The sequence below is a fragment of the Sulfitobacter pacificus genome (assembly GCF_030159975.1).
Taxonomy (GTDB): Bacteria; Pseudomonadota; Alphaproteobacteria; order Rhodobacterales; family Rhodobacteraceae; genus Sulfitobacter; species Sulfitobacter pacificus.
Genome location: NZ_BSNL01000001.1, coordinates 2766363 through 3224384, shown reverse-complemented (window position 1 = coordinate 3224384; position 458022 = coordinate 2766363). Strand labels below are relative to the sequence as shown.

The following is a 458022-nucleotide window of genomic DNA, read 5'->3' as shown; positions in this document are numbered from 1 at the left end:
AAGCCCGGTTGGTTCCCTTGTCGCCTATCAGTCGCGCAGCAACTCGTTGATTGAAGTCTTGGAGCGGGTCTTCTCGTCCACCCGCTTGACGATCACCGCGCAGTAGAGATTTACGCCGTTTTTCGAAGGCATCGAACCGGCAACCACAACGGATCCCGCGGGCACTTCGCCATACATAACTTCGCCGGTTTCACGGTCCAGAATTTTGGTCGACTGGCCGATAAAGACACCCATCCCCAAAACAGACCCTTCGCGCACGATACAGCCTTCGACCACCTCGGAACGCGCACCGATGAAACAATTATCCTCGATGATTGTCGGACCAGCCTGCATCGGTTCCAGCACGCCGCCAATGCCAACACCGCCAGACAGGTGAACGTTCTTGCCGATCTGGGCACAGGAGCCAACGGTCGCCCAGGTATCAACCATCGTGCCGGAATCGACATAGGCACCAATGTTCACAAAGGATGGCATCAGCACCACGCCCGGTGCGATATACGCGGATTTGCGTACAACACAGTTTGGAACCGCACGGAAACCTGCCTCTTTCCACTGCGCATCGCCCCAGCCCTTGAACTTGGAATCGACCTTATCCCACCAGCCGGCACCCTGCGGGCCACCTTCCTGATGTTCCATGTCCTTGATCCGAAATCCCAGAAGAACCGCCTTCTTGGCCCATTGGTTCACATGCCAGCTGCCGTTGTCCTGTTTTTCCGCAACGCGCAACGCACCACTGTCCAGTGCATTCAGGGTATCCTCGATCGCATCGCGGGTTTCACCTGTCGTCGCCGAGGTGATCTGGTCACGGGTATCCCATGCAGCTTCAATGGCGGTCTCAAGTTGGGCGTTGGACATGGCGGTCACTCCTGATGCAAAAACTCTGCACCGCTTTATCCTCAGCGATGCAGTAGCGCAATCGTTGAACATGATTTGATCCCGCCGCTGCTTCGCCTTGCAAGTCGGCCCCAAGCAAGCCACCCTGATGCAGACCCATTTTCGGAGACCACCATGAGAGACGACCAACGCAGCCATCCCTTGCGCGATGCACATACGGATCGCACCGCAGCCCAAGCCGCACCCAGCACACCGCAGACCCGCGCACCTGCCTATCAACTGGCCTTTACTGACAGTGATTTCATGTGCCGCGATGAATTGCGCCCGGTGCGGTTGCAGCTGGAGTTGCTCAAACCGGAACTGATGCTGGATGCCGAGGGGATTACCTCTACCATCGTGCTTTTCGGCGGTGCCCGCATTCCCGAACCCGCAAAAAAGGACAGCGCACGGACCAAGACATTGGCCGATCTGTCACGTTTCTATGATGAGACCCGCGAATTCGCGCGGCTGATGACCCTGAAATCCATGCAGGGCGGCGGCACCGAGGACGTCATCGTCACTGGCGGCGGACCGGGTGTGATGGAGGCAGGCAACCGCGGCGCAATTGATGCGGGCGGGCGCTCAATCGGGTTGAACATCGTGCTGCCGTTCGAACAGGCACCAAACGAATATGTCACGCCAGAGCTGTGTTTCAACTTTCACTACTTCGCCATCCGCAAGATGCATTTCCTGATGCGGGCGAAAGCGATCTGTGTCTTCCCCGGTGGTTTTGGCACCATGGACGAATTATTCGAGGCGCTGACTCTGATCCAGACCGGCCGGATGCAACGGGTGCCCTTCCTGCTGTTTGGCAAGGAATTCTGGCAAAAAATCATCAACTGGGATGCGCTGGCTGACGCCGGCACGATTTCAGCCGAGGATCTTGACCTTTTCAGGTTTGTCGACAGCGCAAGCGAAGCGATGGATCTGATCGAAAACTGGGAGCCGACAGCCGCGCGGGACAGTATTCCCGGCAGATAGGCTGACCCCCACGAAAGTCAGCTTCAGGCGCTTGCTTGCGCCGGTAGAACACCAACTTCGACATGATGCGGCAGCGTTTCAACAACCTGACCGTGGTCAGTGTCTTTGATCGCATACCCGTAGCCAGCAAGGCGGTGCTTCCATTCGCGTGCTGACAGGGAGCAGTCGCGCTCGCGCAGCACAAGGTCCATGACCTGTGCGGTGATGAAGGGATCTTTGTTGTACATAATGGACATTGGTTCATTCCTGATTGCCTGAAGTAATGGAAACAATCTGAAAGCCGACCAAGGCAACAGTCGTGCCAAAATGCGGCGGAACAAAGGTCATTTCAGGAAGCAGTCCGCCGGCTTCCCCTACGTCGAATTTGAGTTAAAATAAAGTATTTCAATACCTTGGGTCAGTGCCTTTCTTCACCCCCTGCGCGAAAGAAGCAATAAATTCGCCTTGTTCGACTGTATCGGGAATTGAAACACCTCTGGCGGCGCTGACCATCGCTATCGCTTCTTCGGCAGTATGACCCATGGTCACAAGCGTACAGGCCGCCGCCATACCGGTGCGCCCGATGCCAGCCCGGCAATGGATCGCAACAGACTGCCCCGCCGCCAGCCGGTTGCCTAGCTTTGCGATCAATGCGCTAAACTGATCTGGTTCGGGCAGGCCGAAATCCGGGATCGGATGGGACAGATAGGTGATACCCTGCGCAGCGCAAAGCGCAGCCTCGTCTCGCATCCCCAACGCATCTGCCTCTGCGGGGGGCAACATGGACAGGACGGTATCAACGCCTCGTGCCCGCAGCTCTGTCAATTGTTCCGCTGTCGGGCAGGGCGTCAGCCACAGGGACCCGACCCCGTCAAACGGCAGTGCAAAACACCAATCCGACACTCAGGAAAGACCTGCCTCCGCCTCGATCTGCTTGCGCGACTTGCGGGACCGCTCGGTTGCAGATTTCAGCTGACCACAGGCGGCCATGATGTCTTCGCCCCGCGGTTTGCGCACCGGTGAGGCATATCCGGCGTTATAAATGATCTCGGAAAAGGCGCGGATCCGGTTGTTTGACGAGCGTTTATAAGGCGCGCCGGGCCATTCGTTAAACGGGATCAGGTTGATCTTGGCCGGGATGCCCTTGATCAGCTCAACCAAACGATGGGCATCCTCGTCGCTGTCATTCACCCCGTGCAACATCACATATTCAAAGGTAATCCGCTCGGAATTGGACACTTTGGGATAGGCGCGCAGAGCCTCCAGCAACACCTCAAGGTTCCATTTCTTGTTGATCGGCACCAGCTTGTCGCGCACCTCATCCGTGGTCGCATGAAAGGAAATCGCCAGTTGGCACCCGATTTCCTCGGCTGTGCGGGCAATTTCAGGCACCACACCCGAGGTCGACAGGGTAATCCGACGGCGCGACAACTGGATACCTTCGGGATCCATGGCAATTTTCATCGCATCGCGCACATTCTCGAAATTATACAGCGGCTCGCCCATGCCCATCAGCACGATGTTGGACAGCAGCCGCCCTTCAACATGTTTCGCGCCGATTTCCGGCCATTCGCCCAGATCATCACGGGCAACCAATACCTGCCCGATGATTTCCCCGGCGGTCAGATTGCGCACCAATTTTTGCGTACCAGTATGACAGAACGAACAGGTCAGCGTGCACCCGACCTGCGAAGACACACAGAGCGTGCCACGCCCCTCTTCGGGGATATAGACAATCTCGACCTCATGACCGCCGGCAATCCGCACCAGATATTTGCGTGTGCCATCCTCGGACACTTGCCGCGTCACAACCTCGGGGATTTCAATGACAAAGTTCTCCGCCAGCTCGGCGCGGAACGCTTTGGACAGGTTGGTCATCTCAGCGAAATCACGCACACCCCAGCCATAGATCCACTGCCAGATCTGCCCAACCCGCATCTTGGCCTGCTTTTCCGGCACCCCTTGGGCGATCAACGCATCGCGCATGGCCTCGCGGGTCAAACCAATCAGGTTCTGCGGACCTTCCGGCAGTTTGCGCGGCATGGTATGAACATCTTGGGTAATCGGTGCTGTGGCAGACATGGGGCGACTCATCTAATAAGGATGTGCTTGCTATATAGGACTGCGCAGCATTTGCAAAAGACCCGCAACCCACCTGTGGTGCGCGCGCCCCGGCTTCATCTTGCCAATAAACTCAATCCCGCAGCCGCATCAGACACAACATCTGTTATCAGTCGCCGGTAAGGTGGGCACCTGGCCCACCTGCGCAATATCACCCGCCGCAGCGTTTCGCTGCATCTTCAACCGCTGCTGTGAAGCCCAGCAGTGAAAACGTGTCTTTTGTGTTTGTGCCACGACCAGAGCGGCCGGACAGCACCGCATTGGCCCCGCGCTTCATCGATGTGATGATCTTGGAATCATCATCGGTGGTTGCAGGCCATGCCCACTCCCCTTCGGTGAACAGTTCAAAGGTATTGCCGGAAATATCCATGGTCACCGTAGACCCGGAGGCAAAAGGATACCCGCCGGTAAAGGCAACCTGTCCTTTGGCACCCGCGGAAGGACGGTAAAACACCATCAACAGGGTCTGGCCGCGATTCACCGCCACCACACGCCCATCACGCGAATTCACGGTTTCCTTGGGTGTCGACACCCCCCAGCATTCCGTTGGGTTGTCTTCGACAAACACGCTCCAGTCGGTCTTTGCCGCCACACGGTTCGTGCTTTGCTGCTGTGCAAACGCCGCCGGTGCCAGCAATGCTGCCAAACCGATCGCGCACCCGAAATTCTTCATCATTCCCATTTGTCCAGCCTCCAAGCTGTCCTAAACCTCAATACCGACCAGACCCTGTTGGCGATGCTTTGCGCATCGCTCTTTGTTCAAGTGCCTGTTATCTTTTCGTCAAAAAGCATATTAACGCGAAACAGGCGACAGACGAAACCCTGATTGGCAGGTTTTCGCTTAATCCAAAGGTGAAAAATGACCCAAGCGGCCCCCTTTACCGAAGTTTGGCGCGGACCTTTCCTTGAAAGCGTTCATTCCGGCCATGCGGTGATCTGCGATGCAAGTGGTGAGATTGTTCAGGCTTGGGGGGATCCGACCCGAGTGATCCTGCCGCGTTCCTCATCCAAAATGATACAAGCACTGCCGCTGCTTACCTCTGGCGCGGCTGACGCATATCGGCTGACAACAGAGCAACTGGCCCTGTCTTGCGCCTCGCATCAAGGGGCTGCGATCCACACGGATCGTGTCGGGACATGGTTGGAGACACTTGGGTTTGCCGATGATGATTTCCGCTGCGGCCCGCAGGATCCTGCGGATAAAGACGCCCATGAGGGGCTGATCCGCGCTCATGAAACCCCTTGCCAGATCCACAACAACTGTTCTGGTAAACATGCGGGCTTTCTGACCCTGACCCAACATCTGAAGGCAGGCCCAGAATATGTGGAACCCGACCACCCCCTTCAGCGTGCCTGCCTTGAAGCATTTGAAACCGTCACACAGGAAACTTCTCCCGGATACGGGATCGACGGGTGTTCTGCCCCGAACTATGCCTGCACCCTGCACGGCATGGCCCGCGCGATGGCCCATTTTGCGGCAGCACCCGATGGCTCTGCCGAAGCACGATTGCATCAGGCGATGCGCCTGCACCCTGAATTGGTTGCTGGCGAAACCCGTGCCTGTACCGAATTGATGCGGGCGATGGATGGCAAGGTTGCGCTAAAAACCGGGGCCGAAGGATTTTTCATCGCGATCCTGCCGGAGCAGAAGCTGGGCATCGCGCTTAAGGCCGCGTGCGGCACCACCCGTGCGGCGGAATGTGCGATTGCCGCATTGCTGGTCAAACTTGGCGTGCTTGACGCAAATCACCCGGCAACACTGAAACGGCTGAACGCGCCAATCAAAAACTGGCGCGGGATCGAAACCGGCATCCTGAAACCGGCTGCCGGTCTGCTTTGAGCGGCGTTGTGGTGCTACATCTCGACGATGGGTGCCACTTCGACTGACCCGCCGGAGGCGCAGATCGGACAACCGGCAGCCATCTCGCAAGCCTCTTCAATGCTGTCAGCCTTAACGATGGTGTAACCGGACAGCGGATTCGATCCGCCATTGTCGGCAACGCCTGTGGCACTGACCGTTTTGGACATGCCAACGGGGTTGCCGGGATTGACCATCTTGTCACCCAGGCCTTCCATCCAGGCACCCCAAGCTTCCATCATCTTTGCCCCTTCTTCGGGGGTTTCCGGCATACCGCCACCATGAAATGCAAACATATATTCGGTCATTGTCGTGCTCCCTATTGGTGAATAGTTAGACTAGGAATTCACCCTTAGCATATCCTTGCACATAAAGCAGCGCCGTCAGGTCGCCAAAGTTCACTCGCACGTCACATTGCGCCGCAACTGACGGCTTGGCATGCAGCGCAACGCCCAGCCCGGCGCGTGTCAACATTCCCAGATCATTTGCGCCATCCCCAACAGCGATGACATCCCCGTCAGTTAGGCCCAGCCGTGCAGTGATCTCTTCCAAGGCATCCACCTTGGCTTGCCTGCCGAGGATCGGCATGCCCACCTCACCCGTCAAAACACCATTTTCGATTAACAATGTGTTTGCGCGGTTTTCGTCAAAACCCAGTTCCGCCGCAACCTTGGCCGTAAAGGCGGTAAAACCGCCCGATACCAGTGCCGCATGACCACCGTTTGCCTTCATGGTTGTCAGCAGCTCCTTGCCACCGGGCATGATACTGATCCGTTCCGCCAACACCTTGTCGATCACGGATGCATCCAGCCCTTTCATCAGCCCGACACGTTCGCGCAGCGCCCCATCAAAATCCAGCTCTCCATTCATCGCGCGGGCAGTGATGTCCTTGACCCTTTCGCCGACACCGGCCTCATCCGCCAGTTCGTCGATACATTCCTGTTGGATCATCGTGCTGTCCATATCGGCCAGGAGCATCTTCTTACGTCGCGTTGCGGTTGGCACCACCAGCAGATCCACCTGCATCGCCTGACAACTTTCCCAGACCTCCCAACGGTTTGCAGGCATATCCGGTACCGAAAATTCCGCTGCCTCATCCGGCGCCAGCCAAATGGCATCCCCCCCGCCCCAGGCATTGCGCAGGCTTTCAACCAAAGATGGCTCAAGCTCAGGTGTTTCAGGGGAGGTCAGCAAAACAACTGTAAACATGTCAAAGTTTCCGATCCGCGTCAGGGATGTCGTTAAAAAGCGATCAAGCGGCGGTCTAGCTCTGTTTTTGCGATTGCGCCAGCCCGCGCAGCGCCTTAAACGCGGCGGTGGGACACCCTTCCCCAACGAAGGGCGCATATCTGAGAGGATAGCATCAATGGCTATTGAACTACCGGTCACGCGGCCGACGAATCCGCGTTTTTCTTCTGGCCCCTGTGCCAAACCCCCCGTTTTTGATCTGACCGCTTTGTCTGACGCGCCTTTGGGCCGCAGCCACCGCGCCGCTGTTGGCAAGGCCAAATTGCTGGAAGCGATCGAAACCACCCGTGAAATTCTGGGCGTGCCTGCGGATTACCGCATCGGCATCGTGCCCGCGTCCGATACCGGCGCGTTTGAGATGGCCATGTGGAGCATGCTGGGCGAACGCCCTGTGCAGATGGTGGCATGGGAGTCATTCGGCGCAGGCTGGGTCACCGATGTGGTCAAACAGCTTAAGATCGAGGCGACAACCCATACAGCGGAGTACGGCGAGATCGTCGATATGGCCGCGCTGAACTATAACAATGATGTCTGTTTCACCTGGAACGGCACAACTTCCGGCGTGCGCATGGCAAATGGCGATGCGATTCCGGCAGACCGCAAGGGGCTGACCCTTTGTGATGCTACATCCGCCGCATTTGCCATGGACCTGCCTTGGGACAAACTGGATGTCACGACATTCTCCTGGCAGAAAGTGCTGGGCGGCGAAGCGGCACATGGCATGCTGATCCTGTCACCCCGCGCGGTTGAGCGGTTGGAAAACTACACCCCCGCATGGCCCCTGCCCAAGATTTTCCGCATGACCAAAGGCGGCAAACTCAATGAAGGCATCTTTAAGGGTGAAACCATCAACACCCCGTCGATGCTCTGTGTTGAGGACTATCTGAACGCACTGAAATGGGCGAAAACCGTTGGCGGCCTGCAAGGGTTGATCGCACGGGCCGACGCCAATGCGCAGGCGGTCGCGGATTTTGTGGCCGCCCATGAATGGATTGATTTCCTTGCCGTTGATCCGGCGACGCGGTCAAACACATCGGTTTGCCTGAAATTCACCGATCCACGCATTACCGATGGTGCCGCATTTGCCAAAGCTGTTGCAAAACGGCTGGCGGATGAGAACGTGGCGCTTGATATCGGTGCCTACCGCGACGCCCCTCCGGGTCTGCGGATCTGGTGCGGCGGCACGGTTGAAACGGCGGATGTCGCGGCGATGCTGCCTTGGCTTGCCTGGGCCTTCGAGACCGAAATCAACGCATAAACAGCAGCGGCGGGTCCCCTCCCGCCCTCACTTATACCGTAGGGCGGGGTTCACCCCGCCTGCCCCTTCTTATTTCATAAAGGACCAGCACCATGGCCCCCAAAGTACTCATCTCTGACAAGCTCAGCGAAGCCGCCGTTCAAATCTTCCGCGACCGTGGCATTGACGTCGATTTCCAGCCCGATCTGGGCAAGGACAAAGACAAACTGGCCGAGGTTATCGGCAATTATGACGGTCTTGCGATCCGCTCTGCGACCAAGGTAACCGAGAAAATCCTCGCCAATGCGCCCAACCTTCAGGTCATTGGCCGCGCCGGCATCGGTACCGACAACATCGACAAGGAAGCCGCGTCGAAAAAAGGTGTGATCGTGATGAACACACCTTTCGGCAATATGATCACCACCGCCGAACACGCCATCGCGATGATGTTTGCCGTCGCGCGTCAAATCCCCGAAGCCAGTGCCTCAACGCATGCCGGAAAATGGGAAAAGTCCAAATTCATGGGTGTCGAGCTGACCGGCAAGACATTGGGCGTGATCGGTGCCGGCAACATCGGTGGGATCGTGTGTGACCGTGCACGGGGCCTTAAGATGAAGGTTGTCGCCTATGACCCCTTCCTCGGTGAAGAGAAAGCCAAGAAAATCGGTGTTGAAAAGGTCGAGTTGGACGAACTGCTGACGCGGGCCGATTTCATCACCCTGCATGTGCCCTTCACCGAAGCGACCGCGAATATCCTCAGCCGTGAAAACCTTGAGAAAACCAAGAAAGGCGTGCGCATTGTCAACTGTGCCCGCGGTGGTCTGGTTGACGAAGAGGCGCTGGCCGATCTGCTGAAGTCTGGCCATGTCGCCGGTGCCGCCTTTGACGTGTTCAAGGAAGAGCCGGCCACGGAAAACCCGCTGTTCAACCTGCCCAACGTGGTTTGCACCCCGCATCTTGGCGCGGCAACAACCGAGGCGCAGGAAAACGTGGCCCTGCAGGTTGCCGAACAAATGGCAGATTACCTGCTGACCGGCGCGGTCAGCAACGCATTGAACATGCCCTCCGTCACCGCCGAAGAGGCCAAGGTGATGACCCCGTGGATCAACCTTGCGGGACACCTTGGGGCCTTCATCGGTCAGATGACAGATGAACCGATCAAGGCGATCAACATCCTGTATGATGGCACCGTGTCTGAAATGAACCTTGAGGCGCTGAACTGTGGCGTTGTCGCGGGCATCATGAAACGCGCCAACCCTGACGTGAATATGGTCAGCGCCCCTGTGGTTGCCCGTGAAAAAGGCATCCAGATCAGCACGACCAATCAGGACAAATCAGGCGTGTTCGACGGCTATGTCAAAGTCACTGTGGTGACGGAAAAACGCGAACGTTCGGTTGCAGGGACTGTGTTCTCTGACGGCAAGCCACGGTTTATCCAGATCAAAGGCATTCAGGTCGACGCCGAAATCGGCGCGCATATGCTTTATACGACAAACGAGGACGTGCCGGGCATCATCGGTACGCTGGGTCAGACCATGGGCGAAAACGGCGTGAACATCGCAAACTTTACCCTTGGCCGTTCCGAGGCGAAGGGCGAGGCCATTGCGCTGCTTTATGTGGATGAACAGGTGCCTGCAACGGTCATCGACAAACTGGCTGCAACAGGCATGTTCAGACAAATCAAACCGCTGCAATTCGACGTGGCCTGAAACCACTCGCAATGCTAGACACTCAGCGCCCGCCCCGATTTGGGGTGGGCGTTTTTGATGGAGCCTCCCGATGACCAAACCAATTTATGCCATAGGTGATATTCACGGGCAGCTGGCCGAATTGCACCGCGTGCTTGGGTTGATCGAAGCGGATGGCGGACCGGATGCCGAAATCGTCTTTCTGGGCGATTACACCGACCGTGGCCCTGACAGCAAAGGGGTGTTGGATCTGCTTGTCGAAGGACAGGCAGAGGGGCGCAACTGGACCTTCCTGCAGGGCAATCATGACCGCATGTTTCACTGGTTCATGCGCGATTATCCCCAACACGAGGCCTATCTGCCGGTTGAACTTTACTGGCTGCATCCGCGTCTGGGGGGCGATACGACGCTGGCCTCTTACGGCGTTGAGTTCACGGCAAGATCCCGCATGTTGGAAGTGCATCGGATGGCGCGTAACACTGTGCCTCAGGCCCATGTGACGTTCCTGCAAGATGCAGTTTTGTCCCATGAAACCGAAAGCCTGTTCTTCGCCCACGCTGGCATCCGCCCCGGTGTTGCCCTGCGTGATCAGGATGAAGAAGATCTGCTGTGGATTCGCAAAGAGTTTCACGTTGACCCACGCATGCACCCGAAACTGGTTGTGCATGGGCATACGCCGGTTGAACAGGCGCAGCATTATGGCAACCGCGTCAACCTTGATAGCGGGGCCGGATACGGCAAACCATTAACGGCAGCCGTGTTTGAAGGAACCGACTGCTGGGCGCTGGATCGAAATGGACGTACAAAGCTGGTGCCCGATCCGACGTAGGGTTTACCTGTCAAAAATCCCCCTTTGCCCTTATTCATTAAGCCAACAAATGAGGGGGACCTATCATGAGCACCGAAATCGTTATTCTGGGCGGCGCGCGTACCGCAATCGGCACCTTTGGCGGTGCCTTGGCCGGAACCGCGCCGGTCGATCTGGGCACGGTCGTGGCCAAAGCGGCGCTGGAACGCAGCGGGGTTGAACCCGCACAAATCGGGCATGTGGCTTATGGCAATGTCATCAACACCGAGCCGCGCGATATGTATCTGTCACGGGTTGCGGCGATGCAGGCGGATATTCCCGACAGCGTTCCCGCAATGAATGTGAACCGGCTCTGCGGTTCTGGTGTGCAGGCGATTGTCTCGGCCACGCAGTCCTTGATGCTGGGCGATGCCGAATTTGCACTGGCAGGCGGTGCCGAGAATATGTCCCGCTCCCCCTATATCCTGTCCGGCGCGCGTTGGGGCCAGAAAATGGGCGATGTGGCAACCATCGACATGATGTTGGGCACGCTGAACTGCCCATTTGGGACGGGGCATATGGGTGTCACAGCGGAAAATGTCGCGGCAGAGCATGACATCAGCCGCGCGGATCAGGATGCCTTTGCGCTGGAAAGCCAGCGTCGTGCCGCCGCGGCGATCGAAGCGGGTTACTTCACAGACCAGATCGCGCCGGTTGAGGTGCGGGTGAAACGGGACATGGTGCCCTTTGAAGTCGACGAACACCCCAAGGCCACGACACTCGACGCGCTGACAGGTTTGCGGACCGTGTTTCAAAAAGACGGTACCGTCACGGCGGGCAATGCCAGCGGCATTAACGACGGGGCAGCGGCGGTTGTGCTGGCCACGGCAGATGCCGCAGCACGCGCCGGTCTGACGCCCCGGGCGCGGGTCATCGGCTATGCCCACGCAGGTGTTCGGCCTGAAGTAATGGGCATTGGTCCGGTTCCGGCAGTGCAGAACTTGCTGGAGAAAACCGGGTTGAAAGCAACTGATTTCGATGTGATCGAAAGCAACGAGGCCTTTGCCTCGCAAGCGCTGGCTGTCACCAAAAACCTTGGGTTTGATCCAGCCAAAGTGAACCCCAATGGCGGCGCAATCGCGTTGGGTCATCCGGTGGGCGCAACCGGTGCAATCATCACCGTCAAAGCCCTGTATGAGTTGGAACGAACGGGCGGCAAACGCGCCCTGATCACCATGTGCATTGGTGGCGGTCAGGGCATCGCCCTTGCCATCGAACGGATCTAACGCCCGGCGCTAAAACAGTGCGTCGATCAACAGCAGCGCACCGATGCCCGTCATGGCCCCGACAAAACCCGCAAGAACAAACCAGCGTTTGCGCGGGCGGCGGTCCACTTGCGGTGGGTTGGTCTGGCGCATCAAGGCATCCTCGACCAGCCCGGGCAGGCGCGGACCAAAGCGAGCCAGCACCATGGCTGTATTCGCCAGATCAGTGACGACAGCACGCGGACCGATGGATTTGCTGATGTAGTCGGTGACAATCGGGCTGGCCACTTCCCAAATGTTCATATTCGGGTTCAAGGACCGCGCAACCCCTTCAACAACCACCATGGTGCGTTGCAACAGGATCAGCTCGGTGCGGGTTTCCATCCCGAAACGTTCTGTCACTTCAAACAGATAGGCCAGCAGCCGCGCCATTGAGATATGGGTGGCGTCCATCCCGAAAATCGGCTCGCCCACTGCCCGCAAGGCACGGGCAAATTCATCCACATCTTTGTCTGCGGGCACATACCCGGCCTCAAAGTGTACCCGCGCGACACGTTTGTAGTCCCGCCGGATAAAGCCAAACAGAATCTCGGCGTAAACCCGGCGGGTGTATTCATCAATGTGCCCCATGATACCGAAATCATAGGCAATGATATTGCCGTTGGGTGCGACTTTCAGGTTCCCCTGATGCATATCCGCATGAAAATACCCGTCGCGCAGCGCATGGCTGAGGAACAGTTGCAGCACCCGATTGCTAAGTGCGACCCGGTCATGACCGGCCGCATCAATCGCGGCATTGTCCCCCATCGACACACCATCCGCCCATTCCAGCGTCATCACCCGGCGCGAGGAGTGATTCCACTTGATCGCGGGCAGTTGGAAACCCTCGTCCTTATCTGTGTTGGCAGCAAATTCAGAGGCCGCAGCACTTTCCAGCCGCAGGTCCAGCTCACCGCGCACCACACCATCGAAATGTTCGATCACATCCATCGGGCGCAAGCGGCGCGAGCCGGGGGAAAACAATTCAACCAGACGGGCGGCCAGATAAAAGGCGTCGATGTCCTTGCGAAATGCCTTTTCGATACCTGGGCGCAGCACTTTGACCGCGACGTCCTCGCCTGTGTCCACCAAAGTGGCGCGGTGGACCTGTGCAATGGAAGCGGCAGCGACAGACGGACTGAATTCGGAAAAAATCTGTTCCAGTGGCAAGCCCAGCTCGTGTTCAACTGCGGCCTTGGCCTGTTCTGTGGAAAACGGCGGCAGCTTGTCTTGCAACACGCGCAACTGCACGGCCAGTTCATCCCCGACCACATCAGGACGGGTCGACAAAACCTGCCCGAATTTGATGTAAGCCGGGCCAAGTGCAGTCAGCGCACGGGTGGCAGGCGGCATGGTCGGATCACCGCGATAGCCCAGAAACTTGAACGGCAGGCCCAGCGCCCGCGCAACAAAGCGCAGTGTTGGTGTGGCCTCGAAGGCATCCAGCACGACGTTCATCGCGCCAGCGCGTTCCAATGTCGCGCCGGTACGGATCAGCCGCCAGATGTTATGCGGACCTCTCAAAGCTTCCAACCGGAATGCAGGGCGGCGATGCCCATGGTGAGGTTGCGATATTTCGCCTGTTCAAAACCGGCGGCGCGCACCATGCCAAGAAAGGTCTCTTGGTCAGGAAAATTGCGAATCGATTCAACAAGATATTGATAACTGTCACGATCATTCGCGATCACCTGTCCCATGCGCGGGATCACGTTGAAACTATAAAGGTCATAGGCCTTTTGCATCATCGGATTGGGCAGCTGACTGAACTCCAGCACCATCAGACGACCACCGGGGCGCAATACACGATAGGCTTCGTTCAAAGCCTCTTGCGGGCGGGTAACGTTCCTGATTCCAAAGCTGATGGTGTAAACATCAAACGTGTTGTCCTCGAACGGCAGCGCCATGGCGTCACCGACGACCCAGTCAAGACTGTCGGCCATTGCAGCCGCTTCGGCGCGTTTGCGCCCTTCAACCAGCATCCCTTCGGTCAGGTCACAAACCGTTGCATGACCCGCACCCGCACGTTTCAGGAATTTGAACGATACATCCCCCGTACCACCAGCCACATCCAACAGCTTTTGACCGGCACGTGGTGCCAGCCAATCCATCATCGCCTCTTTCCAGATGCGGTGAATGCCAACACTCATCACATCGTTCATGATGTCGTATTTATTGGCCACGTCTGAAAACAGACTGCGGACCATGCCCGCCTTGTCGTCCTCGGGTACGGTTTGGGAACCGAAATGGGTCGTCTTGTCGTTCATGGCTGTTGTCCCGATATTGTCAAAGACGAGATATAGCGCCAAAGCCATAGATACAAACAGCCAATTGCCGCAGGTCCACCGGAAGGAAAGCCAATGCCAGAGTTACCCGAAGTAGAGACCGTGATGCGCGGACTGGCCCCTGCGATGCAGGGTGCGGTGATTGCACAGGCAGATGTGAACCGGCCCAACCTACGCTGGCCCTTTCCCGTGGATATGGCAGAGCGCCTGACGGGTCAGACCGTTCTGCAACTGCGCCGCCGGTCCAAGTATATTCTGGCGGACCTCAGTTCGGGGGAATCACTACTGATCCACCTGGGTATGTCAGGGCGGATGCTGGTGTCAGGTGATCCTCTGGGACAATTTGTGCAGGAACATCCGATAGCGGAAAAACACGATCACGTGGTATTTCATATGGCCAATGGTGCGCGGATTACCTTCAACGATCCGCGCCGTTTCGGGGCGATGGATTTGCTGGATACCGCAACAGCGGCGCAGCACAAATTACTGGCAGTGCTGGGGCCGGAGCCATTGGGCAATGACTTTCACGAGGCGCATTTGATTGCCGCGTTCAAGGGGCGCAACACACCGGTGAAATCCGCGCTGCTGGATCAGCGGATCATCGCGGGTCTGGGAAATATCTATGTCTGTGAAGCACTTTACCGCGCCGGCATTCATCCCGCACGCAAGGCCGGCAAGTTGTCCCGCCCCCGCGTGGCGGCACTTGTGCCAATCATCCGCGAGGTTCTGGGGCAGGCGATTGAGGCAGGGGGATCATCGCTTAAGGACTTTCGTCAGGCGGATGGGGAACTGGGCTATTTCCAGCACAGTTTTGACGTTTATGGGCGCGAGGGGGACCCTTGCCGGACCCCGGAATGTACGCAGGTGATCAAACGGATCGTTCAATCGGGACGTTCATCTTTCTACTGTAGTCAATGCCAAAGATAGCTTGAAACGATGCGAACCCGTGGTATGCACGAACGCCAGTGCGTAACAATAAAAGAGCATTCTTGATGGCTTATGAAACGATCACGTTAGATGTCGACAATCATGTGGCCCTTGTCACGCTGAACCGTCCTGACGCGCTAAATGCGCTGAATGATGTGTTGATGGGCGAACTGGCTGATGCCTTGAAAGGCTGCCAGGAAAACGAGAAAGTCCGTTGCATCGTGATCACCGGGTCGGAAAAGGCCTTTGCTGCCGGTGCCGATATTGCGATGATGAAGGACAAGTCTTTTGTAGAGGTCTTTGCCGGCGATCTGTTCACACCGGAGACAGACCAGATCATGCGCGTGCGTAAACCGATCATTGCTGCCGTGTCCGGTTATGCGCTGGGCGGTGGCTGCGAACTGGCGATGATGTGTGACTTTATCATCTGCTCCGAAACCGCGAAATTCGGCCAGCCAGAGATCAACCTTGGCGTTGTGGCCGGTATCGGTGGCACTCAGCGTCTGACCCGTCTGGTGGGCAAGTCCAAAGCGATGGACATGAACCTGACCGGCCGCTTTATGGATGCCGCCGAGGCAGAGCGTTCCGGCCTTGTCTCGCGCGTGGTACCCGTGAAAAAACTGATGGAAGAGGCGCTGGGCGCTGCGGGCAAAATCGCCGAAAAATCCATGATGTCGGTGATGGTTGTCAAAGAAGCGGTGAACCGCGCCTATGAGGTGCCATTGCGCGAAGGCCTGCTGTTTGAACGCCGGATGTTCCATTCGCTGTTTGCAACCGAAGACCAGAAGGAAGGCATGAGCGCGTTTATCGAAAAGCGCGAGGCGCAGTTCCGGGATAAGTGATCAAGGAGCGGATGGCCGCACTGCAAAGCAGAACGCGGTCATAAGCCAAACCCTTGATCTGACCTGAGCGCACAGCGGTTTCCATCTGGATCGTGAAACTCCGCGGTTGTGCCCCAAGAATGCTCCATAACCTTTACAGTGACGCCCTTAGCGCGAAGCGCGTCACTGGTGACTTTAACATCTTCAACGTTAAAGCGGAATTTGACCGGTGACATTTCGATGGGCTTCGGACCATCATATGCGACACCATCATTTTCGACCATCAGATAGGTATCCCCAAGGCTAAAAGTGGTCAGCCGCTCTTCTGGCCGGTCGATCCTGTACAAGAGATCCAGTTCAAGCACGTCCCGGTAAAAAGCCACACAGTCGTTATAGTTCTGTGTGAAAAGAATAATTCCGGCCATTGTGTATCGCATTTTCCATCCTTCCCTGTCGTGAGCAAGCGAACATCACGCGCTCCGTTGCTGACGCTACAAGCTGAAGCATGGTTTAGCTCAAGCAGAATTTTTGGTGATTTGGTGTTTCTCTGCAGACGCAAGGCGGCCAACTGCGCAGCACACCTTTACAACCTCCCCCCAACCCCGCTATAGCCGCCCGATACATGCGCGTGCAGCCCGCTCAGGCTAGAATCACCTTCCCCGATGGGGAACCGTTTCAAACGGTCAGGGTTTGGCGTCACGCGTCGAAATTTTGAATATGACCCAAAGGTAGATCCGCATGGCCAATACACCACAAGCCAAAAAACGCGCCCGTCAGAACGAAAAGCGCTTCCAGATCAACAAAGCACGCCGCTCGCGCATCCGCACGTATCTGCGCAAGGTTGAAGAAGCTATCGAATCTGGCGTGAAAGAAGACGCAGTTGCCGCACTTAAGGCGGCCCAGCCAGAGCTGATGCGCGGCGTGACAAAAGGGGTGTATCATAAGAACACCGCTTCGCGGAAAATGTCCCGTTTGGCGGCACGCGTTAAAGCGATCGCATAAGAATCATGATTCTCACACTGTGAGGATTAGCTAATATACTGATAAAAAAGGCGTCGGCATCCGGCGCCTTTTTCTTTGAAAAAATGGTCTCGAAAAATGCCGAGAGATTCTTTTCGGCAATTCACGAGTCAAGTTTGAAGATGTGTTGAAGCGCCCCCTGAACAATTGCTACCACAATAAGGCGATTCACATCGCAGGGGGACAGGCTTTGGAAAAAGGTGCAAGTTGCCGCGCATCTTAAAAGCCCAAAGGACGATACAGGCCACTGGGTCTAGGTAGCCGAAATGCAGATGCGGTTATGCGTATCTGACCTGTCACATAATAAATAGGCGGGGATCTCGTCTGACGGATGTCATCCGAATGGGTGTCATTATGTCGGCGGGTCATCCTGCAATGTGTCTATCGGACGCAAGTCGGTTACTTGGTTGTAGCCGAACCGGTTGATGCGTGCCGGTCGAAGATGAGTTGGTAGGTGCCGGAACTTTCCGGTGTTGGGATACAGGGACAGAATGTACAAGATGACGCAGGACCAATGGAGCAATATCAGGCAGCGCCTGTTGAAGACCGTCGGACAAAACAGCTTTACCACATGGATCGCGCCCATGGTTCCGGGCGATATTAAGGACGGCATCATCACTTTGAATGTGCCGACCAACTTCTTTGGCAATTACGTCAGCCAGAATTTTTCAGACCTGATTCTGCACGAGATCAACGCAGAGGGCATTGATGTATCGCGGCTGAATTTTGCGATTTCCGCGAAGCCTGCCGCCGCTGTCGAAACCACCCCGGCACAGGCCAAACACACCACTGCGGCAACAAAGCCCGCAGTGGCCACGCCCGAAAGCGTCACCACCACCGCCCCGCTTGATCCACGTTTCAGCTTTGACAACTTTGTTGTTGGTAAGCCAAACGAACTGGCCCATGCCGCCGCGCGCCGTGTTGCCGAAGGCGGACCTGTCACATTTAACCCGCTGTTCCTTTATGGTGGTGTTGGCCTTGGCAAAACCCACCTGATGCATGCGATTGCCCGCGAATTGCAGCAGCGCCAGCCAGAGATGTCTGTACTGTATCTGTCAGCGGAACAATTCATGTACCGTTTCGTGCAGGCGCTGCGCGATCGCAAGATGATGGATTTCAAAGAGCTGTTCCGTTCTGTCGACGTGCTGATGGTGGATGATGTACAGTTCATCGCCGGCAAGGACAGCACACAGGAAGAGTTCTTTCACACTTTCAACGCGCTGGTGGATCAGAACAAGCAGATCATCATTTCCGCGGACCGCGCCCCGACAGACATCAAGGACCTTGAAGAACGTGTGCAATCGCGCCTGCAATGCGGGTTGGTGGTTGATTTGCACCCAACAGACTACGAATTGCGCCTTGGGATTTTGCAAAGCAAGCTGGAAGTGCAGCAGAAAACCTATCCCGGTCTGGATGTTGAAAACGGGGTGCTCGAGTTTCTGGCTCACCGGATCACGTCAAACGTGCGTGTCCTGGAAGGGGCACTGACGCGGCTGTTTGCCTTTGGGTCGTTGGTCGGCCGCGAGATCAATATGGAGCTGACCCAGGATTGTCTGGCTGATGTGCTGCGTTCCAGCGAACGCAAGATCACGGTAGAGGAAATCCAGCGCAAGGTATCCGAGCATTACAATATTCGCCTCAGCGATATGATCGGACCGAAACGTCTGCGCAGCTATGCGCGCCCCCGTCAGGTGGCAATGTATCTGTCCAAACAACTGACCAGCCGGTCCTTGCCTGAAATCGGGCGGCGTTTTGGCGGGCGGGACCATACAACGGTGATGCATGGTGTGCGCCGGATCGAAGAGCTGAAGCAGTCCGACAGCCAGATTGCAGAAGACCTTGAATTGCTGGGCCGCGCCCTGAAATCATAGACAGGTCTGCAACGACTTATCTGTTTTAACGGGGGGCTCTTTGCCCCCTCTTGCATTTGCATTCACAAAAGCCCAAAAGTCTTGCGAAAGACGGGGAACCGGGTAGTCTGCCTTTCCCGGCAGTCATTGGGAGACGGCACATGAAATTCAGCATCGAACGCGCGGCATTGCTTAAGGCCGTCAGTCAGGCCCAGTCTGTTGTGGAGCGGCGCAATACCATTCCGATCCTCGCCAACGTTCTGATCGAGGCGGAAGGCAGCGATGTATCATTCCGCGCCACCGATCTGGATATTGAAGTGGTCGACAAAGTGGGCGCACAGGTTGAACGCGCCGGGGCCACCACCGTTTCTGCCACCTTGCTGCATGAGATCGTGCGCAAACTGCCCGATGGTGCCTTGATCAACCTGACTGCGGATAGTGCCGCCGGCCGGATGACGGTTGAGGCAGGTCGGTCTAACTTCTCGCTCGCCACCTTGCCGCGCGAGGATTTTCCGGTGATGGCGACTTCTGAATATGCCTCAAACTTCAGCGTGGCGGCCCCCGTGCTGCGCCGCCTGTTCGACAAGTCCAAATTCGCCATCTCTACCGAGGAAACACGGTATTACCTAAACGGCGTTTACATGCATATCTCTGATGCGGATGGCGGCAAGGTGCTGCGCTGTGTGGCAACGGATGGTCACCGTCTGGCACGGATTGATGCGGATCTGCCAGAGGGCGCGTCTGACATGCCTGGCGTGATCGTGCCGCGCAAAACCGTGGGCGAGCTGCGCAAGCTGCTGGAAGATGACGACATGAAGATCGCAGTCTCCGTTTCCGAAACCAAGGTGCGTTTTGCCACGCCCGAAATTACCCTGACGTCCAAGGTTATTGACGGTACCTTCCCCGACTATACCCGCGTTATCCCGCAGGGAAACACGCGGAAGATGGAAGTCGATGCCTCTGATTTTGCCAAGGCGGTGGACCGTGTGGCAACTGTCAGCTCCGAACGTTCGCGGGCGGTAAAGCTGCAATTGGATGAGGACCGGCTGGTCCTGTCAGTCAATGCGCCCGATAGCGGTGCCGCCGAGGAAGAACTGGTTGTGGCCTATGGTGACGAGCGGCTTGAGATCGGATTTAACGCAAAATATCTGCTGGAGATTGCCAGCCAGGTGGACCGCGAGAACGCCGTGTTCCTGTTCAACTCATCTGGCGATCCAACCTTGATGCGCGAAGGCAATGACATGTCGGCCGTTTATGTCGTCATGCCGATGCGTGTGTGAGGGGCGCGGAAACTTTCAAAGTTTCCAACCGTTTTCCTTGACTGAAAACGGGGCCGCAGATGGGTAACCTGCACCTCTCCCAGCTGACGCTATCACATTTCCGCTCGCATAAGCGTGCCATGATCGACTGTGACGCGCGCCCGGTTGCCATCTACGGGCCTAATGGCGCGGGCAAGACCAACATCCTTGAAGCTGTGTCGCTCCTGTCTCCCGGACGCGGGCTGCGCCGCTCCAGTGCGCAAGACATGACACGTCGCCCCGAGGCGCTGGGGTGGAAGGTTACCGGCCTTCTGCACGCCCTGAACAATCTCCATGAACTCGAAATCTGGTCGGAGGCAGGGGCTGCGCGCCAGACCCGTATCGACGGCAAGGCCGCGCCGCAAACCTCACTGGGGCGGATCGGGCGGGTGTTGTGGCTGATCCCTGCAATGGACCGTTTGTGGATCGAAGGCGCAGAGGGCCGTCGCCGGTTTCTTGACCGTATGACCCTTAGCTTTTTGCCGGATCATGCTGAACATTCTCTCTCCTATGAAAAAGCCATGCGTGAGCGCAACCGGCTGCTCAAGGATATGGTGCGCGAACCCGCGTGGTACGCCGCGCTGGAACTGCGCATGGCCGAAGCAGGTGCCGCCATCCACGCAGGCCGGCTGAACGCGCTGGAGGCGATCAGGGCGGCGCAAGAGCAGGCCGAAACCGCCTTTCCCACCGCGACGCTCACCCTGCAATGCGACATGCCTGCCGCCCCGCAGGATCTGCGCGAGGCACTGGCCGCAAACCGGACCCGTGATCTGGCGGCGGGGCGTACCCTGATCGGGCCGCATCGCGCCGATCTGCAAGGTATCTATGCCGCCAAGGATATCCCCGCCAGGGATTGCTCCACAGGCGAGCAGAAAGCCCTGTTGGTGTCGCTGATCCTTGCCAATGCCCGTGCGCTGGCCGCCGACCTTGGTGCCCCGCCGCTTTTGCTGTTGGACGAGGTCGCGGCACATCTTGATGCCAACCGTCAGGCCGCGCTTTACGACGAGATTTGCGCGCTTGGGGCGCAGGCCTGGATGACCGGCACAGGCCCCGAAATGTTCGCCGCTTTGGGGGATCGCGCACAGGTTCTGGAAGTGACTGAAGAACAAGGTGCCTCGACCGTCCGACAGGTCTGATCGCTGCCGACAATCACCCACAAAATCTTGTGCCATTCGCGTGACAATCCCTTGGGAAACCACTATAAATCGGACAACAAAAAGAGGTTTTTCCGCATGTCCGAGCAAGAGCAAGCACCAGAAGAATACGGTGCCGATTCTATTAAAGTTCTCAAAGGGTTAGAAGCTGTTCGCAAGCGCCCCGGCATGTACATCGGGGACACTGACGACGGCTCTGGTCTGCACCATATGGTCTATGAGGTCGTGGACAACGGCATTGATGAGGCATTGGCCGGTCACGCGGATGCGGTAAACGTCACAATTCACGACGATCTCTCTGTTTCGGTTAGTGATAACGGGCGCGGTATTCCCGTGGGTATCCACGAGGAAGAAGGCGTTTCCGCCGCTGAAGTTATCATGACGCAGCTGCATGCGGGCGGCAAATTCGACAGCAATTCCTATAAGGTGTCCGGTGGTCTGCACGGTGTGGGTGTATCCGTTGTAAACGCCCTCTCCGACTGGCTGGAGCTGCGCATCTGGCGCGATGGCAAGGAACATGTGGCACGCTTTGAGGGCGGCTTCACCACAGAGCACCTCAAGGTTGTCGGCCCCACAGATCGCAAGGGCACTGAAGTCCGCTTTATGGCGTCGACGGATACGTTTTCAAACCTCGAATATTCCTTCGAAACGCTGGAAAAGCGCCTGCGCGAACTGGCGTTTCTGAACTCCGGTGTGCGGATCATCCTGACCGACGAACGCCCCGCGGAACCCCTGCGCACAGAGCTGTTTTACGAAGGTGGCGTAAAGGAATTTGTGAAATACCTTGATCGCAACAAAACCTCTGTCATGCCCGAACCGATCTTTGTCACCGGCGAACGCGACGACATCGGTGTCGAAGTGGCAATGTGGTGGAATGACAGCTATCACGAAAACGTTCTGCCCTTCACCAACAACATCCCGCAGCGCGATGGCGGCACCCATATGGCGGGTTTTCGCGGCGCACTGACCCGGACCATCAACAATTATGCCCAGTCCTCTGGCATCGCCAAAAAGGAAAAGGTCACCTTCACCGGGGATGACGCCCGTGAGGGTCTGACCTGTGTGCTGAGCGTCAAGGTGCCGGACCCCAAGTTCAGCTCGCAAACCAAGGACAAGCTGGTCTCTTCCGAAGTCCGCCCCGCGGTTGAGGGGCTGGTTAACGAAAAGCTGGCCGAATGGTTCGAGGAAAACCCCAACGAGGCCCGCGTTGTCGTCGGCAAGATTATCGAAGCCGCCCATGCCCGCGAGGCGGCCCGCAAGGCGCGTGATCTGACGCGGCGCAAGACGGCAATGGATGTGAATTTCCTTGCTGGCAAGCTCAAGGATTGCTCCGAAAAAGACCCCTCCAAAACCGAAGTCTTCCTGGTGGAGGGGGACTCTGCTGGTGGTTCCGCACAAACCGGCCGTGACCGTCAAACACAGGCGATCCTGCCGCTGAAAGGTAAGATCCTCAACGTCGAACGCGCGCGGTTCGACCGGATGCTTGGTAGTCAGGAAATCGGCAACCTTGTGATGGCGCTTGGCACCGGCATCGGGCGCGACGAATTCAACATCGAAAAACTGCGCTACCACAAGATCGTCATCATGACGGACGCGGACGTAGACGGGGCGCATATTCGAACATTGCTGCTGACCTTCTTCTTCCGCCAGATGCCGCAGCTGATCGAACAGGGGTACCTCTATATCGCCCAGCCGCCGCTTTACAAAGTGTCGCGCGGCAAATCCGAAGTGTACCTGAAAGATCAGGCTGAAATGGACGAATACCTGATCACCCAAGGTACCGAAGGTGCCATGCTGCGCCAGGGCAATGGCGAGGAAATCACCGGGGCTGATCTGGCCCGTGTGGTCGATAATGCCCGCCAGCTGCGCCGCGTTCTGGAAGCCTTTCCAACGCATTACCCGCGCCACATTCTGGAACAGGCCGCCATTGCCGGTGCCTTCGTCCCCGGCGCAGTAGAGGCGGATTTGCAAGGCGTGGCCGACAAGGTTGCCAAACGTCTGAACCTGATCGCGCTGGAATACGAACAGGGCTGGCAGGGCCGTATCACGCAAGATCACGGCATCAAACTTGCCCGCATCCTGCGCGGCGTCGAAGAAGTGCGCACGCTGGATGGCAAAATGCTGCGCTCTGGTGAGGCCCGCAAATCCGGCACCTTCACGGAGCATCTACAGGACGTTTACGAATTACCTGCCACCCTGCTGCGCAAAGATCGCGCACAGGTTATCAATGGCCCGATGGACCTGTTGGATGCCATTTTGGCGGAAGGTGAAAAAGGCCTGTCCTTGCAGCGCTACAAAGGCTTGGGTGAAATGAACCCTGACCAGCTTTGGGAAACCACGCTGGACCCGGACGCGCGCACATTGCTGCAGGTCAAGGTCGAAGACATGGCAGATGCGGATGACCTGTTCACCAAACTGATGGGGGATGTGGTTGAACCACGCCGCGAATTCATCCAGCAGAATGCGCTGAACGTCGAAAACCTCGACTTCTGATCCCAAATGGCAAACACGGGGGCAGTGCAATCCCGCGCCGCCCCCGTGCTTCATCTTGCCAATAGATTCAATTCCACAGCATCTGTCCGGCGCAAACGTCCGCGTTCAACGGGTTATTTCAATCCGTTGCGCGCAATATAGCGGGCCAGATCAAGGATAAGCTGCCCTCGGGCCTGTGCGATCGCATTGGGGCCACCTTTCGGGTCAAAGGCCACAGTCAGGGCAAATAACCCCGACCGCTCGCGCCGCCCATCCGCGACAGCCACAAAATACTGGCCCGAAGTTTCGAACGTGCCACTGCTTGTCGCCACCAGTTCCGAAAACCTGATTTCCAGACGCGCATCAGGGAATTCCTCAAACGGCCATGGCTCTGACGCGACACGCCGGTTGGTTAGCCGCGCAAGGTTCTGGCTGAGTTCAAGCGCGATGGCACGGTCCGGCGCATCCGCCCAAAGTACATCCGAAGAGCTGGTCAGTGTACCGTCCGCGCCACGAATGGAAATCTCGTCTGACGCGGCATAGCTGGGCAAGGATACATCCTTGACCTCAACCGACGAAAACCCAATGCGCAAGGTATCCCCGATCACTGGCGGGCTGACGGCAAACCGTTCCGCCGATCCGCAGGCGGCAAGCAAGGACAGTAGGAAGAGGGAAATCAAACGGGCAGCAAAAGTCATATCTATCTTCCAAGCAAAAGCGAGTTGGGATTACGTTCGATGGTACGAGCCAAAGACGCAAGGGCGTCAGCAGCTTTTTGGATGTCACGCATCGTGGTTTGTGCCTCGCGGCTCAGCTGGTCACCCTTGTTATAGCCGTCGATGGTACGTCCCGCCCGGTTAAACAGCGCTGTCAGGCGTTCGACAATTTTGGGCAAATCCTTGGCCGATACCGCAACGCTGTCCGCGGCATTGCGGGCCGAGACCAGCGTCTGGTTCACATTCTCAATCGCCCCGCCTTCGCGCAGCTCCTGAAGCGTATAATTCACCTCGTCCAGCGCACGCTTCAATGACCCCGGCAGGGCTTTGGCGTCCTCCGCACCAACAACTGCCTCGGCAGCTTTGGCCAATCCAGTCAACTCGTCAATCAAGGCGTCTACCTCAAGCGATTCCGCTTTCGCCACTACGGCTTCGATCTGCGTAATCAGTGCCGGCACCCCTGCAACAGAGTCTTCCACGGTCTTCGCCGCACCAAGGGCGGAATCCAGCACCTGAGAGATCTTGGTGGTGATCCGCTCCTGTTCAAGCTGTGTCACCAACTCTTCAACCCGCATGAGAGTCGCATTCAGCGTGACAGGAATGTTCTGCACATCCTCAGAGGCGACCAGCCCCTGTACTTCACCCAGCAATAAACGCCCCTCGCTGAGGGTCACGTTTACCTCATCCAGCGTCTGTTTCACGGCACCGGGCAGGGCCTGCACACCCTCGCTGTCCACCATCGCTTCGGCGGTTCGTACCAAGGATGTCACTTCGCTGACCAGCTCGTTCAGCTCCAGTGTTTCAACCTTTGCGGCAACAGCTTCGATTTGCGACAGCAGCGCGGGCACACCTGCAACAGAGGTTTCCACAACACTGACCGCGCTGGCGGCAGAGGTCAGAACTTCGGCCAGTTTTGTGGCCACGCGCTCTTTCTCCAGCTCGGTCACCAGCGCCTCGACACGGGTCAGGGTCGCATTCAGGCTGACAGGAATGTTGCGCACATCGTCAGAGGCAACCAGATCCTGCACTTCGCCCAGCAACGCGCGCAGATCACCCGGCGTGGCGCGAATGTCTTCGCTCGACACCAGCCGTTCTGCGGAGTCCATAAAGGTGATGGCGGAATTCAACAGTTCTTCAATCGGCAGGTTGTTGATGCGGGTAAACACCCCCTCAACCGTTGCAGAAGCGTCAGAGGTTTCGTTCTGCGTCGTCGGCAGCACCGGCAAATCGCCAACCTCGCCCACCAGCCGCGCGGGCGGGCTGTCCTCGACCATCACAAGTTCTACCTTCAATCCACCGGTCAGCAGGCTGGCAGAGGCAAGCCGCGCCCGCAGCCCGGCAACCACACGGTTTTGCAGGAATGCCAAAGCTGCCTCTCCGGTGACTTCATCAGGCAGGCCAAGGCGCGCAGGCTGGATCGAAAGCACCACATTCAAACGGACCCGACTGTCCCCGAACTGGTCATAGTTGACGATGCCCGAAAGCGATTCAACCTCACCGATTTTCAGACCGCTCAGCTCCACAGGAGCGCCAACAGTCAAACCAGAGATGTTCTCGTCAAAGATTACGCTGACGCCCAGCGGTTCAACCTCCGAGGAATTGAAAACAGAATTTCGTGCAGTTTCGCGATCCGGGAAAACCTCAAACACTGTGCCATCCGACACCCGTCCCCCACCGGACACGAACGTATCAAATGTAATGCCGCCGCCGATCAACGTCGCAAGCGAAGAGAAATCAATCTCGGCACCTGCTGTGCCAATGCTGACACTGAAACCGGATGCATCCCAAAAACGGGTGGATTGGTTGATCAACGACCGATGATCTTCAAAAATCAACGCCTCTACAATTGCGAAATTGCCGCGTGGCGAGATGCGGGCGCGGCCAATGCGCCCCACTTCGATCCCCTTGTAAAGGATCGGCGCGTTATCGGTCAGCTGGCTGTTGGCGACAGTGCGAAAGGCAATCTCAAGCCCGCCTTGACCGGGCCGAATCAAAGGTGCTTCTGAGGCCCCCGTGAATGACTCCGGTGCCGGGCCCAGCTGATCATCCCATGACCCTTCAATGTAGACACCGCTTAACACAGTGCTAAGGCCCGTGATCCCGCGCGCCGATACTTCCGGCTGCACGATCCAGAACACCGCACCGTTGTCGATGAACGGGGCGACGGCCTTATCCACCCGCACATGCGCCTGGACACGGTTCAGACCACTGGAAAAGCTGACCTTTTCGACAACGCCAACTGTCACATCACGGTATCGCAATTCGGTCTCGCCGGATTTGATACCGGCGCCGGTTTCGAACTCGATCGTGATAATCGGCCCGCGGTCATTATAGGATTGCCAGGCCACAAACAGAGCCACGAACAAAGCTGCAATCGGAATGATCCATACAACCGATGCCCCGCTAAAAAACGCTTTGCGGGCGGGCGACACCGATACTTCTGGCAAGTCGTCATTCATCGTGTTTCGGGTCCTCATTTTTGGCCTGAACATCCCAGATCATGCGGGAATCGAAAGCCTGAGCAGACAGCATGGTGAAGATGACCGACAAAGCAAAGAAAATGGCCGCCGGACCGGGATTAATAGACGCCAGTGTCTTGAGTTGCACCAGCGCAGACAGGATCGCAACCACAAAGATATCGATCATCGACCAACGCCCGATGTATTCAACCACCTCATACAACATCTGGCGACGGTGATTGGACACTCTGGTGGGGGCCTTAACGCTGATCGCGAGATAGGCAACAGCCCAGAACTTTGCCAGCGGGATTACAACCGAAGCGAACAGGATAATCGCCGCAATGCCATAGCTGCCATAATGCGCCAGTTCGACCGCACCTGAAATGATCGTGCTTTCATCAACCTGAAACAGCGTCTGCGTGCGCAGCATCGGATATACATTGGCCGGGATATAGCAAATCGCCCCCACAACCCAAAACGCCCAGACTCTTTGCAGGCTGAGCGGATCACGGGATTGCAGCTTGTGCCCGCAGCGCCCGCAGACAGCTGTGTCCATCGGCCACGCCTTGGTGCAGCGGCGACAGGCGACAATGCCCAAACTGCGTGCGCTCACGAATTCTTCGGATGTTCCAGACGATACCATACTGACCATTTACACATAAAACTGTCTTGCGCGATCACAAGTACAACGAGAATTCCAAACATCCAGAACGCCGGGCCAAAACCCACCGTTGCCAGATCGGCCACTTTGACCAAGGCCACCGCACAGCCAATTGCGAAAATTTCTGCCATCGACCATGGGCGCAGCGCCTCTGACATACGAAACGCGCGGATCGCATGGCGTGCCGCCGGGCGGTCCAGAACCACGGGGATCAACACATAGAGCGTCAGCAACACCCGCGCGAGCGGCACAAAAATGATCAGCGCTGCCGTTGCCAGCGACAACACAATCATCGGCCCACCGGAGAATGCCAGGGCCGCATCAAGGATCGACACGGCATTCTTATTTCCCGCCGCATCAATTGTCAGAAAAGGAAACACTGCCGCCCCGACGATCAGGAACAGCACCGCGAAAGCCACGGCGATGATGTGCAGCCCCGCATTGCGGCGCGGCGCGATCAGCACCTTGTGGCACCGCTGGCATACCGCCCTTTCGCCGTTTTCGGGTTTTTTCATCCGATAGGCCGCGTCGCATTGTGGACAGACAATCAAGTCATCCAGAAAGGTCGTGGGATCAGAGGCGGCAAAATCCTTCATCGCGTTAAGATATAGGATTTATACGCCGTGCAACACCTTAATTTGCAGTTGGCTTAAGGGGTCGGAAACGAGGGGCGGGAGCCGCCTGCAACACCCCCTCCCGGTGAATCAATGTTTCACGCTGCGCCATATGGGGATGGCCCGCAGCCTCTGAAAAACTCAGTACCGGCGTCACGCAGGCATCAGTTCCAGCAAAGATCTGCGCCCAGTCATCACGACTGCGTGAGGCAAAAACGGTTGCGAATTCTGCCGTGCGGGCAGGCCAGTTGGATCTGTCATTCTGGTCCTTCACATATGCGGCGGGCAGCCCCAGTTTTTCCAGCAGGATGGCAAAAAACTGCGGTTCCAGCGCCCCGACTGCGACAAACCCACCATCAGCGCAGGCATAACACCGGTAGAATGGTGCCGCACCGTCCAGCCAGTTTGATGCCCTGTCCTCTGTCCAGCTACCCTGTGCCAACATGGTATGGATCAACCCCATCATCGCGGGCACACCATCCACCATCGCGGCATCCACCACCTGCCCCTTGCCGGTAACACCCCGTTCAATCACTGCCGACAGGATGCCAAAGATCAGGAACATCGTGCCACCGCCATAATCCGCCACAAGGTTCAGCGGCGGCACCGGCGGTGCATCCCCGGTTCCCATGGCATGCAGCGCGCCGGTCAGCCCCAGATAGTTGATGTCATGCCCTGCAACATGCGCCCATGGTCCCGCCTGACCCCAGCCGGTCATGCGTGCATAGATCAAATTGCCGGGGCAGGCTTCCGGCCCCAGCCCCAGCCGCTCCATCACGCCGGGCCTGAAGCCTTCGATCAACACATCACTTTTGGCAACCAGATCCCGCGCCGCAGCAATGCCAGCGTCCGACTTCAGATCCAGCACCACAGACTGCTTGCCCCGCCGGTTAATATCGGTCGGGTCCTGCGCAACCGGTTTGCGATCAACGGTTGTCACCTCTGCCCCCAGATCAGCCAGCAATTGCCCTGCCAAAGGTGCCGGGCCAAGGCCGGAAAATTCGACGATCTTCAAGGATGCCAATGGACCTTTGTTCATATCTGTTCCTTTACCGTGGTTCCCAACCACCCTATCCGAACACCAAGCGCTTGCGAAAGCTGCCAATCCGGTCACACTGTCCAGATGACCGATGCGACAATACGTTAGGAACGATATGCCAGACTTGGGATCGATGACCAGATTTACCACTTTCGCGCTCGCCGGGGTGCTGACATTGGTCAGCTTCATTCTGATCTTCACCTGGAGCGGCTGGTTCTTCCTGCCTTTCGCACTCTTCGCCGTTCTGACCTGTATGGGCATCTATGACGTGACCCAGACCAGACACTCGATCCTGCGCAATTACCCTATTCTGGGCCATATGCGGTTCTTTTTTGAAGGCATCCGCCCTGAGATCCGGCAGTATCTGATCGAATCCGATCAGGACGAAGAACCCTTTAGCCGCGACAGCCGGTCCTTGGTCTATCAACGCGCCAAAGGCGAAGAGGACGCCCGCCCCTTCGGGACACGCATGCGGGTCTATGATGCTGGCTATTCCTGGGTCACCCATTCGGTCGCGCCTGTACATATCGAGGATTTTGATTTCCGCACCAAAATCGGCGGACCGCAGTGCAGCCAGCCCTATTCGGCCTCGCTGTACAACATTTCCGCAATGAGCTTTGGTTCCCTCTCGGCCAATGCCATTCAGGCGCTGAACACCGGTGCCAAACTGGGCGGGTTTGCCCATGACACTGGTGAAGGATCGGTCAGCCGCTATCACAAAGCGGGGGGTGGCGATCTGATCTATCAACTGGCCTCCGGCTATTTCGGCAGCCGCGCGGCGGATGGTTCATTCGATCCCGAAAAATTTCGCGAAACAGCGTCACTTGAACAGATCAAAATGATCGAGTTGAAGCTAAGTCAAGGGGCCAAACCAGGCCATGGTGGGATGCTGCCCGCCTCGAAAATCAGCCCAGAGATCGCAGAGGCGCGCGGCGTTCCGATGGGCAAAGATTGCGTTTCGCCCGCCGCACATTCAGCCTTTTCCACCCCGATTGAAATGATGGAGTTCATTGGCCAGCTGCGTGAATTGTCAGGCGGGAAACCTGTGGGATTCAAGCTGTGCATCGGACATCGGCGCGAATTCATGTGTATGGTAAAGGCCATGTTAGAGACTGGTATCACCCCTGATTTCATCGTCGTTGACGGCACCGAAGGTGGTACAGGTGCGGCCCCGGTCGAGTTCTCAAACCACGTTGGCATGCCGATGATCGAGGGGCTGACCTTTGTGCATAACACCCTGCGCGGTGCGGGGCTGCGGGATCAGATCAAGGTTGGGGCCGCGGGCAAGGTTGTATCAGCCTTTGACATCGCGCGCGCATTGGCGCTGGGCGCAGATTGGTGCAATTCGGCCCGCGGTTATATGTTCGCCATCGGCTGTATTCAGGCGCAGGCCTGTCACACCAATCACTGCCCGGTCGGCGTGGCCACTCAGGACAAGACCCGCATGCGGGCGCTGGATGTGGGACACAAAAGCCAGCGCGTCGCCCGTTTTCACCGCAATACAATGGAGGCACTGGGCGAGATGACAGGGGCCGCTGGTCTGCACCACCCAAGTGACTTTCTGCCCCATCACATGATGCTGCGTCAGGGCGACAAAAGCATGGTCGAGGCCAAGGATGTCTATGGCTACCTTCCCGAAGGCTATCTGCTGGATGACAAGGCCGAGGATTACAATGGCAACAAGAACCGTTGGTCACGGGCGCGGGCAGACACATTTGCCCCCGCCGAACAGCTTTAGGAAGATTCGCCAGATTGTGGTTTGGCGTGATTTTCCCTGACCCAAAGCTCAATCTGCGCATTCAACGACGCACCATAAAGGACAAGAAAGCTGGTGATCCATAACCAGATCAGCATTGCGACAACAGCGCCGATCGATCCGTAAACCTGATTGTAATTGCCGAAATTTGTTACGTAGTAGGAAAACGCGAGCGACAGCACCACCCAAAGCGCGACCGCGACAATCGCCCCCACAGACAGCCAGCGAAACCGCGCCACCTTGCGGTTCGGCCCATAGCGGTAGAGCACGCCGACACCGGCGAATAAAACAACAACGGCAACAATCCAGCGCAGCCCGTCAATCAACAGCGTGCCGATAATACCAAGCGGGAAAAACGCCAGCAGCACGGGGATCACAACAAGGCTGATCACAGCGACAATCCCAACCCCGACCAAAGCCACCGTCAGCAAGAGGGCCCGAATATAGTGCCGCGCGGTGTTTCGGTTGGGTTGCGCGTATACCGAATTCAATCCAGTGATCATCGCCCCAACACCCGCGCGTGCTGACCACAGGGCCAGCAACAAGGACACCACCCCGGCCCAGCCCAGCGTGTCACTGCTTGCAGATACGAGGCTGACAACCTGTTGGTGGATGATGTCGAACACACCCGCCGGCATCAATTCGCGCAGATCTTCCAGTTGCACCACAACCTCTGCCGGATCCGCAACCAGCCCCGCAATGGCGATCAGCGCCGCCAAAGCAGGAAACAAAGACAACATAGAGAAAAATGCAACGCCGGCAGAAATCAGGGCCAGATTGCTGTCGCCAATCTGCACGATGCTGGACTTGAACACATCCCAATACCCGCGAAAACCAAGTCTGGAAATTTTCATAGGCACCTTCATCTTCGTTCCCTCCAACAGATGAAGCGCCCGGAAGCAACTGGCAAGAAAAATCAAGACAAAATAGGCGGGATGTATATGGCCCCCCCTTGCGCCGCGTTGCGCATCCGTGATGATGCTTGCGAATTGAAAGGACCCTCATGACCCTTGCCAGCCCTGCGCTAACCCGCGCCATCAAAGACCGTTTTGCCCATGTGGACAGTTGCCCCTTTACCGGTCCGCGCATCTTTTTCGAAAATGCAGGCGGTGCGCTGACATTACATTCGGTGGTGGAAACCTCAGCCAAATTTGCGGCCATCCCGGACAATCAAGGGCGTGATAACCCTGCGTCACAGGCACTGACTGCTGTGATCAAACGCGCCAAGGCGGATATGGCCCTGTTTTTCAATGCGCCTGATGGCCAGTTTTTCGTCGGTGAATCCGGGACCGAACTGACCTTCCGTTTGATCCGTACCGCCATCATGGGCACCCCGCCGGGTGGTAAGGTAATCGGATCGTCCGTAGAACATCCCGCCTCGCGCAGTGCGGCGCTGCATTGGGCCGGAGTGGCCGGTAAGGAATACGTCAATGTCGCACATGACGATGCCACCGGGCAGGTCACCGCACAGGCCTATGCCGCCGCGATGACGCCAGAGGTTCAGGTTGCCACGATCCTGCATACCTCGCCGGTCACCGGCATCGCCAATGATGTGGCGGCCATCGTGTCGGCCATCCGTGGGGTTGCGCCAGAAGCATTTATCATCGTCGACGGCATCCAGCATGCCAGTCACGGAGGCATCGACATCGCCAGCTATGATATCGACGGATATGTTGTATCACCTTACAAAGTGTTCTCGCGTCATGGCTACGGTGTGGCATGGGCCTCTGACCGGCTGACCGCCCTGTCGATTGAGACCTTGAAGGACGGCCCTGCCGGTAATTGGGAAATGGGCACCCGCGACACAGGTGCCTATGCAACTTTCACGGATGTTGTTTCCTATTTTGACTGGCTGGGCGGCGAAACATCCGATGCCACTGACCCGCGGGCACGGATTGAGGCGGCGGGGCAGGCCATCCACGTCCATGAACAATCCCTGACCGATGCGATGTTGAACGGTGTGGATAACCTGCCGGGACTGGCCGATCTGCCCGGCGTCACGATCATTGGCGGACGGGAAAACCCCAACCGCGAGGGGCTGGTCTGTTTTGCGCTGGATCACGTTGCAGCGGACGAAATCGTCGAACAATTAAACGCGCAAGGCATCCGCACCCACATCCGCCGCGCAGATCACTATTCCGGGAATATTCTTAATCCTTTGGGGCTTAAGGCTGCCGTGCGGGTATCGCTGTGCCATTATAATACCCATGAAGAAGTGCGCAGTTTACTTGCCGCGATGAAGGATATTGCAGGCTAGGTCTTGCCAATCCAAAGGAACCGTTCAACGATGGCGACATGAACACACCACTCTCAGAAGCCATTGCCGCCAAACGGGACGACCTGATCGCCCTGACACAGGATCTGATCCGAATCCCGACGTTAAATCCGCCGGGACAGGATTATCTGCTGATCTGCGAATATCTGGACAAACGCCTGTCCGCCCATGGGTTCGAAACCCAGATGATCCGTGCCTTTGGCACACCGGGTGACAGCGAAAAATACCCGCGCTGGAACATCATCGCGCGGCGCGACGGCAAACATGCGGGCGAATGTGTGCATTTCAACAGCCACACCGATGTGGTTGAGGTTGGTGCCGGTTGGACCTTCGATCCCTTTGGGGCCGAAATCTCGGATGGCAAGATTTATGGGCGGGGCACCTGTGACATGAAAGGGGGCCTTGCCGCCTCGATCATCGCAGCCGAGACCTTTATCGAACTGCATCCCGATTTCGCCGGTGCCATAGAGATTTCAGGCACTGCGGATGAAGAAACCGGCGGCTATGGCGGCGTGGCCTATCTGGCTGAGCATGGTCATTTCAGCCCTGACAAAGTGCAGCATGTGATCATCCCCGAGCCGCTGAACAAAGACCGGATTTGCCTTGGCCATCGCGGCGGCTGGTGGGCCGAAATCGAAACCAAGGGTGAGATTGCCCATGGCGCGATGCCCTTCCTTGGCGATTGTGCCGTGCGCCATATGGGTGCGGTGTTGCAAGAGTTTGAAGACAAGCTGTTTCCTGCCATGGCTGCCCGTTACACAGAAATGCCTGTGGTCCCAGAAGGGGCGCGCAATTCGACGATGAACATCAATTCCATCCATGGCGGCGAAAATGAACCTGCCGAGGATTTCGACGGTCTACAGGCACATTGCGTCCCCGATTCCTGCCGCATTGTCATCGACAGGCGTTTTCTGGTTGAGGAACCGCTGGATCAGGTCCGTGACGAGGTCACCCGCCTGCTTGAGGGCTTGCGCGAAAACCGTCCGAATTTCGACTATGAGATCACCGAGCGCAATTCGGTTCTGCCGTCGATGACCGACAAGGAATCACCCGTCGTGCGCACCGTCGCCAAGGCGATTGAGGATGTGATGGGGATACCGCCGCAATATGTCGCCTCGCCCGGCAGTTACGATCAGAAACATATCGACCGGATTGGCAAGCTCAAGAATTGCATCGCTTATGGGCCGGGCATTCTGGACCTTGCGCATAAGCCCGATGAATACATCGGCATCGACGATATGATCGACAGTGCCAAGGTAATGGGAGCCGCGTTAGAGACGCTTTTACTGCCCGTCACCTGAGGCCAGCGCCAAACCGTCAACGATTCCCGTCAGTGCCGCACCACGGTGCACTTCGGCGCGTGGCAGCCGCGTGGTCAGCGCGTCCTGCACCACTTGCATCAAGCTGGAACCACCCACGAAGATCAGCTTGTTCACCGCTTGCGCATCCACATCTGCGGCGGCGAGAGTCGCCTCGGCCGCGGCCCCGATCTGATCTGCCAGCCCGGCCAGTTTCGCGGTCATCATCTCTGCTGGTAGGGGCAGCACCGCCTTGCGCTTTAACATCCCCACCTTGATCACCGGGTTTTCGACCCCCGGCGTATTCGCCATGATCTTGCCCGCCTCAACGGCAAAGGCCAGATCATGACCCAGCTCTTCCTCCAGCACCTTAACCAGACGGGCCAGACGTCCCTCATGCACCGCATATTTGTGCAAATCCTTCGCCGCGCGCAGGGTGTCGGGGCCATACAGAAACGGAATCTTTGCCCATGTCGCCAAATCGTTAAAGATGGCGTTGGGCGCAATATGGGTGTCATTGCCAAAGGCGTGGCGGATCGGACTGCCCATGCCAAGCTGCGGCATCACCCGTTTGATACTGAGGCGGCGGTCAAAATCTGTCCCGCCAATGCGCACGCCATAACTGGCAAGAATGTCGATATCGGTGCTGCCGCTTTGCCGGAACAAGGTGAAATCCGACGTACCACCACCGATGTCCACCACCAGCCCCAGATCACCAGCGTTCAGCACATCGCGACTGGCCCGCGCCGCCGCTTCGGGTTCGTTCAGAAACCTGACATCGTCGAAACCTGCCCGTGCATAGCATTCCTTCAAGTCTTCCAAAGCTTGGATGTTTCGGGCTTCATCCTCGGAATGAAACCGCACAGGGCGGCCCGATACAGCGCGCGTGAAGGTCTGGCCGGTAGCCGCCTCTGCGCGTGTTTTTACCTCTGTCAGGAACCGCGCAACAATGTCGATGAAATCCAGCCGCTCGCCCAGCAACATCCGGCTTTCGCGGATCAACCTTGTGCCCAGCAGGCTTTTGAGGCCGCGCATATAGCGCCCCTCTTCACCACCCAACAAGGCGTCGGAAGCTGCCGCACCGACCAGCATTTTCTTTTCCTCAAAGTCAAAGAACACAGCCGTGGGCATGGTCGGCTCGTCGCTTTCCAAGGTAATCAACTGCGGTTTGCCATCCACGCAAATCCCCGCCGCTGAATTTGAGGTTCCGAAATCAATTCCCAGTGTTGCCGACATCAAACGCCCCTCTTCGCAAGGCCGCGTCTTTAATCCCAACGGACACCAAAGGCAAACCCCTAGCCACCGCCCCGCGTATTGGCTAGCCTCCACTCCATAATCAAAAGGGAGACCACCCATGTTCCATCTATCCCGCCTTCTGCTTGGCGTCAGCACTGCGGCCTTGATGGCCAGTGCCGCTATGGCCAAAGACGATCTTACCATCGCAATCCAGCTTGAACCGCCGCATATGGACCCAACCTCTGCCGCAGCCGGTGCCATCGATTCGGTGCTTTATTCCAACGTATTCGAAGGGCTGACCCGCTTTATGGGCGACGGTTCGGTTGTGCCTGGCCTCGCAGAATCATGGGAGATTTCCGAGGATGGGCTGACATATACGTTCAAACTGCGCTCTGGCGTGACCTTCCATGATGGCACCGCAATGGACGCCGAAGACGTGAAGTTCAGCCTTGATCGCATCGGTGCCGAAGACAGCGCAAACGCCCAAAAGGCGCTTTATGCTGCGATTTCAGAGGTGAATGTTGTTGACCCGACGACGGTTGAGGTCAAATTATCCGAACCCAATGGCAACCTGATTTTCAACCTTGCCTGGGGCGATGCCGTGATTGTGGCCCCCGAAAGCATCGAGAACATCAAACAAACGCCCGTCGGTACGGGTGCGTTCAAATTCGACAGCTGGACGCAGGGCGATAAGGTCGAACTGTCACGCAACGATGCCTATTGGGGTGATGCCCCCGCGCTGGCCTCTGCTACATTCAAGTTTATCTCTGACCCCACCGCCGCCTTTGCCTCGGTGATGGCCGAAGATGTTGATGTCTTCTCCGGCTTTCCGGCCCCTGAAAACTTGCCGCAGTTCGAGGCCGATCCACGGTTTCAGGTCCTTGTCGGATCAACCGAAGGTGAAACGATCCTTTCGACCAACAACAAGATGCCGCCCTTTGACAACGTAAAAGTACGCGAGGCTCTGGCCCATGCGATTGACCGTCAGGCCATCATTGACGGTGCGATGTTCGGTTTGGGCACGCCCATCGGCACCCATTTTGCGCCGCATAACCCGGCCTATGTCGATCTGACAGCGCAATCCAACTATGACCCGGCCAAGTCCAAGGCCCTGCTGGCCGAAGCAGGTTTTGCAGAGGGGTTTGAAACCACATTGCACCTGCCACCCCCCTCCTATGCGCGGCGCGGCGGCGAGATCATTGCGGCACAGCTGGCAGAGGTCGGCATAACCGCCAAGATCACTAATGTCGAATGGGCGCAGTGGCTTGAAACAGTGTTCAAAGGCAAAGACTTCGGCCTGACCATCGTCAGTCACACCGAACCGATGGACATCGGGATCTATGCCAACCCCGAGTATTATTTTCAGTATGACAACAAGGCGTTTCAGGACCTGATTGCCAAGTTCAACACCACGGCTGACCCCGAAGCGCGCAACGAAATGATGGCTGAAGCACAGCAGATCATCGCGGATGACTATGTGAACGGCTACCTGTTCCAACTGGCGCTGCCAACGGTCGCGCAGGCCGGTGTGCAGGGTCTGTGGGAAAACGCACCAACACAGGCGAATGACCTGACCGGCGTAAGCTGGGCTGAATAAACCACATAAATGTTAACCAAAGGGCCCCTGCACCGCAGGGGTCCTTTTTTGTGAAAGGATCAAGGATGCGGGCAAGTCTTAGAACCAAGGCTATTGCGATCTGCAACGACAAGATTGCAAAGAAAGGTGAAACCGTTGGGCTGTCCTTCTATGCCTTCTTTGCCAATAAAAACGACAACCCCGAATTGCTGATGGAAGCAGCGGAGTGGTGGATCAAGACACATCAGCTGGATCATTTCGAAAAGGCTGTAAAAATCCGCGATATGATTGCCTCAGGCGTATGAGGCCCGCTTGCCTAGCGCCACAGCCGGCGGTTCGCGAGCCTCTGAACCCCCGCCTTCACCTCATCACGCAGCGGCCCTTCACGGGGCACATCCTGTAATGTCGTAAACCAATGCACAGGCGGGTTCTTACCCCGCCTGTTTCCATCAAACCGCAACGCACGCAGCACATCCTCCGCCGCTTTCGACAGGGTTTCGGGGACCTCCAGCCCATTCAGCACGCCCCAAACCTGTGTCCACAACCGCCCGACCGACCAAGGGTTATAGCCACCACCACCCAGCACCAGCAGGCGCGGGGCCATGCCCATCAACCCGCGCAACACGTCCAATTGAGCATTATTGCTCAACGCCATATGCGACAGCGGATCTTCCTCCAGCCCGTCGGCCCCACAAAGCAGAACAATCACATCGGGGCGGAATGCCGCGACCTTGGGCAGGATCAATCCGTCTCTAACAAAGGCCATTTCGCTATCATTGAACCCCCGCGGCACCGGCAGGTTAAACGCGTTCCCACCTCCATCATTCTCTATCCCGCCGGTACGCGGCCACAACCTCGCCTCATGGACAGAGATCATCAAACAGTCGGGATCACCGCCAAATCCAACCTCGACACCGTCAGGATGATGCGCATCAATGTCGACATAGGCGATGCGGCGCACCCCATGGTGGCGCAGACTGAGCATCGCCAACACCGGATCATTCAGATAGCAAAATCCGTTTGCGCGATCCGGCATGCCATGATGCGTACCGCCCGCCGGATTATAGATTACCCCGCCGCCGCGCAGCAGTTCACCGGCAAGGATCGACCCCCCTGCCGCCGTTGCCGGACGGCGGAAAATCTCGGCAAACACGGGGTTGGTCACGCTGCCGATATCATGACGCCGGCGATCGCTTTCCTTCGCCTCCTGCTCTTGCTCTACCCGTTGCAACGCCGCGATGTAGTCGGAGGTATGCCAATTGACCAACGCCGAAGGTTTGGCGCGCGGCGATGTGATAAACTGGTCCTGCGGCAGCCAGCCCAGAGCACGGGCCAGATCCATCACGGTCGATACCCGTGGCACCCGCAAGGGATGCCAGCGGCCATAGGTGGAATGGCGAAAAATCTCGTGACCGATAAATTGCGGTTTCAGCATGGGCCAACCTTATCCTTGCACACGAAAAAAGGGCACCCGAAGGTGCCCTTTAGTCACTACATTTAAGCAGTTTCAGCAGTTAGCGTGTGCCGTCAAGACCAGCTGCGGCTTCACTCACCAATGTGTCCAGATTGCGGTCACATTGGGCAACAAGTGCTTCCAGCGCTTCGGTCATCTGCGATTCTTCGGTTGTATTGTCTTCGTTACCGTCAGCCTTAGCACCGGAAGTGGTGTCGCCTTCGGTCGCTTCAGCAGCGGTTGTGGTGCCGGTGGAATCTTCGGTTGCTTTCGGCTCACCGTCTGTAGGCATGCCATTTGCGCCGTCATCGATTTCAGCAATTGCCATCTCGGCGACCTTCATCTGGTCACCAGAGTCCAGTGCTTTGAACTCGGCACAGGTCATTGTGGTCATGTCAAGGTGAGCTGCTGCAAAGGCAGGCATCGACATAGAGCTGATCATGGCTGCGGCGGCGATTGTTTTGAACGTACGTGTCATTGTTTTCTCCTCATGCTTCGTTGAAGAGACAACCGCCCCACCCTCAAACAGTTCCAACAAATAAACTGAAGGGATGTTCGAGCACCTGTCATTCGGAACCTAAGCTGCTGAATTGATGCGCAGATATGACCGATAAAAACATGAACCGATTTTCTGTGCTTGCTTCATCACAAAGTCATTTCTGCAATTGCAAAGCCGTTAACAGCACTGGACGGCGCAACCAACGGCGCATAACGTTTGTTGCAATGTTGCGCTATACTCTCAAACGTCTGATCTCTCTGATCATCAGCCTCGCTATTGCGTCGGTGGTGATCTTCTTGGTGATCGAAGTCGCCCCCGGTGATCCGGCTTCCTTTATGCTTGGGATGAATGCCCAACCGGAAACCCTTGCCGCCTTGCGATCAGAACTTGGTCTGGATGCCTCAAAGGTCGAACGGTATTTTTCCTGGATCAGCGGGATGGTTGTCGGCGATTTCGGCACCTCCTACACTTACCGCACGCCCGTGTCGCAGATGATCGGAGAGCGGCTCTGGGTCTCCTTGCCGCTGGCGCTCTATGCCCTGACGCTAAGCACGCTGGTCGCTTTCCCTGCCGGAATTTATGCCGCCAGCCGCCGCGGTCAGGCAGGGGACATCGGGGTGATGGGGGCCACGCAACTGGGTGTGGCCGTGCCAAATTTCTGGTTTGCGATGATGCTGGTGCTGATCTTTGCCATCAATCTGCGTTGGTTTTCTGCCGGTGGGTTTGTCGGGTGGGACAAGGGGGTTCTTGCCGGGCTTCACGGGCTGACCCTGCCCGCCATCGCCCTTGCCCTGCCACAGGCGGCAATCCTTGCGCGGGTGATGCGCTCCTCCCTCCTTGACGTGATGGGAGAGGATTTCATGCGTACCGCACGGGCTAAGGGGCTGACTGCACGACAGGCGCTATGGCGCCACGGATTACGCAATGCACTGATACCGGTGCTGACGATCATCGGGCTGCAATTCTCATTTCTGCTGGCGGGATCAATCATCATTGAACAGGTGTTTTACCTTCCCGGCCTTGGACGTCTGGTGTTTCAATCGATCTCGGCACGCGATCTGATTGTGGTGGAATCCGTGGTGATGCTTTTGGTGTTCTCCGTCATCGTGGTGAACTTTCTGGTTGATCTGGCCTATGCGGCCGTTGATCCCCGTCTGAGGGCACGATCATGAACCGTAACCTGATCCTTGGCAGCCTTTTGACTGCGGTTTTCCTGATTGCCGCGCTGATCAGCTTTGTCTGGACCCCGTTTGATCACACCGCCCTCAGCATCCCGGACAAGCTGCAAACCCCCTCCGGCACACATCTGCTGGGCACCGATCATTTCGGCCGTGATCTGCTCAGCATGATCATGGTGGGCGCACGCACCTCTATTGCTGTGGCTTTGGTGGCAGTGGGCATTGGCATGGGGCTGGGCGTGCCGCTTGGCCTATGGGCGGCAGCGCGGCAGGGCACGTTGATTGATGAATTGATCATGCGCGGCAATGATCTTGTGTTTGCGTTCCCCAGTCTGGTCATTGCCATCCTGATCACTGCTATTTTCGGGGCTGGGGCCATCAATGCCATTATTGCCATCGGCATCTTCAACATTCCTGTTTTCGCCCGCATCACCCGTGGGGCCGCACTGTCGCTATGGCAACGTGAATTCATCATGGCCGCCCGCGTCGCTGGAAAAAACGCAACCCGCATTTCCGTCGAACACATCCTGCCCAATGTCACCAATCTGCTGATTGTTCAGGGCACCATTCAGTTCAGTCTGGGCATCCTAGCCGAGGCGGGGCTCAGCTATGTCGGGCTGGGGGCGCAGCCGCCGACACCCTCATGGGGGCGGATGCTGGCGGATGCGCAAACGCTGGTCAGCATTGCACCGCATATGGCGCTGGTCCCCGGTTTTGCCATCATCCTGACGGTGCTGGGGCTGAATCTGATGGGGGATGGCTTGCGCGACTATCTTGATCCCCGTCTGCGGGTGGCCCGGACATGAGTCTTTTGCAGATCACCAATCTTAGCCTGTCGATTTATGGTCTCGACATCCTGCGCGATGTCACCCTGTCGATTGATGCGGGCGAGATTGTGGCCGTCACCGGCGAAAGCGGCTCGGGCAAATCCATGACCGCCCTTGCGGTGATGGGGCTATTGCCAAAGGGAACGCGAACCAAGGGTCATATCCTGTTGGGCGACCAAGAGCTGACCCAGCTGTCAGAGCCCGATCTCTGCGCGATGCGCGGCCGCGATATGGGCATGGTGTTTCAGGAACCGATGACGGCGCTGAACCCTGTGCAGACCATCGGCAGGCAGGTGGCCGAAACGATCCGTATCCATGATCCGTCGCTGCCCCGTGCAGAGGCCGAGGCGCAGGCCGCCGCAACCCTGACACGTGTGGGGTTACCGCAAGACCGCTTTCCCTTGTCGCGCTATCCGCATGAGCTGTCGGGCGGTCAGCGCCAACGTGTTGTCATCGCAATGGCCATCGCCCTGCGCCCCCGGCTGTTGATCGCCGATGAACCGACAACCGCACTGGACGTGACCACACAGGCGCAAATCCTTGATCTGTTGAAATCACTGGCCCGCGAGGACGATATGGGCCTGTTGATGATCACCCATGACCTGGCCGTGGTCGCGGATATGGCGGACCGAATTGTGGTTATGCGCCGGGGTCAGATTGTTGAACAGGGGGCCACACAAACCCTGCTGCACGACATGCAACATCCCTATACAAAGATGTTGTTTGCCGCCTCCAACCATCAGGTTGCCCTGCCCGCCGCGCCACCCCCGCAACCCTTGTTGGAGGTCCAGAACCTTGTGCGTGACTACCGGCTGCCGCGCAAAACCCTGTTTGGTCCTCCAGCAACTTTTCGCGCCATCGACGATGTCTCCTTTACCCTGCAACGTGGCGAACGTCTTGGGCTGGTTGGTGAAAGCGGCTGCGGAAAATCGACCCTAACACGTGCGTTATTGGGTCTGGAGCAGGTTCAAAGCGGCACAATCACTCTTGACGGGGATCCGGTGTTCACCGGCAATGCGCCCAACCTTGAGGTGCGCCGCAAGATGCAGGTGGTGTTTCAAGATCCTTTTGGCAGCTTCAATCCCCGCCATCGCGTAGATCGCCTGATCACAGAGCCCTTTCACCTGCTGCCCGATCCGCCGACCGGGGCTGATCGCAGCCGCGCGATTGATGAAGCACTGACCGCCGTGGGTCTGTCTCCCAGTGATGCCACAAAATACATCCACGAATTTTCCGGTGGCCAACGTCAACGTATCGCAATTGCCCGCGCATTGATCATTAAACCCGAGTTGATCCTGTTTGACGAGGCCGTCAGCGCACTTGACGTCTCTGTCCGCGCCCAGATCCTTGATCTGCTGGGCACGCTTTGCGAGGCATATAATCTGACCTATCTGTTCATCTCGCATGATCTGTCTGTGGTGCGCACCATCACCGACCGCGTGCTGGTCATGCAGTCGGGCAAGATCGTGGAGCAGGGTCCGACCGAAGATGTGTTCGAGCGCCCACAGCACAGCTATACCCAAACCCTGATTGCAGCCGCCCCCGTACTGCCCGACATCGGAGCATCCAGATGACCAACCCCGTCAACCTTGCTGATAAACTGTCTCAGATCAGCACCTATTGGGATCCGCATGTGGTGGCGGATTATAACAGTAATGACGTCATGGTTGTGAAATTTCAGGGGGCGTTTCCGTTTCATTTGCACGAGGACACCGATGATTTCTTTCTGGTCCTGAAAGGCGAAATGATCATGGACCTTGAAGGCGCGTCCCATCCTGTGAAATCTGGCGAAATCTATGTTGTACCCAAGGGCGTGACCCACCGCCCCAGAGCGGAACACGAATGCAAGGTCCTGCTGATAGAACCGAAAGGAGAGCCTAACACCGGCGATCCGGCCACCGCAGCGGCGAAACCAAGACTATGATTGCCGGACCCAAGAACCTGATCACCGACGTGCCCGGTCTGCTGGTCGGTAACGCACAGGACGAAGTTTTGAAATCCGGTACAACGGTGGTTCTGGCCGATGAACCCTTTACCGCTTCTGTGCATGTTATGGGGGGTGCGCCGGGCGCGCGGGAAACCGACCTGCTTGCCCCCGACAAATCCGTCGCGGCGGTTGATGCCTTGGTATTGTCGGGTGGCTCTGCTTATGGGTTGGACGCCTGTTCGGGTGTTGTGGACGGGTTGCGGGCCGCGGGGCGCGGGTTTCAGGTTGGCCGGGCAACCATCCCTCTTGTGCCCGGTGCCATCCTGTTTGATCTGTTAAACGGCGGTGACAAGGATTGGTTGGAAAACCCCTATCGTATACTGGGACGACAGGCCTTTGACGCCGCATCAGAGACGTTTTCGCTTGGCACAGCGGGCGCGGGCACCGGCGCAATGTCTGCAATGTTGAAAGGTGGTCTTGGCTCTGCCTCCCTTGTTTTGCCTGATGGCAGCACCGTCGGGGCGCTGGTGGCGGCAAATCCGGTTGGTGCGGTCACAACCCCTGGCGACAGGCATTTCTACGCCGCCCCTTTTGAATTGAACGCAGAATTTGGCGGGCTTGGCCCCGATCCGGCCTCCGGCCTTGGCCTGTCTTTGGAAAGTCGGAAGGTTGTAGCAATGTCGCAGCGGGCCAATACGACAATCGCGATCATCGCCACCGATGCGACCCTGACAAAGGCCGAATGCCAACGTGTCGCCGTTGCGGCCCATGATGGAATTGGACGGGCAACCGTGCCTGCACATACCCCGATGGATGGTGATCTGGTATTTGCCCTGACTACAGCGGACAAGCCTGCCGGGGATGTCTCCCTGATCGGGCATGCGGCCTCGCTCTGTCTGGCCCGCGCCATCGCCCGCGCGGTGTACGAGGCAACGCCAAACCCCGATGATCTGCTGCCCTGTTGGAGAACCCAGAATGCCTGAACTGCCCCTCGATGAGGTGACCCTGCATTATGAAGCCGACGGCAGCGGTCCACCGCTCTTGTTACTGGCGGGCATGTTAAGTGACAGCGCCGCCTGGGGCGCATTCTTGCCGCTGATCAAGGATCATTTCACCGTAATCCGCCCTGACAACCGCACCACGGGGCGCACCGTGCCTTGGGATGCGCCTGCCGATTGCAGCTTGATGGCACAAGACGCAGTGGCGCTGATGAACCACCTTGGGTTTGACCGGTTCCACGTCGGAGGCCATTCGCTGGGCGGGCTATTATCGCTTGAGATTGCTCATATGGTACCGGATCAGGTGGCCAGCTGCGCGGTGCTTGCGTCGGGTCGTATCCGTGTGCCGCGCACCGCTGCGGTGTTTGAGGCGCTGCTGGCGGTGCGTCGCGCACCCAAAGGCGAGGAACTGTGGCTGCGGGCGCTTTATCCATGGCTGTTCGGCCATACTTTTTTTGAGAATCCCGCGCATGTCGAAACCGCGCTGGAGGCCAGCCTCGCCTATCCCCATGCTCAGACAGCTGATGCCATGGCGCATCAGCTTGCCGCTTTTGGCGCGTTCCGGCCCAAGGCGAAACCGGAAAACATCACCTGCCCCACATTGGTTCTTTATGCGGGACAAGACCTGATGGTCCCGCCTGCCGCCGCACAGCCCAGCTTTTCCGGCATCCCCAACCTGACCGAAGCAACGATAGAGGCGGCAGGTCATTCGATCCATTGGGATGCCCCGCAAGAGGTCGCCGCGCATCTGACCAAATTTTTGGCCGCCAACCCGATCTAGATCAACTCACGTCAGGCTGGTTGGCCGGTGCCGCCTGTTCCAGTGCAGGCACAGCCATGCAATTGGCGTGAATGCGGTTGATTACCGGATAGGGTGACATATCGACCTCAAAACGTGCGTTGTTCAGCACTTGTGCATATAGACACAGATCGGCCAGACCCACCGTATCGCCATGGCAGAAATCTCCGGTTTCAGGCTCCGCCGCCAACCGGGTTTCCAACGCCTTCATGCCGGCGGCGGCCCAGTTGCGAAACCATGCCGCCTTGCCCGCCGCATCGACGCCAAACTCGGCCTCCAGATGTTTGAGAATGCGTAGATTATTCACCGGATGAATGTCCGCCGCCACGATCTGTGCCAGGCTGCGCACCCGTGCCCGACCCCATGGATCATGGGGCAGCAAGGGCGGTTCGGGATGCACCTCGTCCAGCCATTCAAGGATCGCCATGGATTGCGGCAAGGCCCCTTGCGGTGTGACCAGTGTCGGCACCAGACCCGAAGGGTTCAACGCCAGATGGGCCGCGCTTGCCTGCTCGCCCTTCAATAGCGACAGCGGGACATAATCATAGCTTAGCCCCTTGAGGTTCAGCGCCGCCCGCACCCGGACCGACGTTGAAGAACGGAAATAGTTATGCAGCGTCAGGTCACTCATGCGCGCGGCCCGATGGTGACTTTCAATTCGCCAATTCCATCCACACCACCGGTGATCACATCCCCCGGCACCACAGCGCCAACACCAGCGGGGGTGCCGGTCATGATGATGTCACCGGGCGCAATTTCCATGGCTTGCGACAAGATCGAAATATGTTCACGTACCGACCAGATCAGATCAGCGATATCAGCATCCTGACGGGTCTCGCCGTTCACGGCCAGCCAGATGCGTCCGGCCTCGACGCTGGGCACCTGTGCAATCGGTTTGATTGCGCCAATCGGTGCGGAGTGATCAAAGGCTTTGCCCCAATCCCATGGGCGGCCCATCTTCTTGGCCTCGCCCTGCAAGTCGCGGCGTGTCATATCCAACCCCACAGCAGCGCCCCAAACGTGATCCATCACATCGGCCTCGGCAATGTCAGCGCCACCTTTGTGGATCGCTATCACCAGCTCAATCTCATGATGCAGATCCTCGGTCAGCTTCGGGTAGGGGATGGTACAAGGGGTATCCAAAGCGGCATCCGCCGGTTTTGTGAAAAAGAACGGTGCCTCGCGGGTTGGATCCTTGCCCATCTCGCGGGCATGCGCCTCGTAATTGCGCCCCACACAAAAGATCCGGCGAATGGGGAAACGGTCTGCGCTGCCCTGTACGGCAAGGCTGGCCTGTTTGGGCGCATTGATTACATACATCACGTGTCCTTTGCAGCGTCTGGATGGATATCCGTACCCAACATGCCCGCATCACAGAGGTCAATACAGGAGTTGCCGTCGGGCGGAGCCACCTTCGACCTCTTGCGCCAGATCAGACAGGATCGGGCAATCCGGGCGATTGTCCCCCGCACAGGAGCGAACAAGGGCATTCAACGTATCGCGCATGGCCGTTAGCTCGGCCAGTTTCTGATCAATCTCGCCCAAATGCTGCTGTGCAATTGCTTTGACATCTGCGCTGGCACGATCCTGATCATCGTATAGCGCCAAAAGGCTTCGGCAGCTTTCAACAGGAAAGCCCAAGGAACGGGACCGCGCCAGAAAGGCCAGTTTATGCACATCGCTGTTTGAAAACTCGCGATAGCCATTGGCCCGGCGCGACGGTCGCACAAGGCCCACCTCTTCGTAATAGCGGATGGTTTTGGCAGGCAAGCCTGTAACATCGCTGACAGATTTGATGTTCATCTCACACCCCCACATGACGCAAGCGCAGCGCATTGCCCAATACAAACACCGATGAAAACGCCATCGCCCCCGCTGCAAGACCCGGTGACAAAAGCATACCAAAGGCGGGATATAACGCGCCCGCGGCCACCGGGATCAAGGCTGCATTATAACCGAAAGCCCAGACAAGGTTTTGCTTGATGTTGCGCAGGGTCTGTCGCGACAGGTCAAACGCATGCACCACACCTTGCACATCTCCCGACATCAGCACCACATCCGCCGTTTCGATGGCAACATCCGTCCCGGTGCCAATTGCAATACCCACATCCGCCTCGGCCAGCACCGGCGCATCATTGATGCCATCGCCCACGAATGCGATCTTTCCATGCGTCTCGCGCAGGGATTTCAGCGCATCGATTTTACCCTCGGGCAGGACATCGGCAATCACCGTTTCAATGCCAAGGCTCTGCGCCACGGCTTTGGCTGTGTCCCTACTGTCCCCGGATATCATCGCCACTTGCACCTCACGGGCTTGCAGCGCCGCGATGGCGTCCTTGCTGGTTGGACGCAGGGGATCAGAGATGACAATGATTGCGACAACTTTGTTTTCGACAGCAACAAAGGAAACGGTATGCCCTTTTGCCCTTGCTGCTGATGCACGCGCTTCCAGCTCCTGTATGGCGGCACCGCAGTCCTGCATCATACGCGCATTCCCCACTGCAACATCCTGCCCCTCAACCTTACCACGGATGCCTTTGCCCGAGATGGTTTGCACATCCGTGGCTTCTGGAAGGGTCAGGCCCTTGTCGCCTGCAGCCTCTAAAATCGCATGTGCCAAAGGATGTTCAGAGCGGGACTCGAGGGCGGAAACCTGCGCGAGTATGTGGTCCCCTGCCGCCGGGTCGATACTGACAAGATCAGTCAGCATCGGTTTGCCCAGCGTCAGCGTACCGGTCTTGTCAAAGGCCACCGTTTTTACATCACAGAGCGATTGCAGGGCATCCCCTTGACGAAACAACACACCAAGTTCTGCCGCGCGGCCACTGCCCACAAGAATGGAGGTGGGTGTTGCCAACCCCATCGCGCAGGGGCAGGCAATAATCAAAACCGATACCCCCGCCACCAGCGCGTAAGAAAGCGATGGTTCCGGGCCAAAAATCAGCCAGAGACCCACGGTCAGCAAGGCAATCCCCATCACAGCAGGCACAAACCAAAGCGTAACCCGATCCACCAGTGCCTGAATCGGCAGCCTTGCCCCTTGGGCCTGCTGAACCATGCGAATAATCTGCGCCAATGTCGTGTCGTGGCCGACCCGCGACACCTCGCAAATCAAACTGCCATGCCCGTTCACCGTACCCCCGGTCAGCCCATCACCTGCCGATTTCGTCACTTGCATCGGCTCGCCGGTCATCATGCTTTCGTCAACTGTGCCGGTGCCCTCGATCAGCACCGCGTCTGTCGGAACACGTTCGCCCGGCTTGAGCAGGAATCGCACCCCGACTTGCAATTCCGCTACTGGCACTTCGACCCAGTCCTGTCCTTGTGCAACCCGCGCGGTGCGGGGCTGCAGGCCGATCAATTTTTGAATCGCAGCACCGGTTTGCCCTTTGGCCCGTGCTTCAAACCAGCGGCCCAAAAGGATCAATGTGACAATCACCGCCGCCGCTTCGAAATAGACCGCCCGTGTGCCCGCAGGCAAAACCGAAGGGATAAACAGCGCAATTGTCGAAAAGATCCAGGCCGCCCCGGCGCCCAATGCCACAAGGCTGTTCATATTCGGAGCCATCCGCCACAGGGCCGGCAAGCCATTGAAAAAGAACTGCCGCCCCGGCCCGAACAGGACAAGGCTGGTAAGCACAAACTGGATTCGCCAGCTGTTCTCCATCCCGATGGTACGCCCGATCAGGTGATGCAGCGCCGGAAACAGATGCCCGCCCATCTCCAAAATAAAGACCGGAAGTGACAGGGCAGCCGCCCACAACATGATGCGCCGGCTATGCGCGGCCTCTGCTTCTTTCTGCACGTACCGGTCCACAGGTGTTTCATCACTGGGAAGCAACGCGGGATACCCCGCCTTGGTCGCAACATCGGCCAAACCCTGCGCGGTGATCAGGCTTGGCACAAACGCAATGGTTGCGGACTCATCCGCCAAATTGACCTGTGCATGCAACACACCTGCCTTTGCATCCAATGCCTTTTGCAACCGGCCCACACAAGATGCGCAGGACATGCCACTGATCATCAGGCGGAGCTCTTGGGTCTGCGCCGGGTATCCCGCCGCCTCCAGGGCGCGCAACGCATCCTGGGCGGTTTGCACATCCGGCGACGAAAACTGCACCGTTTCTTCGGCAAGGTTAACCGAGGCATCTTTCAGCCCCGAAACTGCCTCAACCGCGCGGACCACCCGGGCGGCACAAGAGCCGCAAACCATATTCTGTACCGGTAAAACCACAGACTGTCCCAACGCCATTTTTCCTTCTATTTCTCTCTTGGGGGACAGATAGGGGTTCCAGTAGCTGGAAGGTCAATAGGTGATCTTAAATCGATTGCAATCGTCTGATAACTTGTTGTTCACCGCCTCTGTTACACATGCTGACAGCACCTTTCCCTGTAAAACACTACCATAAAGGGAACATGTGATCCCAAAAACCAACAAAATTCGTGACTTGGCGAAAAGCCACTCATACTCTTGGTGGACTGGACTATTGTCTCTTGCAACTCAGGGGCACGCCACTTTAACAGAAGACGTTAACGGCTGCGGCAACGAAAAGGACGAGCAATGACAACCAATGACATCACTCCGGTGATCCTATGTGGCGGATCAGGAACACGTCTTTGGCCGGTTTCTCGTAAGAGTTTTCCCAAACAATTCATTGATCTGATCGGTGAAGGCAGCCTGTTTCAGCAATCCAGCAAACGTTTGTCCGGCAGTGGATTTGCTGAACCCATTGTTGTCACCAACTCTGATTTCCGGTTTATCGCCACGCAGCAATTGCATGATGCAGGTATTACGCCAAACACGGTTCTGATCGAACCTGAAGCCCGCAATACCGCACCCGCGCTTCTGGCTGCCGCTTTGGTTGCCGCGCAAAAAGATCCCGCGCAGCTAATGCTCGCCGCGCCGTCGGATCATTATATCACCCAGGCTGATGTGTTCTGCGACAACGTCCGCCGCGGCGTCGCCGCCGCGCAAGCAGGGCAGATCGTAACCTTTGGCATCACCCCTGACAAACCTGAAACCGGCTATGGCTATCTTGAGCTGGGCGAAGGCAGCGTGCATGGCGCAATGCCGCTGAAACGTTTCGTTGAAAAACCGGTTCTGGCCGAAGCACAGCGAATGTTGGATGCTGGCGGCTATCTGTGGAACGCCGGTATCTTTATGTATGCTGCCCAAACGATGGTTGACGCCTTCGCCGCGCATGCGCCAGAGATGCTGGCCCATGTGCAGGCCGCCGTTGACTCAGCCGAACCCGATCTGGGGTTCCTGCGCCTTGACCCTGACGCTTGGACAAAATGCGAAGATATCTCTGTTGATTTTGCAATCATGGAAAAGGTGAGCAATCTCAGTGTCATCGCCCATGATGGTGATTGGTCCGATATGGGCGGCTGGAACGCGGTGCATCTGCATGCGGAAAAGGATGCCGATGGTGTCGCGCTTCAGGGCCGCACCCATGCGGTTGAATGCAAGGATACGCTGCTGCGTTCGGAATCCGGCGCGGTGCAGCTGGTCGGCCTAGGTCTGGAAAATATCGTTGCGGTGGCCATGCCCGACGCAGTGCTGGTTGCTGACCGCAGCCGCACCTCGACGCTGGGGAATGTGGTGAAACAGATGCGCGCCGCCGCTGTGCCGCAGGCCGATAACTTCCCCAAGGATCACCGCCCCTGGGGCTTTTTCGAAACACTGATCCTGTCTGACAGCTTTCAAGTAAAACGCATTGTGGTGAACCCCGGTGCCGCGCTCAGCCTACAAAGCCATGAACACCGCTCTGAACACTGGATTGTAGTGGTGGGCACCGCGAAGGTCACCGTCGGGCCGGACCGCGACAATCTGGATGTCAAAATGGTGCACCAGAATGAATCAGTCTACATTCCTCTGCACGCCATTCACCGCATGGAAAACCCCGGTGACACCCCGATGGAGCTGATCGAAGTACAGACCGGCAGCTATCTGGGCGAAGATGACATTGTGCGCTACGAAGACGTCTATTCCCGCGGCCAGGGGGCCAAGGGATAAGGCGCTATTTCAAAAGGTCTTTGAGGTAGCGGCCATAGTCGTTTTTCTCAAACATCTCGGCACGCTTTAGCAGTTCGTCATCGCTGATCCAGCCTTGATCATGGGCGATTTCCTCAAGGCAGCCGGTTTGCAGCCCCTGCCGTTGTGTCAGCGTGCGCACGAAGTTTCCCGCATCCAACAGGCTTGCATGGGTGCCAGTGTCCAGCCAGGCATAGCCACGCCCCATCCGGTTCACCCGCAGCGCCCCCTGCGCCAGATACATTTCCAGCAAAGTGGTAATCTCAAGCTCCCCACGGGCAGAGGGTTTAACCTCCCGCGCCAGTTTCGGCGCATCTGCATCAAGGAAATAAAGCCCGGTAACAGCATAGTTTGACGCTGGTTTTTTGGGCTTCTCAACAATGGTCTGCGCCACGCCCGCCTTGTCAAAACCAACCACACCATAGCGTTCAGGATCAGCCACGTGATAGCCGAATACCGTACCACCACTTTTTTGCTTGTCGGCGTCTGCCAATATCTCGGGCAAGCCGTGACCAAAGAAAATATTATCCCCCAACACCATGGCAGAGGGCGCACCATCCAGAAAATCCTCTGCCAGAATATAGGCCTGCGCCAGACCATCCGGTGACGGCTGCACGATATAGGTCAGGGAAATGCCCCATTGGCTACCATCGCCAAGGGAGCGTTGGAATTGCGCCTGATCCTGCGGCGTGGTGATCATCGCAATCTCGCGGATACCGGCCAGCATCAACACCGAAATCGGGTAATAGATCATCGGCTTGTCATAGATCGGCAGCAGCTGCTTACTGATCCCCATGGTAATCGGATAGAGCCGCGTGCCGGAGCCGCCCGCCAGAATGATACCTTTGCGATTGGTCATTTAACTGCTCCGAGCTCGTTCAAAATTTCTGTCAGGCTGGCCCGCCAATCAGGGCGTTTAATACCGAAAGCCGTTTCGGTCGAGGTGCAATCCATCCGCGAATTCAGCGGTCGTCTGGCAGGCGTGGGATAGGCTGTGGACGGGATATCGCTCACCGTACAGCTCAGCCCCGCCTGATCAAATATCGCACGGGCAAAATCGGCCCAGCTGCTCGCCGGTGCTCCCGCGAAATGATATGTGCCCGCCTTGTCAGGGCTTTGGCTCAACTGTTGCACCATGCCGTGACAGGCCAGCGCAATATCCTTGGCGGCGGTTGGCCCACCGATCTGATCCGCCACAACGTTCAGCGCATCCCGCTCTGCCCCTAGGCGTAGCATGGTTTTGACAAAGTTATCGCCATGCGCCGACACCACCCAAGAGGTGCGCAAGATCGCATGGGCACCCCCAGCTGCGCGCACCTTTTCCTCACCAGCCTGTTTCGAGCGACCATAGGCACCCAGCGGCCCGGTTGCCGCATCCGGCTGCCACGGCTGAGTGCCGCCCCCGTCAAACACATAATCCGTCGAAATATGCACAAAAGGGATGCCCAGAACTGCACAGTCCCGCGCCATAACACCGGGTGCATCGCCATTGATCAATGTCGCCAGCGCCTCTTCCTCTTCGGCCTTATCAACCGCGGTATAGGCGGCGGCATTAATCACAGCGCTTGGTGTATAGGCGTGGATCGCATGTGAGACCTGTTCGGGCGCGGTCAAATCCGCCTCATCCCGCCCGATGCAAATCACCTCGGGCAGTTTTGCCAATTCCCGCGCCACTTGGCCGGTTTTTCCGATCACCAGAATGCTCACAACTTCACCCCCAAACGCTCGCCCACACCATCACGTGCCTGCAAGGCCCGCCACCAGTCTTCATTTTCCAGATACCATTGCACCGTGCGTTCCAACCCCTGCTCCAATGTGACCGAAGGCCGCCAGCCCAGTTCATCGCGGATGCGTGCAGGGTCAATCGCATAGCGTAGATCATGCCCCGCACGGTCCTGCACATGGGTGATCTGATCCGCATAGCTGCCGTCTTTCGGGCGTTTCTGATCCAGAATTGCACAAATGCTGCGCACCAGATCAATGTTGCGCGCCTCGTTTTCGCCGCCAATGTTGTAACTGCGGCCCAGCGCGCCCTTTTCCAGCACAAGTAACAATGCGTCTGCATGATCCTCAACAAACAGCCAGTCGCGCACGTTCAACCCCGCGCCATAGACAGGAATACCCTTACCCGACAGCGCATTCAGGATCACCACCGGCACCAGTTTTTCAGGGAAATGGAACGGGCCATAGTTATTGGAACAATTCGTCAGAACCACGGGCAGCCCGTAGGTTTCATGCCATGCCCGCACCAAATGATCGCTGGCCGCTTTGGACGCGGAATAGGGCGAGCGTGGATCATAAGGGGTGTCTTCGGTGAACATGCCTTCCGCGCCCAGCGAGCCGAAAACCTCATCCGTCGATATGTGGTGAAATCGAAAACCGTCCGGTTTGCCCGCACCCACCCAATAGCTGCGCGCGGCCTCCAGCATGTTGTAGGTGCCAGTGATGTTCGTCTCAACAAAATCGCCCGGCCCGTCGATCGACCGGTCAACATGGCTTTCTGCGGCCAGGTGCATCACCGCGTCTGGGCTGTGGCGGGCAAATACGGCGTCCAATGCGGCGCGGTTGCGGATATCCACCTGCTCGAACGCGTAAAGCGGGCTGTCCGCCACACTTGCCACATTCGCCAGACAACCGGCATAGGTCAGCGCATCAAGGTTCACGATCTCATGCCCACGGCTGACGGCCAATCGCACGACGGCAGAACCAATAAACCCCGCACCACCAGTCACCAGGATCTTCATGCTGCGCCCTCAAATGTGAAAGGACTGTCAAAATCGCACATCAGCGGTGCCTTTTCATCCTTGTCCGACAGCACCGCAGAGCCGCTTAATCCCCAATCAATACCAAGGTCCGGATCATCAAAACGCACCGCACCATCACATTCAGGGGCATAATAATCGCTACATTTATAGATGATCTCTGTATCCGGCACACGTGTTGCAAAACCGTGAAGAAACCCGGCGGGGATCAGCAACTGCAAACCATTTTCTGCCGTCAATTCATAGCCAACCCATTCCCCGAAGGTTGCAGAGCCTTTGCGCACATCCACCGCCACATCAAACAACGCACCGCGCCCACAGCGCACCAGTTTGGCCTGCGCATGGGGCGGGGATTGAAAATGCAATCCGCGCACCGTGTTAACAGCGGCAGACACCGAATGGTTATCCTGAACAAAATCAATATCGATGCCATGATCCGACATCTTTTTACGGTTCCAGCTTTCGCAGAAAAACCCGCGCGCATCGCCATAACGCGGCGGGTTTACCAAAACCACACCGGGCAGTTTTGTAGGTGTTATGAAATCCAACTGGTCGCTCCGTGCCTGATCTTATGCTTTGCAACACATCAATACATCGGACAGAGCGATTTGACGCCGCTTTTACGGCTTTTTCTTGGTTTTCTTCACAGGTGTTGCCGCAACCTCGGGGGGTGAACCCAATACCTGCGCCAGCACCTCATCATCTGTCACGCCCTGTGGAATTTGCACCTGACCCAAGCCGGGCAGATCTGCGGTACGATAATTTGCAGGTTTGTTTTTGGTAGCACTCATATCATTTCCCCATCGTGGACAGTGTGAACAGACGGTTGGAACCAAGGCGATTCTCAACGAACAACTTGGGCGCTGGGCCTGTTACATCGATTGAAATGTTGATGCCGCCCGCAGGCCCGGTCGTGCCCGTCAGCGGGCCAGTATGATAAGTCAACGTTCCCGGCGGATTGGCAAACATCTCGCCAAAATTATTCACACCGGTCAATGTGCCGGTGATCGAGAACAGAAAATACCGCCCCTCCAGATTGACACTTAACCACATCAGGATGCGCGAGGGATTCGACCACGGGATGGTGACCGACCAGACACTGTCATTCAGGATGAACACATCCTGAAAATACGATTGCCCACTGGGCAGCTGCACCGCACCTGTCGCCGCCTCGGCGCGGAGGGCCGTCTTAAAACTGCTGCCGTTCGGGCTGACCTTGATCTCGAAATTATCATTGCCTGCGGTTCCCACCTCGGCGCGCCCTGCAAAACCGGTTTGAAACAACAGGCTTGCAGTGTCCGTCGCTGCCGATTTGTTCAGCTTAAGCTGATGACCGCTGCCCGCGTTGTTCAGCAATGTGGCATCAGCAGAAACCGCCAGCTTGTTGGTTGCATCCGCACTGGTGTTCACTCCCAGCAAGGGCACGTTCTGCAAATCCCCTGTCGCGCCCCCACCGGCAGGCTGCCAATCGGTGCCATCAAACCGCACCTCCTCGCCACTGCTGGCAATATCCGCGCGCCAGCCAATGTTCGGTGTGAAAAACTGCCAGGTGTTATCCACCCAAACCGCAACCTTATGCTCCTGTCCGGCCCAAACCCCCGTTGCGGCATCGGCCACGATGTAACGATCCCCTTCAGCAGTCTGCCCCGGTGGCGCGGTCAGTGTTGTACTGATCACGCTCAACTGCGTAACAGCATCCAGAATCCGCAGCGCCTCATTATGGGTCACATGCTTTTGCGCCTGTGCTGGCTGAATATAGGGCAGCGACAGGGTTGGAGACGTCTGAGACATGGGCGGTCCTTTTGTAACGTGAATGAAACCTCAACGCCCCGGACCCTGTAACAGTTGGTTAAACATGCCCTGACCCAAGCGCCCGCATCACGCCAGTTTTACGCAACACCAAACCTCTAAAATCTGCGGTATTCGCCCCGGAAACGCCATTTTCTGAACCCGCATCTTTCCCGAAATACCACCAATACCTTGTCCATTCGCGGAAGGGGTCATCCAATGGTCAGAGCAGTATTTACAAATCACGGGGCGCTGTCCTCAATCGAGGAATTTGGCCTTGTCGGGTTGAACGATATCAAGGTTGTCGACGGCGCGGGCGGGCCCATGTTGTTCGCCGCAACACGGGGCAATGGTTGGCTGTCAGCCTATGATCTGGGCAGCTCCGCAGGTGATACCACATTGGATCAACAATGGCGGATTGCCCCCCAACTGCTCCAACTGGAAACCACCGATCTGGTGTTGCGCGACACCGGCGGCAGCCAGCAGCTTTATATGGCGGGCCTGAACAACAGTCGTCTGACCGGTGTCCGACTTGACAGCGACGGGGCAGGTAATGCCATCGATGGGGGGATCTCCTATTCTGCCATGGGTCGCCACCTTGGTGGCCTGTCCGAGATGGAGCTGATCAGCGATGGCTACAGCGGCCTTGGTGCTTTGCGCAATGGTGGTTTAGTAAATATCTCTTTCGGGTCGGGCACCACCATGAACCTGTCCAACATCAATCAGGGCAGCGCCATGCAGGGCGAACGTGCAACCGGAATCACCAGCGCCACACATGACGGGCAAACCTATGCTTTTGTCACCTATCAGGGCGAGGATACGGTCAGCATGTTCCGCCAGGGTGCAAACGGAAACATGATCCATATCAACGATATAGATGCAAGCGACGGTTTCTGGGTTGACCGCCCAAGGGCGTTGACCGTGACCTCTGCACCGGATGGAAAACTCTATGTGGTTGTCGCCGGGTCGGGCAGCGATTCTCTGTCGACATTTTCTGTCACACCCCAGGGCATGGTGCCGGTTGACCACCTGATCGACAGCCTCGGCACCCGCTTTGCCGATGCCAGTCATGTCACCAGCGTCACCGTTGATGGCCAGAGCTTTATCCTCGCCGTCGGATCTGACAGCGGCGTCAGCATGTTTACCGTTCTGCCCGGCGGGCGGCTGCAACATATCGACGCCATGCCTGCAGAGGCCGCAACCCCACTGCGTGGCATCACCTCAATCGATGCCATGTCGACGCCTGATGGTCTGCGCTTCTGGGTCTCAACCGAGGGCGCACCCTATCTGGCAGAGTTTTCGGTGGCCCTGCCCAATCTCGGCATCAATCTGGGAGCCTCGGCCACTGGCAGCACCTTAGATGGCCGGGTGGGCGACGACATCCTTTCAGGTGGGGCAGGCAACGATCAGCTGAACGGCAGCTTTGGCAATGACATCCTGCTTGACGGGGCTGGTGCGGACACGCTTCGGGGCGGTGGCGGACGTGACACTTTTGTCCTGACTGAAGATGGCGCGCGTGATGTCATTCAGGATTTCGAAATGGGTTTTGACCGCATCGACATGACCGACTTCAGCCAGACCAGTGCCTTCGGGCAAATGTCCATTGTATCGCGCAGCTGGGGCGCCGAATTTCAGCTGGGCGCAGATGTGCTTGAGGTGCGCTCTTCTGATGGATCACGCCTTTATGCACAGGATTTTGATGCCACCAACCTGATCACCGGCGGACGAATCCAGACAGATCCCGCGCTCTACCCCGGTGGCAGCGGCCCGTCGCGGCCCGATCCCAATCCGGGCTCAAACGCGAATCCCTCAAGCGTCGATCCCAATAGCCTCGCACCCACATGGCAAAACGAACCTTCCTTTGCCCTGAACCGCAGCGCAAATGACAACGGCGGTACAAACGCGCATGACCAAATCACCACCGGTGCTGGCAACGACCGGGTCTTTGGGGGTTTGGGCAATGATACGTTAAGTTCCGGGTCGGGCCGCGATGCGGTCAACGGCGAAGGCGGGAACGATCTGATTCACGGCGGAGATGACAACGACTTCCTGCTGGGTGCCGCCGGGTTCGATACCATTGATGGCGGCAATGGGCATGACACAATCTCTGGCGACACCTATGCCGATTCCATCAGCGGTGGCGCTGGCAATGATGTCTTGCTGGGGGGTGACGGATTCGACCGGATCAGCGGTGGCTCTGGTAATGACCGGGTCTGGGCCGGATCATCACCGGATCGGGTTTGGGGCGGTGACGGGGATGATTGGCTCAGCGCCGGCAGCAACATTGGCTATGGCGTGGATGCGGTTTTTGGCGAAGGTGGCAATGACACGATTTTTGGCAATGCCGGTTTCGATCTGCTGAACGGCGGCGATGGCGATGACGTTCTTGATGGCGGTCATCAGGCGGACAACCTCTATGGCGAAGAGGGTAACGACATCCTGTTGGGTGGGCTCGGCTTTGACCGGCTGTTCGGCGGGCGTGGCGATGATCAGCTCTTTGGCGGTGACAGCGGCGACGGGGTGTTTGGTCAGCAGGGCAATGACACCATGTGGGGCGGCACCGGCGGCGACCGATTTTTCGGTGGGCAGGGCAATGATATCATTGATGGCGAAACCGGGGATGACACCATTTACGGTGGTGCCGGTTTCGACACGATTCTGGGTGGCGAAGGCAATGACTCACTATACGGCAGCTTTAACGCGGATGAATTCCTGTTTGATAACAACCACGGCAATGATACGATCTGCGACTTCGACGCAACCAGCGCAAATGAAGTGATCGACCTCTCTCGGGTGGACGGCTTTAACCGTTTCTCGGATGTCCTTAATGTCTCCACCCAAACCGGGCAGGACGTTGTGATCCAGACCGGCAGTAACAGTTCTATCAGGCTCAATCGCGTGAACCTTGACGATTTGGACGAGAACGATTTCGTGTTTTAATCGCCACCAGCGGCTCAGGCGGCGCGTTCAACCTCCTGCAAAACCTGATCGACCAGGGCAGAGAATTCCCGGGCCTGATCTGCAAAATGCACCACTGGATAGGGCGCGCGTTCCCGTTTCCCGGACCGCAACACCTGATCCATCTGCTCGCGCAATTGACCCGGTGGCGCGGCAATCGGGATAAGATCCTCCTGTCGGATCGCCCCATGCTCAACAGTGCCACCGCTGTCAGTCTGGATCACTGTAATGCCACGCGCCAATGCTTCGCGGATGGCCAGCCCGAATGTCTCTTTCCATTGGGACATGAACAACAGCACGTCGATCTCTGCGTAAAAATCGTCCATGTTATGCTGTTCGAACCGCGGATAAATTTCCCAGCTGCCGGGCAGTTTGCTCAGCTGCTTTGCCTGCCACCAGGACCCGTCGCGGCTGCCGTCAACAACAAGCCCGCGAAACTTGCCCGATTTAATGCCGGCGAAAGCCTGCTCTATCTGCGGCCAACCCTTTATCTGTGCAGGTCCGCCCACATACCCAAAGGTGATCCTTTGATCTGATGCCCGCCGGGCCGCCTGTTTGTTGAAAAACGCGGGTTCAGGTGGGTTAACACCGTTTTTCCAAACCACCCCCCGCCCTTTGGCAAAACCGGATGCTTCGCTGAGCTCCATTGCAAATTGCGACGGGTAGGTAACCAGCGCTACTTTCTCACTCATCGCCTGCAAATGGTTAAATCGGGTCTTCGCCGCCCAAAAATTATCAACACAACCCTTGCATCTGTCGATCCTGACGGGGTTCTGTCCACAATACTTCTCGTCCAGCTTGATCATGAATTGCCGCTCACACAGCCACCAGAAATCATGTACACTCAGGATCACCGGCACATTTGCCCCTTCGGCAGCAGTGATAATGCCGGTTCCGATATCCTGAATACAATGGGCGTGAATCAGATCAGGCTCTAGCGCGCTGATCAATTCAGCCAGCCGCGCGGTTACCTCAGGGTTGTTGTAGATTTCCCCATAGGAGCGGTGTTCAGGCACGTTGATCAAATAGTTCACGATCCCGTTTTTCTGGCTTTTGATTACATCATAAGGCGCAATGTCATTTCGGGCGCATAGAGACACGACAGTAACGCGATAGCCCCCCTGCTTGATCAATGCGGTCGCGACCTGTTCCGCAACCACCGTCGCGCCGCCATAGCTGAAGGGGGCGAAAAAGACGTTTGCCACCAGAATATGGCGTAAATTCATGTCTCTACCCATTCGATCAATTCCGGCGCGATGATGTGGGGCTGATCAGAGGCCCGCCATCGTTCCTCCAGATTGACACGGGCGTTTCTACCCATCTGCGCTGCGTCTTTTGGACAGGCGGCAAGGGCGCGCAGGGCATCCATCCAATCGCCGCCCTTCTGCGCGACAAATCCGGTTTCACCGGTGCGCACAACCGATGACAGATCCCCGACATCCGCAACAATTGAGGGCACACCGACAGATGCCGCGTCCAACACCCGCACGGCGCTTTTGCACCGATTGAAAGCATCATCGCAAAGCGGCATCAGCGTACAATTGGCCCTTGCCAGTGCGGCGAGATAGCGATCGTATCCCGCAAATTCCACCCTCTCTATTTGTGGTTTCAGTTTGGCAGGCAAATGTGCCAGATCAAAATGACCAATCAGCATCAACCGTCTGCCGCGATCCGCCTGAATGAACTCTGACAAAGGTTCCAGAATCTCTGCCAAATCAACCTCATGCCCCTGCGATCCGCTGGCAAAGGCCACTCGAAACATCCCGTCATCAGGCCCGTTGTTCAGCATCGCCACCGCCCCTGCGCAAAGCGTCTCTGCATCGGCAAAGTTGCGCCTGACATAGACCGGGCGCCCGGTATAAAGCGCCGCGTGCTGTGCCATGCCGGGGGTCGAAACAGACATGATATCCGCCCCGTTCATCATGCTAAGGTATTTCGGTGCCTCGGACAGGAAATGCGATTTCAAACCCGGATCCAGGGCTTCCATATTGCGATAGGTTTCGTAGGCCGACACTGAAAAAAGCGGGTCGTCCAGATCATACAAGATGGGCAGCCGCAGCCGCCGCGCCTCGTAACGAAACATATCAGTCACCGCACTGGATTGCAGACGATATTCCATCAGATGGGTCGCATGTTGCATGATCCGCGTGGCGCGCGGGATATCCTGATAATGCGCATATTCAAATTCAACACCCCGGCTGCGCCAGAAACCGGCCAGTTGTTCAACCCGGTACTTGCGACATTGCGGCAGGTTCAGGTCCGCAATCATCGCAATCTGTCGTCGCGCCCGATCAACGCCGGGGGCCTGTAGGATGTGAAACGCGTCCTGCCGCGCAAGGGTTTGCCAGATACCATGCAGATATTGTTCTGACCCGCGTGGGCCAGTATCCGTGGCAAGGGACAGGGTTCCCGTGCCCAACCCCCGCACCCGCCGACGAACATAGCCTGCTGCACGTAGCACCGCCGCACCGGTGCCCTCTCGCTTCAAAACGGACCTAAACCGCCTGATCAAAGTGAGCAAGGGCAATTTCAACACATGAGGTCTCCTTTGTGACGCTGGAAAGACGCTTAAGGGGCGACACTTAACAATTTGTGAACTTTTTTAGCTTGTTGTGAGGTCGAAATGACAAGCAACGCATCCTCCATTCCCCATGGGCCCAAGATCACGATTCTGATGGGCATCCACAACGGCGCGGATCATCTGGCCGCCCAATTGCACAGCATTGCCCGGCAATCCCATACCAACTGGCGGCTGATCTGCAGCGATGATGGCTCAACCGATAACAGTCTGAAAATAATATATAATTTTTCAGAAACCCGGCCCGGACAGGTCACAATCCACACTGGCCCCTGCAGCGGATTTGCCGACAACTTCATGTCCCTTATCCGCAGACTTCCTGAGGATGCTGAATATGTCGGTTTCGCAGATCAGGATGACATCTGGCTACCTGATAAGCTGGCCCGTGCTCTGCCTAGTCTGGAAAACTCCGGTGGCGACCCGGCGCTCTACTGCGGCAGGCAATCCTATTGGTATCCAAAGACAAACCGTCTGGTTCACTCCCCAAAAATGGCGCGGCCCTTCACGCTGCGCAATGCCTTGATCGAAAATGTTGCCAGCGGAAACACCATTCTGCTTAACCCGGCTGCTGCCAATCTTGCACGGCGGGCCGCCCGCCAAACCGGGTCCGTATTCGCTCATGACTGGTGGCTTTATCTGTTGATGACGGCGACGGGCGGTGCGGTCCTGTTTGACAATGACCCTCCCGGCATCCTGTACCGACAACATGCACATAATGCGATTGGCGCAGGCACGGGTGTTCTGTGTCAGATTCGACGCAAGGCGGAGGTGCTACGCGGTGTGTTTTCCCAGCGGATAGACAAAAACCTGCAAGCATTACGCGCGGTTGAGGATTTGCTGACGCCGCAGGCCCGCGATCTGTGCAGATGTTTCTCTGCGGCCCGACATGCCTCAACAGGGGCGCGGCTTCTGGCCATCCACCGCATTGCCCTTTACCGGCAGCGCCGTGCGCAAACTTTGGGGTTCTGGGGGGCTGCAAGTCTTGGTTGCATCTAACCACAAACCCAGAATTCTATTGGTGGGCGGTGACGGGCGACCCTCCGGCGTGCCTCGCCACATTTTGCACCTCGCAACTGCTTTGCAGGAGGAGGCCACACTTACCGTGATCAGTGACAAGGACGAGGGCGGGTTTACCGCACTTGCGGAAATGGGCGTCCGGCATATTGTCATTAACGGGCTGACCAAAGGCCTCTCGCCCCGTCACCATTGGCGCGGAATTACTACGCTCTTGCATACACTCCGCACACAATCTGCCGATCTGATCTGGATTCACGCCCGTTTGCAGGTTCTGCTGTGCCGGCTGTTGCTTGCCTTGCGGATCTGGAAACCGGAATGCCCGGTGGTTTTTACCCATCATGGTCTGCCCTACGGGCGGGGCTATCACCCGCTGGTGCATCGCATTTGCAAGGCCCTGGAACAGATGCTGGTCGCTACTTGTCCGCCGCAACATCTGGTTTTTCTCAATCACCGCATGGCCGGCAGCATGGCGCGGGATGCGCGGGCAAGACGGTTGGCCCGGCATCGTGTCTATATCTTGCCCAATTGTTCAAATCTGCGGCCTATCCCGCGTAAAACAGATAAAAATATCAAACGGTTAATCATGACCGGGCGAACAGATCGTCAAAAAAACTATGACATTGCCGCGCAGCTCCTGGCGCAACTGCCTGCCCATTTCCACCTCACGCTTTGTGGTCCGGGGACAGAGGATGCGACATTTCAATCCGGCATTGCCGCACTGATCCCGCCGGATGTCTTTAACCGGATCACCTTCACGGGTCCACTGGCCGATGTGCGCCAGCCGATCAGCAACGCAGATGCCTATCTGCTGACCTCGCGTTATGAGGGCACTCCCATCGGCGCATTGGAGGCGTTTGAGGCCGGATTGCCCATCATCCTGCGCAATTTTGACGGGGCGCTGGATCTGGTGGCCAAACATCCCTGCGGATTGCTGATGGACAGCGACGACCTCTCCCTGCAGGCGAAACGGATCACCACCCTGCTCGACTTCTTTGACCGCGATGCCACAGCTTTGCGTGTCGAAACTCAACAGGTTTGGCGAGACAATTGGGCACCGGCCATATTCGCGCACAACGCCCGTACGCTGATACGCTCTGTCCTCAGCTCCGCAACCGGTCAGGTGGCAGCGTCAGATTATATTCATGATGCTCCAATGCGGCATCAAGGTCTTCGTAAAAATGTAACTGCCCGCGCTCCAGTACCGCCGCCATGTTACACAACCGGCGCACCATCGGCGGAGAATGGGTTACAACAATAGCCCCGGCATTCTCATTCCGTTTGTCAAAGACCTGCACGCTCTTATGTCGGAAGGCACCATCGCCGACTGAGGTCACCTCATCCACCAGATAGGTGTCAAATGGAATTCCCATCGAAACACCAAAGGAAAGCCGCGATTTCATTCCTGCGGAATAGGTCCGCAGCGGCATGCGGAAATGACCACCCAATTCCGCGAATTCCTCAACAAAATCAACCAGACCGTCACTGTCAACGCCATACAATCGGGCAACGAAACGCGTGTTCTGCACCCCCGTCAGATCTGGATGAAACGATCCCTGAAAACCAACGGGATAAGAAATACTGCCCGTTGATAAGACCCGGCCAGACGTTGGCCGGATTGTCCCCGCGATCAGTTTCAACAGGGTGCTCTTCCCCGCCCCGTTGCGCCCCAAAAGCGCCACGCTTGCACCGGTTGGAAAAACTGCGGTCAGGTTATCGACAATGACCTGCCGCCCGCCGCGCGATGGAAAATATTTGGTCAGGTTCTCAAGGCAAATCATAGCCCTAGCTTCTGTCACGCACGGAGTAATAGACCAGGCTCAGGATGGACCATGTGAAGAAACTGAAAAGGGCAATCAATGCGAGGGTCAGCTCGCGCTTGGGAAACTCGGCCCTTTGCGCCAGGGTTGGTTTCACATGAGCAGCCAGATAGCGGCTTTGTTTGCGCACTTCCGCCAAAGCGGAATCATGCGCGGCCAAGGCGGCGACATAGGCCGCTTCGGCAAACTCGCGATCCACAATCAGCCCTTCATATTCGCCCACTAGATTAGCAAAAGCATCGCCGCTTTCACCGTCCACCCCCAATCCAAGGTTCCCCCGTTCCGATGAAATCCGCTCTTCAATCACTTCAATCCGGCGTTTGGCCTGCGTGATCCGCGGATCATTTTCGCGCGTGGTATCTTGCAATAAATCATGATCAATCAGCGCCTCGGCCAGCTGTTGTTGCAGGGTGACCAACAGGCCCATTTGATTCTGCGTATCAATGCTGGGGTCGACAATCTGTGTCCGATTGCGAAATTGGGTCAAGGCGCGGCGCGACACCTTCAAACGTTCCACCGAATTTGCCAATTCCTCGCGGGTAAAGCGGATCGAATCCTCTTGTGCAATGCGTGACAAGCCGTTGATCATCGCCGTACATTCCGCAAGGATTGCCTGCGCCACGCGCAGGGCGTCCTGCGGATCAAAGGCCAAAACCTCCAGTTCAATCAATCCGGTACTGCTGTCATAGATGATCGAAATCTTACGTTCCCAATGGTCCTGCAAATCCTCGATTGTCCCCGCCGGATCAAAGGCAAATATCGGATCCTGTTCTATACTGACACGTGACCAGACCTCGCGCAGACCGATCTTCTGATCCACCTGCGACACCAGTTCCTGACTTGAAAGATAGGCAAACAGAATATCAGTGTCAGAGGAGCTGGAACCGGATAGTTCAGTAATCCCGCCCAACAGCTCGATGGCCGAAGTTTGCTCTTCCGTGCGCACCGAAAACGCCACGCGGGATGCATATTGGTCGGCGGCCTGCGTCCACAAATAATAACTGGCAAGAACAATCGGGCTGACCACAAACAGCATAAATGTGAACACCAGAAACCGGTGCCTTTTGCGTGGCTTTGCCCGTCTGGCTGGTGGCCTGATGTCAAATTGTGGAATGACCGGGCCAGCTGGCCGTGGCGGTGCCGGTTCTGCCAGATCTGCCCCCGACACAACATGCGGTGCCACAACGCGTGGCTGGGCTTCAACCGGCGCTGAGTGTTTGAGGTGCCTGATCCTGCTGATCAGCTGCGCCTCCTCTTGGGAGCCTTCCGCCATGTGAATTAACTTTTTGGTTGTATTTATGAAAGATTATCCCGTGTAAGGTTAATTATTGGTAACCTTAACCAGTCATGAGGCCACCAATGCCCAGCTCATCGAAAACATCATCGACGCTCAGACCCCAAACCGGTTCCTATGCAACACCCCGTGCGATTGGGGCACTGATTTTGCGCGAAATCACAACAACTTATGGACGTTCACCGGGGGGGTACATCTGGGCCATCCTCGAACCCGCCGCCGGGATCACCCTGCTGACATTGGTCTTTTCCATCGGGTTTCGAACGCCTCCCCTAGGGACAAGTTTTGCGCTGTTTTACGCCGCCGGCATTCTGCCTTTGATGATGTACACCGATATTTCAACCAAGCTGGCGCAGACCATTCAGTTCAGCCGCGCCCTGCTGATCTATCCAAGAATCACCTTTCTTGATGCGTTGATCGCACGGTTTGTCCTGAACTTTCTGACCCAGATGATGGTACATTTCATCGTCCTTGGTTTCATCATCTTGTTTCTTAAACCCATGACAACATTGGATTATGCCAAAATTGGACAGGCCTATCTGTTGACGCTTGCGCTGGCCATCGGCATCGGCACATTGAACAGTTTTCTCACGTTGGCCTATCCGGTCTGGCAAACAGCGTGGTCGATTCTAAACCGCCCCCTATTTCTGATGTCCTGCGTTTTTTTCATTTTCGAAAGCGTGCCACGGCCCTATTCGGACTATCTGTGGTTCAATCCCATCGTCCATATCGCTGGCTTGATGCGCGACGGATTTTATCCTTTTTACCAGCCAGGTTACGTCTCTATCGCATACCCATTGGCGGTGGCCGCACTATGCACAATGGCAGGTCTGTTTCTATTGAATCGCTATCATCGGGATATGCTGGATAAGTAAGAACTGTTTAATCAACGTTAACTCAAATTTAATATAATTCATACGTTAGTGGACTAAGACAACCATAGGCTGTCTGTGGAGTTACAAGAGGTTCACCGTGTCATGTCCCTAGATTTCTCTCCCGAACTGCGCTGTCTTGTCATGTTGAACGGCAAGGTTTTTGGTAACGTTGATCAGGCCGCGACCAGTCGTCCGATGGAAATCAGGTTGGGTGACACCCTTGCCCCGTTTGAAGCTTGCACCCAAAATCCGGCATCTATTCTGAAACGTGTCTCCCGTTTTCGGCTGGACACACGAAACATGGCGCAACATTCCTGCTCCCTGCCCGAGGAAACGGTCCCTGGAGAGGTTTATGCCTGTTGGGTCAATCACTTAAAAGACTGGGCACTTAACGGAAGCCAGACAGTGCAGGTGATGATCAACCGGTATGAAGCACCCTGCCAGATATTCTTCGAGAATAAGATATCGGTGCCAAAGGTCAGAAAGGGCATGTGTTTTCAGGCCAAACTTGCCGCACATCGCGCGGCGGCAAGCCTGTGCCTGATCTTTCATGATCCGGTATCCCTACAGGAAGAAAGGCATTTTATCCCTTTTGACACAGCCCAATCCGGGGGCACGCTACCCAGCGGCTATGCGGATATCCGTCACCCGCTGCCGCTGCATTTTCAAAAATGCGATGTGATGCTGGAGATCGAATACCGCAACCACCTGCCGGACGACAAAGGCACAGAGCCTTTTCTTTTTCTTGCTGACGTTCACGTGGCTGATGAAGAGGTGGAAGAAACAGAAACGCTGATGCTGGAACCGGAATGGATCCATGGGCAGGCGGAAGTGTCTGATGGCCAATGGGTCAGCGCCAATTTGCCCAATATGCTGGCACCCGGTCAGGGCTTGTCATTTCAAATGGGCCAGAACGTTGTCCCCATTACCCCTATGTCCAAACCGGATTTCGTGGTGCGCGAAAACTACGGCCACACGCTGATCTGTCAATCTGCGCAGGCGCTTGAACTGGTGCTTTCGATTGACGGCGAGTCTGTACAAGTGATCAACATCACACCGGGCGAAAATGTCGTCCGTCTCCCGTCCCGCTATCTGAATGGCCATGTGCGCCACCTCGCCTTGAAGGATCGGTCGGGATCTGTGGTGCTGTTTGAAGACCAACAATTGCTGCCCTGCGTCCTCACACCAGAAGACGTGATGCGCCGCGAATCCGCTGCCCCGTTTCCCAATGCCCTGCTGCCGCCGACCCCCTATCGGTACAAGGCGCTTAAATCCCTGATCGCCAAAGCAGAATCCACCACCAACTTTGAACAATTGCTGCACGCTATTGATACCCTTGAGGGCGGCCCCGAAAACGTCATCCGCAAACCGCTTCACTTTCCCACAGTGGCGGCACCGGATGTCTCAATCATCATTCCCGCGCATAACAATATTGATCTGACCTATCTTGCGCTCTGCTCTTTGCTGATCGGATCAAACGACGCCACCTTCGAAGTGATCTTGGTCGATGATGCTTCCAGCGATGAAACCAGCCAGATCGAAGCATTGATCACCGGCATCACCGTCATCCGCCAACCCATCGCCCAGCGCTTTGTCCGCGCCTGCAATGCAGGGGCCGAACGCGCGCGCGGAAAATATATCGCCCTGCTTAACAACGATGTGGAGGTCACAGCCGGGTGGCTGGACGAACTGCTTGCCACCTTTGACCGATTCGACAATGTCGGGCTGGTCGGTGCCAAACTGCTTTATCCCAACGGTGACCTGCAAGACGCCGGTGGCATTGTCTGGGGCAGTGGCAACCCCTGGAACTATGGCAACCGGCAAAATGCCAATGATCCGCGGTTCAGCTATGCGCGGCAGGTTGACTATCTCTCTGGTGCCGCCTTGCTGGCCCCCGCTTCCGTCTGGAAAGAGGTTGGCGGCCTCTCTTCCTATCTTGAACCGATGTATTTCGAGGATACCGACCTTGCCTTCAAGGTGCGCGCGGCGGGATATGCCACTTGGTTTGTACCGTCCTCGGTGGTCTACCATTTTGAGGGGATGACCTCCGGCACGGATGTCACCACCGGTTTCAAGAAATTTCAGGAAATCAACCGCCCCAAATTCAAACGAACCTGGGCCAGCGCCTTTGCCAAACATGGTGTTGAGGGGCAAACACCAGACCTAGAAAAGGACCGCGGCATCATTGGTCGGGTGTTGTTCATCGACTACGCCCCGCCGCGCGCGGACAAGGATGCCGGATCCTATGCCGCCCTTCAGGAAATGCGGCTGGTGCAATCCTTGGGGTACAAGGTCACCTTTGTCTCAACCAATATGGCCCACCTTGGTAAATACACCGAAGACCTGCAAAAATCCGGGGTCGAGGTGATCTATGCACCTTTCTACATAAACACCGATGAATATCTAGAACAGCACGCCAGCGATTTTGATGCCTTCTACATCACCCGCTATTATGTGGCGCAGGCGGTTCTGGAACAGATCAGGCGACTGGCCCCAAAAGCGCGGGTGTTTTTCAACAACGCCGATCTACATTTCCTGCGGGAACTGCGCGCCGCCAAAAGCGAAGGGGACGCCAGCAAGCTGGAGCGTGCCCGCCGAACCCGGTCCGAAGAAATCGAAGTGATCCGCAATGTTGATGTGGTACTTTCCTACAACGAGGTAGAGCATTCGGTGATCCAGGCCTATACCGATGGCGCGGCCACCGTTGTAAAATGCCCCTGGGTTGTCGATGTGCCAAATGCCATTCCAGCGGCAGGTGCCCGCAAGGGTCTGTCGTTTCTGGGCAGCTTCCGACACCACCCCAATGTTGAAGGCGTGCGTTGGTTTGTGCGCGATGTCATGCCAAGGCTTATCGCGCAAGATCCCTCGGCCCATCTGACCATCTACGGCTCTTGCATGGGCGGTGACATCCGCGCGCTGCAATCCGAAAATGTCCTGCCGCACGGGTTTATCAACGATACCGCTGACGCCTATAAATCCCACCGCATTTTTATTGCCCCTCTCCTGTCCGGTGCTGGGGTCAAAGGCAAAGTGTTCAGCGCATTGTCCCATGGCATCCCTTGCGTCGTCAGCCCGATTGCCGCCGAAGGGATTGGTCTGCGCTCCGGTTATGATTGCATCATTGCCGACCGGCCAGAGGAATGGGTGAATGCAATTGGTCAACTCTGCCGGGATGATGATCTATGGGAAACCCTCTCCCAGAACGCCCGTCGCTATATGCGCACCAGTTTTTCGTTTCAGCGCGGTCGCCTGTTGATGCGTGCCGCATTCGAAGCGGCTGACATGTTTGGCGCGCGGATCTGACAGGGCCATGCGGCAGGTCATTCTTCACAACCACCTGTTCAAAAATGCCGGCAGTTCGGTGGATCATATTCTGCGGCAAAATTTTCAGGGCCGCTGGGTCACGCGGGAATTTTCCAATCCCGGCCCCGGGCAAACAGCCGAGATCGCCAATTGGATCACAAAAAACACTGATGCCATCGCCTTTTCATCCCATACAATTCAATCCGTGCTGCCGATCATTCCTGATGTTCGGATTATCCAGATTGTCATGCTGCGGGATCCTGTTGATCGCATCGCCTCTGCCTATCGGTTTGAAAAAACACAGGAGTCCAATTCGCGCGGGGCACAGCTTGCGCGGCAAAACGGGTTCGCCGGCTATGTCCATGCGCGGTTGAACATCAAAGGTGATCGGCAGTGCCGCAATTTTCAGACCAGCCGCCTCGCCGCACTGGCCTTCACGCACCCGGGCAATGAGCTTTCCCGCGCCAAAGCTGCGGCCAGCTTGATCGCGCGAGACGGTGTTCTGGGGTTGGTCTCTGACTTTGACGCAGCCATGCGGCGGTTAACCGCCGTACTTAGGCCCGGTTTTCCCGCCTTCGATTGGCATCCTGTGATCATCAATGCCGCGGCCCAAAATACCGCGCAGGCCGTTTCCCCCGACATGCGCAAGCTGCTTGAGGAAACCAACCGCGATGATTTCGCCCTTTTGCGCCATGCACAGGCGATTCTTTGTCAGGCTTCAACCGGTGCGGGTGTCATCCAACGGTCCGGGATGTGATACCCTTCCGAGGTAAGCTCATCACAAATGCGCATCACATCCTCACGAACAAGCGTGGGAAAGAAGCCGGGCATTTTGTGTTTCACGCTTTCCGTAAACCGCTGTTCCAAAATCGCCTGCGGATAATCAAACGCGGGTATTCCCAGAAACTGCTCAATCTCTTGTAATGTCCCGCGCTGATCCTGATGCAGCTCCTCATAAATCAGCACCTTAAACGTCTCGGGCGGCAGCCCCCCCTTCAGGTTCCGCAAAACCCTACCATATTCCGCATTCACCCAGATGTGCCGCCGCCGGATGAACTCGCCAAACTCCGCAGGGCCCCATGTGTCCAGCTTGTCCAGATGGCCGGTCAATTGCAGATGGAATTTCGTATGGCTCCACAGCCGTGCTACCGGGTCCCGCATGGTATAAAGCACGCGAAGCTGGTCACATTTGCCAGCAATCTGCGGCCATGCCTCTTTCGGCAGCTGCGCGTTCAGATTCGAGAAATCACAGGCGTATTTCTGATGATCACGCATTTGGAACAGGTTTCGATACCAATAGTCATCCACAGGTCGGCTTAAATACTGCGCGACCCATTGGACATTGCCACGCACCGCATCAATATTCGCTTTTTCGGGGTCAAAGCGAAACAAATACCGGTTCTTCGCCTCCCGCAACCGATAGGCTTCGCTCAATTGTTTCGGGTTCACATAGCGGTGGTAGAAATAATGCAGCTCTTTCTCCATCGCGAAATGCAGCGCCGGGTGCCGGGACAACACCGCGTATAACCAGGTTGTCCCGGCCTTCATCGCCCCAATGCTTAAAAACAGGTTAGAGAACAATCGCTCAGACATCGGCCATTCCTTGATCCTTACCGCTTAACCGCGCGATCACCTCTTGATACATCCGGTGATAGACCGGGCGTTTGAAGTGGTTGAGATCGATCATATCATCCGCCCCCTCAATGAACTGCGCAGGGTCAAGCAGCATGACATTTCCCCTGCCGCGCGCCACCTCTCGCAAGGCCGCGTTCAGGCGTTGGTGATGTGGATGGGGCGGCCTGCCCGGGGTGCGAAACTGCATCGGCCCACGTTCCGGGGCCAGCATGATCACCACCTGCACATCTGTCGGAATATGATCAAGGATACAGCCATATCTGCGCGCCATTTCCGTGCTCTTCAACATCCCCATATGGGTGAAATCGCGGGCCAGAACCTTCAGCCTCTGCCGCTGCACATCTGTATCCGCAACCGCCTCGCGCAGCTCTGTCTTGGCGATCAGATCATGGTTTTGCGCTCCGACCAGCCAATAGGGTGCCAACAGCCCGGTTGAACCATGGCGATATTCGGGAATATCCGCATCAGCCCAGAAGCTGAGGAAACACAAAACCCGCCCACCGGGGATCGCACCTAGCTGCGAGGTGAAATCATCCGGCCCGTAACCAAGCGTTGCTGCGGCTGCAAGCTGATCATCAGTCAAAGCACCTTCAAGCGCCGGCATCAGGAAAGACGTATGATCGCGCCGAAACATCTGCCCATTCTGTGGCTGGTTAAATTCCTCAACCAGATCCCCGGTATGCAGCGCAAAATAATGCATCAGACTGGCCAGATCACACCCGCCCCGCGCGATGATATGATCAAACCGAATCATCGGCGCGGGCGCTTCAGCCGCCATTTCCACAGCTGTGACAGGGGTGATCCAGTCGACGTTCATGGCCCCATCGCTCACATCCGACAGGGTCTTGCCAAGAACCTGCATCGGCGGACGACCCAGATGTGCATAGGTCCAATGTTCAATGTACATATTCAACGTGCGGCAGGAGAAACAGAAGTGCTTTATCCGGCGTATATTGTGAAGCCGTTCCGTCAGGTAGAAACCAACAAAACCATAATCGCCAAAATCATCCCGCACCCGTATCAGCCCAGCGTCGGTCGTGTTCAACGCCAGCATCGCAGACAGTTCCGCACGGGCGGCGGCCTGATCCTCAGGCAGGCGGATCTTGGTGAAATTCAGCTGGTTGGTCCTGTTGATCAGCTCAATCGCGCGGTCCAGATGCGCCTCAACATCATATTCGATAAATACCCGCACATTCGATTTACGCAGAAAATCGACAGGGTCGTCACCTGCCACAACAGCGGCCACCGCCTTGCGCTCTTTCAGCTTGTATTGCGCCAGCCGGGTGAATCCTGCATCCGGTTTGCCCTGTAACTGTGCCGCATCCGAAAGATCGCAAATCAGATCCGGCAAGCCCACATTCAACCCCGGATTGGCGTGGACCGCCTGCGCGAGGTTCATCGGGTTATCATCCAGAAACAGAACCGATGGCGCGCGCAGCCCAATCTGCCCCAGCATCGCGGCAATCCGTGGCCCCTTGGGTGTCCAGTCAATGCTGGGAAAAACAAAATAATCCCACAACCCGCGTTCCCGCAGCAAAGCCTCGATCGTGCCCGCATCATTCTTGGAGCAGATCGCAGACATAATCCCGCGCCGGGCCAGTTCGATCACCAGGGCATGATGATCGTCACGATACCCGATCCCCCCTTCGGTCAGGGTGCCATCCCAAAAGGTGTCGTCCAGATCCCAAATGACCAATCGAATGTCTTCGGCAAAGACCAGCTGATCAAATTCCGGCTGCGGTTGACCCATCTCAGCACCACCACAAAGGCACTGCCGCCATCATTTTACAGGTTCCGAACATCATCTTCCTTTTCTGCGGGACCATCCCTTTGGGTCTGCCATGCCCTCCCTTTGTTCTGCCCCAAAACCGGTAAACAGAAGATTAAGTTTTACCATCAGATGTCGCTTTTAGCGGATAGCTTTCACCACAGATCAGCCTAAGCTCATGGAAATACATCGATAAGGGATGATCACATGCACTTTGGCCTCAGCGAAGAACAAGAGATGATCGTCTCTACCGTGCGCAGCTTTGTGGAAAAGGAGATTTACCCCCATGAGGCTGAGGTAGAGAGGACCGGACAGGTCCCGCATGAACTGGGCGAAGAGATCAAGCAAAAGGTGATCGATCTGGGGTTTTACGCCTGCAATTTCCCCGAAAGTGTTGGCGGTGCCGGGCTGTCCCACGTTGATTTCACTCTTGTAGAGCGAGAGCTTGGCCGGGGTTCCATGGCGCTCACCCATTTCTTCGGGCGTCCGCAAAACATCCTGATGGCCTGCAACGACGAACAGCGCGAACGCTATCTGCTGCCTGCGGTGCGGGGTGAACGTATGGATGCGCTGGCGATGACAGAACCGGATGCCGGATCGGACGTGCGCGGGATGAAATGCAGCGCGGTGCGCGATGGCGGGGATTGGGTGATCAACGGCTCCAAACATTTCATCTCAGGGGCGGAACATGCGGATTTCTTCATCGTGTTCATCGCGACCGGCGTTGATGAAACCCTCAAAGGCCCCAAGAAACGCATCACAACCTTCCTTGTGGATCGGGGCACACCGGGGTTCGAGGTGCGCGATGGCTATAACTCGGTCAGCCACAAGGGCTACAAAAACTGCATCCTCTATTTCGACAACTGCCGCCTGCCCGATGCGCAGGTGTTGGGCGAGGTTGATGGCGGTTTTGCCGTAATGAACGAATGGCTTTATGCCACGCGGATCACAGTTGCAGCTTTCAGCGTCGGGCGGGCGCGTCGCTGTTTCGATTATGCCCTGAACTATGCCGCCGAACGCAAACAATTCGGCCAGCAGATTGGCAAATTTCAAGGTGTCTCTTTCCAGATTGCCGATATGATCACCGAAATCGACGCGGCGGATCTGCTGACCCTTTCGGCAGCATGGCGTCTGGATCAGGGGCTGCCCGCCAACCGCGAAATCGCCAGTGCCAAACTTTATGCGTCAGAGGCTCTGGCCCGCGTGACAGACACGACTTTGCAGATATTTGGTGGCATGGGGTTGATGGATGATTTCCCGATTGAACGGTTCTGGCGCGACGCCCGTGTCGAACGCATCTGGGACGGCACATCAGAGATTCAGCGCCACATCATCTCGCGCGATCTGCTGCGTCCTTTGGGGGCCTGAATGACGCGCTCGCTTGACCGCCTGCTGCGGCCCCGCACCATCGCCGTTGTCGGGGGTGGCGCGTGGTGCAAACAGGTGGTTCTGCAATGCCGCAAGATGGGCTTTGCCGGTGACATCTGGCCGCTGCACCCCTCCGCTGACAGCATCGAAGGTCTGCCGGTTTTTCGCAGCGTTGATGACCTGCCCCAGCCCCCCGATGCCACCTTCATCGGCGTGAACCGAAAGGCAACAATTGATATTGTCGCCGCCCTTGCTGCGCGGGATGCAGGCGGCGCTGTCTGCTTTGCCTCCGGTTTTCTGGAAGCACAGGCAGAGGATGCAACGGGCGCTGATCTGCAATCCGCACTTCTTGACGCTGCGGGTGACATGCCGATCCTTGGCCCCAATTGCTATGGCTTTATCAACTACCTTGATGGCGCGTTGCTCTGGCCCGATCAACATGGCGGCAGGCGGGTTGATCGCGGTGCCGCCCTCATCACACAAAGCTCCAACATCGCGATCAACCTCACCATGCAGGCGCGCGCCCTGTCGCTGGCCTATGTCGTCACGGCGGGCAATCAGGCGCAATCCGGGATCGCCGAGATTGGCATGGCGCTGCTGGATGATCCACGGGTGACCACGCTGGGACTGCATATCGAGGGCATCGGCGATCTGCGCGCCTTCGAAGCACTGGCCGATCGCGCCCGCGAATTGGGCAAACCCATCGTTGCAATCAAGGTCGGCCGCTCCGATCAGGCGCAAGCCGCCACTGTCTCCCATACCGCATCACTTGCGGGTCAGGACGCCGGGGCCGCTGCCTTGCTTGCCCGTCTTGGCATCTCACGCGTTGACGATATGCCGTCCTTCGTCGAGGCTCTGAAGCTGCTGCATATCGCCGGTCCCTTGCCACAAAACACTGTCGCAACGATCAGCTGTTCGGGTGGCGAGGCAAGCCTTGCCGCTGACATGGGATTGTCCCGCGCCGTCACCTTTCCCCCGCTGAACACCCGCCAGAAAACCGACCTGCGTGCCGCGCTTGGCCCCCGTGTGGCGCTGGCCAACCCGTTGGATTACCACACCTATATCTGGCGGGATGTGCCTGCCATGACCCGCGCCTTTGCGGCCATCGCCGACCCTGATATTGCCATCACCCTGTTGATTGTCGATTTCCCCCGCGCCGATCTTTGTGACCCTTCCGATTGGGACTGCGTGATCGACGCCACCATCGCCGCGGCCCAACAAACCGAGCGGCTTTACGGTATGGTCGCAACCCTGCCCGAACTCATGCCCGAAGCGGTCGCACAAAGCCTGATGGCAGCAGGTGTCGTTCCCTTCTGTGGACTGGCAGAAGCGCTTGCCGCTTGCGGCGCGGTCCTGCCTGCCCCGCGTGACCCTCTCCCGATCACCCTGCCCAATCCGGGCGGTGCGGCCCGGTTGATTCCAGAGGGTGAGGCAAAAACCGCCCTTGCCGCCTATGGGCTGCCCATCCCCAAATCGACCCGTTGCATGTCACTTACCGAGGTGGAAACACAGGCTGACGACATCGGGTTTCCACAGGTTCTGAAAGGCGAAGGCATCGCCCATAAAACCGAAGCGGGCGCGGTGAAGCTCAACCTCACCTCCCGCGAAGAGACCTGCACCGCCGCGCAGTCGATGCGCGCCTCCAGCTTCCTGATCGAACAAATGATCACCGGCTCAATTGCCGAATTGCTGGTCGGGGTGATCAATGACCCTGCCCATGGATTTGTCCTCACCCTTGGTGCGGGCGGCACCCTGACCGAAATTCTGGATGATACCGTTTCCCTCCTGATCCCTGCTGGCGATGAACAGATCACAACCGCCCTCAACAGCCTGCGCATCGCCCCTCTGCTGCGGGGCTATCGTGGCAAACCGGCGGCGGACCTCCCCGCCATCCTGCGCGCCATCAACGCCGTTCAGAATTTTACCATTGCCCATCGGGGTGATCTGCAAGAAATTGAAATCAACCCCCTCCTCTGCACGCCAACAGATGCCATTGCTGCTGATGCTCTGCTGCGCCGCGCCCTCTAAAAGGAAACTCCATGTCAGACTCCCCCCTCAAAACCCACCGCGATGGCGCCATCCTGCAAGTCACGCTGGACCGGCCAAAGGCCAATGCGATTGATCTGCAAACCTCGCGCCAGATGGGCGAGGTGTTTGCCGGGTTCCGCGACGATCCCGACCTGCGTGTGGCGATCATCACCGGTGGTGGCGACAAGTTTTTCTGCCCCGGCTGGGATCTGAAAGCTGCGGCAGACGGGGATGCGGTGGATGGCGATTATGGCATTGGCGGGTTTGGTGGCTTGCAGGAGCTGCGCGGCATGAACAAACCGGTGATCGCCGCTGTCAATGGCATTGCCTGCGGCGGGGGATTGGAACTGGCCCTTTCCGCTGACATGATCCTCGCCGCCGATCATGCCACATTCGCCCTACCCGAAATCCGTTCCGGCACTGTGGCCGATGCTGCCTCTGTCAAATTGCCCAAACGCATCCCCTATCACATCGCGATGGAGCTTTTGCTGACCGGTCGCTGGTTTGACGTGCAAGAGGCCAAAGGCTGGGGACTGGTCAATGAAATCCTGCCGGCCGATCAATTGATGGATCGCGCATGGGAACTGGCGCGCCTCTTGGCCTCCGGTCCGCCTCTGGTCTATGCCGCGATCAAGGAAATCGTGCGCGATGCCGAAGATGCCAAGTTTCAGGATGCCATGAACCGGATCACCAAACGGCAATTGCCGACGGTCGATCTGCTCTATTCCTCAGAGGACCAGATGGAAGGGGCCCGCGCCTTTGCAGAAAAGCGCGATCCTGTCTGGAAAGGCAAATAACCCGCGGCCCCTCAGGGCTTCGCGGGATCTTCCACCTTTACGTCAGCCTCTGGCGGGTCGGTGATCAACTCGACATCTTCAATCGTATCACTCACCACAACCGCACCGGCACCATCCGCACCTGAGTTATCCTCCGCCGCGCCAACAATCAGCGGCAGCATCGAGACGCCGCCGGGCATGGCAACCTCTGACATCGGCGGTATCTTCCATGACAGCGTGTCAAAGCTCTTGCAGTTGCCACAGATGGGGGCCCAATCGCTGTGGATATTGTGGCAATTGTCGCAAATCCACTGCGGTCCGCGGGAAACGGTCAATGCCCGTGCCAGCCACCCCTTAACCACCGTGTCCGACGCACCTTCGCCCCGTTCAATCGCCGCCATCAAGGTCACCGAGCGCGCGGTCGGGTCGGTTTCCACCAGTTTGCCCAGCGCACGGCGGGCGGCGGGGAAATCCTCATCCGCAATATGCAATTCGGCTTTCAGCATCTTGGTTTCCGCATGTTCCGGCTGCACCTTGGTCAACGCCTGAAAACGCTTGATCCGCGCTGCCGGTTTCTCGTCTGGTTCAATCGCGGCAAAAGCGGCGGCCAGATCCGGGTGCGGTTGCACACCCCATGCCTTTGTCAGCACACGTGCTGCATATCGCGGCTTGCTCTGCTCAATATACCCCCGCGCGGCCATAACTGCTGCCGGGATCAGGTCGGGTGACAAACGGTTCGCCTCAATCGCCACCTCACGGGCTTCGATATCCTTGCCATCGTCGATGATGTCCTTGGCCTCGGACAGAGCCAGCACCGCATCGCGGCGCTTGTGCACGTCACGGGGCAGCTGGCCGTTCTTCAACTTGGCACTCAGGGTTTTACGCGCACCGGTCCAGTCTTCCTTACCGGCCTGCAACTGCAACAAAACATCCCCGGTCTCGACATGTTTGGGCTTCAGGGCAAAGGCTTTCTCGGCCAACTTCAGCGCCGTATCGGTATCCCCCTCTGCCAGCTTCTGTTTCATGATGCCGCGCACCCCGACAAAACGGGTCGCCTCATCCTCTACCAGCTTGCGATAAGTCTCCTCGGCCTTGCGTGTATCCCCTGCCATTTCCGCCGCCTGTGCGGTCAACAGGTTCGTCAGCGCCGGCTTTTGCAGATATTTGTCAGCCTTCGCCGCCTTGGCCATCGCCACCTTGCCCTCACCACTGGCCAGCGCCATCAGCCCCTCTGACAGGGCATCAAACCCCTTGCGCTCGCGGTTGCGATCGAAATAACGCGACAGGGCGGTTTCATCCCCGTTCAGGAACTTCCATGTGGCCACCAGCAGGGAAAACACCTTCAGCAGCAACCAAACCGCGATCATCAGAACCACAACGCCGATAACCGACTGCAACGGGCCAAAGCTGTATTCGGTCCCCATGACGGTCACCTGAATACCACCCTCGCTTTCCAACAAGAATCCCGCACCCCAGGCCAGCGCCGCTACCGCGACGACAAACACAATAATCTTGATCAATGACCACAACATAAATTCAACTTTCTCAGTTTGCCGTCAGGCGTTGGGACAGATCCTGCACCGCAGCTTCTGTTGCGGCGCGCGCGCGTGCAGATGCCAGCCAGTCGGCCATGGCGTCCTGCACCGGCGCGGGAAGCGTTTCGATTTCCGTCAACGCATCCGCCACGCGGCCATCGCGCACCGCGGCCTCTGCGCGTGACAGCACCGCGTCAGGGTCATCTCCTTCGCGCGGGGCCACGGACCTTGCACTCAACTGTCGTTTCAGAAACCCGCCAACGCCGGTTTCATTTTGCCCACCACCGGTGGTCCGGGCCACAGACAGGGCCGCGCGTGCCGTATCAGGGAAACTCGTCTGTAGCCGCAGCAATGGGACAATCCCCTCTGCATTCTCGCTCAAGGCAGCCGGAATATCCTCAACGCCGCTGGCGGTCAGATCTTGCAAGGCCGTTTCAAACCCGGCCCCACTGCCCAGCGCCACGGTAATCGTGCTCAATGCTCTTTCTGCCTGCGCCCTGCGCGCCGCATCTGCGGTAGCTTCCTCAACGCTTTGCGCGTTTTCCAACAGCCGTGAAATCTCGTTCTGCTGCGCCTCAACAGAGGCCTGAAGGGCCGCAAGGCCCTCTTCAAGCTCCGGCGAAGGACCCGCAGGTGCCACCGTTGAGGCAGGGCGGTTTTCCAGCTCTGCCAGACGCGCCTCAAGGGCGGTGACCCCATCGGAAAGGGCGGCGATGCTGCTTTTAATGGCGTTCAATTCCGGCAGTTCCACAGGAGTCGCATCCGGGACTTCAGCATTTTCAAGCGTCGCAATCCGCGCCGCCTGCGCGTTCAGCGCCTCTGTAACACTGTCGTTTTCACCGCGAAGGTTAAAAACATCCATCTCCGCCGCAAAGAACCCGATGCCGCCCGCAACCAATCCCCCAAACACCAGCGACCAGAACACGCTGCCTTTTGGCTCTTGCACATCTTGCTGCGGGGACGCGGCGGGCGTCTGTTCTTTCACCGGCTGCGGTTTTTCAACGTTTTTAGCTGGCTCGGCGGGTTTGCTTTCCGCTTTGGCAGGTTCATCGGGCTTTTTCACGTCAACCGAGGGCCCTGTCTTTTGAGACGCTTCCGGTTTGGGTGTCTTTGGCACGGAGCTTGTCGTGGTCGCAGCGGCGGTTTTCACCGCCTCAGCGGCTTTCGCTGGCGTGGTGGCCACCTTATCCGACGTTACCTTGTCAGCCTTTGGCGCAGGCGCTTTTTTCGGGGTGCCAGTCTTTGGGATGCCAGTCTTTGCAGCAACTGTCTTCGCGGCGGTCGTCTTTGCACCATCGGTTTTCGCGGGTTGGCTCGACGGCGCTGCGGTTTTCGCTTTGCTGTCTGCCGTGCCGCCTAGATCTTTCGGTGCACCCGATGTGCTTTTGCTGCTCGGGGTCGGTTTTTTTGCTTTCGCCACACTGCATACCCTTCTGATTCTGGCTCGCACCAGATGAACTCTGATACCTTAGCCGCCAACACTATCCCGCTTCAAGGTAACCTATCGTGGCATAAAAGCATTTCAACCAATCGGGCCATATCATCTCCGGTTGGTGCCTCTGCAATATGCATCGCTTTGACTGAACCGCTTTCAAAAACCTGCGCTACGGCGGGGCTGATCGCCGCTACAACAACGCGCCCCAGTTCAGGTGCCTGATCCACAAATTGCGCAGCTGTACGCGGGGAAAACAGGGGAACAACAACGGCGATTTCCCCCGAAAGCAGGTCTTTCGCCGCATCCGACAGCGGCAACAACCGTTGCTCATACAGGGGCACCACCTCCACCAAACTGCCGGTTTCGCCCAGGCGTGCGGCGATTTGTCCCCGCCGATGCACCCCCGCCAGATGCAGCAACCGTCCTTTGACTTTTGCGGCGCGCATGGATGCCACCAAAGCATCCGCCGTCTGCGCCACCAGTTTCACATCCCAACCGTTTGACCGCGCCGCTTCGGCTGTCTGCACACCAACGCAAAATGCGGCAATCTGTGATACGGCCGGCACGAATTCCACTGCCCGCGCAGAGGTGAAGATCACAGCGTCAACCTGCGTCAGATCAGCGGTTTCTCCCGTCGAAACAATCTCTAACAAAGGGGAAAAGCAGGTAGTCACACTCTGCATGGCACAGTCAGACAGCCGCGCGACAAACCGCGCGGCACTGTCATCCGGCCGCGTCAAAAGCAGCGCGCGCTTATACATTTGAGGTCCAAGCATTGTTTGCCATCCCCTGTGGTGATACCTGCGGGATACCCCCCTTGCAACGGAAAGCCGCCATGCCAACCGCACTTACAGTTCTGGGATTGGAAAGCAGCTGCGACGATACCGCAGCCGCTGTTGTACATCTGCCCGCCTCGGGCCGCGCAACGGTGCTCTCTTCTGTTGTAGACGGACAGGTCGACCTGCATGCCGCCTTTGGTGGTGTCGTGCCAGAGATCGCCGCCCGCGCCCATGCAGAGAAACTGGATTTCTGTGTAGAACAGGCTCTAACACAGGCCAAAACAACCTTGGCGGAGATTGATTTGATCGCCGTCACCGCAGGTCCCGGCCTGATTGGTGGTGTGGTGTCCGGCGTGATGTGCGCCAAGGGCCTGTCCCTTGCCACGGGTAAACCGCTGTTCGGTGTGAACCATCTTGCCGGTCATGCCCTAACGCCGCGCCTGACCGATGATGTGCCCTACCCCTATCTGATGTTGCTGGTCTCTGGCGGGCATTGCCAGTTCCTGATGGTCCATGGGCCGGTTGACTTCAAACGCCTGGGCGGGACAATCGACGACGCCCCGGGCGAGGCGTTTGACAAGGTCGCCCGCCTGATCAGCCTGCCCCAACCCGGCGGCCCCTCGATCGAAACCGCAGCCAAATCCGGTGACCCCAAACGCTTTGCCCTGCCCCGCCCGCTGTTGGATCGTCCCGGCTGCGACATGTCTTTCTCCGGGTTAAAAACCGCTGTGCTGCGCGCCCGTGATGCTGTGGTTGCCGACAAGGGCGGGCTGACTCCGCAGGATCAGGCCGACCTTGCCGCTGGCTTTCAAGCGGCCGTGGTTGACGTGCTTGCAGAAAAGACCCGCCGCGCATTGGCAACCTACCCTGATGGTGCCTCCCGTACCCTGTGCGTTGCTGGTGGCGTTGCTGCAAATCAGGCCATTCGCGCCGAGTTAGAGACTGTTTCAGCTGAATTTGAGACAAGCTTTATCGCCCCACCCCTTGCCCTTTGCACCGATAATGCCGCCATGATCGCCTATGCCGGTGCAGAGCAATCGCGCCATCGCCCATATGACGACCTGACCCTGTCCGCCCGTCCGCGCTGGCCCTTGGATACCTCACAGCCCGGCATGTTGGGCAGTGGCAAAAAGGGGGCCAAAGCGTGAGCGTCGCGGTTCTGGGCGCAGGGGCCTTTGGCACGGCGCTGGCAATTTCACTGTCTCGAAACGGTCCCGTCACCCTTTGGGCGCGTGACGCAGGCGACATGGCCAAGCAGCGTGAAAATACTGCGCGGCTGGCGGGCTGCCCTTTCCCCGATGCGCTGTTCGTAACGGATGATCTGGCATATGCCACCACCGCCGACACTCTGTTGATCGCTGTGCCTACCCAGAAACTGCGCGGGTTTCTCAATGCCAATGCAACAGCACTGGCCGGAAAATCTCTTGTGGCCTGTTGCAAGGGCATCGAAATCTCCACCGGCACCGGCCCGGTTTCCGTCATCGCTGACGTGATCCCAACCGCCGTGCCCGCCATTCTGACCGGTCCCAGCTTTGCACGTGACATTGCACGGGGGCTGCCAACCGCCCTTACCCTTGCCTGCACCGATGATGAGATCGGAAAACACCTTCAGCAGAGACTAAGCACGGCAAATCTGCGGCTCTATCGCACCACCGACACCAGCGGCGCCGAACTGGGCGGCGCGTTGAAAAACGTCATCGCAATTGCCTGTGGCACCGCGATGGGGGCTGGTCTGGGTGAAAGCGCACGTGCCGCATTGATGACACGTGGCTTTGCCGAGATGCAGCGACTGGCTGCCCATTTGCGCGCTGACCCGCAAACCCTGGCTGGCCTGTCCGGTTTTGGCGATCTGACCCTGACCTGTACATCCCAGCAGTCGCGCAACTACAGTCTTGGCATGTCTATGGGCCAGGGCACCCCATTTGACCCAAGCACCACCGTCGAAGGGGCCGCCACCGCGCAGGCTGTGCATCAGTTGGCACAGGACAACGCACTTGATCTGCCGATCACTGCAGCCGTTGCAGGCTTGCTTGAGAACAGGCTAGATGTAGCAACCGCAATGCGTGGCCTCTTGGCGCGCCCGTTAAAGGAAGAATGAAATGCTTGTCTGTTTGATGGCCCATGACAAATCCGGTGCCCTACCGGTGCGCAAGGAAAACCGCGAGGCGCATCTTGCCTATATTGAATCCACCGGATGCGTGACCCTCGCCGGGCCGATGAAAGACACTCAGGGCGAAATGTGCGGCTCCATGATCGTGCTGGATGTGCCTGATCTTGCTGCCGCTGAAAGCTGGGCCGCAAATGACCCCTACGCAAAAGCCGGATTGTTCCAGAGCGTGACCCTGCGCGAATGGGTCAAGGTGGTGGGATAATGGCCTATTGGCTGTTCAAATCAGAGCCTAACACATGGGGTTGGGACGATCAGCTGGCCAAAGGCGAAGCTGGCGAGGAATGGGATGGCGTGCGCAACTATCAGGCCCGCAATTTCATGCGCGAGATGAAAATCGGCGATCTGGGGTTCTTTTATCATTCGATGAAAGAGAAATCCGTGGTCGGCATCGTCAAGGTCATTGCAGAGGCACATCCTGACAGCACAACCGATGATCCCCGTTGGGAATGCGTCGATATTCAGGCCGTGCGCCCCTTTGTCAAACCCGTCACGCTGGATCAGATCAAAGCCGAGGAACGGCTTGCCGATATGGTCCTTGTGCGCAACTCCCGCCTGTCAGTTCAACCTGTCACCGATGCTGAATGGCAGTTGGTTTGCACCATGGGCCAGACGAAACCATAGCCAAATGCGCCAAGCCTGCGCATACTACCCCGTACACAAATGTCGGAGGTTGATATGGAACTTGTAGCAGTCATCGTCGCCGCAGCGGCCGGGTTTGGGTTTGGGGCCATCTGGTATATGATGCTTGCCAAACCATGGGTTGCAGCGACCGGTATTCAGGTCGATGCAGATGGAAAGCCCGTGGATAAATCACCGTTGCCCTTCATCATGGCCGCTGTTGCGATGGTTCTTGTCGCCGGCATGATGCGCCACACATTTGCCCTGTCGCAAATTGATACTGCCGGCAAAGGGCTGATTTCCGGTCTGGGCATCGGCCTGTTTTTCATCAGCCCTTGGATCATGATCAACAATGGCTATGGTGGCCGACCTTTCCGGCTGACCCTGATTGACGGCGGCTATGCAACATTCGGCTGCGCGCTTATGGGTCTGGTCCTGACCCTGTTCTAAGGCGCTCCACCTTTACCTGAAGCAGCAAACGTCGCTTTTCGCGTTCGATCAAAGAGAGAGGCCGCGAACAAGCGGTTTATGTTTAAGAAGGGGCGATCTAGAAGCGCGGAAAAAAGGGTTCCGGCATGATCACCAGAACCCTTTCTCACCCCGCGTGCTCCACTACCCACACACGTATCGAAATATGTTCTGGCCATCCTAGCCGTTGAACAATGTCTAGCAAAACGCCCGGTCTAAGCCAAGCAATTGATATCTAAATTACTTTTCAAATGCTAAACGCCCGCTGTCTAAACCGCGGGCGCATTAGCTGTTCTTCGGTATGGGCCTTAGCCGTAGACGGCTTCTTTACCCAGCTGTTTTGTCAGCATGTAATAAACAACAGCGCGGTATTTATTGCGCTCTGATTTGCCATAAGTCTCAATCGCCTTGTTGATCTCTTCCATCAGGTTCGGACCATCGGGCAGGCCGAGCTTCTTGATCAGGAAATTGTTTTTGACGGTCTCAAGCTCGCTTGCCTGACCGGCGGCAACAGTCTGGGCATCTGCATTATAGATCGACGGGCCACAGCCAATCGTCACCTTCGTCAAAAGATCCATATCCGGCGTAATGCCGCATTTGTTCTTCAGATCGTCCGCATATTTTGCGATCCACTCATCCCGTTTGCCCATAAATTTCTCCCAACTTTGGTTACATGATCGGCCATTCCGGCCTTAAAACCGACACTATTCGTTAATTTTGCAGGGACAAAGGGGAAATTGCCCTGTTGCTCCCCCTCGCAAAACCAACCACGATCACAACATGCAAAATCGGAGGATGCGCATGGCACAGAACGTCAGCTTTACTCAGATGAAGGACGGCACCAAGGCCGATTATGAACTCTTGGCAAACTCGGAACACGCCTATGTTGCATTGACCGCGGACCGTGTGCTCGACGAATTACGCCGCCAGGGTCAGGCCTCAATCGAAGGGTACAAGATCACCCGTTTGGATCACGGTCTGCAAGCGGCAACACGGGCACAGCGGGATGGGGCTGATATTGATTGGATCGTTGGCGCATTATTGCACGATATTGGCGACGGGCTTGCCCCGCAGAACCACGACCGTTTCTCGGCCGAAGTGATCCGCCCCTATGTGCGTTGGGATGTGGCATGGGTGGTCGAACACCATGGTATTTTCCAGATGATCTATTATGCACACCACTACGGCTGGGATGAAAACGCCCGCGATAAATTCAGGGATCACCCCTGTTTCGACAGCTGTGCGGCGTTTTGCGAACGCTGGGATCAGGCGTCTTTTGATCCGGCATATGAGACTGAAACGCTTGCACATTTCGAACCAATGCTGCGCGAGGTCTTTGCGCGCAAAGCCTATGACAGCGCCGTGATCCGCGAAGGGTTTGTATCCCCCCTTACCAGTTGATCCCACTACGAAAAACGCCGGAACACATAAATGCTCCGGCGTTTCAAATTCCTCAAACGGCGTAATCGCCGCTACGAAACCTAGTAACGGTAGTGCTCCGGCTTGAACGGACCTTCCGGTGTAACGCCAATATAGGCCGCCTGTTCCGCATTCAGCGTGGACAGTTTCACACCGATCCGGTCCAGATGCAGGCGGGCAACCTTTTCATCCAGATGCTTGGGCAGAATATAAACCTCGTTCTTGTACTCATCGCCCTTGGTCCACAGCTCGATCTGCGCCAACACCTGATTGGTGAAAGATGCGGACATCACAAACGACGGGTGGCCCGTCGCATTGCCAAGGTTCAACAAACGCCCCTCGGACAGCAGGATCAACCGGTTGCCATTCGGCATCTCGATCATATCCACCTGTTCCTTGATGTTGGTCCATTTGTGGTTCTTCAGGCTGGCCACCTGAATTTCATTGTCGAAGTGGCCGATGTTGCCAACAATCGCCATGTCCTTCATCTCGCGCATATGCTCGATGCGGATCACATCCTTATTGCCAGTGGTGGTCACGAAAATATCCGCCGTGGCAACCACATCTTCAAGCGTTGTCACCTGAAAACCGTCCATCGCCGCTTGCAGCGCGCAGATCGGATCAACTTCGGTCACGATCACACGCGCGCCCGCACCGACCAGTGACGCCGCACAGCCTTTACCAACGTCACCATAGCCCATGACAACGGCAACCTTGCCTGCCATCATCGTGTCAGTGGCGCGACGGATGCCATCCACCAGCGATTCCTTACAACCGTATTTATTGTCAAACTTCGACTTGGTGACGGAATCGTTCACGTTGATTGCGGGGAACGGCAGCTGGCCATCGCGCACCAGTTCATAAAGACGGTGAACACCTGTTGTTGTCTCTTCGGAAACACCGACAATCTGGTCGCGCATCTTGGTAAACCAACCGGGGCTGGCCGCCATCCGCTTTTTGATCTGCGCCTTGATGGCTTCCTCTTCTTCAGAGGTCGGCACCGCGATCACATCTTCGCCCGCCTCGGCGCGCGCGCCCAGCAGGACGTACAGTGTCGCATCACCACCATCGTCCAAGATCAGGTTCGGACCTTCGGGGAACATGAACGAACGATCAAGATAATCCCAATGCTCTGTCAGGCTCTGGCCTTTGATCGCAAAAACAGGTGTGCCACCTTCGGCAATCGCCGCCGCTGCGTGGTCCTGCGTCGAAAAGATGTTGCAGGAGGCCCAGCGCACATCGGCACCCAGCTCAACCAGCGTTTCAATCAATACCGCAGTCTGGATCGTCATGTGCAGTGATCCGACAATACGCGCACCTTTCAACGGTTTGCTCTCGCCGTATTCAGTGCGCAGCGCCATCAGGCCCGGCATTTCTGTTTCTGCGATATCCAGTTCCTTGCGCCCGTAAGCTGCAAGGCTGATGTCTTTCACGATATAGTCGTCTGCCATTTGGGCACCTCGGTCAAAGTTGTTTGACCGCCGCCTAACAGTTTTGGCGCAATCTCTCAACAGATCAGATATCACGCCCCTGTAAGCGGTTAATCCCGCAGTTCAGCCAAAAGCTGATCCTCATTCGTGCCCATCATCCAATCGTCGCCCTGTGCAACCACACAGGTGTTACCATCGGAAAAGCTTTTGATCATCGTCCAGGTGCCGGTTTCCTTTGAAACCCACAGCTGTTCGCGCGCATCCGACTTCGGCTCAACCGGTGTTTCGCCATACCAATCGGTCAGCGCTGCTTTCATCTCGCCTGTCGCCATGCATACCGGCTCATCAGCAGCGGCAGAGGTTGCAATCGTTGTCCCCAGAACAAGTGTAAGGGTCGAAATAAACAGTTTCATCGGTCTCTCCTTCATGAGAAAAACATGGCAAGCAAAGAATAGTTCCAATAATTCTAATGACGTAGGGGCAGGCCGCATGGCGCAACAACCCAGAGCATGGCAGCGGATGTTATCAGGGCGCAGGCTGGACCTGCTGGACCCCACGCCAGTGGATATCGAAATCGAAGACATCGCACATGGTCTGGCCTTTGTTGCGCGTTGGAACGGGCAGACCAACGGGGACTATGCCTATTCCGTCGCCGAACATTCGCTGCTGGTCGAAACGATCTTTGGCCGCATCAACCCCAAGGCCCCTACAAAATGGCGCTTGGCCGCCTTGCTGCATGATGCGCCTGAATATGTGATCGGCGATATGATCTCGCCGGTGAAAGCTGCCGTTGGCCCCGGATATGGTGCATTGGATGACCGGCTGACTGCGGCCATTCACCTGCGCTTTGGCCTGCCCGCCAGCATTCCGGTTTCGGTCAAGAAACAGATTAAAAAGGCCGATAAGGTCAGCGCCTGGATGGAAGCGGTGCAGATTGCCGGTTTCTCTGAAACCGAGGCATCCAAATTCTTTGGCACCCCGGATTCCACCCTGATGGACGGGCTGTCGATCATGCTGCGCCCACCCGTCGAGACACGCAATGCCTTCACAGATCGGCATCACGCTTTGTTAAAGGACATGACATGATCAAAGTAAGACGGGCCGTCAACTTCGATGCCGCCAATATGGCAGATCTGCTGAACGAGATTATCGCAGAGGGCGGCACCACCGCGTTGACGCGGCCAGTGACAGGTGCGGATCTGATCGAACGGATGGCATTCGCGCCAGAGCGCAGCGCATGGCATGTTGCCGTCGATGCCAAGGAGAACATTGTCGGCTTCCAATGGATCAATCCAAAAGACGATCTGCCGCAGGGCGCCGTTGATATCGCAACCTTCGTGCAAATCGGACAAACCGGGCTGGGCATCGGATCGGCCCTGTTCGAGGCGACCAAACAAGCCGCCAAGGCTTTGGGTTATATCTGGATCAACGCCAACATTCGCGCCGATAACGAGGGCGGGTTGATTTATTACCAAAGCCGCGGATTTCAGGATTATGGCGTGATCGAAGGGTTTGAGATGGCCAATGGCGATCTCGTCGACAAGCGCCTCAAGCGTTACGATCTATAGCTGATAAGCGATGCACCGCCCGGTGCATGGGGGGTGTACAGGGGGTGCGCGCATGGCACCCCCTTTTTTGGCGCTGTTTCAGCGCGGTGACCGTTTCGCCAATATCCGCTGCAATGTCCGTCGATGCATGCTCAACCGACGCGCGGTTTCCGATACATTGCGATCACATAATTCATAGACCCGCTGAATGTGTTCCCAGCGCACGCGGTCCGCACTCATCGGGTTTTCAGGGGGTGGCGGCATGTCGTCGCCAGTCGCGAGCAGCGCATTGGTGATGTCATTGGCATCCGCCGGTTTAGACAGGTAATCCGTAGCGCCAATCTTGACCGCAGCCACCGCCGTTGCAATCGCGCCATAGCCGGTCAGCACAACCACACGTGCATCCGCCCGCCGCTCGCGCAGCACCTCAACCACATCCAATCCATTGCCATCACCAAGGCGCAGGTCAATCACCGCAAAGGCCGGCGGGCGGGCCGTTGCAATGGCCCGGCCACCCGCAACACTGTCAGCTGTCTCGACCTCAAAACCACGTTTTTCCATGGCCTTGGCAAGGCGGCGCAGGAAGGGTTCGTCATCATCCACCAGCAGCAGCGTTTTGTCAGGTCCGATATCAATCTGGTCCATGTTCACTTCCTTGCGCTCAAGTCCGTTTCACTTGCGATACCATATGGACCTTGGCGCAAATCCGTCAATTTAAGAAGCCCCCCTACGTGCTTTTATCCAAAAAGCACCCAATCTGTTCGGCCATTGCTTCCGGCGGGGTTTCGCGTCGGAAGTATTGTACAAAACCCTCTTCAGGTAGAACGAGATAGCTAAAAGTGGAATGATCAACAAGGTATTCGTCATCCACCGCAGGATGCGCTTTGTAATAGGTCTTATAAGCTTGGCTGGCTGCCTTGATCTGTTCTGATGTACCCGTCAGACCAACCATGCGCGGATGCATCACTTCGGCAAATTCACCAACGACTTGTGGCGTATCACGGGCCGGATCAATGGTGATGAAAACCGGTGTTACCACCTTGCCGCGCTCCTCCAATATTTCGATGGCAGAGGCGTTGCGATCCACATCCATCGGACAAACATCAGGGCAGAAGGTATAGCCAAAATAGATCAGCGAAGGTTCGGTTAGCACCTCGGCATCGGTCACCGTCTTACCCTCTGCATTGACCAGCTCGAATGGCCCGCCCAGATCACCGGCAACCGCTGAGTCGCGGCACTGTGCAAACTTGTCGCCGCCGGTATTTTGTGACGTTATCCAAATCGTTCCCAACAGGAACGCGGCGGCAACGCCAACTGCGGATAATGTAATGGTACGGTTCATCTCGGCCTCCTGTGCCAATTGGCGCTCTTGATCGTCCTTTGGTGCAGACCTACGCTACAAAATCCCAGACGCAACGGCGAATAAACAAAAGGTGCGCAGATGACGCAGGCAACAATCCGCCCCCTGACAGGCAGGACCCGCGCGAACTGGATACGGTTGCGCACAATGATCGTGCTGCGCTGGGTTGCCATTGCAGGTCAGTTGATTGCGATCAACGTTGCCCAGCTGATCTATGGCATTCAGCTGGAACTGGGGCTGTGTTATCTGGCCGTTGGGGCATCGGTAATTGCCAACCTCGTCGCCACATTCATATTCCCTGAAAACAAACGCCTGTCAGAATTTGAAAACCTGTGGATGATCACATTTGATCTGCTACAAATTGCATTTCTGTTGTTCCTGACTGGCGGGCTGAACAACCCTTTCGCCTTGCTGTTGCTTGGGCCCGTAACCATTTCCGCAACTGCGCTCAGCCTGCGTTCCACACTGGTATTATGCACAACCGCAATTGTGCTGGTGACACTGTTGTCGATGTTTCATTTGCCACTGACGACGCTGGACGGTGACATCCTACGCATTCCGCGTCTGTTTATCTTTGGCCAATGGACCGCATTGGTCATCGCCATCGTTTTCACTAGTGCTTATTCACGCCGGGTCACCACCGAAGTGCATTCGATGGGCGACGCTTTGGCCGCCACCCAGATGGCATTGGCCCGTGAACAGAAACTGACCGATCTGGGCGGTGTTGTCGCCGCCGCCGCGCATGAGCTGGGCACACCTCTGGCGACGATCAAACTGACCTCGACCGAACTTTTGAACGATCTGAAAGACACCCCGGAACTGGCCGAAGATGCTGCTTTGATCCGGGATCAGGCTGACCGGTGCCGCGACATCCTGCGCAATATGGGCCGGGCCGGTAAGGATGATTTGCACATGCACCATGCCCCACTTGAGGCCGTGGTGCTTGAATCAGCAGAGCCACATATGGACCGGGGCAAAAAGGTAATCCTGACCCAGCTGCCCGAAGACAGACAGCGCAGAAACCAGCCCACAATCCCCCGCCAGCCAGAGATCATCCACGGGCTGCGCAACCTGATCCAGAACGCAGTTGATTTCGCCGGCAGCACAGTTTGGGTTGAAACCAATTGGTCCGAAACCAGTATTTCAATTCGCATCATGGATGATGGAACCGGGTTTCCGGCGCAGATTCTGGGGCGTATTGGCGATCCGTTTATGCGGGACAGGTCGCGGTCGCGTGTCTCCAGCGCCCGTCCAGAATATGAAGGAATGGGATTGGGCCTGTTCATCGCCAAAACCCTGTTAGAACGGTCCGGTGCCACACTAAGGTTCGCCAATGGAGGTGACAGAACCTCCGAGGCGACCAAAAAAGGTGCCGTTGTAGAAGTGTTCTGGCCACGTGCCAAATTGGAAACGGCACCTCAAAGCGAGGCGGAGCCGATGGGGCTGAACCAGAAAATAACGCCGTAAGGTGGCCTGCCCCAACCGGGAAAACCTAAACGAATGATCCGTTTGTACAGGAATGGTAGTCATCCATTAGGTTAATCAATAATTAACCAAGAAGAGCATAAGGTTAAGGTTGGCGTTCCGCCGCAATGAGGCACGCAAATGTTGGCTGTTTCCGAGCTCATTTTTGTCACGACCATTGCCGCGACCACCGCATTGATCGCGCGGTCTTTCCTAATTTCACCACCTTCCTCCGCGCCCTGCCTGCCTGATGTATCATCGGAACACCTGGCGCTCTTATTTGATGACGGCATCTTGCATCATGGCAATACCGATGCGCTGAAACACTTTGCTTTTGCCCCCGGCACGCATGTTTGGGACGATCTGCGCGATATTCTGATAGAGCGGTTTCCCGATTTTCCGGGGCTTCCCGAATCCGGTGCAGCCGGCAGCATAAGCATCCGTCCAAAAGACATAGGCGACAGGTCCGAAATTGAGATGAACTGGCGTGATGGGCTGTGTTGGGTTCACATATATGAACCCGTGGATGATGACCGTGCATCGGGTCGCATGACGCAAGATGCGGGGCCATCGGAACATTGCATCAGGACCATGCCACATCCCGCTTGGGAAACCGATGAACAGGGCAGGCTGGTCTGGAAAAACGACGCCTATAACAGGCTCGTCAGCGATATTGGGGCGGCTCAGAATGACACCTTATTTGCACTGGATCCAACCAAACAGAAGCAACGATGCTTGCTGATGGGGTCAGGTGATGAAAATGAGTGGTTTGAGGTTGAGACCCATGCGGTGGCGCGGGGCGGAATCCATCACGCCACCCCGGTTACTGCTTTGGTCCGGGCAGAAGAGGCGCAGCGCAGCTTTGTCCAAACCCTTGCCAAAACCTTTGCGCATCTTCCTATTGGCCTGGCCATTTTCGACAACCGCGGTCAACTGGGCATTTTTAATCCGGCCTTGGTTGACCTCTCCGGGTTACAGGCCAGTTTTCTTGCGACACACCCGACGATGTTGGGTTTCTTTGATGCGCTGCGCGAAAACCGCCGGATGCCGGAGCCGAAAAACTACCGGTCATGGCGACAGGACATTACCGATGTCATCGCCGCTGCATCAGACGGACAATATCACGAGACATGGTCGCTGGAAGATGGGCGGACCTATACCGTACAAAGCCGCCAGCATCCTGACGGAACAACCGCATTCCTGATCGAAGACATCAGTGCCGAGGTCACATTGTCGCGCAGTTACCGCGCCGAGGTAGAACAATTCGAGGCGCTTCTGGACAGTGTCGATGATGCGCTGGTTGTTTTCTCTGCCACTGGAGTTCTGACATTTTGCAATGCCGCATATCGCGGGATGTGGGGCCACGCCCCTGAGGCCAGTTTCGCCGATATGACACTCCATGATGCGCTTAAGCTATGGGCGCCAAGAGTGGCAAATGCAGCGGTCTTATCTGAACTGTCCCACTTTGGCACAACCATCGGATCGCGCCCTGATCAAAGCTGCACCCTTGATCTTGTTGGGGGGGAGAGGCTTTGCTGCAGGCTACGTGCGCTTTCGGGTGATGCGATGATGCTCAGGTTTTCTCATGTTGCAAAACCTGCCACGGCTGACACGGCTTCCATCACCACACCCGCTTAGGATCACCCACAGAAATGCCCACACCAACCGCTTTCGACTTGCGCAGGATTGGGCCGGTTGTCACCATGTGGCATGAACGAAAAAACTCATTTGATCGCGTCAGCCTCTGCTGACCAGACGGCAGAGCTTGCCGCGATGCTGGCACCCGCTTTGGCGGCTGGTGACGTGATTCTGCTTCAGGGGGATGTCGGCGCGGGCAAGACACATTTTGCACGTGCGCTGATCCAGTCGGTTCTGGGTATGGCCGAGGATGTGCCTTCTCCAACCTTTACGTTGGTTCAGACCTATCCCGCCCCGGTCTGCGATATCTGGCATGCTGATCTTTACCGGCTGACGTCGATTCAAGAGGTTGAGGAACTTGGCCTTGTGGGTGCCTTTGAAACCGATATCTGCCTTGTGGAATGGCCCGACAGGTTGGGGCAGCTGGCACCGGCGCATGCCTTGACCCTCGCGATCAGAACAAGCGCGACAGATGAGGCACGGATGATCAACGCCAGCTGGACGGACGTAAAATGGGACAACAAGGTCAGCCGATGGAACACTTGACGGCACGTGCCTTTGAGATTGCGCAATTCCTTGAACGTGCCGGATGGGATAAAGCGATGCGCAAGCCGGTCACCGGTGATGCCTCTGCGCGCAAATATGACAGGCTAAGCCTTGCGGATGGTACCACCGCCATCCTGATGGACTCACCGCCTGAAACAGGTGAGGACGTGCGCCCGTTTGTCGCCATTGCGGACCACTTGCGTGTGGTCGGATTAGCTGCACCGTTAATACTTCATCAAGATGCAGACGCCGGGTTGCTGTTGATCGAAGACTTTGGCGATGCCTTGTTTGCCGATTTGGTTGCCGATGATCCAGCGCGCGAGATCCCGCTGTATCAGGCGGCGGCGGATGTGTTGATTCACCTGCGAACAACGCCAAAACCGCAGCTACCTGTCTGCGATGCAACATGGCTGGTCGAAATGATCGCGCCCTTGTTTGAATGGTACGCACAGGATGCAGATGCCGCAGATCAGACCGCATTTACCATACAGTTTCGATCTTTTGCAGAGCGGGCGACGGCCGGCGATCAGGTACTGATCCTGCGTGACTACCACGCCCAAAACCTGTTGTTGTTACCCGATCGTACAGGGGTGGAGCAGGTGGGTCTGCTTGATTTCCAGGATGCTTTGCTTGGGCCAACGGCCTATGATCTTGTATCTATCCTGCAAGATGCCCGACGTGATGTCAGCGCCAAGGTCGAGGAGAGCATCATCACCTATATGCTGACGCAGACAAAAGAGGATGCGGCGCGCTTTAGAACCACCTATGCCATTCTTGGCCTGCAAAGGAACCTGCGCATTCTGGGCATCTTTGCCCGTCTTTGTCTGCGCGATGGCAAGGCACATTATGTCGATATGATCCCGCGCGTCTGGGGGTATGTGTGGCGCAATCTGGCGCACCCTGAACTGGAAGAACTTTCTGCCCTGCTGACGGCCCTGCTGCCCGAACCAACCCCGACCTTTCTGGAGCGCATGAAACGCCAATGCCCGCACAAACCTATCCCCTGATGCTGTTCGCCGCAGGCTTTGGCGCGCGGATGAAAGAACTGACAAAAAAGAAACCCAAGCCGATGATCGAGGTGGCGGGCAAACCGCTGATTGATCACGCACTGGACCTTGCCAAGGACGCCGGGGCGTCGCCCATTGTGGCCAACCTGCATTACAAGGCGGATATTCTGGACGCACATCTGCGCCCAAAGGGTGTGCATACGATTGTCGAGATGCCTGATATCCTTGAGACCGGGGGCGGGTTGCGCAATGCCTTGCCGCTATTGGGCGCTGGCCCGGTGATCACTCAGAACACCGATGCAATCTGGGCAGGGCCAAATCCCATCGAAATGCTGTGTAAAGCGTGGGACCCTGAAAAGATGGACGCGCTGTTGATTTGCGTTCCCACAGGTTCGGCCATTGGTCACGCGGGATCAGGCGATTTTATTCTGTCAGAAACTGGTAGAATCGAACGGGGCCCCGGCACGGTGTATGGCGGCATCCAGATCATGAAAACCAACCTGCTGCACAAGATCGCGGAGAATAAGTTTTCGCTTAATCTGGTGTGGAACAGGATGTTGGAAGATAAGCGCCTGTTCGGCCTGTCCTATCCGGGCAAATGGTGCGATGTGGGCCATCCCGATGGCATCACCCTTGCCGAAAACATGCTGGAAACAGCCAATGTTTGAGCCCTCCGAAAAGCCCCGCATTTTCGGCGTCAGCCCCGGTGTCGATTTTCCACAAGCCTTGATCGACGGGTTGCGTCACAAGTTGGCAGGCCAGCCGCCAGAAGCCATTGCACGGGTTGATCTGATTGTGAACACCCGACGCATGGCGCGGCGTCTGCGCGAGATTTTTGATGCAGGGCCTGCCGGTTTCCTGCCCAATATCCGGCTGCTTGGCGACCTTGAGACACTGGTCCCCGGCCTGACCCTGCCGCCCGCAACGCCTGCTTTGCGCCGACGACTGGAGTTAATCCAACTGGTTTCGCAGTTGATTGCAACCGATCCGACCATTGCGCCGCGCGCCTCGCTTTATGCCCTGTCGGACAGCCTTGCCTCCTTGATCGATGAAATGCAGGGCGAGGGGGTAAGCCCGGACGATATCGCAAAACTGGATGTTACGGATCAATCCGGCCATTGGGAACGCGCCAAGCAGTTTCTGGGCATCGCCACGAAATATCTGAACGGGATGGATGCAGCGCCCGACGCTCAGGCCCGCCAGCGCAAATTGACCCAGATGATTGTTGCCCATTGGCAGGAGCACCCGCCGCAAAACCCCGTTATCGTTGCAGGATCAACAGGGTCGCGCGGCACAACCTCCCTGCTGATGCAGGCAGTCGCCAGATTGCCGCAAGGGGCGTTGATCCTGCCAGGGTACGATTTTGCAATGCCCCTTTCGCAATGGCCGGTACTTAGCGGCAAGACCCCACCAGAAGATCACCCGCAATACCGTTTTCATGATCTAATGCAGCAGCTGAACATCGACCCGCCGATTGAAAGCTGGGCCCCCACGCCGCCGCCGTCTGCCGCGCGTAATGCGCTGATCTCGCTGTCGCTGCGGCCAGCACCGGTGACAGATACATGGTTAAGCGAGGGCCCGGATCTAAAGGATATTGATCTGGCCACGCAAAACATCACGCTGGTCGAGGCCGCCACACCACGTGAGGAGGCGCTTAGCATTGCGATGCGTCTGCGCAAAGCCGTTGAGGATGGGCAAAAGGCGGCCCTGATCACACCGGATCGGATGCTGACAAGACAGGTCACCGCCGCATTGGACCGCTGGAATATCCTGCCGGATGACAGCGCCGGCACGCCGCTGCACCTTTCCCCACCGGGCCGGTTTCTGCGCCATGTTTCCGCGCTTTTCCTGCGCAAACTGGATGCAGAGGCGCTGTTGGTTTTGCTGAAACACCCGCTGACCCACAGTGGCGAAGGGCGCAACCAACATCAGTTGAATACGCAACTTCTGGAAATGCGCATCCGGCGCGAAGGACTGCCTTATCCTGATGCTGAGGGGCTGATACGGGTCGGAACCCTGGCCGCAGGCAAGATCGAAAACCGCGAAAGCCATACCGCATTTATGGCGTGGATCGCATGGGTTGGCGAAACATTTTGTGGTCACCCGATTAGCTCCGAACAATCGCTGTCTGATTGGGTTGCTGCGCATCTTGCCTTGGCCGAGAGGATCGCAGCCGGTCAGCCCGGTGAGGACAAACACGAGCTTTGGCAGAAAAAGGCGGGTCGCAAGGCCCGCGAAACCGTTGATGCCTTGGCTGAACACGCGGAACATGGTGGCGAAATGTCAGCCGCGGATTACAACGATCTGGTCGGGGCGCTGCTTTCTGCCGAAGAAGTGCGCGACCGTGATGCGCCACATCCGGGCGTGATGATCTGGGGCACGCTTGAGGCCCGTGTGCAGGGCGCGGATCTGGTGATTATGGGCGGGCTGAACGATGGGGCATGGCCTGAAGCCCCTTCACCCGACCCGTGGCTGAACCGTAAGATGCGGCTTGATTCCGGTATGTTATTGCCGGAACGGCGTATTGGTCTTTCGGCGCATGACTATCAACAAGCTATTGCCGCGCCCGAAGTCTGGCTGACCCGCGCAATCCGTTCAGAGGAGGCGGAAACGGTGCCATCACGCTGGCTGAACCGGCTGGAAAACCTGTTGAACGGTCTGCCGGAGGGGCAGGGGAAAACCGCGTTGAAGGACATGCGCGAACGGGGGCAGTATTGGACCGGGCAGGTGCAGGCAATCGAGGCTTTTACCCGCGTTGATCCCGCACCGCGCCCATCACCACGCCCGCCGGTCAGTGCGCGACCACATGCCCTTTCCGTCACCGAAATCAAACGGCTGATCCGCGACCCCTATGCGATCTATGCCAAACACACCCTGCGCCTGCGTCCCATTGATCCGCTTGTGCAATCCCCGGACGCCCCGGTACGCGGTATCATCGTACATAAGATTATGGAATTGTTTATTAAATCAGTGCGTGAAGATCCCAGCCGCCTGACCCGAGACCATTTGATCGAGATTACGCGAGAGGTGTTGAGCAACGACGTGCCATGGCCCGCCGCACGGCTAATGTGGCAAGCGCGGGTTGAACGGATTGCTGATTGGTTTGTCAAAAATGAACAACACCGCCAAAGCTTTGCAACACCGATGCTGTTTGAAGAAGCCGCCAAAGGGGTGCATGAATTCAAGGATCTGGGTTTCAGGCTGAAAGGGTTTGCCGACCGGATCGACCGCACCGAATTTGGCGATGTGCTGATCTATGACTATAAGACCGGCAACCCGCCCAGCGCCAAGGAACAAAAGTTCTTTGACAAACAACTGTTGCTTGAGGCGGCGATGATCGAGGAAGGCGGGTTTGAAAACGTTGGTGTGGCCACAGTGGCAAATGCGGTCTTCATCGGGTTGGGCAGCAGCCCGAAAGAAGTGTCTGCTCCTTTGGACGATGAACCGCCAGCCACCGTTCTGGCCGGTTTGCATTCATTGATTGAAACCTATCTGTCAGCGCAGCAGGGGTTCACTGCGCGTCGCCTTGTCAAAACCGAAGACGCCGCAGGGGATTATGATCAGCTGGCACGATTTGGCGAATGGGACGGCACCACCCCTGCAACACCGGAGGATTTGGCATGACCCTTAACGATGCCACCCGCGCCCAGATCGAAGCGGCACGGCCGGATGCCTCTACATGGCTTGGCGCAAATGCGGGGTCGGGCAAAACGCGCGTTCTGACAGATCGGGTGGCGCGTTTGCTGCTGAATGGTGTCGAACCGCAACATATCCTATGCCTGACCTATACCAAGGCCGCCGCGTCAGAGATGCAGAACCGTTTGTTCAAACGATTGGGCGAATGGGCGATGCTGCGCGATGTTGAGCTACGCGAAGCCATGTCGGAACTGGGTGTCCAAGGGCAGCTGGACGCAGAGCAACTGCGCAAGGCGCGCACCCTGTTTGCCCTGGCGATTGAAACCCCCGGCGGGTTGAAGATCCAGACCATCCATTCCTTTTGTGCGTCACTGTTACGGCGCTTTCCGCTGGAAGCCGGGGTCAGCCCCCAGTTCACCGAAATCGAGGATCGCGCCGCCGACCTGCTGCGCGCTGATATCGTGGATGAAATGTCGGAAGGCGGCGAGGCCCATTTGATTAGCAATATCGCCCGTTTTTATACGGGCGAGGATTTTGGCAAATTGACCAGACGTATTGTCGGGATGCGGGACGGGTTTGAAACCCCTGTGACGCGCGGCGATGTCCTTGCCCATCTGGGTCAGCCTGCGGATCTGGACACGCAATCGGTTGAGGGTGGTGTTTTCCTTGGAGGTGAAGGTGAACTGCTCAGCGCGATCGTACCGCACTTGTTGGCCAAGGGCGGCAATGACGCGAAAGCCGGAGCGAAGTTGCAAGAGATCGACAGTGTGAGTTTGGCCATTCTGCCCTTGTTAGAGAGTTTTTTTCTGACCGGCAGCGGCGCAAAATCACCCTTTACGGCCAAGATTGGTAGCTTCCCAACCAAAGCCACCCAAGCGGTCCTTGGTGCCCTGATGGATCCGCTTGAAGCGCTTATGTTGCGGGTCGAAGACACACGAAATGCCCGGTTGTCGCTGATGGCGGCAGAAAAGGCAGAAGCACTGCATCAATTTGCGCAGGCATTCCTTGCGCGATACGCTGCGGCCAAACAACTGCGCGGTTGGCTGGACTTTGACGATCTGATCCTGCGCGCCCGCGCCTTGTTACAGGACGAGCGGGTCGCGGCATGGGTGCTGTACCGGATTGACGGCGGCATTGACCATATTCTGGTGGATGAGGCGCAGGATACCTCGCCACACCAATGGGACATCATCGAATTGCTGACCGATGAGTTTTACAGCGGGTCCGGCGCACGGGTCGACGTGGCGCGAACCCTGTTTGTGGTTGGCGACAAGAAGCAGTCGATCTATTCTTTTCAGGGTGCCGACCCGCTGGAGTTTGATCGCAAAAGCCTGACCTTCGAGGAAAAGATCAAAGCCGCCGGTCAGGTTTTCCAACACCGCAGTCTGGACTATTCCTTTCGGTCCTCCAGCGCCATTTTACGCTTTGTAGACACTATTTTTGATCCGACCCGCCAAGCGGATTTTGATCGTCAAAGCCAGCATATTGCGTTCAAGGATACCTTGCCCGGCCGCGTTGATCTTTGGCCCGTGGTGGCCAAGGCGGAGGCAGATGAGGACCGCCCGTGGACCGACCCCCTGGACCGGCGTTCCGAGCAGCATCACACGGTTATTCTGGCCGAACAGATTGCAGCACAGATCAAGGAACTGACCGATCCTGACAACCCGACATTTATCCCGGACGACGGGAAAGAGCGGGGCACCTTGATCAAACGTCCCGTGCGTGCCGGTGATTTTCTGATCCTTGTGCAACGGCGCTCTGCCCTGTTTGCTGAAATTATCCGTGCCTGCAAAGCTGCCGGTTTACCAATTGCCGGGGCGGATCGCCTTAAGGTCGGCGCGGAACTAGCGGTCAAGGATCTGGCCGCGCTGCTGTCCTTTCTTGCAACACCTGATGACAACCTGTCGCTCGCCACGGCGCTTAAGTCTCCGCTGTTTGGTTGGTCGGAACAGGACATTTACGATCTGGCTCATAAGCGGACGGTTTCCAGCCTGACGCAAGCGCTGCGTGATCGCAAGGAAGACTATGCTGAAACACTCAGCGTTTTGAATGACTTGCGCGGGCAGGTCGATTTTCTGCGGCCCTATGACCTGATCGAACGCATCCTAACCCGACATGGCGGGCGCGAAAAATTGCTGGCGCGATTGGGCCCGGAGGCTGAAGAAGGCATCAACGCGATGTTGACGCAGGCACTGGCCTATGAACGCAATGATATTCCCAGTCTGACAGGCTTCATCGAATGGATGCAGACCGACGACCTTGAAATCAAACGTCAGATTGACAGTGCCTCGAACCAGATCAGGGTGATGACGGTGCATGGTTCCAAAGGGCTGGAGGCACCGATTGTGATCCTCCCGGATACGGGGCGACGTGATATTGTAATCAAGGACGAGATTGTCGAACTGGAAGAAACGCCGGTCTGGAAACCCGCCACTGCCGACCTGCCGGAAGCGATGCGTGTGACCGTCGAGGATATGAAAGGCGCGCAATGTGCTGAACGGCTGCGGCTGTTGTACGTTGCGCTGACCCGGGCCGAGAAATGGCTGATGATCGCAGCAGCAGGGGATTTGTCCAAAGACCGTAGCGACTGGTATCAGATCGCCGAAGACGCAATGGATCACCTGAACGGCGTCGAGGTTGGCAGCAGCGGTATCAGACGGTTTGAAGAGGGCGATTGGGAGGGGCTTGACCAGCAGGTCGACCCGGAAGTCGCGGCTGAAATGCCCCAGTTAGAGCCTATTTTTGAACAACCCTATCCTATTCTCGCATTGGAAGACGTTGTTTTCTCGCCTTCTGATCTGGGTGGGAGAAAGGCGTTACCGGGGGTGTTGGGCGAGGAAAGCGAACAGGCAATGACCTATGGCACAATGGTGCATGAAATGCTGGAAGCCCTGCCCGGACTGGTTGAGCCTGCATTTTCAAACACCGCAAGATACCACACCCAAAAGGCCACCCCAGAGGAGGCCGAGCAGGCAATCAACGAAGTGCGGCGCGTGTTGGACAATCCTGCACTGGCCCCGGTCTTTGCCAATGATACGCTGACGGAGGTGCCGGTCACGGCCAGTGTGCGGGGCGAGCGCCTGCATGGGGTCATCGACCGTTTGATCATCAAACCAGACCGTATTTCACTGATCGATTACAAGACCAACCGCACGGTGCCTGACACACCTGAAACATGTCCCGACGGTATTTTGCGGCAAATGGGCGCTTACGCTGCGATGCTGGCGCAGATCTATCCTGATCGCCAGATCGACACGATCATCCTGTGGACAGCCACCGCATCATTGATGCCCCTGCCGCACGATCTTGTGACATCTGCACTTGCGGCCTCTCCCTACCTTGACGCCACGCATGCGCGTTCATAGGTTCGCCCTAACGCAATTCTCAGCAGGAGAGCCCCATGGCTACGCTCGCAGTTACCGACAACACATTCGATGCCGAAGTAAAGAATTCCGACATCCCCGTAGTGGTGGATTTCTGGGCGGAATGGTGCGGCCCCTGTAAGCAGATCGGCCCATCTTTGGAAGAGCTGTCCACGGAGATGGAAGGCAAGGTCAAGATCGTCAAAGTAAACGTAGACGAGAACCCGAATTCCCCCGCCCAAATGGGTGTGCGCGGCATTCCAGCGCTGTTTATCTTCAAAAACGGTGAAGTCGTTTCGAATATGGCCGGTGCCAAACCAAAGGCCGCACTGCAAAGCTGGATCGAAGAGTCCATCTAAGCTTTCTGTTTAGGTTCAAGACCACAAGGGCGTCCCATGCAGGGGCGCCCTTGTGCGTTTGTGCGCCGAGCGCCATATAACAAATCAAGAAAAAGGAGCCCCGCATGACACGAGACGAATTTCCCGGCTGGCATGGCACCACGATCATCGGTGTGAAGAAGGACGGCGAAGTGGTAATTGCCGGTGACGGTCAGGTCAGCCTTGGCCAGACCGTGATCAAAGGCACCGCGCGCAAGGTGCGCCGCCTGTCACCCGGCGGGTTTGACGTGGTTGCAGGGTTTGCCGGATCAACCGCAGATGCCTTTACCTTGCTGGAGCGGTTGGAGGCCAAGCTGGAGGCAACCCCCGGTCAGCTGGCCCGGGCGAGTGTTGAGCTGGCAAAGGACTGGCGCACTGACAAATACCTGCAAAAGCTGGAGGCGATGTTGATTGTTACCGACGGCACGGAACTGCTGATCATCACCGGTGCCGGTGATGTTCTGGAGCCGGAGCATAACATTGCCGCTATCGGTTCCGGTGGGAACTTTGCAATGGCCGCAGCGCGTGGGTTGATCGACAGCGACCGCGACGCCGAAACCGTGGCGCGGGACGCGATGGCAATTGCATCGGACATCTGCGTCTACACCAACGGCAATCTGACCGTGGAGAAAATTTCCAAATGACTGATCTGACACCCCGCGAAATTGTTTCGGAACTTGACCGGTTCATCATCGGGCAGAATGATGCCAAACGCGCCGTGGCTGTGGCCCTGCGCAATCGCTGGCGGCGCAAACAGCTGTCCGATGACCTGCGCGATGAGGTTTATCCAAAGAATATCCTGATGATCGGACCCACCGGCGTGGGTAAAACCGAAATCAGCCGGCGTTTGGCAAAACTGGCGCGTGCGCCGTTTCTGAAGGTTGAGGCGACCAAATTCACCGAAGTTGGCTACGTCGGGCGGGATGTGGAGCAGATCATCCGCGATCTGGTCGACAATGCCATTGTCATGACCCGCGAGCACATGCGCGAAGATGTGAAGGTCAAGGCGCATAAAGCCGCAGAGGAACGCGTGATTGACGCAATTGCAGGGGCAGAAGCACGTGACAGCACCCGCGACATGTTCCGCAAAAAGCTGAAAGACGGTTTGCTTGACGATACAATGATCGAACTGGAAGTTGCCGACACCACCAGCCCGTTTCCAACAATGGATATCCCCGGACAACCCGGCATGGGCGTCGGGATGATGAACCTTGGCGATCTGTTTGGCAAAGCCATGGGTGGACGCACAACAAAGAAACGCCTGTCGGTTGCTGAAAGCTATGAAATCCTGATCGGGGAAGAGGCAGACAAGCTGCTGGATGATGAAACCGTGACCAAGGCGGCCATCGACGCAGTTGAACAGAATGGGATTGTTTTCCTTGATGAGATCGACAAGGTTTGCGCGCGCTCTGATGCCCGTGGCGGTGACGTCAGCCGTGAAGGGGTGCAGCGCGATTTGCTGCCGCTGATTGAGGGAACAACCGTCAGCACCAAACACGGGCCGGTGAAAACCGACCATGTGTTGTTCATCGCGTCGGGCGCGTTTCACATCGCAAAACCTTCTGACCTGTTGCCGGAATTGCAGGGGCGTTTGCCCATTCGGGTAGAGTTGCGCGCACTGACGGAAGAGGATTTTGTGCGCATTCTGACAGAGACCGACAATGCGCTGACGCTGCAATATACCGCCTTGATGGGCACCGAAGAGGTCACTGTCAGCTTTACCGAGGATGGCATCGCCGCATTGGCGAAGATAGCGGCGGATGTGAACCAATCGGTTGAAAACATCGGTGCGCGGCGGCTTTATACCGTAATGGAACGGGTGTTCGAGGAGCTGTCGTTCAGCGCCCCAGACCGGTCAGGTGACGTCATCGAGGTCAATGCAGAGTTTGTTGACAAGAACCTTGGCGCCCTCAGCAAATCCGCAGACCTCAGCCGCTACGTGCTTTAGGGCTTTCCATTCCCGGCCCATCCTGAGACCAAGACAGGATGGGCTATTTTTCGTTTCTTCGTACGAACTGGCTGTTCCTGCTAGCCGGTTTTTTGCTGACGTTCACCTCGTCTTACGGGCAGACCTATTTCATTTCGCTGTTCGCGGGTGAGATCAAAACCGACTTTGGCCTGAGTGATGGACAATGGGGTGGGATCTATACCATCGGCACCACCATGTCGGCGGTTGCAATGATCTGGGCCGGGGTGTTGACGGACAGGTTCCGCGTAAGGGCGCTGGCGGTTGGTGTGATGCTGTGCCTGGCGACGGCCTGTATCGCGATGGCGCTGAACACATCTTGGGTGCTGTTGATCATTGTCATCTTTGCGCTGCGCCTGTCAGGGCAGGGGATGATGTCGCAATTGGGTTCCGTGGCGATGGTCCGCTGGTTTGAGGCGACACGCGGCAAGGCCCTTTCGCTGGCCTCCACGGGATTTGCAGCCGGACAAGCCATTTTGCCCATCGTTTTTGTGGCCCTGTTTGCGGTGACTTCTTGGCGGTCACTCTGGGTTCTGGCCGCCCTCCTGATCGTGCTGACAATACCGTTTCTGGTGATCCTGCTTCGACAGGAACGCACGCCGCAATCCATGGCCGCCGAAACACAGATGAACGGGATGCATGGACGTCACTGGAGCAGGGCAGAGATGCTGCGCTCGGGGCTGTTTTTCCTGATGATCCCACTGATCCTTGGCCCCTCCGCATGGGGAACGGCATTGTTCTTTCAGCAGGTACACTTGGCAGAGGTGAAGGGTTGGGAGCTGGTCGCCTATGTCGCGCTGATGCCCATCTATACCCTATCAGCGATTGCCACGACCTTTGCCTCCGGCTGGGCGATTGACCGCTATGGTGTCAGCCGGGTTGTTCCGATCCAGATGCTGCCTTTCGCGCTGAGCTTTGCGGTGCTGGCCTTTGCGGATACGATATTTATGGCTGGCGTCGGATTGGTCATCTTTGGGGTTGGGCAAGGGTTGCAAAGCACCGCAACCTCTACCTTTTGGGCCGAATATTTTGGCACCCGTCATATCGGTTCAATCAAATCGGTGGCGGCAGCGATTATGGTGTTTGGTTCGGCCATTGGTCCGGGGGTTACAGGTGTGTTGATCGACCTTGGGATTGATTTTCCCGACCAGATGCTGCCGATTTCCCTATATTACCTTATCGCCGCCGCGCTTGCCGCTTATGGGATCAAACGATATCAGCCCACACTTGGCCGCTAGCGTTGACGACGCAGATAGACGTAATAGGCGCCGCTGCCACCATGGCTGATATGGGCCTGACTGACCTGCAAAACCAGAGACTTTAGCGGTGCCATGCCCAACCATTGCGGCACCTGATGGCGCAAGACGCCGTGACGCACGGGGATGGGTCCACCTTCGTCGCGCTGCTTGCCCTTACCTGTAATCACCAGAACCAGCCGCTTTCCCGATGCATGCGCTGAAAGGATAAAACGGCTGAGGGCGGGATGAGCGCGGTCCAATGTCATACCATGCAAATCAATGCGCCCTTCGGGCTTCAACTTGCCGCGCTTGAGTTTGCCAAAGGCTTTTTGATCCATCTGAACTGGCACATGACGCATCTGATCGGGCAGTGAAGGGGCCAGATCATGGGTAGATTTTCGCGGCTTGCCGATGGGTTTGCCCAACACCACAGATTTCGATTTACGCAACGCCGGTACAGTGGGTGCTGGCGTGTCAATCTCGGGCACAAACAACGATTTCAAATCCAGCTTTTCGGTGCGTTCCGTGACCCTACGCCAAAGCGCCAGATCATCTTCGTTCAGATGACCATGCTTGCGATGTCGCATCAGATCGCGCTTTCGGGCAGCAGGGCATAGGCGCGTTGAATGGGCATCAGAACAACCATACGGCCCGGATCGCGCAGCTTGCCGGCTTCCTTGCCAGCAAGGTCACCAGTGCCGAAAAACACATCCGCCCGTTGCGCCCCTTTGATCGCTGATCCTGTATCCTGCGCCATCATCAAACGGCGCAATGGCTTTTTGCCGTCTTTTTCCACCCAGACCGGCGAGCCGAGTTTCACATAAGACGGATCAACCGCAATACTGCGCATTGCGGTGACAGAGCGATTCATCGCTCCCAGCGGGCCCTGATCAGCAGGCACTTTGCTGACCTCGCGGAAAAACACATAAGACGGGTTGTGAAATAACAATTCACGCCCCTCGACAGGATTGCGGCGCACCCAGTTCTTGATCACATCGGCGCTGACCTGATGGGCCTGATATACCCCGCGCCGGACCAGCTCCATTCCAATGGAGCGATATTCATGACCGTTGGAGCCGCGATACCCCACGCGAATATAACTGCCATCGGGCAGTTTGATCCGGCCAGATCCCTGAATTTGCAGAAAGAACAGCTCGACAGGATCATCAACCCAAGCGATCTCAAGCCCACGCCCCGCCAATACCTCCCTTTCAAGGAGTTCCCGGCGGGTCAGAGTGCGCAGATGATCCGGCGGGATCGCATAGACCGGATAGCGATAGCGGGCAGAGCGGTATTTATCGCCCTCAAGTTCGGGTTCGAAATATCCGGTGAACATGGCGTCCTGACCATCACTGATCACAACTGGCCGAAAGAACAATTCGAAGAACTGGCGCGCATCAGGATTGGCAGAGGCATATTTGCACAGCGCACGCCAATCGGGGTCTTTCATATCGCGGCAGGTGTTCAGAAACACCTTAAGGGCCGCGGCGTGATCATCCTCGGCCCAGCCATCAAGCTGATCAAAACCCAGTACATCATAGGTGACATCAGTGGCATGCGCCGGAGTCATCATAAGAACCCCGGCCCATAGTGATGCTGCCCATGCACGGCTTATCCGTCTGTAGAAACCAGCTGCCAATTTGGATCATCCGAGCCCATGATACGAGAGAAGACCCAAACATCCTTCTGGCGCTTCACCTCAGTCAAGCTGCCCTCAATGATGTCACCACCGGCATCACGTACGGCCGAGGTCAGCTCACCAACAAAGCGGATCGTCAATTCGGCCTCATTGGTGGTGGCGTCAAGTGTCGCATCCATCAATTCAGTTTCCCGCACGCCATTAAATTCGGCTTCGATGGTAAGACCCTGATCTTCGCGAGCAGCGACACCATCGACAAAACTCTCGTAAATCTCTTCAGACAGGAACGGCTGGATATCGGCCAGATCACCGCGTTCATATCCCATCACGATCATCTCATAGGCCTGCCGTGCACCGCCCAGAAAATCATCAACACCAAAAGACGGCTCAAGCCGCTTCATTTTTGCTAATGCCTTTGCGGCATCGCTGCCTTCAGGCACATGATCGGTGATATCCAGATCAGGACCACCTTCAATCACTTCGAAAGCCGGGCTGTTGCTGCGAGACCGGGGGGCCTGATCGGTCACGGGAGGTTTTTCAAAACCTTCCCGGGTTCCCAGAACATTCTTGAGCCGCAGGATCAGGAATACTGCAATACCGGCCAGGACCAGAAGCTGTATCAAAGGTGAATTCATCGAAACCTCACGGTGTGAAACATGGAAATATGTGCGCTTTGTCCCTATGTAGGTGCTTGGGTTGGGTGAGTCCACTCTACCCCAAGTAAAAGGACATTCACCGCATGTGGCTATTGATCGCATTTATCGCCGTTCCCTTGATCGAAATCGGGCTTTTTATTCAGGTCGGAGGGCTGATCGGACTGTTTCCCACACTCGCCATTGTGTTGGTCACGGCCGTTCTGGGCACTTGGCTGGTGCGCACTCAGGGTGCCATGGCCTTGGGCCAGTTGCGCACATCGTTTTCTGATCTGCGCGATCCCACGGAACCACTGGTGCATGGTGCCATGATCCTGTTTGCCGGCGCATTGTTACTGACGCCCGGATTTTTTACCGATGCGGTTGGTTTTGCCTTTCTGGTCCCCTCAATCCGGCAGGCCGCCTATAAGGCATTACGTGCACGGGTCAATGTGCAGTCCTTCGGCACACCGGGGCAGGGCACCTATCAAGGACCATCGCGCCGTTCAGACCAAAGCGATGTGATTGATGCCGACTATCACGAAATCCTTGATGACACACCGCGCGACGATGGCCCCTCCGGCTGGACAAAACACTGAAGCATTCCACAAAACCTGATAGAAAGCGCGTCGCTTAACGCGTTGGAATATCCGGTTTCTGGCAAGGCTCGGTGGTTCAAGTTTTTCGCGAACTGATATGCGGGCAGGACAGACCATTGAGCGCCGCCGCGCCTTCTGCTAAGCCCGCTTGAAATTGATTTACCAAAGGAACAGCCTCATGGCCGAAGAAGAAGCAACACCCGCACCGGCGCAGATGCGCGTATTGGGCCAATACATCCGCGACATGTCATTTGAAAACATCATGGCGCAAAAAGGCGGCGGCGCAGATGTGCAGCCGGATGTGCAAGTTGAGGTTAAACTGGACGCGAGAAAGCGTTCTGTCGACAATCAGTATGAAAGCGCAATCAAGCTGAACGTGACGTCCAAGGACACAGCTGGCAACACAACCCTGTTCCTGCTGGAAGTCGACTATGTCGGTATTTTCCACATCGAGAACATCCCGGATGACCAGATCCATCCATTCCTGTTGATCGAATGCCCGCGGATGATCTTCCCATTCCTGCGCCGCATCGTCAGTGATGTGACCCGCGACGGTGGATTCCCGCCGCTGAACCTTGAAAACATTGATTTCGTATCACTTTACCGCAACGAAATCGCGCGTCGTCAGGCTTCCGAAGGCACACCACCGCCCGCTGACGCCTAAAACTTTGACCACATCGCATCGCCGCCCAGCTTGCTGACAAATTCAGCATGGGCGGCGTTTTCCTTTTCGGTCAGCCTTGAGGGCAGGGGATTTGGCCGTGGTTTTGGCGTCCAATGGGTTGTCGTTGTTTGCGAACCCGTCTGGGGCTGTGAAGACAGGGCAAAATCGGGTTGCCGCCCACCGATCAGCTCAAGATAGACTTCTGCCAGAATTTCACTGTCCAGCAGGGCACCGTGCAAGGTACGGGACGTGTTATCGATATTGAACCGGCGACACAGCGCATCCAAAGATGCAGGTGAACCGGGAAATTTAGTGCGGGCAATCTCTAGTGTATCAACGGCCTGTGACCAAGGGATTTGCGGCAATCCCATCCATTTCAACTCGGCGTTCAGGAATTTGATGTCGAACTTGGCGTTGTGGATGATCAACTTTGATGTGCCGATGAAATCCAGAAAGGCCTGACCGATCTGGGCAAACTTTGGCTTGTCTCGCAGAAAATCATCGCCCAAACCATGCACCTCGAACGCCTCTTGCGGCATGGCGCGTTCGGGGTTGATGTATTGGTGATAAGTTTCGCCGGTCGCCATATGCCCGATCAGTTCAACCGCACCGATCTCAACGATGCGATCACCGGATTCGGGATCAAAACCTGTGGTTTCCGTATCGAGTACAATCTCACGCATGGCGCTGTTTTTCCCTGATGTCCCTGACCACTTCTTGCACCTGACGGCGCGCATTTTCAATCGTGTCCGTCGTAATCACATAGTCTGCCCGGGCCGCTTTTTCATCTGCGGGCAATTGTTTGCTGCGGATCACTTCGAATTGTTCCAGGGTCATCGTCCCCCGTGCCATCACCCGTTCTTTCTGGGTATCCGCGTCAATGATCACACAGGCCACTGCATCCACCTTACCCTCTCCACCGGTTTCATAGATCAGAGGAATATCAAGGACGATGATGTCCTCTGCGGCCTCTGCGATAAAGGCGGCGCGGTCTTGCCCGACAAGTGGATGGACAATCACCTCAATTTTTTTCAGCGCTGTGGGGTCGGCAAGAATGATCTCTTTCAACCTTGCGCGGGACACTGCGTTCTCTTCGATGGCATCAGGAAACAAGTCTCTAACAGGGGCAACTGCGGCCCCTCCTGTGCTATATAAACGATGCACAGCGGCATCCGCATCCCAAAGCGCGCACCCCTCCTGCACAAAAAGTTGCGCAGTTGTTGACTTGCCCATACCGATTGAACCGGTCAAGCCCAGCAGAAACATCAGCGCAGCGCCGCCGCACGGGTTGCGCGGTCAACCTCCGGGCGTTTGCCGAACCAACGTTCAAATGCAGGGACCGCTTGATGCAGCAACATCCCCAATCCATCCACCGTGACGCAACCCGCCTGTTCAGCCGTCGCAAGCAGATTGGTTTTCAGTGGCGCATAGACCAGATCCGTCACTACGGTTCCCGGATTCAATCCATCGAGCGGCACACGCATTTCACCTTTGCCGATCATACCCAGTGATGTGGTATTCACGACCAGAGCGGCATGTTCCATCATATTGCCGGCCTGCACCCAGTCAAAGATCCGCAAACGATTGCCAAAATCCGCCTTTAGTTTCTCGGCCCGCACCCGCGTCCGGTTGGACAAGAAAATTTCAGGCACACCTGCATCCAGAAGCGAGGCGATGACCGCCCGCGCCGCGCCACCGGCACCAAGCAGGGCGGCAGGACCGGATTGAGGTGACCAGTTTGGCGCGCCAATCTTGAGGTTTTCCAGAAACCCATAACCATCTGTATTATCCGCATGGATTTTCCCATCTTTACGGAAAATCAACGTGTTCGCAGCCCCGATCAAGATCGCCCGATCCGTGACCAGATCAGCGATCGACATGATCTTTTCCTTATGCGGGATCGTGACGTTGGCACCGACAAAGCCCATCTTGGGCAGGGTACGCACCACCTGTTCAAGGTTATCCGTGTTCACGTCCATCGGTATATAGTGACCGGCAATGCCATAGGTCTTGAGCCAATGACGGTGCACCTGTGGCGATTTCGAATGTGCAATTGGTGATCCGATTACCCCGGCCAAGGGGATGTTAGGCAAATTCATGTGGCAAGATCCCCGCGCAAGGTCAGATAATTTAGCAACTCCAGAAGTGGCATACCAAGAACGTTAAAGTAATCCCCTTCTATGTTCGAGAACAGGCGCACACCTTCCTCCTCCAGTTTATAACATCCCACTGCATGGCGGATGCTTTCCCAGTTCCGCCGGATGTATTCCTCTAGGTAGCCATCTGTGGCATCGCGCATCCGCAGACGCACCTGACCGACATGACGCCAAATCGGCTTGCCGTCCTCGCAAAGAACTGCCGCACTAAGCAGGGAATGGCGATCACCACGCAACGACTGGAGCTGGGTAAAGGCGTCATCGGGACTGGTTGGTTTCGACAACAGTTGTCCCCTATGATCCAATACCTGATCACATCCCAAGACCAAGGCACCTGGGTTCTTTTCGCTGACCTTGCGCGCCTTCATTTCAGCCAGTGTATCGGCAATGTCACGGGGCGGCGCATTTTCAACGATCAAGGACTGTTTGATCATGTCCTCATCAATCCGGGGCACCTGAACCAGATGGTCCACACAGGCCTGCGTCAACAGTTTTGCCCGGATGGCGGAACCGGAAGCGAGGATAAGAGGCTGCGGCATGGGGATAACCTTGTGGACGGTGTTAAGGGTTTCTTAAGGAGTTTTAGTGCAGAATTTGCAAAGACGAAACACGCTCAGGAAATTTGCCGGGTTATGCCCCCGGCTGGCCGTTTCGTACACCTGAGGAAAAGAACAACCTCCCCTTGGGAGGAATCGGTTTTGCCGTCAGTTATCTTGATTTCACACACAGTTTCAGTGAAAATCTACCTGCATAAAGTTCTATTTTTAAAAGATATTTTTGACCTTTACCTCTGTTTACCCACAGGCCCGGGATAGTTTTTCCTTGGCCCTGCCAGCCTTGGGGTAACTCATTAATCCACAGAAAATCTGCTCCCTACTTACATCATCATCTTTCTTATCTTCTTTATTATTATAAGAAGGACAAAGAACGGAGTGAGATATGTCAGACATCCTTGCGCTTGCTTACCCATGGGTCAAAGCACTTCATATCATATCGGTGATTTCCTGGATGGCGGCTTTGTTCTATTTGCCGCGCCTGTTTGTGCACCATACGGAACAGGGCGGATTGTCGGGGGCAACCCATGATCTCTTTGCCATGATGGAATTCAAACTGGCGCGTGTCATCATGCGACCCGCGATGCATGCCACCTGGACCTTCGGATTGTTACTGGTCTTCACGCCGGGCATTGTGGACTGGTCCGCCATCTGGCCCTGGACCAAAGCTGCCAGCGTCCTTGCAATGACAGTGTTTCATACTTGGCTGATCATTCGGATGAAGGCCTTCCAGCGGGGTGAGAATTCCGTGTCCGGGCGGCAATACCGGCTGATGAATGAGGTGCCGACGGTTTTGATGATCATCATCGTCTTCTCGGTTGTCGTGAAATTCTGACTGATTGACTCGCGCCGGTCAGCCGCTTATATCCCTTGCACCACCCCGTTCGGGGATCGGTCTTAGCTTTTTCATTCTCCATATCGACCAGCCAGCAGTTTCCGCGCGGCTGCACAGGATTTCTTCATGACAACCGATACGCTGAACCTCGCTGATCTTAAGGCGCAAACGCCCAAGAACCTTCTGGCAATGGCCGAGGAACTTGAGATCGAAAACGCCTCTACCATGCGAAAAGGCGAAATGATGTTTCAGATCCTGCGCGAACGTGCAGATGAGGGCTGGGAAATCTCCGGCGACGGTGTTTTGGAAGTTTTGCAGGATGGGTTTGGCTTCCTGCGGTCACCGGAAGCCAACTATCTGCCGGGCCCGGATGATATTTATGTCTCACCTGATATGATCCGCCAGCATTCCCTGCGCACCGGGGACACCATTGAGGGGCTGATCAAGGCCCCTGACGATACTGAGCGGTATTTCGCCCTGACCGAGGTCACCAAGATCAACTTTGAAGAGCCAGAGAAGGCCCGTCACAAGGTTGCGTTCGAGAACCTGACGCCGCTTTACCCGGACGAGCGGCTGACGATGGAAGTGGAAGATCCCACTGTCAAAGACCGTTCAGCGCGGATCATTGATCTGGTATCACCCATCGGTAAAGGCCAGCGGTGTCTGATCGTTGCGCCCCCGCGGACGGGTAAAACGGTTCTGTTGCAGAATATCGCGAATTCGATCGAGATGAACCATCCAGAGTGCTATCTGATTGTTCTGCTGATTGATGAGCGCCCTGAAGAAGTCACCGATATGCAGCGTTCGGTGAAAGGCGAGGTTGTTTCCTCGACGTTTGATGAGCCTGCAACGCGTCACGTTGCCGTGTCCGAGATGGTCATCGAAAAAGCGAAACGTCTGGTGGAACATAAACGTGATGTTGTAATCCTGCTTGATTCCATCACGCGGTTGGGTCGGGCGTTCAACACGGTTGTGCCGTCCTCTGGTAAGGTTTTGACTGGTGGTGTGGATGCTAATGCCTTGCAACGCCCCAAGCGTTTCTTTGGTGCAGCACGTAATATTGAAGAAGGCGGTTCACTGACGATTATCGCAACTGCTTTGATCGACACAGGTTCGCGGATGGACGAGGTGATCTTTGAAGAATTCAAAGGCACGGGTAACTCTGAAATCGTGCTGGATCGTAAGATTGCTGATAAACGTGTGTTCCCGGCGATGGATATTCTGAAATCCGGTACCCGTAAGGAAGACTTGCTGGTCGATAAGGTTGATCTGCAAAAGACATTTGTCCTGCGTCGGATTCTGAACCCGATGGGGACCACCGATGCGATTGAATTCCTGATCGGGAAGCTCAAACAGACAAAGACCAATTCGGATTTCTTTGACTCTATGAACACCTGATTGTTATTTAATAACAAAAGGTTATGTAGAAATGGACACGATTTTTGCGCAGGCCACAGCTGCGGGTCGGGCTGGTGTGTCGGTTGTACGGATATCGGGGCCAGACGCATTTAAAGTTGCAAGCGACATGGTTGGATCCTTGCCGCGATCACATCAATCTGCATTGCGATTGGTAAGGGACAGCGACAAGAGTATCATTGACCAGGCGCTGGTCCTGAAATTTGATGGTCCCAACAGCTTTACCGGCGAAGATATCGTTGAATTGCAACTACATGGCAGCATGGCTGTGATGCAGGCGGTTTTGCGACGGCTGTCGATGTTTCCGTTGACGCGGCTGGCCGAGCCGGGGGAGTTTACCCGACGGGCCTTGGAAAACGGCAAGCTGGATCTGGCACAGGTGGAGGGCCTGTCTGATTTGATTGAGGCGGAAACGGAAGCGCAGAGAAAGCAAGCGCTGCGGGTGTTTTCCGGCCATCTTGGATCTATCGTGGAGCGCTGGCGCGCGGATCTGATCCGGGCTGCTGCTCTGTTGGAAGCGACAATTGATTTCGCTGACGAGGATGTGCCCGTTGACGTGACGCCAGAGGTGACGACCCTTCTGGAAGGTGTGTCCGTTGAGATGGGTAACGAAGTGGAAGGATCCAAGATCGCGGAACGGATACGGTCCGGTTTTGAGGTTGCGATTGTGGGTGCGCCGAACGCAGGGAAATCAACTTTACTAAATGCGCTTGCCGGTCGTGATGCTGCGATCACTTCAGAAGTGGCAGGGACGACTCGGGATATCGTAGAGGTGCGCATGCATCTGGATGGTTTGCCGGTTACGCTTTTGGATACGGCTGGTCTTCGTGAAAGCGAAGATGCTGTGGAGGTGATTGGCATCGAGCGCGCCATGGCACGCGCAGAAACCGCGGATCTACGCATCTTTTTAAAACAACCGACGGATGTTTTGCCGGTTGAACCGCAAGCCGACGATATCATTGTTCATCCAAAAGCAGACCTTTTTCCGGATGTTAAAAACGGTGTCTCTGGGAGTACAGGGGCAGGGCTGACTGAGCTGGTGGATCGCGTTACAGATGTATTGAAGTCGAGAAGCAGTGCGGTGGGCGTCGCCACACATGAGCGGCATCGATCCGCAATGCTGCATACACTTGCCGGTTTGGAACGCGTGAAAAACATCCTTTCCCAAGGCAGCGAACAATATGATATCGCTGCGGAGGAGCTGCGCTCTTCGGTACGCGCCTTGGAAACTGTGGTTGGGCGGATCGGGGTTGAAAACCTGCTTGATGAAATTTTTCTGAGCTTTTGCATCGGAAAGTAGAGGAGTGTTTCACGTGAAACATTATGAGGTCATTGTTATTGGTGGCGGTCATGCCGGAACCGAAGCGGCACATGCCTCTGCGCGTATGGGCGTGGAGACAGCCTTGATCACGATGTCGCGTCAGGGGATTGGCGTGATGTCATGCAATCCGGCAATTGGCGGGTTGGGGAAAGGGCATCTGGTCAGAGAGATCGATGCCATGGATGGTGTGATGGGACGTGTTGCTGACCGGGCGGGGATCCAGTTTCGCCTTCTTAATCGCCGAAAAGGTCCGGCGGTTCAGGGGCCACGGGCACAAGCCGACCGAAAAATTTATCAAACAGAGATGCTCGCAGAGACGGAGAAACAAGAGAATCTTACCATTATTGAGGGTGAAGTTACTGATTTTCTGTTGGATGCGGATAGGATCACCGGAGTTGAGTTGGACAGTGGAGAGGAAATTCAGGCTGCGGCGGTGATCTTGACCACGGGGACATTTTTGCGTGGGATCATTCATATTGGGGATGTGTCGCACTCAGGTGGGCGGATGGGTGATAAAGCATCTGTAAAGCTGGCTGATCGGATGGGAAGTTTAAAGCTTCCTATGGGACGTTTAAAAACCGGCACGCCGCCACGTCTGGACGGCAGAACGATCAATTGGGATATTCTGGAAAGTCAGCCAGGTGATGATGAACCGGTTTTGTTTTCGTTCTTGTCCAAAGCACCTTTCGCCCAGCAGATTTCTTGCGGCATCGCCCATACAAATGAGGCAACTCACGCCATTATCCGAAAGAATCTAGAGAGATCTGCCATGTATGGCGGACAAATTGACGGTGTGGGGCCGCGCTATTGTCCGTCGATTGAGGATAAGGTTGTCCGCTTCGCCGAGAAAACCTCTCATCAGGTTTTTCTTGAACCGGAAGGGGTGGATGATTTCACCATCTATCCAAATGGTATTTCGACGTCTTTACCTGAAGATGTTCAACTTGACTATGTCCAATCGATGGTGGGCCTTGAAGAGGCGGTGATCCTTCAACCGGGATACGCTATCGAATATGATTACGTTGATCCGCGGGCGTTGAACAGTTGTCTCGAGTTAGATGCTGTTTCAGGTCTGTACCTGGCAGGTCAAATCAACGGTACCACAGGATATGAAGAAGCCGCGGCACAGGGGCTGGTTGCCGGTCTAAATGCTGCGCGGGCTGTGCGGAAACAACCGCCAGTGATTTTCAGCAGGGCAGATAGCTATATCGGTGTGATGATTGATGATCTGACCTCGCGAGGCGTGTCTGAGCCTTACAGGATGTTTACCTCACGCGCTGAATTCCGTCTTTCTCTGCGCGCTGATAACGCGGATCAACGGCTCACACCTTTGGCGATTGAACTTGGTTGTGTTTCAAAAGAGCGGACGGAGCAGTTTCTTGGCAAGCTGGAGCGGCTTACTGATGCCAAAACCCTGCTGACGGAGCGCACATTTACACCTTCTGAAGCGATCAAAAGTGGTTTATCCGTCAGCCAAGACGGCACCAGAAGAAACGCTTTTCAGCTGCTTTCATTTCCGGGAGCCACATTTGAAAATGTGATGCGTCTACAGGAAGAGTTCGAAGGTGTTGACATGGAAACACGCCGACAGATTGAACGGGACGCACTTTATTCTAACTATCTTGACCGGCAGCAGGCGGAAATTGATGCGTTGAAGAAAGATGAAGCCTATCGGATTCCATCTGATTTTGACTTTTTGTCTTTGGGTGGACTATCGAACGAACTGAAATCCAAGCTCTCCACCGCGCGCCCAGAAACGCTGGCGCAGGCCGCACGGGTTGAGGGTGTGACGCCGGCAGCTCTTACGCTGATTCTGGCCCGGCTGAAGCGTCCAGTCGTGGGAAAGTCAGCATGATGGCGGAAGGAGCGCTTGATGTTTCACGTGAAACATTGGGCAAGCTGGAAGCCTTTGCTGAGCTGGTTCAGAAGTGGACGGCAAAGATCAATTTGGTGTCCAAAGCCAGCGTTGAACAGGTTTGGGAGCGACATATTCTTGATTCAGCGCAGATATACGATCTAGCGCCAGCGAAGGGTCATTGGGTGGACCTGGGAAGCGGCGGTGGTTTTCCGGGCATCGTTGTTGCCATTCTGTCCCAAGGTGCAGCTGCGGATCACAAAATTACCCTTGTTGAGAGCGACCAGCGAAAAGCTGTTTTCCTGAGAACTGCCATCAGAGAGTTAAACCTGGACGCGACAGTTCTTTCCGAGCGGATTGAGAGCATTGCGCCGCTTGAGGCTGATGTCCTTTCTGCACGCGCGTTGGCGGATCTAAACGATCTTTTCGGCTTTGCGTCATTGCACTTGGCATCTGATGGTCTCGCTCTGTTTCCGAAAGGCGAGAAATGGCAAAAAGAGATCGTTTCCGCGCGGGAACTGTGGTCATGTCAGATCGATGCGATTAAAAGTAGATCCAACCCCAAGGCGGCAATTCTAAAGATCAAGGATATCGTTCGTGTCTGACCTTTCCCGCCCAAAAGGGCCCAAGATTATCGCAGTCGCAAACCAAAAGGGTGGGGTGGGGAAAACAACAACCACCATTAATCTTGCTGCGGCATTGGTTGAAGAAGGCAAACGTGTGCTGGTCGTCGACCTTGATCCGCAGGGCAACGCGTCGACAGGTCTGGGTATTGATGTCGATGATCGCGAATTCACCACTTACGAGCTTTTGCTGGAAGATTTGGACCTGAACGATGTGATCCAGAAGACGGATTATGACGGGCTGTGCATCGTTCCTGCAACCGTTGACCTCAGCTCTGCCGATATTGAGCTGATGTCGAGTGAGAAGCGCAGTTTCCTATTGCATGATGCGTTGCGCCAAACCCAGATGGATGGCTTCAACTTTGATTATATTTTGATCGATTGCCCACCGTCGCTAAACCTGTTGACGGTTAATGCTATGATTGCCGCGCATTCGATCCTTGTTCCCTTGCAGAGCGAGTTTTTTGCCTTGGAAGGCTTGAGCCAGCTAATGATGACGGTGCGTGACGTACGGCAAACCGGGAATAAAGAGCTTAGGATAGAAGGCGTTGTTCTGACCATGTACGACAGTCGGAACAATCTTTCCCAGCAGGTGGAAAGCGATGCGAGAAGCAACCTTGGTGCTTTGGTTTTCAAAACCATGATCCCGCGAAATGTCCGTGTATCTGAAGCGCCAAGTTTCGCGATGCCAGTTTTGAGCTATGACAGCCAGTCCAAGGGGGCAGTCGCCTATCGGGCATTGGCAAAAGAAATGATCCAGAACAATCAGACCTAGGAGGGAATACCATGGCGGATAGACCAGACAGAAAACGTGGCCTTGGACGTGGGCTCTCTGCTTTGATGGCGGATGTGGCGGAAACCGAAGCGGTCTCTGCGCAGGGCCCGGGGGCAGCGGAACAGGTTGTCCCGATCGAGCGTATTTCCCCCAATCCTGATCAGCCGCGCAAACGGTTCGAGGATGCTGACCTTGCGGATCTCGCGGCCTCTATCAAAGAGAAAGGTGTCATTCAGCCTTTGATCGTGCGCAAATCAGGTGATCAGGGGTATGAGATTGTTGCAGGTGAACGGCGGTGGCGCGCCGCACAGATGGCGCAACTGCATAGCCTGCCGGTTATCGTCCGGGAGTTTACGGATGTTGAGGTTCTGGAAGTCGCGATCATTGAGAACATTCAGCGCGCCGATCTGAACGCAATTGAAGAGGCAGCAGGCTATCGTCAGCTGATGGAGAAGTTTGGGCATACGCAGGAAAAACTTGCTGAGGCTCTAGGTAAAAGTAGAAGCCATATCGCGAACTTGATGCGCCTGCTGAACCTGCCGGACACTGTTGTCGATATGGTGCGTCGTGGGGATTTGAGCGCGGGTCATGCACGAGCACTGATCCCCGCGCAGGATCCTGTTGGTTTGGCAAAGCAGATTGTCAAAGGGGGCCTGTCGGTGCGGGCGACCGAAGCGCTGGTGAAACGCGAAGCTGCCGGTGGCGAAAGCACAGCCAAACCTAAATCAAATCCTTCGGATGAAAAAGATGCAGATACGGTTGCTCTTGAGGGTGATCTATCTGCCTCTCTGGGGATGAAAGTGGTTCTGGATCATAAATCCGGGCAGGAAAACGGGCGGCTGACAGTTCAATATAAGTCTTTGGACGAGCTGGATGTCCTGTGCCGGATGTTAAGTGGCGGCTAATGGGGCATCAACGCTTCAATCACAGCGTTTAGAACCATAACACCTTGATTCTTAACAGTTAAACGGTCGCCACTAACCTCGATCATGCCGATATCCGTAAGATGATCAAGCGTATCCCTGGACAGGGGTACGCCACCGATCTTTTCAAAACGATCTATTGAAATCCCTTCTTTCACCCGCAAGCCCATCAAAAGAAATTCGGTTGCCTGCTCTTGAGGTGAAAGCGCCTCTCGGGGTTTTTCGGAAGTGCCTGATGCCACTCCGGTTAACCATCGGTTTGGGTTGCTGTAACACTCCGTCGCCATTTTGCTGCCGTTCAAGGTCAATCGTCCATGCGCGCCGGGGCCGATGCCGATGTAATCCCCATATCGCCAATAGATCAGGTTATGGCGTGATTGCGCACCTTCGCGGGCGTGATTGGAAACCTCATAGGCCGGCATCCCGAATTGTTCACAGACATCTTGCGTGAGTTGAAACATATCCGCACCCAGGTCTTCGCTGGGGAGGCCGGCAAGTTTGCCACGGGCGTATCGATCCCCGAAAGCGGTGCCGTTCTCAATGGTGAGCTGATAGAGAGAAACATGATCTATCGCTAGGGTTAGAGCCTGCTTTAGCTCCGCTTCCCAGTCTTCGCAGGTTTGATTCTGTCGACCATAGATCAGATCAAAACTCACCCGTTCAAAGTGACCTCGGGCAATGTCAAACGCAGCCAAGGCTTCCTTGGTGCTGTGCAGGCGGCCCAGGCGTTTCAGGTCTGGATCATTCAGTGCCTGAATGCCCATGGAAACGCGGCTTACACCAGCTTGCCGGAAGGCGGCGAAACGACCAGCTTCGACCGAACCGGGGTTTGCCTCAAGGGTGATTTCCAGATCATTTGAAGTGGGCCAATGTGCGCGGATTGCCGAAATGATATCGGCAACGGTTTCCGGGTCCATCAAGCTGGGGGTGCCGCCACCAAAGAAGACGGCGTTTAACACGCGGCCTTGGGTTTCAGAGGCGGCTCGCGCCAGCTCCGTCAAATAGGCGTCGCGCCATGCCTTTTGATCAATGCTGCGCGATACGTGGCTGTTGAAATCGCAATAGGGGCATTTGGCCTCGCAAAATGGCCAGTGAATATAGAGGCCAAATCCCCCCTGTTGCCAATCTTCAGTCAAAACAACCTTTCAGCAGCTTTGCAAATACATCTGCGCGGTGGCTGATTTCGTTTTTCTCTGTGTGCGACATTTCGGCGAAGGTTCGTGAATGACCGTCCGGCTGAAACATCGGATCATAGCCGTGGCCCAAATCCCCGCGCAATGGCCAGACGAGCGTGCCGTTCGCGCGACCCTCGAATACTTCATCATGCCCGTCAGGCCAGGCCAGCACCATCGTTGCGCAGAAACGGGCGCGGCGGGGATGCGGGGCGGATTTTTCTTCCAACAAGTTATGGGTCTTTGTCATTGCCATCAGAAAGTCACGGCCATTTGGCGTTTCGGCCCAATCCGCGGTGTATACGCCGGGTGCGTTGTCTAATGCTTCGACCTGAATACCTGAATCATCTGACAAGGCGGGAAGGCCGGTTGCCTTGGCCGCGGCATGTGCCTTGATGCGGGCGTTGCCGACAAATGTGTCTTCGGTCTCTTCCGGTTCCGGCAGGTTCATCTCGGCCGCGCCGACAACTTTCACACCATGGGGTGCGAATAATTCGTTTAGTTCTTCCAGCTTACCAGCGTTATGGGTGGCAAACAGGATGCGATCTTCGGTAAACTTGCGGGTCACGCGGTCACTTCTTTCTGGACGGCGACCAATTCGCTCACGCCTTTTTCTGCTAGGTCCATCAGCTGGTTCATTTGATCGCGGGAATAGGTAGAGCCTTCGGCGCTCATCTGGACTTCGATCAGTTTCTTGCTGCCGGTCATGATAAAGTTACCGTCAACACCGGCCTCTGAATCCTCTGGGTAGTCCAGATCAAGCACTGGCTGGCCAGCATAGATGCCACAGCTGATCGCGGCGACAGGATCAACCAAAGGATCAGTGATGACATCGCCGGCTTTCATCAGTTTGTTTACCGCAAGACGCAGGGCAATCCAGCCACCGGTGATGGAGGCACAGCGCGTGCCGCCATCAGCCTGCAAGACATCACAATCAACAGTAATCTGACGTTCTCCCAAAGCCACGCGATCAACACCCGCACGTAGGGAACGTCCGATTAGTCTCTGGATTTCGACGGTTCTGCCACCTTGCTTGCCTGATGCGGCCTCGCGGCGCATGCGTGTATTAGTGGCGCGGGGCAACATGCCGTATTCTGCGGTGACCCAACCAAGACCGGAGCCCTTGATAAACGGCGGCACGCGATCCTCAATTGTAGCTGTGCACAATACATGGGTATCGCCCATCTTGATCAGGGCCGACCCTTCTGCATGTTTGGTAAAGCCAACTTCTACAGAGACAGCACGCATTTCATCGAGTTTTCGGCCAGAGGGACGCATATTATTTCCTTTCTTGATGTTGATCTGGGATACCGTCCCCTGACGACAGGATGCAACCCTGATTGACGTTTGCCTTTCGCGCACCTTTATTGGCCAGATCATGAGTGAACCTAAATCCGAAACAACAAACCTGCTGAACGAGATGAACGCGCGGTCGCGCGAGGTATTTCGGCGCGTGGTCGAAGGGTATCTTGCCAATGGCGATCCGGTTGGTTCGCGGACACTGACCCGTGACTTTAGCGAAAAGGTAAGTGCTGCGACGATCCGCAATGTGATGCAGGACCTCGAATATATGGGGGTGCTGGGATCGCCCCATACCAGCGCCGGACGAATACCGACCCAGATGGGTCTGCGGATGTTTGTAGATGGGATGATCGAAATCGGTGATCCAACAGAAACAGACCGTGAAAGGATTGACGCAACCCTCGGCAACCGCGCGTCAGACGTGGGTGGGTTGCTGGACCGTGTCGGTTCTGCCTTATCGGGCGTGACGCAGGGTGCGTCGCTGGTGCTGACGCCGAAACATGAGGCGCCGATAAAACATATCGAGTTTGTTTCACTTTCGACCGATCGGGCCTTGGTCGTTCTGGTGTTTTCGGACGGGCATGTCGAAAACCGCTTGTTCTCACCCCCGGTTGGCCAGACTCCCAGCTCCATGCGGGAGGCGGCTAATTTCCTTAATGCGATTGTTGAAGGCAAAACCATCAGCGAAGTGCAGCAGGCGGTAACCAAAGAAATCGCGCAGCGCCGTCAGGAGATTGATGTGTTGGCGCAGCAATTGGTCGAAAGCGGTCTGGCGCTTTGGACGGGAAGCGACGAAAGTTCCGAACGGTTGATTGTTCGGGGGCGGTCGAACTTGTTGGAGAACGAGGCCGAAGAGGCGGATCTGGAGCGGATCAAGAACCTGTTTGACGATCTGGAACGCAAACGTGATATCGCCGAATTCCTTGATCTGGCTGAGGAAGGTCAGGGTGTGCGCATTTTTATTGGCTCAGAGAACAAACTTTTCTCACTTTCGGGTTCCTCTCTGGTGGTTTCCCCTTATATGAACGCTGACCGTAAGGTGATTGGCGCGGTCGGGGTGATTGGCCCCACGCGTTTGAACTATGGGCGCATTGTCCCAATTGTGAATTATACGGCGCAGCTTGTCGGCAAGCTGGTGTCCGACCGCAGCTAGAGGGTTAAGATGGCAGAGGCGAACGAAAACGAATTCCTCGATAATATCGAAGAGGCAATGGCAGAAGAATATGCGGCCGAAGAGGCCGAGATTGATGACGAGGCACTGGCGCTGGAAGAACTGCGCGCAGAGCGCGATCAGTACAAGGACCGTTTCACGCGGGCTTTGGCGGATGCGGAAAACGCGCGTAAACGGTCAGAGAAAGACCGGCGCGAGGCGGAAAACTATGGCGGGTCGAAGCTGGCTCGTGACATGTTGCCTGTTTACGACAACATGAAACGCGCCCTTGAAGCAGCAACCGATGAACAGCGCGAAGTTTCCGGCCCCTTGTTGGAAGGTGTTGATCTGACCATGCGCGAACTGCTGAATGTGTTTAAGAAGCACGGCATCGAAGTAATCTCGCCCGAAGTTGGTGATCGCTTTGATCCGCAGCAGCATCAGGCGATGTTTGAGGCACCAGTGCCGGGCACCAAATCAGGTGATATTATTCAAGTCGCTGCCGAAGGGTTCATGTTGCACGACCGGTTGCTGCGCCCTGCGCAAGTCGGGGTCTCCTCACAGCCTGCATCGTAAAGCACAGGTTCAGAGCTCCAAGTAGGAAGCGGTCAGGATTTGGCCGCTTCTTTTAGTTTGTACAGGAGGTCCAGTGCCTCGCGCGGGGTTAACTCGTCAGGGCTGATTTCTTTCAGTTGTTCCTCTACGGCGGATGCTTTGGCCGGTTGCGGTGCTGGGGCGGGAACGGCTGAAAACAGGGGCAAATCATCAATCAATGTCTTTTGCTTCGCACCGCCTTCGCGTTCACCTTTCTCTAGCGCCTCCAGCACCACACGGGCGCGGGCGATAACACTATCAGGCAGGCCGGCCAACTGTGCCACTTGCACCCCGTAGGACCGGTCGGCGGCACCTTTGCGAACCTCATGCAGGAAAATAACCTCGCCCTCCCATTCCTTCACGGCGACCGTTGCATTGTCCACGCCGTCCAGCTTGGCGGAGAGGCCCGTCATTTCATGATAGTGTGTGGCGAATAAGGCGCGGGATTTGTTCACGTCATGCAGATGTTCCAATGTGGCCCAGGCAATCGACAGGCCGTCATAGGTTGCGGTGCCACGACCGATTTCGTCCAGGATCACCAGGGCGCGATCATCTGCCTGATTCAGGATCGCAGCGGTTTCAACCATTTCAACCATAAAGGTCGACCGCCCCCGCGCCAGATCATCAGAGGCACCGACACGGCTGAACAATTGGCTGACTATCCCGATATGTGCCGAGGTTGCAGGCACAAAGCTGCCCATTTGGGCCATCAACGCAATCAGGGCGTTCTGCCGCAGAAACGTCGATTTACCCGCCATGTTGGGACCGGTCAGCAGCCAGATATTGGCACCGTCTTGTGCTGTCAGATCACTATGGTTGGCTATGAAAGGATCGCCGCTTTGCTGTGCGAGGGCCCGTTCGACCACGGGATGCCGGCCCCCTTCGATGTTAAAGGCGCGGCTGTCGTCAACCTTGGGACGCACCCAATTTTCTACGCTTGCAAGTTCCGCCAGCGCAAAGGCCAGATCAACCTCTGCAATGCCGGTGGAGGTCACGCCGATCTCTGCTGCACGGGCCAGAATCGCCTGTCTAAGCGTTTCATAGAGCCGCTTTTCGATCTCAAGAGCATGATTGCCCGCATTCAAGATCTTGGTTTCCATCTCAGAGAGTTCAACAGTGGTGAACCGCACCTGATTGGCAGTGGTTTGCCGGTGAATGAAGGTTTCGGAAAGGGGCGGGGACAACATCTTTTCCGCATGGGTGGCGGTTGTCTCGATGAAGTAACCCAGCACATTGTTGTGCTTGATCTTGAGCGAGGAAATGCCGGTGTCGGCGGCAAACTTTACCTGCATCTGCGCAATCACGCTGCGCCCCTCATCGCGCAAAGTGCGGGATTCGTCCAACTCGCTGTCATAGCCCGATGCAATGAACCCACCATCCCGTGCCATCAACGGGGGTTCTGCGATCAGGGCATCGTCAAGAAGGGTGACCAATTCCTCATGGCCGACCAACCCTTTGACGGCTGTGCTGATCAGATCAGGCAAATCACCGCTCAATTGCTGCGCCAAATGCTCTGCTTCGCTCAGCCCGTTTCGAATGGCGGCCAGGTCACGTGGACCGCCGCGGTCAAGTGCCAGCCGCGACAATGCCCGATCCAGATCTGGGGTTTTGCGCAAGGTTTCCCGCAGCTCTTGCCGCAGCCGACTGTTTTCAAAGGCATGGCTGACAGCATCAAGGCGCTGCCCGATGGTTTTAGTGACCCGTGAGGGGCTTGAAATGCGTCGTTCCAACAGGCGTGCGCCTGCAGCGGTACAGGTGCGGTCCATCAGTGCCAGAAGTGATCCGGCCCTGCCACCATTCAAACTGTGGGTCAGCTCAAGATTGCGCCGGGTGGCTGCATCGATCTGAACACTGCGCTCTTCACTCTCTTTTTGTGGGGGGCGCAGCAATGGCAGCTTTCCCTTTTGCGTAATCTCAAGATAGTTGATCAACGCGCCCATCGCCGAGATTTCAGCGCGGGAAAAATTGCCAAAAGCGTCAAGTGTGGCAATCGAGAACAGATCACAAATTCGTTTTTCCGCGCTTGTGCTGTCAAAGGCAGAGCGCGCCAATCCAGTTAGGGCAATGTCGAAATCAGAGACTAAATCGCGCAATTCATCCTCCTTTGCTTCGGAGACGATGAGTTCCGAAGGGGATAAACGTGCCAATTCAGGGCCCAGGCGCACAATGGGTAACGGCATCACATGGAAGGCCCCGGTGGAAATATCGACCCATGCCAGCGCCTGTGCATCGCGCACTTCAGCAAAGGCGGCAAGAAAGTTGTGACGCCGCGCTTCAAGCAGGGAATCCTCTGTCAAAGTGCCGGGTGTAACCAGCCGCACCACTTCGCGTCTTACCACGGCTTTATAACCGCGTTTCTTGGCCTCCGCGGGGCTTTCCATTTGCTCACAAACAGCAACACGAAACCCCTTGCGGATCAGCGTCAGGAAGTATCCTTCGGCGGCATGATGCGGCACGCCACACATGGGAATATCGTTGCCGTCGTGTTTGCCGCGTTTGGTCAGGGCAATGTCCAGTGCTTCGGCTGCGGCTACGGCGTCGTCAAAAAACATCTCGTAAAAGTCGCCCATGCGGTAGAACAGCAGCGCCCCCTGATGTTCCGCCTTGATCTCAAGATATTGCGCCATCATTGGCGTGGTTTTTGCGTCACTCACTTGATTACCCCCCAAGGCTTGCTTGTCTGTACAAAACCAAGCCGCGCGAGGAAAGAGGGGGACGCAGAGCTTGTCGCTGGACGGGTCGGGCATTCATGATAAAACGGTACAGATCCGGGCAAGAAAGCATGCCAAACCCATGCGCAACAAAATTGATCTTACGCTGCCACCTGACAGGTTGTTTCTGAACCCATGGCAAGACCCCGGTTTCCGGCTGTTGCTTGAGCCGGAGTTTCACTGGCGTCCAATTGAGGGGGGGCAGATTGCAGGGTTTACCGCAAGCGCACATCAGGAAATCAACAAGAAGATCCGGCAGCTCCTGCGGAGGACAGAAAGAAACCGCACCCTGACGACGCCAATCGAATTTAATGCGGTTCCGGTGATGCTGGATCAGGCTGATTTTCGTCAGTCCTTTGTGCTGGCACATGATCGCGTGATGCTTAGCGGGGCGGCGGCAAAACGGGTGATGACTCGTTTTCGTAAGGCAAATGCAAGGGCTGAAATCAACGCAAACGAACAGCTTGCCGCGTTTTTTGAAACCTGTCGGGACGGCAACAAAAATCGGGAGATACCGCTATATTCAGGCTTGTTAGAGCCTGATACTCCTTTTGCAGTAGAATGTCGAAACACGTTCAACTATTTTCATTTTATCACCGAATCCCTGTCGCAACTGACGGTTCTGGATGGGTTGGATTTTCAGGGTGATATCTACTTTCACTTCCCCAACAGTGAGGACAAGCAGCGGCCTTTCGCAACTACATTTGCCGAGGCATTGTTCCCCGAATTCAAGGGCCGGATCTTCTTTGAGCGCGTGCCAAAGGAATACCCGAATGTTGTGACCGCATATGAGTTGGACGGCGGATATCACATGGCGCCGACCGCAGACTTTGAAGGGATACAGGAACATATGCCGGACAGTGATGTCTGGCAGCACGGTGTTGCATCATTGGAAGCATATGATCCGCTGGCGATGAACCTGGTGAATACCAATCTACTGGCCCTGCGGGCCCGGGCGTTGCGCGCCATCGAAGGGCTTGAGTTTGACCATTTGCCCAAGCGGTTCTTTGTGGGCCGCGACACCCGACTAAGCCGAGAACGGCAAATGGAAGGCGAGGATTTGTTGTTTGAGCATCTTCAGATGTTCGGCTTTGAATACGTGGTCTTTGAAAGCCTGAGCCCGCTTGAACAGATCGCCTTAATGGCGCGGGCTGAGATGATGGTGTCTTATCACGGGGCAGGTTTCACCAACATGCTTTTTGCATCGCCGCAAACCTATGTGATCGAGATTGGCACATTGCAAACCGCGCAAATCCGCTGGGGCGACTTCTGGCCGTTGGCTAATGCATCGCGGTGCAGATATGTGAGTTTCTTCGGCGACTATAGGGCTAAGAACCCTCTAATAGAACCTGAATTTAGCGAAGACGGGATTGTGCCGGCCTCTCTGTCCGAGGGCGCAATTGGCCAGGTCATGGCCTTTATTGTGACAGTGCTTGGGCATTATCCAGACCTGAAAGATCCAGATGCGCTGGGCCGGCTAGCGCGTGAACTTTTGCATGTCGGTGAGGCAGAGCGGGCCATCAAGCTGCTGGAACAGCGTGAAGAGTTGGTGCACGCGGACAGCAAGCTGTGTCTGGTTCGCGCTGATTGCCATAAGGCTCTGGAGGAACCGAAATCAGAACTGCTTGCACTGGATCTGGCGCATAAGGCGGACCCTGATCGGTGGCAGACATTGGTGCGCATGATCTGGTGTGCAAACCATTGTGACCGGCCTCAGGTGATCCGCTGGGCGCTGGCCCGGCTAAAGACAGATTTCCCTGACAGGCATGACGCCTTTGTTGCAAAACACGACTGGCTGCGTTTCGTCGCATAGCCGTTCGTGCTGATTGAACGTTTTGGCGATCAAAGATAAGACATGGGAAACAATTGAAAGTACGCCCACGTGACCAGAAACAGAATTACCGACGAAGAGGCGCTTGCCTTTCATCTTGAACCATCTCCCGGCAAGTTCGAAATTTCCGCGACCGTGCCGATGACGACGCAGCGCGACCTTTCCCTGGCCTATTCGCCCGGGGTTGCGGTGCCCTGCGAAGCGATCGCGCAAAACCCTGAACTGGCCTATGACTACACCAACAAGGGCAACCTTGTTGCGGTGATTTCAAACGGTACAGCGGTGCTGGGTCTGGGCAATCTGGGCGCGCTGGCCTCCAAGCCGGTGATGGAAGGTAAATCGGTCCTGTTCAAACGGTTTGCTGATGTGAACTCTATCGATATCGAGCTGGACACTGAAGATACCGAAGCCTTTATCAGCGCGGTTAAGCTGATGGGCCCTACATTCGGTGGGATCAACCTTGAGGACATCAAAGCGCCTGAATGTTTTATCATTGAACAGCGCTTGAAGGAAGAAATGGACATTCCGGTGTTCCATGATGATCAGCATGGCACAGCGGTGATCTGTGCCGCCGGGTTGATCAACGCGTTGCATATTTCGGGAAAGAAAATCGAGGATGTACGCATTGTCCTGAACGGTGCGGGCGCTGCGGGCATTGCCTGCCTTGAGCTGCTCAAGGCGATGGGTGCCCAGCACAACAATTGCATCATGTGCGATACCAAAGGTGTGATCTATCAGGGTCGTACAGAGGGCATGAACCAGTGGAAATCGGCGCATGCGGCCAACACTGAATTGCGCAGCCTCGAAGAGGCGATGAAGGGTGCAGATGTCTTCCTTGGGGTGTCTGTCAAAGGTGCCGTAACACCGGATATGGTAGCCAGCATGGCAGACAATCCGGTGATTTTTGCGATGGCGAACCCTGATCCGGAGATCACGCCGGAAGAAGCCCATGCCGTGCGCATGGATGCCATTGTGGCCACCGGGCGCTCGGATTATCCGAACCAGGTGAACAATGTGCTGGGTTTCCCGTATCTGTTCCGTGGGGCGCTGGATATCAATGCCCGCGCTATCAATGATGAAATGAAAATCGCATGTGCCCATGCCCTTGCCAATCTCGCGCGCGAAGATGTGCCGGATGAGGTTGCGGTTGCCTATGGCAAGACGCTGACCTTTGGGCGTGACTATATCATTCCCACACCGTTTGATCCGCGCCTGATCTGGCGCATTCCACCAGCGGTGGCACGGGCGGGGATGGACACAGGTGCCGCGCGCCGTCCGATCATTGATATGGACGCCTATGAGCTGAACCTGAAATCGCGGATGGATCCAACGGCAAACATCCTGCGCGGGATCAACGCACGAGCGCGGACCGCTCAGGCGCGGATGATCTTTGCCGAAGGGGATGATCCACGGGTATTGCGGGCGGCGGTCACATACCAGCGGTCGGGCCTTGGCAAGGCGCTGGTTGTGGGGCGCCCCGATGACGTCAAACAAAAGCTTGAAGACGCAGGTATGAGCGACGCTGTGCGCGAGCTAGAGGTTGTGAATGCCGCCAACACAAAGCATTTGGATACCTACAAGAATTTCCTCTATGGCCGGCTTCAACGTCGCGGCCACGACAGCAAAGATATTCACCGTCTTGCAGCGCGGGATCGTCATGTTTTTGGTGCCTTGATGTTGGCGCACGGGCATGGCGACGGTTTGGTGACGGGGGCGACCCGCAAGTCGGCACATGTGCTTGAGCGGATCAACCATGTGTTTGATGCAAACGCTAAACATGGGGCGGCGGGGATCACGGCATTGATGCACAAAGGGCGGATCGTGTTTATCGCGGATACCTTGGTGCATGAATGGCCTGATGAGAATGATCTGGCCAATATCGCCGAAAGCGGTGCGGCGGTTGCGCGTCACATGGGGCTGGAGCCGCGCGTGGCCTTTGTCAGCTTTTCGACCTTTGGATATCCGGTGTCGGAACGTGCAGAAAAAATGCATCTGGCACCGCAGGTGCTGGATGAGCGTGGCGTTAACTTCGAATATGAAGGTGAGATGACTGTCGATGTGGCGCTGAATGTTGCGGCGCAAAAGCAGTATCCGTTTTCGCGTCTGACGGGGCCTGCAAATATTCTGGTTGTACCGGCGCGGCATTCGGCAAGCATTTCGGTTAAACTCATGCAGGAAATGGCCGGTGCCACGGTGATTGGTCCGATCCTGACCGGTCTGGATAAGAGCATTCAGCTTTGCTCCACCGCAGCAACGGCAAATGACATCCTGAACATGGCGATTCTGTCGGCCTGCAAGGTCGGCGGATGATCTGGAACCTCGGCTCGATCAATGCGGATAATTTCTATTATCTCCGCCATCTGCCCGGGCCGGGGGAGACGCTTGCCGCGGATAGGTTTCAACAGGGGCTAGGCGGCAAAGGGGCGAATATGTCCGTTGCTGCTGCCCGTGCGGCGGCACGTGTTGTACATATCGGCGCGGTTGGGGATGATGGCAAATGGGCCGTTGATCGCTTGTTGGAATATGGGGTTGATACCCAGCATATCGCCCGGGCCGATGTGGCAACGGGTCATGCGAACATCAATGTCGATGCGGATGGCGAAAACAATATCGTGCTTTATGCAGGTGCAAACCATGCTGTCACCGAACGGATGATTGGCGCGGCACTGGCCGAGGCAACGCCGGGTGATTTTCTGTTGATGCAGAATGAAACCAACGGTCAGGCATATGCCGCGCAAACGGCAAGGACATTGGGTTTGCGGGTGGTCTATGCGGCAGCCCCGTTTTCCGCAGAGGCTGTGCAAGAGGTGATCACCCATGTTGATCTGCTGGTTTTGAACGAGGTTGAGGCGGCCCAGCTGCAAGCCTCAACTGGTGCTGAGTTATCTGCGTTGCCGGTTGATGACATTGTCATCACCTTGGGCGGTGACGGGTGCAAATGGGTCTCTAACAAGGCGAAAACCGAAGAAAGCTTCCCATCGTTTCCTGTGGAGGTTGTGGATACAACAGGTGCTGGCGATACGTTTACCGGCTACCTTGTTGCAGGATTGGATCGCGGGTTCGAGATGGTCAAAGCGCTGGATCTGGCGTTGCGTGCTGGCGCGTTGATGGTCGGGCGGCATGGGACGGCAGATGTGATCCCGGATTTGAAAGATGTCCAGGATCACGATTTTTCCTAATTCACAAACGGGGCGTCTGAACCCCAAAGCTGTTTGACCCGCGCATCCCGCCCACAGCCTTTGCGGTAGCGTTTGTAGGCGACCGACTTCTTCACCGCCAGACCAACAGAGGTCACCGCCAATCGCTCGCTGCTTTTGTAATAATCCTGATGGTATTCATCAGCGGGATAGAATTTGCTGGCACCCAATACGGGTGTTACAATCTTCTGACCTAATGCGGCCTGTGCCTCTGATTTAGCTTTTTCAGCGGCGGTTTTCTGGGTGGCATTGTCCGCAAAAATGGCGCTGCGATAGCTTTCACCGCGGTCACAGAATTGCCCACCTGCGTCAGTTGGATCAATCGAACGGAAAAACAGTGCAAGCAGGGTGTCGCGGCTGACCACATTTGGATCAAACTGGATCTGAACCGCTTCGTAATGGCCGGTGCCACCCTGTGTTACCTGTTTGTAGGTCGGATTGGCCGTTTTCCCGCCCGCAAAGCCCGAAACAGCTTCCTTTACGCCACGCAAGGATTCGAAATCGGCTTCTACACACCAGAAACATCCACCTGCAACGGTCAGTGTTTCGGTCCCGGCAGCTTTGGCGGTACTGGTTTGCGCCAGAACCCCCAACGCGATGAAAGTTGCCAGGGCGAATGACTTGAAGGTTGAGAAATTGAACATGGCGATCTCCTTTGCGCTATGCTGCGCTGGCGGTTGAGCCGGGGCAAGGTTCAAGGTTGTTCGTTCACGCGGTGGTGATGGTACTTTACCGCTTGGCAAAGACCCGTAACATTTCTAGCGTCAGCCAGAGAGTAAGGAGAAGCTATGCGTATCGCCATGTGGTCGGGCCCGCGAAACCTAAGCACAGCGATGATGTACAGCTTTGGCGCGCGGGCGGATTTTGCGGTCATGGATGAACCGTTTTACGCCGCCTATCTGCACAGGACCGGTGCGGATCATCCGATGCGTGATGAGATACTGCAAGCCCATGAAACAGACCCTAATAAAGTGAGTTTAGACTGCAAACGCACAGGCACGCCGCACCTTTATATGAAGCATATGCCGCACCATATGGTGGAGGATTTTCCCATGGATTGGGCAGAGGATTGTATGCATGTCCATTTGATCCGCCACCCTGCACGGGTGATTGCCAGCTATACGGCCAAACGCGAAGCGCCGACGTTAGATGACATTGGTTTTGTGCAACAGGCCCGCTTGTTCGATGCATTGGGAGGTATCGTGATCGACAGCACTGATATCCGTGCCGATCCAGTAAAGATGTTGCGAAAACTTTGTTCAGCGATTGATCTGCCGTTTGATCCCGCGATGTTGCACTGGCAGCCCGGACCACGGGCGGAAGACGGGATTTGGGCGCAGCATTGGTATCATGCCGTGCATCAAAGCAGCGGATTTGCCGGGGCAGAGGGGGCTTTGCCGGTGCTTGAACCAACAATGACCAAACTTCTGGATCAGGCGATGCCATTTTATGAAAAAATGAAAGAAAACGCACTGGTTTGAAAACAGGCTGAAACTAATCCGTTATCCACTCCGTTGGTTCTGTATCCAAGGAGGAGATACACTGTGAAATATCTACTGAGTTCCGCAATCGCCCTGACATGTGCTGCTGGTGTGGCTTTCGCTGCCGCGCACGCAACGCCCATGGTTGAAGCCGCTGATCAGGACGTGTCGAATGGCATTGTCAGCGCCGAAAAGGTGGTGGCGGGTGAAAACGGCTGGTTGGTTGTTCACCGCACTGATGCAGAGATGAAGCCGGGTCCGGTTGTCGGCTATGCGCCGTTGCGTGGTGGTGAAAACACTGATGTCGCGGCAATCCTGCAAGAAGAGGTAAAATCCGGCGAAATGCTGATGCTGATGGTGCACGCCGAACAGGGCGGCATGAAAACCGGCGTATTTGAATACACGCTGGGGGCCAAGGAAGACGGTCCGATCAAACCAGACGGTAAGCTTGTTATGAAAGTTGTGACGGCGAAGTAAGTTTCGCCGAAACTTTCTGACGCGTAACGAGTGTGAGGCCCGGACCGAAAGGTTCGGGCCTGTTTTTTACTTGAACCGTTTGTCGCGGGCGGCCAGCAACTTCAACCGCAATGCGTTCAACTGGATGAACCCGGCGGCGTCTTTCTGATCGTAGGCGCCGGCATCATCTTCAAAGGTCACATGCGCCTCGGAATACAGCGAATGATCTGACCAGCGGCCAACAGTGCGTACATGACCCTTGTAGAGTTTCAGGCGCACGGTGCCTGTCACATGGGTTTGGCTGGCGTCGATCGCTGCTTGCAGCATTGTGCGCTCTGGGCTGTACCAGAAACCGTTGTAGATCAGTTCGGCATATTTCGGCATCAGCTCGTCTTTGAGGTGCATCGCACCACGGTCCAGCGTGATTGATTCAATCGCACGGTGCGCTTCAAGCAGCAATGTGCCACCGGGTGTTTCATAGATGCCGCGTGATTTCATACCGACAAAGCGGCCTTCAACCAGATCCAGACGGCCACAGCCGTGTTTGCCACCCAGCTCATTCAGCTTGGTCAGGATGGATGCAGGCGACATCGCCTCGCCATTGATTGACACCGCATCGCCGCGTTCAAAACCGACCTCGACATATTCAGGTGTGTCGGGCGCATCTTCGGGGTTAACCGTGCGCTGATAGACGTAATCGGGTGCGTCGACGGCAGGATCTTCCAAAACCTTCCCTTCAGAGGAGGTGTGCAGGAGGTTTGCGTCCACGCTGAATGGTGCTTCACCACGTTTGTCCTTGGCGACCGGGATCTGGTTCTTTTCTGCAAATTCCAGAAGTTTGGTCCGGCTGGACAGGTCCCATTCCCGCCAGGGTGCGATCACCTTGATATCGGGGTTCAGAGCGTAAGCCGCCAGTTCAAACCGTACCTGATCGTTACCTTTGCCGGTGGCACCATGGGCCACGGCATCCGCGCCGGTTTCTTCGGCGATCTCGACCAGACGTTTTGAAATCAAGGGGCGCGCGATGGAGGTGCCCAGCAGATACAGCCCTTCGTAAACCGCATTGGCGCGAAACATCGGGAAAACAAAATCGCGCACGAACTCTTCGCGCACATCTTCGACATAGATATCGGACGCGCCCATCATCTCGGCTTTGGCGCGGGCGGGCTCCAGCTCTTCGCCCTGACCCAGATCGGCAGTAAAGGTTACAACCTCACAGCCGTATTCCGTTTGCAGCCATTTGAGAATGATCGAGGTATCAAGTCCGCCGGAATAGGCGAGAACAACTTTTTTAGGGACAAACATGGTCGGCTCCTTTGGTAATCCATCGCGGGGTATCGGGTTTTGTGGGTGCGGGCAAGATGTTGCCCTTGCGTTGACCTGTCCTGTTTGCGGGCCTAACGATAGGCACAGATTGAAAGGCGGACCCGTGACAGAGAATTTTCAGGCGATGGCGACCTTGGCAGCAGCCAAAATGCGACCCGTGTTTCCCGAAACACCCTTGATGCGCAATGAGTTACTGTCGGAACGGTTTGGTGCCGACATTTATCTGAAGCGCGAGGACTTAAGCCCGGTTCGGTCCTACAAACTGCGCGGTGCCTTTAACGCCATGCGTAAGGTGATCCCGGAACAATCGCTGTTTGTCTGCGCCTCTGCCGGCAATCATGCACAGGGTGTTGCGTTTATGTGTCGGCACTTCGGGGTAAGGGGTGTGATCTTTATGCCTGTCACTACGCCAGAGCAAAAGATCCTCAAGACCCGGATGTTTGGCGGTGAGCAGGTCGAGATCCGCCTTGTCGGTGATTATTTTGATGCAACCCTTGCTGCAGCCCAGACGTTTTGTTCCAAGGAAGGCGCGCATTTCCTGTCCCCGTTTGATGATGAAGATGTGATAGAGGGCCAAGCCTCTGTTGCTGTCGAGATAGAGCAGCAGTTGGGCAGGGTGCCTGATCACGTCATCCTGCCTGTCGGTGGTGGCGGGCTGTCTGCTGGGATATACAGCTATTTCGATCAGGAATGTCGCTATACCTTTGTTGAACCGGAAGGGGCCAAAAGCCTTGCGGCGGCATTGGACGAAGGGGAACCGGTGGATGTGTCGCCGGTGAATACATTTGTTGATGGTGCATCGGTCGCCAAAATCGGTGCACGGACCTTTGCACGGTTAAAGACCATCGGACGCGACGATGTTATCGCCCTGGAAGAAGACCGGATTTGTTGCACGATTGTTGAAATGCTGAACGTTGAGGGCATCGTTTTGGAACCCGCAGGCGCAATGGCACTAGAGGCGCTGGGCGAGGTGGCTGAACAGATAAAAGGTAAAACCGTGGTGTGTATCGCATCTGGTGGGAACTTTGATTTTGAACGCCTGCCTGAGGTCAAAGAACGTGCGCAGCGGTATTCTGGCCTTAAAAAGTATTTTATCCTGCGTTTGCCGCAACGTCCCGGCGCATTACGCGATTTTCTCGATACACTTGGACCAAGCGATAACATCACGCGGTTCGAGTATATGAAGAAATCTGCGCGCAACTTTGGGTCGGTCCTGATCGGGATCGAAACAGATGCACCGGAGAATTTTCCGACTATGTTCCAACGTATTGAAACGGCTGGATTTTCCTATACCGACATCACAAATGATGAAACGCTTGCCCAATTTGTGATCTAGGGAGAGGCCCATGAAGTTTGAAGGCAGTTCGGTTGTTGTGACCGGCGCAGGCAGTGGGATCGGTGCAGCAATTGCCCGTCTCGCCGCTGAACGGGGTGCGCGGGTTTGTGTTTCGGACCTTGATGGGGCCAAGGCAAATACCGTGGCGCAAGAGATTGGCGGGATGGCTGTGGCTTGTGATGTACGCGATGAGGCGCAGGTCAAATCGTTGATTGCTAAGGCAAGCCAAACACATGGCGATGTTGATATCTATGTTTCAAATGCAGGATTAGGCGGTGCAGATCCTAGCCATGCTGCCTCCCAGAGTGATGCGCATTGGGAGCTGAACTGGCAAGTTCACGTGATGAGCCATGTTTACGCGGCCCGCGCCTTATTGCCTCAAATGATCAACCGCAAATCCGGCCATTTGGTTAATGTTGCCTCTGCTGCGGGATTGCTGAATCAGATTGGCGACGCGGCCTATTCCGCAACCAAACACGCGGCTGTCAGCTTTGCCGAATCTCTGGCGATTACCCATGGTGTTGATGGAATTGGGGTGTCGGTTGTCTGTCCACAATATGTGGCAACACCGCTATTGGGGCTTTCCGATGCGGATGCTGCAACGCAGGGTTCGTTGCTGACTGCGGATGATGTAGCTTTGGTGGTGGTTGACGGGGTTGAGGCGGGGCGCTTTCTGATCCTGTCGCATCCAGAGGTTCAGACCTATGCGGTTCATCGTGCAACAGATCACGACCGCTGGGTGACGGGTATGCAGATGTTGCGGGCCAAGGCGATGGATAGGTTCGGCGGCATTCAGGTCGAGAACTTTTACAAGCTGGTGTAATCAGGCGGCCAGTTTCACGCGATAGTCTGCCAGAAACTCCTGTTTAGAGGCTGAATAGACTTGAAGGATCGCGCCAATGTTTACGCCGTCACTGGCACCGTTTTCCGCTGATTTCTCTGCGGCATGGCATAGTTGCGACATTTCGGAAAAGCCCAGACTTAATGCGCTGCCTTTCAGGAAATGCATGTCAGCCGCCAGGCTTGCTGTGTCGTTCCTCTCTTCAAGTCTGGAAAGGGTATCTTCAACCTCCTCAAAGAACAGCTCGACAACCTCGTCAAAATCTTCTGCACCAACTTCAAGACAAAGCTGTTGGACATGCGACCAGTCAATCACTTTTAGAACCCCTTTCGACGCTGACCTTGGTGGAATTTGTTTAACACTCCGCTAGGGGTGCCCTGCATTTTGCATCAACTTTGAGCCTTTACGCGCCCTTAAGCTGGCCCTGCGAAAGAGCCTGAGTGATGGTATTGGATCAGGAATAAGATGGAACACCGGCAACGCAGCCCGAATGTGGCAGGTGATAACCCACGGGCCGTGCCCAACCGTATCCTGATTGTCGATGACAGCCGGCTACAAAGGCGGATCCTGTCAAAGATGCTGGGCAAATGGGGTTTTGCGGTCAGCGAGGCGGAAAGCGGTGCAGAAGCGCTTGAAATCTGTGCGGCGCAGATGCCGGATCTGATTGTCAGTGACTGGATCATGCCCGGCATGTCCGGCATCGAATTCTGCAGTGCCCTGCGCGAGATGCCACAGGATGGATATGCCTATTTTATTCTGCTGACCTCTAAAAGTGAGAAGATCGAAATTGCCCAAGGGCTCGATTCCGGGGCGGATGATTTCCTGACCAAGCCTGTGAATTCCGACGAGTTGCGGGCACGGATTACTGCGGGGGAACGGATTTTACGCATGCAGCGGGAATTGTCGCATAAGAACCGGTTGGTCAGTGAAACCCTTGGGGAATTGCAGCGGGTGTATGATCTGCTGGATCAGGATCTTCTGGAGGCAAAGAAGCTTCAGCAGTCGTTGCTGCGGGAAAGACAGCGCAGTTTTGATACCGGGCATCTGTCCTTGATGTTGCGCTCGTCCGGTCATGTAGGCGGGGACCTTGTTGGATTCTTCCCGACGGATGACGGGAAACTCGGGCTTTTCGCCATTGATGTGTCGGGTCACGGGATCAGCTCCGCCTTGATGACGGCGCGGCTTGCCGGATACCTGTCGGCGGCGGCCCCGGATCAAAACATCGCGCTGACTCGACAGGCGAATGGAAAATATCATGCCAACCCGCCGGAAAAGGTGATCGAAAAACTGAACGATCTGGTGTTGAATGAGATGGAGACAGAGCATTATTTTACGCTGCTCTTGGCCTTTGTTGATATGGCAACCGGGCGTGTCCAAATTTCGCAGGCGGGCCACCCTCACCCTTTGGTGCAGCGCGCTGATGGGGCGGTGGAACAATCCGGATCGGGCGGGTTTCCGGTTGGGTTGATCGAGGGCGTCACCTTTTCCCAGTTTGAGGTAACACTGGCACCTGGTGATCGGCTGCTTTTGTTGTCGGACGGGGTAACCGAATGCCCCGATGCAAGTGGCGAAATGCTGGGCGAAGAGGGTCTGACCGGGGTGATTTCGCGTCTGGCGAAGGTGCGCCAAGCTGCGCTGTTAGAGGCATTGATGTGGGAGCTGGCCGATTTCGCGGGCACCGAAGAATTCCCTGACGACGTGTCGGCAATCCTGTTTGAATACAGCGGGCCGCCTAGCTGATAAAGCGGCGCATGAACATGCTGTCACCCTCATTGCCCAGGGCCTCGACTGCGTCTTTGCCCGACAGGATCAGCGTAATATGGTCAGGTTCGATCGGCTCGGCAATCTGCCTGACGGGATGGGCCACATAAACATGGCACAGCTTTTCGGCCCACAGATCGTATTCAGGCATGTAAACAAAACGGCGAAAGGCACCCAACCGGCGGGGCGCAGCGATCCGCCAGCCGATTTCCTCTAACACCTCGCGGTGCAGGGCTTGCAAGGGGGATTCTCCTGGATCAATGCCCCCACCGGGCAGCTGAACATCGATCTTGCTGGTGACCTGTGCGGTCAAAAGGAAGCGCCGTTTCAGGGGGAGAATGGCATAAACACCCGGGCGCATGCGGTAGTCTTGTTGTGCCAAGGGTGGCGCGCCTATCCGTCTGATCATCCCTGTTCCCCTTTATCCTAGGCTTGCTGCGCCTATATAGACGCGGTATGCCAAGCGGCCTAGGATAAGGAAACCCTCAATGACAGCGCCCAATCAGCACGGAAACCAGATTGCGTGGGATGACAGTGTTCTGCCGTTCCAGCTGGACCATAGTGATATCCGCGGTCGTGTCGGGCGGCTTGACGGGGTTCTTGAGGGGATCCTGAGCCAACATGATTACCCACCACAGGTCGAAGCGCTGGTTGCTGAAATGGCGCTGCTGACGGCCTTGATCGGGCAGACGCTGAAACTGCGCTGGAAACTGCAATTGCAGGTGCAGTCAAAAGGCCCTGTGCGGATGATCGCCACGGATTATTACGGCCCCGACAAAGAAGGCGGTTCCGCGCGTATCAGAGCCTATGCAAGCTATGATGCGGATCGTTTGACCGATGCGGCACCCTTTGATCAGGTCGGTGAAGGATATTTTGCCATTATGATCGATCAGGGCGAGGGTATGACACCATATCAGGGCATCACGCCGTTGGAGGGTGGATCGCTGTCGGCCTGTGCCGAAGCGTATTTTGCCCAGTCCGAACAGCTGCCAACGCGTTTCTCGCTGAGCTTCGGCAAATCCTCCGGTCCGAATGAGCCCGAGCATTGGCGCGCAGGTGGTGTGATGTTGCAGCATATGCCCAAAGCCTCGCCTTTTGTCGCCAAAACCGAAGGGGAGGGCGCATTGCTGTCAGCAAACGACCTTGTTGATGGTGAGGAGGCAGAGAACTGGAACCGCGTGAATGTCCTGCTTGATACTGTGGAAGATCTGGAATTGATTGGCCCCACTGTGGCCCCGGCCGATTTGTTGCTGCGCCTGTTTCACGAAGAACAGCCGCGGGTTTTTGATGCGCAGGCTGTGCGGTTTGGCTGTTCCTGTTCGCCAGATCGTGTGCGTCAAAGTCTGTCGATCTATTCGGCCAAGGACATTGCCCATATGACAACGGATGACGGGCGGGTCACTGCAGACTGTCAGTTCTGTGGTGCCCATTACGATCTTGACCCGAAAACCGTAGGGTTCGAAGCAGAAACCCCCACAGGTGACTGACCGGATTATTCAAATCAAGGACGCATTGACGCGCTCCGGCCGGCCCTCGTCCGATTTCGATCTTAATCCCGAAACGGTCTTGCCGGCGGATCGTGTTTTGCGGCCCGCTGGTGTGTTGGCCCCGATTGTGGCGCGTGAAGACGGGCTTCACTTGCTGTTGACCAAACGATCTTCGGCGTTGAAGCATCATCCGGGGCAGATTTCCTTTCCCGGGGGTAAGCAGGACGATACCGACATAGATGTGGTTGCTGCCGCCCTGCGCGAAGCACGTGAAGAGATTGGTTTGCCGGAAGATATCGTTGATGTTCTGGGGACGTTGCCGACTCATGAAACAGTGACAGGGTTTACTGTCACGCCTGTAATTGCCTTTATCAGAGACGATTTTGACATCAGACCAGAGCCGGGAGAGGTGGAAGAGGTCTTTGCCGTTCCTCTGGATCATGTGCTGAACCCGCAGAATTTTGCGGTTGAATCGCGTCGTTGGCGCGGGGCGCGGCGGTATTATTACACGGTTCCTTTCGGCCCCTATTACATCTGGGGGGCAACCGCGCGTATGTTGCGGGCATGGGCCGACCGAATGATACCGTGATACCAGCAGAAACAAGTTGGCTGCAAAATCCCGCTGCGCAAAGGGTCTGCGCGGCGATTACGGCTGCGGGGTATCAGGTCTATTTCGTCGGCGGCTGTGTGCGCAACGCGATTTTGGGTTTAAGCGACAGTGACATCGACATGTCGACCAATGCCCGCCCTGAAAAAGTGATCGAGATAGCGGAGGCGGCTGGGCTTCGGGCGGTCCCCACAGGGATTGAACATGGCACTGTCACCGTTGTGGTTGATGGCACCCCGTTTGAGATCACAACTTTCCGCCGTGATGTGGAAACCGATGGCCGCCGTGCGGTTGTTGCCTTTTCGGATGACATAAAGGATGACGCACGCCGCCGCGATTTTACGATGAACGCGCTTTATGCCACGCCCGAGGGCACCGTTGTTGACCCCCTTGAAGGCATTAATGATCTTCTGGCGCGGCGGATTCGGTTTATCGAGGACCCCGATGCGCGGATCAGGGAGGACTATCTGCGCATATTGCGGTTCTTCCGGTTTTCCGCATGGTACGCGGATCCGGCAGAAGGGTTTGATCCTGATGCGCTGGCTGCAATCGCGGCCAATACCGACGGGTTAGAGACGCTTTCGGCGGAACGTGTTGGTCAGGAAATGGTCAAACTGTTGGGCGCTCCCGACCCGTCTGCGGCCATTGCCGTAATGCGTCAAACAGGTGTCTTGCCCGCGATCCTGCCCGGATCCGATGACCGTATGCTTTCGATATTGGTGCATATGGAATCTGCGCTGGGCGTGGTCGCGGATTGGAAACGCCGGCTTGCCCTTTTGGGTGGGGAGGATCCTGCAGCACGCTTGCGGCTTAGCAAGGCGGATGCACAGGTTTTAGCCCTGATCTGCGAGATTGGTTTTGTAGGGCCGCCAATCAAGGAAGTTTCTTATCGCTATGGGGTGGCGTTTGGACAAACCACGGTTCTGATCCGTGCAACCCTTGCAGAAAAAATGCCCCATCCATCGGAGTTAGAGACTGTTTCAAACGCCGCCGCCGCGAGTTTTCCAATCGCGGCACGTGATCTGATGCCCGCCTATCAAGGCCCTGCATTGGGCAAGAAACTGAAAGAGCTTGAGCAGCTCTGGATCAATTCCGGCTTTACGCTCAGTGCGGATGAATTGTTGCGCGGTGCCTAGCTCTCGACAAAACCTAACATCACGGGTAAGCAGGTGTCAGAATATGGAGGATTGCAAAATGATTGTCGGGATTTGGTTCAGCTAAGGCTGTCTTAACCAACGCTCCTAACGGGTTGCGCAGAGGCGCTGACCGATCATTTTGCACTTTGTTTCCAAGGCTCTTGCCCATGTTCCGCTTCTTTGAAAATCTCGTCGACCCCTATACATCCTATACAGAAAAAGACTCTCCGCCGCGCAAGCTATGGCCGTTTTTGCGGGATTATTGTGCGCCGTTCAAAGGTGTCTTTATCCTGACCGGCATCATGTCGATCGTTGTGGCCGCGATCGAGATCGGGCTGATCTATTACATGGGTCGCATCGTTGATCTACTGGGCACGGATCCGGCAGAGATGTGGGGCACCTATGGGGTTGAACTGCTGCTGCTGGCCGGGTTTGTGCTGATCATTCGCCCGCTGATGCAGGGGTTGGATGTTGCGCTGCTGAACAATGCGATCCTGCCGAATTTCGGCACATTGATCCGCTGGCGGGCGCATAAACAGGTGTTGCGTCAATCGGTGGGGTGGTTTGAAAACGATTTTGCCGGACGGATCGCCAACCGTATCATGCAAACACCTCCCGCTGCGGGTGAAGTGGTGTTTCAGACCTTTGATGCGATTTCCTATGCGCTGGCCTATATGGTGGGTGCTGCGATCCTGTTGCTGGCGTCGGATTGGCGGTTGATGCTGCCGCTTTTGGGGTGGATGGCGCTATATGGCGGGCTGATCCGCTGGACCGTGCGCAGTGTTGGTCCCGCCTCCAAGGCGGCATCGGATGCACGCTCACAGGTCACCGGGCGGGTGGTCGATGCCTATACGAACATCCACTCGGTCAAGATGTTTGCGCATCATGACCTTGAAGTCGATTTCGCCAAGGAAGCCATCGAAAACGCGCGGGTGACCTTTCAGAAAGAGATGCGGATTTTTACGGTGATGGATGTCACGCTGGTACTGCTGAACGGCTTGTTGATTGTTGGTGTTGTCGGCTGGGCGCTGGCCCTTTGGACATGGGGCGAGGCGAGCGTTGGTGTTGTGGCTGCTGCGGCTGCGCTGACTTTGCGGCTGAACTCTATGACCGGTTGGATCATGTGGGCGCTGTCGTCTTTCTTTCGTGAACTTGGTGTTGTGGCCGAGGGGATGGAGACAATTGCCCAACCGATTGCACTGGTCGACAAGGCAGAGGCGAAACCGCTTGATCTATCCAAGGGTCAAATAGAATTGCGCGGTCTGACCCATCATTACGGTCGCGATCAGGGCGGTTTGCAATCGCTGGATCTGGTGGTGAAACCGGGCGAGCGGATTGGTCTGGTAGGCCGTTCGGGTGCCGGTAAATCTACCCTCGTGAAGCTGCTTTTGCGGTTCTACGATGCAGAGGGTGGGCAGGTGTTGATTGATGGTCAGGACATCACGACGCTGACCCAGGACAGTCTGCGCAGGAATATTGGCATGGTGCAACAGGACAGCTCGCTGCTACACCGTTCGGTGCGCGACAATATTCTTTATGGACGTCCCGATGCCACAGAGGCGGAAATGATTGCGGCAGCAAAACAGGCGCAGGCGCATGAGTTCATTCTGGACCTATCAGATCCCGAAGGGCGTAGTGGTTATGATGCGCGGGTGGGCGAACGCGGCGTGAAACTCTCCGGTGGGCAACGCCAGCGCATTACCTTGGCGCGTGTGATCCTCAAGAATGCGCCGATCCTGTTGCTGGACGAGGCCACCAGTGCTTTGGACAGCGAGGTCGAGGCCGCCATTCAGGAAACCCTATACGGTATGATGGCTGGCAAGACGGTGATTGCGATTGCGCACCGGCTGTCGACAATTGCCGAAATGGACCGGATTGTCGTGCTGGACGGTGGGCAGATTGTTGAAGAAGGCAAACATGACGCGCTTTTGGCGCAAGGCGGGCTATATGCAGATTTCTGGAGCCGCCAGTCGGGCGGGTTCCTCAAACTGGATGATGTGACTGATGACTAGCCGTTTGAAGATATCCGATTGGATCAGCCCCTTTTCACTTGCCGAAGGCCCGCCACCGCGAACTTTGGGTGCTTTCATCCGGTGGAGCTTGGCTGGTGCCTGGCCAGTGCTGTTCCTTGCTGCCTTCCTGTCCGCATTGGCAGGTGTGATGGAGGCGGGGACTGCATGGATTCTGGGGCGGGTCATTGATGCGAGCATCAGCGCCGGGCCCGAAACCTTCTTTGACGGGCGCAATATTGGGCTGATTCTGGGTGCGGTTGCGTTTTTCCTGATTGCGCGGCCAGTGTTGTTTGGCCTGTCATCGGGCGCGAATGCCATCATGGTGGCACCCAATGTGAATCCGCTAGTATTGTCGCGTCTGCACCGATGGACTCTGGGCCAGAATGTCGGGTTTTTTGATGATGATTTCGCGGGCCGCATCGCGCAAAAGCAGATGCAGACCTCCCGTGCGGTCACTGATGTTGCGGTTGAAATGATCAATGTGGTCGCCTTTGCGCTGGCATCGCTGGCGGGGTCAGTGGCCTTGCTGGTGGCGATTGACTGGCGGGTGGCAATTGGGTTTGCTTTTTGGCTGATCGGGTATTTTGCGTTGATCAACTGGTTCTTGCCACGGGTGCGCATGCGGTCTGCTGCGCGGGCGGGAGCCAAGGCGATGGTGTCGGGGCAGGTCGTGGATACGATCACCAACATCAAGACCGTCAAACTGTTTGCCCATGCGGATCACGAGGATCGCGCGGCGCTGGGCGCGATGCGGGCCTTTCGGCAGCGTGCGTTGGAATTCGGCTATCTCGCTGCCGGGTTCCGTTTTGCCTTGATGAGCCTCGCGGGTGTTTTGCCGGTTTTGTTGATTGGCGGGACGATCCTGCTTTGGCAGCGTGGCATCGCGACTGAAGGGGATATTGTGGCCTCCGGCGCAGTTGCCATTCGCATTGCGCAGATGACCGGCTGGGTCAGCTTTACCTTGATGGCTGTTTATTCAAACGTGGGCGAAATTGAGGATGGGATGAAGACGCTGACACCCCGCAACAGGGTTGATGATTTGCCCGATGCACCTGCGCTGGAGGTGCCAAGCGGCCGGATTGAAATGCGCAACCTCAGCTTCGCATATGGGCGTCAATCAGGTGGGATTGAGGATATTAATCTGACAATCAAACCGGGAGAGAAACTTGGTATTGTCGGGGCCTCTGGTGCGGGGAAATCCACGCTCGTTGCCTTGCTGATGCGGCTCTATGAAGGGGAAGCGGGCGATATCTTGATTGATGGTATCGACATTCGCGGCGTGACGCAGGAAAGTTTGCGGCGCAATATCGGCATGGTCACGCAGGAAACCGCGATGTTCAATCGATCCGCGCGGGACAATATCCTGTATGGACGTCCTGATGCCACTTTGGAGGATGTGATTGCTGCTGCCAAACGGGCGGAGGCCGATGGATTTATTCAGGATCTTGAGGATCACAAAGGCCGGCAAGGCTATGAGGCGCATCTGGGTGAACGGGGCGTGAAGCTGTCTGGCGGGCAGCGGCAGCGGATCGCATTGGCCCGTGCGATCCTCAAGGATGCGCCAATCCTTGTTCTGGATGAGGCGACAAGCGCGCTGGACAGTGAGGTCGAGGCATCGATTCAATCCGCCTTGACGCGTGTGATGGAGGGCAAGACCGTTCTGGCCATTGCGCACCGCCTATCGACGCTGACAGAGATGGACCGGATTATCGTCATGGATGCTGGGCGGATCGTTGAAAGCGGAACCCACGCGGCCCTATTGGCCGAAGATGGGCTTTATGCGCGGTACTGGCATCGGCAGTCCGGCGGCTTTTTGAATATGAAAGCTGCCGAATAGGCTTGGGAAGTGCGGCATTGCAGGCTAGAGCGGGCGTATGACGGAATATAATATCATCAGACTGGGTCAGCACGGCGACGGGATCGCCCAAGGGCCGATTTTTGCGCCAATCACCTTGCCGGGTGAGGTGGTGACGGGCACGCTTGACGGTCAAAACCTGAAAGATGTGCGTATTGTCACACCCTCATCTGATCGGGTGGCCCCACCGTGCCGGCATTTCAAATCCTGCGGGGGCTGTTCGTTGCAGCATGCGGCAGATGATTTTGTGGCGGACTGGAAGGTATCGGTTGTACGGGCTGCACTGGATGCACATGACATAGAAACCAAATTTCGGCCGATCCAGACGTCACCAGCACAATCCCGCAGGCGTGCAACCTTTGCCGCGAAACGGACCAAGAAAGGTGCAATGGCGGGGTTCTACAGCCGTGGCTCTGATACGGTGATTGAAATCCCCGACTGCCAGCTGGTGCATCCTGATCTGATGGTCGGGTTGGATATCTCAAAAGAACTGGCATTGGTCGGGACCAGCCGCAAGGCGGCGCTGGCTGTGACGGTAACCCTGACCTCTAATGGGCTGGATGTTGCTGTTGCACAGGGCAAGCCGCTGGATGGCCCTTTACGACAGGTGTTGGCAGAGCTTTGTGACCGGCTCAAACTGGCGCGGCTGAGTTGGGAAGGGGAGATTATCGGAACGCGGTTGCCCCCTTTGCAGCGGTTTGGCAAAGCGGATGTGGCACCACCCCCCGGTGCGTTTTTGCAGGCCACAAAACACGGCGAGGCCGCGCTGCTGGCGGCCGTCAAAGAGGCGGTTGGCGATGCGGCACATGTCGCTGACCTGTTTGCCGGCTGCGGCACCTTCGCCTTGCCCCTGTCGCAAAGCGCCCGTGTGCTTGCGGTCGAAGGGGACGCGGCAATGACAAATGCACTTGATCAGGGGTGGCGCAAAACCAAAGGGTTGAAGCCGCTTAAGGCAGAGGCGCGCGATCTGTACCGCCGCCCGATCCTGCCGGATGAGATGCGCAACCTGGATGCGGTTGTGCTAGACCCGCCCCGCGCAGGTGCGGAACGTCAGGTTGCCGAGATTTGCACCTCGCATGTGCCGCGCGTGGCGTATGTCTCGTGTAACCCGGTCAGTTTCGCGCGCGATGCCCAGATGTTGGTGCAAGCGGGCTATAACCTTGATTGGGTACAGGTTGTTGATCAGTTCCGCTGGGCTGCGCATGTTGAACTGGCTGCCTGTTTCAGCATTTCGGGTGAACGCCCGCCGGAACTGAAGCTCACGGCTTTTTGAAGACATGATTTTTTGGTATATGCTAACGCCATAAGAAACGGGCCGGTAACATCCGGCACAAGGGGCAATCGGGTATGAAACGCAGAAATCTTATTCTTGGTGGTACTGCGCTGGTGGCGCTGGGTGCCTGCGGCGGAAACAGTAAATTCAAACGGTATTACGGGCCGAAAGTCACCTATGTGGTGGTGAACAAAGGCGCGCGTAACATGTACCTTTTACACCATGACAAGGTGCTGGAATCCTACCCGATCAAGCTGGGTTTTGCACCGACGGGCCATAAGGAAATTGAAGGTGACGGGAAAACGCCGGAAGGGATCTATTGGATTGACCGGCGCAATCCGAACAGCCGCTTTCATCTGTCAATCGGGATTTCCTATCCCAACGAGCGTGACCGCCAGCGGGCCGAAGCCATGGGGAAATCGCCGGGCGGCGAGATATTTATCCACGGCCAGCGCGTGCCGTTCCGCAAAGACAAGGATGATTGGACCTGGGGCTGTATTTCGGTCACGAACAAAGAAATGGAACAAATCTATGCGATGGTTGGGGACGGCACGCCGATCCAGATTAACCCATAGGCGGGATGGGCCTATGGTACTTCGCGAAAACCTTGAATCACATACCGCTGCCTGAAATCAGGGATTTCAATGCATTGCTTGATGCTATGTGCATCAGGTTTTGGTCGAAACGCTTTAGTTGCCCATCACCAGTGTCCACCAGATTTTGCCACCTGATTCCTGATACCATGCGAAACCCATGTTGCGCGCATCGGCAGACATGATCACCCTTCGTGTATCGGGCTGATCCATCCATGCAGCCAGTGTTTCAAGCTCTGATTCGTAGGTTTCTGAAATCGTCTCGCCGACCAGTTTGCCCGGATATCCTACGCGGTTGATCCGGTCGATGGGGGAAGATCCGTCAGATCCAAAGTGCCAGGGCCGGTTTTGGACCGACATGTCGCGGGCATGGGTTGCAGCCGCTGCGTTCAGCTGTGGATTCAATTGAACTGTGGTACGACCGCCGGCCTGACGCAAGGCATTGACCGAATCGAGCATGCGAAACTGAATTTTTCCAGTGTCAGAACGGCTGATTCGGTAGGCTTTTGGCAGAGGTTTGCCATCCGCACCAATACGGGGTGCGGCAGGGGCACAGGCCGAGATTGCAACAGCAAGAGCCAACAAGACAGACAAAATTCGCAACATAATACCGCTCCAACGACGTTTGTGTAGCCCTGCCTTACCCTGCAGGGCGTTGCAGTTCAAACGCACATCAGCGTTACCACGCGGGATGACGCTTGTTTGATTTGATACTGCGTCTTTCGGGTCATATATTACAGTGAATCCCCCTTACAGCGATGGAGACACGCATGTCTGACAACCGATTTAACCCGAAAAGCCGCCGCAGCTTTCTCGCTGGCGGTGTCGCAATGCTCGCCACGCCCGCCTTGGCGCAAAGCACCTCGACGGTAAACTCTGCCGCCACAACGGAAACAGAGCGCGACCTGACAGAGGTTGTGCGGCGCAATATCTCCAGCTTCCGAACATTGGAGTGGCAGCCGTATTTTGATAATACCAAGGGCGGCGCAATTCTGGTCGATATCGACAGCCGCGCGGTACACTACTGGTCTGAGGACCAAAGCATCTACAAATTATACCCCTCAAGCGTGCCGCTGACCGATGATCTGACGCGGCGGGGCCGCACACGGGTTATCCTTAAGGATCCGGAACCATCCTGGCGTCCGACGCCGTCCATGCTCAAGCGGAACCCTGAATGGCCCCCATTCATCGGCCCGGGTCCTGAAAACCCCTTGGGAACGCGCTCCTTGCACCTGAGCTGGACCTATTATCGCATCCACGGCACCCATGATACACGCAAGATCGGGCGAAAATCCTCTAATGGATGTATTGGCTTGTATAACGAACACATTGAAGAGCTGTACGAGATGGCTCAGGTGGGTACGCAAGTGTTGCTAATTTGACGACATCGTGTTTCTTGTAGGGCTTAGCAGCGGAATCCGGGTTTGCAATCGCTTTCTGATGCTGTTTAGAAAGTCTTACGAGGTAAGTCTTGGGCGCGTGCGCACAATTGTGCTGTACGCCTTTTATCGGAGGTTATAACTATGAAAAAACTCGTTCTCGCCGCTGCTCTGACAGCTGCTGCATCGACTGCATATGCCGGTTCTTTGGCAGATCCAATCATCGAAGCACCAGTAATCGTTGAAGAAGCATCCGGTTCTTCTGGCGGTATCGTACTGCCACTGATCCTGTTGGCTCTGGTTGCTGCGGCTGTTGCTTCCGACTAATCGGAATCGACAATCCAAACGGAAAAGGCGGTACTTTGGTACCGCCTTTTTTGCATTCAACGGATGGAAACAGCGGCCGCAAGCAAGGCTATGACAATACTCCGATGCCACGGGGGACCCGAAAGAGGAGTATCACCAGCGCAAACTTAATCATTGCTGCGCTGGGGTTACGTTACAGATGCGCACATTCGGGGACGGCTGTGATCACGGTGCCATCTTTCAGATGTTGCAAAAGGTTATCCACGGTAAGCGCACCCATTGCCGCACGGGTTTCAACCGTGGCGCTGCCGACATGGGGCAGCAGGACAGTATTGGGCAGATCGCGCAGCGCCTGAGGGACATGGGGTTCACCTTCGAATACGTCCAGCCCAGCCCAGCCCAATGTGCCGTCTTGCAATGCGGTAATCATCGCGGCCTCATCCACCACCGATCCGCGACTGACGTTGATCAGCGTGCCCTGTGCGCCAAGGGCGGCCAAGACCTTGGCACTGACGATCTTGTTTGTCGAGGGACCACCCGGCGTGATGCAAATCAGTACATCTGCATCCCGTGCCATGTCGGTCAGATTGTCGTAATAGGTGTAGGGCACATCCTTTTTGCTGCGGGTGTGATAGATGATCTTGGCATTCCAAGGGGCAAGCTTGTCCGCAATCGCCTGACCAATGCGCCCCAGCCCCAAAATCCCAACGGTTTGGTTGTCCGCAGAACGGGTCAGCGGCGCGCCGCCCTTGGCCTCCCATTCCCCTGATCGCACATAGGCATCATCGCGCAGCATTTCGCGGTAGCAGGCCAGCATCAGCATCACAGCAGTGGTTGCCACCTCTTGGTTCAGCACGTTTGGCGTATGGGTCACGATGATCCCGCGCCGCGCCGCCTCCTCTGCGTCAATGGCGTCATAGCCCACGCCATACCCACTTACGACTTTGAGGTTTGGCAGGGAGGCCAGCAATTCAGGGTTCACCCCATCGTGCCCATTGGTCACAACATGGGTGATTTTATCCGCGTTAAAGTCATCGAGTTGGTGAATGGTAAAGGCGGCAGAAAGCCGGTTGCGCATCGTGTCGGTGATGCCGCCGATTTGCAAGAGATCAGGCATCTTGATCTACTTTCTGGCGCTGGTGGCCCAACCCCTGAATGGTCAGGTCCATGACATCCCCTTTCTTGAGGAAAACCGGTTCCGGCTTCATACCCAGACCGACGCCGGGAGGTGTCCCAGTGGTGATGACGTCACCAGGGTGCAATGTCATCAGGCCGGACAGATGTTCGATAATTTCAGCCACGGTAAAGATCATCGTCGCGGTATTGCCCGTCTGCATCCGTTTGCCGTTTACATCCAGCGCCATATCAAGGTTTTGCGGATCTTCGATTTCATCCCGTGTGACCAGCCAAGGACCGGTTGGACCAAATGTGTCGCAGGATTTACCCTTGGTCCACTGCCCTGTCAGATTGGCCTGAAAATGGCGTTCGGATACATCGTTGACGATGCAATAACCGGCAACATGCTCTAAAGCCTCCGCTTTAGAGACGTATTTTGCCGTTTTGCCGATCACCACCCCCAGTTCGACTTCCCAATCTGTTTTGGTCGATCCACGTGGCATCACCACGTCGTCATAGGCACCGACAATGGCAGAGTTTGCTTTGAAAAACAGGATGGGATGTTCGGGAATTGCCGCTCCGGTTTCCGCGGCATGGTCGGAATAATTCAGTCCGATACACAGGAATTTACCGATGTTCCCGACACAGGGCGCAATACGCTGTTCGCCTTCGACAATGGGCAGCTCGGTAGGATCAAGCGCGCGCAGCTTATCAAGCGTGGCATCATCCAAGGTGTCGCCGGTGATGTCCGTGATATGACCGCTAAGGTCGCGCAGCAGGCCGGCGTTGTCCAGCATTCCGGGTTTTTCAGCACCCTCGGCACCGTAACGAATAAGTTTCATAATCTTTCTTTCTTTGGATTAATGGTTGTCGCGGGGCATGAATTTGCGTGCGATGTCTTGGTATTGATCAGCATCTTGCAGGGTCATGCCGTGATCAAGACGCCCGACTTTCTCGCGGAACAATGCTTGCCATGGGGTTTGGCTGGCGGGGATGTCATAGCCGCCATTGGCCATCAGTTCCCGCGCTCGTTCGTTCAATTCCGCCAGCGGAACCAGCATGTCGGCGGTGCCTTTGCCCAGATCAATCCGCACGGTATCGCCGGTCTTCAACAGGGCCAGCCCGCTATTGTCCGCCGCTTCGGGCGCGGCATTCAGGATCGAGGGGCTGCCAGAGGTTCCGGACTGACGGCCATCCCCAATACAGGGGAGGGCCTCGACGCCCCGTTTGATCAGGTAGGAGGGGGGGCGCATATTCACAACCTCTGCTGCGCCGGGATACCCCTTGGGGCCGGTGCCGCGCATAAACAGGATGCAGTTTTCATCAATGTTTTCCGCCGGATCGTCGATACGGTGGTGAAAATCTTCGGGCCCGTCAAACACTACGGCACGACCTTCAAATGCCTCTGGATCATCCGGGTTTGACAGATAGGTTTTGCGGAAAGCAGGCGAAATAACCGAAGTTTTCATGATCGCGCTTTCAAACAGGTTGCCGGATAGGTTCAGGAACCCCGCCTGTTGTTTCATCGGAGCATTGGTGGGTTTGATCACCTCTTGATTTTTGGAGCGTTGGTTTTCACAATTCGCGCCCATGGTCTGCCCATTTACCGTTATTGCATCGGGATGGGGCAACAGGCCGCCAGCGATCAACTCGCCTACAACAGCCGGTACACCGCCTGCCTGCTGGTAATCCTCGCCCAGATATTTGCCCGCAGGCTGCATATTGACCAGAAGCGGTACGTCATGGCCGTGTTTCTGCCAATCGTCATTGTCCAGCGGCACGCCCAGATGCCGCGCAATGGCGTTCAGATGGATGGGTGCGTTGGTGGACCCGCCAATGGCGGAATTGATCACGATTGCATTTTCAAACGCGGCGCGTGTCATCACATCCGTGGGTCGCATGTCTTCCCAGACCATATCAACGATCCGTTTGCCGGTCTCATAACTGATCTGCCCGCGTTCACGGTACGGGGCAGGGATGGCAGCAGAACCCGGCAGTTGCATCCCCAGCGCTTCGGCAAGCGAGTTCATCGTGGTGGCGGTGCCCATGGTGTTGCAGTACCCCACCGAAGGGGCAGATGCGGCGGCGATTTCCATAAATTCATCGGTGTCGATGTCGCCTGTGGCAAGCTGTTCGCGGGCTTTCCAGATCACGGTGCCCGATCCTGCGCGTTCGCCTTTCCACCAGCCGTTCAGCATTGGACCCACCGATAATGCAATGGCAGGAATGTTCACGGTTGCGGCGGCCATCAACAGGGCTGGCGTGGTTTTGTCACAGCCGATGTTCAGTACAACACCGTCCAGAGGATAGCCAAAAAGCGTCTCTACCAAGGACAAATAGGCTAAATTTCGATCCAACGAGGCAGTAGGCCGTTTGCCGGTTTCCTGAATGGGATGTACCGGAATTTCAATACAGGTGCCGCCTGCGGCGATGATCCCGTCGCGCACGCGTTTGGTCAGTTCGATATGATGGCGATTGCAGGGCGACAGGTCACTGCCGGTCTGCGCGATACCGATGATAGGTTTACCCGATTGCAGTTCTTCGCGGGTCAGCCCGTAGTTGAGATAGCGCTCCAGATACAGCGCGGTCATCTCAAGGTTATCGGGATTCATGAACCATTTGCGCGAGCGTAGATCGTCCTTGGAAATGCGTTTTGTCATTGGCCTGACCAGCCTCCGTCGATGATATGGGTGTGTCCGGTGGTAAAGGCGCTTTCGTCTGCGGCAAGATAAACCACAAGTGCAGCGATTTCTTCGGCAGTGGCAACGCGCCCCATGGGTTGGCGGGCGACGAATTGCGCCATCGCCGCCTCATAACTGCCGAGCTCCTTGCCAAGGGCTGTCACGCGGTCGTGCCAGCTGGGGGATTCAACGGTGCCCGGACAGATGCAGTTACAGCGGATGCCCTGTTTGACATAATCGACGGCGACCGATTTGGTCAGTCCGACAACGGCGGCTTTGGTGGTGCCGTAGATAAAGCGGTTGGGCGCGCCGATGATCGATCCTGCGGCTGATGACATATTGATGATCGACCCGCTGCCACGTTCCAACATGCCAGGCAAGGCGGCACGAATGGTGCGCATCATGGCACGTAAATTCAGGTCGATGGCAAAGTCGAATTCCGCGTCTGTTGCATCCAGAACCGTGCCGTGATGAACGAAACCGGCGCAGTTGAATAAAATGTCTGGCGCGGCCTGTGCGATGCCCTTTTTCACGCTGTCATTGCTGCGGACATCAAGTTCGAAAATACGGATATTTTCGAGATTCTGGTCGCGAATCGTGGAAAGTAATTCCATGTTTACATCGGTCGCAAAGACCTCTGCGCCTTCTTTTGCCATGGCAATAGCACTGGCGCGTCCAATACCTTGACCTGCCGCTGTTACAAGCGCGCGTTTCCCTTCAAGTCTCTGCCCTGTCACAATAATTCACCCCTCTCCTTGATCCGGAATGCAGATCCATTTGCGTGGATTTTGCCCTCCCTTCCGGTATTTTTTCCGCCCTGACCGACAGTGCCCTCTGGCCCTTTTGATCGTTGACGTTAGCGTATGACAGAGATTTCAATTTGACCATAACCCGCCTGACACTCTCGCAGAAAAGGACTTTTCCATGCGCCATCCCCCCAAAATTACCCTGATCGGAACTGGTCTGATGGGGGCGCCAATGGCACGCAATCTGATGAAAGCCGGGCATGATCTGACGGTTTGGAATCGCAGTGCGGAACGTGCCGCGCCGCTGGTCGCAGAGGGTGCCAAGACGGCGGCCACTGCCGCACAGGCGATTACGGGTGCAGAGGTGGTTATCAGCATGCTGAGCGACGGGCATGCTACCGGGGCCTTGCTGGCAGAGGATGATATTGGCCGTGCGCTTGCCGAGGGTATGTTGTGGATTGATATGTCGAGCGCAAAACCTGAACATGCCCGCGCCCAATCGGCACAGTTGGCCAAGCGCGGTGTGGCCCATCTGGATGCGCCGGTGTCCGGCGGCACCAAAGGAGCCGAAGCAGGCAGTCTGGCAATCATGGTGGGGGGCGAGGAATCGACCTTTGATGCGGCAAAGGAGGTGCTTATGGCGATGGGCCGACCCGTATATGTCGGACCTTCGGGGGCCGGACAGCTGTGCAAGCTGGCCAACCAGACAATTGTTGCAGTGACGATTGCCGCAGTGGCAGAGGCGACTTTGCTGGCGGAAAAGGGTGGTGCGGATCCGGTTGCCCTGAGGGCGGCGTTGAAAGGCGGGTTTGCCGACAGTGTTATCCTGCAACAGCATGGACAGCGCATGTCGGACGGAAATTTTACACCGGGCGGCCTGTCCAGACTTCAACGCAAGGATCTTGATAACACCCTGGCAGAGGCTGGTGCCCTTGGGTTGGAGTTGCCGGCGACCCAGGCGGTGCGGGATCGGTTTAATCACTTGATTGAAGAAATGGATGGCGGTGATCTGGATCACGCTGGGCTCTATCTGGAACTCAAGAAACGGAACAATCTGACATGACAAATATTCTGATTCTTGGTGGTGGCGGCATGATTGGTCAGAAACTTGCCGGCCGCATCATTGAGCATGACATCTTCCCCGGTGCCAACCTTGTGCTGTTTGATAGGGCCTTTCCGCCCGCTGGTGTGCCCGTGAAAACCGTTACCGGAGATGTGGCAGATCCTGCGATGGTCAGAACGCTGGCGGCGGGTCGCCCCGATGTGATCTTTGCGCTGGCCGCGGTGGTGTCCGGGCAGGCAGAGGCGGAGTTCGCACTGGGCTGGGATGTGAACATGATGGCGATGTGGCATTTGCTGAATGCGCTCAAAGCCGAACATGAGGCGTCCGGCGGGACATATTGCCCGCGGTTGGTGTTTACCTCATCGATTGCGGTTTTTGGGGGGCCTTACCCTGACAAGATTGGTGATGAATTTCTCTCAGCCCCGCAAACCAGCTATGGGGCGCAGAAGGCGGCCTGCGAATTGATGGTCACCGACTTTAGCCGCAAGGGGTTTATCGACGGGCTGTCATTGCGACTGCCAACCATTTGTGTGCGGCCGGGCAAGGCCAATGCGGCGGCGTCTTCATTCTTTTCCGGTATTATCCGCGAGCCTTTGAATGGGATCGAGGCGGTGTTGCCTGTTGCTGATACGGTGCGCCATTGGCATGCCAGCCCACGCGCTGCGGCGGGTTTTCTGACCCATGCGGCGGGTCTGGATACCAACCTGTTGCAGGGACGCCGGGCGCTGAACCTTCCCGGATTCAGCTGTACCGTGGCCGAACAGATCGAAGCCTTGCGCCGCGTGGCAGGCCAGAAGGTTGTTGATTTGATCAAGCCGGTGCCGGATCAGACAATCATGGGCATGGTGAACGGCTGGCCGCGCGATTTTGCGCCAGACCGGGCGATTGCGCTGGGCTTTACTGCCGAAAGCAGCTTTGACGAGATCATCAGCGTTTATTTGGAGGATGACCTATCCCTCTAGCGTCGCCCCGGTCAGATGGCGTGCCAGATGGTTGTGAATTTTTTCGCGGGTCAGGGCTTCATTACCGGAAAGGGCGGCGTCAAGAATTTCCGCGTGATGCTGAATGTTCTCCGAGATAAAGCCAAAGTTCCGATCAGCGACCATCAACTGTTGGCGGAACTGGGCGTAAATTCGGGCGTGCATTTGCTTCAGGGTTTCGGAGCCGCAGGCAGAAATCAGCGTTTGGTGAAACCCTTTCTCGGAATTGAACCAGATTTCGATCAGATCGGTCGGATCGTCCAGCCCGTGAATGCGTTTTTCGATATGGCTTAGCTGGTGATGTGCCGCTGTCAGTTGTGCCTCCCATGCGACGCCGCCGTTGCGGATTGACAGCACGGTGCCTTCGCCCTCCAGCAATACGCGCAGATGGGTCAGCTCGATCAGTTTTTGTGGTGATCTTTCGGGTACACGAAAGCCACGTTGCTCCTTGAAGTCGACCAAGCCTACGGTGGAGAGGCGAAACAACGCCTCGCGCACCGTGCTTGCGGAAGAGTTGAATTCCTTGCGCAGTAATTCCGCGCGAAGTTTCGCCCCATGCTCGAACCCGTTGGAAATAAGCCGGTATTTAAGTGAGCGATAGATGTCGATGTCTGGATTCATTGTCTGGATAACCCTGTCTTTGTGGTCTACAAATTATCTTATAAAATTTCGAGAATACAGTATAATCTCGAAATTTTTAAGAATTTCACTTTTTTCTTGTTGGATTTGATTCGCGAGCCTACCATCAAGCGGCGTTTTTCGAGCGGGGGCATGCAGACCTCCGATATCACGCTCAACGTCTGGGAGGACAACATGAAACTATTCAAGACAGCGGCCTCAGTGGCCGTCGCTGCGGCGATGGCGGCCGGAACCGCGATGGCAGATGGCCATGCATCAACGAAGCTGCGCATTCAGACACATTTCTCGCCGGAAACGCTCTCGGGCAAGATGGCCGCCAAGTATATCGATGATGTGCAGACCATGTCGAATGGCGAGATCGCGATAGAGATGTTCTATTCCTCTTCTGTTGTGAAATCGGTGGAAACCTTTGACGCAGCTGCAACTGGTATTCTTGATTGTGACATGACCGGAGGTGCCTATCAGACGGGTAAAAACCCGGCGTTTCAGTTTGCCGGTGACCTGATGGGCGGCTATCAAAACCCCTATCAGCAGATGGCATGGTTGCTGCATGGTGACGGGCGTGCCGCGCTGAACGATCTTTATAATGGCTATGATATGCAATTCATTGGCTGGTGGATTCCCGGCCCTGAATCGCTGGCTTCAACATCGCCGATCCGTAATGCGGATGACTTCAAGGATTGGAAGTTCCGCTCACCTCCCGGTCTTGCGACCAAGGTTTTTGCGGCGATGGGCGCATCCCCGATTGTGATGGATTTCAACGAGATCTTTACCGCGCTTGAGACAGGTATCATTGACGGGGCCGATGCGGCGAACCTGACGAATAACGTTGGTTTGGGCCTGTATGACATCGCAACACATACCAACTTTCCGGGCTTCCACTCGATGCCCGCTGACCACCTTGCCTGCCGCAAGGATGTTTGGGACGCGATGCCGGAGAACCATAAACGCATCATGCAAGTCGCCATGGACAGCCTTGCCTTGCACAATGCGACCATTAACGAGGTGCAGAACGCCCAGACGGCCAAGGATCTGACGGCCAAGGGTGTGAACCTGTATGAATGGACACCTGAGGATCTGGCTAAATACCGTGCTGCTGTGCAAATCGGCTGGACGGAGTTTGCAACAACACCGGAGGCTACGGCGCTTCTCGAAAGCCATATTTCCTTTCTCAAGGACATGGGTGCGATGAAGTGATCAGCAGCTTTTGCTGAGCTGACTATGCGGCAAGGCTGTTCACATGGCCTTGCCGCTTGCCCCTCTGACCTTCGGAACACCATGAAAATCACCCGCATCATCAGCCATGTGCTGTCTTACGATTTGCCCGAGGTTCTGGGGTATTCGCAGCAGTATTACGCCAAGCGGTCCGCGCATCTGGTTGAGGTGCAGACGGATGAAGGCGTGACCGGTTGGGGCGAGTGTTTTGGTCCGGGCAATATTGCAATTGCAAATAAAGGGATTGTGGAGAAGGTGATCCAGCCGATGGTGCTGGGGATGGATCCGATGGATCGGGACGTGATTTGGCACAGGGTATACAACCTTCTGCGAGATCACGGACAGAAAGGGATGCCGATGCAGGCCCTGTCCGGTGTGGATATTGCCCTGTGGGATATTGCCGGCAAGGTGGCGGGTCTATCCCTGCACAAGATGATCGGCGGGGCCCATCGCGATGATGTGCCATGTTATGGATATGGCATGATGTTGCGTGATGAACCGGTCTTGGAACTGGCGGCGCGGTTTGAAGATGAGGCGGCAGCGATCAAGGGTATGGGGTTTGCCGCAACCAAGATGAAGGTCGGGTTTGGTCCGAAGCCCGATGTGCAGCTTTGCAAAGCGGTGCGGCGCGGTGTTGGCGACGATTTTCGGTTCATGGTCGACGCCAACCATTGCTACACCACGTCGGACGCCTTTTATGTAGGGCGGGCCTTGGAAGAGCTTGATGCCTATTGGTTCGAAGAGCCCATCGCGCCGGAAGATTTGGAGGGTTATCGCGAATTGCGCGCGGGCCTGCGTGTGAACATTTCCGGTGGCGAGGCAGAATTTAATCGTTGGGGCTGGCGCAGCATTCTAGAGAACCGCGGCCTTGATATCGCGCAGCCAGAGGTCTGTGCACTGGGCGGAGTCAGCGAATATTTGCGTGTTCTTGCCCTATGCCACGCGCATTTCACGCCCGTTATCAATCACGTCTGGGGCAGCGCGATTGCCGTTGCGACCAATCTGCAATTGCTTGCCGCTATGCCACCGCTGCCGGGTGGATTGCATCCATGGGAGCCGATGCTGGAGTTTGACACAACAGACAACAAATTCCGCGATCAGCTGCTGGTCGAACCGTTGGACATTCAGGCGCAGGTCAAGGCCAACAACGGGCGGGTTGCTATTCCAACCGGCGCAGGGATCGGCGTGACGCCTGATACGGATTTCATAAAACACTACGAAATAGATGTTTAGGTTTGGGGGCAACGGGAATGCAAAGAAGCACTGGTGAGATTTCCGAATGGCTTGTCCCTCTTGCTTTTGTCGCCACCACGGCGTGGCTGGTCTGGCATTTGCCGGCTTTCCTGCTGGATTGGATTCCCTATACCTCTGACAGTTTGCGCGGGCAGGTCGAAGCGATCTATCTGCGATCTGATGTTACGCCGAATCTGCCGGGCATCTTTGGTGGGCATATCGACATTGTTGATCTCTCCGCTCTGATCCTGACGCCGATCATCGGGTTTATCGGGGCGCGGGGGGTGCGTCCTTCCGGGATGGAGCTTCCGGGAGCCAGTACCCTAGATCGCGCGGCCCTTTTCATCGGGCGGGTGACGATGATGATGATCGCGGTGATGACCCTTGTGATGCTTTACGAGGTTTTCATGCGCTACATCATGGAAAAGCCAACCGAGTGGGCAAACGAGATGACCCTGTGGTTCGCCAGCTTCACTTTCTTGCTGTCAGGGTTTTACGCCATGCAGCAGCGCAGCCATATCCGCATCTTCCTGCTCTATGATCTGGTGCCCCGTTGGCTGCAACGGGTGTTTGATAGCGTCTCGACCCTGTTGATCGTGCTGTTTGCCTTCTTTCTGGTCTACGGCAGCTACAAACAGGTCTTTGTGAACAAGCTCTATAAATGGGAGCTGTACGGCTCTGCTTTCAACCCGCCGATCCCCGCCACCTTGCAGCCGATGGTGTTGATCGTGATTACGCTGGTTGCCCTGCAGGCGGTGCTGAACCTGTTTCAGGATTGGAACAAGATGCCAGAGGTTCACACCGATGAGCCGGATCAGGAAGAGATCGATGCGATGAAACGTGCAGTGGGGCAGGACTGATGGATATTGGAACAATTTCGCTGATCCTGATGCTGGCGCTTATCGTATTGCTGGCGATTGGGATGCCGCTTGGCCTGGCATCAGCTTCGCTTGCTGTGCTGGTTCTGGTGATGAAGTTTGAACCGGCCTTGCTGACAAACCCGTTTAGTTTCGGGGATGGCATATTGACGGGCAGGCCGGGCACCGGGCCGCTGTATATATTGGCGCAGAAAATATACGGGCTGTTGACGGATTATGTTCTGATATCCGTGCCGTTGTTCATCTTTATGGCGTCTTTGCTTGAGCGTTCTGGCATTGCGAAGGATATGTATTCCTCGTTGAATGTCTGGCTTTCCCGTACCCGTGGTGGCATCGCGATTGTGACGTCTGTCATGGCTGTGATCATGGCTGCGATGTCAGGGATTATCGGGGGTGAGGTGGTGTTGCTGGGCCTGATCGCCCTGCCGCAGATGTTGCGTCTGGGATATAATCAGAACCTTGCAATCGGTGTGATCTGTGCCTCCGGTTCTTTGGGCACCATGATCCCGCCGTCAATTGTGCTGATCATCTATGGTCTGATCACCGAGACTTCGATCAAAGCATTGTTCACGGCCTCTTTCATTCCCGGCTTTATGCTGGCCTCGATGATCATCACCTACATCATCATCCGCACCCAACTGCACCCTGAAGATGCGCCACTGCCGGAGGAAGATCCAAATGATCCGCCGCGCGGCGAGAAACGCCTGTTGTTCATGGCGTTTATGTCCATCGTGGTCGCAGGTTTTGCCGCCTTCCTGTTCCTGCGCGCCGCCTTCTTTGAATTGTCAGGCTCTAACGCGGCCAGTGACGGCGATCCTGCGCGGCTTGGCACTGCTGCACATATGCCTTGGTTGGCGGGCATCACCATTGCCGCGCTACTGCTGATCTATTTTGTTTTTGGCAAGGAACGCGCGAAAATTGGTTGGAAGATGGGCAAGGGGCTGGTCGCCCCCATGGTTGTGATCGGCGTTGTGATGGGGTCAATCTATGGCGGTATAACCGGTATAACTGAAGCGGCCGGCATGGGGGCAGCGGCGGTTCTGATCATCGCCATCCTGCGCGGTGAAGGGTCGTTTGAACTGGTCTGGGAAAGCCTGATGCGGACCCTGCGTTCGACCGGCACAATCATTTGGGTCACCATTGGCGCAGCATCGCTTGCGGGGGCCTATACCATTGCAGGGGGGCCACAATATGTGGCGGATTTGATTGTGGGCAAGGACCTCCCCACCATGGGGGTGATCCTGACGATGATGGTGATCCTGCTGTTCATGGGCGCGTTCATGGATTGGGTTGGCATTGTACTGCTGATCATTCCTGTGTTCCTGCCCATCGTTTTGCGCCTGCCGATTGAGGAAATCGGGTTTATCGGCCAGCTTGAGCCGCAACATGTGGCAATCTGGTTTGGTGTGGTCTTTTGCATGAACATGCAGGTCAGTTTCCTGTCGCCACCCTTTGGGCCTGCGGCGTTCTACCTGAAATCAGTGGCACCGCCCCATATCAGCCTGACAGATATCTTTCGGGGGTTCCTGCCTTTTATCGGCATCCAGATCCTCGCGCTTTCGGTGTTGTTGATCTGGCCCAATATCATTTCTTTGTTGCTCTGAGGGGACCATGGATTTTGTACGTTTAGACCGCGCGGATACGGTGGTCACCGCGACCCGACCGCTTGAAGCCGGAACACAGATTGAAGATGTGGTGACAACTGCATCGATCCCCTCTGGTCACAAGGTTGCAACCAAAGCAATGTCCGCAGGTGATCCGGTACGAAAATATGCGCAGCTGATCGGCTATGCGTCGGAAGATATCGCGGCGGGCGATCACGTGCACACGCATAACGTGGCTTTCCGAAATACGGATAGAGCTTACGAATTTTCAACTGATTTGCGCCCGGTGGCGACGGCCAAGACCCAAGACAGCTTTATGGGGTATCGTCGGGAGAATGGCCGCGTCGGTACGCGCAATTACATCGCCATCGTGACATCGGTGAATTGTTCCGCCACCGCCGCGCGGATGATCGCGGATCATTTTACCCCCGAGGTTCTGGCAGAATATACCAATGTTGATGGGGTCGCGGCCTTCGTGCATGGCACCGGTTGTGGCATGGCGGGGGACGGTGACGGGTTCGAGGCCCTGCAACGCGTAATGTGGGGTTATGCCAAACACCCTAATCACGCAGCTGTTTTGATGGTGGGTCTGGGATGTGAGATGAACCAGATTGATTGGCTGCTGGAGGCATATGGTCTGAAACAAAGCCCGGTCTTTCAAACGATGAACATCCAGAATGTTGCGGGCCTGCGCCGCACGGTCGAAATGGGCATCGACAAGATCAAAGCGATGCTGCCGATTGCAAACAAGGCAAGGCGGACGGAATGCCCTGCATCCGAATTGATGGTCGCGCTGCAATGCGGTGGTTCTGATGCATGGTCCGGGGTCACGGCAAATCCCGCGCTGGGCCATGCGTGTGATCTGCTGACAGCCCAAGGGGCGACAGGCGTATTGGCCGAAACGCCCGAGATCTATGGTGCGGAGCATTTATTGACCCGGCGCGCGGTGGATCAGGCAACCGGTGAAAAACTGATCCGTCTGATAAAATGGTGGGAAGATTACACAGCCCGCAACAAGGGTTCGATGGACAACAACCCGTCTCCCGGCAACAAAAAGGGCGGGCTGACGACAATCCTTGAGAAATCGCTGGGCGCGGCGGCAAAGGGCGGGACCAGCCCGCTGACTGGCGTTTTCAAATATGCAGAGCCAGTAACCGCGCGGGGTTTCACGTTTATGGATTCTCCCGGTTATGATCCTGCGTCGGTTACCGGGCAAATTGCCGGGGGATGCAATCTAGTGTGCTTCACAACCGGACGCGGATCGGCCTTTGGGTCTAAACCAGCACCGACAGTCAAGATTGCCACCAATACTGAAATGGCAACGCGCATGCATGAAGATATGGACATCGATGCGGGCGAGGTTCTGTCAAAAGGCATCAGTATCGAAGACAAGGGTCGCGAGATTTATCAGATGTTCCTGCGGGTTGCATCAGGTGAGGTGACCAAATCCGAGGCACAGGGTCTGGGGGATTACGAATTTGTACCCTGGCAAATCGGAGCGGTGATGTGAAACGCATTTTGATCATCGGCGGCGGTCTGATCGGTATGCGCCATGTCCATGCGGTGCAGGGCCATGAGCGATGCCAACTGGTTGGCTTGGTTGATCCTGAAATGTCGGTTAATGCGGATACAGCGCGGTTTGCTACAATGGACGATGTCAGCGACACGGTGGATGGCGTGATCATTGCCACCCCGACGGCGCTGCACGCCGAGCATGGCAGGGTCGCCGCGGCACGGGGTTGGCACATGTTGATCGAAAAACCGGTGACCGCAACGCTGCAACAAGCACAGGTATTGAAGGACGCATTACAGGGGACGAACCTGCGTGCGTTGGTTGGACATCACCGGCGGTACCACGCCAGTGTTCAACAGCTAAAGACGCTGATTGAACAGGGTGACATCGGGCAGGTTATCAACACCATGTTGATCTGGGCGATGCGCAAACCGGTTGGCTATTTTGAAGGCAACTGGCGGGCGGCAGGGGGCAGCCCGGTGATGATCAACCTTGTTCATGATATTGATTTGCTGCGGTTCTGTATCGGTGAAATCAGCGAAACAGTGGCGTTACGCGGTAAGAACCACCGGGATGGCGAACGCATTGAAAGCGGTGCAATTGCGCTGGCTTTTGAAAACGGTGCAACAGGTACGATCGGTTTTGCCGATAGCGCGCCTTCGCCGTGGGGGTTTGAGGCCGGTACCGGAGAGAACCCGAACATCGGCACCACAGGTCAGGATATGTTGTGGATCACTGGCACAAGGGGGGCTGTCAGTTTCCCCTCGATGACGGTGTGGAACGGTACGGATTGGGGAACTGCGGCGCAGCAGGTTCCCCTAGACCGTGCTGAAAATACTCTCCCGCCGCTTGCCGCGCAGCTTGATCATTTTCTTGAGGTCATAGAGGGTGCGACCCCCTTGATTGATGTGGCGGATGCGGCCCGCACATTGGAGCTGGCAGCGGGAATCGAAGCCCAGCTTGTGGCACCCAACTGGCCCACAGCCGACAAGATCAGAACAGCATGATGCAGAAACGCATTTTCGAAATGTTTGAAAGGACGTGACATGAGCAAACCAACAATCGGATTTATTGGCCTAGGCCTGATGGGCGGCGCAATGGTGGGTCGCCTGCAGGATCTTGGCTATGATGTGACGGTGCTGGGCAACCGCGACCGGACCTATCTGGATGCCGCCATCGCACGCGGGGCCGTTGAGGCGGAAAATGCAAAAGCCGTGGCCGAGGCAAGCGATATTGTGATGCTTTGTATGGGTACGTCGGATCATGTGGAATCGCGCATGCGTGGTGATCAGGGTGTCATTGCCGGGCTGCGCAAAGGGGCCACCGTGGTTGATTTCGGCACGTCGTTGCCGGGCAGCTCGCGCGCGCTGGCGGCGGAGGTTGGTGCCGCGGGCGGCAGTTTCCTTGACGCGCCTTTGGGCCGCACGCCATCCCATGCCAAGGATGGGTTGCTGAATATCATGGCCTCTGGTGACAAGGCAGCTTTTGATGCGGTCGAACCGGTGCTGAAGGATCTAGGCGAAAACGTTTTTCACCTTGGGGCTGTCGGATCGGGGCATACCATCAAACTGATCAATAATTTCTTTGGCATGACGGTGGCGAATGCGATGGCCGAAGCATTTGCTATGGCGGATGTCGCCGGGGTTGACCGGGCGCAATTATATGATGTCATGGCCGCTGGCCCATTGCATTCCGGCATGATGGATTTTGTCAAAGCCTACGGGGTGGATAAGGATCCGACGATGCTTGCCTTTGCAATCAAGAATGCGGCCAAGGATGTTGGGTATTACGCCCGGATGGCCGATGATGCGGGTGTGGATTCCATGATGTCGAAAGGCACGCTTACTGCGCTGAACAAGGCACGCGACAGTGGGCAAGGAGAGGAAATGGTTAGCCAGATGGTCGATTTCTACGCCAACCACTTCAAAGGCTAGCAGATGGCCGTCACCGCCCGTTCCAACGTAGATTTGCCACGCTTTGGTATTGTTTTGATGTTGGCGGCATGGCTGTTGTTTTCTCTGGTGGATACCGGTGCGAAATGGCTGGCGGTGGCGGGTGTTCCAGCGTTTCAGCTGGCGTTCATGCGCTACGCAGGGCATTTCGCGATCTCGATTGGTGTTGTGGCGGGTGGTGGCCTGACGCTGGATCGGTTCAAGACGGACCACCTGTGGCAAGTGGTCAGCCGCGCCGTGCTGCTGGTCACCGCAACCCTGTGCAACTTCTATGCGCTGCAGTTTCTTCCGCTGACGGTTGTGTCGGCGATCATGTTCTCCAGCCCGGTCATCGTATGTTTTCTGTCGATTTCCGTGTTGGGCGAAAAGGTTGGGCGCTGGCGTTGGGGTGCAATCCTGCTTGGGTTTGTGGGTGTTTTGATTGTTGTCCGGCCTTTTGGCACCGCCTTTCATCCTGCCATGCTGCTTATTCTTTATAATGCAACCGCGCTGGCCTTCTATTCGATCATGACCCGCAGGCTTTCGGGGATCGTGGCGGTGGAAACCATGCAGCTCTATCTGGGTCTTGTTGGCACCCTGATCCTGCTGCCGTTTGCGATCTGTACATGGGTGCCACCCGCGTCAAGCTGGGCGATGGTTGTGCTGATCGGCCTAGGTGCCATGGGCTGGGCAGGGCATCAACTGTTGACCAATGCGCACCGATTTGGCAGTGCCAACCAGTTGATGCCATTTACCTATTCCTTCCTGATCTATGTTGCGATCTGGGGGTATCTGTTGTTCGGAACTGTGCCTGACATCTGGACGATATCTGGGGCCGTGGTGATCATGGGGGCCGGTCTGATCATTTGGAAAAGAGAGCAGGGATAATGCGGATAGCCTGTATTGGCGAGGCGATGATTGAGCTGTCACTCGCCGGGGAAACGCCAAAGGTTGGCGTTGCCGGTGACACGTTGAATACCGCGATCTATCTGTATCGGTCAGCCCCGGACGTGCAGGTTGATTTTGTCACCTGCCTTGGGGAGGATTCGTTTTCCCAGCGCATTTCCGATTTCATTTCCTCCCAAGGGGTAGGCGTTGCAGCGATCCGTCGGATCAACGGGGCGTCACCCGGTTTATATGCCATTACCACCACGGATGTGGGTGAACGCAGCTTCACCTATTGGCGCAATGCCTCTGCGGCGCGGCAGTTGTTTTCGGATCACGATTTCAGCGCTCTGGCGGTCTATGACGCCGTTTATCTTTCCGGTATTTCGATGGCGATCCTGCCACATGCTGTCAGGACTGCGTTGATCGAATGGCTTGGGTCTTCTCCGGTTAAGGTCATCTATGACAGCAATTACCGCCCCCGGCTTTGGGAAGGTCAGGCGCATGCACAACAGATCACCACAGCAATGTGGCAGCGTGCCAATGTGGCGCTACCGTCGATTGATGATGAGATGGCGCTTTTTGACGAAACAGCCGAACAGGTAGAGCGGCGTTTCGCTGCACATCTTGGACAAGGTGCGCTGAAGCGGGGGGAGGAGGGGCCAATGTCTTTGGGATCGCAGGTGGTCCAAACCTATGCGCCTGCGGGATCAGTGGTTGATACAACCGCCGCCGGAGACAGCTTTAACGGCGGGTATCTGGGTGCACTTATGACGGGGAAATCTCAGTCAGAGGCTTTGATGGCGGGTCATCGTCTGGCAGCCAAAGTGGTTCAGCATCGTGGTGCGATCATGCCTGAATAGGCCCTGACCTTCAGCCCGTACCGCGCAGGGATTCTCTTATTCAATGACCATACGCACTCGGTGCAACTGCGCTCGCAGATCAGCGGGGTGTGAGGGTTGATTGACCACGCATAGTCAAATGCGGGGCCAGGGATACGGGATCAGCATTTGCGCGAACCCAGGGATTTGAAACGCTTGAGATGTGTCGTTTCATCGCATTTCTAACTGCCAGAACCTCAAGCCGGCTCAAGCCAGCCTTTCAGGTTCTCTTCGATAGTGGCGGAGAGCGCCTGAATGTGCAGGTCATCGTCGTTGAGGCAGGGAATATATGTGAAATGCTCGCCACCCGCCTCTTCAAAGCTTTCCTTGATCTCTTCGTTGATCTCTTCAAGGGTCTCGATGCAATCAGCGGAGAACGCTGGGGCGCAGACGGCGATGTTCTTGTTACCTGCTTCGGCTTGGCGCGCGACCTCTTCGACGGTGTAGGGTTGAAGCCATTCTTCCGGGCCGAATTTCGACTGGAAAGTCGTCATGATCTCGGTGTCCCTCCACCCCAGACGCTCTTTCAGCAAGCGAGTCGTTTTCTGGCATTGGCAATGATAGGGATCCCCTTCGGTCAGGTAGCGGATCGGTACACCATGATAGGAACAGATCAGCAGGTCCGGGCGTTTTTCAGCCTTGGCATAGGCGGTTTCAATTGATGTGGCGAGCGCCTCTATATAGTCGGGACGATCAAAATAGGGTTCGACCACGCGGGCAATCGGTTGCCATTTCTCATCACCCAATGCGGCAAAGAAGGCGTCACATGCGGTGGCAGATGTGGCACCGGCATATTGTGGGTAAAGCGGGAAAAACAGGATTTTAGTACAGCCCGCCGCAGTCATCGCTGCAACCTTGGATTTGGTCGAGGGGTTGCCGTAACGCATGCAGTAATCAACCATCACATCGTCACCATAAAGCGTTTTCATGCTTTCGGCAATTTTGGCGGTTTGCGATTTGGTGATCGTCAACAGAGGGCTTTCGCCTGCCTCGTGGTTCCAGATGGATTTATACGCGGCACCAGAAGTGAAGGGGCGCTTGGTCAGGATAATCAGTTGTAACAGCGGTTGCCAAAGCCAAGGGCTGTAATCAATCACCCGGCGGTCTGACAGGAATTCATTCAGATAGCGGCGCATCGACCAATAGTCATAGTTGTCCGGCGTTCCCAGGTTGGCAAGCAATAAGCCCACGCGCTGTTTCGGGATGGCGGGGTGGTCGTCATTAGCATGAGCAGGACAGGCGGCTGGCATGGCGGTTCCTTAGGTGGCTTGCTGCGGTTCAAATAGGGGCATTACGGCTGCCGTCAATTGGGTAACTTTGTCTCACCCGTGCCCAAAGCATCGGCAAGCCGCTGTTGGGCAGAGCCGGGGCGCAGTGGTTTGGGCTGGCTTTCGGCAGGGGCCCATCCGGTCAGAAAGATCAGATCGAAAGTGGCCGTGATCCTGCCATTCGCGGAGGCAAAGTTGTCTTGATACAGCTGAGCCGCAACATTCAGGACGGCACGGCGGGTCGGGCGGCGCAGGCGTGTTGAAAGCGCGTTGGTTTCGCCCATGGCCCGCAGATCACGCATCAAAGACCAGATATCACTGTATTCCGCTTTCAGGGTCTGACTGTCTGCGACGGGCAGGGCAAAACCCGCCCGTTGCAACAGCCCACCCATATCACGCAGATCTGCCATCGGGGCCACCCGTGGGGACATGCCACCGGTCACATTTGCCTCTGCTTGCCCCAGACAGGCGCGTAATTCGTGAAGGGTTTGCCCGCCAAACGCCACACTCAGGAAAAGCCCGTCAGGCATCAGCGCGCGGCGGCATTGAATCAGCTGGCCCACCGGATCATTGGCCCAGTGCAGGGCCATTGCATGGACAACAAGGTCATGCGCGGCAACTGGCAGTGCCAGTGTTTCATTGTCCGGGATCAGGGTGGCCTTTGGGAAATAGGGAGCCCAGGCCGGGGCATGCCCGGTCACGATTGCGGCTGAGTTAAACGACTTGTTAACCATCCGCATACGATCCTGAACCTCGTCAGCGGCGGCATTGTGCAGAAACATGGCATCTGCCGTCGCACGGTGGCGGTGCAATGCGAGGGCCCCCGCGTCGGTCATGAGAGTTTGTTGGGTCATTGGAAACCAATATGTCGTTGTTACGCGGACTTCAAACAGGGTTAGACGCAGTTTACCCTGCGCGCTGCTTAACTTGTGGCGCGATTGTCGACGGTGATTATGGTCTGTGCGGGGCCTGTTGGCGCGATACGGCATTTATTGGCGGGGTGGTTTGCGATTCCTGTGGTGTGCCTTTGCCGGGGGCAGATGAAGGGGACACACCACATTGTGACCGCTGCATGGAAAATCCGCTACCGTGGTCGAAAGGCCGCGCGGCAATGATCTATCGCGATACCGGGCGCAAGCTGGTGCTGGCGTTGAAACATGGTGACCGACAGGAGATTGCGCATCCGGCCGGGCTTTGGCTGTCGCAAGCGGTGGCGGATATCGTCACGCCGAACACATTGATTGCACCGGTCCCCCTGCATTGGTTGCGGATGATCAAACGTCGGTTCAACCAGTCCGCACTGCTGGCCAAAGCCCTGTCACGCAGGGTTGATAGGCCTTGGTCCCCTGATTTGCTGCAACGTATCAGGCGCACGCAAAGTTTGGACGGTCTGGGCCGTGCCGAAAGAATCACAGCGCTGGAGAATGCCATTCGTGTGCACCCCTTGCGCCGGCATCGATTGATTGGCCGGCCTGTTTTGCTGGTGGATGATGTGATGACGTCGGGGGCGACTTTGGCGGCCTGCACGCGGGCCTGTCTTGATGCTGGCTCCGGCCCGGTCATGGTGGTGACACTGGCGCGCGTGGCCAAAGATGCTTAGATGATCTTTCAACAATGCGTTTCGCCTGTGACTTGGGTCATGAAACATCGCAAGCTTCCTGCAAATCATTGATTTCAGGGCAAGGGGGCGATGCAGGCCCCGGACGAAGCGCAGCCTATATGTTGAAAGGAACCGGTTATGAAACCTGTCGAAATTTACACCTCCCCGCTTTGTGGCTTTTGTCATGCGGCCAAACGTTTGCTGTCTTCCAAAGGCGTCGATTTCGCCGAAGTTGACGTTCTGGCCCAGCCGGAGCGCAAAGCAGAGATGGTACAACGGGCCAATGGCGGGCGCACAGTGCCGCAGATTTTCATCGGTGATATTCATGTTGGGGGCTGTGACGAGCTGCACGCACTGGAGCGCGCGGGCAAACTTGATGCCCTGCTGGCGGCGTGATGCAATCCGCGATCCTTCAGCTGAATGTCACCGATGATCCGGTGGCAAACCTTGCGGTCACGCAGGAAATGTTTCGCAAGGCAGTGGCCGATGGGGCGCAGTTTATTTTGACGCCCGAGGTCACAAACTGCATTTCCACCAGCCGGAAACATCAGCAAGAGGTGCTGCAATTCGAAGCGGATGACATCACCCTTGCCGCGCTGCGGGCTGAGGCAAAGGCGGCGGGTGTCTGGTTGTTGATCGGGTCATTGGGTCTGAAGACGGATGATGCAGACCAGCGGTTTGCCAACCGGTCTTTCATGATCGGACCGGACGGGGAAATTGTTGCGAAATACGACAAGATCCACATGTTTGACGTTCAGATCAGTGAAACAGAGACCTGGCGCGAAAGCGAAGGGTATCGTCCGGGGGATCGCGCCGTTCTGGCCCGGACCGATTTTGCCAAGATCGGGATGAGCATCTGTTACGACGTACGGTTTTCACATCTGTACCGGGCCTTGGCCAAGGCGGGTGCGCAAATCCTGACGGTGCCTGCTGCATTTTCCCCGGTTACGGGTGCCGCACATTGGCATGCCCTCCTGCGCGCGCGGGCGATTGAAACGGGATGTTTTGTTATTGCCCCGGCCCAAACCGGCACACATGCAAGCGCTGCGCATAAGACACGCGATACCTATGGGCATTCGTTGGTTGTTGATCCCTGGGGTGAGGTCATTCTGGATGCCGGAACGGCCTCTGGCGTTTACAAATTCGATCTGGATATGGAAAAAGGCGAGACGGCGCGGCGCAGGGTTCCAAGCCTTGCCAATGCCCGCAACTTTTCCGGCCCCTAAAGGGGTGCTATACAGGTCGACGCATGAGCGATGATAAAAATACCTTGGCCATCATGCTGTTCAGCGAAATTCTGGCAGCAGAGCATTCCATGCGTGGGCGTCTGACCCGCGTGTTGCCCAAAGGTATGGAGATTTCGCATTTCTCGGTCCTGAACTACCTCGCTCGGAAAGATGGCGAATCACGTCCTGCGCAGCTTGCCGAACGGTTTGGCGTTACACGCGGGGCGATGACCAACACGCTGAACAAGCTGGAGTGGTCAGGCTATGTGCACATCCGTCCTGATTGGGACGACGCGCGGCGCAAGATGGTCGGCATCAGCCCGGCAGGGCGCACCGCCCGCGATTCGGCTGTGGCGGCGATTACCCCGATGATCAATCAGGTGGTCGAGGATCTGGGCGAAGAGCAGGCCCGCGCGGCCCTGCCCATTCTGCGCGAGATCAGGCTGAAGCTGGCTTGAGGCTGGCAGTGACGTAATTCACGCTTAGGTCTTTGTCTGACAGGCTCCAACTCCACGCAATCGGATTAAACACAAACCCTTTGCGGTCCACAGGTTCCAACCCGGCTTTGCTGAGCAAGGCGAATAATTCGTCCGGCGTGATGAATTTGGACCATTCATGAGTGCCTTTCGGCAGCCAGCGCATGATGTGTTCCGCGCCGACAATCGCCATCATAAACGACTTGGGATTGCGGTTGATTGTGGAACAGATGTGCAGCCCGCCGGGTTTCAACAGGTCATGACAGGCGCGCAGATAATCAGGTGGAGAGGCGACATGTTCAACCACCTCCATGTTCAGCACCACGTCGAATTGTTCACCTTTGGCTGCCATATCTTCGGCGGTGGTATGACGGTAATCAATGATCAGCCCTGATTGGGCGGCATGCACGCGGGCCACCGGAATATTCCCCGCTGCAGCATCTGCGCCCACAACCTCGGCCCCCAGACGCGCCATCGGTTCGGACAGCAAGCCGCCGCCACAGCCGATGTCGAGGATTCGCAGTCCCTTGAAGGGAGCCTCGGAGGTTAGGTCACGGTCAAATTCAGCAGCGATTTGGGAGGTGATGTAATCCAACCGGCAGGGGTTCAACATGTGCAAGGGCTTGAATTTACCGTTTAAATCCCACCATTCAGCGGCCATCGCTTCAAATTTGGCGATTTCCCCAGCGTCTACCGTAGATTGAGCCGTTTGCATTTCGCGCTCCCTATGTTCTTGTATACCTGAGACGTATATAGGGCCGGTATGGACAAGTTTCCCGATCAAAAACGCGCTGTTCAATATCTTTATCCGCCGATCGACCCTTTCGATCAGCGGATGCTGGCCGTTGGGCAGGGCCATACCATCTATGTCGAACAATGCGGCAACCCGGATGGAATCCCTGTTGTGGTACTACATGGTGGGCCCGGCGGGGGGTGCAGCCCCTCTATGCGGCGTTATTTTGATCCGTCCAAGTTCCGGGTGATCCTGTTTGACCAGCGCGGCTGCGGACGCTCCAAGCCCCACGCGAGCGTCACTGACAACACGACGTGGCATCTGGTCGCAGACATCGAAATGATTCGTCGCGAGTTGGGGATTGAGCAATGGATCGTCTTTGGCGGATCCTGGGGCGCGACCCTGTCGCTGATCTATGCCCAGACCCACCCAGAGGCCGTGCGCAATCTGGTGTTGCGTGGTGTTTTCCTGATGATGCAATCGGAACTGGATTGGTTTTACGGCGGTGGGGCCGGCAAATTCTGGCCCGAGGTTTGGGCGCGGTTCACCTCGCTGATCCCCGAGGACGAACAGGATGATCTGATCAAGGCCTATCATCGGCGGCTCTTTTCCGGTGATATATCGGTTGAGCAACGATATGGCCGGGCCTGGGCCGCTTGGGAAAATGCGCTTGCGTCGATCCATTCGACTGGCGGGTCAAACGAAGGGCCGGCGGAATATGCCCGCGCATTTTCGCGGCTTGAGAATCACTATTTCACCAATGCGGGTTTTCTGGAGTTTGACGGGCAGATTTTGGCACATATGCTACGTATCTCGCATATCCCCGGCGTGATCGTGCAGGGGCGGTACGACATGATTTGCCCACCCGGCAGCGCCTATCAATTGGCGGAAAACTGGATGCAATGTGAGTTGAAGATGGTGCGCAACGCAGGTCACGCTCTGTCTGAACCGGGGATCTCGGCAGAGCTGGTACGGGCGATGGATCGAATTGGGGCGCAAGGATGAGCCGCGCGTTGCTGGATCGTCGGGCGCTGTTTTCCAGCGCGGCAGCAGCGGCATTGCTGGCGGCAACCGGTGTATCCGCGGCCCCGCCCGCACGCGGGGGCCGGTTGCGGATGGCGCTGTCTGGTGCCGCACGCGATGATACATGGTTGCGTGGGAACGGATTGTTCATGCAGGTCGCGCGGCAGGGCATTGTCTTTGACACGCTTACCGAAGTTGCCGCCGACGGCACGTTACGCGGCGAATTGGCGACAGGTTGGACATCATCATCCGATTCGCGTGTTTGGCTGTTTGATCTGCGTCAGGATGTAAAATTTCATGATGGTCAAGCGTTTACAGCCAAGGATGTTGTTGCAAGCGCTGCGGGATTTGCCGATGGCGTGGTGCGGGCGGTTGGTGATTTTCAGGTGTCTTTCACATTGGATCAGGCGGATCCGCGTCTGCCGATGCGCCTCGCCCAGCCGGAGTATTATATCCGCTCTGCTCATGCGCCTGAAAGTGGGGTCGGCACGGGCCTTTATCAGATTGCGCATTTCACGCCCGGCCAACGCCTGTTGGCCACGCGTGTCGCGGATCATTTCAAAGGGGATTCTGCCGGTTGGTTTGATGAGGTAGAGCTGACCTCGATCCCATCAGAACCAGTGCGCGGGCAGGCCTTGGGCGAATATCTGGTTGATGCGGTCGATCTTACGGCGGCAGGCTCCGTAGGTGATCTGCCAGACATCACCTTGCAACCGGATCACCGCCACCCGACACAGGCGGTATCATCTGACGTGATGCAACCCGCAAATATCAGTCATCTGCGCCCCTTGGATAATCTGCGCGCGGCTGAGCGGTGGTGGTTTGCGTGAACAGCCCTTGCAGACTCAGCCGTCTCTGCGTATACGGCCTTTAACAGCGGCGCGCTCGGGTCCAAACCAAACGCTCCACCGATCTTGAACACGGGCCGCGCGCCCGTTTTTTTGTGCCTAGTGATAATCGACTGGAAATCATGACCAACGACCTTATTGCCAAAGCCGCCATTGACCGCCGCATGGCCGAAATCATCACACCGGTGATCGAGGATATGGGTTATGAGCTGGTGCGCGTGCGTCTGATGTCGGGCAAGGTGACGACATTGCAGATTATGGCCGACAAACCCGATGGCGGGATTGAGGTCGACGATCTGGCTAAGATCAATCAAGCGCTGGGCGCTGTTTTGGACGTCGAAGATCCGATTGTTGAAGAATATACGCTCGAAGTGTCCTCGCCCGGGATCGACCGCCCGCTGACACGGCTCAAGGATTTCGACATGTTCGAAGGCTATGAGGCCAAGATCGAGACCGAAGAATTGATCGGGGGTCGCCGCCGCTTTAAAGGTGAATTGGCTGGCATCGACGGTGACGAGGTATTGATCAACGTCGAAGAGGGCACTGTGGGTCTGAAGTTCGACTGGCTGTCAGACGCCAAGCTGGTGCTGACGGACGAGCTGATGAAAGAAATGCTGCGCCAACGCAAAGTGGCGGGCGCAATTGACGAAGACAAATTCGATTCTATTGAAGAAGAATCCGCCGAGGGAGAAGACTAATGGCCATTACATCTGCCAACCAGCTTGAGCTGTTGCAAACCGCCGAGGCTGTGGCCCGCGAAAAGATGATCGACCCTGCATTGGTCATCGAAGCGATGGAAGAATCGCTCGCCCGTGCGGCGAAATCGCGTTACGGCGCTGAGATGGACATCCATGTGTCGATTGACCGCAAGACTGGTCGTGCGACATTCACCCGTGTGCGCACTGTGGTCGCGGAAGACGAGCTCGAGAATTATCAGGCCGAATTCACGGTGGATCAGGCCAAGCAGTACATGGACAATCCTGAAATCGGCCAGCAGTTCATCGAAGAAGTGCCGCCGGTTGAAATGGGCCGTATCGCGGCGCAATCCGCCAAACAGGTCATCCTGCAAAAGATCCGCGAAGCCGAGCGGGATCGTCAGTACGAAGAATTCAAGGACCGCGCCGGTACAATCATCAACGGTCTGGTCAAGCGCGAAGAATATGGCAACGTTATCGTCGATGTGGGCGCTGGCGAAGCGATCCTGCGCCGCAATGAAAAGATCGGCCGGGAATCCTATCGTCCGAATGATCGCATCCGCGTTTACATCAAGGATGTGCGCCGCGAGCAGCGCGGCCCGCAGATTTTCCTGAGCCGCACCGCGCCAGAGTTCATGGCAGAGCTGTTCAAGATGGAAGTGCCCGAAATCTATGATGGCATCATCGAGATCAAGGCGGTTGCCCGTGACCCCGGTTCGCGCGCGAAAATTGCTGTGATTTCCTATGATGGGTCGATTGATCCGGTGGGTGCCTGTGTAGGTATGCGCGGCAGCCGTGTGCAGGCCGTTGTGAACGAATTGCAGGGCGAAAAGATCGATATCATTCCTTGGAACGATGATCAGCCGACTTTCCTTGTGAATGCCTTGCAGCCTGCGGAAGTTTCCAAGGTTGTTCTGGACGAGGAAGCCGGCAAGATCGAAGTTGTCGTGCCCGAAGAGCAGCTGAGCCTTGCGATTGGCCGCCGTGGCCAGAACGTGCGTCTGGCGTCGCAGCTGACCGGTCTGGACATTGATATCATGACAGAAGAGCAGGAAAGCCAGCGCCGTCAGGCCGAGTTTGAACTGCGCACCAAGCTGTTCATGGACAATCTTGATCTGGACGAATTCTTTGCCCAGCTGCTGGTTTCCGAAGGGTTCACCAACCTTGAAGAGGTTGCTTACGTTGAAGTGAGCGAACTTCTGGTGATTGATGGTGTTGACGAAGATACCGCCAAAGAGCTGCAGGCCCGCGCGCAAGACGTGCTGGAAGCGCAGAATAAGGCGGCGTTGGAAGCGGCCCGTGCATTGGGTGTCGAGGACAGCCTTATTGAATTTGACGGGCTGACACCCCAGATGATTGAAGCACTGGCCAAGGATGGTGTGAAAACGCTGGAAGATTTCGCAACCTGTGCGGATTGGGAGCTGGCCGGCGGCTGGACAACAGTAGACGGCGAACGTGTGAAGGACGACGGATCGCTGGAAGCCTTTGAGGTCTCACTGGAAGACGCGCAGGCCATGATCATGACCGCCCGTGTGATGCTGGGTTGGGTTGATCCGGCGGAACTGGAAGCGGAAGCCTCCGAAGAAGACGATGCAGAAGAACAGGAGGTCGAGGCCTGATCTCAGGCCTCGGGTGTCCCTGATGAGCCGCGGTGGCGTCTCCAAAGACCGGGAAAACGGTCCTGACCGCAAGTGCATTGCCACGGGCGAAATCCAACCTAAATATGGGTTGGTACGGTTTGTGGTGGGGCCGGACAATCAGGTGTTTCCTGATATCTTGGGCAAATTGCCGGGACGTGGTATGTATGTTGCCGCTGATCGCGCAGCGATTGAACAGGCGATTAGTAAAAAGCTGTTTACCCGCGCCGCAAAGATGCAGGTCACCGTTCGGGAGGATCTGCTGGAGGAAGTCGAAAAGCAGCTTGCGCGGCGTGTGGTTGATCTGATCTCGCTGCAACGCAAAGGCGGACGTGCCGTTGCAGGGTATGAAAAAGTCAAAAGCTGGCTTCAGAACGAAGAAGCCGAAGTGCTTATTCAGGCCACTGACGGTTCTGAACGCGGTAAAACGAAACTGAGCACGCCACACTACGGCCATTACATTGGCGTACTGACGGCGGATGAATTGGGTTTGGCATTCGGACGCCAAACTGTGATACATGGGGCGCTCGCCTCTGGTGGACTCACTCTGCGTGTTGTAGAGGAAGCCCAACGACTAAAAGGCGTGCGACAAAACGGGGCTGGCAGCGGCCAGCCGGAAGGATGACGAGCTAAATGAGCGATACAGACGGCAGAAAAACATTGGGTCTGGGCGGTTCGCGTCCCAGCAACGTAAAGCAGAGCTTTAGCCACGGGCGGACCAAGAACGTTGTGGTTGAGACCAAGCGCAAACGCGTTGTGGTGCCAAAGCCGGGCGGCCAAAAGCCGACGGGCCCGGGTGCCGGTCCTGTTGGGGATCCGTCCAAACGCCCTGCGGGGATCACCGATGCGGAGATGGAGCGCCGTCTGAAGGCGGTTCAAGCGGCCAAGGCACGCGAAGCTGAAGAAGCTGCCGCGCGGTTGGCCGAAGAGAAAGCACGCGCAGAAGAGCGCGAGCGCCGTCGTGCCGAGATTGACGCAAAAGAAAAAGAAGATCGTGAACGCGAGGAAAGCCTGAAGGCGAAAGCCGAAGAAGAAGCACAGGCCAAGCGTGATGCAGAAGCTGCCGCACAGGCCGCTGCCGCTGCACCGGCAGCCCCGGCCGCTGCGCGTCCGACGCCCAATAAAGCGGCACCGGGTCCGGCAGTTCGCAAAACAGAACGTGACCGCGAAGAAACCAACAAGAAAAACCGCGCTGACGACAATCGTCGCTCTGGTAAGTTGACGGTTAATCAGGCGCTGACCGGTGGTGAAGGCGGGCGTCAGCGTTCGATGGCTGCGATGAAGCGCAAGCAGGAGCGTCAGCGTCAAAAAGCGATGGGCGGCAACGTCGAGCGCGAAAAGATCATTCGCAACGTCAATCTGCCACCAGCGATCGTGGTGTCCGAACTGGCCGCCCGTATGGCGGAGAAAACCGGCGCTGTTGTTAAGGCTTTGATGACCAATGGTCTGATGGTGACACAGAATGAAACCATTGATGCGGATACTGCCGAGCTGATCATCGAAGAGTTTGGCCACAAAGTTGTGCGGGTGTCCGATGCCGACGTCGAAGACGTGATCAAGGAAATCGAAGACGATCCGAAAGATCTGATCGGCCGTCCTCCGGTTATCACCATCATGGGTCACGTTGACCACGGTAAAACATCGCTGCTTGACGCGATCCGCAACGCAAAGGTTGTTGCAGGAGAAGCCGGCGGCATTACACAGCATATCGGTGCCTATCAGGTGACAACCGATGGCGGTCAGGTGCTGTCGTTCCTTGATACACCGGGCCACGCGGCCTTTACCTCGATGCGCTCACGTGGTGCACAGGTCACTGATATTGTTGTACTGGTTGTTGCGGCGGATGACGCTGTGATGCCACAGACGGTGGAGGCGATTGCCCACGCAAAAGCGGCTGATGTGCCGATGATCGTGGCGATCAACAAGATCGACCGCCCTGCGGCCAATGCGGATAAGGTGCGCACCGATCTGCTGCAACACGAGGTTATCGTTGAGAAAATGTCCGGTGAAGTGCAGGACGTCGAGGTTTCCGCGATCACGGGGCAGGGTCTGGATCAATTGCTTGAAGCGATTGCATTGCAGGCTGAGCTGTTGGAGCTGAAAGCAAATCCGGATCGCGCCGCTGTTGGTGCCGTGATCGAGGCACAGCTTGACGTGGGACGTGGCCCAGTGGCGACGGTTCTGGTTCAGAACGGTACGCTGCGCCAAGGTGATATCTTTGTTGTGGGTGAGCAGTACGGTAAGGTCCGTGCGTTGATCGACGATCAGGGCAACCGCGTTAAGGAAGCTGGTCCATCGGTTCCTGTTGAGGTCCTGGGCCTGAACGGTACACCCGAAGCGGGCGATGTGTTGAACGTGACCGAAACCGAAGCGCAGGCGCGCGAGATTGCGGATTACCGTGCGAACGCGGCGAAAGACAAACGCGCAGCTGCGGGTGCGGCGACGACATTGGAACAGCTGATGGCAAATGCCAAAGCCAACGAAGATGTCAGCGAGCTGCCTATCTTGCTGAAAGCGGATGTTCAGGGTTCTGCTGAAGCGATCGTTCAGGCGATGGAGAAAATTGGCAACGATGAGGTGCGCGTGCGCGTTCTGCACTCAGGTGTTGGTGCGATCACAGAGACCGACGTTGGTCTGGCCGAAGCATCCGGTGCGCCGATCATGGGCTTTAACGTTCGTGCTAACGCTTCTGCGCGCAACACTGCAAACCAGAAAGGTGTAGAGATCCGCTATTACTCGGTCATCTACGATCTGGTTGACGATGTGAAAGCGGCGGCTTCCGGTCTGCTGAGCAATGAGATCAAAGAGAACTTCATCGGGTATGCGAATATCAAAGAGGTCTTCAAGGTCACAGGTGTTGGCAAGGTTGCCGGTTGTCTGGTTACCGAAGGTGTGGCGCGCCGCTCTGCCGGTGTGCGTTTGCTGCGGGACAACGTGGTAATCCATGAGGGTACGCTAAAGACCTTGAAACGCTTCAAGGATGAGGTGCCAGAGGTGCAGTCCGGTCAGGAATGTGGCATGGCGTTTGAGAACTACGATGATATCCGTCCCGACGATGTGATCGAGATCTTCACCCGTGAAGAAGTGAAACGGACGTTGAAATAAGGATTGCGGTCAGGTGGAAACATCTGACCAACCATCAAGACAACAAAAAAGGGGCAGCGGAAGCGGCCCCTTTTTACGTTCCGGCAGAACCGGAAGGACTAGTTTTTGCGAACGGGTGTCCCGGCAAAGACAGTATCGTCGACTTTTACAGCGACACGGCCATCTGCCAAATCCTTAACAAAAATACCTTGAACGGATACACATGATCCAAGCGTGATAGTACGCAGCATATTCTCTCTCCCCAGACAGTAGGGAAAACATAGTCAACAATTCGTGAAGCTGCCAGTCAATTGTTTCCCGATACGCGAGAATTTAAGTAAATTTCGGGGCTTTCACAGCCAATCGCGCAAAATCGGGATCAGGGGCAGGTCGGCGGCGGGCATGGGGTAATTCCGCAAATCCTTGGCATGGACCCACTTAAGCGCCTGATTTTCCTTTGAGTATGGCGTTCCCTCCCACTTGCGACAGGCAAAAAGCGGCATCACAAGGTGAAAGTTGTCGTAGCTGTGGCTGGCAAAGGTCAGCGGGGCCAGGCAGGACGACCAGGTGTTGATGCCCAGTTCTTCCTGCAACTCGCGGATCAACGCAACCTCGGGTGTTTCGCCCGTCTCGACCTTGCCGCCAGGAAACTCCCACAGGCCAGCCATGGATTTCCCTTCTGGGCGTTGAGCCAGCAGGATTCGTCCATCCACATCGATCAACGCTACCGCGGAGACCAGAACAACTTTCATGACCGATAGTCCGCGTTGATCTCGATGTATCCATGGGTCAAATCGCAGGTCCAAACCGTTGATGTGCCCGATCCGATGCCGATATCGACGGCGATCTGGATTTCTTCACCTTTCATATGCGCGGCGGCATCTGCCTCTGAATAGGCGGGGCTGCGCCAGCCGTCTTTGGCAACTTCGACATCGCCGAACCGGATTGAAAGCCGGTCGCGGTCTGCTGCCGCGCCGGATTTTCCAACGGCCATCACAACCCGGCCCCAGTTTGGATCTTCGCCGGCAATTGCGGTTTTCACCAGGGGAGAGTTGGCAATGGCCATGGCATGCAGCTTGGCATCAGCGTCACTGGCAGCACCGGTTACGGCGATTTCGACAAATTTGGTTGCCCCTTCACCATCACGCACAACCTGAAACGCGAGGTTTTGCATCACGCCGTGCAGGGCGTCCCTGAACGTATCATCATCTGTGGCATTCACGCCCGACGCCCCTGTAGCTGCCACAATCAGGCTGTCAGAGGTTGAGGTATCGCTGTCGACGGTGATGCAGTTAAACGTCCTGTCGGAATCGTCAGAAACCATGGCTTGCAAGGCCGTCTGATCAACAATCGCATCGGTAAAGATATACACCAGCATCGTCGCCATATCAGGCGCAATCATACCAGAGCCCTTGGCAATGCCCGCTATGGAAACCGTTTTGCCACCGATATCAACCGTTGCTGATGCGCCTTTGGCAAAGGTGTCAGTGGTCATGATGGCGCGCGCCGCATCGGCGATATTGCCCGGATTCAGGGATGCCTTGGCTGTCTCAATCACCGCAGTGACTCGTTCAAATGGCAAAGGTTCACCAATAACTCCGGTGGAGGAGGTGAAGACGCGCGCCTGTGGGATGTCACAGACCTGCGCCACCGAAGCGGTAATCGCCTCAACCGCCTCGATACCCCGCCGTCCGGTAAAGGCATTGGCATTGCCTGAGTTCACCAGAATGGCGGCCCCTTTTTCGGTGGCACCGCCAATCTTGGCCTGACAATCGAGAACCGGCGCGGCGCGGGTTTGCGAACGGGTGAAAACACCCGCAATCGCGGTGCCCGGCGCAAGCTGTGCCAGCATCACATCGGTGCGGTCCTTGTATTTGACACCGGCAGCGACGGTGGCGAATTGCACACCCTCGATCACGGGCAGTTCAGGAAAACCGGCAGGGGCCAGCGGCGATACCTTTGTGATCTTTCCCAACTGCGTTACTCCAGCCAGTCGATGTTTTTGATCAGCGCCGGGTCGATCACCTGTTCTGACATAAGGTCAACATCGGCCTTTTCCGTGATTTCCTCGATGCGGGTCTGCACAAGGGTCTGGCGCACCTGAAGTTCCAATTCCTCGCGGACGTCCTCCATCTGAGGTGCCTTGGTTTTGCGTGTCTCGTTCAGCTTGATCACATGCCAGCCAAATTGTGTTTCCACCGGCGCGGATACTGCGCCCGGTTCCATTTCAACAACAGCTGCCTCGAATGTGGGAACCATCATGCCGGCACCAAACCAACCTAGGGACCCGCCACCCGGACCAGAGGGGCCAGTGGATTTTTCACGCGCCAGTTCGGCAAAATCGGCACCTTCATCAAGGGCTTCCTTGATGGCGTCCGCCTCTTCCTTGGTTTCGACAAGAATGTGAGAGGCGTTATATTCCTCGCCCGCTTCCTGATCTTTGTACTGGGCGTCATAGGCGGCTTTGATTGCATCCTCTTCGACCGGGGCAGCCATCACACCTTCGATCACCTCACCCGCAGTCAGGGAGCGTGTTTCGTTTTCCAGCGACAGGGTCACCCGCTTGGGCAGGTCGCCCTCATGAGTGTCGGCAAGCGCGGTCTGTTGTACCAATTGATCCAGAATACCCTTGTACAACACTTCGTCCGGCAGGTCCTGATATTGCTGGGGCAGGGTCGCGCGGGCGATGATCATATGACCCAGAGTGATGTCCTTGCCGTTGACGGTTGCGACCACCGTGTCGACGTTTGGCTTGTCTTCGGCGGTGACGGGCAGGGCCAATGTGACGGCCAGCGCCAAAGATGCCAGATAAGTGAGGGGTTTTTGCATGGATCGTCCTATCGTTAAGCTCTGTAAAGGGCTGCTACATTGACAGCCTATGGTGCGGCCCTTACATCGCCCTAAAGGGCGCACACGCAAGCCACGTTCCCCATCTATCTATGGGCTGACTGAGGCTTGGGCAAGCACATCGCTGCGCAGAATTCAAACGTCGGCTGGAGAGCACATGCTGGGTATCGGAACAATCGCCAAAAAGGTCTTTGGCACGCCAAACGATCGCAAAATCAAAGCGACCCGCCCGCTGGTGGCAAAGGTTAATGCGCTTGAGCCGGACTTCGAAAAGCTGAGCGATGAGGGCCTGAAGGACAAGACCGAAGAACTGGCCACACGTGCCATGGGTGGTGAAAGCCTTGACGATCTGCTGCCCGAAGCCTTTGCCAACTGTCGCGAAGCGGCGCGGCGGACCTTGGGCCTGCGGGCTTTTGATACACAGTTGCTGGCGGCGATTTTCCTGCACCAAGGCAATATTTCTGAGCAGAAGACCGGTGAGGGTAAAACCCTGACTGCTGCTTTGGCCGCCTATCTGAACGCCTTGCCGGGCAAGGGTGTGCATGTTGTGACAGTCAACGAATATCTGGTTCAGCGGGATGCGGACTGGATGGGTAAGGTGTTTGCTGCCTTGGGGATGACCACCGGTGCTGCGATTGCGGGGATGAGTTCCGAAGCGAAACGCGCCGCCTATAGCTGTGACATCACCTATGCGACCAACAATGAGTTGGGTTTCGACTATCTGCGTGACAATATGAAGTCGAACCTCGACGAGATCCTGCAAAAGCATCACTTCTTTGCGATTGTCGACGAGGTGGACAGTATTCTGATTGATGAAGCGCGTACGCCGCTGATCATCTCTGGCCCCGCGCAGGACCGGTCGGACATGTATGTCACCGTCAACAAGCTGATCCCTTCGCTGAAGCCTGAACATTACGAGCTGGACGAGAAAACCCGCAACGTCACCTTTACCGATGATGGCAACGAATTCCTTGAGGAATTGCTGCGTGGTGAGGGGCTGCTGGAAGAGGGGCAGTCGCTGTATGACCCTGAAAGCACCACGATTGTGCATCATGTCAATCAGGGCCTGCGCGCGCATACACTGTTCACCAAAGACAAGGATTACATCGTCCGTGACGGTGAGATCATGTTGATCGATGAATTCACCGGACGGATGATGCAGGGCCGCCGCCTGTCGGATGGTCTGCATCAGGCGATTGAGGCGAAAGAGGGCACTTCGATCATGTCCGAGAACGTCACGCTCGCTTCTGTGACCTTCCAGAACTATTTCCGTCTTTATGACAAGCTGGCCGGGATGACCGGTACCGCGCTGACCGAGGCCGAAGAATTTGGTGAAATTTACGGGCTGGGCGTTGTTGAAATCCCCACAAACGTGCCGATTGCACGGGTGGATGAGGATGATGCGGTCTATCGCACAGTAGGCGAAAAATATCAGGCGATGATCGACAAGGTGAAAGAGGCGAACGCCAAGGGCCAGCCTTGCCTTGTTGGGACCACGTCGATTGAGAAATCCGAACAACTCTCTCAGATGCTGACTGCCGCTGGTATCCAGCACAATGTTCTGAACGCGCGCCAGCACGAGCAGGAAGCGCAGATCATTGCCGATGCGGGCAAACTGGGGGCGGTCACAATCGCTACCAACATGGCTGGTCGCGGGACGGATATTCAATTGGGCGGCAACGTCGAGTTGAAAGTGCTTGAGGCGCTGGATGCCGATCCTGATGCGGACCCCGTCGCGATCCGCAGCCGGATCGAGGCGGAACATGCCGAGGAAAAGAAAAAGGTACTGGAGGCCGGGGGCCTTTATGTTCTGGCCTCTGAACGTCACGAAAGCCGGCGTATCGATAACCAGCTGCGCGGCCGCTCTGGCCGTCAGGGTGACCCGGGGCGTACCTCGTTCTTCCTGTCACTGGAAGATGATCTGATGCGGATTTTCGGGTCCGAACGGTTGGAAAAAGTGCTGACATCGCTGGGCCTGAAAGAAGGCGAAGCGATCATTCACCCTTGGGTCAACAAATCGCTGGAACGGGCGCAGGCCAAGGTTGAAGGGCGCAACTTTGACATTCGTAAACAGTTGTTGAAATTTGATGATGTGATGAACGAACAGCGCAAGGTTATCTTTGGCCAGCGCCGCGACATCATGGAGTCACAAGACCTCTCCGAGATCACAACCGACATGCGCCATCAGGTGATTGACGATCTGATCGATACCTATATGCCGCCGAAAACCTACGCTGATCAGTGGGATTCCAAAGGGTTTGCCGAAGGTGTGGCAGAGCATCTGAACATGGACCTGCCGATGGTTGCATGGTGCGAGGAAGAAGGTGCGGACGACGATGTGATCCGCGAGCGGCTGATCGAAGCGTCAGATAAGATGATGGCGGAAAAAGCCGAGGTCTTTGGTGCCGAAAACATGCGCAACATCGAAAAGCAGCTGTTGTTGCAAGCGATTGATACCAAATGGCAGGAACATCTGCTGACTTTGGAACATCTGCGGTCTGTTGTGGGGTTCCGTGGTTATGCGCAACGCGATCCTTTGAACGAATATAAAAACGAATCCTTCCAGCTGTTCGAGGGCATGCTTGACAGCTTGCGCATGGAAGTGACCCAGAAACTTGGTCAAATCCAGCCTATGTCCGAAGAGGAACGCGCCGCAATGATGGAAGAGCTGCGGGCACAACAAGCAGCCATGCAGGCAGCAGCTGCTGCTGCCGCAGCCGATCAGGCCCCGCAGGCGGAATCTGGGAAAGCGATTGCAGGTTTCGACGAGAATGATCCCACAACCTGGGGTTCTCCGGGGCGGAATGATGATTGCCCCTGTGGTTCGGGCAAGAAATTCAAACATTGCCACGGACGTCTGGCCTAAGGTTTTGCCTCTGTTTTGACAAACATTCCTCGCATCAGGGTCATACCCTGGCCCTGATGATGCGCGATCAATGCTTCGAACGATTCCGTTTGAAGGGACAAGATCATGCTGCGAAAAAAGGAAATTCTGACTGCGGTTGCTGCACTGGGCTGTGCAATTGGCATCGGATTTATCATGCAGAACTCCGAATCTGCACAGGCATTCTACGGTCCGACGGAAATTGAGCGGCCGGAAGACATGCCAGAACTCAAAGGGGCGTCAGCGGCGAATGCTCTGCTGAATGTGCAGGAAATCACGCTGACCTCCGCAGAATTTGAAACTGGTATAGAACTGCCACAGCCCGATGCCGAGGTTATGACTGTTTCGACGCCACCCAGCGCCCTGACTGAACCACAGATGTACGGTGCTGCCGAAGCGACGCCTTCACCTGCCTGCGATATCACCGCATCGGCCCGCCCTGTCGCGGCAGCGATGGTTGATCTGAACATGCAGGCGGCCTGCTTGCCCAACGAACGGGTCACTGTCCACCACAACGGCATGATCTTTACGGTGACCACATCGGACGCGGGTGAAATCTCGCTTCGGGTTCCGGCCTTGGCGCAGGAAGCGGTGTTCATCCTTGCCTTCACAAATGGTGAGGGGGCCGTGGCCCAGACCACTGTGGAAGAACTGGCGAATTTTGACCGCTCTGTTTTGCAGTGGAAAGGCAACACAGGCTTTCAAATCCACGCCCGCGAGTTTGGTGCGGATTACGGATCGGACGGCCATTTGTGGGACGGTGCGCCGGGTGAGATTGCGGATGCGGTAACCGGCAGCGGCGGTGTGCTGACACGTCATGGCGACATGCAGGCGGCTGATCTGCTGCTGGCAGAGGTCTATAGCTTCCCGAAGGCGCATAACGCCCGCAGCGGCAGCATTGCCCTGAGCGTGGAGACCGAGGTGACAGAGGCGAATTGTGGCCTTGAGATCGAGGCACAGTCGCTGGAAATTCAACCCGACGGCAGCATCAAAACGCAGAATTTGATCCTGCCGGTGCCTGATTGTGATGCCGAAGGCAGCTTTCTGGTGTTGAATAATTTGCTGCAAGACCTGAAAGTCGCTGGCAGATAACACATACCACCGAGGTCCTATGATCATCCTGAAACGTGCGGCGGTCTTCGCCGCACTTTTGCTGTTCTCTGCTGTCTCCGCGATGGCACAAGACGTCACGCTCAGCTCGCGTGATGGTAAGGTCGAATTGAGCGGCACGCTTCTGGGCTTTGATGGCGAATTTTACCGCCTGTCCACCGATTATGGCGAGTTGACCGTCGACGGCTCTGGTGTGTCATGCACCGGTCCGGGCTGCCCGAACCTGCAAGATTTTATTGCCGAAGTTGAGATGTCTGGCTCTGCGACCATGGGTGCGGTTTTGATGCCGGCGCTTGTTGAAGCCTTCGCGCAGCGCAGCGGTTATTCAGTGAAGCGTGAAGATGTCGACAGCACCCGGTTCGTTTTATCGTTGACCGATACCGGCAGTGGTAAGCTGGCTGCGCGATTCGGGTTTCGCGCCAGCAACACTGATGAAGGCTTTGCTGATCTGCTTGCGGATGAGGCGGATATTGTGATGGCCTTGCGTGAAATCCGCCCTGCTGAACGGAAATTGGCACGTGAGGCTGGCATGGGTGACCTTACAGGCCCAAACCGCAGCCGGGTGCTGGCGCTGGATGCCGTTGTCCCTGTTGTCGCGGCGGGCAACCCATTGCGCGACATCTCACCCCAGAAACTGGCGCAGGTATTTGCCGGCGAGATCACCAATTGGAATGTCCTGGGCGGACCGGATGCGCCCATTGACCTGCATCTGCCGGATGAGGCAAGCGGGCTGTCGCAGGCTATCGAAGATCAGGTCATGAAGCCGTCGAAACTTGAACTTTCGCCAAGCGCCATTCGACATCCTGTGCCTGCACAAATCGCGCAGGCAGTGGCAAAGGATACCTTGGCCATTGGCTTGACCAGCTTTGCCGAACAGCACAACACACGGGTTTTGACATTGGGCGGCTCCTGTGGATTTGCGTTGAATGCCAGTCGCAGGACAATAAAAACCGAAGATTATCCGCTGACGGCACCGATGTTCCTGTATTTCCCGGCACGGCGCCTGCCTCTGATTGCCCGCGAGTTTCTTGCATTTTCACGCAGTGGCGCTGCGCAAAACGTTATTCGGCGTGCTGGCTTTGTGGATCAAGCGCCGGAAGAGATCCCGATCGCTGTGCAGGGCAACCGTTTTGCCAATGCCATCACAGTTGCAGGGCCAGAGATTACGCTGGAAGAAATCCAGCGTATGGTGGCCACCCTGTCCCCAATGACGCGGCTGACAACCTCGTTTCGGTTTGAGACAGGGTCGATCCGTCTTGACGCGCAATCGCGGTCAAATGTTCAACAGCTTGCCCGTGCGCTGGAACAAGGGCGGTATGATGCGCGCCAGATCCTGTTTGTTGGATTCAGTGATGGGCAGGGGGCGGCAAAACCTAACCGCGATATCGCCCTGCGCCGGGCAGAGGCCGTCATGCGCGGTGTCAGCGCCGCGGCAGTGACCGCCAATCTAGAGCGTGTCGCTCTTGGGGTAGATGCCTTTGGTGAAGCGATGCCCATGGCTTGTGATGACACAAGCTGGGGCCGTCAGGCAAACCGGCGGGTCGAGGTCTGGGTACGTTAAAGATACCCTTCCGAGCGGAAGCTAAGTTCAGTTGATTTCCCAATGATCAGATGGTCATGCAGCGACAGTCCCAGTGCATCGCAGGCGCGGGCTACTTGTTCGGTCATTTGGATGTCGGAAACGGAAGGGGTCGGATCACCCGAGGGATGGTTGTGTACAAGGATCAGCGCAGAAGCGTTGAGTTCCAGCGCCCGCTTTGCGACCTCGCGCGGATAGACGGGTACATGGTCCACGGTACCCTGGCCCTGTGCCTCATCCGCAATCAAAACGTTCTTGCTGTCCAGGAAGAGCACGCGAAACTGCTCCGTTTCGCGGTGGGCCATCTTGGTGTGGCAATAGGTCAGCAGGTCATCCCAGCTTGACACGATCTGACGCTGCATCACCTTGGCACGGGCCAGTCGTTGTGCGGTCGCTTCGACGATTTTGAGCTCGACAACAACATCTTCAGTCACGCCATCAGTTTCCAGCAACCGCCCCTCTGGGGCAGAGATGACGCGGTTGAAGTCTCCGAACCGCTCTATCAGCGCATTGGCCAAGGGTTTGACGTTGCCCTGTGGAATCGCACGAAACAGCACCAGCTCCAGCAGTTCGTAATCCGGGATCGCATCGGCACCGCCAGCCATGAACCGTGCCCGCAGCCGTTGGCGGTGATCCCTGAGGTAAGAGGGTTTGGTCACTGCAATTGGTCGGATGTTGTCGAAACTGTCCAACAAGAATGGCAGCGCTTGTTCGGCAAAATGTGTCATATGCACAGGTTGTGCAAACATGGTTAGGATTCGGTTAAGGTGGCAAGAGTAAGACACCCAGCTTGCAGGCTGGGTGTCATGCAAAATGCTTAGCCCTTCATCGAATCCCAGAAAGATTTGACGCTTGAGAAAAAGCTGCTGCTTTCGGGATTGTTTTCCGAAGACAGATCTTCAAACTCTTTCAACAGTTCCTTTTGGCGGCTGGTCAGGTTCACCGGGGTTTCCACCGCAAGTTCGATGATCATATCACCCACACCGCCGCCGCGCAGTGGTGGCATACCTTTGCCACGCAGACGCATCTGGCGGCCGGACTGGCTGCCGCCGGGGATTTGAACGCGGCCACGCCCGCCGTCGATTGTGGGCACCTCGATATTGCCACCCAATGCAGCGGTGCTCATCGAGACAGGCACACGGCAGAACAGGTTTGGCCCATCGCGTTCGAACAAGTCATGCTCGGCCACTTCGATAAAGATATAAAGGTCGCCGGATGGCCCGCCGCGCATGCCCGCTTCGCCTTCGCCAGCCAGACGGATGCGGGTGCCGGTTTCAACACCCGCAGGGATGTTGACGCTGAGCGAACGCTCTTTCTCGGTACGGCCTGCACCACGACATGTTTTGCACGGGTTCTTGACGATCTGGCCCATGCCGGAACAGGTCGGGCAGGTGCGTTCGACGGTAAAGAAACCCTGCTGTGCGCGAACTTTGCCCATACCAGAACAGGTTGGACATGTGGTGGGTTCAGCGCCACCTTCTGCGCCAGAGCCGGAGCAGCTGTCACATTGCACGGATGTTGGCACGTTGATGGACTTCTGCATACCTGCATAAGCGTCTTCCAGGGAGATGCGCAGATTGTAACGCAGGTCAGCACCGCGTGCGGCACGGCGTCCACCGCCGCCGCCACGCTGGCCCATGAAATCGCCAAACAGGTCGTCGAAAACATCCGAGAAGGCAGAGCCAAAGTCACCCTGACCGCCGCCCATACCACCGCCGGGACGTCCGCCACCGCCGCCCATGCCACCTTCAAAGGCTGCATGACCATAGCGATCATAGGCCGCCTTTTTGTCGGGGGCTTTCAGGACGTCATAGGCCTCGTTGGCCTCTTTGAACTGTGCTTCAGCGTTGGGATTGTCAGAATTGCGGTCGGGATGCAGTTCCTTGGCTTTCTTGCGAAACCCTTTTTTGATCTCATCCGCTGACGCGCCCTTGGCGACGCCAAGCACTTCATAATAATCACGTTTTGCCATGGATCAGGTCCTTTACAAGGAACGTGAAGGGCCGGCCCGTCAAATCGGACCGGCCCATATCACGTGTTCCGCCTACGATTAAGAAGTGCGTTTGTCGTCGTCGAGGTCTTCGAATTCGGCGTCGACAATATCGTCATCCACCGGTCCGCCTTGCTCGTCCGCGGCAGCGGCCATATCGTCTTCACTGGCTTCGGCCGATGCCTTGTAGATGGCCTCGCCCAGCTTCATTGCCGCCTCGGTGACGTTCTGAATACCGGATTTGATTTTGCCGGCATCGTCTGTTTCCAGCTCGTCTTTCAGCGCCGCGATGGCCAGTTCGATCGCTTCAACCGTAGTTGGATCGACCTTGTCGGAATGCTCTTCCACAGACTTTTCGGTCGAGTGGATCAAGCTTTCTGCCTGGTTCTTCGCTTCGATCAGCTCGCGACGGTCCTTATCCGCTTCGGCGTTCTCTTCGGCGTCTTTCACCATCTGCTCGATATCCGCATCCGACAAACCACCAGAAGCCTGGATCGTGATCTTCTGCTCTTTGCCGGTACCCTTATCAAGCGCACCAACCGCAACGATACCGTTGGCGTCGATGTCAAACGTCACCTCGATCTGTGGCATGCCACGTGGGGCAGGCGGGATGTTTTCAAGGTTGAAGGCGCCGAGGATCTTGTTGTCGGCAGCCATCTCACGCTCACCCTGGAACACGCGGATCGTCACGGCGTTCTGGTTGTCTTCGGCGGTCGAGAAAACCTGAGATTTTTTCGTTGGGATCGTGGTGTTACGGTCGATCAGACGGGTAAAGACACCGCCAAGGGTTTCAATACCCAGGGACAATGGCGTTACGTCCAGCAGAACAACGTCTTTGACGTCGCCTTGCAGAACACCGGCCTGAATTGCAGCACCAAGGGCCACAACTTCGTCAGGGTTTACACCTTTGTGCGGCTCCTTGCCGAAGAATTTTGTCACTTCCTCAACAACGCGCGGCATGCGGGTCATACCACCAACCAGAACAACTTCGTCGATGTCGGATGCGGACAGGCCGGCATCTTTCAACGCTTCCTTACAAGGCTTCATGGACGCTTTGATCAGGTCGCCAACAAGGCTTTCCAGTTTGGCGCGGGTCAGCTTCATCACCATGTGCAACGGTGAACCGTCGGAACCCATGGAGATAAACGGCTGGTTGATCTCTGTCTGGCTGGCGCTGGACAGTTCAATCTTGGCCTTTTCTGCCGCTTCCTTCAGACGCTGGAGCGCCATCTTGTCTTTGGTCAGGTCAACGCCGTTGGTCTTTTTGAACTCATCCGCAAGGTAGTTCACGATGCGCATGTCAAAGTCTTCACCGCCAAGGAAAGTGTCGCCGTTGGTGGATTTCACTTCGAACAGACCATCGTCGATTTCGAGGATGGTAACGTCGAATGTACCACCACCAAGGTCATAAACTGCGATGGTTTGTGTCTGCTCTTTGTCCAGACCATAGGCCAGGGCAGCAGCAGTTGGTTCGTTGATGATGCGTAGTACTTCAAGGCCGGCAATCTTCCCGGCGTCTTTGGTGGCTTGACGCTGGGCGTCGTTGAAATAGGCAGGAACGGTGATAACCGCCTGTGTCACATCCTCGCCCAGATAGGACTCGGCTGTTTCTTTCATCTTACCCAAGATGAACGCAGAGATTTGCGAAGGCGAATACTTTTCGCCACGTGCTTCTACCCATGCGTCGCCGTTACCGCCGTCGATCACATTGAAGGGGAGGTTCTTTTTGTCCTTTGCCAGATCCGCATCGTCATTGCGACGACCGATCAGACGTTTCACACCGAAAATCGTGTTGTCGGGGTTTGTGACAGCCTGACGTTTTGCAGGCTGGCCTACCAGACGTTCGTCGTCAGTGAAGGCGACGATAGAGGGTGTGGTCCGTGCGCCTTCGGCGTTTTCGATCACGCGAGGCTGGCTGCCGTCCATGATGGCGATACAGCTGTTTGTTGTTCCAAGGTCAATACCAATTACTTTGGCCATGTTTTCGATCCCTTTTCTTCGTTAAGGCGATGACACGAGGCATGAGGCCCGTTATGGCACCTTTGCCCCGATCTGTTGACACTGAAAGCAACAGGCTTTCAGCGGTTCGGTGGGTATATAAGGAGCGGTGTTCAGGCTCGCAAGCGCTGCCACCCCCGAGAAATGAGGAATCTGCACCGATTTTTCAGAAATTAGCGCAGAACAGGGGTGTTATGACCAAATTAACGCTGCGGGGCTTTGTTATTCACAAGGGGTTGCTGGATCTGCCGGCACAGCACGCGCTGGTGAAGGCGGTGCGCGGCGTGGTGCGATCGGCACCTTTGTTCCGGCCGGACACCCCCCAAGGCAAACAAATGTCGGTTCGGATGACGGCGGCGGGGAAATACGGCTGGTATTCGGATCGGGCTGGATATCGCTATGTCTCCAACCATCCCAACGGCGCTTCCTGGCCCGCAATCCCTTCCCAAATTCTAGAGATCTGGGATCAGGTGACCGGGCTGGACCGACAGCCAGAGTGTTGTTTGATTAACTATTACGTACCTGATGCTCGGATGGGCATGCATCAGGACAAGGATGAAGCAGATTTTCAATGGCCGGTTCTGTCCGTGTCCCTGGGCGATGATGCGCTATTTCGGATTGGTAATGTGACGCGAGGCGGCAAAACTGAATCTGTCTGGCTGCAATCGGGAGATGTTGTGGTGATGGGGGGTGAGGCCCGCCTTGCCTATCATGGTGTAGACCGGCTGCGCGCCGGTTCATCCCGTTTGCTGCCCAAAGGCGGGCGGGTCAATCTGACATTGCGGGTGGTGGAATAGCGGCTAGCGCCGTGCATTCCAGCTGAGTGAGGCATGTCTGCGGGTATAGAACTCGCCCATCAGCCCAATCATAATCAGCACAATCGCAACCCAAAAGGCATATTCCCAGTTTGAATAGCGCGGATTGTAGTTGATAAATGCAAACCCCCGCGCTTGGTCGATGGTATGAAACAGTGGGTTCCAGTCAAACATCGCCAACATATAACCGGGCAGGGTATTGGCAACGAACATCTTGCCGGATGCCAGCATGTTCGCCCGTTGGTATAATTGAGAGGCAAGGGCCACGAATGCAGGAAACCAGGGCTTAATCGCCAGAAACACCAGACCAAGTGAACATCCGGTAAACCACGACAGCACAACCATCAGGAACGCATTGACGGGTTGATCAATGCTGATCGGGCTCCACGCGACGTGATAGGCGAATAAAACCAGAAATAGCGAAAGCACTTGAATATAAAGTGCCCCCAAAGCCCCCGATAGAATGGCGATGATCGTGTTCATCGGGGCGTGTTGCATCATCGGACTGGCGGGCCCTTCTGCTCCCATGACTGATCCGATGGCCTTGATATGGGTCAGATAAAGGAAAATGCCCGTCATCAGGTAGACCAGAAAATCACCGCGGATCGCAGCGCCTTTCGCACCCAGAATTGTGAACATGAGATAAAATGCAGCGACGAACATCGCCGTTTGCATGACATTAATGCCAATCGCGATGAACGCATTATTGTGTTGTTTGCGCACACTGCGCACAATCGAATGGTACACCAACTCTGCCATAGAGAGCACAATTGATATGCCACCCTTGGGTTTCCGCTTGGATTGAAACATCACTGCTGCCCTTTGACAAAGCCTACTGTTGCACGGAATTCTTGCTGTTCCGTTACGCTGACAGCATAAGGTGGAAGAAAGCCCCGATCAACTAAAGCCTAAAGGTATGCCTTGTATGGATTATGAGAACCTAGTGACTGTGATGCGAAAACTATCATTGCAGGCCGGCGACAAGATCATGGAGATCTACGGTCAGGACGATTTTGACGTGAAATCCAAATCCGACGACAGCCCGGTCACCGCTGCGGATGAAGCTGCGGATGCGATCATTAGCGCGGGCCTGCGTGCCGCGTTTCCTGATGTGATGCTGGTCACCGAAGAGCAATCTGCCACCCATAGCGCCAAGGGGGACACGTTTTTGATTGTCGATCCATTGGATGGCACAAAAGAATTCATTCACCGGCGCGGCGATTTCACCGTGAATATCGCGCTGGTTGAAAACGGCAAACCGACCCGCGGTGTTGTCTATGCGCCCGCAAAGTCGCGGATGTTCTTTACCCAAGCGAACGGGCAGTCTGTGGAGGAAACCGGGGATTTTGACAAGGGTACTGTGGGCGCAGTGACGCCGATATCGGTCTCTGATGCGAATAATTCCGCGCTCGTTGTGGTGGCGTCAAAGTCACATCGTGATCAGGCAACAGATGACTATATCGCCAAATATGATGTCGCTGACATGACCAGTGCCGGATCGTCACTAAAGTTCTGTCTGGTTGCCACCGGCGAGGCGGATATCTACCCCCGTCTTGGCCGGACAATGGAGTGGGATACCGCCGCAGGGCATGCCGTTTTGCTGGGTGCGGGTGGCGATGTGGTGCGGTTTGATGATCACACCCCCTTGACCTATGGCAAACCCGATTTTGCCAATCCGTTCTTTATTGCCCATGCGCCTTCCGCTGCGCTGAAGCCCGCCTGATGTCGGTTCTTATCGCCATCCCCGCCCGCTTTGCCTCGACGCGTTATCCGGGCAAGCCGCTTGTCGAGCTTAAGGGGGCCACCGGCAAATCGCTGTCCCTGATCGAACGTTCCTGGCAGGCTGCCTGTGCCGTGAATGGGGTTGATCGTGTTGTGGTCGCCACAGATGATGACCGTATCAAAGACGCGGCAGAGGCCTTTGGTGCTGAAGTTGTCATGACCTCAAGCGAATGCGCAAATGGCACCGAACGCTGTGCCGAGGCGCATGCCGCTTTGGGCAGTGGGTTTGACATCGTTGTCAACCTGCAAGGGGATGCGCCCCTGACGCCGCATTGGTTTATCGAAAGCCTTGTACAGGGTCTGAAATCAGCACCTGATGCCGAGATCGCAACACCGGTGCTGCGCTGCGACGGGGCGACATTGAATTCGCTGTTGGCAGATCGCAAAGCCGGGCGCGTTGGCGGTACAACCGCGGTTTTTGCCACCGATCACAGTGCGATGTATTTTTCGAAAGAGGTCGTGCCATTCACATCTAAACCCTATTCAGAGACTGATATGACCCCTGTGTTCCACCATGTCGGAGTTTATGCTTATCGCCCTGACGCACTGGTGGCTTACCCGTCCTGGCCAACTGGCCCGCTTGAGCAGCTGGAGGGCTTGGAGCAGTTGCGGTTTATGGAAAACGGACGTTCCGTTCTGTGTGTTGAGGTGCAGGCGAACGGGCGCGAATTCTGGGAATTGAATAACCCTGAAGATGTGCCAAAAATAGAGTCTATGATGGCAAAAATGGGTCTTGAATGACGCATCTACCGGTCAGCGTTGTTATTGTCAGTCGGGACCGTCCCGACGCATTAAGGCGCTGTTTGATGGGTGTTGTACAACTGCAGTACCCAAGTTTTGAGGTGGTGGTGGTCAGTGATCCGGCTGGCATCAAAACGGCACAGGACCTGCCGTTTGCCGCCGACCTGAAGCTGGTGCCGTTTGACGAGCCGAACATATCGGCAGCAAGAAACCTTGGCATTGTTGAATCCGCTGGTGATATAGTTGCCTTTATCGACGATGATGCTGTGCCAGAACCACAATGGCTGCACCATCTGGTGGCACCGGCCCTGCAAAGTGACGTGGCTGGGATGGGCGGCTTTGTGCGGGGGCGCAACGGGATTTCATACCAGTGGAAGGCGCGCAGCCTTGATCGCTTTGGCGAGGCGCATGCATTGGATCTGCAGAATGACGTGCCTGTGGTGCTGCATCCGCCCAAAGGGCGGGCGGTCAAGACCGAAGGCACAAATATGGCCGTTCGCCGCGATGTTTTGATTGAGTTGGGCGGCTTTGATCCGGCGTTTCACTATTTTCTGGACGAGACGGATCTGAACATGCGGCTGGCCCGCGCAGGTCATGCAACAGCGCTGGTGCCTCTGGCAGAGGTGCACCACGGGTTTGCTGCCAACCGGATGCGCAGCACAAACCGGGTCCCGCGCGACCTGTTTGAAATCGGTGCCAGCTGGGCCGTATTTCAGCGCAAACATGTTGCGATTGCGGACAGGGAGGCACACTGGCGGCAGCTGCGGATGGCAGAGCGGCAAAGATTGCTGCGCCACTTGGTCACCGGCGGGCTGGAGCCGCGATCAGTACGCCAGTTGATGGGCCGGCTGGATCTTGGCTATGGCGAAGGGCGTGACCGCGATCTGACCCCGGTGAAGCTGGCCGCCCATCCGGCAGCGCCTTTCAAAAGCTTTCCGATGCACCCGCGCAAATCGGTTTTGTTGCCCTCTCGCCCTCTGACATTTCGCAAAGACCTGCAAACCGCTGCGGAGAGGGTGAAAAATGGCGAAATCGTCACCCTGATCAGCCTGTCATATAGTGCTATGTATCACCAACTGTCGCTGAATGATGCCGGAGTTTGGGTGCAGCGCGGCGGGCTTTTTGGTAAATCGGACCGGACAGAGCCGCTATGTCGTATGACAACAAGGTCACGGCGGCTTGAAAAGGAACAAAGACGCGTTGCCAGACAGCGTGGTTTCAGCAAAGACTGAGGCAACAGAAGCTGGGACGACCCAGGATAGAGAAGATGGCATAAGCCACATTGAAATGTATTGAGGACGAGATGCGTAAAAAGGTTACAAAAGCGATATTTCCGGTGGCCGGGATGGGCACGCGGTTTTTGCCCGCGACCAAATCGGTGCCCAAGGAAATCATGACCCTCGTTGACCGACCATTGGTCCAATACGCGATTGATGAGGCCCGTGCCGCAGGGATCAAGGAATTCATCTTTGTCACCTCGCGTGGCAAGGGCGCGTTGGAAGACTACTTTGATCTGGCCCCGCAACTGGAACAGGAACTGCGCAAGAAGGGCAAGACAGAGCTGTTGGATATTCTGAAGTCCACCAATATGGACAGCGGCGCGATTGCCTATGTGCGTCAGCATAAGGCGCTGGGCCTTGGACATGCGGTCTGGTGTGCGCGGAGGTTGATCGGCAATGAACCCTTTGCGGTGATGTTGCCTGACGATGTGATCGCGGCGGAAAAACCCTGCTTGCAGCAGATGGTCGAAGCCTATGCCGAGACTGGCGGCAATATGGTTGCGGCGATGGAAGTGGCCCCGGAACGTGCCTCTTCCTACGGGGTTCTGGATATTTCGGATGATGATGGCGAACTGGTCAAGGTCAAAGGCATGGTGGAAAAGCCGCCAGTGGGCGAAGCGCCGTCAAACCTTGCGGTGATCGGGCGCTATATTCTGTCGCCCAGCGTTCTGCAAAACCTCAACAAAATGAAATCGGGCTCCGGTGGTGAAATCCAGCTGACCGACGCAATTGCGCAGGACATCGAAAAAGAGAACAATGTGCATGGTTATCGTTTTCGCGGTCAGCGCTTTGATTGTGGCTCTAAATCAGGGTTTTTGCAGGCAACCGTATCCTTTGGGCTGGCACGTGAAGAACTGCGGGATGATCTGCGGACCTATCTGAAAAGTATTATGTTAGACGGCGACACCTAAAGCGAGGAGCCGACGCTATGGCCTATGTATTGGTGACCGGTGGTGCAGGCTATATCGGTTCGCATGCCTGCAAGGCATTGAAGGCCGCAGGGTATACGCCTGTCACCTTCGATAACCTTGTAACAGGCTGGCGGGATGCGGTGAAATTCGGCCCCTTTGAACAGGGTGATTTACTGGATCGGGTCAGGTTAGACTCTGTTTTTGCGCAATATGAACCCATCGCTGTAATGCACTTCGCGGCGCTTAGTCTGGTTGGCGAATGCATGCTGGATCCCGGTCTCTACTGGCGTAACAACGTTGCCGGATCGCTGAACCTAATCGAAGCGGCTGTGGCAGCAGGATGCCTGAATTTTGTCTTTTCATCGACTTGTGCCACCTACGGGGATCAGGACAATGTTGTGTTGGACGAAGACAGCGCCCAGATGCCAATCAACGCCTATGGTGCCTCCAAACGTGCGATTGAGGACATGTTGCACAATTTTGAAACCGCCCACGGATTGCGCCATGTGATTTTTCGCTATTTCAATGTGGCCGGTGCGGACCCGGATGGTGAGGTGGGCGAGTTTCACCGGCCAGAGACACATCTGGTCCCGCTGATGTTGGATGCGATTGATGGCAAACGCGATGCCTTGACAATTTTCGGCACTGATTACGATACGCCCGATGGCACCTGTATCCGGGACTATGTGCATGTCTGTGACTTGGTGGAAGCCCATGTTTTGGGGCTGAAATGGCTGTCTGATGAAAGGGGCAGTCGGGTGTTCAATCTTGGCACTGGCACCGGTTTTTCAGTGCGGGAAGTTGTGGATCAAAGCCATGCGGTGACCAACAGGCCGGTGCCTTGTCATGAAGGGCCGCGTCGTCCGGGGGATTGTACGAAACTGGTTTCAGGGTCCACGCGGGCGATGGCGGAACTGGGCTGGAACCCTCACAGATCAACGATGAAACAGATGATCACAGATGCATGGAGATGGCACCAATCCGGCCATTACGAGGCCTGATATGCCTGCTGCGCGGCTGCTTGATCTGACAAGGAGCCTGCGCCGCGCAGGTCGTATGGCGACAGGTGTGGACCGCGTCGAACGCGCCTATCTGGATCACTTCGTCAGCGATGAATTGCCAGCGTTTGGATTGATACGAACGGTGTTTGGCTATGTCCTGTTGGATCGTGCTGGGATGATCGCTTTTCGCGAGCGCCTGAGTGGGACGGTCAACTGGGGACACGCCAGCGTTTTGTCAAGATTGCCAAAAGGGCGAGATCAGGCTCTGATACGGGCAGAATCCGACATACGTCGCCTTGCAGTGGCGCGGTGCCTGCCCCTGCGGTTGGACCGGATGTTGCAAACTCACCTGCCGTCTGACTTTGCCTATTTCAACATCGGGCACAGCAACCTCACAGAGCGGGTCCTTCAGAGTGTCAAATCGGCGTCTGGGTCTATTGATGTGATGATCCATGACGTTATCCCGCTGGAGCACCCTGAGTATCAGCGGCCCGGCACAACCATGCCCTTTCGGGACAAGCTGCAGCGGGTGCGCAGTCATGCCGACAGGATCATCTACAATTCGCTAGACACCTGCCAGCGTGCCGAGGCGATGATGCAGGCGTGGGGGCCGTTGCCAAGGGGCGTTGTGGCACATCTGGGCGCAAGTGCGGCTGTACCCATGCGGGCTGAGCTACCGGATGGCCTGACCCCTGCGCGACCCTATTTTGTTGTGGTTGGCACGATCGAGCCCCGTAAGAACCACCAGTTTCTGCTGGATATCTGGCAGGAGCTTGGCCGTGATGCGCCGCCGTTGTTAATCTGTGGCAGTCGTGGCTGGAACAATGAGGCGGTATTTGCGCGACTGGATGCACTACCGCCTGACAGTCCGGTGAAAGAGCTACCAAACCTCAGTGACGGTGCCCTTGCCACCCTTGTCGCAGGCAGTGCCGGGCTGCTTTTTCCAAGCCATGCAGAGGGGTTTGGCCTGCCGCCTATTGAGGCATTGCAGCTGCGAACGCGTGTTTTATGCAACGATTTGGCGGTATTGCGGGAAATTATTGGCGATCACGCATCATTTGCCCCTGTTTTTGACCAAGAATTATGGGTAAAAACAATCGAATGTTGGAAAAACACACCGCCAAATGCAACCAAAGAATCCGTCTTTGTAGGTCCAAATTGGGCTGATCATTTCAAGACCGTGTTAAGGTTAAGATGATATCGCACAAACGAGCGGTGTATTTCCGAAGGCAAAAGGTGGTGTTTGGGCATTTTTCGGTCATACGGGCTGAGGCTTCAACGTAAGCGTTGGCGCATCCGGGCGATTAGAAAACGCCGGGAACTCAAGCGGGTTGCAATCCGTACGGGACAGATCCGTTCGGATGACCTTTTGCTGTTCTGTACCCAGCGCAACGAAGGCATCCGGCTGCCCTATTTCCTTGAATACTATCGCAAGATGGGCGTGGGCCATTTCTTTTTCGTGGACAATGACAGTGATGATGGTTCGCTGGATTACCTCGCGGACCAACCCGACGTGTCTGTCTGGAGCACCAAGGCCAGCTATAAGCGGGCCCGTTTTGGCGTTGACTGGCTGAACTGGCTGCAGATGAAATTCGCCCATGGCCATTGGGTGCTGACCGTTGATCCCGACGAATTTTTGGTATTCCCGTTCTGTGATACACGACCATTGCGGGCGTTGACGGATTGGCTGGATGCCTCGTCGATTAAATCGTTTTCGGCAATGTTGCTGGATATGTACCCAAAGGGGCGGCTGGATGAACAGCCTTACCAGTCCGGCCAGAATCCGATTGATATTGCCTGCTGGTTTGACAGCGGCAACTACACCATTTCGCGCAACCACAGCTTTGGCAATCTGTGGATTCAGGGCGGCCCGCGCAGCCGCGTCTTTTTTCCTGATGATCCGGCCAAGGCACCCGCGCTGAACAAGGTGCCGCTGGTCAAATGGGACAAGCGGTATGCCTATGTCAGTTCGACGCATATGCTGCTGCCGCGCGGTCTTAATCAGGTTTACGATGAATGGGGCGGTGAAAAAGCCTCGGGTGTTTTGCTGCATGCCAAGTTTCTGGATACCTTTGGCGAAAAAGCCAGAGAGGAGCTGGAGCGCAGCCAGCATTATGCCGGATCTGTTGAATACAAAGCCTATGCCGAGCGGATCAAAGAAGATCCGCAGCTGTGGTGCAAATGGTCGGAACGCTACATCAACTGGCGTCAGCTTGAAATTCTGGGGCTCATGTCCAAAGGAAACTGGGCATGAACGTCGGGATTGTCATGCTGGTGCATACAGCACTTGGCCGGGCAGAGCAGGTGGCGCGGCATTGGTCCGCTGCGGGGTGTCCGGTTGTGATCCATGTGGACAAAGTGGTGGATCGAAAGACCTATGAGAGTTTTGTTACCGCCCTGTCCGATCTGGAACATGTGACATTCAGCAAGAGATACCGCTGTGAATGGGGAACATGGGGCATTGTGCAAGCGACGCAGGCCGCGTCGGAACAGATGTTGGCACAATACGCGCAGGTGCGGCACGTCTATCTGGCGTCCGGTTCCTGTCTGCCGCTGCGTCCGGTGCAAGAGCTTCTGGACTACCTTGGCGAGCGCCCGCATACGGATTTCATCGAAAGCGCAACCACTTCCGAGGTGCCTTGGACCGTTGGCGGGTTGGATGAAGAACGTTTTACTCTGCGGTTCCCTGTCTCCTGGAAACGCAATCGATATCTTTTTGATCTTCTGGTGAACACCCAGCGGTCGCTGGGTCTGCAGCGCAAGATGCCCAATGGTATTGTGGCACATATGGGGTCGCAGTGGTGGTGTCTGTCGCGGCGTACCTTATCAGCGATCCTGCAAGATCCAGAGCGCCCGACCTATGACCGGTTTTTCAAACATGTCTGGATCCCTGACGAGAGTTATTTTCAGACCCTCGCGCGGCATTATTCCAGCAATATCGAAAGCCGCTCGCTGACCCTGTCCAAGTTCGATTTTCAGGGCAAGCCGCATATTTTCTATGATGACCACCTGCAATTGCTGCGCCGCTCTGATTGTTTTGTCGCGCGCAAAATCTGGCCCTATGCGGATCGGCTCTATGCGGCCTTTCTGACGGATGCTGCCGGCGCGATGAAAAAGACCGAACCGAATCCGGGCAAAATTGACCGCATCTTTTCCAAAGCGGTGGAACGCCGGACTCGAGGGCGATCGGGGCTTTATATGCAAAGCCGTTTCCCGAATGAAGACTGGGAAAACGGCGTGACGGCTGCGCCCTATTCGATGTTTCAGGGCTTTGCCGAGTTGTTTGAGAACTTTGAACCCTGGCTGGCTGCGGCCACCGGTGCCCGGGTGCATGGGCATCTGTTTGCCAAGGACAAAGTGTATTATGCGGACGGGCAAAATGCGATCAACGGGGCGCTTTCTGACAGTGCGGTGCTGCGCGACTATAATGGCCGGGGGTTCTTGACCAATCTGATCTGGAACACCCGTGGTGAACGCCAGTGTTTCCAATTTGGGCCTGCGGATAATCAGGACATCTGCTGGCGGGTGGCGAAAGATCCAAATGCGCAGATTTCGGTGATCACCGGTGCCTGGGCTGTCCCGCTGTTTCGATCTAACCGCGATTTTGCTGATATTCGGGCGATTGCTGCGAACCTGCAAAAGCTGGAAAGCGAACATATGGATATCCTGCGTTCGCCCTATACCAAGGCGCGGGTGCGCATCTGGACGATGGCCGAATTTATCGAGGCCCCGATGGAACCCTTGCAAGGGATTCTGGATGAGATCGGCCGTACCAAGCTAAGCCGGCTTTCCGAAGCGCCCAAGATGGTGGATCTGGCCGGTTTTGGTCAATTCCTGCAAAATCTTAAGAATCAGGGCATGCACCCCTATCTGATGGGTGATTTCCCTGTGGAGCGCGGTGTCGCGGCCACGCCCAAGGCGCAACGCAAACCCTATCTGGTGCAATAGCATGTCCCCCAAGTTCCAAAGCTTTGTTGTCTTTGCAGAGATGCGGACCGGATCGAATTTCCTTGAGGCAAACCTGAATGCCTTTGATGGCATCATTTGCCACGGGGAGGCGTTTAACCCCCATTTCATCGGCTACCCCAACAATGCACCAATCCTTGGTGTTGACCTGGAGGCGCGTGATGCGGACCCGACGCTGTTGCTCTCGGCGATCCGGGGCGATACCGCGCGGCTAAACGGATTTCGGTACTTTCATGACCACGACCCGCGCGTGTTCGATGCCATCATCGATGATGATACATGTGCCAAGATCATTCTGACCCGCAATCCGGTGGAAAGTTATGTCAGCTGGAAGATCGCGCAGGAAACCGGACAGTGGAAACTGACCGATATGAAAGCGCATAAGGCGGCGCAGGCGCAGTTTGATGCAAAAGAGTTTTCTACCCACCTTGAGGCGCTTCAGGCCTTTCAGCTTACCCTGTTGAACCGTTTGCAAACCACTGGGCAGACGGCGTTCTATGTGGCCTATGAAGACCTGCAAAATGTCGATGTGATGAACGGGCTGGCAAGGTTTCTGGGCGTGGACGCAAGGCTGGATGCCCTGGATCAAAGCCTGAAGAAACAGAACCCAAGCCCGATTTCTGCCAAGGTCCGCAACTATGATGAGATGAGCACGGCACTGGCGCAGCTGGATCGGTTTGATCTGACCAGAACCCCCAACTTTGAGCCGCGCCGCGGGCCGGTTGTGCCGTCCTACGTTGCCGCTGCGGATAGTGGGTTATTGTATTTGCCGCTGCGGTCAGGCCCACATGAGTCTGTTATGAAATGGCTGGCTGAACTGGATGGGGTGGCAAGGTCCGATTTGCAGACCAAAATGACCCAAAAAGACCTGCGTCAGTGGAAACGCAAACACCCCGGTCACCGCAGTTTTACCGTTCTGCGCCATCCGGTGCAGCGCGCGCATGATGCGTTTTGCCGACACATCCTGCCGGTTGACAAGGGCAGCTATGTCCAACTGCGCAAGACCATGATGCGGCGATATAAAATGCCTCTGCCAGAGAACGGCCCGGATGGGGGTTACGATCTGACGGCGCATCGCAGTGCATTCATCGCCTTTCTCAAGTTCCTGAAGGGTAACCTGACCGGGCAGACCGCCATCCGTGTCGATGCGGCATGGTGTACCCAGGCACAGGCCATTGCAGGTTTTGCAGGTTTTTGCCTGCCCGACCGCCTTGTCAGAGAGGCGGACCTAAGCGCCGAGTTGGCTGATCTGGCGGCAGCAGTAGGGCGGGCGGATGCCCCTGACGTATCTCAGCCCGTGCCGGATCAACCTTTTGCGTTGGATCAGGTCTATTACGGCGAGATAGAGGCGCTGGCGGCTGATGCCTATCAGCGGGATTATATGATGTTTGGGTTTTCCGCCTGGAAGTAAAGCCTAAGCCGCTTGTGCGGATTTTTCTTCGGACAGAATTGTATAAAGCGTTCCGGCATCCGGGTTCGCCCGCAACTTGTTGCAGATCGACACATCGCGCAATGTCCGAGAGACCAAGGCAAGCGCCTTGAGATGTTCAACACCGGCATCTTCCGGCGCGAAGAGGGCAAAGGCCAGATCAACCGGCTGGCGGTCTACGGATGAGAAATCAATGGGTGTGTCGAGCAGGACAAAAGCGCCGACAACCTCGGTTAGCCCAGTAAGGCGGGCATGGGGCAGGGCCACACCATGGCCCACACCCGTTGGTCCCAATGCCTCGCGCGCATTCAGCGCCTCGACAACACGATCAGCCTCAAGCCCGTGTGCAACAAACATCAGATCACCGAGTTCCTGCATCAACCGCTTTTTGCTGGAGGCGGAGGTCAGAACCTTGACCGCCTCCGGCTTCAGAAGTTTTGAAAAATTCATTCAATCCACTCTGCTATCGACGTGAGGCTGCGCTCACTTGGTTCCCTATGGGTCAATCCAGCCAATGTTACCATCCTCGCGGCGGTACACGACGTTCACCCCGTCTTTACCTTCGTTGCGAAACACCAGCACCGGGGCCCCCGAGATCTCCATCTGCATAACCGCTTCGCCGACAGACAAGGTTGCAATCTTGGTCTGCATTTCGGCGATGATCATGGGTTGAAGGGTTTCAGGTTCCTGTACGTCTGAATCGCTATCTGAGGCGAGGATATACGAGGATGCGCCCAGAAACTCAACAGGCTCCGCACGCTCCTTGTGATGATCTTTCAACCGGCGCTTGTAGCGGCGCAGCTGCTTTTCCATCTTTTCATTACACGAATCAAACGCACCGTAAATCTCTGTGCTATGCGCCTTGGCGGACGCGGTCAGACCGGTGGAAAGATGAACAGTCGCCTCGCAGACAAACTCATGTCCTGACTTTGAAAAAATCACGACGGCATCGGTGGGGCGTTCGGCGTATTTCTTAACGCTTTCTCCCAGTTCCGCTTTCACATGAGTCTGAAGCGCATCGCCGATGTCGATTTGTTTGCCGCTGATTTGGTATCGCATAAGTTCTCCTTGTTCGTGTCATCTGGCATGCATCAAAGACCCTATTTGCATGGGGTCTGGATGAAGCGAGATGCGGGAAAATGGCGTTGCGTTCAGGTTGACGTCAGCCAAGCCTTGGCAGGAAGGCCGACGCAGGAATAGACAGGAACGCAGTGTTGCCATAGCTCTATCAGGCGCGGAAATGCGGTCAAAGTCAATGGTTCGGAAATCACGCTATAGCAAAAAAAGGCCGAGTATTTTCGCGAGATATTAAGAAATTCGAAAGTTGTCGCCAAGGTAGACGCGGCGCACATTTTCGTTTTGCACAACCTCATCCGGCGTGCCCGACATCAGTACCTTGCCCTCGTGAAGAATATAGGCGCGGTCGACAATTTCCAATGTTTCCCGCACGTTGTGATCGGTGATCAGCACCCCGATGCCACGGTTCTTCAGATCCGCAACCAGATGTCTGATGTCCCCGACTGAAATCGGATCGACACCAGCAAAGGGTTCATCCAGCAACAGGTAATTCGGGTTGGCCGCCAGACAGCGGGCAATCTCGACGCGGCGGCGTTCCCCACCTGACAGGGCCAGTGCAGGGGCGCGGCGCAGATGTTCAATGGAAAATTCTGACAGCAGCTCTTCCAGCCGTTCACGCCGCTGATGGCGAATGGGCACGGAGATGTCGAGGATTGCCGAAATATTGTCCTGCACCGACAGCCCGCGAAAGATGCTCATTTCCTGTGGCAGATACCCGATGCCAAGCTGCGCGCGACGGTACATCGGCAGGGTGGTGACATCCTTGCCGTCCACCAGAACGGTGCCTCCCTCGGGGGTGACAAGGCCGGCAACTGCATAAAAGGTCGTGGTTTTCCCGGACCCGTTCGGGCCCAGCAGCGCAACAACCTCGCCCCGGTTCAGATGCATTGAGAAATCGCGAATGACGACTTTTTTGCGGTAGGATTTGCGCAAGTGATCGATGCGCAAACCGGCGCTGCCTGTCGCAACCTTCAAGTCGGGGGGCGTCATCAGTTATCGCCACCCGGTTGGATGATGGTTTTCACACGGCCTGACATCTGCGCCGTGCCATCAGATAACTGTACCGTCATCTTGTCCGCGCTCAGGGCATTTGGCCCTTGATCCAGCAGGACATTGCCGGTCATCACAATCGTACCCTCGGAAATGCTGTAATCTGCCCGCTCTGATTCGGCGGCATCGGGGCCGGAGACCAGTGTGACACCACCTGTCGCCTCCATCCGTTCGATCCCTTTCTGCTCAGCCAGATAGACCACCAGAACGCGCGGCGCAGAGAGGCGCATTTCACCCTGACCAATCAGCACATTTCCAGTGAAAATCGCCTCACCGGTTTCCTGATCAACGGATAGATTGTCGGCTGTCACTTCGACCGGCAGCTTGGTATCCTGCGCCAGCGTGCCAAAGGCCACATTGGTACCCTGTGCCAAAACCGGGGCCACGCAAAGGCCAAACAGCAGGGGCAGTGCCAAAATTCGCAGGTATTTCACGGTGTCACTCTTTGTCTTGTTCAGGGCTGTATATCAGCTTCACACCGTTTGTGAAAACCAAATGGGAGGGCTTGCCCGCCTTCAGGGTCATTGCACCGGCGTCAACTGTGCCAACCGGCCCCGTCGCGGCCACCGGACCGGGGGATTCCACATCAAGAACCGACATTTGCGTGACCAGTAAATCACTTTCAATGCGGTATCCGGTTGAGGTGTTTATCACCACCTCCCCTTGCAAGCTGGTGCTGTCTGCCGCGATGTTGAAATGCCCGCGCTTTGCGTTCAGCACGATGTCGCTACCTGAGCCGAGCTTCATGGTAACCTTGACGTCTTCCGCTTCGTTGCCGCCGGTTTCGCCATCTGGTGTGGTGACTTTCTCCGCAGCAAATGAAATCTCATCCCCATCGGCTGTGACCGCGTAATAGATCGGGCCGGTGACCTGCTGATCCCGCAGACGGTCCTGAATTTCCTTGTCAGCAAAGGGAATAACCGTATGCGGGTCGATCACACGTGATAACAGAAACAGCGTCGACAACAGGGCCAATGCCATCAGTGGCAAGAGCACCTTCAGCAAGCCAACAACTTTGGAATATCTGTCCGCCTTCATGGCGCTTACCCCAGACCGACGCGCAGGCAATCATGAATATGCAAAAGGCCCGCAGGCATGTCAGGGGCGGCAGGATCAACCACGATAAGGCAGGTAATCTTGCGCGTATTCATCAGGCCAACCGCCTTTTCAGCCAGCGCTTCGGGGGTGATGGTCACGGGATTGCGGGTCATCACATCGTGGGCTTTCAGATCAAACAGCCCTTTCATATGGCGGCCGAGATCGCCGGTGGTGATGATACCGATCAGCTTGCCGCTTGTATCTGTCACTCCGGTCACGCCAAAACCCTTGTTGCCAATTTCGGCCATAACCGTCGACATTTCCGCATCTTCCGTCACCAGCGGAATCGCGTCATCCCTATGCATCAGATCGCGCACGAGGCTCAGCTGTGCACCCAGTTTGCCACCGGGGTGGAAGGCACGGAAATGCTCTGCCGTGAAATCGCGGTGTTCCATCAGTGCCACGGCCAAAGCATCACCCATGGCAAGCGTCATGGTTGTTGAAGTGGTCGGCACAACGCCGGTGTTACAGGCTTCGGTAACTTTAGGCAGCAGCAGGATAACGTCTGATTGGCGCGCCAATGTGCTGTCTTCGCGGCTGGTCAACCCGATCAGGGGAATTTCATAGCGGCGTGAATAGGCGATCAGATTGCCCAGTTCCGGTGCCTCGCCTGAATTGGAAATCGCCAGTACCACATCATCGCGGGTGATCATGCCCAGATCACCGTGGCTGGCCTCGGCGGGATGTACGAATTGCGCAGGCGTGCCGGTGCTGGCCAGGGTGGCCGCGATCTTGTTGGCGATATGGCCGGATTTGCCAATGCCGGTGATGATCACACGGCCCTTGGTTTCGCGCATCAAGTCGATCGCGGCGCGGAAACGATCATCCAGTGCATCTGCCAACTGGTTCAGCGCGGCGGCTTCGGCGCGAATGACGCGGGCGGCGGTATCTATAAACGGCGTCTTCATGCGTGGGCAAAGATGTCAGTGTCGGGCCAGCCGAGCAGATCAAGTTTGGCCCGCATCGGCAGGAAATCATAACAGGCCTGCGCCACCTCCATCCGGCCTTCGCGGATCAGCATCTCGTTCAACTTGTCGCGCAGTTTGTGCAGGTGCAGAACATCTGACGCGGCATAGTCAATCTGCGCTTTGCTCAGCTTCTCCGCGCCCCAGTCGCTGGATTGCTGCTGTTTCGAAATGTCCACGCTCAGCAACTCCTGCAACAGTTTGGCCAACCCGTGCCGGTCCGTATAGGTGCGCACCAGACGGCTGGCGATCTTTGTGCAATAGACCGGTGCAGTGGTGGCACCAAAGGCGTTCAGCATCGCGGCAATATCAAACCGACCGAAGTGAAACAGCTTGAGTACCCGTGCGTCTTCCAGCAACCGGCAAAGGTTCGGGGCCGCTGTCTGATCCTTGGCAACCTGTACCAGATGGGCGTTCCCGTCCCCACTGGACAGTTGCACAACACACAGCCGGTCGCGGTGCGGGTGCAGCCCCATGGTTTCGCAATCAATGGCAACCGTGTCGCCCAGATCAAGGTCATCGGGCAGATCGCCCTGATACAAATAGTTTGTCATGGGATATGCTATAGCCTGACTGTTGCGGTTGGGAAAGCGGCTGTTAAGCGGCGCTGCGACAGCGTTTGATCGCTGAAAGCTCAGGTCGGGGGTAGCGTGCCAGCAGGTCGGCAACCAGCAGGTGACATTGGTGGGCTGGCCCATCGGTATCGATCAAAGAGGCGGGCAGTTCGGGGTGTTTCAAAATCAAACGCCGCCAGTTGTGAACAACCAGACATCGCAGTACGGCGATGTCGATTGCGCTCATCTCCTCGGGCGCTGGTAAATCTGGTTGCAGGCCGCGTAAGGCGGTGAGCAGGTTTTCATAACCGGTTTGCTGCATCTGAGGGGCCACTTGTTTGCGCAGCCAGCCGGGCGCGTGATCCGCGGGTATCGTCAGCACGTCCTGCGGGGCCGCAGCATCAAGGGAACCAACAAACACACGGGGGGTCAGTTGGGTGAACCCACGTTGTTCCATTTCTGCAGCCTGTTCGGCTGCGGTGTCTTCTGTCAGCGCCAGCGTCCAGCGCGTGGATGTCACCCGTGGATCGGCATAGATACGCGGGTTGGCCGCCGCAGATTCGGCGCGCCCCCGCTTGGTCAAGGAATGCTGGCTGATTCGCCCTGATTTTTGCGATGTGATCCAGTCGTCATTGCGCAACCGGTGCAGCGCCACCCGTGCAGCCTCGGGCTTTACCCGCAGGCCATGCATGATCGCAGAAAGAACCGGGCCGTCGATTTGTTGATTTGGGGCCTGGGCCAAATCGCCAAACAGGCTGATCATCAGGGACCAGACCCGTTGCCCGCCAAGCCCGTGTAGCCCGGCAATCAGGGTATCAAACCCTTTAGTAGGCATTCATCGTCAGCAGCTCATATTCCGCCGCCACTTCATCATTCTGGTTGTACAGGGTCACATGCCAGCGCACTTCGCCGTATTCTTCGTTGCGTGGTGTCTTGTGTTTGACGCTCAGTCTTACGCGAATGCTGTCGCCGGCGGCAACAGGGGCCATAAACCGCAGATTGTCCAACCCGGTATTGGCCAGCACCGGCCCCGGATCAGGCTGCACAAACAACCCTGCTGCAAAACTGAGCAACAGATAGCCATGCGCCACGCGACCGGGGAAGAACGGATTCGCCTTAGCCGCGTCTTCATCCATATGGGCATAGAAGGTATCGCCGGTGAAATGGGCAAAGGTCTCGATGTCCTCCAGCGTGATCTCGCGGGAGGGGGAGTTAAAGGTTTCGCCCAGCTTGATCTGGTTAAAGGTGCGCGTGAAAGGATGTGCCTGATCGGTGATTTCGGTCCCGCCGGGCACCCATTGTTTGCCAATCGACGTTAGGATGTCGGGGCTGCCCTGAATCGCAGTGCGTTGCATATAGTGCATGACGCCGCGAATGCCGCCCAATTCCTCGCCACCACCCGCACGGCCCGGCCCACCATGCACCATATGGGGCAGGGGGGCACCATGGCCCGTGGCCTCTGACATGGAGGTGCGGTTGTTGAAATATAGGCGCCCATGAAATGCGGCGGAGCCCATGGTAACTTCGCGTGCCACATCACCGTCATTGGTGATGATCGAGGCAACCAGCGATCCTTTACCCTTGTTCAACAGGTCAATCGCATGCGGCAAGTCGCGGTATGGCATGATGGTGGACACCGGCCCAAAGGCTTCGGTGTCATGCACGCGTTGCGCCGCGTCGGGATCGGCGCAGTGAAACAACATTGGCGGTACAAACGCGCCTTTGTCCTTATCGGCACCCGCCACGGTGAAATCATCAGGGTTGCCAAACACACGTTCCGCCTCTGCCCCGATCAGGGCCGCTTTCTCCAGAACATCGCGTTTTTGCCCGGCAGAGACCAAAGCCCCCATGCGGGTTGCCTCGGCGCGTGGATCGCCGATGGTTGTCTTGGCCAGACGTTCACCAAGGGCGGCAATCACTGCATCAACTTGGGCTTCGGGCACCATGATCCGGCGGATCGCGGTACATTTCTGGCCCGCTTTCGCAGTCATCTCGCGCTGGACCTCCTTGACGAACAGATCGAATTCCGGCGTACCGGCCACCGCATCCGGTCCCAACACAGAGGCGTTCAAACTGTCCTGTTCAGAGGCAAAGCGCACCGAATGTTGCATCAGTTTGGGATTGCTGCGCAGCATCAATGCGGTGTCTGCGGAACCGGTAAAGGCCACGGCGTCCTGACATTCCAGATGATCCAGCATGTCGCCCAATCCGCCGCTGACCAGTTGCAGCGCGCCTTTTGGCAACAGCCCGCTTTCCAGCATCATGCGCACGCAGGCCTCTGTCACATAGGAGGTCGCGGTGGCGGGTTTCACGATGGCGGGCACACCGGCCAAGAGGGTCGGGGCCAGCTTTTCCAGCATCCCCCAGACGGGAAAGTTGAAGGCGTTGATGTGAACCGCGACGCCCTGCAACGGGGTGCAGATGTGACGCCCCATGAAGTCACCCGCGCGGCCCAGCTGTTCGGGCGGGCCGTCCAAATAGACATGTGCGTCCGGCATTTCGCGCCGTCCCTTGGAGGCGAAAACCATCATCGTGCCGATGCCGCCATCGATGTCGATTTTATGATCGCTCAGCGTCGCGCCGGTGTCATAGCTCAACTCGTACAGCGCCTGTTTGCGTTCCATCAGGTAAAGCGCCACAGCCTTGAGCATCTTGGCGCGGTCATGAAAGGTCAGCTTGCGCAGCGCGGGACCGCCGACCTCACGCGCATGGCCCAGCATCGCCTGCACATCCAAGGCGTCGTTGCCCGCCTGCGCAATAACGTCACCTGTGATCGCGCTGGCGATATTGCGGGCACCCGCGCCGGAAGGGAGCCATTGACCGGCAGCGAAACTTTGGACATCCAGCATGTTGGCTCCTTAATGTGTGTCGTAATCGATGATCAGCTTATCCGTTAACGGATAGGACTGGCAGGACAGCACATAGCCGCGTTCCACCTCGTAATCCTCAAGCGCGTGGTTGCTGATCATTTCAACCTCGCCTTCGACCACCTTGCACATACAGGTTGAACAAACGCCCGCCTTACAGGCGAACGGTGCATCCTGTCCGTTGGCAAGGGCGGCATCCAGAACCGATTGCCCTTTCGGCATTTCAAAGGTGCGCTGCGCCCCTTCGATGATCACGGTCAGTTCGGTGCCTTTTTGCCCCTCACTGCGCTTGGCCATTTCCTGTTTGGCAAGCTGGCCTTGTTGGCTTTCGCTGAACAGCTCGAACTTGATCTGATCAGCCTCTAACCCGTGGGTTTTCAGGCTTTCGGCGATCGCCAGCATCATCGGCTCCGGCCCGCAAATGAAAGCGGTGTCGATTGATTTCACATCGATCCACTGTTTGAACAACGCCTTGCATTTGTCCTGATCCACGCGACCGGTGAACAGGTCGATGTCCTGTCCCGATTCCAGCATGTGGATGATTGTCAGGCGGCCCATGTATTGGTTCTTGAGGTCTTCCAGCTCTTCGCGAAACATAATCGTGTTCACGGCGCGGTTGGCATAGACCAGCGTAAAGGTGCTAAGCGGTTCGCGTTTCAACACTGTTTTCAGGATCGACAAGACTGGCGTCACGCCAGAGCCGCCGGCAAAGCCAAGGTAGTTTTTGGCGCGATCAGGCTCTAATGCGGTGAAAAAATTGCCCTGTGGCGGCATCACATGCAGGGTGTCACCAACTTTCAATTCGGTATTGGCGAAAGTCGAAAACGCCCCGCCGTCCACACGTTTGATGCCAACTTGCAGTTTGCCATCATCCAGACCGGCGCAGATCGAGTAGTTCCGCCGCAGTTCGGTGCCGTCGAAATCCTGTTTGAAGGTCAGGTACTGGCCTTGGGTAAACGCGAAGGCTTCTGCGTTTTCGGGCTCAAGCGTCAGGACAACCGCATCGCGGATGGTGTGATGGATATCAGTCACTGTTACATGGTGAAACTGGCTCATGTCAGGGCCTCAAATACATTTGAAATAGTCGAAGGGTTCAAGGCAGTCTTGGCACCGCCATTGCGCTTTGCAGGGGGTCGAGCCGAACTGGCTGATCCGCTCTACTGCGGTGGATTTGCAGCGCGGGCAATGTTTTGGCCCGCCAGCCGGTTGCGGCGGAGCGATGCCGTATTCTTCCAGCTTGGCCTTACCGCTTTCGGTCAGCCAGTCGGTGGTCCATGCTGGCGATAACTGCCGTTTCAGGGTCAGGTTTTCGATGCCATGGCCGCGCAAGGCGGTTTCGATGTCCAGATTGATGATGCTGGTCGCCGGACAGCCGGAATAGGTTGGCGTTACGGTCACTTCCAAAGTGTCGCCCTGCCAACTTACATCCCGAATGATCCCCAGATCCGTCAGGGAGATCACCGGAATTTCCGGGTCTGGCACAGCGGAAAGCCATTGCCAGACAGTCTCTAAGCCGGGCTTTTCGACTACCATGACGCATCCGGATAGGCGCGTTGCAACCATTGCATTTGCGTCAACATATGACCCAAATGTTCGGTATGACGCGCGCCTGTCTTGCCACCCTTATGGGCGAAATCATCGGCAGGCTTGGTTAGGGTCGCCTCTGCCAGAACCGCATCCAGCTGACTGTCAAAAGTGGCGCGAAGCGAGGCGGGATCAGGCGCGATGCCCTGTTCAACCATTGCGGCATCCACTTCATCCCCGATGAACAGCTCGCCGACATACGGCCACAACTTATCAAGCGCTTTCTGCATGCGCATGTGGCTTTCTTCGGTGCCGTCACCCAGGCCGATCACCGTATCGGCAGAGCGTTCCTGATGATAGGTCACCTCTTTCACCGACTTTTCCGCGATGGCGGCGATCTGTTCATTTGACGAACCGGCCAACGCCTTGAGCATGATCAGATGCCATGTGTCGAACAGGAACTGGCGCATCATCGTCTGGCCGAAATCGCCGTTGGGCTGTTCACACAGCAGGGCATTGCGGAAATCCCAGACATCGCGGTGAAAGGCCAGCTTGTCCGCGTCGCGGTCCTTGCCCTCAACTTCGCCGGCCATGCCCAGCCACAGCTGGGTTTGTCCGATCAGATCAAGCGCGGTATTGGCCAGCGCGATGTCTTCTTCCAGCACCGGGGCCACGCCGCACCATTCGGACACACGGTGCCCCAGCACCAGCGTGTTATCACCCATGCGGCAGAGAAATTCGAACAATGGCGTATTCACATCGCCCCCACTTCGTCAGGGATGTCGAAGAATGTCGGGTGGCGGTACACCTTGTCGTTCGCAGGCTCATAAAGCGCGCCTTTTTCCTCGGGCGAGGAGGCGGCAATGTCAGAGGCTTCAACAGCCCAGATGCTGACACCCTCGTTGCGGCGGGTGTAGACATCACGCGCATTTTTGATCGCCATCTCAGCATCTGGCGCATGGAGGCTGCCCACGTGGCGGTGGCTTAACCCGTGTTGCCCGCGAATGAAAATCTCCCATAGGGGCCATTCGGTTGCGCGGGTTTCGCCATGCGGGCTGGCTTCGCTGTCTTTATAGGGGCTGGTTTCAGGGCTGCTCATGTTTTTACTCCGCTGCCATTTTCGCGCTGCGCTTTTTCGCAGCATGGGCTAAAAGGCCTTCACGCACCCAACGCCCGTCGTCCCAGGCTTTGTTACGCGCCTCAAGCCGTTCGGTGTTGCAGGGCCCGTTGCCGCGCAGCACGTCGAAAAATTCGTCCCAATCCGGTTGGGCGAAGTCGTAATGGCCGGTTTCCTCGTTAAACTTGCAGGTCTCGTCGGGGATCGTCAGGCCAAGGTATTCCGCTTGCGGTGCGGTCTGGTCCACGAACTTCTGACGCAGCTCGTCGTTGGAGTTCATCTTGATCTTCCATGCCATGCTTTGCGCCGAGTGCACTGATTCAGCGTCCGAAGGACCGAACATCATCAGGGATGGGCCCCAGAACCGGTTCAACGCATCCTGTGCCATTTTGCGCTGTGCCTCGGTGCCATTCGCCATCTTCATCATGATGTCGAAACCCTGACGCTGGTGGAACGATTCCTCTTTGCAGATACGCACCATGGCGCGGGCATATGGACCGTAAGAAGTGCGTTGCAGGGGCACCTGGTTCATGATCGCCGCGCCATCGACCAGCCAGCCGACCGCGCCCATATCGGCCCATGTCAACGTCGGGTAATTGAAGATCGACGAATACTTCATCTTGCCCGAGAGCAGGTCGCGGGTGAGGTCATCGCGGGTCACACCCAGCGTTTCAGCGGCGCAATAAAGGTAAAGACCATGACCTGCCTCATCCTGCACCTTGGCCAGCAGGATTGCCTTGCGTTCCAATGTTGGCGCGCGGGTGATCCAGTTGCCTTCGGGCAGTTGGCCAACAATTTCGCTATGCGCGTGTTGGCCAATCTGGCGGATCAGGTTCTTGCGATAGCCCTCGGGCATCCAATCCTTCGGCTCGATCTTGCCGCCTGCATTGATCCGCTCCTGAAAGGCGCGTTCATCCGGTTCCATCTCGTCAAGGGATTTGACGCCCTCACCGGTAGACTTGATCATCTGTGCATACATCGTTCAGGTCCTTTCAAGAAAAACGTTGGTTTAAGCGCGTTCCAGAATCAGCGCGACACCCTGACCCACGCCGACACACATGGTGCAAAGCGCATAGCGGCCGCCAGTCCGTTTCAGTTGTAACGCGGCTGTCATCACCAGCCGCGCACCGGACATGCCAAGCGGGTGACCGATGGCGATGGCCCCGCCGTTTGCGTTGACGTGTGGCGCATCGTCGGCGACGCCCAGCGCCCGCAGGGTTGCGATACCTTGCGAGGCAAAGGCTTCGTTCAATTCGATCACATCCATTTGCTCGATGCTCAGGCCAGCGCGGGCAAGTACCTTTTGACAGGCAGGGATCGGGCCAATGCCCATCACGCGCGGTTCCACACCAGCGGCGGACATGGCAACCACACGTGCAATTGGTGTCAGTTTGTGGTCTTTCACACCCTGTTCGGAGGCAAGCAGCATCGCAGCAGCCCCATCATTCACACCAGAGGCGTTGCCGGCTGTAACTGTCAACTCCGGCCCATTGATGCCGCGCAGCTTGCCCAGCTTTTCCAGTGCCGTATCAGGGCGTGGATGTTCATCGCGGTCGACGACGACAGGATCACCCTTGCGCTGTGGAATTGTGACCGGTGTGATTTCATCAGCAAACACGCCAGCGGCATCCGCGGCGGCCCAGCGTTGTTGGCTGCGCAGGGCAAAAGCATCCTGATCAGCGCGGTTAACGCTGTGGTCCTCTGCGACATTATCCGCCGTCTGCGGCATGGAATCGACGCCATATTGCGCCTTCATTTTCGGGTTCACGAAACGCCAGCCGATGGTGGTGTCATAAACGGCGTTGTTGCGGGAAAAGGCGGTTTCGGCCTTGGGCATCACAAAAGGCGCGCGGGTCATGCTTTCGACGCCACCGGCAATGGCCAGATCGATGTCACCGGCACGGATTGCACGGGCCGCAGCGCCAACCGCATCCATACCAGAGGCACAAAGCCGGTTGATCGTCGCACCGGGAACATCCACCGGAAGCCCCGCCAAAAGGGAGGCCATACGGGCCACATTCCGGTTGTCTTCACCGGCCTGATTTGCGCAGCCATAGATAACGTCGTCCACGCGCGACCAATCCACATCAGGGTTGCGGGCCATCAGCGCAGCGATTGGAATCGCAGCAAGGTCATCTGCCCTTACCGACGCAAGTGCCCCGCCAAACCGACCAATTGGTGTGCGCTGGGCATCGCAGATGAATGCTGACATCGTTCGTTCTCTCCCCTTTAATAGAGTGAGCCTAGGGGATGGCACGACTTCTGGCAAGAAAAATGTTACTAAAATATATCTGCTGTCAAGATTTGGTAACGCTTTAGGGGCTTGCTTCGCCCTGTCTGGTTTCCCACGTGGTATCGAATGCACGAACCGTATCCATTCCGTCAGTTCGTTCCAGGGGCGGATGTTTCGGGGGTGGTTTCTGAAGCGGTTGAAGTTGCAGCGCCGCATGCCTTGTCTGGGCGCGTCTGACGATATCCTGAATGTCGGTGATACTGCGTTGAACAGTTCGGCAGACCGCATGCAGTCGCATAATGCGTTCTTCATCTATTGGGGATACCCGCGCCTCGGTGGTGGCCGAACTGAATGCCCTGCTTAGGTTCTCAAGTTGCAGATCGGCGATAGATGAGAAGTAGCGCACATCCTCAAAGGCCAGTTTGTCTTGCAAGAGCGGGCGCTCTTGCGGGACCCTTATGGTGGTTGCGATGATACGATCAAACTGATCAGGGCAGCAGGAGTATTGAAGGGTCGTATCCCACCGCACCTCACGTTCATCCTGAATGAACAGATATGTGAAATGCACAACTTCCTTTTTCGTAACACATCTATGAAAGTTCTCTTGTGCACTGTCTGGCATGCCAATCAGGTCAATTTCAGAGATGGATCGGCCATGGATTGCAGATCGGGGTTGGCCCACAAGCTTTTCAAGTGCCGCATTCATCCCGACCAATCGAAAATCACTTGTCGGGCTCTCTCTTGCAATCACAAACATCGGAACACTGAACAGATCAAGCACGTGCTCAATCTGTGAAAGAGAAAAGGTGTTAAACATCGGGTATCCTTCGCTAGTGGCAAAAATCTAGGAATGAAAAGTAAACAAAGGTTTGCCAAGTTCGATAAATTATGGGGCGACTTGAAGGTTGTTTGTAAAATTTTGAAATCAAACGAAAATTTAGAAAACACTTCTCTTTTGTCACTGGAAGGCGCCCGAATTTTTCCCATTTTTATCCGCAGAAACGGCGTTTTCTGAACGAATGGGGCATTGGGTATTGTTGGAAGAGTGAGCTGGACAAGTTGGGCCGGTGTCCTGACCTCAGATATTGACGTCCGCTGGCAGTGCAGCGGCGAGGACAAGCCGCGCGTTTGGCAGGTCGTTGCTTTCCGCGCGGTTGATTGCCTGTTCTTGCGTCAGCCCATGCGCACGCCAGCGGTCAACCAGCCTTGTCTTCAGCGTTGCGATGGGTGTCTCCAGCCGGATCGACAAATCCCAAAAGTTCGCAAGATCCCGCCACACCGGAGCATCGTAAAGCAGGTAATTGCCTTCGATGATAACTGTGTCACAAGATCCGTTGACCACACCCCCAGCGGCGATGGCGATATCACGCGCGCGGTCGAAGGTGGGGTAAAACACTTCATCCTCACTTCGCAGCCGCGCAATCAGATGGCGAAAACCGATTGCGTCAAAGGTCTCGGGCGCACCTTTGCGCGGTAACAGATTCCGTGCAGTCAATATCGGATTGTGCAGGTGAAACCCATCCATTGGGACAACCTGGCTGGTGCATCCCGCGTCTGAAATGGCTTTCGCCAATTGGTCGGCCAAGGTGGATTTGCCGCTTGCCGGGGCTCCGGCCAAGGCAATCAGGCGTCTTTGCCCCTGGCGGGGAGTATCCAGAATGCGTGTGGTAAGTGAAATCAATTGTGTCATGGAGCCCTGATTGCTGAATTGCGCCAGATGACCAGCGTCTCGTCTTAATATTGTATTGTCTTAACGTGGATCGCCAATGAACATTTCCTTTTGCTCGCAGTCATCAGCGCAAAAGAACAGCGGATCTTTTGGAAGACCGCAGCAAGGCGCGGTTTGCGCAACAGAGATGTCTAATCTGCAAGGGAGTCCTGAATCGTCAGCTGCAACAGAAAAACCCGCAATCAGAGGTGATTTTATGGGCTTAACTTCGGGGTTTTGGTGGCGGGATTTGCGATTCCTGGCTCCGGTTTCTGATCACAGGGGTCCCATTTCAGCGCTAAAAATAAGGGAATATGTCCAGTATTCCCTCTATGCGAGAACTATTTTAACCTTTTGCCTCAATATGTCCACAATGAGCGTTCATATCTGTGATTGTTCAGTAGTTGCAGTGCGAGATGTTTGTGATGGATATAAAAAAGAGAGACGCCGCCACGCGATTGAAACTCTATGCGCGGCTTTTGAAGCGCAAACGCAACATTTTGACACGTGCTCTTGCGCTTATGGCGATGGCGGGTCTGCTTTCGGCCCTGGCCTATCGCAATGAGACCCTGACCTATGAAAGCCATGTTCAAGATCTTAAGCTGAACACCACAATCGAAATGGTTGAAGTACGTGAGCGGATCAAGAACAACCTGATTTCCCGGGTGTTTGCATTGAATGAACTGGCAACCATTATTGGCCAGAATCCCACCCTGAACGCGACGGAATTCAACATAAAGGCTCTGGATTTCGTTCTGGGGAATCCTGATGTCAAATTCATCGAAGCAGCGCCCGATATGGTTGCATCGATGGTGTTTCCCAAGAGCGGTAACGAAGATGTCTTGGGAACGAGTTATCGTGACAGGCCGGAACACCTGCCCAAGGTTCTGGCGGCGCTGCGTACCGGTGAAACCGTAATGAGCGGCCCAATTGAGCTTAGCTCAGAGGATCGAACGCTGATCCTTAGAACGCCGGTCTTCACCCCTGCTCCTGCGGGTAAACGTAACCCCTGGGGAGTCTTGTCGGTGGTTCTGGACTACGACAAATTCTTTAACAAGCTGGGAATCGCCGAATATGAACAGGGTTTTGATATCCTGATTCACGAGGATTACGCGGGTCACGGTCAAGATGGTGATGTTCTGCTTGGCGATGGCGCGGTTCTCGAGGCGGACCCGATCTTTCTGGATTTAAACCTGCCCTTCGGGACATGGGAGCTTGCCGCGACAACGGATGGCGGCTGGCCGCCTCACCTCCCAAATTACATCATTCGCACGATCAGCTATAGCTTGGTCATTTTGGCATGTGTCATCGCCTTTGGCCTTGTGCTGCGCCTGTATGACAAGCGCCGCGAATCCGACCGTTTGCTGTCTGTCGGGATTGAAGCGCTGGAGCACGGATTTGTCATGTTTGACGCCGACCGCCGCCTTGTTGCGTTTAACAAACGCTACAAAGAGATTGCAGGCGGTTCAGGCATGGTGCGCATCGGTGCCCGATATGAGGATATCGTCAAGGCGAACCTGCGTCTTGGACTGATTCCTGACGCCGTTGGGCGGGAAGAGGAATGGTATGAGAAGTGGTCCCAAAGGCTGGAAATCGAGGTGACGGACAATGAACAGATTCTGGCAGATGGTACATTCATCCGCGCCTATGACCGCGCGATGGACTGTGGTGCGGTTGTCGGTCTGCGGATTGACGTATCGGATCTGAAAATCGCCCAACGCGAAGCAGAGGCAGCCAACCGTGCCAAAACCGAGTTCATGGGCGTGTTGAGCCATGAATTGCGTACGCCATTGACGATCATTCTGGGGCATGCGCGCCTTGCACAGAACATCGTCAAGATGCCGGTCTACAGCAAGCTGATCGCCGAGATTGAAAAGCACCCTGAAATCAGTGCCGAAATCATGCCGATTCTGGATGAGGTCGTGACGAAGTTTGCAACGATGACGCGTTCGATCGAAAATTCAGGAAACCAACTGTACACGCTGATCTCAGAAATTCTTGATTTTGCTAAGATTGAATCCGGGACGTTGGCGATGGAGTTTGATCAGACCACTGTGCCCAGTCTCGTTGAGACCGTCGTCGAACAGATGCGCCCGATGGTGGAGCACAAGGGCCTGAAGCTGGAAGTGAGCGCGGTGAATTGTGATATCAACGTGGATGCGAAGCGAATCCAGCAGGTGCTGATCAATCTCATTGGCAATGCGACCAAGTTCACTGAACAAGGTACGATTTCCGTTATCGCCAAGTCTTCGCCCGGCGGTGTGACGTTCGAAGTCAAAGACAGTGGGATCGGCATTCCCGAAGATCAACTTGAGAGCGTTTTTGAGGCCTTTCATCAGGTTGATTCGACCTCAAGCCGCAAACACAATGGCACCGGCCTGGGTCTCGCGATTTCGCGCGATATCGCGATTGCGCATAATGGCGAATTGACTGCGCAAAGCGTGTTGGGGCAGGGCAGTACCTTTACCATGACCCTTCCCAGAAATGCCGCGCCGCAGCTGGAAGACAATTCAGATGAGACTTGGAAAGACAAAGAGGAACACCAGACTTTGGCGGCCTGAGGGGCAGAGAATTGAAGACTGCCAAGTCCGGTAAAGCTGACGGTGCTGTGAAACGCGTGATCAAATTTTGCGGGGAAGGCGTCAGTTCCTCTTTACCGAAGAGGAACTGTGGTGCCCAGGAGAGGACTCGAACCTCCACACCGTTGCCAGTACTAGCACCTGAAGCTAGCGCGTCTACCATTCCGCCACCTGGGCAGGTCACGTGAGGGCTGACTAAGGCCAGCCAAGACAGGTGTCAATCGCAATTTAATCAAAAAACCGAGGTTCTTGAACCGCATTGCCTGTCAGCGATCCAATTGTCGCTTGTCGCAAGCGGAGCGGGGCGGTACATCACCTTTAGTCAATGCGCAGGCAGGAGCATCACCATGTCCAAGCTGGTTACAATTTACGGCGGGTCCGGTTTCGTCGGACGTTATATTACACAGCGTATGGCGCGCGCCGGATGGCGTGTTCGGGTCGCTGTGCGCAACCCGAACGAAGCGCTGTTTGTCAAACCCTACGGTGTGGTCGGGCAGGTTGAGCCGATCCTGTGCAATATCCGCGATGACGCCTCTGTGCAGGCGGCGCTGACGGGTGCGGATGCTGTTGTGAACTGCGTTGGCATCTTGGTCGAAAATGGCAAAAACAAATTTGACGCGGTGCAGGCCGAAGGTGCAGCGCGTGTGGCGCGGTTGGCTGCGCAGCAGGGCGTGGGCCGTATGGTTCATATCTCTGCCATTGGGGCCGATGCCGAGTCGGAAAGCGAATATGCGGCCAGCAAGGGCACGGGTGAGGCGGCTGTGCTGGAGCATATGCCTGATGCCGTTATCCTGCGGCCCTCGATTGTGTTTGGTCCCGAGGATGAGTTTTTCAACCGCTTTGCCGGGATGACCCGCTTCAGCCCTGTCTTGCCGATTGCAGGCGGAAACGTGGAGTTCCAGCCAGTATATGTTGGTGATGTCGCCGAGGCGGCAGAGATGGGCGTGACCGGCAAAGCCGCTGGCGGTATCTACGAACTGGGTGGGCCACAGAAGGAAAGTCTGCGTGCGTTGATGCAGCGGATGTTGGATGTGATCCACCGCCGCCGTCTGGTGTTGAACCTGCCAACATGGATCGCGGGCATTATGGCCTGGGGCTTTGATATGGTGCAGGCCGTCACCTTTGGGTTGGTGTCAAACGGGGTTTTGACCCGCGATCAGTTGAAGAACCTGACCAAAGACAATGTCGTTGCGGAAGACGCCAAAGGGCTGGATGATCTTGGCATCACGCCGGTCGCGATGGAAGCAGTATTGCCCGATTATCTGTGGCGGTTTCGCCCGTCGGGTCAGTATGACGCGATCAAGGATTCGGCGCAGAACCTGCGCAACAGCTGATGGATGGTTCGACCACGCTGGTTGCCGCCTTTCTGGGGTTGCTGGAAGGGCTGACCGAATTTATTCCGGTGTCTTCGACCGGGCATTTGTTGCTCGCCGGTCATTTTCTGGGCTTTGAAAGTGCGGGCCGCACCTTTGAGGTGGTGATCCAGCTTGGTGCGGTGCTGGCGATTCTCACCATATATGCAACGCGGCTGTGGGCGGTGTTTTCAAGCGCTCCACATGATCCGGCGTCGCGGCGGTTTATCCTGTCGGTGCTGGTGGCGTTTTTGCCCGCAGTGGTGATCGGGGTGCTGGCACATGATTTCATCAAGACGGTGCTGTTCGAAACGCCGGTTCTGATTGCGGTCATGTTGATTGTCGGTGGGGTGATCCTGCTGCTGGTTGAACGGGTTGCGCCGGAAGCGAAACATGATGATGCGATGGATTTCCCATTGTCGATGGCGCTTAAAATCGGCTTTATTCAATGCCTTGCGATGATCCCCGGCACGTCAAGATCCGGTTCGACCATTGTGGGTGCCTTGATGTTGGGTGCAAGCAAAAGGGCGGCGGCGGAGTTTTCGTTTTTCCTATCGATGCCGACGATGGCCGGTGCCTTTGCCTATGATCTGTATAAGAATCGCGATGTGCTGGACGCCAATGCGTTGAGCGAGATTGCGGTGGGTTTTGTGTTTGCTTTTTTCGCGGCGGTCCTCGTTGTGAAATGGCTTTTGGGCTATGTCAGCAAGCATGGTTATGCCCTGTTTGGGTGGTGGCGGATCATCGTGGGTGGTGTGGCGCTGGCTGCTTTGATGGCCGGGTATTGATTAAAGGTCCGGTTCGGACTTAATATTCACGCCAATCAGATGGATTTACCCATCGCAGATGAAAAATATGATATATAGGTCAGTATTGCTGACTTTTATTCCTCTTCGAGCTGTAGTATCCGGTGTTTCTGGCCCGTGACACGTGAGGAATAGACCATGGCAAAGCAGCCGATGTTGAAATTTGTAAGCCTTGAGCGGGATATGCCTGAAAAGCGTCCGCCTGATTTACGTCGCGCTGATTTCAACGAGATTTATGCAGAGTACGCGGATGCCAAGGCGAAAGAGCAGGCCAGCCGCTGTAGCCAATGCGGTGTGCCTTATTGCCAAAGCCATTGCCCGCTGCACAATAATATCCCTGACTGGCTGCGCCTGACCGCCGAGGGGCGGTTGGAAGAAGCCTATGAGGTGTCACAGGCGACCAATACCTTCCCGGAGATTTGTGGCCGCATCTGTCCGCAGGATCGCCTGTGCGAAGGCAATTGTGTGATCGAATCCTCCGGCCACGGGACAGTGACCATCGGGTCAGTTGAGAAATACATCACCGATACCGCTTGGGAAAATGGTTGGGTAAAGCCGATCAAGCCGAAAAACGAGCGGACCGAAAGCGTTGGTATTATCGGGGCGGGTCCCGGCGGTCTGGCGGCGGCGGATGTGCTGCGCCGGCAGGGTGTGCAGGTCACGGTTTATGACACCTATGACCGCGCTGGTGGTTTGCTGACCTATGGCATCCCCGGTTTCAAGCTGGAGAAAGATGTGGTGATGCGCCGCAACGAACAGCTGGAAGCGGGCGGTGTGACGTTCAAATTGAATTGCACCGTGGGTAAAGACATCAGCTTTGCCGAGCTCCGCGCAGCGCATGATGCGGTGATCATCGCCACAGGTGTTTACAAAACAAGGGAAATTCAGGCCCCCGGTGTTGGTGTGCCGGGTCTTGAGCGGGCGATTGATTTCCTGACCGCGAGCAACCGCAAAAGTTTTGGTGATGCGGTGGAGGAATTTGATTCCGGTCGTCTGGATGCCAAGGGCAAACGGGTGGTTGTGATTGGTGGTGGTGACACCGCGATGGACTGTGTGCGCACCTCGATCCGTCAGGGCGCGGAAAGCGTGAAATGTCTGTACCGCCGTGACCGTGCCAACATGCCGGGCAGCCAGCGTGAGGTTGCCAATGCCGAGGAAGAGGGCGTGCAGTTTGAATGGCTGACCGCACCGAAGGGCTTTGTTGGTGATCCGGTCACAGGTGTGATGGTACAAAAGATGCGCCTGGGCGCACCGGATGCGACGGGCCGTCAGGCACCAGAGGTGATCGAAGGCGCGGATTATGTCGAAGAGGCTGATCTGGTGATTATGGCGCTGGGGTTCGAGCCGGAAGACCTGCCCACACTTTGGGGTGAGCCGGAACTGCCGGTCACACGTTGGGGCACGATCAAGACCGAATATGTCACCGGTGCCACCGAGATGGACGGTGTTTATGCGGTAGGGGATATCGTGCGCGGTGCTTCGCTGGTGGTTTGGGCGATCAAGGACGGGCGCGACTGTGCCGAAGCGATCCTTGACCGGTTGAATGGCGCGGAGGCTATTGCGGCGGAATAGGGGGCACCCCCTGTGCACCGGGCATACACCCCCAATGCACCGCCGCAGCGCAGCGAATTGATTGCCCAGTGGTAAATAGGTCAGCGGTGCTGGCGTGAAGAAGCGGAAGAATGAACAATGTCTGAAGAAATAAGCGGTCAGTGTTTGTGTGGCGCAGTTCAGATTACTGCGAAGGTAGACAACCCGCGCCTGCGGGCCTGCCATTGTGACATGTGCCGGCAACATACGTCGGGGCCGTTTTTCTCGCTGGAGACCCTGCCGGACAGTGTTGTGGTGACGGGCCCATCGCGGCAGTTCAAATCATCTGACTGGGGTGGTCGTGGTTTCTGCGGAACCTGTGGATCAACGCTTTGGTATGGGTTTGACGAAGACGGGTCGCGCAACCTGTCGGCGGGGCTGTTCCCCAATGCCGGGGGCGGCAGGCTGAAGGTTGAGTTTTTCTCTGATAAATGCCCGCAGGGCTATGCGCTTGCCGGGGATCACAGACGGATGACGACCGAGGAAACAATCGCAATGTTTGCGCCGTCAGAAGAGCAAGCGCCATGAGCAACGAAGTAAGTGGTGAAGATCTTATCGCGCCCTATCGGCGTAACGGCAGCCTGTCCGGCCGGTGCCTGTGTGGTGGCGTGGCGATTGAGATTGCCGGGGATTATGTCGCGGCGGTCGGGGTGTGTCATTGCAAGATGTGCCAGCGCTGGAACGGTACGATGTTTGGCGGGTTTGTGGCCGCGGCAGATGCGGTGACGATCACGGGTGACGTGGTGCGCCATGCCTCTTCCACGTTTTCCGAGCGGGCGTTTTGCGCCACCTGCGGCAGTCACGTCTTTCTGCGCAACACCGGCCCGGACGCGCAGGAAATAGAGTTGTTTCCGGGGCTGTTTGATGACGCACAGGATTTTCCGCTGGTGTCGGAAATCTATATCGATCGCGCCCCGCATTATGCCCCGCTTGCCGGGGATCATCCGCGCAGGACGCGGGCGGAATACGAGAGCAAAGAATTATTTGTCGAAGGAGATAACCCATGACCAAATACGATGCAGAGTGGGTCGCACGTGAAGAAGCCAAGCGGGCGATGATGGCGGAAAAGGGTTTGTACGCTCCTGAAGAAGAACATTCTTCCTGTGGTGTCGGCCTTGTTGTGAACATTGACGGAAAGCGCAGTCGTGGCGTTGTTGAGAACGGCATCAAGGCGCTTAAAGCGATCTGGCACCGTGGTGCGGTGGATGCGGATGGCAAGACAGGCGACGGCGCAGGCATTCACGTGCAAATCCCGGTGCCATTCTTTTATGACCAGGTGCAGCGTACCGGCCATAAGCCACGTGAGGACGAGCTGATTGCGGTGGGTCAGGTGTTTCTGCCACGGTCCAATTTCAGCGCGCAGGAAACCTGCCGTACGATTGTTGAATCCGAAGTTCTGCGGATGGGGTATTACATCTACGGCTGGCGGCATGTGCCGGTGAAGACTTCTTGTCTGGGGGAAAAGGCCAATGCGACCCGCCCCGAGATTGAACAGATCCTGATTTCCAACTCCAAAGGGGTGGATGAGGATGTATTCGAGCGCGAGCTTTATGTCATTCGCCGCCGGATCGAAAAGGCGGCCATCGCGGCGGGTATTGCATCGTTTTATATTGCGTCGATGTCCTGCCGGTCGATCATCTATAAGGGCATGATGTTGGCCGAGCAGGTGGCGGAGTTTTACCCCGACCTGATGGACGAACGGTTCGAGAGCGCCTTTGCGATTTATCACCAGCGGTATTCGACAAACACCTTCCCGCAGTGGTGGTTGGCACAGCCGTTCCGCATGTTGGCGCATAACGGCGAGATCAACACGCTGAAGGGCAACCTGAACTGGATGAAAAGCCACGAGATCCGCATGGCGTCGGGTGCCTTTGGTGATATGGCAGAGGATATCAAGCCAATCGTCGCCTCCGGGTCGTCAGATTCGGCAGCCTTGGATGCGGTGTTTGAGGTTCTGGTGCGCGCGGGTCGGTCGGCCCCGATGGCCAAGACCATGTTGGTGCCTGAAAGCTGGTCCAAGCAGGCGGTCGAGCTGCCACAGGCGTGGCGCGACATGTATTCCTATTGCAACTCTGTGATGGAGCCATGGGATGGCCCTGCTGCGCTGGCGATGACCGATGGGCGCTGGGTTTGTGCCGGGCTGGACCGTAACGGATTGCGGCCGATGCGCTATGTGGTGACGGGCGATGGTATGCTGATTGCCGGTTCAGAGGCGGGCATGGTGCCGATGGATGAAACCAATGTCATTGAAAAAGGCGCGCTTGGTCCGGGTCAGATGATTGCGGTTGATATGAAAAAGGGCGCGCTGTTTCACGACGCAAAGATCAAGAACAAGCTGTCAGAGGCTTTGCCCTTTGGCGATTGGGTTGGCAAGATTGTCGAGCTGGATGCACCTTTGGCCAAGGTCACAGAACAACCTGTGTTCACCGGCAATGATCTGCGCCGCCGTCAGGTGGCGGCAGGGTATTCGATTGAGGATCTGGAGCAGATTCTGGCCCCGATGGCCGAAGACGGTAAGGAAACACTGGCATCCATGGGGGATGACACACCGTCGGCTGTCTTGTCGAAACAGTACCGCCCGCTGAGCCATTTCTTCCGGCAGAACTTCTCTCAGGTGACCAACCCGCCGATCGACAGCTTGCGTGAATTCCGGGTGATGAGCCTGAAGACGCGGTTCGGGAACCTTAAGAACGTGTTGGACGAGGACAGCAGCCAGACCGAGATTCTGGTGTTGGATTCGCCTTTTGTGGGCAATGCGCAGTTTGATGAGCTGTTCAGCCATTTCAACGCGGATGTGGTGACCATCGACTGTAGCTTTGAAGCAGGGGGCACCAATTTGAACGCGGGTCTGGCCCGTATCCGGGCGGAAGCCGAAGACGCGGTGCGTTCCGGTGCTGGTCATCTGGTGCTGACGGATCACATGAGCGGTGAGGATAAGGTTGCGATGCCGATGATCCTTGCGACCAGCGCGGTGCATAGCCATCTGACGCGCAAGGGGCTGCGGACCTTTACATCGTTGAATGTGCGTTCTGCGGAATGTGTTGATCCGCATTATTTTGCGGTGCTGATCGGTTGTGGTGCGACCGTGGTGAACGCCTATCTGGCGGAGGATTCGCTGGCCGATCGGATCGAGCGTGGTTTGCTGGATCAAACGCTGACAGAGGCGGTGCAGCGCTATCGCGATGCGATTGATCAGGGGCTTCTCAAGATCATGGCCAAGATGGGCATCAGCGTTATTTCCTCCTATCGCGGCGGTCTGAACTTTGAGGCCGTGGGCCTGTCCCGCGCCATGTGTGCGGAGTTCTTTCCGGGGATGACCAGCCGGATTTCCGGCATCGGTGTCACCGGCATCCAGCGCAAGGCGGAAGCGGTCCATGCGCAGGGCTGGCAGGGCGACGGCGTGGTGCTGCCCATCGGTGGTTTCTACAAGGCGCGGCAGTCTGGAGAGACCCACGCCTGGGAAGCGTCGAGCATGCATTTGCTGCAAATGGCCTGTAACAGAGCCTCTTATCAGATGTGGCAGCAGTATTCGAAGAAGATGAAGAGCAACCCACCGATTCATCTGCGCGACCTGCTGGACATTAAGCCTTTGGGTGAAGCGATTGGTCTGGAAGAGGTGGAAAGCATCACCTCGATCCGCAAGCGGTTTGTGACGCCGGGCATGTCCTTGGGCGCGCTCAGCCCAGAGGCACACAAAACCTTGAACGTGGCGATGAACCGGATTGGCGCGAAGTCTGATTCCGGCGAAGGCGGTGAAGATCCGGCGCATTTTGTTCCCGAAGCGAATGGCGATAACCCATCTGCGAAGATCAAGCAGGTGGCATCGGGACGCTTTGGTGTCACAGCGGAATATCTGAACCAGTGTGAAGAGCTGGAGATCAAGGTCGCGCAGGGTGCCAAACCCGGTGAGGGTGGGCAACTGCCCGGCATGAAGGTGACCGATCTGATCGCGCGGTTGCGGCATTCGACAAAGGGGGTGACGTTGATTTCACCACCGCCGCACCATGACATCTATTCCATCGAAGACCTTGCGCAGCTGATCTATGACCTAAAGCAGATCAACCCGCGCTGTAAGGTGACGGTGAAATTGGTGGCATCCAGTGGTGTTGGCACAATTGCCGCCGGTGTGGCCAAGGCCAAGGCGGATATCATTTTGATCTCTGGGCATAATGGCGGCACAGGTGCCAGCCCTGCCACCTCGATCAAATATGCGGGTCTGCCATGGGAAATGGGTCTGACTGAGGCGCATCAGGTGCTCAGCATGAACAACCTGCGGGATCGCGTGACCTTGCGCACCGATGGTGGTTTGCGCACGGGTCGGGACATTGTCATGGCGGCGATGCTGGGGGCCGAGGAATATGGCATCGGCACGGCGGCATTGATCGCCATGGGATGTATCATGGTGCGCCAGTGTCAGAGCAACACATGCCCTGTTGGTGTCTGTACGCAGGACGAGGCGCTGCGCGACAAGTTCACCGGGAATGCGGATAAGGTTGTGAACCTGATCACCTTCTATGCCACGGAAGTACGTGAAATTCTGGCAAGCATTGGTGCCAAATCGCTGGATGAGGTGATCGGTCGTGCCGATTTGCTGACGCAGGTTTCACGTGGATCGGCGCATCTGGATGATCTGGATCTGAACCCGCTGTTGATCACGGTCGATGGGGCACATGATAACGTTTATGACCGTGACAAGCCGCGCAATGTGGTGCCGGATACACTGGATGCGCAGATCGTGCGGGACGCGGCGCGTTTCCTTGGGGATGGTGAGAAGATGCAGCTGTCTTATGCGGTGCAGAACACTCATCGGACCGTGGGCACACGGGTGTCGAGCCATATCGTGAAACAGTTCGGCATGCGTAACACGTTGCAGCCGGACCACTTGACGGTGAAGCTGACCGGATCTGCGGGGCAGTCCTTGGGGGCCTTTGCCGCACCGGGGCTGAAGCTGGAAGTGTCAGGTGATGCGAATGACTATGTTGGCAAGGGTCTGTCAGGGGGCACGATTGTGGTGCGTCCGCCGATGTCGAGCCGCATCACCGCATCCGAGAACACCATCATCGGCAACACCGTTCTATATGGTGCAACCGAAGGCTATCTGTTTGCCGCTGGACGGGCGGGAGAACGGTTTGCGGTGCGCAACTCTGGTGCAAAAGTGGTGATCGAGGGCTGCGGCAGCAACGGTTGTGAGTATATGACCGGCGGTGTTGCGGTGATCCTTGGCGCGATTGGTGCAAACTTTGGTGCCGGTATGACGGGCGGGATGGCGTATCTCTATGACCCTGATGGCGAGGCGACCAAGCTGATGAACCATGAAACGGTGGTGACCTGCCCTGTGACGGTGGATCATTGGATGGGGCAGCTGGAAGAGTTGCTGGAGCGTCATCTGGAAGAGACCGGCAGCCGCAAGGCCGCGGATATCTTGCAGCATTGGGATCTGGAAAAGCAGAACTTCTTGCAGATCTGTCCCAAAGAAATGCTGGCGCATCTGCCTGCCCCGCTGAGCCAGGAACCTTCGGCTGTGCCGGCGGAATAACATGATGTGGATCGTCAGGATCGCAGCGCTTGTTGTTCTGCTTGCGGGGTGCACGGATCGTGCCCCCCGCGGTGGCGGCGATGTGTTGGTTCTGGGCGATTCCGTTCTGGCGTGGAATGCGAGTAAAGGGGCGTCGATCCCCGATGTGCTGGCGCAGTCACTGGGCCGCACTGTGATCAGCAAGGCGGTGCCCGGCGCACAGTTTGACAATAGTTCTGCCCTTGCCGGGGCGGTTGGGTTTGACATCCAGCGACAGTTTCCCGGCGGGCGCTGGAACTGGATTGTGCTGAATGGTGGTGCAAATGATCTGAGCGCCGATTGTGGCTGTGGTGCCTGTGGGGCGACGGTGGAAGGGTTGATTTCGCAGGAGGGCGGTGGCGCGGTGCCCACGTTTATCACCCGGATACAGCGCGAGACCGGCGCACAGGTGATTTGGATGGGCTATTACAAAGGCAACGGCAGAGGATCGTTTGAAGGCTGCCGTGATGATCTGGTCGAGATGGAGCGCCGGTTGACGATTTATGCCGAGGCACGCAAGGATGTGTATTTTCTGGATGCCGAGGATGTGATTGATCCACGTGACCCGGCGCAGTTTGCACCTGACAACAATCACCCCTCGGTCAAGGGATCGGCCCTGATTGGCAACTATCTGGCGCAGACAATTCAATTGCGTTCACAAAACTGATCCTGCACCCTATAGCTGTGGCATGGCCCGCAAAGCGACATCAAAGAAGAAACCGGTAAAGAAATCCGTTGGTTTGCCATGGCGCAAGCGGCTGCGGCGTTGGGTGTTGCGGGCGGTGTCTGTTGTGTTTCTGGTGGTTGTGGCGCTGGTGGTGCTGGGCGCGTTGATCAACCCGCCGACAACCGCCTATATGTTTTCCGAAGGCCGACGGTTGGGCGGGGTGAAACAGACCTGGGTGTCGATTGACCGGGTGGCGCCGGTGATGGCGCGCTCTGCCGTGGCGGCGGAGGATGCGAATTTCTGTCATCATTGGGGATTCGATCTGGCTGCGATCAAGCTGGCGATTGAACAGGGATCGTCCCGCGGGGCATCAACGATCAGCCAGCAAACGGTCAAGAATGTCTATCTGTGGCACGGGCGCTTGTGGGTGCGCAAAGCGGCGGAGGCGTTGATCACACCGTTGGTTGAAGCGGTCTGGTCCAAGCGGCGCATCATCGAAGTTTATCTGAACATCGCGGAATTTGACGAAGGTGTTTTCGGGGTCGAGGCGGCGGCATGGCATTACTTTGGTGTGGCAGCCGCTGACCTGAGCGCAACGCAGGCGGCGCGACTGGCGGCGATTCTGCCGTCGCCCAAGACCAGATCAGCCTCCAACCCCAGCGGCTATGTGCGAAAGCGGACACGTCAGATCCGGGACGGGGCGGCGACAATCAGCAGGGACGGGCGTGCAGCTTGTTTCGAGAGTTGAATTGCGCAGCGTTAGCAGGCATTGAGGTCTGACATCAGTTCAGCATGAGATTTCCTAATGGCGCGCCTGTTCCACGTTCCCCTTTCCCCGTTTTGCCGCAAAGTGCGGTTGAGCCTTGCCGAGAAGAAGATCGAGGTGGAGCTGGTTGAAGAGCGGTATTGGGAGCAGGATCCCGATTTTATGCGCCGCAACCCAGCCGGGAAGGTGCCGGTGCTGCGGCTGGACGGGATCATCATGTCCGAAAGCGCGGCGATCTGTGAGTATCTGGAAGAGACAAGGCCCGACCCGTCGCTGCTGCCTTCTGATCCGGTGGAACGTTTGGAGGTGCGCCGGTTGGTCAGCTGGTTTGATGACAAGTTCCATACCGAGGTGACGTCGAACCTGCTTTATGAGCGGGTGAATAAGAAGATGATGAAACAGGGCTATCCCGACAGCAAGAACGTCAAGGCGGGGGCCAAGGCGATCAAATATCATCTGGATTACATGACATGGCTGCTGGATCATCGCCGCTGGTTGGCGGGGGATAAGATGACCTTGGCGGATTTCGCTGCTGCTGCGCATCTGTCGTCGCTGGATTATATTTCGGATGTGGATTGGAACCGGTCGGAGGTGGTGAAAGACTGGTACGCCAAGATCAAATCGCGCCCTGCATTCCGCGCCTTGCTGGCGGATCAGGTGTCTGGGTTCCCGCCGCCCAAGCATTATAACGATCTGGACTTTTAAACGGTGGCCCCCGCAGTGGATGGCGTGTGGGGAGAGTGCGGACAGTATATAAGGCAAAAAGAGAATGGACCTGAAGGCACGGTTGGTTGAACAGGCTTTGGCGGAGGGGTTTGTTGCCTGCCGGATCTGTCGACCGTGGGATGTGCCAGAGGTGCCGGCGCGGTTGGAGGCTTTTGTGCAGGCCGGGTTTCATGGGCAGATGGGCTGGATGGCAGATCGGATGGCATGGCGGGGCAACCCGGCGGCCCTGTGGCCGGAGGCGAAATCGGTGATCATGCTGGCCGAGAGTTACGCGCCCGAACATGATCCGCTGGCGGTGTTGGAACATCCCGAGAAGGCGGCGGTTTCTGTTTATGCGCAGGGGCGTGATTATCATGATATCGTGAAGAAGCGGCTGAAACGGCTGGCGCGGTGGTTGATCGAGCAGGAAGCCTGTGAGGTGAAGGTTTTTGTTGATACCGCCCCCGTGCCGGAGAAGGCATTGGCGCAGGCAAGCGGGCTTGGCTGGCAAGGCAAGCACACCAATGTGGTGAGCCGGGAATGGGGCAATTGGGCCTTTTTAGGGTCTGTTTTTACCACATTGGATTTGGAGGCGGATCAGGCGGAAGTGGACCATTGCGGGTCTTGTACCGCCTGTCAGGACGTCTGTCCGACGGATGCCTTTCCTGCACCCTATCAGTTGGATGGGCGGCGTTGCATTTCCTATTTGACGATTGAGCATAAGGGGCCGGTTGACCCTGAGCTGCGCAGCAAGCTGGGCAACCGGATTTATGGCTGTGATGATTGTCTGGCGGCCTGTCCCTGGAACAAGTTTGCAGTGCAGGCGAGCGACATGCGCTATCACGGGGCGCTGCGCGAAGCGGCGGATCTGGCGGAATTGGCGGGGCTGGATGATGCGGCATTCCGGTTGCGATTTTCAGGCTCACCGGTGAAGAGGGTCGGGCGGGATCGCTTTGTGCGCAATGTGCTTTATGCCATTGGGAATTCGGGTGTGGCGGGGTTGTTGGGCACAGCGCAGGGTTTGACCGATGATCCTGATCCGGCGGTTGCGGATGCGGCGCGCTGGGCCGTGGGGCGGTTGGCGGACGTCTGACGCAAACGGGCTGGACGATCCCGCGCCAGTCGATACATCTGATTGAAAGAAATGAAGGGGACAGCCATGGCGTTGCTATTGGGGGTGGATACGGGCGGCACCTATACGGATGCGGTGTTGATCCGGGATGAGGAAACGGTGATCGCTTCGGCCAAATCGCTGACCACACGGTATGATCTGGCGCTGGGAGTTGGGGCGGCGGTACAGGCGGTGTTGGCGCAGGCGGCGGTTGCCCCTTCGGAGATCGCGCTGGCCTCCCTGTCGACCACCTTGGCAACCAATGCGCTGGTGGAAGGGCAAGGCGGGCGCGTGGCGTTGATCTATATCGGGTTTCGCGAGAAGGATCTGGAGGGGCATGGGTTGTCCGAGGCCTTGAAGGGAGACCCCTGTATCGTGCTGGAAGGCGGGCATAATCACGCCGGTGGGGAGGCCATGGCACTGGACGAAAAAGGGCTAATCGCCTTTTTAGAGACACATAGGGATGAGGTCAGCGGCTTTGCCGTAGCCAGCCAGTTTGCCACACGTAATCCGGCACATGAGCTGCGCGCGGCGGAACTGGTGGCGCGGATTACCGGGCGACCAGTGTCGGCCTCGCATCAATTGTCGGCCAAGTTGAACGGGCCCAAGCGGGCGTTAACGGCAGTGTTGAACGCACGGTTGATCGGTATGATTGACCGGTTGATCGGGCGTGCGGAAGACACGCTGATTGCCTTGGGGGTTGAAGCACCGTTGATGGTGGTGCGGGGGGACGGGGCGTTGATTTCCAGCGGGCAGGCGCGGGAACGGCCGATTGAGACCATCCTGAGTGGGCCAGCGGCGTCGATTGTCGGGGCGCGGTGGATGACGGGGGCGGATCATGCGCTGGTCAGCGATATTGGCGGGACCACAACCGATGTGGCGCTGCTGCGCGACGGGCGGCCGGCAATTGATCCGGCGGGTGCGCGCGTCGGCCCCTATCGCACCATGGTGGAGGCGGTGGCAATGCGTACCAGCGGGCTGGGCGGGGACAGTGAGGTGCATTTTATTGCCGAAGGGTTGCAGGGCGGTGTGACACTGGGGCCGAAACGGGTTTTGCCGGTGGCCTTGGTGGCGGTGGAGGCACCCGAGGTGGTGCATAGCGCGCTGGAAGCGCAGTTGCGCTCTACGACGCCGGGAGAGCATGACGGGCGGTTTGTACGTGCGGTTGAGGGGGTGAGCCGTGAGGGCATCGGGCCACGTGAAGCGGCGCTGCTGGAGCGGATCGGAGGGGCGCTGCATCCGCTGGAGAATGTATTGCGCGCGCGGGTGGAACAGGGCGCGTTGAAACGGCTGGTGGAGCGCGGTTTGGTACAGCTTGCCGGTGTGACCCCCTCGGATGCCAGCCATGTTCTGGGGCGGGTGATGGAATGGGACGCAGGTGCGGCCCGCAAGGCGCTGCAACTGTTCGGGCGCAGGCGGACCGGATCGGGGACGGTCCTGTCAACCAGTGAAGAAGACGTTGCGCAGATGATCGTGGATCGGTTGACCTATCAGACGATTTTGGCCTTGTTAGATACTGCTTTTGCCGAAGAAGGCACACCGTTTGAGGCAGATCCGGCGGCATTGGCCCGACATGAGTTGATGCAACGCGGCATGGGCGGGCACCGTGGATTGGTCAAGTTAGAGACGGGTTTGAATGTTGCGGTGGTGGGGCTGGGGGCCTCTGCGCGCAGTTATTATCCGGCGGTTGGTGAAAAACTGGGCTGTGAGATGATCCTGCCGGAGTATGGCGGAGTTGCAAATGCCATCGGTGCGGTGGTGGGACGTGTCACAATGCGCCAGAGCGGCACGGTCACCTCGCCCAGTGAAGGGAAGTATCGGGTGCATTTGTTGGAAGGGCCGCAGGATTTTGCGGATCAGGACAGTGCGCTGGAACGGTTAGAGACTGTTTTGAAGGAAGATGCTCTGGCACAGGCAAAGGGGGCGGGGGCGGAGGATATACAGGTGACTGTGACACGTGACATTCGCACGGCGGGTGTGGAGGCGCGCGAGGTGTTTATTGAGGCGACGATCATGGTGGAAGCGGCAGGGCGACCACGGGTGGCGGTTTAGAGGGAATTGAAAGGGTAAGGCGGGGAGAACCCCGCCCTACAGATTGTGAAGTCGCAGATTATTCAGCGGCGGCGCGTTTGGGCAGCACCCAATCGGCACGGGGGAAGTGACAGGTGTAGCCGTTGGGGGTGCGCTCAAGATAATCCTGATGCTCCGGCTCTGCCTCCCAGAAATCGCCAACGGGTTCGACTTCGGTCACAACCTTACCGGGCCAGAGACCAGAGGCTTCGACATCGGCAATCGTGTCCAGTGCAACAGCTTTCTGGTCTTCATCCACATAGTAGATTGCGGAGCGATAGCTCATGCCACGGTCATTGCCTTGCCGGTTTTCCGTTGTGGGGTCGTGGATCTGAAAGAAGAACTCAAGCTGTTCACGGAAAGACGTGACAGCAGGGTCAAAGATCACCTCGATCCCCTCAGCATGGGTGCCGTGGTTGCGATAGGTGGCGTTGGGGACATCGCCGCCGGTATATCCGACGCGGGTTGAAATCACGCCGGGACGTTTGCGGATCAGATCCTGCATGCCCCAGAAACATCCCCCTGCCAAAACTGCGCGCTGTGTGCTCATGCCACGTCCTCCACTTGATTGATGTAATCGCCATAACCTTCGTCGGCCATGTCATCGCGATGGACAAAGCGCAAGGAGGCCGAGTTGATGCAATAGCGCAGACCGCCCCGATCCGGGGGGCCGTCCGGGAAAACGTGACCCAGATGGCTGTCGCCATGTTTGCTGCGCACCTCGGTGCGGACCATGCCCAAGGAAGCATCGGTATGTTCGGTTACATTTTCGATGGCTTTGGTAAAGCTGGGCCAGCCGCAACCGCTTTCGTATTTATCCGCAGAAGCGAACAGCGGTTCGCCAGAGACGATATCGACATAGATGCCCGGTTCCTTATTCCCAAGCAGCTTGCCGGTGCCCGGGCGTTCTGTCCCGCTTTCCTGCGTCACGTGGTATTCTTCGGGTGACAGGTTGGCGACGACTTCGGCGCGTTTTTCGTATTTTGACATGACGTCCTCCTTGGCGCTTGTATTTGGTATATAAGATGGGGTGCGTTTACGGAATTCAAAGGGTTTCTGCGCCCTGTGCAACTTCCCGTGATCAAAGCGCGTGTGTTCTGCGGGATTTGCCGGATAGGGGAGAATAGGATGCGTTGGGTTATTGGGCTGGTTCTGATGATGATCGCAACAGTGGTCTGGGCGGTGCCGCGGGATGTTACATTTGCCAATATTGATGGCGGCACCCTGTCCCTGAACCAATGGGCGGGGCAGCCGGTACTGGTGGTGAATACCGCCTCGCAATGCGGCTTCACCGGGCAATATGAGGGGCTACAGGCGCTGTATGACAATTTCAAAGAGCGCGGTTTGGTGGTGCTGGCGGTGCCATCGGATGATTTTAACCAAGAGCTTGCCAGCGGCAGTGAGGTCAAGGAATTTTGCGAGATTGCCTTTGGGCTGGATTTGCCGATGGCGGATATTACACATGTGAAAGGCGGCAAGGCGCATGCGTTTTACAAGGCGGTTGAGGCTGAAACAGGATTTGTGCCGCGTTGGAATTTCAACAAAGTACTGATCGGCCCGGATGGGAAGGTTGTGGGCACATGGGGTGCCACCGCCAAGCCGCGGTCACCTGAGATCCTTGGTGCGATAGAGTCGCTGTTGCAGTGACTTTCCTTTGTTAGAGCCTGATTTTTTCGGTCTGAATTGAGGTTGTTCCCTTCTGGGATGGGCAAGTGGGCTTGGTTCACAGGTGTGAAAAGTCCCTGTTGCCGTGTCTTGGAAACGGGAGATCAGGGTTTGCCGCTGCCTGACCAAAGCACCTTGCCGTCCGATGCTTCAGTGCCGGGGGGATTGCCATAAGCGGCGCGGTAGCTTTTTGAAAAATGCGATAGGGATTTGAAACCGCAGGCGACACAGACATCGGTCACGCTAAGGTCTGTCTGGCGCAGCAGGTTGCGGGCCTTTTCCAGGCGCAGGTGCAGATAGTAGCGTTTGGGTGAGGTTGAAAGATATCGCGCGAACAGGCGTTCAAGCTGTCGGGTGGAGAGTTTGATCAGCTCGGCGATTTCTTCGGGGCGCAGGGGGTCCTCAAGGTTGTTTTCCATGATCTGGATGGTGAGGAGCAGCTTGGGGTTGCGGACCTCGGGGCGTGATTGCAGGGACATGCGCTGACCCTGTGACTGGGCCCGCGGCGCAGTATAGACCATTTGATCCGCAACCCAGGTTGCAATTTCCACTCCGTAATCCATGCGCACGCGGTGCAACATCAGATCCATGGAAGCGGCCCCGCCAGCAGAGGTAAAGACGCGCCCATCAACCGAAAACAGTGTGTCTTCCATAATGACATCGGGCAGCATTTCGGCCAGTGCGGTTTTATATTCCCAATGGGTTGTGACCCGTTTACCGCCGATCAGACCGGCGAGGGCCAATGTGTAGGTGCCGGAGGACAGGGCACCATAATCCATGCCCTTGCGGGTTTCGCGGCGCAGCCAGTTGAGGACCGGTTTGGTGCTGCCCCGCCCGGCGTTTTCGCCAGCGCAAACGATCAGGGTTTCATGCCGGTCCAGATCGGTCAGCGCGCTATCGGTTTCAATGCGCACACCGTTATATGCAGCGACGGGAAGGCCGCCTTCCGACAGCAACCGCCAAGTATAGAACTTGCGTCCCGACGGGTGGTGATTGGCAAGCGACAGACAATCCAAGGCGCAGGAGAACCCCAAGGTGGAAAATCCGGGGATCAGCAGGAAGGCGTAGGATTTGGGCGCTGCATCAGTGTTCATCTGCAAAGTCTTAAGCGCGATTCCCCGTTAAGGGGCCGTTAAACAGCGGCATCACGTGTCGCGTTTACGCCTTGGATTGACGCGAGACCTGGACCGCAAGGATGCCGGCGGTGATGATTGCCACGCCGAGGATGTCGCGGGCTCCCAGCTGTTCGGAGAGGAGCAGGGCGGCGATGGCGACGCCAAAGAACGGGTTGAGGAAGTGGAAGGTGGCGGCCCGCGTGGCCCCGATGCGGTTGACCAGCCAGAACCAGATGATTGTCGCGGCAAGGCCGGGGAATAGACAGGTATAGGCAAAGGCCAGTGCCAGCGGCAATGTCGGGTTCAGGCGTGGCGTTTCGAAAGCGAGGGTGGCCAGTGTCAGCGCGACACAGCCCACCAGCATTTGCAGACCGACGATCATCAGAAAGTTTCCGCCAGAGGTGGCACCACGCACCAGCAGCGTTGCAGCGGTCAGCGCGATGACGCCAACCACACAAAGGCCAACACCTGCCAGATCGACGCCGCCGCTGATCCGTGCGCCCATGATGATGCTGACCCCGATCAACCCGGCAAACAGACCGGCGATGCCCAAGGGGCGTAACCGTTCGCCAAAGATGATCCAGACGGCAAACCCGACCAGCAGGGGCATGGTTGAGGCGATGATGGCGGCAAGGGAGGCTTCTACGGTTTGCATGGCGATGAAGTTCAAGCCAAGGTAGACGGCGTTTTGCAGGATTCCAAAGATGATGGTCGCGCGCCATTGGGCTGGGGTCAGCCGCATGGATTGGCCAAGCGCCAGTGCAATTGTGACGCCCAGGAGGCCCGAGATAAGATAGCGACAGGACAGGGCAAACAGAGGCGACATATCTGCGACGATGATCCGCGCCGAGGTAAAGGCCGAGGACCACATCATCGCAAAGATCAGCCCCATCAGAATCGCGCGTATGTCCATGTCTTGGCCTTCGGAAACTCGTTTGGCCGCACAGTTTCTTAGTTTCATGGTGGGGGCAAGGCGATAGCGTAATCCGACATGAAGAGGCCGCATTTTCCAATTACTCACGATGCCGTGGAATTGGAAAAGTAGGATGATCTGGACTATGGAAACCCTTTTGGCGGTGCTGATTTGTGTGGCTGTTTTATGTATCTTTGTTGCGAAGGAATATGCCTATAATTGCTTGCCCAAATCCCATTTTCTGAACGGAACTCTCAACAGGTCGTTATACGCGAAGTCGCAGGGCGAACCTTTGGGTTGGTATCGGGGGACCGGTGATTCAGGCGGCGATTTTGAAATAGATCATTTAGGCAGTGATTTAGGCGGGGGCGATATCGGCGGTGATATCGGTGGCGATTGACGGGGGGACCAATCTCTGATGTCCCGGCATTACATCGCAACACTGAAAACGAATAAGGGCCGCCAGATGGCGACCCTAAATGGTGACTTCAGCGTGCTGAAGACTTAGCCGTTAACGCTGTCTTTCAGCGCTTTTGCGATGGTCATTTTCACAACCTTGTCCGCGTCTTTCTTGAACTGTTCGCCGGTCGCAGGGTTACGCACCATGCGCTCTGGGCGTTCGCGGCAGTAGATTTTGCCAACGCCGGGAAGGGTCACGGCACCGCCGCCGGATACTTCGCGTGTGATCAGATTGCAGACGGCGTCCAGTGCTGCGCCTGCGGATTTTTTGTCAGAGCCCATTTCCTCGGCCAGTGCCGCGACGAGCTGAGTCTTTGTCATTGGTTTGGTTGCCATGTTCTTTTTCTCCTTAGACCGCCCAATGTTGGGCCTCATGTGCGGAAAGTAACGGTATGTTGTAGGGAAGCACAACGAATAATCCTGCTAGAATCAGTGAAAATAGCAGTTTTCGTGGATTTTCCGGTGTATTGAGGGGTTAAAGGAAGGCTGTTTCGTCGAAAGAACGCAATTTCCGGCTGTGAATACGTTCCAACGGTGTGGAACGCAAAAGCTCCATGGCGCGGATTCCGATCATCAAATGGCGCGAAACCTGCGTTTTATAGAAGTCCGAGGCCATGCCGGGCAGTTTGAGTTCACCGTGAAGGGGTTTGTCCGAGACACAAAGCAGCGTGCCATAGGGCACGCGGAAGCGGTAGCCGTTGGCGGCGATTGTGGCGCTTTCCATATCAAGGGCGATGGCACGGGATTGGGACAGGCGTTGCACCGGGCCGGATTGGTCGCGCAGCTCCCAGTTGCGGTTGTCGATGGTAGCCACGGTGCCGGTGCGCATGATGCGTTTCAGCTCATACCCCTCCAGCTGGGTGACCTGCGCCACAGCTTGTTCCAATGCGATCTGGATTTCGGCCAATGCAGGAATGGGGATCCAGACGGGCAAGTCATCATCCAGCACGTGATCTTCGCGCAGATAGGCGTGGGCAAGGACAAAGTCGCCCAGGGCCTGCGTGTTGCGCAGGCCCGCGCAATGGCCAACCATAATCCATGCATGGGGGCGCAGCACCGCGATATGATCGGTTGCGGTTTTTGCATTGGAGGGGCCAACGCCGATATTGACCAGCGTGATGCCAGACCCATCCGCACGTTTGAGGTGATATGTCGGCATCTGCGGTGTTTTCACCGTCTCGGGGATTGGTGTTTCGCCATCGGTAATCTCGACATTGCCGGTCGAGACAAAAGAGGTGTAGCCGCTGGTGGGGTCATTCAGTTGATTGCGGGCGTATTCCTCGAACTCGGTGACATAGAATTGGTAGTTGGTGAACATCACGTGACATTGAAAATGTTCGGGATCAGTGGCGGTGTAATGGGCCAGACGGGCCAGTGAATAATCAACGCGCTGCGCGGTGAAAGGTGCCAGCGGGCGCAATTCGTCAACGGGTTGATAGGTGCCGTTGACGATATCGTCATTGGTGGTGGACAGATCCGGCACATCAAAGATGTCGCGTAGGGTGAAATCGGCGGCCCCGTCCTGTGGAATGTTCACGGCATTGTCGCCGGTGACGGCAAAATGCACCGGAATAGGTGTGTTGGACAGGCCAATGGTGACGGGCTGTTCGTGGTTTTCGATCAACAGGCCAATCTGCTGGATCAGGTAACTACGAAACAGGTCGGGGCGGGTGATCGTGGCCGCGAAACGACCGGGCGAAGAGACATGACCAAAGCTGAGGCGGCTGTCGACCTGCGCATAGCTTGAAGTGGCAAAACGGACCTCGGGGTAAAAGGCGCGGATGCGGGTATTGGTGACCGGGGTTTCCAGTACCTCAGCAAAACTGTCTCGCAAGAAGCCAGTGGCCTGTGTGTAAAGCGCTGTCAGACAATCAACGGCTGCGGTCGCATCGGTAAATTCCTGTGGATGCGGTGTATCGGGTGTTAGAATTTTCATTTTTCGGTCTTTCTTTTCTTTTTGGGGCGGTCCTGCCCTTTTGGTGGTGTCTCGTGCCGATGTTACGACACGATAATATCGGTAAATTCGAAGGTGCGCACGTCGACAAGGCCAAGGTCACTGATCCGCAGTTCGGGGATCACAACAAGGGCCAGCAGTGAATGCTGCATATAAGCGTTGTTCAGGGTGCAGCCGCAGTCGCGCATGGCCTGCATCATATTCTCAGTAGCGGCAGCGACATCTGCGGCGGGTTGATCCGACATCAGCCCGGCGATGGGCAGTTCGACCAGTGCCAGTTCGATGCCGTCCTTGAAGATGGTGATGCCGCCGCCGACCTCGCGTAGGCGGTTTGCGGCCAGTGCCATCTGGTCGCGATCGGTGCCGACAACAATCATGTGGTGACTGTCATGGGCCACGGTCGAGGCCATGGCCATGGTACCAGTATAGCCAAACCCGGAGACAAAAGCGTTGACCACGGTGCCGGTGGCGCGGTGACGTTCGACCAGCGCGATCTGTGCAACTTCGCCGGTGGCCTGCACACGGCCATCGGTGACCGGCAGTTCGAATTGCAGCGCCTTGGTGGGGGCCTGATTTTCGACCACACCGATGACGTTTGCAGTCACACCATTGGCCCCATGCGGGGCGTGAATGGTGAAATCATCACCGGCAAGTCTGTTGCGCATATTGACGGTCTTGCGGGCCGTATCGGGCCAGTCGAAATGCGGACATTCGACAAGGCAAGCGCCGTCCTGTGCCACGATCTGACCACGGGCAATAACAGTCTCTATCGGCAGGGTTTTGAGGTCTGACGTCAGGATCACATCGGCACGCCGTCCCGGTGTGAGAGAGCCGATTTCACGCTCCAACCCGAAATGTGTTGCGGTGTTGATCGTTGCCATTTGCAGGGCAATCAGCGGGTCACAGCCACAATCAATGGCATGGCGCACAACACGGTTCATATGGCCATCATTGACCAAAGTGCCGCAATGGGAATCGTCCGTGCAGAGGATCATATTGCGCGGGTCGAGACCCTTTTCGGTGATTGCCGTAATCTGGGTTTCGATATCATACCAGGCAGAGCCGAGACGGATCATCGACCGCATTCCCTGACGCATCCGCTGAATCGCGTCGGCTTCGCAGGTGCCCTCGTGATCATCCGCCGGGCCACCGGCGACATAGGCGGCAAAGGCGGGTCCCAGATCGGGAGAGGCATAATGCCCGCCAACAATCTTACCGGCACGTTGGGTGGCGGCGATTTCGGCCAGCATCTTGGGATCAGCGGCAGAGACACCGGGGAAGTTCATCATCTCGCCCAGACCGATGATGCCGGGCCACTGCATCGCCTCTGCCACATCGTCGGCGGTGATTTCAAAACCTGTGGTTTCCATCCCCGGCGCAGAGGGCGCGCAGGAGGGCATCTGGGTGAAGATATTCACCGGCTGCATCAGCGCCTCGTCATGCATCATGCGCACGCCCTTCAGGCCCAACACATTGGCGATCTCATGCGGATCGGTGAACATGGAGGTGGTGCCATGGGGAATGACCGCGCGGGCGAATTCGGCAGGGGTCAACAGACCGCTTTCGATATGCATATGCCCGTCGCAGAGACCGGGGATCATATAGCGGCCATTGGCCTTGATGATCTGTGTCTCAGGGCCGCGACAATGGCTGGCATCAGGTCCGACAAAGGCGATGCGGCCGGCGGTGATGGCAATGTCATGATCGGGCAAGGCTTCACGTGTATGGACGTTCACCCAGATACCACCAGTGATGATCATATCGGCAGGGCTACGGCCCGCCGCTGTGTTGACAAGTTGCGGGGCGACATCGGGCCATGAAGGGAAAGGTTCTTGCGTCATGTCCCAAGGTGGCACAGTGTTTTGGCAGGTTCAAGCAGGAGTGGGCGGGATGGACTATGAAACCATTGGGGCAGAAGATTTCGGCGCGTCCTTGCGGGGCATCGGGCTAAACCTGTTGGTGCGGGATGTCGCGGCAGAAATTGCCTTTTTAGAGACTGTTTTCGGGATGAAATCGTTCCAGCCTACAGCGGATTTTGCGATCATGACCTATGGGGAGCAGGTGTTTCAGATCCATGCGGACGGCACCTATCATGCCAATCCGCTACTGGGGTTGTTGCCAGAGAATCCCCCACGCGGGGCGGGGATTGAGATCAGGCTTTATGATACCGACCCGGAAACTGCCTGTGCCAAGGCAGAGGTGGCAGGCGGGACAATACTACAGGCCCCGACGGACAAGCCGCACGGGCTGCGCGAGGCCTATATTCTATGTGAAAACGGCTATGCCTGGGTGCCAAGCAGGATCAAAGAGAAATCAAAGGGAGAGTAATAATGAGCGTGACACAAATGAAACCGAATATGGACCACTGGCAGGAACGGGTGGATCTGGCGGCGGCCTTTCGGTGGACCGCACGGCTGGACATGCATGAAAGCGTGGCGAACCATTTTTCACTGGCGGTGAATGACATCGGATCACAGTTTCTGATGAACCCGAACCAGATGCACTTTTCGCGTATCAAAGCCAGCGACATGTTGTTGATTGATGCGGATGATCCAGAGACCTACGAAGGGCCAAATGCGCCTGACCCGACCGCCTGGGGGTTGCACGGTGGGGTGCATAGGGCCTGTCCGCATGCGCGTTGCGTGATGCATGTGCATTCGATCTACGCCACTGTACTGGCCTGTTTACAAGACAGCCGTCTGCCCCCGATTGATCAAAACGCCTGTACGTTTTTCAACAGGATGGTGATCGATGAGGATTATGGCGGGTTGGCGTTTGAGGATGAGGGAGAACGCTGTGCCAAGCTGCTGACCGATCCGAAGCAAAAGGTGATGGTGATGGGATCACATGGGGTGATGGTGATAGGCGACACGGTCGCAGATACCTTTAACCGGCTCTATTATTTCGAACGCGCCGCCGAGACTTATATCAAGGCGTTGCAAACCGGATTGCCGTTGCGCCGTATCTCGGACGAGGTGGCGGAAAAGACTGCACGTGAGCTGGAGGAATATCCGGAACAGGATGCGCGGCATCTGGCAGAGTTGAAAGCGATATTGGACAGTGAAGGGTCGGATTATGCTTATTAGAGACTGTTCGTAGGGAAATTCCTTATGGCGGAATGGAACCACACACCCGAATTGCCGATTGCGGTGTCACCCCTTTGGCAATGGCCGCCCAAACCGTTTCAGGTGTTGAAATGGTATGTGGATGGCTGGTTCTTTCTGACCATTAACATGGGAATTCTGGCGCTGGCGTGGGTGAGTTACCTTTGGTTCAGTCCGACACTGGAACAGGCACTAACATGGGGAGTTGGCTGGGTTGTGCAGGTGTTTCTGCGCAACTTTGTTCTGATCTCGCTGATCGCGGGGGGCCTGCACCTGTGGTTTCATACCTACCGCTTGCAAGACAACAGGATGAAATACGATCCCCGCCCGTTTCCGCGTAAAGGGCGGATGTTCAGTTTCAATGCACAGGTGTTGGACAACATGTTCTGGACGCTGGCCAGTGGTGTCACCATCTGGTCAGCATTTGAAGTGGTGTTCTGGTGGTTGCTGGCCAATGGCTATGCGCCCACAACCAGTTTTGCGCAGACGCCGATCTGGTTTGTCGCCTTCTTTTTCGTGATCCCGATCTGGGAAAGTTTCTATTTCTACTGGATACACCGGCTGTTGCACACCAATCTGTTCTATCGGTTTCACGCCTTGCATCATCGCAATACGGACATCGGGCCATGGTCGGGTTTATCGATGCATCCGGTGGAACATGGGTTTTACTTTGGCACGGTGATCATTCACCTGATCCTGCCGACGCACCCTGTGCATCTGATCTTTCATTTGATGTTTTATGCAATCCTCGCCGTCACCACCCATACCGGTTTTGAGGGGTTGTGGTTTCGCAATGCCAAGCGTGTGAATTTGGGGATGTTCCATCACCAGATCCACCATCGGTACTTTGAAGTGAACTATGGCAATCTGGATGTGCCTTGGGACAAGTTGTTCGGATCATTTCATGATGGTACTGATGAGGGAAAGGTGCGGATGAAAGCGCGGCTGGCTGCACGCAACAGGCGGTGACGCGTTGCGCCTGCTGTGCGGTTTCGATTTACTGTGCGGTAAGGTTAATGCGTTAGGTCCGCCAAGATGAACATACTTTTTGTGCACCAGAATATGCCGGGGCAATATCGCGAGCTGGTGCAATGGCTTGCGGCGCAGGGCGGTCACCGGATTTTCTTTCTCACGCAGAAGAAAGACGCGCCAAATCTGCCGGGGGTCGAGACCCGGATTTACAAGGCGCATCGCAAGCCGCTGAAAGATGCCTATGGGCTGTCCAAGGTTTGGGAGGAGGCGGCGGGCGCAGGGTTTGGCGCGGCGATGGCCGCCCGTCAGATTGAGACCGAGGATGGTTTTATCCCCGACATTGTCATCGGCCATGTCGGTTGGGGAGAGCTGACGTTCTTCAAACAGGTCTGGCCGGATGTGCCGATCATCGGGTTCTTTGAATATTACTACAACATGACCGGCTGTTTGGTCGGCTTTGACCCGGAAGAGCGTGTATCGGAGCATGCACCATTTCTGATGGCGGCGCGCAATTCGGTGCCATTGGCGAATATCGAAGTGGTGGATCAGGGCCATGTGCCCACGCTTTGGCAACGGGATCGTTTCCCCGAAAGTTTTCATAACCGGATGTATGTCTGTCACGATGGCATCAGAACGGATCGGTTGCTGCCAGACCCCAATGTTGAATTGCATCTGGGACGGTTGCAGCATCCGATCAGGAAAGGCGACGAGGTGCTGACCTATGTTGCGCGCAATCTGGAGCGGGCACGCGGGTTTCACGTGTTCATGCGCGCCTTGCCACGGATCATGCGGGAACGGCCCAATGCGCGGGTGCTGATCGTGGGCGGGAACGAGGTGTCCTATGGTGGCAAAAGCCATGATCCAAAAGGGCTGCGCGGTGAGATGGAGCGCGAGGTCGGGGATAATCTGGATTGGGACCGCCTGCATTTTCTGGGGCGCATTCCCTATCCCGACTATCAAAATCTGGTGCAGATCAGCCGCTGTCATGTCTATTTGACGATGCCTTTTGTCCTGTCTTGGTCCTTGCTGGAATCAATGTCGATGGGTGCCACGGTGGTGGCTGCCGATGTGGCCCCGGTGCGGGAGGCGATTACCCATGGTGAAACCGGTATGTTGGTTAATTTCCACGATCCACAGGCGCTTGCCGCGCAGGTGGTGGATGTGCTGGGCCAGCCCGAGAAATATGCACATCTGGGGGTGGCTGCGCGGGCACATGTGGTTCGGGAATATGATTTCCTGACGAAATGCCTGCCTGAACATATCGCACAGATCAACGCATTGGTATCGGCGGATAAACGCATCCAAATGGGGTAATTGCCCCTTGTGATGTGCGGCAGTGCGGGCCATTTTCGCGCCATGGAAAAAACCCTTATATCATTTGGTCATGGCTATAGTGCGCGGGCACTTGCGGCACGGTTGGTGCCGCAGGGCTGGCGGATCATCGGGACCACGCGGTCAGCGGATAAGATGGCAGAGATTGCCGCCACCGGCGTTGAGCCGGTGTTATGGCCGGGTACGGATATCACGGACCTGTTGGAGGCGGCGCAATATCTGTTGGTTTCAGCAGGGCCGGGAGCGGAGGGTGATCCGGTCCTGAATGTGTTGAAGAAAGAGATCACCGTCATGGCACCCAAGCTGCGCTGGGCGGGTTACCTGTCGACCACCGGGGTTTACGGTGACCATCAGGGCGCTTGGGTGGATGAGGATACTCCGCTTACCCCCGCGACCAAGCGGGGCCAGTTGCGGGTTGAGGCAGAGGCGGCATGGCAGGCGATTCCCGATCTGCCGCTGCATATTTTTCGGCTTGCGGGGATCTACGGTCCGGGGCGCGGACCCTTTGCCAAGGTGCGCAAGGGCACGGCGCGGCGGATCATCAAAGCCGGGCAGGTGTTTTCGCGCATCCACGTCGAAGACATTGCACAGGCGCTGGAGCTGTCGATGGCACAACCTGACGCAGGGGCGGTGTACAACCTGTGTGATGATGATCCGGCACCGCCGCAGGATGTGATTGGCCATGCGGCGGAGTTGTTAGGGGTACCCTTGCCCGAGGCGGTGGCATTTGAAACGGCCGATATGACCCCGATGGCGCGCAGCTTTTATGCCGAAAGCAAAAAGGTGCGTAACAACCGGATCAAAGATGCGCTGGGCTGGCGGCCAAAATATCCGGATTACCGCAGCGGGCTGGCGGCAATGTTGCGCGATGATCCGTGAGACTGATCATACCCTGATGCTCTTGCTGGACGGTGTCGCGCATGCGGCACGGGGCGAGGTTGTGAGCGTCGCTGATGTACTGGCTGAATTCGGTGATCGCGCGGTGACCCCGTTTATCCTGTTGGTCTCGCTGCTGCTGGTGTCGCCCCTGTCGGGGGTTCCCGGCGTGCCAACAATCTGTGCGGTGATCATTGTGGTACTTGCGGCGCAGGCATTGCTGGGGCGCGGGACGCTTTGGCTACCGGAATGGGTGAAGCGCAGAAGCATGTCGGCAGCGCGGGTGCGCAAGGCGGTATTCTGGATGCGCAAACCCTGTGCCTTTCTGGACCGGCACTCACGGGCACGTCTGCGGTTTTTGACCCAAGGGCTGATGCGCTGGGTCACCTTGTTGATCTGTGTGATCTTTCCACTGAGCTGGCCACCGCTGGAAATGCTGCCGTTCTTTTCATCCTTTGGCGGGTTGGTGATTGCATTGTTGTCTTTTGGGCTGTTCACCCGTGATGGGATTTATGTATTGGCCGGGTATCTGATTGTCGGTCTTAGTGTCACAGCCACAGTTATTGCGTTGATCTAGCGTCAGTGCTTGTCCTGCCCTGTTGCTGCCCTCATATAGGGCGCGACCTACCCTAGCTTCGGATCACACCACGTGCGTCATAAAATTCAAACGCTTCTGGAAAGCGGCGCTTTTGGCAGCTTTATCATGGGTGTTATCATCTTTAACGCCATTTTGCTGGGGCTGGAAACTTCGGACCGCGCGGTACGTGCCTTCGGGCCGCTGATGCTGTTTCTGGACAGTCTTTGTCTGACGATTTTTGTCGTTGAGCTGGTGCTGAAAATGTATGTGTACCGGCTGCGCTTTTTCCGGGATGGCTGGAACATTTTTGATTTTGTCATTGTGGGCATTTCGCTGCTGCCTGCAACCGACGGCCTGTCGGCGTTGCGGGCGTTGCGAATCCTGCGTGTGCTGCGGCTGGTGTCGACCGCGCCCCGGCTGCGTCGGGTGGTTGAGGGGTTCATCACCGCGCTGCCCGGCATGGCATCGGTCTTTACCCTGATGGCGCTGATCTTTTACATCGGAGCGGTGATTGCGACCAAGCTGTTCGGCAGCGCCTTTGAGGAATGGTTCGGCACCTTGGGGCGGTCAGGGTATTCGCTGTTTCAGATCATGACCTTGGAAAGCTGGTCGATGGGGATCGTGCGGCCGGTGATGGAGACCTATCCGCTGGCCTGGCTGTTCTTCATCCCCTTCATTATGGTCACAACCTTTGCAGTGGTGAACCTGTTGGTCGGCCTGATCGTTAATTCGATGCAGGACGCCCATGCCGAGGAAAGCAATGCCGAGACAGGGGCCTATCGCGATGATGTGGCGGCGCGACTGGCGGCGATTGAACAGCGGCTTGATGCCCTGATCGCACGGCAGAAGGACTAGTTGAGGTCCCGTTAGTTCTGCGTGCTAAGCTTCTCAACTGTATCTATCAGGCGGTTTGTTGGCCAATCTGTGCGATACCTAATGTGTCCAGAACCTTGGCCTCTATCTGCTCGGCGTTCATGCCCGCGACCGCGTACATATCAGCGGGGGAGGCCTGATCGATAAACGTATCGGGCAGAACCATGGAACGGTATTTAAGCCCGCGATCAAACACAGCCTCATCCGCCAGAAGCTGCGCCACATGGGAGCCGAATCCGCCCACGGCACCTTCCTCAATGGTGATCAACGCCTCATGATCAGCGGCCAGCGCAAGGATCATGTCACGGTCCAGTGGCTTCGCAAAACGCGCATCGGCAATGGTGGGGGTGATCCCTTTGGCCGAGAGCGCCTCTGCGGCTTTTTCAACCTCCGCCAGCCGGGTGCCGAAGGAAAGCAGCGCGACGCGACTGCCCCTGGTGATCATGCGCCCCTTGCCGATTTCCAGCGGGATGCCGCGCTCGGGCAGGTCTACGCCGTTGCCTTCGCCGCGTGGAAAGCGGAATGCGATGGGCCCGTCATTATGGGCAACTGCGGTGGCGACCATATGCTTTAACTCGGCCTCATCCGCGGCGGCCATCACGACAAAACCGGGCAGATTGGCAAGATAGGCCACGTCAAACGCCCCTGCATGGGTAGCCCCATCCGCCCCGACCAGTCCCGCGCGATCAATGGCAAAGCGCACCGGCAGGCGCTGGATGGCCACATCATGCACAACCTGATCATAGCCGCGTTGCAGGAAGGTGGAATACATCGCGCAAAAGGGTTTCATCCCGCCAGCCGCCAAAGCAGCGCAAAAGGTTACGCCATGTTGTTCGGCAATGCCCACGTCAAAACAGCGCGAGGGGTAGCGTTCGGCAAAAAGGTTCAGCCCGGTGCCATCCGGCATTGCAGCGGTGATCGCGCAAATCTTGTCGTCCTTGGCGGCTTCCTGCAGCAGGCTGTCGGCAAAAACCGATGTATAGCTGGGCGCGTTGGAGGGTGCCTTTTTCTGCTCGCCAGTGACCACGTTGAACTTGGACACACCATGGCCCTTGTCGCGGGCCGTCTCGGCAGGGCCATACCCTTTGCCCTTTTTGGTCAGCACATGGATCAGGATCGGCCCTGTAGCACGTGCCTTGACGGTGCGCAGGACCGGCAGCAGCTGATCCATGTCATGCCCGTCAATCGGTCCCAGATAGGAAAACCCCAGTTGTTCAAACAGGGTGCCGCCGACGGCGATGCCTTTCAGCATATCCTTGGCGCGTTTTGCCCCTTCGCGGAAAGGTTCGGGCAGCAGGCTGACCGCGCCTTTGGCGGCGGCCTTGAATTCCTGAAACGGTTCCTCGGCATAAAGTCGACTAAGATAAGAGGACATTGCCCCAACCGGTGGGGCAATCGACATTTCGTTGTCATTCAGGATCACGATCAGGCGTTTTTTTAGATGGCCGGCGTTGTTCAACGCCTCATAGGCCATACCGGCCGACATCGAGCCGTCACCGATGACCGCGATGGCATCCCCCACACCCTCGGGCGGGGCACCGCCCAGATCACGTGCCACGGCAAAGCCGAGGGCAGCAGAGATCGAAGTCGACGAATGCGCCGCGCCAAAGGGATCATAGGGGGACTCACTGCGTTTGGTGAAGCCGCTAAGCCCGTCCTTTTGCCGCAGGGTGCGGATACGGTCGCGCCGTTCGGTCAGGATTTTATGCGGGTAACATTGATGTCCCACATCCCAGATCACCTTGTCGCGGGGCGTGTCAAACACAGCATGCAGCGCAACGGTTAACTCCACCACGCCAAGGCCCGCGCCCAGATGCCCGCCGGTGACCGAGACGGCGGAAACGGTTTCTGCACGCAGTTCATGCGCCAGCTGGTGCAGCTCCGCATCGCTGAGCTGTTTCATATCCGCAGGGCGTGTGACACGGTCCAGTATCGGGGTCTTGGGGCGGTCGGTCATGAATTCCCTCAGTTCTTGCGGGCGACGACAAAACGGGCCGCGTCGCGCAGTGTATCGGCATCCTCGCCATAAACACTTAATGCATCACAGGCGGATTGCATTAGCTCATCAGCGCGGCGTTTGGCCCCATCCAGCCCCAGATGGGAAACAAATGTGGCCTTGCCGGCAGAGGCGTCCTTGCCGGTCGCCTTGCCAACAGTGGCGGTATCGCCGGTCACATCCAGAATGTCATCCGCAATCTGAAAGGCAAGGCCAAGCGCCTTGGCATAGGCGGCCAATGGTGCTGTGTCTGTCCCGGCCATGCGAGGCCCCGCCAAGGCGGCCCAGGCGATCAAGGCACCGGTCTTGCCCTGTTGCAGGGCGGTGATGTCTTCCAGAGACAGCGGCGCGGTAGCGGTTTCGGCAGCGATATCCAGCGCCTGACCCAAAACCATCCCCTGCGCACCGGATGCCACGGCTAGCGTCCGCGCCAGTTTTGCGCACAGATCGCCGCTGCCGACCTCCGGGGCGGTGACCAGTTCAAAGGCCAGCGATTGCAGGGCATCCCCTGCCAGCACCGCTGTTGCCTCGTCCCATTTGCGATGCACGGTGGGTGCGCCGCGTCGCAGATCATCGTCATCCATGCAGGGCAGATCGTCATGCACCAAAGAATAGGCATGCAAGGCCTCAATCGCTGTGGCGGGCCAGATCGCCGCCTCAGGTCCGATGCCATGCAGCCGTGCCGTCTCCAACACCAGAAACCCGCGCAGGCGTTTGCCTCCGCGTGTGGCATGGGCCATGGCCTGCACAACGGGCACATCATCCATCCGGGCCAATATGTGATCGAAATGTGCCGCAACGCGATCCGCGGCTTTGTTCAAGGCATCGGCAAACACGAAGCCTTACAGCCCCTCGACAGGTTTCAGCCCGGTCGGGTTGCCATCCCCGTCCAGCGTGATCGCCGCGACTTTTTCCTCGGCCTCTTTCAACTTGGTCTCGCAGCGTGCTTTCAAGGCCGCGCCGCGCTCATAGAGGGCAATGCTCTCTTCCAATGCCACATCGCCGCGCTCCAGCTGCCCCAGAACCTTTTCCAGCTCCGCCATTGCGGCCTCGAAACTCATTTCCTCAATCGCTGTGTCAGACATCAACGCGCCTCATATTTCTTCATTCAGCGCCACAATAAACAGGAACAGCGCCCTTCGCCAGACACGCTTTGCATCTCTTTTTGGCCCTATATACTGTCCGCACCCACAACCCGCGCCAACATATGCTAATCAGGTGCCAGCATATATCCCGCGCCGCGCACGGTTTGCAGATAACGCGGTTGTTTCGGGTTATCCTCGATCTTGCGGCGCAATCGCGTGATCTGGACATCGACCGCACGTTCTTGTGCCTGCCCACGGTCCCGGCCCAGTTCCTCGACCAGTTTGGCACGGCTTAGCGGTTCGCCGGGTTTGGCGGCAAAGATCTTCATCAGCTGCACTTCAGTCGCCGTCAGCCGCACCAGAACATCCCCTTCCCACATTTCGCCGCGTTCCAGATCATAACGGATCGCGCCCAGCGACATCACCTTTGGCGCAACATCCTCGGCGCTGGTATCGGGCATGCGCCGCAGGATCGCATTGATCCTGAGAAGCAACTCCTTGGGTTCAAACGGTTTGGCCAGATAATCATCCGCCCCGGCTTCCAACCCTTCAATGCGGTTTTCGGTCTCGCCTTTGGCCGTCAGCAGCAAGATTGGCGTTTGCATGGTTTCGCGCAAGGAGGCAGTCAGGGCCAGACCGTCCTCTCCGGGCATCATCACATCCAGCACGATCAGGTCAAAATCCAGACCGGCAAGGATGCGCCGGGCATGGGCGGCATCCCGTGCCGCAGTCACCAGAAAACCATGGCGCATGAGGAATTTCTGCAAAAGCGTGCGGATGCGTTCGTCATCATCCACAATCAGCAGGTGGGCGTCCATCTCGTTCAAGGGCCGGTCTCCCGCAATCTGGTGTAGCTCAGGCGCATTTCGGGATCCATCATCGCCTCCAGTACGGTACGAAACCCGGCCACTGCTTCGGGTCCGGCATCACGAAAGGCGGCCCTAAGCCGTGCCCGCTGTGCGTCTGACAATTGTTGTTCCAATGTGCGGCCCTGTTCCGTCAGATGAAGATGTCGTTCGCGTTTGTCATTCCGCCCAACCTTACTTTTAACCAGACCATCGGCAACCAAAGTGCGCAACACACGATTAAGCGATTGTTTTGTCACCCCCAGAATACTCAACAGGTTGTTCACCGTTGTCCCCGGTGCGCGTCCGATGAAATGCAGGGCACGGTGATGGGCGCGCCCATAGGCCATTTCAGACAAGATACGGTCCGGGTCGGCGGTAAACCCGCGATAGGCAAAGAACATGGCCTCGCTGCCTTGGCGCAACTGTTCATCTGTCAGAAACAGCAGGTTTTCGCCCCGGGCAGGGGTGGAATGGCGGGTATCGGCCATGGGGTGCCTCATCAATCGGTTTTCGCTCTGTCGGTTGTCCCAAGTTTACGTCAGCCTTGTTGACACTCCAAGAGTGAAAGGCTAGTCAAATTCAGCTTTTGCGACAGGATGTGTCTATTTTTTGGATGTCTGCGCAATATTCATAAAATGACAAAGGTTCAGGAGAAATACCATGGCGGGTGCATATGATGATCGGGACGGCCAGATCTGGCTGGATGGCAAGTTGGTGGAGTGGCGCGATGCGAATATCCACATTTTGACCCATGCCATGCATTACGCGTCATCGGTGTTTGAGGGGGAGCGCGCCTATGGTGGCAAGATCTTCAAAAGCCGTGCACATTCGGAACGCCTGAAACGTTCTGCTGAGATGGTGGATTTTACAATTCCATGGACCGTGGACGAGATTGAAGCCGCCAAGGTTGAGACCCTTGCGGCCTCCGGTTTGCAGGATGCCTATGTGCGGGCCATCGCATGGCGCGGGGCGGGTGAGGACATGGGGGTTGCCTCTGCCCGCAACCCTGTACGTCTGGCCATCGCAGTTTGGGAATGGGGTGCCTATTACGGTGATGCAAAAACCAAAGGCGCAAAACTGGACATCTCCAAATGGAAGCGTCCCTCACCGGAAACGATTCCATGCCACGCAAAAGCGGCGGGCCTTTATATGATCTGCACCATGTCCAAACATGCTGCTGAGGCAAAGGGCTGTTCGGACGCGATGATGTTTGATTATCGCGGCTATGTGGCCGAGGCGACGGGAGCGAATATTTTCTTCGTCAAGAATGGCGAGGTACATACGCCAGACCCGGATTGTTTCCTGAACGGGATCACGCGCCAGACGGTTGTGGGGATGCTGAAGGAAAAGGGCATCAAGGTACACGAGCGCCACATCATGCCGGAAGAGCTGGAAGGGTTCGAGCAATGCTGGCTGACAGGCACCGCCGCAGAGGTCACGCCGGTGGGGCAGATCGGCGACTACACGTTCGAGGTTGGCGCGATGACGCGGGATATCGCGGAGAGCTATGAGAAGTTGGTGCGGGTTTAGTCTTTCACCACATCTGATCTACAAACGGGGCAATAAAAATTGCCCCGTTTTTCGTTTTTAAGGCAGCTTAATACAGCGCAACCGGATTGATCATCGCCTGCACGGTGCCTTGGATACGGGCCTGGCCCAGGACAAACATGAACTCATTTACCCCTTCGCGCAGCAGGGGGCCGACATTCATCGTCTCCAGGATGTAGATGCCGTTGTCTTTCAACAGGGTTACATGGCCGTAGAACACCTTGTCCCCCTCTGCCGGCGGGATGGCATCCAGTCCCCATGTATCTGCGCCAACGGCGATTGGGTTCAATGAGGCGAGATAGACCGCGCCTTCGTTGGTCAGGCCCGGCTCGGCCGCACCCCATGCGGCGGGATCGCTTTCGAACATGCCTTCGGTCCAGCCGGTGTGAAACAGGATGATGTCGCCTTCCCCCAGTGTCACACCCTGCGCTGCGGCGGCTTCCTTGATCTCGGTGGAGCCAAAGCTTTGACCGGCGGCCATCACTTCAACGCCAGCATGGGCGGCCATGTCAAGGACCACGCCGCGCCCGACAAGCGGCGGCACAGCATGGGTGCCCAGTTTGGTCAGGCCCGTGATAACGCTGATTTCTTTCTCGTCATGACAATTGTAATACATGCCGTCCTCGCCCAGATGGCCCAAGCCATCGAGTTGCGAACCGATACCGATCCATGTTTGCAGGATGTCGTCATTGTAATTGCCTTCATACCCGAAACCGGACAGCTTGATGCCGCCTTGCTGGTTGGGCTGAACCACTTGCAGGTTCAGCGAACGGGGCGGAAAGGCAGGTGTGTCGGTGCCGATGGTAATGCCCAGCGGCAGGGACTTGCCTTGTTTGATCAGTTTGGCCGCGGCCAAGGTGCGTTCGGGGGTGACCAGATTGGCAGAGCCGATGGTGTCACCTTCACCCCATTGTGAATGCTCGCAATCCTGCGCCAACGCCCCTGTCGCGCCCAGACCAAAGGCCAATAGGGCGCTTAATACGTAAGTCTTGTTCATGATATCCCTCCCTAGAAAAGGTCAGGCTAACATGATTCTTCTACCCTAGATGGTGACGTAGCGTCATTTTGGCAGGCGCTTCATCAAGGAGCGCTTAAAAATCAACGCCACGCTGGGCTTTGATGCCAGCTTTGAACGGGTGTTTCACTTCGGTCATTTCGGTCACCAGATCGGCATATTCGCAGAGTTCAGGCTTGGCGTCGCGTCCGGTCAGGATCACGCCGGTGCGCTTGTCGCGCGCGTTCAAGCCGGCGATGACATCTGCCACTGACAGATAATCATAGCGCATGGCGATGTTGATTTCATCCATGACGATCAGGTCGTAATCGCCGCTTTCCATCATCTCGCGGCCCTTGGCAAAGGCAGCTTGGGCGGCGGCGATGTCGCGGTCCTTGTCCTGTGTGTCCCAGGTGAAACCCTCGCCCATGGTATGCCAGGTGACCTCTCCCAGACGGTCGAAAAACTGCCGTTCGCCGGTTTTCCATTTGCCCTTGATGAACTGGATCACACCGACCTTTTGTTTCCAGCCCAGGGCACGCACAACCACGCCAAAGGCCGAAGAGGATTTGCCTTTGCCAGCGCCGGTATGCACCAGCACAAGGCCTTTGTCGGGGTCCTGCAACTCGGCCACTTTGGCGCGTTGGCTGGCCTGGCGTTCCTGCATCTTCTGCTTGTGATCATCGTCTGACATGTGAAGTCCTCAGTTGGGTGAGCCCGCGGGGGCGATACTGGGTTTTGATTTGCTGCGGTCCAGCCCCAGCTGGCGTTCGCGCCATATGATCAATACGCCACCGGCAATGACAAGGGCGGCACCGATCAAAATGGTCGGGGTCGGGATTTCGCCAAAGACCAGCCAGCCGATTGCGGTGGCAAAGATCATTGAGGAATAGTCAAAGGGTGCCAGCATGGAGGCGGTGCCAAACCGGTAAGAAGAGGTGACCATGATCTGCGCCACGCCTCCGATCAGACCGGCGCAAATGACCAGCCCCAGCACCTCAAACCCCGGATTTGTCCAGGCCAGTGACGGTATTGGAAATACCCAGCCCAAGGGCAGGCTTAGCAGCGACACAACGGTGGCTGTCAGCGAGAAATAGAACACGATGGCCGAGGTGCTGTCGGTTTGCACCAAGCGGCGCACATGGATCTGCACCAATGCCCGCAGGATCGAGGCGGCAAGCACCAGCAGCGCCCCAAAGGTCGCCGCATCGGAATAGCTTTGATCAAGCGACAGGCGCGGGGCGAGGACAATCATCACACCGACAAGGCCAAGCACAACAGCAGACAGGCGGAACAGGCGTATCTTTTCGCCCAGCAGCACAGCGGCAAGGATCACGGTGAACATCGGTGTGGCATAGCCGATGGCGGTAACTTCGGGCAGGGGCAGCAAGGCCAGACCGGCAAAGGTCAGCGCCATTGCGGTGGTGCCGAACAGCCCGCGCCAGACATGCCCAAGGATGTTATTTGCCTTGAACCCATCGTGCAGATGCCCCTGTTGCCAGAGCCAGATCACAATGATCGGCAAGGCAAAGAATGAGCGGAAGAACACCGCCTGACCGGGGGGAACAGCATCGGAAGCGGCTTTGATCAGGGCTGCCATCACCATGAACAAAAAGACCGCGCCGGTTTTCAGTGCGATGGCGCGAGCGGGATTGTTATAGGTAAGTGAAGCTGCCATGCGGCATTTAATGCGCCTCTGACTGGGGAAGTGCAAGGCGGGTTTGCCAGCGCTGTTGCGATTCGTGGTTCGCCCAGCTTGGGTATTCTAAAATCGGAGAGGCAGATGCAGGCAGCGCGCAATGCATCGTTGCCCGCCGTTGGTGTATCCAATTGGCGAAAAAGCCATTTGATAAAGAACAGCGTTGGGTTGGGAGAGCCGCGTTCAGAAGGATCGATCCATCCGTCCGGCGATGGCGGCAGACAAGACGCCTAGCCGATGTGCCCGCGGTTTTCACCAACCTGCCCGCGGTGCAGCAACATATGATCCAGCAGCACACAGGCCATCATCGCCTCGCCCACTGGCACAGCACGGATGCCGACGCAGGGGTCGTGGCGGCCCTTGGTGATGATCTCGGTTTCTTCACCGGATTTGGTGATGGTCTTGCGGGTGGTCAGGATGCTTGAAGTTGGCTTCACGGCAAAGCGCAGAACAATGTCCTGCCCGGTGCTGATGCCGCCCAGAATGCCGCCGGCGTGGTTTGACGAATAGCGCGGCTGCCCGTCGTTCCCCATAAAGATCTCATCCGCGTTCAGCTCGCCTGTCAGCATCGCCGCTGACATGCCTTCACCGATTTCCACCCCTTTGACAGCGTTGATCGACATCATTGCCGCAGCCAGATCGGTATCCAGCTTGCCGTAGACCGGCGCGCCCAGACCGGCGGGCACATTGCGCGCGGTTACTTCGATGATCGCGCCAACGCTGCTACCGGATTTGCGCAGCCCATCAAGGTAGTCGGCCCATTCGGTTGCCGCTTTGGCATCTGGTACCCAGAAGGGGTTTTGTTCGATCTGGTCCCAATCAAAGCTGTTGCGGTCAATTTGGTGTGGGCCCATCTGCACCATATAGCCGGTGATCTGCACATCCGGCGCAATCGCCTTGATCGCCTCCCGCGCCAGACCGCCCGCTGCCACACGGCTCGCGGTTTCACGTGCCGAAGACCGCCCGCCACCGCGATAGTCGCGGATGCCGTATTTTTGGTAATAGGTGATATCGGCGTGACCGGGGCGGAACTTGTCCATGATATCGCCGTAGTCTTTGGAGCGCTGATCGGTGTTTTCGATCATCAGCTGGATGGGTGTGCCCGTGGTCACACCTTCAAACACCCCTGACAGAATGCGCACCTCATCCGCCTCGCGCCGCTGGGTGGTGAATTTGTTCTGACCGGGTTTACGCTTGTCGAGCCAGTGCTGGATCATCTCGGCTGTGATCGGCACACCCGGAGGGCAACCATCGACAGTTGCGCCCAAAGCCGGTCCATGGCTTTCGCCCCAAGTGGTCACGCGGAAAAGATGGCCAAAGCTGTTGATCGACATATGCGGTGCTCCTGTTGGGGAGAGCTTTAGCGGGCGATGAGAGGTGGCTCAAGGGCAGAGAGTGGCGCGTGGTGTTTTGGAGGTAGGGTGTGCGGAGATTGCTGCGATTAAGTCGTTTGAAGGACTATCACCTGAACCATTGACGAAAACCTTCAACTATTTCAATTATTTCAATTGATCAGCCTTCATGCGCCAAGCTGGTAAGCGGATCACAGCAGACGTGTGATTGTCGGCGGCTATCACCTCGAATTCGCCTCCATGAAGCTCTACCAGTTTTCGGGTTAATGGCAGCCCCAGACCTAACCCACCTCGCGTACTCCTATTTTCAATGTTTCCACCGACAACAAAAGGTTCATAAAGCGCTGCTAGTTCCACTTTCTCGTCCAGTTTGCCATCATCAGTGATTGAAATCTCAATGTTGTCGGACGCGTCTATGTTGCCTTTGAGAGTAATATTTTCGCCGCCGTGGTTTATTGCATTGAGAAGCAGGGCGTTCAGAGCGAGTTTGATTTGATCGGCATCAACGTAGAGGGGAATGTCAACCGAATTGCTATCAACAGAAGCTGACTTCAAAACGCCATCCGCGTTCGGTAGTATCAACCCAGCAGTATCGTCTAGCAACTCGTTCAATTTGCAGGCTTGCTCGTTTAGCCTCAATTCACCTGTTGAGACATCACTATAGGTGATAATCGTTTCAACGAGGTCGATCAGATGCTTGGCCGACTTGCGTGCTGAGCTTAGTACCAACTTGTTGACGCCACCTTCTGCCGTTGCTTCAAGCAACTTGATACTACCAAAAAGGATCGTAAGCGGTGTTCGCAGTTCATGTCCTACCAAGGTAATAAAGGTCGTCTTTCCAGTTACATCTTCCCCCGTATCGGCAAAACTTGGCGGCGCACCTTCCAATGCTGCGACGACAGCTTTTCCCAAGTCAGTAAGAATAGTTATGGCCTGATCGGACGGCGCTTCATGGGGCACCAGATCGAGGCCACACAGGCTTCCAAAACGTTGACCTGAAGAAAGGACCAGTGGCACTCCGGCATAATAACGTGCGCCTGGTCCTCCCTCGGCAACCATGGGGTGGGCTTCAAATCGAGGGTCTTTGCTTAGGTCCGGCACAATCATCGGTTCGCCAGACATAATCGTATGGGCGCAAAAGCTGTTGTTTTTTGGCATCCGGCTGAGTTCGATGCCCACCACGGATTTGTACCATTGTGTATCATCCTCGACGACACTGATATGAGCGATCGGACAGTCGAGAAGATGCCTTGTTGCCTCACAAATCGCATCAAAGACTTTAGTATTTTCCTCACGTAGGCCGGGAACTGAAAACACTGCCCGAAGCCGGGCTTCCTCGTTGAAGGGGATAGGATAAGTTCGCAAATCTGGCCTCATCTCAAATCATCTAATTTTCAAATGTAGCTTCTGTTTTTGGCACGTCAATCATTGGTTCCATCGCGTGTTGAATAGCTACCTAGGGGCTCGATGCAGATATTCGCGCCGGCCATGTCGCTAACCCCCCTCACTTTGCCTTCCCCACTTGCCAACCAATCCTCATCCACCTATCTCTTTCCCCTACCTCGGGGAGCTAACGCGCCTTTGGACTTAGATGCATCTGGATGCCCACCAAGACGGTGTGCTTCCAAATACAAGATGATTTTTGAGTTCCGAAAACGCCTAGCTGAGATAGCGCAAGCTGACCCGTCGAACCTGAACCGGTTAACACCGGCGGAGGGAAGGTTTTGGCAATTTCCAATACTTCTCATCGCCGCATTTTGGAGGATGCCATGAAGGCTCTTACACTTGCTGCTACAACACTGATCGCCGCGACAGCAGCCGCTGCGGATACACCTGAACTTGTTGTTTACACCTACGACAGCTTTGTCGCTGACTGGGGCCCCGGCCCACAGATCGAAAAGGCGTTTGAGGAAACCTGTGGCTGTGATTTGAAATTTGTCGGCAATGGCGATGGCGCAGCCTTGCTGGCGCGGCTCAAGCTGGAGGGCGCACGCACGGATGCGGATCTGGTGCTGGGGCTGGACACCAGCCTGATCGCGGCGGCCAAGGAAACGGAGCTGTTTGCCACAACGGAAGTCACGGCCGATTATGCCCTGCCGGTGGATTGGGCCGACACGACATTTGCGCCTTATGACTGGGGCTATTTTGCCTTTGTCCACAACAAGGATCTGGAGGCTCCGGCAAACTTCAAGGCGCTGGGCGAGAGCGATTTGAAAATCGTAATTCAGGACCCGCGGTCATCAACGCCGGGTCTGGGCCTGCTGATGTGGGTCAAGGATGTATACGGCGATGAGGCCCCGGCGATTTGGGAAGCACTGGCGGATAACGTTGTGACCGTGACCAAAGGCTGGTCAGAGGCTTACGGTCTGTTCCTTGAGGGTGAGGCGGATATGGTGCTGTCCTATACGACTTCACCTGCCTATCACATCATCGCGGAAGAGGATGAAACCAAAGCGGCGGCGATCTTTGATGAGGGTCATTATATGCAGATCGAGGTTGTCGGGCGTCTGGCCGGATCGGACCAGCCGGAGCTGGCGGCAGAGTTCATGCAATTTATGGTGTCGGATGCGGCGCAGACGATCCTGCCGACAACCAACTGGATGTATCCGGCGGTGATGCCATCGGGTGGTTTGGCCACAGGGTTCGAGGAATTGGTCACACCCGAAAACGCCCGTCTGATCGAAGCGGATAAAGTGCCTGCATTGCGCGATGAGGCATTGGCCGAATGGCTTTCCGCGCTCTCGCAGTAAGTACAAAATCGGGGATCAGCGCAGCGGCTTTGGTTGTTGTGTTGATCCTTGGCGCGCTCGTAGCCGTGATGTCGCGGGCAGAGGCGGGTGCGGGGCTCGCCGTCTCTGATTGGAGCGCGTTGCGCTTCACGGTTTGGCAGGCGTTTTTATCTGCGATACTCTCGGTGGTTCTGGCGGTGCCGTTGGCGCGTGCCCTAGCGCGACGACGGTTTGTTGGGCGCGCTATTCTGGTCACGCTTTTGGGTGCGCCGTTTATTTTGCCTGTCATTGTGGCGGTCCTTGGTTTGCTAACCATTTTCGGCAGAAGCGGCTGGCTGAACGCTGTGCTGACGCAGCTCAGTCTGCCGCCGGTGTCGATCTACGGATTACACGGCGTTGTGCTGGCGCATGTGTTTTTTAACCTCCCGTTGGCGACACGGCTGTTGCTGCAAGGGTGGCAGACTGTGCCAGCGGAACGGTTTCGGCTGGCCGCGCAACTGCGCCTGACGCCGTGGGCGATGTTTCGGGTGATCGAAGTGCCGCTGCTGCGCCAGATCGTGCCGGGAGTGGCGGCGTTGATATTTGTAATTTGCCTGACCAGCTTCGCGGTGGCGCTGACACTGGGTGGCGGGCCGAAGGCGACAACGCTGGAACTGGCAATCTATCAGGCGTTCCGGTTTGACTTTGATCTGAGCCGTGCGGCCTTGCTGTCTGTTGTGCAGTTGGTCGTGGCAGGGGGGGCTGCGCTGCTGGCGCTATGGATCATTCCGGTGATGTCGATTGGTGGCGGGCAGGATCGGCCACAGCAACGCTGGGATGCGCGGGGTGGGGTGCAGGCGGTGCTGGATCTGGCGGTGATCGCACTGGGTGCCGGGTTTCTGGTGCTGCCGCTGATTGCTGTTGTGCTGCGCGGAGCGATGGGTGTGATGCAGATGCCGATGACGGTCTGGACTGCGGCGGGATCGTCGTTGTCTGTGGCCTTGATCAGTGTGCTGGTCCTGACGCTTCTGGCGTTGCCGATGGCCGGGTGGATCGCGTCGAAACGGGCGGGCGGGGTTGAGGCGATTGGCCTGCTGGGGCTGTCTGCCTCGCCGCTGATGATTGGGACGGGATGGTTTATCGTGATCAATCCGGTGATGAACCCTGCGGATCTGGCCCTGCCGGTGACGGCGCTGGTCAATGCCTTGATGGCCTTGCCGTTTTGTCTGCGCATTATCGTGCCGCGTCTGCGGGATACGGTGATGGATTTTGGCCGTCTTAGCGCGGGTTTGGGTCTGCGTGGCTGGCCCTTGTGGCGCTGGGTGATCCTGCCGCGACTGGCCCCGCAACTGGGGTTTGCGGCAGGTTTGACGGGGGCGTTGTCGATGGGGGACCTTGGTGTGATCGCCTTGTTTGCAGATACTGAACGCGCAACCTTGCCCTTGCAGATGTATCGTTTGATGGGGGCCTACCGGATGGAAGCGGCAGCGGGTGCGGCATTGGTTTTATTGGTAATGGCGTTGGGCATCTTCTGGGTCTGTGATGCCATGGGGAGACGTTATGCTGCGGCTTGAAGGATTTGAAATTGTGCTGGGCGCGTTTCGCATGACGGCGGATATGACGCTGGAGCAGGGGCGCAAATATGCAGTGATCGGTCCCTCAGGGGCGGGAAAATCCACATTGCTGGGGGCGCTTTGTGGATTTGTACCTTTGGCGCAAGGGCGTCTGTTCTGGCAGGAACGCGAGATTACGGATGCGGACCCCGGAGCGCGGCCAATGACGATGTTGTTTCAGGACAACAACCTGTTTCCGCATCTGACTGTGACGCAGAATGTTGGTTTGGGGATCAGGCCGGATTTGCGGTTGAACGCACAGGGGCAGACGCGGGTGGCGCAGGCCCTGACGCGTGTTGGGCTGGCAGATCAAGCGGATAAGAAACCCGGCGCGCTCTCTGGCGGGCAACAAAGCCGTGCAGCGCTGGCGCGGGTGCTGGTGCAAGCGCGGCCTTGGGTACTGCTGGACGAACCCTTTGCGGCATTGGGACCGGCCTTGCGCAACGAAATGTTGGATCTGGTGCAGGATCTGGTGGCGGAAACCGGGGCGGGGTTGATCATGGTGACCCATGCGCCCGAAGATGTGCGTCGGATTGCGGATGAGGTGGTATTTGTCAGTGCGGGGCAGGCAGAGGCCCCGAAACCGGCGGTGGAACTGATGGAGAATCCGCCGCCGGAGTTACGCGCGTACCTTGGTTAGGCGCGCACGGGTTTTGAAAACGTCGGCAGGCTTTCTTTAAGAGAAAGCGCTTCAGGCTGCGACGGTGTCATGCGCCTCGAGAATCGCAAGTGCGGCTGATGCAGCTTCGCGGCCTTTGGTGACAAAATGCGCACGATAGATCGCATTGTGATGGTCTGTTTCCTGATACTGGTGCGGGGTGAGGGAGACCGACAGCACCGGCACGCCGGTATCAAGACCCACGCGCATCAACCCGTCAACCACGGCGCTGGCAACAAAATCATGCCGGTAAATACCGCCATCGACGACAAAGGCAGCGCAGATGACCGCGTCATATTTCCCGGTCAGCGCCAGCTTTTGCGCCATCAGGGGCATTTCGAAGGCACCGGGCACATCGAAGGTTTCAATCTGGCTAAGGGGAATCGTTTCGGTAAACCCATCCAGACTGCGGTCGACGATATCGGCGTGCCACTGTGCTTTGATGAATGCGAAACGGGCGGGGGCGTGAAGGCCATGTGTCATGATGCGTTCTCCTTTAGGTTCAGACACGTCCACCCAAGGCGATCACGTATCGACACACGGCAAGCCGGGCATAAACACGCATTCTCTTTCATCCGGACTATGACCGTCGGCTCTGGAATTTGACCAGATCTGCTGACACCTCGTGAAAGGCCGCTCGCGGGCTTGTGGGTGTACCCACCTACCGCCGGTGGGGAATTGCACCCCGCCCTGAGAATTCTTGCACATTGCCGTCAGAAAATGCTCTGTGCAAGGCAGAACGTACCGTCAGAAAGGTTGATCCATGCATCCCAACCCAATTTATCACGACGCCGATTTTGCGCGAAACCTTGGATTTGCCCGCGAACGTGGTTTTGGCGTTCTGGCGGTGAATGGCGCGGATGGCCCGTTGATCAGCCATGTGCCGTTTTTGATCAATGCAGAGGGCACGGTTGCCGAATTGCACCTTGTCCGATCCAACCCGATTGCGCGGGCGTTGAAGGAACCGCTGGCCGCACGCATCGCGATTGTGGGGGGCGACAGCTATATTTCGCCCGATTGGTACGGTGTGCCCGACCAGGTGCCGACATGGAATTATGTGGCGGTGCATCTGACCGGCACGCTGGCGCTGCGTCCACAAGAGGAATTGCAGGATTTGCTGGACCGACAGTCGGCGGCCTATGAAGAAAGACTGTTGCCCAAACCACCTTGGAAAACTGCAAAGATGTCGGATGGTGTGATGGAAAAGATGATGCGGATGATTGTGCCGTGCCAGATGACAGTCACAGGCATGGATGGCACATGGAAGCTAAGTCAGAACAAGCCGGATGCGGTGCGCCTTGCGGCGGCGGATCAGGTTCGGTCCAGCGGTTTCGGGGCCGAGACGGATATCCTGTCGGCGCTGATGCGCGGTGCCGGGAACGGCGAGGTGCAGGGCGACAAATGAAATCCAGCGATTGCACCTTTGCCACGTTCCAGTGATACTTTGTCTGACCCAAGCAGGAGCCAGCCCATGAAACTCGCTTATTCCCCAACGTCTCCTTATGTGCGCAAGATTATGGTTTTGTTGCACGAAACCGGCCAGCTGGCGGATGTGGCGCTTGAGACGCGCACCACCACGCCGCTGGAACCTGATCAGAATTTGCTGTCCAGCAACCCGCTGGGCAAGGTGCCTGCGCTGGAACGTGCGGAAGGGCCGGCGCTTTATGACAGCAGGGTGATTTGCGCGTATCTGAACGACCGCGCCAAAGGGTCGCTATATGGCAGCGGTGCGCGGCATTGGGATATCCTGACGCTTGAGGCGACCGCAGATGGTATTCTGGATGCAGCCCTGCTGATGGCCTATGAGTGGCGGATGCGCCCCGAGGACAAGCGGATGGACGCATGGGTTGATGGTCAGTGGGGCAAGGTCGCACGGGCCTGTGCCGCCCTGAACACCCGCTGGATGAGCCATTTGGCCGGGCCACTGGATATGGGGCAAATCGCGGTGGCCTGCGCCTTGGGTTATGTGGATTTTCGCCATGATGCGCGCGGCTGGCGCACTGGAAATGACGCTTTGGCGGCATGGTATGCGCAGTTTGATTCGCGCCCTTCCATGCAGGCAACACGCCCGCCAGCGGCCTGAGCAGTGCAAATGGGCTCAGTTTTCATGATCTTAACCCCCTCCTGCGACCCTTTGCGCGTGATTGGCATCTAGACGCACGGGGGTCTGCGGGCTAGATACCGAACCAAATCAGGTGACGTCCCGTGCGTCGCCTTCATTGCTGGTGGTCCTTTTGGGGCCCGTAAGATTGGAGAAAAGACGTGTCCAACGCAGAAGACCACGAAGGCACACGCAGGGATTTCCTGTATTATGCAACAGCCGGTACAGGCGCTGTCGCCGTAGGTGCCGCAGTTTGGCCACTGGCCAATCAGATGAACCCCTCGGCCGATGTTCTGGCCCTGTCATCGATTCGCGTCGATGTGGGTGATCTGGAGCCCGGTTCGCAGCTGACGGTCAAATGGTTGGGCAAGCCGGTGTTCATTCGCCGCCGTACGGCAGAAGAAATCGAAGCCGCCCGTGCGGTTGAATTGTCCGAACTGCCGGATCAGGGCGCGGAAAACGGCAACCTGCCGGCCGGCGCAACTGCGGATGACGTCAACCGCACGCTGGATGAAGCGGGCGAATGGCTGGTGATGATGGGCGTTTGTACGCATCTTGGCTGTGTGCCTTTGGGCGATGCCGGTGATTTTGGTGGTTGGTTCTGCCCCTGCCACGGTTCGCATTACGACACCGCGGGCCGTATCCGCAAAGGGCCCGCACCGACAAACCTGCCGGTGCCTGTGGCTGCTTTCGTGAACGACACCACGATTAAACTGGGTTAAGGGAGCAAAAGATGTCCGGAATTCCTCACGACCATTACGAGCCAAAGACCAAAGGCGAAAAGTGGCTGAACAGCCGTTTGCCGGTTATTGGCCTCGTGTACGACACATTGATGATCCCCACACCCAAGAACCTGAACTGGATGTGGATCTGGGGCATTGTACTGGCCTTCTGTCTGGTGCTGCAGATCGTCACCGGCATTGTGCTGGCGATGCATTACACACCGCATGTTGATCTGGCGTTCTCCTCTGTTGAGCACATCATGCGCAACGTGAATGGCGGGCATATGCTGCGCTACATGCACGCCAACGGCGCATCGCTGTTCTTTATTGCGGTTTACGCCCACATCTTCCGCGGCCTTTACTATGGTTCCTACAAGGCACCACGCGAAGTGACGTGGATTGTCGGCATGCTGATCTACCTGCTGATGATGGCGACTGGCTTCCTTGGTTATGTTCTGCCTTGGGGTCAAATGTCATTCTGGGGTGCAACAGTTATTACCGGCCTGTTCGGTGCGATCCCGTTCATCGGTGAGGGTTTGCAGACCTTCCTGCTGGGCGGACCTGCGGTAGACAATGCCACGCTGAACCGTTTCTTCAGCCTGCATTACCTGCTGCCGTTTGTGATTGCAGGTCTGGTGATCGTGCATATCTGGGCGTTCCACTCTACCGGCAACAACAACCCATCGGGTGTTGAAGTGCGCCGTGGCTCAAAAGAGGAAGCCGAGAAAGACACGCTGCCGTTCTGGCCCTACTTTGTGATCAAGGACCTGTTTGCACTGGCCGTGATCCTTGTCGTGTTTTTTGCAGTTGTCGGCTTTATGCCGAACTACCTTGGTCACCCTGACAACTACATCGAAGCAAACGCGCTGGCGACGCCGGCCCACATCGTTCCCGAATGGTACTTCTTGCCGTTCTACGCAATTTTGCGTGCCTTCACTTCTGAAGTCTGGGTTGTACAAATCGCGTCCTTTGTGACCGGTGGTATCATCGACGCCAAGTTCTTTGGGGTGCTGGCGATGTTTGGTGCGATTGCCGTGATGGCGCTGGTGCCATGGTTGGATACATCGAATGTACGGTCTGGCCGCTATCGCCCGATGTTCAAATGGTGGTTTGCCCTGCTGGTGATCGACTTCTTTGCCCTGATGTGGCTGGGTGCGATGCCTGCGGAAGAACCCTATGCGAGTTTCTCATTGATCGCGTCGGCCTATTGGTTCGCCTACTTCCTGGTGATCCTGCCGCTGCTGGGTGTGATCGAGAAACCTCTGGCGCAACCTGCGACCATTGAAGACGCCGTGAAGGCGAGTTATGCGAAACAGAACGGTGGTGCCAACACCACTGTAAAGCCGGCGGAGTGATTGAGATGAGCATGATCAAGAAACTAACCGTCTCTGCGATTGCTGCCCTGGGCCTGAGCACCTTTGGTGCGATGGCTGCGGGTGGTGGTGACCAGCATATCGAAGACTTCGACTTTTCTTTTGAAGGGCCGTTTGGATCTTATGATGTGAACCAGCTTCAGCGCGGTTTGCAGGTCTACACAGAGGTCTGCGCCGCCTGTCACGGACTGAAGTTCGTGCCGATCCGCACCCTGGGTGATGAGAATGGCCCGACACTGCCCGAAGAGCAGGTCATCGAATATGCCAAGCAGTTCGAAGTCTATGACGATGATCTGGAAGATTTCCGTGAAGCATTGCCAACGGATCACTTCCCGGATTCTGCTTTGGAAAATGCGCCGGATCTGTCGCTGATGGCGAAGAAACGTGCAGGTTTCCACGGGCCTTACGGTCTGGGCATCAACCAGTTCTTCAAAGGGATTGGTGGACCGGAATATATCGCATCGCTTCTGACAGGCTATACCGGTGAGGAGAAAGAGCAAGCCGGTGTAACCTTTTACGAAAACACCGCTTTTCCAGGCGGCTGGATCGCGATGGCCCCACCATTGGGTGACGATTCGGTAGAGTTTGTAGACGGCCATGACGCCGATCTGCACCATCTGTCAGCGGATGTTTCCGCCTTTTTGATGTGGACCGCCGAACCCAAGATGATGGCTCGCAAGCAAGCCGGTTTTGCCGGTGTGATCTTTTTGACCTTGCTGTCGGTCCTGTTGTACCTGACCAACAAGCGCCTCTGGGCGCCGGTTAAGCGGAAATACAAAGACGAGGTGTAAGCGCACCTTTCAAGTTCAGGAAAACCCCCGTGGCCATGCTGCGGGGGTTTTTCTTTGTGATGACGGTCGCGAGGGTGGGCGTTTTCTTTAAAAGAAAACGGACGTAAACTTTGAAAGTTTCCGCTTGCCCGTGATCAGGCGATCAGGTGGTTTTCAGCCGTGTCGCGAATGGTTGCTGTCACGATCTGGCCCTCGCTTTGGGCCGTCTCAAAATGCACCTCTGTGAACTGCTCTGTCCGGCCCATGGTCGCATTTTCCATCAGAACATGATGACTGCGCCCAACCTGGGCCTTCAGGTGGCGGCGCACCTGCGCCTCGCCTGCCGCCCGCAACCGTGCAGCGCGCGCTTTGATCACCTTGCCGTTTACAGCGGGCATGCGTGCCGCGGGGGTGCCCGGACGGGCGGAATAGGGAAAGACATGCAACCAGGTCAGGTCGCAGTCCTCGACCAGCGCGAGAGCATTTTCAAACATCGCGTCCGTTTCTGTCGGAAAGCCGGCGATGATATCGGCACCAAAGGTCATATGGGGCCGCAACTTGCGGGCTTCGGTACAGAAGGCAATGGCATCGTCGCGCAAATGGCGGCGTTTCATGCGTTTCAGAATCATGTCATCACCATGCTGCAACGACAGATGTAGATGCGGCATCAACCGCGGCTCCGTGGCAATGGCAGCCATCAGATTGTCATCAACCTCGATACTGTCGATCGAGCTGATTCTGAGGCGCGGCAGGTCTGGCACCAGCCGCAAAATACGCATCACAAGGTCACCCAGACGCGGGGTCGCGGGCAGGTCAGCGCCCCAAGAGGTCAGATCAACACCGGTCAGCACCACTTCGTTAAAGCCTTTGTCCACCAGACGTTTGATCTGATCGACAACCACGCCTGCGGGCACGGATCGTGAATTACCGCGACCATAAGGGATGATGCAAAAGGTACAGCGGTGATCGCAGCCGTTCTGGACCTGCACATAGGCGCGGCTGCGGGTGCCGAACCCATCAATCAGATGTCCGGCGGTTTCGGTGACTGACATGATGTCGTCAACCTGAACTGTTTCGGTTTCCCCAATGAAATCAGCGGCCAATCCTTGCCATGTGGCACCCAGCATCTTTTCCGTATTGCCGATAACGGCGTCGACCTCATCCATATTCGCGAATGTGTCCGGTTCCGTCTGGGCGGCGCAGCCGGTGACGATCAGCCGGGCATCGGGGTGTGTCTTGCGCAGTTTTCGAATGTCCTGCCGGGCTTTGCGCACGGCCTCTGATGTCACAGCACAGGTGTTGACGATCACGGCGTTTTCCAGCCCCGCCTGATCGGCAAGGTCCTTCATCGCCTCAACCTCATAGGCGTTCAGCCGGCAGCCGTGGTTAGAGAATACGGGGGCGGTCATAGGGGTGTTCTCAAAAAGGCAGGGGTGAGCGTGCCGCTGAAAACATGGGCCGTTGGACCGGTCATCCAGACACCATCCTCGCGCCAGTCAACGGTCAGGGTGCCGCCATCCAGATCAATGCGCACAGTGCGCCCAGTAAGCCCCTTGCGAGTGGCTGCAACCGCTGTGGCGCAGGAGGAGGAGCCGGACGCCAATGTGACGCCCACGCCCCGCTCCCAGACCCGCATGCGAATGTGGTCGGGCCCGATGATCTGGGCAACCTGAACATTGGTGCGCTGCGGGAACAGCGGATGGTTTTCAATACCCGGACCGAAGGTGGTCAGATCAACAGCATCTGCGTCTTCGACAAAGAACGTGCAATGGGGATTGCCCATGCCAGTGGCCGTGGGAGCACCGTCAATTGGCAGCTCAAGCGTATCCATGGCGCGCGCCAGAGGGATGTCTTGCCATTCCAGCAGCGGATGCCCCATGTTTACCGATGTTATGCCTGCGCCCATATCACGTGCGGCAAGCTCGCCCCGCTCTGTTGTCAGGCGCAAGGCCGTCTTGCCGGATTCGTCCATCAGGAACCGTGCGATACATCGGGTTGCATTGCCGCATGCCGCTGCCTGAGAGCCGTCAGAATTATAAAAAGTAAGATGTGCGTCACCAGCCCCGTCTGAGATCAGGGCAAGCTGATCGAATCCGACGCCAAATTGCCGATGCCCGATTCGTTTGGCCAAATCTGCCGTCATTGGCGAGTCGTGCCCGCGCAAGTCCACGACAACAAAGTCGTTTCCCAGCCCGTGCATCTTCATGAAGGGCAAACCGTTGGTGAAATCACTATACATATCGCGCATATAACGCTGCCTGCGAAACTAATCCAGCAGGTGCCCGAAATTTCGCGCTTTATGGGCTTGACCCCCCCGCCGCTCCTTTCTAAGTACAGCGCCTAGTGGGCCTGTAGCTCAGTTGGTAGAGCAACTGACTTTTAATCAGTAGGTCTCCGGTTCGAACCCGGACGGGCTCACCACTTCTAATCACATTTTCCCAAGGGCATGTGCGCTTTGGAAAAATTCGGTTGATGTCTCCGTTCAGAGCGGCTGAGCTTTTGGGGGACGAGCGGTCTCGGTTCACCTATGAGAACTCGATATGCAATTTGGCCCTAGTTGCAGGTTTTGGCATGCCTTTGGCCCTTTGGATGCAGCTGATGCGGTTCTTTACCAGGACCGCAAGGCAGTTGAGCGGTCGCTTCAGTAAGATCAAACACTTCCGTGGGTGCGCGGCACATTACGATGAGTTGGCAGGCAACTATTTAGGGTTCACAAAACTCGTCTGCGCTCTCAAATGGCGCGGGTGTGCATCATTGCTCACTGGGACCGGAAAACTGCACCCATATCGTTTGTCCGTTTGTGGATGAATCTGCTGACCGCCTGAATTTGGGGCAATAGCCGGTATTCCTCAGGATAAAGTAGCCAATATGTACGTGTGAAATTGATCTCATCGGGCAAAATCGGGACAAGATCAGTATCTCGCGCCATAAAGCAAGGAAGCACACCCAGACCTGCGTTGTTCCGCACGGCGTCGAATTGCGCCTTAACGGTTGCTGCACGGTAGACGACATTGAGGTCAGAAAGAATGCCCCTGTTGAAGTCTAATTCAGGTGTGTAAAGCAACTCGTCAATGTAGCCGATAAAAGGAAATTCCTTGAGGTCTTCGCGGCATGTTGGCGACGTTTGATCGGTAAAAAAATCCGGGCCAGCATAAAGCAGAAGATCATAGTCCGTCAGTTTTCTCATGATCACGCGGCCCGCCATCGGGCGATCAAGACTCACCGCTATATCAACATCTCTGCGCCACAACTTATGCGCCGCAGGAACCGGGACAAACTCGATCTCGGTGCCTGGATGGGTCTTAACCAGTTCTGGCAAAATATGTGAAAGCACCGCATTCCCAAAACCATCCGGTGCGCCAACACGTACACGCCCTCGGTTCTTACCCTCCAGCCGGGAGATCCGCGATGAAATGTCGATGGCGGAGTTTTCCATTTCCATGGCTTTCTGAAGCATCTCCTGACCTGCTTCGGTCAATATGAGGCCCCCGCCAGTGGGTTCGAATAGATGGCACCCAAAACGCGTTTCCAATTGCCGTATGCGCCGCGCAATGGTGGTGTGGCTCACGCCAAGCCGTTTTGCTGCGCGGCTCAATCGGCCAGTACGCTGGATTTCGAGGAATATTCGAATGTCATCCCAATTGAATTGCACGTGTGGTCTCCCTCTCGGCCTCAATCGTATACGAGTTGCGGCAGCCATGTTACGACTTCCGGGCGTGAAATAATCAGCACAACTATGAGTAGTTGGATTATCACAAAGGGGATGATGCCTTTGTATATCTCAGGTGTGGTGACCTCGCTTGGTGCAGCACCTTTGAGGTAAAACAAAGAGAATCCAACAGGTGGTGTGATGAATGATGTCTGGAGGGCCACTGAGAACAGAATGACAAACCAGATGGGGTCATAGCCCAGATCGCCAATCACAACAGGACCGACGAGGGGCAGGAAAATCAGTGTGATTTCCAGCCAGTCCAGAAAGAACCCTGCGATAAAGGCGAAGATCAGGATCGTCACAACAACACCGGTACTGCCAAAGGGTATTGAATGTAGCCCGGCGGCAATGATGTCGTCGCCACCAAGGGCACGCATGACCAAGGCAAATGCTGTTGCGCCGATGAATATCCCAAAGATGAAGGATGTTGTTAGGGTTGTCCGGCGGGCAACCTCATAAAGCACCGTTAGGGAAAGGCGGCCGTTTGCGAATGCAAGCAAAGTCGCGCCGAGTGCGCCAATCCCCGCCGCTTCGGTCGGGGTTGCGATACCGGCAAAGATGGAGCCAAGCACAGCGACCATCAAACCAAGCGGCGGCATGACGGCAAGGAACGTGCGCAGCAACCCCCGTGCGGTCAGCGGGGTCACATTGGCGGGACGGGGTGCCAAAGCGGGGTTCAATGAAACAGCCGCAACAACATAGACAAGGTAAGAAAGCCCCAGAAGTATTCCGGGGACCAATGCACCCATAAAGAGTTCACCCACAGATAGGGCAAGCTGATCGGCCATAATGATCAACATAATGGAAGGTGGGATTAGAATGCCCAGCGTGCCTGCCGAGGCAATAACACCCGCGGCCAGCCTGCGATCATACCCCTGTTCCAGCATGATTGGCATGGCAACGGTAGTCAGCAATACCACTGACGCACCTACGATCCCGGTTGAGGCCGCAAGCAAAATGCCTATCAGGATCACCGCTACTGCCAGTCCGCCACTAAAGCGGCCCAGAGTGGCAGCAAATTCCCGCATCAAGGTTTCTGCCAAACCGGATTGATCCAGCATAAGGCCCATAAACACAAACAAGGGCAGTGCAACCAATACGCCATTTTCGACAATGGACCAAATGCGGGGCACGATAATTGAATAGTCGCGCCAGCTGTCAAGGAAATGGGTGTCGGCACCTGCGTAATGATGCAGCCCCAGAGCAATCAGGGCTGTCCCGAACGATACACCAGCCAGAGACCAGACAACCGGCACACCCAGAAACAGCAGGGCGATGAAGCTGAGAAGCATCCCGCTAACGAGCAGTTCATTGACTGCAAGATCAAACATTTGGAGTTCCTTTTTGGACAGATGGTGACTCCAGTATGATCTTGATCATCAACAGTGCTCTAGAAAGCGCCGCCAAAAACACCAATGCCATCGAGAAAGGAATAACAGCTTTGATGATCCAGCGATGAGACAGGCCGCCCGGCGATCTGGAGACTTCGTTCAACTGATGGGAGAACTCAACAAATGGGATCGAGTCGCGGGCAATTACAAATGCGAAGGGCATGATCAGGATAAACATGGCAAGTAAATCAACCCACGCTCGCCGGCGGGGCGACCAGTGCTCTGACAGGACGTCAACACGCACATGCTGGTCTTCGACAAGGCAATAGGCGATGCCCACCATGAAGCCATATCCATAGAGGTGCCATTGCCATTCCTCCAGCGCGACAGAACTGTCTGCCAATACATAGCGCAACACCACGTTTGAGATAATGACGACGATCAGGACCAGCCAGCTGAGATGAGCCGTGACTGAAATAAACCGGATGGCCCTGTCGATAAGTCGTGAAAGGAGGGGGGGTGACCCAACTAAATGGCTATGGCCAGCCGTTGGCCTATCTTCTACGAGATGCGGCATTTTTACTCCCTCCTCCTCTCTTCACTGCTCTTGATTATTCGGGCTTTGAAGCGTTGTCCCACGCCCAGTCCCGCGGCAGATAGCCGAGCGCATGCCATGACGCGTTTTCGGCTTTGAATGCCATCATGGAGCCATAGATCTTGGCAAACATGGGGTCGGCTTCAGCTTCGCGGGTCATGACGACTTCGGTTGCATCACGGAATTTTTGAAGAACCTCTTCAGGAAGCTGTTCTGCCGTTACGCCTTTGTCTTCAAAAGAGTTCAGAACCGCGCCTTGCAGTGCCTCGGCCCGGGCCATCGCATAGGTGACGCCCGCCATGCAGGAGGTTTCGATCAGCGACTGTGTTGTTTTGTTCAGGTCGTCCCAAACATCGCCGCTGATGTACAAATACTGTGAAGTTGAGGGTTGGTGCCAGCCTGGCAGATGGTAGTATTTCGCAACCTGATAGAACCCAAGCTGCTCATCCACCGTTGGCAGGGAAAATTCGGTCGCGTCCAGAACACCGGTTTCCAGCGCCTGATAAAGTTCGCCGCCCGGAAGGACGGTCACCGACATCCCAACCTCTTTCATGATCTCGCCGCCCAGTCCCGCAGCGCGGAACTTCAAGCCTGCCAATTGTTCAACAGTTTCAATAGGGAATTTGAACCAACCGGCGGCTTCTGGCGAGATGACCCCACACAGGATCGGATGCACATTGTAAGGCTCAAATAGCTCTTGCAAAAGCGCGTTGCCATCAGCCTGATACATCCAAGCGATGAATTGCGCAGGCTCCAGTCCGAACGGGGTTGCACCAAAGAGGGCCGAGGCAGGTACCTGCCCACGCTCATATCCCATCCAGCTGTAACCAACTTCGATCTGTCCCGTGGCCGTGCTTTCAAAAACCGAAAGCGCCGGGATCATTTTGTTGGGTTCAAAGACTTCAAATTCGATCTTCCCACCCGAGGCGTTTTTCAACTGCTCCGCAACCCATGGCAGGGTGTCACCCAAGGCCGTGAGGTTTGAAGAAAAGCTGATAGGCACGGCCCATTTCAGTTCTTGCACCTCTTCTGCAGATGCGGCCAACCCGGTGATCGAAAACGCAGAAGCAAGGCTTACAGCCATAGAAGTGCTTTGAAGTGTCTTAACAAACGTCATTGATATTCCTCCCTATTGCGACCAAATTTCCCAAACTCAAAGAACGTGTTCGGTTTTGATCTCAGGCAACTTAGGGGGTCGCGGGTTTGAAACCCTATGAACGTTTTTCGACAGCAGAAGTGCAGAAATGCTGCTTCCTTCTATGGATTAACGCAGCCCTTTTAGGGAGAGTGACAACACGCACACCCAGAGAATGCTGGGAACGCGTCTGAAAAGGAGGCCTTTTTGCAGGATTTCGGTGAATTTGATTTCGTGATCGTGGGTGCGGGGTCTGCAGGCTGCGTTCTTGCCAACCGCCTGAGCGAGGACCCCAATGCCCGTGTGCTTCTGTTGGAAGCGGGGGGCAAAGACAACTACCATTGGATCCATATTCCCGTTGGTTATCTGTATTGTATCGGCAACCCGCGTACTGACTGGGGGTTTTCAACAGCCGCCTGTGAAGGTCTGGGCGGGCGCAAACTATTGTATCCCCGTGGGCGTGTCTTGGGCGGGTGTTCGTCGATTAACGGCATGCTGTATATTCGTGGACAGGCCGCAGATTATGACGGGTGGCGTCAAATGGGATGTTCTGGCTGGGGCTGGGATGACGTTCTGCCGTATTTTACCAAGTCTGAAGATTATTTCGCGGGTGAAGTCGACGGGCATGGCGCGGGTGGCGAATGGCGTGTTGAAGAACAACGGTTGAAATGGGACATTCTTGATGCTTGGAAAGCGGCAGCTGTTGATGCCGGAATCCCGGAGACATCTGACTTTAACCGTGGTGATAATTTTGGCGTTGGCTATTTCAAAGTGAACCAGCGTTCCGGGTGGCGTTGGAGTACATCGAAAGGTTTCCTGCGACCCGCGATGAACCGGCCCAACCTCAAGGTGATGACACATGCGCAGGCCGAACGCATTCTCTTTGTGGACAAACGCGCAAAGGGGATTCAGTTCCTACGACAGGGTCAACCAGCTTGCGTTACCGCGAAACGCGAAGTGATCCTGGCCTCTGGGGCCATCGGGACGCCACAATTGCTTCAATTGTCTGGTATTGGGCCAGGCGCGCTTTTGCAGAAATATGAAATTGAGGTGCGCCAAGACGCGCCTGACGTCGGCGGCAATTTGCAAGACCATCTGCAGATACGCTGTGCCTATAAGGTCAAGGGGGCAAAGACGCTCAACACCATGAGCGCGTCCCTGTGGGGCAAGGCCAAGATCGGCCTTGAGTATGCGTTGAAACGCAGCGGGCCGATGTCGATGGCTCCAAGCCAGCTTGGAGCATTTGCGCGATCCCATCAGGATATCGAAACGCCAGATCTTGAATATCACGTCCAACCTGTGTCGCTGGAAGCCTTTGGGCAGGCCCCTCATCCCTTCCCTGCGATCACCGCGAGCGTTTGTCATCTGCGCCCTGAGAGCAGAGGACATGTGCATATCACCTCACCTGATTCAAAAGCACATCCAGAAATACAACCCAACTACCTGTCGACACAGAATGATCGCGCAACTGCGGTGCGGGCCATTCGCCTGACGCGAAAGATTATGGAGCAGGCACCGCTGTCGCAATACCAGCCTGAGGAGTTCAAACCCGGAAAGCGTGCGGAATCGGACGAGGAGTTGATTGCAGGGGCGGCTCAGATTGCCTCAACAATCTTTCATCCTGTCGGTACAGCACGCATGGGGATGGATACACGTGCGGTTGTTGATCCAGAGCTACGGGTCAACGGGGTCACTGGCCTAAGGGTTGTTGACGCCTCGGTCATGCCGAGCATCACATCGGGCAACACAAACTCACCCACCGTCATGATCGCAGAACGGGCGAGCGATTTGATCAGGAAAGACTGGCTGTAGCAGGCGGGTCTCAGGGCCGTGATAGCTTACTGTGTGCCATGCCAATTTAGTATTGAGCCGTCTTGAAAATGCACATGATGAAGCAAATCCACGCTCATCAGGAAGAACGCGATAAAGCCCAACAATTGTTCACCCAAGACAACCACTGAACATTTATCTAGCTTCTCTCTGTGCTCGTGATTGAGCGTGGTGCGCTTGCTGATGCGTATGGGGTGCTGAATGCGATGGGTTTATCTGCCCGGCATTGGTTATTCTGACAGGTGTCGTCGTGCTGATCTGGAAAATTGGCCACCCTAAATCGCTTGCCGCGCCATTTCGAATCCCGTTGATTTGAAGTGATTTCCAAGAGAGATTCGATTGGGTCTAACTTTTGCCATATTTATGTGGCATACATTAACCTGTCCCAAGAATGACCAGTTTGCGGTTTCTTTAGGGCCTTTTGCCAGAAGGCAAGCAAGACCTCCTTGGTGGTGCGACCCCATAAAGGAAAGAAAGCGGACCGGCCTGACTGGCTGATGGCATTTCATGTATATTAGACGGATTGTGAGCTTGATGCCCTGCGTGCGGGCAATGCAGGTGATTGATCGTAACCGGACTACAGAACCCACCGCGGCCCCTTTCGGGGGCCTCTATATTGCGTTGAACAAGGGATGAGGGGTATGGAGTCTTTCATCGCTGTTTTGGATTCTGCGTTGCAGTTGCGGAAGTTTTTTCTGTTCCGGGTGCTTTTGGTTGCGGTCACTTTGGCTTGTCTGGGGCCGGCAACGGCACAGGACGTTCATGAGGATGATACGGAGATCACCATTGGGGTGCTGGCCTCTGAGGGGGCGACCAGAGCGCTTGAGGCATGGGCCCCCACGGTTTCGCTTTTGAACGCAACCGCTCGCGCCCAAGAGCATCCTTTTCATTTCCGGTTGGAGCCACATAACCAGCCCTCGCTGCTGGAGGGGCTCGACAAGGGCGCAATCGATGTCTTTGTAAGTGATCCCGCAGCTTTTGCGATTGCAGAGGTGGAGGAGGGCGCGCGGGCGATTTTGTCGATGGCCTATATGTGGGAAAACCGGACCTACAGCCAAACCGGCGCTTTGGTTTTCACCCGCAGTGATCGTCCGATCTCTGGCTATGAGGGTTTGGCGGGCCTTCGGGTCATGGCAATGGATCCGAACGAGCTGACAGGATGGAAGCTGGCGTTGCAGGAGGCGCGCAAATACCGGGTTGATCCCGAGAGCATCAGTGGTGATCTTCTGTTTTCCGGCGGCAACCAGCGCGAGGTGGTTTATGCGGTGCAGAACGGCTTGGTCGATGTTGGGGTAATCCGCGCCGGTGTGTTGGAAAGACTGGCCGAACAGGGTGCAATTGACCTAAAGGATTTTCTCCCCGTTGCGCCCAGTGGGCATCCGGGGTTTCCGTTTTGGATCAGCACACCCCTGTTTCCGGAATGGGTGATGGGATCGCTGCCCAACGTCCCGGATGACGCATTGGGCCATTTGATCGGTACATTGCTGTCCATCGATGCGCAGAGTCCCGAAGCACAGGCAGCAGGTGGTATTGTTTGGCAGGCACCGCAGAATTACCGGCCGGTTCATGATTTGCTGATCTCTCTGCATGCACGCCCTTATGAGAATTATATTCAACAGGCGGGGGCAAGGATTTACCGCGACTACAAATGGCCGACTTTGGCTGTGGCCGCGTTGATCATTTTGTCACTCTTGTTTCTGGTGACAGAGCTTATCCGCACTGCGCGTCTGGCCGAAACACGCAAGAATGTTCTGAATTCGGAAGTCCGTTCCAAGCAGTTTTACCGCAATGCCATCGAAGACCATACGGTGTTCTGCATGTTGACCAAGGATGGTGAGATTTCTCATGTGAATGACCATTTTGTTTCGGCCCTGGACCGCACGCGCAGCAGTCTGGTGCGCAGCCCTCTGGCAAGCATTCTGGATGAGACTAATCAAGAGCTGATGCAATCCCAGATCATGCGCGCGATGAAAGCCGGTGCGACATGGCAGGGAGCGCTGCAACTGCTCAAGCGGGACGGCAAGCTTGCCTGGGTGCAATGCACATTTATTCCAGTCACCGGTACGTCAAACAAACTTAGCGAAGTTGCCATTGTCGCCTCTGATGTCACCAAAACACGCGCAGGCGTTTCGGAGAAGAGGTTTAACAACACGCTTGAATTGATACAGGATCAGGTTGTTGTTCTGCGTCCCGGGACATTGGATGTCCTTTATGTCAATGCAGCGGCTGGCAAACGTCTGATTGCCAATCGCATGGGGGGAGACTGGACCGGTAAAACCGCGGCGAATTTCATTACCAAGGATGATCTTGAGGTGTTGAAGCTGAGGTGTGCCGCCTTGGCAGAGGGGCCGGAGCGCCGGGCAACTTGGGAGGTCTCCGCCAAGGCTGGCGTTACCTATGAGATCAGTCTGGAATACGCACAACCGGATCAGGAAGAACCGCGTTTGATCGCCATTTACCGCGATATCTCAGAGCGCAAAGAGATCGAAAGAGCCAAGACCGCCTTTATCTCGACAGTCAGTCACGAATTGCGCACGCCGCTGACGTCGATCAAGGGGTCTCTTGGCTTGGCGCTTTCGGGGGCTGCAGGGGAAATGCCCGCCAAGATGAATTCACTGGTGAATATGGCCGCCAAGAACTGCGACAATCTGGTGACCATGATCAATGATATCCTCGACCTTGAAAATTTTGAGGCGGGCAAGATGAATTACCAGCTGGAGATTTTTGATCTGGGCAAGATGCTGTCCACGGCTTTGGCCGCCAATAAATTCGGTGCTGACAGGTTTGGGGTGACAGTGCGCCTGTTGCCGGACGACCATGACGGCGCGGCCTTGACCTATGGGGACCCAAAACGTCTGACGCAGGTGATTGATAACCTGATGTCAAATGCGGCCAAGTTTTCTGACGCGGGGTCGGAAGTGGTGGTCTCCCTGAAAGAAGTTGCAGGACGCTGGCGCATCTCGATCCGTGATTTTGGCGAGGGCATCCCCAAACACGCACAGCCCACGATGTATGACAAGTTCACGCAAGCAGACAGTTCTGACACACGCTCAAAAGGCGGCAGCGGTTTGGGGCTTTCTATTGTGAAGATGATTGTTGAACAACATAAGGGTCAGATTTCCTTTGTGAGTAAAGAGGGCATCGGCACGGAGTTTTTTGTAGACCTTCCCGTGGTGGTTGGCGAAACGGTGATGTCTATCCCAAAGGCAGCACGCAATGTGGAAAACCCTGTGCGGTTTTCTGATGATCCGGCGGTGAGTACGGATGATGATCTGGAGGATGTTGGCGAAACGGTTACTGCCCGTCTTTTGGCACAGGCACGCGCCGTAGGGCTGGAAGTAGAGCTGACGGCGGGGCGCTATACGCCACAACAACTGGTGGAAGGACGCAGCGATGAAGGCATGCCGCTGGCGGTAAACTGGTTTGGGGATGCGGAACGCGGGATCATGGCCGATATGTTGGCGGACGGGCAGATCACCGACCGTGATTTGTGCATGATTGAAAGCCGACATTCCCAAGATCCCAACAGCACCAGCACCACGCGCGGCATGGCATTGATGGAAGTAGTGCAGAAATGGCTGGGTGTGTGCCAGGATTTGACGGATGACGGTACAACGCCGGATTTGATGGCGATGATCAAGGAGAGCCCATTGAAGGTATGGGCCCAAGGTTGTGACATTACGGCTGTTTCGGAAATCTCTGAACTTGCGGCGGTTTCGGATTCTCGCCAGCCTGATCTGGTTGCGCATTATTCTGTCAACAACCAAGGGGCCACAATTTCCCTTTTCCCAATGGCCAAGGGCAAGTTGCCTGCGGACTGGCCGGTGCTTTTGATCGTGGCACGCGTTGCGGGTGTGGCGAGTGGAAAGGGCGTTGTGTCCAAATTCTCAAGCAGTGGTGGGGGAAAAAACCGCCGTCGTGTTTGAATGCGCAGGCACGATAGCAGGTAAGCCCGCAGTCTCGTTGTCGTTAAAATAGGGTCTGACTATCCGGTGAACTGCCCTGTCCGCGCCAGCATATACAAGGCGCGGTCGGCATCATCCATCTGTGAGGCAGTGGCGCGGGCGCTTTCTAAGGCGACTTCCTTTTTCACACGCTGCAGGATCTGCTCCGTTGTCTTGGTTTCGCGAAACGCGTCAAACAGCCGCTCCTCGACCAAAGCGGCCTGTTCAGCAGCCGCTGCACGTTCCTCTGCAAGGCCCTGCTGACGTATCTCGACTGAATTTAGGTAAGCAGGCAGGAAGATGCGTGTGTCTTCGGTGCTGTCAGCCGCTTCACGCAGGGCGTCGTCATGTAGTTTGATACTTTGATCCTCAAGCGCTTTCTCTGTGGCCCGCAACTCTGCCAATGACGCCCCGATTGTCTCCATCTCGTGCTGTTTGACCCGGTCGATCAAGTGCAATGCTGCCAGACGGTCGCGCAGGCCCATGTCTTAGGCAGCTGCTGGCAGGTTCTGGCGGGCTTCTTCCATCTCGTAAAAGGTGGGTTGCAGGGAGGTCGGGATGTTACCGCGCCCGATTTCCGTGCAGATCGCCGGGGAATGGTTGTGCAGGATCGCGATGAAGATGTCGCGGATCACGCCGTAATAGATGCCATCCTGATCCTCAATTGCCTGAAGCCGGTTGGCGACGGGAGAGACAAAACAATAGGCAAGGAAAACCCCAAGAAACGTGCCGACAAGCGCGCCACCGATCATCGCACCAAGAACAGCCGGCGGCTTATCAATTGAGGACATGGTTTTGATAACCCCCAGAACCGCAGCGACAATGCCAATCGCGGGCAGGGCGTCGGAAACGGTTGTCAGCCCATGGGGGGCCACAAGTGCTTCATGATGATGTTTCTTGAGCTTGCGGTTGATCACATCCTCCGCCTGATAGGGGTCGTCGAATTGCAGGGCCAGCATGCGAAAGCTGTCGGTGATCAGGTCGATTGCAAAATGGTCTTTCTGGATCTTCGGATATTGCGAGAAAATCGAGCTTTCCATTGGGCTTTCGATATGTTCATCCAAGGATAGAATGCCGTTTTGCTGATACATACGGGCCAGAGTGTACATCAGGTTCAGCAGATCAATGTAATCTGCGGGTTTCCATTTCGGGCCCTTCATTGCCTTGAGCAGGCCCTTGCCTGCGCCCTTGAGGTTGGCGAAGGAGTTCGCAGCGATGAACGATCCCAAAGCAGCGCCGCCAATCATCATACCCTCAAAGGGAAGGGCATGCATGATGATGCCCATTTCACCGCCGGAAAGCATGTAGCCGCCAAAGACCATGCCCAGGATGAGGATAAAGCCCAGAAGAATTGTCATATTACGCCCGTCCGTCCATTTTCCATGAATCTTAGCCCTATTTTTCAGCAAAACTCAAGGATAGTTGATAGGTTGTTAAGTATAAATTATCCATATCAAATATAGTTGACACTTTCCGAGTGTGCATTCATGTTTAGGCATGTCTAATTTTAACTTGGAGGCCCTGTTGCATGACCGACACGTCAAGTATTTTGGTCGTTCTCATAGACGCTGATGACATCAAGCATGTTTTTTCCGCATGGCCGGATCACATTTGTCTGGCGGCCTGTCTGACGCGCGATGGGGATTGCAGCATGGTGGTGTTTCGCCGGGACGAACGTGCCGCGATGCCCAAGAGGTTGTTGGATATGCTGGGTGTCGACAGCAACGATGTTTGCTTTGTCCCCAAGGTGCGCGGCTTCGAGACCCGGAGCTTTCTCTATTCGGATGAACGGCGCCTGATGGCTTTGGTTGCTTCTGATCCTGATCTGCTGGACGAGGCGATCGATTATGCGATCAACTATACCTACGCGCTTGAAGAAGGTTTGGACCCTTATGTTATCCTTGGGCTGGACCGGCCTGCCGCTGAGGTAAAACCGAGAGAACCTGCGGCACCGGTCGTGATGGTGCGTCCGCATATCGTGCCACAGCCTCAGATGCAGCGGGCCCAGATACAGCAGGTTCAGACGCAAAAACCCCAGATGCCACCGCGTGAGGTGCATAATACTCAGGTACCGATGCCTCATGCGGAGAACGAGCTGAGCCCGCTGTTGCCTGAGTTTCTGCGCAAGTCAGCAGAGGGTACGCGGCGGCCGAAGTTCGCAAGTGTGCGGACAGCCAGAGACGGGATGTTCGCCGCCGCCTCTTAACGCAGGGCATTGCGCAGGTTCTGGAATACCTGCTCGCCAATGGGGGCGACCGGGGGCGGTGCAAGCTCTGCCTGTTTTACTTCATTGGTGTTCATCTCTTTTGCTGGTGTTTGCTGCGGCGCGACTTCGGCTTCCTTGGTGGAGGGGGCAGAAGGCTGAGCGGGTTCTTGATAGCGAACCATGATTGAGATCCGACGATTAGAGGGGTCCGTTGGGCGTTCAGGCACCAGAAGTTGAGTATCGGCCATACCCGAGACCCGGATGATCCGATCCCGCGATACGCCAGACGCTTCGAAAACACGGCGGGTGGCATTGGCGCGATCAGAAGAGAGATCCCAATTGTCGTATTTGGAGCTGTCGGCAAAGCGGATGGCATCTGTGTGACCTGACAGAACAATAGGGTTGGGAAGCGAGGCAAGCGATGTGCCCAGGTTGCTGAGCAATACATCGGTTGCGCCGGCCATCTCGGCGCGACCGCTTTGGAACATCGGTTTGCCTTCTTGATCAATGATCTGGATATGAAGCCCTTCCGGTGTCTGTTCAAAAATCACGTTCTGCTTCAACGGATCAAGATCTGGATTATCCTGCATCGCCTGCAAGATTTCATTCTGAAGCTGTTTGAACTTCTCTTGGTCCAATGCATGTGCCGCGTCGCTGGCAGTGTCAGTGGCACCGGCGGTTTTTTTCGCGTCATTTGCATCAGCCGCTGCAGGGTTCCCGTCGGCATCGCCCGCCCGCAATTTTGCGTCACTCACGTCGGAAGCGGCAGGAGCTTCATGTGCCCCTTCGCGGGTTCCCGGTACTTTTTCACTCGGGTCTGAAGTTACAGTTGTGTCGCGCACTTCCCATCTGGCAGGAGCGGGATCATCAATTTTTCCCAGTTCGGAACCACGTGCCACAACGCTGCCGTTTGATGCAGTCAGGGTGCCGGGCGGGCCAAGTGTCGATCCATCCAATAACCCGATACCGCCGGGCATTGTGGCGTTGGTGAAATACTCCGCAATGCCGCGCAATTTTTGCTCGTCTGAGCTGGCCAGAATCCACATCAACAGGAAAAATGCCATCATCGCGGTCATGAAGTCGGCATAGGCCACCTTCCAGCCGCCACCATGGTGGCCGCCACCTTCAACGATTTCGTATTTCTTAAAAATCTTGGGCTGCGTGTTCGCTGCCATGTGCTCTGCCTCGTAACGCCGAGTTTGTATCGGTCGTTTTACGGCGGTGCTTCTGCTACCCCGTGTTGAAGCTAGGTATCAAGGGTGAACAAGGGTTTAACAGGGCTGAATTGTGGCAATTCCAAGGCAGTTGGCGCGCTCAAAGGGTCGGTGCCGCGCCCTGTGATGGTGAATCCTCGCGGGCATATTTCCCGAGGCCGATGCGCTTGGCATATTCCGCCTTGCGGATGGAGTAGTTGGGGGCAACCAAAAGGTGGTCCTCGTCCAGTCCAAACATCGTGCGATATTCATGTTCTGACAGCCCATGCTCTGCCTTAAGGTGGCGTTTAAGCATGGTAAAGGATTTGCCACAGCATAGGCAGGTCACCGTGTCATCAGAAACCGATTGATCAATCGCGACCGCTGGCCGAACGGTTTCGTGGGGTTTACTGCTGACGATCTGCGCAAGTGCAGTGGCGGGTTGTTCGCGTCCTCCAAGGACAGCGGGCAGCTTGCTCGCAAGGGCTAACACGTCTTCAACGGTTGCGTTTTCCCGGGACGCGAAACTGGAAAGAATGCTAAATGTTGCATCAGATACCAACATGGCGTTTTTATCTTCCATTTGCTTGCTCTCTGCTGATCAATTCGCCCATTTGACGTGGGGCAAGTTGAAGAGTTTTAGATGAGTGGCCTTCGCGCTTCCGAAGGATCTTTCTGCATAAAATTTGGATATGTCAAGAACAGTCTAAATATAGCGCCTTAATCCGCCTATGTTTTTGGCAATGAACAGGCTTTTTCCTTGCCACCTCTTCCGATTGAAAGAAGCGGGGCGTTTTCCTGCAGTGTAGGTCCCACCCCAAGTCACACATCCGGTGCTGCGGTCAAATCGGCCACCTGTCAGGCAGCCTACCGGTCTAGTGGATGGTAAAATTCTCGTTCATGCCAATGTGACGTTCATCTTCGTCGGTCAATATCCCGGACTGCATCACTACCAAATGAGCGCTGCGCATTGCCTGCTGAAGGTATATGTCGTCTTTGCCATGCGAGATAAAAGCCTTAAGGCGTTGCGCAGCGGCAAGTGCGATGTCACGCGGGCTGTTTGTAACATTTGTCATAAGTCTACCTAGATTCCAGGTCCGATCAGGTGCTTCTGCGACCGTGACATTCATTATGTAGTCACGAAAGTTAACGGACGGTTTCTTTTTGAAAATTTCCCAAGGACAAGCCGTGTAGCGTTCACTTGGTCGGGATATCCTTTGTTTGAATTTGCTGGTGGGTCAAAAATGATAATCTGTTCTGTCTAAATATTCGGCAACACTCTTGTTATCCTTTAACGGGCATTCTTGTCGACCCCTAACGATAATCAAGTGAGCGCGATAGAGAAGGATAGTGATGTTATTGAAAAAACTAATCAAAAAGAATTGAGTTTGATGTTACTTTGTAGCTGTATGTAGGAGTGTTCCGATTCTCGAGTTGCCTTGTTGCTGTACTTCTTATCGCCAGTTAACGGGTGCCCCAGTGTCTCATAGAAAGCCGACCTCTCTTTTGGTGAGCAGCGAAAGTGGATTGAAAAACCCGCTGAGTTACCTTGCGTCAGTTGTGTTGAAGCATGACTTTGAGGCGGTAGAGGATGGGGCGGCTGCAGAAGAGATACTGTCGAAGAATGTCGATATCGATGCGGTTATCGTGCATCTGCCGGGGATGGAAGATGACGCCCTTGAGCTTATACGCCTCGCGAGGGGCGCGGCATCTTCTCCGGTCATTATTGTTCTTGGTTCCGATCGGGATGAATTTTGCGTTCAAGCGTTTTTTGCCGGTGCAAATGATGTTGTTGCCTGGCCGTGCAGCCTTCGTGAACTGGCCGTCCGTTTGTTTGTGCGCCTTGATTTCCCCCTCAACACCGAGCTGTTGCAGGCGGATGACGGAAGTTGGGATGCACAGGCCTATATTGCGGACCGTGCCGGACTGACAATCTCCGAAGCTCAGGTGATGCATGTCTTGTATGCGCATGACGGTGAAACCGTCAGCCGGGATGCGTTAAGTCTGGCTGTGGATGCGCGGCCATGGCGGTATGGTGATCGTAAGTTTGATGTTCATGTCGCGAAATTGCGCAAGAAGCTGTCGGATAGTTTTGGTGACAAGGTATCGGTTTCGACGATCCGTTCACTGGGTTACCGGCTGGTGACCAATAGCGCTAACATCTTCGATCCCGCCTAAATTTCATCTGTTTCAATCAATTTGCGTGGCGGTCGCCTTGGCCTGTTTTGGGTGACCTACCCCCGGTTGGCGTGTTGAACGATTCCGCAACTGTAGAATTGTAAATGTTGTCGAATGCGACCTTGCATGGTCGGTAGAGGTCACCACTACAATTAGGCGGGGCTCCAAGATCGGCCACTACATTTAGAGGGCTGTAAGTTAATGGAAATTTGCAACTAGTCTCCTTTAGGTTGAAATTTTATGATTTAGACGCCTAGGGTTAAGGTAAAAACCGCGGGGTTGAAGCAGGGTGAATTATTAACAAATTTGGCATTCAATCTCCCCTTAAACGGGAATAATCTTAACGAACAGCAAGAATTCAGGGGACTGCCAAATGAACATTGTCGAGCATATCTGGAGTAATACTTTGGAATTACGCGACCCGACGAACCTCCCGCCGCTTGGTAGCATCCTGGCCTCTCTTCTTGCCTCGCCGATGATCTGTTTCACAACGAAGGAAACGCGCACAGGTGCCCGTCCTGTTGTCAGCTATGCCGGTGACGAGGTTCTGCCCAGTGCCAGTCTGGCGGATGTTTTGTTCGAGGAATTCGGGATCGAGATTTGTGACCGCACCATCGTCCTGATCGAGCCGTCAGAAATTGGGGGCGTGCATACAATGTCCAGTCAGGACCTCGGGCAGGCATTGGGGCAGGTTCTGGTTGACCTTTCGCAGCTTAACCAGACTGATAACCCGGCGATGATCTCCCGACGGAACGCGGAGGTTTCACAGCAAAACACCCCGTCGAGCAACCAACCAGAATTGATGAACCTGGTTCAATAACACGCGCAGCAGCACTGCCGCTCAACGCCCATCTGGACTCCCCTCCAGGTGGGCGTTTTGTTTGCAAGCGCCGGATTCCAAATGTTTTTCCTGCGGTGTGATGAATCCGCCACGATAAGGTAGGACAGCAAAGGAAATCCGGCTTTTTCTTAAAAATTACAGAACGTTAAATTTCCCTTAACCGCGATTGGTTAAGATTTGGTTTGAGGCAGAAAAATAACGATAGGTGACGAGAATGAGTGTAACCGCGTACAAGCGGACCATCTCGCACACGGAAGCGCCACGCCAGATTGAGCGTCGCATCCTTGCGCAGGTGACATCAGAACTGGAAACACAGTTCCTTGAATTCGACAATGCGGAACGACGGTTGGAGCGGTTGCAGCTTTTGGCTGATGGCCTTCGCCATACGTTGTTGAAGAACCAGATGGTTTGGTCGACCTTCAAAATGGACCTTACTGAAACAGAAAACGGTCTGACACCTGAGCTGAAGGCGAGCATCATATCCCTCGCACTTTGGGTAGAGAGCCACACGCAGGGCGTATTGGCCGGTGGCAAACCTGTGAAACCTCTGATCGACATCAACCGGACCATCATCGATGGTCTGAGCGGTCGGCAATTCGAAACAGCGGCGGAGTAGGCGAGATGGCACTGCGACTGACGTTGAAACCGAATGAACGCATCTTGATCAACGGCTGTGTGGTTCGCAACTCTGACCGGCGGCAATTGCTGGTGATCGAGAACCACGCTGATATCGTGCGCGAGGCGGATCTGCTGGACGAAAAGCAGGCGCGCACGCCGGTCAAAGAAGTGTATTTCTTTATTCAGGCGGCGCTTTTGGATGCTTCCAAACGCAAGAAACTTGTCCCGATTATCCAGAAGAAGCTGGCGCAGCTTGTCCCGGTTTTTCATGATGAGGTCGGCGAACACATCTTTGAAGCGGCAAACCATGTGTCACAGGCCGATTTCTACAAAGGGATGCGTGCCTTGCGTCCGCTGATGGAATATGAAGATCGACTGTTTGAGATGATCCATGAGAAAGCAGCCGCAACAGCGGCGGAATAGGAACCCGATGATTGGCATTTCTGGACTTGGAAGTCAGGCGGCGCTTCGTTTGATCGATGCCACACGGGATCAGCAGTTGGAAACCATGCGGAATGAGGCCGCAAACAAGCGCAGCGAAGCCGCATTTCGCGAGCGGATTGGGTCAATCACCACACCACAAGAGCTGGTGGCAGATTTTGAAGTCTATAGTTTTGTGATGAAGGCCTTTGATCTGGAAGATCAGATTTTCGGCAAGGCGATGATCCGCAAGGTTCTGGAAAGTGACCCTGTTGCGCCCGACTCTTTGTTGAACCGGCTGACTGACCCGCGGTTTAGGGAGATGCATCTGGCCTTGGGCTTTACCACAGAGGCGGGGCCGCAGTTGCCCGATTTTTCAAATTCGGCGTTTCTCGATGGTATTTCAGACCGCTTTTACAATCGCCAGTTTATCAATTCGAATGATGAGCAGAACGAGACCGTCGGGACCGTGCTGGAGTTTCGCGAGACGGGCGGTGAGATCGCAAGCTGGTTTGAGGTTTTGGGTGATGAGAAACTGACGAGTTTCTTTCAGGTGGCGCTGGGGTTGCCGGAACAGATGTCAGCGCTGGACCTCGACCGGCAGGCGGCCATGTTTGCGGAAAAATTCGATCTGGAGGACCTTGCAGACCCTGCGGAACGTGACCGGTTGATCTCGCGCTATATGGCGATTTCTGACGTCATCAACCCGCAGCGCTTTGTGTCAAACAGTGCGGCGCTGAACATTCTGCAAAACTCGCGCAACAGCGGGCAGTTTGTGGCGATGACTCTCGATATCGATATGGTGAACTTCAGCGCCTCGCAGCTCTATCGCTGACATTTAGCCGCACTAACCTGCTACTCAGCCATGTCTTCCATCATTTCCTCGGTGGTATCGGCCAAGGTGATGGTTCCATCCGCCAGCAGACGCAGCGCACCCTCAACCAACTGTCCTTGCGCCTCTTTCACATCGCGCAGTTTGATCGGGCCCATGGATGACATTTCATCCTGCAACATGCCCCGTGAGCGCGAAGGCAAAGCTGCCAGAAAATGCTCGCGGATCTCTTTTTTGGCACCGCGCAGGGCAAGCGGCAGCGTGGTGGCTGAGACCTCGCGCATGATCTTGCCCAAATCCATTTCGTTGAACTTCACCAGATCATCAAAGACAAACATCTTTTGTTTGATCCCGCCAAACTGGTCGGGGCGGCGTTGTTCCAGTTCAGCCGAGATTTGTTCGAACAGATCACCGTCCAGTTTGTTCAATATCGAGACAAGATGCCCCTCAATCCTGGCTTCGGGGCTGTTGTTTGCCTTGGCAAGGACATCTTCGCGCAGGGTGTTTTCGATATTCTGGATGGTATCGGATGGCAGGTTCTCCATCGCCATGATCCGTTCGATCAGATCAGGTGCACGGTCGTTGCCAAGCAGGGGCAGAACTTTGGCCGCCGCATCCGGGCGCAACCGCGTCAAGATCACTGCCACTGTTTGATTGTGTTCCTTGCGCAGGAATTCCACCAATTGTTTTTCATCCAGATCGGAGAGATCTTTCCAGACATTGCCGGTGGTATTGGTATTGATCTCCTGCAAAATCTCGGCAACGCGATCCTCGGGCAGAAATTCACTTAGCAGGTTGCGGGCGGCATCAATCGAGCCCACAACACCGCCTTCGTGATTGAGCTTTTCATCAAATTCTTCAAGGATGCTTTCGACGATACCAGCGTCGATTTCGCCCATGTTTGAAATGGCCGTTGTGATTTGTCGAATTTCAGCCACGTCCAACTGCTGCATCAATGCACCGCCACGCCCTTCACCCAGGCACAGGAACAGCACGGCAGACTTCTGCGCGCCTGACATGCGGCGGTGTTTTCGAAGGGGAACAAATTGGTTCATTGAAGAAGTTATCCGGTAGATTGGGCAGTTATTTTAAGGATAGTTGAACCTATCCTTAAATTAAATCTCTTTTGTTGTAAAAATCGACTATCCAGAAAGATAAGATTGGATCAGTGACCCTGCCAACATGTACCAGCCGTCAATAAGTACGAAAAAGATCACCTTGAAGGGCAGCGAGACCAGAACAGGAGGCAGCATCATCATGCCTGCACTCATCAGAACAGAGGCGACGATCAGGTCAATCGCCACAAAAGGCAGATAGATCAGAAACCCGATGGTAAACGCACGGCGCAGCTCGGAGATCATGAAGGACGGCACCAGGACACGCCAGCTGGGCCCGGCGTCCGCTTCCTCTGGCTGGGTGGTGGCGTCATTTGCGATGTCGGTGAACAGCTGAATGTCCTTGTCGCGGGTGTTGACGGCCATGAAGTTGTAAAAGGGTTCCGAGATATTCTGTATTGCCTGTTCTTCGGTGATGGCGTTGTTCATCAGTGGCTTGATCCCGCCTTCCCAGGCGTCTTCGAACACCGGCTGCATGACAAAAAAGGTCATGAAAAGCGCCATTGCGTTCAGCACGATGTTGGGCGGCGTCTGGTTCAATCCCAGCGCCAGTCGCAACATGGAAAAGACGATAACAAAGCGGGTAAAGCTGGTCATCACGACCAATAGACCGGGCGCAACGCTCAGCGCTGTCACCAGAACAAAAAGCTGGATCAGGCGACCGGACAGGCTGGCCCCTGCGTCACTGCCCGGCTGTACCCCGCCTAATTGGGAGGACAGTTCGCGGATCAAGCCACCCACATCAGCATCCTGCGCTGACGCAGATGTGGCGCAGGTCAGCAGGACCAGCGCCATGGGAATGGCTGCCGTCAGGATAGGGCCAACGTGATGCAATGGGCGAAAGAGCATATTAACTGTCTGTGACAAAGTCTTTTACGATTTCACGTAGTGCTACGCCCAGCATGTCGCCTTTTACCCGCACCAGATCGCCCCGAGCAACCAGCCGGTCATTGATCATCAGATCAACAGGCTCTCCGACCCGCCGGTCCAGTTCGATCACAGACCCTTTGGTCAGGTTCAGCAGTTCCGAAATCGGTATCCGGCTGCGTCCAAGCACCGCGCGCACATCCAGTTTGACCCCAAAGATGGCATCCAGATTCTTGCCCGCGTTTGGTGCATCCGTTTCGGTTTTCGGATCTGTGGCCGGGTCTTTGGCTGTATCAGGTTTCTTTGCTGTTTCGCTCTGATTTGCCACGTCATCATTTTCCAACATTTGTTCAGCTTTCTACGTCGCTTCGTTATAGTCACTTGCCGCCTGTGCCAGCGCTTGCCGGATCTGTGTGCAGGCAGTTTCAATGTCATATTCAAGCCGCCCGCCCTGCCACCGAACCTGCGCCGCGCCACGGGGCATTTCAGGGTCTGCGAAAAGATCGATTTCCACAGTTTGCGAGGCCGCGGTCAGCCATGACGGCGCTTCCTGATCGAGGGCAGCAACAACCTCAGGGCTGGCACTGATCGTAAGCTCTGGGTCGGTGCGGGTTTGTTGCACGGCCTGTTTGATACGATCGATGGCCAAAGCCGGGCCATATTGGGTGATAAGTTCAGGCATCAATCGGTCTGCGACCCCCAGAAACAGCTCGATGATGTCACGTTCTGTATCCCTGTGATGCCTTTTGTCCTGCGCCGCCAGCTGGGCCAGTTGTTCCTGTATGATCTGGCGTTCCTGTTCGAAGCGCGCTGCGGCACCAGCGTCAAACTCGGTTTTCGCTTCTTCATGACCAAGGGCACGGCCGGCCTCGAAACCTTCCTTGCGGGCCGCCTCAAGTTGCTCTTTCAGGTCGGCAATTGCCTCTATCTTGCTGGCCGCGTCCTTATGCGTCGAACGGCCTGTCTCAAGGTCGAAATTATGGTCAAACAGGGTAATCACGCTTCTGCCTCAGTGGTGAGCCATGACCGCATCACGCGCAACACTTCTTCTGGCTTCTCATCCGCAAGGCGTTGAATTTTATCGATATTGCCCTTCTGAATGCTACCTCGGATGCCTTGGGTTGTGACATATTGCTGGTCATCCAGCGTCAATTCATCCCGTTCAACCGGGGTGGCCGAAAGTTTGCGAGGTTCTGTGCTTGATGCGCCGGAGGTGTCGGTGGCAAGCAGCTTGGTCCCGCTGGCGTTTGGAGTGCTGTCCGGTGCGGCAAGCCCCTCGCGTTCGACTGTGTCCGATTCCAGCGCAGGCTCTTCAACCACATTCAGCGGGTCGGGCTGGTTCAAGCGGCGCAGCATCGGGCGCACACCGAGGATCATCACCAGTGCAACAATCAACAGGGCCAGCACGCCCCGGATGATGGGCACAATGCTTTCCGACAGGCGATCCCCGATGGTTTGGACAATCGGATCACCCAGATCCATCGAATAATCCATGAACCGCATGCTATCAACAGAAACGCTGTCGCCGCGGCCTTCTTCAAAACCCACTGCGGATTTGACCAGTTCGGTCAGACGATTCAGCTCTTCAGGGGTGCGTTCAACATAGGCAACGTCGGACCCTTCCAGATTGTAGATGCCATTCACCAAAACAGCGACAGTCAGGCGGCGTACTTCACCGGCCTCGCGCACGATTTCGCGACGGGTGTTGCCGATTTCATATTGTACCTGCTCGCCCGCTTCGCTTCGGTTGGAGGTTGCGGCGCCGCCCCCGTCAGCGAGTGCTGCGGGAATGTTGTTTTCCACGCCGACATTGCCACCCCCATCGGTGCCTGTCTGGTTTTGTGTGGTGCTTTCGGTGGAGCGAACAACCTGTTGCTCTGGATCGAAGCTTTGCTCGACAATCACTTCGCGCTGGGTCGTGAGATCAACATTGACCCGAACGCGCGCATTGCCCGCGCCGACGCGGGCCGTCAGGATGTTCTGGATTTCCTGGGACAGGCGGTCCTCGATTGAGGTTTTGGTGGTCTGCATGCCGGTAGGACCTTCACCACCTGAGCCTTCTGCAAGAATTGTTTCGCCACTGGCCGAAAGCACAGTAACGCGGGAAACTTCCAGCTCTGCCACAGAAGATGCAACAAGGGTCCGCACCGCTATTGCCTGTTTGCGGGTAACCGCGCGGCCAGCACTGGATCGCAGCACCACCGACCCCCGAGGCGCAGGTGCTTCGCGTGAAAACGGTTCGCGATCCGGCAGCACAAGATGAACGCGAGCGGATGAAATGCCATCCAACGTCTGGATGGAGCGGGCAAGTTCGCCTTCCATGGCGCGGACACGATTGATTTTTTGCAGGAAGGAGTTCATCGCCAGCCCGCTCTTTTCATCAAACAGCTCCCAGCCGGGATCGCCGTCTACTGGCACGCCGGTCTCGGCAAGGGCCATGCGGGCACGGGCACCATCGGCGCGCGGGACCGATACAGATGAACCATCCTCAGAGACCATCACGCGAAAACCGGCATTGGTCAGGCTTGCCTCGATGGCACTGGCAGAGGTGACAGATAGATTTGAATAAATCGGTGCGTAGTCCGGGCGGGTGATCGCGCTAAGGCCGAGTAAGAGCGCCGCGACAACGGCAACTGCAGTGCCGGCCAAGATCATCAATCTTTGTCGACCCAAAGACAGTAGATTATCAATCAATCCTTGCACGTATGCCCCCACTGGTTGTTGTCGCGACTATACATCATTAATGCAAGGTTAAGGCAAGTTTAAGTTGAAAGTAAACTTGTATTCGAAGTAAAAGGAGGCGATTATCCTTGAGTAAGGAAAGACTGTAAAACATGGCCACCAAGCCCGACCCTAAAAAGAAGCCGCCAGAAACCGACGCAGAGGATGCGCCGGCGGAAAAGTCGCGCGGATCTCGCAAGATGTTGCTGGCAGCCGCTGTGATGTGCCTTGTGTCATTGGGCGGCGGGTTTTTTCTGGCGCGGACGGCCTATCTGCAGGATGCCGAGGAGTATGCGCCGGAGTATAAGGACGCAGAAAGCACCGAAGCGCATGACAAGGATGGTGGGCATGGTGATGGGGCGAAAGACGGAAACCCCAAGCTGCGTAAGGATGTGACGGATCCGCTGGCCAAGGATGGCCATGATGCCGAAAAGGCGATGGCCCTGCAGGAAAAAGACCATGCAGACGGGAAAGGTGAATCTATTGCCGATAGCGGGCTGCTGGATCTTGGGGATATGCTGACCAACATTCAAAGCACCGGTGCTGATGGCACCACAAGCACCGCTTTCCTGAAGATCAACCTTGTTGTTGCGTACCGGCCTGATCTGGATGCAGGCAAGCTGATGGCGGAACGCCAGCCTTTCATCCGTGATCTGTTCAATAGCTATTTGCGCGGCCTGTCAGAGGCGGATGTGCGCGGCATGGCGGGCATTATGTACATCAAGGCGGAGCTGCTGAAACGTGCGCGGGCCGCTGTGGGAAATGACCTGCCGCAAGAAATCCTGATCAAAGATCTGATTGTTCAATGAGGACCTGCACGTGAGCGAGACACTGGCCAATGCCGATATTGAAGGCGAGAACATCAGCCTGATTGACGAGATTATCCGTCAGTCGGACTTTACCTTTGATCGGTTGCCCATGCTGGATATCATCGGGGCGCGTCTGGTTGAAAACCTTGCTGAAGCCTTTTCCGATTTAACCCGAATTGGCTGTGAAGCTTCCATGGTGTCGCTTGATTATATCACCATGGATCAGGTTGTGGCCGATGTGCCAGAGCCGGTGCTGATGGCCGTGGGTATTGGTAAGCCCTTTGACGGTGAAATCGTGATTGCGATCGACAAGGTGTGTCTGCTGGCGACAAGCGAACTGATGCTAGGCGGCAGTGCAAAGAACTTGGATCTGGAGGGGGTGGAGCGTTTCACCGCCATTGAGCTTGGTTTTGGCGAGCGGGTGGCCGCCGCAGTGTTGGCGGAACTGCAACGCGCGTTAACCGTTGTCAGCGCATCTGCGCTGGAACTGGATCGTGTTGAAAGCGACCCGGAAGCCGCGGCCGTAGCGAAACATAACAGCCTGTGCGCACGGATCAAGATTTCCGTTTCGATTGCCGGTCATATGGGCGGTGTCGATATCATCATTCCCTATGACGCTCTGGAGCCAATTCGGCCTGATCTGGGCAAGGTCTATTTCGGTGACCGCGGCGAGGGGCAAAGCAGCTGGCATGATCTGATCGGCAGCCAGATCGAACGGGCGCATATGACCCTTGAGGTGCTTCTGGCGGAAGAGGCGATCCCGATCCAGAGGATTATGGCCTGGAAACCGGGCGATACGATCAATTTCGGCATTGAGGAAGGTCAGGACGCAACAATGACCTGCGCGGATACGCCGATGTTCAAAGTCTCGATTGGCAAACGGAACAACGGCTTTGTTGCCGTTCAGATTACCGAAGAACTCAAACTGAAGAAGGAACTGGAAACAGATGGCGATGATAATTGACTGCGTAATCATTCTGCTTCTCATTGGCAGCATTACATATGGGTACATCGTGTCGCGCAAAGTGCGTCTGTTGATGGGAATCCTGAAAGACCTTGAACCCTTGGTCGAAGAGTTTTCTTCAGCTGTAGAAAAATCACAGGATTCGGTCAGCCAGATGCGCGATCGCATTGAAGTGGCAGAGCAGGTGCAACAGGTACAGCCAGAGGCAGAGCCTGAGGTGGCGGCACAAAGCACATTTGCCAGCCGCCGCGCCGCGCCTGTGGAAACCCCGGGCATGCGGGTGATGCGGGACAAGAAAGAACTGGTGCGCGCATTCTTCGACACTCAAAGCACTGCAGAGGTATAGGCCATGCGAAACCTGTTGAGCGGACGGATGATCCTTGTCGGTTTGGGGGTAATGGTTTTTGCCAAGGCGGCGCTGTCTTTCCCGGAATTGCCGTCCCTCAGGGATGTAGCACCGGTGAAAGACATTGGTGTTGTGAATGCTGCTGACAAGGTAGAGGCGACATTGGAATCCGCGACGGATTCGCCGCCCTTGGTTGAGGATCTTCCGGTGGCTCCGGGCAAGCTGGATACGCCAGAGGAGATCCTCCAGTCGCTGACCCGCGAACGGGAGCTGGTGGCGCAGCAAAAGGCGGATATGGAAAAGCGGCTGGCAGAGATTGCCTTGTCGGAGGAACGCCTGCGGGTTGAGAAAGCATCTTTGACAGAGCTGAAAACCTCAATCGAGACCCTGCTTGCACAGGTGGAAGCATTGCAGACAGAAGATTTGTCGCGCCTGATTTCGTTCTACAAGAATATGAAACCCGCTGATGCGGCACGCATCATTGATGATTTGGATATTGAGACCACGATCATGATCCTTGGCACCATGAACCCGCGCAGCGCGGCACCGATCATGGCTAAGGTATCGCCGGTTCGCGCGCGCGCTGTTTCAAAGATCATTCTGGAACGGTCACAGCTTCCCGGTGATCAGGATCTTGTGGGTATCAAATTGAATTAAGTTAGGGTGTTGATCCTAGTCCGGTTTGCGCCGCAAGGTTGATCCTTCCGGCGCAACATGTGGTTTGTTTTCGTTCAGGGCAAAAACAAAGCTGATAATCTCGGCGACAATTTCCCAATGTTCGACCGGCACGACCTGATCAATCTCGACCGTGTCGAACAACATGCGCGCCAGTGGTTTATTCTCAACAATCGGAATGTCATGTTCGAAAGCAACCTCCCGGATGCGCAGCGCCACGAGGTCTGCGCCCTTGGCGATACAGACCGGTGCCATGTCGATGTCAGGATCATATTTCAGCGCCACGGAATAATGTGTGGGGTTGGTTAGAATGACGTTGGCAATCGGCACAACAGCAAGGGTGCGCTGACGCGAAAGCTCGCGCCGGCGGCGTGCCCGTTGGGTGCGGATTTCCGGTGACCCTTCGCTTTCCTTCATTTCGTCGCGCAGGTCCTTTTGGCTCATCCGCTGTTTCTTGCGCCAGTCAAACCTGCGCCACAGAATATCAGCAATTGCGATGGGTACCAGAAACAGCGCTGCCGCCAGCAGCAGCTTGCGCGAGGCCGCCACGAGGTAGCCGGGCAGGTATTCGGGCAGAAACCCGGACATCATCCAGACCTTCTGCACGGCTTCAAGGGTGAACCAGATGGCAAAGCCGCCAACCGCAAACACCTTTATGATGCTTTTCAGAAACTCGACCATGGAGTTGGCCGAGAACAGGCGTTTCAGCCCCTGCGCGGGAGAGAGTTTCGAAAGCTTGGGGCGGATACGCTCCAGCGAGACAACTGTCTCCCCCTGAATAACAGCACCAACAGCGGCCCCGGCCAGCAGCACGGCAAACATAGGGGCAATGGCAATTGCGATGCTTAGGGCAAAGTCGCGCATGATCTCGCCCAGACGCGTAACGCCGGTGGTGCCTGTCCCTACCGTCAATGTGGTGGATTGTTCGATCAACCCATAAAGAGCATCCATCACCTTGGGGGTCTGAAGCGGCAGAACGAATGCGATGATCCCCAAAAGGGCAAGAACGACCATCATATTGCCGGTCTCTTTGGAAGAAGGCACATCCCCTTTCTTGCGGGCGTCCTGTAGCTTCTTCTCGGTGGGTTCTAGGGTCTTTTCTGTACTGTCGTTGTTCTCTGCCATGGTCAGAACTTAAATCCGCCCAGCCATGCGCGAAACTCCGAGATGTAGAAATCAAGGATCGTCGGCATCGACATGGCTAGGATCAACAGGCCCGCCCCGATTAACAAAGGCGCGGCGACAAAGAACACCGGCAGCTGTGGCATCATCCGGTTGGCCAGCCCCATGCCAAGGTTCAATACCACGCCCATGATGAAAAACGGGGCTGCGATGGCGGTGCCGATATAGAGGCTTTGACCTGCGGCTTTGAGGATCTGGTCAGTCAAATCGGCCATCATGATCTGTCCGGGCGGGAAAACCACATAGCTGGACAGCAAGGCCCGCAAAATAATGTGATGCGTATCAGTGATAAAGATCATGGCAACTGCGGTGATCAACATCAGCGTTGCCACCATTGTCGCCCCCTCAAAGGATCCGAAGGAGGGGCCAAAGGCATTTGCCAGGCCTGATACCTGCCCCGCCTGAAAGCCTGCAAATTGCAGTGCAGACAGCAGGATCCGCGCGGTCAGCCCAATCCACAGGCCGATGGTCACCTCGATCGCCAGCATCACCGCAACGGCCACTGGGGCGGTGGGCATTGCCGCCTGCACCGGCGTCATCGGCAGCAGCGCGGCACAAAGCACAACCGCGAAAGACAGGCGTGCGCGGACCGGAACCTGCACCTCGCCAAAGGCGGGCATAAAGATCAGCGCGGATCCGAGGCGGGCAAAAACAACGAAATAGGAAAAGAACAGCGAGGTGACAAATGTATCAAGCGACATCGGCCATCACCCGACAGTGCCGACAGTGCGTAGCGATGCCTTGCGGTGGACCTCGTTATGGGAAATCACCTGTGTCATCGGGCTGACGCGCTCCAGAATGGAGCGTACATAGGGCCGGGCACGTGGGGTGACCAGAATGGCAGGCCATTCGTCTGCGGATGAAAACTTTTGAATTTCCTTGCGCATTTCCAGCACAAACTCCTGTACCCGCGAGGGGGACATAAGGAATGTTTCCTCGCCGTTTGACGTCGAGATCGCGTTGATCAGCTCGGTCTCCCACGCACCGGCCAGATTGATCACAGGCACATAGCCTTGTGCATCGACCAGCGAATGACAAATCTGCTTGGCCAGCTTGCCCCGTGCATGCTCAATCACGGCGCGGATGTTCTTGGTATTGGCGCTGGCTTCGGCAACGGCCTCGATGATCTTGGGCAGGTTGCGAATTGAAATCCGTTCGGCCAGCAGGGCCTGCAAAACATGTTGCAAGGTCACGGCAGGGTTGTTGTTGGAACTGTCGGCAAGAAGCTTCTGATAGTCCTTTTCCTGTCCTTCGATCAGCTCTTGCGTGGCTGCATAGGTCAGGATTTCGGGCATATGTTCCTTGATCACTTCGGTCAGATGGGTGGTGATCACGCTTTCCGGGTCCACAACGGTCAGCCCCTGCAGCTCCGCTTCCGAGGCGCGGGCCTCGTCCACCCAGATCGCTTCCAGTCCGAAGGTCGGTTCGCGGGTGCGTTTGCCCGGCAGATCAATGTCTTCTCCCGTAGGGTTGATAACCATCATCATGATTGGATCGACCTCACCGCGTGCGGCTTCGACGCCTTGCAAGGAAATCGAATAGGTCATGGGTGGCAGATCGGTATTGTCCTTGATCCGCACCATGGGCAGGACAAAGCCAAAGTCCTTGATAAACAGCGACCGCAGGCTTTTGACCTTGCCGGGTAGAGCGGCATTGTTCGAGGTGATCATCGGCACCAGAGCCGTTCCCAGATCCAGCCGCACATCGTCGACGCGCAGCATTTCTGACATGGTGTCTTCCTGCGCTGCTGGCGGGGTCTCTTTTTCCAGCTCAAGCTGTTTGGCCTTTGCCTCGTTTTCGGCGACTTGACCTTGCATGCTATAACCAAAGGCAGCCAATCCAACGGACATGGGCAGGAAGATGAAGAGCGGGAAACCGGGCAGCCAGCCAATGCAGAAGGTCAGAACCGCCGCCATATATAGCGCTTTAGGGAAGTTGCTGAGCTGACCCAGAACCGCAACGTTTGCCGCGCCATGGGTGCCACCTTTGGTGACCAGCAGGCCTGCCGCAAGAGAGACAATCAATGCCGGAATTTGTGTAACCAGACCGTCGCCGATGGTCAGGACGGTGTAATTGCTCATCGCTTCGCCGACGCTCAGATCGTGGCTCATCATCCCGATCAGAATGCCCCCGAACACGTTAATCAGGGTGATGATCAGCCCTGCAACAGCATCCCCGCGCACAAATTTGGATGCGCCGTCCATGGCTCCGAAAAATGAACTTTCTTCTTCGACAGTCTTGCGGCGCAGCTTGGCATCTTCCTCGGTGATCGCCCCTGCGGCCAGATCGGCATCAATCGCCATCTGTTTGCCGGGCATCGCATCAAGCGAGAACCGTGCGGCAACTTCGGCGATGCGGGTTGACCCCTTGGTGATGACGATGAAGTTGATGATCACCAGAATGGTGAAAACAATAATTCCGATGACAAAGTCGCCGCCAACAATGAACCGTGCAAATCCTTCGATCACATTGCCGGCTGCACCGGGGCCATTATGCCCTTCGCTAAGGATCAGGCGCGTGGACGATACGTTCAGCGCCAGCCGCAACATCGTCACCACCAGCAATAGTGTCGGGAAAGAGTTGAACTCAAGTGGTGTGCCAATCCACAGCGCCACCATCAGGATCAACACGGAAAGCGATAGGGAAATTGCCAATCCGAGGTCCAGTAGAAACGGGGGCAGAGGGACAAACAGCATCCCCAGAATAAGCACAACGCCGATGGCAAAACCGATATCGCGGTTGCTATGCCCGAATTTCAGCAATCCGCTTAGTTGGAATGGGCTGGTGCTGGTCTCATTCACGGCCATCTTAATCCGCCCGCGCATAGTTGGGCAGAACGGCCTGCAATGGTGCGCTTGAGTAGATCGACATGACTTTCCGCGCCGTGCCTTGGGTGCCGGTCATGTCCGACGTCCAGTTTACCGCAGGCGCATACCAAGGCGCTTGGGCAACTTGCACAGGCTCTGCCTGGCGGCGGGTCCCCTGTTTTGCGAAAGCTGAGACGTGCCGGTTTGCCAGCTTTTGGTTCTGGCCGAGCTTTTGCAGGTAAACGGATTTATAGCTTTCCGTGGAGGAGTGATACCGCCCGGCCGCCTGCCACCAGTCGCGGGTTTCGCGATACAGGCTTAACAGAAAACGCGCGGCGTAATCGACGTTTGATTTCGGGTCTGTTGCCTCTTCCAGAGAAGAGAACTGCCGGGCATGCCATTTCTGATTAACCTGCATACAACCCACATCAACCGATTGCGTCACGGATGACTGCGTTTGCCGCACCCATGTCTCAAGATCCTGTTTGGTGTCGAAAAAGACGCCTTTGCCCCGCGCATTTGCGGTCCATGGCCAAATGGTGATTTCCCCGTTCACCCGCCGCCCTGCTTCTTGGATACCAATGGCCAGCAGCAGGTTGTCAGGAATGTTGTAGCGGGCTTGCGCCTTTAGAATTTCCTGCAGGCACACTTGCGACGATACAGGGGGCGCTGCGGTCGTGGTTTGCGTGACCGTTGGCCGGTAAAAGCCAAGCCAGCCCGCCGTGCTTTCCGCGCAAACGCTGGTGGCGGAAACGCCGAAAGCCAAAATCAGGCCGGTTGTTTTGCGCCAGCCCATTTCAAACACCGCCATTCACGATCAGGTCAAACACCCGGTCGGTGAGCTGGGTCAATGTTCCAAAGATGAAAGGCAAGGACAGGGCGATGGTCACAAAGATAGCTGCGATCTTGGGCACGAAGGTCAGTGTCATTTCCTGAATTTGCGTCAGTGCTTGGAAAAACGCGATCATCAGCCCCACGATCAGGGCCACGGCCAGCACAGGGGCCGATGACAGCAACGTCGCTGTCAGCGTCTGGCTGATGATTTCGTAAGCTGCGACGGGTTCCACTATATGGGCCTTGTGTTGTAGCGACAGAAAACCTGTCAGATCGGCATGCGCATGATGTCCTGATAGGCTTCGACCAGCTTGTCACGCAGGGCGACGGAAACCTGAACGGTGCTTTCCATCGCCATGGTTGCCTCTACCACCTGCTGCAAACCTGCCTGACCGTTCAGGCCGGCAATGGCCATCTGATCCCCGGTGCGCACTGTATCGACGGCCTGCGCCGCAGCCTTTGATACCATGGTGGAAAAATCAGCCGTGGCTGGATTTACGTCATTTGTTGCTGGTTTAGTGTCCGCCGCCTTGGAATAGGCCGCCTGGACATAGGAGGAGCGGATGGCCGCAAAATCAGACATTAAATATTTCCTACTTTAACATATCGACAAGCTGACTGCGCATGTCGCGGGCATTTTCCATCATCGACAGGTTCGCCTCGTAACTACGGGAGGCTTCACGCATATTACTCATTTCTATCAGTGGATTAACATTGGGGAGTTTGATATAACCGTTTTCGTCAGCCGCCGGGTGTGATGGATCGAAACGCAACTCAAAAGCGCTTTCATCGCGTCCGATATCGCCTGTTTCAACAATCGCGGCACCTGTGCGTTCGTCAGTGGTGGCGTGAAAGGACATGGTCTTGCGCTGATAGGGATCTCCGCCCGGCTGCTGTGCCGTGGAGCTGGAGTTGGCGACGTTTTCGGACACTACGCGCAGGCGGCTGGCCTGTGCGCGCATGCCGCTGGCGGCGGTTGTTCCGATGCTGCTGAGAGGATCCATTTGACGTGTTCCTTAGGCTTAGCGACGGCCGGCGACCGTGTAGAGCATTTCATGTGCTTTGCGATACAGGTTGGCGGCAATCTTGAATTGCGAAGCGGTTGAGTTCGCTTCGATCATCTGCTCTTCCAGTATGATGTTGTTGCCGGACATATCTTCACCCCAGCTCACATCTGCTTCCTTTACATCTGCTTCTGGCAGGGCGGCACCTGCGCGAATGCGGCTCAGGTAGCTGGCAAAGCTTTCAACATCCTTGGCCCGCGCGCCGCTGACGTCGGCATTTGCAATATTCTCGGAAACCACCTTTTGGCGGTTCGCAAGCCATTGCAGGCGCTGAGGGGCCAGATCAAAGAGAGAGGTTTGTTCAGTATTCATTGTAGACTCGCTATTTATCCTTGCTTTATAACAAGGATAAAATGAATAGGAAAGTTCTAATCCCATGCAAACCTTTGCGAAGATGCAAGACAAGATCTATTCATCGGCAAGTGCACGAATTGTCGGCAGTACAAAAGCGATTGTCGGGCTAACCTTGACGGTACGTGGATTGGAGGCGGTAGCCGGGATCGGCAGCCGATGCCGTGTGTTTGGCCGCAAGGGGGCTGTCGACGGGCAGGTTGTCGGCGCGCAGGGGGCGGATTTATGTGTGCTGCCTTTTGGGGCATGGGACGGTGTTGCAGTTGGTGATCCGGTCGAATTGATTGAGCTGGACGATATGGTCTACCCCGATGAAAGCTGGATCGGCACCGTTGTGGATGCCTTGGGGCAGCCCCTGTCATCATATGATCGTGCTCCGCGGCCACGCAAGAAATCCACACGCGCCGCGCAGCCCCCCAAGGCATTCGAACGCAAACAGGTCGGTGAAAAACTCGAAACCCAGATCAAATGCGTGGATGTGTTCACACCGCTGTGTCGCGGGCAGCGAATGGGGGTGTTTGCCGGTTCTGGGGTCGGGAAATCGACATTGATGGCGATGCTGGCGCGCAACACCGACGCAGATGTCATTGTGATTGGCCTGATCGGGGAACGCGGCCGTGAAGTTCAACAGTTCATCCGCGAAGATTTGGGACCAGAAGGCATGGCGCGGGCGGTCGTTGTGGTCTCGACCGGGGATGAGGCCCCGCTGCTGCGCAAACAGGCGGCCCTGACCACCACAGCAATTGCCGAATATTTCAAATCCCAAGGCAAACAGGTGTTGTTGCTGTTGGACAGTGTCACCCGTTTTGCCATGGCACAGCGTGAAATCGGCCTTGCGCGAGGTGAGCCGCCAACCTTGCGCGGGTATCCCCCGTCGGTGTTCAGTGAGTTGCCACATCTACTGGAGCGTACTGGCCCTGGGCGGCAGGGCGAGGGTGACATCACGGCGATTTATACGGTTCTGGTAGATGGTGATGATATGAACGAACCGATTGCCGATGCGGTGCGCGGCATTGTCGATGGTCATTTGGTGCTGGACCGTAAAATTGCCGAACAGGGGCGTTTTCCGGCGATTGATTTACAGAAATCTCTGTCGCGCATGCTGCCCGGTTGTCATTCTGCGGAAGAGTATGAAATCACAAAGACCGCCCGCAAAGCCTTGGGCCGCTATGCGGATATGGAGGATCTGATCCGTCTGGGGGCATATAAACCCGGTTCTGATGCTGATACGGATCAGGCGGTTCTGCTATTTCAGACCATGAGTCCCTATTTGTCACAGGGCCGCGGCGAGCAAAGCACAGCTGGCCAAAGCTTTGCCGAAATCTACCGAATGATCTTACAGGCAGGTATCGAGGATCCGCTAAGCGCGTTTTTCGCACAGGACGGCGCGCAAGGCGCTGTGCCGCAGGCCGAACTAGGTGCCACAAGCTAAAACACCGACCTGCCAATAAAGGGAGGTCGGTGTTTCATAAAGAGAGAGATGCCTCGCCCGGTGTGGGGTGGATTGTTCCGGGGCACATATGTCCGGGCGAGGCTGTTGTGTGAACTTAAATCAGCCCGAATTAACGGAACAGGCTCAAGATGTTCTGCGGCGACTGGTTTGCAATCGACAGAGACTGTGTCGCAAGCTGCTGCTGCACCTGATAGGCCTGCAAACGCGCGGCTTCTTCTTCCATATTCGCATCAACCATTGAGCCAACACCGGAATCGAAGGTGTCGGTCAGGCTTTCAAGGAACATCATCTGGCCTTCCAGGGTGTTCTCGGTGATGCCCAAAGAAGTTGCTGCATCAATTGACGCCGCCAACTGGGTTTCAACAGTTGCCAGATCGGCCTCCAAATCAGTGGAGGTTGCCAGGTCGATGCCAGCCATCGCAGTTTGAATGGCCTGAAGATCAACTGAGTTGAAGTCGATCGACGTTGTCGCGAAAGAGCCAGAGGCGCGCGAAACACCTGTTACAACAGTAACCGCTGCCACACCTGTCACGAGGTCGTCACCGTTGAAGGTCGACTGGTCGATGGCGGACTGCATGTTCAGAACCATTGCGTCAATTTCCAGCTGAACGTCAGCCGGATCAATGCCGCCACTTTGGGCAAATGCCACACGTTCGACGATCTGTTGGGACAGTTCCTTGACGGTTTCGGCGCCAAGACGGGCCGTTGCAACAGAGTTCTTGGTTGCGGTCATGCCGTCATTCAGCGCTTTGAAAGTAGCGCTGTCGCCCTTCATAGTCTCGGAAACCGAGAAATAGGCGGCGTTTTCTTTACCGGAGCGGATCGACAGGCCGGTGGAAATACGGGTTTGAGTTTCGTTCAGGTTGCGGTTCACGTCTGTAAGCGACGCAAGTGCGACCATGGCGGAGTTATTGGTGAGAATGGACGACATTTAATGTTCTCCTTGGTTCTCTAGTCTTTTCAGTCTTCTGACTGAGGCAGGCATTACGCCAGCAAAACTCATTTAGGCGTTGAGGTTAACGGGCGGTTAACGAATGCTGTTTTTATCCAATCGAGCTATCAAAACTCGCGATCAATACCTGGTGCGCCGCTGGAATTTGCGCTCATCTTCTTGCCGGACTTCCCGTAGACGTTCCCCAACTCATTGCGGTTGCTGACTTTTTCTACCTCCCGCAAGATCGTCCGGGCAGCAACTGCCATGCGTGACAACATTACACCGTCTTCTTCGATATATTTTCTGAGCTCACCAAGATGCTCTTTGATTTTCAACTTTCTGGCAATGTCGTGGTTCAGGAAAGGTTCAACCAGTGGCGTGCGCAGCTCAAGCCATTTCAGAATTTTTGACTTTTCCTCAAACACGTTGCTGATGACTTCAAGTTCACCTTCATTGATTGCGGTGATCTCCTTGCGCAGGATCGCAACCGTTTCCTGTATTTTATCGACGTAGGCATCAAGGTTGGCTTCATCCTCGGCGGTCAGGGCAATGGGGGCCTCTGCCTTGCTGTCTGTCGTTGCTCGCTCGCCAAAGTGGAATTTTTTTCTCAGGGTCATTTGTCGAACCTTTCAACGGAAGTCTGGGGCTTTGCCGATGTTGTGTAGGCGTCCATCATTTTTTCGACACTGCCGGCCAGACCCAGACCGCCCTGCTCAACCAGATGTTTGGCAACCGCTTCGGACATGAAAGATCGCCACATCTCGGCCTGATCTTTCCCGCCAAAGGCCGCGTCGCCGGTGGTCTTCATCATCTCATCGACAAATTGGGTGAGAAACACCGCTTCGAAATCTTTGGCGGTTTGGGTGGATTTGGCATGATCTGTGACGGCTTTGGTCATCTCGGGGTGGGCACCCTGCGCGAGCATAGCGGTGAGATTATTCATCAGATGATCTCCAGATCTGCGTGTAGGGCACCGGCTGCCTTGATCGCCTGAAGGATGGCAATGGTTTGGCGCGCGCCAACGCCAATGGCATTCAACCCGTTCACAAGCTCTTGCAGGCTGACATCGCCGCGCAAGATCGTGAAACTGCCGTCGCGTTCTTCAATGTCTATTTCTGTTTCAGGAACTACAACGGTCGATCCGCCAATTTGGATCGGGGCACCCGTGACAATCGCTGTCCCCCCGCCGTAGCTGACTGGCCCCGGCTGGCTGACCTGATAGTTTTCCTGCACCCGCACCGTTAGGCCGCCCTGACTGATGGCAACCTGCGCAATCCGTACATCCGCGCCCATGACTATGGTACCGGACTTTTCATCGACCACAACGCGGGCAACACTATCCGGTGTCAGGGTCAGGTTTTCGACGGCCATGATTGTGTCCGCGACATTGGCCTTGCCATCGACCCAGACCTCTACGGTGCCGGAATCCAGCACCTCTGCCGCCTTGGGGCCGAGGCGTGCGTTGATGGCATCGCGCATACGGTCGGCGGTGGTGAAATCAGGGTCGCGCAGGGCGATGCGGATGCTGTCCAGTTGGAACAGATTGAAATCGATCTCTTTCTCGACAATTGCACCGTTTTCGATCTTGGCGATGGTGGGCACGCCTTCGACAACAGTGGCGGCGTTGCCTTCCACACGATACCCCGATGTTGCAACAGCACCCTGCGCCACCGCGTAAATCGCGCCATCCGCCCCGGTCAGCGGGGTGATCAGCAAGGTGCCCCCGCGCAGGCTGGTTGCGTCGCCCAGTGACGATACGGTGATATCAATAGGGGAGCCGCGCCGCGCAAAGGGTGGCAACTTTGCTGTGACCATCACTGCAGCGGTATTTTTTGTCTTAAGGTCGGACCCTTCCAGATTGGCCACGCCAAGGCGTTCCAGCATCCCGCGAATGGATTCACGTGTAAAAGGGCTGGAGTTCAACTTGTCACCAGTGCCCAGAAGCCCCACGACCAAGCCATATCCGATCAGGTGGTTTTCGCGCACCCCCTCAAAATTCGCGATATCTTTGATCCGCACCTCTGCGCTGGACACCTGTGGGGCAAAAGCAATCGTGCCGATCAGGGCAGCCCGCCAGAAAGTTCTCATAAAGGCCCGCATCTACTTAACCTCGTACCTGCAAGGACAGGTGTTTATTATAGTTCAAAATCTTCGCTCGACGATTAACTCAAAATTAATCCACTATTTAATCATTGTAAAGAAAATCTATACTTGATATTTAGCAAGGATAGAAAGAACAGGGGTTGGCAAACATATGAAAGCGTATGTTTACGAACAGCAGGAAGAACGTCGGCCGGGATTGGCGGCAGAGCTGCGCAAGGCGGGGATTGACCCGCAGTTTGTAGCAAGCGATTTCTTTACAACCGGCCTCGGTGTCCTGATGCAGCCAGGTCAGAAGAACCGCGCGATATTGCTCAGTGAATGTGACGAGTTGCGCGAACATATCCGTGCGCTCAGAGCGGCGAAATGCGTCAGCCCGATCATCGTCTTCAGGAACTTCCGTAACTCACAGGATACCTCAAGCCTGCTGGATCTTGGGGCGGATGATGTCATGGTCAGCCCGATCCGCGGCACCGAAGTTGTATCGCGGATGAACTCTGTGATCCGCAGGCTTTATGGCCATGCTGCTGACAGCATTGTCATGGGGGAATTGACCGCCTATTTTGACGGGCGTGACCCGATTATTTCAGGCAGCCGCATCAAGCTTTCCAAGCGGGAGCATTCGGTCTTTCAGCATCTGGCGCTGAATTCGAACAAGGTGATCTCAAAAGATGCGATCTATGATGCGGTTTACGGGTCAAGTATAGATCAGCCGTTCGACAAGATTATCGATGTTTATATTTGTAAGCTGCGCAAGAAGATCGCTGCCGCTTCTGATAGCGGCTGGCAATATATCGAGACCGTACAGGGACGCGGTTACCGGCTTATGCTGCCCGAAACCGTTTCCAAGGTTGGCTAATCTCGCTATCTCAGGAAGTTCAGGATCGACAGGCCTGACAGGCGGGATGTGACTTCGTAGCTGGCTTGAAGCTGGATTTCCAATCCCTGCACCCGCGTTGCCGCCTCGTAAGGGTCCACGTTTTCGTAATTGCCGATTTGAGTGCGTTGGATCAGGGAAAGATCTGTCAGCTGGTTTTGCGCGGATTCAACGATCTGCTGGTTAAACCCGATCTGTGCCGAAATGGCGCGCATGCCTTCCTGCGCGTTGCTTAGCGCGTTGATCACGCTATCCATATAGGTGACATAGGCATCTTCATCCAAGGTGCTGACATCAGTAACCGCCAGCATGGACAGCCCTTTGTAAGCCTCGACAAATGCGGTGTCATTCGCCCGCACGCCATAGGTCACCTGTTGGCCGCTATTGACCCAGGCTTTCACTTGTTCTGAGGGCTGCCCGCCACCATCAAGCGCGGGGGTACCCTGATACATTGTCGCCTCGAAGTTCCGGTTCGGATCAACCGCATCATTTGAAGCAAAGGCAAGGTCGATCTGACCGGCGATGGTTGCGGCCGTTGCGGCGTCAACAGGGCCAGCACCATATATGGAAGTGATGGCATCCTGCGGCGAAAGACCGGTTGCGGCATTGGTCTGTGACCACCGCATCAGGGGAGCAGCATCCGAGTCGAGGCCGGAAAACAAGTGGTCCCCATTGTGGCTGGTGTTCATCACCGCAACAAATGTATCCAGCGCGGCAAGCGCATCGCGTTGCAGTGACCCGGCGTCGATATGGGGGCGGGACGCATTGGTAATGGCGCGTTCCAGCACGGCCTGAACATTGTCGCGTGCAGTGTCGACAGACAGCACCATCGCCTCAAGTTTGTTCCCAATAAGGTCATTGGATTTCATGAAGGTTTGCGTATCCGCCTCGCGGGCGCGCATCTTGATGGTCGAAACGGCATTCGACCCCAGATCGGCGAAAATATCCGCCTTGCGTCCTGTCGCCAGCTCCTGACCGGCACGTTGCAGCGCCAGACTGGTGCTTTGCACGTTAAGCCGGTTGAACGAGGCGAATTGCAGGGTCGAAATGTTATTGATGCCGAATGTCATGGTATTTCCTCATACTGCCGCGATTAACGTATCAATCATATTGGATACGGTGGTCAGCACTCTTGAATTGGCGGCATAGCTCTGCTCGATCAGCAGCAGGCGCTGCATCTCGTCGTCAATGTTTACACCTTCTGCGTTCGATCTTGTGCCGTTCACCATTTCAGCTGCCGTTCTGGCGGCGGAATAGTTGTTTTCGGCCCGAACGCGCGCTGTTGACTGGCTGGTGACCATCTCTGCAGCAAAGTCCTGCAAAGTCACAGTGGCCGCGATTCCGGTGCTGGCAGGTGCGCCCACGGCGGCGTTGAACCCATCAACAAATGCCGCGATCTGGGTTGTATCGGCAGCCGGACCTTCGCTGGTCGCGCCAAGCCCGTCACGTAGGCGCCACACTTCGCCATCTCCAGTCAGAGACACTTTTTCATTAACCTGTAACCGGCTGGCAAGACCGGTCAGATTGGCGGGGTTGTAGGCCGCGCCATTGTCGGTGAACAGGCCTGCCTCGCCCGGTGCCAGCGAGGTATCGGCGTTTTCAAAACTCTGGATCAAACCACGGGCATATTCATCGAGCTGGGCATTGAACTGCGGGATGACTGTGCGTTTCAGCTCTGACAGGCCGACCAGACTGCCGTGTTGCAGGCCGCGCACGCCATCCTTGAAGGGGGTGATATCCTGTTGACCGGCCATCAAGGTGCCGTCACCTGCATTGAATGTCACGTCCTGCACTGATTGCCCTTCAATCAGGGCCGCGCCGCCGACGGTGTAGACACTTACCGTACCGGTGGAAGAGAAGGACACACGGGTGTCGACAATGCCGGAAATCTGATCCAGCAAACCATCGATCTGCTCACCCATATTCGCCGCATTTGCTGTGCCCGGTTCAAAGGCCAGCCGTTTGGCGTTGAGGTCCTGAAGTTGATACAGCGCCTGATTAAGGTCGGCGACCTCATAGCGCATTTCCATGTCAACTTCGCTTAGGGTTGTGCTAAGGCTGGTCGCCGCGCCGCGCACCGATTGTGCCAGATCCTCCGCAGCAAGGGCGACACCTGATTGCGCCCCATGGGCAGAGGGCATGTTGATCAGCGTGGTAAAGCTGTTTTGGAAAGCGCTGAATTTATCCGCCGGCGATCTTCCGTCCCCGGGTTGGCCCAGAAATGCAGTGTATCTGCTAAGCCCTTCATCAAGCACCTGATAGCGGACCATCTTTCCTGTTTCCATACGCGACATCCGCTGGAGCGAGGCGTCGACCTCCCGGCGTATATCCGCGATGGTCACACCGCGCTGCCCATTGGCCGTCGACACGACCGCAGCGCTTCGTCTTGTGTATCCAGGCGTAAGCGCGTTGGCCACATTGTCGGCGGCGACACTGGACAATGTCTGCGTGGTGCGCAGGCCCGATGATGCAGAATTAAGTGCCCCTGTCAGACTCATGTCTTACTCCGGCATTAAGAAATTAACGTTTCAATCTGGTTGTTTCGTCCATCAACTCGTCAACGGTTGTGATCACCTTGGCATTGGTCGAGAACGCCCGCTGCGCTTTGATGAGATCGGTCATCTCTTGGGCGATATCCACATTGGACCCTTCAAGCGCACCAGCGTTAATCGCCCCCACGGTTGAGGAGTTCGCCTGTAGTGCGTTGAATGATCCTGTCTCGCCGGACAGATTATAGGCATTGCCCTTTGCCGCGATCAAACCGTTCGGGTTGTCTACGATGGCGACCGGAATTTCATAAAGCGCCCGGCGCATCCCATTGTCAAAGATGCCAAACAGCACCCCGTCAGGAGAAATTTCGCTGCGCACAAGTTCACCGGCGCTGGATCCGTCACGGTCGAAGGACAGGCTGAAATCGCCAGCAAACTGGGTGATCCCATCAAAGGTCCCCGGGGCGCCGAGTTCAAGGTCAACCACTTGTGGTGTCGCCCCGTTGTCCAATGTCAACGTAGCAACACCGGTTGCGGCGTCGAAACTAAAGTCCGCAGGTGCCGTCGCTGTTGAGGTGAAGGCGGTATATGCCAGCGGAGAGCCCGCTTCAGGACCGGAGTCACTAAACTCGACCGTCAATGTACCAAGCGGGGCACCATTTTGATCTGACAATTCCAGATCCCAGGTGTTTGCCGTGGAAGTCGGTGTCCAAGACTGGCCGATACGCTGGCTTTCGCCAAGGGATGTAAAGATTTCGGAAGAGGTCAGGAAAGGGGCGCCGGGGGTGACAAGACCGGTGTCCTGAGACGGCAGGTTGCCGGAGGCGGTGACTGCGGTTGAAACCCCGGCTGAGATATTGATGTTGCCGATATTCACGGTTTCCATCTGGTCAAAGGAGCTACGATCAACAGAACCGATGGTGCCATCCAGACCATACGGATAACCGGCAAGGTAGTAACCGGCGGCATTGCGCAGATTGCCATCTTCATCTGGCAGGAACGATCCTGCGCGGGTCAGGAGGTAATTCGTCGCGACAGGATCATTTGGGTTGATTGAAACGGCAAAGAACCCGTTGCCACCGATGGCGAGGTCCGTTCCGGACTGGGTGGAAATCAAGCCACCTGCCGAAGAAATATCAACCTCATCCACGCCCGCGACCGACAAGACACCCTCGCGGTTGCCGCCAGAAGCTGTGGTCGTAACCATATGAACAAAGCCGCGGCGATAGCCGACAGTATTCGCATTTGCGATGTTTTCAGAAATGCTGCCGACCGCTTTTGAATTGGCCTGAAGACCACTCACACCCGTCTGGAGTGCGCTTGAAATGCTCATTATTTCCGCCTCTATTTGTCTTTTTATTCTTGTCTCTACAGTACACTTAAAGAAGTGAAGTTTAAGGAGAGTTAAAGAATTGGAAATTACTGAACATTTTGAACTTGTTGAAGTACAGCTTTAACCTGATGTTCAAGGTGATACACTTGTATTCTTGATGGTTTGAAACGCGTCATCGAGACTTTGTAACCTGTCAGCCACTTTTTCAGCGCTTAATGGCATCAGGCTTTGCGGTGTCGCATTCAGGCTTTTTGCAAGATCAATAAGGGCCGCAGAGCTGGTAAGCTGCGGAAAGGCGCGCGCCACCTTGCTGATTGCTGCACTGTTGTTTGATCGGTTGGCAGCGATCAGTAATCTGGTGGCGTCTTCAAATGCAAATTCATACGGATGATCCTTCCAAAGCTGTAGAAAGGTAGCGGTGGCTTCACCCCATTCTTCGGCATCGGACAGCGCCATGCCGAGATCCCGCAGATGGTCGGGCGTTGGGGCGGTTAGGGTCGTTTGCATCAAGGCTGGTCCATCATTTAACTCAGACAGCACCTTTGCGGCTAATGTGGCATGGGCGTCATGCTGTGGATCAACCGTTTCCAGCTTCATGGCCTCAAGTGTCGCACGTGCCTGAGGTAACAACCCCGCCTGCCGCTGCGCATCCGCCAGCTTTAGCGTCAAGCGCGTCACATCTGATTTATGCGTTTGGCTGTCGCGCGTTGAATATTCGTGAATGGCGCGCAGGTATTCCTTGGCTGCAAGATCTGTGGCACCCAAACCAAGAACATAATCCGCCAATGCTTCTGTATGGGCAGGGAATGCGGGGAACGCGCCAAAAAATGGAAGTAAGCGTAGATGCGCGGACATCCACTCGGACAAGGGATAGCTTCCGCTGCGGCCCTCTTGATAGAGGTCGTTCAAAAGTTGCTTTGCCTGTTCTTGCCCGCCTTTGGCTTCGCTAGAGGTGGGAAAACGTTTCAACAATCTGCCAAGGGCCAGCAATTCTTCGATTTTATCGCCCGTCCCGGCATATAGGCGCGCCATACGTTTAAGGATTTCCAACTCATAGCGGTCGCCCCGCCATGCTTCTGCACCATCCTGTAAAATGCTTTGGGCCGACAGCAGGGCACCGGACCCGCCATCACGCAAGGACATATCGGCAACTGCCAAACGTGCGCGGGCTGCGTATTCATCCCAACCTTCGGCAGCCAAAAAATATGCCTTAAGCGCCGAAGCATTGTTGCCGCGCCGTTCCTCAACGCGTCCCCGCAGGAACTGGCCAGTCGAGGAATCTGCAAGATCGGGCAGCTCTGCCAAGAGTTTCAGACCCGCAGCGGCATGGGCCTGTTCACCCAGCTCTGTCGCTGCTTCGATAAACACGGGCAGCATTTGCCGCAGCGCGGCCCGCGATTGAAGACCAAGCCCGGAAAAACTGCCCCTGATGTTTGCGCTCAACATGCCTGCGTCCGCATGTGCAATCGCCTGAAGCGCGGCCCAGAATGCCCGATCAGGCCGGTTGGTCGCGTTTAATGCAGAGCCGGTGAAATCTTCTACCGCCTGACCAGACAATAAAGAGGTCGCGTTTTTCAAGACGCGAAGGCGGCGGGCCTGATCCGGTGTCACCGGGGTGATCCCCTCCAGCGTTGTGCGGGCCTCATATAGCAACATATGCGTCAGGTAGAGTTCCGCGATGTCCAGCATGACCGTACATTTCGTTGCCCCATGCGCGGCACTAAGCGCGATGATTGCAGAAGAAAGATCGGCGTGGAACGTGGCGGACCCCCAGTGTTGCAGGTCAAGATCGCGCTGCCAATCCTGTGCCCGCACCGGGGCCTCCATGGTGGTTGCGGCGGCGGTGACCGTCGGTTCCGCGTGAATATGCCCCGCCACCAAAGCAAGGATTAAGCCGGGGAAGGCCCTATGTAGTTTAAACAAACACATTTATTCTTGCTCAACAGATTAAACCTTGCCTTAATCTTGTAGTTATGAAATTTTGTTTTTGCAACAGACTGCCATCTGAATGAATATTTTCGGTGTCTGCCCCGCCGGAGGAGATTATCATGAGCAATATCGGCTATGTATCGCTGTCGCAGGCGACTGCGTTAGAGCGCAGCATGAATATGACGGCCCATAACTTGGCCAATGCTTCAACAGCCGGCTTCAAGACGATCAACCCTTTGCTGGAATCCGTCGACAACACTGCAGCTGGTGATGACATCAGCTATGTTGTGGACAAGGGGACCTATCTGGATCTTTCCAGTGGTCCATTGCTGCCAACTGGCAATCCCCTTGATGTCGCAGTATCCGGCGAGGGCTGGATGTCATTTCAGCTTGATGGCGGCGAAACCGGGTACAGCCGCCATGGACAATTTGTGGTCGATGTTGACGGTCAGTTGAAAACTTCCACGGGTTTGCCGCTGCTGGATGCCGGCGGCGGGCCGGTCACCCTGCCGGATGATGTAGGGCAGAATGTTGTCATCACGACAGGCGGCACAATTACCGATCCTGATGGGGCCGTTCTGGGAACCATCGGGGTTTTCAAGATCGAACAAGAGGCGCGCATGACGTCTCTGGGCGGTGGCATGTATCAACTCCCAGGTGATGCTGCCGCCCCACAACAAATCGAAACCCCCAAGGTCAAGCAGGGCTTTGTCGAGGGTAGCAACGTTCAGGCCGTTCTGGAGATGACCCGCCTGATCGACATCCAGCGGGCCTATGAAAACTCGGTCAAACTGATGACCGAAGATGACAGCCTTACAAAAACATCCATTCAGAGATTAGGGCGCGTCTGATCACGGGCGCATAGGAGCAGCACATGAAAGCACTTGGAATTGCCGCAACCGGCATGTTGGCACAGCAAACAAACGTCGATGTCATTGCCAACAACATCGCCAACGCCAATACGACAGGTTTCAAAAGCGGGCGCGCCGCGTTTCAGGATCTGATCTATCAAAGCGTGAACAGTGCCGGGGCGCTGACCTCCGAAGAAGGCACGGCGCGGCCTGTGGGGACGGATATCGGTTTGGGTGTACAGGCCGCAGGTGTGATCCGCCACAACACCCAAGGCGGGCTGGTGCAAACTGAAAATCAGCTTGATATGGCGATTGACGGCAACGGCTATTTCATTGTGAACCGGCCGGATGGCACGCAGGCCTATACCCGCGACGGTAATTTTCAGCTCAGTGCCGAAGGTCAGCTGGTGACCTTGAACGGTTACGAGGTTGAACCGGCAATTGTGGTGCCGGAGCTGACCCGGCAGGTCGAGATCAATCAAAATGGTGTGGTAATGGCCTATATCGAAAATGAGGCGGAGCCGGTTGAACTGGGGCAGGTCACTTTGGCCACCTTCCTTAACCAGGCAGGGCTAAAGCCGATGGGGGACAACCTTTTGGCGGCAACTTCTGCCTCGGGTGAACCGGTCGAGGCCACCCCCGGCGATCCCGGCGTTGGGGTGACACGGCAGGGATATCTTGAAAATTCGAATGTGAACATCATCCAGCAGATTACCGATCTTATTTCTGCCCAACGGGCCTATGAGATGAATTCAAAGGCGATTGAAACCGCTGATCAGATCATGACCACAACCAACCAGATCAAATAGTGAGGGGCTGATGGCACGCCGTTACATGACGCGATTTTCCTTTTTGATGATGGTGGTTGCCAGCCAGCTTTTGCTGGCGATCCCTGCCGTCGCAAGCACCATGAAAGTGGTCGATCTGATTGAAGAACGCACGCTGTCAGAGCTGGACACGCAGATCCCTGCCAACGGACGTATCGAAATCCGTATGGCCGAAGGGGCCGTTCAGGAAGGCGAGTTTATCAAAGAGTTCTGGATTGACCCTGACAGCGGGCAATTCATTGCGAACATCTTTACCGAATATGGTGAAACCCACAGGGTTTGGGGCGTTGCCGTCATGACGGTTCAGGTCCCTGTGCCCTCGCGCCGCATCATGCCCGAAGAGATCGTGACAGCGGCTGATCTGACAATGGTTGAAATGCCGCTGCAACGGATCGGGAATTTCGCAATCAATTCGGCTGATGCGCTGGTCGGGCAGCAGGTGCGACGCATGTTGGTGGCGGGACGCCCTGTGCCGCGCCAGTCTGTGATTCCGCCGGTCATCGTGAACCGTGGTGACAAGGTTAAGATTTTGCTCAGCTATGGTGGTTTGCAATTGACGGCTGCGGGCCGCGCCATGGCGGATGCCCATGCGGGCCAAGAAATAAGGGTGGTAAACCTGTCGAGCAACAAAGCGATTTCTGCAATCGCAACCACCCAGGGTATTGTCGAGGTGACACAGTGATCAAAAACACGTTCTTTCGGCATGCCCGCCTTATCCTCCCATTGCCCTTGCTGATGCTGGGGGCCTGCGCCCAATTTGAGGAAAACCGCAACCCGGAGGTCAGCAATCTGGTGCTGGATCCATCCAGCATGAACGAGGTCAACCGGATCAGCGTGCCCATGGCCCCTCCGGCGGTAAAGCTGCCGCCAAAACGGGCGGAGGCCGCCAGTCTTTGGTCCAATACCACCACCAGCTATTTCACCGACCGCCGGGCCACTGATGTGGGGGATCTGGTGACAGTGCTGATCGAAATCGATGATCGCGCACAGCTGCAAAACAAATCAGGCCGCAGCCGCGGTGCCAAACAGGAGGTCGGTGACCCCGATATCCTGAATTTTGATCTGTCCACCAACAGCGGCAAACTGCTGGAGCTGGAAAGCAGTTCGGAATCCAACGGCGAAGGCTCTATCCGACGGAATGAGGCGATCAGCCTGCGGGTGGCCGCGCTGATCATCGAAAAGCTGCCGAATGAAAACTATGTCATCGCCGGGCGCCAAGAGGTCAAGGTGAACTCGGAACTGCGCGAATTGCGCATCGCGGGCATTATTCGCGGGGCCGACATCAATGTGAACAACACGATTGATTACGACAAGATTGCAGAGGCGCGGATTTCCTACGGCGGCAGGGGGCAGATTTCAGCGGTTCAAAGCCCACGCGTCGGGGAGGATGTTCTTGAAGTTATTCTGCCTTATTGATCCTTTGATCTGATGTTCAAAATTCTGATCATGGTTGTGATGGTCGCCGGGGCAGGTGCCCTTGGGTATTTCGGAGAGCGGTTTTTTCGAATGGCCAAAGCGCCGGCTGGCGAAACCTCTGATGCTGACAAGGCCGGTGGCCTGCTGTACAAGATGCCGCTGGGTGGGTTTACTGTGCAGTTGCCCCAGGGCCAGCAAACCCTGAATCTGAAATTCGACATTGATGTCTATGTGATGGGTGCGGTTGCGTTTCAGGAGATCAACGGCGCTGTTGGCCGGGCCCGGTTGCGAGATGCGACAGTTGTAGCAATTGCGGATTTGGCAGAGTCCAATATCACTTTTCACGACGCGATCACCGGAGAAGGGGGCAAGGTTGCCCTTTCGGAAATGCTGGTGCGCAAGCTCTATGTGAATTTCCCGACCGTCCGCACGGCACGGGTGAACAAGCTTCTTACCAATCTGAATACAGGTGGTTGATCCTAGCTTGCCGCCTGCACCGTCACAGAGGACACCACTTCACCGCCGCTGAGGCCAAACAGGATCTGGCCGGAAGTGAACCGAACATCCTCAACAATCGCGCTGCGTGACATGACGTTGTCAACCTGCGCACCGCTTGCATCAAGCGCAATCATCTCAACGGTATAGGTGCCCTCCAGCATTGGCGTACCATTGTCGTCAGTGCCATCCCAATCCAGTGGTATCTGTTGGCCTGCGGTGTTTGGCAGCCCCTCTAGGGTACGTACGATGCGGCCCAATGGGTCGGTGATGCGCGCTGATACTTCGACGGCACCCGCGCCCAGCGTATAGGTCGAATTGACGCTGCCGTTTTCCAGATCCATCACATTTGACGTGATCGACACCTCGCGCCCCAACAGATCCGTGCCGCCAAGGCTCATCAGCGCCGATACCTGCGTGTTCAGCACTTCCAATTGCGTGTTGGTCTGCACGGCCTGTTCGACCTGAGAAAGCTGTGCCAGTTGCGCGACGAACTGAGTGCTGTCCACAGGTGCCAGGGGATCCTGATTGGAAATCTGTGCCGTTAGCAGAGTCAGGAACTTGTTGTAATCATCGCCAAGCTGGGACAGAGACGATGCGCCGGCGCTTTGGTTGTTAGCGCCAATTGTGTCAATAAGCGTAGGGTTGGTCAGCATCGATTGATCCTTCTTAGGTCATGATATCAAGGTGGCCGTCCTGTACCACATCAAGGTGGCCCACCTCTGGCTGCATTTCGGACGCGTCGGAAATGCTGGCGCTGCCTTGGGGGCTATTCTCCCGCTGGGGGTCTGGTTGTTCGCCAGCGCTGTGTTCCTGAAAATCAAAGATGCCACTGTCGGAAACACCGATGGCTTGCGCCAAAACCTGCCTGTCGTCGCGCAGGGCTTGCAGAACAACAGGGTTCTCGACACGCACCACAACTCTTGCCGCGCCGTCCTTGTCAGACAGCACTTCGATCTCAATGTTGCCCAAGCCACGCGGAATGAGGTTCACCGTGGTGCGGCCCTGGGTTGCTTCGACCGATTTAATCTGTGCCATTACCGCTTCGGTAAAGGGTTTCACCGGTACTTTAACACTGGTCTCTGTCGCCGCTGCTTCTGTCGCACCCTGTGGGGTCACGCCCGTTGTGGCTTGCGTGCTGCTGGGCGTAATCTGTTCCGGCTCGGCGCTGGGTTGGCCCAGCAGGCTGTTGGCGATTGGGGTGGGCGTGGTGTTTACCTGTTTGTCCTGTCCGATCAGAAACGTTGGTTTTGATCCGGCCTCAGTGGCGACGACAGGGCGCTCCATGGTATCGCCGTTTGACAATGTGGCCGCGGTAAGGGGAGCGTCCTTTAAGGTGTTTACTGGTTTGGGTAAAACACTCTGTGGCACGGCGGTCAGATGTGCGGTTTGGCCGGAAAGCGTAGTGAGTTCAGGCATAGCTGAAGAGGTCTGCCCGTGCAGTCTTGGGGCTGTTGGACCCGGTTGTGCCAGATCTTGAGTGGGACTTGCCGTTGGGATGGGGACAATCGAATTGTCCGATTTCAAGAGTATCCCGTTTGTGGCGTTGGAAGATGTAGGTTGCGGTTGCTGCAGGGGCGTTCCCTGTATGGATGCGGTCGCGGGCGTGTCTACTGCTGCCGCTTGCGGCATCTGCTGTTTTGGTGTTGCCGGTGCAAGCACGGCGTCATGTGGGGTGGGGGACGCCGGGGCGGGGGCCGCGCGGTTTGCGGCAAAGGGTGCTTGCGCTTGCGGGACTTCCGCTGGTTTTGGTGACCCCGCATTGCCGGACACAGGCGCCGTTTCAAGCGCTGCGGTTACCGGCTGGCCCTGAGGCTGTCGTGGTACAAGCACATCTATTGCCACGCCGTCATCCGATGGGGCGGCCTGTGCGGCGGGTGCCGTTGATGTCTCCTCGCCGATGATGTTTGTATGGTGGAGCTGTGAAGGCTGTGCGTTTTTATTGGAAGTTGGTACGCCTGAGGTCGCCATCGCTGTGCCTCCTTGCGGGGGCGGGGCAGCAGCATCGGGTGCCACAACGGTCAACGGCAGCATCTCCGCCGCCAAATCCGCATCACCCTCAACCATTTCCGCGGCAGCCACTGCGCTGGCGTTCAAAGTCGTCGCAACGGCGTCTGCGGACGTTTCGCTGTCATCGGATAATAAAGTGGTCTCAAGACCCTCCAGAAATACCTTTTGCCCCTCGCCGGATGTCTCTGGGGTAATCGTGCCTGCGGTCTCGGGAACAGCCACCTTCGTCCCCTTCGTTGCTGGTGTGCCGGGCTGCGGGGCAAGCTGCACAAGAGCGGCAAACCCAGTAGCGGCGGCCGCTGGCTTGGCCGCATTCGGCGATTTGGCCGAGGCCGTAGGGAGAATGGGTTGGATCACGTTATTCCGCTCTGCTTGTCGTGACGCCACGGGCCAAAAGCTCGTTTTTCAGGCGTGACATTGCCCTGCGTTCGATCTGTCTTAATTTCGTGCTGTTCATTTTCAGCCGTGCTGCCAGATCGTCGATTGTCTCTGAAGGCTGTTTTAGTGTCCGGCTTGTCACCACGTCCCGATCAATCTCGCCTAATCCAGTCAGAGCCTCCGCCAAATGTTTGCGCAACAGATCCCGCGAGGAGAGTGCGATCATCCGTTCTTCCGGCGTTGGATCGTCGCATACCAGCATGTCAAACAGATCTGTGCTTTGTTTGATCTGTTGCCCATCCTCTGCGCGCATGCCAGCGGGCATCTCAACGATGGACCTCAGCCGTTCAAATGCAGACAGGACACTATTCTTGACCCACCAACGGGCATAGGTCGAAAATCGTACCTCTCTTGCAAGATCAAACATATCTGCCGCTTTGATCAGCCCAAGGATACCCTCGGACAGCATTTCCTCTTGTTCCGCTTTGTCAGTGCTAAGTTTCCGCACCCAGGCGAAAACGATCCGCACGTGGGACAAAAGCAACTTTTCCAGTGCAAACTTGTCTTTTCTTCTTTGCCAGCCTTCGATCAAGCGGCGCTCGTCCGCCCATTCAAGAATGGGCGCGTTCCTTGCGGACGCGTAGGAAATTGTCATGTCACTGCCCAATGGTCGTTTTTTATGTCGTCACTTTTTTAGAACTCAATCACGTTTGCCCTAATTTGCAAAGATTATTCTGATTAACGGATGGTTAACGCCATGAAGTACAAGCTTATAATCCCGCGCGCCAAAGACTGTTTGAATTTTTTATTGGAAGGTTGCCGACGCAGTGTAAGTATGTCGGCGCGGTATTCTTGGGCTACCTGCGGCCTTCTGTGCGTTCCATCTCTGTTTATCACCAGTCTTAGCCCATGTCGTTTTTTTTGAACTATGAGGAGGAAAGCTGATAGCGTCTGTGCAGCCGGGTATCCCGACGAGGATAGTCAAACCTAAATGGGAACAGACAGCAGATGATGGACATTGATACAGTCTTGGTTTTCAGCGCAGCCAGTTTTGCGCTGGCAGTGACGCCTGGCCCCGACATGATTTTGGTGGCTGCCAGAAGTACGGCACAAGGGCGAATGGCAGGGGTTGTGACGCAATTTGGTGTCTCTGCAGGATCCGCCTTTCATGCCATCATTCTTGCGCTCGGTCTGGCGCAGTTGTTTCTCGCGGTCCCTTATGCGTATGATTTGGTTAGGTTCCTTGGCGCGGCTTATCTGCTATATCTTGCTTGGCAGGCGTTTACTGCGCCTGATGATTTTTCCGTTCAGTCAACCACGAACCCGCGGCAGTCATATTTTATTTTTTTCAGGCAGGGCTTTCTTTCGAATGTGTTAAACCCGAAAGTCGCCCTGTTTTATCTGGCTCTTTTCCCGCAGTTTCTCGATCCCGCAAAAGGTGCTGTTGCTTTTCAGGTTCTGGTTTTGGCGGGCATTTTCCTGATCGTTGATTTCGCGGTTCATGGCGTGGTGATCTGGCTTGCCGGTGGCATGCGGGCACTTTCTGTGAAGGGGCGCAGCTTTACGACATGGGCGCGGTATTTCCTTGGGCTGGTCTTTAGCGGGCTTGCCGCACGGCTAATCCTTGATGGTCAACGTTAATGTCCTGAAACCGTCTACTCTTGTCGGAAGGAAGGCTGTTCCTCTGACGCGGGCTTCTCTTCACTCAACAGCTTTCGCAAAATCTGATCCAGCGTTGATATTTCTTCTTCCTCAAGCCGCGCCAAGAGACCGGCCTGGGTTTTGACGTGCTCTGACACGGCTTGGTCGATCAGGCTTCGGCCCGCCTCTGTCAGCTGCACCACGGCTTTGCGTGCATCCTTGGGGTCAGCGGTCCGGCACACCAATCCTGACTTTGCCAATTGGTCAATACGGTTGGTCATTGTCCCTGAGGTGATCATCATCGAAGACATCAATTCGCCAGCAGAAAGCGCATGTGGGGGTGTTCGGCGCAGGGTTGCCAAAACATCAAAACCCGCAGCATTCAGCCCGTATTTCTCAAAGGTGACGCTCATCTCGCGGTTAAATATCTGAGCGACCCGTTTAAAGCGCCCGAGGGGACCCATCGCGCGCACATTCAAATCCGGGCGGGCCGCATTCCACTGAGCAAGAATTTGATCAACTGCATCCATATGAAAACACTAGCAAGAATTTATCTTGACCTCAAGGGATTTAATATTACCTTGACGTCAAGATAATGGAGATTCCCATGCCACAACGTACCGACCTCTTTCTTACGGCGCTTGCCCCGGCCATCTGGGGAAGCAGCTACATCGTCACCACCCAAATGCTGCCGCAGGACATGCCGCTGACGGTTGCGATGCTGCGGGCGCTGCCTGCTGGGCTTATCCTTCTGGCATGGACGCGGGTGTTTCCGCCGATGGGGTGGTACGGGCGTGTATTTATCCTTGGAGCGCTTAACTTTTCGATTTTCTGGGCGATGTTGTTTGTTGCGGCCTACCGCCTGCCCGGTGGCCTGGCGGCAACTCTTGGGGCGGTTCAGCCGCTTTTGGTTCTTTTGCTCGCGCGATTTGCATTGGGCCGTGAGATGAACGCCCTGGGGATTGCTGCCGCGCTGGCCGGGTTGGTTGGTGTTGCGCTGCTGGTTCTGGGGCCGAACGTTGCTGCAGATCCCGTCGGCATTCTGGCGGCTTTGGCGGGGGCAGCCTCAATGGCTGCGGGCACGGTGTTAACCCGAAAATGGCAACCACCGGTGTCTGCCCTCAGCTTCACCGCGTGGCAGTTGGCCGCTGGTGGTCTGTTGCTTTTGCCGTTTAGCCTGTTGCTTGAACCGGCCTTGCCAAGGTTAACCGCCACAAACATTGCCGGATTTGCATGGCTTGGCCTGATCGGTGCCGCACTGACCTATTTCCTATGGTTTCGCGGCATCGCTAAATTTGGACCCGCAACAGTCACCGCCTTTGGGTTTCTCAGCCCCCTGACCGCAGTCTTGCTGGGCTGGGCCCTGCTGGGTCAGGTCATGACCCCGGTTCAAGGGATCGGCGCGGCCATCGTCCTCGCCAGTGTCTGGATGGGGCAACGGGCAGGGCGCAGCGCCACCGAAATATCGCATAAATCGGGAATAATAGTATGAAAATTATCGTTTTTGGCGCAACCGGCGATGTCGGGCGCAAGGTTGTTGACGCGGCATTGGCACGCGGTCATCAGATCACCGCACTTGGTCGTTCAGAGAGCAAGCTGGCGACCTTGCCATCGAAGGCGCAAACCATTTGCACCGATCTTCTCTTGGCCGAACATTCTATTGCCGGGAGTGTGGCTGGGCATGACATGATCATCAGCGCCCTGCGGCCCGATGAAGGACAAGAAAGCCTGCTGGTTACGTTAACTGAAAAGGTGCTACAGGTTTCATTGGCCACCGGTGTTCCGGTGATTGTGACAGGCGGTGCTGCCCTGCTCAAACTGGCGGATAGTTCTGGGCATACGGTTTTGAGCGCCCCGGATTTCCTGCCCGATGCGGTGCGCCCTGTAGCAGAAGCATGCGCCAAGCAGGATGCGTTGTTGGAAAACTCATCGGAGGTTGCATGGACCTGCCTCAGGCCGCCAGCCATGCTTTTGCCCGATCAGCGCAGTGCAGAATATGCATTTGGTACTGATACATTGGTCACGGATGCCGCTGGCGATTCACAGATTTCGTACACAGATTTTGCCGCTGCAATGCTGGATGTGGCGCAGAACCGCCACGGGTTTGCACGCCGGATCACTGTCGGCTGGATTGACCCGGCACCTTAAACCCTCGCCGCCTAGTTCAGTGGGCATCTCTTTGTCGAAAGGACAAAACATGACTAATCCATCGCTTCTTTTGATCAGTGGCTCTCTTCGCCGTGCCTCTTTTAACCGGATGCTGGCCGCAGAGGCAGCCCGGCATTTTGGCGCGAAACAGGTTTGGGCGGACCTTGATCTGCCCCTGTATAACGGGGATGTGGAAACCGCTGACGGAATCCCCCAAGCGATTGAAATGCTTGCCGAACAGATCGGCGCTGCGGATGCGGTTGTGATCTCAACGCCTGAGTATAACCAATCCCTGTCCGGCGTTTTGAAGAACATGCTTGATTGGGTCAGCCGGGTGGAAACCAACCCTTGGCAAGGGAAACCGGTGGCGATCATGTCTGCGGCAGCGGGACGTGCGGGCGGGGCACGTGCGCAATATGCGCTTCGCCTCGCGCTGAACCCGTTTCAGCCCCGGTTGCTTACCGGGCCAGAGGTTATGATGGCGAACCCACAAGCAGAATTTGGTGACACCGGGCGGCTGCAGGACGGACTTTATCAGAAGCTGCTGGTGCAGTTGATGGGAAAACTGCGTGATGAGGTGCGGAGCGCACGGGCCGTGCAACAGGATGGGTAAGATGTTTGACTACACACTGGTGCATTGGCTTTCATTTCTGACGACAGCGGCGATTGTCGTGGCCACACCCGGACCTGATTTGGCAAGTATTCTTAGCCGCACAATCCGGGGTGGTCGCACATCGGGGTTGGCGGCACTGGCAGGTATGTGTGGGGGTGCAGCTGTTCACGTTATTTTGGTGACATTTGGATTGGGCACATTGATTTCATCATCTACCGTTGCCTTGGCCGCCCTGAAATGGATCGGCGCGGCCTATCTTATCTATCTTGGTACCAACGCGCTATTTCCGCGAAACTCCAGGAGGTCCAAGGCGCAGGATAGTCACCAAAGTAAAACTGCCAACTGCTTTCGTGATGGGATGTTGATCAATCTACTGAACCCCAAAGCGATTTTGTTTTACGTGGCCTTCCTGCCGCAATTTGTGGTGAAGGGGCAGGGGCCGGAGGCGCTTCAGCTTGTTCTGCATGGTGGTTTGGTGATCGTATTGGCCGTTGCAGTCTATCTGCCTGTTGTTGTTTTTGCGGGTTGTGTGAAGACGCGTGGTGCAGGAGTGGGCCGCTTTGGGGGCGTTCTGGAGCGGTTGATGGCCATCACCTTGATCGGTTTAGGGGCCAAAGTGGCAACATCAGGCTAGGTTTTGCCCACTGACGCCGAACCTTTACGGCGAAGGCCGTAGCAAATGGACACCGACCGGGATGAACCAGTCATATCTGGAAATGTCAGTGGCAGGTTTGGCGAAAATCTTGATAAGCTGGGCCGGGGTGCAACGCTGATTGCGCTGGGCACAAGAGATTGTATGCGCGATGGATCATCCGAAGCTGGCCGCAATAGCCGTTGTTCTGCATGATGATGCGGTCCTTCTTGTGCGCCGCAAGAATGAACCGGATGCCAACCTATGGGGATTTCCCGGCGGGCATGTGGATTTTGGCGAAACGGCCAAGGCTGCCGCCGCGCGTGAGCTTTTTGAAGAAACTGAAGTTATTGCAGAACCGTTGGAGTATCTGACCAATCTGGACATCATCGTCCGTGATCAAGCGGGGGCGGTTACCTTTCATTACCTGTTGGTTGCGGTCCTTTGTAGATACAAATCGGGCACTCCCTGCGCCCATGACGACGTCCACGAAGCGGTCTGGGTCGACTGCAGCACGGTTTTTCAAAAGACACTGCCGATGAGCGGGGACGTCGATATGATTTTGCAAGCGGCACTGGATCGGAGATGCCAAAGAGAAGGAGGTTAGCGTCCGGACCGCCACACCTTAAGAAGAAACACGACGGGCTTTATGCCCCGCTCCAATCCAGGACCACTTTCCCTGACTGGCCCGACTTCATCGCCGCGAACCCTTGTTCGAAATCGGCAAGGGCAAAACGATGGGTGATCACGCCAGAGACGTCCAGCCCATTTTGCAACATGGCAATCATCTTGTACCAGGTTTCAAAAATCTCGCGGCCATAGATGCCTTTCAGGGTGATGGCCTTGAATACAATCCGGCTCCAATCGACGGGGCTTTTGCCGGGTGGAATACCCAGCAAGGCAATACGCCCGCCCATCACCATGGCCTCTACCATCTGGTCAAGGGCTTGTTGATTGCCGGACATTTCCAGCCCAACGTCGAATCCTTGCTTGATCTTCAAGGGCGCTAGAACATCCATCAGATCCTCTTTTGCGACATTTACCGGGGTGACATCCGCCACCTTGGCCGCCAGATCCAGCCGCTCCTGATTAATGTCGGTGATCACGACATTGCGCGCGCCCGCATGGCGGGCAACCGCTGCCGCCATAATCCCAATCGGCCCGGCACCAGTGATCAACACATCCTCGCCCAGCAGATCGAATGACAGGGCGGTGTGAACGGCGTTGCCCAATGGATCAAGGATGGCACCGATGTCATCGCTGATCTCGTCGGGCAATGGCACCACGTTGAACGCAGGCAGGCGCAGATATTCGGCAAAAGCACCCTGCTCGTTCACGCCAATGCCGCGGGTTTCTGGATCAAGATGGAACTTGCCGCCGCGGCTTTGGCGGGATTGTTTGCCAATCAGATGCCCCTCGCCGCTACACCGCTGGCCCAGCTGCAACCCTTGGACATTGCGCCCGATCTCGACAATCTCACCGGCAAACTCATGTCCAGTGATCAAAGGTACGGGCACGGTTTTCTGCGCCCATGTGTCCCAGTTCCAGATGTGGATATCGGTGCCGCAGATGCCGGTCTTGTTGATGCGGATCAGCACGTCATCCTGCCCGATTTCCGGCACTGGCGCGGTTTGCAGCCAGAGGCCCTCACGCGGGTGTGCCTTGACCAAGGCGTTCATTTCATTGGTCATTTCAAAACACCCACCGCTTTGCCCGCAACTTCAAAAGCGGTCAGAGCGCGGTCCAGATCATCAAAGCTCAGCGTCGCGTTCATCTGGGTGCGGATGCGGGCCTGACCGCGCGGCACCACGGGGAAAAAGAAACCGCTGACATAGACACCTTCCTCAAACAGACGCGCGGCCATTTCCTGTGCCAGATGCGCCTCGCCCAGCATCACGGGGATGATCGGATGTTCCCCCGGCAACAACTCAAACCCCAGTCGGGTCAACCCGGCCCGCCAATATGCGGCATTTTTGAACAACTGCGTGCGCAGGCTATCGCCCTCTTCAACCAGACGGATGGCCTCGATCCCGGCGGCCACAATGGCAGGCGGCAGGGAGTTGGAGAACAGATAGGGGCGGGCACGTTGGCGCAGCAGGTCAATAACGGGCTGCGGGCCAGCAATATAGCCCCCCACCGCGCCGCCAAGGGCCTTGCCCAAAGTGCCGGTCAGAATATCGACATCAACGCCAAAATGCGCAGGTGTGCCCGCGCCCTTCGGCCCCATAAAGCCGGTAGAATGGCAATCATCCACCATCACCAAAGCACCATAGGCTTCAGCCAGTTTGGTGATTGCGGGCAGATTGGCAAGGTAACCGTCCATGCTAAACACACCATCCGTCGCGATCATGATGAACCGTGCGCCGTCCGCCTTTGCCGCCTTCAGCTGGGCCTCAAGGTCGTCCATGTCGGAATTGGCATAGCGATAGCGTTTGGCCTTGCACAAACGGATGCCGTCAATGATCGACGCATGGTTCAGCGCGTCAGAGATAATCGCATCTTCCGGTCCCAAAAGCGGTTCGAACAAGCCACCGTTGGCATCAAAACAGGCAGCGAAAAGGATGGAATCATCCTTGCCCAGAAACTGTGCGATACGGGTTTCCAACGCGCGGTGCAGGTCCTGCGTACCGCAGATGAAGCGGACCGAGGCCATGCCAAACCCTTTGTCGTCCATCGCCCCCTTGGCTGCTTTGATCAGTTCAGGGTGGTCAGCAAGGCCAAGATAGTTATTGGCACAAAGGTTGATCACGGGCTTGCCACTGGCGGTGACATGGCCCGCCTGCGCCGAGGTGATCAACCGCTCGCGCTTGGTCATCTTTTCAGCGTCAATCTGCGCCAGCGTGTCGGTCATATGGGTCAAGAATACAGCGGTCATGGAATCCTCCGTTTTACGGGATTCTACATGCCGGATTAATTTCCGCAATAGCGGATTTACGCAAAGTTAGAAACTTATCCGTAATAGTGGATGTCCGCTACGCACCGTTCACAACCAGAAAGCAACGTGCCGGTCCATCGGCCGTGATCCGATGGGCAACATCTGCGGGATATCGTGCGGTGTCACCTTGCGACAGCGCCTCGACCGCATCACCACTTGTCACAGTCAGCCTGCCTTCGATCACAGTCAGATGTTCACGCGCGCCTTGGGCATGAGGCAGGCTATCCAACATGCCGTTCTCCTGAAACCGCAGCTCGTAAACTTCGTGCCGCCCGGCCTCTTCCGGCGGAGATAGAATGCGGATCGAACATCCCGCGCCATGTTTTTCAATTGTCGGGACATTGCCGTTGCGCAGCACTTCGATCTTGCTTTCCAGCCCATCTTCCAGAAGGCCAGCAAAATCAACCTGAAGCGCCTTGGTCAGGTTCCAAAGGGTCGAGATCGTCGGGGAGGATTCGCCGCGTTCGATCTGGCTGACCATACTGCGCGATACACCCGAAAGTTTGGCGACAGCATCCAAAGACAGACCTTTGGCGCGGCGTGCGTCCTTCAGACGGGTGGGGAGAAGTGATAGTATTGCGTCGGTGTTTTCCATAATAGCGGACGTTACCGAAAAGCCGTCAGGCGCTGCAAGGTGGAAAATCTGGTTGTTTCAGTCTAAGGTATTTTCGCAAACCTGCCGGCGTCTTAGTCGCAATAGGTTTGACCATTATAGGTGAAACAACTGGAGCTGGACTTGGGGGCAGACCGCCTGCGGGCGGTTGTCGCTTGCGGGGTATAACACTGCCCCCTTGAGGAAAGCCGCTGACCCTTTGCACAGGTTTTGCGCTGGCATGCACCATTGATCAAATTCTCGGTGACTGCGCAGGTCAGCGGGCAAATCCTGCCCTCAAGCTGTTCGGCGTGATGCAACAATGCTTCGGTCGGCTCCAGACCTGCAATTTTGGCAGCGGGCGCATGTTTGGCCAAAAGCGCCAGAGCAGCGCGGCTTTTTCGGCCCCAGATCCCATCCGGCGCGCCTGCATTGCACCCAAGGCGGTTCAGTTCTGTTTGCAGCCCCCGTGCCAATTCGCGTTTGTCGGGTTGTTCAACCTGGGGCGGGGTGGCAGCGGCCTCAGGCTTTTCCGTGCCGTCCGGGGTGACAGAGGACAGTTCGATTTTGGGGGCGGGGTCTGGTGTGGCTTGAGGGGCAGGCGTGGCTGGCTTTGAGGTTGAAACCGGTGGAACCGACGCGGGAAGGGCGGATTGCGCGGGTTTGTTCTGAAAGATGAAACTGCCGGTGAGGGATGAGCTGCTCCACGGGATTTGCTGTCCGCCGGTTTTTTGCATCACATCACGGCGGACGCTGCGCATCATGATTTCCACATCAAGATCCGGCGTTGCAATATGATCCAGCAAGGCATCGGTAAATGGGGAATGACGCCCCACACCATCCAGCGCCACATTTCCGGGTTGAGTAGCATAGGCTATCAGCGTGCCAACACCTGTCTCTACCGGGGCCAATCCGCGACCCACAGCAACAGAGCGTGTTCCCATGTTCAGCGACAGGTTTCGCGCCATTGGATTGTCACGGCAGGCATCTAGGAAAATCAGATTGGTGCGGTTTTCACGCTCCATAAAGCCGATGATATCATCAAGGGTGACCGTTTCGAATTTCAGATCGGTTTCATCGCGGATGTTTGCATCGACCGGCACCAGATAGTTGATGTTTCCCACCTCCAACCCGTGCCCGGCATAATAAAGCACAGCTGCATCAGCATCTTGGGAACCCCGTGCAAAATCACGGATCAGTTCTTCGAATGCACTGCGGGTCAGGTCGTAGCCATCAAAAACATCAAAGCCCAAGTTGCGCAATGCGGCGGCAACTGCTTCTGCATCGTTGCGGGGGTTTGCCAGGGGTTGAGTATTTTCATATTGCGCGTTGCCGACCACCAGCGCCACGCGCTCTGCTTGTGCAGCGGTTGTCATAGACAGCAGCACCGCGGCAAAGAGTAGGGCGGCGTACCATTGTGCAATTCCGCTAAGCTTGTGCATCGCGCCAACCTAAATGTCATTTGACTTTCTATCGGGATGGGGCAAGCCTAACCGCAACCACAAGCAGGTGTCGATAAACATTTGACGAAGGGGGCGCCGGATGAAACCGCGCAGATCAAACTTGAGGCGTCTGACCATCGCCGGGGTAGCTGTTGGCATGTTTTTCGCCGCCGCCCAAAGCGCCACTGCACAAAATACGCGATATCTGGACCGGCGTGTCGCTGCGGGCAAGCAGATGGAATTTCAATGGCTGAACTATGATGAGAGAACCTGCAAGGATCGCGGTTACCCAGAGCTGATTGTCAACTCCAAGCCGTCATTGGGATCCTACCGCACGAAACGCCGGAAATTCACCCAGCAAAATGGACGGTGCAAGGGTAAGAAGCTTAGCGTTTTGTTGGTCTATTATGTGGCCGGTCGAAAGAAGGGCAGCGATCGTTCCTCTTTCACCATTCGCGGCTCCAGTGACATACGAATTCACCTCAAGGCGCAGGTGTACTGAAAGCAGGCAGTGATTGCGGCGCAAGGGGCCAGATCAGTCGCTCATAAAGAAACAGGGCATAGTTTCACATCTGGCGGCTTGGCCTGTGCGGGCAAGCTATCAGATTTTTGGCCCAAGAAGCGACAAATCGGGATCTGTGGCGGTTAATATTCCCGCCCCCTGAATGCCATCCCACCATGTGTTCAACGCCGGGTACGTGCGCAGCAGCATGTGGCCTTCCTCAGCGCGCACAAAGTAGTCGATCATCGGGGCCAAATGACAATCTGCAAGGGTGCAGCCCTGCCCGTTCAATATCAGCCCTTCCTTGGCAAACCGCTCTAGGCTTTCCAGGACTTTGTGGGATGCCTCAAGACCCATGCTGATTTCGGCCTCGTCAACCGGTGCCCCCTCCAAGGGTGCGAAAACGCGGTTGGAAAAGACTTGTCGTACCATCGGCAAATAGCCGTAGTTATCAATGATTGTAATTGTTTGATCTACCCTTGCCCGGGCTTTGGCAGTTTCAGGCATCAAGGGGTTTGCCGGGAATGTGCTGTCCAAATAGCGGGTGATCGCCTGAGTTTCGAAGATGCTGAAAGTGCCATGCGTCAGCACCGGCACACGGCCAAATGGATGCTGGTCCAGATATCCCGGCGGAAGGGCAGAAAATGGATCTACTTCAATGCTGTCATAGTCCTGCTCTTTGATCTGCAATACCAGACGGACGATGCGTGTGTAGACGCTATATCGATACCCATATAAATTGATGTTAGCCATTTACCTGCCTGACGATGCCTGAGCTTTCTTTCGAAGGTCGGTGGTTCACTGACCGTTAATGCCCCGATGATTGGGCGCTTATGATGTCAGATTTCCAGCACTGAAGAAACAGCCTCCAGCAGGGTGGATTTCTGAAACGGTTTTTGTAGGAAAACCACGGCACCACTGATGTCGGCAATGGCGGCTGTTGCTTCAAGGTCCATATGGTCGTTCCCGCCAGATATTACGATGACTGGCGTGTTGTCTCCTTTCGCGCGGATCGTATCGAGAATGGAAACCGAATGCTCCGTACCCAGCCAGAAGTCGAGAATGGCAAGGTCGAAAGGCCCCATTGTGGACAGTCTTTGAAGGGCGGCAGACAGATTTTCGGACGCAACAATCTCGTAGGGTTCGGACGACAGAAATATCGATATGACCTCGCGGATCTCTGGATCATCTTCGACCAGCAGGATCTTTCTACGCGGTGTCATCGCTGGCACTTTCCGAGATCAAGGCGATTGACCGAATTGTATTCATAAACTGTGACTGTTCCGCCTCTGGCAATTTACGGATATGTTTCACCGCGGTTAAAATCGGATCGTTCGACAGGGCCTTGATACCAAGCGGTGTCAGGCCAATTGTTTTGGTCCTGCCATCATGGCCATTTGCCCTATGTGTCACATACCCGCGCCCTTCAAGCGTGGCGGTGGCACGGGTCACAGGTGCGCGGGTCAGGCCCAGAAACTGCGCGATCCAACGCAGCTCACAGCGGTCATCCGGCATCCGGTCAAGATAGCGCAGGATCGACCATTGCAGCGGTTGGATTTCGGAGGAATGCCGCGCCGGATAGATGTCGCGGACAAATCGTTCCAACAATACGATAGAGGCGATCAGCTGTTTTTCATCGACGTCATGTGTCATGCGATCTGCCCCTCCTTCCTGCTTTTCATGGGCCCAAGCATAGCGGTCATAGGGTGAAAGTTCACTATAAAGCTCAAGAGTTCTCAACTATCTGCCTCTTCTGTTTGATTGGTCTGTGGCACCTGCGCGCCTGTTGCTTTCACGGGTTCTTTCTCCGCCGGGGCGGCCTTTGTGCTTTTGGCATTGAAATAAAGCCTGAAGGTCGTGCCCTTGCCCACTTCTGAGTTCAGCAGGATCACACCCCCAGATTGATCAACACATCTTTTTACCATGCAAAGTCCCAGACCAGACCCGTTGCCGCGCGGTTTGTCTGTATAAAAGGGCTCGAAGATCTGTTTGATTTTGTCAGCGGCAATGCCGTGACCCGTGTCACCCACGGTCAGCACCACATAGTGACCGGGCCCGATATCCGTAGGCTGGCGTGATGTTTCGCCCGGCGTCACCTTTAAATTAGCGGTTTCAATTCTGATGGTGCCGCCGTCCGGCATAGCGTCACGCGCATTGAGGATAAGGTTAAGGATCGCGTTTTCGGCGGAAACCGGGTCTGTTTCGATGTCCCAAAGCCTGGCAAACAGCGATGTTTCAAGTGTTATGGTCGCCGGTAGCACACCAGCGGTCCAGCTTAGCGTGCTTCCAATAAGTTCATTGAGGTTCAGGCGAAGGAGTGGGGGCGGTTCATCTTGGGCGAAGCGAAGTAGATTCTTTGTCAGCTCTGCCCCTCGCAGGGCAGCCTTGCGAGCCGAGGAAATCAACTTTTCACCCTGACTGCCCTTACCTTTTTCAAGCCATATTTCGAGACTGCCAAGGATGACGGTAAGCAGGTTGTTAAAGTCATGGGCGATACCGTTGGTATGGGCGCCTATCGCTTCGATCCGTTGCGTTTGACGTAAACGCATTTCGGTTTGACGCAGATGGGTAATGTCAAGACTGGTGCCGATATATTCGACAATCTGACCGTTTTCATTGTGAACCGGTTCTTCAATCTGGCGGATATACCGGATGCCCCCCATCTGGTGGAATGCGCGGTATTCGTAGGTTTGGGGGTGTCCACGACTGGCCTGCTGGTGTGCGTCCAAAACAATCTGACGATCATCAGTGTGAATATGACCCAAATAAAGTGCCGGACCTCTGTGCTTTGTCTGAAACTCCATTGGGGTTAGACCAAAATGCGCGGCGTGTCTTTCTGAACAAAATACGCATTCCCGGGTATCCGCATTGAATGTGTAAAACCCGATACCCGCGATGCGGGTTGCGGTGTTCAGACGTGCCTCTGCCAGATCTATCTCAATCGGAAACGCCGGGTTTTCCTGAAGGCCAAGCACTGCCTTGATCGGGCCCGTGTTATTTGCCGCTGTTGTCCAATTCCTGAGTCGCTGGCGGATTTCGCTATTTTGGCGTGCCGGCGCGGCAGTGGTATAGGCCCAATGGATGACGAAACTCATGGCGATGGCGGAAAATGCGCTGACGACGACCAAGGCCGTTCCTGCGGTGGCCAAGGTGAAATTTTGACCCTCGTCTTCGTTCCATCTAACAAATGGTGCCGGTGTGAATTGCAGTACTGCTGTGCCAATGATCAGCAAGAATGTTGCCTTTAGCGGCACCACGGGCCAGACCGGAGAAGGAATGGTCCTTGCGACACCGGCACCGAAAAGCGCGAACAGACCATAAAGAAATGTGCCAAGCCAGACATTTGGTCCGCCAATATCAAGACGCGCTACTGCACCGCAGGCGGCCGCAATCAATCCGCCGAGGGCACCGCCAAGATATCCTGCGTAAACAAGAAGCCCGGCCTTGGCATCCAGCGGTATTTGCGCCCCTTCAAAGACGAAGGGGTTGGATGAGATCAGATAAACCGTAACCCCCATCAACAGGCCAACGATGATCTGGCGATGAAACCTATCGCGACTAAGCGTGCCATTTGAAAAAATGGCATAGGCACCCAAGCCTGCGAAGGCGAGGAACACAAGATTTCTTAGGATCGAGATAATCATCCAAGACCTTCCTCATATCATACTATGTTAATTCCCCAAGGAAACATAGCTCTAAGGTTGTATTCTGATTTGTGAATTGATCCTGGGTTGCATTTTCCAATATTCTTTCAGCCCGGCGGTTAGCCAAAACACAGAGAAAGATTCAATCTCAGCTGGAATGCTAGCGCTAGCAACTTGCAAGAATCGGCTTGATACAATAAAAGTTAGTTGCTAATGGCAACCATATTGCTGGTAAATACTAGTGGGGAAAAAATGAATAAACCCGGTCGCGACGCGCTTGCTGAAACACATGATGTCCTTAACGGGCTAAGGCATTTTTTATCCGAAGTTGAAAAAGCTGCCCATTCGGATACGAATGCCGAGTTGAAGACTATTGAGAAAAGTCTTGCCGCTGTCGCACAGCAAATTGCCGCAATTACACAGGTGGAAACACCAAGCAGCACCGCGGCAGAACCGTTTTGCGAACCACTGTAGCAACAAATAGAGATAGATCGCGAGCCTAACGCGTCGGCTTCCTTTGTCTGCGGCTTTCAAGTGAAAGACTGCAAATGCGGGCAAGCTGTTCCAGACAGGGCGGGCAATCGCAGACGTTCGATTGCTTCCGCCGCCGGATCACCCTCTTGGCCCGCGCATTGGGGTGTCAGGTTTCCATGTCTTTGATCATGTCGACGCGCAGGGCGTGCCGGTCCCCTTCGAAAGAAGCGTTCAAAAAGGCGTCTACGATATCCAGCGCCAATCCCTCACCAACAACACGCACACCAATAGACAGCATGTTCGCATCATTGTGCTGGCGGATCATTCGGGCGGAAAACGTGTCGGTGCATACGCCGCAACGAATGCCCTTAACCTTGTTGGCCGCCATCATGATACCCTGGCCCGTACCACACAGGATAATGCCAAGGGCGCAATCGCCGGAGGCCACCTGCTGCGCAGCAGCAGCACCATGTTTCGGGTAGTGGGTGCTTTCCGGTGTTGTCGGCCCAATGTCCACAGCTTCCCAGCCAAGCGCGGTGATATGAGCGGCAATGGTCTGGCGCAGTTCAATGGCGGCGTGATCGCTGGACAGGACAATACGTTTATTGGCGGTCATTGAGAGGGTTCCGTTTTCTTTGGGGCTGGCAATGGATGTTTTCAGCCAGATAGCACGTGCACGTTAGCGATGCGAGGGGCCGAGCCTAGCTGGCAGCGAAGTTTCTGGTTGCGCGCGGCAGGGCCATTACTTCGCGCACCCGTTCGGCATTGGAGGCAGCGATTGTGCCATCCGCATTCCAGAATGAGTTTTCAAACCCGACCCGTGCATTGCCGCCCTGCGCCAGCGCGGCCCCCAGACAGGCGGTTTCCTGTTTGCCGAAGGCGCAAACCGCCCATTGTGATATTGGGCAGGTCTGCTGCATCCAGGTCACAAATGGGTTTAGGTCGGCGGGGCTGCTTTGCTGTCCTTGCGTGTAGCGGCCAAGGACGAAAATCAGCTGGAGGTCTTCGCGGTTGAGGCTGCCATCGTCCAATAGATCCGACATGGTTTCCAAATCCTGCGGTCCATAAAGGATATGCTGCACGGCGATATCTGCCTGTGCGCAGCGGTCATAAAACGCGATCGCTTCCTGTCTTTCGCCATCCGCCAGCATTTCCGCCAATGAAACCGAGGCCGCCTCTGGTTTTGCCTGTTCCACCACCCTGCGTTGCTCGGCTGGTCCATAGATGCCCACCGCTTCTGAGGTGATTTGTAGTAGCATTTCGGGCACCGCCTGACGTAGGGCATTTAGCGCGTCGCGGTACATCCCGGCGTCCAGAATGTGACCGCCGTCTTCATCGCGCAGATGTAAATGCAGCCCGTCCGCCCCTGCCGCATGGCACTCAATCGCGGTTGTCACGAGTTCGTCCAATGTCATCGGCAGGACAGGGTGATCCGCCTTGGTCTTTCGGGCACCGTTCGGGGCAACCATTAGTTTCGGCAGCGTCCTCATAGCACTTTGTCAATCGCTATGCCCAGTTTGGTTACCACCTCATCGATATGGTGATCTTCCATGATGAAGGGCGGTGCCAGCAGGATGTGATCCCCGTTCTGCCCGTCGACTGTCCCGCCCATGGGGTAACAGGCCAGACCGGCAGCAAAGGTCTCTTTCTTCAACGCTTTATGGATGGCGCGTGCAGGGTCAAAGGGGCGTTTGGTCTCGCGATCCTCGACAATCTCGATGCCGCGAAACAAACCGCGGCCGCGAATGTCACCGATGTTGGGATGTTGGCCAAAGGCGTGCTGCAAGGCATCCTGCAGTTTTCCTCCCATCTCGGCGCAGCGTTCGACCAGCCCGCCGTCGGTTAGTTTAGTCAATACCGCCAAAGATGCCGCACAGGCGGTGGGGTGGCCGACATAGGTGTGACCATGCTGGAAAAATCCGCTGCCAAATTCAATCGCCTCATAGATTTTGGCCGAACACAGCATTGCGCCGATGGGCTGATATCCCGCGCCCAACCCCTTGGCCACGGCGACGATGTCGGGGGTGATCCCTTCCTGTTCGCTGGCAAACAAGGTGCCGGTGCGGCCCATGCCGCACATCACTTCATCAAGGATCAGCAGCACGCCATATTGATCACAAATCTCGCGGATGCGTTTGAAGTACCCCTGAACGGCCGGCACAGCGCCTGCGGTTGCACCGACAACAGGTTCCGCGACAAAGGCAAAAACCTTATCTTCACCCAAACGCTGGATTTCAGTCTCCAATTCGTTGGCGACCCGCAGACCATATTCCAATGTGGTCTCTTCGGCGGTCTTTCCACGATATTCAAAACAGGCCGAGATATGTGTGGTCTCGACCATCAAAGGCGCAAATGGGGCGCGTCGCCATGCGTTGCCGCCTGTCGCCAAGGCCCCCAATGTATTGCCATGATAGCTCTGCTTACGGGCAATCACATGACGGCGCTGAGGTTGGCCGGTTTCCACAAAATACTGTCGGGCTAATTTCAGTGCGGCTTCCATTGCTTCCGATCCGCCAGACACGAAATAGACGCGGTTGATGCCCGCAGGTGCGTGGCTGATCAGCTTGTCGGCCAGTTGTTCCGCAGGATCTGAAGTGAAAAAGCTGGTGTGCGCGTAGGCGATTTCGTCAAGCTGGTGTTTGATCGCAGCGATCACATCCGCATCCCCATGCCCAAGGCAGGACACTGCCGCACCGCCGGAACCATCGAAGTATTGCCTGCCGTCCCGGTCGTAGAGATACACTCCTTCGCCCCGCGCGATGGTGGGCAATGCCGATTTGGTGTGTCGTGGAAAGACGTGGGACATGTGATCAATCCTTTGATGCCCTGATTGCGCGCAATGAAACAGATGATTCTGGCGTTGACAAGGTGTGAAACAAATGAAACATTCGCCGGACGAGAGATTTCCGGGGGGGTATCTAGACTTGCAATTGTCGTTCGAGCAGCAGCTTTCTGGCAAATATGCCTCGCTGAGTGCCAAGTTGAAGGAAGCTGCCGATTTTGTCGTGGCCAATCCGATCGACGTTGCAACCCGAAGCCTTCGTGCCCTGTCCAAGGACGCGAATCTATCCCCTGCAACTTTCTCGCGCATGTCGACGGCACTTGGCTATGACAGCTACGAAGATCTGCGCGATGTTTTGCGCCTGTCTATCGAACATCGTGGCAATACTTTCTCACATCGAGTTGAGGCATTGCAGCAACGGCACGGCGGAGGGGATCAGGGGTTTCTGACCGAACATCTGTTGGAATGTGCCGGGAACTTGCAGAACCTCGAAGCCGCGATAGACCGCCCCATGCTGGAAGCCTGTGTTGAGCGGCTACATTCCGCGCGCAAGGTGCTTGTTGTTGGCGCGCTTGGCTCTACCGGGATTGCGGAATATCTGGCCTATATGGCCAGCTTCATCGCCGACAACTGGTCTATGGCCAGCCGGATGGGGGCATCTTTGGCAAGTGGTCTGGTGGGGATGTCGGATCAGGACGTTATGATTGTCATGACAAAACCACCCTTCGCGAGCAACGCCATCAATGCGGCGCGTGAAGCACATGATGCCGGTGCCTTTGTCATTGTCATCACCGACACCCATACTTGTCCTGCCTTGGTTCATGCCTCGGCACATTTTATTGTTTCGACGGAAAGCCAGCATTTCTTTTCATCTTACGCTGCAACTGTTGTGTTGTGTGAGGTGCTGATCGGGATGCTTGCGGGCCGGGCCGGTGCGCCGGCAATGGACCGCATCGCCGAAGTCGAACTTAGAAACCGCCGCCTCAGCGAAGTCTGGGCCGGTTCATAAAACGAAACATCAAACAAGGAGTATCTGATGTCCAAATCGTTCAAACTTTCACTCACGGCCATGGCTGTCGGTGCAATGATGGCACCTGCGGCTTTCGCCGAAGAGTTCATTACAATCGGCACCGGCGGTGTGACCGGCGTTTACTATCCAACAGGCGGTGCGATCTGTCGTCTGGTCAACAAAGGCCGCAAGGACCACGGCATCCGTTGCTCTGTCGAATCAACAGGCGGCTCGGTTTACAACATCAACACCATCCGCGAAGGTGAGCTGGAATTTGGTGTGGCCCAGTCCGACTGGCAGTATCACGCGTTTAACGGGACATCCAAATTTGAAGAGGCTGGCGCCTTCGAAGGCCTGCGCGCGGTGTTCTCTGTACACCCTGAACCCTTCACGGTTGTTGCGCGTGCGGATGCAGGCATTTCCACCTTTGATGATCTCAAAGGCAAGCGCGTGAACATTGGTAACCCCGGTTCTGGTCAGCGCGGCACAATGGAAGTTCTGCTTGAAGCCAAAGGTTGGACCACGGGCGATTTCGCCTTGGCAACGGAGCTGAAAGCAGCAGAGCAGTCCGCCGCCCTATGTGACAACCAGATCGACGCGATGGTTTATACCGTTGGCCACCCTTCCGGTTCCATTCAGGAAGCGACAACAGCCTGTGATTCTGTTCTGGTGACAGTTGACGGTGCCGAAGTCGAAAAGCTGATCGCTGACAACCCGTTCTACCGTTCGGCCAAAATCCCGGGCGGCATGTACCGTGGCAACGACAATGAAACCGCGACCTTCGGTGTGGGCGCAACCTTTGTTACCTCGGCTGATGTTTCGGAAGACGCGGTTTATACCGTTGTGAAATCCGTGATGGAAAACATGGAAGACTTCAAAAAGCTGCACCCGGCATTCGCTAATCTTGATCCAAAAGAGATGGCAACGGCTGGTCTTTCAGCACCGCTGCACCCCGGTGCGATGAAATATTACAAAGAAGCTGGCCTTATCGACTAATCTAGGCTTGGCTATACCAATCGAAGGGGCAGCATCTGCCCCTTCGTCACGACCCAAAAACAAAATGCAGTTTGAACTGCAACTCCAGGGGGACATGAAACATGACGAACAAGACATCCGAAAACCGTGCGCTGACCGAGGAGGAGCTACAGGATCTTGTCGCCTCTTCCGATGCCGGTGCGCGTGATCCTGCCGGGGCGGTTGGCACGCTGCTCATGGTCGTTGCTGTTGTCTGGTCGTTGTTTCAGGTGGTGCTTGCCTCGCCGCTCGCCAACTATGTTCTGCCCGGGGACGTGATCAACAACTCTCGCCAGATCCATCTGGCCTTTGCTGTTTTCCTTGCCTTCATGGCCTATCCCGCGTTCAAGTCGAGCCCGCGCACCTATATTCCGATTGCGGACTGGCTCCTTGGTTTGGTGGGTGCTTTCATCGCCATGTACGGGTTCTTTTTCTATCAAAAGATCGTTGATGCCGGGGGGCTGGCTGATGACGTGGATAAATGGTTCGCGCTGGCCGGGCTTCTTATCCTGTTCGAGGGCGCGCGCCGCGCGTTGGGTCCCGCCATGGCGATCATCGCCACGATCTTTCTCGCCTATGTGTTCTTTGGGTCTTCCGAAGTGGTGCCTGATGTCATCCGCTGGAAAGGTGCTTCGCTGAAGAAAGCGATGAGCCATATGTGGATCACCTCTGAAGGGGTATTCGGCATTGCGCTGGGCGTTTCGACAAAATTTGTATTCCTCTTCGTATTGTTTGGTGCGCTGCTCGATAAGGCGGGTGCGGGGAATTACTTTATCAAAATGGCCTTTGGCGCCTTGGGGCACCTCAAAGGGGGGCCAGCCAAGGCTGCGGTTGTCGGCTCTGCTGCAACCGGCCTGATTTCCGGGTCTTCCATCGCCAACGTTGTGACCACCGGTACATTCACTATTCCCTTGATGAAGCGGGTCGGTTTTTCCTCTGAAAAAGCGGGTGCGGTCGAGGTTGCCTCTTCGGTGAACGGTCAGATCATGCCACCAGTTATGGGGGCTGCGGCCTTCCTGATGGTTGAATATGTCGGCATTTCTTATGTGGAGGTGATCACCCATGCCTTCCTGCCTGCGACGATCTCCTACATCGCGCTGGTTTATATTGTTCACCTTGAAGCGGTGAAGAACAACATGCCGACTCTGGGTAACCGGGTTGTGTCGATGGGCAAGACCATCGGCGGCATGGCTGCGTTCTTTGTTGGTTTTGCGGCCCTATGCTACGGGGTGCAATATCCGGTCGGCTGGGTTGTTGCCGCGATGCCGGATGCTTCTGCGCTGGTGATGTCTCTGCTGATCTTCGCCGCTTATGTCGCGCTGCTTTACATGGCGTCCAGCGTGCCGGATCTGGAACCGGATGATCCCAATGCGGAAGAGGTTGAATTGCCGGTTGTTGGCGAAATCTACAAATCCGGTCTCTACTTCCTGCTGCCGATCATCGTCTTGGTCTATTTCCTGATGATCGAACAGAAATCACCCGGCCTCTCCGCCTTCTGGGCCACCATGCTGCTGTTTGTGATCCTGCTGACCCAACGTCCGCTCAAGGCGATCTTTCGCGGTGAAAGCGATATGGCAAATGCCTTTATTCAGGGGCTTGGCGACTTGATCCAAGGGTTGATCGACGGTGCGCGCAACATGATTGGTATCGGCCTAGCAACGGCAACTGCCGGTGTGATCGTCGGCACGGTTACACTGACCGGCGTGGGTCAGGTGATGGCGGACCTGGTTGAATTCCTGTCAGGCGGCAATCTGATCCTGATGCTGGTGATGGTGGGGCTGTTGTCCCTGATCCTTGGCATGGGCCTGCCGACCACGGCCAATTATATCGTGGTGTCATCCCTGATGGCCGGTGTGGTCGTCGAACTGGGCGCGCAATCGGGTTTGATCGTGCCGCTGATCGCGGTGCATCTGTTTGTTTTCTACTTCGGTATCATGGCGGATGTGACGCCGCCGGTTGGCCTTGCCAGCTTTGCAGCTGCCGCTGTGTCTGGCGGGGATGCGATCAAGACCGGCTTTGTGGCGTTCTTCTACTCCTTGCGCACCGTTGCATTGCCGTTTGTGTTCATCTTCAACACAGATCTTTTGTTGATCGACGTTGGATGGGCGCAGGGTATCCTTGTTTTTGTCATCGCCTCTATTGCGATCCTTGTGTTCACTGCGGGCACAATGGGCTGGTTCCTGACCAAAAGCCGGATCTACGAAAGCGTGGCATTGGTGCTGATTGCCTTCATGCTGTTCCGGCCTGATTTTGTGATGGACCGCCTGCAGCCGCCGTTCAAACAGGTTGCGCCAGCGGCCTTCTCTACGGCATTGGGAGATGCCGCGGAAGGGGATGAGATACGCCTGATCGTGTCGGGCCCTGACTTTGACACTGGCGAAACCAAGGAAACCACATTGGTGCTGCCTGTTGGTGCCGGGACAGCGGATGAACGGCTGACCGCCTCAGGTCTGTTGTTGCTGGAAGAGGACGGTGCGGTGAAAATGGATGAACCTTCCTTTGGGTCACCATTCTCTGGCAGTCTCTCCAGCTTTGACTTTTATGGAGATGATCCTGTGCAGATTGCATCGGTCAAGGCACCCTCAAACCAGATGCCCAAAGAGCTGGTGTTTATTCCGGCATTGATCCTTTTGCTGATCATCGCGTTTTTGCAGCGGGCACGTATGTCACGGACAGGAGAACCATCATGAGCACCTCGGTTTTATGCGCTGTCGATGTCAGCAATGGTGACGACGACCTCCCGGTAATCCGCCGCGCGGCACAGCTGGCGGCACTGGATGGTGCCCAGCTTGACGTGATCGCCGTTGTGCCGGATTTCGGGATGAGTCAGGTCGGCTCCTTCTTTGAAAAAGATCACCATGAGAAACTTGAGGAAGAGGCCAAAACGCATCTGCATGCGCTGATCACCAAAGCACTGGATGCCGATCAAAACGCAAAGGTCCGGCATGTGGTTGCCACAGGGCGGGCCTATGAAGAGGTTTTGAAGCTTGCAAATACGACGGGTGCCTCACTGATTGTGGTGGGGGCGCAGAAGGCTGAATTGTCCGATTATCTGCTGGGTCCCAATGCCGCGCGTGTGGTGCGCCATGCCAAATGCTCGGTCTATGTGGTGCGCCCGACGTAGGTCACAGCGGCCTTGACCAACACTCACTGGCTGCATAATCTGCCCCTCAACGGTCACAAACACGCACAACGGGAGGGCATCAGCTGAACATGCGTATCATCCGCCGACTTCAGCATGGTCCCCGTTTCGCCCTGCAAACCCGTTTGCAGGGCTGACCACAATACGGTCTGCCCACCCTGCCGCCCTGTGCGGCCTTTCCCGAATGTGCAGAGACCACAATGAACATCATCAATATTCAATCCCTTGGGGTTACCTTGGGCGATCCACTTTTTGCGGATCTAACATTTACCATTTCCAAAGGCGACCGCGTCGGCCTTGTCGCCGCAAACGGGCGGGGTAAATCCACTCTGCTGGGCTGTATGGCTGGCAATTTCGAACAGACCACCGGAGAGATCACCCGCGCACGTGGCTTGCGGATCGGCCATGTGGAACAGAATGTGCCTGCTGGGGCACTGACGCAAACGCTCTATGATTTTGTGCTGTCGGGCCTGCCGCAAGAGCAGGCGGATTACGAAAGCTGGCGGGTGGATGTGGTGCTGGACGATCTGAGCGTGCCTGTTGATTTGCACCAAAAGCCGTTGAAGGATCTCAGCGGCGGATGGCAACGCACGGTGCTGCTAGCGGCGGCATGGGTGACGGAACCGGATATCCTGTTGCTTGACGAGCCGACCAACCACCTTGATCTGAACCGGATTGCCCTGTTGCAGAACTGGCTTGGGAGTTTGCCGCGCGACATTCCGGTGGTGATCATCAGCCATGACCGCGCGTTTCTGGACGCGACCACAAACCGAACGCTGTTTCTGCGCGCCGAGCGCAGCCGCGCCTTTCCCTTGCCCTTCACCAAAGCGCGACAAGCCTTGGACGAGGCCGATGCAGACGATGAACGCCGGTTCGCCAATGACCTGAACAAGGCCAGCCAATTGCGCAAACAGGCGGCCAAGCTCAAGAACATTGGGATAAATTCGGGCTCTGATTTGCTGATCACCAAGACCAAGCAGTTGAGCGAACGCGCCGCCAAAATTGAAGCTGCAGCACGCCCTGCGCATCACGAAAAGGGCGCGGGTGACATTAAGCTGTCCAACAGCGGCACCCATGCCAAGGCGCTGGTGACGCTGGCCGATGTGCCCGTCACCACGCCGGATGGGCGCGATTTGTACAACACCGGCACCAAATGGATTTCTCAGGGCGAACGCATTGTCCTGCTGGGCACCAATGGGACGGGCAAGACGCAACTGATCAAGATGATCCACCGTGCCCTGATGGGGGAGGAACCCGTGATCAAATGCGCGCCCAGCGTTGTCCTGGGCTATTCCGACCAGCACCTTAGCCAGCTTGACGATGCCGATACACCGATGATGGCGGTCGCCGGGAAGTTCGACATTGGCGATCAACGTGCGCGCAGTTTGCTGGCAGGGGCGGGTGTAAACATCCAGATGCAGGAAACGCGGATCGGGGCTTTGTCTGGCGGGCAGAAGTCACGACTGGCGATGCTGGTGCTGCGGCTGCAACATCCCAATTTCTACTTGCTGGACGAACCAACCAATCATTTGGACATCGAAGGGCAGGAGGCGCTTGAGGAAGAGCTGACCAGCCATGGTGCCTCCTGTTTACTTGTCAGCCACGACCGCAGCTTTCTGCGCAATGTGGGCAACCGGTTTTGGCAGATCGAGCGCAAGCGGTTGATCGAAGTGGATGATCCAGAGGCCTTTCTGGCAGGCGAAATGGCGGGCTGACATCTGGCCGGATTTGTCTTCAGACAGGTCCGGCTAAAGTGACCCCCGATTGATAGGCGGTATCCAACAGACGATCCCGCCGCGCAGCGGAACCTTTGGAGCCGTTCAGCACTTTAAGGTCCCGCCGGACAAATCCGAAGTACCCAAAGGTGCCCGCCATCCACGCGGTTTCAATTGCGGCGAGATAGCCTTTGTCCTCCATTTCATCAGATCGGGCACCGGCGGGAACCAGAAACAGGCCGGTGCGCGGGCGTTGCAGCGATACCTCGGGATCATCCAACTGGTCATAGGCCCAGCCCCATGACCAGACACGATCAACCCAACCTTTGGTCAGGGCAGGCATGCCCCACCAGAACAGCGGAAAGACAAAGCAAACGGCATCCGCACGCGCAATCCGCGTCTGTTCACGCAGGACATCCGGTGGTGCCAAGCCGCTGTCGTCGCCTTCGATATCTGCCATGCTCCAGCGGGGATCAAACCCTTCGGCATTCAGATCGGCCAGTTCGGTGCTATGCCCTGCCGCCTCTGCGCCAGCGATGAAACGCTGCGCTATTGCCGCGCTGAACGAGGTCGGGTTGGGGTGATCAAGGATCGTCAGGACGTGCATTTACATCTCCGCAGGTGGTAAGTCGTAAGAGCGTGATCCACTACATGTTCGGTCGCGATCCGGGCGTGACAGAGCAGCGATGGTCACTGCCCGGCACTCTGCCCCAGTGCTCAGAGTTCGGCAAGCAGCGGGCTTGCCTTCCATACGCGTCCAGTTGGCGCAGGGGCGGGTGGTAATCTGAAAATCCTGTTTCAACCCTAGTTTTGCCCCGTTTGGGACAAGAAGATCAGCTTTAACGCGACATTATTGATGGATTCCGTCTGGCTTTACTCAGGTTTGTCAGCGGGCAAAGGACGTGTGTTTCAGACTTCTGAAGCGCCGGCAGAGGATTTGTGTTATGGCTATTCTTGACAATGCGGTGTGGATCGACAGCGGTTCCGGCTATGCGGAAGACGGATCAACCGTCATATCTGAAGCGGGCAACAGTACAACCGTCACCGCCAGCTTTACAGCTAACGCATGGGACGCCACGGCAAACGGAACCGGCGTTTCGGAGTTCGGCGCGGCCTTTGTCTCGGGCCCGATTGCGGCAAACTACACGTTTTCGAATCCGGTTGAGGATCTGGCCTTCACATTGGAACACGTCAGTTCCTCGGGCACGACCTATGACGACGAATTCACACTTGCGCTATACGATGAGCATGGCGTTCTGATCCCGGCGGCAGACATCATTGCAGGTTTGACGGGTGTGGTCGATGCTACCGTTTACACAGACCCCAACGGTTTTGTTGTCATTGAGGCGGATAACACAACGCCAGAGAACATCGGCATCAACATCACCGGCTACAAGGTATCAGCGGCGAATATCATCTTTGGCGTTGGCCCTGATGGCACGCAGTCCGGCGGCGCGGGGCTTAGTGATTTTTCTTTCACCGTGCCGGTGGCACCTGACTACATTGTCACGGGCACTGCGGGTGATGATCTGATTGACGATACCTACACTGACGATCCCGAAGGCGACAGGGTGGATCATAACGACAATGCGGTTGCCAATAATGACGACAGTATCGAAGCCGGTGCAGGGGATGATACGATCAATGCCGGTGCGGGGGATGACACCATTAATGCTGGCGATGGCGATGACCAAATAATTGACTCTGCGGGGGATGACCTTGTCCAGGGGGGCGAGGGCAGGGACAACTTTGAGTATACGACCATCACCGGCAATGACACGGTTATCGGCGGCGAACTGAACGATACTACGGCCACCAACAGCGGTGACAAACTTGACGCGCACCAGTCTGTGGATGATCTGACCGTGGTGTTTACCGGCAATGAGGCCGGCACGATGACCGATGGTTCGGGCGTTGTGACCTTTTCCGAGATTGAACATATCATGGGCGGGCAGGGTGCTGATGTGATCAATGCCAATGCCTCGAACATCCAGCAAATTCTGGATGGGGGTGAAGGTGCCGATACGATTACCGGTGGCGGCGGCAATGACATCATTGCCATGGGCCAGACACAGGATTTCTCGGCCACGGATGGCGACAATGACACGCTGGTTCTGAACAACTCTTTCGGCAATGACCTGATTGAGGGTTTTGAGGTGCCGACCGACCTTGGCGGTGGGGCCTATGCCGGAAATGATCGGGTGGATGTCACTGCTCTGACCGATGGCTTCGGGGTGCCGGTGACCACGGATACGGTGGTGGTGAGTGACACCAATGGTGACGGCAGCGGGGATGCGATCCTGACCTTCCCCAATGGTGAAAGCATCACCCTGAGCGGGGTGCGTGTTTCTGAAATTTCAAGCGAGGCGCAGCTGGCTGCCATTGGCATTCCACCACCTGCGGTGCCTGATTACATCGTTGAAGGCACTGAGGCGGGCGAGTTGATCAACCCGGGCTATGGCGGGGACCCTGACGGTGATCAGGTGGACAACAATGACCATTCCGACGGTTCCAACAATGACAGCATTGAGGCCGGTGGTGGTGACGATACTGTCAGTGCTGGCGTGGGCGACGATACCGTGGATGCGGGCACGGGTGATGACATTGTCTATGCAGAAACCGGGGATGATCATGTCAGCGGAGGCGCGGGCAATGATTCCCTGTTTGGCGAAAGCGGTGCCGATACATTGCTGGGCGGCGAAGGTGCCGACAGTCTGGATGGTGGCGCGGGTGCGGATCAGCTGACCGGTGGTACGGGGAATGACACGCTTTGGGGGCAGGATGGCAATGATACACTGGATGGCGGTATCGGCGACGACTTCCTGAACGGCGGCTACGAAGACGACCTGATCCGTGGTGGTGACGGCAATGATTGGCTGGAAGGCTGGTACGGTAATGACACCATTGAGGGTGGTGCGGGCAATGATTTCATTGATGCCGATAACGACAGCGACCTGGTCTATGCGGGAGACGGTGACGATACCGTTGTGGGCGGCTATTCGATCAGCTCTGACACGATTTATGGTGGCGCGGGCAACGACAGTCTGGACGGGCAGGGCGGCGATGACCTGATCTATGGCGGCACGGGCAACGACCAATTGTTCGGCTCCGGTGATGATGACACGTTTTTCCTTGAGGATAACTTTGGCGCAGACACCATCGACGGCAGTAATCTGGACGAAGATGCAGGGGACACGCTGGATCTGAGCCTTGTCACCACCGCAACCACTGTTGATCTGCGCGATGCCAATGCGGAAACTGGCACGGTTAGTGATGGCACCGATACCGCCAACTTTATGGAGATCGAGAATATTGTACTGGGCGGCGGGCGCGATACCATTGTTCTGGCGGACGGTTCCGGGGCGGATCGGGTGCAAGCCTTTGATCTGACGGACAGTGGTGACGGCAGCACAAACGACCAGTTGGATGTCACCGATTTGACCAGTGACGGTGGCACCACGCCGGTGACCACGGATGATGTGGTTGTTACGGATACCAATGGCGATGGCACTGGGGATGCGATCCTGACCTTTCCCGGCGGAGAGTCCATCACGCTTGTCGGGGTCCTTGCCTCGCAGGTGAACAGCGCGGCCGAGCTGGAAAGCATTGGCATTCCGGGGGTGGCAGCAGCACCGGATTTCATCGTTGAAGGCACCTCGGGCAATGACACAATCGATGGTTCCTATCTGGGTGACCCGGAAGGGGATCGTGTCGACAATAACGACCATTCTGACGGATCGAATAACGATTCCATTGTGGCTGGTGATGGCGATGATTCAGTCAATGCCGGGGTCGGCGACGACACAATCGACGGCGGTGCCGGCAATGACACGATTATCGGGTTTGAAGGGAATGACAGTGTCTTCGGCGGAGAAGGCGATGATGATATCAATACCCGTACAAGTGTTGGCACGGGCCAACCCGATGAAGGCTATACCGATGCATCCAACCCGGCGTTGAACTATGCGGCGGACACAGATCCCAACAATGACCGCGACACTGTGGATGGCGGCGGTGGCAATGACCGGATACGGACCGGAGACGATGATGATGTCATTGTCGCGGGGACCGGCGCTGACACCGTGGATGGCGGCTTTGATGATGATTCCATCTCGGGTGGCGCTGGCGCGGATTCGCTTGAGGGTAACGAAGGGAACGACACGATTTCCGGCGGTGCGGAGGGGGATATCATCTATGGTGATGTGTTACCTGACAATCCCGACTATCCGTATTTCACGCCCTATGACTTGCCAAATGACGGGTCAGATCAGGCCCCGGCCAATAACGCCGACCTGCTGACTGGTGATGGTGGTGATGACACGATCTATGGTCAGGATGACGACGACACGATTTCCGGCGGTGCGGGGGATGACCTGCTTGACGGGGGGAATGACGACGATGTGATCACTGGCGGCGCAGGGTCCGACAGTATTATCGGGGGCTCTGGCAATGATACCATCGACGGTGGCGATGGTGATGACAGCCTGAGCGGCAATGAAGGCAATGACGTTTTCACTTATAGCGGTGGCAACGACACGATTGGTGATCTGAACTTCGGCGCAACGGGAACGCTGAATGATGGTGACAGCAGCAACAATGATTTTGTCGACCTGTCAGGATATTACGACAACCTCGCGGAGCTTTATGCGGATCAGGCGGATGATGGTATTCTGAACCAGTCAAACGCAGCGGATTATTCCGACAACACCCAATTCGGCACCGGGTCTCTGACATTGCAGGGGGTTTCTGCCGACAGCACCGGTCTGACCTCGGAAAACACCGGCGTGGTCTGTTTTACCGAAGGGGCCAATATCCTGACGGAGGAGGGGTATCGCCCTATCGAAACGCTTGAACTGGGTGATCGTGTGCTGACCGAAGACAACGGGTTCCAGCCGATCAGATGGATTGGCCAGCGCAGGGTGCCGGGCAGTGGCAAACTCGCGCCTATCTTCTTTGAAAAGGGCGTGTTGCCGGGGGCCAAACGTCCGCTTCTGGTATCGCCACAACACCGGGTGTTGGTGGCCGGATATCAGGCCGAGCTGTTCTTTGGTGAATCCGAGGTACTGATCCCCGCGAAATTCCTGATCAACGGCACCACTGTCCGGCCGCGGAACTGCGTAGAGGTTACTTATATCCATATTATGTTCGATCGGCACGAGGTTGTCTTTGCGGATGGTCAGGCCTCTGAAAGCTTTTATGCAAATGACACGGGCTTGGATGTGCTTTCGGAAGAGTCTCGCGAAGAGTTGTTTTCGATCTTCCCCGAGCTGCGGTCAAACAGTGGTGCGCATGGTGCCACGGCGCGAAATTGTGTGAAGGCCCGAGATGCGGTTGTCTTCAGAGGGGGTATGATGACCGGGGCGGGTGGCCGCATGTAATGTGCTGCACGGTTGCCATCATGCGCAACACCTTCTGCCCCGCCAGATGGTTGGTCGGCAAAGCAAGGCTTTGGCCCAGCCAAATCAAGCGGCACTGTGCTGAAGGGGGCTGACCCTAAACTGACATAGTTGCCTGAACCGCGCGCTGCCATGCGTCGTAACGCTGATGGCGCAGATCCGCGCTCATGTCAGGGGTAAAGGTCTGTTCTACAGCCCAATTGTCGGCAAAGCCCTGCATGTCGGGGTAAAGCCCGGCACGTTGCCCCGCCAGCCAGGCGGCCCCCATTGCGGTGGTTTCCAACACCTGCGGGCGGTCGACCGGCGCGTCGATGATATCGGCGAGGAATTGCATCGCGCGGTTGTTGGCTGACATGCCCCCGTCCACGCGCAAGGTGGCATCGGAACTATGGCCTTGCCAGTCGGCACGCATGGCCTCCAGCAAATCGCGGGTTTGGAAGCCGACACTTTCAAGTGCGGCACGGGCAAATTCAGCAGGGCCAGAGTTGCGCGACAGCCCATAGACCGCTCCGCGACATTCCGCATTCCAATAGGGTGCGCCAAGGCCGGTAAAGGCGGGCACGATGATCACGTTCTGCTGCGGATCGGCGCTGGCGGCGAGGTCCTGAGTTTCGGCGGCATTGCCGATGATCTGCAACCCGTCGCGCAGCCATTGCACCACCGCACCGGCAACAAAGATCGACCCCTCCAGCGCATAGGTCGGCTTGCCCTCCAGTTGATAGGCGATGGTGGTCAATAGACGGTTGGAGGATTTCACCGGCGTGTCACCGGTGTTGAGCAAGGCAAAGCAGCCGGTGCCATAGGTCGATTTCAACATGCCGGGTTTGAAACAGGCCTGCCCGATGGTCGCGGCCTGTTGATCCCCCGCGACACCAAGGATCGGCAAGGCGGCCCCGATATGTTCGGGTGCGGTGACACCGAAATCAGCGGCGCAGTCTTTCACCTCTGGCAACATCTGCATTGGGATGTCGAAAAGGTCGCAAATGGTCTGGCTCCACAGGCCATTGTGAATGTCATACAAAAGCGTACGTGCGGCATTGGTGGCATCTGTCACATGGGCGGCACCGTTGGTCAGTTTCCAGATCAGGAAACTATCGACCGTGCCGAACAGCAACTCGCCGTTTTTGGCGCGCTCCCTTGCACCCTCGACGTTGTCCAGAATCCACTTGAGCTTGGTGCCGGAGAAATAGGGATCAGCCAGCAGTCCGGTTTTGGCAGTGATCATCGTGTCATGCCCTGCGTCCCGCAAGGACCGGCAGAAATCAGCGGTGCGGCGGTCCTGCCAGACGATGGCGTTATAGATGGGGTCACCGGTTTTTGCGTCCCAAACTACGGTTGTTTCACGCTGGTTGGTGATGCCGATGGCGGTGATATCAGTGGCGTTCAGGCCCGCCTTGGCAATTGCATCACGGCAGGTTTGCACCGTGGTGTCCCAAAGGTTTTGTGGGTCATGCTCCACCCAGCCACTGTGGGGAAAATGCTGTGGGAATTCCTGTTGCGCGGTGGCGGCAACCTTGATGTCTGCGTCAAAAACCAATGCACGGGATGATGTCGTGCCTTGGTCGATGGCAAGGATATGGGTCATGGGCTGCCTCCGTTTGCGAAGCGCGATCCTGCGGAAAACAGGGGGGGTATGTCAAGCCATCCTGTTAACGCAAACAGCCCGCTGATCAGGATGACCGGCGGGCTGTTGAATGTTTGGTATGAAAACGGCTTTTACAGGCTGGCGTCGAGGGCCCCAAGGATCAGATCACCCATTTCTGTTGTGCTGATCGGTGTGCCACCTTCGGGGCCCATCAGGTCTGCGGTGCGGGCACCGTCAGCAAGGACTTTCTCGACAGCCTTTTCCAGACGCGTGGCTTCTTCGCCCTGATCAAAGGAATAGCGCAGTGCCATGGCAAAGCTGAGGATACAGGCAATCGGGTTCGCCTTGCCCTGTCCAGTGATGTCCGGGGCAGAGCCGTGTACAGGTTCATACATCGCTTTCGGGCGGCCATCTGCGTTTGGGGCACCAAGAGAGGCGGAAGGCAGCATGCCCAACGACCCGGTCAACATTGCAGCACAGTCAGACAGGATGTCGCCAAACAGGTTGTCGGTGACGATCACGTCAAACTGCTTGGGTGCGCGCACCAGCTGCATCGCGCCGTTATCCGCGTACATGTGGGACAGTTCGACATCAGGGTAATCTTCGTCGTGGACCTTTTGCACAACTTCGCGCCACAGGATGCCGGACTCCATTACGTTGGCTTTTTCCATCGAGCAGACTTTGTTGCCGCGGCGGCGGGCCAGTTCGAACGCTGAACGTGCAACGCGGTCAATCTCGGACTCGGTATAACGCTGGGTGTTGATGCCTACGCGTTCGTTGCCTTCTTCGATGATGCCGCGAGGCTCGCCGAAGTATACGCCGGATGTCAGTTCGCGCACGATCATGATGTCCAGACCGGCAACCAGTTCCGGCTTGAGCGAGGAGAAATCAGCCAGCGCGTCAAAACACTGCGCCGGACGCAGGTTTGAAAACAGGTCCATTTCCTTGCGCAGGCGCAGCAGGCCGCGCTCTGGCTTTACGCTGAAATCAAGGTCGTCGTATTTCGGGCCACCGACGGCACCAAGCAGAACAGCGTCTACTTCCAACGCGCGCGCCATTGTGTCGTCATGCAGGGGCGTGCCGTGTTTGTCATAGGCCGCACCGCCGACAAGGTCGTGTTCCACGTCAAAGGGCAAATCGCGCTTGGCACCGAACCAGTCGATGATGCGGGTCACCTGACCCATGACTTCGGGGCCGATGCCGTCACCGGCAAGGATAAGAAGGGATGGGTTGGCCATGGGACGCTCCTTGAGAAAATATGTTTAGCGGGGCGTAGCGCGATGGGGCGAAAGGGTCAAGAACACCTAGCGCGTGAGGTCAACCCAGACGAGGGAATGGCGGCTGGCATCGGGGTTTGCCGGGGTGACCTGCGCCGCCGTCACTCGCCAGTCTGCGGAGGGCAGAACATAGTCCACACGCATTGGCCCGGTTGGGCCGAAGGCGACGGTCGGCTGCATTGGTAAAGGGTCTTGCAGGCGTGCATCGGTCAGCAGGCGGATCATTGCGCGGCCCATGCCATCACCAGCATTTGGGTCTAGATTGGCATCCCCCATCAGGATGAAGCGGTCACTTGGCACCGGGCCAAAGGCACCATCAAGATAATGCGTCCAGAACGCGGTTTCATCGTGGTTGCGTCTGCCGTTGCGATCCTCTGGCCCGTCAAAGACAGGTGGCGTGGCGTGATAAGTCAGAATGGTGATGCGCCCCAAGATAGGGTGTTGGATCGGGACGGCCCAATGGCCATGAGACGACAGCCGTTGGATCGCCTGAGCCTCGACGCTTGGGAAGGGCTTGCCATCAGCTTCTGGCAGCAGGGCCATGGGCAGGTCGCGCCATAAAAGCGTTGAGAAATCCTTCACCTCATCAGCAAGGATCGGATGTCTGGACAGTATCGCCATGCTGCCCTGACCGAAGAACCGGCCAAACCCCTGTGCATCTGCGGCCTCACCCAATTGGCCGTTGCCATCCAGATCCAGCGGGGTTATCAGCCCGGCATTTGGTGGGGCGGCAAAGTGAAAGGGGTAGTCCAGCCTGTCGGCCAAGGCAGCAAGCGCGAGGTTTTGCAGATCGTAGTCGATGTTTTGCAGGACGACCACATCTGCCTTTGCCTCAGCGATCGTGGCCAGTACTGCCAGCAATTGCGGCTCTTTATTGAGGCTTAGATCACGCAACAACAGACCCGGACCCTTGCGTGAAAGCTCTGTGTTATAGGTTGCGACACGCAGGGTTTCGGCGGGACATAGGGTGGCGAACAGGCTTAGGCAGAGCGCAATCAGGCCGTTTGGAAACCATCGTCGGCTTCGGCGTTGGCATAAGTGCGACGGCGCTTTTCCCCGATCATCTCGGCGACGCGGCCCATTGCGATGCCGCGCATGATCATGCTTGCGGGAAGGAAGGCCCATGCGCTGAGTGTCCAGATGATTGTTTGCGGGTTCTGCAATGATACAGTGCCTATCAGATCGGCCATGGCTTTGACTACTGCGGGGATCACAAAGGGCAGCAGAAAGCCCAGCACGATATTGATGCGGGCATCGCGTTGCAGGCGTTCGACAACGTCACCGCCGGCGGTAGGGTCGAACAAGGGCAGGTTTACCCAGACATTGAACGCGCCCTGACGGGCAGGCCAACCCAGCACGCGAACCATTACCAGAAAGACCAGCATCGAGATCACCGAGACCAGATAGGCGATACCAGCGGCGGTTCTGACGGAAGTTACCAATGTGGAATCTGCTTCGGTTGGCAGCATCAGCACCACAAGGCGGACGGGCGAATAGGGAAAGTCGATGGCATTGCCGAGGATCAAACCTGCGGAGGTCAATCCCGATGTCAGCGAGGAGGGCTCACTCTGGCCTTTGAAGATCAGGCTGAGAAAAAGAACCGTGGTCGCGAGGGCCGCAAACCTCAGGCGATTAAAGGGCGGGGCATCGCGAAACTCTACGATACTGGGAAAATTGGAGTTATATTCGACGAAGGTCAGGAAGGCAGCAAGAAATGCCACAAGAACAGTGATTTGCGTTGAATCGCTCGCCACGCCGGGCAACAGAAGTGCCGGTGTCGCGATCAATACAGCCACCATCAGGCCGCGCGTCGCCGCGCCTGTCATTCGTCCAATCACTACTTTACCCTTCCAAACTGGCCAGACGCGATACATGCCGCGTACTTGTCCCAACTTGTCGCCTCCAGGGAAATGGAGGCCTGCCTCATTTCTGCCCAATTTGTGCCTTCTTTCGCCTTGGTTCTCAAGTCACTGGTTAACGATCTGCAAAAGGTAAGGCGATTTGAAGGTGAGGGTGGTGCGTTCTTGCATCTATTTCAGGGCAGAAAAGAGGCGAGCCTCAAGATGTTGTGGGTGCCACTGGGGCGCCCACAATCTAAACGTTTAACCTGTCATTATTTAGTACAGATTGATTAACGCTGTGTCAGACCCACGGACGGCTTTGAGACGCGGTGGCCTCAAATGAGTCGATGGCGGCGGCTTTTTCCAGGGTCAGGCCGATGTCATCAAGACCGTTCATCAGGCAGTGCTTTTTGAAGGAATCGATCTCGAAGGAAAAGACCTCGCCGTCGGAAGTCGTCACGGTTTGCGCCTCAAGGTCGATGTCCATCCGCGCATTGGCACCTTTCTCGGCATCCTTCATCAGAATGTCGATCTGCTCTTGTGGCAATGCGATGGGCAAGATGCCATTTTTAAAGCAGTTATTGTAGAAGATGTCGGCATAGCTGGGCGCGATGATACAGGTGATGCCAAAGTCGGCGATGGCCCATGGCGCGTGTTCGCGTGAGGACCCACAGCCGAAGTTATCGCCAGCCACAAGGATCTGCGCATCGCGGTACTGTGGTTTGTTCAGCACGAAATCAGGGATCTCGTTGCGGTCGTCATCATAGCGCATTTCATCAAACAGGTTCACCCCAAGGCCGGAGCGCTTGATGGTTTTGAGGAACTGCTTGGGGATGATCATATCGGTATCGATGTTGATCAGCGGCAGGGGGGCGGCGATGCCGGTCAGTTTGTCGAATTTATTCATGGTTGTGCTCCGATCAGGTTGCGTTTTCGCAAACAGCGATAAACTTGATCCATCCGTTTGATTGTGGTGTCTCTGAGTAGCTTTCGGCTTTGCCTGTCGGGCAACGGCTTACGACAGAAGTCCGTACTTCTTCAGACGTCCAGCCCTCAGGGCTATAACTGCCGCTGATTCCGCCATCGTTGAAATCCATTTTGTAAGCACTTGGATCGCTGCTGCAGGCACCTAGACCAATGACCGCAAGCAGAACATATCTCTTCCACATTACATCATCTCCCGCACATCGGTCAGCTTGCCGGTGATCGCCGCTGCTGCGGCCATCGCGGGTGACATCAGGTGGGTGCGTCCGCCCCGGCCCTGACGGCCCTCGAAGTTGCGGTTGGATGTTGCCGCGCAGCGTTCGCCTGCTGACAGTTGGTCAGGGTTCATCGCCAGACACATGGAGCAGCCTGCAAGGCGCCATTCAAATCCGGCTTCGATAAAGATGTCGGACAGACCTTCTTCCTCGGCTTGGGCGCGGACCAGACCGGAACCGGGCACAACCATGGCGCGGATGCCATCCTTTTTCTTTTTGCCTTTGAGGATCGCCGCCGCTGCACGCAGATCTTCGATACGGCCGTTGGTGCAGGAGCCGATGAACACCGTGTCGATTTCGACATCGGCCAAAGGTGTGCCCGCCGTCAGGCCCATGTAGTCAAGCGAGCGCTGGGCCGCCTCTACCTTGCCGCCTTTGAAATCGCTGGCGGATGGGATGTTTGCGGTGATTGGCAGTACGTCTTCGGGTGAGGTGCCCCATGTGACAACCGGTGCGATGTCTTCACCCTTGATGGTGATCACCTCGTCCCAGGCGGCGTCATCGTCGGAATAGAGGGTTTTCCACCAGTCCATCGCCGCTTCCCATTGTGCGCCTTTTGGCGCGTGGGGACGGCCCATGCAGTATTCAAAGGTTTTCTCATCCGGTGCGATCAGACCTGCACGCGCGCCGCCCTCAATCGCCATGTTACAGACGGTCATACGCCCTTCCATAGACAGATCACGGATCGCTTCGCCGCAATATTCGATGACATAGCCGGTACCGCCAGCGGTGCCGGTGACGCCGATCACGGACATGGTGATGTCCTTGGCAGTCACGCCGGGGCGCAATTTGCCGGTGATCTCGACCTTCATGTTTTTGGATTTCTTCTGGATCAGCGTTTGCGTTGCCAGAACATGTTCCACTTCAGACGTACCGATGCCGTGGGCCAATGCGCCGAAAGCACCATGAGTTGCGGTGTGGCTGTCGCCGCAAACAACGGTCATGCCGGGCAGGGTCCAGCCCTGTTCAGGGCCAACGATATGCACGATGCCCTGACGGACGTCAGAGACAGGATAATAATGGATGCCAAAATCCTTGGCGTTCTTGTCCAGCGCCTCAACCTGAATGCGGCTGTCTTCGGTCATGGTGGCGGCGTTGGCGCGATCCAGCGTGGTGGGCACGTTGTGATCCGGTACAGCGATGGTTTTATCCGGTGCGCGCACGGTACGGCCGGTCATGCGTAGGCCCTCGAACGCCTGCGGGCTGGTCACTTCGTGTACAAGGTGACGGTCGATGTACAACAGGCAGGTGCCATCATCGGCTTCATGTGCCAGATGGGCATCCCAGATTTTATCGTAAAGTGTCTTGGGGGACATGGGTCCACTCCCGTATTTGGTTTGAAAAACTGATAGTGTGCGACGGCGGGTGTCGCGATGCCGGACTTATAGTCGGGAAAGCACCGTGGTGGTGGCCCCAAAGAAGCGTTCGCGCAGGCGGGCGCGGTCACCGATGTTGATAATCCGTTTCATGCAATGTGGAATACACCTGTGCCTGCTGCGCTGCAAGCGCTGGTCGCGCTGCCTTATAGCGCTAAATTCAAGCAGGGTTGCACGGCTTGGCCGCTTCTGCGACCCTTTGAAAAGTGAGGACTGCGCATGAATGATTTGACCGACCCATTTGCCGATTTTCTTGCCACGCTTGAGGGGGTCTGGCTGTCGGGGCAGTCGTTTCTGATCGGGGTGATAGCCCCGGGATGGCGGCAAAATCAGGTACTTATCCTTATTGCATTGGCATTGATCGCTTGGCTGGTGCGCGGGCGTTGTGTGCATTTGCTGGAACGTTATGTGCGGTCGCGCGAAGGTTGGGCCAAGTGGCAGTTGCGGTTCATTGTGCAGCTGAAACAGCGGCTGGGTTTGATCGTGTTTGCGCTGTTGGCAAGTGCTGTTTATTTTGTGATGCAGAATGTCACATGGCCATCGCGGTCCTATCTGATTGGTCTGGCCGCGACATTGACAGCCGTGTGGGTTGGTACTGCCTTTGCCGCGCAGTTGGTGCATGACAGGTTTATCAGGCGCATCGTCAGGTGGTCCTTGTGGATCTATGCCACGCTGTATCTGTTGAATGTGTCTGATGATGTTGCCGAATTTCTGGACAATATCGCGTTGGAACTGGGCGAGTTCCGGCTTTCGGTGTTGACACTGATTACAGCCTTGGTGGTGATCGGTGCGCTGTTGATGATGGCGCGGTTTGCCAGTCGGGCGACCGCCAGCACCATTCGCAAGAATGAGGACATCAGCCCCTCGATGCAGGTGCTGGCCGTCAAGGGCGTACAACTAGTGTTGTATGGTGTGGCGTTTTATCTGGGGGTCAAGGCGGTTGGCATTGATCTGACCGGGCTTGCGGTGCTGTCGGGGGCGATTGGTGTCGGCCTTGGTTTTGGTCTGCAAAAGGTGGTGTCGAATCTTGTGTCGGGTGTGATCATCCTGCTGGACAAGTCGATCAAGCCGGGGGACGTGATTTCACTGGGCGAGACCTTTGGCTGGATCCAGACATTGGGCGCTCGATACGCCTCTGTGGTGACGCGGGACGGTCGGGAGTATCTGATCCCGAATGAGGATTTGATTACCGGGCAGGTGGTCAACTGGTCGCATTCAGACGATTTCGTGCGGCTCGATATCCATTTTGGCACTGCCTATGGTGATGATCCGCATCAGGTGCGCAAGTTGGCGATTGAAGCGGCCAGCGGGGTCAACCGGGTGCTGACGTTCAAGCCGCCAGTCTGTCATATCGTTGGGTTTGGTGACAGCAGCGTGGATTATATCCTGCGGTTCTGGATCAAGGATCCGACCGGCGGGCTGACCAATATTCGCGGCAATGTGTTTCTGGCCTTATGGGATACGTTTCAGGAAAATGGCATCTCTATCCCCTTCCCGCAGCGCGAGGTTTTGATGCTGGAAGATAGCAAGCTGTCAATTAGCCGGAAGGGTGGGGCGCAATAGTGTGCCCGGTCCGCAGGAAGACCTGTCTGTGATCAGGTAAGGGAGGGCGCGGGGTATGAGGCAGACCGGCGACGTCATTCTGATCGTGGGCAGTGGTCCAAATGCGGTGGCGGCGCGGCGCTGGCCGAAAGAGTGGTTTGACCAGATCGTGGTCATCAACAACGCTTGGCGGTTGCGTCCGGATTGGGACAGGTTGGTGTTTCCCGAAGATTTCCCGGTGCAAAAGCGCCCCGCCGAGATAGTACCGGGTCAGCAGTTGGTTGAGGCGGAAGCCTTTGTGCCGGCGCAGAACCTATTTGGCGGGTTTGTTCATGGCGGCGCGACGATGGCCTTTACTGCCGGCTATTGGGCGCTGGCCGCGCTGCGCCCTCGGGTGATGGCATTTATCGGCTGTGACATGGTGTACCCCGCCACAGGCCCTACACATTTCTATGGCAGCGGAACGGCGGACCCCCTGCGTGATGACATAAGCCTGCGTGATCTGGGAGCTAAATCAGCCCGGCTGGCGCTGATCGCCGCCGCGCAGGGATGTGCCTGTGTGAACCTGTCGCAAGACGAATCGTCACTGTTGTTCCCAACCGCGGCCCCTGATGCATTGCGCGGCGGAATCATGCCGCCGGCGATTGATCTGCAGCGGGTGGCTGGCTTGCGTGCGCGGGAAGATGCCTTGGGTTATGCCACGCCGGACGGGCGCTATGTGAATGACCCAAGCGCCTATGACATGGATATCTTGGGGGAAATTGATGCAAACTGGCGGATGCTACTGCATCCGTTCACCTGATCGCCGCACCGGTGCTTGCGGCCAGAGAACACCCTGTACGGATGGCGGGCAGTAATGTCACACCCTGCGGCCTTGTCATTGAATTGTCAGCTTCGTGTTGTTAAATTACGAAAAACCCCAGCGCCGGGGGCAAGGCGGCGCGCCCAAAGGAGGACAATGTCCTGTCACTACATACTGACGCATCCGTGCATGCGAAACCGGGGGCACCGCTGATGGCGCGTACCTCTGACATGACAACAAGCAATGCTGTGTTGGCCGCCATCCTGAACTCTCTGGAAGAAGACAAAGCCGAGGACATCGTGCAGATTGATCTGCGCGGCAAGACCGAGATTGGCGATCACATGATCATCTGTTCCGGCCGTTCGACCCGTCAGGTTTCGGCGATTTCGGAAAAGCTGGCACAGAAGGTCAAAGACGAATTTGGCCGCTCGCCCAAGATCGAGGGCAAGGACATCGGCGACTGGGTCTTGATCGACACAGGCGACGTGATTGTGCATGTGTTCCGCCCCGAAGTGCGCGAGTTCTACCAGCTGGAAAAGATGTGGATGGACGGCGGCGAAGTCGCATCCCCGCAAAACTGATCTTTAGGGCCGCGCAATGCGAGTTCATATTTGCGCGGTGGGCCGCCTGCGGGCTGGTCCTGAAAAAGACCTGATCGATGATTATCTGACACGTTTCGACAGAACGGGGCGGGCCTTGGGCCTTGGACCTGCGCGTGTCGTCGAGGTCGAGGATAAGAAGGGCGGCGGCATGGTGGCAGAGGCCGCATTGCTGGAACGCGCCCTGCCTGCTGGTGCGTTGATCTGCGCATTGGATGAACGCGGCAAGGTCGAAACTTCGCCCGAGTTTGCCAACCGTCTGGGCGGATGGCGTGACATGGGGCGCGGTGATGTGGCCTTTGTGATTGGCGGTGCTGATGGAATCGCAGCCGATCTGCGGTCCCGGGTGGATCACAAGCTGTCATTTGGCAAAATGGTCTGGCCGCATATGCTGGTGCGGGTAATGCTGGCCGAACAGCTCTACCGCGCGGCGTCGATACTTGCGGGCGGGCCTTATCACCGGGTGTGAGGGGGGCTTGCGCGTGGCAGGTTTGGTGACCCCGGCAGGATTCGAACCTGCAACCTGCCCCTTAGGAGGGAACCGTTCATAGCGTTATTCCTTCTTTGATTTCCGTTGTTTGGGTGTCTGTACAGGGTCTTCCTGTACATGGTTTGTACGAAAACGGGCCCTAACATCGGCCTCATCCGTCTCGGCATGGGCATAGATGCGCATGGGCAAATTGGGGTCCGACCAGCGCCCAGCCTTCGCCGCAGTGACCGGATCGACGCCTTGTCTGACCACCAATTCCGTGAAGAATCCGTGCTGACCAGCTGGGTGGGCTGAGAGATATTGGATGCCCGCCCGCTTGCAGATCGTCTTCCAACGGGTGTTGTAGCCTGTCGAGCTTCCATAGCCGAACACACGCGGTTTCATGAATTTGCCGGTCTTACGGTTCTTGGGTCGTTTGGGAGGAAGCGCGAGCAGCTCATCCATCATCTGCGGCGAGACGGTGATCCAGCTCTCTGCATGCCCCTTCTGGGCCTTCACTCTGACCTTGTTCTCGGCGGGTCTCAGATCATCAGGCTCCAATGAGACTGCCTGATCGATCCGCGCCGCCGTCTCGAACATGAACCGCACCAACGCGGCATTGTACGGATCGGCAGCACCACAAAACGCCTCGATCCAATCCTTGTCAGCCGGTGTGCGCTCAACCCTACTGATTTTCCCGCGTCGCCTGTCCTGTGCGATCCGTTCGAACTTGTCATAAGGTTTCACCCTGATCAGCGGTGTACCTTCCAACTCATGCGCGTTGTTGATCACTGCGCTAGCAGGCGTCACGATCTCGCGCCACCACGTATCAGTCGACGCCTTTGGCTTCAGCTTGGGTCCCAACCCTTTCAGCAGCGCTCCAGAAATTGCTCTTAGTGGCGTATCGCCAATCTCCTGAACAATTTCGATCAACTGCTTGGCCGCTTTCGGAGAGGCATTGTAAAGCATGATTGCATCAGAAAACGTTTTGCTTGGCTCATCTCCGAGCAAGTACTGACGAATTTGATACTCGGTCTCATGCGCTAGCCAGTCCCGTGCGCCTGCTTCTGTAGTCGACCCAGTGCTGTCGCGGTATTTACGTGAGATCGGTCTGCCGTTGTATTCGATCGTCCCGTAGACATAGTAGTATCGGCCCCTCTTGTAGATTTTGGTCGGCATGACGGGCCTCTCTCAAAAATTGTATCGATTTGGGCAGGTGTGATTAGCATGGTTCGCCCCAGCCGATAAAACGCGCCCGTGTCATTTGCCCGCTCACGCAATGTGCGCTCGGAAATCTCAATCTCTCGCTCTGCCATGATCTCAACCCATTGAGCTGGCGTCTTCCCAAGTCCCAGGATTTGCGAGCTGTCTGATTTTTCAATTTCTGCCATTTCATTCGTCCTTGTCCGCTAGGTGTGAATAGGTTTGCCGCATGGAATCGCTTGTTCAGCACCATCTGACGTGTTCAGATGGGATTAACCGTAATAGTTCGTCATTTTTTGCGATATTCGCGAAAAAATACGAAGTCGTCAATTGGAAATCGAAGATGGCGCAAAAACATGCTGATTTGTTTGCTGCTATGGGTGCGCGTCTGACCATTGCACGCAGTGAAGTTGGCATTTCGCAGGCAGCTATGGCGGAGGCTATCGGCGTCTCCCCACGCGCGTACCATAGCTACGAGAAAGGCCAGCGCGGCATTCCAGTGGAAGCCCTGATAACAATGGGCAAACGGTTTGAAGTCGATGTGCCTTGGCTATTGCTAGGTACAAACGCCATTAGAGCCGGACACGATTTCAACGCACTCAAAGAAATTGAAAGCTCGCTGGATCAGCACCTCAACGCAGAGGGTATCAAGATCAAAAGCGAAAAACGCGGGGCAATCGTCGCGCGCTGGTACGAGTCACACGTCAAGGGTCGTGAAGTAACGGATGACGACGTTCACACATGGATCGAGCTTGTTAGGGAGTAAGCACATGCAACAACCAAGCGAAAATTGGAAACGTCTCCGCCACGCTGTATTGGACAGGGCCCATCGAACCGCCATTGAACCCTTCTCTCCAGTGTACAACGTTTATGTGGCTGTTTGCGCTGTGTATCTCGCAGGCTTCGCCCACTTCAACCTCTTCGCCGACGGCGCAGAACTCAACCTTTTCTCAGCATCTTTGCTCATTGCGGCGGCTTTTTCAGGAGCGCTTGTACCGCTACTGACCGGTGCCGTGGTCACCTTGCACCTTACAAGCCGAAGGCTGCAACATCTGGTCAACACGTAACTTTGAGCGACCGCTGAGGTAATCATGCCAAACTAGGTAACAATTGCCTCGTGATTGGGGCTGCGGTGAGGGGAATTAAATCACCCATTGGCCGCAACCCAGATAATGCTGCTCGGGTCCTGCTCAGTATCTTAATCTCTTGCGAATTGCGGCCTCATTGTCTTCATATTCGGCTTGACCCAGATAGCTATCTACAATCCTACGAAGCGCCAAAGCCGTATTCGGGTGGTCGTACTCCATCGAGGACGCCCACATTTCATATTTTGTCGCCAGATCCCGTTCTTGAGTCCCACCTTCGCCCCTAAAATGAGCGCCGCGAGAGTTTTTTGTACCAATATAGAAGCCCCGCGCCATGCTGTCTGTCATCAGGCGGTCCATAACTGCTCGTACACTCTCGCACGGCCAGACACCGTCAAGCCCCTCTCCAGCATGACTCAATAACTCCCCAATTCGATAGTCAGCGATGTCTAAGCGCCCTTTCTGGCTACACAGTCGACGCGCCTCAACAATCCAGTCTTCCAGATGCTTGGCGTCCACGATGCCGTTATCTCCACTTCCTGGAATCCGCTTCAGGGTGTCCAAAAGCCTATAGGCGTTACTCGCCATTGCTTCGAGGTTCTCGACGTCATCTTTGTCGGAGGTGCGGTCGTCTCGTTTGAACGCCATCTCAACTGCATCACAAAAGATGTTTGGGTTTTCAGAAACTTCTTTTTCCAGATTGGTCGCTTCCTCCTTTTCGCCCCGGAAAAGGGCCAAATATCGAAACTCCAGAAGTGCCAGCTCACTTTGGGAATGGGAATTCCTTTCCGAGAGAAGTTTGATGGCTTTTTTAATGGAGTACCCTTCCGTTGATTGGATAGCGCCGCGATCTTCTTCTGAAGTCGTCATATCAAGTAGAAGCTGGTAAAGTTGATCGGAAGTAACCGATTTCAAATCCAAATAAACAAGCTGAAAACCTGCTGCCGGTCTCTTCTTCTCCAGAAGTTTGCTGACAGCGAAGCGCAAATCCTCCTCAGAATGGTGCATCCAGTTGGGATCTACCGTTCTCCAATAAGCATCCTGGAGCTGAGGGTTGAGCTGATCAACTTCTGACCAGGTGGTCATTTCGAATGGTGCTGAACGATACAACGCCAATCGTTTGTCTTCATCAATCTGTGCCCCAAACTTAGTTATTATTTTGCAACTTTTTTCCGAGCCAATCTCGGCAAAGAATCCTCCGACTAGTTGTCGCAGTAAAAAGCTGTCCGGTAGCGGGTCTGTCGATGAAACAAACAGCACGAAGTCCGACCGATGTTTGGGGGTCGTGAGTATTGATCCAACGCACCTCCCAACTATCCATGATGCCTCTCCTAGTGAAGCAAGCTCGATCAAGCCTAGAAACCCTCGGCTTGCATAGATTTCTCTTACGGCTTCAACTCGCAGTTTTTGAATCCGCTCATCTCGCTTCCTATAGTCGACGTCATCTTCAATTTCATCCCAAGCCTCAGGCACCCAGTGCTTTCGAAAGAGCCAAGAATGTTTTTGGATTAGATCACGCGGCTCCAAAGCTTTATACGTATCCCTCGCAAGCTTGCTGCGACGGGTGTCGCTCTCTGCGTCTCGCCCTTCACGCTTCTTACGTCGCAGAGTACGCCGACTGGTTGTTCGGATTTTTTCTCTTAGCGCCGCGCGATCTTCATCACTAGCCTTTGAGCTCCAGTCTCTGACGACCTCCCACATCTTGATATTATGCTCGTCACTCAGGAAATCTTCAAAGCCGATCAAATCCAAAAGCACTTCCGTGGTATATCTTGGCCAAGTTAAAGCACTCTCGATGCAGAAGATGACAAATTCGTTTCTCTCTTTGTTGGTCGCCCCGTCTCCATAACCAAAGGCATCATCACGCCAACGTGGCTTGTGGTTTGGACTCGCAAAGCCCGGCGAAGCATCCAACTCGGCGCTGCAAATCGTCCAAGCTACATCTGGGTGGTCGGAAATCAGCCGCTTTAGAAGCGATATCCTCTGTTTAAGATTAGCTGCAGTCTGCGGCAGCCAACTGCGAAAGATCGAGCGCAGCGACTCGGCAGGCTTGTTGACCCAATTGTCATCCAGTCTTATTTTACTGAGGATTGCCAGCACTTCGACAACTCGCGGTAAGTGGCGAGGCGACCAAGCTAGGTTTTCTAACGCCCAAAGGAGCCCTGTTCGAGGGGTTCCCCCAAACAGGCCGCTTTGAGCGGGCCGTACGATCGAAAAAACTACGGGATCGCTTGTTTTGAGGTCTTTCTCTAATATTGAAAGGAATGCATCAGGCGCTGCCTCTGCATAGATGGGCAAGTCAGATGTCTGGGACTCTAGCGTGTCCGCGGTCAGCGGTTCCAAAAGTTCGCGCACAGCATTTGCACAAAGCGCCTCAGGATTTACCCCGGTCCGCTTAAGGAAAAGACTTTTCCCGTGCATCGCCAACAATGCAAGACTGTCTGCGATACCATCTCGCAGCGAAGCGCTGATGTCCCGTGTTTTGTCGTAAATATGCGCCGCCCACCGATCTTCTTCCGGCAAGTCCAGCGATGGATCACGCTCTGACAACACTAGGTCTGCGACTTCGAAAAACCGCCTTAGGTCGTCCGCACTTACCCACCTGCAAATAGCGTATAGCGCGTCAATCTTTGACACCACTCCTCGGAAACTGCCTATTGCCCAGACAGGAGGGCTATTTAGATTCAAGAGCTTGGCAAGGTGATTTTCAACTTCTTGATAGCCATCTACTCCCGCGAGTTGGCAAAGAACTATGCAATCAGCTTCATTTCTTATGTTCCATGCTCCAGCGAGGAGGAACGGGAAAAGAAATTTTGCAAGTTCGTTCTGATTGCTCCAGTCAGGGGTCCGTATCGCATCGGACGTGGACAGTCGCCGCCGAAGAACAGTTAGTGAGCGACCAGACTCGTTTGACAGTCGTGAAGTCTCATCTCGACCAAGCCCCATTTTTTCCAGACCTTGCCGAAAAGCCTCACTACTAAGCGGCTCAAGAATAATGTCTGCTTCGACACCTTCAGTAGTTCGAGGTGCGATCACGATCCCTCCAAGTCGCAGGCCCGTTTCTGAGAGTTCTTTCTCCACCTCCCGGCTAATTACTACGGGTACGAACGTGCTTGTCTTTGCAGCTAGCTTAGCGATTGCTCCTGGTTGGGTAAAAACGATCACTCGGTCCCGCAGTCTTGCAAGATCGCCTTCATCACTATTGAAGAGCGCATGCAAGAACGCGAGGCCCTCTTCAATCGAGTCTGCCGCTAGCCTTGCAGTTCGATCAGGGTTTTTCACTACGCGGTCTGCAAGCCGTTTCCCTGTGGTAGAAATCGCCTCATCAAATAGATCTGTGGTAAACGATGGTTCACAATCAGCGTTCCACTTTGTCCAACAGCGATCGAGCGAAAGCGTGCCTTCATATTCGCGCCCCGTCTCGTTCGCAAACCACGTCTGCGCTGGTAAGGACTGTTCGACCCATTGCTCAAGGTTGCTGGCGTCAAGAACTCTAACGTCTTTCCAATGCCCCTTCGATCTTCGTTCTTCCACCCACTGTTCTTTGTTCTTCCAACGATGCGGAGTAACAAACACAAATGTCATTTCTTTACGCTCTACCGCGGTTAGCGCCTTTACGCTCTTGTTATAATCTTTAGTCGCCTTTGATGTGTAGCCACTGTTCGTTCCAAACTCCCAGCCCGACTTTCCGATGGGAATCCAAGGATTACCCTCGTCAGATTCAACTAACCCGTCCCAGCCCGGGCGCTCTCCATCATCATTTCCAGGGAAGTCCACGAGCGACAACGAACCGCAGGTGCTATGGACAAGCATTCGTAGAAAGACTGCAAAGCGGGTGCGCGAGGGTATGCTTTCCGACCACTGCGTAATGTCATTTGCCTTAACCCCCAAAAAAGGAGGTACATATGGCAGTGATGACGTCGTGATTACGGTGGATGAATTGGATGGTTTGTCAAAAGCGCTTTGAAGCTCTAGCAGCCGCTTTCCATCGGCTCCAAAGGTTTTCTCCAACTTGGCCGCCATTTCTGAAGACAAGGCCGACTTGCCATTGAGTAGATTTGAAAGGGCAGGCCTCCCAACACCAAGTGCTTTAGCGGCTGCGGTAACATTGACATCCTTCGGAATGACATTTGCTTTGATAAATGGGCCTGGATGACCCAAAAAGGGGGGGCTAGACATAGCTTCCTCGCAGATATTTTTGTACTGTGTATCGTTACACAATACGCTTTGTCAATAAACTTCTAGAAAACCTCATAACCAATTGTAATTAGTAGGTTAAAAATACACCCTTTAGAGTCGTTTGAGAAAGTTTGCTGCGGAGCGGGTCTAAATTTTCAGATTGAGCGGTCAGGGATCGCAAGAGCAAGGAGCCGGCTCCGCCCCGCAGGGGGCAACGGGTGGCGCGAACAGCACGGGCCGCGCCATCAACGAATTCTTTACCGGCTAGGGTTAAAAATTTTTACTTCACACTCTACTTCATATGATGTACAAGATAGAAAAATAGGTAGAAGCAATGGGCAATCGGCACGAAGACCCTCTCTTTGGGGATATTCCCGAGCGCACGCTCCTTGGTAACGCACCCTTGGTCCGTGTCCTTGGTCAGGTGCGCTTTCCGAAGATTGTTAAGATCGCGGAAGAGAGCTACATCGCTGACTTCCAAGAGGCTATACGCAAGCAGTATCCTCATTTTCAAAGCGAAGTTGTCCAAGGTGTTGAGCTGAACCTTGCCGGACAAGAGCTACAACATCGCGTAATGAGCACGGTAATATGGCGGTTCTTCGACCCTACTCGCGTTTTACGCATTTCACTTTCTCAGGATGCGATCACTCTTGAAACAGCAAAATATGTGTCACGAGATGATTTTCTAGAGCGGCTTGGGTTCGTTTTGACATCCCTTCAGGAGACAATCGGCCCCTCTTTAGTGCAACGTGTCGGATTCCGATATGTTGATCGACTACAGGGTGAAAAAATTCTTGGGTCTTTGGATCAACTTATTCAACCTGAACTATTGAACGTTCTGCAGCCTAAGCTCACATCTAACATCGATATTTCTATGACTGAAATTACAGCAACCACTAAAGAAGGGAAACTAATTGCACGTTATGGTTTGGCTCCAATGAATTACAGCCATGACCCAGATATGGCACCGCCGGTCGGCGAGCGAAGCTGGGTGTTAGATGTTGACTCTTACAGCACTGATTGTGCGGGCCAGGACTTCAGCGCCAAAATGTTGTGTGGTGAGCTCGACAAAGTAGCTGCGCGAGCATACTCTTTCTTTCGATGGAGCATAACAGACCAATTTCTTGAGCAATTTGGAGCAAAGTAATGACACTGATGGGACATTTTCCTTTGGCGGTAGCTGCTGCGATGCCAATACCTCATGCTGCCGAGATGGGCAGTATTATCGCGCTTCCTCAACCCGAAATTGCGGCACCTTTTTCACCTACTCGTAATATCGTCCTGTACTCTGGCGATTTGCACAACGTATTTTGGCGCGACCAATATTTCGAAGCAAGTATTGCTGGCGCGCACAAACTCTCAGTAAAGGTTCAGGCAGTAGACAAATCCACAGCTGGGCTTGTGCAAGAGTTCAAGCGAGTTTCGGGACTTACCTGGGCGCAACTAGCAAGCACATTTGAAGTGTCATCTCGTGCAGCCTTCGACTGGGCATCTGGGAAGCCAGTCAATGCCAAGAATCATGAGAAGCTTGGGCTCGCAGTTGCAGCAATTCGATTTATCGACCGAGGCTCGGCTGAAGAGAACCGCAACTTACTTTTGAGTGAAGCTCAAGTCGGCCAAACCTACTTGGATATGTTTCGTTTAGGAGAACTCGAACAAGCTCAGGAATTGGCAGGTAAAGGAGCTGGACGTCCGACCTTTGGGCAAACCCTGACAGCTGAAGCAACGAAGTACAACGCTCCACGCCACTTTGGTCAAAGCGTTGAATTGTCTATTGCTTCCGACGATTCTGAGATCTTGCCTGTTCAAGAACCAAAGCTCCGAAGAGTTAAGGCTCGCCGAAGCAAGGCCTAAGGGACGTGTTCGTTGGCAGATCAAGAGAAAGCCCTATTGGACGACATTCAAGATCGCCTTGCTGAATGGCAGCAAGGCGATCTTACTTTTGACTGTGCTGAATTTCTGTTTCTCGACCAATCAGAAGACGAAAACGAACCATACGAACCGCTCTTAGATGCTGGCATTGAGGGGTGCGTCGTCATCTCACAAACCTGCGATGTTGTTCGAGATATAACAAAAATTCCAAACGTGACTGTTTGCCCACTTGTTAAGATTGACGGCCAGCGTGTTTCGGACGTCGAAAAAGGCATGGCACCAAGGTATGGGTTTCTCGCCAACGTTCCAAACGGCGTTGTTGCGGATTTTTCCCGTGCAATGAGCGTCAGCAAAAAACTACTAATTGGCTGGCAAAGGACTCGTGGCTGTACGAATGACAACGAACTCCTCGAATTTGCGACTTCCCTCGAGAGGTTTTTTGGCCGCTTCGCTTTCCCTGATAATTTCAGCGACTCACTCAGATCATTACGCTCAATAGTCTACGGAAAGCACGAGAAGAATTCAGATCTCGGTCGAGCACTAAGATCAATCCGAGAGCTTCGGGTTTACCCTCATGAGAATTGGACCAACGAAAAGTCTGTTCCTGTGACCTTCGTCCTTGTCTTAGAGCAAGAAGAAGACCGTGAACTTAAAGATCGAGATCTAATCTGGAAGGAAATTTCTGAAAAACTCAAAGCTATTGAATGGGTTGAGCCATTTTCACTTCACGAAGACGAGATGTATCTGACCACACTCATCGACATGACGGCCGCAGAATATTTGTCATCATATCCATTAGATCTAAACGCTCTGTCTTACGCACGGCGTTATATAAAGGGCTGATGTCAACCAAAAGTTCTGCCGAAAGCGAGCAGTCTTTGATTAATGGTATTTCGGCGTATTGCTTGATTGGCAATGGTGCATCGTCTTTGCTTGGACGCCGAACAGCTCTGCCGATGTCGAGATTGTCGGTTACGATTGAAAGGATATGTGATGAGCCTGCTTGAAGAACCAATGCAACCCGGTGAAGTCCTAAAAGAGCTTTACCTTGATCCCTTGGACATAGGGGCAATCGCGTTTGCGCGGCGTCTGGGCGTGCCTCGGACGCGGATCGAGCGGTTGATCAAGGGGACAACCGGGATCACGCCTGACACGGCGTTGCGCCTCGCACGTGTGTTCAACACGACGGCGGCCTACTGGGTCAACCTGCAAACGAATTACGACATGGCGCTGGCCGCGAAGGAAATCGATGTGTCTGACATTGAACCGCTAGTTGCGGCCTAGCGGGGTTAGTTTCGGACTGATGCATAAGCCAGCACTTCGGCCGCAGGTGTTTCTGCGGGATTGATTTCGCAACGACTCTCGGCGTCATTGGTTGCCAGCGCGAAACATAGAAGGGCCAGGGTAAGCAGTTTGAAGCAAGAATCAATAAACCGAGCATCGATGCCTGATGCCAATAGATATGTCATGTCGCCAGGCGGGACACTTGTCTGCATATCGGATGTCGATGCAGAAGACCGCTACGCGCACGGCCCCTACAGCTGCCTTGCCTGCGGTCATATCATGGTGCCAGCGTTAGGTCGCGTGCGGAAACACCATTTCAAGCACAAGGCCGGACGCCCGGCCGATTGCCACCACGAGACCTACCTGCACCAGCTCGCAAAAAAGATACTCTTCGAGACCATCTCCGACGCAATGGTGGCCGGACGGCAATACCCCCTCATCAGAAGCCGGGATATCGTTTGCAATCATTTTGTGGAGCCGCATGGCATTACCTGCACCAACCAACGGCTACCATTCCCAGAGGATATTGCATCACGCTTTGATCATATCGACATCGAAAAGGGCGTGAACGGATTTGTGGCTGACATTTTGCTGTCATCGATAGCCACGGGCGACAGAATGCTTCTCGAAATCGCAGTAACGCACCACTGCGATGACGCAAAGATTGCGAGCGGGTTAGACATCGTTGAGATCATGATCAAAACCGAAGATCACATCGAACAGCTCAAACGTGGCCTAGATGCCACCTCGGGCTCCGTGCAATACCACAATGCGAAAACGCTGGTCCCGATCCGACAGAACTGCACTGCGCCATGCAAGGCCAGCGGTCTTGCTCTTCTCCTCTTTCGAAATGGAAAAGCCTGGTATTCAGAGGTTCCTCTCGGAGCAGATGAATACGTCACATCAGATCCTCAACTAGTGACCTACGAAGTTGTCGATCCGAAGATAGGGCGTGGCGATCGCAATTGGTCGACAATCAAGGCATCTCTGGGAGATTTCATCATCCGACAGGCATATGACTCGGGGCAAAATGTCAGATCCTGCATGATTTGTCAGCATAATGGCGGCTGTGCGAACGATAATGACATCTACTGCATCGCAAAGGGCCGCAACATGTGGATGTCTTCGAGCGCGACGACTTGCGACGCATACTTCCCACCCCCCACATCTGACGATGCGAGAGAGCTGCTCAAGTTCTGAACACCATCAGAACCAGCTGCCCCAATCACTCGTTGGGTCGGCTTTGTCCCGTACGCAACCCTAAACTGCGCCTAATGCGTCATCCCCCGGTCCATCTCGACCTCTCGCGCCTCTAGCTCTGTCTCAACCTCACTTCGGCGGCCTTCACTAATTTCAAGCTGGTCTCTAGTTGCGTGCGCAGCCTCCCGTAGTTCGAGCCCTCGTTCAACAAGCCGTGCAACGCAGCCACGGACGCCGTTTGCGATTGAATGAGCACCGACACGCAGGCGGCCAATCCATCCATCTGGCTCTGCATCCTGGTCGTCGAGCGTTCCTCTAACCCGCTCAATTCCTTTGCTGAGACCTCGCAGGCCGTCACCAACCGCTCGACGCAGGCGAGCAAGTCGCGTTCCAAGGCTGTCAGGGGTGTCATCATCTAGTCCTCCTCGATCTTGATGCAGGTCACTGATCTGCCGCCCAGCGTGCAGGTCCTCAGGCGCGTCTTGGTCGGGTCCAGCACCAGCCATGTCCCGTCCTCCCTGTCGATCCGCGTCAGTCCCAAGTCCGTCAGCTCCGAGCTCGTTAGCATCAACGTCCAAAGCAAACTCGCCGCCATCATCAAGACGATCCCCGCCAAGAACGTCCCCGTGATCAGCCAGGGCGAGATCGTCAGCCAGCTCTTGTTCTGTCGCAAAAAGGTGCGGGTATCGATCTCGATTGTACGATGCGCGATGGTCGCAATGCTGCTCAAATCGGTCCTGAAGCTCTCGAGCTGGGATGCCATCGAGGCGGCGTAGTCCTGCCGGATCGTGTCCAGTTCCGCGTTCAACTTCTCGCTCAGCCGTGTCGGCTTGCCAGTCTTCATGGAAAATTTCTCCTTTCAAACGCCAGCGCTCGTCCGTGTCTGGATCGCGGGCGGTCAGGTATGCTTTGCCGACGCGCGGCAGGTCGTAGCCTGCGTCTGTGAGGGCATCGATCATCGTGGCGCGGTCGGTGATCAGGCCGACGCTGATCTGATCTTGCAGCCACGCGTGCAACTCGTCTCGGCCTTGGGCGCGGGTTGGGGTCTCGATGGTGTCGCGGACCTCTTGGGTGCGCTCCAACTCCATCGGATCGGCCCAACCGTGGCGCTGGTTCATCACGTCGCGCAGGCTGTCGAAGGCTTTCTGATAGCCGGGCGGCGCGATGTTCAGGCTCCGCCCCGAGGTGAGCTCCAAGCGCGGCGTGCAGAAGTGAAGTTCGACACGGTCTTCGTGGGTATGTCGGACCCAGAGCACGTCATATTGCGTCGGGTCCAGCCCCGCGAAGGCCAGACGCTCGAAGCCGTCCATGACCTCGGCTTGCTGGTCCTCGGTCGGGGCGTCGGTGGCGGCGAAACTGATCACGCCCGCGCGGTAGGTCCATTGGTGGCGGCTGGCGTCGATCAGGGCCTCGGTGCGGTCGGGATTGCCGCGCAGAACCTCCGGCAAGGGGTCCCGCGTGACGGTCATCGGCTGGCCATCTGCATCGCGGATCAAGTCTCGGTTGTCGTCGTAGGCCAGCACCTTATCCGCGACGAGGTAGCCGACTGGACCCGCGCCCGCGCCTTTGCCGTTGCGGTAGAATTTGATCAGCATCGGCGCGCGGCCTCAACGATCTGGGCAAGCTGACGCTCGACTGTTAGCAAGCGACGGGCAACGGTCAGTGCATCGAGATCAACGCGGCCCGCCATCATCGCGCGATTCAGCCAGCGGGCGATCTGGTTCAGGTTGCCGCCGATGCGCCCAACGGCCAGCACCAGCGCGGGATCGACGCGGGGGATGGGCTTGCGGCGGCGCGCCTCCGTCAGGCCCAAAGCCTCGCGCAGCAGGGTTGCAGCGGGTAGGCCAGCAGCCTCGGCCTTGGCGCGCAGCTCGGCCTTCTCCGCCGCTGTGCACCGGAAGACGAAGGTCTCGATCAGCGGCTCTTTGGTGCGGGCTTTTCCCGCGCCTGTGGGGTTCGAAGGGGAGGCTTGCCGCCCCTCGCAAGGTCCCGTGTCAGCAGCGCCAGCGTATGACATGGGTCGCCTTGCTGTTTGCTCTTCGGTGGGATCGGTTGCGGTCATGATCTGAGGCCTGCGGCTTGGATTTGGGCTTCGGAAACCATCTTCGATGCAAGCAAAGCCGTCACTTGGGTGCCCGTGATGTGTTTGCACATCGGGCTGCGATCACTGATCCAGCAGGCCAGCCGCGCATGGTGATCGGCCTCCAAAGCCTTCGCTTTCTCTCGGTCTTCGGCTTGCTTCTCGACATAGGCCTGCCAGCGCCGCGACTGAAACCAGTTGTCGGAAAAGCAAACCTTGGAGCGGGTGAAACCCGCGCTATCGGTCGAGTAGGCTTGGACGGCTTGCAGCAAGTTCTCCGGTGCGATCCCTTCCTCCACGGCCTCTTCGATCTGGGCAAGGCAGGCCGCTTTGCCGCGAAGTCGATCCGGTGGATAGGCTGCCAAAATCTTCTCAGCTTCATCATCCGCCGCCGCCTCGCGCCTGCGCGTAGGTGGTTTATGGATGGTTTTAGGATGGTTTGGGGGCCGTGGTGGCCCCGGTACCCCGGCCACAGTGGCCCCCGTACCGGGGCCAGACTGGACGGGGGCCGCTGTGGACCCCGTCTCAATCTCGGGTTCCAGCGTGGTTTCCAGCGCTTCCACCTTGGCTAGGTCGATCCGATAAACGACGGTGAAACCGTTCTTGCAGGTGCGTGCTCCGGTCTCGACTAGGATGCCTTCCTTCAGGAACTCACGCACCGTTCGCTTGACCGTGGTCTCTCCCAGCTCGGTATGACGCTGAATTGTGCCCTTGGAACACCAGATGCCAGACCCGTCATCGCTCGCCTTGTCCGCCAGAAACATGATGATCTGCTTGCGTGTCGCGCTGCCGAACTTCCGTTCCGCGCATGTGTTCGCGACCCGCCAACTCATTGGAACACCCCCAAAGGCGCAAAGACGTGCGAATTTTGTACAGGTTTTGTACGAGATTTCCGCCGTTTCAGCAGAATTCGGCGCGAAAGCTCGCGGGACTTTCTGCAAGCTTCCGCACAAAGCCCTGCAAATAAGCCATATTTTTCAGGCAGTTTTGGTGACCCCGGCAGGATTCGAACCTGCAACCTGCCCCTTAGGAGGGGGCTGCTCTATCCAGTTGAGCCACGGGGCCACGCATCGCGGTGTTTAACCGACCAAAGGAAGCTTGTCATCGTCCCATTGCGGCTTTGCTCCCTGCTTGATCGCAGCATAGAGTTCACGCTAACTGGTAGCTGAACAAACAAGGTGCCCAAATTGACCTCTCCTGCCAAACGTCCGCTCACCCTTCGCGATGTCTCTGATGCCTGCGGGGTGTCGGAAATGACCGTCAGCCGCGTCTTGCGTAACCGGGGTGATGTGTCTGACGCCACCCGCAGCAAGGTTTTGGCAGCGGCCAAGGAGTTGGGGTACGTGCCCAACCAGATCGCCGGGTCGCTGGCGTCGCAACGGGTCAATCTGGTGGCGGTGATCATACCGTCCCTGTCCAATATGGTGTTCCCCGAAGTGCTGAACGGGGTGAATCAGATCCTTGAGGATACGCCGCTGCAACCTGTTGTCGGGGTGACCGATTACATGCCCGAAAAGGAAGAGCGGGTGCTTTATGAAATGCTGTCTTGGCGCCCGTCGGGTGTGATTATCGCGGGGCTGGAGCATTCGGAAGCAACCCGTGCGATGTTGTCGAATGCGGGTATTCCGGTGGTCGAGATTATGGACACAGATGGCAAGCCGGTGGATGCGATGGTGGGGATTTCGCACCGCCGTGCCGGGCGCGAGATGGCCAATGCGATCCTGAAGGAAGGGTACGAGCACATCGGTTTCCTGGGCACCAAAATGCCGCTGGATCACCGCGCACGCAAACGGTTTGAGGGGTTCACAGAGGCGCTGGCCAAGGCCGGTGTAGAGATTGAGGACCGGGCGTTTTATTCGGGTGGATCGGCACTGGCCAAGGGGCGCGAGATGACGCAGGATATGCTGGAGCGCTCACCTGATCTGGATTTCCTATACTATTCCAATGACATGATTGGGGCAGGGGGATTACTGCATCTGATTGATCAAGGGATAGATATCCCGGGTCAGATTGGGCTTGCCGGGTTTAACAATGTTGAGTTGTTGCAGGGGTTGCCGCGGCAATTGGCAACCATGGATGCCTGCCGGATTGAGATCGGGCAGGCGGCGGCGCGGATCGTGTTGAACCAGACGTTGGATGAGCCGAATGCAGATGTGCCGCAGCAAGTGACCCTGACGCCGACACTGTCCTTCGGGGATACGCTGCGCCGCCGCCGTCGCTAGGATGCTACGGCTTGACAATGCACAGGCAAGGCGGGTGTTTCTAGACCGGCACAGGCTGGCCGAGGTGCCACAGGGTGGCGCGTCCGGGAATGACCTTCTGTCACTGATTGAAAGCCTTGGGTTTGTGCAGCTGGACAGCATTAACACCGTGGCACGGGCGCATGATCTGATCCTGTTTGCGCGCCGGCCAAGGTATCGGCCTGCGGCGTTAAAGACGCTTTATGAAAAGCAGCGGGCCTTGTTTGAACATTGGACCCATGATGCGGCGGTGATCCCGATGGCGTTCTATCCGCAGTGGCATTTGCGCCGGAAACGGGATGCAGAGCGGTTGCGGCGACGTTGGCAAAAGGACCGGCGCGCCGGGTTCGAGGCGCAGTTTCAGGTAATTCTGGACCAGATCAAATCTGAAGGACCGGTATGTTCGGGGGATGTAGGCAAGGATGAGACGCGCGGGTCGGGCGGCTGGTGGGACTGGCACCCGTCCAAGACCGCGCTGGAATATCTCTGGCGTTCAGGTGCGCTATGTGTTGTCGGGCGGGACGGGTTCAAGAAACGCTATGACCTGACTGAACGGGTGTTGGAAAAACATCTGTGTGACGATCTGCATGTGCCGGATGAAGCCGAGACAGTTGATTGGTGCTGTGCGCAGGCCTTGGCACGGTTGGGGTTTGCCACACATGGTGAGTTGGCGGCGTTTTGGGCGCATATCACCCCGGCAGAAGCGCGCCAGTGGTGTCAGCGCGAACTGGCTGCGGGGCGGTTGGAGCAGGTGGAGATCATCGGCGCGGACGGCAGTGTAAAACTGGCCTTTGCGCGGCCCGGATTGGATGAAGATCCGGCATTGGGCGTGGCACCGACAAACCGGCTGCGAATCCTGAGCCCGTTTGACCCGGCGCTGCGCGATCGCAAGCGGGCAGAACGGTTGTTTGGCTTCACTTATCGGATCGAGGTGTTTGTGCCGGAGCCACAGCGCAGCTTTGGCTATTATGTGTTTCCGATTTTACAGGGCGATCAGATTGTCGGGCGTACCGATATGAAGGCGTTTCGCGATCAGAACGTGCTGCGCGTCAAGGCGCTGTGGTCCGAGGGGAAGGTCCGCTGGGGCAAAGCGCGGCAGGCGGCACTTGAGGCAGAGTTGGAGCGGGTGAAACGGCTGGCCGGGGTCGAACAGGTGGTGTTCGAAGATGGTTGGATGCGCGGATCAGCTTTGCATCATCTCTGACAGATCCTGTGCGGCGCGGCGCAGCCGATCCAGATGGTTTTCAAGATCCGATATGCTGACCCGCTGATCCGGTGCATGCAGCGAGATGGTGGACATCAGCCGCCCCAGATCATCGCGGATCGGCACGGCAACCGCGACCATGCCGTCCATGAACTCTTCGTTGTCGGTTGAATAGCCACGTTCCCGAATGGCCGATATTTCAGACATTAACGCTTCAGCTGTTGTCAGGGTTTTATCGGTATGTGCCTCCAGCGCGGCCGAGGAGAGAAACTTGGCCAGATGGCGCGGTGACAAAGAAGAGAGGTACATCTTGCCACTGGCGGTGCAATGGAACGGGACGGTTGTGCCGATGGGCAGCTGGATGCGCAACGGCCATTTGGTTTCGACTCGGTCAATATAGAGCATGCCTTCGCGGTCTGCTGTGGCGATGTTGCAGGTTTCGCCCACCTCATCGGTCAGCGCATGCAGCACGGCAAGGCGGGCCACGCGGATACGGGAGGACGACAGAACATTGGCCGAAAGTTTACGCAGCCGTTGGCCTGCAGAATAGGACCGCCCGTCGACGTCACGTTGCAGGAAACCCTCTTCTTCCAGCCGATGGAACAGGCGGTGCACGGTTGGTTTGGGCAGGCCCAGCACCTCGTTTGTGGCGGTGGGGGTCACGGGAATCCCGACGCGCGCGACCTCTTCCAGCAGCAAGAGCAACCGCAGATTGGTTGGAATCGCTTTGTCAGATTCACGCGCGTCGGGCATTTTGATGGTCTCACTTCTTCACTGGTCTGCCGGTGGCAAAGACCTTTATCCACCTCCACCTGACAGAATTTCAAAGATTCCACCACCCGGCAGCAGGGTCTTTGACAGGGATGGCATCAGCGCGACACAGAACCAGACCGAAATCAGGGCGATCAGATACATCGTTGCATAGCGCAGCAGGCGGAAATAGGGCACCCCCGTCACCCCCGAGGCGACATAGAGGTTCAACCCGTAGGGTGGCGTGATAAACCCGATAGAGGCACCGACCAAAAAGATCACCGCAAAATGGATCGGATCAATGCCGACCGATACGGCAATCGGGGCCAGGATCGGGGCGAGGATGATCGTGACGGGCAGGGATTCAAGGATCATGCCGGTGACAAATACAATCGCCATTGAAGTGAATAGCACCGCGTAATAGCCGCCCATGCCGGTCACAAAATCACCGATGGTTTCCTTGGCCCCCAGCGAGGAGAGCACTTGCTGCATGGCCACTGACACTGCAATCAGCGGCACCAGAATGCCAGTAATCTGCGCTGAACGTGATACGATGGCTGGCAGGCTGGGCAGGGTGAACCCTTCGACGACGATCATCGACAGCAGGCTTTTCTCGGTGACAGGCTGATCCGGGTCGCTGCCCATCAGTTTGTTGATCGGAAAACAGATCAATCCGACGATGATACAAAAGCCGACGGTCACGCCAGCGGCCTCTGTCGGGGAGAATTTGCCGGTATAGATGCCCCAAAGCACCAGACCGATGGCAAAGAAACCCAACCATGCCCCCACTGCGGTTTTGAAAACGCGCCAAGGTGACAGGGTGATCAGGAAGCCCCAGCCGTTGACCGTGCAGATGATGAAGGCGGCGGTCATCATGCCCAGCACCATCAGCGCACCCGGCACGATACCCGCGATGAACAGCTCCGAGATTGGCAGGTTCATCAAAAAGCCATAGACGATAAAGATGATCGAGGGTGGGATGATGATACCGACCGTGCCCCCCGCGGCAGCAGTGGCCGCAGAGAAACGTTCGTCATAGCCCCCCTTGACCATTTCGGGATGCAACATCGAACCAATGGTGGCCGTGGTGGCAGAGTTCGAACCCGAGATGGCCGCGAACAATCCGCAGGCCGCAATTGCTGCCATGGCCAGACCGCCGCGCAGCCAGCCCAGACAGGCATAGGCAAAATCCGAGAGCCGCCGGGCAATGCCGGACTGGTTGATCAGATCCCCTGTCAGGATGAACAGCGGCATCGCCAGCAAGGCAAACCCCTTGTTAAAGACATTCAGCAGTTCATTGCCGGTATTGTCCAGCGGCAGACCGATGACAAAGCTACAGCCGATGACCCAGTAAAAGATGACCAGCAACACCGGTGTGCCGAGCATAAAAAACAGCGTCACAGCCAGTGAGATAAGTGTGACCCATGTACCGTCTGACATCAGACTTCCCCCCCGATAACCGCTGTTTGAATGATCTCATTGCCGGATCGGTAGTTTCGCCAATCGTCCAGCCAATTGCCGACAACGCGGCCTGACATCAGGATAAAGGCAACCGGTACAGTGATGTAGAACCACCATTTCATTGTATTATCGATGCCATCGACCAGCTGGAAGTTATCGGCGGAATAGGCGGTGAACCGCAGGGAGGTTGTGATGGCGATCCAGCAGAAACCGAACCACAAAACACCATCCAGCGTCAGGGCGGCCATCTGGCCTGTCGGCTTCATCTTGGCGCGGAATTCGCTGAAACTGAGGTGGGTGCGCAGGCGGACGTTATACGAACAGCCAAACCATGCCATGATCATAAACAGGAACGGGGGCACGGTGGTGGAGCCTGACCATTGGCTGGAAAAGATAAACCGGTCGATGACGCCCCAGAAGATGATTGCGGCAATCATCAGATAGGTTGCAACGGCGATGCCGCGTTCCAGATGCCGGTCCATGAATGGCAATCTTTTGAAAAATTGATTGGCCAGAATGCCCCCGATCAACGTGACAAAGAAACAGAAAATCCACATGCCGTCAGTGTAGAAAGCATCACGCATTTCCCATGCGCTCCCGGCAAAAATCGCGGGAATGACGGCTCCCGCTTCGGCCCAAATTGACATACCCGATCCTCCCTAGAATGCCTGACCTGCGCTATTCTCCCGATAGCGAAGCCAAAGGGGCCGGCCCCCGAAAGAAGACCGGCCCCTGATTTTAGCCTAATCTGGCCCTATTATGATTTCCACCAGCGACGCGGTTCAACATTTTCCGGTAGGGTATCTGCGGGCAGGGTGCGCACTGAGTCATAGATTTCCTGATAAGTATCGTGACCGCCTGACCAACCGTTAAGCCGCTCGCGCCATTGTTCCCACAGCTGCGGCTGATACTCGGGCGAACACATTTCCTCGGCCTTTTTGATCTCTGCATCAGAGAGGAAGGCGTTGCGTACATTGTTCTGGGCAAAGATGGTGCCGGGCAGCTGTGGGTCGGACTGGCCCACTGTTTTGACCAGTGCGGCCTCGTTTGCCGCCTGCACATGGACCTGAGCAAGATAGGAAGATTCCATCACCGCATCCTGCAATTCACCGCCAAGTGAATCAAAGGCTTTGGCCGACATCGCGGTGTGTTCTGTGCCGCAGAAGAAGTTCAGATGCACAGATTGGGACACCACGGGGGACATGTTGGCGTAGGCCACAGCAGAGGCCCATGTTTCCGCCCCATCAATCAGGCCCTGCTTCAGGCCATCGAGGGTTTCTTCCCATGCCACCGGAACCGGGTTCAGGTTCATTGCTTCCATTGCGATCCGGCCCAGCTGGGTGCCGGTGACGCGGTTCTTGGTACCGGCCAGCTGTTCAACGGAGGTCACCGTGTCCTTGTCTTCCCAGGCCAGACCCAGCTGAATGCCGCGCAGTTCGGCATGTGAGAATAGAAATTTCAGCCCGTGGCGTTTCTCATAGGGTTCGCGCAGCAGCTTGGCTGATTCTGGTGAATAGAGGAAATGATACTGATCCGCGCGGTTGCGGAACATATAGGCATAGTCCAGCACGTTCAGGTAAGGCGCGCCACCGGCAGAGTTTTGTGTGGAAGCTGCATAGATGTCGACGATACCCTGCTGCGTCTTTTCAACACAGGATGTCTGGCCACAAATCTGGTTGTCGCCGATGAATTCGACGCGGATCTCACCGTCTGTGCGGCTTTCCAGATCGCGGGCGAATTCAAGGCAACCTGCACGTTCAATCAACAGGTTACGTTCGTTAAATCCGGCGGCACCGAATTTGAATGTGAACTTGGCTTCTTTCTTGAAGCGCTTGTCGTAGGACGATTCTGCTGCGCTTGCCAGATTGGCGAGGCTCATCGCGCCGCCAAAGCTGCCCGCGGCCAGCAGTGTGGATGACATGCCGTATTGCCCTGCAACCCTGAACAGGTCGCGCCGCGAAATGCCGCCTAGTTTATCCGATACTTTCATTGTGTTCCTCCCAGCTGAAGTAGTTCGTCAATTAATGAGACTTTTAGTTTCAAAAAACACTAGCGAGAAAAGCTGCTTCTGTATAGAATTTTCTTTACCTAGCGGGAGGGATGCATAATGGACGCCGACTTTATCATTGTTGGTGCAGGGTCTGCGGGCTGTGTTCTGGCAAATCGGCTGAGTGCGGACCCGAGGAACAAGGTGATCCTGTTGGAGGCGGGGGGGCGTGACCTGAACCCGTGGATTCACATCCCGGTGGGGTATTTCAAGACGATCCATAATCCGAAGGTGGATTGGTGTTACAAAACCGAACCTGATCCGGGGTTGAATGGCCGTTCTATCGAATGGCCACGCGGCAAGGTCTTGGGGGGTTCCTCATCGTTGAACGGGCTGCTTTATGTGCGGGGGCAACCACAGGATTATGACCGCTGGCGTCAGATGGGGAATACCGGTTGGGGCTGGGATGATGTTCTGCCGCTGTTCAAACGTGCAGAGAGGAACGAGCGTGGCGCGGATGCCTATCACGGGGATCAGGGGCCGCTGTCGGTCAGCAACATGCGCATCCAGCGTCCGATCACCGATGCCTGGGTCGCGGCAGCGCAGGCGGCGGGATATAAGTTCAATTCAGATTACAACGGGGCGGATCAGGAAGGAGTGGGGTTTTTCCAGCTGACCTCTCGCAACGGGTGGCGCTGTTCGGCGGCGGTGGCTTACCTCAATCCCGTCAAGAAACGTCCGAACCTGCGGATCATCACCCATGCGCAGGTCGATAAGGTTGTGATCAAGGACAGGCGGGCCACAGGGGTGATCTATACCAACCGCCGTGGGCAGCAGCAGACGCTGAGCGCACAGTGCGAGGTTATCCTGTCCGGTGGTGCGATCAATTCACCGCAATTGTTGATGTTGTCGGGTGTCGGACCAGCGGAACATCTGGGCGAATACGGCATCACAGTGGAGCAGGATGTGAATGGTGTTGGCAAGAACATGCAGGACCATCTGCAGGCGCGACTGGTCTATAAGACGCATGAACCGACGCTGAATGATGAAGTGTCCTCGCTCTGGGGGCAGGCAAAGATCGGATTGAAGTTTGCGATGTTCCGGGCCGGTCCGATGACCATGGCCGCCAGCCTTGCAACGGGATTTCTCAAAACCCGTGATGATCTGGAAACACCCGACATCCAGTTCCACGTTCAGCCCCTGTCGGCAGAGAACCCCGGCAAAGGGGCGGACAGGTTTTCGGCCTTTACCATGTCGGTGTGTCAGCTGCGCCCCGAAAGCAAGGGCGAGATCAGATTGGCCAGTGGGGATCCGCGCAGCTATCCCAAGATCATTCCCAACTATCTGTCCACCAAGACCGATTGCGATACCATTGTGGAAGGGGTGAACATCGCCCGCCGGATCGCGCGCCATGCGCCGCTGACCTCCAAGATATCGGAGGAATTCCGGCCCCATCCCGGTCTGGACATTGAAAATTATGACGAAACGCTGGGCTGGGCCCGCAACAATACCGCGTCGATTTATCATCCGACGGGCACTTGCAAGATGGGTCAGGGTGCGGACGCGGTTGTGGATGCGCGGCTGCGGGTGCATGGCATCGCGGGACTGCGGATCGCGGATTGTTCGATCATGCCGGAAATCGTGTCGGGCAATACCAATGCACCAGCGATCATGATCGGGGAAAAGGCCAGCGATCTGATTCTGGAAGACGCGCGTTAAAAACTGCGGGGGGTCAGCCCGGCGTGAAACCAGCGCAGATAGGTATAGATGGTGAAGACGGGCCGCCCTGTGGCCCGTGCAATGTCAGCGCTGTAGGGCACCATATTGGTGCATTCCAGAATGATTGCGCCGACTGTCGGATCCTGCGCCACAAGCGCCTGTGCCGCCGCCACCATTTCGCGCCGTGCTGCGGTCACATCCAGCGTTGTTTTATTGCCAAGGATTGAGGTTGCGAAACTGCTGCCCTCCATCCCCTGTATCGGTGTCCCTGCCGGTACACCTGCGGCCGTCAGATGCGCGGGGGTCAATGTCGTGGCAGAAATGGTCAGCACGCCCAGCCGCTGATCTGGTGCCAGCATGGGGGCGATTTGCCCGGCCTGCTCCAGTGCCGAGGCCGCGACCGGAACGCCCAATGCGGCCGCCAGCCTGGGACGGATCAGCGCCAGAAAACCACAGGTGGTTGCGATGCCCCGGCACCCCTGGGCCACCAGATCACGTCCAATATCAATGAAGGATTGTACAAAAGGTTCGATGTCATCGCAGACAATCGCCTGTGGCGTCGCGTCTTTCACCACGCCGTAGCGGACGGGAAAGGGCCAGGTTTGCGCATTTCCGACATCCCCGAGGATGCGTGGGAAACGGGTATCGAGCATCAATATTCCCAAGTTCGCCGGGGTGTTTTCCTGCATGTTCAATCCTTTGGCTGTGGCGGAACTATTGCGCAGCCGAGGGGCGTGGAACAAGGGAAAATGAAAACGATGACAATTTGTAAACATTTTGTTGATGTTTGGTAATTCCATGGCATGATGCCGCTGGGGAGAATCAAAATTGCAAAACCATTTCAGACTTGAGGTGTGCGGATGACGCGCCATGTTGCTGTCATAGGGGCGGGGATCGTTGGTGTTTCTACCGCGATATGGCTGCGCCGTGCTGGCATTGACGTCACGGTCATTGACCGTGGCGCGCCGGGGTCGGGCACGTCCCATGGCAACGCGGGTGTGCTGGCAGCCTGTGCAATGGTGCCCGTCACCAGCCCCGGTCTGATCACCAAGGCACCGGGCATGTTGCTGAACCCGGATTTCCCGTTGTTCATGCGCTGGGGCTATCTGCCCAAGCTGCTGCCGTGGCTGCGCAAATATGTGGCCCACGCCAATGACGCGGATACGCGGCGCATCGCACAGGGGTTGACCCCGATTGTGGGTGACGCGGTCGAGCAGCACAAAAGCCTCTGTGATGATCTGGGGCTGGGTGATTGGGTCAGCGAAAGCGACTATTGTTTTGCCTATGCTAACCGCGCTGCGTTTGAAGCTGAAAGTTATACTTGGGCGCTGCGTAAAGAGGCCGGGTTTACCCCGATGCTGATCGAAGGGCAGGAGGTGCGCGACTATGAACCGGCGCTGGGCCCGGACCTTGGCTTTATGGCGATCATGAAAAACCACGGGTTTATCCGCAGTCCCGGTGGCTATGTTCAGGCGCTGGCGCAAGCGTTTGAGGGGATGGGCGGCACGATTTTGCAGGCAGAGGTCAAGGATTTCGACTTGAGCGGCGGCGCGGTGTCAGCGGTTCACACCACCCAAGGCACGGTGCACTGCACAGAGGTGGTGCTGGCCACGGGTGTCTGGTCAAAACCGATGATGGCCAAACTGGGCCTGAACGTACCGCTGGAATCGGAGCGTGGCTATCACATTGTGTTTGAGGATGCGACAGGTGGTCCCGCGCGCCCGACCATGGTTGCCAGCGGCAAATTCGTGGCAACGCCGATGGAGCAAGGTGTGCGCTGTGCCGGTATCGTCGAATTCGGCGGGCTTGAGGCAAGGGCATCGAAAGCTCCGCTGGCATTTTTGCGGCGTCATGCGGCCAAGGCTTTTCCGAACCTCAAAGCCAAATCCGAGGTGGAATGGCTGGGCCATCGTCCGGCCACCAGCGACAGCCTGCCGTTGATCGGGCAGGTGGGTGACACCAAGGTGTATACCGCCTTCGGCCATCATCACATCGGCCTCACCGGTGGCCCAAAGACAGGGCGTTTGGTTGCCGGGCTGATCGCGGGGGCGCAGGTGAATACCGATCTTGCGCCTTATCACCCGCAACGCTTTTCAACGAAGACTTAGACGGATGAAGACCAAAATCAAAAGGGAGACGACAATGAAACTGACAACAAAACTGATGACAGGTGTGGCAACTGCCGCTGTGGCGCTGAGTGGCGCATTGCCTGTGATGGCGGGTGAAAAATGGGATATGCCGATGGCTTATTCCGCCTCCAACTTCCATTCCGAGAATGGCGTTGAATTTGCCAATTGCGTTGCAGCTGGCACCAACGGCGATATTGAAATCACCGTACATGCGGGCGGGTCGCTGTTTGCAGGCGCGGATATCAAACGGGCGATCCAGACAGGTCAGGTGCAAATCGGCGAGCGTTTGCTGTCCGGCCACCAGAATGAAAATGCCGTTTTCGGCTTTGATTCTGTGCCCTTCCTCGCGCCGTCATTCGACGACAGTGCCAAGCTGTTCAAAGCAGCCAAGCCCAAGCTGGACGAGGTGCTGGCCGAGCAGAACCTAACCATGCTTTACGCCGTACCATGGCCGCCACAGGGTCTGTACTTCAACAAAGAAGTGAACAGTGTTGAGGACATGGCTGGCACCAAATTCCGCTCTTATAATGCGGCCACGGCCCGTCTGGCGGAACTGACTGGCATGTTGCCCGTGACCATTGAAGCGGCGGAGCTTTCACAAGCCTTTGCCACTGGTGTGGCAGAGTCGATGGTCTCCTCCGGTGCGACGGGTTACGATCGCAAGGTCTGGGAAAGCCTGTCACATTTCTATGAGGTCGATGCCTGGTTGCCCTATAACTATGTGATGGTGAACAACGACGTTTGGACGGATGTGTCTGACGCCAACAAAGCGGCGATCACAAGCTGTGCAGATGAAGCGGCAGCGCGTGGTTTGCAGGCGTCCAAAGATTATACCAAGTTCACCATGGATGGTTTGGCCGAAGGTGGCATGACCGTTGGTCCAGCGGGCGAGACGCTGATGTCTGGTCTGCGCGAGATCGGTGCGACCATGACCTCTGAATGGCTTGAAGCAGCAGGTGAGGATGGCGCGGCCATCGTCGACGGCTTCAAGGCAATGCAATAAACGCATGTAGCAAAAAGGTAGGGCCGCGTTTGCGGCCCTATTTGCCAATATGACATATGATGCATTCATAAACGCTGAACGGACCGGCTGGCATGAGAGGGCAGAGGTTTATGCCACTCATACCGCACGGGTGACCTTGCAGATCGTTCCTGCATTGCTTGACGCATTGGGGTTGCGCCCCGGCATGCGGTTGCTGGATGTGGCCTGTGGTCCCGGTTATGTCGCGGGTGCTGCGGCGGCGCTGGAGGCGGAGGTCACGGGGGTGGACTATGCCGCAGGGATGATTGATGCCGCAAGACGCCGCTTTCCCGGTTTGAATTTTGATATTGCTGACGCGCAGGCGCTTCCGGTCGCGGATGGTACCTTTGATGCGGTTGCCTGCAACATGGGACTGTTTCACATGGGGGACCCCGCGCAGGCCATGCGAGAGGCTGCGCGCGCGCTGCGCCCCGGTGGCCGCTTTTGCTTTAGCCAATGGACAGCGCCATCCGATTCACCGCTTTATGCGGCGTTGTTCGAGGTGCTGAAAGAACATGCGGATATGAGCCGTGCTGATCCGGCACCCGACGCCTATGCGCTGTCTGAGCCGCAGAACGTGACAAGGATGATGGAAGACGCGGGTTTTGCAGAGACCCGAACACGGCGGTTGGATACTGTACTAATCGCCACGGGCCCGGATTTCTTTGACTTTTTCATGCAGTTTGGCGTGCGTGTACCGCTGATTGTCGCGGCGCAAGAGCCCGATGTTCAGCAGCGCCTGCGCGACCGCATCAATGCCGCCATGACATCGTTTCAAACGCCAACAGGTTTTGAGGTACCCATGCCCAGCCTGATTTATACAGGGACCAGACAATGAAAATTCTCCGGCGTGTGCTTGATTTTCTATACAATGCTGCGGGTGTGATTGCCGCGCTTTGCCTGATTGCAATCCTGTCTTTGATTGTCGCCCAGATGATCGCCCGCTGGACCGGCGAGATCTTTCGCGGGGCACCGGATTATGCAGGCTATGCCATGGCTGCGGCCAGCTTTTTCGCCTTTGCCAGCGCGTTGAACCGGGGTGCGCATATCCGCGTTTCGATCTTGCTGAACGCGGTGTCGCCGCGTCTGAAGTACATCTTGGAAATCTGGTGTTTCTCGGTGGGGGCGGCCATTGCGTGGTATTTTACCTATTACGCCTATTGGTTCGTCTATTGGTCCTGGAAATTCAAAGAGGTCAGTCAGGGGCAGGATGCAAGCCTGTTGTGGATCCCGCAATCGGTCATGGTGATCGGCGGGGGGCTGTTGGCGATCGCGCTGACGGACAATCTGATCCATGTGCTGCTAAAGGGCAATCACCGTATTGTCCGTGACACTGTTGAAAGCCACGGGGAATAATCATGACAGAACTTTACGCTATTGCGCTGTTTCTTTTCGTCCTGTTTTTGCTGCTTGGCACGGGTGTCTGGGTTGGTCTGGCCCTGATGGGGGTTGCATGGGTCGGGATGGAGTTGTTCACCACACGCCCGGTTGGTGACGTGATGGTCACCACGATCTGGGCTTCGTCCTCGTCCTGGACCTTGACGGCGCTGCCGCTGTTCATCTGGATGGGGGAAATCCTCTATCGAACGCGACTGTCCGAAGACATGTTCAAAGGTCTGTCGCCATGGCTGGCGCGTTTGCCGGGGGGCCTGGTGCATACCAATATCGTGTCCTGCACCGTGTTTGCAGCGGTTTCCGGTTCTTCTGCTGCGACGCTGACCACCGTGGGTAAAATGGCGATCCCCGAACTGCGGGCGCGCAATTATCCCGAGAAGATGGTGATCGGCACACTTGCCGGTGCGGCAACCCTTGGTCTGATGATCCCGCCATCGCTGGCATTGATTGTTTACGGGGTGACAGTAAATGAAAGCATCACCAAGCTGTTCTTTGCCGGTGTCTTTCCCGGTCTTGTGCTGGCGGGCATGTTCATGGGCTACGTCGCCTTGGTCAGTTTCACCTCCAAGGAATGGAACCCCTCAGTTGAGAGCGGGATGAGCTTTTCCGAAAAGGTAGCGAATTCGCGTTTTCTGTTGCCGGTTTTTGCCCTGATCACCGTTGTTATCGGATCGATGTACGCAGGCCTTGCCACCGCGACCGAGGCGGCGGCCATTGGTGTGATCGGCGCGCTGGTTCTTGCGCTTTTGCAAAAATCCCTGACATGGGACAGCTTTCGCGAAAGCCTGATGGGGGCGACGCGCACTTCTGCAATGATTGCGCTGATCCTTGCGGGGGCGGCCTTCCTGAAGCTGTCGATGGGGTTCACCGGTTTGCCGCGGTCACTGGCCGATGGGATTGCCGCGATGGAGCTGACACGGTTCCAACTGCTGATGGCACTTTTGGTGTTCTACATTATCCTTGGTATGTTCCTTGACGGGATTTCCGCCATCGTGCTGACCATGGCTGTGGTCGAACCGATGGTACGCAGCGCGGGCATTGATCTGATCTGGTTCGGGATCTTTGTAGTTGTGGTTATCGAAATGGCGCAGATCACACCGCCTATCGGGTTCAACCTATTTGTTCTGCAAGGCATGACGGATCATGAAATGGGCTATATCACCCGCGCGGCCCTGCCGATGTTTGCCATTATGGTGCTGATGGTCTTTGTCCTGATCTGGTTCCCCGAGGTTGCGACATGGCTGCCTGAGAACATGCGTTCGGGTCCGGGTTAAGGGGCATGACAAATGCAGCGATTTCTTTGGCTTGCGTCAACCCATGCGCGCGCCTGTCTGATCCTCGGATTGCTGGCTGGGCTGGCCCTGCCTTCCTTTGCGGCGATGCTGGTGGTGTGGTTGCCGCATATGGTGGCGATCCTGCTGACGGTCACCGCCCTGCGCATCGGGCACCGCGCCGCGATGGGGGCGGTTGGCGATCTGTGGTGGGGGCTCAGCGCGGTTGCGTTGTTGCAGACGGGCCTGCCCTTGGCCGTGTTGGGGGTGCTGACGTTGGCCGGTCTACAAGACACACCCGCGACACTGGCGATCGTGCTGGCCTGCGCGGCACCTGCGATCACCGGCAGCGTCAATCTGGCGCTGATGCTACGGCTGGATGCCGGGCGGATGATGCAAATTCTGGTGCTGGGCACAGCGGTATTTCCGCTGACGGTTCTGCCGGTGTTGGCATTTTTGCCGCAAGCGGGATCGCCTGCTGTGATCATCCTCGCTGCGCTCAAGCTATTGGTGGTTATCGTGCTGGCAACGGGGCTTGGGTTTATGCTGCGCCAGCGGTTCTTTCCGCAGCCAAGCGAGGGGCAGGTCAAGGCATTGGACGGGCTGTCGGTGCTGGCTTTTTCTTTTATCGTTGTGGGGCTGATGGCTGCACTCAATCCGGCGCTGCGCAGCGATCCTTTGGCGGTAGCAAAATGGGCAGTACTTGCCTTTGCGATCAGCTATCTTTTGCAGCTGTTCAGCCTGCTTTCCCTGCGGCGCAGCCCGTTGCGGGGTGTCGCGGGGCCGCTGGCAATCGGGGCAGGCAACCGCAATATCGCGATCTTTCTGGTGGCTCTGCCTGCCGAGATTCTGACCCCGTTGATGATTTTTATCGGCTGCTGGCAGTTGCCGATGTATCTCACGCCGATGCTTTTGCCACGGCTTTACAAATGGGCGCTGCGCGATGAGTGATTGGCCAAAAATCCGCACTGTCGGGCTGTCGGGGGTATTGGTCACCTTTGCCGGTGAGATGTCCGAGCCTGCCAACCGCGCTGCCCTTGCCTTTCGCGCCGCTGTTGATGGAGCGGATTGGCCGGAGGTCTCGGAAACCAGTACCTCGTTGGTCTCTACATTTCTGGAGGTCGACCTTGCCAGTACCTCGCCACAGGACGTGACGGAACGCCTTGAGGAGCTGTTGAAAAGCCGCGACTGGTTTGCCGCCGCGCTGCCCGCGGGGCGAACCCTGTGGCAGGTGCCGACGCTCTATGGCACGGAACTGGCCCCCCAGCTTGAAGAGGCAGCAGAGGTTGCGGGTGTTGACCCTGATCAGGCGATTGCGGAAATTTCAGCTTCTCGCGTTCGGGTATTGACCATCGGCTTCGCCCCCGGTCAGCCCTATATGGGAGAACTTTCTGATACGTGGAATATCCCGCGTCAACAGGGACTTACCAAATCCGTGCCCTCTGGTGCGCTGGTCATTGCCATCCGCCAGTTGATTGTTTTCACTAATGCGGCCCCAACGGGATGGCGCCATATCGGGCAGACGGCGTTTCGCACCTTTCGCCCTGATGCAGAGATGCCTTTCACGCTTGCCCCGGGGGATGAATTGACCTTTCCCGCGATCAGCCGCGCCGAATATGAAGCGATCCTTGCCAAGGATACATCCGGCCTTGGCGGAGCCACCCGCGAGGTGCTGACATGACAGCGCATTTGACGATAACCCAAGCCGGTCCAGCGCTGAGCTTGCAGGATCAGGGACGGGCCGGATATCGCGCACAAGGATTGACTGTTGGCGGGGCGGCAGATCGCACCGCCCTGTTTGAGGGTGCGGCATTGCTGGGCCAGCCCGCAACCCACGCGGTGATCGAGATGGCCGGCAGTGGCGGCAGTTTCACCAGTGATACCGATATTCGGATTGCGCTGACCGGTGCCGAGATGGCTGCGAAGATTGATGGCGAACCCTTGGTTTGGGGTGCCAGTCACCGGTTGCCTGCGGGCGCGAAGCTGACCATCGGCGGCGCGCGCAACGGCAGCTATGGCTATCTGCATGTGGGCGGCGGGTTTGCCACGCCACTGGTGATGGGATCACGGGGCAGCCATCTGGCCGGTGGGATCGGGACGGTGTTGCATAGCGGCGACGCACTGCCGGTTGGGCCTGACGCTGCGCAGGATGTGGCGATGACCCTGCCTAAACCCGACCGTTTCGGCGGGGGCAAGATCCGGCTGGTGGAATCGATGCAGACAGCATCCTTTGATGCGGAAACCATTGAACGCTTTACCGCTACTTCCTTTCGCCGCGATGCCCGCGCCAACCGCATGGGGGTGCGTATGGATCATGATGGGGCCGGGTTTGCCACAGGTGCGCAGCTGAGCATCGTGTCAGAGGTGGTTGTGCCCGGTGACATCCAGATATCGGGTGACGGTGCGCCCTATGTGTTGATGTATGAATGTCAGACCACAGGAGGGTATCCGCGTATCGGATCGGTGCTGCCTTGTGATTTGCCCCGTGTGGCACAGGCGCAAACCGGGGTTGCCCTGACGTTTGAATTTGTCGGGATGGAAGAGGCGGTGAACCTGCAAACCCGCTACCTTGCGGCGTTGAAATCCTTGCCGTCACAGGTGACGCCCCTGGTGCGCGACCCAGCCAGCATACGTGATCTGCTGAGCTATCAAATGATCAGCGGCGTGATTTCCGCCGCTGCGGACCCTTTTGAACAGGAGAGTTGAGCCATGCCAACCGTGGATCTGAATGCCGACATGGGCGAAAGCTTTGGGGCCTGGAAGATGGGGGATGACGCCGCCCTGCTGAACATCGTCACCTCGGCCAATATTGCTTGTGGCGGGCATGCGGGGGATGCGGATGTAATGGCCACGACGATGACACTGGCGGATCAGAACGGGGTTGGGATCGGGGCGCATCCGGGGTTTATGGACCTTGCCGGATTTGGCCGGAACCGCATGTCGGTGCCGCGTGCCACCTTGCAAAATCAGGTGCGGTTTCAGGTCGGCGCATCGCTTGGCATGGCGAAATCGGTAGGCGCGAACGTCCGGCATCTGAAGTTGCATGGTGCGATGGCGAATATGGCGTCAGAGGACGAAGGGATGGCGCGCGACCTTTATGAGGCGGCGTTGAGTGTAGACCCTGATCTGATCATAATGGTTCTGGCCGCCACAGCGCAGCAAAAAGCGGTTGAGGCGCTGGGCTGTGCCTGGGCCGGTGAGATTTTTGCCGATCGCGCCTATAACGATGATGCGACACTTGTTGACCGGTCCCTTGATGGTGCGGTGATCCATGACGCGGACCTTGCCGGCGGACGCATGGTCGAGATGGTCAAGGCCGGTGCGATCATCACCCAAAGCGGCAAACATATTCCGACACGGATTGACACGATTTGTTTGCATGGTGACACGGTCGAGGCGGTGCAGATTGCCGGTTCGGTGCGGCGTCAGCTGGAAGCGGCGGGGATCACGCTGGCGCAGTTCAGCGGCCAAGCATAGGGCAAGACCTTAGGAGACATATCCGGCGACAACCTGCAACAGTTTGTAGGCTGTGCGGGCATCGCTGCCGACCACGTCCAGAAACTCCTCTGCGCCAATACGCAGGCAGGTCAATTCGCTGGCCGCCCGCATGTCCAATGCGCGCGGTTCATTGCGGATCAGCCCCAGTTCGCCCACCAGTTTACCCGCGCCGGAGGTGGCAATTAGGATGTCGTCCTTGCCCTCCACAGGCAGCAACAGATCCGCCTCACCTTCGGTGATCAGATAGGCCCCGCTGGAGGGGTCATCGTCTTTGTGGAACACATATTCGCCTGCCTTGGCCTGATACCAGCGCGCACTAAAGGCCAGCAGACGCAGCTGTTTGCGCTCTAGCCCGGCAAAGAGATCGGTTTGTTCAAGCGCGCGCAGTTTGCGTGACAGATCCGCCCCAACCGTGTCGTCCTCATCCACGGGGGCGGCGCTGGCGAGGGTCGATATGCGCCCCTGTTGCAGTACGAACTGAGCATCAAAACCACTGGTGTCGTCAAAGCTGGGTTGCAGGCAGATGATTGTTGATTCTGGTAAAAGACCACGCAAGCGGTCGTGCAGCCCGGCGCGGGTTGGGGCATCGAAACTGGACAGTACATTGTCGAGGATCAGCACCTGTGGCCGTTTGATCGTGGCGCGGCTGATGGCAAGTGTTTCGGTTAACATGGCCGAAAGATTCTTGCCGCCCAGCGTCAGCGGCAGGTCAAAGATCAGATCCAGAACCAGCCCTTCCAGCCCTGCCGCGTATAGTGCATCCACCGCCACCGCACGCAGGGCATCGCCCTGAGGTCCGGCGTTTTCGGCGATTTTACCGAACAGCGCGTTTTCCAGCACGGTCAGCCCGGCAACAGGGCTGTCGAGGGTGATCGGGCTCATCAGGCCAGACAGGCTTTGTTGCAGGTCGGCGGCGTGGGTTTTGCGAATTTCCAGAACGCGGTTGATGATCATGTCCGGGAAGGCAGAGCCCAGTTTTTCCGCAGATATGGCAAAGGTCACAGCCATCAGGGAAGCTTTGTCGGCAGTTTCCAGCGTGGTGCCGTCGCGCTGTTTGGCGCGTAAGTCAACGGCAGCTTCAAAGGTGGCCGGGTCCAGCCCTAACTTGCGAAACAGCGGGTGGTCGGTGCCGTCAACGCCAAAGGTTTGGCGCAGGACATCAACAGTATCTGCGGCCAGTTGCAGCAAATCCTGTTCAAGGCCCAGCTTGGCAAGCAGTGCCATAAACTCTGTCTGGTCCTGCAAAAGAGCCGGGGTGATGACCTGTTTCGGGGTGGCGAAAATCAGGTTTTCCGCAACCGGAAGCGCGGGATTAAACAAATCCTTGTCAAAGACATGCACATGTTTAATCAGCCCCGATTTTTGCAGTTGTTCGGAAACTTCAGGCCGCAGCTTGACCAAGGCGTCAGCCAGTTCCGGGTGCGCCTCTGCGACAAAGCGCTGATCCAACCCGCGCAGGAATAAGGTGCGGTCGATTTCCATGCCTTTGATCAGGGACAACCACCAGGCCCGCAACCCGGTTTCACCATCAATCTGCATGTCATCCAGATCGAACCAATTGGCAGTTGATGCATCGGTGCTGTTGCCTGCACGCGCACTTTCCAGACCTAGAGCGGATAGAGCACCATCCTCTGACGGGCGCAGCCGAAGGGGCAAAACTACGTTGTCCCCAAAGCTGCCCAGAAACATCACAGGTCGAGAGGTGGCATGGCCAATCCGTTTGGCGATTGTTGCCTGATGCAACTCTGACAGAGGTTCGCCGGCTAGGGTTACCTTGCCTGAAGACGGGATGATCTCGCGCATCAGAACCTCGGCCAATGCGCGGCGGTCTTCGTCGCTGGGTGATGTGATGGCGACGGTGCTGCCTTGGGCAAAGGTGGCGCTGACCTCTTCAAGAACGGGGTTGCCGTCGGCGTCCTGTACGCTGATCCCATCAAGGGAAACATCGCCCACAAGTGACGGGATATCGCCGGGGTCGCTGTTGAATAATTCTGTTCGAACCATGCCATTGGGCGCAAACCGCTCCATGATTACCTCCCAGCGCAGGGCCATATCCTGTGATTGATTGTAATAGGCCAACAGTTCTTTCCACGGGCTGGACAGATCCTTGTAGGCCGCAAGGGCCGCGACCAATGCGCCGACGGTGACCTCGCCGGTTATGGTCAGGTACCCCCCGATGGAATAAAAGAAGAACGGCGTAAGCTGGCCGATGAAGTTGTTGAGAAACTTCATGAAGAACTTTTTCTGGAAGATCTCGAACCGGATCGCATAAAGCGCCCCCAGACGTTCGGAAAACAGCGCCAGCCGGTAGCGCCAGCCGCCATTGGTGCGCAGGGTGCTTGCCCCGGCGGCCCCTTCGCCGATCTCTGCTGCCAGGGCGCGGATCTGGATCACGCGTTTCTTGTTCAGCAGGTTGATTTGTTTTTGCAGCTTGGGGATCAGCCACGCCTGCAACGGGATCAGCGCGCAGGCGGCAAGGCCAAAGGCGATGCTTTGCATGAACAGGAACACCAGGATCGTCAGCATCTGGCCCGCTTGCAGCACCGGTTGCGCGACGGCATCGCCCATCAAACCGCCCATTGGTTCGGATTCGGATGTGATCATCGATACCAGTTCACCCTGGCTGGTGCGTTCGAAATAAGGGGCAGGAAAACGCAGGATGCGGGCAATGAGCGTATACCTCAGGCGGCGCAGCAGGCGTTCCGCCAGCACCCCCTTCATGGTGTTGATGCGCATCTTCATGATGCCGTGGCCAAGCACCGACAGCAGGAAAGCGCCGCATAAAAGCATCAGGAATGTGATCTGATCAACAGTGACCCCGAAGAAATTGATGTTGTCTGAGGCAGCACCAATCGCATCGTTGATGATGCGTTTGGGAAGTTCGAGCGTCAGAAACAGGAGTGGGAATAGGGTGAGGGTCACGGCCAGCAGGATCAGCTGGTCACGTTTGGAGTACTTCCAGATAAATGAAAACAATGAACGTTCGATGGAAATTGTCCGGAAAATCGTAGGAGTCAAAGGATATGATAACAGGCTTAGCAATAGCGGGGCTTCGAAATCAAATGAATTGCGCCGCGTTCTGAATTCATTACCATGAGAAAGGAGGAGAAAAAATCTTGGATACGGCGCTGAACTCGGCACTCTTGGTCCTGATACTATTGCAGGGCAAACATATGTTTGCGGATTACTTCCTGCAGACCCCCCGCATGCTTGCCGGGCGCAGCACCTATGTGCATCTGGGTCGGACAGAACATGCGGCATTACATGCCATCCTGTCGTTCCTTGTTCTCAAGATTTGCGGTGCAACCCTATTGTTTTCCGTGATTATTTGTGTGGTTGAATGGGTGGCCCACTATCACATTGACTGGGTCAAAGGGTGCTATTCACAGCGCAAGAAACACGGGCCGACCGATGCGGCATATTGGCGTGCGTTCGGCGTTGATCAGTTGATGCATCAACTGACTTATGTCGCGATGATCTGGGCTTTTGTGCGGTACGGAATCTAGGGTGACCGGTCTTTCGTGAGCTGAGAGCAGGCCTGTCCAGCCTTATTATTGTTGCTGGTTAACGAACAGTTGTTTTTCAGCCTTAGGATTGTGTGCTGATAGTATACTCAATTTTGTTCAAACCGCCTTATTTCATATATTATCAATGATTTGCTTGGAGATTGTACGTCAATTCTGGCATTCTCGAGACGGTGGGTGCCATAATTGCCGGGAATGGGAGTTCCCTAGATTATGAGGTGAGGTGAGGTGATCCGCTGATGTCGGTATTGGTGCTTTCGAGTCTTCAAAAATCAGGCCTTTTTGTGTCTTCGGACATGTTCGGGGCCAATGCGGTTTTTGGTTTGACTGATGATGGTGTCCCGACAGATGAATACGCCGATGCCGCGGCCGCTTTGGGTGTGCAGAACATCCGTTTCGGCGGTGGCCAGGCCGACCTTGATCCGTTTAAACCAAATGCGGCGGGTGAGTTGCCGGTACAGGGTGAAAACGCCATCAATATCGTTGAGATGAAAGGTGGCAGCCTGCGGTCTGAATTGGTTGATTTTCTGGATTGGTGTGTGCAGGCCACGGCCAATGGTACACCGACCAAAACAACCCTGATCATTCCTACCAAACATCTTTCCGCAGAGGATTATGCGGCATTCGCGCAAGAGATCGAGGTTTTTACCACTGCGGTCATGCAACGTTACGGTGATGTCATTGCGGCGTTTCAAATGGGTAACGAATATTGGGAAATGGGTGAAACCTCATATGGCATCAAGGCTTCGCTTGGGGCCGAGGCGCTGGCGCGGGGGATGGCCGCGGCAGGTGTGGCCGAGGTGGATCAGCCGGATATTCTGGTGCAGATGGGAACGGCGGGTAATCTGGGATCAGAATTTCCCGCAGTGCCGGGAATATCGGATTTCATGGCGCGCAATCAGGCGGCCAACAACCAGATCATTGACCAGCTGAGCAATGAGGCGCGCGCTGCAATTGATGGGGTGACGGAGCATTATTATTACAACAAGCTGGATTACGTCTTTGCCGACCTCGACAGTAGCGTAAAGAACATCAACAAGGATTTTGACATCTGGTCCTCCCGTCTGGGTGGGGATCTTGACCTGCATATTACCGAGTGGAATGTGAAAACCACAGCTGAGACGCAGCATGGTATGGTGGCCGGGTCCAGCATGGTCAAGCAATTCGAGAACATGATTGCGATCGGTGTTGATGGGGCGCATGTCTGGGCATTGGATTACCATTCGCGCACGGCGCTGACGCTGGACACTGACGAAGGGGTGTGGCTGGACGCGCAGGGGCGGTTAACCAACTCAGCGCAAGGCGCAGTTTTTGATCTGATGTCGGAGGCCTTGGTGGGGAAGGAACTGGTTTCGGCCAGCTTTACAAACGGCTTGCCAGAAATTTCGGTAACCGCCTATGCGGATGCGCAGGAAATGGTGTTCTACATCACCTCACGTAGCCTGGAGGTCACGGATTTCACGTTGGACCTAGCCGCCAAGTTACCCGTCGCGGGGCCGGTCAGGGCCGTGCAAATCTCGATGGACAGAGAAAGTTCCAATGGTTTGCAATGGAACGCCGGTGAAAAGGCCGACAGCGTCTTGGTGGATGGTCTGCCCTATTATTATAACGAACATGATGTTGATGTGACGCTGACAGATCTGGTGTTTGCCGACGCCAGCCTGATCGCGCTTGAGCTGAACCCCTTTGATGTTGTGGAGCTGACGGTCGCGCTTGATACAACGCCTTTGCCTTCAACTGAACCGATACCGCGCAAAGCGCCGGCAACGTCTGACAAGCATTATTTTCTGGGCGATGAAACAGATGACCTAATTCTATTGACTGATAATATCGTCTTTATCGACAGCGTTGCGGGGACGGATACGCTGGTTGTAGATGCCGAAAGAAGCGAGGCAACGGTTGCAGCTGACGGGTTTGGGCGCACGGTGCTGAGCGCAGAGGGGTTTGCTCCAGAGGTGATCCTGAACCATGTCGAACGCATCCAGTTTAACGATGGTATGCTCGCGCTGGATGTTGAGGGGAACAGCGGTCAGGCCTATCGCCTGTATCAAGCCAGCTTTGACCGAACGCCTGACGCTGCGGGGTTGGAATTCTGGATGGGGCAACTTGACAGTGGGGCGTTGTCCCTGACCGAAGTGGCTGAGTTATTTCTGACATCGGCGGAATTCACGCAGGCCTATGGCCGGAATGACAGTCTTGGTGATGCACAATTCATAGATTTGCTTTATGAGAACGTGCTGGACCGCACCCCTGACAGTGCCGGGTATGATTTCTGGCTTGCACAGGCCGCGCAGGATGTCGGGCGCGAAGAGATGCTTGTGTCTTTTTCAGAGAGTGATGAGAACAAGCAGCTGGTTGCCCCGGCCATAAATGACGGCATCTGGTTCAGCTAGGGCAATTGATCTGGTGTGCCGCGTCGGCTGTCGGTCAGGGTCGCGGCGCGGCTAGCGCAACGTGACCCTTTTGATTTCACTGCTCCATCCCGAAAGATTGTCCCGGGCTTGAATGCCGACTTCCCTGATGTCCGCAGGAATTTCCACACCTGAAAGAGAGCGGGTGAAAGGTTGTTCATTCACATGGGGATGCGCAAGATTGCGCAGGCCCAGTTCGTTTCCCTCCAAGTCGACCACGCGCCATGCATCTGCATAGTGATCCCAGCCCGTGTCCGCATGTTTCAGGGTGACGTCAAAAGTCCAATAGCCGCCTGATGGTCTGGCTGTGACCGATTCAATCTTTGGCGGGTCGGCAAGAACCGCTGTTGAGGTAACAAGCAGAGCGAGAATAAAACGTATAAACATGGCACCACCGGGCTAATTCAAGGGGTATGTAAACCGCTGTACTCTTTTTCCAAGAGGATGCCACGCGACTGTGAAGCGAATTCCCGCCGCCAGATCACAATAAGTGTCATTATTGCACCAGTCAGTAACAGGATCGGTCCGCCCAGCCAGCAAACAGAGGCCAGAGCGAAGTAGACCGCACGAAGGCCGCGGTTGAAACTGCGCGCCGCTGTCACGTTCAGCTCGCCCGCTTTTCTGGCCATATCGGGGGCGCGGGGATCTGTTGGGTCGTTGGGAACGGCCCCCATGATCACAGAGCAATAGCCAAACAACCGGTTTGACCAGACGAATTTCAAAAAAGCATTGGTGAGGAAAAAGACAACCAGCAGCAGTTTGATTTCCCAGACGATGGGGGGATGGGACACGAGTGTCAGGTCCTGGGCCACCACCGCAAGGTTGTTGGCATTGCCAATCACCGCCAGCACACCACCAATCGCAATCATCGAGGTGGAGGCGAAGAAGGACGTGCCCTGTCGCAGGGTCGCGATGGTCTGGGCGTCGAAAATGCGCGGGTCGCGGTCCAGCATCTGGCGCATCCATTCACGGCGATAATTGGCCATGATCATAGAGACAGAGGGGCGTTTGGCGCTTGGATGCTCAATGCGCCAGCCCACAAGGAGCCAGACGCCGAACAGAACTGACAAGGCGGCAAAATCCGAAGGGGTAAACAGGGCAAGGCGTTCAGTCCAGGTCATGATATGCTCTTACTGCGGCAAGTTGTATCTTGCCAGTCTTGATAATTGGTAATATTACTTTACCAAAATGTGAGGGATGTCGTCATGGAAATGCCAAAGCCGGATACAGAGGTGATTGCGCGCAAGGCAAGAGTTGTGGCGCGGTTGCTTTCTGTGCTTCCCGATGACGCGGTGATCCATGATGAACGAGAAACGCGGGCCTATGAATGTGACGCGCTGACCGCCTATCGCTGTCCGCCAATGGTCGCGGTGTTGCCGTCAAATACGCAGGAGGTTTCTGACGTGCTGCGCATTTGTCACAGCGAAGGGGTGCCTGTGGTGCCACGTGGGTCGGGCACATCGCTGGCCGGTGGGGCCTTGCCGACAGCGGATTGCGTGATCCTCGGGGTGGCGCGGATGAATGATGTGATTGAGACCGATTATGACAATCGGCTCATCCGGGTACAGACAGGGCGGACCAATCTTTCGGTGACGGGGGCTGTTGAAGCGGATGGGTTTTTCTATGCGCCGGACCCGTCTTCGCAGCTGGCCTGCGCCATCGCGGGCAATATCGCGATGAATTCCGGTGGGGCGCATTGCCTGAAATACGGCGTGACGACGAACAATTTGCTGGGCGTGACCATGGTGATGATGGACGGCGAGGTGGTGGAAATCGGCGGCGGGTATATGGACGCGGGTGGTCTGGACCTGCTGGGGCTGATCTGTGGTTCCGAAGGGCAATTGGGTGTGGTGACGGAGGCGACGTTGCGCATCCTGCCCACGCCCGAGGGTGCGCGGCCTGTGTTGATGGGGTTCGATGACAACGAGGTTGCGGGGGCCTGCGTGAGCGACATCATCAAGGCAGGTGTGTTGCCAGTGGCGATTGAGTTTATGGACCGGCCCTGCATCGAGGCGACGGAAGCTTTTGCCAAGGCCGGATATCCGATGTGCGAGGCCTTGTTAATCGTCGAGGTTGAAGGATCGGACGCGGAGATCGACCACCAGTTGGCTCTGATCATGGAAATCGCACGGCGGCACAATCCGGTAGAACTGCGCGAAAGCCGCTCTGCCGAGGAGAGTGCCAAGATCTGGCTGGGGCGCAAGTCGGCCTTTGGCGCGATGGGGCAGATCAATGATTACATGTGTCTGGACGGGACGATCCCGGTGTCGGCCTTGCCGATGGTGCTGCGCCGGATTGGCGAGATGTCGCAGGAATTCGGGTTGAAGGTTGGCAATGTGTTTCATGCCGGTGACGGGAATATGCATCCGCTGATCCTGTTTGACGCCAACAAGCCGGGTGATCTGGAACTGTGCGAAACCTTCGGGGCTGAGATTTTGAAGTTATGTGTTGAGGTGGGCGGCTGCCTGACAGGTGAGCATGGTGTGGGGATTGAAAAACGCGATCTGATGCATGTGCAATATGCAGCCGAGGATCTGGAGGCGCAGATGGCCGTGAAAGATGTGTTTGATCCGGCGTGGTTGTTGAACCCCGCCAAGGTGTTCCCCTTGGATGCATCCGCAGGGCGGCGTGCGGTAAAGTTGGCGGCGCAGTGAGTGGCCTTGTCTGGAGACTGTGGGGATGAGAATGCGGACAGTATATGGGGCCAAAAAGAGATGATGGTCAGAAGTGAACAAGAACTGGCAGCGCTTGTTGCAGATGCGGCTGACCCCCTGTCGATCCGAGGGGGCAACACCCGCGGGATGGCCGGGCAGGGGGCGGCGCTGTCGGTGGCGGGCTTGTCAGGGATCATCTTATATGAACCCGGGGCGCTGACCATGGTGGCACAGGCGGGCACACCCCTGGACGAGATTGAGGCGGCTCTGGCGCAGGAGAACCAGCGGCTGGCTTTTGAACCGATGGATCATCGCGGGTTGGTGGGCAGTCAGGGCGGCCCGACGATTGGGGGAGTGTTCGCCGCAAATGTTAGCGGGCCACGACGGATTGCAGTTGGCGCGGCGCGGGATTTCCTTTTGGGGGTGCGGTTTGTGGATGGGCGTGGCGTTGTCGTGAAGAACGGCGGCCGGGTGATGAAGAATGTAACAGGCTACGATCTGGTGAAGCTGATGGCGGGGTCGTTCGGGACCTTGGGGGTGATGAGCGAAGTTTCGTTCAAGGTTCTGCCACGGGTGGAGACACAGGCCGCGCTGGTGCTGCATGGGTTGGACGATGGTCAGGCGGTTGCGGCGATGAGCCGTGCGATGGGCAGCCCATTTGAGGTGACAGGAGCGGCGCATGATCCGGCCAAGGGGCAAACTGTACTGCGGGTTGAAGGATTTGAGGCCAGTGTGGCCTATCGCATTGGTCGGCTGCAAACCGAGTTGAACGGTATGGCAGGCGAGATGACGGTCCTGACGGCATCCGAGGCCGAGGCATTCTGGGAAAAGCAGCGTGATGTGGCGGTGTTCCACGGGGAGGAAGGCGATATTTGGCGGGTGTCGTGCAAACCGTCGGATGCCCCGGCGCTGTTGGCCAAGGCGGGGGCAGAGGCGCATCTGCTGGATTGGGCCGGTGGGCTGATCTGGTTGCGGATGGCGCAGGGGAGCGAGCTTAGGGCGCGGCTGGACCAGTTTGACGGCCATGCGACGATTGTGCGGGCCAGCGCGCAGACCAAAGCGCGTCTGGGCGTCTTTCACCCGGAGGCGGCGGGTGTGGCGAAGCTGACCGCAGGGCTGCGGGCGCAGTTTGATCCCAAAGGTGTGTTTAATGCAGGGTTGATGGGGGCGGTCGCCTAGGACCGGCCTGTGCCAATTGATGACAAGCGGCGCGGCTGCGCCTGATATATTTACCGGAGCGATCATGCAGACGACATTTACCGAAAAACAGCTGAGCGATCCGGCGATCCAGCGCAGTAACGAGATCCTGCGTGCCTGTGTGCATTGTGGGTTTTGCACCGCAACCTGTCCAACCTATCAGCTTCTGGGGGATGAATTGGACAGCCCGCGCGGGCGGATTTATCTGATCAAGGATATGCTGGAAAATGACCGCGACCCGGATGCAAAGACGGTCAAACATATTGACCGCTGCCTGTCCTGTCTGGCTTGTATGACCACCTGCCCCTCTGGCGTGCATTATATGCATCTGGTGGATCATGCGCGTGAATATATTGATCAACGCTATAAACGGCCCTTTACGGATCGGGCCTTGCGCTGGTTGTTGGCGCGGATTTTGCCACATCCGATGCGGTTTCGCGTGGCCTTGCTGGGGGCCAAGATCGGGCGGCCTTTTGCGCGGTTGATGCCGGATGCGCGGCTGCGGGCGATGTTGGAAATGGCACCCAAGGTGATCCCGCCGGTCAGCCGAAACGATGATCCACAGACTTTTGTGGCAGAGGGGCCAAAGCGTAAACGGGTTGCCTTGATGACAGGCTGTGCGCAGAAGGCGCTAAACACCGATATCAATGATGCAACGATCCGTCTGCTGACCCGGATGGGGGCAGAGGTTGTAGTGGCAGAGGGGGCCGGATGCTGTGGGGCCCTGACCCATCACATGGGCAAGACGGATGAAAGCCACGCCAGTGCCGCTAGGAACATTCGCGCCTGGTGTGCGGAAATGGATGGTGAGGGGTTGGATGCGATTGTGATCAATACCTCGGGATGCGGGACCACGGTCAAGGACTACGGGCATATGTTTCGCAATGATCCATTGGCGGCAGATGCGGCAAGGGTATCGGCGATTGCCCGCGATGTGTCCGAGGTTCTGATGGATTTGGGCAAGGACGAGCCAGCAGGTAAGGGGCGCGCGGTCATCCCTGAGGATATGGTTGTGGCCTATCACGCGGCCTGTTCCTTGCAGCATGGCCAGCAGATCAAGACCTATCCGAAAGATTTGTTGAAAAAGGCCGGGTTCACAGTGGTGGAACCTGCGGATGCGCATCTGTGTTGCGGATCGGCAGGGACATATAATCTGATGCAACCAGAGATTTCGGGGCAGTTGAAATCCCGCAAAATACGGACTTTGGAGGCGAAGAATCCGGATGTTATCGCAGCAGGGAATATCGGCTGTATGATGCAGATCGGCTCTGCCGCATCGGTGCCGGTTGTGCATACGGTTGAACTGCTGGACTGGGCGACGGGTGGACCGAAACCGGCGGGCTTAACCCACGAAAATCGGCATGATCCAGCCATTCCCCGATTACGGTAACGGATTTGCCCTAATTTTGCCGCAAGTCGTCTGTAGCTGCTTGAATAAAGCAAATATGGAGAATTTCTTTGCGGCGTTGGGTTGCTCTTACTCTGATGATGACCGTCATCGCGACGGCGGCCTTTGCACAGGATGCAAGGCTAAAACGCCTGAGTTCGGGCGTTGATGCCACCGCATGGGAAGCGGTTGGACGGTTGGATATCGCGGGCACGGGATTTTGTACCGGTGCCTTGATTGCGCCGCGTTTAGTGCTGACGGCGGCGCATTGCCTGTTTGATCGCGATACGAAACTGCGGATTGATCACGGCACTGTGCAGTTTCTTGCTGGCTTTCGTAACGGACGGGCCGGGGCCTACCGTGATGTGCGCCGCGCGGTGGTGCATCCTGATTTTGTCTATGACGGTGATGTCTCTTCGGGTCGTGTGCGCAATGATCTGGCCCTGCTTGAACTGCAGCGTCCCATTCGCAATACGACAATCAAACCTTTCGGCACTGCCGCGCGTCCCCGTCCGGGGGATTCTGTTGGTGTGGTCAGCTATGCCAGAGACCGGTCCGAAGCGCCCTCCCTGCAAGAAGTATGCAAGGTTCTGGCCCAGCAGGACGGGGTGCTGGTGACCAGCTGTTCGGTAGATTTCGGATCCAGCGGTGCGCCGATTTTCACCTTCCATGACGGCGAGGCACATATTGTTTCGGTGGTATCTGCGAAGGCAGAAGTCGACGGCGAACGGGTTTCATTGGGCACGGCATTGGGTGCACCATTGGCGGTTTTACAAGCCGAACTGGTGGCCGGAAAAGGCGTGTTTCAAGACGATGCACCACGGCGTAAACGGGTATTGGTGGGCCAGAGTAACGCCGACGCTGGCACCGGCGCAAAGTTTGTAAAACCATGAGGGTTTTTGCACAGATCACGGCGGTTGCCCTTTGTGCGTTGATGTTTGGAGGCGCGGCTGAGGCGGATTCCACCAAGCTGCGCAAGCTGGGCACAAAGAATGACGCGCTGGCGTGGCAATCGGTGGGCCGGTTGGACCTTGGGCGCAATGGCTATTGCACTGGTACGTTGATTGCGCCGGATATGGTGTTGACCGCAGCACATTGCGTTTATCAGAATGGGCAATTGGTTGCTGCCCAAGATATTACGTTTCGCGCAGGGCTGACCAATGGTGATGCTGCCGCCAAACGGACGGTGTCGCAGATCGAGGCCCATGTTGGTTACGACCCTACGGCGGGGTTTGATGGCAATAACATCCGCCATGATCTGGCGCTTGTGCGTTTGGCAGAGCCTATCCCAAGCCATCAACTTGCCCCGTTTCGGGTTTTCTCCGGGGCCATGCCAAAGGGGTCGGTCAGCGTTGTATCCTATGGCCGTGGACGTTCTGACGCCCTGTCGCGGCAGAACCAGTGTCAGGTGCTGGGGATGCAGGAACGGTTGGTGGTGATGGATTGCGATGTGACCTTTGGATCCAGCGGTGCGCCGGTCTTTACCCATCTGAACGGGCGAGGGCAGATTGCCTCCGTGATTTCGGGGATTGGCGCCAGAGGTGACAAAAAAGTGGCTTTCGGCATGGCGCTGCCGCAGCTGATTTCAGATCTGAAACGCCAGATGCGTGCCAATAAGGCCCGTCCGGGTGCTAAGATCCGGCGGGTGACCGTCGGGACGCGAAAGACATCTTCGGGTGCAAAATTTGTCCGGGCGAACGGGTCTTGAAACCGTAATCCATCCTTCCCACATGAGTGACATCAAGATGCCTGATGAGGGTCTTGGTGACTGAAACAGGGCCTGTCCAATGGTGGAAGGCCCGTAGTTCAATCGCTCTAGAATGAGGATGAATATGATGAGAACCTATGACTTTGCACCGCTTTACCGTTCAAGCGTCGGTTTTGACCAGATTGCAAACATGATGGACCGCGCCCTGCGCGCCGACAGCACAACGCAAAGCTACCCCCCTTATAACATCGAGAAACTTGAAGATGATGCGTACCGCATTTCGATCGCGGTTGCGGGTTTCTCGGACAATGACCTGTCGGTCGAGGTGCGCGACAAGGCGTTGATCGTTTCTGCCCGCAAGGCGGATGAGGATGAAGGCAAGACCTACCTGCACCGTGGCATCGCCACGCGCGCCTTCGAACGTCGTTTCCATCTTGCGGACCACGTTCAGGTGACCGGCGCAGAGCATGTTGATGGCATGTTGCATATTGAGCTGGAGTTGCAGGTGCCCGAAGCCCTGAAACCCCGCCAGATCCAGATCGCTTCTGATGTGAAGCGGGTGGAGAAAGATGTCGTCGACGCGAAATCCGTCAACTGAGGCCGCTCGGGCATGACCCGACAGCCCTTGACGGTGACAGAGATCTGAACCTCCTCCCCCGAGACAGACTCTGTAAGGTCCGGTGCCACGCGCACCGGACCTTTTTTGTTTTTGGGGGTCGGTTATTGTGCCGACAGGCTTTCCGCCAGACGCATCAGCTGCACCGCCTCGGCGCGGTAGCCAAAGGGGTCGTCCCCTTTGGTTTCGCTCGCCAGCTTGATTGCATCGGCGTAGGTCCAACTGCCGGTGTAGGTCCCGTCGCGCAGCAGTTGGCCAAAGCCTGCGATGGCGGTGGCAAAACCTGCCTCTCCGGTGACGGACGCCTGTACCGGCGTTTCGACCAAAGCACTGGTATCACTTCCCGGCGCTTTGTAACGCAGGCGCAGAAAGGCGAGTTCGTCGCTAGCATTCTCGGTAACTACCGGCGTGTCATAGCGCAGTGGATCATTGCGTTCGGCGGCAGATCCCTTTGGCGTGACCTCGTAAATCGCGGTGACCTGATGGCCGGCACCAATGTCGCCTGCGTCTACCTTGTCGTTGTTGAAGTCCTCGCGTTTCAACGCGCGGGTTTCATAGCCAATCAGACGGTATTCTGACACGGTGGCCGGGTTGAATTCGACCTGAATTTTCACGTCATCCGCAATCGGGAACAAGGCACCGCCCAATTGGTCCACCAGCACCTTCTGTGCCTCTGACAATGTGTCGATATAAGCGGCCTGTCCGTTGCCGTTCTGCGCCAGCGCCTGCATCGTTGCATCATCAAGGTTGCCCCGGCCAAAGCCCAGAACACTTAGATAGGTGCCGCTGTCGCGCTTGTCCGCGATGTAGTCCTTCAGCGCCTCGGGGTCGTTCAGACCAACGTTGAAATCACCGTCCGTGGCGAGGATGATCCGGTTCACGTCTCCCTCCTCGGACATGGCGGCGGCGGTGGCATAGGCCTGTTGCAGCCCGGCTTGCCCGGCCGTTGATCCACCTGCACCAAGATTGTCCAGCGCGTTCAGGATCTTGCTGCGTTCAGAGGCCGCCGTGGGAGCCAGAACCTCACCCGCCGAACCCGCATAGGTGACGATGGCAATCTGATCCTCGGGGCGTAATTGGCCCAGCATGAGGCGGAAACTCTGCTTGAGCAGTGGCAGCTTGTTGGGTTGCTCCATAGAGCCGGAGGTGTCGATCAGGAACACAAGATTCAGCGGCGGACGGTCCGCCAGATCAGGCAGCGCGCCCTGAATGCCGATCTGCAGCAACTGTGTGTCTGCATTCCACGGTGTCGGGGTCAGCGTGACAGTGGGCTGGAAAGCGTCATTGCCGGTTGGCGCGGCATAGTCATAAGGGAAGTAATTGATCATCTCCTCAACCCGCACCGCGTCTTTGGGCGGCAGTTGGCCGTTGGTGAGTGAGTTGCGGATGACGGAATAGGACGCGGTGTCAACGTCGATGGAAAAGGTTGAAACCGGGTTCTGCGTTGTAACCTGAACCGGGTTGGCATCTGAGTTGGCAAAATTTTCTGTGCTGCTTTCGGGGCGTACCACCGGCAGATCCATTATCATACGGCTGTTGGCAGGAGAGGCCATCATGGCCGGTGCCGGCGCACCCCCCATGCTTTCAGTGGCCATGTCCGCCGCTATCATCGGTGCGGATTCAACAAGGGGTGAAGATGTGGGGGCCGTTGCTTTCTCCATCACAACCGCCGGTTCTTCCTGCGGCGCGGAGGGAACAAAGGCTGCATCCGGTTTAGTCGGCAGCAGGGATTCGCCCAGCGGTGACAGCATCACAAGGCCAACAGCAACGATAGCCGTAGATGCGGTAAGGCCGGCGCGGGAGGTAAGGGTGGACAACATGTTTTTTACTCCTGAGATAAGGCCCGTTTCCGGGCGATCAGAAGTAAGACGTGCGCCATCCCGTGATCCTTGGAGGTCGGCAAAGTTTTTTTGCGCCAAGGCGATATTTTCCGATTTCCGCGTGGTATCGGGGCGCGGGGTGGCCGCGTTCATCAGGGATTTCAGATCATCGAGGTCGTCGCTCATGGCGTGTCCTCCTTACGCAGGGTTGCGAGGTGTTTCTTGGCCTGGCTGATGCGCCAGCTGACAGTGCCCTCGGAGATGCCCAGAATATCGCCGGCCTGTGCGTGGGTCATATCGTCAAGGATCAGCGCCAGTGTATCACGCAGGTCATCAGGCAGGGCGCGCATGGCTTGTGTCAGCCAGTCCAGCGCCTCTTCAGCCTCTGCATCTGCGGCGCGGCGGCTGACCTCCCAATCACCCCAACCGCTTGCGGCCTTGGCGTGGGTTGCCGCGCGGCGGCGGCGGTCATGGGCGGCGTTCACACATAGACGATAGGCCCAGGTGGTAAAGGATGCTTCGCCCTTGAAGCCGCGCAGCTTGGCGGGCAGGGCGGCGCAGATGTCTTGTGTCAGATCTTCCGCCTCGGCCTGTGATCCGGTCAAGCGGAAGCATAGGCGGAACAGCCGGTCATATTGCCGCTCCATCAGAGTGGCAAAGGCACCAGCATCGCCACCAGCTGCCGCAAGGGCGAGAGAGGTATCGTTGGTTTGCATCAACATCACCTACGTATGACGCAGGCCCTGCGTCAATCCTTGGCCGCAGGGGAAAATTTATTTCTGAACTGCTTGGAAACTTTTTTGAGCCATAGAGAGCCGGTGGCGATTTTGAGGTATCTATGCAATTTGCTTGGCGCATCCTGACGTTTGTTTTTGCGGTGATGATGGGCGCAACCGCCCATGCAGAGGCGGTTTCTATCCTTGGCGGCAGTGCGCTGAATGCAGAGCGGGGCAGCTTGTTTGTCGCCGCGCGTTCCCCGCAGTCACGGCAAACCGCCGCGCTGTTTATTGGCCGTGACCACAGGGGTTTATTTTCGGCCCGGCCTGCACATACATCCGCTGTTGCACCCGTGACCCGGGCGGTTTTGCGTGGCTCTGACATTCAGGTGATCCGCGCCCTGATCCAAGAGGCAGAGTCGCGGCGTGATGGCTATGATGCGGTGCAGCACGGCGCGCGGATCAAACCCGCTAAACCACCAACCCAGATGACAGTGGCAGAGATCTTTGCGTGGATCAAAGCCACCCCCGGACAGCCGCATGCCATTGGCCGGTATCAGTTTATTCCCGCCACCCTGCGGCGGGTGGCGCAAAAGGCAGGGATCAAAGTATCACAACGGTTCAGCCCGGCATTGCAGGACCGGTTGGCGGATGTCCTGCTGGCCGAAGCGGGGCTGCACAGGTTCCGTGCGGGGGTTTTGACGCGTAAGGGATTTATGAACAATCTGGCAAAGATCTGGGCGGGGTTGCCGAATTCATCGGGCAAGTCCCATTACCACGGCTATGCGGGAAACAAGGCGTCCATGTCCTGGGCGCGGTTTGACAGGGTGATGGCGCGGATTGATCGGCAGCGGGTCAGCCGCAGGTAAAGTAGGGTAAGGCGGGGAAACCCCCGCCCTATGGCTGGTTTAAACGGACATACAGATGTATTTCATTTCAAGGTAATCTTCGATGCCATGGTGGCTGCCTTCGCGGCCAAGGCCGGATTGCTTAACGCCACCAAACGGGGCCACCTCTGTCGAAATGATACCGGTGTTCACGCCAACGATGCCGTATTCCAGTGCCTCGGCAACCTTGTACACGCGGGACAGATCCTTGGCGTAGAAATACGAGGCCAGACCAAAGATCGTGTCGTTCGCCATGGCGATGACTTCGTCCTCGTCGGTGAACTTGAACAGGGGCGCGAAGGGACCAAAGGTCTCGTCCTGAGCAACCTGCATGTCCTGCGTCACACCTGTCACAATGGTGGGCGGCAGAAAGTTTCCGTCCATCGCGCCATTGCCGCCAAGGATGACAGTGGCCCCTTTGGACACAGCATCATCAATGTGCTCCTTGACCTTCTCGCCCGCGGCGGGGTTGATGAGCGGGCCAAGGTCAACACCTTCTTCAAACCCGTCACCGATTTTCATCTTTTCGACGCGGGCTTTCAGACGTGCAGCGAAGTCGTCATAAACGCCCGCCTGCACATAGATCCGGTTGGCGCAGACGCAGGTCTGGCCGTTGTTGCGGAACTTGCACAGAATTGCGCCTTCGACGGCGGCATCCAGATCGGCATCATCAAATACGATGAATGGTGCGTTTCCGCCCAGCTCCATTGAACATTTCATCACCTGATCTGCGGCTTGTTTCAGCAGGATGCGGCCCACTTCGGTAGAGCCTGTGAAGGTCAATTTGCGCACGGCGGGGTTTTCGCAGAATTCCTTGCCCACGGCGGAGGAAGAGGAGGAGGGCAGCACGTTGAACACACCTGCGGGAATACCCGCGCGTTCGGCCAATACACCCATGACGATTGCACTTAATGGTGTTTCTGCGGCAGGGCGGGCGACAAAAGAACAACCTGCGGCCAGCGCAGGGGCTGCCTTGCGGGTGATCATCGCATTGGGAAAGTTCCATGGCGTAATGGATGCCGCAACGCCGATGGGTTGCTTAAGCACTGTGATGCGCTTGTCACGCTGGTGGCCGGGAACAGTTTCACCATAGATGCGTTTGGCTTCTTCACCAAAGAATTCGATGAATGACGCGCCATAGCCGATTTCACCCTTGGCTTCTGCCAGTGGTTTGCCCTGTTCAGCGGTCAGGATGGCACCCAGATCATCCTGGTTTTCCATCATCAGGTCGAACCATTTGCGCATCACGCCTGCACGTTCCTTGCCAGTCCACTTGGCCCATTCTTTCTGGGCAGCCTCGGCCTGTGCAATGGCACCAGCCACCTGTGCGCGGCTTAAATTGGCCACCTTGGCAACAACATCGCCGCGGGCCGGGTTTGTGACGTCAAAAGTACCATCGTCGCCGTCCACCCATTTGCCGCCGATATAGGCGCGGGTTTCCAGCAGGCTGGGATCTTTCAACATGGACTTGAGGTCGGTTTCATTGGTCATGGGGATTCTCCACTAGGGTTGTGGGATACCTTTCAATTTTGCTCGGACTTGTCCAGTTTTTCTTGGGTGAAAGCCGCTGTCGGGTCATCACATCAGCGCCAGTTTGTCCTTGCATCCGAATGCGTGATCCGTGGTGGGTCGCGGCGCGTTCAGCGTGGTGGTGTTTTTTGACGGGGCGGATGACATTGAAAGTGGTAGGCATGGGATGTGGCCGTGGGGTGATCAGATGAAGCTGGAATGAATGTGAAAGAGAACGGGAACAGTTGTGGGATCTGGTGATCGGGCTCAAACGCTGGTTGAGACCAGCGCAGCAACGGGCATGGCCGCGATGATGCGGAATGTGAAACTATATCCGTGGTTCAAATTTGCCCAGAACCTGACGTTCTGGCAGGCGATCTGGTTTTTACTGTTTCAAAACACGTTATCCGCTGCTGAAGCCATTCTGCTTTATGCGATATATGATGTGGCAACCACGGTTATGGAAGTGCCCTCCGGCTATATGTCGGATCGGTTGGGCCGGCGGCGTACATTGCTGGCGGCGGCGTTTTTCGGGGCGCTGGGGGCGGGGTTGATCGCCGTTGGATCGGGGTTTGCGGTTTTTGCGGTGGCGCAGGTCTGTCTGGGGGCTAGCGCGGCGTTCAGTTCCGGCACGGACAATGCGTTGCTGTATGAATCGCTAAAGGCGCAGCAGCGCGAGGCAGAGATTGAGGCGCAGGAAACCCGAGGTTGGCAGGCTGCGCTGATGGGATTAGCCCTGTCTGCGATCACCGGCGGTATTCTGGCCAGTTACAATTTGGCATGGGCATTCAGTGCGGGTGCGGTGGCACAGGCGCTGGCCCTAATCATAGCGTGGCGTTTTGTCGAACCGCCTCATGAAAGGGCGGCGGCGGATAGTGCTGGCTTGTCCGGTCAATGGCGACAGCTGCGCAACGCCCTGAGGCGGCCCGTACTGGTTTGGTTATTTGTACTGTCGGTGCTGATGTACGGGTTCAGCCATGTGCCGTTCGTCTTTGGTCAGCCGTTTATTGCCCAGGCTCTTGAAGGCATGTCATGGTCGCCACCCATCGTCAGTGGCGCGGTCAGTGCGGCGATGATGCTGGTCTCGGTTCTGGCGTCGCTGGGGGCTTTGGCGCTGCGCCGGCGGATCGGGCTTGCAGCGATATTGTTGTTGGCTTTTGCCATTCAGATTGGGCTGATCGGGGTTCTGGCGCTGACCAACTCAGCGCTGGCAATTGCGGTTTTGTTGCTGCGTATGGTTCCAAATTCATTTGCGCGCCCGTTTATCGTCGCGCGCATGCAGCCGCTTTTGGAAGATTCAGGGCGGGCGACCTATTTGTCACTGCAAAGTTTTGTCGGGCGGCTGCTGCTTGCGGGTAGCTTGCTGTTTGCCTCAACGCGGGTGCAGCCGGGCACGGTGATGGTGTATGAAGATATACAAGCAACTCTGGGAGCATATGCCATTGGAGGAGTCGTGTTTTTCCTGCTGCTTTGCAGCTTGGTAGGCTGGGCGAAACTCGATGGTGATGGGACGGGTTAGCCCTTTTCAACGGGAGAGGGTTTTGCCAAAGTCAAAGAAACAAGGCGAGATGGTGATGTAAATCGTCGTTACATCACCTATATTGGGTTCAACGAATTAGAGAATGGGAGTGTCGGATGGCAAATTTGGATGCACAGGTCAGGGAATCGCAGTCACAGGTGGCAGAGGCCCAGAGCAAGATTGCCGAGCTGACCAGCCGGATCGAAACCGCCCGTGCCAAAATGAAAACCGGCGACGACGTGATGATCGACATCGAGAATGCCACATTGGAAGATGTGCATGCCCATACGGAAGTGATGAATGCCAATATCGCTGAGCTGATCATGGGGCTGGACGATGTGACCGCCGGGTTCAGCCGCGATTTTGACGAGATGCGTAACAAGACCGGCTGGGAAAGTTTTGTCGGCATCTTTTCCGGTGCCAAATCGGATGCGATGCGGCAGGAACGTGTGCGGTCCGCCTCTATTGATGACAAATTGCAGGATCTGATTTCAAAATCGGATACGATTGTACAACTGCTGGAAGGGCAGTTGGCGATGTTGGAAGAGCAAAAGGTCAAGGTTGAACAGAACCTCACTGGAACGTTGGATGAACGTGAGTTTACGGTTGGTGAGCTGGAAACCATCCGGGCGGATTTGCAAGGCATGGATCCCACGATCATCAAGCTGGAGAACGCCATCGCGTCAGAGACCGATGCCGCCAAACGCACCAAGCTGGAGACAGAGCTGGCCGAGGCAAACACAAAGTACAACGCCTTGGTTCAAGAGGAGCAGGTCAAGCTGGCGAAGTCGCAGACGCTGGAGCGGTACATTGAAAAGGGCAAGACCTGGATCGACTCGCTGCAAAATCAGGCGGCGACACAGATGGTTTTGATCAACAAGCTACAGACAGATACCAAGCAACGTGTTGTTTTGTATGACGCCTTAACGAAATCCCTGAAGACGGCGCAGCAGCAGGATGTGGCGCATCGGATCAACGAGATTGGCGTGAAGACGGATCAAGAGGCCCAGTCGGCGATGGCGGGAATTGGTGCGGCGACCAATGCCCGCATGGCCGAGATGATGGAGAAACACGAGGATCACATGGTGTTCGCCCGTGAGGTGCTGGAGGCCAAGGCCAAAGCCGACGAGCGGTTCGCACGGCGGTTCCAGGCGATTGTCGAGAAGCATGACAGCAATCAGTATGGGGGGTAGTCACGATATGAAGGCAACCCCTGAAGTCTGCACGACTGTCACGACGAGATGGATTGCAGATTTAGTCTTTGGGTTTCGCGGCATCATTAGCTGGTTGGCCTGATGAGTAACCTCTCGCGCGATCACGTTGACCTGTCCGGCACCTATGGTTCGCGCCGGTATTTCCGCAAGTTCGAGGGTATCATGCAACATATGTTGCATGTGGCCGGCGTGATGCAGGCCGAAGGGCGGTTGAACGAGGATGAGGTGGTAATTCTCACGCGCTATGCCGTGAAGCTTAATCATAGTTTCAAGGCGTTAGGGTTGAAATATCTGCTGGCAGGGCGCGAAACAGGGCGGTTCTTTGGCGCCCTGACTATGGACAGTCGTGACAGCGGGTTTCCGGTGGCCGAAGAGTTGATGACCATGGCCAATGATGCGCAGCAGGCAGCCACGCATCTGGAAGGGATGGCATCGGTTGAGGCGCTGAAAGATCAGATGGTGCAGACGATCCTGAGCGAGCGGAAATTGCCCACGAAGTTGCAATTCGCCCTGTCCCAGCGGCTGTATTACGAGGAATTGGCGAAGGGTGATCTGTTCTGGGTGCAGAATGATCCGCAATCACAATGGTTGGGCAATATCGCTGACGGACGACGAAAGTTTCGCCTGCACTGGGCGACATATGACAGCCAGGTGAACCTGCCGGTCATCTATATGATGGAGATGGAGGACACCGGTAGAATTGGCTTGCCCAAGGACCAGCGACGCTGGCCCGAGGTGCAGGCGCATCTGTCAGCGCAGGCGCTGGGCGGGCTGAAGCTGCTGACGATTGCCAAGGGATTTGACGAGGATTTTGACGATCTGCATCCCAAACGGCTGCGCCGGTTCCATCTGGGGCCGATGTATTCGCACAGCTACACCCGTCAGGCGGGGCCGTTGCGCGAGGTTCTGGCCGAGGCAAAAGCACCAGCGGGACAGGATTGGGCCTTGGTCTGGACAGAGGAGGAGCTGATTTCAGATCGGGTGATTGAGCAGAAATCCGGCTGGTTCTCGACGGTGGAGCGTGAAGTTTTTGCGCTGGACCCTTTTGCGGCGCAAGGCCCTGATTTGGGCGCGACGCGGCAGGAGCGGAGCATCATTTTGCCACAGCGGGTGTTTCAGGTGTTGGATGAAAAGCAACCGGCCGGTTTTGCCGCGGTGCGTAAATTTGTGGTCAGTGGCGCGGGGCGTGTGTTGCGGTATTGAACGCTGGCGAGCGGCGCAATGTTGTGAGTGCGGACAGTATATAAGGCCAAAAAGAGAATAGGATTGGAGCAGCGATGAGCCAGACATCAGACGCCATGGAGTTGCGGGAAGAAGATATTGCCGGGCATGTTACCGTGGCGCAGGCGTTGCTGGAAGGGTTTGACCATGCGCCGCGCATTGGGAAGCCTGCGGTGGCGGCTGCACCGGAGCGGTCAAGCGGTATTGGTACAAGGCGGCGGTTCCGGTCGACCACACCGGGATTGGTGACGCAGCGTAGGGTGGCGGCCGGGGCGGTGTCGCTGATCGGTCGGGTTGAGGGGGCGGATGGCGATGACGCGCTGATGTCCCCGTTACAGGCCACGGTTTTGCATGGGCTGCGCCGTGCAATTGCGATTGCTCTGGCCGTGGCCGAGAATGTGGCGGAGCAGTCCGGGCTTGGGGATCTGAAGCGGGCAAATTTGGAAGGGTCCCTGCCTGCTGCCCGCAAGGGCGAGTTTGATGAATTGCTGGCGGCGGAGGCATTGGTCACACTTTACGTCTTTGGCAATGCAACGGCCTATCTCTTGTCGGCGCATTTGCCCGAGGTTGCGGTTGAAGTTGGCGAGGTTGAAGAGGTCCTGCTGGACAATGGGCAGACCGCCATGCACGGGGCGCTGTGGGAGCTGGACCGCGATATTGCGGCACATGGCCGTGATGATGCGCATGTGGTGGCGACGGTGGCGGCGTTTGCGGAATCTTTGATGGAGAAGGTTGCGTTAAGGGCGCAGACGGCGCCGCGATTGGAAGGATTCAAGGCGGCAAGCTGGCGGGTAGAGGCGGATGATTTTACGGTCTCTGGGTTCTCTCCTGCCGCCAAGGCGAAGTCGACCAAGCTGACCATGACCTTCAAGAAACCCAATGAGGTGGTTGGCAACCATATCGCGAAATATCAGGCGATGAAGCTGGCCAAGATGCTGATGGCCTATGACTTTGACCGGCGGCTGAACCCTTTTGCGGAACTGGGCGGGTTCATCTTTACCTTCATGGGGGATGGCGCGCCGGGGACGGGGAAAACCACGCTCATTCAGATGATGGCGGGGTTGATTTCGGAGTATTGTAACAATGCGGGCTATCCGTTCCGCTATCAGAACCTGAGCACGGATAATATTGACAGTTATCAGGGCAAATCGGGGCAGAACGCCAAGGCGTTTATCAATAACATCATTGATCCCAGCGTCATCGGCTTTGGCACGATTGACGATATTGACCAGCTTGCGGGGAAACGTGGGGATCGGCAATCCTCAGCCGGGCAGCTCGAAATTACCGCCGTGCTGATGGAGAGTTTTGCAGGAGCCAATACTGTTGTGCGCGGCAATTGCACCTTTGGGATGTTCTCGAACTACCCTGAGAATGTCGATGATGCCTTGCGCCAGCGGGCGGGGGCGCGGTTCCTTGTCGACGGGCCGCAGACGCGGGAGGATTACGTCGATATCCTTTATCTGCTGATGGGCAAGAATCACGATATTCCGCTGGGTGAGCATCAGGTGTTTGAGGCGCAGGCGATCAAAAAGGCCGTGGCGGCTTCGTTCGAGGGGCATTTAAAACCGCATGAGGCGGGGTTGTTGACGGTCTATGAAACCGTGCAGGCAGAGATCGGTGCGCTGGACACGATCAACAAGCTGGGCACGTATCTCAAGGCCATTCAGGAGGCCGACCCGCGCTTTACCGGGCGGGCGATCAAGAACATTACGGACGCGGTGAAGGTGCGGGCGATGGACTTTGAACTGCCCGATGAATGGATGGAGGAGCCGGAGTTGTTCCTGTTCAAAGGGTACGATGAGAAGAAGGCGATGATTGAGGAGATGCGCCAAGAGATCACGGTGGAGATGGTAGTGCAGGAGATCAACCGCTACGCGGACAGCGAGTTCCGCTATGCGGATAAGTCGGATGAGATGGCGATTGAGAACGCGGTGCGGGATATGCAGCGGATGGAGGCGGCTAAGAAGCGGTATTTGGGGGGGGAGGGGTGAGCAACAGACGTTTTAAGATAGGCCCCGAAGGCTTTCCAGAAATGCCAGGAATGATGTTGGCGACTGTCGAAGCGCTAAAAGAAATCGGTGGTTCCGCAACTATTCATGAACTTGACGAAAAAGTTGCGGAACTTGAGCAAGTGACCGAAGAAGAACAGTCTTTCATGATGGTCGGAAAAAATAGTTCTCAACCTCGTCTGAACTACTATTTAGCATGGGCTCGGACCTATTTGCGTCGTGGCGATGCGGTAGAAAACTCCAGTCGAGGCGTTTGGGCGCTTACTGAAACCGGTGCTAGTATAACTTCTATCGAGCATTGCCAAAACATATTCGATCTTGTGGTCGAGGAAGAAAAAGAAAAAGCACGACAAAGGCGATTGGCCAAAACGCAAGAGCAGGTACCTGTCAAGAGTGATGACGCGGCAGTGAATCCATCGCAGGTAGATGACGCGGACGAAATCCTTGAGCCTGACCTAAATTGGGACGATCACCTATTGGCAGTTTTACGAAAGATGGATCCCTCGGCCTTTGAACGATTGGCACAGCGTCTACTCCGTGAAGCTGGTTTCACAAAGGTTGAAGTAAGAGGAAAGTCTGGCGATGGGGGAATCGACGGTGTTGGTGTCCTCCGCGTGAACCTAGTATCCTTTCAAGTCTACTTTCAATGTAAGCGATATACCGGCGGTGTTTCAGCACATGAAATCCGCGATTTTCGCGGTGCTATGCAGGGTCGTGCTGACAAGGGCCTATTTATCACCACAGGTCACTATACAGCGCAAGCGAACGAAGAAGCTACACGTGATGGTGCTACAGCGATCGACTTGATTGATGGGAATCGTCTCTGTGAATTGCTGAAAGTAAATGGTTTGGGCGTTTCAACGGAAATGGTCGAGCGCGTCAAGATTGATGCCAATTGGTTTGAGTCGATTTAGTATGAACCGCCTCATCAAACACGGCCTTATGTTCGGCAACCTCTTCCACGTGCATTCCCCCGCGCTGGTGGAGCGCTACAACCGCGCGCTCGAACATCTGACCGGCAAGCGCACCGACCTCAGCGATTTTCACATCGACATCTCCGGCTATTCCCCTGAGGTGGGCGACGAACTCAATGATCACCTCTATCTCAACCACCAAGGGGTGAACCGGCAGTTTATCCTGCTCAGCATGGAGCAGCGCACCGCACCCTTGCTCAACATGAAATTCTCGACCTCGCGTGCGATCCTGCAAGACTTCATCGCAGAAAACGAGGCGCAGCTGTTTGCCCTGACGGCAAGGGATGCGGTGGCGGGGGAGTTGGTGAATTCGGTTTATGATGTCACCACGCCTGCGCGGTTGTTTGACATTCGACGGGTGGAGATTGAGGCGGATACGACGGCGGGCACGGTGAAGGATGCCGAGAAGCTGGGCGCGATGGTGGACCGGTTCAAGACGGAACCGGACGGCTGGTTCGATGATGTGCTGATTGCCGATATGATCACGCTGGCGGGGAAAACCGGTGACGTGGTGCGCAATCCGGTGCGATTGAAACAGATGGGATTTGATCAGCGCAATTTCTGGACGGCGCATTTTGGCGGGCTGTATGTGTTTCAGGATCTGGAGCATCCGGCAGTGATTGCGCCCTCGGGCAAGGGGCATCTGGGCAAGCTGCCGTTGGAGTTTGTGTTTGATGCAAGCGAACCCAACCGGATTGCGCAGTTTTTGACGTTGAACGGGCTGGCAGAACCGATTTTTGAGGGGCGCGAGACCCATGCGGCGGCGATTCTGCGGCAGAAGATGGATTTTGTGTTGATCGATGCGGTGACCTCTGCGGGCGGTGACCTGAGCGGGACAACCCGGGCGGACATGCGCAGTCTGGCACGGCGATTTCATGCGGATCTGCCGCAGGAGTTTCATGCTTTGGGCGCATTGGTGAACTGGATCGAGAACGGCAGCAAATGGCCCCTGATCACCTCGGATCATCCGGCATATTTCTATACATTGCGGGCAAGTGATACCAAAGATGCGGCGCTGGTGAACATGCTGCTGGCGGAACTTGCACCGAAAGATGCGCGGCAGATGTTTATCTGTCATAAAGAGTTGTTTTACGCGACCTATGCGCAATGGCCCGAGGCCAAGAAGGCCTATGTTGTGGATTTCCTTGTAGCCGAGTATCAAGTGGACAAGGCGGGTGCGCGCGATACCTTGTTTGGCCATGACGCGCCGATGGCAGAGCCTGCGCGCAAACGCGATGTGCCAAAACGTGATAAGGGTGATCGCGATATGATTGCGCGGGTTGGCCCCTGGGGCGCGGTGAGGAGGAACAGATGATCGGATTTATCCGTCTTTTCGTCATGTTGTTTGTCGCGCTGACGGTGATCTATGTGTCCTTGTCGTTTTACAGCCGGGCCGTGCGCAAATCGAAGCTGAAGAAAAAGTGGCATGCGGGCAAGCAACTGGTGGACCGTGATACCTTTGTGCAGCGCGGGCTTGAACGCTATGACGGGTCAATCCGGCGCAAGTTGATCTTGGGCGTGTATATTGTGCCCGTGGGGGTGATCGCGGTGATCATCTATCTGACGAATTTTACCTGAGAGGGTGTAGCGATGTTTTCGGTAATCAAATGGGTTTTCTGGGGCACCATCTGGGTGTTGGTGCTGGCGGTGTTCCATTACACGCTGCCGCAGGTCGATATTGTGCGGGTGACGGACACCTATGAAAAACGGATCGATCCGGGCGAGAATTCCTTGTTCTGGGCAGAGGCGGACGTCGGGTCTGACGGTACCGTGGCGAACCGGGATGTGTTTTTCATTCAGACGCGCCGCGCCAAGGGTGACGTGATGGTGTATCGTAACGAGGATACCGGCTGGGGCTGGCCGCCCTATTTCAAATTTGACACCTCCAACCTGCAAGCCGAAGCAGCGGACGCCAAAACAACCGCGGATGCGGCGCAGTATTTTGCGTTGAAACACTATGGCTGGCGGAACGAGTTCTTCACGATCTTCCCGAATGCGATTTCCATCCGCCCTGTTGACGGGCCGGATGCTTCAAAGGGGATCCCTTTCCTGAATATCTTTATCATCACGCTGTTCGCGGCGATTGCCTGGGCGATCTGGGTGCGGTGGCGGCGGTTCCGCATGGCGCGGATCGACCCGACGCTAGAGGCGATCGAGGATGATATGGCCGAAAAATCAGGGGCCATGCGGCGGTGGTTGGGAACGTGGAAGAAAAAGACCTGATGCAAGGTTAATCCGCGAAGAGATAGTCCGTTGTCGCGATTTCCTGGGCTTTCTCACTTGGGATCGCCAGAAATTCAGTCAGCGCCTCGGCATTTGTATCAGCGTCGGATCCTTCGCGCATGCGCGACAGATGTTCGAACTGCGAGTCCCGGATGCGGTCGCTTTCAAACACCATGTCGTTGCGGATTGTCGGTAGCAGCCGCTCCAGCGTATCGGTCGATGTCTGGTCCCCTGCCAACCCCACACGCATGGCGTGGCCGGTCAGGTAATCGTCGCTGAACTGGCATTCAATTTCCATGATCCGGGTGACAGAGCGGTCGGCGGCGAAGTCGTTCAACAGATCAAGGTTCGCCGGATCCATGCAGATGATCAGCTTGTCGGTCTCGAAATAGTCAAACAGCATGCGCATCAACGCCCGTCTGTGCCGGTGGCGTTTTTCCAGCGTGTTCTGGATGCCGCCAAGATCAGGCAGCGGCGTGTCCTCTTCGTTAAACAGGTATTCGATGGCGGGCACATTGGTCACCTGCCGGATCCGGTCCAGCACTCGTTTGGCCACGTGCCATTTCTTGCAGACCACAATCAGCAGCTCGCGCTCGCGACCCAATGTGCTTTCGGTTTCCCAGAAACGTGTTGCAAAACGGCGGCCATCACGGCCACGACCGGATAGAAACTGGAACAGGCTGCGCCCTTCGTTGCTGATCTGGAACTGCACACCCTGCGCAACATAAAGCAATCCAAGCCGGCGCTTGAGGTCCTGCGCCTCCGGGCTGATCTTGCGGGCGAACAGGTAATCCTGCGACAGCAAAAGCTCATAGTGATCGTTGTAGAATGTCACTGGCATCCCGTAGTCGGTGAACATCAGGAAGGTCAGCGTGCGCGACCGGATCTCTTGTTCCGGCACCAGATGGCGCACAAGTGTCTGGAAAAACGTTTCATCCGGGATCCATGTGGTGCGGAAAAACCGTGCGACATCGCGGCGTTCTTTGACAAATTCCAGCACCGCTTCAATGGTGCGTCGGCGCAGGCACCACCACTGCGAACCGATCATGATCTGCAAATCTTCCGGGATGTCCCGTTGCAGCCCCAGCCGTTTTTGCATCTCGAACAGGAAGTAGAACAGCCGTTTGTGTTCGCGTTCGTTGACAAAGTGACGGTAGATCAGCCGTTCTTCTTTCCAGCCGGTCTTGATCCAGTCGCTTTCGAAATAATCAAAGCTTTCGATAAAGTCGGCGTCGTTATCGTCGAGAAACTTATGGGTGTATTCGGCGGATTTGATCGCCATGCAGTCGCCTGAAAGCATGTAAAAATGCGAGGCGCGCGGGAAATCGTCCACGGCGGATTGAACCGCGTTCAGCGTGGCCTGCACCAGTGACCATTCGCCCCAACCGCATTTGATGCGCTTTTTGGCAAAGGTGACATTGGGGTTATCGGCCAGCGCCTCTTTGATCTGCTTGAAATGGGATGGGTTGGCAGAAGCATCAAAATGGATCGACATATAGTCCCCGACCGCGGTCAGGCGCTCGGCCTGCCGAATGACGGCCTCGGGGTCTTTGTGACACAATAATATATAGGCGATTTTTGCCATGCCGGAGACGATGTGCCCTTTTGACTTTGATTGTTTCGTTGATAAAGGTGAAGAGAGATTGAATAAACACCATTAATTTGCTTTTTTAAGCCAAGACGGAACTGTTGTAAAAACAGTCACATGAGCAGAGGACGCGCAAATGGGATTTCCCGGCACCTGGATGACAGAGAGCGAAAGCGTGGTATACCGCGTTGTGCCCAAATGTGCCTGCTCAACCATCGGGCAGATCATGTTTTATTCGGATCATGGCGCATTCTTTGACGGCGACATCCATGATGCACAGGCGGGCATGCACAAATGGGCGCTTGAGGCATCTCAGGTGCCGATCACCGCGAATGTGACAAACCACGCCTCTTATTCCTTTACCTGTGTGCGCAACCCCTACACGCGTATCCTGTCGTCTTTCTTTGATAAAATCTGTGGTATCCAGCGTAACGGCAAGCGCTATCGCGGCAATCTGGTCCCTTTACTGATCCAGAAATACGGCATTGAAGTGGGTGGTGAAGACGGCAAACAGGAGTTTGACCAAATCAAGAGCTTCCGCCGGTTTTTGCTGTTTGCGCGTGACACCATCCGCTGGCGCCGGCCAATGGATCCGGATATTCACTGGTCCGCCATGTCAGGACATGTCAGCACCTTCATCGTGAACGGTGGCCGCTATGACAAAATTCTGTGGACCGAAAAGTTCAATGAAGGCATGCAAGAAGTCTTGAACTCGATCAAGACACCTAATGCTGTGAACATCGAAGACATCCCGCGCTTTAACGAAAGCGAAGGGCACGGGCCCAAACGTGCGCATCCGGTTGAGGATTATTTCGACGACCTGTCGATGCATCTGGTGCGCGAAATCTACAAGCGCGACTTTGATCTGTTCAAATATGATTTCGATAACCCGGGCAACAAGATGCCCATCGGTGAGATTGACTTGGATGAGGTGCACGCCAAACTGGGCGACTGATGCGGTTTAATCTGCGCTGGCTGTGCCGCTTCATCGCATGTTTTTAACTGAGTTTCAGCCTGCACCACCTCTGTGACTTGCACGCGGGGCGGTGGCGTCCTACATCCGGTGTCATGGCCCAGGTAAAATCATCATCCAAATCCGACCCGAACTACAAGGTGATCGCCGAAAACCGCCGTGCGCGGTATGATTACGCGATTGAGGACGATATTGAATGCGGCATCGTGCTGGAGGGGTCCGAGGTAAAATCCCTGCGGATGGGCGGATCAAACATCGCTGAAAGTTATGCTGCGGTGGAAGATGGCGAGCTGTGGCTGGTGAACTCCTATATTGCTCCCTACAAGCAGGCCAAGACCTTTGGTCACGAGGAACGCCGCCGCCGCAAGATGCTGGTCAGTCGCAAGCAGCTGGCCGATCTATGGAGCGCTACACAGCGTAAGGGCATGACGCTGGTGCCGCTGGTGATGTATTTCAACCACCGTGGTATGGCCAAGGTGAAGATTGGCATCGCCAAGGGTAAGCAGAACCATGACAAGCGCGAAACCTCGGCCAAGCGTGATTGGGCACGGCAGAAATCCCGCCTATTGAAAGACAACGGTTAAGTTTGGGTTTTCAGGGCAGCATTAAGGCCGGGCCTTTCCCGATGCTCTCCCTTGCGAGTCACAGCCGGCGGCGGTAGTCAGGATTAACGTCCAGACGAAAGGCCAAAGCATGACAGACGACCCCAAAACACTTGTGTCGACCGGATGGCTGGCCAAACACCTGAAAGATCCTGATTTGCGGCTGTTGGATGCCTCTTGGTATCTTCCCGATGCAGGGCGCGATCCAAAGGCAGAGTATGACGCGGCCCATATCCCCGGTGCGCGGTTTTTTGACATTGATGATGTCTCGGATGGGCGGTCGGATTTGCCGCATATGGCCCCGCCGGTTGAAAAATTCATGTCTCGCTTGCGGGCGATGGGTGTGGGTGACGGCCATCAGGTTGTGGTCTATGACGGTGCCGGTCTGATGTCAGCGGCCCGGGTCTGGTGGCTGTTCAAGCTGATGGGGCAGGAAAACGTGGCTGTTCTTGATGGTGGCCTGCCCAAATGGGTGGCCGAGGGCAATGCAACCGAGGATATGCCGCCGATCCCGCGCGATCGTCACATGACCGTGCGGGTGCAGAACCAGCTGGTGCGCGATGTCACGCAGGTGGCCCATGCGTCGAAGTTGGGCGATCCGCAGATTGTTGATGCGCGCGCCCCGGCTCGCTTTCGCGGCGATGCGCCAGAGCCGCGCGAGGGGCTGCGCGCCGGTCACATTCCGAAATCACGCAATGTGCATTACGAAACGCTGCTGAACGCTGATAAGACCATGAAATCCCCCGATGAAACCCGCGCGGTATTCGAGGCGGCAGGCGTTGATCTGTCCAAGCCGGTGATCACCAGCTGCGGCTCCGGGGTGACGGCAGCGATCTTAGCGCTGGCATTGGAACGGATGGGGCACACTGATTGGTCCCTATATGATGGATCATGGGCGGAATGGGGCATGTTCCCGACTGTTCCTGTGGCAACTGGAGAAGCCTGATGTTTGAGAACCTGCAATCGCAACCTGCTGACAAAATCCTTGCTCTGATGCAGATGTACAAGGACGACCCGCGCGAGACCAAGGTGGATCTGGGCGTCGGGGTCTATAAGGATGCAACGGGGCTGACGCCGGTGATGCGCGCGGTTAAGGCGGCAGAGCAACAGATCTGGCAGGCACAGGACACCAAGGTTTATACCGGTCTTGCCGGCGATCCGGCCTTTGCTGATGCGATGATTGCGCTGGTGCTCGGTGATGCAGTGCCACGTGCAACTGTGGCGGCGGCGGCGACCCCCGGCGGGACGGGTGCGGTGCGTCAGGCGTTTGAAATGGTGCGCATGGCCAAGCCCGATGCGCGGGTGTTTGTGTCTGATCCGACATGGCCGAACCACCTGTCGATCCTGAAATATCTGGATATTGAAGTCGTCCCTTACCGCTATTTCGATGATGAAACGCGTGGCGTGGATTTCGACGGCATGATGGCCGATCTGAAAACCGCTCATGCGGGGGATGTGATCCTGCTGCATGGCTGTTGTCATAACCCGACGGGCGCAAACCTGAATGCGTCCCAGTGGGATGATGTGATCAAGGTGTTGCAAGACACTGGCGCGACACCGATGATTGATATTGCCTATCAGGGGTTTGGTGACGGGCTGGACGCGGATGCGGCGGCAACACGCAAGCTGGTGGCCTCGGTCCCGGAATGTCTGATCGCGGCAAGCTGTTCCAAGAACTTCGGCATTTATCGCGAGCGCACCGGCCTGTTGATGGCAGTTGCGGCGGACCCGGCGGCACATGCGCTTAATCAGGCGACACTGGCGTTTTTGAACCGTCAGAATTTCAGTTTTCCACCGGATCACGGGGCGCGGATCGTTACGACCATTCTGAACGATGACGCCTTGCGGGCCGATTGGATGGCCGAGCTGGAAGAGGTGCGCGGTGCGATGTTGGGCCTGCGCACGCAGCTGGCGGGTGAGTTGCAGCGGCTGTCAGGCTCTGACCGGTTCGGCTTTCTGGGGCAGCACCGCGGTATGTTTTCACGGCTGGGGACCTCGCCCGAAAAGGTTGAGGAACTGCGGGTCAAACACGGGATCTATATGGTGGGTGACAGCCGGATGAATATTGCCGGGTTGAACACGGACAGTGTGCCGATCTTGGCAGCGGCGATCATCGACGTGGGCATCTGAGCCTGACAATCGGGGCAGGCTGGTGCCTTTCGGCGACTTCCCCGCTATATAAGTAAAAGGCCCGGGCAAACACCCGGGCTTTTCACGTTTTTAACTTGGCTTACCCTTAGCTCTTGGAGAACTCAGGATAGGCGTCCATGCCCAATTCGGCCATGTCCAACCCGTTGATCTCCGCCTCTTCGCTGACGCGGATGCCCATGGTGGCTTTGAGGATAAACCAGACCGCACCAGAGGCGACGAAGGCAAAGACACCAACAACGATGATGGAATAGAGCTGTGTGCCAAGGCTGGCCTCCGGGTTGGTCAGAACCACGGCAATTGTGCCCCAGATGCCCGCACAGAGGTGTACCGGGATCGCGCCGACCACATCGTCAATCTTGAGCTTGTCGAGCAATGGCACCGCAAAGACAACGATCACACCGCCGATACCACCGATCAGCGTGGCCATGCCAAGGCTTGGCGTCAGCGGCTCTGCTGTGATCGACACCAGACCGGCCAGCGCACCGTTCAGGACCATTGTAAGGTCAGGTTTTTTGTACAGCAGCTGTGTCAGGATCAGTGCGACCACGGCACCACCGGCAGCGGCGGCATTTGTGTTGGCAAAAATGCGCGACACGTCAGCGATATCACCAACCGAGCCCATGGCCAGCTGTGACCCCCCGTTAAAGCCGAACCAGCCAAGCCACAGGATGAACATGCCCAAGGTGGCCAGCGCCAAATTGGAACCGGGCATCGGATTGACGCGGCCATCTTTGTATTTACCGATGCGTGGCCCCAGGATCAGCGCCCCGGCCAAAGCGGCCCAGCCTCCGACAGAATGCACAACGGTAGAACCGGCAAAATCAAGGAAACCCATGTTGTCAAGGAAGCCGCCGCCCCATTTCCACGATGCCTGCAGCGGATAGATCACACCGGTTAGCACAACAACGAACACAAGGAAGGGCCAGAGTTTGATCCGTTCAGCCAGCGCGCCGGATACGATTGAGGCCGTGGCCGCACAGAACATCAATTGGAAGAAAAAGTCGGAACCGGTCGAGGCATATTCACCATCATCTGCACCAGCCAGGTCGATCCCGACGGCTTCCAGTACGCCAAAGCCGAAGACGCCGGATAGGACGCCTTCAACCGACCATGTGCCCAAGGGATACATCAGGTTGTAGCCGAAGGCCCAATAGGCGATGGTAGCCAGCGAAAACAGCGCCACGTTTTTGGTCATCTGCATGGTTACGTTTTTGGACCGCACCAGGCCGCCCTCAAGCATGGCAAAACCTGCCGCCATGAAGAATACTAGAAAGCCGCCGATCAGGAACAGCAATGTATTCATGATCCAGACCATTTCGGCGGTGACGGCTGCTGCTTCGGTATCTTGCGCCAAGCCCATTTGCGGTAGGGTGATGGCCGCCGCCGTGAGAAGTAGTTTTTTCGACAATGTCATCGTTTCGTTTTCCTTGTTGAGCTTAGATTGCGTCGTCGCCGGTTTCGCCGGTGCGCACGCGCACAGCTTGTTCCACGTCGATCACAAAGATTTTGCCGTCCCCGATTTTGCCGGTCTGGGCGGTGCGCGAGATCACCTCGACGATCTGGTCGGCAATGCCATCGGCGACGACCAGTTCGAGTTTGATCTTGGGTACGAAGTTCACGACATATTCCGCGCCGCGGTAAATTTCGGTGTGGCCGGACTGCGCGCCAAACCCTTTGATTTCCGTCACCATCAGCCCGCGGACACCCGCGTCGGTCAGCGCCTCGCGGACCTCCTCCAGCTTGAATGGTTTGATTGTTGCAATGATGAGTTTCACTGATGATCCCTCTTTCGATTGGCAGGCTGCTCCTGCATTGTGCACCTGCAGCAACTTGCATTTCGGCGCTCTACGGAAGGGATTCCGTGGGTTTTGTGGTAGGAAAATCGGAAAATATGCGTAAAAATTAGGCTTCTGTTTGAATTTGCCCAAAAAATAGACTGCAGATTGATGGGTGACTTGGGCACAAGTGCTAAACATTCCCGGCAAAGCGGGATATGGTGCTGAAAAAAGAGAAGCCGGGCAGGCAGAGTTATGAGTGATACACCAAAGCGTAAACGTCCCTTGGTGGCGGATAAACGGTATGCGTCCAAAACCCGGACCACCGCAAAGAAACCGGCCAAAAAAGCCGCGCCGGCCCGTCGCAAGGCCCCCAAAAAACGTGCAAAGCGCAGTGGTATTACCGGTTTTCTGACAGCCATCATTTCATGGGTGTTGCGCCTGATCTGGAAGATCACCTGGCGGCTGACGGCCGTTGTTTGCCTCGCTTTGGCGCTCGCGGTTGGATATCATTACACAACCTTGCCGCCGCTTGAGGCCTTGCTGGATGGGCGTGCCAGCGGATCTGTGACGATGCTGGACCGCAATGGTGCGGTGTTTGCGCGGCGTGGTGATCAATTTGGCGGGGTGGTCACGGCAAATTCTGTCTCACCTCACTTGAAGAACGCTGTGATTGCTACCGAGGACAAGCGGTTTTACCGCCATTTCGGTGTCAGCCCGCGCGGCATCGCCTCTGCTGTGCGGATCAACCTGTCTGAAGGGCGCGGCCCCTTGTCCGGGCACGGGGGGTCGACGATCACCCAGCAGGTCGCCAAGCTGCTCTGTCTGGGCGAACCTTATGACCCTTCGGCAGGCATCTCTGAAAAGCAATATGAGGCCAACTGCCGCCGCAACTCGATCCAGCGCAAAGCAAAAGAAGCGCTGTTTTCGATGGCGATGGAGGCGAAATACTCCAAGGATGACATCCTGTCGATCTATCTGAACCGCGCCTATATGGGTGGTGGTGCCTATGGTGCCGAGGCTGCAGCACAGCGGTTTTTCAGCAAATCGGCCGCCAGCCTGAACCCGGCAGAAAGCGCGATGCTGGCGGGGTTGCTGACCGCGCCGACAACCCTGTCGCCGACAAATAACCTTGATCGGTCGCAGAACCGTGCGGCAACGGTGATCCGCCTGATGCGGGATCAGGGATATTTGACACAGGCCGAAGCGGATGCAGCACAGGCCTCCCCGGCAGAACTGTCCGCCGAGGCAGAAGCACAGGTGGGCGGGTATTTTGCGGATTGGATGATTTCGGAAATACCCGATTTCATGCGCTCCACCACCTCTGACATGCAGATCAAGACGACACTGGACCAGCGCATCCAATTGGCCGCCGAAGAGGGGCTGAACTGGGTGTTTGAAAACAAAGTGCGCGAAGGGTCCAAGGCGCAGGCCGCTATTGTGATCATGTCAGCGGACGGGGCGGTGCGTGCAATGGTGGGGGGGCGTAAAGCCAAAGTGTCTGGTGTGTTCAACCGCGCGACCCAGGCCCTGCGCCAGACCGGATCGGCGTTCAAACCCTTTGTCTATGCGGCAGCACTTGATCTGGGGTATTCGCCCAATGACCTGATCGAGGACGCCCCCTATTGCCAGAACATTCCGGGGTCCGGTGAATGGTGCCCGCGCAACTATACCAACACTTTCAAAGGGTTGGTGACGCTGACGGAGGCGTTGAAAAACTCTTTGAACATTCCGGCGGTCAAGATTTCCGAAAGTGTGGGCCGTGAATTGGTCAGCCGGGTGGCGTCGCAGTTCGGTATCGAAAGTGATCTGGCCGCGGGTCCGGCACTGGCGCTTGGCGCATCGGAAAGCACACTGACCGAAATGACCGGTGCCTTCGCTGGGATTCTGAATGGCGGATCTTCGGTGACGCCTTATGGCTTGGTTGAGCTGACGATCATGGGGGATCAGGAACCCCTGATGGGGCGGGGCGGCGGCATAGGCGAGCGGGTGATTCAGGAAAGCGCGGCACGCCAGCTGGTCTATATGATGGAAAAGGTGATCTCGGAAGGGACGGGGAAGCGGGCGCAGTTTGACGGGCGCGAGCTGGCCGGGAAAACCGGCACAACCTCAGCGGCAAAAGACGCCTGGTTCATTGGGTTCTCCGCGGATTATGTCGCAGGTGTCTGGATGGGATATGATGACAACACACCTCTAAAAGGGGTGACGGGAGGCGGGTTGCCCACCGATATCTGGCGTGAAGCGATGATGCGGATTCACGCTGGGCTGCCGCACAACCCGCTGCCAATGGACGCGCCGGTTCCGCAAAGCGGCCTAGGTGATACACAACCCGCGCCTGCACCTCAGCCAAGACGCAATGAAGGCACGATCATTGATCAGGTCTTGCGCGATATCTTTGGTGGCAGTGGCTCGGGCAGTTCGGGTCGCGCGCCCAGTGGCGGGGACAGGTAATCTTGCGATAACCTTGTTGCATTACGGCATGGGTCGCGAAAGCCTATCTTAATCTAACGCTGTTTTTCTGGCCCTGAACCGTGCAGCCCCTTCGGCATGCCGCGAGCAGGAGCAGGCAAACCCATGAGTGCGCAATCGGCCCATAGCGGACATGAGGAGCTGCGGGCGATCCGGCACCGCAGTCGCGGGCTGTTGTGGTCTGTCGGATTGTTCAGCCTGTTTGCGAATCTGCTGATGTTGACCGGTCCGATGTATATGCTTCAGGTCTATGACCGTGTGCTGGGTTCTGGATCGGTCGAGACATTGGTGGCGCTGTCGCTTCTGGTGGTTGTTCTATTTGCGGCAATGGCCGTGTTTGATTCGGTGCGGGCCAAAACCATGGCACGGATTGGCATGCGGTTTCAGCGCGATCTGGATGATCGCGTTTTTGACGCCGTGGTGCGCAAATCTGCTGTGAGTGCCGATGCGCAGGCACGCGCGGGTTTTGCCCATCTTGATGCGGTGCAACGGCTGTTGGCAGCGCCTGTGGTCATTGCAGGGTTTGATCTGCCGTGGACGGTGATTTTCTTTGGGGTCATCTTTGTGTTTCATCCCTATCTGGGCTGGATGGCCGTTGGGGGTGCGGCGACATTGGTCAGCATCACCATCGCCAATCAGCTGTTGTCCAAACGGGCGCAGGCCCGCGCGGGACAATTTGCACAACAGGCCGATGCCGTGGCAGAGCAGGTCATATCAGAGGCTGAGACCATCGAGGCTCTGGGCATGCGAGAGGCTGCTCTCGCCCATTGGAAAACCGATCGTAATGTGGCGCAGGCCGAACAGATGCGGGCCTCTGACGTGGGCAGTAGCTTCTCAGCACTGACTCGTACGCTGCGGCTGTTTCTGCAATCTGCAATGCTTGGCATGGGGGCCTGGCTGGTGCTGGGCAATCAGATGACACCGGGCGGAATGATGGCGGGGTCAATCCTTTTGGGCCGCGCCCTATCGCCGATTGAAACGCTGGTGCATCACTGGCCGGTTGTACAACAGGGGGTACAGGGCTGGCATCATCTGGCGGGCCTTTTGTCCGGGGTGCCGGTGGAGGAACCGCGCTTGCCGTTGCCGGATCCTGCGGCGCGGTTGACGGTGAATGCCCTGACCGTGGTGCCGCCGGGGGACCGTAAGGCGGTGCTCAAGGCGGTCAGCTTTCACGCCACACCAGGGCAAGCCGTTGGCGTGATCGGTCCGTCAGGCACCGGCAAATCCAGTCTGGCGCGGGCGCTGACCGGCGTCTGGCGACCGGCGGGCGGGGATATTCGGCTGGATGGGGCCACTTTGGATCAATATGGCGCTGATCGGTTGGGGCAACATATCGGCTATCTGCCTCAGCGCATTCAGCTTTTCGACGGTACCGTGGCGCAGAACATCGCACGGCTTGCAAAAACTCCGGATGAGACCAAGGTGGTTGAGGCAGCAAAACGCGCGGCGGCCCACGACATGATCCTTGAGTTGCCCCAAGGTTATGACACTGTGGTTAAAGGCGGGCTGTTGCGCCTGTCGGGTGGGCAGATGCAGCGGATTGCGCTGGCCCGTGCGCTCTATGGTGCCCCGGTGGTTCTGGTGCTAGATGAACCGAACGCCAATCTTGATAATGCCGGCTCGCAAGCATTGAACGAGGCGATCCGGGGCGTCAAAGCGCGCGGTGGGGTCGTGTTGATCATGGCACATCGGCCCGCGGCCATTCAGGAATGCGAAATGTTGCTGGTGCTGGATAAAGGCGTGCGGGTGGCCTTTGGCCCCAAGGATGAGGTGCTGTCGGGCATGGTCAAAAATGTGCAGGCGATTCAGCGCCCGCGCAAGGCGGCGGGCATGGCATGAGTGATGAAACACTGCCACGGCTGTCAGCAAAGCCGCAGATATTGATCGGGCTGACCACAATTCTGGCGCTGGCTGTGGGGCTGTTTTACTGGGCGGTGACGGCGCGCATCACCGGTGCTGTCATTGCCCCCGGCACTGTTGAGGTTGATCGGCATCGCCAGATTGTGCAGCATCCCACCGGTGGTGTCGCAGCGGCCATTCATGTGCGCGATGGGCAGCTGGTGCGGCAAGGTGAGGTGCTGCTGGTGCTGGACACCAGTCAGCAACAGGGGGAACTGGCCTTTGCCCAGTCACAACTGTTTGAGCTGACGGCCCGGCAGAACCGTTTCACCGCAGCGCAGGCCGCGCTGGAAACCGTCAAGTTTGACCCGTGGCTGTTGGCGCAAAGCAACGACAATCCGGTTTTGACCTCTGTCCTGGAAGGCCAGCGGGCGCTGTTTCAGGCATCCCGGCGCACCATTGGCATCGAAAGGACCAAACTGGAGAATCGTAAAGACCAGATCGCAGCACAGATCGCCGGTATCGATGCGCAGGAAGCCGCTTTGCTGCGGCAATTGGATTTGATCGCCCGCGAACTGGCGACGCAAAGAGCTCTGCGCGAACGCAAGTTGACCTCGGCCAGCGCGGTCATTGAATTGGAGAGGCAGGAAGCCAGTTTAAGCGGGTCTTTGGGAGAGGTCATGGCCAATCGGGCAGCGGCGGCGCAGCGCTTGCTTGAGACTGACCTTGAACTGGGGCGGCTGCTCTCTCAGCATCTGGAGCAAGGCCTGTCGACGGCACGTGATCTGGATGCGCCCATGCGCCAATATCGCCGTGACATCGGCAGGCTAAAGGATGAAATTGCAAAGGCGCGGATCGCTGCGCCGGTTTCCGGGATCGTTTACGGCATGACCCTGCGCACAGCGGGGGCCGTGCTGCGCCCCGCCGAACCTGTGTTGTTCCTTATTCCACAGGATCGTCCGCTGATTGTTGCGATGCGGGTTGATCCGAAACATATAGATCAGGTGGCACGGGGCCAACGCGTCAAACTGCGCCTCTCGGCACTGGATCAGCGGATCACGCCCGAGGTCTGGGGCACTATCAGCCGGTGGTCTGCGGACGCAATGACAGATGACGCGGGCGGTTCGTCCTATTATCGCGCTGAGGTGGTTCTGCCCGCGAACGAATTGCACCGTTTGCCCGAAGACATACGCCTGCTGCCCGGCATGCCGGTTGAGGCATTTATCCGTACCGGTGATGCCTCTCCGATGGCCTATATGATCAAGCCGGTGGCGGATTATTTCGCCCGGGCATTTCGCGAAAGCTAGGCCTTTTCGTTTCTGTCCAACAGCGTTAGCGTCCGGCGCAACACATATGCAAAGGACATGATCATGAACACTACCGACCGTCTGACCGAACTGGGGGTGACCCTGCCTGATGCGCCTGCGCCCGCGGCAAACTATGTGCCATTTGTTCAGGTCGGAAACCTTGTTTACGTCTCTGGCCAAATTGCCAACGGGCCGGATGGGTTGATCAAAGGAAAGCTGGGGGATGGCATGTCGGTGGAAGAGGGTGCCGCCGCAGCAAGATCCTGCGCGATCAGCCTGCTGGCACAGGTCAAGGCGGCCTGTGACGGTGATATTGAACGGCTGGTGCGGGTGGTGAAGCTGACCGGATTTGTGAATTCAACACCGGATTTCACCGAACAGCCGCAGGTCATCAATGGCTGTTCCGACTTTCTGGGGGACGTCTTGGGCGACAAGGGGCGGCATGCGCGGGCTGCGGTCTCGGCGCCGTCGCTGCCCATGGGCGTCGCGGTTGAAATCGACGGTATCTTTGAAATCTCATGACCCTGTCGCGTCTGTTCTACGACGTTCCGCTGGCGCATCGGGCGCTGCATGATGTGAACGATGGCCGCCCCGAAAACAGCCGTGCGGCGATCCGCGCGGCGATTGCTGCGGGCTATGGAATTGAAATTGATGTCCAGCTCAGTGCGGATGGTGCGGCCATGGTGTTTCACGATTATGCGCTTGACCGGCTGACCGGACAAACGGGACCGGTCCGTTTGCGCGGGGCGAGTGAACTGGCAAAAATCCCGCTGACAGGCGGGGAGGAGAGCATCCCGGATCTGACCGAGGTGCTGGCCTTGGTCGCCGGGCAGGTGCCCTTGCTGGTCGAGCTGAAAGATCAAGACGGTGGTATGGGCCCGGATATTGGCCCGCTTGAACACGCGGTGGCGGATGCTTTGGCGGGATACGCAGGGCCGCTGGCGGTGATGTCATTCAACCCCCATTCCGTGGCCCGCATGGCGCAATTGCTGCCGGATGTGCCGCGCGGGATTGTGACCAGTGCCTATCGCTACAACGACTGGCCGCTGCCACGCGCAACCTGTGATCATCTGCGCGCCATCCCGGATTACGACCGAACCGGTGCCTGTTTCATCAGCCATGAGGTGGATGATCTTTCCGCGCCGCGTGTTGCAGCGTTAAAGGAACAGGGGGCAATGATCTGTTGTTGGACCGTGCGCAGTGCTGCGCAAGAGCAAGAGGCGCGGAAAATAGCGGATAATATTACCTTTGAGGGGTACACGGCCGCGCGTAGCGCTTGAAACCCCCGGCTATCGCTACAAGTAATGCGGCAGGTATAGAGGGTAGCAAATGAGTGCGCAGAGCATCGAAATCAGGTTGATCGGCACCATTGCCGAAATCGGCCAAGCGGATTGGGATGCCTGTGCCTGCCCCGAAACGGCGGATGGCAGCCCGCCGATTGATCCTTTCACAACCTATCGCTTTTTATCAGCGCTGGAGGAAAGCGGCAGCGTCGGGCCGGGCACCGGCTGGCAGCAGCAGCATTTGGCGGCCTTTATCGAAGGGCAGTTGATCGCCGTTGCACCGCTTTATGCCAAGATGCACTCACAGGGCGAATATGTCTTTGATCACAACTGGGCCCATGCGCTGGAACGGGCGGGCGGCAGTTATTACCCGAAGTTGCAGATTGCGGTGCCTCATACCCCTGCCACCGGTCGGCGGTTCCTGACACGCCCCGGCTTTGAACAGGTGGGCACACAGGCGCTGATTCAGGGTGCAGTTCAGGTGACGGAAAACAACAACCTGTCTTCGGTTCACATTACCTTTTGTACACAGGAAGAGGCGCGGGTTGGCGAAGAGATGGGGCTGATGATCCGCAAGGGGCAGCAGTTTCACTGGCGCAATGACAGCTATGCGGATTTTGACGGGTTTCTGGCCAGTCTCAACGCCCGCAAACGAAAGAACATTCGCAAGGAACGGGCGCAGGCGCAGGGGTTCGGCGGGGATATCCACAGCTTTACCGGTGATCAGATACAGCCTGAACACTGGGACGCCTTCTGGCGATTTTATCAGGATACCGGTGCGCGCAAATGGGGCACCCCGTACCTCACCCGCCAGTTTTTTGATATTGCACAGGACACCCTGCGCGACGACATGGTTTTGGTGCTGGCGCAGCGGGACGGGCAATGGGTTGCCGGTGCGTTGAATTTTATCGGCGCCGATACGCTCTATGGTCGCTACTGGGGCTGTGTGGAGCATCATCCCTGCTTGCATTTTGAGCTGTGTTACTATCAAGCCATCGACATCGCGATTGCCAGAGGGTTGGCAACCGTAGAGGCGGGCGCACAGGGCGAACATAAACTTGCCCGTGGGTATCTGCCGACGGCGACCTGGTCGCTGCATTGGATGCGCGACGAAGGGTTCGCACGGGCGGTAGGGGATTACTTGCAGGCCGAACGGGATGCGGTGGATCAGGAAATTGAGATTTTGACAGAATACGGGCCGTTCAAACGCGCCCGAGTTGAGGAGCAGGAATGACAGAAAAACTAAGTGAAGAGACCCGCAAGACGGTGTTAAAGCCGTTGTTTGATACCGGGTGGGCGATGGTTGACGGGCGCGATGCGATCCACAAGACTTATGTCTTTGACAATTTTGTCTCGGCTTTTGGCTGGATGACGCAGGTTGCGATCTGGGCAGAGAAATGGGACCACCATCCGGAATGGGACAACATTTACAAGACGGTAAACGTAACCTTGACCACCCATGATGTAGACGGGTTAAGTGCTTTGGATGCCAAACTGGCGCGCAAAATGGATGGGCTGTTTGGCGGAGGTGCTGCCTGATGGATGAGGTGCAAAACACAATGGATTCAATGCTGACCACCGAGATCTGGCAGGGTAAATCCCTCGCGGACCTGTTGACGCTTGAATTTCTGGCCAGTGCCGCCGGGTCGATACTGGGCGCAATCGTTATTCTGTTACTGGGGTGGATCGTTTCGGCGTGGTTGCAAAGGCGGGTCGCCAATCTGGGCCGCAAGAACAAACATCTGGATGAGATGTTGTTCGATTTTCTGGCGTCGATTGTGCGCTATGTGGTGCTGGGCTTTACGCTGTTGTTTGTACTCAACACTTTCGGGGTTCAGACAACCTCGGTGGTGGCAGTTATCGGTGCTGCCGGTCTGGCGATTGGTCTGGCATTGCAGGGAACATTATCGAACGTCGCGGCAGGGGTGATGTTGATCCTGTTCCGCCCGATTAAGATAGGTGATTTCGTTGAAGTTGCTGATGAGATGGGGACGGTGAAACAGATCAATCTGAACTTCACCGAACTGGCGGATCTAAGCAACGTTCAGGTCATCGTGCCCAACTCCGAAGTTTGGGGCAATGTGATCACCAATTATTCCACCAACGACAAACGCCGGGCGGAATGGACCTTTGGCGTGGGGTATGGTGCCAACCTCAAGGATGCCGAAACCATTATCCGTGATACCATCATGGCAGATCCACGCGCCCATGCGGACCCTGCACCCTTTGTACAGGTGACAAACCTTGGTGATAGCTCAGTCGATTTTCTGGTGCGAGTCTGGTGCAATGCCAGCGATTATTTCTCGTTTCGCGCGGATATGACGCGTCAGGTCAAAGAGGCGCTGGACGCCGGTGGCGTGGATATTCCGTTCCCGACACGGACCATGATCCAAGCCTCCAACTAAGATGGTTAAGCGGGGCGCAGTGGAACGCGTCCCGCTTCTTTTTATTTACATGCTCGCAAGCAGACCTTCGCCGCCTGATACGTCACAGACGCCGGGGCTTTCTTCTTCTTGCAGCAGCGTGACCTTGCCGTCATCCACCAGCATTGCATAACGTTTGGACCGTGCGATCAGCCCGGCGGGTGCTGCGTCAAAATCCATGCCGATGGCTTTGGTGAATTCGGATGAGGCGTCGGCCAGCATGGTGATCCCCGCCGCAGTTGCGCCAGTTGCCTCACCCCATGCTTTCATCACGAAGGGATCGTTGCAGGAAACACAGATGATTTCGTCTACACCTTTGGCATCAAAGTCACCTTTGGTGCGCACGAAGCTGGGCACATGGGCGGAATGGCAGGTGGGTGTAAAAGCACCGGGCACAGCAAAGACAACAACCTTGCGGCCTTTGACCTTGTCAGCCATTTTCACGGGTGCCGGTCCATCAGCGCCCATTTCCACCAATGTTGCGTCGGGCAGGGTATCGCCTTGGGTAATTGTCATAGCATATGCCTTTCATGTGATTGCCTATCTTGGCATGCAGCATATAGGTTCCGCCGGTAAGGGCGACCAGTTAATCGGAGAGAATTCATGGCTCATGTAATCGTTATCGGCGCGGGGCAGGCGGGGTCGTCCTGTGTGGCCAAGCTGCGCAATGGCGGGTTTGACGGGGATGTGACTTTGATCGGTGCGGAACCGGTGCCACCTTACCAGCGTCCCCCGCTGAGCAAAGCCTACCTGATGGGGGAGATGACGCTGGAACGGCTGTTCCTGCGGCCGGAGAGTTTTTATGACGAGCTGAACATTGATCTGCGTTTGAACGCTTGGGTGGATGGGATTGATGCGCAGGCGCAGAAGGTTTCGATTGGCGGCGATGTGCTGGCCTATGATGACCTTGTACTGACCACAGGATCAGAGCCCAACCGCCTGCCTGCCGCCATTGGCGGGGCGCTGGACGGGGTGCATGTGGTGCGCGATCTGGCAGATGTGGATGGCATGGCCCCGCGATTTGCCAAAGGCGCGAAGGTGCTGATTGTCGGGGGTGGCTATATCGGGCTTGAGGCGGCATCGGTCGCCGCCAAACTGGGGTTACAGGTCACTCTGGTCGAGATGTCAGAGCGGATTTTGCAACGAGTTGCGGCGCCTGAAACCAGTGATTTCTTTCGCGCTCTACACAAGGGGCATGGCGTGGATATTCGCGAAGGTGTCGGGCTGGAAACATTGTTGGGCGAGGGTGCCGTCAGTGGTGCGCGCCTGTCGGACGGCACCGAGCTCGAGGTTGATTTTGTGATTGTCGGTGTTGGCATTCGCCCCGCGACAGGTTTGGCAGAAGCTGCCGGTGTTGCCCTTGAAAATGGGATCAAAGTGGATGCGCAGGGGCGTACCTCGGTCAGCGGGATCTGGGCGGCGGGGGATTGTTCCTCCTTCCCCTATCGGGGTGGGCGTATCCGTTTGGAATCGGTGCCCAATGCGATTGAGCAGGCAGAGCTGGTCGCGGAAAACATCATGGGTGCGGGCAAGGATTATGTTGCCAAACCGTGGTTCTGGTCGGATCAATATGACGTCAAACTACAGATTGCCGGGCTGAATACGGGCTATGACCGCGTTGTGACGCGCCGCACAGATGCAGATAGCGTGGCGTTTTGGTATTACCGGGGGGATGAATTGCTGGCGGTGGATGCGATGAACGATCCGCGCGGCTTTATGGTTGGTAAGCGGTTGATTGAAAACGGAAAGTCACCGGCAGCAGAGTTGATCGCTGATCCCGCAACGGAGCTGAAGGCCTTGTTGAAAGCGTGAGGATCATCGCTGGAAAATCACGCGGCACGGTCCTTGCCGATGTTGGTAAAGGCGACGCTGCGGCCCATCTGCGCCCCACGTCGGACCGGGTGCGCGAAAGCCTGTTTTCCATGCTGACGCATCACAATGTGATCAACGGCGCGCGCGTGCTGGATCTGTTTGCGGGAACCGGTGCCTTGGGGCTGGAAGCGCTGTCGCGTGGGGCGGCATCGGCGTGTTTTGTCGAAAACGGGCGGGTTGGGCAGCGGTTGATTGGTGAAAACATCGTGAAACTGTGGGTCGAAGAACAGACCACGGTGCTGCGGGATGATGCGACGCGGCTGGGGCCGTGGCGGCAGGCCCCGTTTGACCTGATTTTTCTGGACCCGCCCTATGGCAAGGGGATGGGGCAGCAGGCGCTGGCCGCCGCGCAGACAGGCGGCTGGCTGGCCAAGGGGGCGATGATCGTTTGGGAGGAGAACACCCCCCAATTCGCGCCAAAGGGGTTCACCCGCCTGGACAGCCGCAAATACGGCGATACCCATGTGACCCTTCTGGAAGTTACGCCAGATCCCTGATCGCCGCACCCAAGCGCTTCATGCCCTCGTTAATCTGGGTTTCATCCGCCAATGAATAGGCAAGGCGCAGGGTATTCGCGCCTGATCGGTCGGCAAAGAAGGCCTGTCCGGGCACAAAGGCCAGTTTCTGCGTTTCAAGTGCGTGGCGCAATAGGTCGCCGCCGTCCATGTTTTTGGGCAAGGTCACCCAGACAAACATCCCGCCTTCGGGTTTTGTCCATGTCACACCCTCTGGCATATGCTCTTGCAATGCGGTCAGCATGGTGTCGCGGCGCACCCGGTAAACCCGGCGCAGGTTGGCAGTGTGATCGGCAAAGACCGACCGCGCAACCTTGTTGATTGCCATCTGGTTCAGGGTTGCGGAATGCAGGTCTGCTGCCTGTTTCATCAGCACAAGACGGCTGATCACAGGTGCTGCGCCACAGATCCATCCGACCCGTAAACCGGGGGCAAGCGTTTTGGAAAAGCTACCACAGTAAAGCGTGCGGCAATCGTCGATATTGCCCTTTCGCGCGATCTCAAGCGCCAGCATCGGCGGGATCGGATCACCGTCAAAACGCAGGGATTGATAGGCGGAATCCTCGATCACCGCGATATCCAGCGTATCGGCCAGATCAAGGATGTTTTCGCGCGCCGCGCGGTCCAGTGTCTCACCGGTGGGGTTGGCGAAATCGACGGAGGCATAGGCGAATTTCACCCGCCCGCCCTTGTCCTCGGCGGTCTTTGCGTAATCCTCGGCCAGACAGTTGCCGCGCGGGATCAGCCGGTCGTAATGGGGTTCATAGGCGTTAAATGCCCCCAATGCGCCCAGATAGGTGGGCCAGCCAATCAGTGCCGTGTCATTTGGCGACAGCATCAGTTTGCCCAGATAGTCCAGCGCCTGTTGCGAGCCGGAGGTAATCAGCACGTTGTCGCGGGTGCAAGGCACACCGAGGGCAGTCATTTCGTCGACGATCCAGTCACGCAGCGGGCCGTAGCCTTCGGAAACGGAATATTGCAAGGCGGCGCTGCTGTTTGCAGGGGCCAGCGCGTCGGCCATAGCCTCCTGAAAGGTCTGTACAGGAAACAAGGCAGGGTCGGGGATGCCGCCAGCGAACGAAATGATATCTGGCTGGTCCAGCAGCTTAAGCAGCTCGCGAATCTCGCTGGCCTTCATCCGGTCCATGCGGGTGGCGAAAATCTCTTGCCAATTCATGTCAGAATCCCTTCCCTATTTAAGGCAAGACATCACAGCTTAGAAATTATGGCAATAGTTATTACCTAAAGGCGCAAGAAAATTACGCCGTCGGAAAGCTTAGCCGTAGGTTGGGTGGAATTTACCTGCTGGTGAAAGGGTAAAGATTTCAACACCGTCCTCTGTGACACCAACAGAATGTTCAAACTGTGCCGACAGGGATTTGTCGCGTGTTACTGCGGTCCAGTCATCGGAGAGAGTCTTGGTCTCGGCGCGGCCAAGGTTCACCATGGGTTCGATGGTGAAAAACATCCCCGGCTCCAGCACCGCACCCGTTCCGGGTTTGCCATAATGCAGGACGTTGGGCGGGGAATGAAACACACGCCCCAGCCCGTGACCGCAAAAGTCGGTGACAACAGACATGCGCTGCGCCTCGACAAAACTCTGAATGGCATGGCCGATGTCGCCAAAGGTGTTGCCGGGTTTCACCGCCTCGATCCCGCGCATCAGGGATTTATGTGTGATATCAATCAGCCGCTCGGCCTTGCGCGACAATTTACCGGCCACATACATGCGGCTTGTGTCGCCGAACCAGCCATCCACGATCACCGTGACATCAATGTTCAGGATGTCGCCGTCTTTCAGCTTTTTCTCGCCCGGGATGCCGTGACAGACCACATGGTTCACCGAGATACAACTAGCGTGTTGATAGCCCTTATAGCCGATGGTGGCGGATTTCGCGCCGGCGGCATTGACCTTTTCCTCGATGATGCGGTCAATCTCGGCGGTGGTCTGACCGACAAAAACATGCTCCGCGATCTCGTCCAGAATGGTCGCGGCAAGTGCACCCGCCGCATACATGCCGGCAGAATCGGATGGGTCGTAAATGCGAATGCCGTCTTTTGTCTGGCGGCCACGGTGTTGTTCAGTCACCGGTTTCTCCAATCGGTTATTGCAGGGACTTCCTAGCGTGTCGGGCGGCCAAGGGCCAGAGGCCCGGCAAGTGTTACCGCCTGCGGTGTGATATGGGTGGCGATGCAGAGGGTTTCCACCCCTGCCTCTGTCGCCGCAGCATGGGCGGCGGCATAGATCGGGTCAATGTCGGCGGCCATGGTCACATGGGTGCAATCGGTGCGCTGTACCAGATAGAGCAGCACAGCGCGGTGGCCTGCGCGTGCAACCTCTGCCAGTTCACCCAGATGTTTGGCCCCCCGTGCGGTGACGCTGTCGGGAAACTCGGCCAGCCCCTTTTCGCGCGAAAGGGTGATGGATTTCACTTCGACATAGGCGTCGGGCAGGTCGGGTTCGCTCAGCAGAAAATCAATGCGTGAATTGGTGCCGTATTTCACTTCGGGCCGCACGGTGGTGTAGCTTTCAAGCCCGACAATTTCGCGCGCCTCCAGTGCTGCCCGCACCGCTTTATTGGGCAGGGAGGTATCGACGCCGGTGAAATTGCCATCCTCGTGATCAACCAACCGCCAGCCGTAGTTTAGTTTCTTCTTGGGATCGTCGTTCGGCTCCAGCCAGATTTTCATGCCTTCTTCGGCTAACCCCATCATCGAACCGGGGTTGGCGCAATGGGCCACCACTTCACTCCCGTCCTCCAGCCTGCAATCGGCCAGAAACCGTTTATAGCGGCGGATCAGGCGGGCGGGGACAAGTTGGGTTTGAAAGCGCATGGGGTGCGGCCTATACCCTAAATAAAACACGCTCAAGGAGAAGCGCCATGTCCAACCCTACTGCTGCCATGATCGTGATCGGGGATGAAATTCTGTCGGGCCGTACCCGGGACAGCAATATGCACCATCTTGCAGGGCAATTGACCGAGGCCGGTATCGATCTGGAAGAAGTGCGGATGATCGGTGACAAACGGGGCACAATCATTGCAGCAGTGCAGGCGATGTCGGCGGCCTATGACTATGTGTTCACCAGTGGTGGTATCGGCCCAACCCATGATGACATCACCGCGGATTGCATCGCGGCGGCTTTTGGCGTGCCGATTGATGTGCGTGATGATGCGCGGGCGGTGCTGGCAGAGCACTATGCCAAGTCGGGCACTGAATTGAACGCGGCGCGGCTGCGCATGGCGCGTATCCCTGACGGGGCTGAGCTGATTGACAATCCAGTCTCCGCCGCCCCGGGTTTCAAGCTGAAAAACGTGCATGTGATGGCTGGGGTGCCATCGGTGTTCACGGCCATGGTTGCCTCTGTGCTGCCGACGCTGACCGGAGGGGCACCACTGATCAGTAAAACCCTGCGGATCGAACGGGGCGAGGGGGATATTGCTGGCCCCTTGGGGGAACTGGCGGAGGCTTTCCCGCTGCTGTCGATGGGATCTTATCCGTTTCAGAAAGACGGCAAATACGGCGCACATATTGTGATCCGTGGTAATGACACGGATCAGATAGACCGCGCATTGTCTCAACTTGAGGCGGCGTTTTCGTGACCCCGCCCCTGTCAGAGGTTTTTGCCGCCTCCGAGGCCACATGGCCCGCTGCCCGCATTTGGGAACAGGATGGATTCACCCTGCGCGACGGGCAAGGCGGCGGGCAACGGGTGTCGGCAGCGACGGCCGCGGGGGCGGTGAGTGAGGATCAGATCACGGCGGCAGAGAATGCAATGCAGGCCATCGGCCAGCGCCCGATATTCTGTGAACGTGGTGAAACGGCACAACTTGATGCAGCACTTGCAGCACGCGGGTATAAAATCAAAGACCCAACAACCTGTTATGTCCTGCCCATTGAAAAACTGACCGATGTTGAAATCCCACGGGTAACCGCCTTTAGCATCTGGGAACCACTTGCCATCATGAACGAGATCTGGGCGACCGATGGCATAGGTCAGGCGCGCCGTGATGTTATGGCAAGGGCGGCCTGCAAGACGGGTATTTTGGCACGGTGGAACGAAAAACCGGCAGGCGCGGCTTTTGTCGGAGCGCATGACAGGATTTGCATGGTGCATGGACTGGTTGTCTTGCCCCATCAGCGCCGGCAGGGGGTGGCCGAATGGATGATGCGGCGCGCGGCCTTTTGGGGGCAGGCGCAGGGAGCCACGCATATCTCTGTGCTTTGTGTGGATGCCAACGCGGGGGCCAATGCGCTTTACCGCGCTCTGGGCTTTGAAGCTGTGGGCGGATACCATTACCGGGTAACGCACGATTAAAGGATCAGATGATGCAAGACGACATGCCTACCGCCCTTGACCTGCCAATGATGGATCCACTGCCGGAAGCTACACAGAAATACTTTGACATCTGTCAGGAAAAACTGGGCATGGTGCCCAATGTGCTGCGGGCCCATGCCTTTGACGTGAACAAGCTGAACGCCTTTACAGCGCTGTATAACGATCTGATGCTGGCCGATAGTACGCTTAGCAAACTTGAGCGTGAGATGATCGCGGTTGCGGTTTCATCGGTAAACAAGTGTTTCTACTGCCTTGTTGCCCATGGGGCGGCGGTGCGCGATTTGTCCGGTGACCCGGCATTGGGTGAAGCATTGGTGATGAACTACCGTGTGGCGAAAATTTCGGCCAAACAACGGGCGATGTTGGATTTTGCGGTGCAATTGACCCAGCACAGTGCCAGCGTTGAGGAAAAAGACCGCCAAGCGCTGCGTGATGCAGGGTTTTCAGATCGTGATATCTGGGACATCACCAATGTCGCGGCGTTTTTCAATATGACCAACCGCGTGGCCAGTGGCACAGACATGCGGCCCAACCCTGAATACCACGCACAGGCGCGATGATCCGCGCTGGCCTTGCCTTCCTGTTGCTGATCGCGGGGCCTTTGGGGGCCGTAGAAATCAACTTGCCCGCCACGGCGCGGCAAACGGTAGAGCGTAACACCGGGCCGGACATTTACGATGCGCCCGTTGGCGTGTTCACAGCGGGCAAGGTGGCGACGGTTACCTTGGAGGGTGATGTTCAGCGGGCAGCATGGCGGCTTGATGCGCCGGGTCTGACGCCGTTTCAGGTGATGCGCCCGCTGCGCGAGCAATTGATTGCAGCAGATTTTGAAATCGCGCTTGATTGCCATGCTGCGACCTGTGGTGGTTTCGACTTCCGTTTCGCCACGGAGACCCTGCCGGGGCCGAACATGTATGTTAACATCCGCGCCTTTCAGTTTGTGACTGGCCTGCGTCTTGTGGAGGGGGATCTGCGCGAGGCGGTAACGATTTTGGCCAGCACCTCCGCCACTTCTGCTTATGTGCAGATCATCCGCGCCGGCACCGCAGCAAAAGAACCCTTGTCGGTGACGACAGAGGCCGCATTGCCCGTCGGTACGGGTGAAACCGGGACGGATGATATGGCCACGGCCTTGCTGGCGCGCGGTCACAAGGTGCTAAGTGATCTGGATTTTGAAAGCGGCAGCAGTGAGCTTGGCAAGGGGCCGTTTGAAAGCCTGGCTGCCCTCGCTGCGTTTCTACGCAACCAGCCTGAACTGCGGGTGGCCTTGGTCGGGCATACCGATACGGTTGGGGGGCTGGATGCAAATATTACCGTGTCACGGGCACGTGCACGTTCTGTCCGGCAGCGTTTGATTGATGGGTATGGGGTGAGCGCCGCGCGTCTGGACGCCGAAGGCATGGGGTATCTTGCACCGGTGGCCAGCAATATTGACGAGGCCGGGCGAGAGCAGAATCGCCGCGTCGAGGTGGTGTTGCTGGGGCTGCCCTAAAGGGCAGAGCCATCTGTCTTTTGCGGCAGTTTCAGGCAGGGGTACACCAATGACCGTGCACCCGCGCCGCCGACGATAACAAAAATTCCGGTTAGGGTTCAGGACCAGCCGGCCCTGACCTTGGTGGTTCTAAAGCAAGGTAATGCTTGATCGGGAGGACAGGGCGTCGCGTGCAAGCTGATCAGTGGCCCCGATGTGCCAGTCCAACCCGTGATGCCCGGCTTGGGCCGCCGCACGCAGATTGCGCGCCGCTTTCTTGGAGTTTTGCGAGGTCGTCAACAACGCTTCGGCCAGTTTGGCCCGATCTTCGCGGATGGCATTGACGCGTTTGTCATGCTCCGCCTTGCTGATCTGCCCGGCAGCAACAGAGAGGGACAGGCGATTCAGCTCTGCATCCTGTGCGGCCAAAAGGTCGGGCAGGGAGGTCTGGATAGCTGCCAGATTGTCATTGGCCTTGCGCAGGTTACGCACCAAGGCATTGGGCGAGGCCAGCGTGACCCGTCGCTTCACGTCCCGCTTGCCCGCAATATTGCCGATGACCGCACCACCTGCGGCTCCGACAGCGGCAGAGGTGACGCACTTGCCCGCATTGCTGGCTGTAAGAACACTCAGGCCACATCCAACCGCTGCACCGACCATCGCGCCTTTTAGCGTAGAGGCTCGCACAATGGCATTGGCATGGGCGTTCAGCTCTCGTGCCTGTTCTGTCATACCGTCAGAGGCCAGCACACTACCATGAAAGCCCAGCGGATTGGTTTCCAGACGTGTCGGCGCATGCGGGGTGTTCTGGGAACAGGCCGTCAGAGTGAGAGCCGCGATGCTTAGCAATAGGGCGCGTTGTATGATCATGAATCTCTGTCCTGCTTTATTGTTTCGTAAAGAGATACACAGAGTTTCTGTCCGAAATATGGCAAGCGTTTGGCCGCATTTGGAATCGCGGAGAATTTTGTCCGTGAAACTTTGTGGCGGGTTGGTACATGATGGGGTGCAGTAACCTGTTGGGTCGCATGCAAGAATCGGCTTTCCGGCACGTTCATTTTCAGGGCTCATGGCGAAGTAGTTTTCCGCATGGCCCCCGCGCGTGGCTACACACTACGAACGAAAAAACCCCCCGATGCGCGAACTGGCACCGGAGGGGAGTTTCACCGAGGGAGGCGGTGTCGTGTTCGGGAACGGTTTACCAGTCGCTGGGGCCTTTTTCAGCGAACTCGTGAACCAGAAAGTCGATAAAGGCGCGCACCTTGGGCTGTGTGAAACGGCCCGGAGGATAAACAGCATAGATGCCTTGGGTTTCCATCGGCAGGTCTGGAATGGCGTCCTCGACCAGACCTTTTTCCATGGCGTCCGCATAAAGGAAGCTGGGCAAATAAGCGATGCCAAGACCGGAAATCGCGGCGTTCAGCAGGGATTGGCCATCGTTCACCGACAGCCAGCCGGCGGTGCGGACCTGACGTTTCTCGCCAGAGGGCGCAGTCAGTTTCCAGACATTGCCGCTGGACTGATTGGAATAATGCAAAAGCTTGTGATCATTCAGATCGTCTATCTTTTCAGGGCGGCCGTATTGTTCGAAATACTTTGGCGAGGCAATCATGCGTTTGGTGGTCTCGGTCAGCTTGCGGGCCCGCAATGTGCTGTCTTCCAGCTCACCAATGCGCACGGCCATGTCAAAACCTTCGCTGATCAGTTCAACGTAACGGTTGTTGAGAACCATGTTCACAGTGATGTCCGGGAAATCGCTGAGGAATTCCGAGAGGGCAGGTGAAAGGTGGTTCACGCCAAAGTCCGTCGCAACGGAGATCCGCAGCAACCCCGAAGGTGCCGATTGCATCGAGGTGACCAATGCGTCTGCTTCACCTGCATCATTCAACACGCGGCGGGCGCGGTCGTAATAGGCCAGACCAATTTCGGTTGGCGATACACGGCGGGTCGTGCGGTTAAGCAGTCGCGCACCCAATCGCGCCTCCAGCGAGGAGACATGTTTTGAAACGGCGGATTTTGAAATCCCCATCTTCTTAGCTGCATCGGTAAAGCCGCCTTGATCCACGACGGTGGCGAAAGCTTCCATTTCTGTCAGGCGGTCCATACCCGCTCCTTCACATCACTTGTTTCAAGGAATGGTATGGCGGGCAATTCAGGCAGGAAGGGGGCAGGGATGGGACAGTAGCAAGGTATTTGCAGGGATCGTTTCAGGCATGGAAACAGGAGAACGCTGTGTTTCCAAACCCGCGGCCCGGAAATGACCGACCTTATATATGTGTGCTTGTGTCTGGAGCACTTTCAGATGCCTTCATGCGCCGCCCCATTCGCGCCATTTACCTTAACAAAGCCTTAATGCGGCCCGATTGATTGCACGACCCGTGACTAGTTTCCGCTTGGTAGTGAATTAGTTCGAGTGAGTGTTTATGGCGTTTCTGTATATATATAGTCCGAGTGACTTTATCACCGCGCCGCCGGATGAAAGCGGTGCGCAAGCCGCTGGCACACCCACGTTCACCTTGCAACTGGCACCGGGTGCCACACCGACGCTGGTCGAGATCAATGACGATGATGCGGTGTTTGACGAAGTGGACGCCACGCAATCTCTGGCCAACAACGTCACGATTGATGGTACGTCCTATGCTGCTGGCACAACAATCAACACCGCCTACGACCTGATCAACTCGTCAACGGGCCACAAAGTGAGTTCCTATCATTTTGGGGGCGATGGGTATCAGCAGGGGGCGGTAGACGGGATTGCCTCGACCGTTCCGTTTGTCGAAGGGCAAACCTATACCTTTGATGTTGAACGCACGTCACACCAGCAGAACAACCAGTATACGGACTACTATGCCTGTTTTGCCGACAGCACGCCTATTGATACGCCGGATGGTTCCACGCCAGCGGGCCAGCTGATGGCAGGCGATCTTGTACAAACCCTTGATCACGGTTTTCAGCCCCTGTTGGGCGTGCTGACCCAGCGGGTTGCGGCATTAGGTTCAATGGCACCCATTGTGTTTCCGCAGGGTGTTTTGGGAAATTCAGAAAAGATCATTGTTTCGCCACAGCACCGCATGCTGTTGCAAGATTTTCGTGCGGAAATGTTGTTTGGAGAGGCCGAGGTGTTGGTGCCGGCGACCTATCTGGCTGAAATGGGCATCGGATATCGACAGACCGGCGGGACGATCCGCTATTGCCATCTGGTGATGGAACAACATGAAATCGTCTTTTCCAACGGCTGCCCAAGCGAGAGCTTTCTGAGTGGCGACAGCTTGCATTTGCCAGATGCCGTGCGTCAGGAGCATGCGGCACTTTTCGAAGACATGCCGAACGTAACCCCCGCAGCCCAGGCGGCCCGGCTTTGCCTGCGCCGTTTTGAGGCGCAGGCGATGTTGGCTTAAAGGGTGGCTGCCAGTCGGGTGCCCTGATCAATCGCGCGTTTTGCGTCCAGCTCTGCTGCGACATCCGCGCCACCGATCACGTGACAGGTCTTGCCCTTGGCCTCCAGTGCATCTGCAAGCGAGCGCTCTGACAACTGACCGGCGCATAACACGATTGTATCAGCCTCAATCAATGTCGGGTTTTCGCGGGCCTCACCAAATGAGATATGCAGCCCCTCCGCATCAATCTTTTCATAGTTCACACCGGCTACCATCTGGACCTCTTTCATGGTCAGCGATGCGCGGTGAATCCAGCCGGTTGTCTTGCCCAGCCCCTTGCCGACCTTGGTGGTTTTTCGCTGCAACATGGTCACGTCACGTGCGGCCTTATCGGGTTGCGGTCCTTCCGGTGCCAGACCTGCGCGGTGTTCGGCAGGGTCGGTAACGCCCCATTCGCGCATCCATTCGGGCAGGTTCAATGTGGTGCTTTCGCCGTCATGCACCAGATGTTCCGAGACATCGAACCCGATGCCACCAGCGCCGATCACGGCAACCTTCTGGCCGACCTTTGCCGTCCCGTTCAGCACGTCGATATAGCTAACGACATTGCCGTTGTTCTGACCCGGAATTTGCGGGTCACGCGGGATGACACCGGTGGCGATAATCACCTCGTCAAAGCCGTCCAGATCATTTGCGCTGACTTCGGTGTTCAGTTTTACGCTCACGCCCAGTTCGTCCACCATGGCGCGATACCAGTCGACAAAGCCCCAGAACTCTTCCTTGCCGGCAACCTGTTTGGCCAGATTGAGCTGTCCACCGATCTCTGATGCGCGGTCAAAGACGGTTACCTTATGCCCGCGTTCCACCGCCGTCAGTGCCGAGGAAAGCCCCGCAGGCCCTGCACCAACAACCGCGATATTCTTGGGCGTCGCAGCAGGTTCGACCAGCAGTTCGGTTTCATAACAGGCGCGTGGATTGACAAGGCAGCTTGAGATCTTGCCGCCGAAAGTGTGATCCAGACAGGCCTGGTTACAGGCGATGCAGGGGGCGATTTGCTTGGCTTTGCCATCCATGGCTTTGCGTACAAAATCAGGGTCGGCCAACATGGGCCGCGCCATGGATACCATATCGGCACAACCGTCGGCCAAAACCTCCTCGGCAACTTCGGGGGTGTTGATCCGGTTTGACGCGATCAGCGGGATGCCGATTTTGCCCATCAGTTTCTTTGTGACCCAAGCAAAGGCCGCGCGCGGCACTGATGTGGCGATGGTGGGAATGCGTGCCTCGTGCCAGCCGATGCCGGTGTTGATGATCGTTGCACCGGCCTTTTCAATCTCGATTGCCAGCTGCGCCACCTCATCATAGGTTGACCCGTTCGGCACCAGATCAATCATCGACAGGCGGTAGATGATGATGAAATCCTTCCCCACGGTTTCACGCACGCGTTTCACCACCTCAATCGGCAGGCGCATCCGGTTTTCGTAAGAGCCGCCCCATTGGTCGGTACGTTTATTGGTATGGGTCACAAGGAACTGGTTCAGGAAATACCCTTCGGACCCCATCACCTCGACCCCGTCATACCCGGCCTCTTTGGCGCGACCCGCGCAGGCGGCGATATCGGCGATCTGTTTTTCGATGCCGGCCTCGTCCAGTTCTTTGGGTGCGAACATGGAAATGGGGGATTTCACGGCAGATGGGGCCACGCAGTCAGGGGTAAAGGCATAGCGCCCCGCATGCAGGATCTGCATTGCGATCTTGCCGCCTGCCTCATGCACGCGTTTGGTGATGACGCTGTGGTTTTTGACATCCTCGTCCGACACCATCATCGCGGCACCATGGGCAACTGATCCTTCGGGGTTTGGCCCGATGCCGCCGGTGACCATCAACCCCACGTCGCCCCGTGCGCGGGTGGCGTAGAATTCTGCAACCCGGTTCCAGTCTTTGGTTTCCTCCAGCCCCGTGTGCATCGACCCCATCAGAACACGGTTTTTCAGCGTGGTGAATCCAAGGTCGAGAGGGGCAAGCATATGTGGATAGCTGGACATGAGGCCGGGCCTTTCTGGCTGTATCAGTTTGGCGGTGACAACATCGCAATCGCGCGGCCAAGTCACGCACAACGCGGCGTCATACGCCTGCTATTGGATAACAGGCACGAACCTGAGACAAGGGGGGCAATTGAATTCCATCCTACCGACCCAAGGACACAGACCCATGACACCCGAAGAAATCGCCAAGCTGCCCTATCGCCCCTGTGCCGGTGTGATGTTGATGAACGCCGAGGGATTGGTGTTTGTCGGCCAGCGCATGGACCGGCACACCGATGCCTGGCAAATGCCACAAGGCGGGGTGGAGAAAGGCGAAGCTGCGGGGGAGGCAGCGCTGCGCGAATTGGAAGAGGAAACCGGCGTTTCAGGGGATCTGGTCACCGTGCTGGCCGAGACGGCGGGTTGGGTGCCTTATGATCTGCCGCATGATCTGGTGCCCAAATTGTGGAAGGGCAAATATCGCGGGCAGGAACAGAAATGGTTTTTGATGCGGTTTCACGGGAGCGATTCACAGGTCAATATCGTGACCGAACATCAGGAGTTTTCCGCGTGGAAATGGCTGCCTGTGGCCGAGTTGCTGGACAGTATCGTACCCTTCAAACGGGGAGTGTACGAGGTGGTTCTGAACGAATTCAAGGAGCATTTGTGATGCGTGTTCTGGCCTTTTTCCTTGCTCTTTGCGCCCCCATGCCGGCGCTGGCCCTGTCCTGCCTCGCCCCATCGGTCGAGCGCAGCTATGCCCAATTCGCCGCTGCAGAGGAGAACTATGTTGTCATCCATGGTCGGCTAAAGCTGGATATGTCGGAACTGCCCAAGGGGATGACAGGTGAAACACGCCCGCCCCGAATGACCCGCGTTCCCGCCTCATTGCGGGGCAAATCCCTGAACAAATCAGGATTTGTCGTGCCGTTCGAGCGGGAGGTGACACTGGAAGTGACCTGCCTCAGCCAATGGTGCGGCCATGTCCAGGCAGATGAGGATGTGATTGCCTTTGTGCGCAAAGATGTGGAGGGCTATGCCCTGCGCATCACGCCCTGCGGCGGGTCGGCCTTTGGTGCGCCAACACCAGAGATGCTGGCACAGGTCACCCAGTGCATGACCAGCCAGACCTGCACCAGCGACTAGCGGATCAGCGGCACATGCGGTGCGGCATCTTCGGGCAGCAGGCCGGTCAGGCGCGGATCATCGTCCAGCTCGATCTGACGGCGATAGGGGGTGAACCCGCTACGGATATAGAAATTCAACGCCTGTGGGCTGTCGAGCGTGCAGGTTTGCAGATGAAACCGCGTAATCGGTTCGGCCCAAGCCAGACGGATTGCCTCGTTCATCAGGAAACGACCGGCACCGCTGCCAATTAATTTAGGCGTTAGCCCGAAATACCCCAGTTCACAGGCACCTTCCTTGCGGAAATCCAGCTCAAGCAGGGCTTCGTCCTCTCCATCACGCGACAGGGTATAAAGCGCGACCTTCGGATCGTTCAATATCACCATCAACGCGTCGTCATTCAGCGCCCGGCGACCGTACCACATCCACGGGGCACCAACGCGGTTAAACAGGTCGCGATACCATGCCAGATCGGGCGTGACCTGCCGAAAGGTGATCCCTTCTGGCACGGCAAGATCACGCAGGGGCGGCTGCGCTGTCATCTGAAGACGAGTGACCACCATGGCAACCATGCCGTTTGGCACATCATGTAAACCGCTGCTCAACATGGGCTCAGATCAAACCTTCTGCATTGAAGGTGGCCAGCATGTCCTTTTGCGGACGCGGGCCGATGTGGCTGATGACTTCACCGGCACACAGGTTGCCCATGCGACCACAGGTTTCCAGATCCTGCCCCTTGGCCAGCCCATAAAGGAAACCGGCCGCAAACTGATCTCCTGCACCAGTGGCATCAACAGGGGTGACTGCGGTGACACCAACATCGACACGGGTGCCGTCCTTGATCAGGGTCACCCCATCCGCAGAGCGGGTGCAGACCACATTGGCACAGATTTCAGCAGTTTTGGACAGGGCGACCTCGATGTCGTCCGTTTCGAACAGGGATTTCAGCTCGGCTTCATTGCCGATGACATAACCTAAATCATTCTTGATCAATGACAGGAAATCAGCGCGATGTCGTTCAACGCAGAAGGGATCAGAGATCGCGATGCCTGCGATGCCGCCGCCCGCATTGGTGGCGCGGGCCGCTTCGCGAAAGGCGGTCTTGCCCGCGTCCTCGTCAAACAGATAGCCCTCAAGGAACATCATCTTGGCGTTGCCTGCGACATCACTCGAAACATCCTGAGAGGAAAGGCCGGTCGAAACCCCCAGATAGGTGTTCATAGAGCGTTCACCATCCGGCGTGACAAAGATCATGCTGCGCGAGGTCGGGCGATTGGCATCGGCAACCGGCGGATTCACAAAATCAATGCCGTGATCCGCCATCGCGCTTGCGTAAAACTGGCCGAGAGAATCGTCACGCACACGTCCGATAAAGGCGGTTTGCAGCCCCAATGCACCGGCACCGGCGATGGTATTGGCAACCGACCCGCCTGGGGTCTGTACCCGGTCGGTCATCGCCCCATAGAGCATCTCTGCGCGTTCCTGTTCGATCAACTGCATGATGCCTTTTTCGATGCCCATATGCGCCAGAAACTGGTCATCCGTCTGGGAGATCACATCCACAACGGCGTTGCCGATGCCAACAAGGTCATAGGTTTTCATGTCGTCTTCCTTTGGGAATTAGTGGACGGTCTTGTCCTCGAAGGGGCAGAGGTCCTTGATGATACATGTCGGGCACATCGGTTTGCGCGCCTTACAGTGATAGCGCCCGTGCAGGATCAGCCAGTGATGCGCATGCAGCTGGAAATCAGCGGGAATATTGTCTTCCACCGCGCGTTCCACCGCATCCACGGTTTTGCCGGGGGCAATGCCGGTGCGGTTGCCAACGCGGAAAATATGGGTGTCGACGGCCTGGGCGGGCTGTTGCCACCACATGTTCAACACCACATTGGCAGTCTTGCGCCCGACACCGGGAAGGGATTGCAGGGCAGCGCGTGAATTTGGCACTTCGCCGTTATATTCATCGACCAGAATCTGGCTTAACTTCATCACATTCTTCGCCTTCTGGCGGAACAACCCGATGGTTTTGATATGATCGGTCAGCGCCTCCAACCCCAGATCCAGCATTTTCTGTGGGGTGTCGGCCACCTTGAACAGCTCTTTCGTTGCTTTGTTCACACCGGCATCGGTGGCCTGTGCTGAAAGGGCGACGGCGACGACCAAAGTGTAGACGTTCACGTGATCCAATTCGCCCTTCGGCTCGGGGTCGGCCTCTTGAAAGCGGGTGAAAATCGCGCGGATGGTATGATAGTCGAGCTGTTTTGCCATGGGCGCTGGTATGGGCGAAAGCGGCAAGGGGGGCAAGCCGTTGCGCATGTTTCGGGTCGCATGGGGCGCAATTGCTGCCTAAATTGACGGTATGAACCAGACAACACATATCCCCGCTCTTGATGACGGTTATCACTATCAGGTCATGCGCCGCGCAATTGATTTGCTAGATGGGGCCGAAGAAACCCTGACGCTTGAACAGATTTCCGAGGCGATGGACATGTCGCCGGCACATTTCCAGCGGTTGTTTTCGCGCTGGGTCGGCGTGTCGCCAAAACGCTATCAGCAATATCTGATGCTGGGGCAGGCCAAGGACATGCTGCGCGACCGTGCAACGACCCTGCAAGCCGCGCATGAGGTCGGCCTGTCCGGTACTGGCCGCCTGCATGACATGTTCCTGCGCTGGGAGGCAATGAGCCCGGGTGAGTTCGCCCGCGCAGGTGCGGGGCTGACAATCCACTGGGGGTGGTTCGACAGCCCTTTTGGACGCGCCTTGGTCATGGGGACGGACAAAGGCATTTGTGGTCTCGCCCTTGCGGCGGAAATGGGGGAGGAGGCCGCGATGCAGGATCTGGTAACCCGTTGGCCCAAGGCAGAGTTTGTCGAAGATGCCGAAATGCTGCGCCCCTGGGTACGCACCGCTTTTGGGGCCTCGGATGCGGCCCCCGACAAGGCACCGATCTATCTTATCGGGGCACCCTTCCAGATCAAGGTCTGGGAGGCATTGCTGCGCGTGCCATCAGGGCATGTGACCACCTATTCCGACATCGCCACCTCTATCGGCAATCCAAAAGCGGTGCGAGCTGTGGGCACTGCCGTGGGGCGCAACCCTGTGTCATGGCTGATCCCCTGTCACCGTGCCCTGCGCAAATCCGGGGCTTTGGGCGGGTATCATTGGGGTCTGCCGGTGAAGCGCGCCATGCTGGCATTTGAGGCGGCACGGGCAGAGGTCTAGATTTGAACCGGGGGTTGAGCTTCGGCAAGATACTGCCGATTTATATTTCCCCGTGATTTTATCCGCCGACCGCCCCATATATAGCTCATTGAACAATGTGCCCTGCCCGAACGGGGCCTGAACACAAAGGCAGTAGCTATGAATTCTTCGAAACTTCCCTTGGTCGCAATGGTGGCCGGTTCCCTTGCATTGGGCGCATGTACACAGCCCGCCGGTATTCTGGCACAGCCGGGTGATCCGAACCAAAAGACCAAGAATGGTGCTTTGATCGGTGCGGCCTCCGGTGCCCTGATCGGCGCTTTGGCCAAAGATGACAACCGCGGTGATGGCGCGCTGGTTGGTGCGGTTGTCGGTGGCGCGCTTGGTGCGGGCATCGGGTATAACCTCGACAAGCAAGAGGCCGAGCTGCGCCAGCAGATGGGGTCGAACGTGGCGATCAACAATACCGGTGACCGGTTGATCGTAACACTGCCGAACAATCTGTTGTTTGCAACAGACAGCACGGTTCTGACGCCGACACTGCAGGGTGATCTGCGGGCCTTGGCACAAAACGTTCAGGTCTATGCGAATTCCACGCTTCAGATCATCGGCCATACCGACAGTGACGGCGATGCGGCCTATAACCAGACATTGTCCGAAGGGCGCGCGCGTTCTGTGGCGAATGTGCTGATCAACAGCGGTGTCCCATCGCAGCGTCTGAGCGTCTTTGGGCGTGGCGAAAGCCAGCCCGTTGCCAGCAACCTGTCGCCCGCAGGCAAGGCACAGAACCGGCGCGTAGAAATCGTGATCCTGCCTAACCCGTCCTGATCACTCGACCTTCGCAAAAACGCACAAAGCCCCTGCATATCGCGGGGGCTTCTTGCATTTTCGCAGAGGTAGCGCAGATATAGCCTATATTAGTTTTCGATAGGAGCGTTCCCATGACCACCCCAAAACTTCTTGGCATCTCTGGTTCCCTGCGGGCCGAGGCGACCAACACCAAATTGTTGCACGCGGCTGCGGGACTGTTTGGCGCGAGTGAGTTTGATCTGCTCGACATTCGTTTTCCGCTTTATGATGGGGATGAAGAGGCAGCAAATGGTATCCCTCAGGCGGTGCAGGATGCTGCTGCACAGATCGCAGCGGCGGATGCGGTGATCATCTCGACACCGGAATATAACAAAGGCCCGTCAGGTGTGCTTAAGAACGCGCTGGACTGGATCAGCCGCGCAGAGGGTAATCCGTGGAACGACAAACCTGTTGCAGTGATGTCTGCCGCTGCCGGCCGTGCCGGCGGGGAACGGGCGCAGATGGTGTTGCGCGGCTTTATGGTGCCGTTTCGCCCGCGTATCCTGCAAGGGCCGGAGCTGCATCTGGCCGCCAGCTTTGACGGGTTTGAAAGCACCGGTGAATTGAAGGGTGAGGTCTATGTCAAAGATCTGACGCAGCTTATGGCCTCGCTGCGGGGCATGATCTAGGACGGGTCGCTTTCCCGTTCGACTGCGATCTCGATCAGGTTCCGGTCGGGATCGCGGATATAGATGGAGGTTAGCAGGGTGATCGCCCCAGTGCGCGGCACTGGCCCGTCTTCGACCTCTACGCCAAGGGCATTCAGGTGCCGGAGCCAATCCTGCAAAGATGTTTGTGTGCGAAAACACAGATCGGCACTGCCTGCGGTAGGGCGGGCGGCCTTGGGATCAAATTCGCCGCCCAGCGGGTGCAGGTTGATTTTGGAGCTGCCAAAGGCAAGCGCCCAGCGGCGACTGCCGTCCGCGACGCTAAACTCTTGTGCCACCATACCCAGCGCGGCCTCGTAAAACGCGATTGTCTGGGCGATATCCGAAACGGTCAGCACCAGATGATCCAGGGCGCAAACAGCGGGTTGGGCTTGCAGCATTGTGATGGTTTCCTCTACTCAATCCGCATGGATAGTGAACAACAGCCAGAGACAAGTCAAAGCGACGGGATGGACCCGGCCCGCGCCAATGCGATGCACGTTGCTTTGGGGCAGCCTGCGGATTTTACGACTGGCAGCGCGCTGCCGCCGTTTTTTCATCAACTCTATTTCTGGGAGCCGCAACCGGCCGCAGCACTGGGGCGCGATGGGCATCCGATGGTTGGCGGGTTGATCCCTGATATGGGGCTGCCGCGCCGGATGTGGGCGGCGGGACGGCTGGCATTTCATGCGCCACTCAGGGCCGGGATACCTGCGACCCGCAGCAGCATCTGCGAAAACGCGCAGGCCAAACAGGGCCGCAGCGGTCCCTTGGCCTTTGTCACCCTGCGCCATGAGGTGCATCAGGAAGGGGTGCATTGCCTGACTGAATGGCAGGATCTGGTCTATCGTGAAGATTCTGCGCCGGATGCGGTTAAACCCACGCCAATGATGGCCCGCACGGATGAGGAGAGTTGCCGGGAGGTTTCGTTTTCCTCGACCCTGTTGTTTCGTTACTCCGCGCTTACCTTTAATGGGCACCGCATCCACTATGATCTTGATTATGCCCGTGATGTCGAAGGCTATGGCGGGCTGGTGGTGCATGGCCCGCTTCTGGCGCAATTGTTGATGCTGATGGCACAAGAAGAGCTTGGCCCGCTCAGCTCGTTTGACTTTCGCGCCACCTCGGCGCTGATGCACCATGAAACGGCAATGCTTTGTCGCAAGGGCCGCGATCTCTGGGTGCGCGGGACGGATGGACGCCAATGCATGTCCGCGCGGGCCTAGAAACTCTGTTCGACGCGAAAACCCTCGGGGATGCCATGGTCGCGCCCTTCCAGCAGCAGATCGGCCATCACATCCGCAATTTTCGGAGCCATGCCAAAGCCGATCTTGAAACCGCCGTTGGCGATAAAATGACCCGGACGGTCGGGCCAGCCTCCCAGCATCGGCGCACGGCTGCGCGCACGCGGGCGGATACCGGCCCAACGTTCCAGCACAGGGGCATCCGCAAGGACCGGCAGCGCGGCGCGGGCTTGGGCAATGACGTCATCCAACTGGCTGTCGGTTAGCGTGTCAGAGGTATATTCCCGTTCCGAGGTAGAGCCGATGGCAACCGTGCCATTGTGATGCGGGATCACGTGAACCCCATCCGCGTAAAGCTGCGGCAAACCACGGGCGTCATAATCCAACAGCGCCGCCTGACCTTTAACCCCGTTCCCCATGGGGCGGCTGCGCCCTGCGTTCAGTGCCTCCAGACCGGCAACGCCTGTCGCCCACAACACCTTGCCCGCATCTGCCCCTTCGGTGTGAATGGTGACCCCCTGTGCGGCCAGTGCAGCCACCAGCGCATGACAGGCCTGTCGCGGGTGGATCAGCGCGCTAAGCGTGTCGCGGATCACGAAACCGGCAGGGCTCTGTGGCTCCCATGGGTCAGACGTTGCGGGTAGAACCTCCCATTGGGCATGGTCCTGCCACAGCTCCGTTGCGGTCTGGCTGCGTTTGCGGGCAAGGATCAAGGCATGATCGTCTGAAATCGGTTGAATGCGTCCGCTTCTGGCATATCCCGTTGCCTGGCCACTTGCCGCCTCGACCTTGGGCCAGAAAGTTCTGGCCATCAGCAAGCTGTCCAGTTGAAACGCCTTCTTCGGGTTCCAATGCTCGGGCGCATGGGGGGCCAATGCGCCGACCACGCCGCCGCTGCTGCCCGCCGCTGGCCCGAAGGGGTCGATCACCTGCACTTTTGCGCCGCGCTGAACAACGGCCCATGCAATCGACAGGCCAAAGATACCCGCGCCGCGAATTGTCAGATCGTATATTGCCAATGGCCGCTCCTTCACGCATGCCTGCGCTATGTCCTCTTTACTCGGGAATCCCATGCAAAACCAGACGGATCAGATCACCTGGCGGGACGGCGATGTGCCGGTGTCGAGCCGTTTTGACGATCCGTTCTTCAGTCTTGAGAATGGTCTGGCCGAGACACAGCATGTGTTTCTGAACGGCAACGACCTGCCCGCGCGGTTTGCGCCGGGTTTTCAGATTGCCGAACTGGGCTTTGGCACCGGGCTGAACCTGTTGGTGGTCTGGGAGGCATGGCTTGCGGCGGGCATTGACGGCCCGCTGCATTTCACCAGTTTTGAGGCCTTTCCAATGGCACCGGCTGACATGCTCCGCGCCCATCAGTCCTTCCCGGCATTTGATGGCAAACGGGATGCGCTGGCGGCGGCATGGCAGGGCAGGGGCGCGGTGATCGAATTGCCCGGATTGCGCTGCGAGGTAATTGAGGGTGATGCACGGATGACCTTGCCAGCGTGGCAAGGGCGTGCAGATGCGTGGTTTCTGGACGGGTTTTCGCCTGCGAAGAACCCTGAACTATGGTCCCCCGACCTGATGCAGGAGGTCGCAACACATACCGCTGCCCAAGGCACGGCGGCGACCTATACCGCCGCAGGTTTTGTGCGGCGTGGGCTAAGCGACGCAGGTTTTGCCGTTGAACGCACC

Annotated in this window: 437 protein-coding genes, 3 tRNA genes, 3 pseudogenes and 1 riboswitch (1 of these 444 cut by a window edge); of the genes and pseudogenes, 247 read left to right on the top strand and 196 right to left on the bottom strand. The window is 56.5% G+C overall.

The features are described 5' to 3' along the window. Positions 1-27: 27 nt before the first annotated feature. Entirely contained in the window at positions 28-855 is an 828-nt protein-coding gene (gene dapD / locus QQL78_RS16160; protein WP_284374841.1) for a 2,3,4,5-tetrahydropyridine-2,6-dicarboxylate N-succinyltransferase, read from the bottom strand. Between the two features lie 153 nt (positions 856-1008). On the opposite strand from dapD, the gene QQL78_RS16155 reads away from it, so the two are divergent. Then, on the top strand, positions 1009-1854 hold the full coding sequence (locus tag QQL78_RS16155; protein WP_284374840.1) for an LOG family protein: 846 nt from the start codon (positions 1009-1011) through the stop codon (positions 1852-1854). A 23-nt stretch (positions 1855-1877) separates the two neighbouring features. Here the strand turns inward: QQL78_RS16155 and QQL78_RS16150 are convergent, their stop codons facing one another. The 4 genes from QQL78_RS16150 to QQL78_RS16135 all read right to left on the bottom strand — a co-directional run bounded on the left by QQL78_RS16150 (position 1878) and on the right by QQL78_RS16135 (position 4627). After that, the gene (locus QQL78_RS16150) at positions 1878-2090 is read right to left on the bottom strand and encodes a hypothetical protein (RefSeq protein WP_284374839.1); all 213 of its coding nucleotides are present in this window, start codon (positions 2088-2090) and stop codon (positions 1878-1880) included. Between the two features lie 148 nt (positions 2091-2238). Further along, positions 2239-2736: a protein-tyrosine phosphatase family protein gene (locus QQL78_RS16145; RefSeq protein WP_284374838.1), complete on the bottom strand. Its 498-nt coding sequence runs from the start codon at positions 2734-2736 to the stop codon at positions 2239-2241. Continuing rightward, positions 2737-3915: a dual-specificity RNA methyltransferase RlmN gene (gene rlmN / locus QQL78_RS16140; protein ID WP_284374837.1), complete on the bottom strand. Its 1179-nt coding sequence runs from the start codon at positions 3913-3915 to the stop codon at positions 2737-2739. Between the two features lie 190 nt (positions 3916-4105). Further along, a complete protein-coding gene (locus QQL78_RS16135; protein ID WP_284375625.1) occupies positions 4106-4627 on the bottom strand; it encodes an invasion associated locus B family protein in 522 nt (173 codons plus the stop codon). A gap of 186 nt (positions 4628-4813) precedes the next feature. Between QQL78_RS16135 and QQL78_RS16130 the strand changes: the two genes are divergently transcribed. Then, positions 4814-5794, top strand: a complete 981-nt coding sequence (locus QQL78_RS16130; protein WP_284374836.1) for an asparaginase — start codon at positions 4814-4816, stop codon at positions 5792-5794. A 14-nt stretch (positions 5795-5808) separates the two neighbouring features. Here the strand turns inward: QQL78_RS16130 and QQL78_RS16125 are convergent, their stop codons facing one another. Further along, the gene (locus tag QQL78_RS16125; protein WP_284374835.1) at positions 5809-6120 is read right to left on the bottom strand and encodes a YciI family protein; all 312 of its coding nucleotides are present in this window, start codon (positions 6118-6120) and stop codon (positions 5809-5811) included. Between the two features lie 25 nt (positions 6121-6145). Beyond that, positions 6146-7021 (bottom strand): phosphoserine phosphatase SerB, encoded by an 876-nt coding sequence (gene serB / locus QQL78_RS16120; RefSeq protein WP_284374834.1) that lies wholly within the window; start codon positions 7019-7021, stop codon positions 6146-6148. A 157-nt stretch (positions 7022-7178) separates the two neighbouring features. Here serB and QQL78_RS16115 point away from each other — a divergent pair, with 157 nt between their 5' ends. From QQL78_RS16115 to QQL78_RS16100, 4 genes are all read left to right on the top strand, one after another. Beyond that, positions 7179-8318, top strand: a complete 1140-nt coding sequence (locus QQL78_RS16115; protein ID WP_284374832.1) for a phosphoserine transaminase — start codon at positions 7179-7181, stop codon at positions 8316-8318. A gap of 92 nt (positions 8319-8410) precedes the next feature. Further along, positions 8411-10006 carry a phosphoglycerate dehydrogenase gene (gene serA / locus QQL78_RS16110; RefSeq protein ID WP_284374831.1) on the top strand — a complete coding sequence of 532 codons (1596 nt, stop codon included), beginning with the start codon at positions 8411-8413 and terminating at the stop codon, positions 10004-10006. Between the two features lie 70 nt (positions 10007-10076). Continuing rightward, a complete protein-coding gene (locus QQL78_RS16105; RefSeq protein WP_284374829.1) occupies positions 10077-10814 on the top strand; it encodes a metallophosphoesterase family protein in 738 nt (245 codons plus the stop codon). A gap of 65 nt (positions 10815-10879) precedes the next feature. Then, positions 10880-12058: an acetyl-CoA C-acyltransferase family protein gene (locus QQL78_RS16100; RefSeq protein WP_284374828.1), complete on the top strand. Its 1179-nt coding sequence runs from the start codon at positions 10880-10882 to the stop codon at positions 12056-12058. Positions 12059-12067: 9 nt separating this feature from the next. Here QQL78_RS16100 and ubiB read toward each other — a convergent pair whose 3' ends face one another. Further along, a complete protein-coding gene (ubiB, locus tag QQL78_RS16095) occupies positions 12068-13600 on the bottom strand; it encodes a 2-polyprenylphenol 6-hydroxylase (RefSeq protein ID WP_284375623.1) in 1533 nt (510 codons plus the stop codon). Then, complete coding sequence (gene ubiE / locus QQL78_RS16090; protein WP_284374827.1) at positions 13597-14340, bottom strand: bifunctional demethylmenaquinone methyltransferase/2-methoxy-6-polyprenyl-1,4-benzoquinol methylase UbiE; 744 nt, start codon at positions 14338-14340, stop codon at positions 13597-13599. The genes ubiB and ubiE overlap by 4 nt, the downstream gene beginning before the upstream one ends. A 93-nt stretch (positions 14341-14433) precedes the next feature. Between ubiE and mutM the strand changes: the two genes are divergently transcribed. Then, entirely contained in the window at positions 14434-15285 is an 852-nt protein-coding gene (mutM, locus tag QQL78_RS16085) for a bifunctional DNA-formamidopyrimidine glycosylase/DNA-(apurinic or apyrimidinic site) lyase (RefSeq protein WP_284374826.1), read from the top strand. A gap of 65 nt (positions 15286-15350) precedes the next feature. Next, positions 15351-16127 (top strand): enoyl-CoA hydratase, encoded by a 777-nt coding sequence (locus QQL78_RS16080; protein ID WP_284374825.1) that lies wholly within the window; start codon positions 15351-15353, stop codon positions 16125-16127. Between the two features lie 38 nt (positions 16128-16165). On the opposite strand, the gene QQL78_RS16075 is transcribed toward QQL78_RS16080, so the two are convergent. Next, entirely contained in the window at positions 16166-16543 is a 378-nt protein-coding gene (locus QQL78_RS16075; RefSeq protein ID WP_284374824.1) for a VOC family protein, read from the bottom strand. 301 nt (positions 16544-16844) lie between these two features. On the opposite strand from QQL78_RS16075, the gene rpsT reads away from it, so the two are divergent. From rpsT to gyrB, 5 genes are all read left to right on the top strand, one after another. Next, positions 16845-17108, top strand: coding sequence for a 30S ribosomal protein S20 (gene rpsT, locus QQL78_RS16070; protein ID WP_284374823.1), 264 nt, complete (start codon positions 16845-16847; stop codon positions 17106-17108). A 518-nt stretch (positions 17109-17626) separates the two neighbouring features. Further along, the gene (dnaA, locus tag QQL78_RS16065; protein WP_284375621.1) at positions 17627-18997 is read left to right on the top strand and encodes a chromosomal replication initiator protein DnaA; all 1371 of its coding nucleotides are present in this window, start codon (positions 17627-17629) and stop codon (positions 18995-18997) included. Between the two features lie 140 nt (positions 18998-19137). Next, positions 19138-20256 carry a DNA polymerase III subunit beta gene (gene dnaN / locus QQL78_RS16060; RefSeq protein WP_284374822.1) on the top strand — a complete coding sequence of 373 codons (1119 nt, stop codon included), beginning with the start codon at positions 19138-19140 and terminating at the stop codon, positions 20254-20256. Positions 20257-20315: 59 nt separating this feature from the next. Continuing rightward, positions 20316-21410, top strand: coding sequence for a DNA replication/repair protein RecF (gene recF / locus QQL78_RS16055; RefSeq protein ID WP_284374821.1), 1095 nt, complete (start codon positions 20316-20318; stop codon positions 21408-21410). 96 nt (positions 21411-21506) lie between these two features. Continuing rightward, positions 21507-23921 (top strand): DNA topoisomerase (ATP-hydrolyzing) subunit B, encoded by a 2415-nt coding sequence (gene gyrB, locus QQL78_RS16050; RefSeq protein WP_284374820.1) that lies wholly within the window; start codon positions 21507-21509, stop codon positions 23919-23921. A 113-nt stretch (positions 23922-24034) separates the two neighbouring features. On the opposite strand, the gene QQL78_RS16045 is transcribed toward gyrB, so the two are convergent. Genes QQL78_RS16045 through QQL78_RS16025 form a run of 5 tightly spaced genes read right to left on the bottom strand, consistent with a single transcriptional unit; the run spans position 24035 to position 29389 of the window. After that, positions 24035-24598, bottom strand: a complete 564-nt coding sequence (locus QQL78_RS16045; protein ID WP_284374819.1) for a PqiC family protein — start codon at positions 24596-24598, stop codon at positions 24035-24037. 2 nt (positions 24599-24600) lie between these two features. Continuing rightward, the gene (locus QQL78_RS16040) at positions 24601-27075 is read right to left on the bottom strand and encodes a PqiB family protein (RefSeq protein WP_284374818.1); all 2475 of its coding nucleotides are present in this window, start codon (positions 27073-27075) and stop codon (positions 24601-24603) included. Further along, on the bottom strand, positions 27068-27631 hold the full coding sequence (locus QQL78_RS16035) for a paraquat-inducible protein A (protein ID WP_284374817.1): 564 nt from the start codon (positions 27629-27631) through the stop codon (positions 27068-27070). Before QQL78_RS16035 ends, QQL78_RS16040 begins: the two co-directional genes overlap by 8 nt. Positions 27632-27684: 53 nt before the next feature. Beyond that, complete coding sequence (locus QQL78_RS16030; RefSeq protein ID WP_284374816.1) at positions 27685-28332, bottom strand: paraquat-inducible protein A; 648 nt, start codon at positions 28330-28332, stop codon at positions 27685-27687. Positions 28333-28369: 37 nt separating this feature from the next. Continuing rightward, positions 28370-29389, bottom strand: coding sequence for a CaiB/BaiF CoA transferase family protein (locus QQL78_RS16025; RefSeq protein WP_284374815.1), 1020 nt, complete (start codon positions 29387-29389; stop codon positions 28370-28372). A 115-nt stretch (positions 29390-29504) separates the two neighbouring features. On the opposite strand from QQL78_RS16025, the gene QQL78_RS16020 reads away from it, so the two are divergent. After that, the gene (locus QQL78_RS16020; protein WP_284374814.1) at positions 29505-31127 is read left to right on the top strand and encodes an FMN-binding glutamate synthase family protein; all 1623 of its coding nucleotides are present in this window, start codon (positions 29505-29507) and stop codon (positions 31125-31127) included. Here the strand turns inward: QQL78_RS16020 and QQL78_RS16015 are convergent. Next, entirely contained in the window at positions 31124-31999 is an 876-nt protein-coding gene (locus tag QQL78_RS16015; protein WP_284374813.1) for a YihY/virulence factor BrkB family protein, read from the bottom strand. The two genes, QQL78_RS16020 and QQL78_RS16015, sit on opposite strands and share 4 nt — an antisense overlap. A 149-nt stretch (positions 32000-32148) precedes the next feature. On the opposite strand from QQL78_RS16015, the gene QQL78_RS16010 reads away from it, so the two are divergent. Next, the gene (locus tag QQL78_RS16010; protein WP_284374812.1) at positions 32149-33402 is read left to right on the top strand and encodes an aminotransferase class V-fold PLP-dependent enzyme; all 1254 of its coding nucleotides are present in this window, start codon (positions 32149-32151) and stop codon (positions 33400-33402) included. A 38-nt stretch (positions 33403-33440) separates the two neighbouring features. Next, positions 33441-34721: an acetylornithine deacetylase/succinyl-diaminopimelate desuccinylase family protein gene (locus QQL78_RS16005; RefSeq protein ID WP_284374811.1), complete on the top strand. Its 1281-nt coding sequence runs from the start codon at positions 33441-33443 to the stop codon at positions 34719-34721. Here the strand turns inward: QQL78_RS16005 and QQL78_RS16000 are convergent. Continuing rightward, a complete protein-coding gene (locus QQL78_RS16000) occupies positions 34704-35954 on the bottom strand; it encodes an Hsp70 family protein (RefSeq protein WP_284374810.1) in 1251 nt (416 codons plus the stop codon). The two genes, QQL78_RS16005 and QQL78_RS16000, sit on opposite strands and share 18 nt — an antisense overlap. A 118-nt stretch (positions 35955-36072) precedes the next feature. Between QQL78_RS16000 and QQL78_RS15995 the strand changes: the two genes are divergently transcribed. After that, entirely contained in the window at positions 36073-37551 is a 1479-nt protein-coding gene (locus tag QQL78_RS15995) for an ABC transporter substrate-binding protein (protein WP_284374809.1), read from the top strand. A 65-nt stretch (positions 37552-37616) separates the two neighbouring features. Next, positions 37617-37835, top strand: a complete 219-nt coding sequence (locus tag QQL78_RS15990) for a DUF6500 family protein (protein ID WP_284374808.1) — start codon at positions 37617-37619, stop codon at positions 37833-37835. Between the two features lie 11 nt (positions 37836-37846). Here the strand turns inward: QQL78_RS15990 and QQL78_RS15985 are convergent, their stop codons facing one another. Together QQL78_RS15985 and QQL78_RS15980 are read right to left on the bottom strand one after the other, a co-directional pair. After that, a complete protein-coding gene (locus QQL78_RS15985; RefSeq protein ID WP_284374807.1) occupies positions 37847-38965 on the bottom strand; it encodes an acetoin utilization protein AcuC in 1119 nt (372 codons plus the stop codon). A gap of 79 nt (positions 38966-39044) precedes the next feature. Then, on the bottom strand, positions 39045-39461 hold the full coding sequence (locus tag QQL78_RS15980; RefSeq protein ID WP_284374806.1) for a hypothetical protein: 417 nt from the start codon (positions 39459-39461) through the stop codon (positions 39045-39047). 245 nt (positions 39462-39706) lie between these two features. Between QQL78_RS15980 and QQL78_RS15975 the strand changes: the two genes are divergently transcribed. The 6 genes from QQL78_RS15975 to QQL78_RS15950 are packed head-to-tail and all read left to right on the top strand — an operon-like array spanning position 39707 to position 45193. Further along, the gene (locus tag QQL78_RS15975) at positions 39707-40654 is read left to right on the top strand and encodes an ABC transporter permease (protein WP_284374805.1); all 948 of its coding nucleotides are present in this window, start codon (positions 39707-39709) and stop codon (positions 40652-40654) included. Beyond that, positions 40651-41466, top strand: a complete 816-nt coding sequence (locus QQL78_RS15970; RefSeq protein WP_284374804.1) for an ABC transporter permease — start codon at positions 40651-40653, stop codon at positions 41464-41466. Before QQL78_RS15975 ends, QQL78_RS15970 begins: the two co-directional genes overlap by 4 nt. Then, complete coding sequence (locus tag QQL78_RS15965) at positions 41463-43061, top strand: ABC transporter ATP-binding protein (RefSeq protein WP_284374803.1); 1599 nt, start codon at positions 41463-41465, stop codon at positions 43059-43061. The genes QQL78_RS15970 and QQL78_RS15965 overlap by 4 nt, the downstream gene beginning before the upstream one ends. Further along, a complete protein-coding gene (locus tag QQL78_RS15960) occupies positions 43058-43411 on the top strand; it encodes a cupin domain-containing protein (RefSeq protein ID WP_284374802.1) in 354 nt (117 codons plus the stop codon). The genes QQL78_RS15965 and QQL78_RS15960 overlap by 4 nt, the downstream gene beginning before the upstream one ends. Then, entirely contained in the window at positions 43408-44397 is a 990-nt protein-coding gene (locus QQL78_RS15955) for a P1 family peptidase (RefSeq protein ID WP_284374801.1), read from the top strand. Before QQL78_RS15960 ends, QQL78_RS15955 begins: the two co-directional genes overlap by 4 nt. Next, a complete protein-coding gene (locus QQL78_RS15950; protein WP_284374800.1) occupies positions 44390-45193 on the top strand; it encodes an alpha/beta fold hydrolase in 804 nt (267 codons plus the stop codon). Before QQL78_RS15955 ends, QQL78_RS15950 begins: the two co-directional genes overlap by 8 nt. A 1-nt stretch (position 45194) precedes the next feature. Here QQL78_RS15950 and maiA read toward each other — a convergent pair whose 3' ends face one another. The 4 genes from maiA to QQL78_RS15930 are packed head-to-tail and all read right to left on the bottom strand — an operon-like array spanning position 45195 to position 49463. Then, positions 45195-45842, bottom strand: a complete 648-nt coding sequence (gene maiA, locus QQL78_RS15945; protein ID WP_284374799.1) for a maleylacetoacetate isomerase — start codon at positions 45840-45842, stop codon at positions 45195-45197. Continuing rightward, positions 45839-46531: a fumarylacetoacetate hydrolase family protein gene (locus tag QQL78_RS15940; protein WP_284374798.1), complete on the bottom strand. Its 693-nt coding sequence runs from the start codon at positions 46529-46531 to the stop codon at positions 45839-45841. Before QQL78_RS15940 ends, maiA begins: the two co-directional genes overlap by 4 nt. A 60-nt stretch (positions 46532-46591) precedes the next feature. Next, positions 46592-47014, bottom strand: a complete 423-nt coding sequence (cueR, locus tag QQL78_RS15935) for a Cu(I)-responsive transcriptional regulator (RefSeq protein WP_284374797.1) — start codon at positions 47012-47014, stop codon at positions 46592-46594. A gap of 1 nt (position 47015) precedes the next feature. Next, positions 47016-49463, bottom strand: a complete 2448-nt coding sequence (locus QQL78_RS15930) for a heavy metal translocating P-type ATPase (RefSeq protein ID WP_284374796.1) — start codon at positions 49461-49463, stop codon at positions 47016-47018. Between the two features lie 309 nt (positions 49464-49772). Here QQL78_RS15930 and QQL78_RS15925 point away from each other — a divergent pair, with 309 nt between their 5' ends. Beyond that, the gene (locus QQL78_RS15925; RefSeq protein WP_284374795.1) at positions 49773-51227 is read left to right on the top strand and encodes a mannose-1-phosphate guanylyltransferase/mannose-6-phosphate isomerase; all 1455 of its coding nucleotides are present in this window, start codon (positions 49773-49775) and stop codon (positions 51225-51227) included. A 4-nt stretch (positions 51228-51231) separates the two neighbouring features. Here QQL78_RS15925 and rfbA read toward each other — a convergent pair whose 3' ends face one another. The 6 genes from rfbA to QQL78_RS15895 all read right to left on the bottom strand — a co-directional run bounded on the left by rfbA (position 51232) and on the right by QQL78_RS15895 (position 55798). Further along, positions 51232-52104: a glucose-1-phosphate thymidylyltransferase RfbA gene (rfbA, locus tag QQL78_RS15920; RefSeq protein ID WP_284374794.1), complete on the bottom strand. Its 873-nt coding sequence runs from the start codon at positions 52102-52104 to the stop codon at positions 51232-51234. After that, complete coding sequence (gene rfbD, locus QQL78_RS15915) at positions 52101-52952, bottom strand: dTDP-4-dehydrorhamnose reductase (protein ID WP_284374793.1); 852 nt, start codon at positions 52950-52952, stop codon at positions 52101-52103. Before rfbD ends, rfbA begins: the two co-directional genes overlap by 4 nt. Beyond that, complete coding sequence (rfbB, locus tag QQL78_RS15910; RefSeq protein ID WP_284374792.1) at positions 52949-53989, bottom strand: dTDP-glucose 4,6-dehydratase; 1041 nt, start codon at positions 53987-53989, stop codon at positions 52949-52951. The genes rfbD and rfbB overlap by 4 nt, the downstream gene beginning before the upstream one ends. Next, positions 53986-54555 carry a dTDP-4-dehydrorhamnose 3,5-epimerase gene (gene rfbC, locus QQL78_RS15905; RefSeq protein ID WP_284374791.1) on the bottom strand — a complete coding sequence of 190 codons (570 nt, stop codon included), beginning with the start codon at positions 54553-54555 and terminating at the stop codon, positions 53986-53988. Before rfbC ends, rfbB begins: the two co-directional genes overlap by 4 nt. A gap of 72 nt (positions 54556-54627) precedes the next feature. Then, a complete protein-coding gene (locus QQL78_RS15900) occupies positions 54628-54798 on the bottom strand; it encodes a hypothetical protein (protein WP_284374790.1) in 171 nt (56 codons plus the stop codon). 1 nt (position 54799) lies between these two features. Then, on the bottom strand, positions 54800-55798 hold the full coding sequence (locus QQL78_RS15895; protein ID WP_284374789.1) for a DUF2793 domain-containing protein: 999 nt from the start codon (positions 55796-55798) through the stop codon (positions 54800-54802). A 216-nt stretch (positions 55799-56014) separates the two neighbouring features. Between QQL78_RS15895 and QQL78_RS15890 the strand changes: the two genes are divergently transcribed. Beyond that, positions 56015-58735 (top strand): calcium-binding protein, encoded by a 2721-nt coding sequence (locus QQL78_RS15890; RefSeq protein WP_284374788.1) that lies wholly within the window; start codon positions 56015-56017, stop codon positions 58733-58735. A gap of 14 nt (positions 58736-58749) precedes the next feature. Here the strand turns inward: QQL78_RS15890 and QQL78_RS15885 are convergent, their stop codons facing one another. Together QQL78_RS15885 and QQL78_RS15880 are read right to left on the bottom strand one after the other, a co-directional pair. Continuing rightward, entirely contained in the window at positions 58750-59979 is a 1230-nt protein-coding gene (locus QQL78_RS15885) for a glycosyltransferase (protein WP_284374787.1), read from the bottom strand. Next, positions 59976-61289, bottom strand: coding sequence for a glycosyltransferase (locus QQL78_RS15880; protein ID WP_284374786.1), 1314 nt, complete (start codon positions 61287-61289; stop codon positions 59976-59978). Before QQL78_RS15880 ends, QQL78_RS15885 begins: the two co-directional genes overlap by 4 nt. An 87-nt stretch (positions 61290-61376) precedes the next feature. Here QQL78_RS15880 and QQL78_RS15875 point away from each other — a divergent pair, with 87 nt between their 5' ends. Next, a complete protein-coding gene (locus QQL78_RS15875; RefSeq protein ID WP_284374785.1) occupies positions 61377-62327 on the top strand; it encodes a glycosyltransferase in 951 nt (316 codons plus the stop codon). Then, positions 62218-63324 (top strand): annotated as a pseudogene (locus QQL78_RS15870) (glycosyltransferase family 4 protein); the annotation flags it as partial. The gene QQL78_RS15875 and the pseudogene QQL78_RS15870, both read left to right, overlap by 110 nt. Before the next feature lie 124 nt (positions 63325-63448). Here the strand turns inward: QQL78_RS15870 and QQL78_RS15865 are convergent. Both QQL78_RS15865 and QQL78_RS15860 read right to left on the bottom strand, forming a co-directional pair. Beyond that, positions 63449-64126 (bottom strand): ABC transporter ATP-binding protein, encoded by a 678-nt coding sequence (locus QQL78_RS15865; protein WP_284374784.1) that lies wholly within the window; start codon positions 64124-64126, stop codon positions 63449-63451. Between the two features lie 4 nt (positions 64127-64130). Next, positions 64131-65438 (bottom strand): KpsE/RkpR family capsule polysaccharide export protein, encoded by a 1308-nt coding sequence (locus QQL78_RS15860; protein ID WP_284374783.1) that lies wholly within the window; start codon positions 65436-65438, stop codon positions 64131-64133. Between the two features lie 86 nt (positions 65439-65524). Between QQL78_RS15860 and QQL78_RS15855 the strand changes: the two genes are divergently transcribed. From QQL78_RS15855 to QQL78_RS15845, 3 genes are all read left to right on the top strand, one after another. Beyond that, positions 65525-66334 carry an ABC transporter permease gene (locus QQL78_RS15855; RefSeq protein ID WP_284374782.1) on the top strand — a complete coding sequence of 270 codons (810 nt, stop codon included), beginning with the start codon at positions 65525-65527 and terminating at the stop codon, positions 66332-66334. Positions 66335-66436: 102 nt separating this feature from the next. Further along, the gene (locus QQL78_RS15850) at positions 66437-69637 is read left to right on the top strand and encodes a glycosyltransferase (protein ID WP_284374781.1); all 3201 of its coding nucleotides are present in this window, start codon (positions 66437-66439) and stop codon (positions 69635-69637) included. Between the two features lie 7 nt (positions 69638-69644). After that, complete coding sequence (locus QQL78_RS15845) at positions 69645-70394, top strand: sulfotransferase family protein (RefSeq protein WP_284374780.1); 750 nt, start codon at positions 69645-69647, stop codon at positions 70392-70394. On the opposite strand, the gene QQL78_RS15840 is transcribed toward QQL78_RS15845, so the two are convergent. Both QQL78_RS15840 and QQL78_RS15835 read right to left on the bottom strand, forming a co-directional pair. Next, positions 70349-71230: a sulfotransferase family protein gene (locus tag QQL78_RS15840; RefSeq protein WP_284374779.1), complete on the bottom strand. Its 882-nt coding sequence runs from the start codon at positions 71228-71230 to the stop codon at positions 70349-70351. The two genes, QQL78_RS15845 and QQL78_RS15840, sit on opposite strands and share 46 nt — an antisense overlap. After that, positions 71223-73022, bottom strand: coding sequence for a hypothetical protein (locus tag QQL78_RS15835; protein ID WP_284374778.1), 1800 nt, complete (start codon positions 73020-73022; stop codon positions 71223-71225). Before QQL78_RS15835 ends, QQL78_RS15840 begins: the two co-directional genes overlap by 8 nt. Positions 73023-73247: 225 nt before the next feature. On the opposite strand from QQL78_RS15835, the gene QQL78_RS15830 reads away from it, so the two are divergent. From QQL78_RS15830 to QQL78_RS15820, 3 genes are read left to right on the top strand one after another with little or no spacing between them, the layout of a single operon-like run. After that, positions 73248-74408, top strand: coding sequence for an acyl-CoA dehydrogenase family protein (locus QQL78_RS15830; RefSeq protein ID WP_284374777.1), 1161 nt, complete (start codon positions 73248-73250; stop codon positions 74406-74408). Further along, positions 74409-76436, top strand: a complete 2028-nt coding sequence (locus QQL78_RS15825) for an acetate--CoA ligase family protein (RefSeq protein WP_284374776.1) — start codon at positions 74409-74411, stop codon at positions 76434-76436. 11 nt (positions 76437-76447) lie between these two features. Next, on the top strand, positions 76448-77233 hold the full coding sequence (locus tag QQL78_RS15820; protein WP_284374775.1) for a carnitinyl-CoA dehydratase: 786 nt from the start codon (positions 76448-76450) through the stop codon (positions 77231-77233). A gap of 11 nt (positions 77234-77244) precedes the next feature. Here QQL78_RS15820 and QQL78_RS15815 read toward each other — a convergent pair whose 3' ends face one another. The 3 genes from QQL78_RS15815 to QQL78_RS15805 all read right to left on the bottom strand — a co-directional run bounded on the left by QQL78_RS15815 (position 77245) and on the right by QQL78_RS15805 (position 80943). Then, the gene (locus tag QQL78_RS15815; RefSeq protein ID WP_284374774.1) at positions 77245-78744 is read right to left on the bottom strand and encodes a heme biosynthesis protein HemY; all 1500 of its coding nucleotides are present in this window, start codon (positions 78742-78744) and stop codon (positions 77245-77247) included. Positions 78745-78757: 13 nt separating this feature from the next. Next, positions 78758-80167, bottom strand: a complete 1410-nt coding sequence (locus QQL78_RS15810; RefSeq protein ID WP_284374773.1) for a COG4223 family protein — start codon at positions 80165-80167, stop codon at positions 78758-78760. A gap of 71 nt (positions 80168-80238) precedes the next feature. Then, positions 80239-80943 carry a uroporphyrinogen-III synthase gene (locus QQL78_RS15805; RefSeq protein ID WP_284374772.1) on the bottom strand — a complete coding sequence of 235 codons (705 nt, stop codon included), beginning with the start codon at positions 80941-80943 and terminating at the stop codon, positions 80239-80241. Between the two features lie 74 nt (positions 80944-81017). Here QQL78_RS15805 and tsaD point away from each other — a divergent pair, with 74 nt between their 5' ends. Genes tsaD through QQL78_RS15780 form a run of 5 tightly spaced genes read left to right on the top strand, consistent with a single transcriptional unit; the run spans position 81018 to position 84199 of the window. Beyond that, a complete protein-coding gene (tsaD, locus tag QQL78_RS15800) occupies positions 81018-82109 on the top strand; it encodes a tRNA (adenosine(37)-N6)-threonylcarbamoyltransferase complex transferase subunit TsaD (RefSeq protein ID WP_284374771.1) in 1092 nt (363 codons plus the stop codon). After that, the gene (locus tag QQL78_RS15795; RefSeq protein ID WP_284374770.1) at positions 82106-83059 is read left to right on the top strand and encodes an NAD(P)H-dependent glycerol-3-phosphate dehydrogenase; all 954 of its coding nucleotides are present in this window, start codon (positions 82106-82108) and stop codon (positions 83057-83059) included. Before tsaD ends, QQL78_RS15795 begins: the two co-directional genes overlap by 4 nt. Before the next feature lies 1 nt (position 83060). Next, on the top strand, positions 83061-83333 hold the full coding sequence (locus tag QQL78_RS15790) for a YciI family protein (protein ID WP_284374769.1): 273 nt from the start codon (positions 83061-83063) through the stop codon (positions 83331-83333). Continuing rightward, on the top strand, positions 83333-83752 hold the full coding sequence (locus QQL78_RS15785) for an EVE domain-containing protein (RefSeq protein WP_284374768.1): 420 nt from the start codon (positions 83333-83335) through the stop codon (positions 83750-83752). Before QQL78_RS15790 ends, QQL78_RS15785 begins: the two co-directional genes overlap by 1 nt. A 54-nt stretch (positions 83753-83806) precedes the next feature. Continuing rightward, the gene (locus QQL78_RS15780; RefSeq protein WP_284374767.1) at positions 83807-84199 is read left to right on the top strand and encodes a DUF1761 domain-containing protein; all 393 of its coding nucleotides are present in this window, start codon (positions 83807-83809) and stop codon (positions 84197-84199) included. A gap of 326 nt (positions 84200-84525) precedes the next feature. Here the strand turns inward: QQL78_RS15780 and QQL78_RS15775 are convergent, their stop codons facing one another. Then, the gene (locus QQL78_RS15775; protein ID WP_284374766.1) at positions 84526-84867 is read right to left on the bottom strand and encodes a DUF2853 family protein; all 342 of its coding nucleotides are present in this window, start codon (positions 84865-84867) and stop codon (positions 84526-84528) included. Positions 84868-85018: 151 nt separating this feature from the next. Between QQL78_RS15775 and QQL78_RS15770 the strand changes: the two genes are divergently transcribed. Next, positions 85019-85618 carry an HD domain-containing protein gene (locus QQL78_RS15770; RefSeq protein ID WP_284374765.1) on the top strand — a complete coding sequence of 200 codons (600 nt, stop codon included), beginning with the start codon at positions 85019-85021 and terminating at the stop codon, positions 85616-85618. Between the two features lie 80 nt (positions 85619-85698). Here the strand turns inward: QQL78_RS15770 and ahcY are convergent, their stop codons facing one another. Both ahcY and QQL78_RS15760 read right to left on the bottom strand, forming a co-directional pair. Continuing rightward, on the bottom strand, positions 85699-87087 hold the full coding sequence (gene ahcY, locus QQL78_RS15765) for an adenosylhomocysteinase (RefSeq protein ID WP_284374764.1): 1389 nt from the start codon (positions 87085-87087) through the stop codon (positions 85699-85701). An 89-nt stretch (positions 87088-87176) separates the two neighbouring features. Continuing rightward, on the bottom strand, positions 87177-87479 hold the full coding sequence (locus QQL78_RS15760; RefSeq protein WP_284374763.1) for an S-adenosyl-L-homocysteine hydrolase: 303 nt from the start codon (positions 87477-87479) through the stop codon (positions 87177-87179). Positions 87480-87555: 76 nt separating this feature from the next. Between QQL78_RS15760 and QQL78_RS15755 the strand changes: the two genes are divergently transcribed. Next, entirely contained in the window at positions 87556-88152 is a 597-nt protein-coding gene (locus QQL78_RS15755; protein WP_284374762.1) for an HD domain-containing protein, read from the top strand. Next, complete coding sequence (locus QQL78_RS15750) at positions 88149-88634, top strand: GNAT family N-acetyltransferase (protein WP_284374761.1); 486 nt, start codon at positions 88149-88151, stop codon at positions 88632-88634. The genes QQL78_RS15755 and QQL78_RS15750 overlap by 4 nt, the downstream gene beginning before the upstream one ends. Before the next feature lie 78 nt (positions 88635-88712). On the opposite strand, the gene QQL78_RS15745 is transcribed toward QQL78_RS15750, so the two are convergent. Further along, positions 88713-89258 carry an ActR/PrrA/RegA family redox response regulator transcription factor gene (locus QQL78_RS15745; RefSeq protein WP_284374760.1) on the bottom strand — a complete coding sequence of 182 codons (546 nt, stop codon included), beginning with the start codon at positions 89256-89258 and terminating at the stop codon, positions 88713-88715. Between the two features lie 82 nt (positions 89259-89340). Next, on the bottom strand, positions 89341-89955 hold the full coding sequence (locus QQL78_RS15740) for an SCO family protein (protein WP_284374759.1): 615 nt from the start codon (positions 89953-89955) through the stop codon (positions 89341-89343). Positions 89956-90054: 99 nt separating this feature from the next. Here QQL78_RS15740 and regB point away from each other — a divergent pair, with 99 nt between their 5' ends. From regB to QQL78_RS15685, 11 genes are all read left to right on the top strand, one after another. Beyond that, entirely contained in the window at positions 90055-91440 is a 1386-nt protein-coding gene (gene regB / locus QQL78_RS15735) for a sensor histidine kinase RegB (protein ID WP_284374758.1), read from the top strand. 138 nt (positions 91441-91578) lie between these two features. Beyond that, positions 91579-93075, top strand: a complete 1497-nt coding sequence (locus QQL78_RS15730; protein WP_284374757.1) for a PAS-domain containing protein — start codon at positions 91579-91581, stop codon at positions 93073-93075. Positions 93076-93147: 72 nt separating this feature from the next. Then, positions 93148-93621 (top strand): tRNA (adenosine(37)-N6)-threonylcarbamoyltransferase complex ATPase subunit type 1 TsaE, encoded by a 474-nt coding sequence (gene tsaE, locus QQL78_RS15725; RefSeq protein ID WP_284374756.1) that lies wholly within the window; start codon positions 93148-93150, stop codon positions 93619-93621. Beyond that, positions 93609-94628, top strand: a complete 1020-nt coding sequence (locus tag QQL78_RS15720; RefSeq protein WP_284374755.1) for an aminoglycoside phosphotransferase family protein — start codon at positions 93609-93611, stop codon at positions 94626-94628. Before tsaE ends, QQL78_RS15720 begins: the two co-directional genes overlap by 13 nt. Beyond that, a complete protein-coding gene (locus tag QQL78_RS15715; protein WP_284374754.1) occupies positions 94604-95296 on the top strand; it encodes a nucleotidyltransferase family protein in 693 nt (230 codons plus the stop codon). The genes QQL78_RS15720 and QQL78_RS15715 overlap by 25 nt, the downstream gene beginning before the upstream one ends. Beyond that, positions 95289-98252: a double-strand break repair protein AddB gene (gene addB / locus QQL78_RS15710; protein ID WP_284374753.1), complete on the top strand. Its 2964-nt coding sequence runs from the start codon at positions 95289-95291 to the stop codon at positions 98250-98252. The genes QQL78_RS15715 and addB overlap by 8 nt, the downstream gene beginning before the upstream one ends. Beyond that, positions 98249-101629 (top strand): double-strand break repair helicase AddA, encoded by a 3381-nt coding sequence (gene addA / locus QQL78_RS15705; RefSeq protein WP_284374752.1) that lies wholly within the window; start codon positions 98249-98251, stop codon positions 101627-101629. Before addB ends, addA begins: the two co-directional genes overlap by 4 nt. Positions 101630-101664: 35 nt before the next feature. Next, complete coding sequence (gene trxA / locus QQL78_RS15700) at positions 101665-101985, top strand: thioredoxin (RefSeq protein ID WP_284374751.1); 321 nt, start codon at positions 101665-101667, stop codon at positions 101983-101985. 104 nt (positions 101986-102089) lie between these two features. After that, entirely contained in the window at positions 102090-102647 is a 558-nt protein-coding gene (gene hslV / locus QQL78_RS15695) for an ATP-dependent protease subunit HslV (protein WP_284374750.1), read from the top strand. Continuing rightward, on the top strand, positions 102644-103951 hold the full coding sequence (gene hslU / locus QQL78_RS15690; protein WP_284374749.1) for an ATP-dependent protease ATPase subunit HslU: 1308 nt from the start codon (positions 102644-102646) through the stop codon (positions 103949-103951). Before hslV ends, hslU begins: the two co-directional genes overlap by 4 nt. A gap of 38 nt (positions 103952-103989) precedes the next feature. Next, positions 103990-105207 (top strand): MFS transporter, encoded by a 1218-nt coding sequence (locus QQL78_RS15685; RefSeq protein ID WP_284374748.1) that lies wholly within the window; start codon positions 103990-103992, stop codon positions 105205-105207. Here QQL78_RS15685 and QQL78_RS15680 read toward each other — a convergent pair. The 3 genes from QQL78_RS15680 to QQL78_RS15670 are packed head-to-tail and all read right to left on the bottom strand — an operon-like array spanning position 105204 to position 107481. Then, positions 105204-105794 (bottom strand): Smr/MutS family protein, encoded by a 591-nt coding sequence (locus tag QQL78_RS15680; RefSeq protein WP_284374747.1) that lies wholly within the window; start codon positions 105792-105794, stop codon positions 105204-105206. The two genes, QQL78_RS15685 and QQL78_RS15680, sit on opposite strands and share 4 nt — an antisense overlap. Then, on the bottom strand, positions 105794-106780 hold the full coding sequence (mltA, locus tag QQL78_RS15675; RefSeq protein WP_284374746.1) for a murein transglycosylase A: 987 nt from the start codon (positions 106778-106780) through the stop codon (positions 105794-105796). The genes QQL78_RS15680 and mltA overlap by 1 nt, the downstream gene beginning before the upstream one ends. A 38-nt stretch (positions 106781-106818) precedes the next feature. Then, positions 106819-107481 carry a Tim44/TimA family putative adaptor protein gene (locus tag QQL78_RS15670; protein WP_284374745.1) on the bottom strand — a complete coding sequence of 221 codons (663 nt, stop codon included), beginning with the start codon at positions 107479-107481 and terminating at the stop codon, positions 106819-106821. A gap of 104 nt (positions 107482-107585) precedes the next feature. Between QQL78_RS15670 and QQL78_RS15665 the strand changes: the two genes are divergently transcribed. After that, the gene (locus tag QQL78_RS15665) at positions 107586-108077 is read left to right on the top strand and encodes an FxsA family protein (RefSeq protein WP_284374744.1); all 492 of its coding nucleotides are present in this window, start codon (positions 107586-107588) and stop codon (positions 108075-108077) included. A gap of 178 nt (positions 108078-108255) precedes the next feature. Next, complete coding sequence (gene secB / locus QQL78_RS15660; protein WP_284374743.1) at positions 108256-108741, top strand: protein-export chaperone SecB; 486 nt, start codon at positions 108256-108258, stop codon at positions 108739-108741. On the opposite strand, the gene dnaQ is transcribed toward secB, so the two are convergent. Genes dnaQ through QQL78_RS15640 form a run of 4 tightly spaced genes read right to left on the bottom strand, consistent with a single transcriptional unit; the run spans position 108738 to position 111436 of the window. Beyond that, entirely contained in the window at positions 108738-109424 is a 687-nt protein-coding gene (dnaQ, locus tag QQL78_RS15655; RefSeq protein ID WP_284374742.1) for a DNA polymerase III subunit epsilon, read from the bottom strand. The genes secB and dnaQ overlap by 4 nt on opposite strands. Then, positions 109417-110007, bottom strand: a complete 591-nt coding sequence (gene coaE / locus QQL78_RS15650; protein WP_284374741.1) for a dephospho-CoA kinase — start codon at positions 110005-110007, stop codon at positions 109417-109419. Before coaE ends, dnaQ begins: the two co-directional genes overlap by 8 nt. Then, positions 110007-110840, bottom strand: a complete 834-nt coding sequence (locus QQL78_RS15645) for a shikimate dehydrogenase (RefSeq protein WP_284374740.1) — start codon at positions 110838-110840, stop codon at positions 110007-110009. The genes coaE and QQL78_RS15645 overlap by 1 nt, the downstream gene beginning before the upstream one ends. Next, positions 110837-111436 carry a Maf family protein gene (locus tag QQL78_RS15640; protein ID WP_284374739.1) on the bottom strand — a complete coding sequence of 200 codons (600 nt, stop codon included), beginning with the start codon at positions 111434-111436 and terminating at the stop codon, positions 110837-110839. The genes QQL78_RS15645 and QQL78_RS15640 overlap by 4 nt, the downstream gene beginning before the upstream one ends. Before the next feature lie 400 nt (positions 111437-111836). Here QQL78_RS15640 and QQL78_RS15635 point away from each other — a divergent pair, with 400 nt between their 5' ends. The 7 genes from QQL78_RS15635 (at position 111837) to QQL78_RS15605 (ending at position 119181) form a co-directional block, all read left to right on the top strand. Then, positions 111837-112286, top strand: a complete 450-nt coding sequence (locus QQL78_RS15635) for a CopD family protein (RefSeq protein ID WP_284374738.1) — start codon at positions 111837-111839, stop codon at positions 112284-112286. Between the two features lie 126 nt (positions 112287-112412). Beyond that, entirely contained in the window at positions 112413-113684 is a 1272-nt protein-coding gene (gene rho / locus QQL78_RS15630; RefSeq protein ID WP_284374737.1) for a transcription termination factor Rho, read from the top strand. A gap of 31 nt (positions 113685-113715) precedes the next feature. Continuing rightward, positions 113716-115002 (top strand): tRNA uridine-5-carboxymethylaminomethyl(34) synthesis GTPase MnmE, encoded by a 1287-nt coding sequence (gene mnmE / locus QQL78_RS15625; RefSeq protein WP_284374736.1) that lies wholly within the window; start codon positions 113716-113718, stop codon positions 115000-115002. Positions 115003-115015: 13 nt separating this feature from the next. Next, positions 115016-116878 (top strand): tRNA uridine-5-carboxymethylaminomethyl(34) synthesis enzyme MnmG, encoded by a 1863-nt coding sequence (mnmG, locus tag QQL78_RS15620; RefSeq protein WP_284374735.1) that lies wholly within the window; start codon positions 115016-115018, stop codon positions 116876-116878. Then, entirely contained in the window at positions 116875-117483 is a 609-nt protein-coding gene (rsmG, locus tag QQL78_RS15615; RefSeq protein ID WP_386258404.1) for a 16S rRNA (guanine(527)-N(7))-methyltransferase RsmG, read from the top strand. Before mnmG ends, rsmG begins: the two co-directional genes overlap by 4 nt. Next, positions 117476-118276: a ParA family protein gene (locus QQL78_RS15610; protein ID WP_284374734.1), complete on the top strand. Its 801-nt coding sequence runs from the start codon at positions 117476-117478 to the stop codon at positions 118274-118276. The genes rsmG and QQL78_RS15610 overlap by 8 nt, the downstream gene beginning before the upstream one ends. Positions 118277-118287: 11 nt before the next feature. Continuing rightward, positions 118288-119181 carry a ParB/RepB/Spo0J family partition protein gene (locus tag QQL78_RS15605; RefSeq protein WP_284374733.1) on the top strand — a complete coding sequence of 298 codons (894 nt, stop codon included), beginning with the start codon at positions 118288-118290 and terminating at the stop codon, positions 119179-119181. Here the strand turns inward: QQL78_RS15605 and hemW are convergent. From hemW to rph, 3 genes are read right to left on the bottom strand one after another with little or no spacing between them, the layout of a single operon-like run. Next, positions 119178-120335: a radical SAM family heme chaperone HemW gene (gene hemW / locus QQL78_RS15600; protein WP_284374732.1), complete on the bottom strand. Its 1158-nt coding sequence runs from the start codon at positions 120333-120335 to the stop codon at positions 119178-119180. The two genes, QQL78_RS15605 and hemW, sit on opposite strands and share 4 nt — an antisense overlap. Beyond that, entirely contained in the window at positions 120328-120939 is a 612-nt protein-coding gene (rdgB, locus tag QQL78_RS15595) for an RdgB/HAM1 family non-canonical purine NTP pyrophosphatase (RefSeq protein ID WP_284374731.1), read from the bottom strand. Before rdgB ends, hemW begins: the two co-directional genes overlap by 8 nt. Then, entirely contained in the window at positions 120936-121649 is a 714-nt protein-coding gene (gene rph, locus QQL78_RS15590; protein WP_284374730.1) for a ribonuclease PH, read from the bottom strand. Before rph ends, rdgB begins: the two co-directional genes overlap by 4 nt. 142 nt (positions 121650-121791) lie before the next feature. Between rph and hrcA the strand changes: the two genes are divergently transcribed. After that, positions 121792-122826 carry a heat-inducible transcriptional repressor HrcA gene (hrcA, locus tag QQL78_RS15585; RefSeq protein ID WP_284375617.1) on the top strand — a complete coding sequence of 345 codons (1035 nt, stop codon included), beginning with the start codon at positions 121792-121794 and terminating at the stop codon, positions 122824-122826. Positions 122827-122835: 9 nt separating this feature from the next. Further along, on the top strand, positions 122836-123399 hold the full coding sequence (locus QQL78_RS15580) for a nucleotide exchange factor GrpE (protein WP_284374729.1): 564 nt from the start codon (positions 122836-122838) through the stop codon (positions 123397-123399). Positions 123400-123431: 32 nt separating this feature from the next. On the opposite strand, the gene mutS is transcribed toward QQL78_RS15580, so the two are convergent. After that, a complete protein-coding gene (gene mutS, locus QQL78_RS15575) occupies positions 123432-126047 on the bottom strand; it encodes a DNA mismatch repair protein MutS (RefSeq protein WP_284375616.1) in 2616 nt (871 codons plus the stop codon). A gap of 163 nt (positions 126048-126210) precedes the next feature. Between mutS and QQL78_RS15570 the strand changes: the two genes are divergently transcribed. The 3 genes from QQL78_RS15570 (at position 126211) to QQL78_RS15560 (ending at position 131138) form a co-directional block, all read left to right on the top strand. Next, a complete protein-coding gene (locus tag QQL78_RS15570) occupies positions 126211-127941 on the top strand; it encodes a glycosyltransferase 61 family protein (protein WP_284374728.1) in 1731 nt (576 codons plus the stop codon). 69 nt (positions 127942-128010) lie between these two features. Then, positions 128011-130269 carry an NADP-dependent malic enzyme gene (locus tag QQL78_RS15565; protein ID WP_284374727.1) on the top strand — a complete coding sequence of 753 codons (2259 nt, stop codon included), beginning with the start codon at positions 128011-128013 and terminating at the stop codon, positions 130267-130269. Further along, entirely contained in the window at positions 130266-131138 is an 873-nt protein-coding gene (locus QQL78_RS15560; protein WP_284374726.1) for a ribokinase, read from the top strand. Before QQL78_RS15565 ends, QQL78_RS15560 begins: the two co-directional genes overlap by 4 nt. Here the strand turns inward: QQL78_RS15560 and msrA (QQL78_RS15555) are convergent. Next, the gene (msrA, locus tag QQL78_RS15555; protein WP_284374725.1) at positions 131135-131800 is read right to left on the bottom strand and encodes a peptide-methionine (S)-S-oxide reductase MsrA; all 666 of its coding nucleotides are present in this window, start codon (positions 131798-131800) and stop codon (positions 131135-131137) included. The two genes, QQL78_RS15560 and msrA (QQL78_RS15555), sit on opposite strands and share 4 nt — an antisense overlap. Positions 131801-131944: 144 nt before the next feature. Between msrA (QQL78_RS15555) and QQL78_RS15550 the strand changes: the two genes are divergently transcribed. Together QQL78_RS15550 and QQL78_RS15545 are read left to right on the top strand one after the other, a co-directional pair. Beyond that, positions 131945-132637 (top strand): sulfotransferase-like domain-containing protein, encoded by a 693-nt coding sequence (locus tag QQL78_RS15550; protein ID WP_284374724.1) that lies wholly within the window; start codon positions 131945-131947, stop codon positions 132635-132637. Between the two features lie 141 nt (positions 132638-132778). Next, on the top strand, positions 132779-133114 hold the full coding sequence (locus QQL78_RS15545) for a DUF7282 domain-containing protein (RefSeq protein WP_386258935.1): 336 nt from the start codon (positions 132779-132781) through the stop codon (positions 133112-133114). 66 nt (positions 133115-133180) lie between these two features. On the opposite strand, the gene QQL78_RS15540 is transcribed toward QQL78_RS15545, so the two are convergent. After that, positions 133181-134398, bottom strand: a complete 1218-nt coding sequence (locus QQL78_RS15540) for an argininosuccinate synthase (protein ID WP_284374722.1) — start codon at positions 134396-134398, stop codon at positions 133181-133183. 145 nt (positions 134399-134543) lie between these two features. Here QQL78_RS15540 and ilvA point away from each other — a divergent pair, with 145 nt between their 5' ends. Beyond that, positions 134544-135755: a threonine ammonia-lyase IlvA gene (ilvA, locus tag QQL78_RS15535; RefSeq protein ID WP_284375614.1), complete on the top strand. Its 1212-nt coding sequence runs from the start codon at positions 134544-134546 to the stop codon at positions 135753-135755. 10 nt (positions 135756-135765) lie between these two features. Further along, on the top strand, positions 135766-136578 hold the full coding sequence (locus QQL78_RS15530) for an SDR family oxidoreductase (RefSeq protein ID WP_284374721.1): 813 nt from the start codon (positions 135766-135768) through the stop codon (positions 136576-136578). On the opposite strand, the gene QQL78_RS15525 is transcribed toward QQL78_RS15530, so the two are convergent. Continuing rightward, a complete protein-coding gene (locus QQL78_RS15525; RefSeq protein ID WP_284374720.1) occupies positions 136579-136911 on the bottom strand; it encodes an Hpt domain-containing protein in 333 nt (110 codons plus the stop codon). A 150-nt stretch (positions 136912-137061) separates the two neighbouring features. Between QQL78_RS15525 and QQL78_RS15520 the strand changes: the two genes are divergently transcribed. Next, positions 137062-138336 (top strand): PP2C family protein-serine/threonine phosphatase, encoded by a 1275-nt coding sequence (locus tag QQL78_RS15520; protein WP_284374719.1) that lies wholly within the window; start codon positions 137062-137064, stop codon positions 138334-138336. Here QQL78_RS15520 and QQL78_RS15515 read toward each other — a convergent pair. Continuing rightward, positions 138329-138766: an NUDIX hydrolase gene (locus QQL78_RS15515; RefSeq protein WP_284374718.1), complete on the bottom strand. Its 438-nt coding sequence runs from the start codon at positions 138764-138766 to the stop codon at positions 138329-138331. The genes QQL78_RS15520 and QQL78_RS15515 overlap by 8 nt on opposite strands. A 79-nt stretch (positions 138767-138845) precedes the next feature. Here QQL78_RS15515 and hslO point away from each other — a divergent pair, with 79 nt between their 5' ends. The 7 genes from hslO to QQL78_RS15480 all read left to right on the top strand — a co-directional run bounded on the left by hslO (position 138846) and on the right by QQL78_RS15480 (position 147302). Further along, on the top strand, positions 138846-139844 hold the full coding sequence (gene hslO, locus QQL78_RS15510; protein WP_284374717.1) for an Hsp33 family molecular chaperone HslO: 999 nt from the start codon (positions 138846-138848) through the stop codon (positions 139842-139844). After that, positions 139837-140433, top strand: a complete 597-nt coding sequence (locus QQL78_RS15505) for a CoA pyrophosphatase (protein ID WP_284374716.1) — start codon at positions 139837-139839, stop codon at positions 140431-140433. The genes hslO and QQL78_RS15505 overlap by 8 nt, the downstream gene beginning before the upstream one ends. Beyond that, positions 140409-141587: a CCA tRNA nucleotidyltransferase gene (locus QQL78_RS15500; protein ID WP_284374715.1), complete on the top strand. Its 1179-nt coding sequence runs from the start codon at positions 140409-140411 to the stop codon at positions 141585-141587. Before QQL78_RS15505 ends, QQL78_RS15500 begins: the two co-directional genes overlap by 25 nt. A 167-nt stretch (positions 141588-141754) precedes the next feature. After that, a complete protein-coding gene (locus QQL78_RS15495) occupies positions 141755-143599 on the top strand; it encodes an ABC transporter ATP-binding protein (RefSeq protein WP_284374714.1) in 1845 nt (614 codons plus the stop codon). Then, positions 143592-145436: an ABC transporter ATP-binding protein gene (locus QQL78_RS15490; RefSeq protein ID WP_284374713.1), complete on the top strand. Its 1845-nt coding sequence runs from the start codon at positions 143592-143594 to the stop codon at positions 145434-145436. The genes QQL78_RS15495 and QQL78_RS15490 overlap by 8 nt, the downstream gene beginning before the upstream one ends. A gap of 37 nt (positions 145437-145473) precedes the next feature. Beyond that, positions 145474-146727, top strand: coding sequence for a class I SAM-dependent RNA methyltransferase (locus QQL78_RS15485; RefSeq protein ID WP_284374712.1), 1254 nt, complete (start codon positions 145474-145476; stop codon positions 146725-146727). Positions 146728-146801: 74 nt separating this feature from the next. Further along, a complete protein-coding gene (locus QQL78_RS15480; protein ID WP_284374711.1) occupies positions 146802-147302 on the top strand; it encodes a L,D-transpeptidase family protein in 501 nt (166 codons plus the stop codon). A gap of 114 nt (positions 147303-147416) precedes the next feature. Here the strand turns inward: QQL78_RS15480 and dalA are convergent, their stop codons facing one another. Then, positions 147417-147926 (bottom strand): divisome-associated lipoprotein DalA, encoded by a 510-nt coding sequence (dalA, locus tag QQL78_RS15475; RefSeq protein WP_284374710.1) that lies wholly within the window; start codon positions 147924-147926, stop codon positions 147417-147419. Between the two features lie 164 nt (positions 147927-148090). Here dalA and QQL78_RS15470 point away from each other — a divergent pair, with 164 nt between their 5' ends. Next, positions 148091-148702: a L,D-transpeptidase family protein gene (locus tag QQL78_RS15470; RefSeq protein ID WP_284374709.1), complete on the top strand. Its 612-nt coding sequence runs from the start codon at positions 148091-148093 to the stop codon at positions 148700-148702. Positions 148703-148843: 141 nt separating this feature from the next. Next, positions 148844-149026 (top strand): hypothetical protein, encoded by a 183-nt coding sequence (locus tag QQL78_RS15465; protein ID WP_025042959.1) that lies wholly within the window; start codon positions 148844-148846, stop codon positions 149024-149026. A gap of 172 nt (positions 149027-149198) precedes the next feature. Here the strand turns inward: QQL78_RS15465 and QQL78_RS15460 are convergent, their stop codons facing one another. The 4 genes from QQL78_RS15460 to QQL78_RS15445 are packed head-to-tail and all read right to left on the bottom strand — an operon-like array spanning position 149199 to position 153539. Continuing rightward, positions 149199-150122 carry a 2-hydroxyacid dehydrogenase gene (locus QQL78_RS15460; RefSeq protein WP_284374708.1) on the bottom strand — a complete coding sequence of 308 codons (924 nt, stop codon included), beginning with the start codon at positions 150120-150122 and terminating at the stop codon, positions 149199-149201. After that, a complete protein-coding gene (locus QQL78_RS15455; RefSeq protein ID WP_284374707.1) occupies positions 150115-150963 on the bottom strand; it encodes a fumarylacetoacetate hydrolase family protein in 849 nt (282 codons plus the stop codon). The genes QQL78_RS15460 and QQL78_RS15455 overlap by 8 nt, the downstream gene beginning before the upstream one ends. 18 nt (positions 150964-150981) lie before the next feature. Next, positions 150982-152781, bottom strand: coding sequence for an IlvD/Edd family dehydratase (locus QQL78_RS15450; protein ID WP_284374706.1), 1800 nt, complete (start codon positions 152779-152781; stop codon positions 150982-150984). Next, complete coding sequence (locus QQL78_RS15445; RefSeq protein ID WP_284374705.1) at positions 152778-153539, bottom strand: SDR family oxidoreductase; 762 nt, start codon at positions 153537-153539, stop codon at positions 152778-152780. The genes QQL78_RS15450 and QQL78_RS15445 overlap by 4 nt, the downstream gene beginning before the upstream one ends. Positions 153540-153717: 178 nt before the next feature. On the opposite strand from QQL78_RS15445, the pseudogene QQL78_RS15440 reads away from it, so the two are divergent. The 3 genes and pseudogenes from QQL78_RS15440 to denD all read left to right on the top strand — a co-directional run. After that, positions 153718-154200: pseudogene (locus QQL78_RS15440) on the top strand (NAD(P)-dependent oxidoreductase); the annotation flags it as partial. Next, positions 154186-154611 (top strand): NAD(P)-dependent oxidoreductase, encoded by a 426-nt coding sequence (locus tag QQL78_RS15435; RefSeq protein WP_348540764.1) that lies wholly within the window; start codon positions 154186-154188, stop codon positions 154609-154611. The pseudogene QQL78_RS15440 and the gene QQL78_RS15435, both read left to right, overlap by 15 nt. Then, positions 154608-155573, top strand: a complete 966-nt coding sequence (gene denD, locus QQL78_RS15430; protein WP_284374704.1) for a D-erythronate dehydrogenase — start codon at positions 154608-154610, stop codon at positions 155571-155573. Before QQL78_RS15435 ends, denD begins: the two co-directional genes overlap by 4 nt. Here the strand turns inward: denD and QQL78_RS15425 are convergent. Further along, positions 155562-156212: a GntR family transcriptional regulator gene (locus QQL78_RS15425; protein ID WP_284374703.1), complete on the bottom strand. Its 651-nt coding sequence runs from the start codon at positions 156210-156212 to the stop codon at positions 155562-155564. The genes denD and QQL78_RS15425 overlap by 12 nt on opposite strands. A 192-nt stretch (positions 156213-156404) precedes the next feature. Here QQL78_RS15425 and QQL78_RS15420 point away from each other — a divergent pair, with 192 nt between their 5' ends. The 9 genes from QQL78_RS15420 to QQL78_RS15380 all read left to right on the top strand — a co-directional run bounded on the left by QQL78_RS15420 (position 156405) and on the right by QQL78_RS15380 (position 166352). Next, complete coding sequence (locus QQL78_RS15420; protein WP_284374702.1) at positions 156405-157427, top strand: TRAP transporter substrate-binding protein; 1023 nt, start codon at positions 156405-156407, stop codon at positions 157425-157427. 81 nt (positions 157428-157508) lie between these two features. Beyond that, the gene (locus QQL78_RS15415; RefSeq protein WP_284374701.1) at positions 157509-158678 is read left to right on the top strand and encodes a mandelate racemase/muconate lactonizing enzyme family protein; all 1170 of its coding nucleotides are present in this window, start codon (positions 157509-157511) and stop codon (positions 158676-158678) included. 17 nt (positions 158679-158695) lie between these two features. Beyond that, positions 158696-159538 carry a TRAP transporter small permease subunit gene (locus QQL78_RS15410; protein ID WP_284374700.1) on the top strand — a complete coding sequence of 281 codons (843 nt, stop codon included), beginning with the start codon at positions 158696-158698 and terminating at the stop codon, positions 159536-159538. Beyond that, the gene (locus QQL78_RS15405) at positions 159538-161160 is read left to right on the top strand and encodes a TRAP transporter large permease (RefSeq protein ID WP_284374699.1); all 1623 of its coding nucleotides are present in this window, start codon (positions 159538-159540) and stop codon (positions 161158-161160) included. Before QQL78_RS15410 ends, QQL78_RS15405 begins: the two co-directional genes overlap by 1 nt. 7 nt (positions 161161-161167) lie before the next feature. Further along, positions 161168-162670: a UxaA family hydrolase gene (locus QQL78_RS15400; RefSeq protein WP_284374698.1), complete on the top strand. Its 1503-nt coding sequence runs from the start codon at positions 161168-161170 to the stop codon at positions 162668-162670. Then, on the top strand, positions 162667-163680 hold the full coding sequence (locus tag QQL78_RS15395; protein WP_284374697.1) for a Gfo/Idh/MocA family protein: 1014 nt from the start codon (positions 162667-162669) through the stop codon (positions 163678-163680). The genes QQL78_RS15400 and QQL78_RS15395 overlap by 4 nt, the downstream gene beginning before the upstream one ends. Before the next feature lie 24 nt (positions 163681-163704). Beyond that, the gene (locus QQL78_RS15390) at positions 163705-164607 is read left to right on the top strand and encodes an NAD(P)-dependent oxidoreductase (RefSeq protein ID WP_284374696.1); all 903 of its coding nucleotides are present in this window, start codon (positions 163705-163707) and stop codon (positions 164605-164607) included. A 3-nt stretch (positions 164608-164610) separates the two neighbouring features. Next, complete coding sequence (locus QQL78_RS15385; RefSeq protein WP_284374695.1) at positions 164611-165492, top strand: DMT family transporter; 882 nt, start codon at positions 164611-164613, stop codon at positions 165490-165492. After that, positions 165492-166352, top strand: coding sequence for a sugar kinase (locus tag QQL78_RS15380; protein ID WP_284374694.1), 861 nt, complete (start codon positions 165492-165494; stop codon positions 166350-166352). Before QQL78_RS15385 ends, QQL78_RS15380 begins: the two co-directional genes overlap by 1 nt. Before the next feature lie 215 nt (positions 166353-166567). On the opposite strand, the gene hemH is transcribed toward QQL78_RS15380, so the two are convergent. Both hemH and QQL78_RS15370 read right to left on the bottom strand, forming a co-directional pair. Beyond that, positions 166568-167620, bottom strand: a complete 1053-nt coding sequence (hemH, locus tag QQL78_RS15375) for a ferrochelatase (RefSeq protein ID WP_284374693.1) — start codon at positions 167618-167620, stop codon at positions 166568-166570. Positions 167621-167673: 53 nt separating this feature from the next. Beyond that, complete coding sequence (locus QQL78_RS15370; protein ID WP_284374692.1) at positions 167674-168492, bottom strand: methyltransferase domain-containing protein; 819 nt, start codon at positions 168490-168492, stop codon at positions 167674-167676. Between the two features lie 11 nt (positions 168493-168503). Here QQL78_RS15370 and QQL78_RS21645 point away from each other — a divergent pair. The 5 genes and pseudogenes from QQL78_RS21645 to QQL78_RS15350 all read left to right on the top strand — a co-directional run. Next, positions 168504-168701: pseudogene (locus QQL78_RS21645) on the top strand (double zinc ribbon domain-containing protein); the annotation flags it as partial. 9 nt (positions 168702-168710) lie between these two features. Continuing rightward, positions 168711-169238: a ComF family protein gene (locus QQL78_RS15365; protein WP_348540765.1), complete on the top strand. Its 528-nt coding sequence runs from the start codon at positions 168711-168713 to the stop codon at positions 169236-169238. A gap of 138 nt (positions 169239-169376) precedes the next feature. After that, positions 169377-169634 (top strand): glutaredoxin 3, encoded by a 258-nt coding sequence (grxC, locus tag QQL78_RS15360; RefSeq protein ID WP_284374690.1) that lies wholly within the window; start codon positions 169377-169379, stop codon positions 169632-169634. After that, on the top strand, positions 169634-170464 hold the full coding sequence (locus tag QQL78_RS15355; RefSeq protein WP_284374689.1) for a carbon-nitrogen hydrolase family protein: 831 nt from the start codon (positions 169634-169636) through the stop codon (positions 170462-170464). Before grxC ends, QQL78_RS15355 begins: the two co-directional genes overlap by 1 nt. A gap of 23 nt (positions 170465-170487) precedes the next feature. Then, complete coding sequence (locus QQL78_RS15350) at positions 170488-170922, top strand: MarR family winged helix-turn-helix transcriptional regulator (protein WP_284374688.1); 435 nt, start codon at positions 170488-170490, stop codon at positions 170920-170922. On the opposite strand, the gene ubiG is transcribed toward QQL78_RS15350, so the two are convergent. Continuing rightward, complete coding sequence (gene ubiG, locus QQL78_RS15345; protein ID WP_284374687.1) at positions 170903-171655, bottom strand: bifunctional 2-polyprenyl-6-hydroxyphenol methylase/3-demethylubiquinol 3-O-methyltransferase UbiG; 753 nt, start codon at positions 171653-171655, stop codon at positions 170903-170905. The genes QQL78_RS15350 and ubiG overlap by 20 nt on opposite strands. Positions 171656-171703: 48 nt before the next feature. On the opposite strand from ubiG, the gene pip reads away from it, so the two are divergent. From pip to infB, 6 genes are all read left to right on the top strand, one after another. Continuing rightward, positions 171704-172678 carry a prolyl aminopeptidase gene (gene pip / locus QQL78_RS15340; RefSeq protein WP_284374686.1) on the top strand — a complete coding sequence of 325 codons (975 nt, stop codon included), beginning with the start codon at positions 171704-171706 and terminating at the stop codon, positions 172676-172678. Then, positions 172675-173526: an ABC transporter substrate-binding protein gene (locus tag QQL78_RS15335; RefSeq protein ID WP_284374685.1), complete on the top strand. Its 852-nt coding sequence runs from the start codon at positions 172675-172677 to the stop codon at positions 173524-173526. The genes pip and QQL78_RS15335 overlap by 4 nt, the downstream gene beginning before the upstream one ends. A 140-nt stretch (positions 173527-173666) precedes the next feature. Beyond that, positions 173667-174242: a ribosome maturation factor RimP gene (rimP, locus tag QQL78_RS15330; RefSeq protein WP_284374684.1), complete on the top strand. Its 576-nt coding sequence runs from the start codon at positions 173667-173669 to the stop codon at positions 174240-174242. Then, entirely contained in the window at positions 174242-175858 is a 1617-nt protein-coding gene (gene nusA / locus QQL78_RS15325) for a transcription termination factor NusA (protein ID WP_284374683.1), read from the top strand. The genes rimP and nusA overlap by 1 nt, the downstream gene beginning before the upstream one ends. Positions 175859-175880: 22 nt before the next feature. Next, entirely contained in the window at positions 175881-176501 is a 621-nt protein-coding gene (locus tag QQL78_RS15320) for an RNA-binding protein (RefSeq protein WP_284374682.1), read from the top strand. 8 nt (positions 176502-176509) lie between these two features. After that, positions 176510-178981: a translation initiation factor IF-2 gene (infB, locus tag QQL78_RS15315; protein WP_284374681.1), complete on the top strand. Its 2472-nt coding sequence runs from the start codon at positions 176510-176512 to the stop codon at positions 178979-178981. Positions 178982-179313: 332 nt separating this feature from the next. On the opposite strand, the gene mutT is transcribed toward infB, so the two are convergent. The 3 genes from mutT to QQL78_RS15300 are packed head-to-tail and all read right to left on the bottom strand — an operon-like array spanning position 179314 to position 181789. Next, complete coding sequence (gene mutT, locus QQL78_RS15310) at positions 179314-179712, bottom strand: 8-oxo-dGTP diphosphatase MutT (RefSeq protein WP_284374680.1); 399 nt, start codon at positions 179710-179712, stop codon at positions 179314-179316. Then, positions 179709-180935, bottom strand: coding sequence for a bifunctional glutamate N-acetyltransferase/amino-acid acetyltransferase ArgJ (gene argJ / locus QQL78_RS15305; RefSeq protein WP_284374679.1), 1227 nt, complete (start codon positions 180933-180935; stop codon positions 179709-179711). Before argJ ends, mutT begins: the two co-directional genes overlap by 4 nt. 5 nt (positions 180936-180940) lie before the next feature. Further along, the gene (locus QQL78_RS15300) at positions 180941-181789 is read right to left on the bottom strand and encodes a peptidylprolyl isomerase (protein ID WP_284374678.1); all 849 of its coding nucleotides are present in this window, start codon (positions 181787-181789) and stop codon (positions 180941-180943) included. A 175-nt stretch (positions 181790-181964) separates the two neighbouring features. Here QQL78_RS15300 and secA point away from each other — a divergent pair, with 175 nt between their 5' ends. From secA to QQL78_RS15285, 3 genes are all read left to right on the top strand, one after another. Then, complete coding sequence (secA, locus tag QQL78_RS15295; protein ID WP_284374677.1) at positions 181965-184673, top strand: preprotein translocase subunit SecA; 2709 nt, start codon at positions 181965-181967, stop codon at positions 184671-184673. Positions 184674-184778: 105 nt separating this feature from the next. Beyond that, positions 184779-185783 (top strand): hypothetical protein, encoded by a 1005-nt coding sequence (locus QQL78_RS15290; protein WP_284374676.1) that lies wholly within the window; start codon positions 184779-184781, stop codon positions 185781-185783. A gap of 19 nt (positions 185784-185802) precedes the next feature. Beyond that, positions 185803-187362, top strand: a complete 1560-nt coding sequence (locus QQL78_RS15285) for a substrate-binding domain-containing protein (protein ID WP_284374675.1) — start codon at positions 185803-185805, stop codon at positions 187360-187362. Here the strand turns inward: QQL78_RS15285 and radC are convergent. The 3 genes from radC to dnaK form a co-directional block, all read right to left on the bottom strand. Continuing rightward, positions 187359-188108: a RadC family protein gene (gene radC, locus QQL78_RS15280; protein WP_386258934.1), complete on the bottom strand. Its 750-nt coding sequence runs from the start codon at positions 188106-188108 to the stop codon at positions 187359-187361. The genes QQL78_RS15285 and radC overlap by 4 nt on opposite strands. 89 nt (positions 188109-188197) lie before the next feature. Beyond that, complete coding sequence (gene dnaJ, locus QQL78_RS15275; RefSeq protein ID WP_284374673.1) at positions 188198-189352, bottom strand: molecular chaperone DnaJ; 1155 nt, start codon at positions 189350-189352, stop codon at positions 188198-188200. Between the two features lie 78 nt (positions 189353-189430). Beyond that, positions 189431-191350 carry a molecular chaperone DnaK gene (gene dnaK / locus QQL78_RS15270; protein WP_284374672.1) on the bottom strand — a complete coding sequence of 640 codons (1920 nt, stop codon included), beginning with the start codon at positions 191348-191350 and terminating at the stop codon, positions 189431-189433. 212 nt (positions 191351-191562) lie between these two features. Between dnaK and QQL78_RS15265 the strand changes: the two genes are divergently transcribed. Then, positions 191563-192165 (top strand): alpha-ketoglutarate-dependent dioxygenase AlkB family protein, encoded by a 603-nt coding sequence (locus tag QQL78_RS15265; RefSeq protein WP_284374671.1) that lies wholly within the window; start codon positions 191563-191565, stop codon positions 192163-192165. Between the two features lie 3 nt (positions 192166-192168). Here the strand turns inward: QQL78_RS15265 and QQL78_RS15260 are convergent, their stop codons facing one another. Beyond that, complete coding sequence (locus QQL78_RS15260) at positions 192169-192993, bottom strand: ABC transporter permease (RefSeq protein ID WP_284374670.1); 825 nt, start codon at positions 192991-192993, stop codon at positions 192169-192171. 115 nt (positions 192994-193108) lie between these two features. Here QQL78_RS15260 and cysQ point away from each other — a divergent pair, with 115 nt between their 5' ends. From cysQ to QQL78_RS15215, 9 genes are all read left to right on the top strand, one after another. Next, the gene (gene cysQ, locus QQL78_RS15255) at positions 193109-193906 is read left to right on the top strand and encodes a 3'(2'),5'-bisphosphate nucleotidase CysQ (RefSeq protein WP_284374669.1); all 798 of its coding nucleotides are present in this window, start codon (positions 193109-193111) and stop codon (positions 193904-193906) included. Continuing rightward, positions 193906-194706, top strand: a complete 801-nt coding sequence (locus QQL78_RS15250; RefSeq protein ID WP_284374668.1) for a 3-deoxy-manno-octulosonate cytidylyltransferase family protein — start codon at positions 193906-193908, stop codon at positions 194704-194706. The genes cysQ and QQL78_RS15250 overlap by 1 nt, the downstream gene beginning before the upstream one ends. Beyond that, positions 194703-195938: a glycosyltransferase family 2 protein gene (locus QQL78_RS15245; RefSeq protein WP_284374667.1), complete on the top strand. Its 1236-nt coding sequence runs from the start codon at positions 194703-194705 to the stop codon at positions 195936-195938. The genes QQL78_RS15250 and QQL78_RS15245 overlap by 4 nt, the downstream gene beginning before the upstream one ends. 71 nt (positions 195939-196009) lie before the next feature. After that, complete coding sequence (gene galU / locus QQL78_RS15240) at positions 196010-196897, top strand: UTP--glucose-1-phosphate uridylyltransferase GalU (RefSeq protein ID WP_284374666.1); 888 nt, start codon at positions 196010-196012, stop codon at positions 196895-196897. A 17-nt stretch (positions 196898-196914) separates the two neighbouring features. Then, a complete protein-coding gene (gene galE / locus QQL78_RS15235) occupies positions 196915-197898 on the top strand; it encodes a UDP-glucose 4-epimerase GalE (RefSeq protein WP_284374665.1) in 984 nt (327 codons plus the stop codon). Beyond that, positions 197858-199096 carry a glycosyltransferase gene (locus tag QQL78_RS15230; RefSeq protein WP_284374664.1) on the top strand — a complete coding sequence of 413 codons (1239 nt, stop codon included), beginning with the start codon at positions 197858-197860 and terminating at the stop codon, positions 199094-199096. The genes galE and QQL78_RS15230 overlap by 41 nt, the downstream gene beginning before the upstream one ends. Before the next feature lie 45 nt (positions 199097-199141). Continuing rightward, on the top strand, positions 199142-200152 hold the full coding sequence (locus QQL78_RS15225; protein WP_284374663.1) for a glycosyltransferase family 2 protein: 1011 nt from the start codon (positions 199142-199144) through the stop codon (positions 200150-200152). Next, on the top strand, positions 200149-201846 hold the full coding sequence (locus tag QQL78_RS15220) for a DUF5927 domain-containing protein (protein ID WP_284374662.1): 1698 nt from the start codon (positions 200149-200151) through the stop codon (positions 201844-201846). The genes QQL78_RS15225 and QQL78_RS15220 overlap by 4 nt, the downstream gene beginning before the upstream one ends. Position 201847: 1 nt before the next feature. Continuing rightward, on the top strand, positions 201848-203275 hold the full coding sequence (locus QQL78_RS15215) for a nodulation protein NodH (RefSeq protein WP_284374661.1): 1428 nt from the start codon (positions 201848-201850) through the stop codon (positions 203273-203275). A 3-nt stretch (positions 203276-203278) separates the two neighbouring features. Here the strand turns inward: QQL78_RS15215 and QQL78_RS15210 are convergent, their stop codons facing one another. The 17 genes from QQL78_RS15210 to QQL78_RS15130 form a co-directional block, all read right to left on the bottom strand. Then, a complete protein-coding gene (locus QQL78_RS15210) occupies positions 203279-203743 on the bottom strand; it encodes a PTS sugar transporter subunit IIA (protein WP_284374660.1) in 465 nt (154 codons plus the stop codon). Between the two features lie 45 nt (positions 203744-203788). Next, positions 203789-204352 carry a ribosome hibernation-promoting factor, HPF/YfiA family gene (gene hpf, locus QQL78_RS15205; RefSeq protein WP_284374659.1) on the bottom strand — a complete coding sequence of 188 codons (564 nt, stop codon included), beginning with the start codon at positions 204350-204352 and terminating at the stop codon, positions 203789-203791. 249 nt (positions 204353-204601) lie between these two features. Next, positions 204602-205360, bottom strand: a complete 759-nt coding sequence (gene lptB, locus QQL78_RS15200; protein WP_284374658.1) for an LPS export ABC transporter ATP-binding protein — start codon at positions 205358-205360, stop codon at positions 204602-204604. Beyond that, positions 205360-205854 carry a lipopolysaccharide transport periplasmic protein LptA gene (gene lptA / locus QQL78_RS15195; protein ID WP_284374657.1) on the bottom strand — a complete coding sequence of 165 codons (495 nt, stop codon included), beginning with the start codon at positions 205852-205854 and terminating at the stop codon, positions 205360-205362. Before lptA ends, lptB begins: the two co-directional genes overlap by 1 nt. 4 nt (positions 205855-205858) lie before the next feature. Next, positions 205859-206458 carry an LPS export ABC transporter periplasmic protein LptC gene (gene lptC / locus QQL78_RS15190; RefSeq protein WP_284374656.1) on the bottom strand — a complete coding sequence of 200 codons (600 nt, stop codon included), beginning with the start codon at positions 206456-206458 and terminating at the stop codon, positions 205859-205861. Between the two features lie 5 nt (positions 206459-206463). Further along, positions 206464-207426 (bottom strand): KpsF/GutQ family sugar-phosphate isomerase, encoded by a 963-nt coding sequence (locus QQL78_RS15185; RefSeq protein WP_284374655.1) that lies wholly within the window; start codon positions 207424-207426, stop codon positions 206464-206466. Further along, a complete protein-coding gene (locus tag QQL78_RS15180; protein ID WP_284374654.1) occupies positions 207423-208037 on the bottom strand; it encodes a ribonuclease D in 615 nt (204 codons plus the stop codon). The genes QQL78_RS15185 and QQL78_RS15180 overlap by 4 nt, the downstream gene beginning before the upstream one ends. 43 nt (positions 208038-208080) lie before the next feature. Beyond that, complete coding sequence (locus tag QQL78_RS15175) at positions 208081-208872, bottom strand: PaaX family transcriptional regulator C-terminal domain-containing protein (protein WP_284374653.1); 792 nt, start codon at positions 208870-208872, stop codon at positions 208081-208083. Continuing rightward, positions 208862-210886, bottom strand: a complete 2025-nt coding sequence (gene paaZ, locus QQL78_RS15170; RefSeq protein ID WP_284374652.1) for a phenylacetic acid degradation bifunctional protein PaaZ — start codon at positions 210884-210886, stop codon at positions 208862-208864. Before paaZ ends, QQL78_RS15175 begins: the two co-directional genes overlap by 11 nt. A gap of 9 nt (positions 210887-210895) precedes the next feature. Beyond that, the gene (locus QQL78_RS15165) at positions 210896-211960 is read right to left on the bottom strand and encodes a 2Fe-2S iron-sulfur cluster-binding protein (protein WP_284374651.1); all 1065 of its coding nucleotides are present in this window, start codon (positions 211958-211960) and stop codon (positions 210896-210898) included. Positions 211961-211969: 9 nt separating this feature from the next. Further along, positions 211970-212437: a 1,2-phenylacetyl-CoA epoxidase subunit PaaD gene (gene paaD, locus QQL78_RS15160; RefSeq protein WP_284374650.1), complete on the bottom strand. Its 468-nt coding sequence runs from the start codon at positions 212435-212437 to the stop codon at positions 211970-211972. Further along, positions 212431-213153, bottom strand: a complete 723-nt coding sequence (gene paaC, locus QQL78_RS15155; protein WP_284375610.1) for a 1,2-phenylacetyl-CoA epoxidase subunit PaaC — start codon at positions 213151-213153, stop codon at positions 212431-212433. Before paaC ends, paaD begins: the two co-directional genes overlap by 7 nt. A 29-nt stretch (positions 213154-213182) precedes the next feature. Further along, positions 213183-213527: a 1,2-phenylacetyl-CoA epoxidase subunit PaaB gene (gene paaB, locus QQL78_RS15150; protein ID WP_276151313.1), complete on the bottom strand. Its 345-nt coding sequence runs from the start codon at positions 213525-213527 to the stop codon at positions 213183-213185. 4 nt (positions 213528-213531) lie between these two features. Next, a complete protein-coding gene (paaA, locus tag QQL78_RS15145) occupies positions 213532-214524 on the bottom strand; it encodes a 1,2-phenylacetyl-CoA epoxidase subunit PaaA (protein ID WP_284374649.1) in 993 nt (330 codons plus the stop codon). Between the two features lie 30 nt (positions 214525-214554). Beyond that, the gene (gene pcaF, locus QQL78_RS15140) at positions 214555-215757 is read right to left on the bottom strand and encodes a 3-oxoadipyl-CoA thiolase (protein WP_284374648.1); all 1203 of its coding nucleotides are present in this window, start codon (positions 215755-215757) and stop codon (positions 214555-214557) included. A gap of 103 nt (positions 215758-215860) precedes the next feature. After that, the gene (locus tag QQL78_RS15135) at positions 215861-216595 is read right to left on the bottom strand and encodes a PAS domain-containing protein (RefSeq protein ID WP_284374647.1); all 735 of its coding nucleotides are present in this window, start codon (positions 216593-216595) and stop codon (positions 215861-215863) included. 261 nt (positions 216596-216856) lie between these two features. Next, the gene (locus QQL78_RS15130) at positions 216857-217468 is read right to left on the bottom strand and encodes a nucleoside/nucleotide kinase family protein (protein ID WP_284374646.1); all 612 of its coding nucleotides are present in this window, start codon (positions 217466-217468) and stop codon (positions 216857-216859) included. A gap of 443 nt (positions 217469-217911) precedes the next feature. Here QQL78_RS15130 and QQL78_RS15125 point away from each other — a divergent pair, with 443 nt between their 5' ends. Next, entirely contained in the window at positions 217912-220047 is a 2136-nt protein-coding gene (locus QQL78_RS15125) for a sensor histidine kinase (protein WP_284374645.1), read from the top strand. A gap of 109 nt (positions 220048-220156) precedes the next feature. On the opposite strand, the gene QQL78_RS15120 is transcribed toward QQL78_RS15125, so the two are convergent. Next, positions 220157-220242, bottom strand: a tRNA-Leu gene (locus tag QQL78_RS15120). 170 nt (positions 220243-220412) lie between these two features. On the opposite strand from QQL78_RS15120, the gene QQL78_RS15115 reads away from it, so the two are divergent. From QQL78_RS15115 to QQL78_RS15065, 11 genes are all read left to right on the top strand, one after another. Continuing rightward, positions 220413-221399, top strand: a complete 987-nt coding sequence (locus QQL78_RS15115) for a complex I NDUFA9 subunit family protein (RefSeq protein WP_284374644.1) — start codon at positions 220413-220415, stop codon at positions 221397-221399. Beyond that, a complete protein-coding gene (locus QQL78_RS15110) occupies positions 221399-222205 on the top strand; it encodes an undecaprenyl-diphosphate phosphatase (protein WP_284374643.1) in 807 nt (268 codons plus the stop codon). The genes QQL78_RS15115 and QQL78_RS15110 overlap by 1 nt, the downstream gene beginning before the upstream one ends. Positions 222206-222361: 156 nt before the next feature. After that, positions 222362-223795, top strand: a complete 1434-nt coding sequence (locus QQL78_RS15105; RefSeq protein WP_284374642.1) for an NAD(P)-dependent oxidoreductase — start codon at positions 222362-222364, stop codon at positions 223793-223795. 117 nt (positions 223796-223912) lie between these two features. Beyond that, entirely contained in the window at positions 223913-224341 is a 429-nt protein-coding gene (locus tag QQL78_RS15100) for a GFA family protein (RefSeq protein WP_284374641.1), read from the top strand. Then, positions 224338-224820 (top strand): GFA family protein, encoded by a 483-nt coding sequence (locus tag QQL78_RS15095; protein ID WP_284374640.1) that lies wholly within the window; start codon positions 224338-224340, stop codon positions 224818-224820. Before QQL78_RS15100 ends, QQL78_RS15095 begins: the two co-directional genes overlap by 4 nt. Next, positions 224817-229349 carry a glutamate synthase large subunit gene (gene gltB / locus QQL78_RS15090; protein ID WP_284374639.1) on the top strand — a complete coding sequence of 1511 codons (4533 nt, stop codon included), beginning with the start codon at positions 224817-224819 and terminating at the stop codon, positions 229347-229349. Before QQL78_RS15095 ends, gltB begins: the two co-directional genes overlap by 4 nt. Position 229350: 1 nt before the next feature. Continuing rightward, the gene (locus tag QQL78_RS15085) at positions 229351-230034 is read left to right on the top strand and encodes an SGNH/GDSL hydrolase family protein (protein ID WP_284374638.1); all 684 of its coding nucleotides are present in this window, start codon (positions 229351-229353) and stop codon (positions 230032-230034) included. Positions 230035-230056: 22 nt separating this feature from the next. Beyond that, positions 230057-230782, top strand: coding sequence for a monofunctional biosynthetic peptidoglycan transglycosylase (gene mtgA, locus QQL78_RS15080; RefSeq protein WP_284374637.1), 726 nt, complete (start codon positions 230057-230059; stop codon positions 230780-230782). A gap of 57 nt (positions 230783-230839) precedes the next feature. Beyond that, positions 230840-231505, top strand: a complete 666-nt coding sequence (fzlA, locus tag QQL78_RS15075; protein WP_284374636.1) for an FtsZ-binding protein FzlA — start codon at positions 230840-230842, stop codon at positions 231503-231505. A gap of 64 nt (positions 231506-231569) precedes the next feature. Then, positions 231570-232598 (top strand): tRNA epoxyqueuosine(34) reductase QueG, encoded by a 1029-nt coding sequence (queG, locus tag QQL78_RS15070; protein ID WP_284374635.1) that lies wholly within the window; start codon positions 231570-231572, stop codon positions 232596-232598. Between the two features lie 66 nt (positions 232599-232664). Beyond that, entirely contained in the window at positions 232665-234668 is a 2004-nt protein-coding gene (locus tag QQL78_RS15065; RefSeq protein WP_284374634.1) for a hydantoinase/oxoprolinase N-terminal domain-containing protein, read from the top strand. A 58-nt stretch (positions 234669-234726) separates the two neighbouring features. Here QQL78_RS15065 and msrA (QQL78_RS15060) read toward each other — a convergent pair whose 3' ends face one another. Together msrA (QQL78_RS15060) and msrB are read right to left on the bottom strand one after the other, a co-directional pair. Beyond that, positions 234727-235236 (bottom strand): peptide-methionine (S)-S-oxide reductase MsrA, encoded by a 510-nt coding sequence (gene msrA / locus QQL78_RS15060; RefSeq protein ID WP_284374633.1) that lies wholly within the window; start codon positions 235234-235236, stop codon positions 234727-234729. After that, the gene (gene msrB, locus QQL78_RS15055) at positions 235233-235676 is read right to left on the bottom strand and encodes a peptide-methionine (R)-S-oxide reductase MsrB (RefSeq protein ID WP_284374632.1); all 444 of its coding nucleotides are present in this window, start codon (positions 235674-235676) and stop codon (positions 235233-235235) included. Before msrB ends, msrA (QQL78_RS15060) begins: the two co-directional genes overlap by 4 nt. 138 nt (positions 235677-235814) lie before the next feature. Between msrB and QQL78_RS15050 the strand changes: the two genes are divergently transcribed. Further along, on the top strand, positions 235815-236333 hold the full coding sequence (locus tag QQL78_RS15050; protein WP_284374631.1) for a glutathione peroxidase: 519 nt from the start codon (positions 235815-235817) through the stop codon (positions 236331-236333). Between the two features lie 122 nt (positions 236334-236455). On the opposite strand, the gene QQL78_RS15045 is transcribed toward QQL78_RS15050, so the two are convergent. Continuing rightward, complete coding sequence (locus QQL78_RS15045; RefSeq protein ID WP_284374630.1) at positions 236456-237445, bottom strand: GlxA family transcriptional regulator; 990 nt, start codon at positions 237443-237445, stop codon at positions 236456-236458. A 64-nt stretch (positions 237446-237509) separates the two neighbouring features. After that, the gene (locus QQL78_RS15040) at positions 237510-238379 is read right to left on the bottom strand and encodes a DMT family transporter (protein ID WP_284374629.1); all 870 of its coding nucleotides are present in this window, start codon (positions 238377-238379) and stop codon (positions 237510-237512) included. 145 nt (positions 238380-238524) lie between these two features. Here QQL78_RS15040 and QQL78_RS15035 point away from each other — a divergent pair, with 145 nt between their 5' ends. Then, positions 238525-238779 carry a hypothetical protein gene (locus tag QQL78_RS15035; RefSeq protein ID WP_284374628.1) on the top strand — a complete coding sequence of 85 codons (255 nt, stop codon included), beginning with the start codon at positions 238525-238527 and terminating at the stop codon, positions 238777-238779. A 104-nt stretch (positions 238780-238883) separates the two neighbouring features. On the opposite strand, the gene QQL78_RS15030 is transcribed toward QQL78_RS15035, so the two are convergent. From QQL78_RS15030 to ade, 3 genes are all read right to left on the bottom strand, one after another. Continuing rightward, on the bottom strand, positions 238884-239174 hold the full coding sequence (locus QQL78_RS15030) for an HU family DNA-binding protein (RefSeq protein ID WP_276151289.1): 291 nt from the start codon (positions 239172-239174) through the stop codon (positions 238884-238886). A gap of 139 nt (positions 239175-239313) precedes the next feature. Next, positions 239314-240774, bottom strand: a complete 1461-nt coding sequence (locus tag QQL78_RS15025; protein WP_284374627.1) for an AMP nucleosidase — start codon at positions 240772-240774, stop codon at positions 239314-239316. A 62-nt stretch (positions 240775-240836) separates the two neighbouring features. Then, entirely contained in the window at positions 240837-242633 is a 1797-nt protein-coding gene (ade, locus tag QQL78_RS15020; protein WP_284374626.1) for an adenine deaminase, read from the bottom strand. 49 nt (positions 242634-242682) lie between these two features. Between ade and QQL78_RS15015 the strand changes: the two genes are divergently transcribed. The 7 genes from QQL78_RS15015 to QQL78_RS14985 all read left to right on the top strand — a co-directional run bounded on the left by QQL78_RS15015 (position 242683) and on the right by QQL78_RS14985 (position 248508). Beyond that, positions 242683-243120 carry a VOC family protein gene (locus QQL78_RS15015; RefSeq protein ID WP_284374625.1) on the top strand — a complete coding sequence of 146 codons (438 nt, stop codon included), beginning with the start codon at positions 242683-242685 and terminating at the stop codon, positions 243118-243120. A gap of 2 nt (positions 243121-243122) precedes the next feature. Then, positions 243123-243878, top strand: a complete 756-nt coding sequence (locus QQL78_RS15010; RefSeq protein WP_284374624.1) for a class II aldolase and adducin N-terminal domain-containing protein — start codon at positions 243123-243125, stop codon at positions 243876-243878. Positions 243879-243902: 24 nt separating this feature from the next. Further along, positions 243903-244865, top strand: a complete 963-nt coding sequence (locus tag QQL78_RS15005; protein WP_284374623.1) for a sterol desaturase family protein — start codon at positions 243903-243905, stop codon at positions 244863-244865. Between the two features lie 66 nt (positions 244866-244931). Next, on the top strand, positions 244932-246182 hold the full coding sequence (locus QQL78_RS15000; protein ID WP_284374622.1) for a glycosyltransferase family 4 protein: 1251 nt from the start codon (positions 244932-244934) through the stop codon (positions 246180-246182). 42 nt (positions 246183-246224) lie between these two features. Then, positions 246225-247079: an SDR family oxidoreductase gene (locus QQL78_RS14995; RefSeq protein WP_284374621.1), complete on the top strand. Its 855-nt coding sequence runs from the start codon at positions 246225-246227 to the stop codon at positions 247077-247079. Beyond that, positions 247069-247653, top strand: coding sequence for an exopolysaccharide biosynthesis protein (locus QQL78_RS14990; protein WP_284374620.1), 585 nt, complete (start codon positions 247069-247071; stop codon positions 247651-247653). The genes QQL78_RS14995 and QQL78_RS14990 overlap by 11 nt, the downstream gene beginning before the upstream one ends. A 72-nt stretch (positions 247654-247725) precedes the next feature. Further along, the gene (locus tag QQL78_RS14985) at positions 247726-248508 is read left to right on the top strand and encodes an ion transporter (RefSeq protein WP_284374619.1); all 783 of its coding nucleotides are present in this window, start codon (positions 247726-247728) and stop codon (positions 248506-248508) included. A 46-nt stretch (positions 248509-248554) separates the two neighbouring features. Here the strand turns inward: QQL78_RS14985 and dxs are convergent, their stop codons facing one another. From dxs to QQL78_RS14960, 5 genes are all read right to left on the bottom strand, one after another. Then, positions 248555-250483 carry a 1-deoxy-D-xylulose-5-phosphate synthase gene (gene dxs, locus QQL78_RS14980; protein WP_284374618.1) on the bottom strand — a complete coding sequence of 643 codons (1929 nt, stop codon included), beginning with the start codon at positions 250481-250483 and terminating at the stop codon, positions 248555-248557. An 8-nt stretch (positions 250484-250491) separates the two neighbouring features. After that, a complete protein-coding gene (locus QQL78_RS14975; RefSeq protein ID WP_284374617.1) occupies positions 250492-251358 on the bottom strand; it encodes a polyprenyl synthetase family protein in 867 nt (288 codons plus the stop codon). A gap of 6 nt (positions 251359-251364) precedes the next feature. Continuing rightward, the gene (locus tag QQL78_RS14970; RefSeq protein WP_284374616.1) at positions 251365-251607 is read right to left on the bottom strand and encodes an exodeoxyribonuclease VII small subunit; all 243 of its coding nucleotides are present in this window, start codon (positions 251605-251607) and stop codon (positions 251365-251367) included. A gap of 125 nt (positions 251608-251732) precedes the next feature. Beyond that, positions 251733-252434, bottom strand: coding sequence for a response regulator (locus tag QQL78_RS14965; RefSeq protein ID WP_284374615.1), 702 nt, complete (start codon positions 252432-252434; stop codon positions 251733-251735). Further along, a complete protein-coding gene (locus tag QQL78_RS14960) occupies positions 252431-252943 on the bottom strand; it encodes a MarR family winged helix-turn-helix transcriptional regulator (protein ID WP_284374614.1) in 513 nt (170 codons plus the stop codon). The genes QQL78_RS14965 and QQL78_RS14960 overlap by 4 nt, the downstream gene beginning before the upstream one ends. Before the next feature lie 172 nt (positions 252944-253115). Here QQL78_RS14960 and QQL78_RS14955 point away from each other — a divergent pair, with 172 nt between their 5' ends. Continuing rightward, positions 253116-253985 carry a branched-chain amino acid aminotransferase gene (locus tag QQL78_RS14955; RefSeq protein WP_284374613.1) on the top strand — a complete coding sequence of 290 codons (870 nt, stop codon included), beginning with the start codon at positions 253116-253118 and terminating at the stop codon, positions 253983-253985. A gap of 67 nt (positions 253986-254052) precedes the next feature. On the opposite strand, the gene QQL78_RS14950 is transcribed toward QQL78_RS14955, so the two are convergent. From QQL78_RS14950 to QQL78_RS14930, 5 genes are all read right to left on the bottom strand, one after another. Further along, on the bottom strand, positions 254053-255000 hold the full coding sequence (locus QQL78_RS14950; protein ID WP_284374612.1) for a cyclase family protein: 948 nt from the start codon (positions 254998-255000) through the stop codon (positions 254053-254055). Positions 255001-255094: 94 nt separating this feature from the next. Next, entirely contained in the window at positions 255095-255691 is a 597-nt protein-coding gene (gene cobO, locus QQL78_RS14945) for a cob(I)yrinic acid a,c-diamide adenosyltransferase (RefSeq protein ID WP_284374611.1), read from the bottom strand. Positions 255692-255700: 9 nt separating this feature from the next. Then, positions 255701-256675 carry a DMT family transporter gene (locus tag QQL78_RS14940; RefSeq protein ID WP_284374610.1) on the bottom strand — a complete coding sequence of 325 codons (975 nt, stop codon included), beginning with the start codon at positions 256673-256675 and terminating at the stop codon, positions 255701-255703. A 251-nt stretch (positions 256676-256926) separates the two neighbouring features. Beyond that, the gene (gene aroC / locus QQL78_RS14935; RefSeq protein ID WP_284374609.1) at positions 256927-258030 is read right to left on the bottom strand and encodes a chorismate synthase; all 1104 of its coding nucleotides are present in this window, start codon (positions 258028-258030) and stop codon (positions 256927-256929) included. A gap of 165 nt (positions 258031-258195) precedes the next feature. Then, positions 258196-259425 (bottom strand): GAF domain-containing sensor histidine kinase, encoded by a 1230-nt coding sequence (locus QQL78_RS14930; RefSeq protein WP_284374608.1) that lies wholly within the window; start codon positions 259423-259425, stop codon positions 258196-258198. 392 nt (positions 259426-259817) lie between these two features. Between QQL78_RS14930 and thiB the strand changes: the two genes are divergently transcribed. Genes thiB through QQL78_RS14915 form a run of 3 tightly spaced genes read left to right on the top strand, consistent with a single transcriptional unit; the run spans position 259818 to position 263009 of the window. Further along, entirely contained in the window at positions 259818-260798 is a 981-nt protein-coding gene (gene thiB, locus QQL78_RS14925; RefSeq protein ID WP_284374607.1) for a thiamine ABC transporter substrate binding subunit, read from the top strand. Then, a complete protein-coding gene (locus QQL78_RS14920) occupies positions 260774-262330 on the top strand; it encodes a thiamine/thiamine pyrophosphate ABC transporter permease ThiP (protein ID WP_284374606.1) in 1557 nt (518 codons plus the stop codon). The genes thiB and QQL78_RS14920 overlap by 25 nt, the downstream gene beginning before the upstream one ends. Beyond that, entirely contained in the window at positions 262317-263009 is a 693-nt protein-coding gene (locus QQL78_RS14915) for a thiamine ABC transporter ATP-binding protein (protein ID WP_284374605.1), read from the top strand. The genes QQL78_RS14920 and QQL78_RS14915 overlap by 14 nt, the downstream gene beginning before the upstream one ends. A gap of 51 nt (positions 263010-263060) precedes the next feature. On the opposite strand, the gene QQL78_RS14910 is transcribed toward QQL78_RS14915, so the two are convergent. Beyond that, the gene (locus QQL78_RS14910; RefSeq protein ID WP_284374604.1) at positions 263061-263510 is read right to left on the bottom strand and encodes a 6,7-dimethyl-8-ribityllumazine synthase; all 450 of its coding nucleotides are present in this window, start codon (positions 263508-263510) and stop codon (positions 263061-263063) included. Positions 263511-263586: 76 nt separating this feature from the next. Further along, positions 263587-263729, bottom strand: a riboswitch (FMN riboswitch). Positions 263730-263790: 61 nt separating this feature from the next. On the opposite strand from QQL78_RS14910, the gene QQL78_RS14905 reads away from it, so the two are divergent. The 5 genes from QQL78_RS14905 to QQL78_RS14885 all read left to right on the top strand — a co-directional run bounded on the left by QQL78_RS14905 (position 263791) and on the right by QQL78_RS14885 (position 268014). Continuing rightward, positions 263791-264432 (top strand): FMN-binding negative transcriptional regulator, encoded by a 642-nt coding sequence (locus QQL78_RS14905; RefSeq protein ID WP_284374603.1) that lies wholly within the window; start codon positions 263791-263793, stop codon positions 264430-264432. Between the two features lie 66 nt (positions 264433-264498). Continuing rightward, positions 264499-265110: a glutathione S-transferase gene (locus tag QQL78_RS14900; protein ID WP_284374602.1), complete on the top strand. Its 612-nt coding sequence runs from the start codon at positions 264499-264501 to the stop codon at positions 265108-265110. A 179-nt stretch (positions 265111-265289) separates the two neighbouring features. Next, on the top strand, positions 265290-265850 hold the full coding sequence (petA, locus tag QQL78_RS14895; protein WP_284374601.1) for a ubiquinol-cytochrome c reductase iron-sulfur subunit: 561 nt from the start codon (positions 265290-265292) through the stop codon (positions 265848-265850). A gap of 11 nt (positions 265851-265861) precedes the next feature. After that, positions 265862-267205 (top strand): cytochrome b, encoded by a 1344-nt coding sequence (petB, locus tag QQL78_RS14890; RefSeq protein ID WP_284374600.1) that lies wholly within the window; start codon positions 265862-265864, stop codon positions 267203-267205. Positions 267206-267216: 11 nt separating this feature from the next. Beyond that, positions 267217-268014, top strand: coding sequence for a cytochrome c1 (locus QQL78_RS14885; RefSeq protein WP_284374599.1), 798 nt, complete (start codon positions 267217-267219; stop codon positions 268012-268014). Positions 268015-268148: 134 nt separating this feature from the next. On the opposite strand, the gene mtaB is transcribed toward QQL78_RS14885, so the two are convergent. Together mtaB and dapF are read right to left on the bottom strand one after the other, a co-directional pair. Next, positions 268149-269402 carry a tRNA (N(6)-L-threonylcarbamoyladenosine(37)-C(2))-methylthiotransferase MtaB gene (gene mtaB, locus QQL78_RS14880; RefSeq protein WP_284374598.1) on the bottom strand — a complete coding sequence of 418 codons (1254 nt, stop codon included), beginning with the start codon at positions 269400-269402 and terminating at the stop codon, positions 268149-268151. Next, positions 269399-270232 (bottom strand): diaminopimelate epimerase, encoded by an 834-nt coding sequence (gene dapF, locus QQL78_RS14875; RefSeq protein ID WP_284375608.1) that lies wholly within the window; start codon positions 270230-270232, stop codon positions 269399-269401. The genes mtaB and dapF overlap by 4 nt, the downstream gene beginning before the upstream one ends. Before the next feature lie 106 nt (positions 270233-270338). Between dapF and QQL78_RS14870 the strand changes: the two genes are divergently transcribed. Further along, positions 270339-270414 (top strand) — tRNA-Lys (locus QQL78_RS14870). 337 nt (positions 270415-270751) lie between these two features. Here the strand turns inward: QQL78_RS14870 and QQL78_RS14860 are convergent. The 4 genes from QQL78_RS14860 to QQL78_RS14845 are packed head-to-tail and all read right to left on the bottom strand — an operon-like array spanning position 270752 to position 274748. Then, the gene (locus tag QQL78_RS14860) at positions 270752-271645 is read right to left on the bottom strand and encodes a LysR family transcriptional regulator (RefSeq protein ID WP_284374597.1); all 894 of its coding nucleotides are present in this window, start codon (positions 271643-271645) and stop codon (positions 270752-270754) included. A 20-nt stretch (positions 271646-271665) separates the two neighbouring features. Beyond that, positions 271666-273036, bottom strand: a complete 1371-nt coding sequence (locus QQL78_RS14855; RefSeq protein ID WP_284374596.1) for a TRAP transporter large permease — start codon at positions 273034-273036, stop codon at positions 271666-271668. After that, on the bottom strand, positions 273029-273613 hold the full coding sequence (locus QQL78_RS14850; RefSeq protein ID WP_284374595.1) for a TRAP transporter small permease subunit: 585 nt from the start codon (positions 273611-273613) through the stop codon (positions 273029-273031). Before QQL78_RS14850 ends, QQL78_RS14855 begins: the two co-directional genes overlap by 8 nt. Positions 273614-273647: 34 nt before the next feature. After that, on the bottom strand, positions 273648-274748 hold the full coding sequence (locus tag QQL78_RS14845; protein ID WP_284374594.1) for a TRAP transporter substrate-binding protein: 1101 nt from the start codon (positions 274746-274748) through the stop codon (positions 273648-273650). Between the two features lie 225 nt (positions 274749-274973). Here QQL78_RS14845 and QQL78_RS14840 point away from each other — a divergent pair, with 225 nt between their 5' ends. Together QQL78_RS14840 and QQL78_RS14835 are read left to right on the top strand one after the other, a co-directional pair. Next, the gene (locus QQL78_RS14840) at positions 274974-276578 is read left to right on the top strand and encodes a GMC family oxidoreductase (RefSeq protein ID WP_284374593.1); all 1605 of its coding nucleotides are present in this window, start codon (positions 274974-274976) and stop codon (positions 276576-276578) included. Between the two features lie 659 nt (positions 276579-277237). After that, positions 277238-280522, top strand: coding sequence for an ATP-binding protein (locus tag QQL78_RS14835; RefSeq protein ID WP_284374592.1), 3285 nt, complete (start codon positions 277238-277240; stop codon positions 280520-280522). Positions 280523-280581: 59 nt separating this feature from the next. Here QQL78_RS14835 and QQL78_RS14830 read toward each other — a convergent pair whose 3' ends face one another. Both QQL78_RS14830 and motA read right to left on the bottom strand, forming a co-directional pair. Then, positions 280582-281025 carry a hypothetical protein gene (locus tag QQL78_RS14830; RefSeq protein WP_284374591.1) on the bottom strand — a complete coding sequence of 148 codons (444 nt, stop codon included), beginning with the start codon at positions 281023-281025 and terminating at the stop codon, positions 280582-280584. Between the two features lie 3 nt (positions 281026-281028). Next, positions 281029-281898 carry a flagellar motor stator protein MotA gene (motA, locus tag QQL78_RS14825; RefSeq protein WP_284374590.1) on the bottom strand — a complete coding sequence of 290 codons (870 nt, stop codon included), beginning with the start codon at positions 281896-281898 and terminating at the stop codon, positions 281029-281031. A gap of 170 nt (positions 281899-282068) precedes the next feature. On the opposite strand from motA, the gene QQL78_RS14820 reads away from it, so the two are divergent. Next, a complete protein-coding gene (locus QQL78_RS14820; protein WP_284374589.1) occupies positions 282069-282746 on the top strand; it encodes a flagellar motor protein in 678 nt (225 codons plus the stop codon). On the opposite strand, the gene QQL78_RS14815 is transcribed toward QQL78_RS14820, so the two are convergent. The 3 genes from QQL78_RS14815 to QQL78_RS14805 all read right to left on the bottom strand — a co-directional run bounded on the left by QQL78_RS14815 (position 282743) and on the right by QQL78_RS14805 (position 285015). Continuing rightward, entirely contained in the window at positions 282743-283921 is a 1179-nt protein-coding gene (locus QQL78_RS14815; protein ID WP_284374588.1) for a flagellar motor protein MotB, read from the bottom strand. The genes QQL78_RS14820 and QQL78_RS14815 overlap by 4 nt on opposite strands. Before the next feature lie 139 nt (positions 283922-284060). Beyond that, complete coding sequence (locus QQL78_RS14810; RefSeq protein WP_284374587.1) at positions 284061-284522, bottom strand: MucR family transcriptional regulator; 462 nt, start codon at positions 284520-284522, stop codon at positions 284061-284063. 292 nt (positions 284523-284814) lie between these two features. After that, positions 284815-285015, bottom strand: coding sequence for a hypothetical protein (locus tag QQL78_RS14805; RefSeq protein ID WP_284374586.1), 201 nt, complete (start codon positions 285013-285015; stop codon positions 284815-284817). Positions 285016-285418: 403 nt separating this feature from the next. Here QQL78_RS14805 and QQL78_RS14800 point away from each other — a divergent pair, with 403 nt between their 5' ends. The 5 genes from QQL78_RS14800 (at position 285419) to QQL78_RS14780 (ending at position 288831) form a co-directional block, all read left to right on the top strand. Continuing rightward, entirely contained in the window at positions 285419-286117 is a 699-nt protein-coding gene (locus tag QQL78_RS14800; protein ID WP_284374585.1) for a response regulator transcription factor, read from the top strand. Between the two features lie 373 nt (positions 286118-286490). Next, a complete protein-coding gene (locus tag QQL78_RS14795) occupies positions 286491-286937 on the top strand; it encodes a hypothetical protein (protein ID WP_284374584.1) in 447 nt (148 codons plus the stop codon). A 235-nt stretch (positions 286938-287172) separates the two neighbouring features. Then, the gene (locus tag QQL78_RS14790; protein WP_284374583.1) at positions 287173-287574 is read left to right on the top strand and encodes a flagellar biosynthesis regulator FlaF; all 402 of its coding nucleotides are present in this window, start codon (positions 287173-287175) and stop codon (positions 287572-287574) included. A gap of 5 nt (positions 287575-287579) precedes the next feature. After that, the gene (locus QQL78_RS14785; RefSeq protein WP_284374582.1) at positions 287580-287999 is read left to right on the top strand and encodes a flagellar biosynthesis repressor FlbT; all 420 of its coding nucleotides are present in this window, start codon (positions 287580-287582) and stop codon (positions 287997-287999) included. Between the two features lie 7 nt (positions 288000-288006). Next, positions 288007-288831, top strand: a complete 825-nt coding sequence (locus tag QQL78_RS14780; protein ID WP_284374581.1) for a DUF1217 domain-containing protein — start codon at positions 288007-288009, stop codon at positions 288829-288831. A gap of 20 nt (positions 288832-288851) precedes the next feature. Here the strand turns inward: QQL78_RS14780 and QQL78_RS14775 are convergent, their stop codons facing one another. From QQL78_RS14775 to fliF, 5 genes are all read right to left on the bottom strand, one after another. Continuing rightward, entirely contained in the window at positions 288852-289883 is a 1032-nt protein-coding gene (locus tag QQL78_RS14775) for a flagellar motor switch protein FliG (RefSeq protein ID WP_284374580.1), read from the bottom strand. A gap of 87 nt (positions 289884-289970) precedes the next feature. After that, positions 289971-290792 (bottom strand): flagellar type III secretion system pore protein FliP, encoded by an 822-nt coding sequence (gene fliP, locus QQL78_RS14770; protein ID WP_284374579.1) that lies wholly within the window; start codon positions 290790-290792, stop codon positions 289971-289973. A gap of 1 nt (position 290793) precedes the next feature. Further along, positions 290794-291156 (bottom strand): FliM/FliN family flagellar motor switch protein, encoded by a 363-nt coding sequence (locus QQL78_RS14765; protein WP_284374578.1) that lies wholly within the window; start codon positions 291154-291156, stop codon positions 290794-290796. 12 nt (positions 291157-291168) lie between these two features. Beyond that, positions 291169-291810 (bottom strand): FliH/SctL family protein, encoded by a 642-nt coding sequence (locus QQL78_RS14760; protein WP_284374577.1) that lies wholly within the window; start codon positions 291808-291810, stop codon positions 291169-291171. Next, positions 291807-293465, bottom strand: a complete 1659-nt coding sequence (gene fliF, locus QQL78_RS14755) for a flagellar basal-body MS-ring/collar protein FliF (RefSeq protein WP_284374576.1) — start codon at positions 293463-293465, stop codon at positions 291807-291809. The genes QQL78_RS14760 and fliF overlap by 4 nt, the downstream gene beginning before the upstream one ends. A 179-nt stretch (positions 293466-293644) precedes the next feature. Here fliF and QQL78_RS14750 point away from each other — a divergent pair, with 179 nt between their 5' ends. From QQL78_RS14750 to QQL78_RS14735, 4 genes are read left to right on the top strand one after another with little or no spacing between them, the layout of a single operon-like run. Then, entirely contained in the window at positions 293645-294340 is a 696-nt protein-coding gene (locus QQL78_RS14750; RefSeq protein ID WP_284374575.1) for a flagellar basal body-associated FliL family protein, read from the top strand. 10 nt (positions 294341-294350) lie between these two features. Continuing rightward, on the top strand, positions 294351-295304 hold the full coding sequence (locus tag QQL78_RS14745) for a flagellar motor switch protein FliM (RefSeq protein WP_284374574.1): 954 nt from the start codon (positions 294351-294353) through the stop codon (positions 295302-295304). Then, positions 295288-295650, top strand: coding sequence for a flagellar motor switch protein (locus QQL78_RS14740; protein WP_284374573.1), 363 nt, complete (start codon positions 295288-295290; stop codon positions 295648-295650). Before QQL78_RS14745 ends, QQL78_RS14740 begins: the two co-directional genes overlap by 17 nt. Before the next feature lie 3 nt (positions 295651-295653). Further along, entirely contained in the window at positions 295654-296307 is a 654-nt protein-coding gene (locus tag QQL78_RS14735) for a MotE family protein (RefSeq protein WP_284374572.1), read from the top strand. A 15-nt stretch (positions 296308-296322) separates the two neighbouring features. On the opposite strand, the gene QQL78_RS14730 is transcribed toward QQL78_RS14735, so the two are convergent. The 8 genes from QQL78_RS14730 to QQL78_RS14695 are packed head-to-tail and all read right to left on the bottom strand — an operon-like array spanning position 296323 to position 302590. Beyond that, complete coding sequence (locus QQL78_RS14730) at positions 296323-297450, bottom strand: EscU/YscU/HrcU family type III secretion system export apparatus switch protein (RefSeq protein ID WP_284374571.1); 1128 nt, start codon at positions 297448-297450, stop codon at positions 296323-296325. Positions 297451-297452: 2 nt separating this feature from the next. Next, positions 297453-298208 carry a flagellar biosynthetic protein FliR gene (locus QQL78_RS14725; RefSeq protein WP_284374570.1) on the bottom strand — a complete coding sequence of 252 codons (756 nt, stop codon included), beginning with the start codon at positions 298206-298208 and terminating at the stop codon, positions 297453-297455. Positions 298209-298214: 6 nt separating this feature from the next. Further along, positions 298215-300314, bottom strand: coding sequence for a flagellar biosynthesis protein FlhA (flhA, locus tag QQL78_RS14720; RefSeq protein ID WP_284374569.1), 2100 nt, complete (start codon positions 300312-300314; stop codon positions 298215-298217). 1 nt (position 300315) lies between these two features. Next, positions 300316-301125, bottom strand: coding sequence for a lytic transglycosylase domain-containing protein (locus tag QQL78_RS14715; RefSeq protein WP_284374568.1), 810 nt, complete (start codon positions 301123-301125; stop codon positions 300316-300318). Continuing rightward, the gene (gene fliQ, locus QQL78_RS14710; RefSeq protein ID WP_284374567.1) at positions 301112-301381 is read right to left on the bottom strand and encodes a flagellar biosynthesis protein FliQ; all 270 of its coding nucleotides are present in this window, start codon (positions 301379-301381) and stop codon (positions 301112-301114) included. The genes QQL78_RS14715 and fliQ overlap by 14 nt, the downstream gene beginning before the upstream one ends. A 35-nt stretch (positions 301382-301416) precedes the next feature. Beyond that, positions 301417-301731 (bottom strand): flagellar hook-basal body complex protein FliE, encoded by a 315-nt coding sequence (gene fliE / locus QQL78_RS14705; RefSeq protein WP_284374566.1) that lies wholly within the window; start codon positions 301729-301731, stop codon positions 301417-301419. 10 nt (positions 301732-301741) lie between these two features. After that, positions 301742-302152, bottom strand: a complete 411-nt coding sequence (gene flgC / locus QQL78_RS14700) for a flagellar basal body rod protein FlgC (protein WP_284374565.1) — start codon at positions 302150-302152, stop codon at positions 301742-301744. A gap of 18 nt (positions 302153-302170) precedes the next feature. Beyond that, complete coding sequence (locus QQL78_RS14695; RefSeq protein WP_284374564.1) at positions 302171-302590, bottom strand: flagellar basal body protein; 420 nt, start codon at positions 302588-302590, stop codon at positions 302171-302173. Here QQL78_RS14695 and QQL78_RS14690 point away from each other — a divergent pair. After that, on the top strand, positions 302589-303995 hold the full coding sequence (locus QQL78_RS14690) for a FliI/YscN family ATPase (RefSeq protein ID WP_284374563.1): 1407 nt from the start codon (positions 302589-302591) through the stop codon (positions 303993-303995). The genes QQL78_RS14695 and QQL78_RS14690 overlap by 2 nt on opposite strands. A gap of 130 nt (positions 303996-304125) precedes the next feature. Here QQL78_RS14690 and QQL78_RS14685 read toward each other — a convergent pair whose 3' ends face one another. From QQL78_RS14685 to QQL78_RS14670, 4 genes are all read right to left on the bottom strand, one after another. Further along, the gene (locus tag QQL78_RS14685; RefSeq protein WP_284374562.1) at positions 304126-304947 is read right to left on the bottom strand and encodes a flagellin N-terminal helical domain-containing protein; all 822 of its coding nucleotides are present in this window, start codon (positions 304945-304947) and stop codon (positions 304126-304128) included. A 128-nt stretch (positions 304948-305075) separates the two neighbouring features. Beyond that, positions 305076-305567, bottom strand: coding sequence for a flagellar biosynthesis protein FlgI (locus QQL78_RS14680; RefSeq protein WP_284374561.1), 492 nt, complete (start codon positions 305565-305567; stop codon positions 305076-305078). Beyond that, positions 305564-305893 carry a rod-binding protein gene (locus QQL78_RS14675; protein WP_284374560.1) on the bottom strand — a complete coding sequence of 110 codons (330 nt, stop codon included), beginning with the start codon at positions 305891-305893 and terminating at the stop codon, positions 305564-305566. Before QQL78_RS14675 ends, QQL78_RS14680 begins: the two co-directional genes overlap by 4 nt. Then, entirely contained in the window at positions 305893-307038 is a 1146-nt protein-coding gene (locus QQL78_RS14670; RefSeq protein ID WP_284374559.1) for a flagellar basal body P-ring protein FlgI, read from the bottom strand. Before QQL78_RS14670 ends, QQL78_RS14675 begins: the two co-directional genes overlap by 1 nt. A gap of 166 nt (positions 307039-307204) precedes the next feature. On the opposite strand from QQL78_RS14670, the gene QQL78_RS14665 reads away from it, so the two are divergent. After that, positions 307205-307909 carry a response regulator transcription factor gene (locus tag QQL78_RS14665; protein WP_284374558.1) on the top strand — a complete coding sequence of 235 codons (705 nt, stop codon included), beginning with the start codon at positions 307205-307207 and terminating at the stop codon, positions 307907-307909. A 5-nt stretch (positions 307910-307914) separates the two neighbouring features. Here QQL78_RS14665 and QQL78_RS14660 read toward each other — a convergent pair whose 3' ends face one another. The 4 genes from QQL78_RS14660 to QQL78_RS14645 form a co-directional block, all read right to left on the bottom strand. Then, on the bottom strand, positions 307915-308997 hold the full coding sequence (locus QQL78_RS14660) for a flagellin (protein WP_284374557.1): 1083 nt from the start codon (positions 308995-308997) through the stop codon (positions 307915-307917). Between the two features lie 9 nt (positions 308998-309006). Continuing rightward, on the bottom strand, positions 309007-310425 hold the full coding sequence (flgK, locus tag QQL78_RS14655) for a flagellar hook-associated protein FlgK (protein ID WP_284374556.1): 1419 nt from the start codon (positions 310423-310425) through the stop codon (positions 309007-309009). A 22-nt stretch (positions 310426-310447) separates the two neighbouring features. Beyond that, positions 310448-311749, bottom strand: a complete 1302-nt coding sequence (locus tag QQL78_RS14650) for a flagellar hook protein FlgE (RefSeq protein WP_284374555.1) — start codon at positions 311747-311749, stop codon at positions 310448-310450. Positions 311750-311881: 132 nt separating this feature from the next. Next, positions 311882-313678, bottom strand: a complete 1797-nt coding sequence (locus QQL78_RS14645; protein ID WP_284374554.1) for a tetratricopeptide repeat protein — start codon at positions 313676-313678, stop codon at positions 311882-311884. Between the two features lie 119 nt (positions 313679-313797). Here QQL78_RS14645 and QQL78_RS14640 point away from each other — a divergent pair, with 119 nt between their 5' ends. The 5 genes from QQL78_RS14640 to QQL78_RS14620 are packed head-to-tail and all read left to right on the top strand — an operon-like array spanning position 313798 to position 317249. Beyond that, a complete protein-coding gene (locus QQL78_RS14640) occupies positions 313798-314529 on the top strand; it encodes a flagellar hook basal-body protein (RefSeq protein ID WP_284374553.1) in 732 nt (243 codons plus the stop codon). 23 nt (positions 314530-314552) lie between these two features. Continuing rightward, entirely contained in the window at positions 314553-315338 is a 786-nt protein-coding gene (gene flgG / locus QQL78_RS14635; RefSeq protein WP_284374552.1) for a flagellar basal-body rod protein FlgG, read from the top strand. A gap of 10 nt (positions 315339-315348) precedes the next feature. Beyond that, a complete protein-coding gene (flgA, locus tag QQL78_RS14630) occupies positions 315349-316038 on the top strand; it encodes a flagellar basal body P-ring formation chaperone FlgA (protein ID WP_284374551.1) in 690 nt (229 codons plus the stop codon). Beyond that, the gene (locus QQL78_RS14625; protein WP_284374550.1) at positions 316035-316772 is read left to right on the top strand and encodes a flagellar basal body L-ring protein FlgH; all 738 of its coding nucleotides are present in this window, start codon (positions 316035-316037) and stop codon (positions 316770-316772) included. The genes flgA and QQL78_RS14625 overlap by 4 nt, the downstream gene beginning before the upstream one ends. 12 nt (positions 316773-316784) lie before the next feature. Next, a complete protein-coding gene (locus QQL78_RS14620) occupies positions 316785-317249 on the top strand; it encodes a flagellar biosynthesis protein FlgH (protein WP_284374549.1) in 465 nt (154 codons plus the stop codon). A gap of 2 nt (positions 317250-317251) precedes the next feature. On the opposite strand, the gene QQL78_RS14615 is transcribed toward QQL78_RS14620, so the two are convergent. From QQL78_RS14615 to QQL78_RS14605, 3 genes are all read right to left on the bottom strand, one after another. Then, positions 317252-317923 carry a flagellar hook assembly protein FlgD gene (locus QQL78_RS14615; protein ID WP_284374548.1) on the bottom strand — a complete coding sequence of 224 codons (672 nt, stop codon included), beginning with the start codon at positions 317921-317923 and terminating at the stop codon, positions 317252-317254. A gap of 13 nt (positions 317924-317936) precedes the next feature. Then, on the bottom strand, positions 317937-319499 hold the full coding sequence (locus tag QQL78_RS14610; RefSeq protein WP_284374547.1) for a hypothetical protein: 1563 nt from the start codon (positions 319497-319499) through the stop codon (positions 317937-317939). A 136-nt stretch (positions 319500-319635) separates the two neighbouring features. Then, on the bottom strand, positions 319636-320310 hold the full coding sequence (locus QQL78_RS14605; RefSeq protein WP_284374546.1) for a sigma-70 family RNA polymerase sigma factor: 675 nt from the start codon (positions 320308-320310) through the stop codon (positions 319636-319638). A gap of 356 nt (positions 320311-320666) precedes the next feature. On the opposite strand from QQL78_RS14605, the gene QQL78_RS14600 reads away from it, so the two are divergent. Next, positions 320667-321296 (top strand): LysE family translocator, encoded by a 630-nt coding sequence (locus QQL78_RS14600; protein ID WP_284374545.1) that lies wholly within the window; start codon positions 320667-320669, stop codon positions 321294-321296. A 14-nt stretch (positions 321297-321310) separates the two neighbouring features. On the opposite strand, the gene QQL78_RS14595 is transcribed toward QQL78_RS14600, so the two are convergent. Beyond that, positions 321311-321826: a MarR family winged helix-turn-helix transcriptional regulator gene (locus QQL78_RS14595; protein ID WP_284374544.1), complete on the bottom strand. Its 516-nt coding sequence runs from the start codon at positions 321824-321826 to the stop codon at positions 321311-321313. 77 nt (positions 321827-321903) lie between these two features. Here QQL78_RS14595 and QQL78_RS14590 point away from each other — a divergent pair, with 77 nt between their 5' ends. The 5 genes from QQL78_RS14590 to QQL78_RS14570 all read left to right on the top strand — a co-directional run bounded on the left by QQL78_RS14590 (position 321904) and on the right by QQL78_RS14570 (position 325295). Further along, positions 321904-322788, top strand: a complete 885-nt coding sequence (locus tag QQL78_RS14590; protein ID WP_284374543.1) for an EamA family transporter — start codon at positions 321904-321906, stop codon at positions 322786-322788. After that, complete coding sequence (locus tag QQL78_RS14585) at positions 322785-323444, top strand: NAD(P)-dependent oxidoreductase (RefSeq protein WP_284374542.1); 660 nt, start codon at positions 322785-322787, stop codon at positions 323442-323444. Before QQL78_RS14590 ends, QQL78_RS14585 begins: the two co-directional genes overlap by 4 nt. A gap of 49 nt (positions 323445-323493) precedes the next feature. Beyond that, positions 323494-324057 (top strand): NADPH-dependent FMN reductase, encoded by a 564-nt coding sequence (locus QQL78_RS14580; RefSeq protein ID WP_284374541.1) that lies wholly within the window; start codon positions 323494-323496, stop codon positions 324055-324057. Position 324058: 1 nt separating this feature from the next. Beyond that, complete coding sequence (locus tag QQL78_RS14575; RefSeq protein WP_284374540.1) at positions 324059-324691, top strand: LysE family translocator; 633 nt, start codon at positions 324059-324061, stop codon at positions 324689-324691. A gap of 169 nt (positions 324692-324860) precedes the next feature. Continuing rightward, entirely contained in the window at positions 324861-325295 is a 435-nt protein-coding gene (locus tag QQL78_RS14570; RefSeq protein WP_284374539.1) for an NUDIX hydrolase, read from the top strand. Between the two features lie 40 nt (positions 325296-325335). On the opposite strand, the gene tdh is transcribed toward QQL78_RS14570, so the two are convergent. The 4 genes from tdh to QQL78_RS14550 form a co-directional block, all read right to left on the bottom strand. Then, positions 325336-326379, bottom strand: coding sequence for an L-threonine 3-dehydrogenase (tdh, locus tag QQL78_RS14565; RefSeq protein WP_284374538.1), 1044 nt, complete (start codon positions 326377-326379; stop codon positions 325336-325338). Beyond that, positions 326376-327563, bottom strand: a complete 1188-nt coding sequence (locus QQL78_RS14560; RefSeq protein ID WP_284374537.1) for a glycine C-acetyltransferase — start codon at positions 327561-327563, stop codon at positions 326376-326378. The genes tdh and QQL78_RS14560 overlap by 4 nt, the downstream gene beginning before the upstream one ends. A gap of 97 nt (positions 327564-327660) precedes the next feature. Beyond that, complete coding sequence (locus QQL78_RS14555; protein ID WP_284375606.1) at positions 327661-328221, bottom strand: helix-turn-helix domain-containing protein; 561 nt, start codon at positions 328219-328221, stop codon at positions 327661-327663. An 89-nt stretch (positions 328222-328310) separates the two neighbouring features. Next, the gene (locus QQL78_RS14550) at positions 328311-329657 is read right to left on the bottom strand and encodes a caspase family protein (RefSeq protein ID WP_284374536.1); all 1347 of its coding nucleotides are present in this window, start codon (positions 329655-329657) and stop codon (positions 328311-328313) included. A gap of 100 nt (positions 329658-329757) precedes the next feature. Here QQL78_RS14550 and QQL78_RS14545 point away from each other — a divergent pair, with 100 nt between their 5' ends. After that, positions 329758-330159, top strand: coding sequence for a hypothetical protein (locus tag QQL78_RS14545; protein ID WP_284374535.1), 402 nt, complete (start codon positions 329758-329760; stop codon positions 330157-330159). Positions 330160-330258: 99 nt separating this feature from the next. On the opposite strand, the gene QQL78_RS14540 is transcribed toward QQL78_RS14545, so the two are convergent. From QQL78_RS14540 to QQL78_RS14525, 4 genes are all read right to left on the bottom strand, one after another. Next, on the bottom strand, positions 330259-330912 hold the full coding sequence (locus QQL78_RS14540; protein ID WP_284374534.1) for a glutathione S-transferase family protein: 654 nt from the start codon (positions 330910-330912) through the stop codon (positions 330259-330261). An 86-nt stretch (positions 330913-330998) separates the two neighbouring features. After that, a complete protein-coding gene (locus QQL78_RS14535; RefSeq protein ID WP_284374533.1) occupies positions 330999-331382 on the bottom strand; it encodes a response regulator in 384 nt (127 codons plus the stop codon). Continuing rightward, positions 331369-331812, bottom strand: coding sequence for a MarR family winged helix-turn-helix transcriptional regulator (locus QQL78_RS14530; protein WP_284374532.1), 444 nt, complete (start codon positions 331810-331812; stop codon positions 331369-331371). The genes QQL78_RS14535 and QQL78_RS14530 overlap by 14 nt, the downstream gene beginning before the upstream one ends. A gap of 83 nt (positions 331813-331895) precedes the next feature. Further along, positions 331896-333554, bottom strand: coding sequence for a PAS domain-containing hybrid sensor histidine kinase/response regulator (locus tag QQL78_RS14525; RefSeq protein ID WP_284374531.1), 1659 nt, complete (start codon positions 333552-333554; stop codon positions 331896-331898). 462 nt (positions 333555-334016) lie between these two features. Here QQL78_RS14525 and QQL78_RS14520 point away from each other — a divergent pair, with 462 nt between their 5' ends. Then, positions 334017-334277 (top strand): hypothetical protein, encoded by a 261-nt coding sequence (locus QQL78_RS14520; RefSeq protein ID WP_284374530.1) that lies wholly within the window; start codon positions 334017-334019, stop codon positions 334275-334277. A 166-nt stretch (positions 334278-334443) separates the two neighbouring features. Here QQL78_RS14520 and rpiB read toward each other — a convergent pair whose 3' ends face one another. The 3 genes from rpiB to QQL78_RS14505 form a co-directional block, all read right to left on the bottom strand. After that, complete coding sequence (rpiB, locus tag QQL78_RS14515; protein ID WP_284374529.1) at positions 334444-334893, bottom strand: ribose 5-phosphate isomerase B; 450 nt, start codon at positions 334891-334893, stop codon at positions 334444-334446. Between the two features lie 85 nt (positions 334894-334978). Beyond that, positions 334979-335767 carry a beta-keto acid cleavage family enzyme gene (locus QQL78_RS14510; protein WP_284374528.1) on the bottom strand — a complete coding sequence of 263 codons (789 nt, stop codon included), beginning with the start codon at positions 335765-335767 and terminating at the stop codon, positions 334979-334981. Beyond that, a complete protein-coding gene (locus QQL78_RS14505) occupies positions 335764-337083 on the bottom strand; it encodes an aspartate aminotransferase family protein (RefSeq protein WP_284374527.1) in 1320 nt (439 codons plus the stop codon). The genes QQL78_RS14510 and QQL78_RS14505 overlap by 4 nt, the downstream gene beginning before the upstream one ends. Positions 337084-337156: 73 nt before the next feature. Here QQL78_RS14505 and QQL78_RS14500 point away from each other — a divergent pair, with 73 nt between their 5' ends. The 5 genes from QQL78_RS14500 to QQL78_RS14480 all read left to right on the top strand — a co-directional run bounded on the left by QQL78_RS14500 (position 337157) and on the right by QQL78_RS14480 (position 343939). Further along, on the top strand, positions 337157-338068 hold the full coding sequence (locus QQL78_RS14500; protein WP_284374526.1) for a MurR/RpiR family transcriptional regulator: 912 nt from the start codon (positions 337157-337159) through the stop codon (positions 338066-338068). Positions 338069-338095: 27 nt separating this feature from the next. Next, positions 338096-339064, top strand: a complete 969-nt coding sequence (locus QQL78_RS14495; protein ID WP_284374525.1) for a TAXI family TRAP transporter solute-binding subunit — start codon at positions 338096-338098, stop codon at positions 339062-339064. A gap of 101 nt (positions 339065-339165) precedes the next feature. Next, a complete protein-coding gene (locus QQL78_RS14490) occupies positions 339166-341772 on the top strand; it encodes a TRAP transporter permease (protein ID WP_284374524.1) in 2607 nt (868 codons plus the stop codon). Continuing rightward, entirely contained in the window at positions 341769-342206 is a 438-nt protein-coding gene (locus QQL78_RS14485; protein ID WP_284374523.1) for a universal stress protein, read from the top strand. Before QQL78_RS14490 ends, QQL78_RS14485 begins: the two co-directional genes overlap by 4 nt. 218 nt (positions 342207-342424) lie before the next feature. Then, positions 342425-343939, top strand: a complete 1515-nt coding sequence (locus tag QQL78_RS14480) for an ABC-F family ATP-binding cassette domain-containing protein (RefSeq protein WP_284374522.1) — start codon at positions 342425-342427, stop codon at positions 343937-343939. Between the two features lie 19 nt (positions 343940-343958). On the opposite strand, the gene QQL78_RS14475 is transcribed toward QQL78_RS14480, so the two are convergent. After that, on the bottom strand, positions 343959-344546 hold the full coding sequence (locus QQL78_RS14475; protein ID WP_284374521.1) for an NAD(P)H-dependent oxidoreductase: 588 nt from the start codon (positions 344544-344546) through the stop codon (positions 343959-343961). Between the two features lie 337 nt (positions 344547-344883). Here QQL78_RS14475 and QQL78_RS14470 point away from each other — a divergent pair, with 337 nt between their 5' ends. Beyond that, complete coding sequence (locus QQL78_RS14470) at positions 344884-349317, top strand: Hint domain-containing protein (RefSeq protein WP_284374520.1); 4434 nt, start codon at positions 344884-344886, stop codon at positions 349315-349317. Between the two features lie 115 nt (positions 349318-349432). On the opposite strand, the gene glpK is transcribed toward QQL78_RS14470, so the two are convergent. The 6 genes from glpK to leuC form a co-directional block, all read right to left on the bottom strand. Beyond that, entirely contained in the window at positions 349433-350920 is a 1488-nt protein-coding gene (glpK, locus tag QQL78_RS14465) for a glycerol kinase GlpK (protein ID WP_284374519.1), read from the bottom strand. Between the two features lie 131 nt (positions 350921-351051). After that, positions 351052-352158 carry a 3-isopropylmalate dehydrogenase gene (gene leuB / locus QQL78_RS14460; protein WP_203241932.1) on the bottom strand — a complete coding sequence of 369 codons (1107 nt, stop codon included), beginning with the start codon at positions 352156-352158 and terminating at the stop codon, positions 351052-351054. 66 nt (positions 352159-352224) lie between these two features. Beyond that, positions 352225-353193, bottom strand: a complete 969-nt coding sequence (locus QQL78_RS14455; RefSeq protein ID WP_386258931.1) for an endonuclease/exonuclease/phosphatase family protein — start codon at positions 353191-353193, stop codon at positions 352225-352227. Further along, positions 353193-354035, bottom strand: coding sequence for a hypothetical protein (locus QQL78_RS14450; protein WP_284375604.1), 843 nt, complete (start codon positions 354033-354035; stop codon positions 353193-353195). Before QQL78_RS14450 ends, QQL78_RS14455 begins: the two co-directional genes overlap by 1 nt. A gap of 304 nt (positions 354036-354339) precedes the next feature. After that, positions 354340-354945, bottom strand: coding sequence for a 3-isopropylmalate dehydratase small subunit (leuD, locus tag QQL78_RS14445; RefSeq protein ID WP_284374517.1), 606 nt, complete (start codon positions 354943-354945; stop codon positions 354340-354342). Positions 354946-355206: 261 nt separating this feature from the next. After that, entirely contained in the window at positions 355207-356613 is a 1407-nt protein-coding gene (gene leuC, locus QQL78_RS14440) for a 3-isopropylmalate dehydratase large subunit (protein ID WP_284374516.1), read from the bottom strand. Between the two features lie 279 nt (positions 356614-356892). Here leuC and QQL78_RS14435 point away from each other — a divergent pair, with 279 nt between their 5' ends. The 4 genes from QQL78_RS14435 (at position 356893) to rlmH (ending at position 360085) form a co-directional block, all read left to right on the top strand. Next, positions 356893-358236, top strand: coding sequence for a mechanosensitive ion channel family protein (locus QQL78_RS14435; protein ID WP_284374515.1), 1344 nt, complete (start codon positions 356893-356895; stop codon positions 358234-358236). Between the two features lie 55 nt (positions 358237-358291). Beyond that, a complete protein-coding gene (locus QQL78_RS14430) occupies positions 358292-359017 on the top strand; it encodes a hypothetical protein (RefSeq protein ID WP_284374514.1) in 726 nt (241 codons plus the stop codon). Positions 359018-359229: 212 nt separating this feature from the next. Further along, positions 359230-359598, top strand: a complete 369-nt coding sequence (gene rsfS / locus QQL78_RS14425) for a ribosome silencing factor (RefSeq protein ID WP_348540755.1) — start codon at positions 359230-359232, stop codon at positions 359596-359598. A 16-nt stretch (positions 359599-359614) separates the two neighbouring features. Further along, positions 359615-360085, top strand: coding sequence for a 23S rRNA (pseudouridine(1915)-N(3))-methyltransferase RlmH (gene rlmH / locus QQL78_RS14420; RefSeq protein ID WP_284374513.1), 471 nt, complete (start codon positions 359615-359617; stop codon positions 360083-360085). 84 nt (positions 360086-360169) lie between these two features. Here the strand turns inward: rlmH and QQL78_RS14415 are convergent, their stop codons facing one another. Beyond that, entirely contained in the window at positions 360170-361264 is a 1095-nt protein-coding gene (locus QQL78_RS14415; protein ID WP_284374512.1) for a tyrosine-type recombinase/integrase, read from the bottom strand. A 253-nt stretch (positions 361265-361517) separates the two neighbouring features. On the opposite strand from QQL78_RS14415, the gene QQL78_RS14410 reads away from it, so the two are divergent. After that, a complete protein-coding gene (locus tag QQL78_RS14410) occupies positions 361518-362054 on the top strand; it encodes a helix-turn-helix domain-containing protein (RefSeq protein WP_284374511.1) in 537 nt (178 codons plus the stop codon). Positions 362055-362058: 4 nt separating this feature from the next. Continuing rightward, positions 362059-362355, top strand: coding sequence for a hypothetical protein (locus QQL78_RS14405; protein WP_284374510.1), 297 nt, complete (start codon positions 362059-362061; stop codon positions 362353-362355). Positions 362356-362478: 123 nt separating this feature from the next. Here the strand turns inward: QQL78_RS14405 and QQL78_RS14400 are convergent, their stop codons facing one another. Then, on the bottom strand, positions 362479-366594 hold the full coding sequence (locus QQL78_RS14400) for a helix-turn-helix transcriptional regulator (protein WP_284374509.1): 4116 nt from the start codon (positions 366592-366594) through the stop codon (positions 362479-362481). A 292-nt stretch (positions 366595-366886) separates the two neighbouring features. Between QQL78_RS14400 and QQL78_RS14395 the strand changes: the two genes are divergently transcribed. From QQL78_RS14395 to QQL78_RS14375, 5 genes are all read left to right on the top strand, one after another. Further along, a complete protein-coding gene (locus QQL78_RS14395) occupies positions 366887-367699 on the top strand; it encodes a TIGR04255 family protein (protein ID WP_284374508.1) in 813 nt (270 codons plus the stop codon). Further along, positions 367699-368406, top strand: a complete 708-nt coding sequence (locus tag QQL78_RS14390; RefSeq protein WP_284374507.1) for a hypothetical protein — start codon at positions 367699-367701, stop codon at positions 368404-368406. Before QQL78_RS14395 ends, QQL78_RS14390 begins: the two co-directional genes overlap by 1 nt. 12 nt (positions 368407-368418) lie before the next feature. Beyond that, a complete protein-coding gene (locus tag QQL78_RS14385; protein WP_284374506.1) occupies positions 368419-369267 on the top strand; it encodes a hypothetical protein in 849 nt (282 codons plus the stop codon). A 150-nt stretch (positions 369268-369417) separates the two neighbouring features. After that, positions 369418-369708 carry a HigA family addiction module antitoxin gene (locus QQL78_RS14380; RefSeq protein WP_284374505.1) on the top strand — a complete coding sequence of 97 codons (291 nt, stop codon included), beginning with the start codon at positions 369418-369420 and terminating at the stop codon, positions 369706-369708. A 129-nt stretch (positions 369709-369837) separates the two neighbouring features. Continuing rightward, entirely contained in the window at positions 369838-370908 is a 1071-nt protein-coding gene (locus QQL78_RS14375; protein WP_284374504.1) for a competence protein CoiA family protein, read from the top strand. Between the two features lie 71 nt (positions 370909-370979). On the opposite strand, the gene QQL78_RS14370 is transcribed toward QQL78_RS14375, so the two are convergent. The 4 genes from QQL78_RS14370 to QQL78_RS14355 form a co-directional block, all read right to left on the bottom strand. Further along, on the bottom strand, positions 370980-372503 hold the full coding sequence (locus tag QQL78_RS14370; RefSeq protein ID WP_284374503.1) for a relaxase family protein: 1524 nt from the start codon (positions 372501-372503) through the stop codon (positions 370980-370982). Then, positions 372497-372925: a plasmid mobilization protein gene (locus QQL78_RS14365; RefSeq protein ID WP_284374502.1), complete on the bottom strand. Its 429-nt coding sequence runs from the start codon at positions 372923-372925 to the stop codon at positions 372497-372499. Before QQL78_RS14365 ends, QQL78_RS14370 begins: the two co-directional genes overlap by 7 nt. Before the next feature lie 41 nt (positions 372926-372966). After that, positions 372967-373821 (bottom strand): hypothetical protein, encoded by an 855-nt coding sequence (locus tag QQL78_RS14360; protein WP_284374501.1) that lies wholly within the window; start codon positions 373819-373821, stop codon positions 372967-372969. A 155-nt stretch (positions 373822-373976) separates the two neighbouring features. Next, positions 373977-374053, bottom strand: a tRNA-Arg gene (locus QQL78_RS14355). A gap of 122 nt (positions 374054-374175) precedes the next feature. Between QQL78_RS14355 and QQL78_RS14350 the strand changes: the two genes are divergently transcribed. Both QQL78_RS14350 and QQL78_RS14345 read left to right on the top strand, forming a co-directional pair. Then, entirely contained in the window at positions 374176-375210 is a 1035-nt protein-coding gene (locus QQL78_RS14350) for a LacI family DNA-binding transcriptional regulator (RefSeq protein ID WP_284374500.1), read from the top strand. A 1-nt stretch (position 375211) separates the two neighbouring features. Further along, positions 375212-376432: a winged helix-turn-helix domain-containing protein gene (locus tag QQL78_RS14345; RefSeq protein ID WP_284374499.1), complete on the top strand. Its 1221-nt coding sequence runs from the start codon at positions 375212-375214 to the stop codon at positions 376430-376432. On the opposite strand, the gene QQL78_RS14340 is transcribed toward QQL78_RS14345, so the two are convergent. The 4 genes from QQL78_RS14340 to QQL78_RS14325 form a co-directional block, all read right to left on the bottom strand. Then, positions 376412-377185, bottom strand: a complete 774-nt coding sequence (locus QQL78_RS14340; RefSeq protein ID WP_284374498.1) for an IclR family transcriptional regulator — start codon at positions 377183-377185, stop codon at positions 376412-376414. The two genes, QQL78_RS14345 and QQL78_RS14340, sit on opposite strands and share 21 nt — an antisense overlap. 45 nt (positions 377186-377230) lie before the next feature. Next, positions 377231-378622 (bottom strand): TRAP transporter large permease, encoded by a 1392-nt coding sequence (locus tag QQL78_RS14335; RefSeq protein WP_284374497.1) that lies wholly within the window; start codon positions 378620-378622, stop codon positions 377231-377233. Further along, positions 378622-379290: a TRAP transporter small permease gene (locus tag QQL78_RS14330; protein WP_284374496.1), complete on the bottom strand. Its 669-nt coding sequence runs from the start codon at positions 379288-379290 to the stop codon at positions 378622-378624. The genes QQL78_RS14335 and QQL78_RS14330 overlap by 1 nt, the downstream gene beginning before the upstream one ends. Before the next feature lie 110 nt (positions 379291-379400). Beyond that, entirely contained in the window at positions 379401-380633 is a 1233-nt protein-coding gene (locus QQL78_RS14325) for a TRAP transporter substrate-binding protein (RefSeq protein WP_284374495.1), read from the bottom strand. A gap of 117 nt (positions 380634-380750) precedes the next feature. Between QQL78_RS14325 and QQL78_RS14320 the strand changes: the two genes are divergently transcribed. After that, entirely contained in the window at positions 380751-382349 is a 1599-nt protein-coding gene (locus QQL78_RS14320) for a GMC family oxidoreductase (RefSeq protein ID WP_284374494.1), read from the top strand. On the opposite strand, the gene QQL78_RS14315 is transcribed toward QQL78_RS14320, so the two are convergent. Continuing rightward, complete coding sequence (locus QQL78_RS14315; RefSeq protein ID WP_284374493.1) at positions 382346-383038, bottom strand: aspartate/glutamate racemase family protein; 693 nt, start codon at positions 383036-383038, stop codon at positions 382346-382348. The two genes, QQL78_RS14320 and QQL78_RS14315, sit on opposite strands and share 4 nt — an antisense overlap. A gap of 171 nt (positions 383039-383209) precedes the next feature. On the opposite strand from QQL78_RS14315, the gene QQL78_RS14310 reads away from it, so the two are divergent. The 9 genes from QQL78_RS14310 to QQL78_RS14270 are packed head-to-tail and all read left to right on the top strand — an operon-like array spanning position 383210 to position 391642. Beyond that, a complete protein-coding gene (locus tag QQL78_RS14310) occupies positions 383210-384457 on the top strand; it encodes an NAD(P)/FAD-dependent oxidoreductase (RefSeq protein WP_284374492.1) in 1248 nt (415 codons plus the stop codon). A gap of 34 nt (positions 384458-384491) precedes the next feature. Then, positions 384492-385481, top strand: coding sequence for a TRAP transporter substrate-binding protein (locus QQL78_RS14305; protein ID WP_284374491.1), 990 nt, complete (start codon positions 384492-384494; stop codon positions 385479-385481). A gap of 49 nt (positions 385482-385530) precedes the next feature. Continuing rightward, complete coding sequence (locus tag QQL78_RS14300) at positions 385531-386337, top strand: class I SAM-dependent methyltransferase (RefSeq protein ID WP_284374490.1); 807 nt, start codon at positions 385531-385533, stop codon at positions 386335-386337. Continuing rightward, positions 386334-386855: a TRAP transporter small permease gene (locus QQL78_RS14295; RefSeq protein WP_284374489.1), complete on the top strand. Its 522-nt coding sequence runs from the start codon at positions 386334-386336 to the stop codon at positions 386853-386855. Before QQL78_RS14300 ends, QQL78_RS14295 begins: the two co-directional genes overlap by 4 nt. A 2-nt stretch (positions 386856-386857) precedes the next feature. Further along, the gene (locus QQL78_RS14290; protein WP_284374488.1) at positions 386858-388168 is read left to right on the top strand and encodes a TRAP transporter large permease; all 1311 of its coding nucleotides are present in this window, start codon (positions 386858-386860) and stop codon (positions 388166-388168) included. Between the two features lie 12 nt (positions 388169-388180). Continuing rightward, a complete protein-coding gene (locus QQL78_RS14285; RefSeq protein WP_284374487.1) occupies positions 388181-389116 on the top strand; it encodes a hypothetical protein in 936 nt (311 codons plus the stop codon). Then, entirely contained in the window at positions 389109-389846 is a 738-nt protein-coding gene (locus QQL78_RS14280) for a 5-oxoprolinase subunit B family protein (RefSeq protein ID WP_284374486.1), read from the top strand. The genes QQL78_RS14285 and QQL78_RS14280 overlap by 8 nt, the downstream gene beginning before the upstream one ends. Next, positions 389843-390871 carry a 5-oxoprolinase subunit C family protein gene (locus QQL78_RS14275; protein WP_284374485.1) on the top strand — a complete coding sequence of 343 codons (1029 nt, stop codon included), beginning with the start codon at positions 389843-389845 and terminating at the stop codon, positions 390869-390871. Before QQL78_RS14280 ends, QQL78_RS14275 begins: the two co-directional genes overlap by 4 nt. A gap of 3 nt (positions 390872-390874) precedes the next feature. Next, positions 390875-391642, top strand: coding sequence for a LamB/YcsF family protein (locus tag QQL78_RS14270; RefSeq protein ID WP_284374483.1), 768 nt, complete (start codon positions 390875-390877; stop codon positions 391640-391642). A 9-nt stretch (positions 391643-391651) separates the two neighbouring features. Here QQL78_RS14270 and QQL78_RS14265 read toward each other — a convergent pair whose 3' ends face one another. Beyond that, entirely contained in the window at positions 391652-394639 is a 2988-nt protein-coding gene (locus QQL78_RS14265; RefSeq protein WP_348540754.1) for an ABC transporter transmembrane domain-containing protein, read from the bottom strand. Between the two features lie 140 nt (positions 394640-394779). Here QQL78_RS14265 and QQL78_RS14260 point away from each other — a divergent pair, with 140 nt between their 5' ends. Both QQL78_RS14260 and QQL78_RS14255 read left to right on the top strand, forming a co-directional pair. Further along, on the top strand, positions 394780-395169 hold the full coding sequence (locus tag QQL78_RS14260; RefSeq protein ID WP_284374478.1) for a DUF3307 domain-containing protein: 390 nt from the start codon (positions 394780-394782) through the stop codon (positions 395167-395169). Positions 395170-395471: 302 nt separating this feature from the next. Continuing rightward, positions 395472-397580, top strand: a complete 2109-nt coding sequence (locus tag QQL78_RS14255) for a DUF4214 domain-containing protein (protein ID WP_284374476.1) — start codon at positions 395472-395474, stop codon at positions 397578-397580. 51 nt (positions 397581-397631) lie between these two features. Here the strand turns inward: QQL78_RS14255 and QQL78_RS14250 are convergent, their stop codons facing one another. Further along, a complete protein-coding gene (locus tag QQL78_RS14250) occupies positions 397632-397985 on the bottom strand; it encodes a hypothetical protein (protein ID WP_284374475.1) in 354 nt (117 codons plus the stop codon). A 17-nt stretch (positions 397986-398002) separates the two neighbouring features. Continuing rightward, positions 398003-398719, bottom strand: coding sequence for a DUF599 domain-containing protein (locus tag QQL78_RS14245; RefSeq protein WP_284374473.1), 717 nt, complete (start codon positions 398717-398719; stop codon positions 398003-398005). An 84-nt stretch (positions 398720-398803) separates the two neighbouring features. Between QQL78_RS14245 and QQL78_RS14240 the strand changes: the two genes are divergently transcribed. The 6 genes from QQL78_RS14240 to QQL78_RS14215 all read left to right on the top strand — a co-directional run bounded on the left by QQL78_RS14240 (position 398804) and on the right by QQL78_RS14215 (position 405142). Then, positions 398804-400252, top strand: coding sequence for an FAD-linked oxidase C-terminal domain-containing protein (locus QQL78_RS14240; RefSeq protein WP_284374472.1), 1449 nt, complete (start codon positions 398804-398806; stop codon positions 400250-400252). A gap of 60 nt (positions 400253-400312) precedes the next feature. Further along, the gene (glcE, locus tag QQL78_RS14235; protein WP_284374471.1) at positions 400313-401431 is read left to right on the top strand and encodes a glycolate oxidase subunit GlcE; all 1119 of its coding nucleotides are present in this window, start codon (positions 400313-400315) and stop codon (positions 401429-401431) included. A 64-nt stretch (positions 401432-401495) separates the two neighbouring features. Beyond that, positions 401496-402839 carry a glycolate oxidase subunit GlcF gene (gene glcF / locus QQL78_RS14230; protein ID WP_284374469.1) on the top strand — a complete coding sequence of 448 codons (1344 nt, stop codon included), beginning with the start codon at positions 401496-401498 and terminating at the stop codon, positions 402837-402839. 95 nt (positions 402840-402934) lie between these two features. After that, positions 402935-403729, top strand: coding sequence for a trypsin-like serine peptidase (locus QQL78_RS14225; protein WP_284375600.1), 795 nt, complete (start codon positions 402935-402937; stop codon positions 403727-403729). Then, a complete protein-coding gene (locus tag QQL78_RS14220; RefSeq protein WP_284374467.1) occupies positions 403726-404544 on the top strand; it encodes a trypsin-like serine peptidase in 819 nt (272 codons plus the stop codon). The genes QQL78_RS14225 and QQL78_RS14220 overlap by 4 nt, the downstream gene beginning before the upstream one ends. 127 nt (positions 404545-404671) lie before the next feature. Then, entirely contained in the window at positions 404672-405142 is a 471-nt protein-coding gene (locus tag QQL78_RS14215; RefSeq protein WP_284374465.1) for an Hsp20 family protein, read from the top strand. 122 nt (positions 405143-405264) lie between these two features. Here the strand turns inward: QQL78_RS14215 and QQL78_RS14210 are convergent, their stop codons facing one another. Together QQL78_RS14210 and QQL78_RS14205 are read right to left on the bottom strand one after the other, a co-directional pair. After that, positions 405265-407166, bottom strand: a complete 1902-nt coding sequence (locus tag QQL78_RS14210) for a vWA domain-containing protein (protein ID WP_284374463.1) — start codon at positions 407164-407166, stop codon at positions 405265-405267. After that, entirely contained in the window at positions 407163-407696 is a 534-nt protein-coding gene (locus QQL78_RS14205) for an RNA polymerase sigma factor (RefSeq protein ID WP_284374461.1), read from the bottom strand. Before QQL78_RS14205 ends, QQL78_RS14210 begins: the two co-directional genes overlap by 4 nt. A 122-nt stretch (positions 407697-407818) precedes the next feature. Between QQL78_RS14205 and QQL78_RS14200 the strand changes: the two genes are divergently transcribed. Continuing rightward, positions 407819-408565 carry a lysozyme family protein gene (locus tag QQL78_RS14200; protein WP_284374459.1) on the top strand — a complete coding sequence of 249 codons (747 nt, stop codon included), beginning with the start codon at positions 407819-407821 and terminating at the stop codon, positions 408563-408565. A gap of 39 nt (positions 408566-408604) precedes the next feature. Here QQL78_RS14200 and QQL78_RS14195 read toward each other — a convergent pair whose 3' ends face one another. Beyond that, positions 408605-410074 (bottom strand): NAD-dependent succinate-semialdehyde dehydrogenase, encoded by a 1470-nt coding sequence (locus QQL78_RS14195; protein ID WP_284374458.1) that lies wholly within the window; start codon positions 410072-410074, stop codon positions 408605-408607. A 265-nt stretch (positions 410075-410339) separates the two neighbouring features. Here QQL78_RS14195 and QQL78_RS14190 point away from each other — a divergent pair, with 265 nt between their 5' ends. The 8 genes from QQL78_RS14190 (at position 410340) to QQL78_RS14155 (ending at position 419252) form a co-directional block, all read left to right on the top strand. Then, positions 410340-411611 (top strand): MFS transporter, encoded by a 1272-nt coding sequence (locus QQL78_RS14190; protein ID WP_284374456.1) that lies wholly within the window; start codon positions 410340-410342, stop codon positions 411609-411611. A 116-nt stretch (positions 411612-411727) separates the two neighbouring features. Continuing rightward, positions 411728-412804 carry a coiled-coil domain-containing protein gene (locus QQL78_RS14185; protein ID WP_284374454.1) on the top strand — a complete coding sequence of 359 codons (1077 nt, stop codon included), beginning with the start codon at positions 411728-411730 and terminating at the stop codon, positions 412802-412804. 102 nt (positions 412805-412906) lie between these two features. Beyond that, positions 412907-414028 (top strand): hypothetical protein, encoded by a 1122-nt coding sequence (locus QQL78_RS14180; RefSeq protein WP_284374453.1) that lies wholly within the window; start codon positions 412907-412909, stop codon positions 414026-414028. 74 nt (positions 414029-414102) lie between these two features. Further along, positions 414103-416037 carry an AAA family ATPase gene (locus tag QQL78_RS14175; RefSeq protein WP_284374451.1) on the top strand — a complete coding sequence of 645 codons (1935 nt, stop codon included), beginning with the start codon at positions 414103-414105 and terminating at the stop codon, positions 416035-416037. Further along, a complete protein-coding gene (locus tag QQL78_RS14170) occupies positions 416034-416969 on the top strand; it encodes a restriction endonuclease (RefSeq protein WP_284374449.1) in 936 nt (311 codons plus the stop codon). Before QQL78_RS14175 ends, QQL78_RS14170 begins: the two co-directional genes overlap by 4 nt. Position 416970: 1 nt before the next feature. Further along, positions 416971-418344: a DUF6638 family protein gene (locus QQL78_RS14165; RefSeq protein WP_284374447.1), complete on the top strand. Its 1374-nt coding sequence runs from the start codon at positions 416971-416973 to the stop codon at positions 418342-418344. Further along, positions 418341-418607: a hypothetical protein gene (locus tag QQL78_RS14160; protein WP_284374446.1), complete on the top strand. Its 267-nt coding sequence runs from the start codon at positions 418341-418343 to the stop codon at positions 418605-418607. Before QQL78_RS14165 ends, QQL78_RS14160 begins: the two co-directional genes overlap by 4 nt. Before the next feature lie 12 nt (positions 418608-418619). Further along, positions 418620-419252 carry a DUF1523 family protein gene (locus QQL78_RS14155; RefSeq protein WP_284374445.1) on the top strand — a complete coding sequence of 211 codons (633 nt, stop codon included), beginning with the start codon at positions 418620-418622 and terminating at the stop codon, positions 419250-419252. 7 nt (positions 419253-419259) lie between these two features. On the opposite strand, the gene QQL78_RS14150 is transcribed toward QQL78_RS14155, so the two are convergent. Beyond that, on the bottom strand, positions 419260-420837 hold the full coding sequence (locus QQL78_RS14150; protein WP_284374443.1) for a DUF5928 domain-containing protein: 1578 nt from the start codon (positions 420835-420837) through the stop codon (positions 419260-419262). A gap of 139 nt (positions 420838-420976) precedes the next feature. Between QQL78_RS14150 and QQL78_RS14145 the strand changes: the two genes are divergently transcribed. From QQL78_RS14145 to QQL78_RS14130, 4 genes are all read left to right on the top strand, one after another. Next, the gene (locus QQL78_RS14145; RefSeq protein WP_284374441.1) at positions 420977-421795 is read left to right on the top strand and encodes a sulfotransferase family protein; all 819 of its coding nucleotides are present in this window, start codon (positions 420977-420979) and stop codon (positions 421793-421795) included. 113 nt (positions 421796-421908) lie between these two features. Then, a complete protein-coding gene (smpB, locus tag QQL78_RS14140) occupies positions 421909-422397 on the top strand; it encodes an SsrA-binding protein SmpB (RefSeq protein WP_284374439.1) in 489 nt (162 codons plus the stop codon). Between the two features lie 109 nt (positions 422398-422506). Then, positions 422507-423361 carry a 3-mercaptopyruvate sulfurtransferase gene (sseA, locus tag QQL78_RS14135; protein WP_284374437.1) on the top strand — a complete coding sequence of 285 codons (855 nt, stop codon included), beginning with the start codon at positions 422507-422509 and terminating at the stop codon, positions 423359-423361. Continuing rightward, positions 423361-424545 (top strand): amino acid aminotransferase, encoded by a 1185-nt coding sequence (locus QQL78_RS14130; RefSeq protein WP_284374435.1) that lies wholly within the window; start codon positions 423361-423363, stop codon positions 424543-424545. The genes sseA and QQL78_RS14130 overlap by 1 nt, the downstream gene beginning before the upstream one ends. Before the next feature lie 106 nt (positions 424546-424651). On the opposite strand, the gene amt is transcribed toward QQL78_RS14130, so the two are convergent. Next, positions 424652-425980 carry an ammonium transporter gene (gene amt, locus QQL78_RS14125; RefSeq protein ID WP_284374433.1) on the bottom strand — a complete coding sequence of 443 codons (1329 nt, stop codon included), beginning with the start codon at positions 425978-425980 and terminating at the stop codon, positions 424652-424654. Between the two features lie 22 nt (positions 425981-426002). Next, positions 426003-426341, bottom strand: a complete 339-nt coding sequence (locus tag QQL78_RS14120) for a P-II family nitrogen regulator (RefSeq protein ID WP_284374431.1) — start codon at positions 426339-426341, stop codon at positions 426003-426005. A gap of 255 nt (positions 426342-426596) precedes the next feature. On the opposite strand from QQL78_RS14120, the gene QQL78_RS14115 reads away from it, so the two are divergent. The 8 genes from QQL78_RS14115 (at position 426597) to QQL78_RS14080 (ending at position 435644) form a co-directional block, all read left to right on the top strand. Then, the gene (locus tag QQL78_RS14115; RefSeq protein ID WP_284374430.1) at positions 426597-428792 is read left to right on the top strand and encodes a transglycosylase domain-containing protein; all 2196 of its coding nucleotides are present in this window, start codon (positions 426597-426599) and stop codon (positions 428790-428792) included. 123 nt (positions 428793-428915) lie between these two features. After that, the gene (locus QQL78_RS14110) at positions 428916-430649 is read left to right on the top strand and encodes a type I secretion system permease/ATPase (protein ID WP_284374428.1); all 1734 of its coding nucleotides are present in this window, start codon (positions 428916-428918) and stop codon (positions 430647-430649) included. Further along, on the top strand, positions 430646-431956 hold the full coding sequence (locus QQL78_RS14105; protein ID WP_284374426.1) for an HlyD family type I secretion periplasmic adaptor subunit: 1311 nt from the start codon (positions 430646-430648) through the stop codon (positions 431954-431956). Before QQL78_RS14110 ends, QQL78_RS14105 begins: the two co-directional genes overlap by 4 nt. Positions 431957-432019: 63 nt before the next feature. Further along, positions 432020-432478, top strand: a complete 459-nt coding sequence (locus QQL78_RS14100) for a RidA family protein (protein ID WP_284374425.1) — start codon at positions 432020-432022, stop codon at positions 432476-432478. Beyond that, positions 432475-433236: a glycerophosphodiester phosphodiesterase family protein gene (locus tag QQL78_RS14095; RefSeq protein ID WP_284374424.1), complete on the top strand. Its 762-nt coding sequence runs from the start codon at positions 432475-432477 to the stop codon at positions 433234-433236. Before QQL78_RS14100 ends, QQL78_RS14095 begins: the two co-directional genes overlap by 4 nt. Before the next feature lie 49 nt (positions 433237-433285). Beyond that, positions 433286-434473 (top strand): GNAT family N-acetyltransferase, encoded by a 1188-nt coding sequence (locus QQL78_RS14090; RefSeq protein WP_284374423.1) that lies wholly within the window; start codon positions 433286-433288, stop codon positions 434471-434473. Then, positions 434470-434778, top strand: a complete 309-nt coding sequence (locus QQL78_RS14085) for a 4a-hydroxytetrahydrobiopterin dehydratase (protein WP_284374422.1) — start codon at positions 434470-434472, stop codon at positions 434776-434778. The genes QQL78_RS14090 and QQL78_RS14085 overlap by 4 nt, the downstream gene beginning before the upstream one ends. A gap of 20 nt (positions 434779-434798) precedes the next feature. Next, positions 434799-435644: a mechanosensitive ion channel family protein gene (locus QQL78_RS14080; protein ID WP_284375598.1), complete on the top strand. Its 846-nt coding sequence runs from the start codon at positions 434799-434801 to the stop codon at positions 435642-435644. 45 nt (positions 435645-435689) lie between these two features. Here QQL78_RS14080 and QQL78_RS14075 read toward each other — a convergent pair whose 3' ends face one another. Next, on the bottom strand, positions 435690-436178 hold the full coding sequence (locus QQL78_RS14075; RefSeq protein WP_284374421.1) for a peroxiredoxin: 489 nt from the start codon (positions 436176-436178) through the stop codon (positions 435690-435692). A gap of 87 nt (positions 436179-436265) precedes the next feature. On the opposite strand from QQL78_RS14075, the gene QQL78_RS14070 reads away from it, so the two are divergent. Together QQL78_RS14070 and rsmD are read left to right on the top strand one after the other, a co-directional pair. Next, on the top strand, positions 436266-437474 hold the full coding sequence (locus tag QQL78_RS14070; RefSeq protein ID WP_284374420.1) for an NAD(P)/FAD-dependent oxidoreductase: 1209 nt from the start codon (positions 436266-436268) through the stop codon (positions 437472-437474). After that, entirely contained in the window at positions 437471-438031 is a 561-nt protein-coding gene (gene rsmD, locus QQL78_RS14065; protein ID WP_284374419.1) for a 16S rRNA (guanine(966)-N(2))-methyltransferase RsmD, read from the top strand. The genes QQL78_RS14070 and rsmD overlap by 4 nt, the downstream gene beginning before the upstream one ends. Here the strand turns inward: rsmD and QQL78_RS14060 are convergent. The 3 genes from QQL78_RS14060 to sfsA all read right to left on the bottom strand — a co-directional run bounded on the left by QQL78_RS14060 (position 438015) and on the right by sfsA (position 440884). After that, positions 438015-439226 carry an aminotransferase-like domain-containing protein gene (locus QQL78_RS14060; RefSeq protein ID WP_284374418.1) on the bottom strand — a complete coding sequence of 404 codons (1212 nt, stop codon included), beginning with the start codon at positions 439224-439226 and terminating at the stop codon, positions 438015-438017. The two genes, rsmD and QQL78_RS14060, sit on opposite strands and share 17 nt — an antisense overlap. 99 nt (positions 439227-439325) lie before the next feature. Then, the gene (gene map / locus QQL78_RS14055) at positions 439326-440138 is read right to left on the bottom strand and encodes a type I methionyl aminopeptidase (protein ID WP_284374417.1); all 813 of its coding nucleotides are present in this window, start codon (positions 440136-440138) and stop codon (positions 439326-439328) included. A 32-nt stretch (positions 440139-440170) separates the two neighbouring features. Beyond that, the gene (gene sfsA, locus QQL78_RS14050; RefSeq protein ID WP_284374416.1) at positions 440171-440884 is read right to left on the bottom strand and encodes a DNA/RNA nuclease SfsA; all 714 of its coding nucleotides are present in this window, start codon (positions 440882-440884) and stop codon (positions 440171-440173) included. Between the two features lie 47 nt (positions 440885-440931). Here sfsA and QQL78_RS14045 point away from each other — a divergent pair, with 47 nt between their 5' ends. The 4 genes from QQL78_RS14045 to QQL78_RS14030 are packed head-to-tail and all read left to right on the top strand — an operon-like array spanning position 440932 to position 443880. Next, complete coding sequence (locus QQL78_RS14045; protein ID WP_284374415.1) at positions 440932-441651, top strand: competence/damage-inducible protein A; 720 nt, start codon at positions 440932-440934, stop codon at positions 441649-441651. Continuing rightward, on the top strand, positions 441648-442367 hold the full coding sequence (locus QQL78_RS14040; protein ID WP_284374413.1) for a GNAT family N-acetyltransferase: 720 nt from the start codon (positions 441648-441650) through the stop codon (positions 442365-442367). Before QQL78_RS14045 ends, QQL78_RS14040 begins: the two co-directional genes overlap by 4 nt. A gap of 11 nt (positions 442368-442378) precedes the next feature. Continuing rightward, a complete protein-coding gene (locus tag QQL78_RS14035) occupies positions 442379-442948 on the top strand; it encodes a peroxidase-related enzyme (RefSeq protein WP_284374412.1) in 570 nt (189 codons plus the stop codon). Continuing rightward, positions 442945-443880 (top strand): OmpA family protein, encoded by a 936-nt coding sequence (locus QQL78_RS14030; RefSeq protein WP_284374411.1) that lies wholly within the window; start codon positions 442945-442947, stop codon positions 443878-443880. The genes QQL78_RS14035 and QQL78_RS14030 overlap by 4 nt, the downstream gene beginning before the upstream one ends. Positions 443881-444009: 129 nt before the next feature. On the opposite strand, the gene QQL78_RS14025 is transcribed toward QQL78_RS14030, so the two are convergent. Together QQL78_RS14025 and QQL78_RS14020 are read right to left on the bottom strand one after the other, a co-directional pair. Further along, positions 444010-444729, bottom strand: a complete 720-nt coding sequence (locus tag QQL78_RS14025) for a hypothetical protein (protein WP_284374410.1) — start codon at positions 444727-444729, stop codon at positions 444010-444012. 328 nt (positions 444730-445057) lie between these two features. Continuing rightward, positions 445058-445963, bottom strand: a complete 906-nt coding sequence (locus tag QQL78_RS14020) for a LysR family transcriptional regulator (RefSeq protein ID WP_284374409.1) — start codon at positions 445961-445963, stop codon at positions 445058-445060. Between the two features lie 319 nt (positions 445964-446282). Here QQL78_RS14020 and QQL78_RS14015 point away from each other — a divergent pair, with 319 nt between their 5' ends. Continuing rightward, the gene (locus QQL78_RS14015) at positions 446283-447257 is read left to right on the top strand and encodes a Hint domain-containing protein (RefSeq protein ID WP_284374408.1); all 975 of its coding nucleotides are present in this window, start codon (positions 446283-446285) and stop codon (positions 447255-447257) included. On the opposite strand, the gene QQL78_RS14010 is transcribed toward QQL78_RS14015, so the two are convergent. Then, on the bottom strand, positions 447254-449281 hold the full coding sequence (locus QQL78_RS14010) for an NADPH-dependent 2,4-dienoyl-CoA reductase (protein ID WP_284374407.1): 2028 nt from the start codon (positions 449279-449281) through the stop codon (positions 447254-447256). The genes QQL78_RS14015 and QQL78_RS14010 overlap by 4 nt on opposite strands. 166 nt (positions 449282-449447) lie before the next feature. Here QQL78_RS14010 and QQL78_RS14005 point away from each other — a divergent pair, with 166 nt between their 5' ends. Further along, entirely contained in the window at positions 449448-449930 is a 483-nt protein-coding gene (locus QQL78_RS14005; protein ID WP_284374406.1) for an RNA pyrophosphohydrolase, read from the top strand. Continuing rightward, entirely contained in the window at positions 449930-450406 is a 477-nt protein-coding gene (locus tag QQL78_RS14000; protein WP_284374405.1) for a hypothetical protein, read from the top strand. The genes QQL78_RS14005 and QQL78_RS14000 overlap by 1 nt, the downstream gene beginning before the upstream one ends. On the opposite strand, the gene QQL78_RS13995 is transcribed toward QQL78_RS14000, so the two are convergent. The 3 genes from QQL78_RS13995 to nth are packed head-to-tail and all read right to left on the bottom strand — an operon-like array spanning position 450403 to position 452653. Continuing rightward, entirely contained in the window at positions 450403-450993 is a 591-nt protein-coding gene (locus QQL78_RS13995; RefSeq protein WP_284374404.1) for a GNAT family N-acetyltransferase, read from the bottom strand. The genes QQL78_RS14000 and QQL78_RS13995 overlap by 4 nt on opposite strands. A gap of 4 nt (positions 450994-450997) precedes the next feature. Further along, positions 450998-451987, bottom strand: coding sequence for an adenosine kinase (locus QQL78_RS13990; protein ID WP_284374403.1), 990 nt, complete (start codon positions 451985-451987; stop codon positions 450998-451000). 18 nt (positions 451988-452005) lie between these two features. Then, on the bottom strand, positions 452006-452653 hold the full coding sequence (nth, locus tag QQL78_RS13985) for an endonuclease III (RefSeq protein WP_284374402.1): 648 nt from the start codon (positions 452651-452653) through the stop codon (positions 452006-452008). Between the two features lie 91 nt (positions 452654-452744). Between nth and QQL78_RS13980 the strand changes: the two genes are divergently transcribed. The 3 genes from QQL78_RS13980 to QQL78_RS13970 all read left to right on the top strand — a co-directional run bounded on the left by QQL78_RS13980 (position 452745) and on the right by QQL78_RS13970 (position 455065). After that, on the top strand, positions 452745-453608 hold the full coding sequence (locus QQL78_RS13980) for a bifunctional helix-turn-helix domain-containing protein/methylated-DNA--[protein]-cysteine S-methyltransferase (RefSeq protein WP_284374401.1): 864 nt from the start codon (positions 452745-452747) through the stop codon (positions 453606-453608). Positions 453609-453746: 138 nt separating this feature from the next. Next, positions 453747-454415 carry a YiaD family glycine zipper/OmpA-like lipoprotein gene (locus QQL78_RS13975; RefSeq protein WP_284374400.1) on the top strand — a complete coding sequence of 223 codons (669 nt, stop codon included), beginning with the start codon at positions 453747-453749 and terminating at the stop codon, positions 454413-454415. 113 nt (positions 454416-454528) lie between these two features. After that, positions 454529-455065, top strand: coding sequence for an NADPH-dependent FMN reductase (locus tag QQL78_RS13970; RefSeq protein WP_284374399.1), 537 nt, complete (start codon positions 454529-454531; stop codon positions 455063-455065). Here QQL78_RS13970 and QQL78_RS13965 read toward each other — a convergent pair. Further along, positions 455062-455484 carry a VOC family protein gene (locus QQL78_RS13965; protein WP_284374398.1) on the bottom strand — a complete coding sequence of 141 codons (423 nt, stop codon included), beginning with the start codon at positions 455482-455484 and terminating at the stop codon, positions 455062-455064. The genes QQL78_RS13970 and QQL78_RS13965 overlap by 4 nt on opposite strands. A gap of 27 nt (positions 455485-455511) precedes the next feature. Here QQL78_RS13965 and QQL78_RS13960 point away from each other — a divergent pair, with 27 nt between their 5' ends. Then, a complete protein-coding gene (locus tag QQL78_RS13960; protein WP_284374396.1) occupies positions 455512-456309 on the top strand; it encodes an HTD2 family dehydratase in 798 nt (265 codons plus the stop codon). On the opposite strand, the gene QQL78_RS13955 is transcribed toward QQL78_RS13960, so the two are convergent. Continuing rightward, positions 456306-457340: an NAD(P)/FAD-dependent oxidoreductase gene (locus QQL78_RS13955; protein ID WP_431358336.1), complete on the bottom strand. Its 1035-nt coding sequence runs from the start codon at positions 457338-457340 to the stop codon at positions 456306-456308. The two genes, QQL78_RS13960 and QQL78_RS13955, sit on opposite strands and share 4 nt — an antisense overlap. Before the next feature lie 58 nt (positions 457341-457398). Between QQL78_RS13955 and mnmC2 the strand changes: the two genes are divergently transcribed. Beyond that, positions 457399-458022 carry the 5' portion of a tRNA (5-methylaminomethyl-2-thiouridine)(34)-methyltransferase MnmC2 gene (gene mnmC2, locus QQL78_RS13950; RefSeq protein WP_284374392.1) on the top strand. The gene runs 51 nt beyond the window's last position, so the window shows 624 of its 675 coding nt (coding positions 1-624); its start codon is at positions 457399-457401; the stop codon falls past the right edge of the window.

Excerpts from the sequence above, each read along its gene's own strand:
- dapD (WP_284374841.1), bottom strand. The coding sequence starts at position 855 with ATGTCCAACGCCCAACTTGAGACCGCCATTGAAGCTGCATGGGATACC.
- QQL78_RS16155 (WP_284374840.1), top strand. The coding sequence starts at position 1,009 with ATGAGAGACGACCAACGCAGCCATCCCTTGCGCGATGCACATACGGAT.
- QQL78_RS16150 (WP_284374839.1), bottom strand. The coding sequence starts at position 2,090 with ATGTCCATTATGTACAACAAAGATCCCTTCATCACCGCACAGGTCATG.
- rlmN (WP_284374837.1), bottom strand. The coding sequence starts at position 3,915 with ATGTCTGCCACAGCACCGATTACCCAAGATGTTCATACCATGCCGCGC.
- QQL78_RS16135 (WP_284375625.1), bottom strand. The coding sequence starts at position 4,627 with ATGAAGAATTTCGGGTGCGCGATCGGTTTGGCAGCATTGCTGGCACCG.
- QQL78_RS16130 (WP_284374836.1), top strand. The coding sequence starts at position 4,814 with ATGACCCAAGCGGCCCCCTTTACCGAAGTTTGGCGCGGACCTTTCCTT.
- QQL78_RS16125 (WP_284374835.1), bottom strand. The coding sequence starts at position 6,120 with ATGACCGAATATATGTTTGCATTTCATGGTGGCGGTATGCCGGAAACC.
- serB (WP_284374834.1), bottom strand. The coding sequence starts at position 7,021 with ATGTTTACAGTTGTTTTGCTGACCTCCCCTGAAACACCTGAGCTTGAG.
- QQL78_RS16115 (WP_284374832.1), top strand. The coding sequence starts at position 7,179 with ATGGCTATTGAACTACCGGTCACGCGGCCGACGAATCCGCGTTTTTCT.
- serA (WP_284374831.1), top strand. The coding sequence starts at position 8,411 with ATGGCCCCCAAAGTACTCATCTCTGACAAGCTCAGCGAAGCCGCCGTT.
- QQL78_RS16105 (WP_284374829.1), top strand. The coding sequence starts at position 10,077 with ATGACCAAACCAATTTATGCCATAGGTGATATTCACGGGCAGCTGGCC.
- QQL78_RS16100 (WP_284374828.1), top strand. The coding sequence starts at position 10,880 with ATGAGCACCGAAATCGTTATTCTGGGCGGCGCGCGTACCGCAATCGGC.
- ubiE (WP_284374827.1), bottom strand. The coding sequence starts at position 14,340 with ATGAACGACAAGACGACCCATTTCGGTTCCCAAACCGTACCCGAGGAC.
- mutM (WP_284374826.1), top strand. The coding sequence starts at position 14,434 with ATGCCAGAGTTACCCGAAGTAGAGACCGTGATGCGCGGACTGGCCCCT.
- QQL78_RS16080 (WP_284374825.1), top strand. The coding sequence starts at position 15,351 with ATGGCTTATGAAACGATCACGTTAGATGTCGACAATCATGTGGCCCTT.
- QQL78_RS16075 (WP_284374824.1), bottom strand. The coding sequence starts at position 16,543 with ATGCGATACACAATGGCCGGAATTATTCTTTTCACACAGAACTATAAC.
- rpsT (WP_284374823.1), top strand. The coding sequence starts at position 16,845 with ATGGCCAATACACCACAAGCCAAAAAACGCGCCCGTCAGAACGAAAAG.
- dnaA (WP_284375621.1), top strand. The coding sequence starts at position 17,627 with ATGACGCAGGACCAATGGAGCAATATCAGGCAGCGCCTGTTGAAGACC.
- dnaN (WP_284374822.1), top strand. The coding sequence starts at position 19,138 with ATGAAATTCAGCATCGAACGCGCGGCATTGCTTAAGGCCGTCAGTCAG.
- recF (WP_284374821.1), top strand. The coding sequence starts at position 20,316 with ATGGGTAACCTGCACCTCTCCCAGCTGACGCTATCACATTTCCGCTCG.
- gyrB (WP_284374820.1), top strand. The coding sequence starts at position 21,507 with ATGTCCGAGCAAGAGCAAGCACCAGAAGAATACGGTGCCGATTCTATT.
- QQL78_RS16045 (WP_284374819.1), bottom strand. The coding sequence starts at position 24,598 with ATGACTTTTGCTGCCCGTTTGATTTCCCTCTTCCTACTGTCCTTGCTT.
- QQL78_RS16040 (WP_284374818.1), bottom strand. The coding sequence starts at position 27,075 with ATGAATGACGACTTGCCAGAAGTATCGGTGTCGCCCGCCCGCAAAGCG.
- QQL78_RS16035 (WP_284374817.1), bottom strand. The coding sequence starts at position 27,631 with ATGGACACAGCTGTCTGCGGGCGCTGCGGGCACAAGCTGCAATCCCGT.
- QQL78_RS16030 (WP_284374816.1), bottom strand. The coding sequence starts at position 28,332 with ATGAAGGATTTTGCCGCCTCTGATCCCACGACCTTTCTGGATGACTTG.
- QQL78_RS16025 (WP_284374815.1), bottom strand. The coding sequence starts at position 29,389 with ATGAACAAAGGTCCATTGGCATCCTTGAAGATCGTCGAATTTTCCGGC.
- QQL78_RS16020 (WP_284374814.1), top strand. The coding sequence starts at position 29,505 with ATGCCAGACTTGGGATCGATGACCAGATTTACCACTTTCGCGCTCGCC.
- QQL78_RS16015 (WP_284374813.1), bottom strand. The coding sequence starts at position 31,999 with ATGAAAATTTCCAGACTTGGTTTTCGCGGGTATTGGGATGTGTTCAAG.
- QQL78_RS16010 (WP_284374812.1), top strand. The coding sequence starts at position 32,149 with ATGACCCTTGCCAGCCCTGCGCTAACCCGCGCCATCAAAGACCGTTTT.
- QQL78_RS16005 (WP_284374811.1), top strand. The coding sequence starts at position 33,441 with ATGAACACACCACTCTCAGAAGCCATTGCCGCCAAACGGGACGACCTG.
- QQL78_RS16000 (WP_284374810.1), bottom strand. The coding sequence starts at position 35,954 with ATGTCGGCAACACTGGGAATTGATTTCGGAACCTCAAATTCAGCGGCG.
- QQL78_RS15995 (WP_284374809.1), top strand. The coding sequence starts at position 36,073 with ATGTTCCATCTATCCCGCCTTCTGCTTGGCGTCAGCACTGCGGCCTTG.
- QQL78_RS15990 (WP_284374808.1), top strand. The coding sequence starts at position 37,617 with ATGCGGGCAAGTCTTAGAACCAAGGCTATTGCGATCTGCAACGACAAG.
- QQL78_RS15985 (WP_284374807.1), bottom strand. The coding sequence starts at position 38,965 with ATGCTGAAACCGCAATTTATCGGTCACGAGATTTTTCGCCATTCCACC.
- QQL78_RS15980 (WP_284374806.1), bottom strand. The coding sequence starts at position 39,461 with ATGACACGTACGTTCAAAACAATCGCCGCCGCAGCCATGATCAGCTCT.
- QQL78_RS15975 (WP_284374805.1), top strand. The coding sequence starts at position 39,707 with ATGTTGCGCTATACTCTCAAACGTCTGATCTCTCTGATCATCAGCCTC.
- QQL78_RS15970 (WP_284374804.1), top strand. The coding sequence starts at position 40,651 with ATGAACCGTAACCTGATCCTTGGCAGCCTTTTGACTGCGGTTTTCCTG.
- QQL78_RS15965 (WP_284374803.1), top strand. The coding sequence starts at position 41,463 with ATGAGTCTTTTGCAGATCACCAATCTTAGCCTGTCGATTTATGGTCTC.
- QQL78_RS15960 (WP_284374802.1), top strand. The coding sequence starts at position 43,058 with ATGACCAACCCCGTCAACCTTGCTGATAAACTGTCTCAGATCAGCACC.
- QQL78_RS15955 (WP_284374801.1), top strand. The coding sequence starts at position 43,408 with ATGATTGCCGGACCCAAGAACCTGATCACCGACGTGCCCGGTCTGCTG.
- QQL78_RS15950 (WP_284374800.1), top strand. The coding sequence starts at position 44,390 with ATGCCTGAACTGCCCCTCGATGAGGTGACCCTGCATTATGAAGCCGAC.
- maiA (WP_284374799.1), bottom strand. The coding sequence starts at position 45,842 with ATGAGTGACCTGACGCTGCATAACTATTTCCGTTCTTCAACGTCGGTC.
- QQL78_RS15940 (WP_284374798.1), bottom strand. The coding sequence starts at position 46,531 with ATGTATGTAATCAATGCGCCCAAACAGGCCAGCCTTGCCGTACAGGGC.
- cueR (WP_284374797.1), bottom strand. The coding sequence starts at position 47,014 with ATGAACATCAAATCTGTCAGCGATGTTACAGGCTTGCCTGCCAAAACC.
- QQL78_RS15930 (WP_284374796.1), bottom strand. The coding sequence starts at position 49,463 with ATGGCGTTGGGACAGTCTGTGGTTTTACCGGTACAGAATATGGTTTGC.
- QQL78_RS15925 (WP_284374795.1), top strand. The coding sequence starts at position 49,773 with ATGACAACCAATGACATCACTCCGGTGATCCTATGTGGCGGATCAGGA.
- rfbA (WP_284374794.1), bottom strand. The coding sequence starts at position 52,104 with ATGACCAATCGCAAAGGTATCATTCTGGCGGGCGGCTCCGGCACGCGG.
- rfbB (WP_284374792.1), bottom strand. The coding sequence starts at position 53,989 with ATGAAGATCCTGGTGACTGGTGGTGCGGGGTTTATTGGTTCTGCCGTC.
- QQL78_RS15900 (WP_284374790.1), bottom strand. The coding sequence starts at position 54,798 with ATGAGTGCTACCAAAAACAAACCTGCAAATTATCGTACCGCAGATCTG.
- QQL78_RS15895 (WP_284374789.1), bottom strand. The coding sequence starts at position 55,798 with ATGTCTCAGACGTCTCCAACCCTGTCGCTGCCCTATATTCAGCCAGCA.
- QQL78_RS15890 (WP_284374788.1), top strand. The coding sequence starts at position 56,015 with ATGGTCAGAGCAGTATTTACAAATCACGGGGCGCTGTCCTCAATCGAG.
- QQL78_RS15885 (WP_284374787.1), bottom strand. The coding sequence starts at position 59,979 with ATGAATTTACGCCATATTCTGGTGGCAAACGTCTTTTTCGCCCCCTTC.
- QQL78_RS15875 (WP_284374785.1), top strand. The coding sequence starts at position 61,377 with ATGACAAGCAACGCATCCTCCATTCCCCATGGGCCCAAGATCACGATT.
- QQL78_RS15865 (WP_284374784.1), bottom strand. The coding sequence starts at position 64,126 with ATGATTTGCCTTGAGAACCTGACCAAATATTTTCCATCGCGCGGCGGG.
- QQL78_RS15860 (WP_284374783.1), bottom strand. The coding sequence starts at position 65,438 with ATGGCGGAAGGCTCCCAAGAGGAGGCGCAGCTGATCAGCAGGATCAGG.
- QQL78_RS15855 (WP_284374782.1), top strand. The coding sequence starts at position 65,525 with ATGCCCAGCTCATCGAAAACATCATCGACGCTCAGACCCCAAACCGGT.
- QQL78_RS15850 (WP_284374781.1), top strand. The coding sequence starts at position 66,437 with ATGTCCCTAGATTTCTCTCCCGAACTGCGCTGTCTTGTCATGTTGAAC.
- QQL78_RS15845 (WP_284374780.1), top strand. The coding sequence starts at position 69,645 with ATGCGGCAGGTCATTCTTCACAACCACCTGTTCAAAAATGCCGGCAGT.
- QQL78_RS15840 (WP_284374779.1), bottom strand. The coding sequence starts at position 71,230 with ATGTCTGAGCGATTGTTCTCTAACCTGTTTTTAAGCATTGGGGCGATG.
- QQL78_RS15835 (WP_284374778.1), bottom strand. The coding sequence starts at position 73,022 with ATGGGTCAACCGCAGCCGGAATTTGATCAGCTGGTCTTTGCCGAAGAC.
- QQL78_RS15830 (WP_284374777.1), top strand. The coding sequence starts at position 73,248 with ATGCACTTTGGCCTCAGCGAAGAACAAGAGATGATCGTCTCTACCGTG.
- QQL78_RS15825 (WP_284374776.1), top strand. The coding sequence starts at position 74,409 with ATGACGCGCTCGCTTGACCGCCTGCTGCGGCCCCGCACCATCGCCGTT.
- QQL78_RS15820 (WP_284374775.1), top strand. The coding sequence starts at position 76,448 with ATGTCAGACTCCCCCCTCAAAACCCACCGCGATGGCGCCATCCTGCAA.
- QQL78_RS15815 (WP_284374774.1), bottom strand. The coding sequence starts at position 78,744 with ATGTTGTGGTCATTGATCAAGATTATTGTGTTTGTCGTCGCGGTAGCG.
- QQL78_RS15805 (WP_284374772.1), bottom strand. The coding sequence starts at position 80,943 with ATGTATAAGCGCGCGCTGCTTTTGACGCGGCCGGATGACAGTGCCGCG.
- tsaD (WP_284374771.1), top strand. The coding sequence starts at position 81,018 with ATGCCAACCGCACTTACAGTTCTGGGATTGGAAAGCAGCTGCGACGAT.
- QQL78_RS15790 (WP_284374769.1), top strand. The coding sequence starts at position 83,061 with ATGCTTGTCTGTTTGATGGCCCATGACAAATCCGGTGCCCTACCGGTG.
- QQL78_RS15785 (WP_284374768.1), top strand. The coding sequence starts at position 83,333 with ATGGCCTATTGGCTGTTCAAATCAGAGCCTAACACATGGGGTTGGGAC.
- QQL78_RS15780 (WP_284374767.1), top strand. The coding sequence starts at position 83,807 with ATGGAACTTGTAGCAGTCATCGTCGCCGCAGCGGCCGGGTTTGGGTTT.
- QQL78_RS15775 (WP_284374766.1), bottom strand. The coding sequence starts at position 84,867 with ATGGGCAAACGGGATGAGTGGATCGCAAAATATGCGGACGATCTGAAG.
- QQL78_RS15770 (WP_284374765.1), top strand. The coding sequence starts at position 85,019 with ATGGCACAGAACGTCAGCTTTACTCAGATGAAGGACGGCACCAAGGCC.
- ahcY (WP_284374764.1), bottom strand. The coding sequence starts at position 87,087 with ATGGCAGACGACTATATCGTGAAAGACATCAGCCTTGCAGCTTACGGG.
- QQL78_RS15760 (WP_284374763.1), bottom strand. The coding sequence starts at position 87,479 with ATGAAACTGTTTATTTCGACCCTTACACTTGTTCTGGGGACAACGATT.
- QQL78_RS15755 (WP_284374762.1), top strand. The coding sequence starts at position 87,556 with ATGGCGCAACAACCCAGAGCATGGCAGCGGATGTTATCAGGGCGCAGG.
- QQL78_RS15750 (WP_284374761.1), top strand. The coding sequence starts at position 88,149 with ATGATCAAAGTAAGACGGGCCGTCAACTTCGATGCCGCCAATATGGCA.
- QQL78_RS15745 (WP_284374760.1), bottom strand. The coding sequence starts at position 89,258 with ATGGACCAGATTGATATCGGACCTGACAAAACGCTGCTGCTGGTGGAT.
- QQL78_RS15740 (WP_284374759.1), bottom strand. The coding sequence starts at position 89,955 with ATGAACCGTACCATTACATTATCCGCAGTTGGCGTTGCCGCCGCGTTC.
- regB (WP_284374758.1), top strand. The coding sequence starts at position 90,055 with ATGACGCAGGCAACAATCCGCCCCCTGACAGGCAGGACCCGCGCGAAC.
- QQL78_RS15730 (WP_284374757.1), top strand. The coding sequence starts at position 91,579 with ATGTTGGCTGTTTCCGAGCTCATTTTTGTCACGACCATTGCCGCGACC.
- tsaE (WP_284374756.1), top strand. The coding sequence starts at position 93,148 with ATGAACGAAAAAACTCATTTGATCGCGTCAGCCTCTGCTGACCAGACG.
- QQL78_RS15720 (WP_284374755.1), top strand. The coding sequence starts at position 93,609 with ATGGAACACTTGACGGCACGTGCCTTTGAGATTGCGCAATTCCTTGAA.
- QQL78_RS15715 (WP_284374754.1), top strand. The coding sequence starts at position 94,604 with ATGCCCGCACAAACCTATCCCCTGATGCTGTTCGCCGCAGGCTTTGGC.
- addB (WP_284374753.1), top strand. The coding sequence starts at position 95,289 with ATGTTTGAGCCCTCCGAAAAGCCCCGCATTTTCGGCGTCAGCCCCGGT.
- addA (WP_284374752.1), top strand. The coding sequence starts at position 98,249 with ATGACCCTTAACGATGCCACCCGCGCCCAGATCGAAGCGGCACGGCCG.
- trxA (WP_284374751.1), top strand. The coding sequence starts at position 101,665 with ATGGCTACGCTCGCAGTTACCGACAACACATTCGATGCCGAAGTAAAG.
- hslV (WP_284374750.1), top strand. The coding sequence starts at position 102,090 with ATGACACGAGACGAATTTCCCGGCTGGCATGGCACCACGATCATCGGT.
- hslU (WP_284374749.1), top strand. The coding sequence starts at position 102,644 with ATGACTGATCTGACACCCCGCGAAATTGTTTCGGAACTTGACCGGTTC.
- QQL78_RS15685 (WP_284374748.1), top strand. The coding sequence starts at position 103,990 with ATGGGCTATTTTTCGTTTCTTCGTACGAACTGGCTGTTCCTGCTAGCC.
- QQL78_RS15680 (WP_284374747.1), bottom strand. The coding sequence starts at position 105,794 with ATGCGACATCGCAAGCATGGTCATCTGAACGAAGATGATCTGGCGCTT.
- mltA (WP_284374746.1), bottom strand. The coding sequence starts at position 106,780 with ATGATGACTCCGGCGCATGCCACTGATGTCACCTATGATGTACTGGGT.
- QQL78_RS15670 (WP_284374745.1), bottom strand. The coding sequence starts at position 107,481 with ATGAATTCACCTTTGATACAGCTTCTGGTCCTGGCCGGTATTGCAGTA.
- QQL78_RS15665 (WP_284374744.1), top strand. The coding sequence starts at position 107,586 with ATGTGGCTATTGATCGCATTTATCGCCGTTCCCTTGATCGAAATCGGG.
- secB (WP_284374743.1), top strand. The coding sequence starts at position 108,256 with ATGGCCGAAGAAGAAGCAACACCCGCACCGGCGCAGATGCGCGTATTG.
- dnaQ (WP_284374742.1), bottom strand. The coding sequence starts at position 109,424 with ATGCGTGAGATTGTACTCGATACGGAAACCACAGGTTTTGATCCCGAA.
- coaE (WP_284374741.1), bottom strand. The coding sequence starts at position 110,007 with ATGTTTCTGCTGGGCTTGACCGGTTCAATCGGTATGGGCAAGTCAACA.
- QQL78_RS15645 (WP_284374740.1), bottom strand. The coding sequence starts at position 110,840 with ATGAATTTGCCTAACATCCCCTTGGCCGGGGTAATCGGATCACCAATT.
- QQL78_RS15640 (WP_284374739.1), bottom strand. The coding sequence starts at position 111,436 with ATGCCGCAGCCTCTTATCCTCGCTTCCGGTTCCGCCATCCGGGCAAAA.
- QQL78_RS15635 (WP_284374738.1), top strand. The coding sequence starts at position 111,837 with ATGTCAGACATCCTTGCGCTTGCTTACCCATGGGTCAAAGCACTTCAT.
- rho (WP_284374737.1), top strand. The coding sequence starts at position 112,413 with ATGACAACCGATACGCTGAACCTCGCTGATCTTAAGGCGCAAACGCCC.
- mnmE (WP_284374736.1), top strand. The coding sequence starts at position 113,716 with ATGGACACGATTTTTGCGCAGGCCACAGCTGCGGGTCGGGCTGGTGTG.
- rsmG (WP_386258404.1), top strand. The coding sequence starts at position 116,875 with ATGATGGCGGAAGGAGCGCTTGATGTTTCACGTGAAACATTGGGCAAG.
- QQL78_RS15605 (WP_284374733.1), top strand. The coding sequence starts at position 118,288 with ATGGCGGATAGACCAGACAGAAAACGTGGCCTTGGACGTGGGCTCTCT.
- rph (WP_284374730.1), bottom strand. The coding sequence starts at position 121,649 with ATGCGTCCCTCTGGCCGAAAACTCGATGAAATGCGTGCTGTCTCTGTA.
- hrcA (WP_284375617.1), top strand. The coding sequence starts at position 121,792 with ATGAACGCGCGGTCGCGCGAGGTATTTCGGCGCGTGGTCGAAGGGTAT.
- QQL78_RS15580 (WP_284374729.1), top strand. The coding sequence starts at position 122,836 with ATGGCAGAGGCGAACGAAAACGAATTCCTCGATAATATCGAAGAGGCA.
- mutS (WP_284375616.1), bottom strand. The coding sequence starts at position 126,047 with ATGATGGCGCAATATCTTGAGATCAAGGCGGAACATCAGGGGGCGCTG.
- QQL78_RS15570 (WP_284374728.1), top strand. The coding sequence starts at position 126,211 with ATGCGCAACAAAATTGATCTTACGCTGCCACCTGACAGGTTGTTTCTG.
- QQL78_RS15560 (WP_284374726.1), top strand. The coding sequence starts at position 130,266 with ATGATCTGGAACCTCGGCTCGATCAATGCGGATAATTTCTATTATCTC.
- msrA (WP_284374725.1), bottom strand. The coding sequence starts at position 131,800 with ATGTTCAATTTCTCAACCTTCAAGTCATTCGCCCTGGCAACTTTCATC.
- QQL78_RS15550 (WP_284374724.1), top strand. The coding sequence starts at position 131,945 with ATGCGTATCGCCATGTGGTCGGGCCCGCGAAACCTAAGCACAGCGATG.
- QQL78_RS15545 (WP_386258935.1), top strand. The coding sequence starts at position 132,779 with ATGGTTGAAGCCGCTGATCAGGACGTGTCGAATGGCATTGTCAGCGCC.
- QQL78_RS15540 (WP_284374722.1), bottom strand. The coding sequence starts at position 134,398 with ATGTTTGTCCCTAAAAAAGTTGTTCTCGCCTATTCCGGCGGACTTGAT.
- ilvA (WP_284375614.1), top strand. The coding sequence starts at position 134,544 with ATGGCGACCTTGGCAGCAGCCAAAATGCGACCCGTGTTTCCCGAAACA.
- QQL78_RS15530 (WP_284374721.1), top strand. The coding sequence starts at position 135,766 with ATGAAGTTTGAAGGCAGTTCGGTTGTTGTGACCGGCGCAGGCAGTGGG.
- QQL78_RS15520 (WP_284374719.1), top strand. The coding sequence starts at position 137,062 with ATGGAACACCGGCAACGCAGCCCGAATGTGGCAGGTGATAACCCACGG.
- QQL78_RS15515 (WP_284374718.1), bottom strand. The coding sequence starts at position 138,766 with ATGATCAGACGGATAGGCGCGCCACCCTTGGCACAACAAGACTACCGC.
- hslO (WP_284374717.1), top strand. The coding sequence starts at position 138,846 with ATGACAGCGCCCAATCAGCACGGAAACCAGATTGCGTGGGATGACAGT.
- QQL78_RS15500 (WP_284374715.1), top strand. The coding sequence starts at position 140,409 with ATGGGCCGACCGAATGATACCGTGATACCAGCAGAAACAAGTTGGCTG.
- QQL78_RS15495 (WP_284374714.1), top strand. The coding sequence starts at position 141,755 with ATGTTCCGCTTCTTTGAAAATCTCGTCGACCCCTATACATCCTATACA.
- QQL78_RS15490 (WP_284374713.1), top strand. The coding sequence starts at position 143,592 with ATGACTAGCCGTTTGAAGATATCCGATTGGATCAGCCCCTTTTCACTT.
- QQL78_RS15485 (WP_284374712.1), top strand. The coding sequence starts at position 145,474 with ATGACGGAATATAATATCATCAGACTGGGTCAGCACGGCGACGGGATC.
- QQL78_RS15480 (WP_284374711.1), top strand. The coding sequence starts at position 146,802 with ATGAAACGCAGAAATCTTATTCTTGGTGGTACTGCGCTGGTGGCGCTG.
- dalA (WP_284374710.1), bottom strand. The coding sequence starts at position 147,926 with ATGTTGCGAATTTTGTCTGTCTTGTTGGCTCTTGCTGTTGCAATCTCG.
- QQL78_RS15470 (WP_284374709.1), top strand. The coding sequence starts at position 148,091 with ATGTCTGACAACCGATTTAACCCGAAAAGCCGCCGCAGCTTTCTCGCT.
- QQL78_RS15465 (WP_025042959.1), top strand. The coding sequence starts at position 148,844 with ATGAAAAAACTCGTTCTCGCCGCTGCTCTGACAGCTGCTGCATCGACT.
- QQL78_RS15460 (WP_284374708.1), bottom strand. The coding sequence starts at position 150,122 with ATGCCTGATCTCTTGCAAATCGGCGGCATCACCGACACGATGCGCAAC.
- QQL78_RS15455 (WP_284374707.1), bottom strand. The coding sequence starts at position 150,963 with ATGAAACTTATTCGTTACGGTGCCGAGGGTGCTGAAAAACCCGGAATG.
- QQL78_RS15450 (WP_284374706.1), bottom strand. The coding sequence starts at position 152,781 with ATGACAAAACGCATTTCCAAGGACGATCTACGCTCGCGCAAATGGTTC.
- QQL78_RS15435 (WP_348540764.1), top strand. The coding sequence starts at position 154,186 with ATGGCGATGGGCCGACCCGTATATGTCGGACCTTCGGGGGCCGGACAG.
- denD (WP_284374704.1), top strand. The coding sequence starts at position 154,608 with ATGACAAATATTCTGATTCTTGGTGGTGGCGGCATGATTGGTCAGAAA.
- QQL78_RS15425 (WP_284374703.1), bottom strand. The coding sequence starts at position 156,212 with ATGAATCCAGACATCGACATCTATCGCTCACTTAAATACCGGCTTATT.
- QQL78_RS15420 (WP_284374702.1), top strand. The coding sequence starts at position 156,405 with ATGAAACTATTCAAGACAGCGGCCTCAGTGGCCGTCGCTGCGGCGATG.
- QQL78_RS15415 (WP_284374701.1), top strand. The coding sequence starts at position 157,509 with ATGAAAATCACCCGCATCATCAGCCATGTGCTGTCTTACGATTTGCCC.
- QQL78_RS15410 (WP_284374700.1), top strand. The coding sequence starts at position 158,696 with ATGCAAAGAAGCACTGGTGAGATTTCCGAATGGCTTGTCCCTCTTGCT.
- QQL78_RS15405 (WP_284374699.1), top strand. The coding sequence starts at position 159,538 with ATGGATATTGGAACAATTTCGCTGATCCTGATGCTGGCGCTTATCGTA.
- QQL78_RS15400 (WP_284374698.1), top strand. The coding sequence starts at position 161,168 with ATGGATTTTGTACGTTTAGACCGCGCGGATACGGTGGTCACCGCGACC.
- QQL78_RS15385 (WP_284374695.1), top strand. The coding sequence starts at position 164,611 with ATGGCCGTCACCGCCCGTTCCAACGTAGATTTGCCACGCTTTGGTATT.
- QQL78_RS15380 (WP_284374694.1), top strand. The coding sequence starts at position 165,492 with ATGCGGATAGCCTGTATTGGCGAGGCGATGATTGAGCTGTCACTCGCC.
- hemH (WP_284374693.1), bottom strand. The coding sequence starts at position 167,620 with ATGCCAGCCGCCTGTCCTGCTCATGCTAATGACGACCACCCCGCCATC.
- QQL78_RS15370 (WP_284374692.1), bottom strand. The coding sequence starts at position 168,492 with ATGACCCAACAAACTCTCATGACCGACGCGGGGGCCCTCGCATTGCAC.
- QQL78_RS15365 (WP_348540765.1), top strand. The coding sequence starts at position 168,711 with ATGGAAAATCCGCTACCGTGGTCGAAAGGCCGCGCGGCAATGATCTAT.
- grxC (WP_284374690.1), top strand. The coding sequence starts at position 169,377 with ATGAAACCTGTCGAAATTTACACCTCCCCGCTTTGTGGCTTTTGTCAT.
- QQL78_RS15355 (WP_284374689.1), top strand. The coding sequence starts at position 169,634 with ATGCAATCCGCGATCCTTCAGCTGAATGTCACCGATGATCCGGTGGCA.
- QQL78_RS15350 (WP_284374688.1), top strand. The coding sequence starts at position 170,488 with ATGAGCGATGATAAAAATACCTTGGCCATCATGCTGTTCAGCGAAATT.
- ubiG (WP_284374687.1), bottom strand. The coding sequence starts at position 171,655 with ATGCAAACGGCTCAATCTACGGTAGACGCTGGGGAAATCGCCAAATTT.
- pip (WP_284374686.1), top strand. The coding sequence starts at position 171,704 with ATGGACAAGTTTCCCGATCAAAAACGCGCTGTTCAATATCTTTATCCG.
- QQL78_RS15335 (WP_284374685.1), top strand. The coding sequence starts at position 172,675 with ATGAGCCGCGCGTTGCTGGATCGTCGGGCGCTGTTTTCCAGCGCGGCA.
- rimP (WP_284374684.1), top strand. The coding sequence starts at position 173,667 with ATGACCAACGACCTTATTGCCAAAGCCGCCATTGACCGCCGCATGGCC.
- nusA (WP_284374683.1), top strand. The coding sequence starts at position 174,242 with ATGGCCATTACATCTGCCAACCAGCTTGAGCTGTTGCAAACCGCCGAG.
- QQL78_RS15320 (WP_284374682.1), top strand. The coding sequence starts at position 175,881 with ATGAGCCGCGGTGGCGTCTCCAAAGACCGGGAAAACGGTCCTGACCGC.
- infB (WP_284374681.1), top strand. The coding sequence starts at position 176,510 with ATGAGCGATACAGACGGCAGAAAAACATTGGGTCTGGGCGGTTCGCGT.
- mutT (WP_284374680.1), bottom strand. The coding sequence starts at position 179,712 with ATGAAAGTTGTTCTGGTCTCCGCGGTAGCGTTGATCGATGTGGATGGA.
- QQL78_RS15300 (WP_284374678.1), bottom strand. The coding sequence starts at position 181,789 with ATGCAAAAACCCCTCACTTATCTGGCATCTTTGGCGCTGGCCGTCACA.
- secA (WP_284374677.1), top strand. The coding sequence starts at position 181,965 with ATGCTGGGTATCGGAACAATCGCCAAAAAGGTCTTTGGCACGCCAAAC.
- QQL78_RS15290 (WP_284374676.1), top strand. The coding sequence starts at position 184,779 with ATGCTGCGAAAAAAGGAAATTCTGACTGCGGTTGCTGCACTGGGCTGT.
- QQL78_RS15285 (WP_284374675.1), top strand. The coding sequence starts at position 185,803 with ATGATCATCCTGAAACGTGCGGCGGTCTTCGCCGCACTTTTGCTGTTC.
- radC (WP_386258934.1), bottom strand. The coding sequence starts at position 188,108 with ATGACACATTTTGCCGAACAAGCGCTGCCATTCTTGTTGGACAGTTTC.
- dnaJ (WP_284374673.1), bottom strand. The coding sequence starts at position 189,352 with ATGGCAAAACGTGATTATTATGAAGTGCTTGGCGTCGCCAAGGGCGCG.
- dnaK (WP_284374672.1), bottom strand. The coding sequence starts at position 191,350 with ATGGCCAAAGTAATTGGTATTGACCTTGGAACAACAAACAGCTGTATC.
- QQL78_RS15265 (WP_284374671.1), top strand. The coding sequence starts at position 191,563 with ATGACCAAATTAACGCTGCGGGGCTTTGTTATTCACAAGGGGTTGCTG.
- QQL78_RS15260 (WP_284374670.1), bottom strand. The coding sequence starts at position 192,993 with ATGTTTCAATCCAAGCGGAAACCCAAGGGTGGCATATCAATTGTGCTC.
- cysQ (WP_284374669.1), top strand. The coding sequence starts at position 193,109 with ATGGATTATGAGAACCTAGTGACTGTGATGCGAAAACTATCATTGCAG.
- QQL78_RS15250 (WP_284374668.1), top strand. The coding sequence starts at position 193,906 with ATGTCGGTTCTTATCGCCATCCCCGCCCGCTTTGCCTCGACGCGTTAT.
- QQL78_RS15245 (WP_284374667.1), top strand. The coding sequence starts at position 194,703 with ATGACGCATCTACCGGTCAGCGTTGTTATTGTCAGTCGGGACCGTCCC.
- galU (WP_284374666.1), top strand. The coding sequence starts at position 196,010 with ATGCGTAAAAAGGTTACAAAAGCGATATTTCCGGTGGCCGGGATGGGC.
- galE (WP_284374665.1), top strand. The coding sequence starts at position 196,915 with ATGGCCTATGTATTGGTGACCGGTGGTGCAGGCTATATCGGTTCGCAT.
- QQL78_RS15230 (WP_284374664.1), top strand. The coding sequence starts at position 197,858 with ATGCATGGAGATGGCACCAATCCGGCCATTACGAGGCCTGATATGCCT.
- QQL78_RS15220 (WP_284374662.1), top strand. The coding sequence starts at position 200,149 with ATGAACGTCGGGATTGTCATGCTGGTGCATACAGCACTTGGCCGGGCA.
- QQL78_RS15215 (WP_284374661.1), top strand. The coding sequence starts at position 201,848 with ATGTCCCCCAAGTTCCAAAGCTTTGTTGTCTTTGCAGAGATGCGGACC.
- QQL78_RS15210 (WP_284374660.1), bottom strand. The coding sequence starts at position 203,743 with ATGAATTTTTCAAAACTTCTGAAGCCGGAGGCGGTCAAGGTTCTGACC.
- hpf (WP_284374659.1), bottom strand. The coding sequence starts at position 204,352 with ATGCGATACCAAATCAGCGGCAAACAAATCGACATCGGCGATGCGCTT.
- lptB (WP_284374658.1), bottom strand. The coding sequence starts at position 205,360 with ATGACGCCCCCCGACTTGAAGGTTGCGACAGGCAGCGCCGGTTTGCGC.
- lptC (WP_284374656.1), bottom strand. The coding sequence starts at position 206,458 with ATGAAGGCGGACAGATATTCCAAAGTTGTTGGCTTGCTGAAGGTGCTC.
- QQL78_RS15185 (WP_284374655.1), bottom strand. The coding sequence starts at position 207,426 with ATGAAGACGCCGTTTATAGATACCGCCGCCCGCGTCATTCGCGCCGAA.
- QQL78_RS15180 (WP_284374654.1), bottom strand. The coding sequence starts at position 208,037 with ATGACAAACTATTTGTATCAGGGCGATCTGCCCGATGACCTTGATCTG.
- QQL78_RS15175 (WP_284374653.1), bottom strand. The coding sequence starts at position 208,872 with ATGCCTACTAAAGGGTTTGATACCCTGATTGCCGGGCTACACGGGCTT.
- paaZ (WP_284374652.1), bottom strand. The coding sequence starts at position 210,886 with ATGCTGGATGTCCAAAGTTTCGCTGCCGGTCAATGGCTCCCTTCCGGC.
- QQL78_RS15165 (WP_284374651.1), bottom strand. The coding sequence starts at position 211,960 with ATGAGCCAGTTTCACCATGTAACAGTGACTGATATCCATCACACCATC.
- paaD (WP_284374650.1), bottom strand. The coding sequence starts at position 212,437 with ATGGTAGTCGAAAAGCCCGGCTTAGAGACTGTCTGGCAATGGCTTTCC.
- paaC (WP_284375610.1), bottom strand. The coding sequence starts at position 213,153 with ATGGGTGATAACACGCTGGTGCTGGGGCACCGTGTGTCCGAATGGTGC.
- paaB (WP_276151313.1), bottom strand. The coding sequence starts at position 213,527 with ATGAGCAGCCCTGAAACCAGCCCCTATAAAGACAGCGAAGCCAGCCCG.
- paaA (WP_284374649.1), bottom strand. The coding sequence starts at position 214,524 with ATGTATGCACAGATGATCAAGTCTACCGGTGAGGGCGTCAAATCCCTT.
- pcaF (WP_284374648.1), bottom strand. The coding sequence starts at position 215,757 with ATGTCAGCATTCATCTGCGATGCCCAGCGCACACCAATTGGTCGGTTT.
- QQL78_RS15135 (WP_284374647.1), bottom strand. The coding sequence starts at position 216,595 with ATGTTTAACACCTTTTCTCTTTCACAGATTGAGCACGTGCTTGATCTG.
- QQL78_RS15130 (WP_284374646.1), bottom strand. The coding sequence starts at position 217,468 with ATGACACAATTGATTTCACTTACCACACGCATTCTGGATACTCCCCGC.
- QQL78_RS15125 (WP_284374645.1), top strand. The coding sequence starts at position 217,912 with ATGGATATAAAAAAGAGAGACGCCGCCACGCGATTGAAACTCTATGCG.
- QQL78_RS15115 (WP_284374644.1), top strand. The coding sequence starts at position 220,413 with ATGTCCAAGCTGGTTACAATTTACGGCGGGTCCGGTTTCGTCGGACGT.
- QQL78_RS15110 (WP_284374643.1), top strand. The coding sequence starts at position 221,399 with ATGGATGGTTCGACCACGCTGGTTGCCGCCTTTCTGGGGTTGCTGGAA.
- QQL78_RS15105 (WP_284374642.1), top strand. The coding sequence starts at position 222,362 with ATGGCAAAGCAGCCGATGTTGAAATTTGTAAGCCTTGAGCGGGATATG.
- QQL78_RS15100 (WP_284374641.1), top strand. The coding sequence starts at position 223,913 with ATGTCTGAAGAAATAAGCGGTCAGTGTTTGTGTGGCGCAGTTCAGATT.
- QQL78_RS15095 (WP_284374640.1), top strand. The coding sequence starts at position 224,338 with ATGAGCAACGAAGTAAGTGGTGAAGATCTTATCGCGCCCTATCGGCGT.
- gltB (WP_284374639.1), top strand. The coding sequence starts at position 224,817 with ATGACCAAATACGATGCAGAGTGGGTCGCACGTGAAGAAGCCAAGCGG.
- QQL78_RS15085 (WP_284374638.1), top strand. The coding sequence starts at position 229,351 with ATGATGTGGATCGTCAGGATCGCAGCGCTTGTTGTTCTGCTTGCGGGG.
- mtgA (WP_284374637.1), top strand. The coding sequence starts at position 230,057 with ATGGCCCGCAAAGCGACATCAAAGAAGAAACCGGTAAAGAAATCCGTT.
- fzlA (WP_284374636.1), top strand. The coding sequence starts at position 230,840 with ATGGCGCGCCTGTTCCACGTTCCCCTTTCCCCGTTTTGCCGCAAAGTG.
- queG (WP_284374635.1), top strand. The coding sequence starts at position 231,570 with ATGGACCTGAAGGCACGGTTGGTTGAACAGGCTTTGGCGGAGGGGTTT.
- QQL78_RS15065 (WP_284374634.1), top strand. The coding sequence starts at position 232,665 with ATGGCGTTGCTATTGGGGGTGGATACGGGCGGCACCTATACGGATGCG.
- msrA (WP_284374633.1), bottom strand. The coding sequence starts at position 235,236 with ATGAGCACACAGCGCGCAGTTTTGGCAGGGGGATGTTTCTGGGGCATG.
- msrB (WP_284374632.1), bottom strand. The coding sequence starts at position 235,676 with ATGTCAAAATACGAAAAACGCGCCGAAGTCGTCGCCAACCTGTCACCC.
- QQL78_RS15050 (WP_284374631.1), top strand. The coding sequence starts at position 235,815 with ATGCGTTGGGTTATTGGGCTGGTTCTGATGATGATCGCAACAGTGGTC.
- QQL78_RS15045 (WP_284374630.1), bottom strand. The coding sequence starts at position 237,445 with ATGAACACTGATGCAGCGCCCAAATCCTACGCCTTCCTGCTGATCCCC.
- QQL78_RS15040 (WP_284374629.1), bottom strand. The coding sequence starts at position 238,379 with ATGGACATACGCGCGATTCTGATGGGGCTGATCTTTGCGATGATGTGG.
- QQL78_RS15035 (WP_284374628.1), top strand. The coding sequence starts at position 238,525 with ATGGAAACCCTTTTGGCGGTGCTGATTTGTGTGGCTGTTTTATGTATC.
- QQL78_RS15030 (WP_276151289.1), bottom strand. The coding sequence starts at position 239,174 with ATGGCAACCAAACCAATGACAAAGACTCAGCTCGTCGCGGCACTGGCC.
- QQL78_RS15025 (WP_284374627.1), bottom strand. The coding sequence starts at position 240,774 with ATGAAAATTCTAACACCCGATACACCGCATCCACAGGAATTTACCGAT.
- ade (WP_284374626.1), bottom strand. The coding sequence starts at position 242,633 with ATGACGCAAGAACCTTTCCCTTCATGGCCCGATGTCGCCCCGCAACTT.
- QQL78_RS15015 (WP_284374625.1), top strand. The coding sequence starts at position 242,683 with ATGGACTATGAAACCATTGGGGCAGAAGATTTCGGCGCGTCCTTGCGG.
- QQL78_RS15010 (WP_284374624.1), top strand. The coding sequence starts at position 243,123 with ATGAGCGTGACACAAATGAAACCGAATATGGACCACTGGCAGGAACGG.
- QQL78_RS15005 (WP_284374623.1), top strand. The coding sequence starts at position 243,903 with ATGGCGGAATGGAACCACACACCCGAATTGCCGATTGCGGTGTCACCC.
- QQL78_RS15000 (WP_284374622.1), top strand. The coding sequence starts at position 244,932 with ATGAACATACTTTTTGTGCACCAGAATATGCCGGGGCAATATCGCGAG.
- QQL78_RS14995 (WP_284374621.1), top strand. The coding sequence starts at position 246,225 with ATGGAAAAAACCCTTATATCATTTGGTCATGGCTATAGTGCGCGGGCA.
- QQL78_RS14990 (WP_284374620.1), top strand. The coding sequence starts at position 247,069 with ATGATCCGTGAGACTGATCATACCCTGATGCTCTTGCTGGACGGTGTC.
- dxs (WP_284374618.1), bottom strand. The coding sequence starts at position 250,483 with ATGACCGACCGCCCCAAGACCCCGATACTGGACCGTGTCACACGCCCT.
- QQL78_RS14970 (WP_284374616.1), bottom strand. The coding sequence starts at position 251,607 with ATGTCTGACACAGCGATTGAGGAAATGAGTTTCGAGGCCGCAATGGCG.
- QQL78_RS14960 (WP_284374614.1), bottom strand. The coding sequence starts at position 252,943 with ATGGCCGATACCCGCCATTCCACCCCTGCCCGGGGCGAAAACCTGCTG.
- QQL78_RS14955 (WP_284374613.1), top strand. The coding sequence starts at position 253,116 with ATGGCGGGTGCATATGATGATCGGGACGGCCAGATCTGGCTGGATGGC.
- QQL78_RS14950 (WP_284374612.1), bottom strand. The coding sequence starts at position 255,000 with ATGAACAAGACTTACGTATTAAGCGCCCTATTGGCCTTTGGTCTGGGC.
- cobO (WP_284374611.1), bottom strand. The coding sequence starts at position 255,691 with ATGTCAGACGATGATCACAAGCAGAAGATGCAGGAACGCCAGGCCAGC.
- QQL78_RS14940 (WP_284374610.1), bottom strand. The coding sequence starts at position 256,675 with ATGGCAGCTTCACTTACCTATAACAATCCCGCTCGCGCCATCGCACTG.
- aroC (WP_284374609.1), bottom strand. The coding sequence starts at position 258,030 with ATGTCGATCAACAGCTTTGGCCATCTTTTCCGCGTGACCACTTGGGGC.
- QQL78_RS14930 (WP_284374608.1), bottom strand. The coding sequence starts at position 259,425 with ATGAGGCCAGATTTGCGAACTTATCCTATCCCCTTCAACGAGGAAGCC.
- thiB (WP_284374607.1), top strand. The coding sequence starts at position 259,818 with ATGAAGGCTCTTACACTTGCTGCTACAACACTGATCGCCGCGACAGCA.
- QQL78_RS14920 (WP_284374606.1), top strand. The coding sequence starts at position 260,774 with ATGGCTTTCCGCGCTCTCGCAGTAAGTACAAAATCGGGGATCAGCGCA.
- QQL78_RS14915 (WP_284374605.1), top strand. The coding sequence starts at position 262,317 with ATGCTGCGGCTTGAAGGATTTGAAATTGTGCTGGGCGCGTTTCGCATG.
- QQL78_RS14910 (WP_284374604.1), bottom strand. The coding sequence starts at position 263,510 with ATGACACATGGCCTTCACGCCCCCGCCCGTTTCGCATTCATCAAAGCA.
- QQL78_RS14905 (WP_284374603.1), top strand. The coding sequence starts at position 263,791 with ATGCATCCCAACCCAATTTATCACGACGCCGATTTTGCGCGAAACCTT.
- QQL78_RS14900 (WP_284374602.1), top strand. The coding sequence starts at position 264,499 with ATGAAACTCGCTTATTCCCCAACGTCTCCTTATGTGCGCAAGATTATG.
- petB (WP_284374600.1), top strand. The coding sequence starts at position 265,862 with ATGTCCGGAATTCCTCACGACCATTACGAGCCAAAGACCAAAGGCGAA.
- QQL78_RS14885 (WP_284374599.1), top strand. The coding sequence starts at position 267,217 with ATGATCAAGAAACTAACCGTCTCTGCGATTGCTGCCCTGGGCCTGAGC.
- mtaB (WP_284374598.1), bottom strand. The coding sequence starts at position 269,402 with ATGACCGCCCCCGTATTCTCTAACCACGGCTGCCGGCTGAACGCCTAT.
- dapF (WP_284375608.1), bottom strand. The coding sequence starts at position 270,232 with ATGTATAGTGATTTCACCAACGGTTTGCCCTTCATGAAGATGCACGGG.
- QQL78_RS14855 (WP_284374596.1), bottom strand. The coding sequence starts at position 273,036 with ATGTTTGATCTTGCAGTCAATGAACTGCTCGTTAGCGGGATGCTTCTC.
- QQL78_RS14850 (WP_284374595.1), bottom strand. The coding sequence starts at position 273,613 with ATGCCGCATCTCGTAGAAGATAGGCCAACGGCTGGCCATAGCCATTTA.
- QQL78_RS14845 (WP_284374594.1), bottom strand. The coding sequence starts at position 274,748 with ATGACGTTTGTTAAGACACTTCAAAGCACTTCTATGGCTGTAAGCCTT.
- QQL78_RS14835 (WP_284374592.1), top strand. The coding sequence starts at position 277,238 with ATGGAGTCTTTCATCGCTGTTTTGGATTCTGCGTTGCAGTTGCGGAAG.
- QQL78_RS14830 (WP_284374591.1), bottom strand. The coding sequence starts at position 281,025 with ATGGGCCTGCGCGACCGTCTGGCAGCATTGCACTTGATCGACCGGGTC.
- motA (WP_284374590.1), bottom strand. The coding sequence starts at position 281,898 with ATGACAATTCTTCTGGGCTTTATCCTCATCCTGGGCATGGTCTTTGGC.
- QQL78_RS14820 (WP_284374589.1), top strand. The coding sequence starts at position 282,069 with ATGACCGACACGTCAAGTATTTTGGTCGTTCTCATAGACGCTGATGAC.
- QQL78_RS14815 (WP_284374588.1), bottom strand. The coding sequence starts at position 283,921 with ATGGCAGCGAACACGCAGCCCAAGATTTTTAAGAAATACGAAATCGTT.
- QQL78_RS14810 (WP_284374587.1), bottom strand. The coding sequence starts at position 284,522 with ATGGAAGATAAAAACGCCATGTTGGTATCTGATGCAACATTTAGCATT.
- QQL78_RS14805 (WP_284374586.1), bottom strand. The coding sequence starts at position 285,015 with ATGACAAATGTTACAAACAGCCCGCGTGACATCGCACTTGCCGCTGCG.
- QQL78_RS14795 (WP_284374584.1), top strand. The coding sequence starts at position 286,491 with ATGAACATTGTCGAGCATATCTGGAGTAATACTTTGGAATTACGCGAC.
- QQL78_RS14790 (WP_284374583.1), top strand. The coding sequence starts at position 287,173 with ATGAGTGTAACCGCGTACAAGCGGACCATCTCGCACACGGAAGCGCCA.
- QQL78_RS14785 (WP_284374582.1), top strand. The coding sequence starts at position 287,580 with ATGGCACTGCGACTGACGTTGAAACCGAATGAACGCATCTTGATCAAC.
- QQL78_RS14780 (WP_284374581.1), top strand. The coding sequence starts at position 288,007 with ATGATTGGCATTTCTGGACTTGGAAGTCAGGCGGCGCTTCGTTTGATC.
- QQL78_RS14775 (WP_284374580.1), bottom strand. The coding sequence starts at position 289,883 with ATGAACCAATTTGTTCCCCTTCGAAAACACCGCCGCATGTCAGGCGCG.
- fliP (WP_284374579.1), bottom strand. The coding sequence starts at position 290,792 with ATGCTCTTTCGCCCATTGCATCACGTTGGCCCTATCCTGACGGCAGCC.
- QQL78_RS14765 (WP_284374578.1), bottom strand. The coding sequence starts at position 291,156 with ATGTTGGAAAATGATGACGTGGCAAATCAGAGCGAAACAGCAAAGAAA.
- fliF (WP_284374576.1), bottom strand. The coding sequence starts at position 293,465 with ATGATCTTGGCCGGCACTGCAGTTGCCGTTGTCGCGGCGCTCTTACTC.
- QQL78_RS14750 (WP_284374575.1), top strand. The coding sequence starts at position 293,645 with ATGGCCACCAAGCCCGACCCTAAAAAGAAGCCGCCAGAAACCGACGCA.
- QQL78_RS14740 (WP_284374573.1), top strand. The coding sequence starts at position 295,288 with ATGGCGATGATAATTGACTGCGTAATCATTCTGCTTCTCATTGGCAGC.
- QQL78_RS14735 (WP_284374572.1), top strand. The coding sequence starts at position 295,654 with ATGCGAAACCTGTTGAGCGGACGGATGATCCTTGTCGGTTTGGGGGTA.
- QQL78_RS14730 (WP_284374571.1), bottom strand. The coding sequence starts at position 297,450 with ATGGCAGAGAACAACGACAGTACAGAAAAGACCCTAGAACCCACCGAG.
- QQL78_RS14725 (WP_284374570.1), bottom strand. The coding sequence starts at position 298,208 with ATGTCGCTTGATACATTTGTCACCTCGCTGTTCTTTTCCTATTTCGTT.
- flhA (WP_284374569.1), bottom strand. The coding sequence starts at position 300,314 with ATGGCCGTGAATGAGACCAGCACCAGCCCATTCCAACTAAGCGGATTG.
- QQL78_RS14715 (WP_284374568.1), bottom strand. The coding sequence starts at position 301,125 with ATGGCGGTGTTTGAAATGGGCTGGCGCAAAACAACCGGCCTGATTTTG.
- fliE (WP_284374566.1), bottom strand. The coding sequence starts at position 301,731 with ATGTCTGATTTTGCGGCCATCCGCTCCTCCTATGTCCAGGCGGCCTAT.
- flgC (WP_284374565.1), bottom strand. The coding sequence starts at position 302,152 with ATGGATCCTCTCAGCAGCATCGGAACAACCGCCGCCAGCGGCATGCGC.
- QQL78_RS14690 (WP_284374563.1), top strand. The coding sequence starts at position 302,589 with ATGCAAACCTTTGCGAAGATGCAAGACAAGATCTATTCATCGGCAAGT.
- QQL78_RS14695 (WP_284374564.1), bottom strand. The coding sequence starts at position 302,590 with ATGGGATTAGAACTTTCCTATTCATTTTATCCTTGTTATAAAGCAAGG.
- QQL78_RS14685 (WP_284374562.1), bottom strand. The coding sequence starts at position 304,947 with ATGTCGTCCATTCTCACCAATAACTCCGCCATGGTCGCACTTGCGTCG.
- QQL78_RS14680 (WP_284374561.1), bottom strand. The coding sequence starts at position 305,567 with ATGACCCTGAGAAAAAAATTCCACTTTGGCGAGCGAGCAACGACAGAC.
- QQL78_RS14675 (WP_284374560.1), bottom strand. The coding sequence starts at position 305,893 with ATGAATAATCTCACCGCTATGCTCGCGCAGGGTGCCCACCCCGAGATG.
- QQL78_RS14670 (WP_284374559.1), bottom strand. The coding sequence starts at position 307,038 with ATGAGAACTTTCTGGCGGGCTGCCCTGATCGGCACGATTGCTTTTGCC.
- QQL78_RS14665 (WP_284374558.1), top strand. The coding sequence starts at position 307,205 with ATGAAAGCGTATGTTTACGAACAGCAGGAAGAACGTCGGCCGGGATTG.
- QQL78_RS14660 (WP_284374557.1), bottom strand. The coding sequence starts at position 308,997 with ATGACATTCGGCATCAATAACATTTCGACCCTGCAATTCGCCTCGTTC.
- flgK (WP_284374556.1), bottom strand. The coding sequence starts at position 310,425 with ATGAGTCTGACAGGGGCACTTAATTCTGCATCATCGGGCCTGCGCACC.
- QQL78_RS14650 (WP_284374555.1), bottom strand. The coding sequence starts at position 311,749 with ATGAGCATTTCAAGCGCACTCCAGACGGGTGTGAGTGGTCTTCAGGCC.
- QQL78_RS14645 (WP_284374554.1), bottom strand. The coding sequence starts at position 313,678 with ATGTGTTTGTTTAAACTACATAGGGCCTTCCCCGGCTTAATCCTTGCT.
- QQL78_RS14640 (WP_284374553.1), top strand. The coding sequence starts at position 313,798 with ATGAGCAATATCGGCTATGTATCGCTGTCGCAGGCGACTGCGTTAGAG.
- flgG (WP_284374552.1), top strand. The coding sequence starts at position 314,553 with ATGAAAGCACTTGGAATTGCCGCAACCGGCATGTTGGCACAGCAAACA.
- flgA (WP_284374551.1), top strand. The coding sequence starts at position 315,349 with ATGGCACGCCGTTACATGACGCGATTTTCCTTTTTGATGATGGTGGTT.
- QQL78_RS14620 (WP_284374549.1), top strand. The coding sequence starts at position 316,785 with ATGTTCAAAATTCTGATCATGGTTGTGATGGTCGCCGGGGCAGGTGCC.
- QQL78_RS14615 (WP_284374548.1), bottom strand. The coding sequence starts at position 317,923 with ATGCTGACCAACCCTACGCTTATTGACACAATTGGCGCTAACAACCAA.
- QQL78_RS14605 (WP_284374546.1), bottom strand. The coding sequence starts at position 320,310 with ATGACAATTTCCTACGCGTCCGCAAGGAACGCGCCCATTCTTGAATGG.
- QQL78_RS14600 (WP_284374545.1), top strand. The coding sequence starts at position 320,667 with ATGGACATTGATACAGTCTTGGTTTTCAGCGCAGCCAGTTTTGCGCTG.
- QQL78_RS14595 (WP_284374544.1), bottom strand. The coding sequence starts at position 321,826 with ATGGATGCAGTTGATCAAATTCTTGCTCAGTGGAATGCGGCCCGCCCG.
- QQL78_RS14590 (WP_284374543.1), top strand. The coding sequence starts at position 321,904 with ATGCCACAACGTACCGACCTCTTTCTTACGGCGCTTGCCCCGGCCATC.
- QQL78_RS14585 (WP_284374542.1), top strand. The coding sequence starts at position 322,785 with ATGAAAATTATCGTTTTTGGCGCAACCGGCGATGTCGGGCGCAAGGTT.
- QQL78_RS14580 (WP_284374541.1), top strand. The coding sequence starts at position 323,494 with ATGACTAATCCATCGCTTCTTTTGATCAGTGGCTCTCTTCGCCGTGCC.
- QQL78_RS14575 (WP_284374540.1), top strand. The coding sequence starts at position 324,059 with ATGTTTGACTACACACTGGTGCATTGGCTTTCATTTCTGACGACAGCG.
- QQL78_RS14570 (WP_284374539.1), top strand. The coding sequence starts at position 324,861 with ATGGATCATCCGAAGCTGGCCGCAATAGCCGTTGTTCTGCATGATGAT.
- tdh (WP_284374538.1), bottom strand. The coding sequence starts at position 326,379 with ATGACCAATGAAATGAACGCCTTGGTCAAGGCACACCCGCGTGAGGGC.
- QQL78_RS14560 (WP_284374537.1), bottom strand. The coding sequence starts at position 327,563 with ATGACCGCTGTATTCTTGACCCATATGACCGACACGCTGGCGCAGATT.
- QQL78_RS14550 (WP_284374536.1), bottom strand. The coding sequence starts at position 329,657 with ATGCACAAGCTTAGCGGAATTGCACAATGGTACGCCGCCCTACTCTTT.
- QQL78_RS14545 (WP_284374535.1), top strand. The coding sequence starts at position 329,758 with ATGAAACCGCGCAGATCAAACTTGAGGCGTCTGACCATCGCCGGGGTA.
- QQL78_RS14540 (WP_284374534.1), bottom strand. The coding sequence starts at position 330,912 with ATGGCTAACATCAATTTATATGGGTATCGATATAGCGTCTACACACGC.
- QQL78_RS14535 (WP_284374533.1), bottom strand. The coding sequence starts at position 331,382 with ATGACACCGCGTAGAAAGATCCTGCTGGTCGAAGATGATCCAGAGATC.
- QQL78_RS14530 (WP_284374532.1), bottom strand. The coding sequence starts at position 331,812 with ATGACACATGACGTCGATGAAAAACAGCTGATCGCCTCTATCGTATTG.
- QQL78_RS14520 (WP_284374530.1), top strand. The coding sequence starts at position 334,017 with ATGGCAACCATATTGCTGGTAAATACTAGTGGGGAAAAAATGAATAAA.
- rpiB (WP_284374529.1), bottom strand. The coding sequence starts at position 334,893 with ATGACCGCCAATAAACGTATTGTCCTGTCCAGCGATCACGCCGCCATT.
- QQL78_RS14510 (WP_284374528.1), bottom strand. The coding sequence starts at position 335,767 with ATGAGGACGCTGCCGAAACTAATGGTTGCCCCGAACGGTGCCCGAAAG.
- QQL78_RS14505 (WP_284374527.1), bottom strand. The coding sequence starts at position 337,083 with ATGTCCCACGTCTTTCCACGACACACCAAATCGGCATTGCCCACCATC.
- QQL78_RS14500 (WP_284374526.1), top strand. The coding sequence starts at position 337,157 with ATGAAACATTCGCCGGACGAGAGATTTCCGGGGGGGTATCTAGACTTG.
- QQL78_RS14495 (WP_284374525.1), top strand. The coding sequence starts at position 338,096 with ATGTCCAAATCGTTCAAACTTTCACTCACGGCCATGGCTGTCGGTGCA.
- QQL78_RS14490 (WP_284374524.1), top strand. The coding sequence starts at position 339,166 with ATGACGAACAAGACATCCGAAAACCGTGCGCTGACCGAGGAGGAGCTA.
- QQL78_RS14485 (WP_284374523.1), top strand. The coding sequence starts at position 341,769 with ATGAGCACCTCGGTTTTATGCGCTGTCGATGTCAGCAATGGTGACGAC.
- QQL78_RS14480 (WP_284374522.1), top strand. The coding sequence starts at position 342,425 with ATGAACATCATCAATATTCAATCCCTTGGGGTTACCTTGGGCGATCCA.
- QQL78_RS14475 (WP_284374521.1), bottom strand. The coding sequence starts at position 344,546 with ATGCACGTCCTGACGATCCTTGATCACCCCAACCCGACCTCGTTCAGC.
- QQL78_RS14470 (WP_284374520.1), top strand. The coding sequence starts at position 344,884 with ATGGCTATTCTTGACAATGCGGTGTGGATCGACAGCGGTTCCGGCTAT.
- glpK (WP_284374519.1), bottom strand. The coding sequence starts at position 350,920 with ATGACCCATATCCTTGCCATCGACCAAGGCACGACATCATCCCGTGCA.
- leuB (WP_203241932.1), bottom strand. The coding sequence starts at position 352,158 with ATGGCCAACCCATCCCTTCTTATCCTTGCCGGTGACGGCATCGGCCCC.
- leuD (WP_284374517.1), bottom strand. The coding sequence starts at position 354,945 with ATGAATAAATTCGACAAACTGACCGGCATCGCCGCCCCCCTGCCGCTG.
- leuC (WP_284374516.1), bottom strand. The coding sequence starts at position 356,613 with ATGTCCCCCAAGACACTTTACGATAAAATCTGGGATGCCCATCTGGCA.
- QQL78_RS14435 (WP_284374515.1), top strand. The coding sequence starts at position 356,893 with ATGAATGATTTGACCGACCCATTTGCCGATTTTCTTGCCACGCTTGAG.
- QQL78_RS14430 (WP_284374514.1), top strand. The coding sequence starts at position 358,292 with ATGAGGCAGACCGGCGACGTCATTCTGATCGTGGGCAGTGGTCCAAAT.
- rsfS (WP_348540755.1), top strand. The coding sequence starts at position 359,230 with ATGGCGCGTACCTCTGACATGACAACAAGCAATGCTGTGTTGGCCGCC.
- rlmH (WP_284374513.1), top strand. The coding sequence starts at position 359,615 with ATGCGAGTTCATATTTGCGCGGTGGGCCGCCTGCGGGCTGGTCCTGAA.
- QQL78_RS14415 (WP_284374512.1), bottom strand. The coding sequence starts at position 361,264 with ATGCCGACCAAAATCTACAAGAGGGGCCGATACTACTATGTCTACGGG.
- QQL78_RS14410 (WP_284374511.1), top strand. The coding sequence starts at position 361,518 with ATGGAATCGCTTGTTCAGCACCATCTGACGTGTTCAGATGGGATTAAC.
- QQL78_RS14405 (WP_284374510.1), top strand. The coding sequence starts at position 362,059 with ATGCAACAACCAAGCGAAAATTGGAAACGTCTCCGCCACGCTGTATTG.
- QQL78_RS14395 (WP_284374508.1), top strand. The coding sequence starts at position 366,887 with ATGGGCAATCGGCACGAAGACCCTCTCTTTGGGGATATTCCCGAGCGC.
- QQL78_RS14390 (WP_284374507.1), top strand. The coding sequence starts at position 367,699 with ATGACACTGATGGGACATTTTCCTTTGGCGGTAGCTGCTGCGATGCCA.
- QQL78_RS14380 (WP_284374505.1), top strand. The coding sequence starts at position 369,418 with ATGAGCCTGCTTGAAGAACCAATGCAACCCGGTGAAGTCCTAAAAGAG.
- QQL78_RS14370 (WP_284374503.1), bottom strand. The coding sequence starts at position 372,503 with ATGCTGATCAAATTCTACCGCAACGGCAAAGGCGCGGGCGCGGGTCCA.
- QQL78_RS14365 (WP_284374502.1), bottom strand. The coding sequence starts at position 372,925 with ATGTCATACGCTGGCGCTGCTGACACGGGACCTTGCGAGGGGCGGCAA.
- QQL78_RS14360 (WP_284374501.1), bottom strand. The coding sequence starts at position 373,821 with ATGAGTTGGCGGGTCGCGAACACATGCGCGGAACGGAAGTTCGGCAGC.
- QQL78_RS14345 (WP_284374499.1), top strand. The coding sequence starts at position 375,212 with ATGCTACGGCTTGACAATGCACAGGCAAGGCGGGTGTTTCTAGACCGG.
- QQL78_RS14340 (WP_284374498.1), bottom strand. The coding sequence starts at position 377,185 with ATGCCCGACGCGCGTGAATCTGACAAAGCGATTCCAACCAATCTGCGG.
- QQL78_RS14335 (WP_284374497.1), bottom strand. The coding sequence starts at position 378,622 with ATGTCAGACGGTACATGGGTCACACTTATCTCACTGGCTGTGACGCTG.
- QQL78_RS14330 (WP_284374496.1), bottom strand. The coding sequence starts at position 379,290 with ATGTCAATTTGGGCCGAAGCGGGAGCCGTCATTCCCGCGATTTTTGCC.
- QQL78_RS14325 (WP_284374495.1), bottom strand. The coding sequence starts at position 380,633 with ATGAAAGTATCGGATAAACTAGGCGGCATTTCGCGGCGCGACCTGTTC.
- QQL78_RS14320 (WP_284374494.1), top strand. The coding sequence starts at position 380,751 with ATGGACGCCGACTTTATCATTGTTGGTGCAGGGTCTGCGGGCTGTGTT.
- QQL78_RS14315 (WP_284374493.1), bottom strand. The coding sequence starts at position 383,038 with ATGCAGGAAAACACCCCGGCGAACTTGGGAATATTGATGCTCGATACC.
- QQL78_RS14310 (WP_284374492.1), top strand. The coding sequence starts at position 383,210 with ATGACGCGCCATGTTGCTGTCATAGGGGCGGGGATCGTTGGTGTTTCT.
- QQL78_RS14305 (WP_284374491.1), top strand. The coding sequence starts at position 384,492 with ATGAAACTGACAACAAAACTGATGACAGGTGTGGCAACTGCCGCTGTG.
- QQL78_RS14300 (WP_284374490.1), top strand. The coding sequence starts at position 385,531 with ATGACATATGATGCATTCATAAACGCTGAACGGACCGGCTGGCATGAG.
- QQL78_RS14295 (WP_284374489.1), top strand. The coding sequence starts at position 386,334 with ATGAAAATTCTCCGGCGTGTGCTTGATTTTCTATACAATGCTGCGGGT.
- QQL78_RS14290 (WP_284374488.1), top strand. The coding sequence starts at position 386,858 with ATGACAGAACTTTACGCTATTGCGCTGTTTCTTTTCGTCCTGTTTTTG.
- QQL78_RS14285 (WP_284374487.1), top strand. The coding sequence starts at position 388,181 with ATGCAGCGATTTCTTTGGCTTGCGTCAACCCATGCGCGCGCCTGTCTG.
- QQL78_RS14280 (WP_284374486.1), top strand. The coding sequence starts at position 389,109 with ATGAGTGATTGGCCAAAAATCCGCACTGTCGGGCTGTCGGGGGTATTG.
- QQL78_RS14275 (WP_284374485.1), top strand. The coding sequence starts at position 389,843 with ATGACAGCGCATTTGACGATAACCCAAGCCGGTCCAGCGCTGAGCTTG.
- QQL78_RS14270 (WP_284374483.1), top strand. The coding sequence starts at position 390,875 with ATGCCAACCGTGGATCTGAATGCCGACATGGGCGAAAGCTTTGGGGCC.
- QQL78_RS14250 (WP_284374475.1), bottom strand. The coding sequence starts at position 397,985 with ATGTTTATACGTTTTATTCTCGCTCTGCTTGTTACCTCAACAGCGGTT.
- QQL78_RS14245 (WP_284374473.1), bottom strand. The coding sequence starts at position 398,719 with ATGACCTGGACTGAACGCCTTGCCCTGTTTACCCCTTCGGATTTTGCC.
- QQL78_RS14240 (WP_284374472.1), top strand. The coding sequence starts at position 398,804 with ATGGAAATGCCAAAGCCGGATACAGAGGTGATTGCGCGCAAGGCAAGA.
- glcE (WP_284374471.1), top strand. The coding sequence starts at position 400,313 with ATGATGGTCAGAAGTGAACAAGAACTGGCAGCGCTTGTTGCAGATGCG.
- glcF (WP_284374469.1), top strand. The coding sequence starts at position 401,496 with ATGCAGACGACATTTACCGAAAAACAGCTGAGCGATCCGGCGATCCAG.
- QQL78_RS14225 (WP_284375600.1), top strand. The coding sequence starts at position 402,935 with ATGATGACCGTCATCGCGACGGCGGCCTTTGCACAGGATGCAAGGCTA.
- QQL78_RS14220 (WP_284374467.1), top strand. The coding sequence starts at position 403,726 with ATGAGGGTTTTTGCACAGATCACGGCGGTTGCCCTTTGTGCGTTGATG.
- QQL78_RS14215 (WP_284374465.1), top strand. The coding sequence starts at position 404,672 with ATGAGAACCTATGACTTTGCACCGCTTTACCGTTCAAGCGTCGGTTTT.
- QQL78_RS14210 (WP_284374463.1), bottom strand. The coding sequence starts at position 407,166 with ATGAGCGACGACCTCGATGATCTGAAATCCCTGATGAACGCGGCCACC.
- QQL78_RS14205 (WP_284374461.1), bottom strand. The coding sequence starts at position 407,696 with ATGCAAACCAACGATACCTCTCTCGCCCTTGCGGCAGCTGGTGGCGAT.
- QQL78_RS14200 (WP_284374459.1), top strand. The coding sequence starts at position 407,819 with ATGCAATTTGCTTGGCGCATCCTGACGTTTGTTTTTGCGGTGATGATG.
- QQL78_RS14195 (WP_284374458.1), bottom strand. The coding sequence starts at position 410,074 with ATGACCAATGAAACCGACCTCAAGTCCATGTTGAAAGATCCCAGCCTG.
- QQL78_RS14185 (WP_284374454.1), top strand. The coding sequence starts at position 411,728 with ATGGCAAATTTGGATGCACAGGTCAGGGAATCGCAGTCACAGGTGGCA.
- QQL78_RS14180 (WP_284374453.1), top strand. The coding sequence starts at position 412,907 with ATGAGTAACCTCTCGCGCGATCACGTTGACCTGTCCGGCACCTATGGT.
- QQL78_RS14175 (WP_284374451.1), top strand. The coding sequence starts at position 414,103 with ATGAGCCAGACATCAGACGCCATGGAGTTGCGGGAAGAAGATATTGCC.
- QQL78_RS14165 (WP_284374447.1), top strand. The coding sequence starts at position 416,971 with ATGAACCGCCTCATCAAACACGGCCTTATGTTCGGCAACCTCTTCCAC.
- QQL78_RS14160 (WP_284374446.1), top strand. The coding sequence starts at position 418,341 with ATGATCGGATTTATCCGTCTTTTCGTCATGTTGTTTGTCGCGCTGACG.
- QQL78_RS14155 (WP_284374445.1), top strand. The coding sequence starts at position 418,620 with ATGTTTTCGGTAATCAAATGGGTTTTCTGGGGCACCATCTGGGTGTTG.
- QQL78_RS14150 (WP_284374443.1), bottom strand. The coding sequence starts at position 420,837 with ATGGCAAAAATCGCCTATATATTATTGTGTCACAAAGACCCCGAGGCC.
- QQL78_RS14145 (WP_284374441.1), top strand. The coding sequence starts at position 420,977 with ATGGGATTTCCCGGCACCTGGATGACAGAGAGCGAAAGCGTGGTATAC.
- smpB (WP_284374439.1), top strand. The coding sequence starts at position 421,909 with ATGGCCCAGGTAAAATCATCATCCAAATCCGACCCGAACTACAAGGTG.
- sseA (WP_284374437.1), top strand. The coding sequence starts at position 422,507 with ATGACAGACGACCCCAAAACACTTGTGTCGACCGGATGGCTGGCCAAA.
- QQL78_RS14130 (WP_284374435.1), top strand. The coding sequence starts at position 423,361 with ATGTTTGAGAACCTGCAATCGCAACCTGCTGACAAAATCCTTGCTCTG.
- amt (WP_284374433.1), bottom strand. The coding sequence starts at position 425,980 with ATGACATTGTCGAAAAAACTACTTCTCACGGCGGCGGCCATCACCCTA.
- QQL78_RS14115 (WP_284374430.1), top strand. The coding sequence starts at position 426,597 with ATGAGTGATACACCAAAGCGTAAACGTCCCTTGGTGGCGGATAAACGG.
- QQL78_RS14110 (WP_284374428.1), top strand. The coding sequence starts at position 428,916 with ATGAGTGCGCAATCGGCCCATAGCGGACATGAGGAGCTGCGGGCGATC.
- QQL78_RS14105 (WP_284374426.1), top strand. The coding sequence starts at position 430,646 with ATGAGTGATGAAACACTGCCACGGCTGTCAGCAAAGCCGCAGATATTG.
- QQL78_RS14100 (WP_284374425.1), top strand. The coding sequence starts at position 432,020 with ATGAACACTACCGACCGTCTGACCGAACTGGGGGTGACCCTGCCTGAT.
- QQL78_RS14095 (WP_284374424.1), top strand. The coding sequence starts at position 432,475 with ATGACCCTGTCGCGTCTGTTCTACGACGTTCCGCTGGCGCATCGGGCG.
- QQL78_RS14090 (WP_284374423.1), top strand. The coding sequence starts at position 433,286 with ATGAGTGCGCAGAGCATCGAAATCAGGTTGATCGGCACCATTGCCGAA.
- QQL78_RS14085 (WP_284374422.1), top strand. The coding sequence starts at position 434,470 with ATGACAGAAAAACTAAGTGAAGAGACCCGCAAGACGGTGTTAAAGCCG.
- QQL78_RS14080 (WP_284375598.1), top strand. The coding sequence starts at position 434,799 with ATGGATTCAATGCTGACCACCGAGATCTGGCAGGGTAAATCCCTCGCG.
- QQL78_RS14075 (WP_284374421.1), bottom strand. The coding sequence starts at position 436,178 with ATGACAATTACCCAAGGCGATACCCTGCCCGACGCAACATTGGTGGAA.
- QQL78_RS14070 (WP_284374420.1), top strand. The coding sequence starts at position 436,266 with ATGGCTCATGTAATCGTTATCGGCGCGGGGCAGGCGGGGTCGTCCTGT.
- QQL78_RS14060 (WP_284374418.1), bottom strand. The coding sequence starts at position 439,226 with ATGAATTGGCAAGAGATTTTCGCCACCCGCATGGACCGGATGAAGGCC.
- sfsA (WP_284374416.1), bottom strand. The coding sequence starts at position 440,884 with ATGCGCTTTCAAACCCAACTTGTCCCCGCCCGCCTGATCCGCCGCTAT.
- QQL78_RS14045 (WP_284374415.1), top strand. The coding sequence starts at position 440,932 with ATGTCCAACCCTACTGCTGCCATGATCGTGATCGGGGATGAAATTCTG.
- QQL78_RS14035 (WP_284374412.1), top strand. The coding sequence starts at position 442,379 with ATGCAAGACGACATGCCTACCGCCCTTGACCTGCCAATGATGGATCCA.
- QQL78_RS14030 (WP_284374411.1), top strand. The coding sequence starts at position 442,945 with ATGATCCGCGCTGGCCTTGCCTTCCTGTTGCTGATCGCGGGGCCTTTG.
- QQL78_RS14025 (WP_284374410.1), bottom strand. The coding sequence starts at position 444,729 with ATGATCATACAACGCGCCCTATTGCTAAGCATCGCGGCTCTCACTCTG.
- QQL78_RS14020 (WP_284374409.1), bottom strand. The coding sequence starts at position 445,963 with ATGGACCGCCTGACAGAAATGGAAGCTTTCGCCACCGTCGTGGATCAA.
- QQL78_RS14015 (WP_284374408.1), top strand. The coding sequence starts at position 446,283 with ATGGCGTTTCTGTATATATATAGTCCGAGTGACTTTATCACCGCGCCG.
- QQL78_RS14010 (WP_284374407.1), bottom strand. The coding sequence starts at position 449,281 with ATGTCCAGCTATCCACATATGCTTGCCCCTCTCGACCTTGGATTCACC.
- QQL78_RS14005 (WP_284374406.1), top strand. The coding sequence starts at position 449,448 with ATGACACCCGAAGAAATCGCCAAGCTGCCCTATCGCCCCTGTGCCGGT.
- QQL78_RS14000 (WP_284374405.1), top strand. The coding sequence starts at position 449,930 with ATGCGTGTTCTGGCCTTTTTCCTTGCTCTTTGCGCCCCCATGCCGGCG.
- QQL78_RS13995 (WP_284374404.1), bottom strand. The coding sequence starts at position 450,993 with ATGTTGAGCAGCGGTTTACATGATGTGCCAAACGGCATGGTTGCCATG.
- QQL78_RS13990 (WP_284374403.1), bottom strand. The coding sequence starts at position 451,987 with ATGAAAACCTATGACCTTGTTGGCATCGGCAACGCCGTTGTGGATGTG.
- nth (WP_284374402.1), bottom strand. The coding sequence starts at position 452,653 with ATGGCAAAACAGCTCGACTATCATACCATCCGCGCGATTTTCACCCGC.
- QQL78_RS13980 (WP_284374401.1), top strand. The coding sequence starts at position 452,745 with ATGAACCAGACAACACATATCCCCGCTCTTGATGACGGTTATCACTAT.
- QQL78_RS13975 (WP_284374400.1), top strand. The coding sequence starts at position 453,747 with ATGAATTCTTCGAAACTTCCCTTGGTCGCAATGGTGGCCGGTTCCCTT.
- QQL78_RS13970 (WP_284374399.1), top strand. The coding sequence starts at position 454,529 with ATGACCACCCCAAAACTTCTTGGCATCTCTGGTTCCCTGCGGGCCGAG.
- QQL78_RS13965 (WP_284374398.1), bottom strand. The coding sequence starts at position 455,484 with ATGCTGCAAGCCCAACCCGCTGTTTGCGCCCTGGATCATCTGGTGCTG.
- QQL78_RS13960 (WP_284374396.1), top strand. The coding sequence starts at position 455,512 with ATGGATAGTGAACAACAGCCAGAGACAAGTCAAAGCGACGGGATGGAC.